390 protein-coding genes, 1 tRNA gene and 1 pseudogene (2 of these 392 running past the window's edge) are annotated in these 461373 nt (G+C 72.4%); 199 read left to right on the top strand and 193 right to left on the bottom strand.

Annotation, left to right across the window (positions count from 1 at the left end):
* Together NAEX_RS05630 and NAEX_RS05625 are read left to right on the top strand one after the other, a co-directional pair.
* A protein-coding gene (locus tag NAEX_RS05630; protein ID WP_170135491.1) for a PAS domain S-box protein crosses the window boundary here: on the top strand, positions 1-444 show its end. Its footprint begins 2181 nt before the window's first position; 444 of the gene's 2625 nt are visible here — the last part of the coding sequence; its start codon lies off the left edge, out of view; its stop codon occupies positions 442-444.
* 407 nt (positions 445-851) lie between these two features.
* On the top strand, positions 852-1145 hold the full coding sequence (locus NAEX_RS05625; RefSeq protein WP_096326493.1) for a hypothetical protein: 294 nt from the start codon (positions 852-854) through the stop codon (positions 1143-1145).
* Positions 1146-1191: 46 nt separating this feature from the next.
* Here NAEX_RS05625 and NAEX_RS05620 read toward each other — a convergent pair whose 3' ends face one another.
* A complete protein-coding gene (locus NAEX_RS05620; protein WP_100793119.1) occupies positions 1192-1689 on the bottom strand; it encodes a hemerythrin domain-containing protein in 498 nt (165 codons plus the stop codon).
* 643 nt (positions 1690-2332) lie between these two features.
* On the opposite strand from NAEX_RS05620, the gene NAEX_RS49715 reads away from it, so the two are divergent.
* From NAEX_RS49715 to NAEX_RS05600, 5 genes are all read left to right on the top strand, one after another.
* Complete coding sequence (locus NAEX_RS49715; protein WP_170135490.1) at positions 2333-2506, top strand: hypothetical protein; 174 nt, start codon at positions 2333-2335, stop codon at positions 2504-2506.
* A gap of 129 nt (positions 2507-2635) precedes the next feature.
* A complete protein-coding gene (locus tag NAEX_RS05615; protein ID WP_096326491.1) occupies positions 2636-2923 on the top strand; it encodes an alpha/beta hydrolase family protein in 288 nt (95 codons plus the stop codon).
* A gap of 271 nt (positions 2924-3194) precedes the next feature.
* Positions 3195-4424, top strand: coding sequence for an MFS transporter (locus tag NAEX_RS05610; protein ID WP_096326490.1), 1230 nt, complete (start codon positions 3195-3197; stop codon positions 4422-4424).
* Positions 4425-4652: 228 nt separating this feature from the next.
* Positions 4653-5078, top strand: coding sequence for a hypothetical protein (locus NAEX_RS49710; protein ID WP_170135489.1), 426 nt, complete (start codon positions 4653-4655; stop codon positions 5076-5078).
* A 343-nt stretch (positions 5079-5421) separates the two neighbouring features.
* Positions 5422-6048 (top strand): hypothetical protein, encoded by a 627-nt coding sequence (locus NAEX_RS05600; protein ID WP_096326488.1) that lies wholly within the window; start codon positions 5422-5424, stop codon positions 6046-6048.
* A 166-nt stretch (positions 6049-6214) separates the two neighbouring features.
* Here the strand turns inward: NAEX_RS05600 and NAEX_RS05595 are convergent, their stop codons facing one another.
* From NAEX_RS05595 to NAEX_RS05585, 3 genes are all read right to left on the bottom strand, one after another.
* Positions 6215-7081: a hypothetical protein gene (locus tag NAEX_RS05595; protein ID WP_096326487.1), complete on the bottom strand. Its 867-nt coding sequence runs from the start codon at positions 7079-7081 to the stop codon at positions 6215-6217.
* Between the two features lie 285 nt (positions 7082-7366).
* Positions 7367-7885, bottom strand: coding sequence for a GNAT family N-acetyltransferase (locus tag NAEX_RS49705; protein WP_170135488.1), 519 nt, complete (start codon positions 7883-7885; stop codon positions 7367-7369).
* Positions 7886-8004: 119 nt separating this feature from the next.
* Positions 8005-10212 carry a serine/threonine-protein kinase gene (locus NAEX_RS05585; RefSeq protein WP_096326485.1) on the bottom strand — a complete coding sequence of 736 codons (2208 nt, stop codon included), beginning with the start codon at positions 10210-10212 and terminating at the stop codon, positions 8005-8007.
* Between the two features lie 830 nt (positions 10213-11042).
* Between NAEX_RS05585 and NAEX_RS05580 the strand changes: the two genes are divergently transcribed.
* Positions 11043-12575, top strand: a complete 1533-nt coding sequence (locus tag NAEX_RS05580) for a serine/threonine protein kinase (RefSeq protein ID WP_096326484.1) — start codon at positions 11043-11045, stop codon at positions 12573-12575.
* A gap of 135 nt (positions 12576-12710) precedes the next feature.
* On the opposite strand, the gene NAEX_RS05575 is transcribed toward NAEX_RS05580, so the two are convergent.
* The 6 genes from NAEX_RS05575 to NAEX_RS05550 form a co-directional block, all read right to left on the bottom strand.
* Complete coding sequence (locus NAEX_RS05575; RefSeq protein ID WP_096326483.1) at positions 12711-13004, bottom strand: hypothetical protein; 294 nt, start codon at positions 13002-13004, stop codon at positions 12711-12713.
* Positions 13005-13386: 382 nt separating this feature from the next.
* A complete protein-coding gene (locus NAEX_RS05570; RefSeq protein WP_096326482.1) occupies positions 13387-13929 on the bottom strand; it encodes a hypothetical protein in 543 nt (180 codons plus the stop codon).
* Between the two features lie 200 nt (positions 13930-14129).
* Positions 14130-15023, bottom strand: a complete 894-nt coding sequence (locus NAEX_RS51970; protein WP_177325953.1) for a hypothetical protein — start codon at positions 15021-15023, stop codon at positions 14130-14132.
* 79 nt (positions 15024-15102) lie between these two features.
* Entirely contained in the window at positions 15103-15522 is a 420-nt protein-coding gene (locus NAEX_RS05560) for a hypothetical protein (RefSeq protein ID WP_096326480.1), read from the bottom strand.
* A complete protein-coding gene (locus NAEX_RS05555) occupies positions 15522-16313 on the bottom strand; it encodes a hypothetical protein (RefSeq protein WP_096326479.1) in 792 nt (263 codons plus the stop codon). Before NAEX_RS05555 ends, NAEX_RS05560 begins: the two co-directional genes overlap by 1 nt.
* 33 nt (positions 16314-16346) lie before the next feature.
* Entirely contained in the window at positions 16347-17534 is a 1188-nt protein-coding gene (locus NAEX_RS05550; RefSeq protein WP_096326478.1) for an AsmA family protein, read from the bottom strand.
* 651 nt (positions 17535-18185) lie between these two features.
* Here NAEX_RS05550 and NAEX_RS05545 point away from each other — a divergent pair.
* Complete coding sequence (locus NAEX_RS05545) at positions 18186-18686, top strand: hypothetical protein (RefSeq protein WP_096326477.1); 501 nt, start codon at positions 18186-18188, stop codon at positions 18684-18686.
* A gap of 37 nt (positions 18687-18723) precedes the next feature.
* Here NAEX_RS05545 and NAEX_RS05540 read toward each other — a convergent pair whose 3' ends face one another.
* From NAEX_RS05540 to NAEX_RS05530, 3 genes are read right to left on the bottom strand one after another with little or no spacing between them, the layout of a single operon-like run.
* Positions 18724-18966, bottom strand: coding sequence for a hypothetical protein (locus NAEX_RS05540; protein ID WP_096326476.1), 243 nt, complete (start codon positions 18964-18966; stop codon positions 18724-18726).
* A gap of 52 nt (positions 18967-19018) precedes the next feature.
* Positions 19019-19774, bottom strand: coding sequence for a hypothetical protein (locus NAEX_RS05535; protein WP_143140761.1), 756 nt, complete (start codon positions 19772-19774; stop codon positions 19019-19021).
* Positions 19764-21581, bottom strand: a complete 1818-nt coding sequence (locus NAEX_RS05530) for a CFI-box-CTERM domain-containing protein (RefSeq protein ID WP_143140762.1) — start codon at positions 21579-21581, stop codon at positions 19764-19766. Before NAEX_RS05530 ends, NAEX_RS05535 begins: the two co-directional genes overlap by 11 nt.
* Positions 21582-21784: 203 nt before the next feature.
* On the opposite strand from NAEX_RS05530, the gene NAEX_RS05525 reads away from it, so the two are divergent.
* The 6 genes from NAEX_RS05525 to NAEX_RS51960 all read left to right on the top strand — a co-directional run bounded on the left by NAEX_RS05525 (position 21785) and on the right by NAEX_RS51960 (position 31459).
* Positions 21785-23302, top strand: coding sequence for a hypothetical protein (locus NAEX_RS05525; RefSeq protein ID WP_143140763.1), 1518 nt, complete (start codon positions 21785-21787; stop codon positions 23300-23302).
* A gap of 74 nt (positions 23303-23376) precedes the next feature.
* Positions 23377-24339 carry an expansin EXLX1 family cellulose-binding protein gene (locus NAEX_RS51965; protein ID WP_096326472.1) on the top strand — a complete coding sequence of 321 codons (963 nt, stop codon included), beginning with the start codon at positions 23377-23379 and terminating at the stop codon, positions 24337-24339.
* 164 nt (positions 24340-24503) lie between these two features.
* Complete coding sequence (locus NAEX_RS05515; protein ID WP_096326471.1) at positions 24504-25139, top strand: RNA polymerase sigma factor; 636 nt, start codon at positions 24504-24506, stop codon at positions 25137-25139.
* Between the two features lie 44 nt (positions 25140-25183).
* Positions 25184-28561 (top strand): WD40 repeat domain-containing serine/threonine protein kinase, encoded by a 3378-nt coding sequence (locus tag NAEX_RS05510; RefSeq protein WP_096326470.1) that lies wholly within the window; start codon positions 25184-25186, stop codon positions 28559-28561.
* A gap of 191 nt (positions 28562-28752) precedes the next feature.
* Entirely contained in the window at positions 28753-30063 is a 1311-nt protein-coding gene (locus NAEX_RS05505) for an outer membrane protein assembly factor BamB family protein (RefSeq protein ID WP_245913617.1), read from the top strand.
* 202 nt (positions 30064-30265) lie between these two features.
* Complete coding sequence (locus tag NAEX_RS51960) at positions 30266-31459, top strand: hypothetical protein (RefSeq protein ID WP_177325955.1); 1194 nt, start codon at positions 30266-30268, stop codon at positions 31457-31459.
* Positions 31460-31462: 3 nt separating this feature from the next.
* On the opposite strand, the gene NAEX_RS05495 is transcribed toward NAEX_RS51960, so the two are convergent.
* Positions 31463-33202, bottom strand: a complete 1740-nt coding sequence (locus tag NAEX_RS05495) for a sensor histidine kinase (protein WP_170135487.1) — start codon at positions 33200-33202, stop codon at positions 31463-31465.
* A gap of 184 nt (positions 33203-33386) precedes the next feature.
* Entirely contained in the window at positions 33387-34010 is a 624-nt protein-coding gene (locus NAEX_RS05490; protein WP_096326467.1) for a hypothetical protein, read from the bottom strand.
* Between the two features lie 142 nt (positions 34011-34152).
* Here NAEX_RS05490 and NAEX_RS05485 point away from each other — a divergent pair, with 142 nt between their 5' ends.
* A complete protein-coding gene (locus NAEX_RS05485) occupies positions 34153-35112 on the top strand; it encodes a diacylglycerol kinase family protein (protein WP_096326466.1) in 960 nt (319 codons plus the stop codon).
* Positions 35113-35275: 163 nt separating this feature from the next.
* The gene (locus NAEX_RS05480) at positions 35276-36556 is read left to right on the top strand and encodes a DNA polymerase IV (RefSeq protein WP_096326465.1); all 1281 of its coding nucleotides are present in this window, start codon (positions 35276-35278) and stop codon (positions 36554-36556) included.
* Positions 36557-36728: 172 nt separating this feature from the next.
* Here the strand turns inward: NAEX_RS05480 and eutB are convergent, their stop codons facing one another.
* Together eutB and NAEX_RS05470 are read right to left on the bottom strand one after the other, a co-directional pair.
* On the bottom strand, positions 36729-38969 hold the full coding sequence (eutB, locus tag NAEX_RS05475) for an ethanolamine ammonia-lyase subunit EutB (RefSeq protein ID WP_096326464.1): 2241 nt from the start codon (positions 38967-38969) through the stop codon (positions 36729-36731).
* 362 nt (positions 38970-39331) lie between these two features.
* Entirely contained in the window at positions 39332-39976 is a 645-nt protein-coding gene (locus NAEX_RS05470) for a winged helix-turn-helix transcriptional regulator (RefSeq protein WP_211302353.1), read from the bottom strand.
* A 74-nt stretch (positions 39977-40050) separates the two neighbouring features.
* Here NAEX_RS05470 and NAEX_RS05465 point away from each other — a divergent pair, with 74 nt between their 5' ends.
* Positions 40051-40782 carry a hypothetical protein gene (locus NAEX_RS05465; RefSeq protein WP_096326462.1) on the top strand — a complete coding sequence of 244 codons (732 nt, stop codon included), beginning with the start codon at positions 40051-40053 and terminating at the stop codon, positions 40780-40782.
* A 28-nt stretch (positions 40783-40810) separates the two neighbouring features.
* Complete coding sequence (locus NAEX_RS05460; RefSeq protein ID WP_096326461.1) at positions 40811-41614, top strand: crotonase/enoyl-CoA hydratase family protein; 804 nt, start codon at positions 40811-40813, stop codon at positions 41612-41614.
* Positions 41615-41851: 237 nt separating this feature from the next.
* Here the strand turns inward: NAEX_RS05460 and NAEX_RS05455 are convergent, their stop codons facing one another.
* Positions 41852-42520, bottom strand: coding sequence for a TRM11 family methyltransferase (locus tag NAEX_RS05455; RefSeq protein WP_143140764.1), 669 nt, complete (start codon positions 42518-42520; stop codon positions 41852-41854).
* 165 nt (positions 42521-42685) lie between these two features.
* On the opposite strand from NAEX_RS05455, the gene NAEX_RS05450 reads away from it, so the two are divergent.
* Both NAEX_RS05450 and NAEX_RS05445 read left to right on the top strand, forming a co-directional pair.
* On the top strand, positions 42686-44131 hold the full coding sequence (locus NAEX_RS05450) for a pyridoxal phosphate-dependent decarboxylase family protein (RefSeq protein ID WP_245913616.1): 1446 nt from the start codon (positions 42686-42688) through the stop codon (positions 44129-44131).
* Positions 44132-44433: 302 nt separating this feature from the next.
* On the top strand, positions 44434-45459 hold the full coding sequence (locus tag NAEX_RS05445) for an adenosine deaminase (RefSeq protein ID WP_096326458.1): 1026 nt from the start codon (positions 44434-44436) through the stop codon (positions 45457-45459).
* 63 nt (positions 45460-45522) lie between these two features.
* Here the strand turns inward: NAEX_RS05445 and NAEX_RS05440 are convergent, their stop codons facing one another.
* The 4 genes from NAEX_RS05440 to NAEX_RS05425 all read right to left on the bottom strand — a co-directional run bounded on the left by NAEX_RS05440 (position 45523) and on the right by NAEX_RS05425 (position 50994).
* Positions 45523-47538, bottom strand: coding sequence for a vWA domain-containing protein (locus NAEX_RS05440; RefSeq protein WP_211302352.1), 2016 nt, complete (start codon positions 47536-47538; stop codon positions 45523-45525).
* Positions 47539-47702: 164 nt separating this feature from the next.
* Positions 47703-48986 (bottom strand): FG-GAP repeat domain-containing protein, encoded by a 1284-nt coding sequence (locus tag NAEX_RS05435; RefSeq protein WP_096326457.1) that lies wholly within the window; start codon positions 48984-48986, stop codon positions 47703-47705.
* Positions 48987-49176: 190 nt separating this feature from the next.
* Positions 49177-50640 carry a sodium:solute symporter family protein gene (locus NAEX_RS05430; RefSeq protein WP_096326456.1) on the bottom strand — a complete coding sequence of 488 codons (1464 nt, stop codon included), beginning with the start codon at positions 50638-50640 and terminating at the stop codon, positions 49177-49179.
* Between the two features lie 138 nt (positions 50641-50778).
* Positions 50779-50994 carry a hypothetical protein gene (locus tag NAEX_RS05425; protein WP_096326455.1) on the bottom strand — a complete coding sequence of 72 codons (216 nt, stop codon included), beginning with the start codon at positions 50992-50994 and terminating at the stop codon, positions 50779-50781.
* A 988-nt stretch (positions 50995-51982) separates the two neighbouring features.
* On the opposite strand from NAEX_RS05425, the gene NAEX_RS05420 reads away from it, so the two are divergent.
* Together NAEX_RS05420 and NAEX_RS05415 are read left to right on the top strand one after the other, a co-directional pair.
* A tRNA-Lys gene (locus NAEX_RS05420) sits at positions 51983-52055 on the top strand.
* Positions 52056-52178: 123 nt separating this feature from the next.
* The gene (locus tag NAEX_RS05415; protein WP_100793124.1) at positions 52179-52787 is read left to right on the top strand and encodes a hypothetical protein; all 609 of its coding nucleotides are present in this window, start codon (positions 52179-52181) and stop codon (positions 52785-52787) included.
* Positions 52788-52800: 13 nt separating this feature from the next.
* Here the strand turns inward: NAEX_RS05415 and NAEX_RS05410 are convergent, their stop codons facing one another.
* The 7 genes from NAEX_RS05410 to NAEX_RS47335 form a co-directional block, all read right to left on the bottom strand.
* Positions 52801-54669 (bottom strand): hypothetical protein, encoded by a 1869-nt coding sequence (locus NAEX_RS05410; protein ID WP_096326453.1) that lies wholly within the window; start codon positions 54667-54669, stop codon positions 52801-52803.
* A gap of 138 nt (positions 54670-54807) precedes the next feature.
* A complete protein-coding gene (locus NAEX_RS05405) occupies positions 54808-56127 on the bottom strand; it encodes a DUF1501 domain-containing protein (RefSeq protein WP_096326452.1) in 1320 nt (439 codons plus the stop codon).
* Between the two features lie 18 nt (positions 56128-56145).
* Complete coding sequence (locus NAEX_RS05400; RefSeq protein ID WP_170135486.1) at positions 56146-58440, bottom strand: DUF1588 domain-containing protein; 2295 nt, start codon at positions 58438-58440, stop codon at positions 56146-56148.
* A 321-nt stretch (positions 58441-58761) separates the two neighbouring features.
* Positions 58762-60012: a hypothetical protein gene (locus tag NAEX_RS05395; protein WP_143140765.1), complete on the bottom strand. Its 1251-nt coding sequence runs from the start codon at positions 60010-60012 to the stop codon at positions 58762-58764.
* 39 nt (positions 60013-60051) lie between these two features.
* On the bottom strand, positions 60052-60855 hold the full coding sequence (locus tag NAEX_RS49695; protein ID WP_170135485.1) for a DUF434 domain-containing protein: 804 nt from the start codon (positions 60853-60855) through the stop codon (positions 60052-60054).
* Positions 60852-61892 carry an aromatic ring-hydroxylating dioxygenase subunit alpha gene (locus NAEX_RS05385; protein WP_170135484.1) on the bottom strand — a complete coding sequence of 347 codons (1041 nt, stop codon included), beginning with the start codon at positions 61890-61892 and terminating at the stop codon, positions 60852-60854. Before NAEX_RS05385 ends, NAEX_RS49695 begins: the two co-directional genes overlap by 4 nt.
* Positions 61893-61992: 100 nt before the next feature.
* The gene (locus NAEX_RS47335) at positions 61993-63213 is read right to left on the bottom strand and encodes a hypothetical protein (protein ID WP_143140766.1); all 1221 of its coding nucleotides are present in this window, start codon (positions 63211-63213) and stop codon (positions 61993-61995) included.
* 213 nt (positions 63214-63426) lie between these two features.
* Between NAEX_RS47335 and NAEX_RS05375 the strand changes: the two genes are divergently transcribed.
* The 5 genes from NAEX_RS05375 to NAEX_RS05360 all read left to right on the top strand — a co-directional run bounded on the left by NAEX_RS05375 (position 63427) and on the right by NAEX_RS05360 (position 67800).
* Positions 63427-64134: a matrixin family metalloprotease gene (locus NAEX_RS05375; RefSeq protein WP_096326447.1), complete on the top strand. Its 708-nt coding sequence runs from the start codon at positions 63427-63429 to the stop codon at positions 64132-64134.
* Positions 64135-64486: 352 nt separating this feature from the next.
* Positions 64487-65929 (top strand): nicotinate phosphoribosyltransferase, encoded by a 1443-nt coding sequence (locus NAEX_RS05370; protein ID WP_245913615.1) that lies wholly within the window; start codon positions 64487-64489, stop codon positions 65927-65929.
* On the top strand, positions 65926-66093 hold the full coding sequence (locus NAEX_RS49690; RefSeq protein WP_170135483.1) for a hypothetical protein: 168 nt from the start codon (positions 65926-65928) through the stop codon (positions 66091-66093). The genes NAEX_RS05370 and NAEX_RS49690 overlap by 4 nt, the downstream gene beginning before the upstream one ends.
* A 2-nt stretch (positions 66094-66095) precedes the next feature.
* Entirely contained in the window at positions 66096-66713 is a 618-nt protein-coding gene (pncA, locus tag NAEX_RS05365) for a bifunctional nicotinamidase/pyrazinamidase (protein WP_096326446.1), read from the top strand.
* Positions 66714-66720: 7 nt separating this feature from the next.
* Complete coding sequence (locus NAEX_RS05360) at positions 66721-67800, top strand: hypothetical protein (protein WP_096326445.1); 1080 nt, start codon at positions 66721-66723, stop codon at positions 67798-67800.
* 207 nt (positions 67801-68007) lie between these two features.
* On the opposite strand, the gene NAEX_RS05355 is transcribed toward NAEX_RS05360, so the two are convergent.
* Complete coding sequence (locus NAEX_RS05355) at positions 68008-69468, bottom strand: hypothetical protein (RefSeq protein ID WP_096326444.1); 1461 nt, start codon at positions 69466-69468, stop codon at positions 68008-68010.
* Positions 69469-69570: 102 nt separating this feature from the next.
* Here NAEX_RS05355 and NAEX_RS05350 point away from each other — a divergent pair, with 102 nt between their 5' ends.
* From NAEX_RS05350 to NAEX_RS05335, 4 genes are all read left to right on the top strand, one after another.
* Entirely contained in the window at positions 69571-70116 is a 546-nt protein-coding gene (locus NAEX_RS05350; protein WP_170135482.1) for an RNA polymerase sigma factor, read from the top strand.
* Positions 70113-70979, top strand: a complete 867-nt coding sequence (locus tag NAEX_RS05345) for a hypothetical protein (protein WP_096326442.1) — start codon at positions 70113-70115, stop codon at positions 70977-70979. The genes NAEX_RS05350 and NAEX_RS05345 overlap by 4 nt, the downstream gene beginning before the upstream one ends.
* Positions 70980-71285: 306 nt before the next feature.
* Complete coding sequence (locus tag NAEX_RS05340) at positions 71286-72275, top strand: DUF4215 domain-containing protein (RefSeq protein ID WP_096326441.1); 990 nt, start codon at positions 71286-71288, stop codon at positions 72273-72275.
* Between the two features lie 59 nt (positions 72276-72334).
* Positions 72335-73144: an SDR family NAD(P)-dependent oxidoreductase gene (locus NAEX_RS05335; protein WP_096333527.1), complete on the top strand. Its 810-nt coding sequence runs from the start codon at positions 72335-72337 to the stop codon at positions 73142-73144.
* Between the two features lie 46 nt (positions 73145-73190).
* Here NAEX_RS05335 and NAEX_RS05330 read toward each other — a convergent pair whose 3' ends face one another.
* Positions 73191-74366: an alpha/beta hydrolase family protein gene (locus tag NAEX_RS05330; protein WP_096326440.1), complete on the bottom strand. Its 1176-nt coding sequence runs from the start codon at positions 74364-74366 to the stop codon at positions 73191-73193.
* A 121-nt stretch (positions 74367-74487) separates the two neighbouring features.
* Positions 74488-75408, bottom strand: coding sequence for a hypothetical protein (locus NAEX_RS05325; protein WP_170135481.1), 921 nt, complete (start codon positions 75406-75408; stop codon positions 74488-74490).
* A 190-nt stretch (positions 75409-75598) separates the two neighbouring features.
* Here NAEX_RS05325 and NAEX_RS49685 point away from each other — a divergent pair, with 190 nt between their 5' ends.
* Complete coding sequence (locus tag NAEX_RS49685; RefSeq protein ID WP_170135480.1) at positions 75599-75766, top strand: hypothetical protein; 168 nt, start codon at positions 75599-75601, stop codon at positions 75764-75766.
* A gap of 116 nt (positions 75767-75882) precedes the next feature.
* On the opposite strand, the gene NAEX_RS05320 is transcribed toward NAEX_RS49685, so the two are convergent.
* Positions 75883-76059 (bottom strand): DUF1328 domain-containing protein, encoded by a 177-nt coding sequence (locus NAEX_RS05320; RefSeq protein WP_096326438.1) that lies wholly within the window; start codon positions 76057-76059, stop codon positions 75883-75885.
* A gap of 257 nt (positions 76060-76316) precedes the next feature.
* Here NAEX_RS05320 and NAEX_RS05315 point away from each other — a divergent pair, with 257 nt between their 5' ends.
* On the top strand, positions 76317-77681 hold the full coding sequence (locus NAEX_RS05315) for a cytochrome P450 (protein WP_096326437.1): 1365 nt from the start codon (positions 76317-76319) through the stop codon (positions 77679-77681).
* Positions 77682-77810: 129 nt separating this feature from the next.
* Here NAEX_RS05315 and NAEX_RS05310 read toward each other — a convergent pair whose 3' ends face one another.
* Both NAEX_RS05310 and NAEX_RS05305 read right to left on the bottom strand, forming a co-directional pair.
* Complete coding sequence (locus NAEX_RS05310; protein ID WP_096326436.1) at positions 77811-81395, bottom strand: ABC transporter permease/M1 family aminopeptidase; 3585 nt, start codon at positions 81393-81395, stop codon at positions 77811-77813.
* On the bottom strand, positions 81392-82291 hold the full coding sequence (locus NAEX_RS05305) for an ABC transporter ATP-binding protein (RefSeq protein WP_096326435.1): 900 nt from the start codon (positions 82289-82291) through the stop codon (positions 81392-81394). Before NAEX_RS05305 ends, NAEX_RS05310 begins: the two co-directional genes overlap by 4 nt.
* Positions 82292-82436: 145 nt before the next feature.
* On the opposite strand from NAEX_RS05305, the gene NAEX_RS05300 reads away from it, so the two are divergent.
* The gene (locus NAEX_RS05300; protein WP_096326434.1) at positions 82437-82748 is read left to right on the top strand and encodes a hypothetical protein; all 312 of its coding nucleotides are present in this window, start codon (positions 82437-82439) and stop codon (positions 82746-82748) included.
* Between the two features lie 54 nt (positions 82749-82802).
* A complete protein-coding gene (locus tag NAEX_RS05295; RefSeq protein ID WP_096326433.1) occupies positions 82803-83813 on the top strand; it encodes a hypothetical protein in 1011 nt (336 codons plus the stop codon).
* Positions 83814-83895: 82 nt separating this feature from the next.
* On the opposite strand, the gene NAEX_RS05290 is transcribed toward NAEX_RS05295, so the two are convergent.
* Entirely contained in the window at positions 83896-85551 is a 1656-nt protein-coding gene (locus NAEX_RS05290) for a formate--tetrahydrofolate ligase (protein WP_096326432.1), read from the bottom strand.
* A gap of 171 nt (positions 85552-85722) precedes the next feature.
* Positions 85723-86364 carry a YiiX/YebB-like N1pC/P60 family cysteine hydrolase gene (locus NAEX_RS05285; protein ID WP_170135479.1) on the bottom strand — a complete coding sequence of 214 codons (642 nt, stop codon included), beginning with the start codon at positions 86362-86364 and terminating at the stop codon, positions 85723-85725.
* A 258-nt stretch (positions 86365-86622) separates the two neighbouring features.
* On the opposite strand from NAEX_RS05285, the gene NAEX_RS05280 reads away from it, so the two are divergent.
* From NAEX_RS05280 to NAEX_RS49670, 6 genes are read left to right on the top strand one after another with little or no spacing between them, the layout of a single operon-like run.
* Positions 86623-88590: an ATP-binding protein gene (locus tag NAEX_RS05280; protein WP_170135478.1), complete on the top strand. Its 1968-nt coding sequence runs from the start codon at positions 86623-86625 to the stop codon at positions 88588-88590.
* Positions 88587-89234 carry an ATP-binding protein gene (locus tag NAEX_RS49680; protein ID WP_170135477.1) on the top strand — a complete coding sequence of 216 codons (648 nt, stop codon included), beginning with the start codon at positions 88587-88589 and terminating at the stop codon, positions 89232-89234. The genes NAEX_RS05280 and NAEX_RS49680 overlap by 4 nt, the downstream gene beginning before the upstream one ends.
* Positions 89234-89821, top strand: coding sequence for a SpoIIE family protein phosphatase (locus NAEX_RS49675; protein WP_170135476.1), 588 nt, complete (start codon positions 89234-89236; stop codon positions 89819-89821). Before NAEX_RS49680 ends, NAEX_RS49675 begins: the two co-directional genes overlap by 1 nt.
* A 4-nt stretch (positions 89822-89825) precedes the next feature.
* The gene (locus NAEX_RS05270) at positions 89826-90281 is read left to right on the top strand and encodes an STAS domain-containing protein (RefSeq protein ID WP_096326429.1); all 456 of its coding nucleotides are present in this window, start codon (positions 89826-89828) and stop codon (positions 90279-90281) included.
* 21 nt (positions 90282-90302) lie between these two features.
* Positions 90303-91433: an STAS domain-containing protein gene (locus NAEX_RS05265; protein WP_096326428.1), complete on the top strand. Its 1131-nt coding sequence runs from the start codon at positions 90303-90305 to the stop codon at positions 91431-91433.
* Positions 91430-92263, top strand: a complete 834-nt coding sequence (locus tag NAEX_RS49670; protein ID WP_096326427.1) for an STAS domain-containing protein — start codon at positions 91430-91432, stop codon at positions 92261-92263. Before NAEX_RS05265 ends, NAEX_RS49670 begins: the two co-directional genes overlap by 4 nt.
* Positions 92264-92520: 257 nt before the next feature.
* On the opposite strand, the gene NAEX_RS05255 is transcribed toward NAEX_RS49670, so the two are convergent.
* Positions 92521-92958 carry an ATP-binding protein gene (locus tag NAEX_RS05255; RefSeq protein ID WP_143140767.1) on the bottom strand — a complete coding sequence of 146 codons (438 nt, stop codon included), beginning with the start codon at positions 92956-92958 and terminating at the stop codon, positions 92521-92523.
* Between the two features lie 64 nt (positions 92959-93022).
* Between NAEX_RS05255 and NAEX_RS05250 the strand changes: the two genes are divergently transcribed.
* The gene (locus NAEX_RS05250; RefSeq protein ID WP_096326425.1) at positions 93023-93754 is read left to right on the top strand and encodes an expansin EXLX1 family cellulose-binding protein; all 732 of its coding nucleotides are present in this window, start codon (positions 93023-93025) and stop codon (positions 93752-93754) included.
* A 51-nt stretch (positions 93755-93805) separates the two neighbouring features.
* On the opposite strand, the gene NAEX_RS05245 is transcribed toward NAEX_RS05250, so the two are convergent.
* Both NAEX_RS05245 and NAEX_RS05240 read right to left on the bottom strand, forming a co-directional pair.
* Entirely contained in the window at positions 93806-94939 is a 1134-nt protein-coding gene (locus tag NAEX_RS05245) for a PAS domain-containing protein (RefSeq protein ID WP_096326424.1), read from the bottom strand.
* A 143-nt stretch (positions 94940-95082) separates the two neighbouring features.
* Positions 95083-95643 carry a helix-turn-helix domain-containing protein gene (locus NAEX_RS05240; RefSeq protein ID WP_096326423.1) on the bottom strand — a complete coding sequence of 187 codons (561 nt, stop codon included), beginning with the start codon at positions 95641-95643 and terminating at the stop codon, positions 95083-95085.
* A gap of 124 nt (positions 95644-95767) precedes the next feature.
* Between NAEX_RS05240 and NAEX_RS05235 the strand changes: the two genes are divergently transcribed.
* The 3 genes from NAEX_RS05235 (at position 95768) to NAEX_RS05225 (ending at position 98700) form a co-directional block, all read left to right on the top strand.
* Positions 95768-96508 (top strand): SDR family NAD(P)-dependent oxidoreductase, encoded by a 741-nt coding sequence (locus NAEX_RS05235; protein ID WP_096326422.1) that lies wholly within the window; start codon positions 95768-95770, stop codon positions 96506-96508.
* Positions 96505-97581, top strand: coding sequence for an S-adenosylmethionine:tRNA ribosyltransferase-isomerase (locus NAEX_RS05230; protein WP_096326421.1), 1077 nt, complete (start codon positions 96505-96507; stop codon positions 97579-97581). The genes NAEX_RS05235 and NAEX_RS05230 overlap by 4 nt, the downstream gene beginning before the upstream one ends.
* 333 nt (positions 97582-97914) lie before the next feature.
* Entirely contained in the window at positions 97915-98700 is a 786-nt protein-coding gene (locus NAEX_RS05225) for a VOC family protein (RefSeq protein ID WP_170135475.1), read from the top strand.
* A 160-nt stretch (positions 98701-98860) separates the two neighbouring features.
* Here NAEX_RS05225 and NAEX_RS05220 read toward each other — a convergent pair whose 3' ends face one another.
* The 4 genes from NAEX_RS05220 to NAEX_RS05205 form a co-directional block, all read right to left on the bottom strand.
* Entirely contained in the window at positions 98861-99685 is an 825-nt protein-coding gene (locus NAEX_RS05220; protein WP_143825519.1) for a hypothetical protein, read from the bottom strand.
* A gap of 503 nt (positions 99686-100188) precedes the next feature.
* Complete coding sequence (locus tag NAEX_RS05215; protein WP_096326418.1) at positions 100189-100530, bottom strand: (2Fe-2S) ferredoxin domain-containing protein; 342 nt, start codon at positions 100528-100530, stop codon at positions 100189-100191.
* Positions 100531-100672: 142 nt separating this feature from the next.
* Positions 100673-101542 carry an RNA polymerase sigma factor SigJ gene (gene sigJ / locus NAEX_RS05210; protein ID WP_096326417.1) on the bottom strand — a complete coding sequence of 290 codons (870 nt, stop codon included), beginning with the start codon at positions 101540-101542 and terminating at the stop codon, positions 100673-100675.
* A gap of 1 nt (position 101543) precedes the next feature.
* Positions 101544-101975, bottom strand: coding sequence for a carboxymuconolactone decarboxylase family protein (locus NAEX_RS05205; RefSeq protein WP_096326416.1), 432 nt, complete (start codon positions 101973-101975; stop codon positions 101544-101546).
* 284 nt (positions 101976-102259) lie between these two features.
* On the opposite strand from NAEX_RS05205, the gene NAEX_RS05200 reads away from it, so the two are divergent.
* Together NAEX_RS05200 and NAEX_RS05195 are read left to right on the top strand one after the other, a co-directional pair.
* Positions 102260-102928, top strand: a complete 669-nt coding sequence (locus NAEX_RS05200) for a DUF899 family protein (RefSeq protein WP_096326415.1) — start codon at positions 102260-102262, stop codon at positions 102926-102928.
* A gap of 80 nt (positions 102929-103008) precedes the next feature.
* Positions 103009-104139 carry a hypothetical protein gene (locus NAEX_RS05195; protein ID WP_143140768.1) on the top strand — a complete coding sequence of 377 codons (1131 nt, stop codon included), beginning with the start codon at positions 103009-103011 and terminating at the stop codon, positions 104137-104139.
* An 81-nt stretch (positions 104140-104220) separates the two neighbouring features.
* On the opposite strand, the gene NAEX_RS05190 is transcribed toward NAEX_RS05195, so the two are convergent.
* From NAEX_RS05190 to NAEX_RS05180, 4 genes are all read right to left on the bottom strand, one after another.
* Positions 104221-105036 carry a mechanosensitive ion channel family protein gene (locus tag NAEX_RS05190; protein ID WP_245913614.1) on the bottom strand — a complete coding sequence of 272 codons (816 nt, stop codon included), beginning with the start codon at positions 105034-105036 and terminating at the stop codon, positions 104221-104223.
* Between the two features lie 279 nt (positions 105037-105315).
* Positions 105316-106548 (bottom strand): SLC13 family permease, encoded by a 1233-nt coding sequence (locus tag NAEX_RS49665; RefSeq protein WP_170135474.1) that lies wholly within the window; start codon positions 106546-106548, stop codon positions 105316-105318.
* Positions 106549-106994: 446 nt separating this feature from the next.
* Positions 106995-107831: a hypothetical protein gene (locus tag NAEX_RS49660; RefSeq protein WP_170135473.1), complete on the bottom strand. Its 837-nt coding sequence runs from the start codon at positions 107829-107831 to the stop codon at positions 106995-106997.
* Between the two features lie 40 nt (positions 107832-107871).
* A complete protein-coding gene (locus NAEX_RS05180) occupies positions 107872-108360 on the bottom strand; it encodes a GAF domain-containing protein (protein WP_096326413.1) in 489 nt (162 codons plus the stop codon).
* A gap of 195 nt (positions 108361-108555) precedes the next feature.
* On the opposite strand from NAEX_RS05180, the gene acnA reads away from it, so the two are divergent.
* Together acnA and NAEX_RS05170 are read left to right on the top strand one after the other, a co-directional pair.
* Complete coding sequence (acnA, locus tag NAEX_RS05175) at positions 108556-111273, top strand: aconitate hydratase AcnA (protein ID WP_096326412.1); 2718 nt, start codon at positions 108556-108558, stop codon at positions 111271-111273.
* A gap of 34 nt (positions 111274-111307) precedes the next feature.
* Positions 111308-112039 carry a class I SAM-dependent DNA methyltransferase gene (locus tag NAEX_RS05170; protein WP_096326411.1) on the top strand — a complete coding sequence of 244 codons (732 nt, stop codon included), beginning with the start codon at positions 111308-111310 and terminating at the stop codon, positions 112037-112039.
* A gap of 43 nt (positions 112040-112082) precedes the next feature.
* On the opposite strand, the gene NAEX_RS05165 is transcribed toward NAEX_RS05170, so the two are convergent.
* The 8 genes from NAEX_RS05165 to NAEX_RS05130 form a co-directional block, all read right to left on the bottom strand.
* Positions 112083-113066 (bottom strand): hypothetical protein, encoded by a 984-nt coding sequence (locus NAEX_RS05165; RefSeq protein ID WP_096326410.1) that lies wholly within the window; start codon positions 113064-113066, stop codon positions 112083-112085.
* A gap of 165 nt (positions 113067-113231) precedes the next feature.
* Positions 113232-113432, bottom strand: coding sequence for a DUF4169 family protein (locus tag NAEX_RS05160; protein ID WP_096326409.1), 201 nt, complete (start codon positions 113430-113432; stop codon positions 113232-113234).
* Positions 113433-113744: 312 nt separating this feature from the next.
* Positions 113745-114266 (bottom strand): hypothetical protein, encoded by a 522-nt coding sequence (locus NAEX_RS05155; protein ID WP_096326408.1) that lies wholly within the window; start codon positions 114264-114266, stop codon positions 113745-113747.
* Positions 114267-114377: 111 nt separating this feature from the next.
* On the bottom strand, positions 114378-114845 hold the full coding sequence (locus tag NAEX_RS05150; RefSeq protein WP_096326407.1) for a VOC family protein: 468 nt from the start codon (positions 114843-114845) through the stop codon (positions 114378-114380).
* A gap of 77 nt (positions 114846-114922) precedes the next feature.
* On the bottom strand, positions 114923-115774 hold the full coding sequence (locus NAEX_RS05145; protein WP_096326406.1) for an AraC family transcriptional regulator: 852 nt from the start codon (positions 115772-115774) through the stop codon (positions 114923-114925).
* Positions 115775-115787: 13 nt separating this feature from the next.
* Positions 115788-117206, bottom strand: a complete 1419-nt coding sequence (locus tag NAEX_RS05140; protein ID WP_096326405.1) for a dihydrolipoamide acetyltransferase family protein — start codon at positions 117204-117206, stop codon at positions 115788-115790.
* A gap of 25 nt (positions 117207-117231) precedes the next feature.
* A complete protein-coding gene (locus NAEX_RS05135; RefSeq protein ID WP_096326404.1) occupies positions 117232-118212 on the bottom strand; it encodes a pyruvate dehydrogenase complex E1 component subunit beta in 981 nt (326 codons plus the stop codon).
* Positions 118213-118216: 4 nt separating this feature from the next.
* Positions 118217-119185, bottom strand: coding sequence for a thiamine pyrophosphate-dependent dehydrogenase E1 component subunit alpha (locus NAEX_RS05130; RefSeq protein ID WP_420814158.1), 969 nt, complete (start codon positions 119183-119185; stop codon positions 118217-118219).
* 340 nt (positions 119186-119525) lie between these two features.
* On the opposite strand from NAEX_RS05130, the gene bioB reads away from it, so the two are divergent.
* The 4 genes from bioB (at position 119526) to NAEX_RS05110 (ending at position 125096) form a co-directional block, all read left to right on the top strand.
* On the top strand, positions 119526-120623 hold the full coding sequence (gene bioB, locus NAEX_RS05125; protein WP_096326402.1) for a biotin synthase BioB: 1098 nt from the start codon (positions 119526-119528) through the stop codon (positions 120621-120623).
* 204 nt (positions 120624-120827) lie between these two features.
* Complete coding sequence (locus NAEX_RS05120; protein ID WP_170135472.1) at positions 120828-122333, top strand: outer membrane beta-barrel protein; 1506 nt, start codon at positions 120828-120830, stop codon at positions 122331-122333.
* Positions 122334-122429: 96 nt separating this feature from the next.
* Entirely contained in the window at positions 122430-123587 is a 1158-nt protein-coding gene (locus NAEX_RS05115; RefSeq protein ID WP_096326400.1) for an aromatic ring-hydroxylating oxygenase subunit alpha, read from the top strand.
* Positions 123588-123662: 75 nt separating this feature from the next.
* Complete coding sequence (locus NAEX_RS05110) at positions 123663-125096, top strand: ferritin-like domain-containing protein (protein ID WP_096326399.1); 1434 nt, start codon at positions 123663-123665, stop codon at positions 125094-125096.
* A 93-nt stretch (positions 125097-125189) separates the two neighbouring features.
* Here NAEX_RS05110 and NAEX_RS05105 read toward each other — a convergent pair whose 3' ends face one another.
* Positions 125190-126632, bottom strand: a complete 1443-nt coding sequence (locus NAEX_RS05105) for a pectin acetylesterase-family hydrolase (RefSeq protein ID WP_096326398.1) — start codon at positions 126630-126632, stop codon at positions 125190-125192.
* Between the two features lie 371 nt (positions 126633-127003).
* Between NAEX_RS05105 and NAEX_RS05100 the strand changes: the two genes are divergently transcribed.
* A complete protein-coding gene (locus tag NAEX_RS05100; protein WP_096326397.1) occupies positions 127004-127453 on the top strand; it encodes a hypothetical protein in 450 nt (149 codons plus the stop codon).
* A 174-nt stretch (positions 127454-127627) separates the two neighbouring features.
* On the opposite strand, the gene NAEX_RS05095 is transcribed toward NAEX_RS05100, so the two are convergent.
* Positions 127628-128218, bottom strand: a complete 591-nt coding sequence (locus tag NAEX_RS05095) for a helix-turn-helix domain-containing protein (protein ID WP_096326396.1) — start codon at positions 128216-128218, stop codon at positions 127628-127630.
* A 20-nt stretch (positions 128219-128238) separates the two neighbouring features.
* Between NAEX_RS05095 and NAEX_RS05090 the strand changes: the two genes are divergently transcribed.
* Positions 128239-128994 (top strand): CPBP family intramembrane glutamic endopeptidase, encoded by a 756-nt coding sequence (locus NAEX_RS05090; protein WP_170135471.1) that lies wholly within the window; start codon positions 128239-128241, stop codon positions 128992-128994.
* A 122-nt stretch (positions 128995-129116) separates the two neighbouring features.
* On the opposite strand, the gene NAEX_RS05085 is transcribed toward NAEX_RS05090, so the two are convergent.
* The gene (locus tag NAEX_RS05085; RefSeq protein ID WP_096326394.1) at positions 129117-129794 is read right to left on the bottom strand and encodes a glutathione S-transferase N-terminal domain-containing protein; all 678 of its coding nucleotides are present in this window, start codon (positions 129792-129794) and stop codon (positions 129117-129119) included.
* A 62-nt stretch (positions 129795-129856) separates the two neighbouring features.
* Between NAEX_RS05085 and NAEX_RS05080 the strand changes: the two genes are divergently transcribed.
* Positions 129857-130783: a LysR family transcriptional regulator gene (locus NAEX_RS05080; protein ID WP_096326393.1), complete on the top strand. Its 927-nt coding sequence runs from the start codon at positions 129857-129859 to the stop codon at positions 130781-130783.
* 190 nt (positions 130784-130973) lie between these two features.
* Here NAEX_RS05080 and NAEX_RS05075 read toward each other — a convergent pair whose 3' ends face one another.
* From NAEX_RS05075 to NAEX_RS47325, 5 genes are all read right to left on the bottom strand, one after another.
* Complete coding sequence (locus NAEX_RS05075; RefSeq protein ID WP_096326392.1) at positions 130974-132455, bottom strand: hypothetical protein; 1482 nt, start codon at positions 132453-132455, stop codon at positions 130974-130976.
* 290 nt (positions 132456-132745) lie between these two features.
* Complete coding sequence (locus tag NAEX_RS05070; RefSeq protein WP_096326391.1) at positions 132746-133933, bottom strand: pyridoxal phosphate-dependent aminotransferase; 1188 nt, start codon at positions 133931-133933, stop codon at positions 132746-132748.
* A 32-nt stretch (positions 133934-133965) separates the two neighbouring features.
* The gene (rsmD, locus tag NAEX_RS05065) at positions 133966-134577 is read right to left on the bottom strand and encodes a 16S rRNA (guanine(966)-N(2))-methyltransferase RsmD (protein ID WP_170135470.1); all 612 of its coding nucleotides are present in this window, start codon (positions 134575-134577) and stop codon (positions 133966-133968) included.
* Positions 134578-134651: 74 nt separating this feature from the next.
* Positions 134652-135620 (bottom strand): peptidase MA family metallohydrolase, encoded by a 969-nt coding sequence (locus NAEX_RS05060; protein WP_096326389.1) that lies wholly within the window; start codon positions 135618-135620, stop codon positions 134652-134654.
* Positions 135617-136375 carry a hypothetical protein gene (locus tag NAEX_RS47325; RefSeq protein WP_143140772.1) on the bottom strand — a complete coding sequence of 253 codons (759 nt, stop codon included), beginning with the start codon at positions 136373-136375 and terminating at the stop codon, positions 135617-135619. The genes NAEX_RS05060 and NAEX_RS47325 overlap by 4 nt, the downstream gene beginning before the upstream one ends.
* Positions 136376-137041: 666 nt before the next feature.
* Between NAEX_RS47325 and NAEX_RS05050 the strand changes: the two genes are divergently transcribed.
* A complete protein-coding gene (locus NAEX_RS05050; protein WP_096326387.1) occupies positions 137042-137410 on the top strand; it encodes a hypothetical protein in 369 nt (122 codons plus the stop codon).
* Positions 137411-137735: 325 nt separating this feature from the next.
* Positions 137736-138659 (top strand): ribulose phosphate epimerase, encoded by a 924-nt coding sequence (locus tag NAEX_RS05045; protein WP_096326386.1) that lies wholly within the window; start codon positions 137736-137738, stop codon positions 138657-138659.
* Between the two features lie 162 nt (positions 138660-138821).
* Here the strand turns inward: NAEX_RS05045 and NAEX_RS05040 are convergent, their stop codons facing one another.
* A complete protein-coding gene (locus tag NAEX_RS05040) occupies positions 138822-139856 on the bottom strand; it encodes a WD40/YVTN/BNR-like repeat-containing protein (protein ID WP_096326385.1) in 1035 nt (344 codons plus the stop codon).
* Between the two features lie 303 nt (positions 139857-140159).
* A complete protein-coding gene (locus NAEX_RS05035) occupies positions 140160-140450 on the bottom strand; it encodes a biotin/lipoyl-containing protein (RefSeq protein WP_245913613.1) in 291 nt (96 codons plus the stop codon).
* 23 nt (positions 140451-140473) lie between these two features.
* Here NAEX_RS05035 and NAEX_RS05030 point away from each other — a divergent pair, with 23 nt between their 5' ends.
* Positions 140474-140812, top strand: a complete 339-nt coding sequence (locus NAEX_RS05030) for an OmpA family protein (protein ID WP_170135469.1) — start codon at positions 140474-140476, stop codon at positions 140810-140812.
* 211 nt (positions 140813-141023) lie between these two features.
* Positions 141024-141986 carry a hypothetical protein gene (locus NAEX_RS05025; RefSeq protein ID WP_143140773.1) on the top strand — a complete coding sequence of 321 codons (963 nt, stop codon included), beginning with the start codon at positions 141024-141026 and terminating at the stop codon, positions 141984-141986.
* Between the two features lie 9 nt (positions 141987-141995).
* On the opposite strand, the gene NAEX_RS49655 is transcribed toward NAEX_RS05025, so the two are convergent.
* Positions 141996-142148, bottom strand: coding sequence for a hypothetical protein (locus NAEX_RS49655; RefSeq protein ID WP_170135468.1), 153 nt, complete (start codon positions 142146-142148; stop codon positions 141996-141998).
* Between the two features lie 145 nt (positions 142149-142293).
* Here NAEX_RS49655 and NAEX_RS47320 point away from each other — a divergent pair, with 145 nt between their 5' ends.
* Both NAEX_RS47320 and NAEX_RS05010 read left to right on the top strand, forming a co-directional pair.
* Entirely contained in the window at positions 142294-142824 is a 531-nt protein-coding gene (locus NAEX_RS47320) for a hypothetical protein (protein WP_100793128.1), read from the top strand.
* Positions 142825-143663: 839 nt separating this feature from the next.
* Positions 143664-144797 (top strand): 3-deoxy-D-arabino-heptulosonate 7-phosphate synthase, encoded by a 1134-nt coding sequence (locus tag NAEX_RS05010; RefSeq protein WP_096326381.1) that lies wholly within the window; start codon positions 143664-143666, stop codon positions 144795-144797.
* Between the two features lie 90 nt (positions 144798-144887).
* Here NAEX_RS05010 and NAEX_RS05005 read toward each other — a convergent pair whose 3' ends face one another.
* Positions 144888-146486, bottom strand: a complete 1599-nt coding sequence (locus NAEX_RS05005) for a hypothetical protein (protein ID WP_096326380.1) — start codon at positions 146484-146486, stop codon at positions 144888-144890.
* A 387-nt stretch (positions 146487-146873) separates the two neighbouring features.
* Complete coding sequence (locus NAEX_RS05000) at positions 146874-147164, bottom strand: tetratricopeptide repeat protein (RefSeq protein ID WP_143140774.1); 291 nt, start codon at positions 147162-147164, stop codon at positions 146874-146876.
* A gap of 162 nt (positions 147165-147326) precedes the next feature.
* Here NAEX_RS05000 and NAEX_RS04995 point away from each other — a divergent pair, with 162 nt between their 5' ends.
* The 3 genes from NAEX_RS04995 to NAEX_RS04985 all read left to right on the top strand — a co-directional run bounded on the left by NAEX_RS04995 (position 147327) and on the right by NAEX_RS04985 (position 149795).
* Entirely contained in the window at positions 147327-147899 is a 573-nt protein-coding gene (locus NAEX_RS04995) for a hypothetical protein (protein WP_096326378.1), read from the top strand.
* Between the two features lie 301 nt (positions 147900-148200).
* Positions 148201-148479, top strand: a complete 279-nt coding sequence (locus tag NAEX_RS04990; protein ID WP_096326377.1) for a hypothetical protein — start codon at positions 148201-148203, stop codon at positions 148477-148479.
* Complete coding sequence (locus NAEX_RS04985) at positions 148476-149795, top strand: radical SAM/SPASM domain-containing protein (protein WP_096326376.1); 1320 nt, start codon at positions 148476-148478, stop codon at positions 149793-149795. Before NAEX_RS04990 ends, NAEX_RS04985 begins: the two co-directional genes overlap by 4 nt.
* A gap of 537 nt (positions 149796-150332) precedes the next feature.
* Here the strand turns inward: NAEX_RS04985 and NAEX_RS49650 are convergent.
* The gene (locus NAEX_RS49650) at positions 150333-151397 is read right to left on the bottom strand and encodes a hypothetical protein (protein ID WP_170135467.1); all 1065 of its coding nucleotides are present in this window, start codon (positions 151395-151397) and stop codon (positions 150333-150335) included.
* Positions 151398-151730: 333 nt separating this feature from the next.
* On the opposite strand from NAEX_RS49650, the gene NAEX_RS04970 reads away from it, so the two are divergent.
* Both NAEX_RS04970 and NAEX_RS04965 read left to right on the top strand, forming a co-directional pair.
* Positions 151731-152288 carry a hypothetical protein gene (locus NAEX_RS04970; protein WP_143140775.1) on the top strand — a complete coding sequence of 186 codons (558 nt, stop codon included), beginning with the start codon at positions 151731-151733 and terminating at the stop codon, positions 152286-152288.
* A gap of 370 nt (positions 152289-152658) precedes the next feature.
* Positions 152659-153702 carry a hypothetical protein gene (locus NAEX_RS04965; RefSeq protein ID WP_096326373.1) on the top strand — a complete coding sequence of 348 codons (1044 nt, stop codon included), beginning with the start codon at positions 152659-152661 and terminating at the stop codon, positions 153700-153702.
* Between the two features lie 10 nt (positions 153703-153712).
* Here NAEX_RS04965 and NAEX_RS04960 read toward each other — a convergent pair whose 3' ends face one another.
* Both NAEX_RS04960 and NAEX_RS04955 read right to left on the bottom strand, forming a co-directional pair.
* Complete coding sequence (locus NAEX_RS04960) at positions 153713-155359, bottom strand: hypothetical protein (protein WP_096326372.1); 1647 nt, start codon at positions 155357-155359, stop codon at positions 153713-153715.
* Between the two features lie 533 nt (positions 155360-155892).
* A complete protein-coding gene (locus tag NAEX_RS04955) occupies positions 155893-156183 on the bottom strand; it encodes a hypothetical protein (protein ID WP_096326371.1) in 291 nt (96 codons plus the stop codon).
* Between the two features lie 455 nt (positions 156184-156638).
* Here NAEX_RS04955 and NAEX_RS47315 point away from each other — a divergent pair, with 455 nt between their 5' ends.
* From NAEX_RS47315 to NAEX_RS04945, 3 genes are all read left to right on the top strand, one after another.
* Positions 156639-156917 (top strand): hypothetical protein, encoded by a 279-nt coding sequence (locus tag NAEX_RS47315; protein ID WP_143825518.1) that lies wholly within the window; start codon positions 156639-156641, stop codon positions 156915-156917.
* 48 nt (positions 156918-156965) lie between these two features.
* Positions 156966-159197: a protein kinase domain-containing protein gene (locus tag NAEX_RS04950; protein ID WP_096326370.1), complete on the top strand. Its 2232-nt coding sequence runs from the start codon at positions 156966-156968 to the stop codon at positions 159195-159197.
* 137 nt (positions 159198-159334) lie between these two features.
* Positions 159335-159895 carry a hypothetical protein gene (locus tag NAEX_RS04945; RefSeq protein WP_143140776.1) on the top strand — a complete coding sequence of 187 codons (561 nt, stop codon included), beginning with the start codon at positions 159335-159337 and terminating at the stop codon, positions 159893-159895.
* 142 nt (positions 159896-160037) lie between these two features.
* Here the strand turns inward: NAEX_RS04945 and NAEX_RS04940 are convergent, their stop codons facing one another.
* The 4 genes from NAEX_RS04940 to NAEX_RS49645 form a co-directional block, all read right to left on the bottom strand.
* Entirely contained in the window at positions 160038-160814 is a 777-nt protein-coding gene (locus tag NAEX_RS04940) for a ketopantoate reductase family protein (protein ID WP_096326368.1), read from the bottom strand.
* A 51-nt stretch (positions 160815-160865) separates the two neighbouring features.
* Positions 160866-162986: a choice-of-anchor L domain-containing protein gene (locus NAEX_RS04935; RefSeq protein ID WP_177325956.1), complete on the bottom strand. Its 2121-nt coding sequence runs from the start codon at positions 162984-162986 to the stop codon at positions 160866-160868.
* A 195-nt stretch (positions 162987-163181) separates the two neighbouring features.
* Entirely contained in the window at positions 163182-164585 is a 1404-nt protein-coding gene (locus NAEX_RS04930; protein ID WP_143140777.1) for a vWA domain-containing protein, read from the bottom strand.
* A gap of 143 nt (positions 164586-164728) precedes the next feature.
* The gene (locus NAEX_RS49645; protein WP_096326366.1) at positions 164729-165055 is read right to left on the bottom strand and encodes a hypothetical protein; all 327 of its coding nucleotides are present in this window, start codon (positions 165053-165055) and stop codon (positions 164729-164731) included.
* 924 nt (positions 165056-165979) lie between these two features.
* Between NAEX_RS49645 and NAEX_RS53685 the strand changes: the two genes are divergently transcribed.
* On the top strand, positions 165980-166789 hold the full coding sequence (locus NAEX_RS53685; RefSeq protein ID WP_275937630.1) for a hypothetical protein: 810 nt from the start codon (positions 165980-165982) through the stop codon (positions 166787-166789).
* Between the two features lie 72 nt (positions 166790-166861).
* On the opposite strand, the gene NAEX_RS51955 is transcribed toward NAEX_RS53685, so the two are convergent.
* On the bottom strand, positions 166862-169309 hold the full coding sequence (locus NAEX_RS51955; RefSeq protein WP_096326364.1) for an aminotransferase class V-fold PLP-dependent enzyme: 2448 nt from the start codon (positions 169307-169309) through the stop codon (positions 166862-166864).
* Between the two features lie 566 nt (positions 169310-169875).
* Between NAEX_RS51955 and NAEX_RS04910 the strand changes: the two genes are divergently transcribed.
* A complete protein-coding gene (locus NAEX_RS04910; protein ID WP_100793131.1) occupies positions 169876-171270 on the top strand; it encodes a monooxygenase in 1395 nt (464 codons plus the stop codon).
* A gap of 79 nt (positions 171271-171349) precedes the next feature.
* On the opposite strand, the gene NAEX_RS52760 is transcribed toward NAEX_RS04910, so the two are convergent.
* From NAEX_RS52760 to NAEX_RS52750, 3 genes are read right to left on the bottom strand one after another with little or no spacing between them, the layout of a single operon-like run.
* Positions 171350-172636 (bottom strand): c-type cytochrome, encoded by a 1287-nt coding sequence (locus NAEX_RS52760; protein WP_245913612.1) that lies wholly within the window; start codon positions 172634-172636, stop codon positions 171350-171352.
* A 2-nt stretch (positions 172637-172638) separates the two neighbouring features.
* Positions 172639-173277: a hypothetical protein gene (locus tag NAEX_RS52755; protein WP_143140778.1), complete on the bottom strand. Its 639-nt coding sequence runs from the start codon at positions 173275-173277 to the stop codon at positions 172639-172641.
* 48 nt (positions 173278-173325) lie between these two features.
* Positions 173326-173502, bottom strand: a complete 177-nt coding sequence (locus NAEX_RS52750) for a hypothetical protein (protein ID WP_170135466.1) — start codon at positions 173500-173502, stop codon at positions 173326-173328.
* 152 nt (positions 173503-173654) lie between these two features.
* Here NAEX_RS52750 and NAEX_RS04900 point away from each other — a divergent pair, with 152 nt between their 5' ends.
* Entirely contained in the window at positions 173655-174197 is a 543-nt protein-coding gene (locus tag NAEX_RS04900; protein WP_096326362.1) for a hypothetical protein, read from the top strand.
* 94 nt (positions 174198-174291) lie between these two features.
* Here the strand turns inward: NAEX_RS04900 and NAEX_RS04895 are convergent, their stop codons facing one another.
* Positions 174292-175758, bottom strand: a complete 1467-nt coding sequence (locus NAEX_RS04895) for a hypothetical protein (RefSeq protein WP_096326361.1) — start codon at positions 175756-175758, stop codon at positions 174292-174294.
* A 142-nt stretch (positions 175759-175900) separates the two neighbouring features.
* Entirely contained in the window at positions 175901-176473 is a 573-nt protein-coding gene (locus tag NAEX_RS04890) for a hypothetical protein (RefSeq protein WP_100793132.1), read from the bottom strand.
* A gap of 62 nt (positions 176474-176535) precedes the next feature.
* Here NAEX_RS04890 and NAEX_RS04885 point away from each other — a divergent pair, with 62 nt between their 5' ends.
* The 6 genes from NAEX_RS04885 (at position 176536) to NAEX_RS04855 (ending at position 184287) form a co-directional block, all read left to right on the top strand.
* Positions 176536-177708, top strand: coding sequence for a PQQ-binding-like beta-propeller repeat protein (locus NAEX_RS04885; protein WP_143140779.1), 1173 nt, complete (start codon positions 176536-176538; stop codon positions 177706-177708).
* A 2-nt stretch (positions 177709-177710) separates the two neighbouring features.
* Positions 177711-178331 (top strand): hypothetical protein, encoded by a 621-nt coding sequence (locus NAEX_RS04880; RefSeq protein WP_096326358.1) that lies wholly within the window; start codon positions 177711-177713, stop codon positions 178329-178331.
* A 47-nt stretch (positions 178332-178378) separates the two neighbouring features.
* Positions 178379-179881 (top strand): TIM44-like domain-containing protein, encoded by a 1503-nt coding sequence (locus NAEX_RS53680; protein ID WP_096326357.1) that lies wholly within the window; start codon positions 178379-178381, stop codon positions 179879-179881.
* Between the two features lie 6 nt (positions 179882-179887).
* Entirely contained in the window at positions 179888-180514 is a 627-nt protein-coding gene (locus NAEX_RS04870) for a DUF502 domain-containing protein (RefSeq protein ID WP_096326356.1), read from the top strand.
* A 321-nt stretch (positions 180515-180835) separates the two neighbouring features.
* Entirely contained in the window at positions 180836-183412 is a 2577-nt protein-coding gene (locus NAEX_RS49620) for an FG-GAP repeat domain-containing protein (protein WP_170135465.1), read from the top strand.
* Between the two features lie 143 nt (positions 183413-183555).
* Entirely contained in the window at positions 183556-184287 is a 732-nt protein-coding gene (locus tag NAEX_RS04855) for a class I SAM-dependent methyltransferase (RefSeq protein WP_170135464.1), read from the top strand.
* Between the two features lie 177 nt (positions 184288-184464).
* On the opposite strand, the gene NAEX_RS04850 is transcribed toward NAEX_RS04855, so the two are convergent.
* Both NAEX_RS04850 and NAEX_RS49615 read right to left on the bottom strand, forming a co-directional pair.
* Positions 184465-185490, bottom strand: coding sequence for a hypothetical protein (locus tag NAEX_RS04850; RefSeq protein ID WP_143140780.1), 1026 nt, complete (start codon positions 185488-185490; stop codon positions 184465-184467).
* A 398-nt stretch (positions 185491-185888) separates the two neighbouring features.
* Positions 185889-186527, bottom strand: a complete 639-nt coding sequence (locus NAEX_RS49615) for a TetR/AcrR family transcriptional regulator (RefSeq protein WP_170135463.1) — start codon at positions 186525-186527, stop codon at positions 185889-185891.
* Positions 186528-186732: 205 nt separating this feature from the next.
* Here NAEX_RS49615 and NAEX_RS49610 point away from each other — a divergent pair, with 205 nt between their 5' ends.
* From NAEX_RS49610 to NAEX_RS04800, 10 genes are all read left to right on the top strand, one after another.
* Complete coding sequence (locus tag NAEX_RS49610; protein ID WP_170135462.1) at positions 186733-187050, top strand: hypothetical protein; 318 nt, start codon at positions 186733-186735, stop codon at positions 187048-187050.
* Positions 187051-187371: 321 nt separating this feature from the next.
* Positions 187372-188298, top strand: coding sequence for a pyridoxal-phosphate dependent enzyme (locus tag NAEX_RS04840; RefSeq protein WP_096326350.1), 927 nt, complete (start codon positions 187372-187374; stop codon positions 188296-188298).
* Between the two features lie 63 nt (positions 188299-188361).
* A complete protein-coding gene (locus tag NAEX_RS04835; protein ID WP_096326349.1) occupies positions 188362-188805 on the top strand; it encodes a hypothetical protein in 444 nt (147 codons plus the stop codon).
* A gap of 55 nt (positions 188806-188860) precedes the next feature.
* The gene (locus tag NAEX_RS04830; protein ID WP_143140781.1) at positions 188861-190102 is read left to right on the top strand and encodes a Mur ligase family protein; all 1242 of its coding nucleotides are present in this window, start codon (positions 188861-188863) and stop codon (positions 190100-190102) included.
* Complete coding sequence (locus tag NAEX_RS04825) at positions 190089-191381, top strand: NlpC/P60 family protein (protein ID WP_096326347.1); 1293 nt, start codon at positions 190089-190091, stop codon at positions 191379-191381. Before NAEX_RS04830 ends, NAEX_RS04825 begins: the two co-directional genes overlap by 14 nt.
* Positions 191382-191774: 393 nt before the next feature.
* On the top strand, positions 191775-194357 hold the full coding sequence (locus NAEX_RS04820) for a serine/threonine protein kinase (RefSeq protein ID WP_170135461.1): 2583 nt from the start codon (positions 191775-191777) through the stop codon (positions 194355-194357).
* A gap of 67 nt (positions 194358-194424) precedes the next feature.
* Complete coding sequence (locus NAEX_RS04815) at positions 194425-195921, top strand: M20/M25/M40 family metallo-hydrolase (RefSeq protein ID WP_211302350.1); 1497 nt, start codon at positions 194425-194427, stop codon at positions 195919-195921.
* A 157-nt stretch (positions 195922-196078) separates the two neighbouring features.
* On the top strand, positions 196079-197206 hold the full coding sequence (locus NAEX_RS04810) for a sensor histidine kinase (protein ID WP_096326345.1): 1128 nt from the start codon (positions 196079-196081) through the stop codon (positions 197204-197206).
* Positions 197193-197987, top strand: coding sequence for a LytR/AlgR family response regulator transcription factor (locus tag NAEX_RS04805; protein WP_096326344.1), 795 nt, complete (start codon positions 197193-197195; stop codon positions 197985-197987). Before NAEX_RS04810 ends, NAEX_RS04805 begins: the two co-directional genes overlap by 14 nt.
* Positions 197988-198204: 217 nt before the next feature.
* Positions 198205-198981, top strand: coding sequence for a LolA-like protein (locus NAEX_RS04800; protein ID WP_143140782.1), 777 nt, complete (start codon positions 198205-198207; stop codon positions 198979-198981).
* A gap of 122 nt (positions 198982-199103) precedes the next feature.
* Here the strand turns inward: NAEX_RS04800 and NAEX_RS04795 are convergent, their stop codons facing one another.
* Positions 199104-199445, bottom strand: coding sequence for a hypothetical protein (locus NAEX_RS04795; RefSeq protein WP_143140783.1), 342 nt, complete (start codon positions 199443-199445; stop codon positions 199104-199106).
* A 566-nt stretch (positions 199446-200011) separates the two neighbouring features.
* Here NAEX_RS04795 and NAEX_RS04790 point away from each other — a divergent pair.
* Positions 200012-201040: a hypothetical protein gene (locus tag NAEX_RS04790; RefSeq protein WP_100793135.1), complete on the top strand. Its 1029-nt coding sequence runs from the start codon at positions 200012-200014 to the stop codon at positions 201038-201040.
* 502 nt (positions 201041-201542) lie between these two features.
* Here NAEX_RS04790 and NAEX_RS04785 read toward each other — a convergent pair.
* Positions 201543-205358, bottom strand: coding sequence for a serine/threonine-protein kinase (locus NAEX_RS04785; protein ID WP_096326340.1), 3816 nt, complete (start codon positions 205356-205358; stop codon positions 201543-201545).
* A 228-nt stretch (positions 205359-205586) separates the two neighbouring features.
* Here NAEX_RS04785 and NAEX_RS04780 point away from each other — a divergent pair, with 228 nt between their 5' ends.
* The 4 genes from NAEX_RS04780 (at position 205587) to NAEX_RS04765 (ending at position 210351) form a co-directional block, all read left to right on the top strand.
* Positions 205587-206798: a thiolase family protein gene (locus NAEX_RS04780; protein ID WP_096326339.1), complete on the top strand. Its 1212-nt coding sequence runs from the start codon at positions 205587-205589 to the stop codon at positions 206796-206798.
* Positions 206799-206861: 63 nt separating this feature from the next.
* Entirely contained in the window at positions 206862-207407 is a 546-nt protein-coding gene (locus NAEX_RS04775) for a hypothetical protein (RefSeq protein ID WP_143140784.1), read from the top strand.
* A gap of 220 nt (positions 207408-207627) precedes the next feature.
* A complete protein-coding gene (locus tag NAEX_RS04770) occupies positions 207628-208581 on the top strand; it encodes a homocysteine S-methyltransferase family protein (protein ID WP_170135460.1) in 954 nt (317 codons plus the stop codon).
* A 231-nt stretch (positions 208582-208812) separates the two neighbouring features.
* Positions 208813-210351, top strand: a complete 1539-nt coding sequence (locus NAEX_RS04765; RefSeq protein WP_211302349.1) for a hypothetical protein — start codon at positions 208813-208815, stop codon at positions 210349-210351.
* A 269-nt stretch (positions 210352-210620) separates the two neighbouring features.
* On the opposite strand, the gene NAEX_RS04760 is transcribed toward NAEX_RS04765, so the two are convergent.
* The gene (locus NAEX_RS04760) at positions 210621-211382 is read right to left on the bottom strand and encodes an STAS domain-containing protein (RefSeq protein ID WP_096326335.1); all 762 of its coding nucleotides are present in this window, start codon (positions 211380-211382) and stop codon (positions 210621-210623) included.
* Between the two features lie 375 nt (positions 211383-211757).
* Between NAEX_RS04760 and NAEX_RS04755 the strand changes: the two genes are divergently transcribed.
* Positions 211758-211940, top strand: coding sequence for a hypothetical protein (locus tag NAEX_RS04755; protein ID WP_096326334.1), 183 nt, complete (start codon positions 211758-211760; stop codon positions 211938-211940).
* Positions 211941-211959: 19 nt separating this feature from the next.
* Here the strand turns inward: NAEX_RS04755 and NAEX_RS04750 are convergent, their stop codons facing one another.
* Positions 211960-212919: a hypothetical protein gene (locus NAEX_RS04750; RefSeq protein ID WP_096326333.1), complete on the bottom strand. Its 960-nt coding sequence runs from the start codon at positions 212917-212919 to the stop codon at positions 211960-211962.
* A 256-nt stretch (positions 212920-213175) separates the two neighbouring features.
* A complete protein-coding gene (locus NAEX_RS04745) occupies positions 213176-213949 on the bottom strand; it encodes a sulfite exporter TauE/SafE family protein (RefSeq protein WP_170135459.1) in 774 nt (257 codons plus the stop codon).
* Between the two features lie 72 nt (positions 213950-214021).
* Between NAEX_RS04745 and NAEX_RS49605 the strand changes: the two genes are divergently transcribed.
* Together NAEX_RS49605 and NAEX_RS04740 are read left to right on the top strand one after the other, a co-directional pair.
* On the top strand, positions 214022-214165 hold the full coding sequence (locus NAEX_RS49605) for an MYXO-CTERM sorting domain-containing protein (protein ID WP_170135458.1): 144 nt from the start codon (positions 214022-214024) through the stop codon (positions 214163-214165).
* The gene (locus tag NAEX_RS04740; protein WP_096326331.1) at positions 214135-215205 is read left to right on the top strand and encodes a hypothetical protein; all 1071 of its coding nucleotides are present in this window, start codon (positions 214135-214137) and stop codon (positions 215203-215205) included. Before NAEX_RS49605 ends, NAEX_RS04740 begins: the two co-directional genes overlap by 31 nt.
* A gap of 44 nt (positions 215206-215249) precedes the next feature.
* On the opposite strand, the gene NAEX_RS04735 is transcribed toward NAEX_RS04740, so the two are convergent.
* Entirely contained in the window at positions 215250-216563 is a 1314-nt protein-coding gene (locus NAEX_RS04735; RefSeq protein WP_143140786.1) for a hypothetical protein, read from the bottom strand.
* A 339-nt stretch (positions 216564-216902) separates the two neighbouring features.
* Between NAEX_RS04735 and NAEX_RS04730 the strand changes: the two genes are divergently transcribed.
* A complete protein-coding gene (locus NAEX_RS04730; protein ID WP_143825517.1) occupies positions 216903-220556 on the top strand; it encodes a M36 family metallopeptidase in 3654 nt (1217 codons plus the stop codon).
* Between the two features lie 115 nt (positions 220557-220671).
* On the opposite strand, the gene NAEX_RS04725 is transcribed toward NAEX_RS04730, so the two are convergent.
* A complete protein-coding gene (locus NAEX_RS04725; protein WP_096326328.1) occupies positions 220672-221877 on the bottom strand; it encodes an NAD-dependent epimerase/dehydratase family protein in 1206 nt (401 codons plus the stop codon).
* 130 nt (positions 221878-222007) lie between these two features.
* Here NAEX_RS04725 and NAEX_RS04720 point away from each other — a divergent pair, with 130 nt between their 5' ends.
* Positions 222008-223348, top strand: coding sequence for an NTP/NDP exchange transporter (locus NAEX_RS04720; RefSeq protein ID WP_096326327.1), 1341 nt, complete (start codon positions 222008-222010; stop codon positions 223346-223348).
* Here NAEX_RS04720 and NAEX_RS04715 read toward each other — a convergent pair.
* The 3 genes from NAEX_RS04715 to rd all read right to left on the bottom strand — a co-directional run bounded on the left by NAEX_RS04715 (position 223327) and on the right by rd (position 225542).
* A complete protein-coding gene (locus NAEX_RS04715) occupies positions 223327-224400 on the bottom strand; it encodes a hypothetical protein (protein ID WP_096326326.1) in 1074 nt (357 codons plus the stop codon). The genes NAEX_RS04720 and NAEX_RS04715 overlap by 22 nt on opposite strands.
* 234 nt (positions 224401-224634) lie before the next feature.
* Positions 224635-225051, bottom strand: coding sequence for a response regulator (locus NAEX_RS49600; RefSeq protein ID WP_170135457.1), 417 nt, complete (start codon positions 225049-225051; stop codon positions 224635-224637).
* Positions 225052-225368: 317 nt separating this feature from the next.
* Positions 225369-225542 carry a rubredoxin gene (gene rd, locus NAEX_RS04705; protein ID WP_096333519.1) on the bottom strand — a complete coding sequence of 58 codons (174 nt, stop codon included), beginning with the start codon at positions 225540-225542 and terminating at the stop codon, positions 225369-225371.
* A gap of 112 nt (positions 225543-225654) precedes the next feature.
* Between rd and fdhF the strand changes: the two genes are divergently transcribed.
* Positions 225655-228555, top strand: a complete 2901-nt coding sequence (gene fdhF / locus NAEX_RS04700) for a formate dehydrogenase subunit alpha (RefSeq protein ID WP_096326324.1) — start codon at positions 225655-225657, stop codon at positions 228553-228555.
* A 1-nt stretch (position 228556) separates the two neighbouring features.
* Positions 228557-229090 (top strand): hypothetical protein, encoded by a 534-nt coding sequence (locus NAEX_RS04695; protein ID WP_096326323.1) that lies wholly within the window; start codon positions 228557-228559, stop codon positions 229088-229090.
* A 271-nt stretch (positions 229091-229361) separates the two neighbouring features.
* Here the strand turns inward: NAEX_RS04695 and NAEX_RS04690 are convergent, their stop codons facing one another.
* Both NAEX_RS04690 and NAEX_RS04685 read right to left on the bottom strand, forming a co-directional pair.
* Positions 229362-230435 (bottom strand): MXAN_2562 family outer membrane beta-barrel protein, encoded by a 1074-nt coding sequence (locus NAEX_RS04690; protein ID WP_096326322.1) that lies wholly within the window; start codon positions 230433-230435, stop codon positions 229362-229364.
* Positions 230432-232573 (bottom strand): DUF4215 domain-containing protein, encoded by a 2142-nt coding sequence (locus NAEX_RS04685; RefSeq protein ID WP_096326321.1) that lies wholly within the window; start codon positions 232571-232573, stop codon positions 230432-230434. The genes NAEX_RS04690 and NAEX_RS04685 overlap by 4 nt, the downstream gene beginning before the upstream one ends.
* Positions 232574-232764: 191 nt before the next feature.
* Between NAEX_RS04685 and NAEX_RS04680 the strand changes: the two genes are divergently transcribed.
* On the top strand, positions 232765-233235 hold the full coding sequence (locus NAEX_RS04680) for a MarR family winged helix-turn-helix transcriptional regulator (protein WP_096326320.1): 471 nt from the start codon (positions 232765-232767) through the stop codon (positions 233233-233235).
* Between the two features lie 513 nt (positions 233236-233748).
* Here NAEX_RS04680 and NAEX_RS04675 read toward each other — a convergent pair.
* Positions 233749-234954, bottom strand: coding sequence for a DUF790 family protein (locus NAEX_RS04675; protein ID WP_096326319.1), 1206 nt, complete (start codon positions 234952-234954; stop codon positions 233749-233751).
* Entirely contained in the window at positions 234948-236504 is a 1557-nt protein-coding gene (locus NAEX_RS04670; protein WP_096333518.1) for a DEAD/DEAH box helicase family protein, read from the bottom strand. Before NAEX_RS04670 ends, NAEX_RS04675 begins: the two co-directional genes overlap by 7 nt.
* A gap of 787 nt (positions 236505-237291) precedes the next feature.
* Between NAEX_RS04670 and NAEX_RS04665 the strand changes: the two genes are divergently transcribed.
* Positions 237292-237828, top strand: a complete 537-nt coding sequence (locus NAEX_RS04665; protein ID WP_096326318.1) for a hypothetical protein — start codon at positions 237292-237294, stop codon at positions 237826-237828.
* Entirely contained in the window at positions 237825-238976 is a 1152-nt protein-coding gene (locus NAEX_RS04660) for a hypothetical protein (protein WP_096326317.1), read from the top strand. The genes NAEX_RS04665 and NAEX_RS04660 overlap by 4 nt, the downstream gene beginning before the upstream one ends.
* Positions 238977-239006: 30 nt before the next feature.
* On the opposite strand, the gene NAEX_RS04655 is transcribed toward NAEX_RS04660, so the two are convergent.
* From NAEX_RS04655 to NAEX_RS04625, 7 genes are all read right to left on the bottom strand, one after another.
* A complete protein-coding gene (locus NAEX_RS04655; RefSeq protein ID WP_170135456.1) occupies positions 239007-239555 on the bottom strand; it encodes a GNAT family N-acetyltransferase in 549 nt (182 codons plus the stop codon).
* 87 nt (positions 239556-239642) lie between these two features.
* On the bottom strand, positions 239643-240041 hold the full coding sequence (locus NAEX_RS49595) for a hypothetical protein (RefSeq protein WP_096326315.1): 399 nt from the start codon (positions 240039-240041) through the stop codon (positions 239643-239645).
* Positions 240042-240045: 4 nt separating this feature from the next.
* Positions 240046-240900 (bottom strand): hypothetical protein, encoded by an 855-nt coding sequence (locus tag NAEX_RS04645; protein WP_096326314.1) that lies wholly within the window; start codon positions 240898-240900, stop codon positions 240046-240048.
* A gap of 66 nt (positions 240901-240966) precedes the next feature.
* Positions 240967-241617 (bottom strand): O-methyltransferase, encoded by a 651-nt coding sequence (locus tag NAEX_RS04640; protein WP_096326313.1) that lies wholly within the window; start codon positions 241615-241617, stop codon positions 240967-240969.
* Positions 241614-242777 carry a pyridoxal phosphate-dependent aminotransferase gene (locus NAEX_RS04635; RefSeq protein WP_170135455.1) on the bottom strand — a complete coding sequence of 388 codons (1164 nt, stop codon included), beginning with the start codon at positions 242775-242777 and terminating at the stop codon, positions 241614-241616. The genes NAEX_RS04640 and NAEX_RS04635 overlap by 4 nt, the downstream gene beginning before the upstream one ends.
* Positions 242778-243087: 310 nt before the next feature.
* A complete protein-coding gene (locus tag NAEX_RS04630) occupies positions 243088-244146 on the bottom strand; it encodes a calcium-binding protein (RefSeq protein WP_096326311.1) in 1059 nt (352 codons plus the stop codon).
* Positions 244147-244682: 536 nt separating this feature from the next.
* Complete coding sequence (locus NAEX_RS04625) at positions 244683-245744, bottom strand: SprT-like domain-containing protein (RefSeq protein ID WP_096326310.1); 1062 nt, start codon at positions 245742-245744, stop codon at positions 244683-244685.
* 65 nt (positions 245745-245809) lie between these two features.
* Here NAEX_RS04625 and NAEX_RS49590 point away from each other — a divergent pair, with 65 nt between their 5' ends.
* Entirely contained in the window at positions 245810-246934 is a 1125-nt protein-coding gene (locus NAEX_RS49590; RefSeq protein ID WP_170135454.1) for a hypothetical protein, read from the top strand.
* Entirely contained in the window at positions 246931-249297 is a 2367-nt protein-coding gene (locus NAEX_RS04620; protein ID WP_170135453.1) for a TonB-dependent receptor, read from the top strand. Before NAEX_RS49590 ends, NAEX_RS04620 begins: the two co-directional genes overlap by 4 nt.
* A gap of 6 nt (positions 249298-249303) precedes the next feature.
* Here NAEX_RS04620 and NAEX_RS04615 read toward each other — a convergent pair whose 3' ends face one another.
* From NAEX_RS04615 to NAEX_RS04585, 7 genes are all read right to left on the bottom strand, one after another.
* Positions 249304-249954 (bottom strand): HEAT repeat domain-containing protein, encoded by a 651-nt coding sequence (locus tag NAEX_RS04615; protein ID WP_096326308.1) that lies wholly within the window; start codon positions 249952-249954, stop codon positions 249304-249306.
* Between the two features lie 37 nt (positions 249955-249991).
* The gene (locus NAEX_RS04610) at positions 249992-251635 is read right to left on the bottom strand and encodes a hypothetical protein (RefSeq protein ID WP_096326307.1); all 1644 of its coding nucleotides are present in this window, start codon (positions 251633-251635) and stop codon (positions 249992-249994) included.
* 454 nt (positions 251636-252089) lie between these two features.
* Positions 252090-252668 carry a hypothetical protein gene (locus NAEX_RS49585; RefSeq protein ID WP_096326306.1) on the bottom strand — a complete coding sequence of 193 codons (579 nt, stop codon included), beginning with the start codon at positions 252666-252668 and terminating at the stop codon, positions 252090-252092.
* A 77-nt stretch (positions 252669-252745) separates the two neighbouring features.
* A complete protein-coding gene (gene cysN / locus NAEX_RS04600; RefSeq protein WP_096326305.1) occupies positions 252746-254659 on the bottom strand; it encodes a sulfate adenylyltransferase subunit CysN in 1914 nt (637 codons plus the stop codon).
* 374 nt (positions 254660-255033) lie between these two features.
* On the bottom strand, positions 255034-255762 hold the full coding sequence (locus NAEX_RS04595) for a hypothetical protein (RefSeq protein WP_096326304.1): 729 nt from the start codon (positions 255760-255762) through the stop codon (positions 255034-255036).
* Complete coding sequence (locus NAEX_RS04590; protein WP_096326303.1) at positions 255759-256325, bottom strand: MotA/TolQ/ExbB proton channel family protein; 567 nt, start codon at positions 256323-256325, stop codon at positions 255759-255761. The genes NAEX_RS04595 and NAEX_RS04590 overlap by 4 nt, the downstream gene beginning before the upstream one ends.
* Before the next feature lie 3 nt (positions 256326-256328).
* Positions 256329-256703, bottom strand: coding sequence for a hypothetical protein (locus tag NAEX_RS04585; RefSeq protein ID WP_096326302.1), 375 nt, complete (start codon positions 256701-256703; stop codon positions 256329-256331).
* Positions 256704-257132: 429 nt separating this feature from the next.
* Here NAEX_RS04585 and NAEX_RS04580 point away from each other — a divergent pair, with 429 nt between their 5' ends.
* On the top strand, positions 257133-258878 hold the full coding sequence (locus NAEX_RS04580; RefSeq protein WP_143140787.1) for an IgGFc-binding protein: 1746 nt from the start codon (positions 257133-257135) through the stop codon (positions 258876-258878).
* 33 nt (positions 258879-258911) lie between these two features.
* Here NAEX_RS04580 and cysD read toward each other — a convergent pair whose 3' ends face one another.
* Positions 258912-259817 (bottom strand): sulfate adenylyltransferase subunit CysD, encoded by a 906-nt coding sequence (cysD, locus tag NAEX_RS04575; protein ID WP_096326300.1) that lies wholly within the window; start codon positions 259815-259817, stop codon positions 258912-258914.
* A 10-nt stretch (positions 259818-259827) separates the two neighbouring features.
* Positions 259828-260805 (bottom strand): FAD-dependent oxidoreductase, encoded by a 978-nt coding sequence (locus NAEX_RS04570; RefSeq protein WP_096326299.1) that lies wholly within the window; start codon positions 260803-260805, stop codon positions 259828-259830.
* 262 nt (positions 260806-261067) lie between these two features.
* Between NAEX_RS04570 and NAEX_RS04565 the strand changes: the two genes are divergently transcribed.
* Together NAEX_RS04565 and NAEX_RS04560 are read left to right on the top strand one after the other, a co-directional pair.
* Positions 261068-262459 carry an Ig-like domain-containing protein gene (locus tag NAEX_RS04565; protein WP_096326298.1) on the top strand — a complete coding sequence of 464 codons (1392 nt, stop codon included), beginning with the start codon at positions 261068-261070 and terminating at the stop codon, positions 262457-262459.
* 335 nt (positions 262460-262794) lie between these two features.
* On the top strand, positions 262795-264288 hold the full coding sequence (locus NAEX_RS04560) for an Ig-like domain-containing protein (RefSeq protein WP_143140788.1): 1494 nt from the start codon (positions 262795-262797) through the stop codon (positions 264286-264288).
* 302 nt (positions 264289-264590) lie between these two features.
* Here the strand turns inward: NAEX_RS04560 and NAEX_RS04555 are convergent, their stop codons facing one another.
* The 4 genes from NAEX_RS04555 to NAEX_RS04540 all read right to left on the bottom strand — a co-directional run bounded on the left by NAEX_RS04555 (position 264591) and on the right by NAEX_RS04540 (position 272250).
* Positions 264591-264887, bottom strand: coding sequence for a hypothetical protein (locus NAEX_RS04555; RefSeq protein WP_143140789.1), 297 nt, complete (start codon positions 264885-264887; stop codon positions 264591-264593).
* 165 nt (positions 264888-265052) lie between these two features.
* Positions 265053-266837: a signal peptide peptidase SppA gene (gene sppA / locus NAEX_RS04550; RefSeq protein ID WP_096326295.1), complete on the bottom strand. Its 1785-nt coding sequence runs from the start codon at positions 266835-266837 to the stop codon at positions 265053-265055.
* A 67-nt stretch (positions 266838-266904) separates the two neighbouring features.
* Positions 266905-267591, bottom strand: coding sequence for an RNA polymerase sigma factor (locus NAEX_RS04545; protein ID WP_096326294.1), 687 nt, complete (start codon positions 267589-267591; stop codon positions 266905-266907).
* Positions 267592-268026: 435 nt separating this feature from the next.
* Positions 268027-272250 carry a serine/threonine-protein kinase gene (locus NAEX_RS04540; protein ID WP_096326293.1) on the bottom strand — a complete coding sequence of 1408 codons (4224 nt, stop codon included), beginning with the start codon at positions 272248-272250 and terminating at the stop codon, positions 268027-268029.
* Between the two features lie 156 nt (positions 272251-272406).
* Between NAEX_RS04540 and NAEX_RS04535 the strand changes: the two genes are divergently transcribed.
* A complete protein-coding gene (locus NAEX_RS04535; RefSeq protein WP_143140790.1) occupies positions 272407-274302 on the top strand; it encodes a WD40 repeat domain-containing protein in 1896 nt (631 codons plus the stop codon).
* A 52-nt stretch (positions 274303-274354) separates the two neighbouring features.
* Entirely contained in the window at positions 274355-274699 is a 345-nt protein-coding gene (locus NAEX_RS04530) for a hypothetical protein (protein WP_143140791.1), read from the top strand.
* A gap of 120 nt (positions 274700-274819) precedes the next feature.
* On the opposite strand, the gene nth is transcribed toward NAEX_RS04530, so the two are convergent.
* Positions 274820-275500: an endonuclease III gene (gene nth / locus NAEX_RS04525; RefSeq protein WP_096326290.1), complete on the bottom strand. Its 681-nt coding sequence runs from the start codon at positions 275498-275500 to the stop codon at positions 274820-274822.
* Positions 275501-275651: 151 nt separating this feature from the next.
* Between nth and NAEX_RS04520 the strand changes: the two genes are divergently transcribed.
* From NAEX_RS04520 to NAEX_RS04510, 3 genes are all read left to right on the top strand, one after another.
* Positions 275652-276497: a hypothetical protein gene (locus tag NAEX_RS04520; protein WP_096326289.1), complete on the top strand. Its 846-nt coding sequence runs from the start codon at positions 275652-275654 to the stop codon at positions 276495-276497.
* A 3-nt stretch (positions 276498-276500) separates the two neighbouring features.
* Complete coding sequence (gloA, locus tag NAEX_RS04515; protein WP_096326288.1) at positions 276501-276896, top strand: lactoylglutathione lyase; 396 nt, start codon at positions 276501-276503, stop codon at positions 276894-276896.
* 185 nt (positions 276897-277081) lie between these two features.
* Positions 277082-278842 (top strand): CFI-box-CTERM domain-containing protein, encoded by a 1761-nt coding sequence (locus tag NAEX_RS04510; protein ID WP_143140792.1) that lies wholly within the window; start codon positions 277082-277084, stop codon positions 278840-278842.
* Between the two features lie 93 nt (positions 278843-278935).
* Here NAEX_RS04510 and NAEX_RS04505 read toward each other — a convergent pair whose 3' ends face one another.
* The 3 genes from NAEX_RS04505 to NAEX_RS04495 form a co-directional block, all read right to left on the bottom strand.
* Positions 278936-280819 (bottom strand): serine/threonine-protein kinase, encoded by a 1884-nt coding sequence (locus NAEX_RS04505; RefSeq protein ID WP_096326286.1) that lies wholly within the window; start codon positions 280817-280819, stop codon positions 278936-278938.
* Between the two features lie 224 nt (positions 280820-281043).
* Positions 281044-281907 (bottom strand): hypothetical protein, encoded by an 864-nt coding sequence (locus tag NAEX_RS49580; protein ID WP_096326285.1) that lies wholly within the window; start codon positions 281905-281907, stop codon positions 281044-281046.
* Positions 281908-282014: 107 nt separating this feature from the next.
* Positions 282015-282422: a tyrosine-type recombinase/integrase gene (locus NAEX_RS04495; RefSeq protein ID WP_170135452.1), complete on the bottom strand. Its 408-nt coding sequence runs from the start codon at positions 282420-282422 to the stop codon at positions 282015-282017.
* Positions 282423-282447: 25 nt separating this feature from the next.
* On the opposite strand from NAEX_RS04495, the gene NAEX_RS49575 reads away from it, so the two are divergent.
* Together NAEX_RS49575 and NAEX_RS04490 are read left to right on the top strand one after the other, a co-directional pair.
* Complete coding sequence (locus tag NAEX_RS49575) at positions 282448-282888, top strand: hypothetical protein (RefSeq protein WP_170135451.1); 441 nt, start codon at positions 282448-282450, stop codon at positions 282886-282888.
* Positions 282833-283213 (top strand): hypothetical protein, encoded by a 381-nt coding sequence (locus tag NAEX_RS04490; protein WP_143825514.1) that lies wholly within the window; start codon positions 282833-282835, stop codon positions 283211-283213. Before NAEX_RS49575 ends, NAEX_RS04490 begins: the two co-directional genes overlap by 56 nt.
* Before the next feature lie 327 nt (positions 283214-283540).
* Here NAEX_RS04490 and NAEX_RS04485 read toward each other — a convergent pair whose 3' ends face one another.
* A complete protein-coding gene (locus NAEX_RS04485) occupies positions 283541-283771 on the bottom strand; it encodes a helix-turn-helix transcriptional regulator (protein ID WP_096326282.1) in 231 nt (76 codons plus the stop codon).
* Here NAEX_RS04485 and NAEX_RS53675 point away from each other — a divergent pair.
* The gene (locus tag NAEX_RS53675; RefSeq protein WP_256254069.1) at positions 283770-283892 is read left to right on the top strand and encodes a hypothetical protein; all 123 of its coding nucleotides are present in this window, start codon (positions 283770-283772) and stop codon (positions 283890-283892) included. The genes NAEX_RS04485 and NAEX_RS53675 overlap by 2 nt on opposite strands.
* Positions 283893-283927: 35 nt before the next feature.
* Here NAEX_RS53675 and NAEX_RS04480 read toward each other — a convergent pair whose 3' ends face one another.
* The 8 genes from NAEX_RS04480 to NAEX_RS04445 form a co-directional block, all read right to left on the bottom strand.
* Positions 283928-284131: a hypothetical protein gene (locus NAEX_RS04480; protein WP_096326281.1), complete on the bottom strand. Its 204-nt coding sequence runs from the start codon at positions 284129-284131 to the stop codon at positions 283928-283930.
* 5 nt (positions 284132-284136) lie between these two features.
* Entirely contained in the window at positions 284137-284730 is a 594-nt protein-coding gene (locus tag NAEX_RS04475) for a class I SAM-dependent methyltransferase (protein ID WP_143140794.1), read from the bottom strand.
* Positions 284731-284890: 160 nt separating this feature from the next.
* Positions 284891-285742 carry a hypothetical protein gene (locus NAEX_RS04470; RefSeq protein WP_096326279.1) on the bottom strand — a complete coding sequence of 284 codons (852 nt, stop codon included), beginning with the start codon at positions 285740-285742 and terminating at the stop codon, positions 284891-284893.
* Positions 285735-286535 (bottom strand): hypothetical protein, encoded by an 801-nt coding sequence (locus tag NAEX_RS04465; protein ID WP_170135450.1) that lies wholly within the window; start codon positions 286533-286535, stop codon positions 285735-285737. The genes NAEX_RS04470 and NAEX_RS04465 overlap by 8 nt, the downstream gene beginning before the upstream one ends.
* Before the next feature lie 506 nt (positions 286536-287041).
* Positions 287042-287626: a hypothetical protein gene (locus tag NAEX_RS04460; RefSeq protein WP_143825510.1), complete on the bottom strand. Its 585-nt coding sequence runs from the start codon at positions 287624-287626 to the stop codon at positions 287042-287044.
* A 14-nt stretch (positions 287627-287640) separates the two neighbouring features.
* Positions 287641-288276, bottom strand: a complete 636-nt coding sequence (locus NAEX_RS04455; RefSeq protein WP_170135336.1) for an IS630 family transposase — start codon at positions 288274-288276, stop codon at positions 287641-287643.
* Positions 288209-288781, bottom strand: a complete 573-nt coding sequence (locus tag NAEX_RS04450) for a helix-turn-helix domain-containing protein (protein WP_096325583.1) — start codon at positions 288779-288781, stop codon at positions 288209-288211. The genes NAEX_RS04455 and NAEX_RS04450 overlap by 68 nt, the downstream gene beginning before the upstream one ends.
* Before the next feature lie 77 nt (positions 288782-288858).
* Entirely contained in the window at positions 288859-289362 is a 504-nt protein-coding gene (locus tag NAEX_RS04445) for a hypothetical protein (RefSeq protein ID WP_143825509.1), read from the bottom strand.
* Positions 289363-289487: 125 nt separating this feature from the next.
* On the opposite strand from NAEX_RS04445, the gene NAEX_RS04440 reads away from it, so the two are divergent.
* Genes NAEX_RS04440 through NAEX_RS04425 form a run of 4 tightly spaced genes read left to right on the top strand, consistent with a single transcriptional unit; the run spans position 289488 to position 292258 of the window.
* Positions 289488-290321 (top strand): IS630 family transposase, encoded by an 834-nt coding sequence (locus NAEX_RS04440; RefSeq protein WP_096326275.1) that lies wholly within the window; start codon positions 289488-289490, stop codon positions 290319-290321.
* A gap of 13 nt (positions 290322-290334) precedes the next feature.
* Complete coding sequence (locus NAEX_RS04435; RefSeq protein WP_096326274.1) at positions 290335-291576, top strand: ISL3 family transposase; 1242 nt, start codon at positions 290335-290337, stop codon at positions 291574-291576.
* Positions 291573-291941 (top strand): transposase, encoded by a 369-nt coding sequence (locus tag NAEX_RS04430; protein WP_096326273.1) that lies wholly within the window; start codon positions 291573-291575, stop codon positions 291939-291941. The genes NAEX_RS04435 and NAEX_RS04430 overlap by 4 nt, the downstream gene beginning before the upstream one ends.
* The gene (locus NAEX_RS04425) at positions 291938-292258 is read left to right on the top strand and encodes a hypothetical protein (protein ID WP_096326272.1); all 321 of its coding nucleotides are present in this window, start codon (positions 291938-291940) and stop codon (positions 292256-292258) included. The genes NAEX_RS04430 and NAEX_RS04425 overlap by 4 nt, the downstream gene beginning before the upstream one ends.
* Positions 292259-292794: 536 nt before the next feature.
* Here the strand turns inward: NAEX_RS04425 and NAEX_RS04415 are convergent.
* From NAEX_RS04415 to NAEX_RS04370, 9 genes are all read right to left on the bottom strand, one after another.
* Positions 292795-294177: a transposase gene (locus NAEX_RS04415; RefSeq protein ID WP_096325674.1), complete on the bottom strand. Its 1383-nt coding sequence runs from the start codon at positions 294175-294177 to the stop codon at positions 292795-292797.
* 15 nt (positions 294178-294192) lie between these two features.
* Positions 294193-294411 carry a hypothetical protein gene (locus NAEX_RS47275; RefSeq protein ID WP_143825507.1) on the bottom strand — a complete coding sequence of 73 codons (219 nt, stop codon included), beginning with the start codon at positions 294409-294411 and terminating at the stop codon, positions 294193-294195.
* A 289-nt stretch (positions 294412-294700) separates the two neighbouring features.
* Positions 294701-294958, bottom strand: a complete 258-nt coding sequence (locus NAEX_RS04410; RefSeq protein ID WP_096326270.1) for a hypothetical protein — start codon at positions 294956-294958, stop codon at positions 294701-294703.
* Positions 294959-295702: 744 nt separating this feature from the next.
* Entirely contained in the window at positions 295703-296824 is a 1122-nt protein-coding gene (locus tag NAEX_RS04400; protein WP_096326268.1) for an ISL3 family transposase, read from the bottom strand.
* Between the two features lie 139 nt (positions 296825-296963).
* Positions 296964-297677 (bottom strand): hypothetical protein, encoded by a 714-nt coding sequence (locus NAEX_RS04395; RefSeq protein WP_143141616.1) that lies wholly within the window; start codon positions 297675-297677, stop codon positions 296964-296966.
* 11 nt (positions 297678-297688) lie between these two features.
* Entirely contained in the window at positions 297689-298651 is a 963-nt protein-coding gene (locus tag NAEX_RS47270) for a hypothetical protein (RefSeq protein WP_143825506.1), read from the bottom strand.
* A gap of 66 nt (positions 298652-298717) precedes the next feature.
* Positions 298718-298927 (bottom strand): hypothetical protein, encoded by a 210-nt coding sequence (locus NAEX_RS04380; RefSeq protein WP_143141318.1) that lies wholly within the window; start codon positions 298925-298927, stop codon positions 298718-298720.
* A gap of 124 nt (positions 298928-299051) precedes the next feature.
* Positions 299052-299531: a hypothetical protein gene (locus NAEX_RS04375; RefSeq protein ID WP_096326263.1), complete on the bottom strand. Its 480-nt coding sequence runs from the start codon at positions 299529-299531 to the stop codon at positions 299052-299054.
* Positions 299528-302422: a serine/threonine-protein kinase gene (locus NAEX_RS04370; protein ID WP_096326262.1), complete on the bottom strand. Its 2895-nt coding sequence runs from the start codon at positions 302420-302422 to the stop codon at positions 299528-299530. Before NAEX_RS04370 ends, NAEX_RS04375 begins: the two co-directional genes overlap by 4 nt.
* Positions 302423-302748: 326 nt before the next feature.
* Here NAEX_RS04370 and NAEX_RS04365 point away from each other — a divergent pair, with 326 nt between their 5' ends.
* From NAEX_RS04365 to NAEX_RS04350, 4 genes and pseudogenes are all read left to right on the top strand, one after another.
* The gene (locus NAEX_RS04365) at positions 302749-303378 is read left to right on the top strand and encodes an RNA polymerase sigma factor (RefSeq protein ID WP_096333517.1); all 630 of its coding nucleotides are present in this window, start codon (positions 302749-302751) and stop codon (positions 303376-303378) included.
* A 264-nt stretch (positions 303379-303642) separates the two neighbouring features.
* On the top strand, positions 303643-304692 hold the full coding sequence (locus NAEX_RS04360) for a hypothetical protein (protein WP_096326261.1): 1050 nt from the start codon (positions 303643-303645) through the stop codon (positions 304690-304692).
* Positions 304693-304704: 12 nt separating this feature from the next.
* A pseudogene (tnpB, locus tag NAEX_RS54355) lies at positions 304705-305030 on the top strand (IS66 family insertion sequence element accessory protein TnpB).
* 33 nt (positions 305031-305063) lie between these two features.
* Positions 305064-305342, top strand: a complete 279-nt coding sequence (locus NAEX_RS04350; RefSeq protein WP_096326259.1) for an RCC1 domain-containing protein — start codon at positions 305064-305066, stop codon at positions 305340-305342.
* Between the two features lie 5 nt (positions 305343-305347).
* Here the strand turns inward: NAEX_RS04350 and NAEX_RS04345 are convergent, their stop codons facing one another.
* Entirely contained in the window at positions 305348-306001 is a 654-nt protein-coding gene (locus NAEX_RS04345) for an RNA polymerase sigma factor (RefSeq protein ID WP_170135448.1), read from the bottom strand.
* 267 nt (positions 306002-306268) lie between these two features.
* Here NAEX_RS04345 and NAEX_RS04340 point away from each other — a divergent pair, with 267 nt between their 5' ends.
* From NAEX_RS04340 to NAEX_RS04330, 3 genes are all read left to right on the top strand, one after another.
* On the top strand, positions 306269-308383 hold the full coding sequence (locus NAEX_RS04340; protein ID WP_143141317.1) for a M23 family metallopeptidase: 2115 nt from the start codon (positions 306269-306271) through the stop codon (positions 308381-308383).
* A 110-nt stretch (positions 308384-308493) separates the two neighbouring features.
* Complete coding sequence (locus NAEX_RS47265; protein WP_143141316.1) at positions 308494-309072, top strand: hypothetical protein; 579 nt, start codon at positions 308494-308496, stop codon at positions 309070-309072.
* Between the two features lie 66 nt (positions 309073-309138).
* Positions 309139-310752, top strand: coding sequence for a leucine-rich repeat domain-containing protein (locus NAEX_RS04330; protein ID WP_143141315.1), 1614 nt, complete (start codon positions 309139-309141; stop codon positions 310750-310752).
* 430 nt (positions 310753-311182) lie between these two features.
* On the opposite strand, the gene NAEX_RS04325 is transcribed toward NAEX_RS04330, so the two are convergent.
* Positions 311183-311623: a hypothetical protein gene (locus NAEX_RS04325; RefSeq protein WP_096326254.1), complete on the bottom strand. Its 441-nt coding sequence runs from the start codon at positions 311621-311623 to the stop codon at positions 311183-311185.
* 410 nt (positions 311624-312033) lie between these two features.
* On the opposite strand from NAEX_RS04325, the gene NAEX_RS04320 reads away from it, so the two are divergent.
* The 4 genes from NAEX_RS04320 (at position 312034) to NAEX_RS04305 (ending at position 315699) form a co-directional block, all read left to right on the top strand.
* On the top strand, positions 312034-313701 hold the full coding sequence (locus tag NAEX_RS04320; RefSeq protein WP_096326253.1) for an NHL repeat-containing protein: 1668 nt from the start codon (positions 312034-312036) through the stop codon (positions 313699-313701).
* The gene (locus tag NAEX_RS04315; RefSeq protein ID WP_096326252.1) at positions 313698-314120 is read left to right on the top strand and encodes a hypothetical protein; all 423 of its coding nucleotides are present in this window, start codon (positions 313698-313700) and stop codon (positions 314118-314120) included. The genes NAEX_RS04320 and NAEX_RS04315 overlap by 4 nt, the downstream gene beginning before the upstream one ends.
* Before the next feature lie 201 nt (positions 314121-314321).
* Positions 314322-315341, top strand: coding sequence for a hypothetical protein (locus NAEX_RS04310; protein WP_143141314.1), 1020 nt, complete (start codon positions 314322-314324; stop codon positions 315339-315341).
* Between the two features lie 10 nt (positions 315342-315351).
* The gene (locus tag NAEX_RS04305) at positions 315352-315699 is read left to right on the top strand and encodes a hypothetical protein (protein WP_143141313.1); all 348 of its coding nucleotides are present in this window, start codon (positions 315352-315354) and stop codon (positions 315697-315699) included.
* A gap of 336 nt (positions 315700-316035) precedes the next feature.
* Here NAEX_RS04305 and NAEX_RS04300 read toward each other — a convergent pair whose 3' ends face one another.
* Both NAEX_RS04300 and NAEX_RS04295 read right to left on the bottom strand, forming a co-directional pair.
* On the bottom strand, positions 316036-317061 hold the full coding sequence (locus tag NAEX_RS04300) for a DUF4846 domain-containing protein (protein ID WP_096326249.1): 1026 nt from the start codon (positions 317059-317061) through the stop codon (positions 316036-316038).
* Positions 317062-317670: 609 nt separating this feature from the next.
* Positions 317671-318717 carry a potassium channel family protein gene (locus tag NAEX_RS04295; RefSeq protein ID WP_170135447.1) on the bottom strand — a complete coding sequence of 349 codons (1047 nt, stop codon included), beginning with the start codon at positions 318715-318717 and terminating at the stop codon, positions 317671-317673.
* 968 nt (positions 318718-319685) lie between these two features.
* Between NAEX_RS04295 and NAEX_RS04290 the strand changes: the two genes are divergently transcribed.
* Complete coding sequence (locus NAEX_RS04290) at positions 319686-320477, top strand: hypothetical protein (RefSeq protein ID WP_100793457.1); 792 nt, start codon at positions 319686-319688, stop codon at positions 320475-320477.
* A 345-nt stretch (positions 320478-320822) separates the two neighbouring features.
* Here the strand turns inward: NAEX_RS04290 and NAEX_RS04280 are convergent, their stop codons facing one another.
* Entirely contained in the window at positions 320823-322328 is a 1506-nt protein-coding gene (locus NAEX_RS04280) for an HTTM domain-containing protein (protein WP_096326245.1), read from the bottom strand.
* A gap of 449 nt (positions 322329-322777) precedes the next feature.
* Here NAEX_RS04280 and NAEX_RS04275 point away from each other — a divergent pair, with 449 nt between their 5' ends.
* The 3 genes from NAEX_RS04275 to NAEX_RS04265 all read left to right on the top strand — a co-directional run bounded on the left by NAEX_RS04275 (position 322778) and on the right by NAEX_RS04265 (position 326042).
* Complete coding sequence (locus NAEX_RS04275; protein WP_170135446.1) at positions 322778-324142, top strand: TolC family protein; 1365 nt, start codon at positions 322778-322780, stop codon at positions 324140-324142.
* Between the two features lie 128 nt (positions 324143-324270).
* Positions 324271-325074 carry an SDR family NAD(P)-dependent oxidoreductase gene (locus NAEX_RS04270; protein ID WP_096333516.1) on the top strand — a complete coding sequence of 268 codons (804 nt, stop codon included), beginning with the start codon at positions 324271-324273 and terminating at the stop codon, positions 325072-325074.
* 32 nt (positions 325075-325106) lie between these two features.
* Entirely contained in the window at positions 325107-326042 is a 936-nt protein-coding gene (locus NAEX_RS04265) for a LysR family transcriptional regulator (RefSeq protein WP_096326243.1), read from the top strand.
* An 84-nt stretch (positions 326043-326126) separates the two neighbouring features.
* Here the strand turns inward: NAEX_RS04265 and NAEX_RS04260 are convergent, their stop codons facing one another.
* Positions 326127-327644, bottom strand: a complete 1518-nt coding sequence (locus NAEX_RS04260; RefSeq protein ID WP_096326242.1) for a protein kinase domain-containing protein — start codon at positions 327642-327644, stop codon at positions 326127-326129.
* Between the two features lies 1 nt (position 327645).
* Complete coding sequence (locus NAEX_RS04255) at positions 327646-329175, bottom strand: sigma 54-interacting transcriptional regulator (RefSeq protein ID WP_170135445.1); 1530 nt, start codon at positions 329173-329175, stop codon at positions 327646-327648.
* 103 nt (positions 329176-329278) lie between these two features.
* Here NAEX_RS04255 and NAEX_RS04250 point away from each other — a divergent pair, with 103 nt between their 5' ends.
* The 5 genes from NAEX_RS04250 (at position 329279) to NAEX_RS04230 (ending at position 337830) form a co-directional block, all read left to right on the top strand.
* Entirely contained in the window at positions 329279-330919 is a 1641-nt protein-coding gene (locus NAEX_RS04250) for a hypothetical protein (RefSeq protein WP_096326240.1), read from the top strand.
* Positions 330920-331212: 293 nt separating this feature from the next.
* The gene (locus NAEX_RS04245) at positions 331213-332121 is read left to right on the top strand and encodes a branched-chain amino acid transaminase (protein WP_096326239.1); all 909 of its coding nucleotides are present in this window, start codon (positions 331213-331215) and stop codon (positions 332119-332121) included.
* Positions 332122-332128: 7 nt separating this feature from the next.
* Positions 332129-334843 carry an MMPL family transporter gene (locus NAEX_RS04240; protein WP_096326238.1) on the top strand — a complete coding sequence of 905 codons (2715 nt, stop codon included), beginning with the start codon at positions 332129-332131 and terminating at the stop codon, positions 334841-334843.
* A 238-nt stretch (positions 334844-335081) separates the two neighbouring features.
* Entirely contained in the window at positions 335082-335852 is a 771-nt protein-coding gene (locus tag NAEX_RS04235) for an outer membrane lipoprotein-sorting protein (RefSeq protein ID WP_096326237.1), read from the top strand.
* 10 nt (positions 335853-335862) lie between these two features.
* A complete protein-coding gene (locus tag NAEX_RS04230; RefSeq protein ID WP_143141311.1) occupies positions 335863-337830 on the top strand; it encodes a ribosomal eL19 family protein in 1968 nt (655 codons plus the stop codon).
* 62 nt (positions 337831-337892) lie between these two features.
* On the opposite strand, the gene NAEX_RS04225 is transcribed toward NAEX_RS04230, so the two are convergent.
* The 4 genes from NAEX_RS04225 to NAEX_RS04210 form a co-directional block, all read right to left on the bottom strand.
* The gene (locus NAEX_RS04225; protein ID WP_096326235.1) at positions 337893-338999 is read right to left on the bottom strand and encodes a sensor histidine kinase; all 1107 of its coding nucleotides are present in this window, start codon (positions 338997-338999) and stop codon (positions 337893-337895) included.
* Complete coding sequence (locus tag NAEX_RS04220; RefSeq protein ID WP_096326234.1) at positions 338996-339379, bottom strand: DUF7793 family protein; 384 nt, start codon at positions 339377-339379, stop codon at positions 338996-338998. The genes NAEX_RS04225 and NAEX_RS04220 overlap by 4 nt, the downstream gene beginning before the upstream one ends.
* 10 nt (positions 339380-339389) lie before the next feature.
* Positions 339390-339824, bottom strand: a complete 435-nt coding sequence (locus tag NAEX_RS04215) for a DUF7793 family protein (RefSeq protein WP_096326233.1) — start codon at positions 339822-339824, stop codon at positions 339390-339392.
* A gap of 89 nt (positions 339825-339913) precedes the next feature.
* A complete protein-coding gene (locus tag NAEX_RS04210; RefSeq protein ID WP_096326232.1) occupies positions 339914-341383 on the bottom strand; it encodes an FAD-binding protein in 1470 nt (489 codons plus the stop codon).
* Positions 341384-341700: 317 nt separating this feature from the next.
* On the opposite strand from NAEX_RS04210, the gene NAEX_RS04205 reads away from it, so the two are divergent.
* The 5 genes from NAEX_RS04205 to NAEX_RS04185 all read left to right on the top strand — a co-directional run bounded on the left by NAEX_RS04205 (position 341701) and on the right by NAEX_RS04185 (position 349182).
* Positions 341701-342978 carry a cytochrome P450 gene (locus NAEX_RS04205; RefSeq protein ID WP_100793455.1) on the top strand — a complete coding sequence of 426 codons (1278 nt, stop codon included), beginning with the start codon at positions 341701-341703 and terminating at the stop codon, positions 342976-342978.
* 303 nt (positions 342979-343281) lie between these two features.
* On the top strand, positions 343282-344511 hold the full coding sequence (locus NAEX_RS04200) for a cytochrome P450 (RefSeq protein WP_096326230.1): 1230 nt from the start codon (positions 343282-343284) through the stop codon (positions 344509-344511).
* 277 nt (positions 344512-344788) lie between these two features.
* Complete coding sequence (locus NAEX_RS04195; protein ID WP_096326229.1) at positions 344789-346012, top strand: efflux RND transporter periplasmic adaptor subunit; 1224 nt, start codon at positions 344789-344791, stop codon at positions 346010-346012.
* A gap of 19 nt (positions 346013-346031) precedes the next feature.
* Positions 346032-346730, top strand: coding sequence for an ABC transporter ATP-binding protein (locus NAEX_RS04190; protein ID WP_096326228.1), 699 nt, complete (start codon positions 346032-346034; stop codon positions 346728-346730).
* Entirely contained in the window at positions 346723-349182 is a 2460-nt protein-coding gene (locus NAEX_RS04185) for an ABC transporter permease (protein WP_096326227.1), read from the top strand. Before NAEX_RS04190 ends, NAEX_RS04185 begins: the two co-directional genes overlap by 8 nt.
* 130 nt (positions 349183-349312) lie before the next feature.
* Here NAEX_RS04185 and NAEX_RS04180 read toward each other — a convergent pair whose 3' ends face one another.
* From NAEX_RS04180 to NAEX_RS04150, 6 genes are all read right to left on the bottom strand, one after another.
* Complete coding sequence (locus tag NAEX_RS04180; protein WP_096326226.1) at positions 349313-350053, bottom strand: hypothetical protein; 741 nt, start codon at positions 350051-350053, stop codon at positions 349313-349315.
* Complete coding sequence (locus NAEX_RS04175) at positions 350041-351216, bottom strand: DUF4150 domain-containing protein (RefSeq protein WP_096326225.1); 1176 nt, start codon at positions 351214-351216, stop codon at positions 350041-350043. The genes NAEX_RS04180 and NAEX_RS04175 overlap by 13 nt, the downstream gene beginning before the upstream one ends.
* Positions 351217-351223: 7 nt before the next feature.
* On the bottom strand, positions 351224-352273 hold the full coding sequence (locus NAEX_RS04170; RefSeq protein WP_096326224.1) for a hypothetical protein: 1050 nt from the start codon (positions 352271-352273) through the stop codon (positions 351224-351226).
* A 190-nt stretch (positions 352274-352463) separates the two neighbouring features.
* Entirely contained in the window at positions 352464-353465 is a 1002-nt protein-coding gene (locus NAEX_RS04160; RefSeq protein WP_096326222.1) for a DUF2169 family type VI secretion system accessory protein, read from the bottom strand.
* Between the two features lie 603 nt (positions 353466-354068).
* The gene (locus NAEX_RS04155; protein ID WP_170135444.1) at positions 354069-356462 is read right to left on the bottom strand and encodes an AAA family ATPase; all 2394 of its coding nucleotides are present in this window, start codon (positions 356460-356462) and stop codon (positions 354069-354071) included.
* Between the two features lie 139 nt (positions 356463-356601).
* Complete coding sequence (locus NAEX_RS04150) at positions 356602-357807, bottom strand: hypothetical protein (protein ID WP_096326220.1); 1206 nt, start codon at positions 357805-357807, stop codon at positions 356602-356604.
* Between the two features lie 68 nt (positions 357808-357875).
* On the opposite strand from NAEX_RS04150, the gene NAEX_RS04145 reads away from it, so the two are divergent.
* Complete coding sequence (locus NAEX_RS04145; protein ID WP_096326219.1) at positions 357876-358493, top strand: gamma carbonic anhydrase family protein; 618 nt, start codon at positions 357876-357878, stop codon at positions 358491-358493.
* An 85-nt stretch (positions 358494-358578) separates the two neighbouring features.
* Here NAEX_RS04145 and NAEX_RS04140 read toward each other — a convergent pair whose 3' ends face one another.
* Both NAEX_RS04140 and NAEX_RS04135 read right to left on the bottom strand, forming a co-directional pair.
* Positions 358579-359073 (bottom strand): hypothetical protein, encoded by a 495-nt coding sequence (locus NAEX_RS04140; RefSeq protein ID WP_143141310.1) that lies wholly within the window; start codon positions 359071-359073, stop codon positions 358579-358581.
* A gap of 86 nt (positions 359074-359159) precedes the next feature.
* Positions 359160-359663 (bottom strand): Lcl C-terminal domain-containing protein, encoded by a 504-nt coding sequence (locus NAEX_RS04135; protein WP_096326217.1) that lies wholly within the window; start codon positions 359661-359663, stop codon positions 359160-359162.
* A gap of 104 nt (positions 359664-359767) precedes the next feature.
* Here NAEX_RS04135 and NAEX_RS04130 point away from each other — a divergent pair, with 104 nt between their 5' ends.
* Positions 359768-360367 (top strand): hypothetical protein, encoded by a 600-nt coding sequence (locus tag NAEX_RS04130; RefSeq protein WP_143141309.1) that lies wholly within the window; start codon positions 359768-359770, stop codon positions 360365-360367.
* 2 nt (positions 360368-360369) lie between these two features.
* On the opposite strand, the gene NAEX_RS04125 is transcribed toward NAEX_RS04130, so the two are convergent.
* On the bottom strand, positions 360370-360792 hold the full coding sequence (locus NAEX_RS04125) for a tyrosine-type recombinase/integrase (RefSeq protein ID WP_096326215.1): 423 nt from the start codon (positions 360790-360792) through the stop codon (positions 360370-360372).
* Positions 360793-360800: 8 nt separating this feature from the next.
* Here NAEX_RS04125 and NAEX_RS47255 point away from each other — a divergent pair, with 8 nt between their 5' ends.
* Positions 360801-361223: a hypothetical protein gene (locus NAEX_RS47255; protein ID WP_143141308.1), complete on the top strand. Its 423-nt coding sequence runs from the start codon at positions 360801-360803 to the stop codon at positions 361221-361223.
* 44 nt (positions 361224-361267) lie between these two features.
* Here NAEX_RS47255 and NAEX_RS04120 read toward each other — a convergent pair whose 3' ends face one another.
* The 4 genes from NAEX_RS04120 to NAEX_RS04105 form a co-directional block, all read right to left on the bottom strand.
* Entirely contained in the window at positions 361268-361657 is a 390-nt protein-coding gene (locus tag NAEX_RS04120; protein WP_096326214.1) for a hypothetical protein, read from the bottom strand.
* Positions 361658-361757: 100 nt separating this feature from the next.
* A complete protein-coding gene (locus tag NAEX_RS04115; protein ID WP_096326213.1) occupies positions 361758-362999 on the bottom strand; it encodes an ISL3 family transposase in 1242 nt (413 codons plus the stop codon).
* A 178-nt stretch (positions 363000-363177) separates the two neighbouring features.
* Positions 363178-364215, bottom strand: a complete 1038-nt coding sequence (locus tag NAEX_RS04110) for a M23 family metallopeptidase (RefSeq protein WP_096326212.1) — start codon at positions 364213-364215, stop codon at positions 363178-363180.
* Positions 364100-366352 carry an NAD(P)/FAD-dependent oxidoreductase gene (locus NAEX_RS04105; protein ID WP_096326211.1) on the bottom strand — a complete coding sequence of 751 codons (2253 nt, stop codon included), beginning with the start codon at positions 366350-366352 and terminating at the stop codon, positions 364100-364102. The genes NAEX_RS04110 and NAEX_RS04105 overlap by 116 nt, the downstream gene beginning before the upstream one ends.
* Positions 366353-366504: 152 nt before the next feature.
* On the opposite strand from NAEX_RS04105, the gene NAEX_RS49570 reads away from it, so the two are divergent.
* The 3 genes from NAEX_RS49570 to NAEX_RS04085 all read left to right on the top strand — a co-directional run bounded on the left by NAEX_RS49570 (position 366505) and on the right by NAEX_RS04085 (position 370092).
* Positions 366505-367236, top strand: coding sequence for a hypothetical protein (locus tag NAEX_RS49570; RefSeq protein ID WP_170135443.1), 732 nt, complete (start codon positions 366505-366507; stop codon positions 367234-367236).
* A 112-nt stretch (positions 367237-367348) separates the two neighbouring features.
* Entirely contained in the window at positions 367349-368191 is an 843-nt protein-coding gene (locus NAEX_RS04090; protein ID WP_170135442.1) for a leucine-rich repeat domain-containing protein, read from the top strand.
* A complete protein-coding gene (locus tag NAEX_RS04085; protein WP_096326207.1) occupies positions 368188-370092 on the top strand; it encodes a hypothetical protein in 1905 nt (634 codons plus the stop codon). Before NAEX_RS04090 ends, NAEX_RS04085 begins: the two co-directional genes overlap by 4 nt.
* A 193-nt stretch (positions 370093-370285) precedes the next feature.
* Here NAEX_RS04085 and NAEX_RS04080 read toward each other — a convergent pair whose 3' ends face one another.
* A complete protein-coding gene (locus NAEX_RS04080) occupies positions 370286-370633 on the bottom strand; it encodes a hypothetical protein (RefSeq protein WP_143140442.1) in 348 nt (115 codons plus the stop codon).
* A gap of 218 nt (positions 370634-370851) precedes the next feature.
* Here NAEX_RS04080 and NAEX_RS04075 point away from each other — a divergent pair, with 218 nt between their 5' ends.
* On the top strand, positions 370852-371355 hold the full coding sequence (locus NAEX_RS04075; RefSeq protein WP_096326205.1) for a hypothetical protein: 504 nt from the start codon (positions 370852-370854) through the stop codon (positions 371353-371355).
* A 229-nt stretch (positions 371356-371584) separates the two neighbouring features.
* On the opposite strand, the gene NAEX_RS04070 is transcribed toward NAEX_RS04075, so the two are convergent.
* Positions 371585-372610, bottom strand: coding sequence for a GAF domain-containing protein (locus NAEX_RS04070; RefSeq protein ID WP_211302347.1), 1026 nt, complete (start codon positions 372608-372610; stop codon positions 371585-371587).
* Positions 372611-372686: 76 nt separating this feature from the next.
* Positions 372687-374798 carry an SUMF1/EgtB/PvdO family nonheme iron enzyme gene (locus NAEX_RS04065; RefSeq protein ID WP_096326203.1) on the bottom strand — a complete coding sequence of 704 codons (2112 nt, stop codon included), beginning with the start codon at positions 374796-374798 and terminating at the stop codon, positions 372687-372689.
* A 134-nt stretch (positions 374799-374932) separates the two neighbouring features.
* Here NAEX_RS04065 and NAEX_RS04060 point away from each other — a divergent pair, with 134 nt between their 5' ends.
* The gene (locus NAEX_RS04060) at positions 374933-375433 is read left to right on the top strand and encodes an HIT family protein (RefSeq protein WP_096326202.1); all 501 of its coding nucleotides are present in this window, start codon (positions 374933-374935) and stop codon (positions 375431-375433) included.
* 51 nt (positions 375434-375484) lie between these two features.
* On the opposite strand, the gene NAEX_RS04055 is transcribed toward NAEX_RS04060, so the two are convergent.
* Complete coding sequence (locus tag NAEX_RS04055) at positions 375485-376498, bottom strand: hypothetical protein (RefSeq protein WP_143140441.1); 1014 nt, start codon at positions 376496-376498, stop codon at positions 375485-375487.
* A gap of 354 nt (positions 376499-376852) precedes the next feature.
* Here NAEX_RS04055 and NAEX_RS04050 point away from each other — a divergent pair, with 354 nt between their 5' ends.
* Positions 376853-377905 carry an STAS domain-containing protein gene (locus tag NAEX_RS04050; protein WP_245913611.1) on the top strand — a complete coding sequence of 351 codons (1053 nt, stop codon included), beginning with the start codon at positions 376853-376855 and terminating at the stop codon, positions 377903-377905.
* 119 nt (positions 377906-378024) lie between these two features.
* Here NAEX_RS04050 and NAEX_RS04045 read toward each other — a convergent pair whose 3' ends face one another.
* Both NAEX_RS04045 and NAEX_RS04040 read right to left on the bottom strand, forming a co-directional pair.
* Positions 378025-379125 (bottom strand): STAS domain-containing protein, encoded by a 1101-nt coding sequence (locus NAEX_RS04045; protein ID WP_096326200.1) that lies wholly within the window; start codon positions 379123-379125, stop codon positions 378025-378027.
* A gap of 540 nt (positions 379126-379665) precedes the next feature.
* Positions 379666-380883 (bottom strand): MFS transporter, encoded by a 1218-nt coding sequence (locus NAEX_RS04040; RefSeq protein ID WP_170135441.1) that lies wholly within the window; start codon positions 380881-380883, stop codon positions 379666-379668.
* A gap of 442 nt (positions 380884-381325) precedes the next feature.
* On the opposite strand from NAEX_RS04040, the gene NAEX_RS49565 reads away from it, so the two are divergent.
* Both NAEX_RS49565 and NAEX_RS04030 read left to right on the top strand, forming a co-directional pair.
* Positions 381326-382546, top strand: a complete 1221-nt coding sequence (locus NAEX_RS49565) for a hypothetical protein (protein WP_170135440.1) — start codon at positions 381326-381328, stop codon at positions 382544-382546.
* 540 nt (positions 382547-383086) lie between these two features.
* Entirely contained in the window at positions 383087-383521 is a 435-nt protein-coding gene (locus NAEX_RS04030; RefSeq protein WP_096326197.1) for an OsmC family peroxiredoxin, read from the top strand.
* Positions 383522-383722: 201 nt separating this feature from the next.
* Here the strand turns inward: NAEX_RS04030 and NAEX_RS04025 are convergent, their stop codons facing one another.
* From NAEX_RS04025 to NAEX_RS04015, 3 genes are all read right to left on the bottom strand, one after another.
* The gene (locus NAEX_RS04025; protein WP_096326196.1) at positions 383723-384988 is read right to left on the bottom strand and encodes a hypothetical protein; all 1266 of its coding nucleotides are present in this window, start codon (positions 384986-384988) and stop codon (positions 383723-383725) included.
* Positions 384989-385087: 99 nt separating this feature from the next.
* Positions 385088-387262 (bottom strand): amylo-alpha-1,6-glucosidase, encoded by a 2175-nt coding sequence (locus NAEX_RS04020; protein ID WP_096326195.1) that lies wholly within the window; start codon positions 387260-387262, stop codon positions 385088-385090.
* A 3-nt stretch (positions 387263-387265) separates the two neighbouring features.
* Positions 387266-388309 carry a glycosyltransferase family 4 protein gene (locus NAEX_RS04015; RefSeq protein WP_096326194.1) on the bottom strand — a complete coding sequence of 348 codons (1044 nt, stop codon included), beginning with the start codon at positions 388307-388309 and terminating at the stop codon, positions 387266-387268.
* 180 nt (positions 388310-388489) lie between these two features.
* On the opposite strand from NAEX_RS04015, the gene NAEX_RS04010 reads away from it, so the two are divergent.
* Positions 388490-389704, top strand: coding sequence for a zinc-dependent alcohol dehydrogenase (locus NAEX_RS04010; RefSeq protein WP_096326193.1), 1215 nt, complete (start codon positions 388490-388492; stop codon positions 389702-389704).
* Positions 389704-390213 (top strand): hypothetical protein, encoded by a 510-nt coding sequence (locus NAEX_RS04005; protein WP_096326192.1) that lies wholly within the window; start codon positions 389704-389706, stop codon positions 390211-390213. Before NAEX_RS04010 ends, NAEX_RS04005 begins: the two co-directional genes overlap by 1 nt.
* 37 nt (positions 390214-390250) lie before the next feature.
* Here NAEX_RS04005 and NAEX_RS04000 read toward each other — a convergent pair whose 3' ends face one another.
* Complete coding sequence (locus tag NAEX_RS04000) at positions 390251-391057, bottom strand: hypothetical protein (protein WP_096326191.1); 807 nt, start codon at positions 391055-391057, stop codon at positions 390251-390253.
* A 175-nt stretch (positions 391058-391232) separates the two neighbouring features.
* Complete coding sequence (locus NAEX_RS03995; protein WP_096326190.1) at positions 391233-392057, bottom strand: hypothetical protein; 825 nt, start codon at positions 392055-392057, stop codon at positions 391233-391235.
* 94 nt (positions 392058-392151) lie between these two features.
* On the opposite strand from NAEX_RS03995, the gene NAEX_RS03990 reads away from it, so the two are divergent.
* The 8 genes from NAEX_RS03990 (at position 392152) to NAEX_RS03955 (ending at position 400185) form a co-directional block, all read left to right on the top strand.
* A complete protein-coding gene (locus tag NAEX_RS03990; protein WP_096326189.1) occupies positions 392152-392613 on the top strand; it encodes a hypothetical protein in 462 nt (153 codons plus the stop codon).
* On the top strand, positions 392600-393448 hold the full coding sequence (locus NAEX_RS03985; RefSeq protein WP_143140440.1) for an HTTM domain-containing protein: 849 nt from the start codon (positions 392600-392602) through the stop codon (positions 393446-393448). The genes NAEX_RS03990 and NAEX_RS03985 overlap by 14 nt, the downstream gene beginning before the upstream one ends.
* Before the next feature lie 156 nt (positions 393449-393604).
* Positions 393605-394396: a fatty acid desaturase gene (locus NAEX_RS03980; RefSeq protein ID WP_170135439.1), complete on the top strand. Its 792-nt coding sequence runs from the start codon at positions 393605-393607 to the stop codon at positions 394394-394396.
* Between the two features lie 4 nt (positions 394397-394400).
* On the top strand, positions 394401-395267 hold the full coding sequence (locus NAEX_RS03975) for an acyl-CoA desaturase (protein ID WP_096326186.1): 867 nt from the start codon (positions 394401-394403) through the stop codon (positions 395265-395267).
* 8 nt (positions 395268-395275) lie between these two features.
* Positions 395276-396034 carry an enoyl-CoA hydratase/isomerase family protein gene (locus NAEX_RS03970; protein ID WP_170135438.1) on the top strand — a complete coding sequence of 253 codons (759 nt, stop codon included), beginning with the start codon at positions 395276-395278 and terminating at the stop codon, positions 396032-396034.
* A gap of 4 nt (positions 396035-396038) precedes the next feature.
* A complete protein-coding gene (gene cfa / locus NAEX_RS03965) occupies positions 396039-397172 on the top strand; it encodes a cyclopropane fatty acyl phospholipid synthase (RefSeq protein WP_096326184.1) in 1134 nt (377 codons plus the stop codon).
* A gap of 57 nt (positions 397173-397229) precedes the next feature.
* The gene (locus tag NAEX_RS03960) at positions 397230-397709 is read left to right on the top strand and encodes a hypothetical protein (protein ID WP_096326183.1); all 480 of its coding nucleotides are present in this window, start codon (positions 397230-397232) and stop codon (positions 397707-397709) included.
* A 385-nt stretch (positions 397710-398094) separates the two neighbouring features.
* Entirely contained in the window at positions 398095-400185 is a 2091-nt protein-coding gene (locus NAEX_RS03955) for a DUF4215 domain-containing protein (protein WP_170135437.1), read from the top strand.
* A gap of 181 nt (positions 400186-400366) precedes the next feature.
* Here NAEX_RS03955 and NAEX_RS03950 read toward each other — a convergent pair whose 3' ends face one another.
* The gene (locus tag NAEX_RS03950) at positions 400367-401182 is read right to left on the bottom strand and encodes an SDR family NAD(P)-dependent oxidoreductase (RefSeq protein ID WP_096326181.1); all 816 of its coding nucleotides are present in this window, start codon (positions 401180-401182) and stop codon (positions 400367-400369) included.
* A 100-nt stretch (positions 401183-401282) separates the two neighbouring features.
* Positions 401283-402230, bottom strand: coding sequence for a Na/Pi cotransporter family protein (locus tag NAEX_RS03945; RefSeq protein ID WP_170135436.1), 948 nt, complete (start codon positions 402228-402230; stop codon positions 401283-401285).
* A gap of 219 nt (positions 402231-402449) precedes the next feature.
* On the opposite strand from NAEX_RS03945, the gene NAEX_RS49560 reads away from it, so the two are divergent.
* From NAEX_RS49560 to NAEX_RS03925, 5 genes are all read left to right on the top strand, one after another.
* Complete coding sequence (locus NAEX_RS49560; protein WP_170135435.1) at positions 402450-402929, top strand: hypothetical protein; 480 nt, start codon at positions 402450-402452, stop codon at positions 402927-402929.
* Positions 402930-403075: 146 nt separating this feature from the next.
* Positions 403076-404206 carry a metallophosphoesterase gene (locus NAEX_RS03940; protein WP_170135434.1) on the top strand — a complete coding sequence of 377 codons (1131 nt, stop codon included), beginning with the start codon at positions 403076-403078 and terminating at the stop codon, positions 404204-404206.
* Positions 404207-404401: 195 nt separating this feature from the next.
* Positions 404402-406672 carry a 5'-nucleotidase C-terminal domain-containing protein gene (locus tag NAEX_RS03935; RefSeq protein WP_096326178.1) on the top strand — a complete coding sequence of 757 codons (2271 nt, stop codon included), beginning with the start codon at positions 404402-404404 and terminating at the stop codon, positions 406670-406672.
* Positions 406672-407274, top strand: a complete 603-nt coding sequence (locus tag NAEX_RS03930) for a tetratricopeptide repeat protein (RefSeq protein ID WP_096326177.1) — start codon at positions 406672-406674, stop codon at positions 407272-407274. The genes NAEX_RS03935 and NAEX_RS03930 overlap by 1 nt, the downstream gene beginning before the upstream one ends.
* Before the next feature lie 97 nt (positions 407275-407371).
* The gene (locus NAEX_RS03925) at positions 407372-408127 is read left to right on the top strand and encodes a hypothetical protein (protein ID WP_096326176.1); all 756 of its coding nucleotides are present in this window, start codon (positions 407372-407374) and stop codon (positions 408125-408127) included.
* Positions 408128-408164: 37 nt separating this feature from the next.
* Here the strand turns inward: NAEX_RS03925 and NAEX_RS49555 are convergent, their stop codons facing one another.
* Positions 408165-408839 (bottom strand): carbonic anhydrase family protein, encoded by a 675-nt coding sequence (locus tag NAEX_RS49555; RefSeq protein ID WP_170135433.1) that lies wholly within the window; start codon positions 408837-408839, stop codon positions 408165-408167.
* 343 nt (positions 408840-409182) lie between these two features.
* Here NAEX_RS49555 and NAEX_RS03915 point away from each other — a divergent pair, with 343 nt between their 5' ends.
* On the top strand, positions 409183-413343 hold the full coding sequence (locus NAEX_RS03915) for a TOMM system kinase/cyclase fusion protein (RefSeq protein ID WP_170135432.1): 4161 nt from the start codon (positions 409183-409185) through the stop codon (positions 413341-413343).
* A gap of 214 nt (positions 413344-413557) precedes the next feature.
* Here the strand turns inward: NAEX_RS03915 and NAEX_RS03910 are convergent, their stop codons facing one another.
* Positions 413558-414808 carry a DUF2330 domain-containing protein gene (locus tag NAEX_RS03910; RefSeq protein WP_096326173.1) on the bottom strand — a complete coding sequence of 417 codons (1251 nt, stop codon included), beginning with the start codon at positions 414806-414808 and terminating at the stop codon, positions 413558-413560.
* Positions 414809-414891: 83 nt separating this feature from the next.
* Here NAEX_RS03910 and NAEX_RS03905 point away from each other — a divergent pair, with 83 nt between their 5' ends.
* Positions 414892-415785, top strand: coding sequence for a carbon-nitrogen hydrolase (locus NAEX_RS03905; protein WP_096326172.1), 894 nt, complete (start codon positions 414892-414894; stop codon positions 415783-415785).
* A gap of 217 nt (positions 415786-416002) precedes the next feature.
* Positions 416003-417769 (top strand): TolB-like translocation protein, encoded by a 1767-nt coding sequence (locus NAEX_RS03900; RefSeq protein ID WP_096326171.1) that lies wholly within the window; start codon positions 416003-416005, stop codon positions 417767-417769.
* 57 nt (positions 417770-417826) lie between these two features.
* On the opposite strand, the gene NAEX_RS03895 is transcribed toward NAEX_RS03900, so the two are convergent.
* Positions 417827-419710: a hypothetical protein gene (locus NAEX_RS03895; RefSeq protein ID WP_096326170.1), complete on the bottom strand. Its 1884-nt coding sequence runs from the start codon at positions 419708-419710 to the stop codon at positions 417827-417829.
* 190 nt (positions 419711-419900) lie between these two features.
* Here NAEX_RS03895 and NAEX_RS03890 point away from each other — a divergent pair, with 190 nt between their 5' ends.
* Entirely contained in the window at positions 419901-420206 is a 306-nt protein-coding gene (locus NAEX_RS03890; protein ID WP_096326169.1) for a S24/S26 family peptidase, read from the top strand.
* A 195-nt stretch (positions 420207-420401) separates the two neighbouring features.
* Here the strand turns inward: NAEX_RS03890 and NAEX_RS03885 are convergent, their stop codons facing one another.
* Positions 420402-421256, bottom strand: coding sequence for an enoyl-CoA hydratase-related protein (locus NAEX_RS03885; RefSeq protein WP_245913610.1), 855 nt, complete (start codon positions 421254-421256; stop codon positions 420402-420404).
* The gene (locus tag NAEX_RS03880) at positions 421253-421588 is read right to left on the bottom strand and encodes a hypothetical protein (protein WP_096326167.1); all 336 of its coding nucleotides are present in this window, start codon (positions 421586-421588) and stop codon (positions 421253-421255) included. The genes NAEX_RS03885 and NAEX_RS03880 overlap by 4 nt, the downstream gene beginning before the upstream one ends.
* Before the next feature lie 148 nt (positions 421589-421736).
* Here NAEX_RS03880 and NAEX_RS03875 point away from each other — a divergent pair, with 148 nt between their 5' ends.
* The 3 genes from NAEX_RS03875 to NAEX_RS03865 are packed head-to-tail and all read left to right on the top strand — an operon-like array spanning position 421737 to position 424817.
* Positions 421737-423164: a cytochrome P450 gene (locus NAEX_RS03875; protein WP_096326166.1), complete on the top strand. Its 1428-nt coding sequence runs from the start codon at positions 421737-421739 to the stop codon at positions 423162-423164.
* 10 nt (positions 423165-423174) lie between these two features.
* A complete protein-coding gene (locus NAEX_RS03870; protein WP_096326165.1) occupies positions 423175-423702 on the top strand; it encodes an EXPERA domain-containing protein in 528 nt (175 codons plus the stop codon).
* A 2-nt stretch (positions 423703-423704) separates the two neighbouring features.
* Positions 423705-424817 (top strand): aromatic ring-hydroxylating oxygenase subunit alpha, encoded by a 1113-nt coding sequence (locus tag NAEX_RS03865; protein ID WP_096326164.1) that lies wholly within the window; start codon positions 423705-423707, stop codon positions 424815-424817.
* 286 nt (positions 424818-425103) lie between these two features.
* Here NAEX_RS03865 and NAEX_RS03860 read toward each other — a convergent pair whose 3' ends face one another.
* Positions 425104-426276, bottom strand: coding sequence for an ADYC domain-containing protein (locus NAEX_RS03860; protein WP_096326163.1), 1173 nt, complete (start codon positions 426274-426276; stop codon positions 425104-425106).
* A 236-nt stretch (positions 426277-426512) separates the two neighbouring features.
* Positions 426513-427175 carry a hypothetical protein gene (locus NAEX_RS03855; RefSeq protein ID WP_096326162.1) on the bottom strand — a complete coding sequence of 221 codons (663 nt, stop codon included), beginning with the start codon at positions 427173-427175 and terminating at the stop codon, positions 426513-426515.
* Between the two features lie 427 nt (positions 427176-427602).
* Between NAEX_RS03855 and NAEX_RS03850 the strand changes: the two genes are divergently transcribed.
* The 4 genes from NAEX_RS03850 (at position 427603) to NAEX_RS03840 (ending at position 430317) form a co-directional block, all read left to right on the top strand.
* On the top strand, positions 427603-428205 hold the full coding sequence (locus NAEX_RS03850; RefSeq protein ID WP_096333514.1) for a hypothetical protein: 603 nt from the start codon (positions 427603-427605) through the stop codon (positions 428203-428205).
* 24 nt (positions 428206-428229) lie between these two features.
* A complete protein-coding gene (locus NAEX_RS03845; RefSeq protein ID WP_096326161.1) occupies positions 428230-428436 on the top strand; it encodes a hypothetical protein in 207 nt (68 codons plus the stop codon).
* Positions 428437-428445: 9 nt separating this feature from the next.
* Complete coding sequence (locus NAEX_RS49550; RefSeq protein ID WP_170135431.1) at positions 428446-428610, top strand: hypothetical protein; 165 nt, start codon at positions 428446-428448, stop codon at positions 428608-428610.
* Between the two features lie 156 nt (positions 428611-428766).
* Positions 428767-430317 (top strand): HEAT repeat domain-containing protein, encoded by a 1551-nt coding sequence (locus NAEX_RS03840; protein ID WP_096326160.1) that lies wholly within the window; start codon positions 428767-428769, stop codon positions 430315-430317.
* A gap of 87 nt (positions 430318-430404) precedes the next feature.
* Here NAEX_RS03840 and NAEX_RS03835 read toward each other — a convergent pair whose 3' ends face one another.
* From NAEX_RS03835 to NAEX_RS03825, 3 genes are all read right to left on the bottom strand, one after another.
* The gene (locus NAEX_RS03835; RefSeq protein ID WP_096326159.1) at positions 430405-431268 is read right to left on the bottom strand and encodes a hypothetical protein; all 864 of its coding nucleotides are present in this window, start codon (positions 431266-431268) and stop codon (positions 430405-430407) included.
* Between the two features lie 321 nt (positions 431269-431589).
* Positions 431590-433290: a proprotein convertase P-domain-containing protein gene (locus NAEX_RS47245; RefSeq protein ID WP_143140436.1), complete on the bottom strand. Its 1701-nt coding sequence runs from the start codon at positions 433288-433290 to the stop codon at positions 431590-431592.
* A gap of 235 nt (positions 433291-433525) precedes the next feature.
* Entirely contained in the window at positions 433526-436489 is a 2964-nt protein-coding gene (locus NAEX_RS03825; RefSeq protein ID WP_096326158.1) for a serine/threonine-protein kinase, read from the bottom strand.
* Positions 436490-436615: 126 nt separating this feature from the next.
* On the opposite strand from NAEX_RS03825, the gene NAEX_RS03820 reads away from it, so the two are divergent.
* The 4 genes from NAEX_RS03820 to NAEX_RS03805 all read left to right on the top strand — a co-directional run bounded on the left by NAEX_RS03820 (position 436616) and on the right by NAEX_RS03805 (position 442017).
* Complete coding sequence (locus NAEX_RS03820; protein ID WP_096326157.1) at positions 436616-437368, top strand: hypothetical protein; 753 nt, start codon at positions 436616-436618, stop codon at positions 437366-437368.
* Between the two features lie 86 nt (positions 437369-437454).
* The gene (locus tag NAEX_RS03815; protein WP_096326156.1) at positions 437455-438741 is read left to right on the top strand and encodes a sigma-70 family RNA polymerase sigma factor; all 1287 of its coding nucleotides are present in this window, start codon (positions 437455-437457) and stop codon (positions 438739-438741) included.
* Positions 438742-438906: 165 nt separating this feature from the next.
* Positions 438907-441006 (top strand): protein kinase domain-containing protein, encoded by a 2100-nt coding sequence (locus tag NAEX_RS03810; protein ID WP_170135430.1) that lies wholly within the window; start codon positions 438907-438909, stop codon positions 441004-441006.
* Positions 441007-441522: 516 nt separating this feature from the next.
* On the top strand, positions 441523-442017 hold the full coding sequence (locus NAEX_RS03805; protein WP_096326154.1) for a Spy/CpxP family protein refolding chaperone: 495 nt from the start codon (positions 441523-441525) through the stop codon (positions 442015-442017).
* Between the two features lie 154 nt (positions 442018-442171).
* On the opposite strand, the gene NAEX_RS03800 is transcribed toward NAEX_RS03805, so the two are convergent.
* Genes NAEX_RS03800 through NAEX_RS03785 form a run of 4 tightly spaced genes read right to left on the bottom strand, consistent with a single transcriptional unit; the run spans position 442172 to position 445549 of the window.
* Positions 442172-442720, bottom strand: coding sequence for a hypothetical protein (locus NAEX_RS03800; protein ID WP_096326153.1), 549 nt, complete (start codon positions 442718-442720; stop codon positions 442172-442174).
* Positions 442721-442735: 15 nt separating this feature from the next.
* Positions 442736-443383, bottom strand: a complete 648-nt coding sequence (gene pyrE, locus NAEX_RS03795; RefSeq protein ID WP_096326152.1) for an orotate phosphoribosyltransferase — start codon at positions 443381-443383, stop codon at positions 442736-442738.
* Positions 443384-443390: 7 nt separating this feature from the next.
* Complete coding sequence (locus NAEX_RS03790) at positions 443391-444821, bottom strand: sensor histidine kinase (protein ID WP_096326151.1); 1431 nt, start codon at positions 444819-444821, stop codon at positions 443391-443393.
* Positions 444818-445549 carry a response regulator transcription factor gene (locus NAEX_RS03785; RefSeq protein ID WP_096326150.1) on the bottom strand — a complete coding sequence of 244 codons (732 nt, stop codon included), beginning with the start codon at positions 445547-445549 and terminating at the stop codon, positions 444818-444820. The genes NAEX_RS03790 and NAEX_RS03785 overlap by 4 nt, the downstream gene beginning before the upstream one ends.
* 152 nt (positions 445550-445701) lie before the next feature.
* Between NAEX_RS03785 and NAEX_RS03780 the strand changes: the two genes are divergently transcribed.
* Genes NAEX_RS03780 through NAEX_RS03765 form a run of 4 tightly spaced genes read left to right on the top strand, consistent with a single transcriptional unit; the run spans position 445702 to position 449611 of the window.
* Positions 445702-445929, top strand: coding sequence for a hypothetical protein (locus NAEX_RS03780; RefSeq protein WP_096326149.1), 228 nt, complete (start codon positions 445702-445704; stop codon positions 445927-445929).
* Positions 445930-445982: 53 nt separating this feature from the next.
* A complete protein-coding gene (locus NAEX_RS03775) occupies positions 445983-448409 on the top strand; it encodes a zinc-ribbon domain-containing protein (RefSeq protein ID WP_096326148.1) in 2427 nt (808 codons plus the stop codon).
* Between the two features lie 37 nt (positions 448410-448446).
* On the top strand, positions 448447-448746 hold the full coding sequence (locus NAEX_RS03770; protein WP_096326147.1) for a TFIIB-type zinc ribbon-containing protein: 300 nt from the start codon (positions 448447-448449) through the stop codon (positions 448744-448746).
* A 13-nt stretch (positions 448747-448759) separates the two neighbouring features.
* A complete protein-coding gene (locus NAEX_RS03765; RefSeq protein WP_096326146.1) occupies positions 448760-449611 on the top strand; it encodes a LysR family transcriptional regulator in 852 nt (283 codons plus the stop codon).
* Between the two features lie 129 nt (positions 449612-449740).
* On the opposite strand, the gene NAEX_RS03760 is transcribed toward NAEX_RS03765, so the two are convergent.
* Positions 449741-450712 carry an isopenicillin N synthase family dioxygenase gene (locus tag NAEX_RS03760; protein WP_096326145.1) on the bottom strand — a complete coding sequence of 324 codons (972 nt, stop codon included), beginning with the start codon at positions 450710-450712 and terminating at the stop codon, positions 449741-449743.
* Between the two features lie 40 nt (positions 450713-450752).
* Positions 450753-451979, bottom strand: coding sequence for a NupC/NupG family nucleoside CNT transporter (locus NAEX_RS03755; RefSeq protein ID WP_245913608.1), 1227 nt, complete (start codon positions 451977-451979; stop codon positions 450753-450755).
* A 129-nt stretch (positions 451980-452108) separates the two neighbouring features.
* Here NAEX_RS03755 and NAEX_RS03750 point away from each other — a divergent pair, with 129 nt between their 5' ends.
* The 7 genes from NAEX_RS03750 to NAEX_RS03720 all read left to right on the top strand — a co-directional run.
* Positions 452109-452696: a thymidine kinase gene (locus NAEX_RS03750; RefSeq protein WP_096326144.1), complete on the top strand. Its 588-nt coding sequence runs from the start codon at positions 452109-452111 to the stop codon at positions 452694-452696.
* 577 nt (positions 452697-453273) lie between these two features.
* Positions 453274-453918, top strand: coding sequence for a lamin tail domain-containing protein (locus NAEX_RS03745; protein ID WP_170135429.1), 645 nt, complete (start codon positions 453274-453276; stop codon positions 453916-453918).
* Positions 453909-455180, top strand: a complete 1272-nt coding sequence (locus tag NAEX_RS03740; RefSeq protein ID WP_096326142.1) for a thermonuclease family protein — start codon at positions 453909-453911, stop codon at positions 455178-455180. The genes NAEX_RS03745 and NAEX_RS03740 overlap by 10 nt, the downstream gene beginning before the upstream one ends.
* Positions 455181-455212: 32 nt before the next feature.
* A complete protein-coding gene (locus NAEX_RS03735) occupies positions 455213-456688 on the top strand; it encodes a lamin tail domain-containing protein (RefSeq protein ID WP_170135428.1) in 1476 nt (491 codons plus the stop codon).
* A 1390-nt stretch (positions 456689-458078) separates the two neighbouring features.
* Positions 458079-458612: a thermonuclease family protein gene (locus NAEX_RS03730; RefSeq protein WP_096326140.1), complete on the top strand. Its 534-nt coding sequence runs from the start codon at positions 458079-458081 to the stop codon at positions 458610-458612.
* Positions 458613-458649: 37 nt separating this feature from the next.
* The gene (locus NAEX_RS03725; protein WP_096326139.1) at positions 458650-461016 is read left to right on the top strand and encodes a helix-hairpin-helix domain-containing protein; all 2367 of its coding nucleotides are present in this window, start codon (positions 458650-458652) and stop codon (positions 461014-461016) included.
* Positions 461017-461075: 59 nt separating this feature from the next.
* Positions 461076-461373, top strand: partial view of a hypothetical protein gene (locus tag NAEX_RS03720; RefSeq protein WP_096326138.1) — the start only. 614 nt of this gene lie beyond the right edge of the window; 298 of the gene's 912 nt are visible here — the first part of the coding sequence; the start codon lies at positions 461076-461078; its stop codon lies beyond the right edge, outside the window.

Genomic DNA, 461373 nt, shown 5'->3' with positions numbered 1-461373 from the left:
GAATTCGTCGTGCGCCTGCCGACCGTCGAGCCTCCACCCGACTCGCCCGCCGAGCCGCTCGAGCGCCTGGACCGCGCCCACGCGCGACGTCGGGTCCTCGTCGTCGACGACAACCAGGACGCGGCGGTCAGCCTGGCGGACATCCTCGAGCTCATGGGCTGCGACACGCGCGTGGTGCATGACGGCCTCGCCGCTCTCCGCGCCGCCCCCGAGTTTCGCCCCGACCTGGTCTTCCTCGACATCGGCATGCCGGACATGAATGGGTACGAGACGGCTCGCCGGATCCGCCAGGAGCCATGGGGAAAGGCCCTGACCCTCGTGGCGCTCACCGGCTGGGGGCAGGAGGGCGACAAGGCCCGCGCCCGCGACGCGGGGTTCGACCACCACCTCGTCAAGCCGGCCGCGCCGCAGGACCTCGAGGATTTGCTGGCGGGGCGCACGTGAGGCCGCTGCAATGGCGATGGATCGAGCGCCCGTCACACACGTCGCATTCGGGTGATTCGCGGCCGCGACGGCGAGGGCCCGATGACCGCCCCCTGCGAGTGCGATCGGGTGATTCGCGGCGATCCAAATGGCTGCCCCGCGGCGGATCGGCGCCTTCTTGTACACCCGGGTGAGGCAGCGCCTTCGGCTCGCCGCGCGGAAGGTCGGCGACCCGCTCGCGTGAGAGAGCCACGAGACGCGTCCTTCAGCCAGCAGATTAGGAAAAACACTGGATCAGGTTTCCCATCATGACGCGCTCGGCAGGCGACGAAGCCGCCGTTTCGCGGTCGACTCCGGCAAGAGGCCGCTCCGGCGCTCGAGGCGGGAGGTTCCTGGCACGATCGAAGGACCCATGATCTCATGAGAGCATGGCGTCCTTTCACACCACCCAGGGGATCGCTGTCGACCTCGACAGCTTCTCGTCCGCCGAAGTCGCTGAGATGATGGAGGCCGCGGTGGCCAACGTCGTCGGCGCTGCGCTCGAGTTCGCTCCGACGAGCGATGCCGCAGAGCTCGCCGAGATGGCACGAGGCTGGATCGAGGCGCTCGACCGACCATCGCTCGCAAGGGTCTGTGGTTCGGTCTCGGCGAGGGGGCCGCGCGACACCAGTCGCCTCATCGCCGGCGTCCTGCTGACGACGTATCAGCGCGGCGCTCGGTGAGCGCGGCGATGCGTGCCGCGGACCGTCGGCGGTGCCGTCCTCCAAGTCAGCCCGGGCGGACGGGCCTCCGCGGGCCGAGCTTCGCGTCCTCGTCCAGCCGGCTCAGATCGCGGTAGACGCGGGTGCGCTCGGCGACGAAGCAGGCGCCGAGGCCTGCAGCCTCGCGGTCGCTCAGCATCCGTCGCGCCGGCGCGAGGAGATCCCTCTCCTCCTCGCGCAGATGCCGGGACATCGCCTCGCAGAGCAGATTGATCGTGGAGTCCCGGCGGGCGTCCCCCCACGGCACGCGCTCTGCCTCACGCAGGAGTTCGTCGAGCCGCTCGTGCTCCTGCAGCCCCTCGATGGCTCGCTGCTGCACGCTCTGGATATGAATCAGGTAGCTGTAGAGCACGTGCTCCTCGGCCCTCGCGTAGGCGGTGTACTCGCAAAGCAGCCGGTAGAAGCACTGCTGCGGGTCGCCGCCCGGCTCGGCGACGCGGAGGCGAACGAGCGATTGTCGGAGCCGCTGGTGCTCCGCCTGGAGGTGATCGAAGATCGACGGCATGGTGGTAAACCTCCCAGCAGCTTCAAAAGTCGCGCGTCGTCGCGTGCCGTCGCGGAGGCGCCGCCTTTCGAGCCGACCGGTGCTCGTGTCCGTGGCGGGCATCGGAGCGAGCGGCGCTCGGCGCGAAGGCCTCCACGGTCGGCGCGGGTAAAAGGCTCGCCTCGCCCTCCTGACGAGGCGTGATGGATCGAGGGGGTGTCATGGCGATCGTCCTGAAGCCGAGGTTGGTACTTGCTCGGGCGCGCGGCCTTCGATGAGGGTGCGCGGAACGGCGGCATCGGCAAGGAGGTCAGCAGCCGCGACGCTGCTCTTGCCGGTCCTGCGAGCGCTCGATCCGGGCGCCTCGGAGCACCACGGCGACGACCGGGGTTAGGGTCTGCCAGTACGGCAGCGAGCGGGCGAGCCCGGCGCCTCGCCGCGACGCCGGCCGCGAGGGAGCTGGGAAACTCCTTGGACGAGAGGCCGCGCACTCCGGCTCCCCTCGCGTGAGAACGAGTGCGGGGAGCCTTCTGCGCCTGCTCGGCGGTGCAAGTCGGGCCCGGCTGTACGGGTTGCTGACGATCGCCTTCGCGCTCAAGCTCGCACGGAGAGGCGACGTGCTGCACCGAGTCGGTGCTGGGCGCGTGCGTGCGAGGAAAGGGTCATGCAAAACAAGGAGCAGGACCGTCGACAGGACGAGAAACAGATTCGGCGCCAGGAACGGCGGGAGGAGCGGCAGGACGAGCGCCGCGACGAGCAGCGCGCCCAGCGGGAGGACGACCGGCGTGAACAAGAGAACCGCGAGCAGGACCGTGACGAACGGCGCGCGCGGGACTGATTCGGAGCCGCGGAGCCGCGGCCGGCGTCGCGGCTCCGCCGTCGTGTCGGCTCCCGTCGTCAACCTCGTGTCCCACTTCGGCACGTCGGACAGCGGCTATTTACGTGACCCCCTTCACGAGGGTGAGAGATCTGGGATGCGCGCGACCGCTACGATTCGCTGTCGCCGATCGAGTCCCTCGAGTACGCCGTCACTCCGACGCTCAGCTTGCAAGGCGAAGACGACCAGCGCTGTCCAATCGGGCGAGCCGAGGAGCTGTTCGCCACCCTGGTCAGGGCCGGCGAGGCTCCGGTCGAGCAGGTCCGCTACCCCGGCGGTGATCACCACCTCGCCGAGCAGGGCGCTCCGTCCCACCGCGTCGACTTTACCCGGCGGATCGTCGAGTGGGCCGAACGGTGGGCGGGGCGCCATTTTTGAGCGGCGGCCGCGGGCGGTGGCCACGAATCACGGCACGGTCCTGGACGCACGAGCGCGACCGCCATCGACGCGGGCGTCCGGTCGCTTCGAGCTCCGACCGCCCGCGCGCGAGCGCGGCGTCGAGTGACGGCATGACCCGACCGCGCCGTTCGCAGCGCGGAATACGCTCGCCGGCCGAGGGCGGCGTGGCCGTCGCGCCGGGGCTCACGGCGCCGCAGCCCGCTGGTCGCCGCCGGCCGACGGCGCATCCTTGAAGGGTCGCGGAGGAACCGTGAGTGCGTCGACCCGCAGCCTGCGCGGCCTCGATCTCGTCAATGTCTTCATGGCCGACGTGAAGGACGGGGTCGGCGTCTATTTGTCGGTTTACCTGCTCGCCGAGCACGCGTGGGACCCGTCCCACATCGGCCTGGTGGTCGCGATCCCGGCGCTGGTCTCGATCCTCGCGCAAGCGCCGGTCGGCGGCTTCATCGATCGCACCCCGTGGAAGCGGCTGCTGCTGGTGGCGGCCTCGGCGATCGTCGCGCTGTCGTGCATCACGGTGGTCGTGTTTCCCCGCTTCGCGCCGATCGTCGCGGCGCAGGTGGCGCTCGGCCTGGCGCAGACGATCTTCCCGCCGTGCGTCGGCGCCATCACGCTCGGGATGGTGGGGCACGAGCGGCTGCCCGTCCGGATCGGTCGCAACGAGAGCTTCAACCATGCGGGCAACCTGCTGGCGGCGGTGATCGCCAGCGTCATCGGCTGGTTCATCTCCTACCGCGGCATCTTCTACTTCTCGATCGTCCAATGCGTGGTCCTCGTCGGCGCGACCTTGCTGATCCGCGAACGAGACATCGACCACGAGCTCGCGCGCGCGGCCGCGGAGGACAGCGCCCCGTGCGGCTCGACGCGAGCCGCCCTCGGGGCCCTGCTCGCCGACCGGGACATCGCCGCCTTCATCACCGCGATGTGCCTGTGGAACGTCGCCAACGGGGCGATGCTCCCGCTGCTCGGGCAGAAGCTCGGCCTCGACGACATCGAACACTCCGCGCTCGCGCTGTCGATCTGCATCATCATCGCCCAGGCCGTCATGATCGCCGTGGCGCCGGTGGCCGCCAGGCTGGCCGATCGCGGGCGCAAGGGTTTGTTCCTGATCGCCTTCTTGCTGGTACCCGTCCGGGCGCTGCTGTTCGCGTCGCTGTCGAACAGGTATGCGCTCATCGGCCTGCAGGTCGTGGATGGTCTCGGCGCCGGGATCTACGGGGTGCTGCTCGTCGTCACCATGGCGGACCTCGGCAAGGGCACGGGTCACTTCAACCTGTTGCAGGGGACGACGTACGCGGCGATCAGCTTCGGGGTGGCGCTGAGCAGCATCCTCAGCGGCTACGTCGTCCGCCACGCCGGGTACTCGGCCGGGTTCGGCACGCTCGCGGGGATCGGGCTGCTCGCGACGCTCTTCTTCGCCCGCCGCGTCCGGCCGGGTCGACCCGACTCCGCCGCCGCGCGAGCGAGCTCCGCGGGGTAGGGCGCGGGGGGCCTGAAAGACGCAGGCGTAGCTCGCTATCCATTCCCTCATTGCCGTGCTCGCACCAGCACCGCGAACTCGAAAATACCCCTGGTCGTCATGGTGAGCCCACCGCAGGTGGCCGCCGCCTGCGCGACGGATCGGGCTGAGCAGGCCCCCGCGCCGGCCTTCGAGACCTCGTCCTGGACCGCCTTGCGCGACCTCGCACATCTCTCATGAATGATGGCCATGCACAATCGCTGGACCATCTCTTTCACGCTCGTGCTCGGCTCTTCGGTGGTCGTGCTGGGTTGCCCCGAGGAGGACGACGAGTCGACCACGACGACCACGACCACCACGGACGGGACCGGCACGACCGGTACCACCGCGACGACGGACACGCCGGCCACGACAGTCAACACCAGCACGACCACCGGCACGGGCAACACCGATGGCATGAATACGACCGCAGGAACGGACACCGGCGGCACCACGGGGGGCACCGCCACCGGAGGAACGGAGACCGGCGGAACGACGGGGGGCACCGCCACCGGAGGAACGGAGACCGGCGGAACGACGGGAGGCACCGCCACCGGAGGAACGGCGACCGGCGGCACCACCGGGGGAACGACTGCCGGCACCGGGGGCCTTCGGCCGGATCCGTCGAACGGGTGAGGGCGGTCCGGTCTCGGCCGCCGATCGCCCCGCGGGCCGGTCGACTCCGCGTCGAAACCATCCGCCGCGACGGTCCGTCCGCGAGAGCTGGCCCCGGTGAGACCGGCGATCGACACGACGCTGAGGCGTGGCGCCTCCTGGCGAGGCATCGGCTGGCACGCATGGCGGTGGCCGTGCCGGTCCGCGGCAGCCTCGTTCACGCGCTCGCCCGCAGCGACGCCGAGGACGGCCGCTCGCTCCAATTCGGTGCTTTCGGCGCGACGAGCCAGCTCGATCCAGCACGATGGATAGAGGCCTTGGAAGTTGGAAAATCCCTGGAACATGGACGAAAGGGCATGCCCACATGCTCAGGTCACGCATTGTCGCCGTCGCCGCCGCCGTCAGCCTCGGCGGCCTGGCGCTGGTCCCCGGTTACGCCGCCGCCAGCCCCTACCTCGTCGATTTCGCTGCCCGTGGCGACAACCCCGCCGACGATGTGTCCACGGATGTGCGCGAGGCGATCGTCGAGCAGGTGCCCATGGGCGAAGCCCTGCCGGCTCCGCGGGCGCCGCCGGCCCTGGCGGCCCCACCCGAAGACGGTCTCGGTCTCCTGATCACCGGCTTCTCGATGTTCACCGCGAGCTATCTCCTCGCCGCCTGGACCGGCGCGCTCGTCCACGACGGCCTGACCGGCTGCAACGGCACGCGCGAGCAGTGCCGCGAGATCGGCAAGGCGCTGATGATCCCCTTCGCCGGCCCGATCATGGCCGCGCAGGAGATCGATGGCGTCAGCGAGACCGCGAGCCTCTTCCTCGTCTCCAGCATCCAGATCGCCACGTTCACCGTGGGCCTCGTCGGGGCCGTCCGCCAGTGGCGTTACAAGCGGTGGGAGCGCAGAGCCGGCGGGCTCCCGCTCGGCGAGTCCGGCCTCGCGGTCCAGCCCATGCCTCGCCTCGACGGCGGCGGCCTCGGCCTCCACTACCGCTTCTGATCCGCGCGCTCCCGCTTCCTCGCGTGCGGTCCGCACACAGGCCGCTCGTGGGGGCGAGCCGTGCGCGGGACCGGGCCAGCGAGCCGTCGACGCAGATTGATGTATGACCGCAAAGACATGTCGCTGGAGCCATGTCTGACAGAACATGCGCCGATGGCCCGCGGAATCACCACGGCAGGGCGCAGATGCCGACGTGCTCGAGCCCGGGCGGGGGGTCGATCGGCTCGAAGATCGAGCGGCACTCCTGGCCGACCCCCGGGCAGACGTCGGGTCCGCCGAGGTCGCAATAGGAGGTGCAGCAGCCGAGCGAGTCGGGGGGGCACTCGGCGGCGAGGTCGGGGTCGACGCAGGTCAGGCCCGGCTCGCAGGAATTGCTGTACTCGCAGCTCTCGAACAGCTCCGAGGGTTGCTCGGGGTGCGGCCAGCACACGAAGTCCATGCCCGAGAACATGCAGGTCTGCCCGGCCGGGCAATCCTGCAGCAGCGGGTCGCACTCGGGGAGGCACAGCGGCATGTCCGAGACGAGGCAGGCGAACCCGGGGTCGCACGCGGGGGCGAGGGGGCTGCCGGTGCACAGCGGGATGCAGGTGCCCAGACCGGTGTCCTCGTCGACGTGGTGGCAGGTGAGGCCGAGGTCGCAGGTGTCGGGGCCGAAGGGGCCCTCGACGAGGATCTGGCACGGCTCGCCGAGCTGGGCCGGGTCGGGCACGATCGTGGCGCAGGTGAAGCTCTCGTACACGTACGGCGGCGGCCCCTCGACCGTGCATTTCTGACCGCTGGGGCAGTCCTGCTCCCACGCGTCGCATCCAGAGGGCGGCGGGTCGACGAAGTTCGCGCCCGAATCGCTGGTGCTGGGGCTGTCGCTGGTGCTGGGGCTGTCGGTGTCGCCCGAGGTCGAGGTCACCACCCCCGTTTCGGAGGAGTCGCTGGTGTGGCCGCCGGTGAGGATCGGGTCGAAAATGCCCAGGTCGCAGCCGGCGAGGGCGATGGAGGCGAAGGCGAAGGAAAGGGGTGAGCGAAAGCTAATCGGCATGCGAGATACGCTAGCAACCGATGTGCCTCGAATTTGTCGTGGAGTTCCACGCGCCGGCGACGATGTGCCCGACGCGTGGCCGCAGGCCTGCCCCGGGGCTCCCCATGGGGCCGCGGAGGCCGCGCCGAGTCGCCGAGCAGGGGGTCCGCGCTGTCACAATGCACTCGGGCGAGGGCTCGCAGTCGCCTCCGTTGCGAGCCGCGCGGAGGCGACTGCCGCGGCGCTGCGTCGCCGGTCGCCGCGACGCGGCCCGCCACGCGGTCGACCGCGACGTCACGGCCGGCCCTACGGACCGACCCACAGCGCCATGTAGATGTCGTCGAGGTACGCGTCCGGGCCGATCTTTAACCGCCGGGTCTTGCGCCCCTCCTCGACGAACCCGAGCGATCGATACAGGGCGATCGCGCGATCGTTCGACGAGCGCACCTGAAGCTCGACCTTTTCGACGCGGGGGTTCGACCGCGCCCAGCGCAGGAGCTCGTGCATGAGGGCCCTCCCGACGCCCTGGCCCTGATGTCCTTCATGCACGGCGATCGTCAGGCGGACGACGTGCGACGTCACCGCGAGCGAGAGCGCCTCCAGGAACGCGTGCCCGGCGATCGTGCCCTCGCGCTCGGCGACGAGGTAGATGCCGCGGCCGCGCGCTTCGAGGTCGACGATCGTCCTGCGCACGGCGTCGTCGTCGATCTCGTCGGGCCTCGACGCGAGCCTCCCCGGCACCCGCGCGATCGCGCGTTCGGCCGCCGCGAGCAGCGGCGCGTCCTCTGGTCGTGCGTTTCGAATCGAAGCTGCGTCCGAGCTCATGACGAGCTCATACCACGCAGTGCTCGATTCGCAACCATCCGGCCGGCACCTCGGACGCGCCGAATCCGAGGTGGAGTCGGTGACGGTCAGGCCGCGAAGCAGTTGAGGCCGAGGGCGTGCTACTCCGCGAGGGGGAGTCTTTTCTCGGTCATATACTTCTCTCCGGAGAAGCTCTTGCCCGGGATTTTGGCGATCGCCTGTTCGGCGCACCTCGCCACCGGGCCGTACTTCAGCTGGGGTGGGCCTACCACGATGGCGTTGAGCGTCGCTTGTCCGCCATCCAGGGTGATGTGGATGTCGAGAGAATCGCCGCGAGACGCGTCGTGTTGCGCGCCGCATTGAATCACTGCCCCCTGGATGGCCGCGCTCAGACTTCTGTAGGCTTTCCAGCCTGGGGGCGCCTTCGGCGGCTTCTTGGGTGTCTCGGGAGGCTCGGCGGGGGGGGCGGTCGTGCCGCCGCCGGAGGTCGGGGGGACGAGCGGACCGCTCGCGCTGCCGGAGTCGACCGGTTCGCCGGGCTCGTCGAACTCGGTGGAACTGGGCGTGGGTCCTGGATCATCGCCGGTCGTGGAAGTGCCCCCAGGATGCGCGTCGGACGCGTGCTCGGGGGGGACCGGGGGAATCTCCGGAGAAGAGGGCGGCGGGTCGGATTCCGGCGCGGATACGGGGGGAGAAGCGAGTTCTTCCGAGGAGCGCGTCCCGAGGCCGTAGACGAGAGTGCCGGCCGCCACGGCGAGCGTCGCGTACACGGTCCCCCGCATGAGAGACCGCGAAAAGGGCGCAGGAGCCCGCTCGGCTGCCGTTTGGGCCGGGTCGATCGCCGCGTCGCGTCCGGAGGACTCCGCAGATTGTGAGACCACCGACGGGATCTCGGGCGCCTGGGGTTCCGCCTCGGGGGACCATGAGACGGTCGCTGGCGTTGCGGCCGGCTCGGGCGGTTCGAGGCGCGGAGATGGTGTGATGGGCTCGACGGAGGGAGCCGAAGGCGCCGTGCGATGCGACGAACGCGGTGGCGCGAAGCGGTGCGTCGAGTGCGGCGAGCTTTCCGGCGGGATTGCGACTGCGGGGCTCGTCGCAGCACGCTTCGCGGATGCGGTCGCGGCAGTGGTCGAGGACGCCTCGGTGGGTGCGGACGCCGTTGAAGGCCCGCGCGTCCCGGGCTCGCCCGAGACGGACGTCAGGCCGGGCTTGAGACGCGCCTGTGCGGGCCGGATGGCCAGGGTGGTGGGTGGCAGGTCGTCCGCGGGCGCGGGCGCCGATATCACTTCGGGCGTCGTTGTACGGTCCGGGCTCGACGGGTCGGGTGGGGGGGAGAGCTTGTCGGCCAGGCTCAGAGACGGTTGACGACGGACGGTCGGGGTAAGGGGCGGCGGCCCTGGCTCCGTGCTGGCGTACGCCTGGGAGCTGCCGAGGGGGGTCGATCCGGCGAAGCGAGCGGCCGCGGAGCGCTCATTGCCGGGGCTGACGGTGAATCGGGTGGTGGTGGTCTCCTCGGGATCGCCGCCAGCCTCGGTCGGTGTCGCGGCCAGCGCGGCGGCCAGTGTCTCCGCGTCTTCGTAGCGCTGATCGAGGTCGCGGGCCATGGCGCGACCGATCACCGCTTGGGCCGCGGCGGGGACCCCGTGCGATTGGAGCACCGCCTGATTGGCCGCCGGGTTGGTCGAGGGCAGGCGCCCGGTGACGAGCTCGAAGGCGATGGTGCCGAGGGCGTAGATGTCGATCCGGAAGTCCGCGGGGTGGCCCAGCAGGTATTCGGGGGACATGTACTGGAGGGTCCCGACGATGAAGCCCGTTTGCGTGAGGTGCTGGCGGTCCTCGCCCAGGGGCTTGGCGACGCCGAAGTCGAGCAATTTGACGAAGTCGGGCTGGTTCCGCCGCGGGTCGAGGACGATGTTGTGCGGCTTGAGATCGCGGTGGATCATGCCGCTCCCGTGAATCGCGCTCAGGGCGTCGCAAACTTGCAGCAGGATCGTCCGGGTGCGAGCCCAGGGCAGGGGACCCTCGCGCTGCAGCAGCGTGCGCAAGTTCGGTCCCCGAAGGTACTCCATCACGAAAAAGAGATCGTCGTTCGCGGTCTTTCCGGTGTCCTGGACGCGGACGATGTGGTCGTGGTTGAGCGAGGCGATGAGCTGCGACTCGCGATAAAATCGGGCGATATCGGAGGCTGTCAGGCCGGCCGCCCTCTTCAGGACTTTGATCGCCACGTCAATTCTGAGCTGGACGTGGCGGGCGCGATACACCGTTCCCATGGCGCCTGCGCCGAGGTGTTCGACGATTTCCCAGCGCTCCGCGAGCACGGTGCCGATCAGATCCCCATTGAGGGTCATACGGGGAGAGTAACTGAACGGCCGTTCGCACACCAATTTCGGCCCGGGCCAAGCTGCCGGGGGATGGGCTCGGGGCGTAGAACAGCTGGCGTCGGCGCCGTCGTTGATCACCAGGTCCTCCGGCAGGTCCTGGTCGTTGGGGTCCGCCTCGCACGCGCCGAAGCCGAGGTCGAAGTCGGTGACGGCGAGGCCGCCGGGGCAGTTGAGGCCGCAGTCGTCGATGCAGATCCGCCCCCCTCGTACTTGTTGGCGCCCGTGGCTGTCGCAGGCGTTCGCGCCGGTGCAGCCATAGGAGAGCGTGCCCCTCGCCGGTCGCGCTGTTGTTCTCGAAGCCCGAGGACTCGATGTCAGCGTCCGGGTTCTTGCCGCCGACGGGAGCTCGAGGCGCACCGCGTCGTGAGCGAGCTCGGCGACGGCGCGGGCCGCCGCGCCGTCGAGCTGGGCATACGCGGGAGGGTCCGGCCGGAGCGTCTGCGGACACGGTCCCCGCGGACCTCCAGGGCGCCGGCGCTTGGACCGCCGTGAAAATTGGGCTCGGCGGGTCGGGCAGGCCAGCGCGTGCGGCGCGACGGAAGACGCGCCGCGGCCGGGCACCTCATGCTATCATTATAGGAGAAACGTCAAGGGAGTGATGGCGTGCCGCAGTCGCCGGAGACAATGGGGTCGAGCGCTCCCTCCCTGGCGGGAGCCATGCGTCCGCGCGGTCGCGTGACCACGTCACCCCGGCGCGGCGCCGACTCGAGCGGCAGCGCCACGATCGCCGGGCATGACCTCCAACATTCGGCGAAGCTGCCGGGTGCCCGCCGTTCACGGGGTTCTTCTCCTTGGCAATGAACGTCACATCCCCCTACGCAATCACGGAGACCCTCCACGAAGGCCAGAACACTACCCTCTTTCGTGCAGTCCGGACCGTCGATGGCCGTCCGGTGCTTTTGAAGGCGCTCGACCCGAGGCGCAGTCGTCCGCGGGATTTCGAGCGTCTCAAGCACGAGTACCTGCTCTGCAAGGATCTGGAGCTGCCGAGCGTCGTCAAGCCGCTGGCCCTGGAGACGTATGAGGGGATGCCGGCGCTCGTGATGGAGGACTTCGGCGCGCGGTCGCTCGATCAATTCCTCGGCGCGCCCATGGCCTTGGAGAAATTCCTCGATCTCGCGGCCCGCATCGCCGCGGCCGTCGCAGCGATCCACGAGCGGGAGATCGTCCATCGAGACGTGAAGCCGCAGAACATCCTCGTCAACGCGGAGACCGGCCAGGTCAAGCTCACGGATCTCGGGCTCGCTTCCCGTCTCCCTCGCGAGTGCAAGGCCGGCGAGAGCCCGAGGCTCATCGAGGGCTCGCTGGCGTACCTGTCACCGGAGCAGACGGGGCGGATGAACCGGGCGATCGACAGCCGCGCCGATCTCTATGCCCTCGGCGTCGCCTTCTACGAGATGCTCACCGGGCGCCTGCCGTTCGAGGCGCGGGATCCGCTCGAGTGGGTGCATTACCACGTCGCCCGCGCCCCGCAGCCGCCCTCCTCGATCGTGCCGGGATTGCCGGAGGTCCTCTCCGCGCTGGTCCCCAGGCTCCTGGCCAAGATGCCGGAGGATCGCTATCAGATTGCCCGCGGCCTCCAGCTCGACCTCGAGCGGTGCCTCGCCGAGCTGCGGAGCAACGGGAAGATCGATCGGTTCCCCCTCGGCGAGCGCGATGTCTCGGACCGGTTTCAAATCCCCGAGAAGCTCTACGGGCGCGAGGACGAGGTCGCCGCGCTGCTCTCGGCGTTCGACCGGGCGGCCGACGCAGGGGTGCCCGAGCTCGTGCTGGTCTCCGGCTATCCCGGCATCGGCAAGTCGGCGCTCGTCCACGAGCTGCACAAGCCCGTCGTCCGCCGGCGAGGCTTCTTCATCTCGGGTAAGTTCGATCAATACAAGCGCGACATCCCGTACTCCACCCTCGTCCAGGCCTTCGGGGAGCTCGTGCTCGAGATCCTCGCCGAGAGCGAGGAGCGGATCGCCGCCTGGCGGCAGCGGCTGCGCGACGCCCTCGGAAAGAGCGGACAGCTGATCGTCGACGTGATTCCCCAGATCGAGCTCGTCATCGGCGCGCAACCACCGGTCCCGGAGCTGCCGCCGAGGGAGGCGCAGAACCGGTTCCGCATCGTGTTCCGCAAATTCATCGGGGTGTTCGCGAGGAAGGAGCACCCGCTCGCGCTGTTCCTCGACGACCTCCAGTGGGCCGACTCGGCGAGCCTCGGCCTGCTCGAGGAGCTGATCACCTACCCCGAGACGCGTGTCCTCCTCGTCGTCGGCGCGTACCGGGACAACGAGACCTTCGCTGTTGCACCGACGTCATCGCCCCCGGGCGACGCGCCCAGGATCTGATGCTCCGCCCACGGGCCGCGCGGCCGTGCTCGTCGAGCACGCGGGCGACTCGGCGGCCGATCGGTGGGCCAGGCCGGCGGTTCGCCGAACAGCCTCGGGGCCCGAGGCTGTTCAGCGAACAGCCGCGGCTCGGGCCTACGCCTCGGGCTCGCTCTCCTCGGGCTCGCTACCCGGCTCCTTCACGCGTCCGATCGCAATGTAGACGACCGTGTAATCTTCCTTGTTGGTGACGCGGAAGCTCTTCCGGCGGACGTCGTGGGCTACTTCCACGGTCTCGACCGCCCGAGCGTCGTTCGTCTCGACGCTCACCATGACGACGGGCGTCTGCGCGAATTCCCGGCGAAATGTGATCTTCTGGCGGCGGTCCTGCCGCTCGAGGCGTCCCCATTCCAGGCGAACGTTACCGATGGTCGTGCTGTGCTGCTCCATTGTACACCTCCGATTCCAGCAACCGATGTTGCCGACCCAACGATGTCGGATGTCGTGCGGCGAGGTGTCCGCCGCAGCCAATGGCTTGTTCCGTCGATGAATGGCCCCGCTCCAAATAGCGCGCACGAGGTGCGGGCCTTCCGCTCGGTGGAATGTGCAATGGCGGCCAATTTCGAGCCGGGTTCGAGCCAGGCGGCGCGCGCCGGACCGGATCGTCGACGGCGCACGCCGCCCCGTCGCGAGCGAGGCGCGAGGCGGGCGCGGGTCGGATCCGACGGCAGCACGCTCTTCGCGCGCTACCGAAGTCGACCCGCGGGTACGGTGGCCGAGGGCGCCGAGGCGTGGGGCCGGGCGATCGAGGGGGACGCGTGAACGGGGGCGATCAGGCAGGGACGCAGGCGCCGCTGCGTGCGTCGCAGGTTTCACCCGTCGCGCACGCGTTCGGATCGCTGGGGTCGCAGTTCGCCACGCAGAAGGTGAGGGCGCAGCCGCAGTCCGATTGGTCGTCGCAGTGGAAGCCCTCTTCGCACGGCGGGGCGCCCAGCGACTCCAACACGTCGGGGTGCTCGCACTCGATCACCGTGCCGCAGGTCGAGGCGCAGTCAGAGTCGGAGTCGGACTCCGACTCGCCGTCGGACTCGGAGTCCGAGTCGGTGGCGCTCACGGGGCCGGGGCCGGTCGTGGTGTCGACGGTCGTGGTCCCGAGAGTCGTGGTCGTCGTGGGACCGGTGGCGTCGGTCGTGGCGGTGCTCGTGCCAGTGGTTTCGCCGGTGCTCGTGTCGTTGCCGGTGGTCGAGGCGGTGCTCCCGGACCCGGTCGTGTTGCCGTCGGTGCCGTCGGTGCCCGTGTCGGCGCCCTTCGGGCTGCAGGCGGCGAGGACAGTGAATGCGAAGGTGCGCAGCGCGCGATTGCTGAAGTTAGTCATGGCCGGCATGGTACTCCGTTCGGAGCGCTCGGCCGCGCCGAGCGCGCCTTGAAGGCCGTCGGGCGAGGCGCTGCGCCGGTGCGCTGCCGCGGGGCTCTACGGCGACGCATCCGCCACGTCCCGAGACGTACGGTTGGGCGCGCGGGCGCCCCGCTCGATGTGCCGGGCGCCCGGCCTCGCCGCATTCGCTCGCGGGCCGGTTACAGGTCGGAATCCGGGATGTCGGGGCTGTCGTCGGGGATGGGCGCGGGGACGTCGAACAGCGCGCAGGGGATCGGGAGGAACGGGTCGAGGTTCGAGAAGGCGGGGCCCTCGTAGCCGTAGAAGTTGCCGTCGTACTTCACCCAGGCGTCGCCGAGGGACGGCAGGGCCAGGCCGGTGAGGTCCTGGAGCTCCGCCAGCCCGCCGGCGGCGTAGTGGAGGTGCAGCACCATCTGGATGTTGGGGTTGTCCTCGAACGCCTGCAGCGTGTTGCACAGGAACGGCTGGATCGGGACGCTGAGGGTGATGACGATCGAGGTCGGGTCGCCGTCGAGCGGGGCGACGCTGGTGGGCACGAGCGGGCCGGTGCTCTGGTAATAGCAGGAGGGGCCGTAGTAGCAATAGTAGTAGTACGGCGGCTCGTAGTAGCAGGGCGGCGGCGGGTTCGGCGGGCAGTACTCCTCGAGGTTGTAGTAGCGCGGGTCGATGAGGGTGGTGCTCGGCTGACCGCCGTAGTTGCCGAGGTAGGCCTGGGCGACGCTGAGGCGGAAGCGCTTGGGGTTGACGGTGTCGACCGGGGCGAGCGGCTCGGTGAAGCTGAGCTGGAGGGTCGACGGGTCGAGCAGCTTGACGCCGAGCAGCGCCGGCGGCACGTCGGCGGGCGGCGGATCGGGCGGGTCGGGCGGCAGCGGATTCGTCGGATCGGGCGGCAACGGAAGGGTCGGATCGATCGGGGGCCCGGTCGGATCGTCGGTGGTCGGCGCCTCGGTCGCGGTGCCGGTGTCGGTGTCGGTGTCCGTGTCGCCCTTGCCGCCGCCCTGACAGGCGGCGAGGGCGAGCGCGCCGCTGGCGATGGCGGCGTGCACGAGCCGGCTGAAGCGTAGTCCAAGCATGCGCCGAGGGTACGCGCGGCGTCTCAACGCGCCGAGGTCGGCGCCTGCGGACGCCGGCGGGATCGACCTGTCCTTCGGGTCATCCCCACCGATCCATGGCGCGGGCGATCTCAAGCGCCGTGTCGGCGCCCTCGTGGCCTCGAGCGGCGCCGCGCAACAATAGCGCGACGAGCAGGGGGTGCTCGACCGCAGGCAGGGCGGCCGGGCCGACGAGGAAATAGGTGAGGGTGCGGACCAGGAACGCGAGCCCGCCGCTGCGCTCGCGCTCGGCCCGGTCGGCCAGCGCCTCGAGGCCGCGCAGCGCCTGGGTCCGCAGGTCCTCGAAGTCGCGGCCCGCGAAGGCCTCGCGCCCCGGCGGCCAGGGGCCGGTCACCTCGCCGGCGCGGATGCAGGGCTCGAGCTCGGGGAAGAAGGCGAGCTCGGGCACGGCGCGCAGCACGACCTCCACGTCCTCATCGTCGGCCGGCGGGGGCGAGCCGGGGTGCAGCGCGGGGTGCATCAGAACAGGGTGCAGGGGATGGGCAGGAACGGGTTGAAATTGCTGAACGGGGCCGAGTTCACATAGTTGTAGTATTTGCTCTGGCTCTTGACCCACGCGTCGGCGAGCGGCGGCAGCGGCAGGCCGGCCAGATCGGTGACCTGCGCCTGACCGCCGCTGGCGTAGTGCAGGTGCAGCACGAAGTCGAACACCGGGTCCTCGGGCCCCTTGAGGAGGTTGCACAGCGACGGCTGGATCGGGGTGGTCAGCGTCACGATCACCTGCGTCGGGTCGGCGTAGTGATTGAACAGATCGGCGACCTCGATCGGAGCGGGCTGATAATAACAGCCGCCGTAATAGCAGTAGTACGGCGGCGGATCGTAATAGCAGCCGGGCGGGGGCGGCGGGCAGTACTCGATCAAATTGTAGTACTGCAGATCGCGCAGGTAGGTGGCGGGCTGGCCGCCGTAATTGCCGAAGTAGCCGCGCGCGAGGCTGAGGCGGAAGCGCTTGGGGTTGACGGTGTCGACCGGCGCGATCGCCTCGGTGAAGCTCAGCTGCAGCGTGAACGAGTCGATCATCGTCACGCCGGCGAGGGCCGGCGGGGTGATGTCGCCGGGCGGGGGCGGAGGCGGCGGGGGGAAGCCCGTGGTCGGGTCGGGCGGATCGCTGGTCGTGTCGGTGTCTCCCGAGTCGGTCTCGGACTCGGTCCCTGTCTCGGTGTCACCGGGCGCGTCGGGGCAGGCGCCGAGGATCAGCGCGCCGCTGGCGATGGCGGCGTGGACCAGTCGGCTGAAGCGTAGGCCAAGCATGGCGCTCAGCGTACGCCCGACCTTTCGGACAGGTCAACGTTGCCGCGCGTGCAGCCGCTGGTGGGCGGCGTCGAGGGCTCTGGAGCCGAGGCCGAGCAGGTTCATGTCGTCGGCGTCGAGGCCGAGCTTGCGGCCGAGCTGGATGTTGTACTGGTGGACGCCGAGGTCCCACAGGCCGACCTGCGCCGCCGAGGCGACGCCGCGCAGGCGACTTCGCTCGAGCTCGAGCTCGAACTGGAGCTGCAGCCGGGCGCCCAGGTGCGAAAACGCGGCGGCGATCCGCTGGATCGCGGTGCGCCGGTCGCCGGCCGGCGGCGAGACGCGGAAGCCGGCGAGGTCGAGGTCGACGCGCAGCCGCAGCGGGTCGCCGTCGGGTTCGACGCAGGTGACGCCGACGTCGACGCTGCCGTCGCGCAGCCACCGACCGACCGCGCCGAGGCCGACCGCGCCCTGCGGCGCGAGCGGGACGTCGCGGACGGTCCAGCTGCCCGGCTCGGCGAGGAAGGTGTTGCCGCGGGCGCGGCCGCGGGCGCGCGTGTGACACAGGACATCGATGAGCGCGTACTCGCTGCGCAGCGGCGCGATCTCGAGGTGCTCGAGCGCCAGCGGCAGCACCCGCGTGGTCGGTGCCGCCGCCAGATCTTCGAAGTCGATGGCGAGGTCGTCGACGACCAGCCGCTCGATCACGAAGCCGCGACCGCCCGGCTGACCGACGCCGAGCGCCCGGTTGCGGACGATGCCGCCGCGCACGCCGTGCAATTGCAGCTCCGTGATCGGGACCTCGCGCTCGAGCAATCGCAGCATCGCGATGTCGATGTCGAGGCGGCCGATCGAGAGGGCGAGGTCGGCGCCGTTGCGGTGGCGGATCGTCACGCCCTCGAGGTGGACGTGGCCGGTGAAGATGTTGCCGCGCGCGCGCTCGAAGCACACGTCGACGCCGCTGGTCCGCTCGACCTGGTCGAGCAGCAGCCGCAGGCCGGGCTCGTAGAGGACGAGGTCGACGAACACGAGGGTCGTCAGCACGAGGCCGAGGACGCCGGTCAGCGTCCACACGACGCGTCGCCACCAGCGCAGCAGGCGGGTCGGCCGCTGGCGGCTGCGCCACAAGACGAGGTAGCCCGCGCCCAGCAGGGCCGCGCCGACCAGCTCGAACAGCAGGGCCGCCGCCACCAGCAGCGGCACCGCCATGAGCTCGGCGACGACGATGAGCAGGGCCTCCACGCCCGTGGGATTCTCGCACCGGTCGCTGCCGCTGCAAACGCGGCCGGGCGGCCCCACGCGCGCGAAATGTGGGGGTCTGTGAACGTTGATCCGCGGACGACCCCCGGGGGCCACCACCGACCACGTGCTCGGGCCTTCAGGTGCGGGCACCGGCGCAGGTCCCAAAGGACAGGTGACGCGGGGCGGGCGCCGTGTGGCCCCCAGCACGCGGAGACCGGAGTTTCGCGCCGCTTCGGGCCGCTGCCCCGGGCGGCCCGCGTGGCGCGGGCAGGGGCCGGCGCGCCCGCTGCCGGCGCGCGGGCGAGCCCTGCCGGGGCGCCCGCGCGAGGTCCGTGTGAGGACGAGCGCGAGCTCGGGGCGCCGGATCGATCTCGTGCCGGGGCGAGTTCGAGGTCGCTCGCGGCCGGCTCGCGGGAGCCGGCGCGTGCCTGTCCTCGCGGACAGGTGCGCGCGCCGGTCGGGCCGGCTGCGGCGCGCGCGGCGGTCCCAGGCCGGATGTCCTCCAGGACATGTCCGGGGGGACGGCTGCGGCCCCGACCCGCGGCCGCGCTGGCGAGCGCCGGCGCGGCCGCGTATCGTGCCGGGTATGACGCTTGACTTCAAGATTCACGGCAAGGCCCTCGTCCTCGTCCTCGTCGCAGCGCTGGCGGCGTGCGGGCCCGGCAAGTCGGGGACGACCGAAACCACCGACACGAGCACGACCTCGGAGCCGCCCCCGGCACCGGCACCGGCACCGACACCGACACGCCCGCGACGACGACCGACCCGACCACGACCGACACGCCGACGACCACCAGCGACGCCCCGACGCTGTGCGCCGACGCGAAGACGGAGGCCGAGTGCATGGCCGCGACCGAGGTGGACGAGGACCTCGGCCTCGGCTGCCGCTGGGCCGAGGTCCTCCGCTTCGCGCCGACCGACGGCGCTGACGGCTGCGGCTTCGAACCGGCAGGCGGACTGTGCGTGCTGGCCAGCTTCGAGGAGGGCGGGCCCGGTTGCGCCGGCTTCTGGCGCGAGGTCGGGCCGGGCCAGATCGACTTCGCCACGTGGGGGTGCGGGACGCCCGAGCCCGACGAATGGCAGCGGTGCTTCGACGTCGAGATGGACAGCCCGGGCTTCCCGGCGTGCCTCTGCATGAACGGGGGCGGCTAGCGTCTTCCCGCTCGACGCGCACGGCGAGGTCGCCCCGTCAGCCGGTGCTGCTGTCCGTCGTGCCGGTGCCGTCGGGCTCGTAGGCGGGGCAGGCCTCGGGGTCGGGCGCGGCGGCGACGCAGCCGTGGCCCTCGGCCTCGCAGGGCGAGCAGAAGGGCCGCGCGGGGCTGTTCTCGGCGCACCAGGCGTCGCTGTCGACGTCCTTGTGGACGCAGTGGTCGGGGTTGGGGATCCGGCACGCGCCGACGGCGAAGGCCAGGAAGAAGAGGACAGGTCTCATGGGACAGGTTCGGCGGCGCGCCGGCGCTGGACCGGTGATGAGAGGACAGGTCTCACGGGACAGGTGCCGCGGCGCGCAGCCGCTGGGCCAGGCGGCCGGCCTTGCGCGCGGCGAGCAAGGTGAGGAGCCAGGTGGCGGCCAGGCCGGCGCCGACAGCCAGGAAGGCCGCGCCGGCCGGGCGGTAGGTGACGAGCGAGGTCGGGTCCTCGGGGTCGGCGACGAGCGGGCGGGCGAGGAGGGCGACGCCGGTGACGAGCGAGCCGAGGCCGAGGCCGCCGGCCACGCCGCCGAGGATCAGCAGTCGACGACAGGCGCCCGAGCCGTGACACAGGCGGCCGCCCGGGGCCGGGGCCGGCCCCTCGACGCCGGCCGCGACCGCGACGGGCGGGCTGGCCGGAGGGACGACCTCGGAGGGCCTGTCCGATGGGACAGGCGCCGAGGCAGGCCCCGGCATGCCCGGCGTGGCGAGGCCGGGCGCGGCCGCCGTCGGGGTGCGGGTGTTGGGTCCGACCGGGGCGCCAGGGCCGGCGGCTCCGTGGGTCGGTGACGGCGCGCCGCCGGTCGGCGGAGGCGCGCCGCCCGGCTGCACCGCGGGGCCGCCGGCCGGGCCCGGGGCGGCGCCGCCCGCCGGGGCGGCACTTCGGGTGGTGCCGGCGGTGGCGGGGAGCGGGCCGGTGGCTGTCTCCGGGGATATGTCGATAGCGACAGGTTCCCAAGGACCTGGCGCAGGGGACATGTTCTCGGGGGCAGCCGGCGCGGCGGCCAGGGCGAGCGCGGCGAGGGCCGCGGCGAGGGGGCTAGCCGCCATGACCGGGCTGCGCGGAGGCGCGGGTGGCCAGGCTCGCGGCGTCGGCGACCGGCTGGAGGACGACGCGGGCGAGGCCGCGGAGCAGCGGCTCGTGCTGGATGACGCGGGCCAGCGGCGGGCTGTAGGCGTAGTAGAAGCGGACCAGGTCGACGCCGGTGGCGGAGGTCTTGAGGTAGACGTCGCGGAACGTCCGCAGGGCGGCGACCTGGGCGGCCCACGGGGCGCCCCAGGCGGCGGTGGCGACGAAGCAGAAGCTGTCGACCGTCTGGAACTTCTGCGCCTCGGTGGTGATCTCGGCGCCGACGAGCGGGCTGCGGTTGGTGCACTTGTCCTCGTACACGACCGCGAACTGGTAGGTGTAGTCGCCCCACAGCTCGCCGATCTCGAGGGTCACGAGGCCGGTGGTGGCCGCGAGCTCGGCGGCGCTGAAGGTCTTGAGGAAGGCGGCGCCGAGCAGGTCGTCGGTGAGCGGCTTGTCGCCGGTGATGTGATAGACGTGGATCTTGGTCAGCTCGAAGTCGGGATCGGTCTGCTCCGGCATGCGGAAGCTGAGCTGGACGCGGTCGAACGACATGCCGGCGAGCGCGAGGTCGTCGATCGGGGCCAGCGGCCGCAGCTGGCTGCACTGGCCCCACCCGCCGGTGCCGTTCCCGCCGCTGTCGTCGCCGCCGGTGCCGGGCTCGCCGGTCGCGCCGCCGCTGTCGGAGTCGCTGCCCTGGCCGGTGTCGTCGCCGGTGTCCTCGCCCTCGCTGGTGGTCCCGCCGCCCTCCTTGCCGTACGAGAACACGCCCCAGCGGAACGTGTCGCCGTTCTTGGTCATGATCCGCAGGCGGTCGGCGCCGCTGCCGTTCGTCTCGCTCAGCTTGCCGTCGCGCGGGTGCAGCGAGCCGGTGGCGCCGTTCCAGTCGCCGTAGCCGAGGTACTCGGTGGTGCCGACGAAGGCCCGCTCCTTGGGGTCGAAGTCGACCTTGTAGACGACCGAGGGCTGGCCGAGGAACTCGATGCCGTAGTTCTCGAGGCGCGTGTCGACGAAGTGGTCGTTCTCGCGGTCGTAGTCGAAGTTGGCGTTCTCGTCGCGCTCGAGGTTGACCTCGATGTAGGCGCTCAGCGGGCCCTTGGCCAGCACCTCGGGCGACAGCAGCAAGGTGGTGAACTCGGGCATGTCGCCGACCGGGGTCGCGGCGGTGACGGCGTCGAGGTCGTTGATCTCGGCGTACTGCTTGGCGTCCTCGTGGTCGGCGAGGGGCTCGAAGTCGACGAGGTCGTTGCGCGGCGGGTAGAACACCTGGTTGCCCTTGGGGTCGAAGCGACCCTTGTCGGACTGGAACACCTTCGGCGACGGGCAGGTCTTGGTGTCGACCGAGATGGTCTCGTGCTCCGAGGCGGTCAGCGGCCGGCAGTAGTAATTCTCGGCGGAGCTGCTGTTCTCGTGCCACCCGAGCGACTCGAGGTCGGCCGGGTTGTCGTCGTGGAAGATGATCCGCGGGTACTTCTTGCCGCGCCGGTGCGCCCACACCGGCAGCACGTTCTGCCGCGGCCCGTACGGCGCGCGCCAGCTCGACACGAAGTTCCACACGCCGGGCCGGTTGCCGATGCCGTACTTGCCCGTCGCCTGTGTGACGAGGACGTCTTGCACAAAGTTGCCGTCCTGGTCCTCGAGCCAGATCGCCATCTGCACGTCCGGCACCGGGGTGTAGTGGAACTCGACGAGGATCGGCTCCTCGGCGGCCGCCTCGCGCGCCGGCCCCACGATCCCGGCCAACAAGGCGATGCCGCTCAGAACAGTCCAGTGACGCAAGCCAGGCACGGCGGCAGCATATCACGGCGACTCGCCGGCCCCGCCGCCGGCGGCCTGGAGCCGCGAGCGGGCCGGCGAGAGTGCCGCAGCGGCATTTGCGCATTTCGCGCAGGTCGCCGGCTGCGCCTCGTTTCGGCCGATAACTGGCGGTCCGGGCGCGAGTGCGCCAGATCACCGCTGCATGCGCGGACGGACCGTAGAGTAAGATCGTCGTGGATCGCAGCTCCTCTCTTCGCCCGGGTCGCACGGTCGCGCGCCGCCGCGTGTCGCCCCGCAGATCGTGCCAGCGGGTGGCGGGGGCGATCCTGGCAGGGGTGGCGACGCTGACCTGCGGGCCGCGGCCGGGCACCGAGGCCGCCGTGCCGGCGCTCGGGAGCCAGAGCCAGCTGCCCGGCGGACCGCCGCCGCCGCGCGGCGGGCTGAACTTGCCGAGCCTGGCGGTGGCCTGGTCGCCGCCGACGCTGACGGCCGGCGACGTCGAGGCGCTGGCAGAGGCGCTGAAGGCCTCGCCCGCGGTCGAGGTGCTGCTCGGCCCCGGTCTGGCCGGCTGGGACGCGCGCGTCGGCCCGGCGCTGCAGGCCCTGAGCCCCACGCTGCGGGTCACCAGCGTGCGCCAGGCCGAGCAAGCGGCGATCGTCGCCCGGCCCGAGGCGCTGGTGGCCGCGCGCGAGCCCGGCTCCGGCCGCCCGCGCTACCGCGCCGATGGGCTCCAGCTCCAAGAGACATGGCTGCAAAGACATGACCCAAGCGCCAGGTCGATCGTCAGCGTCGACGCGGCGACGATCGATTTGTCGGCCTGGAAGGCGCTGCCGGCGGCGCGCGTCGGCGGCTGCGAGCCGGCGATCCGGGCGCTGGCCGAGGGCCAGGAGCAAGGCCTGGCCCAGCTCGAGGGCTTCCTCAACCACGCCGACGCGCTGCTGTGGCGGTTCTACAGCGCCGAGCTGGCGGCGTTCGTGCCGGAGATCTACGCCGAGCTGCGCGCCTTCGCCGGCGAGGAGGTGCCGACCGAACCTGACGCGAAGGCCAGGTTCGAGTGCGGCCGCGCCTACTGGGAGCACGTGCAGCCGTACGCGGCCTGCAGCTCGGCCGACCAGTGCGCGGTGGCCCCGCGGGTGGTGCTGTCGGCCGGCGGGGCCCGGGTGGCGGCGCCGGAGCCGGCGCTGGCGCTGTCCGACCGCTGCCCGATGCTGGTCGGCCGCGACTACCCCGGCGAGCTGCGCCAGCTCGGCCTCGACGCCGCCGAGGCCGCGACCGCGGCGCTCGACCGCGACTGGTCGGCCCTGGCCGACCGCCTCGGCGCGGTGGCCGAGGTCCATGCTGTCCTCGAGGACATCTGCACGCCCCGCCGCTGGCGCTTCGCCGCCGCCGACCTGACCGAGGCCCGCGGCCGCCTGGCCCGCGTCGGCGACCTGCTCGCCAGCCCCGAGCTGGCCCAGCCGCAGGCGGGCTGGCGCGTCGAGGCGTCCGACCTGTTCGTGCCCGGCGCCGGGCCGATGCGCCAGCTGGCCCGCTTCGACCCGGGCCCGGCCGCGGTCAACCACTCGATCGGCGCCGAGGCCAGGGCGCTGCGCGAGTTCGTGCTGTCCCGCGCGCAATGTCGTGCAGGACATGACCCAAGGCCCATGTCGGTGCTGGTCGCCGACGCCGAGTCCGGCCGCGCGCGCTTCTTCGGCTACCTCTACGCGGAAGAGCTGGTGTGCGCCGACCTGCCGCCGCTCGGGCGCGAGTGAGGCTGTCGCCTGCAGGCCGCGGGCGAGCCCGCCCGCCATTGACACGTCGCGCGCGCTGAGGGCATGTCGAGCGCATGCGCGGGCGACGGTTCGAGTGGGCGGCGATCTTCTTGTGCACGGCGTGTCCCGGCGACAGCGGCGACACCGAGGCGTCGACCGGAGCGGCTTCGACGGCGTCGACCGACGAGGCGACGGCGGCCGGACCGACCGGCAGCCCGGGGAGCGAGGGCACGGCGGGCCCGAGCACCGGCGAGGACGCGAGCGGTGAGGCGCCGACCAGCGCCGGGCCGACGAGCGCGGACCCGACGAGCAGCGAGACGAGCGACGCGACGAGCGGCGCGACGAGCGGCGAGACGACGGTCGGCGAGACGTCGGGCGAGACGAGCAGCGGGCCGGGCACGAGCGAGACGACCGGCGGCGGGCAGGTCTGCGAGGGCGAGGACCACGCGGGCAAGGCGACGTATTACGCCGCCGACGGCAGCGGCAACTGCAGCTTCGACGCGAACCCCGGCGACGACATGGTCGCGGCGATGAACACGCCCGATTACATGGCCTCGGCGGCGTGCGGGGCGTGCGTGCAGATCGACGGGCCCGACGGCCAGATCGTCGTGCGCATCGTCGACCGCTGCCCGGAGTGCGAGTCGGGCCACATCGACCTCGACGAGGACGCCTTCCCGATGATCGCGGACAAGAACCTCGGCGTCGTGCCGATCACCTGGCGCTACGTGTCCTGCACGCTCGACGGGCCGATCGTCTACCACTTCAAGGAAGGCAGCAACCAGTGGTGGACGGCGGTGCAGATCCGCAACCACCGCAACGCGATCGCCAAGCTCGAGTTCAAAAACGGGGACGACGCGTGGCAGGAGGTGCCGCGCCTCGACTACAACTACTTCGTCGCGGAGCAGGGCATGGGCCCCGGGCCGTACGCGTTCCGCGTGACCGATGTGCACGGCCACGCGCTCGAAGACGCGCGGATCCCGTTCGTCGAGGCCGGCGACTCGCCCGGCGCGGGGCAGTTCCCGGCCTGCTCGCCGTAGGCGGTGCGACGGGACAGGTCGCAAAGGGCATGTTTTATCGGACATGTTTTAAGGAACATGATCTTGGGTCATGCAACGGACGCGCCTCGGACCCGGTGGTTGCGCCCCGCGCGTGAGCGAGGCGCGCGCTTGACCGGTTCGGGGGCCCCTGCGATTGTGCGGCGGTGGACGACGACGCGCTCTTGACCGCGTGGCGGGCCGGACGACGCGAGGCCGGGCACGCGCTGATCGAGCGCCACTACGCGGCGGTGTTCCGCTTCTTCTACGGCAAGGCGCCGCCGAGCGTGTGCGAGGACCTGGCGCAGAAGACCTTCGAGGCGCTGTGCCGGCGGCGCGAGGCGTTCCGCGGCGAGGGCTCGTTCCGCGCCTACCTGCTCGGGGTGGCCCGCTTCGTGCTGATCGGCTGGAACCGCCGCGAGCGCCGCTTCGAGGACGTCGACGACAGCGCATTGCCGGCGGACGAGCCGACGCCGAGCGGGACGCTGGCCGAGCAGGAGACGCTGCGCCTGGTCGCGACGGCCCTGCGCGGGCTCGACCTCGACGACCAGATCCTCATCGAGCTCAAGGACTGGGAGGGGCTGTCGCAGGCCGAGCTGGCGGCGCTGTTCGAGCTGCCGCAGCCGACGGTGGCGCGCCGCCTGCAACGCGCCCGCGCCCGCCTGCGCGCGGCCGTCGACGCGCTGGCGTCCGGGACGACGCACGCGCCAGCGCTGCGCGACCTCGACAGCTGCCTCGCGAGCATCCGCGCCGACATCGAGGCCCGCTTCGGCCGCGTCCGCGGCGCGGTCGCGGGGGTTTGAAAAAAGAATTTGGAGGCGGGGATCACGCGCCCTCGTCGCGGCACATGGAGAGCGAGGCCCCCTCCGACGTGCCCGCGCTCGCCCGCCACCCCGACCCCGCGCCGTCCGCCGCCATCCGCGGCGCACGGGCACGACTGCTCGCGCGGCTCGATCAGCTGTCGCAGGCAGGCGACGACAAAGAGGATGACGAGGCGCGGGACGACGAGCGCTACGCGATCGGCGAGGTGTTCGCGGTCGGCGGGCTGGGGGTCGTCCGCCGCGCTCACGATCGCCGGCTGGAGCGGGTGGTCGCGGTCAAGACGTTGCGCCGCCGCGATCCCGAGGCGGCCCGGCGGTTCGCGGCCGAGGCCCGGATCACGGCACGGCTGCAGCACCCGGGGATCGTGCCGCTGTACGACATCGGCCGCTTCGCCGACGGCGAGCCCTATTACTGCATGAAGCTGGTCGACGGCGAGTCGCTCGAGCGGGTGATCGCCGACGAGCCGACGCTGCGCGGACGCGTCGCCCTGGTCCCGCACGTGCTCGCGGCAGCCGACGCGATCGCGTACGCGCACCAGCACGGGGTGCTCCACCGCGACATCAAACCGAGCAACATCCTGGTCGGTCCCCACGGCGAGACGGTGGTGATCGATTGGGGCCTGGCGAAGGACACGAGCGCGACGCGGACCGGAGAGCTCGCGGGCGAGGGGCCGGACACGACGAGCGACATGACGGGCGAGGGCGCGATCGTCGGCACGCTGCGCTACATGCCGCCGGAGCAGGCCCGCGGCGCGGCGGTCGACGCTCGCAGCGACGTCTACGCGCTCGGGGCGGTGCTGTTCCACGTGCTCGCCGGCCGCCCGCCGCACGCGCAGCTCGAGCGGGGGCAGCTCCTGTCGCGCCTGATCGCCGGCGAGGTCGAGGACCTGCGCCCGCTGGTCCCCGAGGCGCCGCGCGAGCTGGTGGCGATCGTACGCAAGGCCATGTCCCCGGAGCCAGGCGATCGCTACGCCGGCGCGGCGGCGCTGGCCGAGGATCTGCGGCGCTTCGCGGCCGGGCGGTTGGTCGACGCGCATCGCTATCAACCCGGCGAGCTGCTGCGGTTGTGGCTGCGACGCCATCGGGTCGCCGTGGCGGCGATCGGCGCGGCCACGGTGGCCGCGGCGGCGGCGTCGTTGGTGTACCTGCGACGCGTCGAGGCGGCGCGAGCCCGCGCCGAGGCGGCCGAGGCCGAGGCGCTGCGGCGGGCCAACGACGCGGTGCTGGCGCAGGCCCGCGGCGTGCTCGACGAAGACCCGGTCGAGGCGCTGCGACTGCTGCGGCGGGTGGAGCTGAGCGACCCGCTGGACCTCCGGCGTGCGCGTCTCGTCGCGGTCGCTGCCGTCGCTCGCGGCGCGCCGGAGCGGGTGCTCCGCGGACACACGCGGCCGATCGAGCAGGTGGCGCCGCTGGCCGACGGCGGCCTGGTGAGCATCGACGGCGGCGGGGCGGTCTGGCGGTGGAACTTGGGGACAGGTCGTGGAGAACAGGTGATCGATCTGCGAGCCCCGTTCGGCACGGTCGTCGCGGCGGCCGAGGCGCCCGTATGGGCCGCGCTCGCGGGGTCGCACGGCGTGATCTTCCGCGGCGACGAGGCGCCCGAGTCGATCGATCTGTCGGACCTGCCGATCGGCGTCGGCCTCACGTCGCACCGCTGGGAGCTGTCGCGCGGCGGCGAGACCCTCGCGGCCCTCGCCGGCATGATGCGCTTGCAGTGGCTCGATCCGGCGGCGGCCTACGCCTGGGACCTGACGACGCGCCCCGCGAGAGCGTTCGCGCTGCCGTTTCGCCAGTTCTCGCGCGCGGTCATGAGCCCCGACGGGTCCGCGATCGCCCTCACCGGGGCGCAGCGGCAGGCGTTGCTGGTGAAGGGCGCGGAAGCGACGCCGTTGCCTGCGCTCACCTCGCCGACGACGTTCTCACCGAGCGGCCTGTATCTCGTCGAGGCCGGGACGGCGCTGTCGCTGCACAACGGGACGACTCGGCCGCTCGCCGGCGGGACCCTGACGATCACGCACGACGACCAGGCGCTCGTGCGCCGCCGCAACCCGAATCACGGGCCCGGGACCGACGATCCGCAGCTGGCCCTGGTCGACCTGGCGACGGGGCAGCAGCGGTGGGAGCGGGACCTGTATCGCTCGTCGGAGGAGATGCGCGCGTTCGCCAACAACGACGGCGGATTCGTGGCCGCCGACACAGGTGATCGCTTCGCGGTTCGCCACGGGCGACGCTGGACGCTGTGGTCGACCGCGTTCGGGCGGATCGTGCGGGTGCTCGAGGTCGGCAGGAACGAGCGCGCAGCGTTCGCTGTCGACGGCCGGTTCGTCAGCACGCACGACCGCGATCTATGGCTGTGGTCGGCGGAGACGGGGTCGGATGTCCCGAACGACAGGTGGTTGACCGCCACCACCGACAGCAGCCATGCGCTGGTGCTCGGCCGCGATGGGCGCGGCGCGCCGGAGATCCTGCGCACCCGCGACGGCCGCCGGAGCCGGGTGATGTGCCCGTTGAGGCTCGATCTGACGCCCACCTTCGGCCGATCCATGCGACAGGCGATCGACAGGCACGGCCGGGCGCTGATCGCCGGCGTCCGTCACGGGGCCTGCTTGATCGACGACGACGGCCGGACCCGGATCCTCGCCGTGGACGAACCGGTCGGCGCGGTCGCGCTGGCCGAGTCCGGTGAGCTGTACGCGGTCGGCCTGGCCGACGGGACCGTGCTCGCGTCCTTCGGCGCCGGCTCGCCGCTGCGCTGGCGGCTCGACGCCGGGATCCTGGGGCTGTGGGCCACGCCCTCGGGCTCCGACCTGATCGCGCACACGAGCTCGGACGCGGTGTTCGGCCTGCACGTCGGCGACGGCGAGCCGGTCCTGATCGGCAGCGTGCGCGCGGCGTGGGACGGGACGCCGCCGGTCGTCGCGGTCGAACCGCAGGGGTCGAGAGTCGCGCTCGTGCTGCCCGGCACCGACACGCTGGTGACCTACGACGAGGGGGCGGTGACGCGGCGGTCGTTGTTGCTGGAATCCGCGCCGCAGCTGGCGTTCAGCTCGAGCGGCGAGCTCCTGGCGGTCTCGCTCGCGGGCCGCGCGGTGCTCGTGCTCGCGGGTCCGGACGATCCGGGGCGCGAGTTCCCGCTGCCGGAGGCGATCCATCGCCTCGAGTTCGTCACCGAGGACGAACTGACGATCGTGGGCCGCGACGACTCGCTGATCCGGCTCGACCTGGGTCTCGGCGAGATGATCGTGCTGCAGCACGAGCACACCGTGAAGTCGCTCGGGAACGGCGTGATGGCGCGGATCCACGGCGACGGGCCGCCGCCGCTCCGCGCGCCGGCGGACGGCGGAGTGTCTGTTCCAAGGGACAGATCGGGTCTGACCCGCTGGCTGGCCGCGCGCACCGAGTGATCGGGCGTCGGCGGTGAGGCGCTCCGGGCGTCGCCGGTCGGCGCGCGGGACAGGGGCCAGGCATCGGAGGTGGATGAGTCATGCGATGGATTCACGGGCGCGTCGTTCGGTCGTTCGCGGATGTTCGCGCCGCGAGACTTGCTGGGTATGAAAGGACATGCTGTATGAGACATGACACGAAATACATGTTCATGTGGACACTCTTGGTCGCGGCGTGCACGATCCGTTTCCCCGAGGGCGACACCGACTCGTCGCCGGACGAGACCGGCAGGCCGGCCACGACCGGGGAGACGACGACCACGACGTCGGGCGTGCCGACGACCGGGGCGCCGACGACCGGGGTGCCGACGACGGACGCGGGCGCGAGCGACTCCGACGGGACGACGGCAGGGGTCTCGTGCGGCGACGGGGCGGTCGACGTCGACGAGCTCTGCGACGACGGCAACACGGTCGAGGGCGACGGCTGCAACGCCGACTGCCGCCCGTCGGCGGCGCTGTTGTGGGAGTTCCGCTCGGAGATCTTCATCTCCGACTACTTCCGCGACGTCGCGGTGGCGCCGGACGGGACGATCGTCGCCGGCGGCCGCTGGCTCGGCGAAGGCGCGTGGCTGACGCGGTTCACGGCCGAGGGCGAGGGCATGTGGTCGAAGACGTTTTTGAAGAGCCCGTTCGACTCGATCCACGGCGTGGCGGTCGGCGAGGCGACGATCGACGTGGTCGGCATGACGCTCGGCGAGGACCAGCGGGACGCCTGGATCGCCCAGCTCGACGGCGACGGCGCGATCGTGTGGGAGGAGATCGTCGGCTCGGGCCTCGGCGACGACTTCGCGCTCGAGGTCGCGCGCACGCCCGAGGGTGATCTGGTGCTCGCCGGGGTGCGCAGCGTCGAGGGCGGCCTGGCGGAGCTGTGGGTGCAGCGGTACGCGCCGGACGGGGCGGTGCAGTGGACCCACGCGCGGCCGATGCAGAGCGAGCCGCTGTACGAGCTCGGGCCTGCGCTGCACGTCGCGGCCGATCAGATCGTGGTCGGCTTCCACACGCCGCCGCCGCCGCCGTCGGGCGAGCTGCTGTTCGCGCTGCAGCCGGACAGCGGGGCCGAGCTGTGGTCGCAGGCGGTGCCGATGAGCGAGAACATGGTCCGCGGGCTGGCGCGAGCGGGCGACGGCGACATCCTGGCGGCCTCGTTCGGGACCGTGGTGCGCCGGCTGTCGAGCACGGGCGAGAGCGAGTGGTCGCACACGCAGTGCATGACCGACGGTCGCGGCAACGACGTCGCGGTCGACTCCCAGGGCGACGTGATCGTGGTCGGCTCGAGCTTCAGCGACGCGCTGCTGTGCAAGTTCACCGCGGCGGGCGAGCTGCGGTGGGAGCGGATCATCGCCGGCGGCAGCGGCGGCTTCGGCATGGCCGTGGCGCTGACGGCCGAGGATCGCATCGTCGTCGCCGGCGAGATGGGGAACGGCGACACGTCGGACGCGTGGCTGGCGATGTTCAGTCCGTAGCGTGAGCGTCCGCAGGCGGCGAGGACGAGCCAGGCGAGGCGTTCGCGGAGCGCCGCCTCTCCGGGCGGTCGCGTGCCCGAGGCGCGGCCCGGGGGAAATTCTCACCGGCTCGCCGACGGCGAGGCGTCGTCGTGGCCACCGACGACCGAGCTCGGCGGCGGGCGCTCGCGTGCGCGGGCCGGGCGGCGTATCCTCGGCCGCGATGATGCGTCCTACCTTGCTGGCCTCTCTGGTGCTCGTCGCTGCGTGCGGCGACAGCGTGCAATCGTCCGCCACCGCCGTGAGCGCGTCGTCGACCGGGACGGACACGAGCGACGACCCCACCGCCACCTCGACGCCGACGACGACGACGACGCCGACGACGACGACGACCGTGACCGAGGGCGGGCAGACCGACAGCGACACCGGGACGACGAGCACGACGTCGACGTCGACGTCGACCGATTCGACGACGACCACCACGACCGACTCGACGACGACCACCACCACGACCTCGACGACCGACCCGGTCGACACGACGACGACGACGACCACGACGTCGACCACCGAGGCCGAGACGACGACGACGACGACCGACGGCGAGACCACCGACGAGCCGCCGGCGCCGTGCGCGTGCCCGGACATCGAGGTGCCGCTCGACGACGGGATCTTCGTGCTCTCCGGCGACGCCGAGCTGTGGAAGTACTTCCCCGAGACCAACTCGTTCACGATGCTGGGCGAGCTCGACTGCGGCGGGCTCTCGAGCACGTTCTCGATGGCGGTCGACCGCCAGGGCTTCGCGTGGGTCCAGTTCGTCGGCGGCGAGCTGCGCAAGGTCGACGTGACCGACGTGTCGAACTGCGAGGACCCCGGTTACGTGGCGGGCCAGCTCGGGGTCGACAACTTCGGCATGGCGTTCGTGTCGAACAGCCAGTTCGACCAGTGCGACCGGATCTACGGCAACACGTACAGCGGGATCGGGCCGTTCAGCGAGGGGCCGAACATCGGCGACTTCATCAGCATCGACCCGGTCTCGTTGCAGCTGGCCAAGCTCGGCAAGACCAACTTCGACGGCGCGGAGCTGACCGGCACCGGCGACGGGCGCGCGTTCGAGTTCGGCGGGACCGGGCCGGCCAAGCTGGTCGAGGTCGACAAGGCGACCGGGGCGGCGCTCGACGTGCTGCCGCTCGGCGGGCTCGAGATCAACAACGGGGCGTTCGCGTTCGCCTTCTTCGCCGGTGACTTCTACTTCTTCACCGACAGCGACAACGACTTCGTCGCCAGCGAGGTGACGCGCCTCGACTACGACGACAGCGACAACAACGGGATCCAGGACCTCGAGCTGCTGACGAGCGACGCGCCGCTCTTGATCGTCGGGGCCGGGGTGTCGACGTGCGCGCCGGTGGTGCCGATGTGACGCTCACGCGGGCGCGGCGACCGGCAGCTCGACGGTGAAGGTGGCCCCTTCGCCGGGGCGGCTGTCGGCCCGGATCGTGCCGCGGTGGGCGTCGACGATCTTGGCGGTGATGTGCAGGCCGAGGCCGAGGCCGCCGAAGTGGGTCAGCGAGACGGCGCGCTGGTAGCGGTCGAACACGCTCTCGAGCCGCTCCAGCGGGATGCCGATGCCGTGGTCGCGGACGACGAGCCGGACGGCGCCGCCGTGCCGCCGGACGCTGACCTCGACCGGCTCGCCCTTGCCGAACTTGATCGCGTTGGCCAGAAGGTTGGAGACGACGACCTCGAGGCCGGTCTCGTCGCCGTCGATGACGACGCCGTCGTCGGCGTGCAGCCGCAGGTCGCAGCCGGCGCGCGCGAACAGGTCGGCGAAGTCGCGGGTGACGGCGCGGACCAACTCCGCGAGGTCGAGCCGCGTGAACCGCAGCGGCAGCTCGCCGTCGCACTGCCGGGCCGTGAGGACGATGAGCTCGGTGAGCCGCGACAGCCGGGTGGTCTGACGCGCGATGGTGTCGACCGCCCGCTGCGCCGTCGGCGTGGTCGGCGGCAGGGCCTTGCGCAGCAGCTCGACCGCGAGCTGCAGCGCGGTCAACGGGGTCCGCAGCTCGTGGCCGGCGAGGCTGAGGAATTCGTCGCGCGCGCCGATGGCCGCCTGCGCCTGCGCGTAGAGCTTGGCGTTCTCGAGCAGGGTGCCGACCTGCTGGGCGTAGGCCTCGGCGAACCGCATGTCCTCGCGGTCGTAGTGGCGGCTGCGGACGGCGAAGGTGAGCACGCCGGTGATCTCGTCGCGGACCCGCAGGAGCACGGACAGCACGCTGCGCACGCGCAGGGCGGTCAGCAGCTCGATGTGGCCGTCGACCAGGCCGGCCTCGCGCAGGGTCGCCTCGTCGGCCACCGGCAGCAGCAAGGACTGGCGCTCGCGCAGCGCCTGCATGCCGAGCCCGGGGCCGTCGATGTCGGCGCCGTAGCGGGCGCACAGCTCGTCGAGGATCCGCTGGCCGGCGGGCTCGACGTGGGCGGCGGCGATCCGCCAGGCCCGGCGGCCGTCGTAGCCGATCAATGAGCAGATGTCCCCGAGGACAGGTATGCCGCGGCGCACCACGATCTCGCCGGCGCGCGCGGGGTCGAGGGTGTCGGCCAGCGCGCTCGCGACCTGGGCGAGGAAGGCGGCCCGCCGCTCCGACTGCTCGGCGTGGTCGCGCGCGCGCGCCTCGAGCAGGCGCGCGAGGGTCTGGCTCAGCGTCAGCGCGAGCTCGGTGTCGTGCGATGTCCAGTCGCGCGGCTCGCCGACGGCCTCGTGGCAGAGGATCCCGGCCAGACGGCCCTGGGCGAACACCGGCACGTCGAGCAGCCCGCGGATCGCGTGGGTGTGGAAATAGCCGCTCAGCGCGCTCATCCGCGCGTCCTCGCGGACGTCGCGGATCGCCAGCACGTTGACGCTGCGGACCAGCTCGAAGTAGTCGGGGGCGCTGCCCTCGGTGACGACCATGCCGCGCTCGAGGAGCCGCTTGCTGTGGACATAGCCGAGCTCGCAGGCGATCGCGGCGGGGTCGTCGCGAAAGCTCCAGTAGCTCGCGCGCTCGACGGTGAGGAGGTCGCAGCAGATCTCCAGCACCTGCTGCAGCGCGCCGTCCCAGTCGGACTTGCCCATGACGCCGAGTCGCAGCAAGGTGGCGACCACCGAGTCGGTGGGGGTGGACGACATCGCTGGGAGGATGCCGTCCATCGCGCATGCAACAAGTCGGCGGCGGCCGTGCGGCTGACGCACCGGTTGGCGCGCGTCGATCCGGCCCCTCGCGCGGCAGCCGCCTCGGCGATTCACGCAGTCCGTCGACCTGACGGGTTTCTTGGTGCGCAACGAGCGCGATCGCGCGCTGCGGCCGGCGCGCTCACTCGGCGGTCTTGATGATCGTCTCGGCCAGCGCCGTGAGCCCGCGCCGCGCGACGGTGACGACCTTCGGCGAGCGGCGATCGGTGTAGAGCTGCGAGACCTTGTGGTCGAGCAAGGTGGCGCCCCAGACGACGATCCGGTCGGCCCACGCGAGGTCGTGCGCGGCGTCGTGCGCGGTGCGGCGGGCGGTGCCGTCGACGAGCCGGAGATCGATGCGCCCGCCGACGAGGGCCCGCAGCTCGTGGTGCAGCGGCGGGGAGCCGCCGACGACGACGAGGCGATGCCAGTCGCGCCGGGCCATGGCGGCGAGCGCCCGCTCCCACGCGCTGCGGTTGGTCGAGCCGCCGCAGAACTCGCACAGTCGGGCCGCGGGCGCGTCGAGGTCGACGACGATCCGCCCGTCGGCCGCCGCGGCGGCGCGGCAGTGGGGGCGCGAGCAGGTGCGCACGAACTGCTCGGCGATGACCTCCTCGACGCGCGGCCGCTTGCCGGCCGCGAGGTTGCGCTTGCCCGGACGCGTGAGCCCGGCGGCCTCGAGCGCGGCCCGGCCCAGATCGCGCGCCTCACCGCCGCGGAGCCCGTACTCGGCCAGGAGCGCGTCGATGTCGAGGTCGCCGCTCACGTCGTGAAGCGTGGCACACTCCGGAGATGAACACCGCAACGCGGCAGACGACGCCGCCTGGGCTCGACCGCCCGGGCCCCCATGATTCGCCCGCCGAGCGGCGTGCGCGGGTCGCTCGCCTCGCCGCGCGCCGGAGGCCGTCGTGAAGCCGCGCGCCGCGCTGGTGTGGAACCCGGTCGCCGGCGCAGCCCGCGACGAGCTGTCCCAGGTCGTCGCCGCGCTCGAACAGACGTACGCGCTGTCGGTGTTCGAGACCAGCCCCGAGCGTGACGCGGACGCGTGCGCCGCGGCGGCGCTGGCGAGCGAGCCGGCGGTCGTGATCGCGGCCGGCGGCGACGGCACGGTGTCGCTGGTGGCCTCGCGCCTGATCGGCGGCGAGGTGCCGCTGGCCGTGCTCCCGCGCGGCACGGCCAACAGCTTCGCGCGCGCCCTCTCGATCCCGCTCGACCTCGCGGGCGCGCTCGAGAACGCCTGCACCGGCCAGCCGCACGCGATCGACACCGCCCGCGCGGCCGGGCGCACGGCGCTGCTGTTCGCGTCGGTCGGCTTCCACGCGGCCGCGATCGGCGAGACGTCGCGCGAGGCGAAGAACCGCTGGGGCCTGCTCGCGTACATCGCCACCGGCCTGCAGCGGCTGTCCGAGCTCGAGCCGTTCTCGCTCGAGCTCGAGACCGAGAGCGAGATCATCCGCTGCAAGGTCACCAACGTCGCCGTGGCCAACCTCGCGCCGCTGCACACGCTGTTCGCCCAGGGGCCGACGACGGTGTGCGGCGACGACGGGAAGCTCGACGTCACCCTGATCGCCTTCGACGACCTCGGCTCCGGCATCGGCACGGCGCTGCACCTGTACCGCTCCGGGCTCAGCCAGAACCCCGCGACCCGCGACGACATCGGCTTCTTGCCGGTGACGCGCGCGACGATCCGCGCCGACCCGCCGCAGCCGGTGCTCATCGACGGCGAAGACGTCGGCGAGACGCCCGTGACCGTCGAGTGCGTGCCCCGCAGCCTGAAGGTGCTGGTGCCGGCGCCGCCGCCGTCGCAGAGCTGCGACGAGCGCAAGCTGGAGGGGCTGCCCGAGCTCGAGGTCGAGCCGAAGAGCTGATCAAAAGGACATGCCCGAGAGAGCATGCGCTTCGGGGCATGCCCGGAAGGGCATGTCGCTCGAGACATGGCGACGGAGTCAGCTTCGCCGACCGGCGGCGGAGGCGCGGGCGCGCGTTCGCGCGCGTGACGGGCGGGCGCGGGCGCGCTAGGCTTCGCTCGGCGTGAGCGGCGCGACGGACATGGTCGGCGGGGCCGGGCCGGCGGGGGGCGCGAGGGCCATCCTGCACGTCGACATGGACGCGTTCTTCGCCTCGGTCGAGGTGCGCGAGCAGCCGCAGCTGCGCGGGCTGCCGGTGCTGGTCGGCGGGGCCGGGCGGCGCGGGGTGGTGGCGGCGGCCAGCTACGAGGCGCGCAAGTTCGGCTGCCGCTCGGCCCAGCCGATGGCGGTGGCGCTGCGGCTGTGCCCGCAGGCGGTGGTGGTGCCGCCGCGGCACGCGCTGTACGCCGAGGTGTCGCGCTCGGTGTTCGCGGTGTTCGAGCGCTTCTCGCCGCTGGTCGAGGGGCTGTCGATCGACGAGGCGTTCATCGACCTCGCCGGCACCGAGCGGCTGTGGGGGCCGCCGCGCGGGGTGGCCGAGGCGCTGCGGGTGGCGGTGCATCAGGAGGTCGGGCTGACGTGCTCGGTCGGGCTGGCGAGCGTGAAGTTCCTGGCGAAGATCGCCAGCGGCATGCACAAGCCCGACGGGCTGACGGAGATCCCGGCGGGCACCGAGCTCGAGTTCCTGACGCCGCTGCCGATCGGCGAGCTGTGGGGCGTCGGGCCGCGCACGCAGGAGAAGCTGCAGCGCCGCGGGGTCCACACGGTCGGCGACCTGCGGCGGCTCGGCGAGGCGGCGCTGGTCGAGATGTTCGGGGCGCACGGGCAGCACATGTACCGCCTCAGCCTCGGGCTCGACGAGCGCGCGGTGGTGCCCGACCGCGCCGCCAAGTCGCTCGGGCACGAGGACACCTACGCGGTCGACGTCGTCGGCGTGCCCGCCCTGCGCCGCTGCCTGCTGTCGCAGGCGACGCGGGTCGCCGACCGCCTGGTCGCCCAGGGCCTGCGCGCCCGCTGCGTGAGCCTCAAGATCCGCGACGGCGACTTCGTCACCGAGACGCGCCAGATCACCCTGCCGCGCGCGACCGACGACTACCGCGAGATCCACGGCGCCGCCTGCCGCCTGCTCGAGGCGGTCGACACCGACGGCCGCGGCTTCCGCCTGACCGGCGTCAGCGTCAGCCAGTTCGAGGCGCCCGAGCGCGAGGTCCAGCTCGACCTGCTCGGGCCCGCGAGCGAGCCCCCGCCGCGCAGCGCGGCGCTGCAGGCGGTCCTGTCGGCCGTGCGCGAGCGCCACGGGCACCAGGCGCTGTTCCCCGCCGAGGCCGGCAGCGAGCGCCGGCCGGGCACCACCGGGGCGATCACCCACTCGCGCCCGAACGAGCCGGCCAAGCGGCGGCGGTAGGGCTTCGGAGAACGTGACCGAGTAGACATGTCGTGAAGAGCATGCCGTGAAGAGCATCTGATGACGCCGGGGGCTGCGGCGCGGCGCGCGACGCCTCGACCGGCGCCTTGGGGATGCGCCGGGCACGGGGGCGCGCGAGAGGGTCGGCGGCCCGGGGCCGGGGGCGAGTCGCTCAGGACATGCCCCGAGAGGCATGTTCGAACGGGCATGCCTTTGAAAACATGTCCTGAAGCATGGCGACGGCGTCGCGCGCGGCTCGCTCGGGCGGGTAGGCGGTGTCGGCGACGCCGGAGATCACGCGGGTGATGTGGTGATCGATCGCCCGCGGGTCGGCCCAGGCCGCGCCGTCGGCCGCGGTGAGGTAGATTGAGAAGGCGTGGTGCATGGTGCCGGGGCGCTCGCCGATGACGTGGATCAGGCGGCGCGGGCCGGGCAGGTCGGCGAACAGGGCCGCGCCGACGGCGTAGCCGGCGCGGACGCGGCCGCCGTGGAGCACGAACACGTCGGGCGCGAGCGCGAGGCCGGCGGCGCGCAGCTCGGGGGCGAGGACGTCGAGGAAGGGGAACAGGTGGTGGTCGTCCATCAGCGCGCGGGCGTTGAGGCCGTCGGACACGACCAGGACGGCGTCGAAGCGGCCGGCGTAGCTGTCCTTCAGGCCATGGAGCTCGGCGAGCGCGGCGGGGCTCAGCGCCTCGCCGGTGGGCGGGCGCAGGATGTACTCGTCGCGGTCGCCGGCGCGGGTGCGGAGGCGGCGGGCGCCGGGGATCTTGGCCACGAACTCGGGCCTCCATTCGGCGCGCAGGCTGGCCTTGGCGTCGGCGCACAGCGAGCGGACCTCGGCGTCGAGGGCGGGCGGGAGGTCCCACGGGCGGTCGCCGTGGCCCTCGCCGATCGCCACGCCGCGGGCCCGCACGGCGGCCAGGGCGGCCTGGCCCTCGCCGGCGACGACGTCGGCCGGGCGCGCGTCGCCGCGGGCGCGGCACCACTGCAAGTAGACCCACACCGGATCGCCGAAGCGCGCCGTCGGCCGCCCGCGCTCGTCGACCACGCCGAGGCGGTCGCGGAAGAACGCCCACATGCGATCGTCGACGCGGGTGGCGAACCGCTCGCGCAGGCGCACGTGGTCCTGAAAGGCGGTGGTGAGGTAGCCGAGCATCGGGTCGTTCTTGGTCGGCAGGGCCATGAGGTAGCCCGGGCAGGCCGGGGCGATCCGCTCGAGGCACCAGTCGAGGTCGTCGAGGCCGATGTCCATGTGCAGGGTGGCGCACACGTCGAGGCCGATCATCAGGCCGTGCAGCTTGGCCATGGCGATGTCCTCGAGGCAGCACCGCACCAGCTGCTCGCGGGTGCGGAACACCTCGGGGCCGATGAAGCCGGCGACGTCGTTGACGTGGACCCACGGGGCCGGGTCGAGGCCGAGGCGGCGGCGAGCGTCGGCGATGTCGGCCTTCAGGAGGCGCGCGAGGCCGTACTTGCGCGCCTCGTGGACGACCATGTCGACGCCGCGGCCGTGGCCGTTGGTGAAGTCGGCGCCCTGACCTGTCTCGAAGTACAGGCCCCAGCGGCCCGTGCGGCCGCGGGCGTGGCGGCGCAGGCGGTCGAGGTCGAGGCCGAAGGTGGCGTTGGCGGCGTCGGAGCCGGCGATGCTCTGGAACCAGATCCCGGTGGTGCCGGGGGCGAGGCGCTCGACCTCGGCCTGGACGTCGATGTGGGCGAGGACGCAGTGGGGCAGGGTGTCCTGCAGGCCGAAGCCGACCAGGATGTCCCAAAGAGCAGCCTCGACCGCGGCCACCGAGCGCGGCTCGGACGACACCGGGTTGGTGCCGAGGACGACGTCGCCGACGGCGTACGACCAGCCGGCCAGCACCTGCCAGCGGATGTCGTCGGGGTGGTCGGTCGGGCTGTTCGGCTGGATCCGCGCGCCCAGGTAGCCGCGGGCGCCGAGCCGGCTGCCGGGCAGCGGGTGGAACAGCCGCGCGCCGAGGGCCACGAGCTCGGCGTCGCTCATGATCTTGACCAGACAGGCGACGACGTCGCTGGCGAGGCCCGGCAGGAGCTGGGTCACCTCGGCCTCGCCCGCGGTCAGGACGAAGGTCTTGAGCTGGCCCAAAGACCATCCGGCGACGTGGGCCGCGGCGCACGGGTCGAGGGCGGCCTGGAGGGCGTCGTACAGCTCGTCGCGGAACAGCGGGGCGGCCGCGAGCCGGCCGACCGGGGTGTTGGCGAGGAGCCGGCGCGCGGCTGTCCGCGAGGACAGGTCGGCGGCGTCGAGGCCGAGGGCGGCGTCGCCCTCCTTAAACTCGTTGGCGGCCCCGACCAGCGCCGCCCGCCGCGCCTCGTCGCCGCCGGTGCGCGCGAGGTAGGCGAACAGGTCGTCGTCGGGCTGGGCGTCGTGGACTCGGACGACCGGCATGATCGCAAGAGACGATACCCCGCCGGGCCGCAGGCGCGAGCGCGACGAGGTCCGCGGGGCAGGAGGGTCGCGCGCGCGAGGGAGGGGCGGTTTTGCGCGGGAGGCGCGGGACGCTCGCCGGCGCGCCGGCGGGCCCGGCGGGCGGGGTCAGCGGTAGTTCACGCGCCCGGCCTGCGCCGCGGGAGGATGTCCGAAGAGACTGGTATGGCGAGGCCGCGACGCGCGGGCCGGTCCGGAGAGACAGGCACGCGGAGGTCGCGAGGCGAGGCGACAGTGCGGTGAGGTTGCGACGCGAGGCGAATGTTCGAAGCGACAGGCGCGAGGAAGTTGCGACGCGAGGTGTCCGAAGAGACAGATTCGCTCTACGGTCGCAGGCCGAACGCGCGGGCCAGGTCGGTCAGCGCCTGCGCCGGGCCCTCGCGGACCAGCGCTCCCTCGCTCACCAGCGCGCGCGCCGAGGCGCCCTGCACGATCCACGCGGCGAAGCTGCGCAGCGGACCGGCGAGCACCAGCTCCGCGGCCGTCGGGGCCCCGTCGACCAGTTCGGCCGCGGGCCCGCCGGTGCGGACGGTGAAGGAGAGGCCGTCGACGCGGAGCTCGGCGCACCGCGGGCGATCGCTGCCGACGTAGCGGCGCTTGAGCGAGACCATGGCCCAGCGCGGGTCGGTGCGGTCGTCGGCCGTGGGGGCGCCGAGCCAGCGGGCGCCGAAGCGGCCGAGGGCGAACACCACGGGTTCGAGCTCGCGCCCGAGCGGGGTCAGCTCGTACAGCGTGGCTGCGTGCGGGGGCGGCAGGCGGCGCTGGGCGACGAGGCCGTGCGCCTGCATCTCCTTCAGGCGGCGCGACAGCAAATTCGGCGTCAGCCCGGGCAGGGCGGCGAGCAGGTCGCTGAAGCGGCGGCCGCCGAGCAGCAGATCGCGCACCAGCAGCAGCGTCCAGCGCTCGCCGACGATGTCGAGCGCGCGCGAGACCCCGCAGAACTGGTGGTAGCCGCGACGCTCGGTCACGGGTCTCATTCTGCATACTACATTTTTTGATAGCAAGCGCTTTACTCGTTGATACGCTCAGCAGAGGAGTCGCCGTGACCGTCCCGCCGATGATCATCCCCTCCGCGGCCAGCACCGCCGCCTTCGTCGTCATCGTCGCCGCGGTCGTCGGCATGCTCGTCCTCGCCACCGCGCGGGCGGGACGAGCGCTCGGCGAGCCGCCGGCGCAGGTGCGGCGGTGGACGATCGGGACGGCCGCGGGCGCGCTCGCCTGGCTGGCGACCACCGGGCTCGTGTCGTGGTCGGGGGTGCTGGAGGCCGACACGTTGCCGCCGCGGGCGCTGTTCTTCTTCGCCGGCTCGCTGGCGGTCGCCCTGGCGTTCGCGCTGACGCGGCCCGGGGCGCGCCTGGCGGCCGGCGTGCCGATCGCCGCGCTGGTCGGCTTCCAGGCGTTTCGCCTCCCGCTCGAGCTGGTGCTGCACAGCTGGTACCGCCAGGGCACCTTGCCGATCCAGATGACCTACGAGGCCTGCAACCTCGACATCGTCACCGGCATCGCCGCGGCGCTCGCCGGGCTGTGGCTGTGGCGGCGCGGGCCCTCGCGGCCGCTCGTGTGGGCGTTCAACCTGCTCGGCACCGCGTTGCTGGTCAACGTCGCCACGATCGCGGTGCTGTCGTCGCCGGTGCCGTTCCGCCACTTCACCAGGGATCCGGCGGTGCTGCTGGCGTTCCACTTCCCCTACGGCTGGATCGTGCCGTTCTGCGTCGGGGCCGCGCTCGCGGGCCACGTGATCGTGTTCCGCTGGCTCGCGCGCCGGTCCGCCTGAGCCCGCGCGATCGGTTATCATGGCGCGTATGAGCGAGAGCCCGCCGCGCGTGATCGTCTCCGTCGACGCCGGAGTCGCCGACGTCCGCCTCAACCGCCCCGACAAGCGCAACGGCCTCGACCTGCCGATGTTCGAGGCGCTGGTCGCCGCCGGTCGCCAGGTCGCGGCCGACCCCAAGGTGCGCGTGGTCGTGCTGCACGGCGAGGGCAAGGCGTTCTGCGCCGGCCTCGACTGGGGGGCCTTTTTGGCGGCGCCGGAGATCGGGCAGAAGCTGCTCGCGCGCGAGGCCGGCGCGGCCGCCAACCTGGCCCAGCTCGCGTGCTGGATCTGGGCCGAGGTGCCCGTGCCGGTGATCGCCGCGATCCACGGCGCCGCGATCGGCGGCGGCCTCCAGCTCGCGCTCGCCTGCGACGTCCGGCTCGCCGCGCCCGACGCCCAGCTCGCGGTGATGGAGCTGCGCTACGGCCTCATCCCCGACATGAGCGCGTCGAAGACGCTGCTGCGGCTGGTCCGCGCCGACATCGCCCGCGAGCTGATGTACACCGCCCGCAGCGTGACCGGCGAGGAGGCGGCTCGCCTCGGGCTCGTGACGCGCGTCGAGGCCGACCCGCTGGCCGCCGCCCGCGAGCTGGCACGCACGATCGCCGGGCAGTCGCCGCAGGCGATCCGCGCGGCCAAGGCGCTGTGCAACGAGGCCCCCGAGCTCGACACGGCCGCCGCGTTCCGCCGCGAGACCGAGCTCCAGCTGCCCCTGCTCGGCGGCGAGAACCAGATGGAGGCGGTCCGCGCGGTGCTCGAGCGCCGGGCCCCGGTGTTCCGCGATCCGGAGTGAGGTGTCCTTGCGGACAGGTAGCACGGCGAATGCGGCGGGGGCGGGCTGCGGGGCTGCCCTCGGGGACATGTGACGCCGCGTCAGCCGTCGAAGTCCTACGCGGTTCGGGCCGCCAGTCTGTCCTTTGAGACGAGGCGCCGGTGCCAGCCGGCTTCGGAGCGGTGAGCCGTCAGGATTGATATGGCGAAACAGACATGTCGTTTCGAGCATGTCGCATGAGGCATGTCGCCCGCGGGATCACTTGACGGCCGGCGCGGGGTCGAGCTCGAAGGTGCGGGCCGCCTCGGCCCGCTTGCGGTTGCGCTCGATGCCGACGGCGTCGAAGCCCCGGGCGTTGGCGACCGCGAGGATCGTGCCGAGGCCGCAGAACGGGACGACGATCCGGGTGGTGCGGGGCGACAGGCGGCGCACGGCGGCGACGGCCGCCTCGGCGGCGCGCGTGCCGATGCTGTGGCTCCACGGCATGGCCCCGAGGTCGGGCAGGACGTCCGGGGTCGGATGATCGGCGTCGTCGCGCGCGCGGCGAGAGAACGCGAGGATGTGCGAGTAGCCGGGGCGGCCGTGGATGAGGCTGCCGGGCGGGCGCCGGCACACGATCTTGTGGAAGAGGAGCGGGACGTCGAGCTCGTCGGCGACGCGCAGCACGAGGCCGGCCTTCGACACCCAGCGGCCCTCGTGCTTGTTGTCGGTCTGGATGAAGACGGCGAGGCCGTCGGCGGGCGCGGCGAGCAGGACCGCCCGCGCGGCGCTCAGGAAGAACTCGCGCCAGCGCTCGAGGCTGACCCCGAGCTCGCTGACGTCCGGCATGGTGGCGATCACGGAGCTGTCTTCGAGGCCAGGTCGCTCGGCGAGCCAGGCGACGGCGTCGCCGTGCACCACTTCGCGCCGCGGAGGATGGTCGGACACCGGCGAAGGATAGAGGAAGATGGCGCGGGCGCCGGGAGGTCGTGGTACGCGATCTCACAAGACCATGACGAGCGCGGCGCGCCTCGCTCCTCGTGGCTGGGGAGCTCGGGCGATTCGTGCGCCGCGCGGCTGGTGTTTTCGCGGGGCTTGGCGTACGCCCGGTGCGTGTCTGCGACGCCTCCGCCCGACTCTCCCACGCCCGAACTCGAACCCGACGCGGCGGCGATGCGGGCGCTGGTGGCCGCGGCGATGGAGCGGATCGGCGCGCACATCGAGGCGCTGCCGGCGATGCCGGTCTGCGACGTCGCGGGCGGGGCGGCGCTGGCCCGGACGCTGCGCGAGGGGCTGCCGGCGGAAGGGTGTCCTTTCGAGCATGTCCTCGGGGTCCTGTTCGATCGCGCGGTCCCTTGCACCTTCAACACCGCGAGCCCGGGCTACCTGGCGTACGTGCCCGGCGGCGGGTTGTTCCTGGCCGCGGTGGCCGACCTGATCGCGGACGCAACCAATCGCTACGTCGGGGTGTGGCAGGCGGCGCCCGGGCTGGTGCAGCTCGAGACGAACGCGGTCCGCTGGCTGGCGGAGATCGTCGGGCTGCCGGCCGGGAGCGGCGGTTTTTTGACCACGGGCGGGTCGCTGGCGACGTTCTCGGCGGTGGTGACGGCGCGCAGCGAGAAGCTCGGCGAGCGCTTCGACGACGGCGTGATCTACACGTCGGACCAGGCGCACCACTCGGTCCAGCGGGCGGCGCGGCTGGCCGGGTTCCGCCGCGATCAGGTGCGCGAGATCGGCGTCGACGAGCGCTTCCGCGTCGACGTGGCGGCCATGGCCGCGGCGATCGCCGCCGATCGGGCGCGCGGGCGGAGGCCGTGCCTCGTCGTCGGGCACGCCGGCACCACCAACACCGGGGCGGTCGACGACCTCGCGGCGCTGGCCGATCTGGCGGCGCGCGAGGGGCTGTGGCTGCACGTCGACGCGGCCTACGGCGGGTTCTTCTGCCTCACGGCGCGCGGGCGGGCGGCGCTGGCGGGGATCGAGTGCGCCGACTCGGTCACGCTCGATCCCCACAAGGGCATGTTCCTGCCCTATGGGACAGGTTGCCTCCTGGCCCGCGACCCTGCGGCGCTGCGGCGGGCCCACGGGTCGCCGGCCGATTACTTGCCGCCGATGCAGGACGACCCCGACTTCGTCGACTATTGCGAGCTGTCGCCGGAGCTGTCGCGGGACTTTCGCGGGCTGCGGGTGTGGTTGCCGCTGAAGCTGCTCGGGGCGCGGGTGTTCGCGCGGGCGCTGGACGAGAAGCTCGACCTGGCGGAGGTGTGCGCGGCGGCGCTGCGCGAGCTGCCGGGGGTCGAGCTGGTGGCGCCGCCGCAGCTGTCGCTGCTGGCGTTCCGCCACGTGCCCGCCGGCGCGACCGAGGGGCCGGAGCTCGACGCGCACAACCGGCGGTGGTTGGCGGCGATCAACCGGCGAGGCCGGGTGTTCTTGACGGGCACGATGGTGCGCGGCGGCTTCGTGCTGCGCATCTGCGTGGTGTCGTTCCGCACCCACCGCAGCCGCATCGACGCCGCGCTCGCGGACATCCGGGCGGGACTTGCGGAGGTCGGAGGATGAAAGCGGGCAGGCCGGGTTCGCGCAGACACCGCGGGTTGCGCGATCCCTCGGCGAGCGAACCACGACGCCTCCCGGGGTATCGCCGGGCAAACCATGGAACGGGGTTCGACGGGGCGGCCCGGGCTCCGCGCGAGGCGCCCCGGAAGGCTCGAATTCAACCTGCGGGGCGGGCTTGCGCGCGAGGACTTGCGCCGCCACCGGCACCTGCGCTGACATCCAAGTACAGAGTTTGACTGCACGCGCCCTGCGGGGCACCTAACTCCAACAGCGCCCCGCAGGGGCTGAAAAGGTCCGAGCACCCGATGACCCAGGCCGATCGTCTCGAGACATTCATCCGCGGCATCCCCAAGGCCGAGCTTCACGTCCACATCGAGGGCACCCTGGAGCCGGAATTGATGTTCTCGCTGGCCCGCCGGAACGGCATCGCCTTGCCATGGATGGGGGTCGAGGAGCTACGCAAGGCGTACGACTTCCACAACCTCCAGAGCTTCCTCGACATCTATTACAAGGGCGCCGACGTGCTGCAGCACGTGCAGGACTTCTACGACCTGACCTGGGCGTACTTCGAGCGGGCGGCGCGCGACAACGTGCGCCACGTCGAGCTGTTCTTCGATCCGCAGACGCACACCCGCCGCGACGTGCCGTTCGAGACGGTGATGACGGGGATCCACGGGGCCCAGGTCGACGCCGAGAAGCGGCTCGGGATCACGTCGAAGCTGATCCTCTGCTTCTTGAGGCACCTGTCCGAAGAGTCAGCCATCGAGACGCTCCACCTGGCGGTGCCGTTCCGCCCGTGGATCGGCGGCGTCGGGCTCGACTCGTCGGAGTCGGGCAACCCGCCCGGCAAGTTCCGCGAGGTGTTCGCCGAGGCCCGCGAGGCGCTGTTCCCGGTGGTCGCCCACGCCGGCGAGGAGGGCCCGCCGGACTACATCCGCGAGGCGCTCGACGTGCTCGGGGCGCAGCGCATCGACCACGGCGTGCGCTGCCTCGAGGACGACGCGCTGGTCGAGCGGCTCGCGCGCGAGCAGGTGCCGCTGACCGTGTGCCCGCTGTCGAACATCAAGCTGCGGGTGTTCCCGCACCTGGCCCAGCACAACCTCAAGCAGCTGATGGGCAGGGGCCTGCGGGTGACGATCAACTCCGACGACCCGGCCTACTTCGGCGGCTACATCGGCGACAACTACACCGCCTGCGTGCGCGAGCTCGGGCTGACGCGCGACGACGTGATCGCGCTGGCCAAGAACAGCTTCGCCGCCAGCTTCCTCGGCGAGGAGGACAAGCAGCGGCACATCGCGGCGATCGACGCCTACGCGGCGGCCAACCCGTGAGCAAGATTTCGGGACATGCCCCGAAGGGCCTGTCCCGAGGTCCATGTCCTGAGGGGCCTGTCCTCAGGGCAGGGCGCTGCGGCTGTGGACGGCCTCGCGGCTCAGCAGCTGGCGGGCCTTGTCGACCAGCGCGACGAACTCGCGGCGGTGCCCCTCGGGGTCGGGCAGCTCGGCCGACTGGGCCCACCAGCGGGCGGCGGCGAGGTCGAACTTCTCCAGGCTCGGCGAGCCGCGCAGCTTGAGGCCGAAGGCGGCGACGGCGGCGGCGAGGCGCAGCTGCGGCGAGGCCTCGTCCCAGTCGGCGTGGGCCTCGGTCACGGGCGCCTCGAACTTGGTGCTCCTGTCGCCCTCGGGCTGCTTGTAGCGGACCTTGATCGTCAGCAGCTCGGCGTCGGCGGGGCCGGCGGGGCGCTGGTACTTGAGGCTGTCGACCGCGGCCCCGGGCACGGGGCGTCCGGCGGGCACGACCTCGTAGAGCGCGGTGACGCTGTCGCCCGCGCCGAGCTCGCCGGCGTCCTTCTTGTCGTCGTTGAACTGCTCGGCGGTCAGGGTGCGGTTCTCGTAGCCGAGCAGGCGGTAGCCGGCGACGCGATTGGGGTTCCACTCGACCTGCAGCTTGACGTCCTTGGCGACGGTGACGAGCGTGCCGCTGGCCTCGGCCACCAGGACCTTGCGCGCCTCCTTCTCCGAGTCGAGGTAGGCGTAGTTGCCGTTGCCGTGGTCGGCGATCTGCTCCATCGTCTGGTCGTTGTAGTTGCCGCGGCCGACGCCCAGCACGGTCAGGAACACGCCCGTCTGCCGCTCCTTCTCGATCAGCTTGATCAGGTCGTCGTGGTCGGTGAGGCCGACGTTGAAGTCGCCGTCGGTGGCCAGGAGGATGCGGTTGATGCCGCCCTTGACGAAGTGCTTGTGGGCCTCGGCGTAGGCGAGGACGATGCCGGCGCCGCCGTTCGTCCCGCCGCCGGCGCCGAGGCGATCGATGGCGCGCAGGATCGTCTGCTTCTCGCTGCCGGGCGTGGTCGGCAGGGCGACGCGGGTGTCGCCGGCGTAGGTGACGAGGGAGATCCGGTCCTCGGGGCGCAGCTGCTCGGCGAGCAGCGACAAGCCCTTCTTGACCAGCCCGAGCTTGTCGTCGTCGCTCATCGAGCCCGAGGTGTCGACCAGGAACACGAGGTTGCGCGCCGGCACGTGGTCGGTCTCGATCCGCTTGGCCTGCAGGTGGACGCGCACCAGCTGGTGGCCCTTCTTCCACGGACACGGGGCGACCTCGGCGCCGACGCCCAGCGGGTGCTCGCCCGCGGGCGACGGGTAGGCGTAGTCGAAGTAGTTGATCATCTCCTCGACGCGCACCGCGTCCGCCGGCGGCAGCCAGTTGTCGCCGAGGAACCGGCGGACGTTGCTGTAGCTGGCGGTGTCGACGTCGATCGAGAAGGTCGACAGCGGCGCGGCGTGGGTCAGCGACCACGCGGCCTCCTGCACCTCGGCGTAGCGATCGCCGCCCGGACCGCCGGCGGAGTGGTGGCCGACGAGGCCGCCCCACACGTCGGCGTCGTCGTTGCCGACCGCATAGGCGGCGCCGTAGGGGCTGCCGATCGTGCCCGCGCCGGTGCCGCCGCCGCCGCGGCCGGTGCCGACGAGGCCGAGGCCGCCGACGCCGTAGGCCTCGCCGATCTCGGTGCCGGCGAGCCCGCTGAAGCCGGTGGCCATCTGCGGGATGGCGTCTTTCGGGCCCTTCATCGCGTAGAGGCCCGACTTGTGCTTCGAGGTGGGCCTGCCCATCTTGCCCTCCTCGCCCTTGTGACGCTGGCCGGTGCCCGCGGCCTCGTCGTCGCTGTTGGCGAGATCCTCGGGCGGGGGCTCCTCGTCGATCACGTCCGGCCGGGCGATCGCGCGGAGGAAGCGGTTGGTCTCGTAGCCGTCCTCGCTGACGATCTCCTCGAGGGTCGGGTCGGGGGTGCAGGCGGGGAGCAGCGCGCCGAGGAGGGCCACCGCGGCGGGGAGCAGGCGCACGAGGCGGGTGCGCTGCGGGGAGACGAAGTAGTGCGGGACGACGGGACGAACGGGCGAGGTGCGATGCATGACGGCTCTCCGAAATCGACGGGGGCCGAGACACGGGTGATGGACGGCGGTTCCTCGCGGCAAAAAAACTTCGCGTGGACGTGCGCCGAGACGGGTCCCGGCGACGACTAGCGAAGACGCCGGGAACCTGCCCGAGAGGCGGTTGTCGGCCCGCGGACGACCGATCAGGGGTCGGCGAGGAGCACGGTCGCGCCGGCGCCGAAGGCGTCCGCGGTGACGATGTCGAGCGCGCCGTCGCCGTCGAGGTCGGCGGCGGCGAGGTCCATCGGTCCGGCGCCGATCTCGAAGCGCGCGATCGAGACGATGTCCTGGACGCCGAGGCCGGCGATGACGACGAGCTCGCCCCGCGTATGGTCGACGGCGACGAGCTCGGGCGGGCCGTCGCCGTCGAGGTCGGCGCCGATCACCGCGTAGAGGCCCTCGCCGAGGACGATCGGGATGTACTCGCCGAACTCGCCGCCGCCCAGGCCGGGCAAGATCGACAGGTGGTCGGCGGTGAAGCTGGCGGTGGCGAGGTCGAGCAGGCCGTCGAGGTTGAGGTCGGCGGCGACGAGCCGGCGCGGCTCGGGGTTGACGAACCGCTGGCCGGCGTCGACGAAGCTGCCTGGCCCATCGGACAGGAGGATGGTGACGCGGGCCTGGTTCTGGTCGGCGCTGACGAGGTCGAGGCGGCCGTCGGCGTCGACGTCGGCGATGATGACGTCGTAGGGCTCGTCGCCGACCGGATGGACGACCGCGTCGGCGAACTCGCCGCCGCCGGCATTGAGGAGGACGAGCACGGCGTCGCCGGCCTCGTCGGCGACGGCGAGGTCGGCAAGGCCGTCGTCGTCGAGGTCGGCGGCCGCGAGGGCCCGCGGCTCGCTGCCGGCCTTGACCGGCTGCGGCGGGTCGTAGACGAGGCCGGGGCCGACGTGGCGGTAGACGCCGACGAGGCCGACGCCGGGATCGGCGAACACGAGGTCGAGGCGGCCGTCGCCGTCGACGTCGACGGCGATCGCGTCGCGGGGGCGCAGGAAGGTGGGGAGGTCCGGGCCGGCGACGAACTGGCCGCCGCCGTCACCTGTCTGAATGGTCAGGTCGCCGGCGTCGAAGTCGGCGAGCAGGAGATCGTCGTGGCCGTCGAGGTCGAGGTCGGCGATGGCGACGGCCACCGGACGCGGACCGGTCGGCAGGTGGCGGCCGGGCGCGAAGCAGAACTCGCCGGGCCGGCGCACGCCGTCGCCGCAGGCCGCGACGGGGCCGGTGGTGCTGTCGTCGGTGGTCGCGGTGGTAGAGGTGGTCGTGCTCGCGGTGGAAGAAGTGGTGGGCTCGGAGCTGGTCTGGGGGACATGTCCCGAGGTGCTGCCGCTGGCGGTGCTGGTGGTCTCGCCGTCCGAGTCGCCGTCGCTGCTGCCGGGATCGGTCGGCGTGCAGCTGACGAGGAGGGCGAGGAGGACGCGCGGCTTCACCGCAGGAGCATACGCCGGACGAGGTCGGGCCAGCGGGGTGGTCCGATGCCGGCCCGATCGGGCGATGATCGAAGTAGGAGAGGTGCGTGCGCGGCTCGTCGGTCGCGGCGGCGTCGGCCGGGGCGCGGTCGGGCTCGCGGGCGCCTTCCGGCCGGTGTTTCGGCCGCGGCTCGGGACGCGACGCGTCGCCTCAGGCGGGGCCGAGGGCCCGGGTGATTACGGGCTCGGGCGGGGGGCGGGACAGGGCGGTGCCGACGAGGGCGCCGGCGATGGCCGCGACCAAACCCCAGGCGACCGGGAGGACGCCGAAGGGGGCGGGCAGGACTCCGGCGAAGGCGAGGCCGAGGGCGAGGTTGCCGGCGGCGATCGAGGCGATGGCGCCGGCGGCGGTGAAGCGACGCCAGCGGACGCCGAGCAGCAAGGTGGGGGTGAGGGTGACGTAGCCCGAGAAGCTGAAGGCGGCGATGTCGAACAGCGAGGCCAGGCGCGCGAGCACGAGGACGAACACGGCGGCCGACAGCGCGAGCGTGAACAGGCGCGCGGCCACGACCTCGCGCGCGGGGGCGAGGCCGGGCAAGAGCCGGCGCAGGACGTCGCGGGTGAGCATCGACGAGAGGGTGAGCAGCTGGGCGTCCAGGGTGGACATCACGGCGGCGAGGACGCCGGCGAGCGCCATGCCCTGAAGGACAGGTCCCAGGTGACGCGCGACCAGCAGCGGGAAGACGGCGTCGCTGGCCTTGCCCTGGAGGCCGGGGATCTCGGCGGCGCCCCACACCCCGAACAGCACCGCCGGCAGCCACAAGAGCACGAGCACGAAGGGGTAGAGGCGGCAGACGTTCTTGAGCGCGGCGGCGTCGCGGGCGGCGAACACCCGCACGAGCATGTGCGGGAAGGCGATCACGGTCAGCGAGATCGCCAGCGCCCACGAGGCCCACGGACCCGGGGCGAAGGCGCCGGCGGTGGTCTTCTCGAGCAGGTGAGGGGCGCGCGCCTGGACGGCCGTGGCGGCCGCGCCGAGGCCCCCGAGGCGGTCGGCGATCAGGAAGAAGGCGGCGACGATGAAGCCGAGGAAGGTCGCGCCTTGAAACACGTTCGTCCACATGGTCGCGCGCATGCCCCCGAGGGTGGTGTAGGCGATCGTGATGCCGAGGATCAGGGCCGAGGCTGCCCCGAAGGACAGGTGGCCCTCGGTCAGCACCTCGGCGGTGAGGCCGGCGCCGATCACCGCGGTGACCATGTACGGGAGGGTGTAGAGGAAGAAGGCGGCGAACAGGGCCAGGCCGACCGCGGGCGAGCCGAAGCGCTCGGCGTAGAGCTCGGCCGGGGTGATCGCGCCGAGGCGCCGGGCGGCGCGGCGGGCCGGCTCGCCGATCAGGAAGAAGGTCAGCGGGATGCCGAAGCCGACGATCGCGGCGTTGAGGCCGAACACGGCGACGCCCTGGTGATAGGCGAGGCCGGGGATCCCGAGCAGCACGAACGGGGTGGTGTTGGTGCCGAACAGGGCCATGAAGAGGATGAAGGTGCGCGCGGCCCGACCGCCGAGGAAGTAGTCCTCCGGGGTGCCGGAGGTCCGGCGATAGGCGACGGCGCCGATCACGAGGGTGACGGCGAGGTAGGCGGCGACGACCAGGCCGATCGCGGCGAGCGAGCTCATGCGAGAGCCTGGTCTTCCGGCCAGGTGATGGCGAGGGCGGTCATGCCTGACCTCGGCGATGGACGTGTGATGGCCTGGTCTTTGGGCCAGGTCGATGGGGTACGCCGCCTGGTCTTTGGAACATGTCGTAAGGGGCCCTCATGGGTCGTCCGGGTCCTCCGGCCAGAGCGCGCTCGAGGTCATGTAGAACACCAGGACGGCGGCGGCGGCCATCCACGCCAGGTGGTAGGCGAGGTCCCACGGCAGCCAGCCGAACACGAGCGGGCCGGGGCCGGCGTTCCAGGTGTCGACGTGGAGGACGATCAGCGCGACCGCGAGGACGGCGAACAGCCGCTGATGCGCCGCGGGAGACATGCAGGGGGATGGTACGCGATGCGCGGCTTGCCAGGGTCCGTGGCGCCCGGCGCGTCAGCGGTCGAGCACGCAGTACCCGGGGGCGTCGCTGCACACGCTCTCGTCGCAGAAGCTCTCGCACTGCTATACGGCGCGTCGCCGGGGAGGTTGGCCCGACCGACGCCGGTGGGGCGGTCGCTCGCGTCGCACCAGAGGTCGATGCCGCAGCAGCCGTCGCGGCAGGGTTCGCCGGCGGCCGGCATGGGTCGCAGAGGTCCGGGTCGAAGTCGCCGAGCCGGCCCCTCGCGGCAGAAAGCCGACGAGGGTGCCGTTCTCCCCGCACGTGGCGCCCTCGTCGACCCTCGGTAGCCCGGCGGTGCAGCGACCGCCGTTGCAGAACAGTTCGGGGCCGCAGGGTCGACGGTGCCGGCGATGAGCTCGCAGGCCTCGCCCTCAGCGCGCGTGCCCTCCAAGACGTCGCAGCTGCCGCAGGGCGAGGCGGCGTCGAGGTCGCAGGACACGGCTCCTGCCGCAGCGCCGCCTTGCGCGCACCGGGTCGAACACGGCTGCCCGCGGCGAGGAAGACCCTGTTGCGGCCGATGTCGGCGGCGGTGGGGTCGGCGACGCAGGTTTCCGGGACGCCGGAGCAGTCGCAGGCCGCGAGCTTGGCGCAGGTCGCCTCCGCCAGCGCCGCGGCGTACGCCTCGTGGTCGGCAAAAGGCTCGAGCTCGGCCGGACATTCGGCAGGAGCCGGTGGCGTCGCCCGGGCCGCCGTCGTCGTCGGGTCCGACAGGGTCGGTGTCGGCGCATGGCGGGGCAGGCGGGGCGGAACCGATTCTCCATGCGCAAGCGCACAGGTTTACCGCCAGGTCGCGCGTTCGTGGCGCGAAAGACACGAACAGAGGCGGTTCCGCCGGGATTCCGGGCGCCGGCGGGGGGACCTGACCTCGCTCGCGGCGAAAATACCTGTTGCGTCCCCATGGGGATCGTGTAGAAGGGGGGCCCCTTCGGGCTCGTAGCTCAATTGGCAGAGCAAGGGACTCTTAATCCCTGGGTTGTAGGTTCGATTCCTACCGGGCTCACCGAAGAAAGAAGGCCAGCGGTCCACAAGACCCTGGCCTTCTCGCTTTTGGTCGCGCCCCGGCTTCACGGCTGACGGCGGCGAATGCGACCGCCACGGGGAGATCTGTTAACCTCGGTCGGTCATGCGTCCGCTCCGAACCACCTTGTTGGCCCTGGCCCTGGCCGTGGCCGGCTGTTCGATGCATCCGGTCTACGTCGCCGAGATGGAGACGAAGATCCCCCAGCCCGGCGAGCTGCGGCGGATCGAGCACCCGCTGTTCATCATCCTCGACCCGACCAAGCTGCCCGACACGATGACGGCGCTCGGCCAGGGGGTGAAGCCGATCGAGGTGTACGGGCTGCACACGTTCGTCGAGCGCGACCTGCAGCGGACGATGTCGCAGCTGTTCACGACGGTGACGGTGGGCCCGCCGTCTCTGCCGGCGCCGAGCGGGATCTTCCTCACCGGCGAGGTGCTGGTGAATTCGCTGTCGAGCTTCGTGGGCACGCGCGGGCCGGGGACGCCCTCGGGGGTCTACGTGCGCATGCAATGGAGCTTCCGGATCCGCGCCTACGGGGCCCCGGCCGACGCCTTCATCTACCAGGGCACGGCCGAGAGCACGGTGCCGATCACGGCGACCAACACGACCCAGCCGGCGCTGCAGACGCTGTTCGAGGACGCGTTGCGCCGGCTCGTGTCGCACTACGACGGGCAGAAGGCGTACGAGCGGATGGCGCGGATCGGCGCGTGAGGCCGCGGCCGCGTCACTCGAAGGCGGCGACGCGGACGGTGATCTCCTTGGCGTCGCCCTCGGGGACGATGAAGCGAGTCCGGTACAGCGCGCCGGCGTCGTCCTGCACGTAGAGGACGGTCTCGCCCGGGTCGAGCCGCAGCTTCTCGCGGATCTCGTCGCCCGCGCCGGGGAGGCTGGTCGAGGAGGCCTTGCAGCTCGGCTGTACTTCGGGACAGGTGAAGAAGCCGGGGTTGGGGTGCTTGTACTCGGCGTTCGGCGGCAGGTCCTCGGGCGCGACGTAGAACAGGTAGGGCAGGCCGTCGCCGCCGCGGCGGTAGTAGAAGTCGACGGGCCCGTTGTTCTTCCAGTAGTCGCCGAGCAGGAGGTCGGCGATCTTGGGCCCCTGCTCCTGCAAGTAGGGCCGCACCGACTCGGCGATCTGCGGGCCGGTGACGCCGATGTCGATGTCGCGCAGGGTGAAGGCGACGTCGGCCGAGCCCTCGGGGATGTCGATGTTCGGCGGGGTGTGCAGGGCGACCTGGGCGACCTCGTTGATCAGCTCCCAGACGTACTGGTCCTTCGGCGGGTTGCCGAGGTTGAGGAACACGTCGAACAGCGCCCAGCCCGGCGGGTCGGGGCCGACGTAGACGTGGGCGCCGAGGTTGCACGAGAACAGCACCTCGTAGCACTTGTCGAACACGCGGTTCTTGTACTTCTCGCGGCCGCCGGCGACGATCACGCTCTCGAGCAGCCACGGGTCGATCGCCCACGCGGAGCCGGGCCAGGTCGCCTGCACGAGGTCGAGGTTCTCGGGCAGGTTCTGCTTGCAGGCGTCGTCGCCGGCGCACGAGTTGATGAAGTCGTCGTGCTCGGAGATGGCGAAGCGGAGGTCGACGCGCGGCTGCTCGGCGACGCCGACGATCGAGAACTTGGCCGGGTCGTTGAAGTCGAACTCGAGCGGGTCGCCGAAGGTCGGGCCGGTCACGTCGACGACGGTCGACATGTAATCTTTCCCCTTGGACAGGTCGATGCCGTCGAGCAGGCGGAGGTTGCTCTCGGCCTCGATGTTCATGGCGAACTCGGGGGTGAGGCACTCGCTGCTGATCGGGAAGCTCGGGTCGACGATGCCCGGGTGCGAGCCCATCGGCCCGAGCTTGGTGGCGAGGGTGGTGAGGTCCTGCAGGGCGTCGTCGAGGTAGAGCGGCAGCGACTTGCCGTCGCCGCCGATGTGCGGGTGGGTGGCGAGGAGGTTGCGCTGCAGCGCGACGACCAGCTCCGGCGTGGTGATGAACTCCTCGGTGCGCTGGATCCCGAGCGTCTCCGAGAGGATCTGGCTGAAGCCGCCGCCGATCCCGAGGCCGTCGGCCAGGCCCTGCATGCCCTCGATCGAGGTGCCCTCGACCTTGGCGTTGGCCGGGGTCATCGTGAGGATCCGGATCAGCGAGTACTCGGCGCTGGTCTTCCAGGTGTTGTCGGGGCCCTTGAAGTCGGTGCCCGAGCAGTCGTGCTGCGGGTCGGGGCTGTCGGCCTGCCAGCCGGTGCCGCAGGCGCTCTTGATCGTGTCGAGGGTGTTCTTCAGCAGGGTCCCCGACTCGATGTCGAGCAGCTTGATCTCCTTGGCGGTGTCGCCGAACAGCTCGGCCGCCTCGGCCTTGTCGAGGCTCAGCTTGAGCGGCGGGACGGGGTCGTCGTTGAGGCGCAGCACGAACTCCTGCTCGGGGCCGAAGCCGTCGACGCCGCCGGTGGTCGGCTGCTCGGTGTCCGTGCCGTCGGTGGTCGAGGTCGGGCTCTCGCCGCCCGTGGTGCCGGGCTCGGTGGCAGAGTCGGCGGGGGCGTCGCCGCCGTTGCACGCGGCGAGGGCGAGGACGAGGAGGCGAGCGGTCGGCTGCGTGGTGGCCATTGGGGCTTCCCGTAAGACTCCAACTTATCACAGGGCGCCGCATCGGCGCGACGCCCCGCAAAAGCGCCGCGAGCGGCTCCAGGAGCCCGAAGGCTGCCTGGACGCCGCTCGCGCTGGGAGGGCCGCTCGCCCGCAGGATCAGGCGAGGAGGTCCATCTCGTCGCCCTTCTCGATGGCGATCGGGAACTGCTTCATGAGGTCGTGGCCGTCGATGCGGGCCAGGCGCCGCAGGTTGGCGTGGACGTGGCGCGGCTCGATGTGGATGCCCGACTCGCTCTGCTGGAGCGTCTTGGGGTCCCAGCTGTAGGCCCCGTGGCGCTCGTCGGAGCCGCCGATGACCTTGTTCCCGCCGATGCCCTTGCCCATCATCATGAGGCTGGTGATGGAGTGGTGGTCCTTGCCGTTGGTGTCGTTGTAGCCGGGGGTGCGGCCGAAGTCGGAGCCGCACAGGACGACGAAGTTGTCGCCGATGCCCTGCATCTCGGCCTCGGTCCACAGGAAGTCGAGGCCGTCGAGGATCTGGACCAGCCGCGGGATGTGGCTCTCGTCGTGGTTGCCGTGGGTGTCGAAGCCGCCGATGTCGAGGTTGATCGAGATCGTGATGCCGGCGCGGAAGGCGGCCAGCGCGACCTGGATCTGGCGACGCAGCGGGTTCGGGCCGTTGTCGAGCTCGTCCGGCAGGTACTGCTGCAGCTTCTTCAGCTCGTTGCTGCCGGTGCGCGAGGCGTACAGGTTGCTGATCGCGTTCTGTACGCGCGGCAGCTGCTCGGTGGCGAGGAGCCGCTCCTTGCGCGCCTCCTGGGCCTTGCGGATCAGGTCGTTGGCGACCGGGGAGTGGAACAGGCTGTTCTCGTCCTCCGGGTTGGCGCGGTCGGGGTAGGCGATGCGAGCGAGGGCGGCGGTGTTGCCCGAGCGCGTGCGTGCGACCTGGCCCTGCGTGTCGTCGAAGCCGCCGAAGCTGAGGTAGCTCATCGGCAGCGCGTGGCCGTGCACGGCGGCGATCAGGGCGGCGAGGCTGGGGTAGCCCTCGGCGAGGCGGCCCGACCAGCAGTGGCGCGAGCCGCTGTCGTGGCCGTTCGTCTGCATGTCGAGGCCGTTGATCACGCGCAGCCGCTTGTAGTGCTTCTGGAAGAAGTCCTGGTAGGCGGTCGGGCTCTCCATCGTGCCGATGTTCGGGTACTTGATGTTGCCCGCGGCCTCGATCTGGTCGAACGTGAAGGCCCGGTTCATCGCCTCCGGATCGTCGGGGCCCTTGCCGCCCTTCGGATCGCACAGCGAGGTCGGGTCCCACCCGCCGCCGGCGTTGAGGAACACCCACAGCGGGCCGCTGTAGGTCTCCGCCAGCGGCGGCAGGTTCGGGTTCTTGATGGCGCCCGGGCGCCGGCCTGCGAACACGGTCGGGGACACGGCCGCGAGGCCCGCGAGGGACATGAGCTTGAAGAAATTACGACGGTCCATGATGTCCTCCTTCGGGGCCTATTCGTGCAGGAAGCGGTAATCCGACAGCATGTAGGCGAGGACGCCCATCCACGCGCGGATGGTGTAGTCGTTGTCCTGGGTGATCCGGTTCTCCTCGGGCAGCGGGTTGCCGGTCCACCAGTCGTTCTCGGCCCGGCACGGCGGGTCGGCCGTGTACGTGCCGGCGGCCAGGCCCGCCTTGCCGTCCTGCCAGATCTCGAAGAACAGGTTGTAGGCGGCGTCGATCTCGGGGTCGCCGATGTCGTAGTGCTCGCCCAGCACGTGGTCGTACAGGTGCTGGATGTTGGCCCGGATGGCGTCGTTGACGGCCGGGACGGCGAAGCCGTTGTCGTCCTGCGGGACGAAGCTGGTCTCGACGTACGGGAACAGCAGGCGGTCCGACGGGTCCTTGGCGAAGTCACGCGAGGTGGCGCGGCAGGCCATCTCGTTCGACATGCGCAGGGCGATGTTCGCCATGATGCCGTTCGGCTCGGTGATCCGGTTGACGATCGAGTCGGAGTCGATGCCGCCGTAGAAGATCTTGTACTCGTTCTCGTTGAGCAGCAGGTCGGCGTCGTTGACGCCGTAGCGCCACGGGTAGCCGGTGACGGCCTCGATCTTGCGCGCGAGCTGCTCGGGCGACAGGTGCTGCGCCGTGCCGAGCTGCGCCAGCTCGCGGGCGCGGACCTCGTCGACCTCGCCGCGGACGTTCTTCGCGCGGAAGTAGTCCGTCTTGATGATCTCGCGGAACACGATCTTGAGGTTGTAGTTGTTCTCCTTGAACTTCTTGGCGATGCCCTTGATGACGCGGTCCTGGACCTCGAAGGCCTTGAGCGCCTCCTCGAAGCCGGGCATGGCGGCGTCGAACGGCTCGTTGAGCGGCTCCACCCCGGTGAGGCCGCGCCACACGATGTTGACGGCGGACTGGGCGAAGCGGTCGTCGGCGGTCAGCTGCTTGGCGAGCCACTGCTCCGACTTGGCGGTCTCGCTCTCGGGCATCTGCTTCTCGCCGAAGCCGGGCAGCAGCATCTCCGGGTACCAGACCCCCGCCTCGGTCTCGGCCTGCGGCTGGTAGTCGCCCCTGTCGTTGAAGTTCTGGAACGAGCCGGCGACCGGGTCGATGACGTTGTGGCAGACGTTGCAGTTCGGGTTCTCGCGCGTGGCGTTCGGCGTCTTGATCGCGGTCGGGTCGATCGGCCGCTCGCCGAGTCGCAGCACGTCGGTGGCGAGGAAGAACTTGTAGGTCATCCGCGCGCGGTGGCGGTTGCGGTTGGTCGGCGTGGTCGGGAAGCGGTTCAGCCACATCGCCGAGGTCAGCACGCCGGCGTGCGGGATGCCGGGCAGCTTGCCGGGCGCGAGCTCCTTCCAGTCGTTCGGGTCGTTGAACTTGACGTCGACGCCGTAGGCCTTGGCCGAGAACGGCGTGAAGACCATGTAGTCGGCCTCGACGATCTCCTTGTAGGAGAGGTCGTTCTTGACGATCCACGCGACCAGGTTGAGCGCCTCGCGGGCGACGCCGGTGTTGGTGTACCAGCGGTACTGCTCGCGCACGTCGTCCGGCTGGCCCTCGAACCAGTAGGCGTCGGGGTACTTCTCGGCGTTGAGCAGCTCGACGGCCCCGTTGCCGCCGAGGTAGCGGTCGGTCAAAAACACGTCGTTGTAGATCTCGACGACGCGGTCGATGAACGCGTCCTCCTTCATCACCGCGTCGAGCACCGGGTCGAGCTGGTCGATGCCGAAGCCGCGGACGGCCTCGTACTCCTCTGGCGTCGGCAGGCGCCCGGCCAGCGCGAGGGTGGCCTTGCGCAGGGTGTCGACCTCGTCGAGCAGCTCGACGTCGTCGAAGTAGTTGCCGAGGTTGACCGCGCCCTCGCACTCGACCGGGTTGTCGAAGCGCTTCAGCAGCGCCTGCAGGTCGTTGTACTCCTGGCTGTCGGGCTTGAGCTGGAGGCCGCCCTCGTGCTCGACGCGCATCGAGGGCTTGGCCAGGATCAGCGGCAGGCCGTCGACCTCGTAGCGCGCCAGGTCCTGGACCAACTTCATGTTGGCCTCGAGGTAGCCGGGCACTTCCTTGGGAGTCAGCACGAACTTGGTGTGCTTGGCGGCGCCGGTCGAGCTGTGACACGAGCTGCAGGTCGCAGCGAGCGTCGGCGCCCAGACCTTCTCGCGGAAGAACACGTCGGTGGGGACACACTCGCCGTCAGTGACGTCGGAGCAGGCGGACAGTCCGAGGCCGAAGCCGGCGCCGGTCACGGCGACCAGCGCCGCGCGGGTGACCAGCTCGCTGGTTCGTTTCGGGTGGGAACGGGTCATCGTGCGACTCCTCGTGCGAAGGGGCGAGACGCATGCTCGCCACCGGGGCATCGTAAAGGCGTATGCGCAGCCCCTGCAAGCGCCGCAGGCGGGGCGAAACCGATCGCGGCGCGCCGGCTCATGGGCCGGCGGGAAAACCCGAGGGCGACGATGGCGAGATGTCCGAAGGGACAGCTTGTGCGAAAGCCCGAATTGCCGGCGCGACGCGGCCGTCATGCGCGTCTGGGGGGACGCGACCATGACGGCCGAATGCTCGCATCGGTGCGCTGCGGGCTGGCGACGACGGCGGAGCTCACCGCGACGGAGATCCGCCGCGCGGCGCTAAGTGGTGGAGGTGGTGGTCGTCGACGAAGACGTGTCGTCGGTGGTCGACATGTCGCCGGTCGTCGTGGACGTCGTCGTCGTGGTCGTGTCGTCGGTGGTGGTGTCCGGACCCGTGCTCGTGGTGGTGTCCGGACCCGTCGTCGTGGTCGTGTCGGGGCCCGTCGTCTCCGGCGGCGGCTCGCCCTCGCACTGGCCCTCGTTGCAGTTCTGGCCCTCGCCGCAGCCGCCACACGAGCCGCCGCAGCCGTCGTCGCCGCACATCCGGCCGTCGCAGTTCGGCACGCAATTGCAGGCCAGGGGATCTTCCATCGGCGAGGCGTAGCCCTCGTCGCACATGCACACGGGCGCGCCGCTCGAGCTGTCGCACGCGCCGTGGCCCGAGCAGCTCTCGAGGTAACAGGCGCCGGTGATGAACGGCAGGTAGCCGACGCTGTGCGCGAGATCTCCGCTGCCGACCTGGACCTCGACCAGCGTCGCGCCCTCGACCTTGCCGAGCAAGAACGGCACCGCGTCGACGGTGACCTGGGCGCTGCTGACGATCACCGAGCCGGTGGCCAGGCCGCCCGAACAGCCGGCGCTGATGCTGCCGCCCTGCACGCTGGCGAACTTGAGGCCGCAGTAGCGGCTGCCGTCGCCGTTGAGCGGCCGATTGGACATGCCCATCGGGTCATACACGGTGAAGCCGATGTCGAGCATCGAGGTGCCCTTCGGCGAGACCTTGACGGTGGCGATGTCGACGAGCGGCTTGCCGTAGTCGACGTCGGCCGGCACGCGCGCGAGCATCGGCTCGTCGACGGTGGCCGCGACCTCGCCGCCGGCCGCGAGGGCGATGACGCCGAGCGCGCCGATGTACGCGACGGCGCGGTCGTCGGCGGCGGCGTGCGAGACGACGCGGCCCTCGCCGCGCTGCCACAAGATCGAGGGCTGCTTCGGCACGTCGCCGCCGAAGGTGACCTCGGCGGGGATCCGCAGGTCGAGGTCGGTCGGCTCGATGCGATAGGCGCCGCCGGACTGCTTGAAGTCGCCGCGCGAGAGGTCGTCGTCGACGGGACGGATGACGATCTGGCGCGTCGTGACCAGCGCGCCGGCGGGAAATTTGATCGTCGGGCCCTCCTCGAGCGCCAGCTCGCCGCCCTCGGGCCCGATCAGGGCGTAGACGGCGGAGGTGTCCTGACAGCCAGGTACGAGCACGGCCGCGGCGAGGAAGAACGAGCGGACGAGGGGGAGCCGAAGAGAAGCGATCGTCACGAACAACCCGTATACCCGAAGTGAAGTCGCTTCAGAAGGTCACCCGAGGTCTGCTCGCGGCGGCGCTGCTTCGTCGGAGAGGTCGAGCAGCCACAGGTCAGGCCTCGCGGCGAGCACCGGACCCTCTTGCGGGAGCGCGTGCGAGGATTCGGTGGGACCCCGAAGGAGCGCACCGAGGAGGTCGATCCAGCGCGCGCAGCGGTCGAGGATCCACGCGTCGCTGGTGGCGACCACGCCGGGGTGCTGCGCCAATATAGGATCGGGGTGATGCACGAGCTGGACGGTCCACGGCAGGCCGCGCTGCTCGGCGCGAGCCTCGAGCAGCGCGCGGAGACGACCGCTGCCGGCGACAGGTCGGTCCAGGTACCACACGACCTGTGCGGGCGCGGGCGCGCCGTCGCCGTGCAGGAGGCGCGCGATCGCGTCGACGGCGAAGCTGGTCTCGAGCACCTGCTCGTAGGCGCCGTGGACGGCCGCGAGGTCGCGCAGCGCTCCGTCACGGCCGCGTAACACGACGCCGTGCGACAGCGCCGACTCGACGAGGATGAGCGCGTTGAGGCCGTCGATCGCGAGGTCGGCGCCGGCGAGATCGGGCAGCTCGACGCGGGTGGCGCGGCGCCGCGCGAGCGCCTCGTCGCTGCAGGCCGAGCGCAGCACGGCCATCCGCTGCCTGGCTGAAAGGACATGTTTGTCGCCGACCAGCTTGAGCGCCGCGTCGCCGCTGTAGCCGCGGCCGAGCAGCCACGAGAGGTCGGCGACGGCGCTGCGCAGGGCCGGGCGGGCGGCCTCGCCGAACAGGCGGTCGTCGCCGGTGGAGCGGGCGCGGCGGCACAGCTCGGTCATGCGCGGATGGCGACCAGTTGCGCGGGCGCGGCGGCTTCGGGTTCGTCCCAGCGCAGGCCCCAGCCGCGCTCGACCAGGCACTCGCGCCGCAGCTTGCGGAACACCAGGGGGATGGCGTCGCTCTTGGCGTGGACCTCCCGGCTCATGTCCAAAGGGACAGCTCGGGGCCGCTGCGCCTCGACGATCGGCTGGTCCTCGAGGAAGATCCGGTGGGTGCGCTTCCTGGCGTTGCCGTCGGCCCAGGCGCCGGTGAAGAAGTCGCGCAGCATGATCCAGCGGGTCAGCGTGTGCTCCTCGTCGATCGGGATGTTGCTGCTGAAGACGATCATCTTCATGCCGCCGAGGTCGAGGTCGAGGCGGGTGCAGCACGGCATGTAGAAGGCGACGCGGGTCTTGACCGGCGGACGCTCCTTCGGCAGCACGAGCGACCACAGGCCGCCGGGCGGCGGGGCGACGAGCTCGACCGAGGCGCTGGCGCCCCACGGGTGCGGCTCGACGACGTAGTCGGCGACCTCGGGCCGCGCGGGGTTGCCGAACGAGCGCGAGTGGACGAACGGGGCGTGGGCGATGTCCATGCCGTTCTCGACCACGCGGGTGTAGTGCGCGTGCCAGAGGAAGTCGCCGTGGATGGCCTTCCACCCGGGCCGGCCGTACTCCGGCAGCGGCGGGATCGGCGGGCGCTCGGCCTCGGGCAAGTCGCCGACGAACAGCCACACCCAGCCGTGGCGCTCCTCCGTCGGGTAGCTGCGCACCAGGGCCTTGCGCGGGATGCGAGCGTCGCCGGTGTTGGCCGGGATCCGCACGCAGGCGCCGCCGGCGTCGAAGGCCCAGCCGTGGTAGGGACACACGATGTGGCCGCCGGAACATGTCCCCTGAGACAGGGAAGCACCGCGGTGCGGGCAGCGGTCGTCGAGGGCGACGACGCGGCCGCCGCCGTCCCGCCACAGCACGAAGTCGTGGCCGAGCATGCGCAGCCGGGTCGGCTGGTTGCCGATCTCGGCCGAGCGGTGACAGGCGTACCAGAAGTTCCGCAGCACGCCCGCGGTGTAGCACGCGACCGCGGGCGGGCGCCAACGCCGGCCCGCGCGGCGGACCAGCCGCCGCGCGGACGAGCGGCGCGGGCCTGGGGCGCGCGGACTACATCGGCGCGAACGGGGCGCAGGTCGAGACGCCGGCGCCGACGATGCGGATCGGGGCGTTGTTGTTGATGGTGGTCAGCTGCTGCTGGCCGTCCATGTCGCTGTCGTCGTAGTCGAGGTGGGTGACCTTGCTGACCAGCGGGTTGGCGCTCTCGGTGAAGAAGTAGAAGTCGCCGCCGAAGAAGGCGAAGGCGAAGGCGTTGGTCAGCGGCAGGTTCTGCAGCGGGAAGGTGTCGACCACCGCGCCGGTGAGCTTGTCGCGCTCGACGAGCTTCGAGGGGACGCCGCCGAACGAGAACACGCGGCCGTCGCCGGTGCCGGTCATCTCGGCGCCGTTGAAGTCGGTCGGCGAGATGATGTCGATGAGCAGGCTGTCGGGGTCGACGCTGAGGAAGTCGCCGATGCCCGGGCCCTCGCTGAAGCCGCCGAAGCCGTCGAACGAGTTGCCGTACATGCGGTCACACTGGTCGAACTGGCTGTTCGACACGAACGCCATGCCGAAGTATCCGATGCCCTGCTGGTTCGGGTTGTAGCCGGGGTCGATGCAGTTGTTCGGGTCGGTGACGTCGATCTTCCAGATCTCGCCGGCGGGGGTGTTGAACATGACCCACGCGAAGCCGAGGCGGTCGACGGCCATCGAGAAGGTGCTGGTCATGCCGCCGCAGTTGAAGCTGCCCAGCATCGTGAAGCTGTTGGTCTCCGGGTAGTACTTCCACAGCTCGGAGTCGTCCGAGAGGACGAAGATGCCGTCGTCGAGCGGGACCTCGATGTCCGGACACGCGCACGGGCCCGGATCTTCGCCGGTGGTCGAGTCGGTGGTGGTCGAGGTGTCGTCGGTGGTCGACGTGCTGGTGGTGGTGGTGTCGGTGGTGGTAGTGGTGTCGGTGGTGGTGGTGTCGGTGGTGGTGGTCGTGTCGGGCCCGGTGGTCGTGTCGACGCCCATCGTCGTGGTCCCGGTCATCGACTCGGTCGTGGTCGAGGTGGGCGGCGTGGTCGTCGTGTCCTCGCTCGTGCCCTGCGACTCGGTCTGACCCATGGTGCCGCCCACCGTCGGCTCCTCGGTGGCGCTCATGCTGGCGCCGTGGGTGGTGGTGGTGGTGTCGGTGGTCGTGACGTCGGTGTTGCTGCCGGTGCCGTTGTCGGTGATGGCGCCGGTGACGCCGCCGTCGTCGCCGCAGCCGACGAGCACCACGGCGAGCGCCCATGCGGTGCGGTTCATGGATAGTTCTTTCATGCGCGCAGCGTAACAATTTCGGTACAAACGTGGGCGCAGGCCGGCGCGCTGGCGCGCGCGGGCGACAAGACCGGCCGCGTGACCGGGTTCACGGCCAGGTGTGCAGGTGGCGATGACGGTTGCAGGCCCGGGTGGCGGCAGGTCGTCGGACCGCCGCCCACGCCTGAATAGGATCGGGCCGCCCTGCGTTGCCTCCACATGCCCTCCTTGCTCGCGACCTTGTGCGCGGCGGCGCTGGCGGCCCGGGCCACGGGGCCCACGCCCGAGTCCGCTGCGGAGATCCCCGGAGACGTCGCTGCGAGCGTGCAAGCGCCGCAGATCCGGGCGGTGGTGGTGCTGGTGGTTTTGGGTGAATTCCCGGAGGCGTTGGTCGACGGCGTCGAGGCGGCGCTGCGCTCGACGTATCAAGTGGAGGTGCGGCGGCGGTCGCCGATCGCGTTGCCGAGGTCGGCCTGGTACGCGCCGCGCAAGCGCTACCGAGCCGACGCGCTGCTGGAGCACCTCGGCGAACAGGTGGCGTCGGCGCCGCGAGGGACGCGGATCCTCGGGCTCACGTCGGTCGACATCTCGACGAGCAAGGGCAAGTTCGCCGACTGGGGCGTGTTCGGGCTCGGCGAGCTCGGCGGGACGGCGGCGGTGGTGTCGGGGCACCGATTGTGGCGCAAGACGAAGGACGAGCGGCTCATCGCGTGGCGGGTGATCAACACGGCGGTCCACGAGGTGGGCCACGTGCTGGGGCTCGACCACTGCGAGGAGCCGCGCTGCGTGATGCTCGACGCCGAGGGCAAGATCGACAACACCGACGCGTCGACCGGCGGGCCGGGGCCCGGGTGTACGGCGCTGCTCGACGAGCGCGCGCCCCTGCGTCCGCGCGCGGCGGTGCTCGGAGACGCGAAGGCGCGGTGAGAGACGTCGGCGTCGACGATGCGGCGAGGGATGTGGGCGCGGCATACCGCGCTGCTCGACGCGCCCCTGCGTCCGCGGGCGGTGGTGTTCGAGAGAGGCGCAGGGATGGTCTTGGTCGTCGTCGCAGGCGGCGTACCTTCGGGCGCGAGGAGCCGAGGGTGTACGTGCAAGCTGGGCGTGAACGTGAGGGCCTCGATGGGGTCGCGGGGCCGAGCGCGTGCGCGGTTTGACGCGGGACGTGCAGGACACAGGGACGGTGCGTGCGCGGTTTGACGCGCGGCGATCGATCGCGCGGCGTCGGCGAGCGTTCGCGCCTTGACGCGGGCAGGGCCGCCGCGCTACCCCGAAACCCGTGTCGCCCGGCTCGCTGGCGCTGTTGACGGACCTCTATCAAGTCACGATGGCCTGCGGCTACTGGAAGCTGGGGCGCGCGGACGAAGAGGCGGTGTTCAACCTGTTCTTCCGCCGGGCGCCGTTCCGCGGGGCGCATGCGATCGCGGCCGGGTTGCAGGAGGCGCTGCAGTACATGGCCGAGTTCCGGTTCACGCCGGAGGACGTGGCCTACCTCGGCACGCTGCGCGGCAACGACGGCGCGCGCCTGCTCGAGCCGGGGTTTTTGGACTACCTGGCGTCGCTGCGGCTGTCGCTCGACGTCGAGGCGGTGCCGGAGGGGACGCCGGTGTTCCCCCACGAGCCGCTGCTGCGGGTGCGCGGGCCGCTGGCGCAGTGCCAGCTGCTCGAGACGCCGCTGCTCAACTTCATCAACTTCTCGACGCTGATCGCGACCAAGGCGGCGCGGATCTGCGAGGCCGCCGGCGGCCAGCCGGTGGTCGAGTTCGGGCTGCGGCGGGCGCAGGGCTGCGACGGGGCGCTGACGGCCTCGCGCGCGGCGTACATCGGCGGGTGCGCGGCGACCTCGAACGTGCTCGCGGGGATGCGCTACGGGATCCCGGTCCGGGGGACGCACGCGCACAGCTGGGTGATGTCGTTCGCTGGCGAGCGCGAGGCGTTCGCGGCCTACGCCGAGTCGCTGCCGAACAACTGCACGTTCCTGGTCGACACCTACGACACGCTCGAAGGGGTGCGGCGCGCGGCCGAGGTCGGCAAGCTGCTGGCGGCGCGTGGGCACGCGATGGCGGGGGTCCGCCTCGACTCTGGCGACCTCGCGGCGCTCAGCGTCGCGGCGCGCGAGATCCTCGACGCGGCCGGGCTCGAGCAGGCGGCGATCGTCGCCAGCAACGACCTCGACGAGCGCGAGATCGCGGCGCTCAAGGCCAAGGGCGCGGCGATCGGGGTGTGGGGCGTGGGCACGCGGCTGGTGACGGCGTACGACCAGCCGGCGCTCGGCGGGGTGTACAAGCTGGCGGCGCTGCGCGGGCGCGCGGGCTGGGAGTACCGCATCAAGCTGTCCGAAGAGCCAGTCAAGGTGTCGAACCCGGGGGTGCAGCAGGTGCGGCGCTACGCCGACCCGGCGGGGCGGCTGCTCGGCGACGTGATCTACGAGGAGGGGCTCGGGCTGCACGGCGCGGGCGCCCGCGTCGACGCGGCGGGGGAGTTCGCGCCGCCGGCCGGGGCGAGCGTGGAGGACCTGCTGGTGCCGGTGCTGCGCGCGGGCCGGCCGGTGTACGAGCCGCCGCCGCTGGTCGAGGTGCGGGCGCGGGCGCAGGCGCAGCTGCAGCGGCTCGACCCGGCGGTGCGCCGGCTCGACGCGCCGACGTCCTACCCGGTGGCGCTCGACCGACCGCTGGCTGACCTGAAGGCCAGGTTGATGGCCGAGGCGCGGAGGGAGCGGTGAGCGTGCCGGCGGCGGGCGTGGTCGACGTACGGAGCGCCTTTTCGCCGCAAACGGACCTGAAGGCCGGGTCGGTGGCCGATGCGCGGCTCGGCATCCAGAACGACATCCAGGGGCCGGCTGACCTGAAGGCCAGATCGAAGGCCGGGGCGTGGAGGGGGCGGTGAGCATGCGGGCGCTGATCCTGGTCGACATCCAGAACGACTTCTTGCCCGGCGGGGCGCTGGCGGTGCCGGAGGGCGATCGCGTGATCGCGGTGGCCAACGCGCTGATGCCCCTGTTCCCGCTCGTGGTGGCGACGCAGGACTGGCACCCGCCCGATCACGGGAGCTTCGCCGCCAATCACGCGGGGCGGGCGCCGGGCGAGGTGGTGACGCTGGCGGGGCTGCAGCAGGTGTTGTGGCCGACGCACTGCGTGCAGGGCACGCGCGGGGCCGAGTTCGCGGGGACGCTGCAGCAGGGGCCGGTGGCGCAGATCTTCGTCAAGGGGGTCGACGCGGAGGTCGACTCGTACAGCGGGTTCTTCGACAACGGCCGCCGGCGCTCGACCGGGCTCGGCGAGTACCTGCGGGCCCACGAGGTCCGCGAGGCGGTGGTGCTCGGGCTGGCCACGGACTATTGCGTGAAGTTCACGGCGCTCGACGCCCTGTCGCTGGGGATGGCGACGACGCTGGTCGAGGACGGCTGCCGCGGGGTCGAGCTGCGACCCGGCGACGTGGCGGCCGCGCTGGACGAGGTGCGTGCAGCCGGCGGCGCGGTGCGCCGCAGCGCAGATCTGCTAGGCTGACGCGACGATGCTCGCCGTGCTGATGGCGGCGACGATCGTCGCTGCGGCCGAGCCGCCCCCGGGCCTGGCGCTCGACTGGACGGCCCCGCCGGGCTGCCCGGACGAGGCCGAGGTGTACGCGCGCGTGATCCGGCGGACCGGGCAGGAGGCGGCCGACCGCGCCAGCCTGACGGCCCGCGCGACCGTCCGCGAGGCGGCGCCGGGGCGCTGGGCGCTGACACTCGAGCTGACCGGTGCGACCGGCGGCGGGCGGCGCGAGCTGTCCGCCCCGCGCTGCGACGAGTTGGTCGAGGCCGCCGCGCTGGTGGTGGCGATCGCGGTCGACCCACGCGCGGCGCTGGCGGGCGGCGCGGGGGTGGTGCCGGCGCCGCCGCCCGACGTGGCGCCGGGGGCAGGTGCGGGAGAGCAGGGCGCGAACGACATGTCGCAAGGGGCAGGTCCGAGCGAGCAGATGGTCAAGGACATGTCCGAAGGGCCAAGGGCCGGGCCGGACGCGCCCGACGAGATGGAGGCGCCGGTGGCCGATCCGCCGCCGCCGCCCGCGGCGCGGCCGGCCCCCGCGGAGAAGCCCCGGCGCGTGCAGTTGGGCCTGCGCGCGGCGGCCGGGGTGAGCTTCGCCCGGCTGCTGCCGCGGCCGAGCGCGGCGGTAAGCCTGGCGCTGAGCCTGAGCGGCAAGCGCTGGCGGGCGGAGCTGGGAGGGCTGTACGCGCCGCCGGTGACGGGCGGGACGGCTGCGATCGGCGGGCTGTTCCAGGCGGGGGCGGTCGAGCTGCGCGGGTGCCCGGTGCTGCGCCGCGGCGCGGTCGAGGTGCCGCTGTGCGTGGGCCTGCAGTTCGGGGCGATGGAGGGCCGCGGCCGCGGCACCGACCTGGTGACGACGACGACGGCGCGCTCGCCCTGGCTGGCGGCGACGGTCGGGGCGGCGGTGGCGTGGCGGCCGCGCGGGCGCGTCGGGCTGTGGCTGGGGGCGGACGCGATCGCGGCGCTGCTGCGGCCGAGCTTCGTGACGGCCGGCGGCGTGAAGGTCCACGAGGCGGCGCGGTTCGGCGGACAAGTGCTGGTGGGCGTCGAGGTGCAGCTGCGCTGAGACGGCGACGTCGCAGGTCGCCGACGCATCCCGTCGGCCGACCTCGGCATGTCCCCGGGACAGGACCTGCCAGGCGCCGGAGCCCGGCTGGACGAGCCGGTCGGTCCGCGAGCATGATGTTCGAAAGGGCATGTCCGTTGGACCATGATCCCATGGACATGTCTTTTAAAAAATGTCCTGAGAGACAGATGCACGGACGGTCGCGGCTCAGCCGCCGAGCTGGACGCGGGCGGCGGCGGGGCGCGCCTTCAGGCCGGTGGCGCCGGGGACGGCGGCCGGCGGGCTCGGGTCCTCGTCGACGAGCCGGACGTGCTGGAGGGCGCCGCCGGTGACGTAGACCAGCTCGGCGTCGGCGCCGACGGTCCCGCGCGCGAGGGCCGGGGGGAGGGTGGCAGTGGCGGGCTCGGCGACGGTGAAGGGGGCGCCCCAGTCGTCGTGGTCGAGGCCGCGCACGGCGTAGACGCCCTCGTCGTCGTAGCCCCTCCAGGCGAGGTAGTAGGCGCCGTCGTCGGCGGCGACGAAGGCGAGCTCGCTGGCGGTGATGGCGAGGTCGTCGACGACGGTCTCGACGGTCCAGGCGTTCTGCGGGGTGAGCAGCTTGACGACGGCGATCTTGCCGTCGGCCGCGCGCACGTAGGCGAGCAGCAGGTCGCCCTCGGCGTCGACCAGCGCGGCGGGGGTGAGGCCCGAGACGACCAGCGGCGGCGGGGCCTGCATCGACGGCTGCCAGGCGCCGCCGGGCGAGGACTTGAGGCTGTAAAAGATCTTGCCGTTGTCGCCGGCGTAGGCGGCGTAGGTCTCGACCGTGCCGGGCGCGAGCACGGCGGCGCTGGGGCCGAACGCCTGGACCTGCGGCATCCCGGCGGGCAGCGGGGCGAACGGGGCCCAGGCGCCGTCGGTCCACAGGGCGGTGTAGTGCTTGAAGTCGGTGCCGAGGAACGCGAGCGTGACGGTCTCGGCGACGGCGGCCAGGGCGGGGCCGTCGATGCCGAAGCCGAACGCGCCGATCGCCTGGGCCGGGGCCCAGTCGTCCGGCTGTCCTTTGGACCATGTCGTGTAGAACAGCTCGTTCTCGGCGTCGACGTCGGCGGTGGCGCGCCGGCCGGCGCCGAGCGCCCCGAGGTGGGTGGCGACGAGGGCGGTCTCGCCGAGATCGACGTCGAGCTCGCCGACGCTCCAGCCGGGGCCGGGGACGAAGCGGGCGGCCAGGGCGGGGCCGGTGCCGGCGCCGGCGAGGACGAGCAGCGCCTGTCCCGAAGTACAGTCGCCGAGGCAGGCGTCGGCGTCGTCGGCGTCGCCGTCGTCGCACACCTCGCCGCGGGCGACGACGCCGTCGCCGCACACGCCCGCGGTGGTGTCGGGGCCGGTCGTCGCGGTCTCGACGGTCGTCGAGGTCGTGGTGGTCGAGGTCGAGGTCGTGCTCGTGGAGGCGGCGTCGGTGGTGGTGCCGGTGAGCGCGTCGGTGGTGCCGGTGGTCGTGGTGGTCGGCTCGCCGGTGGTGGTGGTCGGCGGATCGACGGTGTCGGTGGCGTCGGGGAAGCTGCTCTGCGGGTTGGTGATCGGGGCGGTGGTGTCCGCGGGGGTGGTGGCGGAGAAGCCGCTGGGCTGCTCGTCGGTGCAGCGGACCGAGAGGAGGACGACCACGGGGAGGACGCGCGCAGGGTGCATCGGCCACGAGGATGCCCCGGAGCCCGGCGGGTGCGCCAGCGCGCACGCGCGGCCGCGCGGATGGGGTCGACAGAAACCCGCGGGACTGGACAATCACGCGAGATGCCCGGCCTCCGCCCCGCCGACGCCCCGCCGCTGACGCTGGCGGAGGTCTATCGCGCGCACGCGGGGTTCGTCTGGCGGGTGGTCCGGCGCCTCGGGGTGGCCGAGTCGGCGCTGGAGGACGTGGTCCACGACGTGTTCCTGGTGGTGCACCGCCGCCTGGGCGAATACGACGGGCGGGCGGCGCTGACGAGCTGGCTGTACGGGATCGCGCGCGGCGTGGCGGCGAACCATCGCCGCAGCCACGTGCGGGCCGAGCGGCGGCTGAGCGTGGCGCCTCCGCCGGGGTCGGGACCCGATCCGGAGACGGGCGCGGCGCAGGAGCAGGCGGCCGCGTTCGTGCGCGCCTTCCTCGACGGGCTCGACGAGGAGCGGCGGATGCTGTTCGCGCTGGCCGACATCGAGGGCATGAAGGTGCCGGAGATCGCGGAGGCGCTGGGGCTGAACCTCAATACGGCGTACTCGCGGCTGCGGGCGACGCGAGAGCTGTTTCAACGCGCGCTGGCCGAACGAGACGGGCGGCGCGGAAGGGCTGCGGCAGGATGACGACGGGACCACGGGGAGGCGAGGGCGAGCTCGATCCGCAGGCGGCGGCGGCGCTGCGGGCGTTCCGCGCCGAGGAGGACATGCCCGCCGCGGCCCAGGCCCGCGTGTGGGCCCGGCTGGCGGCGAGCGCCCGGGCCGAAGAGACATGGTCGAAGCGCCATGTCCGTCGGGGCATGTCCGAATGGACCTGGGCGGCCGTGGTGGTGGCGGCCGCGGCTGCGGTGCTGCTGGCCTCGCGCGCGGGCGTGCTCGGGCCGCTGGTCGGGTCCCGCGACAGCGGGGAGGCGGCCGCCTACGTCGAGCGGCAGACGGCGGCGACCGAGCCGGTGCGCGCGGGCGAGGGGCCGGGCGAGCGTGTCGGTGAGGACGTGGTCCGAGAGACAGATGCCGCGCCGGCGGCGACACCGCTGGTGGAGGATGGGGGTCCGAAGGAACATGTCGAGAAAGACATGGCCCAGGGGACCGGTGAGAGCGCGGGGCCGCCGCGAGGGCGCGAGCCGGCGCGGGGGCCGGAGCGGCGAGGCGAGCGGCCGGGGGCGCGCGAGGCGGGCTCGACCGCGAAGGGCGGGGCGAGCGCGGCGGGCGCGGAGGGGAGCTCGCTGGCGAAGGAGGCCGAGCTGCTGGGCCGGGCGCAGGCCGCGATCCAGCTCGGGGAGGCGGACGAGGCGCTGGCGCTGCTGGCCGCGTACGCGCAGCAGTTCCCGCGCGGGGCGCTGCGCGAGGAGCACGACGCCCTGCGCGCGCTGGCGCTGTGCGCGAGCGATCGCGCGGGCGAGGGCAGGGCGGCGGCGCAGGTGTTCCTGCGGGCGCACGGCGGGTCGGCGCTGGCCGAGCGGGTGCGCCAGGGCTGCGCCGAGGAGTGAGGCGCTCGTCGGGCCTCGACGGCGCTGCGCGCTGCGCCGACGCGGAATGAGTCGGCTGTGCCTGCTCGCGTCGGCGATGCGGGCGACGTGGCCGTGGTTTCTGCGAGCGGTCGGCGCCGGCCTCGGAGGTGGAGTGCGTCTGCTCGCATCGAAGGATGCGGCGGGGCCGGCGCGCCTTCCTGCGCGAGCGTCTCGTGCGAGTGCGTCGGGCTGCGCGACGAGCGATCGAAAAAAATCGCGAGGTCGGACACAGACGAGCCGCGGGCCGGACAACTACCGGGCGACCCATCTCAGGAACGACCCACCATGCAACTCACTTTCCTTAGTGCCCTGAAGACCCATCGCCAACTCCTGCTCGCCGGCGCGCTGCTGGGCGCCACGGCGGCGGCCTGCGACCCGAAGATGATCGGCGACGAGACGTCCGGGAACGTGGCCTGCCAGGAGGGCGAGACGAAGCCGGCCGAGGACGGCTGCAACACCTGCACCTGCCACGACGGCGGCTGGGCCTGCACGGAGATCGCGTGCGACGGCCTGTGCGAGGAGGGCGCGACGAAGCCGGCCGAGGACGGCTGCAACACTTGTACGTGCCACGACAACTCGTGGGCCTGCACCGAGATCGCTTGCCCGGCGACCGAGGGCCCGACCGCGGAGTGCGGCGACGGGGCGCTGCAGGCGCCGGAGGAGTGCGACGACGGCAACACGAAGGACGGCGACGGCTGCTCGGCGATGTGCGCGATCGAGGGCGGCGAGACCGAGGGCACGAGCGGCGAGCCGAACGAGACCGAGGGCACCGACGGCACGAGCGGCGAGCCGAACGAGACCGAGGGCTCGTCGACCACGAGCGCCAGCGCCTGCGGCGACGGCGTGGTCGAGGGCTCCGAGTCGTGCGACGACGGCAACACCGCGAGCGGCGACGGCTGCAGCAGTGAGTGCACGATCGAGGGCGGCGGCGCGCTGTCGTGCCCCGACCCGGCGCCGGCGGATCCCTACACGATCGCCGACGCGAAGATCGTCGGCGACACGCTGGTGGCCGAGATCCAGTACAGCGGCGGCTGCATCGACCACGACTTCGCGCTGTGCTGGGACGGGGCGTTCGCCGAGTCGGACCCGGTCCAGATCTGGACCCAGATCTCGCACGAGAGCCACGACGACAACTGCGACGCGTGGCTCACGGTGGAGCGCGAGTTCAGCCTCGCCGACCTCAAGGCGACCTGGCAGGCGGCTTACCAGCAGCAGAGCGGCGAGATCACGATCCACCTCGACGGCTGGGCAACCTCGCTCGACTACGTGTTCTGAGCGGCGTTCTGCCGGGCGGCGTGGCGCGCACCGGCCGCGGTTGCGGTAAGGTGCGCGCCATGACGCAGTTTCACGGACAGGTCGCGTGGATCGCCGGCGCGACGGCGGGGATCGGGCGGGCCATGGCCCGCGAGTTCGCCCGCCGCGGGGCCGATGTCGCGGTGTCGGGGCGCCGCCAGGAGCGCCTCGCGGAGGTGGTCGCGGAGGTCGAGGGCCTCGGTCGCCGCGCCCTCGCGGTCCCCTGCGACGTGCGCCGCGACGACGAGGTCGCGGCGGCGGTGCAGACGGTCGTCGCCCACTTCGGCCGCCTCGACGTCGCGGTCGCCAACGCCGGCTTCGGGGTGATCGGCCGGGTCGAAGACCTGACGGCCGACGACTGGCACCGCCAGTTCGAGACCAACTTCTTCGGCGCGATGTCGGTGGTGCGCCACAGCCTGCCGGCGCTGCGGCGCACCGGCGGCCGCCTGGCCCTGGTCAGCAGCGTGTCGGGCATCCTCGCCAGCCCGCGTGTCGGCGCCTATTCGGCCTCGAAGTTCGCGCTGCGGGCGGTGGGGCTGACGCTGGCGATGGAGCTGCGCGGTTCGGGGGTGAGCTGCACGCTGCTCAACCCCGGCTTCGTCAGCACGGAGATCGGGCAGGTCGACAACCAGGGCCAGTTCGAGGCCAGCCGCAAGGACAAGCGCCCCGCGGCGCTGATGTGGACGGCCGACGACGCGGCCCGGGTGATGGTCAAGGCGATCGCGGCGCGCAAGCGCGAGTACACGTTCACGGCCCACGGGAAGCTCGGGGCGTTCCTCGGCATGCACTTCCCCGGGCTGATGTGCTGGCTGCAGCGCGACGCCCGCTCGACGACGGCCAAGCTGGACTGAAAGACCATGTCCCCGGGGCCATGGCCGTCAGGACATGGTTTGAAGGTCAGAGGTCGCAGTAGCCGGGGAAGTCGCCCGGCAGGCCCTGGGCGTACGGCGAGGCGCCGACGCCGTAGGGGTGGTCGAAGAAGAACTGCATGACGCTGTCCTGGGCGTCGGGGATGGTGTGGCCGCCGCCGTGGTCGCACAGGAAATTGAAGTCGTCGTTGAGGTCGAGGTAGGCCGCGTAGTCCTTGCTGGCCTGATCGAAGCCGACGACGACGAAGTCGCCGGGGCCGCCGTGGAAGATCATGGCGGCGAACTTGTTGTCGGGGTCCTGGAACGGCGGCGTCGCGCCGAAGATGAGGCCGCCGGAGTAAGGCGCGGCGGCAGCGATGTAGTTCGAGCGACGGATGCTCATCTGCGAGGTGTGCAGGCCGCCGGCGCTGAAGCCGAGGGTGTAGATCCGGCTGGGGTCGACGCCGATCTGCTCCTTGGCGCAGGCGAGCACTTCGTCGGCGAGCAGGAGGTCGTCGTCGGTCTCGCTGAGCACGAGCCACCACGGGAAGATGCCGGCCATCGGGTCGTGCGTCGGCGCGATGACGAGCCCGCCGAGGTCGAGGATCTCCTGGATCCCGAGGTCGCCGATGCCGGTGAGCGCCTCCTGGGGCGAACCGCCGGTGCCGTGCCAGTAGAACACGACCGGTCCGTCGGCCTGCTCGGCGGCGTCGAGGTCGACCCAGATCCGGACGTCGCGCGGGCCGTCGAGCCCGGCGGGGTGGATGCTGACGTCGCCGTCGACGATGTCGGGGCAGGCGGCGGTGGGCACGGGCAGCTCGGGTCCCACGGGGTCGACGCCGGTGGTCGAGGTGGTCGAAGCGTCGGTGGTCGAGGGGTCGGTGGTCGATGTGGTGTCGCCGGAAGTGGTGGTCGTCGTGACCGCGCCGTCGGTCGGGTCGGGCTCGCCGGTAACGGACGTGCCGGTGGTGACCGGATCGGGCGAGCTGGTCGGAGGGTCAGGTGACTCGCCGGTCGACCCGGCGCCGCTCGACCCGGTCGTGCTGCCGCTGTCGGTGCCGCTGCTGGTGTCGTCGCCGCTCTCGGTCAGGATCGGCTCCTCGAGCTCGCCGCAGGCGACGGTGAGGAGGAGGAGGAGAGGACTACGGGCGAGGACACGAGATACGCGCGAACCTCCGGACAGGCGAAGGCCGTCATGACAGCGCGAACGAGGGTCGGCCGTCAAGCGCGAGGGCGGCGAGGAAGGCCGCGCGCCGGCGTTCGACGGCTCGACAGCCCCGCGGGTCCGCTCGAGGGCGGACTTTCGCGTAGCCGTCCGTGGCCCTTCGGGCCGAAGCCGCGCGCGCTCAGCCGGGCTGGATCGGGAAGCAGCAGCCCGTCGAGCAGTAGTAGCCCTCGGCGCAGTTGCTGTTGCCCATCATGTCGACGGTGCAGGAGTCGTAGCCCTCGCAGGTCGGATCTTCGCAGCCGGGCGGCGGCTCGGTCTCGCCGAAGCAGATCTCGCACTCCTCGGGGTGGCACTCCTGGTCGCAGTCGTCGTTCTTGGTGCACAACTGGCAGCTGGCGATGTCGCCGAGCGAGCAGTCGGGGTCGCCGAGGAAGATGTCGTAGGTCATGCCGTCGACCTCGACGGTGCAGCAGCCGAAGCAATCGCAGCCGTTCGGGACCTGGCAACTGTCGACGCACTCCTGCGACTGCATCTCGGGGCAATTCTTGAAGTCGGGGTCGTACGGGCAGATGTCGCCGCCGGGGCTGGCCGGGTCGCACTTGAGGCTCCAGTCGCACTTGTCGTCGCCGGCGCCGGAGTTGCCGTCGAAGAAGCAGTCCTGGTTGCACGGGTCCATGTTGTCGCCGGGCAGACCGGTGGCGAAGGTGTCCTCGCGGTCGTCGCACGGCGAGACACACTCGGGGTCGGCGAGGTCGACCTTGCCGTCGCCGTCGTTGTCCATACAGTCGCCGCAGGCGAGCACGGCGCCCTCGCACTGGATCGGGATGCACGTCAGACCCTCGGTGGTGGAGGTGCCCTCGGTGCCGGTGCCCGTCGCGGTGCCCGCCTCCTCGGTGGTGGTCGGCCCGGTCGTGCCGGTCACGGTCGTGGTCGAGGTCGTGAGGTCGGTGGTCGCGTCGGTGAGGTTGAGGGTGGTGGTCGCGGTCGACGTGCTCGCTTCGGTGGTCGCGGCGGTCATCGTCTCGCCGGACTCGGGGGACTTGCAGGCGAGGGTGAGGGTCACTGCAATGAGGGAGAGGCGCGGCGCGATCGATCGCATGGTCCGCTTCAGACCAGCTCGAAGGCGATGATTCCAAGTCGGCGCGAGCATCACGACGGTCGAGGTCGCTCGCGCGCAGCGGCACGCGAACGCGCGGGTCAGTTGGAGCCGGGCGGCAGTCGGCCGCGACCGACGCGTGCGGCGACTATGCGTCGGCGTCGCCGCACGCCGGGCCGGCGCCCAGGTGCGGATGTCGTCGTGGCGCGTGGTCCAGGACGAGCGCCGCGACATCTCGCGCACCGAGGACCTGCACGGGGTGTTCGTCCACGGAGAGGGCCAGCCGGTCGAGGCTTGCGAGCCGCCGGCGGGGGAAGAGAGCGGGGGCTCGGAGAGCACCAGCTCGAGCGACACCGAGTGAGTGCGGTCGGGGTTGCGGCGCTCGACAGCAGATGTACGTTCAGACATGTTCTTGAGAATATGTCCGAACGAGCATCGGCTCGCTGCCGCGGCTGGGCCCGGCGCAGCGGAGCCGGCTCAGCGCGGCAGCTGGTCGCCGGCGATGAGGCCGGCCAGGAGCGTCAGCGCGAACACGCCGAGGAAGATGTAGAAGAGCACCTGCGCGACGTCGGAGGCGGCGTTGGAGAGGCCGCTGAAGCCGAACACGGCGGCGATGACGGAGATGATGAGGAACACGAGAGCCCAGCGCAGCATGCGACGGTCCTCCTTCCCGGCTCGATACCCGAAGACCGGGGCCAGGCCAGGCGCCGCGGCGCGGGCGAGGACGCAGCGGGCAGGAGCCTGCGGGGACGGGCGCCGGCGGCGGGGCGAACGGCGGCCGTCCGCGGCCGGCGCCGGATCGCCCGCAGACGGCCGAATTCGGCCGAGTCCGCCGGTACGGCGCTCGCGCCCGCGGCGCTGACGGTGCGGTCGCGGTTGCCGTCGGTCGGTCCGCCGGGCAGCATGCGTGAGTGACGAGTCCGACCGTTTCCGCGCCGCCTCGCCTGCCTCCGGGTCGCTCCGGCCTGCCGTTCGTGGGCGAGTGGTTCCAGATCCTGTTCAACCCGCGCTTCGGGGCCGAGCGAAAGGCGGAGTTCGGGCCGGTGTCGCGCACGCGGCTGTTCAACCGCGACATGGCGCTGCTGTCAGGGCCGGAGAACAACCTGCTGCTGTTCCGCGGCGAGCACAAATTCGTCGAGGCGACCTGGCCGGCGAGCACGCTCAAGCTGCTCGGGCCCAACACGCTGTCGACGCAGGAGGGCGAGCTGCACCTGCGGCGGCGCCGCCTGCTGGCGCAGGCGTTCCGGCCGAAGGCGCTGGTCGGCTACCTGCCGCTGATGGAGGCGCGGATCTCGGCGGCGATCGAGCGCTGGCTGCAGCGCGGCGAGCTGGCGCTGTACCCGGAGATCCGCGCGCTCACGTTCGACATCGCGGCGGCGCTGATGATGGGCGCGCACGAGCGCACCGACGCGGCGCTGGTCCGCGACTTCGAGACGTTCGCGGCCGGGCTGTTCACGATCCCTGCCGACCTGCCGGTCACCGCGTTCGGCCGGGCCAAGCGGGCCCGGCGGCGCCTGATCGCGCACCTGCACGCGGCGATCGACGCCCGCCTGGGCAGCGGCGAGACCGGGCAGGACGTGCTCGGGCTGCTGCTCGCCGCCCGCGACGACGACGGCTCGGCGCTCGGCCGCGAGGAGCTGGCCGAGCAGATGCTGGTGCTGCTGTTCGCCGGCCACGAGACGCTGACCTCGGGGCTGACCAACTTCTGCATGCTCATGGCGCAGCACCCCGAGGTCTACGCGCGCGTGTGCGCCGAGGTCGATCGGGTCGCGCCGCGCGGGCCGCTGACGGTCGAGGCGCTGGGCCGCCTGGCCGACACCGAGCGCGCGCTGGCCGAGACGCTGCGGCTGCAGCCGCCGGTGGCGGCGGCGTTCCGCAAGTGTACGCGCACGTTCGAGGTCGCCGGCTTCACCGTGCCGGCGGGCTGGCTCACGGGCTACCGGATCCGCGACACCCACCGCGACGGGGCCCTGTTCGCAGAGCCAGGTCGCTTCGACCCTGACCGTTTCGCCGTGTTCGAAGAGACATGTCCTCACGGAAGGGTCCACGCGCACGCCCACGAGGGCCGCTACCTGCCGTTCGGCGGGGGCGCGCGGATCTGCCTCGGCATGGAGTTCGCGCGCCTGGAGATGCGGGCGTTCGCGGCCCTGCTGGCCCGCCGCTGCGCGCTGACGCTGGCGCCCGGGCAGGACTTGACGATGAAGCAGGTGCCGGTGCCGCGCCCGCGCTCGGGGCTGGTGACGCGGCTGTCGCCGCGGGCGACGACGACGCACTGAAGCGCCGGCGGCGACGAGGCCGTCGCCCGCCGCCCGAAAGCGCCCGAGGCGCGCCGCTGATGCCAGCGACGCGCCTCGGTCATGGCCTCGATGGACCTGGTCGGAAGGACAGGTAGGGGCCGCCCGCCGTCACACGCCCATCCGGTTGTCCCGGGGCGCGCGGTCGATCAGCTTGTTGTAGGGGTCGATGCCGACGCGGGCGGGCGGCTCGTCGACGACGACCTCGATCACGTTCTCGCCGCCGATCAGCTTGCGCCGCTCGAAGAACAGCGGCTTGCCGAGGTCGAGGTCCTGCGGGCCGGGGGCGGCGAACACGGCGACGTCGATGTAGTCGGCCACCGGCACCTCGGTCTCCTCGCCGATCTCCGAGGCGCGCAGCTTGCGGGCGGAGACGGTGAAGCGGACCTTGTACTTGCTGCCCTCGGGGGTGACCTCGGCGGAGACGACCTTGTTGTCGTAGAGGGTGATCGTCTCGAACATGTCCTCGATGACGTATTGATACTCGGCCGGGGTGACCTCCTTGAGGATGGCGACGAGCTCCTTGGTGGTGGTGAACGGGGCGCTCTGGAACGCGACCTGCTTGACGTAGCGGGCCAGGGCGGCGTTCAGGACGTCCTCGCCGATGTAGTCGGCCAGCGCGTACCAGACCAGCGAGCCCTTCTGGTAGTGGATGTACTGCTGGTTCTCGTTGCGCATCAGCGGCAGCTCCTTCTTCTTCTCGTTGCTGCGGCCGCCGAGGTAGCCCTTGAGCTCGTAGGCGAGGAACTTGTGCATCTTGTCCTTGCCGTACTCCTTCTCCAGGACCTTCAGCGCCGAGTACTGCGACAGCGACTCGGACAGCATGGTCGCGCCCTGGACGTTGGCGCCGATGACCTGGTGGGCCCACCACTGGTGGGCGACCTCGTGGGCGGTGACGTAGAACGGGTAGTCGATGTCCTCGGGGTCGCCGGGGCGGACGCGGGCGATGAAGCCGATCGACTCGGAGTAGGGGATCGTGTTGGGGAACGACTGGGCGAAGCTGGCGTAGCGCGGGAACTCGAGGATCCGGACCTGGCGGTGCTGGTACGGGCTGAAGTTCGCGGTGAAGTAGTCGAGCGACTTCTTGACCGCGTCGATCATCCGGTCGAGGTTGTACTCGTGGCCGGGGTGGTAGTAGACCTCGATGTCGACGTCGTTCCACTTGTCGCGGCGGACCTGGTAGCGCGCCGACAGGAACGAGTAGAAGTTGAGGATCTTGCTGTCCATCGCGTAGGCGAAGCAGCGCCGGCCGTCCTCGGTCCACTCCTTCTGCAGGTAGCCGGGGGCGATGGCGATCTGGTCGGGGTCGGTGCAGACGGTGCCGCGGAAGTCGATCCAGTCGGAGTCGGTGGCGATGTACGTGTTGGCGCGGGCGGCCTCGTCGTCGAGCGAGGGCATGCGCTCGCGCTCCGGCAGGCCGTGCTGCTTGCGATCGTCGTCGTTGTCGAGCTCGAAGCCCCGGTTATAGCCGATGCTCGGCGCGATGCCGTCGCTCGACACGAAGCTGCCGTTCTCGACGATGGCGGTGTCCCGGCCGGTGTTGCCGAAGCCCTCCCGCTGGTCGGCGAGGTCGAAGTGCAGCACCAGCTCCGCCCCGGGCGCGAGCGGCTCGGCCAGGCGGTGGATCATGTAGCGCATCCGCTCGTCGTCGTGCTCGACCTCGGAGGGGCGGTCGAAGCGGAGCTCGCGGATCGTCAGCTCGTCGCGCAGGTAGAGGTGGACGGCCGGAATGGCCGCACCTGACTTGTTGACCAGGCGCAGGGTGCCCTTGAAGGTGCCCTGGCCGCGCGCCGGGTCGAGGTCGACGCGCACGTCGGCGGCGACGATCCGCGGCTGCGGCAGGTGCTCGTACTGCTTGTACTCGCGCTCGTAGACGGCCCGCAGCTCCTCCTCGTCGTCCCGGTCGCGGAAGCGGTTGAGCTCGTGGGTGTTGTGGCGGATGAACGCGAACAGGCCGAGGCACACCGCCAGGAGGCCGCCGGAGACCGCGAGCCAGCGCGGGGTGACGCGCGCGCGAGCCAGGCGCAGGCGGGCCTGCAGGCCGTGGACCTGGCCGCGGACCAGGAACAGGCGGGCGATCGCCAGCAAGAGGCCGGCGAAGGCGAAGTAGTAGGCCATGAACCACGCCCAGGCGCCGAGGCTCGGGCCGTAGCGGTTCATGTCGGAGTAGACCGGGTCGGGGAACTGGCTGTAGCGGAACAGGTTGTCATGCACGCCCCAAAAGCTGAGGACGAGCATCACCATGTAGTAGGCGATGATGAGGCCGTTGGCGACGAGCTTCTGGTTGGTGACGACGTGGATGAAGAAGGCGAGCAGGGTGAGGAGGGTGATGCCGGGGAAGGCGACGCCGTAGACGTAGCCGAGGTAGACGTCGAGCTCGAAGTTGCCGTAGCCCTTGAACGCCTGCACGGCGATGCCGGCGAGGATCAGCGCGCCGCACAGGGTCGCCTCGACCGCGAGGAGCGCGACCACCTTGCTGGCGAACACCAGGGGGCTGCGCGTCGGGGTGGCGTCGACCAACTGATCGCACTTGAACCCGCGCTCGCGCCACACCAGCTCGCCGGCGTACAGCGCCGAGATGATGACGAAGAACAGCCCCGAGCCGGTGATGACCTCGACCATCGCGTAGGTCACCGGGTAGACGGTGGTGCCGTACAGGAGGTCGGCGTAGAAGGCGTTGACGACCGTCATCAGCACGGCGATGGCGCCGAGCGCCAGGAAGGCGCGCTCGCGGACGATGCTGCGGTAGTGCAGCCGCACCAGCGCGACCACCCGCGCGAGGTCGGCGCGCGGGCCGGCGCTCGGGGTGACCCGCGGCAGCACGGCCGCAGCCCGCACCGCCGGCAGCTCGGGCTCGACCCCGGCGGCCCTGGCGGCCTTGCGCCCGCGCGGGGCCGCCTCCATGCGGAACATGCGGTAGGCGGCGAGCAGGATGAGGGCGCCGACGCCGATCCACAGCAGGCGGTTCAAGAGCAGCACGCCGTCCATCGGCAGCAGCAGGCTGTTCTTCTCGGCGACGGTCCAGTAGCGGTTGATCAGGTTGGTGGCGTTGAAGCCGAACGGGTCGAGCAGCGCGGCCAGCCGCTCCTGCTCGATGTCGCTGACGAGGCTGTTGGCGATCTCGTAGCCGATGAAGAGGACGACGCCCTGGATGTAGACGGCGACGAAGCTGCGGGTGAGCACGCCGACGGCGAAGAACAGGGCGCTGACGAACAGGCCGGTCGGGACGACGTAGACGAGGAGCGGCCAGAGGTAGGTGCCGGCCGGGACGACGCCGATCTTGTCGGCGTCGATCCACGGCATGAACGAGCCGACCCACAGGCCGAGCGCGCTGCAGGCGAGCACCAGCACGGTGACGAGGTAGGCGCCGAGGAACCGGCCGAGCACGAACGCGGCCTTGCTCAGCCGGGTGGTGAACAGCAGCTCGTGGGTCTTGAACTCGAAGTCGCGCAGCACCGCGGTGCCGGCGATCGCCGAGGTGAAGATCGTGCCCATCAAGGTGAACACCATGACGGCGGTGCTCACCAGCCACGGCGCGTTGTTCAACACCTTGCCGCCGGCGCCGCCGAAGCGGACGACCTCGGTCGACATGGCGAGGAAGCCGAACAGCGCCAACGCGAACGCGAACACGTAGGTGACCGGCCGCCGCAGGTGGTAGCGCACCTCGAAGCCGGCGAAGGAGAGGAGCTGGTTCATGCCGCCTCCGAGGCCGCGCCCTGGGCCGCGCCGGTGATGTGATAGAAGTAAACGTCCTCGAGGTCGGGCTCGACGGCCTCGAACTCGGGCCCCGGCGAGCCCTCGTGGAACACGTGGATGACCGGCCGCCCGGTGACGAGCCGGGTCGAGATGACGCGGAGCTTCCGCTGCATGTCCTCGAGCTCGCTCCGGGCGACGACGCGGCGCCAGATCTTGCCGCGCAGGCCGTCGATCACGGCCGCCGGCGCGCCGCTGAACTTGACCTCGCCGGCGGCGATGATGGCGAACTGGCTGCACAGCTCGCGCACGTCCTCGACGATGTGCGTGCTCAGGATGACGACCACGTCCTCGCCGATGTCGGCCAGCAGGTTGAGGAAGCGGTGGCGCTCGGTCGGGTCGAGGCCCGCGGTCGGCTCGTCGACGATGACGAGCTGCGGCCGCCCGAGCAGGGCGATGGCGATCCCCAGCCGCTGCTTCATGCCGCCCGAGTAGCCGCCGACGGCGTTCTTGCGCGCGGCGGTGAGGTTGGTCTGCTCGAGCAGCGCGGCGACCTGGGCCTTGCGCTGCTTGGCGTCGACGAGCCCCTTGAGCACCGCGAAGTGGTCGAGGATCGCCTCGGCGCTGAGGTTGGGGTAGAGCCCGAACTCCTGCGGGAGGTAGCCGAGGACGCCGCGCAGACGATCTTTCTGGGTCAGGACGTCGATGTCGCCGAAGCGCACGCTGCCCCCGTCGGGATCTTGCAGCGTGGCGATCGTGCGCATCAGGGTCGACTTGCCGGCGCCGTTCGGCCCGAGCAGCCCGAACATGCCGGCGCCGATCGTGAGGTCGACACCGCGCAGGGCACGGACGCCGTTGGGATAGGTCTTCGAGAGGTTGCGGATCTGGAGCTGCTGCATGCGCGGTCCTGTCGCCGAGGGTAACCCCGATGGCGGTTGGAGCGGCCGCCGAACCCGGCGGTTTCGCGCGCGCGCGTGCGTTCTCGACCGGCGACAACCCGGCGGCTATCGGCTACGGTGCCGGCGAATCAACGGAGGGTGGTGGATGCCAAAGGTCAATAAGCGCGATCTGGAGGAGCTGGGCTTCGTCAAGTCGACCGACGGGTACCTGTATCATTACGGCGATCCGAGCTACAACACGCACCTGCACCTCGGGGCGTACGGCTCGGGCTACAAGCCGCTCGACATCCAGTACCTGTCGGCCAAGTTCGACGACCAGGGCATCGGCAACTTCGGCTACTCGGCGGTCACCAAGCAGTTCAAGACCTACAAGCTCGACGAGGTCCAGGGCCACGCCGAGGCGGTCGACGAGTTCCGCCGGGTCATCGACAAGCTGAACAAGATCGTGACGAACTAGCCGGTCGCTTGGGGGGCGCCGGCGGCTGTGCTATCGTCGGCGCATCCCTGGCTTATGCGACGCGGCCTCCGTTCCGTCCTGGCCTCCGGGCTCGCGCTCGCAGGCTGCAACGACCACCGGTTCGGCTTTTTCCCCGGGACCGAGAGCGACGGCGGTACCTTCGACCCGTCGACGGCCTCGACCGACTCGCCGACGCTGAGCCCGACGACGCTGGTGCCGACGACGGTCAGCCCGACGACGGTGCAGCCGACGACGATCACGACGGCGACCGACACCGAGACGACGATCACGACCGAGCCGACGACGCTCACGGTGACCACGGAGCCGCCGACCGAGTGCGGCGAGCTCGTCCTGCCGCCGGTGGTGCCGATCCACGAGATCGACTCGCTGCAGGCCCAGGGCGACGACTTCTCCCTCACCTGCGGCGGGATCGGCGGCACCGACCTCGAGGTGGTGTGGACGGCGCCGGTCACCGGCCGGTTCCAGTTCGACACCATCGGCTCGAGCTTCGACTCGCTGCTGGCGGTGATCGACGGGGTCTGCTTCGGCCAGGAGCTGGCCTGCGACGACGACGGCGGCGGCAACCTGACGTCGCGGGTCGAGGTCGACCTGGTGGTCGGCCAGACGGTGACGCTGGTGATCGACAGCTTCGGCCAGAGCAGCGCCGAGGTGGTCTACAACATCACGCAGGTGCAGGTCCCCGACGAGTGCCCCGACGGGGTGTTCGAGCCGTTCGTGCCGCTGACGATCGACGGCCAGACGGCCGGCGCGGCCAACTTCCGCGCCGGCAGCTGCAACGGCTTCGAGTCGCCCGAGATCGAGGCGCTGTGGACGGCCCCGTTCGACGGGGCGTTCGTGTTCGAGGTGATCGAGGCCGACTTCGATCCGGTGCTGTACCTGCTCGACGGCTCGTGCCAGGGCGGCGAGCTGGCCTGCAACGACGACTCGAACGGGCTGTTCCCGCAGCTCGTGATCCCCATGTTCGCCGGCCAGTCGGTGGTCGTGGTGGTCGACGGGGTCGGCGGGCAGGCCGGCAAGTTTTTGCTGTCGATCCACGAGGCCTGACGGCCGGCTGTCCGTCTAAACATGTCCTCCGGGGCATGTGCGAGCGGACATGCCCCAGAGAGCATGTCCGCTCGCGCGGCCGTCACAGGCCGAGCGCGGCGCCGGTGACCGGGTCGAGGTCCATGTCGACGGCGTTCGGGCGGGCGCCGAGCGCCGGCAAGGTGGTCAGCTCGCCGGTCAGCACGGTGGCGAAGCCGGCGCCGGCGCGGACCAGGACGTCGCGCACCGGCAGGGTGAACGGCTTCGGCAGGCCGCCGTCGGCGGGGTCGTGGGTGGTGGCGAGGTGGGTCTTGGCGACGCACAGCTGCAGCTCGCCGAGGCCCCACTTCTCGAGCTGGTTCAGGCGCGTGCGCGCCGACGGGGCCAGCTCGATGCCGGTCGCGCCGTAGACGTTCTTGGCCAGGCTCTCGAGCCGCGGCAGGAGCGGACCTGTCCCTTCGTACTGGTAGCGGAGGTCGGTCGGCCGGGCCGCCTTGACGACCGCGCGCGCCAGCTCCTCGGCCCCGGCGCCGCCGTCGGCGAAGCCGGAGTGGACGGCGAAGCCGGCCCCGAACTCGCGGGCGATGCCCTCGACGACCGCGATCTCGGCCTCGGTGTCGCTGGGGAAGCGGTTGAGCGCGACGACCACCGGCGGGCCGAAGTCGGTGGCGATCCGCAGGTGGTGCCGCAGGTTGGCGGCGCCCTTCTCGACGGCGCTCACGTCCTCGGTGAGCACGGCCTGATCGAGCGGCTTGCCGAGCACGGCCTTGGCCAGGCCGGCGTGGACCTTGAGCGCGCGCACGGTGCAGACGACGACGACGCAGGCGGGCCGCAGGTTGCCGAGGCGGGCCTTGATGTGGACGAACTTCTCGAGCCCGAGGTCGGTGCCGAAGCCGCACTCGGTGACGACCCACGGCGCGCGCGTGAGGGCCCAGCGGGTGGCGATCAGGCTGCTGTTGCCGTGGGCGATGTTGGCGAACGGACCGGCGTGGAGGAGCACGGGCGTGCCCTCGCTGGTGCGCGCGAGGGTCGGGTAGAGGGCGTCGCGCAGCAGCACGCTCATGGCCCCGGCCGCGCCGAGCTGCTCGGCCCGCACCGGCGCGCCGCCCTGGTCGGGCCCGAGGACGATGTTGCCGAGGCGCCGCCGCAGGTCGCCGCGGTCGTGGGCGAGCGCGAGGATCGCCATGACCTCGCTGGCCTCGTTGATCTCGAAGAAGGACTCGCGCGGGACGCCGTTGAGCGGGCCGCCGAGGCCGGTGATGACCTTGCGCAGGCTGCCGTCGTTGACCGGGGTGACCCGCGAGAAGGCGATCCGCGCCGGGTCGATCTTCAGCGCGTTGCCGTGGCGCAGGTGCGCGTCCAGCATGGCGGCGAGCAGGTTGTGCGCGGCGCCGACGGCTTGACCGTCGCCGGTGCCGCCGAGGTTGACGCGATCGGCGGGCACGACCTGCGCCTTGCCCCCGCCGGCGCCGCCGCCCTTGGCCCCGAACACCGGGCCGAGCGAGGGCTGGCGCAGGCAGGTGAGCGCCGATTCGCCGATCCGCGCCAGACCCATGCCGAGCGAGATCGAGGTGACCGTCTTGCCCTCGCCGAGCGGCGTCGGCGTGACGGCGGAGACGACGACGAGGTTGCCGTGCGCCGCGCCCTCGCCGGCGGCGACAGTGTCGATCTTGGCGAAGTCGTGGCCGTAGGGGACATAGGCGCGGCTCTCGGGGTCGAGGCCGAGTTCGCGGGCGAGGTCGACGAGGCGGCGAAGCATCGCCGGATGGTGCCACACGGGCTCTGGCGCGGCGGGGCGACGGCCGCGGGCGTGTGGGCTGCGTCGCGCCGGTCGTCCGCGGAGGAACGAGGATCTTCGGCGGCGCCGCGACGAGGCCCCCGGCGCGGCGCGCGGCCGCACGCCGGCGGTGATGAGATCTCTCGTGATGCTTCAGCGAGGTCGGGGGAGATAGCTGGTGCCGACGATCCGCAAGCGAGGATCGGCCGCGAGGCTCGCGGGTGTGAGGACGGGGATCGCTGCGAGCGCCGGTCGGCACGCGGCGAGCGAGGGCGCGCCGCGGCAGGCCGGGTGCGCTCGCCAGCGGCGCCTCAGCAACCGTTGCGCGGCCGCGTCGGCGAGCGCGAGCTCCCCCAAGGGCCGCCACGTACCCACCGCGACGTCGACGGCCGCGTAGGCGAGGGCCACCAGCTCACTACAGTAGAGGGCGTCGTCACCTGGCGTAAAGGACAGATCGTAGGGGCGCCCGAGGTAGCCGGCGGCGGCCGCGACCACGGCGGCGCGCGCGGCGGCGTCGAGCCCGGGGTGGCGCAGGGCCGTGGCCTTGCCGCCGACGCCGCGGGCCAGCCACCGGGGCAGCGGCGTGCGGCGGGTCCGGGCGACGGCCTCGATCACGAAGGCCTCGTCGCCGGTGCGCTCGACGATGCCGACGTGGGTGTAGGGGCTGGCGGTCGCGCCGGCGACGGCGACGGCCTGCGCGCTGCGCGAGGTGTGGAGCAGGATGTCGCCGTCTCGCAGCGCGGCGGTGTCGAGCTCCGGGACCGTCAGCAGGCCGGTGAGCAGGGCGAGCCACACACACATGACGGTAGCAGGGCGGGGAATTGCGTGGCCGCGTTCCGACCGCGAACGGCCTGCATGCGGACCGAGTCGCGGCGAGTGCCGGGGAGGTCCCGAAGCCGCGGTGCAGGAAGGACGATGTGCGCTGCGGTCGCCGGGGGGGTCGGTGCGCGTGCGCGAAAAAGGATCGCACACTGGGGAGGCGTTCCCCCATACAATCCAAGCCTCGTGTCTGACGGCGATACTCAGCGCGCGACGCGTGGCGAGGAGACGGCGATGTTCGGGGAGCCAGAGCGGGCCTTCGCCAGTTCGAGCTACGCGCGGCTGTTCGCCGCCAGCGACGCGCTGATCTTCGAGCTCGACCGCGAGGGTCGGTTCGCCGCGGCCAACCCCGCGACCGCGATGGCGCTGGGCCACGCGCCCGAGCAGCTGCTCGGCGCCCGCCTGATCGACCACGTCCACGCCGACGATCGCGGCGCGGTCGAGGTTGGTCTTTCGAACATGTTCGAGAAGCCAGGCGAAGTGCAGGCCCTGCGGACCCGCTTCGTCCACCGCGAGGGGCGGACGGTGACGCTGGCGTGGCAGGCGGTGGTCGACGCCGCGGCCGGGCGGGCCTGCGCGATGGCCTCGGACGCCGGCGGGCGCGAGCTGGCGGAGCGGGCCTTCGAGCGCGAGCACGCGGCCGCGGCCAGGGCGATCGCCGAGAGCGAGGCGCGGCTCGGGGCGCTCTGCGATCACATCCCGGCGATCGTCTACCTCAAGGACGAGGCCGGGGCGTACCTGTTCATCAACCGCTTCTTCGAGACGCTGCTCGGGCGCCGCCGCGAGGAGGTGCTCGGCCGCACCGACCGCGACGTGCTGCCGGCGGCGGCGATCGAGGCGTTCGCCCGCGGCGAGGCGCAGGTGCGCCAGCGCGGGGCGACGGTCGAGGTCGAGGAGGTGCTGCACGGCCTCGGCGACGGCGCGCGCACGTTCTACTCGGTGCGGTTCCCGCTGCGCGCGAGCGACGGAAAGATCGCGGCGATCTGCGGGGTGTCGACCGACATCACCGGGCGCAAGTCGGCCGAGGCGCAGCTGGTCGAGCTCAACGAGTCGCTCGAGCGCCGCGTCGCCGAGCGCACCGCGGCCGCGGAGGACGCGTCGCGGGCCAAGAGCGAGTTCCTGGCGCGCATGAGCCACGAGCTGCGCACGCCGCTCAACGCGATCCTCGGCTACAGCGAATTGCTCGAGGACGAGATGCGCGAGCGCGGCACCCAGACGTGGCTCGCCGACCTGCTGCGCATCCGCGCCGCCGGCAAGCACCTGCTCAGCCTGATCAACGACATCCTCGACATCTCGAAGATCGAGGCCGGCAAGATGCTGGTCCACATCGAGGAGTTCACGGTCGCGGGGATGATCGACGAGGTGGTGGCGACCAGCCGCCCGCTGATCGAGAAGAACCGCAACACGTTCCGCCTCGAGATCAGCCCCAGCGTCGGGTCGATGCGCTCCGACCCGCTGAAGATCCGGCAGTGCCTGTTGAACCTGCTGAGCAACGCCGGCAAGTTCACCACCGCCGGTCAGGTCGAGTTCAGCGTGGCGCGCCAGATCGTCAACGGCCGCGCGTGGATCCTGTTCCGCGTGTCCGACACCGGCATCGGCATCGCCCAGGAGAACATCGGCCAGCTGTTCCGCGAGTTCTACCAGGTCGACACGTCGTCGACGCGCCGCTACGGCGGCACCGGCCTCGGCCTGGTGATCACGCAGCGGCTGTGCCACATGCTCGGCGGCGACATCCGGGTCAGCAGCCGACCGGGGCAGGGCTCGACCTTCACGCTCGAGCTGCCGGCGGTCCACATCGAGGCCGGCGGCTCCGAGGTGGCGCTCGAGCTCGACGTGCTGAGCGAGAAGGACGTCGCCCGCGCCCGCGTGGCCGCGCGCGAGCTGTGCCAGAAGCTCGGCGCGCGCCCGCTGTCGCTGCAGAAGATCGCCACCATCATCAGCGAGCTCGCGCGCAACATGGTGCTCTACGCGGGCGGAGGAAAGGTCGTGGTCGGATCCGTGGGCGCCGAGCGCAAGTGCGTGTTCATCCGCGCCGTCGACGAGGGCTCCGGCATCGCCGATGTCGATGCGATCCTCGCCGGGCGCAAGGTCAGCCGCAACGGCCGCGGTCTCGGCCTCATCGGCACCAAACGTCTGGCCGACGGGTTCCGGCTCCACACCGGCCCCACTGGCACTTGGATCGAGGCGGAGGTCAACCTGTGACCGATCTGCGAGGCAAACCACCGGGCGCACCAGGAGGCCTGGACGACGCCGCGCTGCTGTCGGTGCTCGCGCGCTACGTCGGCACGGCGCGGGCACAGGGCATCCTGCTGCGCGCGCGCACCGAGCTGCGCGGGCGTCCGGCCAGCGACAGCCAGCTCATCACCCGCCTGGTCGAGGGCGTGCGCGGCTTCATCGGCGAGACCGAGTCGCGCAAGGTGTTCGCCGACCTGACGCGGGCCGCGTCGCCCAAGACCATCGAGGCGATCGAGATCGACGTGAAGATCGAGGCGGACATCGCCCGCGCCCGCCTGGCCGCGCGCGACATCTGCATGGCCCTCGGGACATCCGCGCTGATCCTGCAGAAGCTGGCGACGGTGGTCAGCGAGCTGGCGCGCAACCAGGTGCTCTACGCGGGCGGCGGCAAGCTGGTCATTCGGCCATGTCCCAACGGTCGCCGCTGCATGCACGTGGTCGGCAGCGACAAGGGCGGCGGCATCAAGAACCTGCCGGAGATCATGTCCGGCAAGTACAAGAGCCGCAGCGGGCTCGGGCTCGGGATCCTCGGGACCAAGCGGCTGTCGGACAAGTTCGAGATCGAGACCGGGCCCACGGGCACCCGGATCGAGGTCGAGGTGAACTACTGATGTGGCGGACCGCCTACCGGACGAGCCCGAAGACGGGCGAGCGCGAGAACGGCGACGCCGTGCTCGTCCGTCGCGGCCCCGAGGCGATCACGCTGGCCGTGATCGACGGCCTCGGCCACGGGCGCATGGCGGCGCAGGCCGCCCACGCGGCCGTCGAGTGCCTCAACCGCTTGCCGCTCACCGTCGACCTCGAGGAGGCGATGCGAGCGGTCCACGAGGCGCTCCGCGGCACCCGCGGCGCGGCGGCGGCGGTGTGCCAGCTCGGCGCGACGCCGACGACCTCGCCGGGCGCGGTGTCGTTCGTCTGCTGCGGGGTCGGCAACGTCGAGATCCGCTGCTTCGGGGCCAAGCTGCCCATCTTGCTCAGTCCCGGGGTGCTCGGCGCGCGCGTGCAGAGCTTCCGGATCTGCCGCGGCGAGCTGCCGTCGGGCGCGCGGCTGGTCATGTTCTCCGACGGCATCTCGCAGCGGGCTCCGCTCGACTCGCTGCGCCAACAAGACCCCGAATCCTTGTGCGACACCCTGATGCGCGAGCACCGCAAGCCGGACGACGACGCCAGTGTGCTCGTCTGCGACACCGAGGCATGAGGCCATGAAGACCTTCGAGAACCGCATCCCCGTCATTCAGCTCTGGCAGCGCATCGTCGTCCCCTTGCAGGGCGATGTGACCGACGAGACAGCCGCGTTCCTGGTCGACGACGTGCTGCGGACGATCCGCGACACCTCGGCGGCCGGGCTCGTCATCGACGTCACGGGCATGTGGACGATGGACAGCCACCTCTGCCACGTGATCGCCAACCTCGCCGCCGCGGCCCGGCTGATGGGCACGCCGACGGTCATCTGCGGCATGAGTGCGCCGATCGCCATGACGCTGCAGACGATGGGCGCCGACTTCCGCCTGGCCCAGACGGCGCTGACCCTCGAGGACGCGCTCGAGCGCCTCGGCGTCAGCGCGGTGGTCAGCGAGCTCGAGCCCGACGACGCGTTCGACGACGTGACGCCGGAGACGATCACCAGCACGGCGTCGTTCGCCAAGTCCGCCGAGTAAACCTCCCCACGCCTCCACCCCATGACCGCCCTCGACCCAGGCAAGCTCGTCATCGCCGGCGTCAGCCACGAGTGGGACCTCGTGCGCGGCGAGCTGCGGATCGGCGGCATACCGAGCGTGACGATGTTCCGCGACTCGTCGCTCGCGCGGCTGATGTCGGGGTTCTTGGCGATGGTCGGGCCGCGGCGGTTCGCGCTGGCGCTGCAGGCCGAGGGCGTGCGCAGCACCGACGGCGACTGGAAGGTCATCTCGGCCTTCCCGACCTTCGAGGAGGGCTTCGTCGAGCTGGCCAGGTACGCGGCGGTGTCGGGCTGGGGCGGCTGGGAGCTGGTCGACATCGACCGCGCGGCCAAGGTCGCGGTGTTCCGGGTGACGAACGGGTGGGAGAGCGTCCTGCTGCGCGACGGCAGCGCGTTCAACGGGGGTCTGGTCGCCGGCAAGCTGACGGGGCTGTGCCAGCGGCTGTTCGAGACGACCTGCTGGCCGCGGCAGACCGCCTTCGCCGCCGACGGCGACGCCTTCGACGAGTTCGTGATCGAGGCCTCGGACCGCTCGCTGGACGACGAGCTGCGCGAGCTGGCGGCGCTCGATCAGGCGACCGCGTCCGACCTGCAGCAGATGCTGGCGACGGTCCACGCCAGCGCGGCCGCCCGCGAGGCGGCGCTGGCCGAGCGCGACCGGATGGTCGCGGAGCTGCAGGAGAAGATCGACGTGATCGCCGAGCAGCGGCAGGCGATCCTCACCCTGTCGACGCCGATCATCGAGCTGTGGGACGAGGTCGTCGCCGTCCCGATCGTCGGCTCGATCGACGCCTCGCGCACGGCGCAGATGATGGAGCGGCTGCTCGAGGCGATCCTGCAGCGCCGGGCCCGCTGCGCCATCCTCGACCTCACCGGCGTCGAGACGATCGACACCGCCACCGCCGACAACTTCCTCCGCATCGTCCGCGCGGTGAAGCTGCTCGGCGCCCAGGGGATGATCGCCGGGATCGGCCCCAGCGTCGCCCAGACCCTGGTCGGTCTGGGCGTCGACTTGACGGCGATCCCCACTTTCTCCAACCTCCGCGAGGCCCTCAAGGCCCATATCGCCGCGCCGCGCCGCGCCGCGCCGCCGTCCGCGACTATGTCGAATGTTAAGGAGCTGAGCCGATGAGCGCAGAGCCACAGTCCAACGTTACGTCCTTCAAGGCGATGTTCGCCGGCCTCGCGGATTTCGCGGCGCTGGTCGAGCCGAGCGGGGCGGTGCTGCACGTCAATGCGTCGGGCCTGCGCCTGGTCGATCGGGCCACCGACGAGCTCCCGGGCCTCTCGGTCGACCAGCTGAGCCCGCACGCGGCCCAGCTGATCGGCGAGTGGATCCCGGCCGCCATCGCCGCGGGCCAGTGGGAGGGCGAGGCCGAGCTGCGACGCGCCGACGGCTCGCCGGTGCCGGTGCAGCTGACGATCGCCCCGATCCGCGACGGCGGCCGCGTCAGCGCGGCCGCCATCGTCGCCCGCGACCTCAGCGAGGGGATGCGCCTCGAGGAGGAGCTGCAGCGGCGGTTCTTGCAGCAAGAGGCGATCACGGCCGCGACCTCGACCCCGATCATTCAGGTGTGGGACGACATCGTCACCATGCCGGTGGTCGGCCTGGTCGACAGCGTCCGCGCGGCCGACATGAAGAACACGCTGCTCGAGGCGGTGTCCCGCACCGGGGCCCGCTTCGCCATCGTCGACCTCACCGGCGTCGACACCGTCGACACCGCGACCGCCGACCACCTGCTCCGCGTGATGCGGGCGGTCCGCCTGCTCGGGGCCCGCTGCGTCATCACCGGCATCCAGCCCGCGGTCGCCCAGATCATCGTCGGCCTCGGGCTCGAGCTGCAGGGCGTGGTCACCCTCCGCAGCCTCCGCGAGGGCCTGCGCTTCTGCCTGCGCCGCCTCGGCTTCCGCGTCACCCGCGAGGAGCAGGTCCTCGACCTCGCCGCCATCGCGGCGTCCTGAGCCCCCGCCCGGGGCCCCCTGACGAGCGCGCGGCGGTCTCCCGTCGCGCGCTCGGTCGTTCTTCAGCCGGGCGTGGGGCGGGCGGACGGCGGCGTGATGGCCCTCCGGACATGCCCTTCAAGGCATGGCTGGAAGGACAGGTGGAGCGGCCCGTGCCGGGTCGGGCGTCCGGGTCGCGAGTCGCCGCGACGGCTGATCGCTGGCTCTCGGGACATGCTCGAGAAGGCATGTCCCGGAGGACAGGACGCGAGCGCGGCTCACGGCCGGCTCGGGCGCACGAGGTAGCGGGTGGCGACGATGCGCTTGCCCTTCGGCAGGACCTCCTGGACCAGGCGGTCGCTGAGCCGCAGCGCCGCGCCGAGGCCGCTGCCAAGGCCGCGCCGGCGCATCCGCTCCTCCGGCGGGATCGGTCCGTTCGCGGTGTGACCGTCGAGGAGCGCCGTCTCGAGGTCGGCGATCGGCGGGCTGCCGTCGATCGCGGCGACCACCAGCGCGGGGCCGTGCGGACCGTTCGTCATCGCCAGCTCGATCTCTCCGCCGCCCGCGTGGCGCACCAGGTTCCACGCCAGCTCCGAGGTGACGAGCGCGACCTCCTGAGCCGCCAGCCGCAGAAACCCCTCCTGCAGCGCGAGGCGTTCGGCAGCCACGCGGGCGCCGATCACATCGGCCTCGGTAGTCACGCGGTAACGACCCACGACTGCGATGGTATCACCGTTCCCCTGCGTTGACAGGATCGTTCGCGCGTGGCCTGCTGGTGTCATGAGCGGAGCTCGCGGCATATGGGTGGCGGTGTCGGTGTGCCTGGCGTGCGGCGGCGCTGGCGGCGGCACTGCGGGCCCGGACGCGGACAGCGATACAGGTGTCCCGAGCGGGGGCGGCGAGGTTTGCGAGGGCGAGGTCCACACCGGCGAGGCGACCTATTACGCGGCCGATGGCAGCGGCAATTGCAGCTTCGACGCGGACCCCGGCGACGCGATGGTGGCGGCGATGAACATCGTCGATTACGCGGGCTCGGCGGTGTGCGGCGCGTGTGTCGCGATCGACGGACCGGACGGATCGATCATTGTCCGCATTGTGGACAGTTGTCCGGGATGTCCGCAGGGCGACATCGATCTGAGCGAAGGTGCATTCCCGATGATCGCGGCCAAGGAGCTCGGCCGCGTGCCGATCTCCTGGCGCTACGTGTCGTGCGCGACCAGCGGCCCCATCGTCTACCACTTCAAGGATGGCAGCAGCGAGTGGTGGACGGCGGTGCAGATCCGCGGGCACAAAAACCCGATCGCGTCGCTCGAGTACAGGGACGACGGCGGCCAGTGGCAGGCGGTGCCGCGCGTCGACTACAACTATTTCGTCGCCGAGCAGGGCATGGGCCCCGGGCCGTACGCGTTCCGCGTCATCGACACTGCCGGCAATGTCCTCGAGGACAGGGACGTCCCGCTCGTCGAGGCGGGCGACGCGCCGGGCGCCGGCCAGTTCCCGGCCTGCGAGTGAGCGGGTCATGGCTGTCCGGAGAGACAGGTGATTGTCGCCGGCGGCGAGCGCTCAGGGGGTCGCGGCGGGGGCGGCGGGGCGCTTGCGGCCGAGCCGGGCGATGCAGTACTGCAGCGCGTCGCGCAGCTTGGCGTGGACGCCGACGCGGGTGAGGTCGACGCCGAGCGAGACGATCGTCTGCGCGATCATCGGGTGGATGCCGGTCAGGATGCCCTCGGCGCCGAGCAGGCGGATCGCCTGGATCATGCCGATCAGGTGGCTGGCGGTGCCGGTGTCGACGACCTCGACGCCGGTGAGGTCGAGGATGGCGAAGCGGGCCCGCGTGCGCGCGACCGTCTGCAGCAGGTTGTCCATGATCTCGGCGGTGCGCACGCTGTCGATCAGGCCGACGATCGGCAGGGTGATCACGCCGTCCCAGACCTCGATGATCGGGGTCGAGAGCTCGCGGATGACCTCCTGCTGCTTCTCGATCAGGTCGAGCTTGGCCCGCAGCTCGACCTCGTTGCGCTTGGTGTCGCTGACGTCGAGGGAGATGCCGACCAGGGCGACGGCGGGCGAGTTCTTGACCGGGATGTACCAGTGCATCCAGTGGACGCCGTAGGTCTCGGACTGGACGCCGAGCACCGGCTCGCCGGCCAGCGCGGTCCGCACCTCGGCGTGGCCGGTCTCGTTGGCGTAGACCTCGAACATGTTGGCGCCGACGAACTGGTGCGCCTGGAGGCCCGCGTCCCGCATCGCCTTGCCGTCCTGGAACAGGAACACCCCGTCGCGGTCGAGCGCCCACGCGCTGATGTCGAGGGTGTCGAGCAGCGTGGTGAGGATGGTGTGGCCGAGCTCGCCGCGGCGAGCCGCGGCCACCCGGGCGGTGACGTCGTGCCCGTAGATCGCGGCGCCGGTGACCCGCCCGTCGCCGTCGCGGAACACCTGCGCCCACGCCTCGAACATCAGCTCGCGCCCGGGCAGGACGACCGCGCGGACCTGCGGCGTCTCGCCCTCGGGCGTCAGCGCGGCGCTCCACGCTGAGGGATCGCCGGAGATCGGCGCGACCTCGGCGAGCGGCTTGCCCTGGGCCTCCGCCGCGCCGACGCCGAACACCTGCTCGGCCCGGCGGTTCCAGCCGGTGACGCGGAGCTCCGCGTCCAACTCGATGACGACGTGGGGGGCCGTGCTGCTGCGTTCGTCCATGCGTCCGCGAGGGTACCCAGTTCGTGGGGGGGAAAGCACGCATCCGCGAAGGCGGGCAGCTCGAAGCCGCACATGTCGGTATGGCACCTGGCGATCGGGACATGCCCGCAAAGACAGTCGGCGAGGCGCGCGCCGCGTCGGCGTCAGCCGGCCGGCGGCGCGAGGGTGATGACGCTGTAGGCGATCGCGGCGGCGCCGCCGGAGTTGCGGTAGCCGTGGGGCTGATCGCCGCGGAACACCACGACGTCGCCGGGTCCCAGCTTCCACACCCGGCCCGACTCGCTGAGCTCGATCTCGCCGCGCTCGCAGGTGAGGTACTCGCGTGTGCCCGGAGTGTGCGGGATGCCCGACATGCTGGCGCCCGCGGGCAATTCCATGCGCTCGATCTCGAGGCCGACGATCGGCTCCGGGAGCAGACGGCGCACGCGGACCTTCCCGCGCTGGCGGGTCGGCAAGCTCGCGGCGGCGTAGAACTTCGAGGTCGTGCGCGGGGGGCTGATCAGCTCCTCGAGCGAGACCTGCAGCGCGGCGGCGACCTTGATCAGGACCGACAGCGTCGGGTTGGCGGCGCCGCTCTCGAGGTTGGCCCAGGTCGGTCGCGGCACGCCGGCGACCTTGGCGATCTGCTGCTGCGTCAGGCCGCGGGCCTCGCGGAGCTGACGGACGTTGTTGCCGAGGTAGACGGGGACGGTCTCGTCGTCCATGCCGGCGATGGTGACCGGGGCCGGCCGGTCGGCGCAATAACCCCGTGACAACGAAATAGCAGCGCGGTTGGTAAACGGGCGGGGCGGCTCCAGCCTGAGGACAGACCCAAAAGGAGCTGCTCACATGACCACGAAGCAAGATTTTGCCGGCACTGTCGCGCTCGTCACCGGGGCGAGCCGCGGCCTCGGTCTCGCGCTCGCGCGCGAGCTCGGGCGGCGAGGGGCCCGGGTGGGGCTGGTCGCCCGCGAGGCGGCGGCGCTGACGGCCGCGGTGGCCCGCCTGCGCGAGGAGGACGTCGTCGCCGAGGCGATCGTCGGCGACGTCGGCGACAAGCGGGCGGTCCACCCGATCGCCCACCAGGCGGCGGCGCTGCTCGGGCCGGTCGACCTGCTGATCCACAACGCCAGCACGCTCGGGCCGACCCCGCTGCGTCTGCTGCTCGACACCGAGTGCGAGGACTTCGAGCGCGCGCTGCAGGTCAACCTGCTCGGGCCGTTCCGCCTCAGCAAGGTGATCGCCGGGGCCATGGCGCTGCGCGGGCGCGGCACGATCGTCCACGTCTCGTCCGACGCCGCCGTCGAGGCCTACCCGCGCTGGGGCGCCTACGGGGCGTCCAAGGCGGCGCTCGACCACCTCAGCCGGACCTGGGCGGCCGAGCTCGAGGGCACCGGGGTGCGCGTGCTGGCCGTCGACCCGGGGGAGATGGACACGCAGATGCACGCCGACGCGATCCCCGAGGCCGACCGCGCCAGCCTGGCCGACCCGGCCGACGTCGCGCGGGCGATCGCGGCGATCGTGCAGGACCCGGCGGCGCGCTCGGGCGACCGCGTGCGCGCCGAGGCGTGGCAGGAGGGCCGGCGATGAGACCCGCGACCGCACCCCGCGACGACCGGGCCGGGGCCCGGCTGCTCCTCCTCGACCCGCGCACCGGCGCCCGCGCCGACGCGCGCGTGCGCGACCTGCCGCGCTGGCTCGCCCCCGGCGACCTGCTGATCGTCAACGACGCCGCGACCCTGCCGGCGTCGCTGCCGGCCCGAGTATGGCGGAAAAACCATGTCTCTCAGGACATGTCATCCGAAGATGTCGAGGTCCGGCTGACCGGCGCCGGCGAGGCGACCTGGCGGGTCGCGCTGCTCGGCGCCGGCGACTGGCGCACCCCGACCGAGCGGCGGGCCCCGCCGCCGGCGCTGCAGGTCGGCGACCGGCTGGTGTTCGGCGCGGCGCTCGCGGCCGAGGTGGTGCACGTGTCGCCGATCTCGCCGCGGCTGTGCGAGCTCCGCTTCGACCGCGAGGGCGCGGCGCTGTGGGGCGCGCTGTACCGCCTGGGCCGGCCGGTCCAGTACGCCTACGTATCCGAGCCGCTGGCGCTGTGGTCGGTGCAGACCGTGTTCGCGGCGCGGCCGTGGGCGGCGGAGATGCCGTCGGCGGGCCGGCCGTTCGACTGGGAGACGCTGCTGGCGCTGCGCCGCGCGGGCGTCGAGATCGCGGCGGTGACCCACGCGGCCGGCCTGTCGTCGGTCGGCGACCCCGACCTCGACGCGGCGCTGCCCCTGCCCGAGCGCTTCGACGTCCCGGCGGCCACGGTCGCCGCGATCGCCCGCGCCCGCGCCCGCGGCGGGCGGGTGATCGCGGTCGGCACCACGGTGGTGCGCGCGCTCGAGGGCAACGCCCGCCGCTTCGGCGAGCTGCGGGCCGGCAGCGGCGAGACCGACCTGGTCCTCGGGCCAGGTTTCGTCCCGCGCGTGGTCGACGGCGTCGTCACCGGGATGCACGGCCCGGGCGAGAGCCACTTCGAGCTGCTGCGGGCGTTCGCCGGCGAGGCCGCGCTGCGGGCCGCGTTCGAGCACGCGACCGCGGCCGGCTACCTGGCCCACGAGTTCGGCGACGCGGCGCTGATCGTGCCCGGGCTGGCGCCGGCGAGCGCGCGGGCGGCGTGACGATCGTATCTGTCCGTGAGGACAGCTCGCCCCCGCGGCCGGCGGCGAGCCGAGCGACGCGGGGAGACCTGTCCGCGAGGACAGCTCGCCTCCGGGGCGACCGGCGCGGCCCACGGGTCCGAGAGGACAGGTCGATCGCGGCGCGTGCCTAGGCGCGGAGGTTTGACGACCCCAGGCGTCGTCCTCGCGAGGGTCCGCTAGAACATGTTCTTGAGGACAGCCCGTCACGTCCGCGTCGCACGCCCGTGGCTGCAGCGGGCGGGATGGGGCAGGGGGTTGACGGGCTGGCGTCGAGGCGGTAGGCAGGAGCGAACTCGCGCACGGAGCACGAAGATGACACTGCGAACCGGATACCCCGACGGGGCCCCCTGCTGGGCCGATCTCAACACCCCCGACCTCGACGGCGCCAGGCGCTTCTACAGCGGCGTGTTCGGCTGGACCTTCGACGAGCCGGTGGCCGAGTTCGGCCACTACACGACCGCCCGGCTCGGCGGCCGCAGCGTGGTCGGCATGGCGCCGAAGATGCCCGACCAGCAGGACCTGCCGTCGGCGTGGAGCGTGTACCTGAAGACGTCCGACGTCGACGCGACGGTGCGCCGGCTCGAAGACGCGGGCGGCAAGGTGATGGTGCCGCCGATGGAGATCCCCGGCCAGGGCCGCATGGCGTTCGGGTTCGACGCGAGCGGCGCGGCGTTCGGGCTGTGGGAGCCGGCCGCGCACACCGGCGCGCAGGCGTTCGACGAGCCCGGGGCGATGTGCTGGCACGAGGTCAACACGCGCGGCAGCGGCAAGACCGACGCGTTCTACCGCAGCCTGTTCCCCTACGAGCAGCAGCAGATCGGCGACGGCGAGAAGTTCGACTACGTCGTCTACCACCTCGGCGGCGCGGCCGTCGGCGGCCGCATGCAGATGACCGCCGAGTGGGGCGACATCCCGGCCCACTGGATGACCTACTTCCGCGTCGAGGACGCCGAGGCCGGCGCCGCTCGCGTGCGCGAGCACGGCGGCAAGGTCATGCACGGCCCGTTCGACTCGCCGCATGGCCGCATCGCCGTGGTCTCCGACCCCTACGGCGCGATCTTCTCGATCATCGGCCCGGCCCCGGCCGCCGCGTCCTGAGGCCCTACGGCCGCACGTTCGCCTCTGCGGGCGCGCGGCCCGGCGTGAAGCTGGCGCTTCGGACATGCCTTTACAGGCATGTCCTTGAAGACATATCTTCATCCTCCGGCGGCCGCTCGCCGCCGGGCGGGACTTGCCGGCGTACGAGCGAGCGGCGCGCTCACTCGTAGTCGTAGATCGTCGGCATCGACTCGGGGAACGCGGCCGGCTCGACCGGGCCGTGGCCGAACAGCGCCGTGAGCCGGGCGCAGCGCGCGGGCTGGACGGCGGGGTCGCAGCGCTCGTACTCGCGTCGCACGTCGGCGAACGCGACCGCCTCGAAGTCGGGGAACCGCAGGGCGTCGGAGACGAAGGCCTGCGGGTACTCCGGCGCGGGCGCCTCGCTGCCGTGGCAGATGCCGCAGCCGGTGCCGTCCTCGCCGTCGAACACGCGGGTGAACGGCGCGTCGTCGGGGATCGCGTCGGCGAGGGGGAACGCGATCTCGCCCTTGATCGATCGCGTGGGCGCGACGAGCTCGCCGAACTCGAGCAGGTCGAAGCCGTGACCGTCGACCGCGACCGACATGACGAGCTCGCCCGCGAACAGGAACAGCCGCGGGCTGCTCTCGCCGACCGCCGGCTGGAGGCTGATCACGCTTTTGGTGGCCGCGAGCGCCAGCGGCCGCTCGAGCCGCTCGAGGAAGCAGTCGAGGGTGAGCGGCTGCGGCAGCGCGTTGATGAAGGCGACCGCCTCGCCGATCGTGCGCGGGGACGCGGTGAGGCTCGTCGGCTCCGCGCACGCGGTCGCCGGCGGCAGCGGCTCGCCGGTGGTGGGCCCGGTCGCGCCGGTCGTGTCGCTCGTCGACGGCTCGCCGCTCGAGCTGCCCGGCTGGGTGGCCCCCGGTTCCGGCGCGCCCCCGGGGCACCCTGCTGCCAGCGCGAGCAGACCGCCCCCGATCGCGCGCGACCACGCCCAGCTCCCTCGCGTCCCGTTCTGCCCCGCCACGTCGGCGGTCACCTTACCGCGCGAGCGCCACCGGCTCAATCCGCCGCGACCGGACGCCGCGCCGGCCCGTGTCCCCATCGCGGCTCGCTCCGTGCGCAGGGACCACCGCCGCCCTCGCGCCCGCGCGCTCCGCGGAGTACGCGAAGTCGCTGTCCTGCATCTTCGAGCGCGCCTCGAGGTCGCGGTCCGAGAGCTCACCTCACGTCACCCGGCGGAAAGGCCCGCGGTCCGCTCGGCTGTCTGAAAGGACAGCTCACCGGAGCGCCGGCCGCGGGGCGGTCGCCCGCGATCCTCGCGGCCTGCGCGGTTCGCTCGGATGTCTGAAAGGACAGCTCACCGGAGCGCCGACCCCGGAGCGGCCGGGTTCGCGCGCTGCCGGCAGCACGCGCCGTGCGGTCCGCCCGGATGTCTGAAAGGACAGCTCACCGGGGCGCCGGTCTTCGGGGCGGCTGCGCGCCCGTGGACGGCCGCGCCGGGTCTGCACCGCGCGCTCGGGTCATGCTTCAAGGAGCATGCTCGATCGGGCATGTCTTCTCGGGCACGTCAGGATTCTCGGCGGCGAGCTCGTCGACCAGGCGGCAGGCGCGGACGAAGTCGACGCGCTTGTGGAACTCGATGTCGGGCCAGGTCGCGGCGACCGGGCCTTTTTTGCACACGTGCAGGCAGCCGAGCACCGCCACGCGCACGCGGGCGCCGCTCGCGGTCGCGTAGGCGCGGGTCTGCTCGGCGAGCTGGCGCGAGACCTCGCGCCGGGCGCACGACTTGCCGACGCAGATCACCAGCGCGGGGGCGTCGTCGATCTCGCGCTTGTGCAGGCTCTTGCGGAGCTTTCGCTTCTTGCCCATAGGTCCGTCCACGCCGCGAGGCGCGAAGGGAGTCTAGCGCGGCCGGGGCGAGCGGCGTCGCGGACGGCCCCGGCGCACGAACTCGGCCGCCCGCGCGCGGTCGGGCTCGCCGGGGGCGAGGCGGCGCAAGCCACGACGGCGCCTAGGCGAGCCCGGCCAGCTTGTCGGGGTTGCGCATGACGTAGATGCCGGTCACGGCGCCGTGCTCGTCGTAGGCGAACGAGACCGCCGCGATGGTCGTGCCGTCCTGGGCCCGCAGGACCACCGCCCGCGCGCCGTTGAGATCGGAGGCCTCCCACACGAGGGGGCCCCAGAAGCGGCGCAGGATGTCCTGCACGAACGCGAGCACGACCTCCTTGCCGCGCAGGGTCTCGCGCAGGGCCGGGACCTTGCCGCCGCTGTCGGCCCGCAGCTCGACGTCGCTGGCGAGCAGCGCGGCGAGCCGGCCGGTGTGGCCGCCGACGATCGCCGCCTCGAAGGCGGCGAGCAGCTCCTCCTGCCGGTCGCGCGGGGTGACGTGGCGGACCCGGGCCTGCTCGACGTGACCGCGGGCCCGCGAGACCAGCTTGCGGCAGTTGACCTCGTCCATCTGCAGGGTGCGCGCGGTCTCGGCGTACGAGACGTCGAACACCTCGTGCAGCAGATAGGCGGCGCGCTCCTTCGGCGTCAGCCGCTCGAGCACCAGCAAGAAGGCGGTGGTCAGCGACGACGCCAGGGAGACGCCGTCCTCGTTCCCCGTCGTCGGCAGCGGCTCGGGCAGCCAGTCGCCGACGTACTCGACGCGCGACTTGTGGGCCGCGCGCATCATGTCGATGCAGCGCCGCGTGCACACGGTGGTCAGCCAGCCGCCCGGGTTCTCGACGGCGTCCGGGGCCGAGGCGCGCCACTTGAGCCAGGTGTCCTGGACGGCGTCTTCGGCGTCGGCGCGCGAGCCGAGCAGCCGGTAGGCGAGGCCCAGCAGCATCGGCCGGGCCGCGGCGAACACGTGGTCGTCGTCGTCGAGGCGCGTCATGTCAGTGGGTCGAGACCTGCAGGCGGTTGAAGAAATTGATGATGCCGACCGTGGCCGTCAGCGCGGCGATGTGCTCGTCGCTGAAGTGCCGGCGCAGGCGGGCCCGCAGCGGGCCGTAGTCGGCCTTGCGGTCGAGCACGGTGAGCGCCTCGGTCCACGCCAGGGCGGCCTTCTCGCGCTCGCTGAAGACGCCGACGTGCTCCCAGACGACGAGGCGGTCGAGCCGGTCCTGGGTCTCGCCGTGCGCCCGCGCCTCGCGGAGGTGCATCTCGAGGCACTTGACGCAGCCGTTGATCTGCGAGGCCCGGGTGAGCACGAGGTGGTAGATCGTACGATCGAGGCCGAGGGTGTCGACCGCGCGGGCCAGGTCGACCGCGAATTTGATGACGCCGGAGAGGTGCTGCTCGAGTTGGATGGGCTGGGTGTCGCTCATGGTGTTTCGCTTCCTTCGCAGGGATGTCGAGCGAGCCGCCCGGGTTGTGACACGCGCCGAAATAATTTTAAAAGCGCGCGAGCGCGCACTGCGGAGTGTGCGCGCGCGGCGCCGGCTCGTCTGTCTTGAGCGACATGTCTCGAAAGACAGCCGAGTCATCTGTCTCTCAAGACATGTCCTTCGAGTCACGAGGACATGTCGTGCAAGACTTGTAAGCGGGCTTACGCGCCGATCTGCAGCGAGCGGGCGTTTGCGAGCGCGGCGCCGCGTGCTAGGTTTTCGCCATGGGTCTGACCTTCCCCAACGAATCGGCGGAGTACCGGGCGGCGCGCGAGCGCCTGCTGGCGCGGGAGATCGAGCTGCGGCGGCTCACCGAGGCGGTGGCGCGCGAGCGGCGGGCGCTGCCGCCGGGCGGCGCGGTGCCGGAGGACTACGTGTTCGAGGTCGCGGTCGACGGGGCGACGAAGCAAGTGCGGCTGTCGCAGCTGTTCGCGCCCGGCAAGGACACGCTGGCGATCTACAGCTACATGTTCGGGCCGGAGCGCGAGCGGCCGTGCAACATGTGCACGCCGCTGCTCGACGGGCTGAACGCGGCCGAGCCGAACATCCGCCAGCGCCTCTCGCTGGTGGTGGTGGCCGAGTCGCCGGCGACGCGGCTGGCGGCGTTCGCCGCCGAGCGCGGGTGGCGGAACCTGCGGCTGGTGTCGGCCGCCGGCAATCACTACAACCGCGACTACCACGGCAAGGACGCCCACGGCGACACGACGATGCTCAACGTGTTCCGCCGCGAGGGCGCGACGCTCCGCCACTTCTGGGGCACCGAGATGGCGCACACCGAGGGCGACCCCGGGCAGGACCACCGCGGGCTCGACCCGCTCAGCCCGATCTTCGCGATGTTCGACCTCACGCCCGAAGGTCGCGGCGACTTCTATACGAAGCTGTCGTATCCGTGACCGCGTGGTGGCGAGCGCGCGCCTCGTGGCCCCCTGGGCGCCGCTTGCCGCGCCCGCGCGCGCGCTGCTATCGTCGCCGCGTGCCGCCAGCCCGCGCGACGTGGATGATCGGGCCCGTGTGGGACGTCGCCGCGCTGGCGTTCGGCTGGCTGCCGTTCTACCTGTGGCTGGTCGTCGGCCTCGGCCTCGGCGCGCAGGCGTTCGGCGCCGCGCCGCTGACGAAGGGCGAGCTCGAGGCGGCGACGGCGGCCGCGGTGCTGGCGGCGCTGGCGATCAGCTACGTGCATCGCCACTACACCTTCGTGGTCGTGTACGGCGACCGCGAGGTGTTCTCGCAGCGGGCCCGCGCGTACTGGCTGGCGCCGGCGCTGATCGTCGCGATCCTGGCGCTCGCCAAGGCGACCGCGAGCCTGTCGCCGGCGACGGTGGCGGGCATCAAGCTGTCTCCGTGGCAGATCGCGCTGTTCGTGACCGGGGCGTGGAACATCTGGCACACGCTGCAGCAGCGCTACGGGCTCCTGCGGATCTACGCCGGCAAGCTCGGCGGCGGCACCGAGCGGCCCGAGCAGGCGCGGCGCGACCGGGCGCTGATCTGGCTGGCGACGGCGAGCGTGGCGGTGGCCCTGCCGCTGCTGCGGCCGCAATTGCTCGCGGGTCACGTCAACGCGCGCAAGGCCGCTCGCGTGCTGGCGCCGCTGGCCGAGGCGTGGTGGGCGTGGGCGCTGCTGGCCGCGGTGATCGGCGCGTTCGCGTGGGTGCTGCTGAGCTGGCTGCGGCACGAGCTGCGGGCCCCGGCGACCCCCGGCCAGCGGGCGCCGCGGCTGGCGATGATGGGCTCGACGCTGCTGCTGTTCGCGGTGTTCCTGGTCCACGGGCCGGTGGTCGGCTACCTGTGCTTCGGGACAGCTCACGCGGTCGAGTACATGGCGTTCGTCCACCACTACGGGACGAAGAAGTACGGCCGCGGCGATCGCCGCGGCGCGGCGGCGGCGGTGCTCGCGGACGCCCGCCTGGCGGTGCCGGCGCTGGCCGGCGGGCTCCTGCTGGTGTTCTGGCTGATCCACGAGCAGCGCCGCACCGACCTCTACCTGATCTACTACACCGCGACGTCGTGGCTGCACTTCCTGTACGACGGGTGGATCTGGAAGGTGCGCCGGCCCGAGCTGGCCCGCACGCTCGAGCTCGGGGCCCGGACTCAAGCTGGCGCTTGAGACATGTCCTGATGGACATGAACAAAAGCGCCGGCGGGCCAGGCCCGTCGGCGCGGTCGTGCGGGCGCGCAGGCGCGGGGCTCAGGCGCGGTGCTCGACGTGGTGCGGGGCCGGGATCGGCAGGCCGCCGGTGACCTCGCCGATGGCCCGCTGGGTGTCGTCGATGACCTGGCCGAAGTGGAGGTTGTTGCAGAACGGCCGGACGTAGAGGAGGGTGCCGGCGGCGTTGAACTCGAGGATGCCGATCTGCGGGGCCGGCGCCTGGGCGACGTTGGGGATCTTCTGGATCCGCGCGGCCAGGGCGGCGACGATCTGGTGGGGGTCGACGCCGTGGGCGAGTTGCGCCCGCAGGTCGAGGCGGCGCGCCGGGTTGGCCGAGTAATTGACGATGTTGTCGGAGAACAGCTTGTTGTTGCCGATGAACACCCGCACGTTGTCGCCGGTGTCGATGGTGGTGGCGAACAGGCCGATCTCGCGGACGTCGCCGGTCACGCCGGCGCCGCTGATGGCGTCGCCGACCTTGAACGGGCGCAGGACGACGAGGAAGATGCCGGCGGCGAAGTTGGCCAAGAGGCCCGACCAGGCCATACCGATGGCGACGCCGGCGGCGGCGAGGATGGCGGCGAACGACGTCGACTCGACGCCGAACAGGCCGAGGATGGCGACCAGCAGGACGATCTTCAGCAGGACGCTGAGGGCCGAGTTGACGTAGTTGCTGAACGTCGGGTCGATGCCGCGGGCCGTCATGGCGCTGCGCACGATCCGGCCGGCGCCCGAGATCACGATCCCGCCGACGATCCAGAGGACGATCGCGCCGGCCGCCTTCCACAGGAACGGGAGCACGTACTGCTGCATGACGGCCGAGACGTCGGGGAGGTATTCTGCTGCGACGAGCATGGGTCTCCTGAGTGCGAGGGGGTACAGTCCGTGCCAAGGTTCGTCGGTTCGCCGCCCCGGCGCAATCACGGCCGAATGCCCGCTGCAAAGGCGGAAAAATGCGTGTGGGCGCCCGGGCGGGCGCCCACACCGGCCTGAATTTCCCGCGCGTGCCGGCGGCGCGAGGGGGTGCCCTTCGGCCGGCGGCGCGAGCCTGCGCGACGGCTCCCCCTTCACTGCGTTCCGCCGCGAGATCGCCGGGCCCGCGGGGCGGGGGAATGCTTCGAGCTGACCCGAAGTTCAGGTGCCGATCGCGCGCGCCAGCACGACCAGCGCCGGCACGCACACCAGCAGGACGACGACGGTCGAGACCAGGCCGAAGCGCAGGTACTCGAAGAAGCCGAGCTCGTGGGCGCCGGCGGCCTTCTCGGCGACGATGATGTTGGCGACCGAGCCGATGAGGGTGAGGTTGCCGGCGACGGTGGTGACGAAGCCGAGCAGCACCCAGGCGAAGGTCGAGCCGTCGGCGGCCACGTGCGGCGCGGCCAGCAGCACCATCGGCACGTTGGAGACGAGGTTCGAGCCGAGCAGGTAGAGCAGCGACAGCGCCGACACGCCGGCGACGCCGTCGTGGCCGAGCCGGGGCCCGAGCGCGGCCCAGGCGGCGTCGACGAGGCCGGTGGTCTCGAGGCCGGCGACGACCACGAACAGCGCGGCGAAGAACACCAGCAAGGTCCAGTCGACGCGGGCGAAGATCGCCTGCGGGTCCTCGCGCTCGATCAGCACCAGCGCGACCACCCCGCCGAGCGCGGCGTAGCCGAGGTGGGCGCCGGCGAAGAAGGCGACGACGACCCCGACGACGACGACGACCACGCGCGCGAGGCGGGCGCGATCGAAGCTGGTCGAAGGGACAGGCGCGAGCGGGCCGCCGCCGAGGTCGCGGCGGTAGTAGAGCAGGAGCAGGCCGATGTTGATGGCGAGCGCGAGCGCGGCCGCGGGGGCGGCCAGGGCCGAGAAGCCGGCGAACGACAGGCCGCTGAGCCCGCCGACGATCATGTTCTGCGGGTTGCCGACGAGGGTGGCGGCGCTGCCGAGGTTGGCGCTGGTGGCGGTGGCGATGAGATAGGGGCCGAGCGGCAACCTGGCCTTTTGGCAAGCCACGACCACGAGCGGGGTCAAGAACACGCACACCGCGTCGTTGACGAACAGGGCGCTCATGGCCCCGGCCAGCGCGGCGACGGCGACGAGCAGGCCGACGGGGGTGCGCGCGCGGGCGATCGCGCGGGCGGCCGCCCACTCGAAGAAGCCGGCCCGCTCGACGTAGGCGACCAGCGCCATCATCGCGAACAGCAGCAGGATGGTGTCGCCGTCGATCGCGGCGTAGCTGTCGGCCGGCCGCAACGCGCCGACCGCCACCATGAGGAAGGCGCCGAGCAGCGCGCCCGCGGGCCGACCGATCGGGAGCACGCGCAGGCGCCGGGCCGCGATCAGGACGTAGGTGAAGGCGAAGACGGCGACGACGACCGCGGTCACGCGCGGCGAGGGTCGCACGGGCAGGCGCGCTCGTCGAGCGACCGCGGGGTCGGCGAGGGCGCCGGCGACGTGACTGTCAGGAGAAGGCGAGGCACGAGCGCTCGCGCGACCGCGAGCCCGGCATGGACGGGCGCGATGCGGGCGCGTCCACGTGGCGTGCGGTGTGTGTGGGGTCGTAGGCGGAGGCGTTCCTCGCGGTCGCGAGTGCGGTCGGGGCGATGCGGGCGTGCAGGCGAGGCGGGGCGACGCGTGCGGGGTCGCAGGTGGAGGCGTTCGTCGCGGTCGCGAGAGCGGCGCGGGGCGATGCGGGCGCGCGCAGGCGAGGCGGGGCGACGCGTGCCGGGTCGCAGGTGGAGGCGTTCGTGGCGGTCGCGAGAGCGGCGCGGGGCGATGCACGCGCACGCGGACGAGTCCGCCGCTCTCACCCGCGGCGCCCCGAGCCGGCGTCAGTCCGGCGGCGGCTGGCCCTTGAGCTCGGCCTTGATCGCGCGGCGGCGGCGGGCGTCGTCGGCGAGCTTGCGCTGCCACTGGGCGATCCGCGGCGCCACCAGCTCGTTGGTCTTGTTCAGCTTCTCGAGCATCGGCGCGGTCAGGCCCTTGCCGGCGTGCAGGGCGGCGTAGAACTCGTCGAACACCGCGGCGATCTCGGGCTCGACGCTGTCGGACGGCGGGCGGTGCTGCGTGCGGTGCTCGGGCTTGACGGCGGCCAGCGCGGCCTCGGGGTCGCCCTTGCCGATCCACTTGAGGACGTCGCGCACGACCCGCTGCGGCTCGGCGAGCAGGCCCTCGTAGGACTGCACGTGGACCGGGTAGCGGCGGATGGCGATGTCGCGGACCAGGGCGAAATTCTCGGCCCACCACTCGAGCGCGCCGGGCATGCGCAGCGGCACGAGGTCGTCCTTGCCCTCCTTGCGGCGGGCGTCGTCCTCCATCGCGTAGAGCCGGCGGATCGACGACTCGTACTCGCGCCACTCGCGGACGGTGGCGATGACCTTGGTGACGAAGGCGCGGTCGCTGCGGACCAGGCCGGGGATGAACACCTTGACCGCGTGGTGCTGGACCTGCTCGGGGAACAGGTAGGCGCCGGTCTTCGGGTGCGGGTTGGTCTTGTAGTAGATGCCGCGGCGCAGGTGCGACTCGTAGAAGCCGTCGGGGTTGGCGGCCTTGATGGTCTGCTCCCAGCGGCCGCTGAACTGCTCGCCGATGTACGAGAAGCCGGCGCCGATCAGGATCTGCATCCACATCGAGGTGCCGGAGCGCTTGGTGCCCGTGACGATGATCATGCGAACAGGACCTCCAGGGTCGCGTGCAGGGGGGCGGCGGTCAAGCCGGCCAGGCCAGCCCGGCGACCAGCGCGGCCAGGCGCGTGAGGTGCTCGGCGTCGCGGTCGTCGAAGTTGGCGGGGCGATCGCTGTCGAGGTCGATGACGCCGAGCAACCGCTCGCCGCGGACGATCGGCACCACGACCTCGCTGCGCGAGTCGGCGTCGCAGGCGATGTGGCCGGGGAAGGCGTCGACGGCGGGGACCACCAGCGCCTCGCGCCGGGCCGCCGCGGCGCCGCACACGCCCTTGCCGGGGCCGATCCGGGTGCACGCGAGCTTGCCCTGAAATGGCCCGAGGACCAGGTCGTCGCCGACCTGCCGGTAAAACCCCGCCCACGACACGCCCGGCAGCTGCTTCAGGCAGGCGGCGAGGTTGGCGAGGTTGGCCACCAGGTCCGGCTCGCCCTCGACGAGCGCCTGCGCGGTCGCCAGCAGCTCGGTGTAGATCTCGGCCCTGTCCGCGCCCGCAGGGAGGTGGAATGTGTGCATCGCGGCGACGCTATCACGCCCGCGAGCAGCCAGCCGGCGGCTCGCGGCGACGCGAGGGTCACGGCGCGGGCCGCGAAGGCCGTGCATGGGCTCGGCGGGCGAGCGGCGTTCGTGGGGGGAAGGGAGGACAAGTGAGCCAGCGCGCGCCTTCGCGCGGCAGATGCCACGCGACGATTTGATATCTTCCGCCCGCTCATGACTGCCTCGACCCGCAAGCGCGACCCCTTCCACGCCAAGGACACGATGACCACGCCGATGGGCCCGCGCGCCGTCTACCGGCTCGACCGGCTGCGCGAGCTCGGCCCGGTCGACACGCTGCCCTACTGCATCAAGGTCCTGCTCGAGGCGTGCCTGCGCAACGTCGACGACTTCATCGTCACCCAGGATCACGTCAAGGCGCTGGCGGCGTACGACCCGAAGAACGTCGGCGAGGTCGAGATCCCGTTCATGCCGGGCCGCGTGGTCCTGCAGGACTTCACGGGCGTGCCGGCGGTGGTCGACCTGGCGGCGATGCGCGAGGCGATCGTCAAGCTGACCGGCGACGTGAGCAGCGCCGAGAAAGTCAACCCGCTGGTGCCGTGCGACCTGGTGATCGACCACTCGGTGCAGGTCGACGCGTTCGGCACGCCGCAGGCGCTGCGGATCAACTCCAAGCTGGAGTTCGAGCGCAACCTCGAGCGCTACCAGTTCCTCAAGTGGGGCCAGCGCGCGTTCAACAACTTCCGCGTGGTCCCGCCGGCGACCGGCATCGTCCACCAGGTCAACCTCGAGTACCTGGCGACGGTGGTGTGGGACGGCGCGGGCGAGCAGGCCGGCGCGATCTACCCCGACTCGCTGGTCGGCACCGACAGCCACACGACGATGATCAACGGGCTCGGGATCGTCGGCTGGGGCGTCGGCGGCATCGAGGCCGAGGCCGTCATGCTCGGCCAGCCGATCTACATGCTCATCCCCGAGGTCGTCGGCGTGCGCCTGTCGGGCAAGCTGGCCGAGGGCTGCACCGCGACCGACCTGGTGCTGCGCGTGACCGAGCTCTTGCGCAAGCGCGGCGTGGTCGGCAAGTTCGTCGAGTTCTTCGGGCCGGGCCTGTCGCACATGCCGGTGTCGACGCGGGCGACGATCGCCAACATGGCGCCCGAGTACGGCGCGACGATCGGCTTCTTCCCGGTCGACGAGCACACGATCCAGTACCTGCGCCTGTCGGGCCGCGACGCCGGGCTTTTGCAGCTCGTCGAGGAGTACTCGAAGCTGCAGGGCCTGTGGCGCGACGACGACCGCGAGGTCCGCTACACCGAGGTGCTCGAGCTCGACCTCGGCACCGTCGAGCCGTCGCTGGCCGGGCCCAAGCGCCCGCAGGACCGCATCGCACTCGGGTCGATGCAGAAGCAGTGGCGCTCCGACCTGCACGGCAAGACGTTCGCCCGGCCGGAGGACGCGCCCACCCAGGCGGTCGAGCTCGACGGGCAGAAGTTCGAGCTCAAGGACGGCGCGGTGGTGGTCGCGGCGATCACGAGCTGCACCAACACCTCGAACCCCGAGGTGATGATCGCGGCCGGCCTGGTCGCGCGCAAGGCGGCCGCCCGCGGGCTCACGCGCAAGCCGTGGGTCAAGACGTCGATGGCGCCGGGCTCGAAGGTGGTGACCGAGTACTTCCGCGCCGCCGACCTGTGGAAGGACCTCGACGCGCTCGGCTTCAACCTGGTCGGCTACGGCTGCACGACCTGCATCGGCAACTCGGGCCCGCTGCCCGAGCCGATCTCGCAGGCGATCCAGCAGGGCGACCTGGTGGCGACCTCGGTGCTGTCGGGCAACCGCAACTTCGAGGGCCGCATCAACCCCGACGTCAAGGCCAACTACCTCGCCTCGCCGCCGCTGGTGGTCGCCTACGCGATCGCCGGCACCGTCGACATCGACCTGCAGAACGACCCGATCGCGACCGACGACGAGGGCAAGCCGGTCTACCTGCGCGACCTCTGGCCGAGCCAGGCCGAGGTGCAGGAGCTCATCGACAGGTGCGTCACCCGCGAGCAGTACATCGTGCAGTACGCCGACGTGTTCAAGGGCTCGGAGGAGTGGCAGGCGATCGCCGACGTGCAGAGCCAGCTCTACGCGTGGGACGAGAGCAGCACGTACATCCAGAACCCGCCGTTCTTCGCCGAGCTCACCCCCGAGGTGCGGCCGATCCGCGCGATCCAGGGCGCCCGCGTCCTCGCGGCCATGGGCGACTCGGTGACCACCGACCACATCTCGCCCGCGGGCTCGATCAAGCGCGACTCGCCGGCCGGCAAGTTCCTGATCTCGCGCGGCGTGACGCCGGAGATGTTCAACCAGTACGGGGCGCGCCGCGGCAACGACCGGGTGATGACCCGCGGCACGTTCGCCAACACGCGGATCCGCAACGCCCTGGTCGAGCTGCAGGTGCCGGGCGGCAAGGAGGGCGGCTACACCGTCGACTTCCTCGACAATCAGGTCAAGTTCATCTACGACGCGGCGGTCCACTACCAGCAGGCCGGCGTGCCGCTGGTGGTGCTCGCGGGCAAGGACTACGGCATGGGCAGCTCGCGCGACTGGGCGGCCAAGGGCACGTTCCTGCTCGGGGTGAAGGCGGTGATCGCCGAGAGCTTCGAGCGCATCCACCGCTCGAACCTGGTCGGGATGGGGGTGCTGCCGCTGCAGTTCAAGGCCGGCGAGTCGCGGACGGGGCTCGGCCTGCGCGGCGACGAGGTGTTCGACATCGCCGTCGACGACGACGTGCGGCCGCTGCAGGAAGTGCGGGTCACCGCCCGGAACGCCGCTTCGGGGGCCGTGGTGCGCGAATTCACCGCGGTCGCCCGGCTCGATACCCCGGTCGAGGTCGAGTACTACCGCAACGGCGGGATCCTCCACACCGTGCTGCGCAAGATGGCGGGCTGAGGCGCGGGGGCCTAAGCTCGGGATCGCGGTGCCGATGGACGACGACGACGAGCTGCCCCCGCTCTACACGCGGCGCGCCGCGTGGTTCCACCTGCTGACCGCCCCCGCCGACTACGCCAGTGAGGCCGCCGAGCTGGTCCGCATCATCCGCGAGGCCGGCTCGGGGCCGCTGGCGACGCTGCTCGAGCTCGGCGCCGGCGGCGGCAACATGGCCTCGCACTACAAGCGCGACGTCGCGGCCACGCTGGTCGACCTGTCGCCGTCGATGCTGGCGCTGTCGCGCACGATCAACCCCGAGTGCGAGCACCTGGTCGGCGACATGCGCACGCTCCGGCTCGGCCGCAGCTTCGACGCCGTGCTGGTCCACGACGCGGTGATGTACATGACCAGCGCCGAGGCCCTGCGCGCGGTCATGCAGACGGCGCTGGCCCACCTGCGCCCCGGCGGCGTGGCCGTGTTCGCGCCCGACTGCACCCGCGAGACCTTCGTCCCGGGCACCGCCCACGGCGGCGACGACGACGGCGAGCGCGGCCTCCGCTACCTCGAGTGGACCTTCGACCCGGACCCCGACGACTCGACCTACACCGTCGACTTCGCGCTGCTGCTCCGCGACGGCGACGAGGTGGTGTGCGAGCACGAGCGCCACACCTACGGGCTGTTCACCTGCGGCGAGTGGCAGGGCATGCTCGAAGAGACAGGTTTCAAGGCGCAGGCGCGGGAGACCGAGCTCGGGCCGCTGTTCGTCGCGGTCCGGCCGCGCGGGTGAGCGCGGGCGGGGCTGCCCGATGGGACATGCCCCCCAGGACAGTTCAGGGCGGGGCGCCGAGGCGCGCGGCGTAAGCGGCGAGGGTGGCCTGCATGTCGGCGACCGCCGAGGCGCCGTCGACCGCCAGCGAGCGCACCAGCAGGCTGGCCGGCAGCGCGTCGGTCTCGGCGGGCAGCGCCTGCGTCGCGGCCACGGCGGTGAGGTCGTCGCCGGCGGCCGCGGCCGCGGCGACGCGCTCGCCGAGGTACCAGCGGGCCATCGCCAGCTCGCGCTCGGGGCCGACCCACGCGCTCGACCAGCGGGCGACCACGCCGGGCTCGGCGATGTCGCTCGCCTGGCCGGCGCCGCTGCGCAGGGCGGCCTCGGCGAGCCGCAGCGAGCACACGGCCTCGCGCGCGAGGATCGGCAGGACCTCCTCGCGGCGCGGGGCGAAGGCCATGAAGGCCGGGCCGGCGGGCAGGTTGCGGGCCTCGGCGACCTGCAGCGCGTCGTGGGCGATGGCGAAGCCGACGGCGCCGGCGAGCAGCGGGCCGCGGCTGCGCAGGTAGGCGCCGAGGCGCAGCGCCGCCGCGAACGCGGGGTCGGCGTCGTCGCGGCCGTGGCGGAAGGCGAGGCGGGCCAGGCGGAACATCTCGACCGTGCGCGGCGCCCCGGCCGAGAGGTCGGCCGGGTCGACGATGCAGAGCTCGTCGCCGAGCCCGCCGGCCTGGCCCCACGCGGCCAGCGCGGCGAGGGCCTGCTGCGTCGCCGGGTCGGCGGCGGGCTCGGGCGGCCGCGTCGGGTCCCACGCCTCGTCGCCCGCCCCGGCCCGCCGCAGCGGCTCCAGGGCGGCGTAAAGCCCGTCGATCGGCGCGTTCGCCTGGCGCGTCTCGGCGGCCCACGCCTCGACGCGGCTCCACGTGCCGGCGATCTGCTCGGGCGCGGCCGACGGCGGGGCCAGCCACGGCCGCGCGTAGAACCACCCGGCCGCGGCCAGCGCGAGCAGCACGAGCAGCAGCGCGGCGAGGCCCCGGAGCAGCGCGGACACGGCCGGACGATCCCACGCGCGTCGCCGGGGGTCAACGGGCGCGGACGCCCCGTGGGGGAGCCGGGACGGGGGGCTGCGGGGGGATGTCCTTCAGGACATGTCTCTGATGTCAGTCGAGCCGGAGCGCGGACCGTCGGCGCTGGCCTTCAGGACATGTCCGAACAATCATGGGCCTTGCGGCCCCTCGTCGGCGCTGTCGAGCCGCTTGCCGTCGAGCTCGGTGGCCTGGCGATCGAGCTCGCGCTGCACCGCCTGCTTCTCGGTCCGGGTGCGGCCGTGGCGGACGCGGTTGGCCTCGGCCTTCTGCTCCTTCTCGGCGCGGGCCTTGGCCTTGCGATAACGATTCAGATTGATCACATCACCCATGGGTAGGCCACCACAGTAGCGAGGCCGCGATCGAGACGCCAGCAGGGGCTCTCTCAGCGCCTCGGGCGCCGCGTTCGACCTTGCGGACTGGCGGCGACGACGAACGTGCGGCGTCCTAAGGGGGCGCCGGCGGCGACGGGGCGACGCCGGACGCGAACGTCGATTCGCCAGTGGCACATTCGCCGGCCGCGGTCGCGCGGCCGCGGGCGGCGGCGTCGCTGTGATCGCCCGATCGCAGCGAAGCCCCCTCGCGGGCGCGCGAGGAGGCCGGTATGCGCTCGCGGCTCGCGAGCCGAACGAGATTTTCGCCGGTCAGCGGCGGAACTGCCAGGTCCGCACGCCGCCGGCGGTGTCGCCGTCCCAGTGGTCGGGGTGCGGGATGAGGCCCAGGAACACCCGGCCGGTGCAGCGGGCGGCCGCAGGCTCGAGCGTGCGCAGCAGGGTGTCGGGCTCGGGGACCATCGAGGCGATGAACAACTTGTGGTGCGCAGACCCGAGGACCAACTTGTTGAAGTCGTGGACCGGGTCGGGCCGGTCGAGGGCGAGCTCGGACTCGACTTGCCACAGCACCTCGGTGATGTACCAGTGCTCGCCGATCTGCACGCTGCGGCTGATGGTGATGTCGTGCAGCAAATCGCTGGTGCCGAGGCGCGGACGGACCCCGTCGTGGTAGCGGCTCAGGGCGTCGACGTCGTTGCCCTCGTGCTCGCGCAACGCGTCGGCGAGCGCGAGCACGAAGTGGCGCGAGCGAGCCTTGTGACGCTCCTTGCGGGTCGTCTCGGCGGTGGGTCGAGCCTGCGCGGCGCGCAGCGCCCGTTCCACCAGGTCGTGCAATTCACTGAGTTCGTGAGACGGCGCGTCGGACAGTGCCAAGGTCGTCTGAGGATGCCGGAGCCGACGGGCGGCGACAATCACCCGCGTGCGCGCGCGTCGGCGCGCCGGCGCTCAGGAGGATGAGGCGCACATGGCGTCCAGCCGTCGCTGCATCTCCGCCGCCGAGACGTCCTCGACGCGGCTCTGGACGTTCCAGCGGTGGCCGAACGGGTCGGTGAGGCGGGCCGAGCGGTCGCCGTAGAACTCGACCTCGATCGGCCGTTCGAGCTTGGCCCCGGCCGCGACGGCGCGGGCGGCGACGGCGTCCACGTCCTCGACGTACACGGTCAAGGTGTGGGAGATGCGGTCCGAGGTGGGCGCGAGGAAGCCGAGCGAGGGGTACTCGCTGGCCACGGAGATGCTGCCCCCGAACAGCGACAGCTCGGCGTGGGCGACCCGGCCGTCGGGTTCGTGCAGGCGCAAGATCTCCTCGGCGCCGAAGGCCTTCGCGTAGAATTCGAGCGCGGCGGCCCCGTCGCGCACGACGAGGTGGGGGATCACGCGCGGGCCGGGGGGAATCGGGCTGGGCTTGGTGGTCATCGCTGCTCCTTGCTCGCCCAGGCTAACGGCCCGCTCCGGGGCGGTCTTGAACAAATTTTACCTGCCGGGAGGCGGGCTCAGGCGAACGTGGGATCGCTGAGGCGCGCCCGGGCGCCGGTCGGGGTGATGCCGGTGAAGCTGCGGATCTCCCGGGTCAGGTGGGCCTGATCGGCGAACCCCAATTCGGCCGCGAGCTCGGCCCAGGTGGCGGGGGGGCCCGACTTCAGGCGGCGCACCAGGTGGTCGAAGCGGACCAGCCGCGCCAGCAGCTTCGGCGGCACGCCGACGCGGTCGCGGAACAGGGCGATCAGGTGCTTGCCGCTGTAGCCGAGCTCGTCGGCCAGGCCGCCGATGTCGACCGCGCCGGCGCTGGCCTCGATCCGCCGGCAGGCCCACGCGACGGTGTCGACCTCGACGCGGGCCTCGGCGAGGCGCGACGCGATGAAACTTTCGACCATGTCGAAACGGCCATCCCAGTCGGGCAGCGCGGCGAGCCGCTCGGCCAGGTTCCGGTGCGCGCGCGGCAGCAGGTCGTCGAGGTGGACGACGCGGCCGGCGAGCTCGGACAGGGCGACGCCGAACAGCAGGCGCGCGCCGATCGGGGTCAGGTTGAGCTGGATCCCGCGCTGCGAGCCGTCGTGGCCGGTGTCGGTCCAGCAGTCGTGCAGGCCGGCCACGAACCCGCCGGCGTAGCGGGACGGCGCGCCGTCGGGGTCGTGGACGCGGATCGGCGGGCCCAGCTCGATGATGACGACGACCTGCGGCAGCGGGAACTGGCGCCGCAGGTTCGGCAGCGGCGTGGCCTCGCTGTAGCCGAGGAGGCCGCGCACGTGGGCCCGCAGGCCCGCGGGGAGCTCGCGGGTGGCGACCTCCCAGCGGGAGCCGCCGGCCTCGCTGCGGGTCACGCGGGCGCGGCGGCGCGGGTCCACGGCGACCTGTCCTTCAGGTCAGCAGCGCCAGCGGGCTCTCGAGCAGCTTGCGCAGGGTCTGCAGGTACTTCGCCGACTCGGCCCCGTCGAACACGCGGTGGTCGCTGCACAGGGTGACGCGCATGCGCTTGCGGGCGACGATCTGGCCGTCCTCGACCACGGCCTCGTCCTGGACCGCGCCGACGGCCAGGATCGCGGCCTCGCCGGGGTTGACGATCGCGCAGAACTCCTCGATGCCGAACATGCCGAGGTTCGAGACCGTGAAGGTGCTGCCGGTCATCTCCTCCGGCTTCAGCGTCTTCTCCTTGGCGCGCGTGCCGAGGTCGCGGACGTCGATCGAGATCTGCTTGAGCGTCTTCTGGTCGGCGAAGCGGACCGGCGGGACGATGAGGCCCTCGTCGAGCGCGACCGCCACGCCGACGTGGATGTCGCCGCGCTCGACGATGCCGTTGTCGGTGTAGTAGGCGTTGACCCGCGGGTGCTTGCGCAGCGCGCGGGCGGCGGCGAGGATCACGAGGTCGTTGAGGCTCGCCTTGGTGCCGTCGACCGAGAGGTTGAACTCGGCCCGCAGCGCGACCGCCCTGTCCATGACGATCGGCATGGTCAGGTAGATGTGCGGGATCTCCCGCTTCGCCTGGCCCATGCGCTTGGCGATCGTCTTGCGCATCTGCGACAGCTTGACCGTGCGGTCGGGCCGGCTGATGTACGGCCGCCCGTGCTCGTCGACCTCGCCGGCGGGGGTGCCCGCGGGCGGGCTGGTCGCCGGGACATGCTCCGCAGGACCGGTCGCCGCGGCGGCGGCCGGGCGGGCGGTCGGGCCCTTGGCGATCGCCTGCTCGACGTCGGCCTTGACGATCCGGCCGCGCGGGCCGGAGCCCTGGATCTGGCCGAGCTCGAGGTCGTGCTCGCGGGCCAGCCGGCGGGCGACCGGCGAGGCGGGGATCCGCCCGCGATCGGCCTGTCCTTCGGGACCTGTCCCCTGGGACGTGGCCTTCGGGGCAGGTGCCTGATCGGGCACGGCCGACTCGGCGGCGGCGGTCTGCGCGACCTCGATTTCGGCGAGCGCCTCGGGCTGGGCGGGCTTGCTCTCGGCCTCGGGCGCCGGCTTGGCCTCGGCCTTCGGCTTGTCCTCGGCCTTGGCCGGCTCGGCCTCGGCCTTCGGCGCGGGCGCGCCGGCGGCGTCGGGGTTCTCGCCGGGCTGGCCGAACACGGCGATCGGGGCGCCGACGGGCAGCGCCTCGCCCTCGGGGGCGACCAGCTTGAGGACGGTGCCGGCGTCGAAGGACTCGAACTCCATCGTCGCCTTGTCGGTCTCGATGTCGGCGATGACCTGGCCGCGCTTGACCTTGTCGCCGACCTTGATCCGCCACTTGGCGATCACGCCCTCTTCCATCGTGTCGCTGAGGCGGGGAAGTGTGACCACGGTTGCCATGGGGTCTGTCTCCTTGACCAGGTGCTCAGCGCTTGTAGGCGACGCGCCGGATGGCCGCGAGGGCGCGCTCGGGCGACGGGAGGATGAGGTTCTCGAGGTTCTCGGCGTACGGCATCGGCAGGTCCTCGTAGCAGACGCGGAGGACCGGGGCGTCGAGGTCGTCGAACGCGAGCTCCTGGATGCGGGCGACGACGTCGCAGCCGACGCCGCCGTTGGGCCAGCCGTGGTAGACGACGACCGCGCGGTTGGTCTTCTTGACGGAGGCGATGATCGCGGCCTCGTCCATCGGCCGGAGCGAGCGCAGGTCGATGACCTCGCACGAGAGGTCCTCGGCGGCCGCCAGCTCGGCGGCCTTGAGCGCGACCGGCACGCCCTGGCCCCACGTGATCACGGTGACCTGCTCGCCCGGGCGCTTGATGTCGGCCTGGCCGAACGGGATGAGGTACTCCTCCTCGGGCACCTCGCCCTTGACCGAGTACATCAGCTCGCTCTCGAGGAACAGCACCGGGTTCTCGTCGCGGATCGCCGTCTTGAGCAGGCCCTTGGCGTCGTAGGGCGTGGCGACGGCGATCACCTTGAGCCCGGGGATGTGGGCGTAGAAGTGCTCGAAGGCCTGGCTGTGCGTCGAGCCGAGCATGTGCGCGGCCGCGTTGGGCCCGCGGAACACCATCGGCACGGCGAACTGGCCGTGCGTCATGTGGCGCAGCTTGGCCGCGTTGTTCAAGATCTGGTCGAACGCGACGGCCGAGAAGTTGAAGGTCATGAACTCGATGATCGGTCGGAGCCCGCACATCGCGGCGCCGATGCCGATGCCGGCGAAGCCGGTCTCGGTGATCGGGGTGTCGATCACTCGCTTCGGCCCGAAGTGGTCGAGGAGGCCCTCGCTGCACTTGTAGGCGCCGTTGTAGTAGCCGACCTCTTCGCCCATGAGGAAGACGCGCTCGTCGCGCTCCATCTCCTCCTTCATCGCGTCGCGGATCGCCTGGCGGATCTGCAGAATCGGCATCGTCTTACTCCACTCCCGCCGGCCGCGTGGTCGCGCTGTCGCCGTAGTAAGGGCCCTCGGCCATCACGTTGTCGAACCGGGCCTCCGGCGCGGGGGCCGGGGCCTTGTCGGCGAACTCGTAGGCGGCGTCCATCTCGGCGACGATCGCCTCGTCGATCGCGTCGAGCTCCTGCTCGGGGACCTGGTAGATCGTCTTCAGCGCCATGAGCGCGCGCTCGAGCGGGTCGTTGAGCCGCCAGCGATCGACCTCCTCCTTCTGCCGGTACTTGGCCGGGTCGCTCATGCTGTGGCCGCGGAACCGGTAGGTGATGAGCTCGATCAGGGTCGGCTTGCCGTCTTTGCGCGCGCGCTCGATCGCCTCGCCGAGGCGGCGCCGGGTCTCCTGCACGCTGGTGACGTGGAAGCGGTCGCTGGCGAAGCCGTAGCCGGCCGCGCGCGAGGTGATGTCCTCGACCGGCAGGGTGCGCTTGAGCGGCGTGCCCATGGAGTACTGGTTGTTCTCGACCACGAAGACGATCGGCAGCTTCATGATGCCGGCCATCGTCATGCCCTCGTGGACGGGGCCGATGCCGACGGCGCCGTCGCCCATGAAGCAGAGGGTGACGCGGCCGTCGCCGGTGTACTGCGAGGCGAACGCGTGGCCGGCGGCGACCGGGATGTGGTTGCCGACGATCGCGTAGCCGCCCCACAGCCCGCGCTCCTTGTCGAAGAAGTGCATCGACCCGCCGACGCCGCCGACCAGGCCCGCGGCCTTGCCGAACAGCTCGGCCGCGCAGGCCTTGGTGTCGGAGCCGAGGGCGACGGCGAAGCCGTGGGTGCGGTAGGTGGAGACGACGCGATCGCCGGGCTCCATCGCCTGCTTGGTGGCGACTGCGATCGCTTCCTGGCCGATGTAGAGGTGGAGAAATCCGCTGATCTTGCCGCGCGTGTAGGCGCGGGCGGCCGCCTCCTCGAAGCGGCGGATCCGCAGCATCTCGCGGTAGTCTCGCAGGACATCTTCGCGGCTCTGGCCGTCGTAGTCGGCGCGGAGCTTGGCCTCGTACGCGGCGTCCACCGTGCTCTCCGTGGCGGCGTCTGGTGCGGCTTCTGATTGCGTCATTGGGGACCCTTCTCGCGGGCGCGGGGAGGGTACCACCGGGGACCGAGCCGTGAAAGCGCGAGATCCGTCGAGCTCGCCGCGCGGGGACGCGAAGGCCGGTGCACGGCAAACCTCACTCGCGGACCGCGGCGGATGCGGCGGACGGGCGAGCGCGCACGACGAGCGCGCGAGGCACCCGGTCCGCCGCGCGCGTGCTTGCGGTATACCTCGCGCCATGACGAGCCCCGACGCGCGCCCCGAACTCCCCGCTCCGCACGCCATCGCCGATCGGATCCTCGGCGGCGAGTGGGACGCGCTCGACGCCGCGACCCTGGTCCGTTACCTGAGCGGCGAGGGCGAGCTCGGCGACCTGATGGCGGCGGCCGACCGGCTGCGGCGCGCTCGCTTCGGCGACGAGGTCCACCTGTGCTCGATCGTCAACGCCAAGATGGGCGGGTGCCCCGAGGACTGCGGCTTCTGTGCGCAGTCGAAGCACTTCACCACCCACATCAAGGCCGACAAGTTCCTCGGCCACGCCGACATGGTCGCCGCCAGCCGCAAGGCGCAGACGCAGGGCGCGACGGCGCTCGGGCTGGTGACCGCCACGCGCGGCTACGAGGACGGCTCGAAGGGCCTGAAGCACATGATCGAGGGCATCCGCCAGGTCCGCGCCGCCGGCCACACCGAGGCCCACGCGTCGCTCGGGATCGTCAGCAAGGAGGCGCTCCGCGAGCTGCGCGACGCCGGCATGACCGAGTTCAACCACAACCTCGAGTCCGGCCGCAGCTACTATGAGAAGATCGTCACCACCCACTCCTACGACGATCGCCTCGATACGATCCGCGCGGCCAAGGAGCTCGGCCTCCGCACCTGCGTCGGCGGGATCTTCGGCATGGGCGAGAAGCCCGAGCACCGCGCCGAGCTGGCGATGGAGCTGCGCGGCCTCGACGTCGACGAGGTGCCGATCAACTTCCTCGTCAGCATCGAGGGCACCAACCTGCAGCACGTCGACCCGCTGCCGCCGCGCGAGATGCTGCGCATCATCGCCTGCTTCCGCCTGGCCCTGCCGCGCCAGAACATCTTCATCGCCGCCGGCCGCCAGCACCTCGGCCAGCTGCAGCCGATGATCTTCGCCGCCGGCGCGTCCGGGATGATGATCGGCGACTTCCTGACCACGCCCAACCGCTCGACCCAGGACGACCTCGAGATGCTCGAGCAGCTCGGCCTGCGCGGCCGCGTGTGCGCGACCGGCGAGGCCCCGCCGCCCCGCCCGGAGATGGCCCCTCGCGTCGAGCGGCGCGCCGGCGCGACCCACCTGCCGGTGCTCGCCTAGCGCCTGTCCGGAGAGACAGGTGAGGGCCGAGCCCGCGCACCTGTCTCTGGAGACAGGTGAGCGATGCGCGCGGCGGGCGATCTCGCCTGCGGCGCGCGCAGTCGGGCGACGCCGGGCGCGGCCGGCGGGCGACAGCCGGCCGGGGGGTCGGCGACGAATTGGCGTCGCGGCGAGATCTGGCCGCAGAATGGGGCGGCGACCGCCATGAGCCCGACGATCTTCAGCCTCGCATCGCTCGCCCCGCTCATGCTCGCCGCGCCGGGCGAGTCGGCGAGCGACGCGGGCGCCCAGGCGTTGCCGCCGTGGACGCCGACGCCGGCGATCGAGGTCCGCGAGCCGGCGCCCGAGGCGACGTCCGCGTCCTTGGCGCGGCCGGCGAGCGCGGCGACGTCGGCACCTGCGGCGCGGCCGGCGAGCGAGACGCCGTCGGCCGCGCCCGTGGGGCCGCCGCCGCGGAATGCGGCGCCGGTGGTGCGATCGCAGAGCGCCGCGACGTCGCCCGCGACTGCCCCGGCCGAAGAGGATCGCGTCGAGGAGGCGCTGCCGGGCACCGACGCGGCGTCCGTCAACAACCCGGCGCTGGCGGCCGGCGAGCACATGGACCCGCACCTGCCCGGCTTCAAGCCGTGGGAGGTCGGCGGGTTCATCGACGTCAACTACGGCTACAACAGCAACAACCCCGACAACCACGTGTACCGCGGCACCAGCGTGCAGCCGCGCACCGGCGAGTTCTCGCTCAACCACGCGGTCGCGTACGTGCGCCGCGACGCGATCCCCGGCAAGTTCTCGCCGCTGTTCGAGTTCGCGGCCCAGGGCGGTCCGGCCGCCGACGCGTTGGTCGCCTACGAGCCGAACCCGGGCGGGGCCAACGGCAAGTTCGCCGGGCCGGAGGTGTGGAAGCACCTCTCGCGCGCCAACATCGGCTTCCGCACCCGCCACGGCACCGAGCTGGTGGTCGGCCTGCAGCTGAGCCCGGTCGGCATCGGCGTCCACTGGAGCCCGTACAACTGGAACTACACGGTCACGTGGCAGCTCAACAGCGTGCCGTACTACCTGTCGGGCGTGAAGCTGGCGCAGACGATCCGCGACAAGCACCAGGTGCAGCTGTGGGTGGTCAACGGCTGGCAGCTCTTGGCCGACAACAACAAGGCGCCGAGCGTGATGCTCGGCTACACGTTCACGCCGAGCGACAAGTTCAACCTCGGCGAGTACGTGTGGATCGGGCCCGAGCAGGCCGACATGCGCCCGCGGGCGTGGCGGCTGTTCTCGGACACGCAGGCGACCTACAACACCGAGCGCTTCGGCGTCGGCGCGCTGTTCGACGTCGGCGCCGATCCGCGCACCGACCTGCCGCTGACGCCGTGGCAGATGTGGATGAACGGGGCGGTGTTCACTCGCTGGCGCGTGCTCGGCAAGCTGCGCACGTGGGACATGGCGCTGCGGCCGGAGTTCTTCTGGGACCGCGACGGGCGGATGTTCGGCGTGCCGCAGACGCTGGTCTCGGCGGCGTTCACCAACAACGTCCGCGTGTTCAACAACCTGCTGGTGCGCCTCGAGTACCGCTACGACCACTCGACCAGCCCGACCGGGTTCTTCTACCGCGGGCCGGCGATCGTGGACGGCGGGCCCGGCCTCGCCCGTGATCAACACACCGTGTTCTTCTCGGTCGCCGGTGTGTTCGCGCACCGCTTCGGCGGCAAGCGAGGTTGACGCCGGCGCGGGACCGATCGCCCGCTGTGACCCTCGCGCCCGCGGTCCGCAAGGTCGGTTCGACCGCGCGGGGGAGGTCGACTAAGCTCTGCGCCGATGGACGCCTCCACGCTCGTCGCCCCGGTCGATCCGTCCGCGCTGGCCCAGGTGCTGCGGCCGTTCGGCGAGGGCGAGGGCCTGCCGCGCGAGGCGTACGTGTCGCCGGCCGTGCATCAGTGGGAGCTGGGCGCGTTCCTCGACGACGCGTGGGTGTGCGTCGGCCGGGCCCAGTCGCTCGATCAGGTCGGGGCGCAGCGGGCGATCCGCGCCGGGCGCGAGGGCGTGCTGCTGGTGCGCGACAGGTCCGGCGAGATCCGCGGCTTCTTCAACGTGTGCCGCCACCGCGCCCACGAGCTGGTCCAGGTCGGCGAGTGCGTGCGCGGCGGCCAGATCCGCTGCCCCTATCACGGCTGGGTCTACGAGCTCGACGGGGCGCTGCGCGGCCAGCGGCGCGCGTCGGAGCCGCGCGGGCTGGTGCCGGTGCGCGTCGAGATCTGGCGCGGCTTCGTGTTCGTCAACCTCTCGGGCTCGGCGATCCCGCTGAAGCAATGGCTCGGCGACCTCGACGCGCTGACGGCCGCGCACGACCTCGAGTCGCTGCAGATCGCGGCGACCCACAGCTACGAGCTGGTGGCCAACTGGAAGCTCGTGGTCGAGAACTACCACGAGTGCTACCACTGCCCGCTGATCCACCCGCAGCTGTGCCGCGTCAGTCCGCCCAACAGCGGCCAGAACTACGCCGGCGCGGGTGCGTGGATCGGCGGGCCGATGCAGCTCATGGCCGACGTCGAGACGATGTCGTTCGACGGCAAGAGCGGCGGGCAGCCGCTGCCCCGGCTGTCGCCCGAGCAGCGACGCAGCGTGTTCTATTACGGGGTCGGCGCCAACCTGCTGCTCAGCCTCCACCCCGATTACGTGCTGACGCACCGGCTCGAGCCGCTCGCGCCCGACCGCACGCGCGTGGAGTGCCAGTGGCTGTTCCACCCCGACGCGATCGCGGCGCCCGGGTTCTCGCCGGCGTACGCGGTAGACTTTTGGGACATGACCAATCGGCAAGATTGGCGCGCGGTCGAGAGCGTGCAGCGCGGGGTGTCCTCCCGCGGCTTCCGCCCCGGCGTGTTCGCCCCGCGCGAGCAGGCGGTCTACGAGTTCGTGACCCGCGTGGCCCGTGGCTACCGCGACGGCGGCTGGGCCCGCTCGCCCGGGACGGCGTAGTCGAGGCCGGTCGCGCGCCGTCGGTCGCGCAGATCGCCCCCACGCGGCCGGCCTGGCCGGCTATCCTGACGCCGCATGCGAGACCGCCTCCACACCGTGTTCACCGCGTCGATCGCCGCCGCTCTGGCCTCGACCGTCTCCGCCACCGGCTGCGAGAAGACTTCGACCGCCACGCCCGAGCCGGCGCCGACCGACAGCAGCACGCCCGCCGAGCCGCCCGCCGAGCCCGCGGAGCCGCCCGCGCCGGAGACCCCGCCCGGGCCGACGGCGGCCGACTTCGCCGGCGACACCTGCGATCCGGCCGCGCTGGTCGCCCGCTTCGGCGAGGCGAAGCTGGCCAAGCCCTATGATTACGTCGAGCTGCGGATGTCGACGCTGCGACCGGACAAGGGCGAGCAATGGAAGGTGCAAGACTCGCAGCCGGTCGCCAGCTCCGGCGAGCGCTGCAAGGACCCGAAGACCGCCAAGGCGTGCACCAAGGCGCTGGCCAAGGCGACCTCGCCCAATTCGCTGTTCCCCCCGGGGGCCGGGCGCATGCCGACGGCGACGTACCTGGTGGTCCAGTCCGGCGCCGAGGTGGCGACGATCACCACCCGCGCCGAGGTCATGGCGTTGTTCGGCACCGTCGACGCGCCCGTCGAGGCGATGTTCCTCACCACGCTCGACGGCTACGCGCCGCTGTGCGACGCGAGCAAGGTGCGCGAGGTCGAGGGCGGCCACGAGCTGCTGGCGAAGAAGAACTTCAACGAGTGCCTCAACCAATTCCACGGCCATGTGGTGACGGTGAAGGGCGAGACGGTGTCGTCGCAGGCCGAGGTCGACCTCACCAAGCCCGACGAGGGCTGCGCGGTCGCGGGGCGCCGCCCCGAGGGCTTCCGCCCGGCGCCCCGCACCGCCGACAGCGCGCTCGTGGCCTACCTCGACGAGATGCACCACCTCGAGGCGGCCAGCGTGCCGGCGTTCGAGCGCCTGGCCCGCGAGCTCGCGCACCACGGGGCCCCGGCGGCGCTGATCGAGCGCGCCGAGGCAGCGGCGCGCGACGAGGTCCGCCACGCGGCAGGCTTCGCCGGCCTGCGCGCGGGCCTGGCCGCGACCGACGGCGCGTCGCCGGCGATCGAGGTGCCCGCGGAGGTGCGCTCGCTCGAAGCGCTGGCGCTCGAGAACGCGGTCGAGGGCTGCGTGCGCGAGACCTTCGGCGCGCTGGTCGCCCGCTACCAGGCGTCGATGGCCGCGGACGAGCCGCTGCGCCGGCTGTTCGCCGCGATCGCCGAGGACGAGCTGAACCACGCGGCGCTGGCGTGGGACGTCGCGGCCTGGCTCGACGGTCAGCTCGACGAGGCCGCGCGCGCGCGCGTGCACGCGGCCGAGGCCGCCGAGCTGGCGCGCCTGACGGTCGCCCTGGCGACCACCGAGCCCGACCCCGAGGTGTCGCGCCGGTGCGGGGTGCCGAGCTCCGCGATCGCAACCGCGATGTTCGAGCGCTGCAAGGCGTCGCTCTGGGCGGCCTGATTCGGGTCGCGCTCGCGTGATGCGCCTGGCCCGAGCGCTCGGGCCGGCACCCGGGCGGGACGAACCCCGCCCGCAGCTCGCGGGCAGTGAACGTCAGGGCGCGACGTTGGTCGCCGTGCCGGCGAGGAGGTCGGCGACCCAGTCGCGCATCAGGGTGCCGTTGATCTCGGCGGTGTAGAAGTTCTGGGTCAGCCAGGTGTGCTGCATGCCGGACGGGTAGAAGGCGCCCCAGGTGCCGGCGGGCTCGCTCATCACGTTGTCGCGCAGATCGACGAGGCCGTCGGTGAACATGGCGCCGCTCATCTGGCCGCCGGCGCAGTCGTTGAGGCCGAAGCCGAAGAAGTAGCGGATCGTCTGATCCTGCAGCGCGGAGATCAGGCCGAGGCGCTGGTCCTTGTGCTTGTCGCCGAGATATTTGAGGACGTTGGAGATGCCGCCGCCGTCGGGGTTGAAGCAGTCGGCGCAATCGGCCGGCAGCGTCTCCGCGAAGTTCCACAGGTCGCGCCACTGCTGCTGCAGGCAGGGGGCCATGAACTCGTCGGACATGACGGGGCCGGAGTCGTCGAGGAGGGTGACGGGGCGATCGGGGAAGGCCTCGGCGATCCGGTCGTAGTTGAAGGCGGAGCCGAAGCCGCCGGCGCTCTCGCCGGTGACGAGGACGTGATCGACGCTGTCGACGAAGGTCGGGACGATGCGCTCGAGGTAGTGGGTGACGTTGTTGAAGCCGACGAATTGCTGCGGGTCGGCGAGGCCCGGGATCGGCACGTCGTTGCGGGCGCCGGCGTGGACGTCGCCGGTGCAGTAGGGGACGAACACGACGCTCCAGTCGAGGACGGGGTTGGCGGGCTCGTCGGGGTCGAAGATGCCCTTGCTGCCGACGTTCTGGACGAAGTTGTTGTAGCTCGCCAGGCCGAAGCTCTTGATGTTCTGGTTGCAGGTGGCGGCGTTGAAGCAGGCGCCGCCGCTCTGGAAGTAGATCATCAGGCCGGCGCCGGTGCCGTAGCGCACGGCGATGCCGGTGCTGCTGCCGTCTCGGCACAGCGACTCGGGGAACGGCACCCACTGCCACTCGCCCGGCGGGGCGTCCGGCAGCGGCTCGCCGTCCCACGGCGAGGGCTCACCGGTGGTCTCGGTGTCGGTGTCGCCGGTGGTGGCGTCCGTCGTCGAGGTCGAGGTCGTCGTCGTCGTCGTCGTCGTATCGACGCCCTCGGTGGTGGTGGTGTCGGTGGTGGTGGTGGTGGTGTCGACGCCCTCGGTGGTGGTCGCGTCGGTGGTGGTCGCGTCGGTGGTGGTCGCGTCGGTGGTGGTCGCGTCGGTGGTGGTGTCGACGCTGGTCGTCGAGGTCGTGGTCGTGGTGGCGTCGCTGGTCCCGGTCGTCGAAGTCTCGGTGGTGGGCGCGTCGGTGGTGGGGCCGCCGGTGCTCGTGGTGGTCGAGGGGTCGCTCGTCGTCTCGGTGTCGGTGCCGCCGCCGGCGGGATCCTGGCAGGCGAACAGCGCGAAACAGGCGGTCGAGAGAAGGGAAGCGCGGCAAATCATCGCGCCAATCTAGGCGAACCCTCGCGGCCGTCGCATGCGGGATCGCCGGGGGTCTGCCGTCGCGAAGCTGTCGCCCCGGCGATCTCGAACCGCGGTCCGCGATGGACAGCGGAGGCCGGGCCCGCTCGCGCGCGGGCGCGATCGATCGTGGGGGGGGTCGTGAGATGTCCCCGGGGACATGTGCGCGTGCGGCCGCGCGCGGCGGCGTGGCGGTGCGGTCGGGCCTCCGCCGGGCTGCCGCCGGTGCACGGGCCTGACTCGCTCGCCGGGCGGCGGCGCGAGCCGGGGTTCCTGGCTCGTGGGACAGGTCATTTCCGGCGCGGAGGCAGTCGCGGGGCGTAACTTCGACCGGGCTGCGGCGTAGCCCTGCCATGCCCGTCCGTCGCGCCGCCCTCGCGGGGTCCGTCGCCGTCCTCCTCGCCGCCTGCAGCAACCAGCACCCCGAGAGCGCCGAGGCGCTGTGGGACGAGCTGCAGGCCGCCGACTACCAGGCGTGGGCGCGCGCGCCCGGCTACGAGGCGCGCAGGCCGAGCGCGACGGTCCACGGCGACGAGGTGGAGATCTTCATCAACGACGTGGTGGTGGAGGCGCTCGCCGGCGGCCCGCTCGGCGCCTGGCCGGACGGCTCGGTCGTGGTCAAGGACGGCTTCGAGGCCGGCGAACCGCACATCGTCGTCGCCATGCAGAAGCGCGGCGACGCGTGGTTCTTCGCCGAGTACGAGACCAGCGGCGAGGTGGTCTACTCCGGCGACCCGCACGCCTGCACCCGCTGCCACGACGACGGGGACGACGGGATCCTCGCGTTCGCGCTGCCGCAGTGAGCTGTCCCCGAGGACATCTTCGCTCGGGCGCCCGCGACATGTGCGTGGAACAGGCGGTGGCCGCCCGGGGAGCACGAGTCGCAGCGCGGCTGTCGGGCGGCGGCTCGTGCCCCGCGAGTACCAGCGGCGTGCGTTCGGGCGGGCCTGACCGGGGCGCCGGGGCGGGCGGTCCGTTCAGGGGTCGAACGGGAAGACGATCGTCGACAGCAGGCGAGGGCGCGTGCCGGGGGCGGGGCCCCGCTCGACGAACGGTCGCAGGGCCGCCTGCAGCGCCGTGACGAGCTCGCGGAACTCGGCGTCGTCGAGGTGCAGCAAGGTGCTGCGGTAGCCGGCGCCGTCGGCCGCGAGGTCGACCGCTCCGCGCGCCGCGGCGCGCTTGATGTATCGGCCCCAGGCGTCGAGCAGGTGGGCGGTGAACGCGGCGAAGCCGCGGGTGTGATCGCCGGGCGAGAGCCGGCGGGCCGCGGCGTCGTCGAGGTGGGCGGCGGGCTCGTGCAGCGTGAAGCTCCGCTCGAGCCCGCCGCGCTTGGGCTGCTCGCCGACGACCCGCAGCACGCCCGCGCTCACGAGCACGTTGAGGTGGCGGTAGAGGGTCGCCGGGGCGACGTCGGGCAGCGCCGCGAGCAGCCCGGCGGCGGTCATCGGCCGGGCCGCGGCGGCGACGGCCTCGACGATCCGCAGCCGCAACGGGTGGAGCAGCGCGTCGGCCCGCTCCCGCGCGCCGATCGGGCGCGGCCGGGGTTTTTTGGTTGCGCGTCGCGTCATGCCGGGTAATGTTATCAAAAATGAGAACGGTAGCCAACTCGGTTTGTCCGGCCGCCTGGCGAGTGGCGCTGGTGTGGGGCCTGCTCTCGTCGCTCGCGGCCGTCGCGGTCGTGCCGTACGTCTTGACGATGCTGCCGAAGCCGCTGCCGCTGCCGGTGGCTGCCCTCGCGGCCGTGTTCGTGGTTCAGGTCGGGTTGCAGGCGTTCCTGCTCGCCTGGGCCGGGACGGCGGCCGGGCGTCGGCTCGGCGTCGGCAGCCCGTGGCTCGAGGCGCGGTTGCGCGGCGAACACCCGCCTCTGCCTCGCTCGCTCGGGCGCATGGCGCTGTACGGCCTGGGGGCAGGGGTGCTGGCCGCCGGGATCGACCTGGCGTTCGTGTCGTCGATGCCGCCGCCGCTCGGCGGGGAGCTGCCGCGGCCGTCGCCGTGGCATGGCTTTTTGGCCAGCTTCTACGGCGGCATCGCGGAGGAGGTGCTGACGCGCCTCGGGCTGGCGACGGTGCTGGCGTGGGCGACGGCGCGGCTGTTCGGACGGCGGGCGGCGCTCGCGGTGGGGATCGTCGGTTCGGCGCTGCTGTTCGGCGCGCTGCACCTCCCCGCGGCGGCGCAGGTCTGGCCGCTGACCGCCCTCGTGGTGGCGCGCACGCTGCTGTTGAACGCGATCCTGGGCGTGCTGTTCGGCGCGGTGTATGTGCGCCGCGGCCTCGAGCACGCGATCGTGATGCATTTCGCGGCCGACATCGCGCTGCACGTGGTCTTGCCGCTGCTGCTGACGTGACCCGCCGCCGCTCCGCTCGCCCGTCCCCGGCGAGGAGCGGCGTGGTGTCCCGCGCGATCGATGACCGTGCTCCGCCCGGGACGCAGCGGCGGGGACGACGGGAGCGCCGTTCGATCGCGGCGTCAGGACGCCGTCGCCTCGCGCGGGCGCAGGAACGCGGGCACCGGCCGGCCGTGGCGCGCGAGCTCCTCGCCGTAGAGCTTGCGCTCGGCGTGCAGCGCGGCGGCGACGCTCGGGCGCGCCTGCAGCCGCTGCAGGTAGGCGACGAGGGACGGCCACTTCTTGAGGTCGATCGGCGTGGCGACCGACCACGTCAGCACGACGACGAGGTAGGCGTCGGCGACGCTGAAGCGATCGAGCAAGAACTCGCGCCCGTCGAGGTGACGCGCGAGGTAGTCGAAGCGCGACAGGCCCTTCTCGAGCGCCCAGCTGCGGACGGCCTCGGGCACCTCGCTGCCGAGCAGGGGCGCGTAGACGCCCTTGTGCAGCTCGGTGCCGATGAAGCACAGCCACTGCTGCAGGCGGACGCGCTCGAGGCCGCCCGGAGGCGGGGCCAGGGCGGCGGCCGGGTGCGCGTCGGCGACGTACTGCAACACGGCGGCGTTCTCGGTGATGAGCTGGCCGTCGTCGGTGCGCAGCGCGGGGACGAGCCCGAGCGGGTGGATCTCGCGGTAGTCGGCGCCGTCGCGGGTGCGCTTGGTCGGCGCGTCGACCTCGACGTACTCGAACGGGGCGCCGGCCTCGAGGAGCGCGATGCGGGTGGCCGCGGAGCAGGAGAGGGGTGAACCGTAGAGCTGCATGGCGGGGAGGATGGCGCACGGGACAGGATGCGTCCAACGCATCGTTGGTATAGAATCGATGCGTGACACGCATCTCCGCGATCCCCCGCCCCCGGCTCGAGCTCCGCGACCTCCAGGTCGTCCTCGCCGTGGCGACCGCGGGCACGACGGCGGCGGCCGCCTCGGCGCTGCACCTGTCGCAGCCGGCGGTCAGTCGGGCGCTGCTGGCCGCGGAGGACCGACTGGGCGCGCGCCTGTTCGAGCGCTCGCCGCGGGGGCTGCAGGCGACGCCCGCGGGCGAGCGAGTGGTGGCCGGGGCGACGCGGTTGCTCGCCGAGCTGGTCGAGCTCGAGCGCAGCGTGCGGGCGCCGGCCGTCCGGCCCACGCGCGTGCGCCTGGTGTGCGAGTGCTACACGGCCTATCACTGGCTGCCGACGGCGATCGCCGAGCTGGCCGCGCGCTCGCCGAACCTCGAGTTCGCGCTGGCGATCGAGCACACGCGCTCGCCGGTCGAGGCGCTGGTGGCGGGGGCGATCGACGTCGCGCTGCTGACCACGGGCGAGGTGCCGCGCGGGGAGATCGCCACGCAGCCGCTGTTCGCCGACGAGATCGTGTTCGTGGTCGCGCCGACGCACCCGCTGGCGCGCAAGCCGACGCTGTCGCGCGACGATCTCCGCGCGGCCCGGCTGATCACCGGCGAGACGCCGGAGGCGGAGACGCGGTGGTTCTTGCGGCGGGTGTTCGGCCGCGGTCGCCTGCCGGGGCGAGCGCAGCGGCTGCCGCTGACCGAGGCGATCCTCGACGTCGCCCGCGCCGGGATGGGCGTCGCGGTGCTGTCGGAGTGGATGGCAGGGCCGCACCTCGGGCGCGGCGACCTGGTGGTCAAGCGGCTCTCGTCGGGCCCGCTGCGCCGGCCGTGGCGGATGGCGTGGCGGCGCGAGGCCGAGGAGGCCGCCCGCTGCCTGCTCGCGGCGCTCAAGGCCTCGGCGCCGTCGCTGCGTCGGGCGTGAGCGGACGTGAGGGGGACGAGGCGCCGTCGCTGCTCACGACGGGGGCGTGCCGGTGCGAATCGCAGCGTGGTCGCGACGGGCGCGGCCGAGATCGGGCGGGGCAAACCGAGAGCATCGCCCGAACCGACCCGTTCGCCGTCTCGCGCGCGCCGGTGCTCGCCGTCGTGCGACTCGGGCGTCGCGCCCGGGGTCACGGGCAGGCGGTGACGGTGGGCGCGGCGTCGCGGTAGGTCGACCACATGGTCGCGACGAATTCGTTGCTGGCTCCGCCGCCGCCCTCGACGTCGCCGGCGACCCACCGATCGACGTAGTCGAAGAAGGCGTCGTGGGCCCAGGCCGTCTTGGCGTTCAGGGCGTGGATCGCCAGCGCCTCGCCGACCCAGGTGTGCGACGTACAACAATTGCGGTAATCGCTGCAGCCGTCGACGAGGCCGGCGGGGTCGCGGCAATCCTTGGCGCCGGCCTGGCAGTCGCCGCCGTACTGGCAGCCGTTGGGCAAGTAACAGTCGTCGTCGCACGCGCGACCCCACAGCGCCTTGTCGTCCGCGCCGTAGTAGGTCATCTCGTCCTCGTTGCCGATGTCGGTGCCGGGGCTGGCCATGGCGGCGTCGCCGAGCAGGGTGCCGGCGAACACGATCGGGAACTTGCGGCCGTTGCTGTGGCCGCCGTTGGCGTCCCAGTTGCCGCCGGCCTGCAATACGCCGTAGTTGTCGATCCCGAGCTGCACCAGCCGGCGCGCCAGCTCCTGCTGGTCGGGCGTGTCGAGCAGCACGTAGGCGGCGAGCGTGGCGACGATGTCGCCGACCTCGCGGCCGTAGCAGTACATGTTGAGCGTCGCGCAGCCGTGCTGGATCTCCCACGTGCGCAGGTGATCGATCCACGGCCGCTCGACGTGGCGCAGCAGCGCCGCCGGAGCGGGCGTGTCGCCGGGCGCGGCCAGCTTCGGCAGCGCGCTCCAGCACACGTCGCCGGCGCGGTGAAACGGCTTGTCGGCGCCGGCGTAGGGCGGTCGGAAGGCGTCGGCCGGCGGGGCCTCGGCGACGACGGTGAGGATCGCCTGGGTGGCGATCGGTCCGCGCTGGCAGTCGCCGTCGTAGGTCATCCAGCCGTCGCTGTTGCCCTGCAGGCACTCGGGCTCCTCGGGGTGGCTGATCGCCGAGACCAGCGAGCGCGTGCCCTCGACGGCGAGCGGGAAGCTGACGCGCAGGCCGTCGGCGTGGTTGCCGGCGCGGCTGTCGTAGTCCTGCGAGCCGACGGGGTCGAGCATCGAGCCGTTGCGCCCCGGCGTCGGCGCGGGGTCGACGGAGACGATGGTGACGGGGCCGACGACCCACCAGTCGCCGGTGACGAACTGGCCGACCGGACGCGGGGCGTCGAAGGTCCAGGTGATGCCGTACTGGGTGACGGACATCTGCAGGTTGTCCGGCGCGCCGGTGGTGGTGTCGGGCTCGGTGGTGGGGCCGGTGGTCGGCGCGGGCTCGGTGGTGCCCGGCGTACTGGTCGTGGTCGTGAGGTCGCCGGTCGTGGTGGTCGTGGTCGTCGTGGTGGTGCCCGGATCGGCGGTCGACGACGTGGACGAGGTGGTCGCGGCGTCGGTGCCTCCGGAGCCGCCGCCGCAGGCGAGGGCGAACGAGCCAGCGAGCGCGCATGTCACGACGTTTCGGCGGGTCATCGCGGCATCTTATAAAATGCCGCGCCGACGATCAGGCGTCGCGCGCGGGCCCCTGGATCGTCGGCAGCGCGGGGTCTCGTCGCCCCAGCTTGCGGCGGGGGCTCCAGCGCTGCGCGCGGGCCTGCGCCTGTCTCTCGGGGCAGGTGAAGGCGTCCGCAGGTCGCGTGGGGCGACGAGGATGCCCGGAGGGACATGGCGCGCCGGGCGACGAGGATGTCCGGCGGGGCAGGTCGCGCGGGGGACGACGAGGATGTCCGGAGGGACAGGTCGTGGCGCGCGGGGACGGCCGGTCACCCCGCGCGGGGTGGCGGCAGGCCGGCGAGGGCCTCGCCGAGGCGCTCGACGCCGCCGCGCAGGGTCTCGTCGGCGGCGGCGTAGGACAGGCGCAGGTGGCCGGGGGCGCCGAAGGCGGTGCCGGGCACGGTGCCGACCAGCTTCTGCTCCAACAGCCATGTCGCAAAGGCAATGTCGTCGGCGAACTGGGTGCCGGGGCCGATGTGGCGCGAGATGTCGCAGAACAGGTAGAAGGCGCCGTCGGGGGCGACGATGTCGAGGCCGGGCAGGGCCCCCAGGCCGGCGAGCATGAACTCGCGGCGGCGGGTGAAGGCGGCGTGCATGTCCTGCACGGCGGCCTCGCAGCTCGGGTCGGTGAGGGCGGCGAGGGCGGCGATCTGCGACACCGTGGCCGCGCCGGAGGTCGTGTGGCCCTGCAGGCGCGAGGCGGCGGACACGACCTTGGCCGGGGCCAGCAGGAAGCCGATCCGGTAGCCCGTCATCGAGTAGCTCTTCGACACGCCGTCGACGACGACGATCTGCTCGGTGACGTCGGCGAGGGTGGTGATCGCGCTGACGTGCTCGAAGCCGCCGTAGACCAGGCGGCGGTAGATGTCGTCGACGAGCAGCCAGCAGTTCGGCGCGACGCGGGCCATGACCTCGCCGAGGGCGCGCAGCAGCGGGGCGGGGTAGCCGGCGCCGGTCGGGTTGGTCGGGTTGCCGAGCACGATGAAGCGCGTCTTCGGGGTGAGCGCCGCCGCCAGCGCCTCGGGCTGCAGGCGCCAGCCGTCTTCGCGGCGGGTGGGCACGATCACCGGCACGCCGTCGCCGAGGCGGACCATGTCGGCGTACGAGACCCAGTACGGGGCGGGGATCACGACCTCGTCGCCGGGCGACAGCGTGACCATGAACAGAGTGGCGAGGCTGTGCTTGGCGCCGCACGACACCAGGACCTCGCCGCGGGTGACCGGGCGGCCGTGGTAGCGCGCGAACTCGGCGGCGGCGGCGTCGCGCAGGGCGGGCAGGCCGGGCACCGGCGCGTAGTGCACCGGACGCGTGCGCACGTAGTCGATGACGGCCGCGGTGACGGCGGCGGGCGGGTGGAAGTCGGGCTCGCCGGCGCTGAAGTCGAGGACCTCTTCGCCCTGGGCCTTGAGCTCCTTGGCGCGCGCCGACATCGCCAGCGTCGGCGACTCGCTCAGCACCTGGGCTCGTGCATTGGTCTCAAGTTCGCGCCTTAGCACTGCTGTGGGCCCCCGTGGTCGTAGTCTTGAGTATGGCGGAGGAACTCGACGGCCGTCTGGCCGTAGTGCCGGGTCGTCTCGACGACCAGGCCCTGCGGCCACGCGGGCGGCCCGTGCCCTCCAGCGCGGTCATATTCGCATACAAGCGCGGCGCTTTCAGCCAGCCAGCCGCCGGCGATCAGCGCAGGCAGCACCGCGGCGAGGACGGCCTCGGTGTCGTCGTAGGGCGGATCGACGAACACGAGGTCGTAAGGACCCGCGAGCTCCGACGCGCCCGAATGTCGGCGCAAGAACGTCGCCGCGTCGCCGTGCCAAAGGCGCGCGCGATCGCCGAGCGCAAGCTCACGGATCTGGGCCTGGAGGTGGCGTGCGACCGCCGAATTGCGCTCGACCAGCGTGGCCCGCGAGGCGCCGCGGCTCAGCGCCTCGAACGCGAGCGCGCCCGAGCCGGCGAACAGGTCGAGCACCACCGCGTCGCGCAATTCGTGCTGCAGGCGGTCGAAGATCGCCTCACGCACGCGCGCGCCGGTCGGCCGCAAGCCGGGCACAGTCGGCAGCGACTTCAACACCCGCCCGCGCAGGCTCCCTCCGCTGATCCGCTGCACGCCCGGGCGTATACCTCATGTCGCGGCGCGCGCCCACTGCTCCCCGTCGACCTGTCCCGAGCGACAGGTGAAGATCACGCCGCGAACGGCGCACGCAGCGCGGCGTCCTCGGCCTCGAGCCGGGCCCAGCCCTCGCGCAGGTGGCGGCGTCGGCGGACGGCGGCGAGGAACACCAGCGGGAACGCGAGCGCCATCGGCAGGCCGTCGCCGCTGACGATCGGGAACCACATGAAGCGACCGGTGAGGCCGCCGCGCCACTCGGTGTCGAGCTCGGCGAGCGTGCGACCGAAGCCGTTGACGAACGCGGCCTCGAAGTTCTTGCCCTGCTTGACCTGCGCCAGCGCCTGCCGCAGGTCGGAGCCGTCCTCGTCGCGCCAGCGGAGGAAGTTGACGAAGTCACGCGCGGCGGCGTAGCTGACCGTGGCCGTGATCGCGTCGGTGGCGCGGAAGTTCTGCTCGAGCTGCTCGAGGTGCGGCACGCCGGCCCCGAAGATCGCGCCCGCCAGCGTCTGGCTGCGCATCAGATCGATCTCCTCGCCGAAGCTCTCGGCCACGCCCTCGTGGAACCACCGCGGCAGCGGCTGGCCGCCGGTGGCCCGGTACAGCGCGACGTGGGCCATCTCGTGGCGCAGCAGGCCGTCGAGGTCGGTCAGCGAGCCGTCGGGCGCGTGGGCGGCGATCGCGATCTCGCCGGTCGGCGGGTGAGCGACGCCTGCGGCCCACTGCGGCATGCCGGTGCCCTCGGCGATCCGCCCCGAGTGAGACACGAAGTGGATCGTCAGCGTGTCCTCGAGGTCGCCGGCCAGCTCGTGCTCGATCTCCGACCAGGCTCGCGGGATCTCGCGGGCCACCGCCAGCGCCTCGTCCTCGAGGCGCGGGTCGTAGCGGAGTGTGACGCGGCCGACGTGCACCTGCGACGTCGCGCTCGCCAGGGACCAGCCGACGGGGCGGCTCACGTCGGCCCGGGCGGCCTGCGGCGCCACGAACAGGAACAACAACGCCGCGAGGAAGAGGCCGAGCGCCGCGCGCCAGGGACGGGTCATGGACTGACTGTGAGCACGACGATCTCGCGGCGCAAGCTGGCCGCGACGACGACGCCGATGGCCAGGCCGACGGCCAGGATCGCCCCGCCGGCGATGAGACCCGTCCGCACCTTCGGACCCAACCGGGTCCGCCGCCGCTCCTTCGCGCCGTCGCGGACCAGCGACTCGTGCTCACTCCACAGCGCTGCGATCAATTCGGGGTGGCTCGCGGCGTCGGAGCCGCGGACGCCGAGCGCCCGGTCGAGCCGGCAGTCGTGCGGGAGGAGCACCGGGTCGGGGCGGTCGGCGAGGTATTCGACCAGGATCACCAGGTCGTCGCGGCGCTCGCGGCACACCTGCTTACCCTCGCCGACGCCGGCGCGGAGCCGGCGGACCGTCGCCCTGGGGGCCGCCGAGGCCCGCGCCGCGCGCTCCAGCGCGTCGACCAGCGCGACCTCGGGCTTCGTCCCCGGCGCGCTCGGGCCGAGCCCGACGGCCACGGTGATCGCCCCCTCGGGCCTGCTTAGCCCGGCCCCGGGGGCCAGCGACGGCGGCGGCGGCGGAGCTGGCCCTTCGGCCCTGGTCTCGGGGACATGTGCTTCAGGACCTGTGCCCCGGGACATGTCCGATGGAACAGGTGATTCGGCGGGCGGCTCGCCGGCCGGGGCGACCGGCCGCTCGGGCGCCGGGGGCACGGGCACCTCGAGCGGCGCGTCGACGGGCCGCAGGTCGGCCGCGCGCGCGGGCCCCGGCAGGGCGACGAGGCCTGCCAGCACGAGCGCGCCGCATCGCCGGGCCGTCCGCATGCGCGCCGGTTCTTGCGCGTCCGCGGGCGCGTGTCAACGGCGGCGAAGTCATGCGGGCGGCGGGAATGACCGGGCCGCGGCGACGGTAGTCGGACCTCGCCGCCGCGGAGGCAGGCGAGCCGCCGGCGTGCGCCGCAGGGCGCGTCGCGGTCCCACGCTCGATCTGCGAGTCGCCTGGACCACGCGGGACGACGCACGACAGGGGATGATGCGACGGCCTCGGCACCGTCGCGGCGCAGGCGTCGAGCGGTCGCCGGAGCGGCCGAGCCCTCGCTCGCACGCGGCTGCGGGCGCGGGCGTGACCGACGCGAGGCGCGAGGACCCGTCCCGGAGCGGCGCGAGCCCTCGCTCGCACGCGGCTGCGGGCGCGGGCATCACCGGTGCGAGGCGCGAGGACCGGTGAAGCGCCTGCGGTGAGCGACGGGCCGGACGGGCGTGCGACGGCCGCCCGGCGATCTGCCGCTCGTCCCGCGGCCGCGACGGGCGCCACGCGAGCGATCCAGGGGCGATGCGCCTGTCTTATGGGACACGTCACGCCGGCTCGGCGGCCACCGCTCGCCGAGCAACACGCCGATCACGGCGGCGAGCCGCCGGGGCGAAGCTGGCGACGCGACGGGTCCGGCCCATCGTTTCGCCATGAATGCATGGCTGCTCGGCGCGGCGCTCGCCACCCTCGGGTGCGCGGCGATCCACGCCTTCGTCGGTGGTCCCGAAGTGGCGCGGCCGATCGCCGCCTCCGGCCTCGCCCGCGTGCCGCGGTTCACCGCGTTGTACGCGTGGCACATGGTGACGGTCGTGCTCGTCGCGATGGCCGTTGCATTCGGCGCGGCCGCGCGATCGGAGGCCCATCGGTCCGCGGCGACCCTCGCCGCGGCGCTGGCCGTCGCCTTCGCGCTGCTCAACCTGACGCTGGCGATCCACCTGCGAGCCCGGGTGCGCGAGTTGCCGCAATGGATCCTCTTTTCGCTGATCGCGGGTCTCGCCGTTCGCGGACTGTCGCGGTGATGGCCGCGCCCACAGGCCACGCGCTGATGCAATCCGCGCTCGCAGCCGCGGTGCGACGGGGGCCATGGCCCGGGCGCTCTCAGCCTCGTTCCTCCGCGCACTCGACCGCGCTTCGGCCTTCTGACGGTCCGGGACGCTGTTCGGCGCGAGGGGGCAGAGGTTTCACGAGCGAGGCGCGCGAAGAAGAGAGAAAGACCACTCGACTGTTGCAGCGGCTTTGGCGGTTATGGCATCCTCGGCGGATGGACGGGGCATGCTCGATGGCGCCCCTCCCGGAGGGGAAGAGATGCGTGTACTACCCAATAGATTGATCTCGTGTGCGCTCGTGAGCGTGTTCCTGTCGGCGTGCGGCGACGACGGCGGCAAGGCGACCGGTGCCACGAATCCGAATCCCACGAACACCACCGGAGACGAGACCACCACCAGCGGGACGCAGGGCGATACGTCGACGGGTGGGCCCGACCAGACGACCTCGACCTCGTCGACGACGACGCCGGCCGAGCCGACCACCGGCGTCACCGACGGCGAGAGCACCACCACCGCGGGGTCGTTCATCACGCCGCCCGACGGCGGCGGCGGCACCAAGGAGTGCGACCAGTGGACGCAGGACTGTCCCGAAGGACAGAAATGCATGCCGTACTCGGGCGACGGCGACAACGCGTGGGAGTCGCTGAAGTGCACGCCGGTGATGGAGAACGCCGGCCAGGTCGGTGACCCGTGCACGGTCGAGGGCAGCGGCGTCAGCGGCATCGACAACTGCGACAAGGGCAACATGTGCTGGGACGTCGTCGACGGCGTCGGCGTGTGCGTGGCCCTGTGCATCGGCTCGCCCGACGCGCCCGACTGCGCCGCGCCGATGACGTCGTGCCTGATCTCCAACGACGGGGTGCTGACGCTGTGCCTGCCGTTCTGCGACCCGCTGCTGCAGGACTGCCCGGGCGACGACCTGTGCATCCCGAACCCGCAGAACCCGGACGCGTTCCTGTGCGTCCTCGACGCCTCGGGCGAGGAGGGCCAGGAATTCGACGCGTGCGAGTACATCAACGCGTGCGACAAGGGCTTCACCTGCGCCAACCCGGAGATCTCGCTCGAGTGCGACCCGATGGCGATCGGCTGCTGCGTCGCGTTCTGCGACACGACCGAGGCCGGCGTCTGCACCGGGCAGAACGCGGAATGCCTCGCCTGGTACGAAGAGGGCCAGGCGCCGCCCGGATTCGAGAACGTCGGCGTCTGCGGCGTGCCGCAGTAGAAGCCGGCGGTTGCGCGCGAAGTTCCTCCCGGGAACTCCCTGGATCCCGGGGCTTCGTACGGCTCCCGACCACGGCACAGCGGGCGAGCGCCCGTCACTCGCCGGCCGGACGGTCGGCCCCGGTGGTCGGCGCGAGATGGCCGCCGGGACATGTCCTCGCGGTCAGTAGGGCTGGGCCTCGCAGGCGAACTTCCTGTCCTCGGTCCATACCGCCGCGAGCGAGCCGCCGGCGCCGGCGACGGTCAAGAGGCTGTTGGCGGGGGACAGGACCCGCGGGAGGGCGGGCAGCTCGATGGCCTCGGCGACTCCCGAGGACTCGGGCCACGGGCCCAGCCGGCCATCGGCGTAAGCGGCGAGCAGACCCTCGTCGAGGATCGGCACGACGTCGACGAGCGGGGTCTGCGGTTCGTGACGGACCAGCGCGCCCGCGTCGTCCTTGAGCAGCACGGCGCCGTCGGCGGTGACGATGGCCAGGGCCTCGTGATGGTCGGTGTGCACGCGCCGCAGGTCGTCGGTGAAGGGGTGCGCGAGGCGGGTCCAGGTGACGCCGTAGTCGTGGCTCTCGAGCACGAGGCCGGCGTCGCCGACGGCGTACGCCCAATCGTCGATCCCCTCGACGGCGTGCAAGGAGCCGGCGTCGGCGGCGGCCAGCGCGACGGGTTGCCAGCTCGCGCCCTCGTCCGTCGAACGCAGCAGGACGCCGTCGCCGACGATGAAGCCGATGCCGACCTGCGGCTCCGGGCTGACGAGGGGGAGGACGAACTCGACGTGGCGCAGGTCGGCGGTGATGCCGAGGTCGAGGGCGGCGTAGGTGCGGCCGCCGTCGACGGAGCGCCAGGCGGCGCCGCCGTCGCCCACGGCGAGGAGCGCCGCGGTCTCGCACACGTGCGCGGGTTTGCAGGGCGCGGGGGCGATGGCGAGGTGGCGCAGGCGCGCCGCGGGCTGGGCGTCGATGTAGCGGAGCACGCCGTCGGCGTCGGCGACGGCGAGGCGGCCGTCGACGGTCAGGGCGGCGGTGGTGCGCCCGGAGCGAGCGACCGCGTCCAGATCGGCGTCGACCTCGGAGTCCTGGACCTCGAAGAGGATCCGGAAGACGACGTCGGAGGCGCAGAACTCCTCGTGTTCATTCGGAGGATCGTGACACGCGAATCCCACAGTACCGGCGAAGAGCAGCAGGGTCAGTCTCGTGGGCGACATAAGCGAATGCGCCGAGCGTACCTCGAGCGTCCGGGCTGCGCCACGACGTGCTTCGGACCTGCGTTCGACTTCGGCCGCCCGGACGCGCACGCGCTGGAGCACGGGGTCGTGTCGGTGGGACGCGTGGCCATCATCAGGTCCGACACGCGGGCCACGACACCAGCCGGCGCGGCGCCGTGGGGCATGAGGAGGATCGGCGCGCCTGCTGTCGCTCGCACCTTCACGCGCGCGTGGCCGGGGCAGGAGACGCAAGAAGGCCCGGGTTCTGCTGGCGAGCCTCCGTGCCGGGGGAGGAAGGCGGCCTCAGCCCGTGCGGGTCTCGTCGATCCGGCAGAGCAAGTCCCCCTTGGCGACTGTCGCCCCGACCGCTGCGACGATGGCTTCGACGACGCCATTCGTCGGTGAGGGGATCTCGACGTCGGCCTTCGACGTCTCGACCTCCAAGAGCGGCTGGTCCTTGACCACGGCGTCCCCTACACGCACAAGCCACTGCGAGACTGTTGCCTCGGCAATATCTTCGCCCAGTTGGGGCATGACTACATCGATCATCGCGTCGCGCTCCTGATGTCGGACGTATACGCCGGTGGCGACCATCCGTCTGTCGCATCTCGCAGGTCGTGCAATGGGCGCTCGTGGGCGCCCCTGGGCGCCCGCGGGTGCTGTTCAGGGAGAACGCCGGTCAATTCGGCTCGACGATCGGTGCAGGATGGAACAATGAACACGACCTCTCCTCCGAGCATCGACTTCGACTTCGACAGCGACGCGGTGACCGACGAATCCGGGATCAGCTGCAGCGATTCTCCGATCAGCTGCAGAATCAGCCGCACTTCCAGCTCCAGATCGAGGGAAATACCGATCCGCGCGGGTCGGCCGAATACAACCTCGCGCTCGGCCTGAGGCGCGCGCGGGCGGTGCAAGAGTGCTTCAATCGTCTGGATTGCCTGTCTCGCAGATGAAAGCGTCGAGCTTCGGCAAGTCCCACGCGACCGGCTTCGACGAATCCTCGGGGGCGCTGGACAGGCGGGTGGACCTGCATTCTTGGCCGTCGCCCGAGAGGCGGCGCGGATGGGCTGGGACGGAGGTTCTCGCGGACCGGCTGTCGCGCGACGGCTCGACCGTCTTGCGTTCGAGTCGCAGAGGCGGGGGGTGGGATGCTCGCGCGCCATCGTGCTCGCGCTTGTCAGGGCCGGCGCGGTCGTGGCACCGTCGTGCATGGGCATCGGCCACGAGCGCTTTTATTTCTATCCCGCCGCCGCCCCGACGCGCACGGCGTTGCTCGTCCGCGTCGTCCGGCCGACCGCGCCGAACTTCGCCGAGCCGGCGGTCGAGTTCGCGGAGGCGCTCGCGGACGCGAAGGCCGGGGCGCTCGCGTGGGCATGGTCGGGCGCGGGCGAGGCCGGGCCGCCGGCGCCGCTCGGCGACTTCTGCCTGCACCTGGACGAGGCGACCCCGGAAGACGCGGAGCTGCTGGCGTTTCACGGCCGGGCGCTCGAGCTGTGGTGGACGGCGGAGGAGGAGCAGCCCGCCGCGTTCGCGGTCGGCCCGGGCGCCGACGAGGAGGCGTTCTGGGAGTGGCTCGCGGCGTCGCTCGACGACGACGCGTTCGTCGGTCGCCTGCGCCGCCCGGCCACGCCGATCCCGGTCCGGCTCGTCACCGAGGCCGACGCTCGCCTGGTCGACACGCCGCTGCTGCTCGTCGACGACGTCGACTGGTTGACGGCCGAGGAGTTCGATCGCCTGTACCACGGCGGGCTCGCGGCCCTGACCGCGAGACCGCCGGCGACGAGCCCGGCGGTGACGGAGGCGGAGTTTCGCGCGGTGAAGCTCGGCCTGGTCGAGCGCGCCCTCGCGGACGACCTGGCGCGGGGCGATCGCCGGGCCGCCGCGTTCCGGGCCAGCGAGCTCGCGCGCTTCGATCCGCCGGCCGCGCTCGCGCTGATCGAGCGCCTCGCGGGTTCGCTGAGGTGCTTCGACGATCGCAAGGGCATCACGTGGGCGCTCGCGTATGCGCTGCACCGCCTCCGCCGCGAGCCGGGCCGCGCCGGGCTGCTCGAGCGCTGGCGGGCCGCGTCCGATCGCTTGCGGAGGGACGTGCTCGCGGAGCTCGAGCAGCTCGATCGGTACCCGTAGTCGGACCGTTCAAGGGACAGCCTGGTCGCAGAGCCGGGTGCTCCGCGGATCGCCGGCGGACGGACGGCACCCGCGATGCGAGGCCATCTTGCCGGAACACGGGCAGGTGTACTCGAGCTTGAAGCGCTCGAGCTGGACCGAGGCGATCCGGAGGTCGCTCATGGATCTTCGCGCGGCTGCACCAGCGATTCACCGAGGTGCTGCTCGGCGTCCTGACGACCTCGGTCGGCCCGCGCAGCACGGACATGATCGACGGCGTCGGTGTCGCTCCTGTAAGTTCGGCCGCGTCGCTGGCGTACGGTCGGCGATGCGCTTGCTCGCCCTTTGCCTGTCCCTCCTCGTTCCCGCCCTCTCGCTCGCCTGCTCCTCGGCTGCCCACGACACCGGCTCGCACCCGGCCGCGAAGCCCGCCGCACCCGCACCCGCGCCCGCCGCGCCCGCCGCGCCCGCGCCCGCGCCCGAGCCCGCCGCGCAACCTCCCGCTTCGGCCGGATCGATCCCCGTCCTGCCGGAGCTGCGCGAGACCAGCGATGTGTTCATGGAAGCCCTGCTCTCGGGCACCCTGATCGAGCAGTCCGGCTGCCTGCGCGTCAGCCCCGACGGCAAGCAGCCCGGTCACCTGCTGATCTGGCAGCCGGGTTACACCGCGCGCCGTGCGGGCGACCGCGTGGAGGTCGTCGACGGCACCGGCAAGGTGGTCGCCCGCGTCGGGGAGCCGCTGCGCACCGGCGGCGGCCACGTCTCGCTGAACGAGGCGCTGCGCAAGCAGCTGAAGACGCCGCTCGACGCCGCGTGCGTCGGCCCTTACTGGCTCATGGGCCAGCTTCAGGCTCCCTGAGCGCGCACGGCGACCCGCGGGAGCGGGCGCCAGGTGGGTACGAGTTTCCCGCCGCACGAGCCTCGCCGCTTGGCATTCATGCGGGTCGCGCGCGGACAAATCATCACACCACCCGCGCTCATCGGGTGGGCGCGGCTCGACCGCTGGGGAGTGGTATTCAGGCCCTCGCGGAGCTTCGCGGGTCCGTGTACACGCGCACCGTGAAAGGGGCTGCAGAGGGCGTCCGGAGCTCACGAGGTTCATCGCCGGCCGCGCGCCCCGGGCGATGCGATCGAGCCCGTCGTGTCGTCGCCTCGCTCTGCTCCCTCACCCTTGGGGCGTGCGATCGGCGAGGTGCCGATCGGCCTCGCTACCGCGCCGGCTCCTTGTCGGCGCCGCCGCATTGCTGGGCAGTCCTCGGCAGTTGCTCGACGGATCATCGAGCTCGACGGCGGTGTGCCGACGGACTCGGGAGTGGTCACTGACGCTGCGCGGCGGTGGAGATGCCCGATCGGGCATGACCGAAGAGACATGGACGGGGCGACACGTCCCGCGCCGCGCGGGACGTGGTCGGCCGGATCGATCTCCGGCCCACGCCGCGGGAGGACGACCCCGGCAGGATTCGCGGCGCGGAGCGTCGTCTGCGCTGGAGGCCCAAGAGTGATAAGAGATGGGTACGGCAGCGCCGGGGTACGAGAACGTCGGCATGTGCGGTATTCCGCCGCGCGCGCCGCCGGCCGCAGCGCCCTCGGAGCTGCCGCGCCGGGCAACTGCGGGTGGCGGGGTCGCGCGCGGACGCATGCCCGGCGCGACCGGCGAGCTTGCGCCGCGACGGCGATGGAGCGAGGCTTGTCGGGCCCATGATCATCGAGCTCGAACGCGGCAGACAGGCAACCCTCGACCAGATCCGCGACCTCGCGGTGCGCTTCGGCAATCGTGTCGAACTGAGCGAGGGCACCGGGGTCTACGACACCGTCCACATCATCGGCGACAGCCGCGAGTTCGCCAGCCGCGAGAGCTACATCCTCGGCCTGCCCGGGGTGCGCGCGGCGTGGCAGCCGACCGGCGGCTACAAGAACATCGCCCGGGTCGTCCGCGGCAACGAGGGCAAGGCGCTGCACCGCGAGCGGCGCGTCGTCGAGGTCAAGGGCCTCGACGGCAAGGTGCGCCGGTTCGGCGGCGGCAACGGCAAGCACATCTTCGTGTGCGGCCCCGACTCGCCGCAGACGCTCGAGCAGACGCTGACGACCGCGCGGATGGCCCGCGAGGTCGGCGAGAAGTTCGGCATCCTCGACCGGGTGATGCTGCGCGGCGGCGCGTTCAAGCCGCGCACGCGGCCGACCGACTGGCGCGGCCTCGGCATGAAGGGCATCGCCATCATGGACGCGGCGCGCGAGGAGACCGGCCTGCCGTACGTCACCGAGGTGATGGACCACAACCTGGTCGAGCAGATCGGCGCCCACGCCGACATGCTGCAGATCGGCACCCGCAACGCGCAGAACTTCGACCTGCTCGAGGCCGTCGGCCGCTTCGGCAAGCCGGTCATCCTCAAGCGCGGGTTCGGCAACGAGGCCGAGGAGTGGTTCTATTCGGCCGAGTACATCGCCAACCAGGGCAACCTCGACATCGTCCTGTGCGAGCGCGGGATGAAGACGCTGTACACGAAGGGCGGCTACTGCCGCAACCAGCCCGACCTCAACGCCTGCACGCACGCGCGCAAGCAGACGATCCTGCCCATCATCTTCGACCCGAGCCACGTCGCCGGCGACCACCGGATCGTCGCCGAGAACCTGATGGCCGCCTGCGGCCACCTCGTCGACGGTTCGATCACCGAGACCGTCCACACCGAGGCCTGGCGCCGCGAACAGCTGTGCGACGCCGGCCAGGCGCTGGTGATGGACCAGTACGCGATCCTGGTCGAGGCCGTGCTCGAGTACGAGGCCCACGTGGCGCCGAAGATGAAGACGATCCTCCGCATGCTCGGCACCGACTGAGGCCGGCGATCCTTCGCGTAAGCGAAGGGGCATGTGCGAAGGGGCATGTCTGCGAGGACATGCCCTTTCGAGCATGTCCCGGCCGCCTTGTTACGACAGCGGCAGCGCGAACGACAGCGTGACCGGGGCGCCGGTGAGGGCGGCGGGGTACGAGGCGCCGATCTTGAGCTCCGGGCCCGACTCGCCCTGGGTGAGGGCGGCGCCGAAGCGGGGGCGGATGGGCGTGCCGGGCAGGAGCATCAGCGCCGCGGCGCGGGTGACGGCGTCGGCGGCCTGCTCGGCGCTGGCGCCGGCCGGCACGCGCTCGCGCACCCACAGCGCGAAGCGGACGGTGCGGCCGACGAGCAGCTGACCGGCGAGGGTCGACGCCTCCTCGCTGCGGTGGAGGGTCGGGCTGGCCGCGAGGGTCAGGAGGTCGCTCTGCTGCGGGCCGCCGACGGCGACGAGGCCCCGGCGCGCCAGGGCGAGCTGGGTCTCGGCGGAGCAGGGCGCGGCGGTGCCGATCGGGATGTCCTCCTGGCCATGTCGGAAAGAGAGGGTCGCCGGCGCCCGCAGCTCGGCGTCGCGGCCGAGCCGGGCGAAGGTGCCGCCGAGCCGCAGGCTGGTGGCCAGCAGGGCGGCGACGGCCAGGGCGGCCCCGCCGGCGACCACGCGCTCGCCGGCCGGCGTGGTCTCGGCGGCCAGCACCGGGCCGTTCAGGACGAGCGCGAGCCAGCGGCTGGCCGGGTTGTCGCGCAGGGCCGCGAACTCCTCGCCGAGGTCCTCCCCCTTTTCGACGCTGGCCGCGATCGCGGCCGTGTCGGCGCGCCCGAGGGCCGCGGGGGCCAGCTCGGCGCACACGGGCGCGTGCAGGTCGGCGGCGACCTCGGCCAGCGCGGCGGCCTCGGCCAGGCTGCCGACCGGGTCGAGCAGGAACACGGCGTCGGGGCGGGCGAGCGGGTCGAGCTCGCCGAGCTCGGCCAGGGCCGCGGGAAGGCCGGCGGCGTCGACGTCGAGCAGCTCCACGTCGAGATCCTGGTCGCGGGGACATTGCCCCAAGAACAGCCGCAGGCCCCGCCAGCGCAGCTCCGCCGCCCGCAGGGTCGGGTCGGCGAGCACGGCGGCGGCCGCTCGCGCGAGCGCGGCCGACAGGGCGGCGTGGGCGGCCCGCGACGGCTCGGCGGCGGCGCCGGCCGGGGTGCTCTGGACGGAGCCGCGGACGACGGCGTCGATCGCCGAGCTGGCGGCGCTCTTCGGCGCGGCCGAGCCCCGGGCCAGGAGCTCCTCGACGAGGTCGCCGCCGCCCGGCTCGGCGGGCTTCGGGGGCGGCGGGGCGAAGCAGGCGGCGATCTCGGCGTGCAGCGGGCCGCGGCCGGCGAGCCGGGCGATCGTCGCCAGCAGCTCGTCGCTGCGCGGGCGGCCGCTGGGGGCGATCAGCCGCTCGCGCAGGCGGTGCAGCTCGCCGAGGCTCTGCTGCACGACCTCGGCGACCGAGAAGTCGCGGAAGCGGGAGAATTTGGCCTTGATCTTGAGCTCGCCGGCGGCGCCCAGGGCCGGGCCGACGTCGACGTCGAGGGTGAGCGGCGACTGCGTCAGGCGCTCGGCCAGCTCGGCCAGCAAGATCCGCCCGCGCCGCCCGCTCGGCCGCGGCGACAGGGGTCCGGCGACGAGGAAGCGGAGGCGCGGCGAATTGAAGGTCGAGGGCTGCATCGCACGCACGCTACCCAAGCCGCAGGGCCCGCGACAATGCATGTCTCCGCGCGGCGCGATCGCGGCGGTTGCGAGTCGAGGCGCGCGAACGCGATCGCTGCGGGGTGGCGATCGCGGCGGTGCGAGTCGAGGCGCGCGAACGCGATCGCTGCGGTGCGGGTCGAGGCGCGCGAACGCGATCGACAACCACGCCGCCGCGACCCCCCGCGAGCGTCACGGCGGAGGGCGACGCGAGGCGCCGACATGGCGGACCCGAGGGTCCTTCGGGCTCGGGCGCGGGCGCGGCTTCGTCAGTGCGGCGGGTCCACGCGTCCGCGGTGACGCGGTGGCAAATCCCCGCGCGGTCGTGGTGCGCTCATCGGCGATCACGCGGCCGCGACGACGGGGTCAGGGAAAAACGCGGGCGCGGGCGCGCGCCAGCACGCGCTGGGCCTCGTCGAAGATCTCGTCGTAGTTGCCGGCGAGGTTCGACAGGGCGATGGCCTGCTCGGCGCGGGTGATCGCCGCGGCGTAGCGACCGAGCTGGCACAGCTCTCCGGCGGCGCTGCTGTGGAGCCCCGCCAGCGACGGATGCGAGGCGCCGAAGCGGGCCTCGATCCGCGCGATCGACTGCTCGTAATGCGCGAGGGCCGCTCCGTGATCGAAGGTGTGGAGCATCTGGAGGGAAGGCGCGGTCACGTTGAAGTGCTAGCGCGATCGGGGCTCTTGTCCGGTCACTGTCCGGGAGCGTCGTCGCGACATGGTTTGTCGTCAGCGCGCACGGGAGGCGCGGGCGTGTGCGTAAGGCGCGCGGTGGTCGAGGGCGCCGCTGCCGCCGCGGGCGAGATATCCTCCGCGTCCATGACCCAATTCCGCCAGTTCCGCCGTCTCGCCCTCGTGTGGGCCCTCGCCGCTGCTCCGCTCGCTGTCACCGCCTGCAAGCCGTACACGGTCGTCCAGCAGTCGGGGCCGCCGTCGGCCCTGAAGGGCGTGACGAACATGACGATCGGCTTCGACTGGTCGAAGGTCACCGTGCTCGACAAGGCCAGCGAAGCCGAGTACCTGGCCGAAAAGACAGACGAGGAGAAGGCGGACTTCGCCAAGATCAAGCAGGAGACCGACGCCGCGATCATCGAGGGTCTGCGCGATCGCGGGATCAACGCCACGCCCGCGGCCGCCGACGCCGCGCCCGACCTCGTGGTCTCCTACATCCACGTGACGACCGGCATCTTCACGCCGGTGTACAGCGTGCCGTCGAAGCTCGAGGCCCGCTTCTCGTGGCAGAAGGACGGCAAGGTCACCGACGTGATCGACACCAAGGCGATGGTCGGCGCCAGCCTCACCACCCCCTCCGATCATCAGCGCATGGAGATGGCCGGCCGCAACGTCGGCAAGGCGGCGGCCAAGTTCGTCTCGGACGTGCAGGGCAAGTGACGCGACGGCCCTCCGCCGGGCCCGGGCAGACGAGCCCCGGAGGCGGGCAGCGGTCGCCGGGGCCGGGCAGACGCGCGACCTTGCGGCGACTCGGGCGAGGTCGCCCGGCAGACGAGCCCCGGCGACTCGGGCAGCGGTCGCCGAGGCCCGGGCAGACGCGCGAGCCCTGGCGACTCGGGCAGCGGCCGCGCAGGTCCGAGGGGTGCGAGCCCCGGTGCGCGGGCAGAGGTCGGCGCAGTCCCTGCGCCGGGCGGCTCTCGGCCAGCGTCAGGTGACCGGCGCGCGCGCGTAGTCTTTCGTCGTGCCGTGGCCGCTCGCTCTGCTCGCCGTGATCGTCGGCCTGTTCGTGCTCGACCGGCTGCTGCTGGCCGCCGAGCGCGGCGGGTACATCTATTATCGGGTCCGCAAGCCCTCGGGCTCGGGGGCGGGCAACGCCCTGGCGGAACTGCAGCAGATGCTGTCGCCGTCGACGCAGCACGTGATCGTCGCCAAGCGGGAGCAGCGGCCCGAGCACAACGACGACGGCGGTCCGCCCGACCCGGATGACAGGCCGCCCGGGCGTGATACCCTGCGACGGTGAGCCTGCGTGACAATCGCCGCCGCTTGCCGGTGGTGGCCTCGCTGCCGCGGCCCGACGATCGCCGCGCGCTCACGCGGGTGGCCGGCGAGGCGCCCCGGCCGCGCTACGCGGTGTGGGAGCTGACGCTGAAGTGCGATCAGAAGTGCATCCATTGCGGCTCGCGGGCGGGCGTGGCGCGGCACGGCGAGCTGACGACCGCCGAGGCGCTGGCCCTCGTCACCGACCTGCGCGCGCTCGGGATCGGCGAGATCACGCTGATCGGCGGCGAGGCGTATCTGCGCGACGACTTCATCCTGATCGCCCGGGCGATCCGAAACGCCGGCATGGACTGCACCATGACCACCGGCGGGCTCAACCTCGGCGAGGCGCGGGTGGCCGCGCTGGCGGAGGCGGGGATCCGCAGCGTCAGCGTGTCGATCGACGGGACGCAGGCGGCGCACGACGCCCTCCGCGGGGTGCCGGGCAGCTTCGACAGGGCGTTCGCGGCGCTCGCCCGCCTGCGCGCCGCGGGGGTCGGCAGGGCCGTCAACACCCAGATCAACCGCCTCACGCTGCCGACGCTCGAGGCGCTGCAGGAGCGGCTCATCGCCGAGAAGATCGGCGGCTGGCAGCTGCAGATCACGGCGCCGTTCGGCAACGCCGCCGACCACCCGGAGATCCTGCTGCAGCCGTTCATGATGCTCGAGGTGTTCGCGGTGATCGAGCGGCTGATCGCCCGCGGCGCGCCGCACGGGCTGCGGCTGTTCCCGGCCAACAACCTCGGCTACTTCGGCCCGCTCGAGGCCGAACTGCGCGGGCGGCAGAAAGCCGGCGGGCACTACAAGGGCTGCATCGCCGGACGCCACGCGCTGGGGATCGAGGCCGACGGCACGATCAAGGGCTGCCCCAGCCTCGGCGGCCCGGCCAACGTGGCCGGCAACGTGCGCGAGCGGCCGCTGCGGGAGATCTGGGAGCACGCGCCCGAGCTGCAGTTCACCCGCGTCCGCACGGTCGACGACCTGTGGGGCTACTGCCGCGATTGCTATTACAACGACGTGTGCATGGCCGGCTGCTCGGCCACCAGCGAGCCGCTGCTGGGTCGCCCGGGCAACAACCCCTACTGCCACCACCGCGCGCTCGAGCTGGGGCGCGCCGGGCTGCGCGAGCGCATCGAGGCGGTCGCGCCGGCCCCGGGGGTGCCGTTCGATCACGGCCTGTATCGCGTGGTCCGCGAGGCCCTCGACCCCGAGCTCGCCGCGCGCGGGCCGGTGGCGGTCGACGACCCGCGCGTCGGTCGCGACGTGCAGCCGTTCGGGCCGGGCGCGCCGGTCGGGTGAACGGCGGGCTGTCCTTCGGGACATGGAGGGCCGGGGACCGGTGTGCGGGGGCGCGAGCTGTCCTTCGGGACAGGAGCGCCGGCCGGGCGAGCGGAGGCTGCCCCTCGGCGGGGGAGGCGTACGAGCTGTCCTTCAGGTCAGGCGCTCCGCGCGAGGGAACGGCGAGCTGTACTCCGGGACAGGATGGCCGGCGCCGGGTGGGCCGAGCACGAGCTGTCCTTCGGGTCAGGGCCCTAGTCGAGGTGCACGGCGCGAGCTGCCCTTCGGGGACATGGAGGGCGCCGGGGGGTCGAAGCGCGAGCTGTCCTTCGGGGCGTGCGCACTGGAGGTGACCGGCGGGCTGTCCTTCGGGACTTGCTGTTAGAGGGTCGGCGCCGGGTCTGCCGGGGCACGGGCTGTCCTCGGGGGCAGTCGCTCCGATCGAGCGAACAGAGCGCTGTCCTTCTGGACAGAGGCCGACCAGGCCGAAGCGAGCTGTCTTTCGGGCCAGGCGCGGGCCCGCCGAAGCGAACCTGGCCTTCGGGACACATCGCCGGTTCACAGCGGCAGTACGCAGACGCCGAGGTCTTCGAGGCCGGTGGGGGCCTGGCCCTGCTCGAACCACGACACGCACTCGGCCCCGGCGCCGCTGCACATCGGCGCGGTCAGGTCGCAGTAGGTCAAGCAGCAGCCGACGGCCTCGGGGTCGCACTCGGTGGCGGAGTCGGGGGGGAGGCAGGCGAGCCCGAGGTCGCAGCCGTTGAGGAACTCGCACGGCTCGAACTCGCCGCCGCCGTCCCCGGAGGCGTCGTGGACGCAGACGAACGGGCCGCCGGCGTCGCCGGGGTTGGAGACGCACACGTCCCCGGCCGCGCAGGCGGGCGCGAGCGGGTCGCAGGTCGGCAGGCACAGGTGGAGGGCGTCGCCGAACGGGACGCAGGCGGTGCTCGCCGCGCACTCGGGGGCGTCCAACGTGCCGCCGCACATAGGCACGCAGGTGCCCGCGAGCGTCTGCTCGTCGACGTGCCAGCACTTGCTGCCGACGTCGCACGAGTCGATGCCGCTGCCCACCCCGCCCTCGACGGTGCACGGCTCGCCGGGCTGGTCCGGGTCGCGCGCGACCGGGACGCACTCGGTCACGTCGAACCCGAACCCGCCGCTGTCCTTCGCGCTGCACTTCTCGCCGGCGGGACAGTCCTGGTCGAAGGTGCTGCACTCGAACGGGTTGGCGAAGTCGGCCGGACAACCGCCGTAGAAGCTGCAGCCGGTGTCGCTGGTGTCGATGTCGCCGGTGCTCGACAGCTCGCCGGTGCTGCTCGCCTCGGTGGTCACCACGCCGCTCGTCGAAGTGGTCGAGGTCGAGGTGGTCGAGGTCGTGCTGGTCGAGGTCGTGCTGGTCAGCGCGCCGCTCGTGCCGTCGCCGCTCGTGCTGGTGCCCGGCGTCGCGGTGTCGCTGTCGGTCAACTCCCCGACCGGCCGGCTGCTGCACGCAGTCTCGAGTGCGCCGAGCAAGACGACCGCGCCCAGGCGAGCGGCGGCGGTCGTGCGCAGCGAACGTCCACAGAACGGGCACGCCCCCTCGGTCGGGCGCACGTGACGGTGACAGGCGTCGCAAAGCTTCATATCCCTACGAAGCTATCATATCACCTGGTGCTGTCTAGGGTTCCGCCAGCCGCGCATGGCGAAGCGCGCCGGCGCGCGACAGGACGATTGGGGTGTCTCCGAGCGACACCCCACAATGCAGATGCTCACCGTCACGATCGAGGCCAGGGCCGAGGTGAGTCACCACGAAGCAAGGGCATTGCCCAGGGACGGCTCCCCCCCGGTCCATGCGCGGACTCGAAAAAGTGCGCAAGGGACGCGAAGCGCCGTTCCCTGGATCCGTCAGCCCCGCAGAGCGCGGATTCGCCCCTGCGAGGACGAGGACAGCCGGCGATTGTGCCGTACCCTGCGATCGTGACCCACGATTCCTCCGGCGCGCGAGCGGCCCTCGTGGCGCTCACGGAGGCCGAGCAGCTGGCGCGGCAGATCCAGCGCGACCTGCGTCGGCGGGCGCTGGTCGACCAATTGGCGCTCGGCGCCCGGCCGGAGCTGGAACACGCCCGACCGGGCAGCCTGGCGGCGTCGCTCGGGCTGCCGGCGTGGGCGTGGATGGTGTGGGCAGGGCTGGCAGCGGTGGTGTTCACGGCCCCGGCCCCCGGCTTCCTGTGGATGGCCGCGATCGCGGCGGTCGCCGCTCTGGTCATTCGCACCTGGCTCACGGTACAGGCGGCGCCGCAGCTGTTCAGCCCCGACGCGGCGGCGCTGTCCCGCCTCAAGGCCGCCCTCGAGGCCGGCGCCCGCGAGATGCGAGCCCTGCCGACAGACCCGTACCGCGATCAACCGTGCGAATGGATCGGAGGCGATCCGACCGCCGCCGAGCGGCCGTGGACCGAATTGACGACCATCGCCCGCACGGCCGCGGCGCTGCGCCGGCGCGCCCTGCCGCCGGGACGGCCGTCGCCGAACGGCTGAGCGGCGAGAACGTCGTCATCGATCGCCCTTGAGGACATGGCGAAAAGGCCATGTCAGGCGCGAACCTGCGCCGATGTGCAGCCTCGAACCTCACGTTTCCGCGCGGCGCGGTTGCGCCCGGTCGGGGTAAGCTGGGGACGTGCGGGGAATGAGTGCAGTCCTGGCCCCATCGCCGGCCTGCGAGGGCCCACACCCTGCCGCGTCCTCGCGCGCCGGCCAGTCCGGCGCGAGCTCCGCGGCCGAATCGAGGGAGGAGGGTCCGGGGCCAATCGCCGCGCCTGTCCCCGCGGACATGTCAATGCATTCGCGCGCGGCGCCACCCCGCCGCCGTCCTCGTCGCCATGGCGCCTGGCCGAGCCTCGCCGCGGCCGTGCTCGCCGGCGGGTGCGAGGGTCCGGACCCGACCGCCTCGTCGTTCGCCATCCCGCCCGCGATCACCGCGCCGGCCTCGACGGGCGAGGCGCCCGATCCGTCGACCGGCACCACGTCGACGACGGTACCTGTCCCGGAGGACAGCTCGACGAGCAGCACCGGCGGCGAGGCGAGCACGAGCACGAGCACGACCGCGGCCGCGCCGCTGCAGGACCTCGGGGTGCCCGACCTCGGCGATCCGCACCCGGTCGGGTGCAAGGGGAAGATCGACTTCCTGTTCGTCATCTCGCGCTATGCCTTCATGGACGTCATGCAGGCGCGGCTCATCGAGGCGTTCCCGTACTTCATGGAGACGATCGAGAGCAAGTTCGCCGATTTCGACTATCACATCATGGTGATCGACCCCGACGAGACGTGGGGCCATCCTCTGTGCAACGAGGATTGCAGCCCCGAGGGGTGCTCCGTCCCGGATTACCCGTGCGAGGCGGTGGCCGAGCTCACCGCCTGCGACACGACGCTGGGCGCCGGGACGGTCTTCCCGGCCGGCAAGGGCGCGTCGAACCACGACTGCGGGCTCCTCGGCGGCCGCCGCTACTTCACCCGCGAGCAGCCGGATCCGGTCGGGACCTTCGCCTGTATGGCCCAGGTCGGCCTCAACGGCGACGCCGAGCTCGGCGAGGCGGTGACCGCGGCGGTGTCCCCGGCGCTGAACGGCCCCGGCGGCTGCAACGAGGGCTTCATCCGCGACGACGCGCTGCTGATGATCACGTTCATCTCCAACACGCTCGACACGGACTCGGAGGGCAAGCCGAAGCTGTGGGCGGAGGCGATCACGAACGCCAAGCACGGCGACCCCAGCTCCGTGGTGATGTTCAGCATCCAGGAGCCGGAGTGCGACCCGTGGGACACCGTGTGCGACCTGGTCAAGTATTACTTCCCGTACTGGTACATCGCCGACAACGACGACGAGGACTACCGGCCCGGGTTCGACGTGGCGACCGATCGCATCAGCGAGGCCTGCTCGGCCTTCATCCCCCAGTGAGCGCCGCGAACTACGGGGCGATGAAGGCGACGGCGGGGTAGCCGCCGGCCGTCATGCCGCCGGCGTAGATCTGGCCGTACGGCCCGATCGCCAGGGCCGTGGGGGTGTGGACCGCGAGCGCGTCCTGGTGGTCGTAGGACCAGAGCGGCTTGGCCTCCAGCGGGAACCACGCCTCGGCGAAGAACGAGGTCGAGCCCTGCGGGCCGTCGCGGGCGGCGACGAACACGACGTAGCCGGCAGGGTGCCAGGCGAGCGCCCGCGGGTCGGCGAGCAGCGGATCGAGCGAGCGCTGCCAGACCTGGCTGCCGCTGTCGCTGAACATCCGCAGCTCGGAGGTGTGCTCACATGGATCGCCGCAGAAGTAGCCGCCGGTCATCGCCCGCCCGCCGGCGTCGACGGCCAGGACACGGCCGCCGCTCTGGCTGCCGCTGTCCGGCGGGGCGACGCGCCACACGGGGCTCTCGTCGGAGGCGTGGATGTCGAGCAGGAACTGCCGCACCCGAATTGTGTCCTTGTCGTGCCAGCCCCTGAGCTCGCCGGTCACGAGCAGGTGCTCGTTGACGAAGCCGCAGTCGTTGGGCGCTTCGTTGAAGCCGATGAGCACGGGCGGGTCGGTGTCCGGCACATAATCGTAGGTCAGGTTCTTGCCGGGTTCGCCCGCGATGAACAGCCACACCGCCGCGGTGGCGAGCTTGCCATCGGGCTTGGTGCCGCACACGGCGAGGCGGTCGTCGGCGAGGGCGAGGGCGCGGGCGACGTCGCCGACGACGCCGCTGCCGACATTGGTCGGGTCGCCGGCCCAGGCGTCGAACTTGCCGAGCCACCAGCGCAGCTCGCCGTCCTCGAGCTTGTCGACGAGGACGTGCAGCGCCCCCTGGTCGTCGACCGCGAGGTCGATGGCGCTGCACGGCAGGCCCGGCTTGACCTCGAACAGGTCGCCCGCACCCCAGGTGCCGTCGAGGTCGCGCCGGCGCAGGTAGCAGCGCGCCTGTCCCTGAGGATAGTAGGTGCCGAGCTCGATGAGCTCGGGCTTCGGCGTGACCGCGAGGGCGACCACGGTGCCCTTGCCGATCGCGTTGTCGCCCTCCCAGAACAGCTCGCTGCCGGGCGGCGGCAGGGCGACGGTGAACGGGATCTCGAGCGGCTCGCTCTCGAGTTCGTCGCGCCAGGCGACGAAGGTGGCGAGGTGCGGGCCGTTGTCCAGCGCGGTGTGGACGGCGATCTCGCCCTGGAATTGGTCATCGCCGGCGGGGCCGAGCTCGATCGCCGGACCGCCGTCGATCTGCATGCGCACGCCTTCGGCGTAGGCAGTGCCGATCTGGGCGACGACCGGCCCGGGCTGCTCCAGCGGGTCCGGGCCGAGGATGTTCTCGACGATCGCGGGCGGCGCGAGCGGGGCGTCGGCGGTGGTGCTGCCGGTCTCGCCGGTGGAGCCGCTGCCGGCGGTGCTCGGGTCCGAGGGCTCGCCGGTGGTCCCGGTGGTCGGCACCGGCTCGTCGGTGGTCGGGGGAGCGCCGTCGCTGGCGCCGCTGGCGGCGGATGTCGACGTCTCCCCCGGCGGCTGGTCGTAGGTGAGGGGGCCGAGACCGGGCGCCGTACAGGCCGCGAGCCCGAGCACGACGATGCCCGGGAGGCTGGGGGAGGCTCGCCGCTTCATCTCCGGGTCCGCGCACAAGAGGGTAGCCGAGCCCGGCGAGTTCGCGGGTCGACATGGGCGTGACTTCGAGGGCGCAGGCGAGTTCGCCGACCGTCGATTGTCGAGTAGACCCGTGTTTGCTGCCATTCTGCTCGGTCTGCCGATTGGCCGCGGGTTGTCAATGTCGACCCCGTGCGGGCGGCCCGGCCGGCGAATTCGTGGCAGGCCGCGGTCTCGACATCACGCGCGCGCGCGCGCCGGCGCTCACGTCATGATTTCGCGCGGCGCGGAAGTGCACGGACGGGGGATCTTGGGGACACGCGGGGGTCCCGAGCGCGCGCGATCGAGCGGCCGCGCGAGGGTTGGGCGCGGACGGCGCACTGGATGTCCGAAGAGACATGTCCTTCGCGCCTGTGACGTGGTGCTGCGAATGTCACAACGGCGAGGTGGGCCGACTCATGCCATTGGCCCACGTCCGCCATCGCGATCGCGGAGGTCGTCGACTGCACGCAGGGCGCGTCACGGGGTGCGCGTCGAGTCGCGGCGGAGGGCGCTCAGAAGCGGCCCGAGAGCGTCAACATCGCCGACCACGGGGTGGCCGACACGCGGGCGGTGGTGCGTCCGCGCTGCGGCGTCGCCAGCAAGACGATGCCGGTGACGGCGGCGATGCCGGCGGCCGCCCCGGTGACGCCGGCCACCGGGGTGAGCGTGCGGTAGACGTCGGCGAGGTGGGTCACCCGGTCGAACTCCATCGGCGTGATCCGTCGCAGCTCGGCGTCGACGCGCTCGCCGATCTCGACGATCTCGCCGTTGGCCTCGCTGCGGTACCACAGCGCCGCGCCCATGCCGGCGCCGAGGCCGAGACCGAGGACGAGGAGCAGGCTGCCGGCGAGGACGCGGTTGCGCGAGCGGACGTCGGGCTCGGGGTCGGTCGTCGGCGCGGCCGCGGGGCCGGCTCGCGCGCAGGTGCCGGGGGCGTGGCGGCCGGCGGGCGCGAGAGCTGCCGGCGCGGGATGTCGATCAGGACAGGTTGCGAATCGTCGGTCGGCGGCGGCAGGGCGGGCTTCGTGCGCAGCACCGGCAACAGCTCGCCCGGGCTCGATGGAGGTGCGCCGGCGGCCGCTCGCGCTTTGCCGCAGGGGTCCTTCGGCCCCTGCTTCGCCAGCCCCGACTCGGTGACGTCGCGCAGGCGCGAGGCGACGGCAGCGGCGTCGCCGAGGCCGACCTCTCGCTCGACGCGACGCAACAAAGTACGAGCCCGGCACAGCCCCGCGGGTCGGCCGGTGGCGTCGTACATCCGGTGGTAGCCGCGCAGCGCGTAGAAGGCGAGCTCGCGGCGCTGCCACGGCTCCAGGTCGACGCGCGCGAACGCCGTCTCGCCGTCGCGCGCGAGCTCGTCGAACCGCTCCTGTTCGACGAGCTCCTGCATGTGCCGCTCGAGCTGCGCGAACGTCGACGGCGGCGCCTTGGGGACCGGACCTGCCGCGATGCTGACGGCGAGGACGATGCACAGGCAAGGATTCATCGCCCCGCATGCATACCACAATCCGGCCAGCGCGAGGCGCCGCGCAGCGGGTGACGCGCGCCGCAATTGCGTTCGCGGGGCCGACGAGGCACGCTCCCGGAGATGCCCGCCGCGCCCGAGTCGCCCCGGTTCCGCCTGGTCGAGCGGATCGACGAGGAGCCGGGGCACAGCGTGTACGTGGCGCACGACGAGCGCGCGCGGACGCGGGTGCAGGTGGTGTCGCTGCAGCACGCGCTGCCGGCGGCGGCGGCGGAGCGGTTCGGTCGCGAGGCCAAGCTGCTGGCGGCGCTGCGCCACGCGTACATCGCCGCGGTCGTCGATCACGGGGTCGGCGGCGACGGCCACCCGTACTTCGTCCGCGAGGACGAGGGCGGGGTGTCGCTGGCGCAGCGGTGGACGCAGGCGCCGCTGGCCCTCGACACGGCGTGGCAGGTCGGGCTGCAGATCGCCGAGGCGCTGATGTGCCTGCACGAGCACGGCCTGTCTCATGGGGCGGTCAACGCCCGCAACATCCGCTGGAGCGACGCGGGGGTGGCCCGCCTGCTGACGGCGCCGCGCAGCGACGACGCGGCCGGCGATCGCTCGCCGCGCGCCGACCTGGCCCAGCTCGGGCGCACCTTGAAGGCGCTGATGGACCGCGACGACCCGGCCGAGCCGGTGCCCGAGCCGCTGCGACGCGTGCTCGAGCTGGCGAGCGACGTCGCCGGCCACCCGCAGCTCCGCGCCGACGAGCTGCGCGCGGCGTGGCTGGCCGCGGGCATGGAGGTGTGGCCGCACAAGCTGGCGGCGACGCAGCCGGTGCTGCGGCCCGAGCCGCAGGTGTGGCCGCCGGCGCCCGACCTCGTGCCGGCGCCGCCGGAGCAGCCGGGCTGCAGCGACGCCGGCGACGCGAGCTGCAGCGCCTCGGCCCCGCCGCGGCTGTACGCGCGCCGGCTCGAGCTGCGCACGCTGCTCGGGCAGGGCAAGTGCGGGCAGACGTGGCGCGCCCATCACCACGTGCTCGGGCGCGACGTCGCGGTCAAGATCTTGCCGCGCACGCTGGCCCGCACGCCGGTGCTGGCCGACCTGTGCCGCGAGGCGATGGCGCTCGACAAGCTGACCCACCGCGCGTTCCCGCGGATCTACGAGTGCGACTACAACGACGACGGCTCGTGGTACCTGGTCGAGGAGCTGATCGACGGCGAGCCGCTGGCGCGCACGATCCAGCGCGGGCCGATGGAGCCGCTGGCGGCGGTCGAGCTGGTGATCGAGCTGGCCGAGGCGCTGCAGGACGCGCACGCCCGCGGGATCCTCCACGGCGACCTCAGCTTCACCAACCTGATGCTCGAGCGCAGCCTGCCGCCGCGGCCGCGCATCATCGACCTCAGCGAGTGCCGCTTCCTCGACGCGTTCTACGCCCGCACCGACCAGCGCTACGCGCCGGCCCCCCGCCACCGCGGCGACGACGGCCGCGCGTTCGGCCACCCCGGCTTCGCCGCGCCCGAGCTGTTCCGCGGCGGCGCCAAGTCGGAGCGCAGCGACGTCTACTCGCTCGGCGCGGTGCTGTTCATGCTGATCACCGGGGCGCAGATGCCCAACGCGGTGATCCGCGAGCTGCTGGCCGCCGAGCCCGCCGAGGGCGCGGCGCGCCTGCGCGAGCACGTGGTCCGCGCGGCGCCGCAGCTCGAGGACACTTTTCTCGCGGCTGACTTTCAGGACATCCTCGCCCAGGACCCCGAGCTGCGCGTCAAGTCGATGGCCGACCTGCTCGAGCTGCTCCGCGCCGAGCGCGACGCGCTGCGCAGCCTCCACAGCGACCGCGGCGAGCGGACGGCCCCGCCGGCGGCCTCGACCGGCTCGCGCCCGCGCGCGGCGGCGCCGGTGAGCGCGCCGGCGGCTGCCTGGACGGACATGTCCTCTCAGACAGCTGCGCGGCCGCGCGCGCGGCGGCTGGGCTGGGCGCTGGCGGCCGCGGCGTTCGGCGTGGCTGGCTTTTTCGTCATGTCCTCCGAGACAGGTTCGGACGCGCCGGCGGCCCGCGACGCGCCGGCGCCGGCGAAGGCCGCCCCGCGGGCCGATCCGCCGCCCACCGCCGCGCCCAGGCCGGGGCCGACCCGCGCCGAGGTGGTCGCCGCGGTCGAGGCCCTGGCGCCGCGCCTGCGCGCGTGCCCGGGGGCGCCGAGGCGGCTGGCGCTGGCGCTCGAGGCCGGCGGGCCGACGCGGCTGCTCGAGATCCAGCACCTCTCGGTCGACGAGCGTCATCCGCTCGACCGCTGCATCCGCGAGGCGATCGCGTCGCTGCAGTTCGAGGGCGCGCCGGTGCGCCACGCGCTGACGATCGACCTCGGAGGTTGATCCGCGCCGACGGGGCGAGCGGTGGCACCGCAGCGGCCGCCCGGGTGCGCCGCGGGCCGATGTCGCGGGCGCCGGCGAGCGCCGCCGCCGGGGCCGGCAGCAGAACGGCGGCCGCCGGCCCGCGTTTCAGCGGGAGCATGGAGGACGACGGACGCGAGCCGCTGCGCACGTTCGCGGTCGCCTCGTTGTGGTCGATCGTCAGCGCGTTGCCGTCGCTGGTGCTGCACGCGCTGGAGATCCCCCGGATCGAGGGCGACACGGCCGACGCGGGTCCGCTGATCCTCTCGGGCCTGTGGTTTCTCTGCGGCGGGCTCACCTCGCCGGCGCTGGGGCGGATCCTCGGGGCCGTGCCGGTCGTGAAGGCGCTGCCTCCGGCCGAGCCCCGCCTCGACCACCTCCCGCCTGCCGGCGCGCTGCTGGTGCGCGAGGCGGCGACGCTCCGCGGCCAGCTCGACGCGCTGCGCTTCGACGAGGCGCTGCAGCGGGCCTGGGAGCTCGCCGGCGAGGTCGACCGCGCCGGCCCCGAGGTCCGGGCGGTGCTCGACTCGTGCGGCGCCTCGCTGCAGGCGGTGCGCGAGATCGCGGCCGCGCGCGCGGGCTCGGCGATCCCCGATCCGCTGCTGCAGGCCCGCCTCGACGCCGCGCTGGCGGAGTTCGAGCGAGCGCTGAGCTCGCCGCGCTCGGGGCTGTTCCGCTGAGCGGGCGGCGTCGACGCGAAGTCGAATGTCTCTCGGGACATGTCCGATCGGGCGGTCGAAGCGTGACCGAAAGGACAGGTATGCGAACGCGGACCGCGAGCGCTGAACCGGGCGGCCGCGCGGCGCTCGCCTGCCTCTCGGGTCAGGTCGAGGTCGGGAGCACGCCGGCCTCGCGCAGCAGCTCGATGTGGGTCGGCGTGGCGATCCGGCGCTCGGCGGCGGCGGCGACGAACCAGCCGTTGCGCCACGGCCAGTCCTTGACGGCGCCGCGGTACGAGGCGATCGCGCGCGAGTAGGCGCGCAGGCGCTGCAGCAGCGGGGCGGCCGCGACGTCGACGCCGAGGGCGGCGCGGCCGACGGCGAGGAGCTCGTGGACGAGGGCGCCCAGGAGCTCGTCGTGGCGCTCGAGCACCTCGCCGACGGTGCAGCCGAACCGCTGGCACAGGAGGCCGAACGCGCAGTTCCAGATCAGCTTCTCGAGCATGGCGGCGGCGAAGGCCTCGCGGGCGACGACCTCGACCGGCAGGTCCATCGCCCGCAGCCAGGTCGCCAGCGCCTCGGCGTGCGGGCCCGTCAGCACGCTGGTGCCGCCGGGCTCGATCGGCGCGCCGCGGCGCGGCACGGCGAAGTACAGCAGGGCGCGCGTGCTGTCCTGAAGGCCATGTTCGAACAGCCAGGGCTCCAGCACCCCGTTCTGCACGAACACCAGGTCGGGCCGGCGCGCGGCCGGGACGCGGGCGAGGGCGGCGTCGAGGCCCGCGTTGTCGACGGCGACGACGACGGGCTCGCCCGGGGGCCCGTCGAGGGCCTCCCAGCCGGCCTCACGGGTGACGAGGGCGACGGGGATCGGGCTGCGAGCGGCGAGGGCGCCGCCGACGCGGCCGGCGCCCAGGATCGTGACACGCGACAGGACAGGCACGGCGAGCGGAACGTACGCCCGATCGCCGGACCTGTCGAGCCGCGGCCGGCGTCAGTTGGGCTGCACGCCCGGCTGCGAGGCCTGGACCGACCAGACCCAGTCGTCGAGGAGGACCAGCGAGTCCCACTGACCGTCGGCCGTGTCCCAGATGGCGAAGCGGATCTCCATGATCTCGCCGCCGGTGACGTTGCCCGACATCTTGAGCCAGCCGGTCGCGCCGCCGGTGTGGTAGTTGCCCTCCTGGCAGTAGTCGAAGCCGGCGTCGGCCTGGAACCCGGTGCCGGCGATGCCCTGCGTGCCGGTGCAGTTGTTGTAGTTGAACTGGTTGCCGTAGCAGCCGACCACGCCGTTCTGACACTGCGTGAACAGGCCGGGCGCGGCCTTGGCGATGTTGACGCCGACCGGGTACTTCTGGTTGTTCGGCGCGTTGTAGATGGCGATGTTGCGGTCGTTCGGGTTGCCGGCGGCGGTCGAGTTGACGAGGGTGACGAACAGGTCGTTGAACGCCGTGCACACGTACTCGGGCCACTCGGCCGAGTAGAAGTACATCTGCACGTTAAACGACTTGGCGTTGGTCGGCACGCGGATCCGCAGCTTCAGCATCGCGCTGTCGTTGGCGCCGTTGCTCTGGGCGCCGGGGCAGCCGGGCGCGTTGGGGAACTGACCGCCGTTGGCCGCCAGCCAGTCGGCCGGGGCGGCGCTGTTGGCCCCGTTGATCTTGCCGGGCTGGAAGTCGGCGTAGGGCGGCATGGCGTCGTTCTGGTCGGCGGCGTTGCCGGTCGACAGGATCGCCAGGCGGGCGTTCTGCTGCGGCAGCACGTTGGTGCCGAAGCCGGGGCGGATCGACTTGGCCTGGGAGTCGATCGCGCCGACGCCGTCGGCGCGGGTGAGGGTGCCGGAGATCACGCCCCACTTCTTCTGGTTCTGCGGCGGGTTCTCGGTCGTGGTCTGGCACAGGTCGATCGCCTTGGCGTAGTCGAGGGCGTTCGACGAGTTGCTGGCGAGGTTGGCGTCGCACGAGGCGACCGGGTTGTCCTTGGTGCCGTCGCAGTCGTCGTCGACCATGTTGCCGCCGACCTCGAACGCGCCGGGGTTGACGAGCGCCGGGTTGAGGCAGCTGGGGCCGACCTCGTCGCAGCAGTCGCCGCCGCACACGGTGTAGCCGTCGCCGTCGGCGTCGGCGTCCTCGTCGACCTGGCCGTCGCAGTCGTCGTCGAGGTTGTTGCTGCAGATCTCGGTCGGGTTGGGCGTGACCTCGCCGGTGCACGGGCCGTAGCCGGTGCCCTGCGGGTTGCAGGTCTGCAGGCCCTCCTTGCAGATGCCGACGCCCTGGGTCCCGCCCTGGCCGGTGTAGCAGGCGGTCTGCGTGCCCGGGTCGCACTGGCACGGGCCCTGGTTCTCACAGCCGTTGGCCGGGTCCTTGTCGCAGTCGTTCCACGGCGCCTTGCACGACGCGAGGCCGCACTGGGCCATGACGCACGCGGCGTTGCCGTTGGGCGGCACCGGGCAGGCGTTGCCGCAGGCCTGACAGTTGGCGACGTCGACCAGCAGGTCGACGCAGCTGTTGCTGCAGCAGGCCAGGCCGTCCTGGCACGGCTGCATGTCGTTGCAGCCGGGCACGCACTCGCCGCCGTCGCACACGGTGCCGAGCGGGCAGTCGCCGTCGCCGAGGCAGCCCTTGCAGGTGTTGCTGCCGACGTCGCACTTGGTCGGGGCGTTGCAGTCGGTGTCGTCGTTGCAGCCGGGGATGCACTGGTTGCCGTTGGGGTCGCAGAACTGTCCCATGGGACAGTTCGCCTCCTCGCACGGCATCGCCATCGTCGTCGAGGTGCCCGGGTCGGTGGTCGAGGTGGTGCCCGGGTCGGGGCCGGTCGTGTCCACGGTGGTGGTGGTGCCCGGGTCGGTGGTGGTCTCGGGGGTGCCCGTCGTGTCGGTGGTCCCCGTCTCGGTGCCGACCGAGCTGGTGCCCGGCTCGGTCGGCGTGACGGTGGTGGTCGTCGGCTCGGTGTCCTGCGGTCCGCTGGTCGACGAAACTTGGTTGGTGGTCGGATTGTTCGCCGTAGTGACTTGCGAGGTCGGATCGAAGGAGGAAGCCGGCTGATCGTCGCCGCAAGCCGCGAGCAACACGGCACACGACGCCAGGGCCACGATGTCGGGGCAAAGCTTGTGCATTCCAGCCACCCTACCAGGGTCGCTGCTATGCATCAATCGAGTTTGCGCGCGGCCAGCCGCGAAGCGCCGCGCACAGCGGCGATACGCCGCGGCCTTCCGGCCCGAGGGCTGGTGCTCGCGGCAATCCGCAATCGACGATCGGCCGCGCGAATGACCGCACCGACCCCGGCCGGCCGGCCACACGCGCGCGCAGCCTCAGCCCGGCTTGCAGTAGTACTCGACACCGGCCTCGCCGGTCTGCTTGAGCGAGTTGCAGGCGGTGCCGCACAGCTCGATGGCGACGTAGGGCGGGGCGGGGTCGACGTACTTCCAGCCGTTCTCGTTCGCGCAGTCGTTGATCTTCGGCACCTCGACGCCGCCGATCTTGACCTTGGTGAACTGCGGGAAGCCGGGCTGGTCCTGGAGCGCGATCACGCAGCTCTGGGCGTCGGTGACGATCGCGTTGAGCGCGGCCTGCAGCTCGACCTGGTTGTCGGCGCTGTAGAACTTCTCCGGGCCGGGCTTGGCGGTGCCGCCCTGGGTCGCCAGCTCGTTGAGCTTCTCGTACGGGTTGATGTTGTCGGGGCTGCCGTCCATCTGCACCGGCGAGACGGCGTTGGCGATGGCGATGCCGATGACGTAGGTCGGGATGCCGTCCTGCGTGAAGGCGTTGCCGACCAGGGTGTGCAGCGACTGGTCGTAGTCTTCGAACAGCGGCGGCGGCTGCTTGCCGGTGGTGCAGTTGGCCGCGCCGTCGGTGATGAGCATGATCGCCCGCGGGATCATCGGGTCGAGGGTCTTGAGGTGGTTCAGCGCCGCCAGGACGCCGGCCTGAGCCGGGGTGCCGCCCTTGATGGTGTTGTTGTTCTGCGCCGGCAGGGCGTTGAGGATCGGGTTCTTGTTGAAGGGGGCGACCGGGACCTCGACGTTGGCGTTCACGGGACAGGCGCCGGGGACGTAGGTGTCGACCGCCTGCTTGTTCGGGAACAGGTTCATGCCGAAGTTGAAGTTGGCGTTGAAGGCGGTGAGCACCTGGTCGACGACGGCGTAGAGGCTGTACCAGCGGCTCACCTGCGCCGTGTTCGGGTTGGCGTCGTGGTCCCACAGCGACAGCATCGAGCCCGACTTGTCGAGGACGAGCATGACGTTCGGCACGACCGGGGTGAGGACGACCTGCATCTCGTTGCAGGGGATGTCCTCGGTGGTGGTGCCCGGGTCGGTCGTGGTGGTCGTCGTCGTGTCGGTGGTCGAGGTGCTCGAGGTCGTCGTGTCGGTGGTGCTCGAGGTGGTCTCGCTGGTGCTGGTCGAGGTCGTCGTCTCGGGCGGCTCGGTGGTCAGCGTGTCGGTCGACGGCTCGGTGGTGCTCATCGTCGCCGTGACCATGCCGGTCGAGGTGCTCTCGCTGGTGGAGGTCGGCACGCCGGAGCTGTCGCTCGTCATGCCCATGGTGCCCTCGCTGGTGGTCGGCGGCGTCCCGGTGGCAGACTCGCTGCCTTCGGAGGTGCCGAGCGTGTCGAGCGTCGTCGGCTGGGTCGCCGTCGTGGTCTGCGATGCGACGCCGGTCTGCGACGTTTGCATGCCGTCGTCGCCGCAGCCCACGACGAGGCCGATCGAAGTCATCCATACGAGAGAGGTTGTGCGTGCCATAATTTTCACCGCGCGAAGAAGTCGAGCCGATCACGACTATCGCCCGGCGAGGATGCGGCTTTCAAGCGCGCGAGCTCCGGTGATTTCGCCGCGTCAGGGCCGCAGTGAACGCGAGTTCATGGCTGCGGAATCGCGCGCGCCGTGGTGACGACGTCCCACGCGTGCGGCCCGTGGTGACAAGCCGACGGCGCGACACGAGACGCGCTCGCCTCCGCCGCGCACGCGCTCGGCGCTCCGACGGCGAGGAGGCTCGACGTCCCGGCGGCGACGATTTCGGGGTGAGACGGCCGCACACGGCGTCGCCGTCGGATCGGCAGGGAATGCTTCGCCTGTCCGATCGCGCAGGTCGTGTCCACGCGCGCAGCGATCGCGCGCGCGGCCGAGGCCGGCGTGCGGGTCGATGCCGCGCGGTCGGCCCGCGTGCCGTCGCCGAGCCGGCCCATCCGTCCGTCGTCCCGGGACGAAAGGCCGCTGCTGCGCCGCAACGTGGAGGTGTGGAGTCGACGGCCGCGAGCGCGACGGCGTCGCCGGGGCCCGCGGACGGCGACGTCGGCGTCGCGGGACTCGTGGCGCCGTCGCCGGGGCGGCCGCACGGATGGACGCCGAGCGGCGGACTCGACCGCTCGCGTCGCGCGTGCAGGCGTGCGCGGCGCCGGGGATGAGCTCGACAGCGTCGGCGATCCGGCGCCAGCGGTTCGGCGGCGGCGGTGAGCCCACGATCGCGCCGCGCCGGCGCAGATCGCGAGGTCGACCGCGTTGCCCGGCCAGGGGGCCCGCGCGCGATCGATGGGGGCGTGGCGATGGCGCCGGCGGCACCGCGGTGCTCGTCGACTGGTTCGCACCCCGGCGACGCCGCGACCGGCCGGCCGGCCGAGCCGGTCGCCGGGCGAGCACATGGCTGTTCGGACATGTTTGAAGGTGCATGTGTGACGCGGGCCACCACCCGGCCCCGCCGGCCTGGGGCCGACGGCGATGGCGACGACGGCGGCGAGGCAAGGGCGGTGCGGGGGCTCGCCGCGATCGCGGCGGTGGACGAGGCCGCTGGCCGTGGCGCCGTCGCCCAGCAGTGCACCTCGCCGCGCTGCAGGACGCGCGTAGGGCCGACGGCGAGCGCGAGCGCGGTGGCGGCGGGGAGCTCGTCACCGCCATCGCGGGCAACGAACCGACGGGCTCGCGGTCGGCGCGACCTCCCCGCGAGCGCGAGGATCCAGCAGCGCTCGACGCGAACGTCCGCACGCCGCCGACGCCAGCGTACGACGTGCGGGCGAATGCGAGCCCGGGACGGCGGCGTCGCGCCTATGGCATGAACTTTGGGACATGTATGCGGGGATCAGCCGGCGCGCCCGGAACGTGGTACATTGGGGTCGATGAGGCTTCGGTGCGGACGCGCGCGGCTGGCAGGGTGCCTGGTGGCCCTGAGCGGGTGCCTGACGCAAAACCCGGCCTACGACGGAGCGACCGGCTCGACGACCGATCCGCTGGCGCCGACGTCGACCGACGGGCCGACGAGCACGAGCACGAGCACGACGACGGGTACGAGCACGAGCACGAGCACCGGCCTGGCGACCGTCGGCGAGCTCGACAGCGAGGGCACGAGCACGAGCACGACGCTCGCGCTGACCACCGACGAACCGAGCACGACCACCGAGGCGCCGTCGACCGCCGAGCTGCACCACTACGATCCCGCCAACTGCGTCGAGCCGCTGTGGTGCTACGGCGCGGGCAACGTCTCGAACGGGCTCGACGGCGAGGTCCGCGGGGCGGAGTGCTTCGACGCCCCGGTCGCCCCGCCCTACCGGGTGCGCCGGATCGACTACACCCTGGTGGCGCTGACCCATCAGGCGCGGGTGCGCTTCCAGGTGCGATCGGCCGATCTGCAGCAGGTGCTGTACATGTCCGAGTCGCTCGGCCTGCCCGTGAGCTCCGGGTCGCTGCAGATCCCGGAGCAGCAGCAGCCGGTGATCGAGACCAGCCGCTTCTGCGTCGGCTTCGTCGGCGGCGACCCCAAGTCGACGATCGGCTTCGGCGCCGACCCGTCGACGCTGCCGGCGCCGCAGCAGACCTACTTCGGCTCCGACGCCTGCAACGAGCCCGGCCTGCGCGACGTCAACCTGTTCATGCCGGAGATCGACCCCCACGGCCCGTGGTGCCTGGGGGCCGAGATCGCCGCGCTGTGAGCGGGTGGCTCCCAGGGCATGCTCTTGAGGCCATGTCCGAAAGGGCATGGCCGGACGGGCATGTCCTTCCGGTCATGTCTGACAGGAGGCGTTGGCCCGGCTGACGGCCGAGGCCTCGCCGCGGTTCGGCGCCAGGCGGGCGCGGAGCTGGCCGAGGTCGCCCTGGAAGAACGGGTTCTGGCCGGCCTCCTCGCCGATCGTGCTGCGCCCGCGGCCGTCGAAGTCGTGCAGCGGCCACACCTCGGTGTGGGCCGGCAGCCCGCGCAGGCGCAGCAGGCTGGCGGCGAGGGCGGCCGGATCGCCGCCGAGGTCGCAGCCGCCGGTGCCGCCGAGCCACAGCGTGTCGCCGGTGAGCACGCGGTCGGGCAGGAGCAGGCACAGCGAGTCGGGGGTGTGGCCGGGCGTGTGCCACACCTCGAGCGCGAGGCCGCCGAGCGTGATGGTGTCGCCGTCCTCGAGCGGGCGGTCGACGCACGGGGCGGCGGCGGCCCGGTGCATGGCGATCGCGCAGCCGAGCAGGTCCTTGAGCCGCTTGGCGCCGGAGAGGTGATCGCCGTGGGTGTGGGTGTCGAGGACGAGCTCGAGGCGCAGGCCGTGGCGCTGCAGCTCGGCGAGGTAGCGGTCGACCTGGTCGCGCCGCGGGTCGACCAGCATGGCGGCGCCGCTGCGGCGCTCGGCGACCAGGTACGAGCGCGTCGGGCCGCTCGGGTTGAGCTGGGCGAACAGCAGGGCTTCGCCCGGCTCGGCGTCGACGTGGGCCGGCGGGCTCGGGGCGTCGGCCTCCATCCAGCGGTCGTTGCAGCGACCGGCGAATTCGGCGGTGACGCCGGCGGCGCGGACGCGGTAGCGGCCGACCCATCGCCTGTCCCGAAGGACAGCCACGGCCTCGAGCAAGCGATCGACGTCGGCCTCGTCGTTGTAGAGGCCGAAGGAGGCGCGCACGGCCCCGGGGGCGCTGCCGGGCTCGGGGGTGGCGCCGCCCTGGCTGGCGAGCAGGCGGTCGACGTGGACGTGCGCGCAGAAGCGGCCGTTGCGGACGGCGATCCCGCGCTCCTCGCTGAGCACGGCGGCGGCCAGCGGATCGGAGACGCCGGCGACGTTGAAGCTGAGGACGCCGAGGCGCGCGTCGGGGTCGTCGGGGCCGTAGAGGGTGACGCCGAGCGCCTTCATGCCGGCCATGGCCCGCCGCGTCAGCGCGAGCTCGTGCTGGCGGACGTGGGCCATGCCGATGCCGTCGAGGAAGCGCAGCGCCTCGGCCAGCGCGAGCACGCCGCCGATGTTGGGCGTGCCGCCCTGGTGGCGGTCGGGCGCGCTGACGTACTCGACGCTGTGCGGGCCGACGCGCGAGGCCGTGCCGCCGCCGGGCAGGTAGGGCGGGGCGGCGTCCATGATGCCGCGCGGTCCATAAAGGAAGGCGGCGCCGAACGGGGCGTAGGCCTTGTGCCCGGCGGCGGCGACGAAGTCGAGGTGCGCGGGGTCGCCGGGCGGCTTCACGTCGATGCGCTGGTGCGCGAGCAGCTGAGCGGCGTCGACGAGGATCAGCGCGCCGTGCTCGTGGGCGAGGCGGGCGATCGCGTGGATGTCGGGCATCCAGCCGGTGACGTTGCTGGCGCCGGTGACGGCGACCAGCTTGACCTGGTTCTGCCGCAACAGGTGGCCGAGGTGGTCCATGTCGAGGCGACCGTCGGCGGTGATCCGGGCGCGCAGCACCGGGCCGCGGTTGCGGTGCGGGAGGTCGTTCGAGTGGTGCTCGAGCTCGGTGACGACGACCTTGCCGGGCAGCGCGGCCATCACGTGCGCGGCGAGGTCGACGGCCTGGGTGGTGTTGCCGAGGAAGACCACGCAGTCGCGCTCGAGGTCGCCGCCGATGAAGTCGGAGACGACGTAGTAACACTCGTCGAAGTGCTCGGTGGCCTTGCGCGAGAGGAGGTGGGTGCCGCGGTGGATGTTGGCGTACTCGCCGGCCATGAAGCGGGCGTAGCGATCGAGCACCGGCTCGGGGGCGTGGGTGGAGGCGGCGTGATCGAGGTAGAGGAGGGCCCGCTCGCCCTCGCCCATGACGGGGACCTGACGGCCGACGATCGGGAAGGTGGCGCGGATGTCGGCCCACGTCGGGGTGCGGGCGCAGGTGGTTGCGACGGCGCGCGCACACGCGGGCGCGAGCGGGAGGCCGGCGGCCTGCCAGGCCAGAAGGCCGCCCTCGAGGTACTGCACGCGGCCGTAGCCGAGCAGCTGCAAGACGTCGGCGACGAGCACGGCGCGGTGCCCGGAGGCGCAGACGACGACGATCGCGGCGTCGAGGTCGGGCAAGATGTCGGCCGCGAGCTTCTCGACGAGGCCGCGCGGGACGTGCACGGCGCCGGCGAGCGTGCCGGTGCCGGCGAACTCGTCCGGCTCGCGCACGTCGAGCACGACGCTGCGATCGCCGGGCTGGCCGCGCCGCGCCGCGAGCTCCGCAGCGGTGACCCCCGAGACGCGGGCGCGGACGCGATCGACGAGCTGGTGGTAGCTGAGGCGCATGGCGGCACGCTACATGACGCCCGCCGCCCGTGAAAGCGCGAGCCCAGGGCCGCGCCGACGCAGCAGGCCGTGGAGCGGAGTTCTGCGGCCGATGTGAGCGCGCTCCCTCCGGCGGCGTGGTCGCCGTGCGCGGCGAGCGACGGCGTGCAAACCCGGTCGCGCCGCCGACGGCATGGGCGCGGCGACGGGCGCCGCGAGCGCGGCGCGGGCGTCGGCGGTGAGCAAATGTTTTAGAAACAACCTGCCCGAACGGGCATGTCTTTAAGGGCTGGCGGCGAGGGAGAGCGCTGCTCTGGCGACATGTCCTCGAGGACAGGGTCGTCCGGGTCCTGCGACGGGCGCTCGTGCGGGAGGCGCCGGAACGGACGCTCGCTGCTTCCGGGAGTTCCTCGAGTCGTCGCGGCGGAAGAGGAAAATTGGAGATGGCTTTCGAGACAGCGTCGGGCCGGGGCCCGGCGGCCCCGGAACACGGAGGCGTGCGCGCGGACTCACGAGGGGGGCCGTGTCCGCGCGGCCCGGCGGACCCGCGCGCGGTGATACGGTGGGCGACGATAGGAGTCCGCTCGATGAACCGCCGCCTCGCCCTCGCTGTCCTCGGTGTCTTCGCTCTCGGCTGTCAGAATGCGGCTCCGGCCGGCGACGAGGAGGGGAGCGCCGCCGCGGGCACGACCGACGGCAGCTCCGGCGGCGAGCCTGCGACCGGGACCACCGGGGACGCGAGCGACTGGCGCTACACCTACTGGCGCGACACCAAGGCGATCCTCGACAAGCACTGCGCGACCTGTCATCGGCCGGGCGACGTCGCGCCGTTCTCGCTGGCGACCGCCGAGGAGGCGCAGATGTTCGCCGGCGTGCTCGCGCCGGCGATCCTCGACGGGACGATGCCGCCGTGGCCGCCGGCGGCGGAGTGCAACCGCTACGATCACGACCGTTCGCTGCCGGCGGCCGACCGCGAGGTGTTGCTGACGTGGATCGACGACGGCGCGCCGCTCGGCGACCCCGCCGACGCGCCGCCGAGCGGTCCGGAGGCGCCGTCCATCGCGTGGGACCTCGACCTGCCGCTGCCCGAGCCGTACCTGGCGACCCAGTCGCCCGACGACTACCGCTGCTTCGTGCTCGACTGGCCCGAAGACCAGCTGAAGTACGTGGTCGGCTTCGACGTGGTGCCCGACGTGCGGCCGATCGTGCATCACGCGATCGCGTTCCTGATCCCGCCGGGCAGCGTCACCACGTATAAAAACCTCGACGCGGCCGACGAGGGGCCCGGCTACACCTGCTTCGGCAGCCCGGGCGGCGGCGGCTTCTCGCAGCAGTGGCTCGGCGCGTGGGCGCCCGGGACCCAGCCCTCGCTCGACGAGAGGCGCGGGATCCCCGTCCAGCCCGGCAGCGCGATCGTGCTGCAGATGCACTACCACCCGATGGACACGGGCGGCCCGGCCGACCGGACCCGCCTGCGGCTCAAGCTGGCCGACAGCGTCGAGGTGCCGCTGCACGTGATCCCGTTCACCAACCCCGAGTGGCTCGGTGGGAGCATGCAGATCCCCGCCGGCGAGCCGCGCGTCGTCCACGACTTCGAGGTCGACCTCACCAGCTTCATCGGCGACTTCTTCCCCCAGGCCGGGGTCCAGAACGGCGAGCCGTTCGTGATGCACGAGGTCAGCCTGCACATGCACACGCGCGGCCGCCGGGCCAGCCTCGAGCTCGACCGCCAGGGCGCCGAGGACGAGTGCGCGCTCTACATCCCGAACTGGGACTTCAGCTGGCAGGGCGGCTACCGGCTGAAGGCGCCGATGACGGTCAAGCCCGGCGACCGCCTGCGGCTGACCTGCGAGTGGGACAACAGCGCCGCCAACCAGCCGATCGTGGACGGGGTCCAGCTCGACCCGGTCGACATCTTCTGGGGCGAGGGCACCGGCGACGAGATGTGCCTGGCGGTCCTGACGGTCAGCCCGGTCCAGTGAGACCGGGCACGAGGGGCATGTTCCGGGGGGCATGTGCTGGAGGACAGGCTCGTGGGGACATGTCCTCCAGGACGCGTCGCTACTGCGGGCGGCCCTGGGCGATCCAGGTGTCGACGAGCTGGATGTCGGCCAGCGGCACCGGGGTGAGGCCGAGCGGCATGCCGCGCAGCTCGGGCGCGGCGCCCTCGACCTCGGCGTGGCGCGCCAGCATGTGGGCGACGATCCGCGGGGTGCCGTCGGCCAGCGGGGCGAACACGCTGCGCCGCTTGCCGTCGTCGCCGACGCTGCCGGAGGCGATCCCGGTGTAGGAGGCGAGGTCGAGCCGCCGCGGGGTGAAGCCGTAGCCGCCGCTGTTGCCCGGACCGCCGTCGCCGCGCGCGTAGTCCGGATCGGAGTGGCAGTGCCAGCACGTCCTTTTAAAAACTTTGGCCTCGACCTCGGCCCAGGTGACGCGGCGCTCGAGCAGCGGCAGGCGCTGCACGTGCTTCGGCGCGGGCGGGGGTTCGAGCGGGACCTCGGTGACGTAAGCGGCGAGCGCCCGCGCGTCGGCCTCGTCGAGCGGGATCTTCGGCATCGGCGTGCCGGGCTTGTGCCGCGGCGGGTCGAGCAGCCACGCGACCAGCGCGGCCGGGCGCATGCGCTCGCGCGTGAACCGGAGGTCGGGGGCCTGCGCCAGGCCGCGCTGGAGCTGGGCCTCGTCGAGCGGGACCGGCAGTCTGGCTGCCGGGGCGATGTTCGGCGCGCCGGTGAAGCGGTGGCAGAGGGCGCACGACTTGTCGCCGAACAGCTCGCGGCCGCGGGCGAGGTCGCCGGCCGCGGGCGCGGCGGCCTCGGCGGCGGGGATCAGCGCGGCGGCCAGGTCGGCGGCCTCGGCTGTCCCGAGAGCCAGGCGCGGCATGGTCGAATCGAGGCCCGGTCGCAGGTCGTGCGGGGTGTGCAGCCACCCGGCCAGCCAGGCCCGGCGAAAGCGATCGAGGCCGTGCAGCGCCGGGACGTCGGTGAGGTGAGTGATGTGGCCCTGCCACTCGCGCAAGGTCCCGGGCGGGGCCGGGAACCGGCCGGCGAGGATGTCCTGGTGGCAGCGGACGCAGTGCTTCTCGAGCGGCGCCGGCTCACGCCCGGGGAGGTCGTGGCAGCGCACGCACTCGAAGCGGTCGATCAGCGCCTGGCCGCGCGCGACCGCGGCCGGATCGGCGGGCGGCTCGAGGGCGATCTGCGGGGCGGCTGGCGGCGGGGCGGGTGGTATGTCCGCCCGGACAGGGTCCTGGGGACCTGTCCCGCACGACAGGAGCGAAAAGACAGCGAGCAGCGGGGCGCAGCTGCGGCGACGCGTCCGCGGCCGGACGAGCTCGGGCTGGCGTCGCACCGCTACGCCTGTTCCGTGAGCTCGCACTTCACGCCGCGGGCGCGCATCTTCACGCAGCGCTCGACGGCCGTCTTGCTGCCCTCGACGTCGCCGCGCTCCTTGCTGAGCTCGGCGAGCAGGGCCCAGCCCTGCGCGGTCGGCATGAGGTCGCCGTCGCCGAGGCCCTTGAGCAGGTCGTAGGCCTCGGCGCGGCCGCTGGTCTGGCGGGCGAGGGCCTCGGCCAGCTCGGCGGTCTGCGCGGGCGTGGGCTGGTCTCCGGCCTGCAGCCGCAGCGCGAGCACGGCCCAGGCGATCGCGGCGTCCTTGCGGCTCTGCGCCGCGCCGCCGAGGTCCATGCCGATCGCCACCGCGCCGCCGCTGCGCGCGACCGCGAGGGCGACGATCCGCTGGGCCCGGCCGTGGAGGTGCGCGCCGGGCCCCTTCATGTGGGCGGCGATCGCCTTGTCGCCGAAGGCCTCGCGGATCGTGCTCACCGCCTTGCGGTACTGGGCCTTGGCGAGCAGCAGCTCGGCCCGCTGGACGTACTCCTGCCCGCTGTCGACGAGCCGGCGCACGGTGTTGCCGCAGGCGTCGGCGACGTTCGGGAGGCTGACGACGGCGCCGGTGACGGCGAGGGACAGGGCGAGGGCGAGTCGGGACATGGCTGACCTCATGGACATGGTGGAAGGGACAGAAACCATGGGGAAGCTTCACAGGGCGCCGCAGCGAGCGGCGCGGGCGACCTCGCGGCCGGCGTCGAGGGCCGCCTCGGCCGTTTGCACCCGGCGGTCGAGGCTCACCAGCGCGCTGTTGCCACGGGCGTGCGCGCCGGCGGGGGCGGTCAAGGTCGAACACGCGGGGGCGAAGGCGAGGACGGGGCGGGGCATCGCGAGGCCGGGGTGCGCGTGGCCACGCGCGGTGATGGGGGTCGATCTGGCGAACGCGCGAGCAAGCGGCGATCTTCCGTCTCATCTTCCTGCGATCGGCGTGAAACTCAAGGCCGTTTCCCGGGCGTTGCTCGGCTCGAACTGGAGGATCGATGTCGCTCTCGCGCCCCTGCACCTTGCTCTGCGGACTGTGGCTCGTCGCCTGCGCCGCGCCGGAGTCCGCCCCCACGCCCGAAACGAAGGCCGCGCCGCCGGCCGCACCCGCGCCCGAAGTGGTGCCGCCGACGATCGCCGCCGTGCCCGAGACGCGGCCCGAGCCGCCGCCCGCTGCCGCGCCGCCGGTCGCCGTCGCCGACGGCAAGACAGGCGTCGCGGCCTGCGACGCCTACGCCGAGCGCTACCGGGCCTGCATCGCCGACAAGGTGCCGAGCCGCGACCGCGACGCGCACACGCGGGCGCTCGAGGCCCAGCTGGCGACCTGGCTGGCGGCCAAGGCCGACCCCAGGCGGGAGCCCGCGCTCGACGGCGAGTGCGCGGCCGCGACCGAGGCCGCGCGGGCGACCACCCGGGTGTTCGGCTGCGTGTGGCGCGACGGCGACGCGCCCGAGCCCGAGGCGCCCAGGCCCGGCAAGGTCCAGCCCGGCGCGGTCGAGACGTCGCGCGCGCGCGGCATCGACATGCTCGGCGACATGTAATCGACGGGTCCGAAGGACAGGCTCGATCGCGCAGGTACCATCGGCTATGTCCATGAGGACAGGCCCTCAAGGACCTGTCCTCGGAGACTGCCGTTCAGATCGCGTCTTTGAGGGCGATGGCGACGCCGACCACGGCGAGGCACATCTCGTCGAGGGTCTCCTCGCCGAGGTGGACGTCCTTCGGCGCGTCGAGGCCCTGCTCGGCCAGCGCCTGGACGACGAACGGGTTCGACATGCTGTTGTTGTAGGTGCAGCGCAGGTACAGCTCGTCGCCGCTGTCGACCCGCGGGACGGCGTCGAGCGGGGCGTCGTAGCTGTAGGCGCGCTGCCAGTTGAAGTCCCAGCCGGGGGTCTGCAGCAGGCACTCGCTGGCCGGCTCGCCGTCGGTGGGGCTGGAGCGCTGGAGGCCGATCAGCATGTCGGTGCCGACGTAGTGCATGTGCGTGCCGACGGCGAACACGCGCAGCGGCGGGACGTCGTTGAGCTTGAACAGCATCTGCTCGACGTGGTGCTCCACGCCGGCGGGGATCCGGAACTCGGGGTAGCCGTTGTCGTCGTGCTCGCTCGGCAAGAGCTGCGGGCCCTCGCTGTTGCCGATCAGCGCCAGCATGCCGACGTACTCGGGGATGGTGTCGCGGATCCGCAGGTCCAGCGAGGTCGCGCTGTCGAGCTCGGGCTTGCCCGTCGGGTGGTAATGGACCTGCATGACGATCCGCGAGCCGGCGACGACCCGCGAGGCGACGTTCGGCGGCATCTCGAACGGGGTCATGCCCGGCGCCCAGGCGGCGATCAGGTTGGCGCTGTTGATGCCGGGGCCGCCGAAGCAGGGGTAGTAGCCGTCCTCGTTGACCTTGTCGGCCGAGGCGCCGCTCTCGTCGACGTAGGCGAGCACGTGGTGCACGACCTGCGGGTTGCCGGCGCTGATCTGGACGGCGTCGATCCAGGTGTCGTCCTCGAAGCCGGGGTCGACGCTGAAGCAGAGGAACAGGTCCTTGTCGCCGTCGATCGAGACGGGGGTGGGGATCTGGACGCGCACGTCGGCGTCGGTCAGCTCGACCTCGGGCGGCTCGGGCAGCGGCGCGGCGGTGGCGGGGTCGCCTGCGGGCGCGCCCTGGTCGACCCACGCGCGCAGCAGCTCGAGCTCGTCGTCGCCGAGCCGCGGGTCGTCCTGCCAGCCGTGCCGCGGCTGACAGTCGTCGGTCTCGTCGGCCAAAAACGGGGGCATCGTGCCGCGCAGGACGGCGTCGAGGGCCGCGACCGCGAACGGCTCGGCGGCCTCGTAGCTGGCCAGCGAGAAGGGAGCGATGCCGCCGTCGATGTGGCAGCCGCTGCACTTCTGCACGAAGAGCGGGGCGATGTGCTGATGCCAGGTGACGGGCTCGGCCTCGGGCGCGCCGGTGGTGGTCGGCGCGTCGGTGCCGGCGGTGCCTGCGGTGGTGTCGGTGCTCGCCGTGGTGGTGTCGGTGGCGCTGTCGAGCCCCGGGCCGGGGTCGCTGCAGCCGAAAGTCGTCACGCACGCCAGCACGACCGCCGCAGGTCCGTACATCTTCTGATGAAGCATCGCTCGTCGACCTCTCACGGGCCTGGGCCCGCGAGATCGAGGGGTACTTCAGCGGCGACGAATTGTCACGGCACGAAAGGTCACGGGACGGTCGCGGCGGGTCCGTTCGCTGCGCCGGCTCCCTGGGCCACGAGAGGCCGTCTCAGGGGTCCTCGACCTCGACCTGGATGCTGGCGAGGGTCCACGTGTTCTGCCCGTGGTTGTGCAGGTGGAACACCACCGGCTCTCCGGCCGCGAGCGCGAAGTCGGCGACCAACTCGACCTCGTAGACCATGGCCTTGCCGGGGATGTCGACCTCGCGCTCGAGCAGCACGTGGTCGCCCGCCATGATCACCGCGTGCGCGGTCGCGGGCTCGGCGGCGACGAGGTCGAAGTGGTAGAGGTTGAGCGAGATCTGCGCCCCCGGCACGATCTCGCGGAGGGTCGGCTGCGTGAACGCGCCGTAGTTGCAGCCGCCCGTGTTGACCTCGAAGCCGGTGACCTCGACCAGCCAGCCGACGCCGAGCGGGCAATTGACGCTGGCCGGTCGGTGGTCGCGCAGCGGGTCGGCGTCCTCCCCGAGCTGCACCCACAGCTGAGGTTTGACGAGGTCGACCATCGTGCCGTCGATTTCGACGACCGAACCGGTGCTGTCGGTGCCGCCACTGCTGGGGCTGCCGGCGTCGCCGCACCCGGACGCCAGCGCGCACGCGAAAAAGAGCCGACGAGAGGTCACGCGGGGACGATAGGTGGTCATGGCGGGACTGTCACGCGGGAGGTTGCGCTACAGTGCGGCCGGTGCGACGCCCGGCTCGCCTCTGGAGCGCCTCCGCGCTCGTGATCGTCCTCGCGGCCTGTCGCCGCGGCGATTCGTCGCAGTCGCCGGCCGGACCCTCGACCGCCGCCCCTCCGGCAAGCCCCGGCGGGTCCGAGGCCGGCGCCGGGACCGGTCCTTCGGGACAGGTGGTGACGACCGGCGGCGAGGCCCTGTCGCCGGCGCTGGCGCTGCGTCGCGCGCAGGGGGTGGCGGCGATGGACGGCGGCCGCCACGACCTGGCCCGCCAGGCCTTCGCCGAGGTGCTCGACGAGGCGCCCGGCAACCTGGCGACGCAGGCGCTGTACGACGCGGCGACCGGGGCGATGCTGGCCGCGCAGTCGCAGGCCGGCGAGCGGTTCGCCGGGCGCAAGGCGACCGTGCTGCCGGCGCCGCCGTGGACGTACACGCTGAAGCAGCCGGCGCCGATTGAGCCGGGGCCGCCGCCGACGCTGTCGCTGGTGTCGGAGACCGCGAACGGGGTCGGCGACGACGGCGAGTGGCTGGCGCGCAACGGGCTGGCGCTGCCGGAGTACGAGGTGCCGAACCCGATGCGCGGCGAGCCGGGGACGCTGCCGCCGACGATCCCGCCGACCTTCGGCAAGTACCTGCTGGTCCAGGCGATCCGCCAGGACGGCTTCACCATCCTGTTCTATGGGTCAGATTACTCGGGCGGCCGGTTCGTCGCGGTCCAGCGCGAGGACAGCGCGGAGATCGTGGCGCTGCTGGACTTCGAGGCCTACGCCCACCCGCCCGGGACGGCCGCGGGCGAGCGGGCGTTCGCGGCCCAGCGCGCGACCTGGGCCGCGCTCGCCGGCACGGTGCTGCTGGTCGGTCACGCCCACCACGCCGACGCCAAGGGCGGCAACGCGTTCATCACCGCGCTCGACCTCGGCAGCGGCGCGCTGCTGTGGCGCAGCGCGCCGCTGGTGGCCAACGCGGCCGACTTCGTGGTCCACCGCGGCCACGTCATCACCGGCTACGGCGCCGGCGCCGAGCCGGGGTATCTGTACGTGCTCGACGCGGTGACCGGCAAGACCGTGAGCAAGACGCGCGTGAAGAGCGGGCCCGACTACCTGTTCCTGCAGACAGGTCGACTGCTGGTCCGCTGCTACGACACCGACTACGTGTTCGAGCTGCGCCACGGAGGAGCCTGACGATGGCCGGGTTCTTCGCCGACGACGGGAAGGGCGCGCTGCGCCGGGCGATCGAGGCGTTCGAGGCGGGCACCGCCGCCGAGCTGGTGATCGCGGTGCGGCCGGCGTCCGACCGCTACGCCCACGTGCCGGCGCTGGTCGGCGGGCTGGCGGCGGCGCTGACGCTGGCGTTCCTGCTGTACGGCGAGCCGGAGTTCGGGCTGCACTGGTTCCTCGTCGACCCGCTGCTGGTCGGGCTGATGGCGGCGTGGCTGGTCCGCCACAGCCACGCGCTGGCGCGCCTGCTGACGCCGCGGGCCTGGCGCGACGAGGCGGTGCTGCGCGCGGCCAAGGCCGGCTTCCTCGACCACGGGGTGATGGAGACCCGCGCCCGCACCGGCGTGTTCGTGTACGTGTCGCTGACCGAGCGCGCGGCGGTGGTCCTGGCCGACGTCGGGGTCCGCCGCGAGGTCCCGCGCGCGCCGTGGGACCAGGCGGTCGCCGGGCTGCAGGCCGCCGTCGCCGCGGGCGCCCGCGCGACCGAGCTGGCGCCGCACCTGCAGGCCCTCGGGGCGCTGTGCGCCGACGCGCTGCCGCGCGGCGAGGACGACGTCAACGAGCTGCCCGACGAGGTGCGGGCATGAAGGACATGTCGAAACGGGCATGTTCCCGAGGGCATGGCGTAAAGGGCATGTCCGGCAAGACATGGCCGAAGGCGCTGGCGCTCGTCGCGGCGGCGGTGCTGCTGGCCCTGGCGGCCGAGGCGGCGGCGCGCCCGGGCGGCGGCCACAGCTACTCGGGCGGCGGCGGCGGCGGCAGCAGCTTCGGCGGCGGAGGCGGCGGGGGCGGCGACGGCGGGGCGATCCTCTACCTGCTGGTGCGCCTGCTGTTCGAGGTGCCGCAGCTCGGGGTGCCGCTGCTGATCGTCGTCGGCGTGGTCGTCTACTACCACTACCGCAACGACCAGCAGCGCCAGGCCGACGAGACGTGGGACAGCGCGCCGACGACGGCGGCCCACGCGGTCCGCCGCGGCGACCTCGGATCGATCCGCCGGCTCGACCCCGACTTCTCGGCGGTGCTGTTCACCGACTTCGTCTACGCGCTGTACGCCCGCGTGCAGGGGGCCCGCGGCGACGCCAAAGCGATGGAGGCGCTGGCGCCGTACGTCGCGCCCGACACCCGCGAGGCGCTGATGAAGCGCGAGCCGGCGGGGGTGCCGATCCGCGGGGTCGTGATCGGGTCGATGCAGGTCGAACGGGTCCAGCTTCCCGCCGGGCCCGACGGGATGATCGAGATCGAGGTCGCGTTCGAGGCCAACTACAGCGCGGCGCTGCCGGAGGGCGAGCGCGGGTTCTACGTGCGCGAGGCGTGGCGGCTGCAGCGGCGCGCCGACGCCAGGAGCCGCACCCCCGAGACGGTGACGGCGCTCGGCTGCCCGAGCTGCGGGGCCCCGTTCGAGCGCAGCGACACCGGCGCGTGCCGCTTCTGCGGCCAGCAGGTCGAGGGCGGGCGGTTCGACTGGACGGTCCACCACGTGCGCGTGCGCAGCCTCGAGTCGCGCCCGCCGCCGCTGACGCACCACGCCGAGGAGGTCGGCACCGACGACCGCACCCTGTTCATGCCGGGCATCCAGCAGGCCCACGCGGCGCTGATCGCCGAGGACCCGACGACCTCGCCCGAGCGCATCGACCAGCGCGTGCGCACGATCCACGCCGAGCTGAACGCCGCCTGGACCGCGCTCGACCTCCGCCGCGTGCGCCCGTACGTGTCCGACTCGCTGTTCAACTACCTGCAGTACTGGATCGACGCCTACCGCGCCCAGGGGCTGCGCAACGTGCTGGCGAACCCGGAGGTGCTGCGCCTGGTGATCGTCAAGCTCGAGCGCGACCGCTGGTACGACGCGCTGACCGTGCGCGTGTGGGCCCGCAGCATCGATTACACCGCGCGCATGAACGGCGACCACGTGTCGGGCAGCACCCGGTACCCGCGCACGTACAGCGAGTACTGGACGCTGATCCGCGGGTCCAAGGTCCGCGGCGCGCCGGCCAGCAACGTCAACTGCCCGAACTGCGGCGGGCCGCTCGATCGCGTCAACATGGCCGGCGCGTGCGAGTACTGCGGCGCTCACCTGACGCGCGGCGAGTTCGACTGGGTGCTCAGCAAGATCGAGCAGGACGAGGCCTACGCCGGATAAGACGAGATGCTCGCGCACGCCAAGAACTTCGCCCGCAACACCTTCCTCGCCGGGGTCTTCGCCGCGATCCCGCTGGTCGTCACGGTGTTCGTGCTGTGGTACGTCGACCACCTCACGCGCGAACCTTTGAAGGAGTTCGCCGGCATCGACGTGCCGTTCGCGGGGGTGGGGCTGGCCCTGGTCGGGATCTTCGCGCTGGGCCTGGTCGTGCGCAGCCTGGTCGGCCGCTACGTGCTGGCGGCGATCGACCGGCTGCTGCTCAAGGTGCCGGTGCTGGCCGAGCTGTACAAGGCGTGGAAGCAGATCTCGCTGACGCCCGGCGGCAGCAGCGGCATCTACTCCAAGGTCGTGCTGGTGCGGCTCGACGGCGACGCGTGGCACCTCGCGTTCACCAGCGGCGAGCCGATCGGCGCCGGCACCGACGCCGTCTGCGTGTTCGTGCCGACGACGCCGAACCCGATGGTCGGCCGATTGCTGTTCGTCCCGCTGTCGCGCTGCCGGTCGACCTCGCTGGCGGTCGAAGAGGTGTTCAAGTTCTTGCTGTCGGGCGGCAACTACGTGCCGGAAGAGGTCGCCGCCGCCGCCCGCGACGGCGCGCCGGCGAGGCCTCCGCCGTCCGTCCCCGACGCATAGTGGGGCTGGATCCACCTTTCGCCCGGGGTCATCGACGCATCTGCAGATCTGCGTCTGGAGGCCTTTATCGGGCAGATCTCGGGTGAATGCGACGTCTGCACGATCGTCGTCGCGGCTGCGCGCCGCGTCACGAACGTGCGACGGAGGTGAATAAAAGTCACGCTGCGGCGAAACCCGCGCGTGGGCTCGAACACGCGGAGGGCATGATCCAAATGTCGTGATCGGCCAACCGTCCGGGGAGCCCGCGGCGGGCGAGCGGCCGCGAAAAAATGCGGATTTGTTGCGTGGTCCGAGGCCGCTCAGTATGGCTAAACTGTCGATATGAACACGAACTTAGCGCGTTATTGGGCACTCTCCGGACTTGCGCTGCTCAGCCCCGCGCTGGCCGGATGCGGTGACGCCACCAACGTGGCGACGGGCACGGACACGGACACGACGACCGGCGACACGACCACCGGACCGACCACGTCGACCACCGCGCCGACGACGGACACGCCGCCGACGAGCACCTCCGAAGTCACCGACTCGGGGATGACCGAGACCGGCACGACGACCACGTCGACCACGGACGTGACGACGTCGACGACGAGCACGACGAGCGACACGACCACGACCGAGGGGACGGCGTCGTCGACGACGGAGATGGTGGGGGAGACCACCAACGACATGTGCATGACGATCCTCTGCGGCGAGCCGGCCCAGTGCTGCGCCGCCGGCGAGGAGTGCGTCGACGGGGCCTGCCTCCCCGAGTGCCCGAGCGGCATCCGCTGCGGCGAGGACAAGTCGGTCTGCTGCGACGCCGGCGCGGTGTGCCTCGGCGACGTGTGCGAGCAGCCGGCGGGCGACTGCCAGGACTCGTACGACTGCGACCCGGGCTTCTACTGCGAGCCGATCTTCAACCAGTGCCTGCCGCAGCCCGACCCGCTCGACTGCGAGGTCGTGCCGACGTTCGACGACATCGACGTGCAGCTCGAGTGGGCGTGGACGACCAACGAGGTCATCACGCTGCCCGTGATCGCCGACGTCGACGGCGACGGCGTGCCGGACGTGGTGGTCAACACGACCCGCATCGACAACATGGCGGGCAGCTACCCCCTCGGCGAGATCGTGCTGATCGACGGCGCGACCGGGCAGGAGAAGTGGCGCATCAACCACAACCCGGCGATGATGAAGTTCGGCTCGCACGGCCGCGCCTCGATCGCGGTCGCCGACGTGAGCGGCGACGGCCTGCCCGACATCATCTACGCCGGCCGCGAGGAGGGCGCCAGCCACATCTCGCCGATCCACGCGGTGGACGGCATGGGCGCGCTGCTGTGGACGGCCCGCACGTCGAACAACCAGGTCGCCAAGGTCCGCATCGAGAACGGCGCGGCCACGGTCGTCAACCTCGACTCCGACCCCGAGGCCGAGATCGCGTTCGGCGGCACCATCATCGACGACGACGGTCTGATGGTGTGGAACCAGCCGTGGGGCCCCAACAACCAGCCGTGGGGCGCGATGTACGGCACGCCGATGAACGGCAACACGCCGATCTACCCCGGCGGCGTGGCGACCTTCGCCGACCTCGACGGCGACAACAAGCCCGAGCTGGTGACCGGCCGCGAGGCGTGGAAGATCGAGTGGGTCCCCGGCAACCCGCCGTCGGTGACGATGACCCAGTTCTGGTCGAACAAGAACAACCCGGTGGCGAGCCACAACAACGACGGCTGGCCGTCGGTCGCCGACCTCGACGGCGACGGCAAGCCCGAGGTGGTGCTGGTCGCGTGGCCGGCGATCCGCGTGATCAACGGCCAGACCGGCCAGCTGTGGTGCGGCGTCGACCCGACCGACGCGATGTGCCAGCAGAACCCGGCCCTGCGCACGCAGCCGATCCCGATCAAGGGCACCAACCTCGGCGGCCCGGCCACCATCGCCGACTTCGACGGCGACGGCCGGCCCGAGGCGGGCATCGCCGGCGGCGTGGCCTACGCGGTCTACGACTTCAACCGCTCGGGTGAGACGGTGGTCAAGCTGCCCAACGACCCGATGCCGGCGGCCGGGGCGATGTACGCCCGCTGGACCGCGACCATCCAGGACAACTCGTCGGCCGCCACCGGGTCGTCGGTGTTCGACTTCCAGGGCGACGGCAAGGCCGAGGTCGCGTACCAGGACGAGTGCTTCGCCCGCGTCTACGACGGCGCGACCGGTGCGGTGCAACTGCAGATCATGAACTCGAGCGCGACGATCCACGAGTACCCGCTCGTGGCCGACGTCGACGGCGACGGCAACTCCGAATTCGTCGTGGTCGCCAACTTCGCCGAGGCGAAGAACGTCACCGACTGCCAGGCCAAGACGCCCGGCTTCACCGCGCGCAAGGGCGTGTTCGTCTACGGCGCCGGCGGCGACAACTGGGTCCCGACCCGCAAGGTCTGGACCCAGCACACCTACCACGTGACCGACGCCGACTCGGCCGGCAACCCGCCGATGTCCGAGGAGGCCAACTGGACGGTCGGGGGCCTCAACAACTTCCGCCAGAACGTGCAGGGCGAGGGCGTGTTCAACGCCGCCGACCTGACGATCTCGGTGGCGGCCGACCTCAACCAGTGCTCCGAGGAGCTCGTGCTGGTGGCGACCATCTACAACGAGGGCACGCTCGGCATCTCCGCCGGCGTCGATGTCTCGTTCTACGAGGGCGTCGACAACACGGGCGTGAAGCTCGGCACCAAGCCGACCGCGGCGTCGCTGCTCCCCGGCGCGTCGACGCAGGTGACCTGGACCGTGCCCGGCCCGACGAAGGACAACAAGAAGAACTTCTTCGTCGAGATCGATCCGGGCATCAACAACGGCCTGGTCCAGGAGTGCAAGGAAGACAACAACGGCGCGCTCGTGACCGAGGCGTTCTGCCCCGAGGCAGGCTAGTCGTCACGGCATCGTGACCCGCGGGGCCGGTCGGCGCAGCGCCGATCGGCCCTTCGTCGTTTCGGTCACGTTTCGGTGGCAGAATCGCCGAGCGCGCGCTGCGCGCTTTACAAGCCCGGGGTCGGTTGCTACGTAGGTTCGCCTTGGATCGCAGCGCCTACGACAAGCTGTTCGAGCTCGAGAAGCGCCACTTCTGGCGGATCGGCCGTCGCCGCGTGATCCTCGATCAACTGCAGCGCTGGGCGCCCGAGGGGCCGCTGCGGATCCTCGACGTCGGCGGCGCGTGCTCGCTGATCTCGCAGGAGATGACGCGCTTCGGCGAGGTGACGGTGGTCGAGCCCGACCTGCCGACGGCCGAGTTCGCGGCGCGCGAGCTCGGCCTCGACGTGCGCCCGGGCAGCCTGCCGGACGACCTGCCGGTCGAGGGCCTGTTCGACGTGGTGACGCTGTTCGACGTGCTCGAGCACATCGACGACGAGGACCCGGCGATGGCCGCCGTGGCCCGACTGGTGCGCCCCGGCGGGCTGCTGCTCGTCACGGTGCCGGCCCTGCCGATCCTGTGGAGCGACCACGACGTGTCGGTTCACCACCGCCGCCGCTACACCAAGGCGACGCTGCGACCGGTGCTCGAGCGCGCCGGCTTCCGCCTGGAGCGGTTGTCGTACCACACCTGCCTGCTGTTCCCGCTCGTGTTCGCCCAGCGCGTGGCGAGCCGCCTGCGCGGCCTCAAGGCCAAGCCCGAGTACGACGTCCGCGTCCCGGCCGCGCCGCTCAACCAGGCGCTGCTCGCGGTGATGGAGGCCGAGCGGAGGCTGCTCCGCCGCGTCGACCTGCCGATCGGCTCGTCGCTGGTCGCGGTCGCGTTCCGCGAGTGAGGCGCGGCGAGTTGAGATGTCCGCGAGGACATGCCGCAGGAGGCATGTCCTTCAGAATATGTTCCCAAGGACAGGCGCACGAGGACATGTCTTGAAGAAGGCGCGGGCCGTCGCGCGGCTTAAACGCGACGAGCGCGACGATGGCTCGTCGCGCTCGCGCTGGGCCGGGCCGGCCCCTCAGAAGCGGGCGGTGAGGGTCAGCTGACCGCCGCCGAGGCGGCCGCCGGCGTTGAGGTTGGTGTTCTTGGCCACGCGGACGCCGTACTCGTTGAGGACGCGGTTGCGGTACTTGTCGCGGTGGTACTGCACGGTGCCGACGATGCCCATGATGAGGCCGAGGCCCTGCAGCGAGCCGGACACGGCCAGCGAGAAGTCGTCGGTGGCGTACTTGGCCTGCTCCATCGCCAGGAACGGGCCGACGACCGGGATGAACATGTTCTCGGCCAGGTCACGACAGCGGCCGGGCTTGTTCATGCCGGGGCAGCGGTCGTACAGGTCGGCCGCGTTGCTCGCCGTGATCAGGTAGCTGACGCCGAACAGCACCCAGCCGGTGACCATCAGCCCCTTGCGCGGCGGGGGCGGGCGCTTGATCGCCGGCGGCGGAGCGGCGTGCGACGGCCGCGAGACGACGCGGGTGACGATCCGCGGCGGGGGCGGGGGCGGGGCGTAGCGGCTCTGCGGGTAGCGCTGCTGCGGCGGCGCGACGTAGACGGGCGCCTGCGGCGGCGTCGTGCGGGTGTTGGTGGTGACCGTCGGCGTCGCGTTCGAGTTGCTGTTCGAGTGGGTGTTGGTCGCGATGTCGGCGCTGCTGGTCGGCGAGGCGTTGCCCTGCGGCTGGGCCTGGACCTGGATCTGCGGCTGCACGAGCACCTGGATCTGCGGCTGCATCACCGTGCTGCCGGGCGGCACGTTGAGCGGAGCGGCACCCGGCGCGGCCAAGGTCTGGCTCTGGCTCTGCGGCCCGGCGACGCTGCCCGGCGGGGTGGCCTGGGTCTGCGCGCCCGGGGCCTGGACTTGCGTGTTCACCGGGGCGACCGGCGTCTGCCCGGGGATGGGCTGGGCGAGGGACTCGCCGCCGGGGTCTTGCATGCCGAGGAGCGGGACGCTGCGCGCGTAGGGCGACGCGATGGCGGCCGACGGCAACAACAACGACGCGGCGAAAATGGGAGTGGCGACGGAGACGAGCAGACGAGACCGCAACATGACGTGGCTACCTCGAACGGGATGGCTTCAAGATTGGCAGATGCTCCACGTGCCGACCAGTCGGAAAAGTCAAATATTCCGACCCGCGTCGGTCGCCCGGCGCAGAATTCCCCGACGCCGATCGGACGCGCTCCGGCGCGCCGTGGAATGCGCGACGAGCGGCCTACCGGCCCGCTGTGGGGCGGAAAACGTCGTTCGAACTCGAGCCTGGGGTCGGGTGTCGACAGCGCGAGTTCGGCGCCATGTGGGGGGACGGCCATTGGCTGCCCATCACCTGCACGCGCCGGTCCGGTCGCAAACGATTGGAATGACAAGAGCCGGTCCGACGACGGGCGCTGCGCCCGGGGCCGCAGCGATGCGAATTGCGACGCTCGCCTGTCACGGTCGCGGGCCGCCGGTCAGGCCGCTCCGGCCGGGATCCCCTTCCGCCGCTTCAGCTCGCGGATCCACTGCTCGCAGGCGTCGGCGCAGAAGTCGAGGTAACGGTCGACGTCCGGACCGAGCGGCCGCTCGTCGAAGAGGACCTTCTCCTCCATCAGGCGGAAGCCCGTAGCGAATGTCATCAGTCGGGTGAGGTCGAGCGCCTCCGTCTCGGTCAGCTCGCCCCGGTCGATGAACCGCCGCAGCCCGAGCGAGGCCTGGACCGCGAGGTCGTCGACGAAGATCGCGCGGTTGAGCCGGCCGAAGCGCGGGTTCAGGCGGGCGATCGAGAACATGCAGCGGACGAAGAGCGGGTGCGTGCGGCTCTCGTACAGCCGCTTGACGTAGCGCGCGACCACCCGCGGGATCTGCTCGAGCTCGGCGACCGCCACGATCTCCGCCCCGCCCGCCGCCATGTCGCCGTAGAAGGTGACGATGATCTGCTCCACCATCTCTTCCTTGGTCCGGAAGTAGTGGTAAAGGCTGGGCTGCTGCATCCCGACTCGCCGCGCCAGCTCCCGCAGCGAGGCGCCGTGGTAGCCGCGCTCGGCGATGAGCTCCATCGCCGCCTCGAGGATCTCGCGGTGCCGCCCGGTCGCCGGCGGAAGCTGCGGCATCGGCTCCGGCTCGCTGGCAGTCGACGACCTCCGGCCGGCCCGCGGACGGGCGGCGGACGTGGGTGCAGAGACGGGGCGCCGGGCCACCGCGGGAGTATGCCCCAGACCGCGCAAACGTGCGGCAGGACGTCGCAGGACCGAGGTCCGGGCTTGCTCGCCTATCGATCGATAGGTAGCTTGTCTATCAACTGATAGGGAGGTCGAGATGTCGAGCAACCAGATGTGTCCCCGCTGCCACCACACGTCGCTGCGCCGCCCGCCGGCGTGGGGGGCCGCGGTCGTCGCGCTGGCGTGGGCGTTCGTGGCGGCGATGCTGTTCGTGTCGGCCCTGATCGGGCCGTTCATCATGTTCGCGGTCCCGCTGATCTTCGCGTTCGGCGCGGGCGCAGTCCGCAGCGCCCACGACTTCGCCTTCGCCCCGCCCCACTGCGGCGGCTGCGGCAAGGTGGCGCTGGCAGATTCGCCGACCCCGGCGAGCGCGCCGGAGCGCGAGCTCGCCCCGGCGCTGGTCCGCGCGGCCTGAGCGGCGAGCGCTGCGGGGCGGCCGCGAGGCGAGCGGCGGATACTGGGGCGTCTGGCGACGAGGATGGCCGCGAGGCGAGCGGCTGAAGATGCAGTGCCAGCGACCGGCGAGGGGTCGCCGACGACACGGGTCCGCGAGGGCGAGCGGCCGGAGACGCGGTGGTGGTGCACGTCGGGTGCGTCCGCGGTGACGGGCGCTCGCGAGGGCGGGCGGCCCCGATCTCGGGGCGGTGATTCGCGCCTCGCGTCGGCGCTCGCTCGGCGCTGCGGCTGAGGCTGCCGTCGCTTGCCGGGCGAGGGCGCGGGGGTGTATGGCGGTCGCATGTCGCTCGCGCAAGCCACTCCTCTTCTGCGCTCCGTGCCGCTGGGTGCGGCGCTCGGCGGGCCGGTGCTGTTGAAGATGGAGGCGCTGCAGCCGTGCGGGTCGTTCAAGCTGCGCGGGCTCGGGCGGCTGTGCGCGAGCCGGGTGGCAGGCGGGGCGCGGCGGCTGGTGTGCGCGTCCGGCGGGAACGCGGGCCTGGCGGTGGCGTACGCCGGGCGGCGGCTCGGCGCGGCGGTGTGGGTGGTGGTGCCGTCGACGACGAGCGCGCGCTCGCACGAGCTGCTGACGGCAGAGGGCGCCGAAGTGGTGGTGCGCGGCGACGACTGGCTCGCGGCCCACCGGGCGGCGCTGGCCGAGCTGCCGGAGGACGCGACCTACATCCATCCGTTCGACGATCCGGAGATCTGGACCGGCCACGCCGACATCGTGGTCGAGGCCGCTGCGCAGGCCGAGCGCCCGGGCGCGGTGGTGGTCGCGGTGGGCGGCGCGGGCCTCCTGTGCGGCGTGCTGCAGGGGATGCACGCGGTCGGCTGGACCGACGTGCCGGTGCTGGCGGTCGAGACCGAGGGCGCGGCGTCGTACGCGGCCGCGCTGGCCGCGGGCGCGCCAGTGACGATCCCGGCGATCACCTCCCTGGCGACGACGCTCGGCGCTCGCGCGGTCGCGGCCGAGGCGGTGGCGTGGTCGCGCCGGCACGAGATCATCCCGTGGACGGTCAGCGATCGCGCGGCGGTGCAGGCGTGCCTGCGCTTCGCCGACGATCACCGCGTGCTGGTCGAGCCGGCGTGCGGAGCTGGCCTTTCGGTCATCTACGATCGCGCGCCGCCGATCGTCGGCCGCGGGCCGGTGCTGGTGATCGTGTGCGGCGGCGCGGGGGTCAGCCTCGCGCTCCTGCGCGCGTGGGCCGAACGCACCGGCGCGGGCTGAGGCCGGCGTGGCTTGACCGCGAAGCAGGGCTCGGCGACCGTGCCCGGGGGAAGGGCGGGCGGCATGCAGATCCAGCGGGAGAAGTTCTTCGCCCTGACGGCCACGCTGGCGGGCTTTTGGCCGAACGCGGGCTGCGTGATCAACCTCGGCGGCGGGACGGCGACCGACGGCTCGACGACGGCGACGACGACCGGCACGACGACGACGACGACGACGACGACGACCGCGAGCACCACCGACGACGCGACCACCGGCACGACCTCGACGGGCGCGCCGACGACGGGCGCGCCGACGACCGGTGGCACCACCGCCGGCGCCGACGAGGACTGCTGCCTCGTCCACGCGGCGCCCGGTTGCGCCGACGACGCCGTCGAGATGTGCGTGTGCGACGAGGATCCGTTCTGCTGCGGGCTCGAGGGCGGCAACTGGGACGAGACCTGCGTCAACAACGTGAACACGTTCGGCTGCGGCCGCTGCGAGGCGCCCGACACCGGGAGCACGACCTGAGCGGGTCGTTCGCGGGCGCGCCCGACCGGCGCCGACCTGTGCGAAGCTTCGGCCCGTGAGCGACCCGAGGCCCGTGCCCGCCGCCGCCCCCTGGGCCGAGGACATGCGCACGTTCGGCGTGACCGGCACGAACGGCAAGACGTCGACGACGACGATGCTGGCGGCGATCGTCCGCGCGGCCGGGCAGCACGTGTTCGCGGCGACGACCCTCGACTACTCGCTCGACGGCCGGCCGCTGCCGGTCGAGCGCAGCTGGCAGGGCTTCCTCGCGGCGGCCGAACAGTCGCGCGCCGCCGGGGCCCGCCACGCGGCGGTCGAGATCACCAGCCAGTCGCTGGCCCGCGGCTACGCCAAGCGCTGGCGGTTCGACTGGTCGGTGTTCACCAACCTGTCGCCCGACCACTTCCAGAGCCACGGCTCGTGGGAGCACTACCTGGCCAGCAAGGCCCAGCTGTTCGTCCACACCTCGCCGGGCGGGGCGGCGATCCTCAACGCCCGCGACCCGGCGGCGCTGCTGCTCGACCAGGTGACGCCGGTCGACGTCCGCCGGGTGTGGTACGGGGTCATGTCCCGCGGGCCATGTCTCAAGGAACATGACCTCGAGGCCGTGTCCGTACGGACATCCGTCGACGGGACCGCGTTGACGCTGGCGCCGTCGCCGCTGGCGGAGGCGCTCGGCGGGGCGCTGCAGGTGGCGTACGTCGGCGATGTGTTCGCCGAGAACGCGCTGGCGGCCGCGGCCGCGGCGCTGTCGGCCGGGCTGCCGGCGGCGGCCGTGCGCGCGGGGCTGGCGAGCTGCCCGGTGGTGCCCGGCCGCTTCGAGGTGCTGGGCCGCGCGCCGGTGGCGGTCGTCGACTACGCGCACACGCCCGACGCGCTCGAGCGGACGTGCGCGACGGCGCGGGCGCTGGCGGGCGAGGGGCGGGTGATCGTGGTGTTCGGCGCCGGCGGCGACACCGACGCGGGCAAGCGCGAGCCGATGGGCGAGGCGGTCGGGCGCGCGGCCGACATCGCGGTGCTGACCACCGACAACCCGCGCCGCGAAGATCCGCGGCAGATCGCCGCCCACCTGCGCGCGGGGCTGGTGCGCGGCGGGCGGGCGCGGATCGTCGAGGAGGCCGATCGCCTGCGGGCGATCGGTCTGGCGCTCGAGCTGGCGCAGCCCGGCGACGTGGTGGTGGTCGCGGGCAAGGGCCACGAGGTGGGCCAGACGATCGGCGACGAGACGCTGCCGTTCTCCGACCGCGCGGTCGTCAAGCAGCTGCTCGGGCTGGAGGCCGACGATGGCGAGGCTTGAGGGCGGCGTCGGTGGTGCGGGCGCGGAGAGCCGGGCGCCGCTCGCGGGCGGCCGGCTCGCGCGACGGGCGGGCGAGGGGCTCGACGAAGGTTCGGCGGCGCAGCTCGAGGCGCGGCTCTTGCGGGTGCTGGCCGAACGGCGGCAGACGCTGCTGCGCCGGTTCGGGTGGGCCGGGCCCCCGCTGCGCTGCGCGGTCGAGCCGCGGCGGCGGGCGCTCGTGCTGGCCGGCGAGGCGCTGAGCCGCAAGGCGCTGGCGGCCGCGCTGGCCGAGTTCGCCGCGGTGCTCCCGTTCGGCTGGATGATCGACGCCTCGGCGACGGAGATCGCGGCGCCGCGCGCGTGGCTGGGGCTGCCGGCCGGGGTGACGCGGCTGTGGCGGGCGCCGCCGGCGGGGGCGGTCGCGGAGGCGTACTTCAGGACATGTGGTCACGAGCATGCCCTGGAGGACATGTGGATGGCCGGGCAGGGGCGCGGCGGCGCTTCCGGTCCTGTCCTCGCGGGCATGCGTGCTGCGGCCGCAGGTGCGGGGCGCGGCGGCTCGGGGCTCCGTCTGCAGCGGTCCTCGGGGGAGCGGGGCTCGCGGTCCGAGGAGCCGGGGCTGCTGGCCCGCGAAGCGGCATGGGCCGAGGGACATGTCCGCGAGGACAGAGAGCTGTGCACGGAGCTGTTGACCCGAGTTGGCGCATGTCCCGAGGGACATGTCCTTGAAAGCAGAGAGCTGTGCACCGAGCTGCTGGCCGGCGACGGACCGGTGGGGGTGCTGGCCGCGGCGGGCGAGTGGACGCTGGTGCGCGCGGGCGACGGGACGATCGGGTGGACGCGCGCGCGGCTCGGGGCGCCTGCGGCCTCGCCGGCGGCGGCGAGGTCTCGCGGCGGCGCGGCTGCGTTGGCCCGGGCGCTGCGGCGCTTCCGCGGGGCGCCGTATCGGCTCGGCGGGACGACGCCGCCCGGGATCGACTGCTCGGGGCTGGTGCAGCGGGCGGTGCGCTCGGCGCTGGGGTTGGTGCTGCCGCGTCACTCGAGCGATCAGCTCGCGCTGGCGGCGGCGCCGGTGCGGGCGCTCGGCGAGCCCGGCGATCTGCTGTTCATGTGGGGGGCGGGCGAGTCGCCGTGCCACGTCGGCGTGGTGCTGCGCGGGCCGCGGGCGGGGGCCCGCACGCTGCTGCACGCGTCGTCGCGCCGCGGCCGGGTGATCGAGGAGCCGCTCGAGCAAGTGTTGCTGCGGGCGGCGCGATGGCGGCACATGGAGCTCGAGCAGGTGCTGGCGCTGCGGCGATGAGCGAGACGGTCCCGAGCGGTGCTCGGGTCGGCGTCGCGCCGGCTGGCCTGGCCGGGTGCTCGATGGGGCATGTCCGGTGGAACATGCGCAAAAGGACACTCGAGTTCGACGGGCGAGCCCGACCGCCGGCGAGCGGTCAGGCGGCCGCGGCGGATCGTCGCAGGCCTGTGCCGCGTGACGCGCCGCGGGGCCTCGTGGACCACGGGGTGCGGCCGCTTCGCTCCAGCAGACTCTGCTGCGCTCGCGGGTTCGACGTCGGGTTGCTCGCGCGACGTCGGAGCGGACGTGACAAATGCGGCGGCTACATGTCGCAGTCTGTCACGCCGCAGCGCCGGCGTGGCTGGCAGAGATGTCACTTGCTGCGCCGGGAGCGTCGGCATAGCGTCCGCGCCGATGACGAGCGACGAGCGCAGCCGGGGCTCGCACGCGCCGAAGTTCCGTCGGCTCGCGGCCGTCGGCCACGGCGGGATGGCCGACATCTACCTCGCGGCGGCGCGCGGGGTCGGCGGGGCGCTCAAGCTGCTGGTGCTCAAGGACCTGCGCCCGGCGCTGGCGCGCGACCCGGAGTACCGGGCGATGTTCCAGCGCGAGGCGAAGATCGCCACGCTGCTGTCGCACCCGAACGTGGTGCAGACCTACGAGGTGGGCAGCGAGGACGGGCGGCCGTTCATCGCCATGGAGTACCTCGAGGGCCAGCCGCTGCACCGGATCCTCCGCCGCGTGTATCAACCGCCGCCGCTGCCGCCCGGGCTGCCGCTGGCGATGCACCTGCGGATCCTCGCCGAGCTGCTGGCCGGCCTCCACTACGTCCACGAGCTGCGCGACTACGACGGCCGCCCGCTCGGGCTCGTGCACCGCGACGTGTCGCCGCACAACGTGCTCGTCACCTACGACGGGCAGATCAAGCTGGTCGACTTCGGCATCGCCCGCCTCGAAGGCGACGGCGACACCGAGGTCGGGACGTTCAAGGGCAAGGCCGCCTACTCGTCGCCGGAGCAGGTGTGCGGCGAGCACGTCGACCGCCGCAGCGATCTGTTCTCGGTCGGCGTGATGCTGTGGGAGGCGCTGGCGCGGCAGCGCATGTGGGGCGGGCTCGACGAGCTGACGATCGCGCGCCGGCTCGAGGAGGGCGACATCCCGCCGCTGCCCGCCGAGGCCGCGGCGTCGCCGGCCCTGCGCGCGCTGGTGGCGTCGGCGCTGGCGGTCGACCCCGCGGCGCGCCCGGCCTCGGCCGAGGTGTTCCGCGAGGCGCTCGAGCTGCACCTCGGCAAGAGCGCCCCGTCGCCGCGCGCGATCGGCATCACCCTCGCCGACATCTTCGCCGCCGACCGGGCCAGCCTGCGCGGGCTGGTGGAGGCGCAGATCCGCCGCGCGCGCCAGGTCCAGGACGACCTGCCCGTGCTCGACCTGTCCGGTCCGTCAGGTCTCGCCGACCCCGGCCCCGGCGACCTCGCGCACCCCGACGAGCCGACCCGCCGCGACGCCCCGCGGGCCGCCGAGGCCCCGGCCGAGCCGAGCCCGCCGCGCGACAGCGGGCCGCACGACGCGACCTGGTCGGCCGTGCATCCGCCGTTGCGCCGGACGCCGGCGGTGCCGCGCTGGCTGCCGTGGGCGCTGGGGGCCGCGGCGGCGGCTGTCTCGGCGAGCATGGTCTTCACGACAGGTCCAGAAGAGCATGGTGATGTGGACATGTCCGCGGAGCCAGCCGCGGTCGAGCCGTGCGCGCGGGCCGACAAGCCGGTGGTCGAGCTGTCGGGGGAGATCGAGCACTCGGCGCGCCTGACCTGCGACAAGGTCTACCGCCTGCGCTTCTCGACGTTCGTGCGGCCGGGGGCGACGCTGACGATCGACCCGGGGACGACGATCGTCGGCGACCGCGACACCCGCGGGACGCTGGTGGTCCAGCCGGGGGCGAAGCTGGTGGCCGAGGGCACGCGCGAGCGGCCGATCGTGTTCACCAGCGAGGCCCGCCCGGGGTCCCGGCGCGCCGGCGACTGGGGCGGGCTTATCATCCTCGGCAAGGCGCCGACCAACCTGCGCGACGCCGAGGGGCGGCCGACGACCGGGCGGGTCGAGGGCATCGCCGACGGCGGCGAGTACGGCGGGGATGACCCGGAGGACAGCTCGGGGTCGCTGCGGTTCGTGCGGGTCGAGTACAGCGGGACCGAGCTCGGGCCGAACAACGAGATCAACGGCGTCACCTTCGCCGGGGTCGGCCGCGGCACGCAGGTCGACCACGTGCAGGTGCGCCACACCGCCGACGACTGCTTCGAGTTCTTCGGCGGCACGGTCGACGCCAAGCACCTGATCTGCCAGGACCCCGGCGACGACGGGTTCGACTGGGACCTCGGCTACACCGGCCGCCTGCAGTTCCTGCTGCTGCGCGACGGCGCCGAGGCGCTCGACACCACCGCCGGGCTCGAAGGCGACAACGACCCCGGCGGGTCGCGCAACACGCCGCGCTCGGCGCCGACGATCTTCAACGCCACGCTGTGCGGCCGCGGCCACGGCGCCGAGCACGAGCACTACGGGGTGCTGCTCCGCCGCGGCACGGCGGCGACGATCGGCAACGCGGTGGTGGTCGGCTTCGAGGCGCCGCTCGATGTCCGCGACCGCGACACCGCCGCCGACCTGCGCGGCGGGCTATGGCTGGCCCGCAACTTCGCCGCGCCGCTGGCCCACGCCGAGGCGCCGGGCGGCGCGCTGGCGCTGGCCGACGACGACTTCGGCGTCGACGAGGCGGCGCTGCTCACCGCCGCGGGCGCGCGCGTGGAAGATCCGGATCTCCCTGGCTGCGCCGACCCGGGCGGCCTGAATCGCTACAAGCCGCGCGCCCCGCTGGCCGCCGGCGCGGCCGCACCGCCGGCCGACGGGTTCTTCGCCGCCGAGGCCCGCTACGCCGGGGCCTTCCGTGACGAAGCCGACGACTGGGACGCCGGCTGGGCCGTGTGGGCCGATGCGCCGGAAGAAGTCTGAAGAGACATGGCTTTGGGGCCAGGTTCGGGTCTTGCGGGTCCGCGCCGGGGTAAAGTAGAGGATGCGGGTGCGCCTCGCGTCCTGCCTGCTCCTCGCCGCCGCCGTGTCCGCCTGTCCGGCCCCGAAGTCGGGCGAGTCGGCGCCGCCGGTGATCCACGCCGCGTCGATGCCGGTCGGCTCGCCCCCGGGCTCCGCGGGCGCGGGGCCGGTGGTCGGCGGCGACAAGCCGTCGCTGCCCTCGGCGAAGGCGGTCAGCGCGACGACGCCGCGCATCGACGAGCTGCCGCCGGTGTTCGTCGACGCGGCCGAGCGGATCACCGCGGCGGCGCAGGGCCGCACGCGCGCGTGGGAGCTGCTGGCTGTCCTTTCGGACACGTTCGGCCACCGCCTCAGCGGGTCGCGCGCGCTCGAGCGGGCGATCGACTGGTCGATCGAGCAGATGAAGCGCGACGGGCTCGACAACCCGCGGCGCGAGAAGGTGATGGTGCCGCACTGGGTCCGCGGGGCCGAGCGCGCGCGGGTGGTGGCGCCGATCGAGCGCGACCTGGTGATCCTCGGGCTCGGCGGGACCGTCGGCGGCAAGGTCCGCGGCGAGATCGCGGTGGTCGACTCGCTGGCCGAGATCGCGACCCGCGGGGCCGAGCTGCGCGGCAAGATCGTCGTGATCAACCAACCGATGCCGCGCTTCGACCACGAGCGGCACGAGACGCACTACGGCGAGACGGTGCGGATCCGCGGCAGCGGGGCCTCGGAGGCGGCCAAGGTCGGGGCGATCGCGGTGCTGATCCGCTCGGTCACCGCCAACAGCCTGCGGAGCCCGCACACCGGCGCGCTGCGCTACGAGGACGGGGTCAAGAAGATCCCGGCGGCCGCGGTCACGCTCGAGGACGCGGAGCTGTTGGCCCGCCTGGCCCGCCGCGGCAAGACCACGGTCGAGCTGTCGCTCGGGGCCAAGACGCTGCCCGACAGCCCGAGCGCCAACGCGATCGCCGAGCTGCGCGGGCGCGAGCTGCCCGACGAGATCGTGCTGATCGGCGGGCACCTCGACTCGTGGGACGTCGGCGACGGCAGCACCGACGACGGCGGCGGCTGCATGATGGCGATCGAGGCGGCGGCGCTGCTCAAGGAGCTCGGGCTGGTGCCGCGGCGGACGATCCGCGTGGTGCTGTTCACCAACGAGGAGAACGGCCTGCGCGGGGCCAAGGCGTACCACGCGGCGCACGGCAAGGAGAAGCACGTGGCGGCGATCGAGGCCGACACCGGCTCGGGGGCGCCGCGCGGGTTCGGCATCAGCGGCACCCCGGAAGAGGTGGCGGCGGTGCAGCGGTTCGCGCCGCTGTTCGAGGGGCTGGGCGCGAGCGTGCTCGAGGCCGGCGGGGGCGGGGCCGACATCTCGCCGCTGACGAAGGACGGGGTGCTGAGCCTCGGGCTCCACCCCGACGCCAGCGCGTACTTCGACCTGCACCACAGCCCGGCCGACACGTTCGACAAGATCGACCCCGACCACCTCGAGCGCAACGCGGCCGCGATGGCGCTGATGGCCTTCGTGCTGGCGGAGCGTTGAGAGGACGCGCCGGACGTGAGACGTCCGGCCAACGCATTGGGACCCGCGCCGGCGCGCGGCGGTTTCACGAAAAATTTCGCGCCGCCGGCTGCGCCTTCACGTCGCTTCGCTGCAACCACTCGGGCACCGGTCAGGTCGTAATGGCAAGGTCCCGAGGATGGAACATCGCCCCGAGCCGGCCGCGACGTCGCACGGCCCCCCCGCGTGGGTGATGGCCGCGCCATGGCTGCTCTGCGGCCTGATCTCGACCTCGCAGGTGTACTTCCTGTGGCCCGTGCGGGTGCCCGAGCCCTCGTTTCTGCGCGACCTGGCCTGGCAGTACCCTCCCTGGCTCTATCTCGCCGCGGCGGCCCCTCTGGTGGCGCGAATGGCCCGACGCTTCCCGCTCGGACGTGACAACTGGACGCGTCACCTCGGACCGCACCTGCTCGCCAACGCGGTGCTCGCCTCGGGATACGCGCTGGTGGTGTGTGTCGCCGGGATCCTGTTCGGCGACGCCTACTACCAGGAGACGCCGTTCCTGTTCGCGTACGGCAAGCTGCTGGCCAAGGGCGTGCAGCTGCAGCTGTTCGTCTACTGGCTGGTGGTCGGGTTCGTGCACGCGTACGACTACCACCGCAAGGCGCGCGACGCCGAGCTCGCGTTCTGTCGCCTCGAGACCCAGCTGGCGCACGCGCAGCTCGAGGCGCTCAAGATGCAGCTGCACCCGCACTTCCTGTTCAACACGTTGCACGCGATCGGCGTGCTGGTGCGCAAGCAGGACACCCAGGGCTCGCTGCAGATGCTGTCCGGCCTGGCCGACCTGCTGCGGCTCGCGCTCGACAACACCGGGCGGCAGCTGGTGCCGCTCAAGCAGGAGCTCGACTTCCTCGGCCGCTACCTCGCGATCGAGAAGGTGCGCTTCTCCGACCGCCTCGACGTCCGCATCGACGTCGCGCCCGAGGTGCTGGACGCGCTGGTGCCGAACCTGATCCTGCAGCCGCTGGTCGAGAACGCGATCCGCCACGGGATCGCGCCGCGGGCCGCGTCGGGCCGCATCGAGGTGACGGCGAGCCGCGAGCGCGGGGCGCTGGCGCTGTCGGTCCGCGACGACGGGGTCGGCCTGCCCGACGCGTTCTGCGTCGAGCGCTGCGGCGGCGTCGGCCTGCGCAACGTGCGGGCCCGCCTCGGACAACTCTTCCCTGCCGATCATCGATTCGAGGTCGCGGCAGCGCACGGCGGCGGGGCCGCGGTGTCGCTGCAGATCCCCCTAGCCTTCGAGGAGCCGATGTATGTTGGAGCGTAGTACTACAATTAGGACCCTGATCGTCGACGATGAACCTCTGGCCCGCGAGGGCATCCGCTTGCTGCTCAAGCAGGACGCGGACATCGAGGTCATCGGCGAGGTCGGGTCCGGACGCGAGGCGGCCAGCCGGATCGAGGAGCTGCGCCCCGACCTGGTGTTCCTCGACGTGCAGATGCCGGAGTGTACCGGCTTCCAGGTGCTGGCCTCGCTGCCCCCGGCGAGCGTGCCCGGGGTCGTGTTCGTGACCGCGTACGACCGCTACGCCCTGCAGGCGTTCGAGGTCCACGCGCTCGACTACCTGCTCAAGCCGTTCGACGACGAGCGGTTCTTCGAGGCGCTGCGGCGGGCCAAGGCGCACCTGCAGGTGGCCCAGGTCGAGGACCTGCGGCGCCAGCTCGCGGCGCTGCTGGCCGACGTCGGCGAGCCGCGGGTACCGGCGCCGGCGGCGGTGCAGCCGGCCGAGCGGCTGGCGATCAAGGACGGCAGCCGGGTCGTGTTCCTGCGCGCCGACGAGATCGACTGGATCGAGGCGGCCGACTACTACGTGCAGATCCACGCCGGGCCCAAGAGCTACCTGCACCGCGAGACGATGCAGAGCCTCGAGCGCCGGCTCGACCCGTCGCAGTTCGTGCGGATCCACCGCTCCGCGATCGTCAACCGCCGGCGGATCCGCGAGCTCCGCAGCGGCGGCCGGCGCGAGGCGGTGGTGGTGCTCGAGGGCGGCGCGACGCTCAAGGTCGCCCGCAGCCAGCGCGACAAGATCGCGTCGCTGCGCGTGTGAGCGGCTGCGCGGACGGGCATGCCCGCGAGGGCATGCGCGAAGGGGCATGTTCTTCGGAGCATGCCCCTTTGCACATGCTCGTGCGGACATACGCCGTGCCCGCCGGCTGCGCGGCGAACGGGCGGCGCCGGCCGCTGCGTCGTATCGGCGTTCGCCTGCAGCGCGCTGGGGCGCCGGCCCGACCTCGCATAGCTTGTCCTGGCAACGGAGGATGACGATGCAGCGATGGATCCTGGCGATGGCGCTCGCGCTCGGCGGCGCGGCGGCTTGTGACGACAACGGCGGCGAGGGCGGCAAGTCGGGGGCGGCCCCGCAGGCGGAGCTGACGGCGGAGCAGGTGGTGGCGAAGCACCTGGCGGCGCTCGGCGGGCTCGACAAGCTCAAGGCGACCAAGACCCTGGTGATCCGCGGCGAGTACCAGGAGGGCAGCTCGGTCGACGCGTTCGTGGCCTACCGCGCGCGGCCGAACAAGTTCCGCAAGGAGGGCACGCACGAGGGCAAGGCCTTCGTCAAGGTGTTCGACGGCGACAAGGGCTGGCTGGCCGAGGGCGACGCGCCGATGGGGCCGGTGCCGGCCGAGCACGCGGTCAAGATGAAGCAGTACGCCGAGTTCGACGACGCGCTGGTCGACGCCGCGGCGCGCGGCCACAAGGTCGAGCTGGTCGGCGCCGAGGACGTGAAGGGCGGCAAGGCCTACCACCTGCAGCTGACGCTGGCGAACGGCGACGTCGAGCAGCGCTGGCTCGACGCGACCACGTTCCTCGACGTGAAGCGCACGGTGGCGTTCAAGGACAAGAGCGGGGCGCAGAAGACCAAGCACGTGACCTTCAGCGACTGGCGCGAGGTCGGCGGGCTCAAGTTCAACTTCGCCAGCGAGGGCGAGGTCGACGGCAAGATCAGCAAGGTGAAGGTCCAGTCGATCGAGGTCGACGGGGCGATCGATCCGGCGAAGTTCACGGCCCAGCTCGCCAACACCGTGGCGATGGCGCGCTGAGGCGGGCGCCTCGGTCGTCGGCGCCGTCCGGCTCGCCGGTCATCACGAACGGCGGGGCAGGGCGGCGCCGTCGTCGACGTCGGGCGAGCCGAGCGCACCTCGGCGGTCGGCGGCGCCGCCCGTCAGGCCCGCTCGGGGCGGTCGTCCTTCACCGCGAGCGGGCAATCCTCGGTGGCAGGGTCGTAGCATCGATCGCCGCACGGCTCCTCCGACCCGGCGCATTCGACCCGGCCGGTGCTGCAGCGCTGATAGAACGGGTCGTAGCAGCGATCGCCGCAGGCCCGCTGGGCGCCGCGGCAGACGAGAGCGCCGGGCTGACAGCTCTCGGTGAAGGGGTCGTAGCACTCGTCGCCGCACGGCTTTTCGCGGCCGTCGCCGGCCTTGCGAGGGCTCGCGCCGGCGGTCCCGCCGAGAGCGAGACCGGCGCCGAGCCCCACAGCGAGCGCGAGGGTGAATCGTCGCATGCGCATCAGGTGTGACCGGCGCGGGGTGCTGCCAATCAAATCGCGATCAATTGCGGGCAGGGCGAGGCCGCGGGGACAGGTCGCGCGGTGTCGGGCGGCCTCGCGGTCGGGCTCCCACGGACCCGCCCGGGCGGTGCAGGGGCGTCGACGGCCGCCCGGCCGGAGCGATCGGCCGGGCGACGTCGGGCGTCGAATGGGAGGAGGCGCCCAGGGTCCTCGACGCGCCCGGCTCGGTCGCGGTCGGGCCCCGCGGGACGCGCGGCGAGCTCGGCGCTGGGCACGCGGGCGCGCGGCTCGGGCAACATGTCTCGAGAGACAGCATCGCCATTGCCGGCGAAGGCGAACGCTCGGGTGCGCGTATTCGCGGCTTCACAATCGCGCTCGGGTAGGTGGATTGGATCGGGCCCGGTGCGGCCCGGATTTGCGAACGCAGAGCGGCGCCGGAACATTGTTGCCGGGGCGAAAAACGCCCCAGGGGGCGCACAGAGGAGGCTCACGCGGCGAGTCGGCTCCAGGACGCCCGCGCTCGCCGGGAATGTGACAGGGATCGTCGCAGGATGTGGGGCATGGCGGGCGGAAAGGCGGCGGTGGTGGCGGGGTGCGGGCTGATGCTCGTGGGCTGCTGGAAGGACAACCCTGCCTTCATGGTCACCGAGGGGCCGGGCGAAGGGAGCGGCGACGTCGAGACGACGGCCGGGCCGCCGATCGACGAGCCGGAGTCGACGGGCGAGGCGACGAGCGAGGCGACGACCACGGCGGGGTTGCAGCCGATCCCGTCGACGTCGACGACGGGCACGACCTCCGGCGCCGGCACGAGCGGGCCCGACACGACGACGACGACCTCGGACGGGTCGACGAGCTCGACCGGCGACGACCCGAGCACCGGCCCGAGCACGAGCACGACGGGCGAGGACCTCGCCCCCGCGTGCGGGACGACCGGCTTCGGCCCGGCCGAGCTGCGGGCGCGGCAGTGGAACGGCCTGATCGCCCAGGCTTGCAACGACATCCCGGGGCGCAACTACCGGGTGCTCGAGGTCGCGGGCGTCTTCGTCACGGCGGTCCCGTGCTCGAGCAACCCGGCCGCCGGGTGTACCGGCTGCGACTACGGGAAGACGCTGCTGTTCGGGTTCACCACCCCGGCGCCCAATGGCGTGCTCGCGCTGTCGAAGTGCGTATACCTGTCGGCCCACGGGGCGATCGAGACCCCGGCGCCCGAGCCGTGCCGTTATCGGCAGATGGCGCTGTGGTGGGACGGCAGCAACACCCCGGCGAAGCAGGCACCGCTGGCGATCTTCGGGCACGACACGCTGTCGGTCGATCCGTCGGTGGCCGACGTCAGCGGCGACGACCTCGGGGTCGGGCTGGTGCCCGCGGACGCCGCGTGCGGGTGCGTCGACGCCGACGACTGCTGCCCCGACAAGGCCGTCGAGTACGACCTGCGGTTCGAGGGCGAGGAGCCGGTCGAGGTGCCGCAGGGAATGTCCGGCGTGGTGAAGCTGGCCGGCGCGACGTACGAGGCCTATAACGGCCAGTCGTTCGAGACCGGCGCGTGCGGGCAGGAGCAGCGGTTCGACTGGTGGCTCCTGCGGGAGTGAGACGGGCGGGCGCGAGCGGCGGGCAGGCGGGGCCGGCGCGAGGTGAAGCGCGGCCGGGGGTGGATGGCGGGCCGGCGCGAGCGGGCGCGAGCGGCGAGCAGGCGGGGCCGGCGCGAGGTGGAGCGCGGCCGGGGTGGATGGCGGGCCGGCGCGAGTGGGCGCGAGCGGCGGGCAGGCGGGGCCGGCGCGAGGTGAAGCGCTCCGGTGGGAGGCACGGCGGGCCCGCGCGAGCGCCCGTGCGACGTGTCGCGAGGGCGGCACGAGCCGGCTCGGGCCGCGAGGCATCGGCGCGTCGGCGGACCTCGGCGTGTCCTCCGTGACATGCTCGATCGGGGACGTCTCATGGAACAGGTCCGATGAGACATGTCCGCATGCGCATGCTCGGAAAGCCAGCCGCTCAGCGGCCGGGGAAGCCGGGCAGGAGGGCGGGGCCGGCGGCGAGGCGGTGGGCGGCCTGCTTGCCGAGACATGCCCCTGTGGACATGCCCGGAAAGACAGCGGCTCAGCGCCCCGGGAAGCCGGGCAGGAGGGCGCGGGTCATGCGGTCGGGGCGGCGGACGCCCTGCTCGCCGAGGGCGATGTCGGCGGCGGCGACCAGCTCCGCGCCCTTGTCGCCGCCGGTGAGCTCGCCGAGGCGGCGGCGGGCGGCGGCGGCGTACATCGCCATGTCGGCGGCGCGCAAGCCCGGCTCGGCGGCGCGCAGGCCGGCCAGGGCTCGCTCGCGCTGGCCCTGGATGGCGGCCAGGCCGGCGCCGACCAGCTCGCCGAGCGGGCGGGCCCACGGGGCAGTCTCCAGGGCCAGGCGGCTGGCCTCGTGCTCGACCAGGCGGACCAGGCCGGCCCGCTCGCTGTCGCCGTGGTCGGAGACGAGGCGCAGCAGCGCCGCCTGGGCGCGCAGGAAGCCGAGCACGACGTGGGCCCACTGGCTGTGGAACAGGAACGAGGTCTCGAGGTCGGCGAACTCGCGCTCGACGCGGCCCCACGGGGCGGCCGGATCGTCGCCGTAGAAGTCGACCAGCAGGCTGCCGACGAAGGTCCACAGCCGCGGCGGGCCGAGCGACTCCTCGGGCAGGCGCTGCTGGACGTAGCCGATCTCGGCGCGGGCCCGCGGCAGGTCGTCCTCGGCCAGCCAGTAGGCGACCTGCGGACCGCCGCGCAGCAGCGCGTCGGACCAGCTGTCGTCGCGGTCGCGGGCCTCGGCGATGAAGGTCGCCAGCCGCTGGCCGACCACCCGCAGGTCGCCGAGCAGGAAGTGGGCGATCAGGCGGTGCGACTGGCCGGACACGATCTCGTAGTTGGTGCCGGTGCACTCGCCGCGGAGGATCTGCTCCGACTGCTCGAGCAGGACGATGCTCTCGCGCCAGCGGCCGAAGTGGAACGCCGCGATCCCGCGCGACAGCGCCAGGAGGCCGCGCGGCAGCGCCTCGGGGGTGCGCTGCAGCAGGGCCTGGGCCGCGCTGGCGAGCTTCTCGGTGCGGGCGCGGTCGGCCTCGCCGCCGGAGGAGACGGCCGCGACCTCGGCCGCGAGCGCGCAGGCGGCGTGGAAGATGTTGCCTGTCTTATAGGACAGGTTGAGATAACGGGCTTGAAACAGCGCGCTCAGCGGGAGGTCGTGCGCCGACAGGCTCGACGACAGGGTGCGGCACACGGCGAGGCGCACGAGGTCGTCGGGGTCGACGGTCTTCGGGTCGCGCTCGCGCAGGCCGAGGCCGCGCAGGCGCCAGCGGGCCCGCTCCCACGCGAGGCTGGTGTGGAGGGCGCGGCTGGTGGCGGGCAGGCTCATGCCGGCGGCGGCGAGGACCTGGCGGATCGTCGTCATGCCCTCGGGGAGCTGGCCGGCGCGCAGGAACTGCTCGCCGGCGCGGCGGCGCAGCTCGAGCGCCCGCGCGGGCGGCTCGGAGGCGGCGGCCTCGAGGTAGAGGCGGGCCGCCTTGACGCCGCGGCCGGCGTTGGCGAGCGCGTCGGCGAGGCGGACGCTGAGCTCGGCCCGGCCCTTGTCGCTGTGCGGCTTGAACTCGAGGGCGAGGCGGTAGAGGCGGGCGGCGCGGTCGAAGGCGAGGGCGGCGGCGGCCTGGTCGGCGGCCATCTGCGCGTAGTCGCCGGCGCGCTCCCACTCGCCGGCCTCGCGGTAGTGCAGCGCGAGGGTGTCGCTGTCGCGCTCGCCGTGGTTCTCCATGGCGAAGGCGAGGTCGCGGTGGCGGGCCTTGAGGTCGTCGGGCGGGAGGGCGGCGAGCACCAGCTCGCGCACGCGGTCGTGGTAGGTCTCGATGACCTCGCTGTCGCCGCTGCGGGTGAGCACGAGGTGCTCGCTGCGCAGGGTGGCGAGGGCGGAGTGGGTCTCGGGCAGGCCGGCGGCCGCGCCGGCGAGGCGCAGATCGACGGGGCCGCCGGCGACCGCGGCGATCTCGAGCAGGCGCCGGGCCGGCGGCGGCAGACCGTCGATGCGGGCCAGCAGGACGCGGTCGAGGGTGACCTCGCCGCGCTCGCCGGGGCGCTCGCCGGTGGCCAGCAGGTGGCGCACGAGCTCGCTGACGAACAGCGGGTTGCCCTGGGCCTCGCGCGCGACCTGGCGGGCCCGCGCGCGTAGGCCCGCGGGCAGCAGCGACTGCGCGAGGTCCTCGGCGTCGGCCTCGGACAGCGGGCCGATGTGCAGCTCGCGGAGGTCGAGCTCGCCGCGGGCCGCCTCGCGCAGGGTCTTGAGCACCGCGCCGTTGTGGGCCTCGGTGCGGTAGCTGGCGATCAGCAGCAGCGCGGGCGCGTCGGGCGGGCGCAGCAGGTCGGCGAGCAGGGCGGCGCTGTCGCGATCGCCCCACTGCAGGTCGTCGATGTGCAGCACCAGCGGGGCGCGGTCGGCCAGGCGCGCCAGCAATTCCTTGAGCGCCGCGAAGGCGCGCCGCCGCAGCTCACGCGGGTCGGGGATGTCGACCGAGCGCCGCGGCGCCTGGGTGACGGCCTTGACCCGCTGCAGCACCGGGAACACGCGGGCGAGCGCGTGGACGTCGCGCGGCATCAGCTCGGCGACCTTGGCCTCGGGCAGGCGCAGGAGGTGCTTGGCGAGCGCGTCGATCAGCGAGTCGAGCGCCTTGAACGACACCGACTCGCGCTCGTAGCAGCGACCGGCGAGCACCACCGCGGGGCCGCGCTGCAGGCGGGCCAGGAACTCGCGCACGAGCGCGCTCTTGCCCATGCCGCTGCGGCCGTAGACCTGGACGAGCGCGGCGCGGCCCTTCTGCGTGGCGGCGGCGGCGTCCTGCAGGGCGCGCAGCTGGGCCTCGCGGCCGACGAACAGGTCGCGCTCCTGGCCGACCGAGGCGCGCGGGCGGATGCCGGTCGGGCCGCTGCCGACGCGCTGCAGCACCTCGGCGCTGCCGGGCCGGGCCTTGGGGTCGCGGCTCAGGAGCGCGAGGCACAGCTCCTCGAGATCTTTCGGCAGGCCCGAGACGATGCTCGAAGGGACAGGTGCGTCCCGCTCCTGCTTGGCGATCATGATCTTCAGGCCCTTGCCCTTGAACGGCAGCTCGCCGGTCAGCGCCTGGAAGACCATCACGCCGACGGCGTACCAGTCGGAGGCGGTCGAGGCAGGTTGGCCGCCGGCCTGCTCGGGCGAGATGTACGCCGGCGTGCCGACCACCCCGCCGGCCTCGGTGCTGCGCACGGTCTCGGTGATCGAGTCGCTGACGAGGCCGAAGTCGAGGATGACGAGCCGACCCTCGCGGGTGATGAGGACGTTCGACGGCTTGATGTCGCGGTGCAGCTTGCCGGCGGCATGCAGCGCGCCGAGGCCGGCGGCGAGCTGGCGCAGCGCGGCCCGCAGGCGCTCCCAGCCCTGCTCGCGCTCGGCGGCGAGGGCGGCCGGATCGGCGTCGCCGCCGTCGTCGGCCTCGCCGCGCACGTACTCGACGAACTCGAGGCCGTCGATGTACTCCATCGTGAAGAAGATCTGCTCGCCCTCGAAGAACAGCTCGTGCAGCTGGATGACGTTCGGGTGGGCGACGTCGGCGAGGGCCCGGAACTCGCGCTTGAACCGGTAGAGCGCGCCGGGGCTGACGTTGAGCAGGGTCTTCAGCGCGACCGGGTGCGCCCGCTCGCGGTCGATGGCCTCGTACACCACGCCCATGCCGCCGGCGCCGACGCGGCGGACGATGTTGAAGCGCTTGTCGGCGGCGAAGCTGACGAACTGGGCGCTCTCGCCCGGATCCGGCTCGCGCGGCTGCGACGGCGCGCTCTTGCCGTCGCCCCCGTCGCCCGTGAGGTCGTCGCCGGAGCGGAACGACATCGCCTCTTCGAGCGACAGCTGCGTGTTGTCGTCGCGACTCACGACCCCGGCAGGTTAGCTCCGCCGCCGCCCGCGCGGAACCCAATCCGGCGTGTTTGCGGCGCCTGACCCCTCGCGCGAGGGTGCGTCGGCGGCCGCGCAGCAAGCGGAGCGGGCCGCCCGATCGCGGCGTGTGACCGTCCTCCGCACGATTCGCGCGCGGTTCGCGTGAGCGAGCGCAACTGAAACGTGTCCTGAGCCCGCGGGCGGTCGTGATAACCCCCAAGGGACATGACCTCCGATGCTCGTACGCCTGTCATCGTCGCCGCCGTCCGCACGCCGATCGGCCGGCTCCGCGGCGCGCTCGCGCCGGTACGGCCCGACGACCTCGCGTCCCACGTGGTCCGCCACATCGCCGAGCACTACAGCGCGGCGATGGAGCAGCTCGAGGACGTGTACTTCGGCGCCGCCAACCAGGCCGGCGAGGACAACCGCAACGTCGCGCGCATGGCCTCGCTCCTGGCCGGCCTGCCGGTCGAGATCCCCGGCGTCACCGTCAATCGCCTGTGCGGCTCCGGCATGGAGGCCATCATCCAGGCGGCCAAGAGCATCATGGTCGGCGAGGGCTCGGTCTACATCGCCGGCGGCGTCGAGAGCATGACCCGCGCGCCGTTCGTGATGCCGAAAGCGGGCGAGGCGTTCGCCCGCGACGCGCAGCTGTTCGACACGGCGCTCGGCTGGCGCATGACCAACCCGGCGATGGAGCGGCTGTACGGCGCGGAGCCGCTCGGCATCACCGCCGAGAACGTGGCCGAGCGCTACCACGTCAGCCGCGCCGACCAGGACGCGTGGGCCCTCGGCAGCCACACCAAGGCCGCGACGGCGCAGGACGAGGGCTGGTTCGACAACGAGATCGTGCCGGTCGAGATCCCCGGGGCCAAGGGCGCCGATCCGGCGCGGGTCAGCGCCGACGAGAGCGTCCGTCGCGACACCACCCTGGCCGCGCTGGCCAGGCTCAAGCCGGTGTTCAAGGCCGGCGGCAGCGTGACCGCCGGCAACAGCTCGCCGCTCAACGACGGCGCGGCGGCGCTGCTCATCACCAGCGCCGAGCAGGCGCACAACCTCGGGCTGCGGCCGATGGCCCGCATCGCCGCGTGGGGCCACGCCGGCGTGGCGCCGGGGGTCATGGGGATCGGCCCGGTGCCGGCCAGCCGCCGCGCGCTCAAGCGGGCCGGCCTGCAGGTCTCCGACCTCGGGCAGGTCGAGCTCAACGAGGCGTTCGCGTCGCAGACGGTGGCCTCGATCCGCAGCCTCGACCTCGACCCGGCCAAGGTGAACCCGGGCGGCGGCGCCATCGCCCTCGGCCACCCGCTCGGCTGCTCCGGCGCCCGCATCACGACCACGCTGGCCCACGGGATGGCCCGCGCCCGCGTGCGCTGGGGGCTGGCGTCCATGTGCATCGGCGTGGGCCAGGGGATCGCGCTTGTGCTCGAGCGCACTTGAGCGAGCGGCGCTGCGCGCATGTTTGTTGGCGGCCTGGCCGCCGCGGCCTATCGTCCGGCTCCAATGCGAAAGAACATCGTAGCTGGCCTCGCCTGCATGCTCCTCGCCCTGCCCGCCTGCAACGGCGGCAGCGGCGACACCGACAACGCGCCGAGCACCTCGGACAACACGACCACCGAAGCGGCCACCGGCGACACGCCGACGACCACGGAGACCGGCGGCATCGTCTGCGAGCCCGCCCCGGTCGGCGGCGTCGGCGGCGTAATGAGCGAGTTCGGCGCCCCCTGCACCACCGACGACGAGTGCGTGACGATCCTCGGCGAGGGCGGCGTGTGCCTCACCAACATCCTCGAGATCTACGACCTGCCCTGCGGCTACTGCAGCAAGCTGTGCGAGCTGCCGCCGCAGACCGCCTACGTGCCCGACGACGCGATCTGCGGCGAGGGCGTGACCTGCATCGGCGCCGACATGTACTTCGAGGGCTGCGTCGTCGAGTGCCAGGACAACTCCGACTGTCCGCGCGAGGGCTACGAGTGCCGCATCATGCCGACCATCGGCCAGCCGATGGACCCGAAATTCTGCCTGATGAAGGACGAGTTCATGCGCTGAGCCCCGGCCCAGCGGGGGCCGGGGGCGGCGCAGGTCGGGTCATGCGCCGGGGGACATGTCCCTTGGGGCATGTGCGGAGGGACGTGCGGGCGCCCGCGGCACGGCCTCCGGCGCGAGGGGGCCGCCTGCCGGCGTCGCGGGCCCGCGCGCCGGCGTGCGGCGCCAGCGCTCTCGGGACATGTTCTCGTGGGCATGCGCGAGCGAGCATGTCCGGGGGGGCATGTCCATGAAGCCATGGTCCGCGCCGGCCCTGCTCGACGGGGCGATGGGCACCGAGCTCGAGCGCCGCGGCGCGCGCATGGACGCGCCGCTGTGGTCGGCGCACGCGCTGATCGAGGCGCCCGAAATGGTGCGGCAGATCCACCTCGACTACCTCCGCGCCGGCGCGCAGGTGATCACGACGAACACGTTCCGCACGCACGCGCGCAACCTGGCCGCGGGCGGGCGGGCGCACGAGGCGGCGGCGCTGACCCGGCTGGCGGTGACGCTGGCCCGCGAGGCGCGCGAGCTCTTTAAAGGGGAAGATCCGGCGAGCGCGGCGACGGCCCGGATCGCCGGGTCGATGAGTCCGCTCGAGGACTGCTTCCGCCCGGCCGACTCCCCGGGCAGCCGCGCCGGGCCGGAGCACCGGGCGATGGCCGAGACGCTCGCGGCGGCCGGCTGCGACCTGCTGCTGGTCGAGACGATGGGCCGCGTCGACGAGGCGGTGGCGGCGGTGACGGCCGGGCAGGGGCTCGGGCTGCCGGTGTGGCTGGCGGTGGTGTGCCGCGCCGACGGACGGATGCTGGCCGGCGAGCCGCTGGATGAATTGGTGGCCGGGCTGGGCGGGCTCGAGCTGCAGGCGCTGCTGGTCAACTGCACGGAGCTGAATTTTTTGCCGGCGGCGGTTTCAGCGCTGGTGGCCGCGGCTGGCTCGACGGACATGCTCCTCGGGACATATCCGCACACCGGGCACGCCGCGCCGGGACAGTTCGTGACGCACGCAGCGACGGCCCTCGCGTTCGCCGGCGAGGTGGCCGCGCTGGCCAGGGCGGCGGGGCTGCACCTGGTCGGGTCGTGCTGCGGGTCGACGCCGGAGTGGACCGAGGCGCTGGGGCGCGAGCTGTACCCGGGGACAGGTGCGCGCGAGACGGCGCGAGGGCTGCTGGCCGCCGCGGTGCCGCGGCGGGGGTGAAGCCGCGCTTCGGGTCGGCCTGATGTTCCCGACAGGCTGGAATCGACGGCTCGGTCCCGGGGCCGTGCCGCGACTCGGCCGCTCGGCGCTCCACGACGAGGGTCGCGGGCTCGCTCGGCGCGGCGTTCTGGTGCACGCCCGCCGCCGCCAACGAAGCGGATTTTCGTCGCGCTCGGCGCGCGGAACAAGCACGACTGTTGACATCCGCGGCCCCGCGCGCTCCATAGAGGCATGGCTTGGTTATCGTCGAGGTCGCACGGCCGCGTGCGGGATGGATTGATCTCGAGCTTGCTGGCAGGCTGCCCGACGCCGTCGCCCGGCGAGGAGACGGCCACGGCCCCGACGACGGGCACGAGCGAGGAGGCTGGCGAATCGCCCACTGCGACGGGCGCCGAGCCGCCGACGAGCACGACGGACGCGGACGCGACGACGACGGGGACGACGGACGCGCCATCGACGGCGACGGGGACGACGGACGAGCAATCGACGGCCGGCACGGCGGGCACGAGCGAGGCGACCGGGGCGATGACGACGACGACCGACGCCGAGACGACCTCGGAGGACGCGTCGAGCACGGGGGCGGGCCGCGACACGTGCGGCGACGGCGTGCTCGACCCCGGCGAAGCGTGCGACGACGGCAACGTGCTCGCGGGCGATGGTTGTTTGCCGAACTGCACGCCGGGCGACGGTGCGGCGCTGCCTCCGATCGGTCTGCCGCCGGAGAGCGCGTGGACCTGTCTGACGACGATCGATGCCGCGGTGCTCGGCGAATCGTCGCACGTGCTGGTGCTCGGCGGCTGGACGGGGAGCCCGCCGGTATCGGCGATCGTCCAGGGGTTCGCGCTGCCGAACGGGCAGGCCTCGCCGGGGTCGTTCGTCCACCCCGGTCCCTTCGATCGCTTCGTCGATCAGGTCGTCACCGCCGCGGACGGCGACATCGTCGTCGCGGGACATATTTACGAAGACAACCAACAAGCGGCGGGCCACCTGTGGCTGGCGCGCGTGTCCGCAGCCGGCGAGGTCGTGTGGCTGCGCGAGCACGTGGCGATTCCGATGGATCCCGAAGACCTGGCCTTGACGCCGGCAGGAGACATCGTGCTGGCGAGCCGGGTCGCAGGCTGGGGCGGAGGCATCAAACCTTCGCTGGTGCAGGGGTTCGATCAGGACGGCGAGCTCCAGTGGGAGCACGCCGCGCCCGCCGGTCCCGAGTGGCACGTCGGCTACAGGGCGGTGGCGATCGACCCGAGTGGAACGATCTACGTCGCCGGGATCAGCCAGCACATGGGCGACGCGAAGCGGCGGCTGCTCCTCGCGGCGCTCGCGGGCGACGGGACGCCTCAGTGGCAGACCGAGACGCCGGCGCCGCTGCATCTGCGCGTCGCGCCGTCGGGGATCGTCGTGACCGAGGACGGGACGTTGCTGGTCGCCGAGACCGAGAGTGACACGGACGTGGAGTTCGCCGGCGAGCCCGGCCTGGTCGCCTTCGACGCCGCCGGCGGCCTGTTGTGGTGGAAGACGCTGTCGTCGCCGCAATTCTGGAACACGTGGGCCGGCCGGATCGCGGCGGCGCCGGGCGGCGGAGCGCTGGTCGCCTGGGGGATGAGCCAGGAGGACATCAGCCGCACGTTGGTCGCGCGGTACGACGAGGACGGCGAGGCGCTGTGGGAGATCGTGTCCGACAGCCAAACGGGGCCGCGGGACGCGGGCCTCGGCGCCGACGGGCGGTTCTATGTGCTCGAGGGCGGGTCGGTGCGGCCGTACTTGCCGTGAGCGCGGCAGGACTTGACGAGCCACGTCGCATGGCCCGAGAGGCAGGTCGTGGTGCGCCGGCGATCGTGCGGTCTGTCCCGGCGGACAGGCGAGGTCGTCCACGACATGGCACGGGACGCACGGGCACGCGCGGGAGTCGCGAGTCGCTCTCCCGGCTCATGTCCCGAGAGACATGAGCGACGTGCCGCGGCCTCGACGGGGTGTGCCGCGAGGGCCTGCGCCGGCCGTGCGAGCAGGATGGCCCGAGAGACAGGTCGTGCCGCGGCCGCTCAGCCGGGCCGTCGCACCCGCGCGAGCGCGTCCTCGAGGGTCGCGGCGGTCGCCAGCTGGGCGAGCGCCGCGGAGCTCGTGACGAGCAGCTGCGCGAGCGCCGGGGAGATGCCGGCGAGCAGGCACTGGGCGCCGAGCAAGCGGGCGGCGGCCGCGGTGCGGCCGAGGTAGTCGGCCACGCGCTCGTCGGCGTCGACGAGGCCGGTGACGTCGAGGATCAGCGCGTGCGCCCGCTGCTCCGCGATCGCGGCCAGCACGCTCTGTTTGAGGCTCTGGACGCGGGCGGCGTGGTAGTGACCGACCAGCGGCACGACCAGCACGCCGGGGGCCACGCGCAGGACCGGGGTGGGGTTGCTGCGCTCGACCGTGCCGGCGGCGGCGAGCGCGGCCGCGACGCTGGCCTGCACGGTGAGGTCGACGACGACGCCGATGCTGTAGCGGACGCCGGCGATCTGCGTGACGTGGACGGACATGTGGATCGGCGTGCGCTTGCCGGTCTGCAGGCCCATCGCCGAGAACTCGTAGTGCTCGGGGACGGCCTCGCCGGCGACCCGCCGGCGGTAGCGATCGACGACGAACTCGCGGTCCTCGGGGGCGATGAAGCGGACGAAGTTCTGGCCCAGCGCCTGCTCGAGGGGACACTCGCACAGGCGCAGGAACTTGTCGTTGCACCACTGCAAAAGGCCGTCCTGCATGACGTACAGCGCGATGGGGAGGTGCTCCAACAGCGCGAGGACCTGGGTCGCGTCCAGCGAAACCATGCCGGACGATATAGCCGAGCCGTTCGGCGGGGGCACGGCGTGGAAGCGCGCAACACCGGGTCGCCTGCTGCATTTCGTCGCGGATCGGACCGCCCCCGAGGGCCCCGCCCCACGACGCCCCGCGAAGCGCGGCACGACGTCCGGTGCGATCGAGACGCGCACCTCGCGGACCTTCACGCGCCGGGCCGACGCCCGTGCGGTCCGGACGAGCGAGCGCAGGGCTTTACCGACATGGCGGAAAGGACATGTGATGAAGCCCCGGCGCTGGTCGCCGACGGCGTGCGGAAGAGGGGTACGCACCCCCGAGCTCGACAGCGACGCGACTCGGCGAACCCCAGCAACCTCGGCCACGAAGAGGTTGAAGATCGATCCCCAGTGACCCGATGGGCCGTCGAGCGCGGGCCAGGGAAGCGCGAACGCGGGGAGCGGGCGGGCCTCCTCGTCGCCGGGCTGGTGTGGATCGATGTGTCGCGGGCGGGTCCCAGCGCGAGCGAGTCGGCGGTCGCGCGACCCGACGACGTCGAGCGCGACGCCGTCGAGGTCGATCGACGAGGTTGAGCTTCACCTGGCTCGCGCGTCACTTCTCGAGCACGAGGCGGAACGGGGTCGCGCCGCGGGCTCCGGCGACGCGGGCGAGGTCGGCGGCGGTGGCGTTCGCGGGCAGGCGCTCCTGCTCGGCCTTGGCGTCGCGGGACAGCGCGAGCGGGAGCTGGCGCTTGCTCGGCGACGTCTTGCCGGCCATCTGCCACACGCCGGCGACGAGCACGTCGAGGTCGATCCCCTCGCACTTGCACGCCTCGACCGCGCCCGGCAGCTCGTCGAGGAGCATCTTCCCGCGGGCCGCGACGTCCGTGACCGCGACCCCCTGGAACAGCTCGGTGACCGGCTTGCAGCCGCCGATCGCCTTCTCGAGCGCCTTGGCGAGCTGCTCCGCGCGCTGGGGGGCCCGGGGCTCGTCGAAGATCTTCTTCACCGCCGGGGGCATCGGCGGGACCGGCGGGGCGGTGTCGCCGGCGAGCTGGACGATCTGAGACAGCGTCACCTCGGGCGGCAGGCCGTTGGCGAGCTCGAGGACCGTCGACGCCGGCACGCGCGCGTCGACCACCAGCGACAGCGAGGCCCGGAACGGCGCCTCGGTGTTGACGTTCAACTGCTTGATCTTTTCGAACTCCGCGTCGAGCGCCTTTCGCAGCTCGACGATCGTCGGATGCACCTGTCCGTCGAGCCTGAACCCGCCGTCCGCGAGCACGAACACCGGGATTCCGTTGCCGACCGGCTCGCCGCCGGACGTCGTCGGCAGCTCCATGCCCGGCGGCAGGTCGAGGGGGTTCGCGTCGCCCGGGCCGTGGGCGAAGAGCGTGCGCATCGCCGTGACCCGCTCGGTGCAGGCGGCCGCCGCGGGCGAGGCCTTGGCGTCGGGCGCCGGCGCGGCGCTCGTCGGGGCGGGACCGGTCGCGGTCCTGGCGGCCGGGGCGGACGCACCCGAATTGCAGGCGAGGAGACTGGCGAAGAAGAGCGCGGAGAGAGGACGCGACATCGGCGACAGTGTACCGCCACCCATCGGCCATGCGTCCGTGCGCATGACCGTCGTCCGCGAGCGACATCGGCGAACCCCTCGCGAACCCGGACTCGGCCGGCGCACGCCGAGACCCGTCGCCCCGGCGATGTCGCTGCGAGCCGGTCTCGACGCGCCGCCGTGCCCGCGATCCGACCTGACCTTCAGACCAGCAGCGACGCGTCGCCGGGGAGGCGGGGAACTGGACGGAGCGTGCCCGCGCGGCACGACCTGTCCTTCAGACCAGCAGCGACGCCCCGCTGACCGCGACCATGACGACGATCGTCCAGCGGACCAGCGGCGCGCCGGCGCGGATCTGCAGGCGCGCGCCGAGCCAGCCGCCGAACATCATCCCGATCGCCAGCACCCCGGCGCGCGGCCAGTCGATCTGGCCGGCGGCGGCGAACACCGCGACCACCAGCAGCGTGTAGACGAACACCAGCGCGACCTTGGCGGCGTTGGCCCGCAGGAGGTCGTGGCCGAGGTGCGAGACGAACAGGGCGATCAGCGGGAAGCCGACGCCGGCCTGGAGGAAGCCGCCGTAGACGCCGATCAGCAGCGCGAGCGCGTGGGCGGCGGCGCCGGGCGGGCGCGGCTCGGGCGGCGGGGTCGACATGCGACCTGGCCGAACGACCAGGAACAGCGCCCACGCGATCAGCACCGCGCCGATGATCGGGCGCAGCAGCGCGTCGCTCGTCTGCGTCGCCAGCCAGGCGCCGAGCAGCGCGCCGAGGCACATCGGCGGGGCCATGCGCGCGACCAGGCCGGTGTGCAGGGCGCGGTCGCGCGCGAACGTGAGCGCGGCGGCCGAGCCGTGCGCGAGCACCCCGATCCGGCTGGTGGCGTTGGCGACCCCTGGCGGCAGGCCGAGGCCGATCAGCAGCGGCAGGATGACGAAGGAGCCGCCGCCGGCGAGGGTGTTGAGCACGCCGGCGACCACGCCGGCGAGCACGAGCAAGGTCGGCCCGACCAGCGGGTCGGCCAAAAGATCGCCGGTCGGCGAGGCGAGCACGGGCCGACGGTACGCGATCGCCCGCGCCGGCGCACCTTCCCAGGCCGCCGCCGCGTGTGCGATCGTGCGGCCATGACGCCAGGAGCGCGCGTGGATGTCCCCCCAAGGCCGCCGCCGAAGAAGAGCGGCTGCCAGGTCGACGCGCAGGCCGACGCGGGCGCGGGCTGGCTGCTGCTGCTGGCGCTGTGGACCGCGCGCCGGCGACGACGAGCATGACCGCGACGACGCTCCTCCGCGGCCCGATCGACGCGGCCGACCTGATCCGGCGCTGGTGGCTCCGCCGGCTCGGGCGCGTGGTCCGGCCGCTGATCCGCCGCCGCGAGCTGCGGATCGCCGTGCTCGGCTCGACCATGGTGTTCACCGCGCTGGCGGCCACGCTGATCGCGCCGCTGTGGCTGCTGATCCTCGGGCCGCTGGTGTGGGGCGTGCCGCACCTGGTGGCTGACCTTCGGTACATGCTCGTTCGGCCAGGTTATCACCGGCGCGCCGCTCTGGCGCTGCTGGCCGGGCCGCCGCTGCTCCACGTCGCGCTCGGCGGGCACCTGCTGTGGGGCTTCCTGGCGGCCGGGCTGGCGGCCGCGGCCGCGCGCGCGAGCCTCGGCCGGCGCGCGCTCGGGGTGGTGATGGTGGCGGCGCTGGCCGGCAGCTTCGCCGCGCTCGGGCGCACCGGCGACGTCGTGTTCGCCCACCTGCACAACGCGATCGCGGTGCTGCTGTGGTGGGCCTGGCGGCCGCGGACGTCGCGGTTGCACTGGTTGCCGCTGGCGCTGATGGTCGCGGCCAGCGTGTTCCTCGTCAGCGACGCCGCGCTGTGGGCGGTGCGCGCCAGCGGCGGGCTGCAGTGGTTCGGCGGCGGGATGGGCCCCGAGTACCAGGTGTGGCGGCTGTCGCCGGGCGTCGGCCCTGAGTGGGCGCTGCGGCTGGTCCTCCTGTTCTGCTTCGCCCAGACGATCCACTACGGCGTGTGGCTGGGCCTCTTGCCCGACGAGGACCGCGCGCGCGCGACCCCGCCGACCTACCGCGCCCGCTGGGCCGGGCTGGAGGCCGACATGGGCCGGCCGCTGCTGTGGGCGGCGATCGCCGTGGCCGCCCTGCTGGCGGTGTGGGCCGCGCGCGACCTGATGGCCGCCTGCCACGGCTACTTCCGCATGGCCCGCTTCCACGGCCACCTCGAGCTGTGCGCCGCGGCCCTGCTGCTGATCGAGGGCGGCTCAAAAGACATGCGCGATCGGTCAGGTCCGAACGAGCATGTTTGAGCGGGCATGCCCATTCGGGCATGTCTTTTCTGAAGAGGTGCCGATCAGCCCGGGTTGATCGGGAAGCACTCGCAGCGGCCCCAGTCGCCGACGCAGCCCCAGGGCATGGCCTCCAGCTGGGTGAAGAAGGCGTCGTAGTCGCTCGGGCCGAGGGCCGGGTTGCCGACCGAGGAGAAGCCGTCGATCTGGGTCAGCTCCGGCGCGCCCGTCAGCGCGGCGAGCTTGTCGTTGCCGGCCAGCGCGAAGTGGCCGACCGCGGCCAGGCTGTCGAGGCCGACCAGGCTGGTGAGGCCGTCCATGCCGCCGCCCTCGCCGTGCGAGCAGTCGCCGATCGTGAACGTGCCGACCGAGACGAGCGCGCCCAGGCCTTCGAGGTCGGTGACCGCGGGCAGGGCGTTGAAGGTGAGCTGGCCGCCGCTGACGAGGTTCGCCAGCGGGGCGAGGTGGGGGACCTTCGGCAGCCGCTCGAAGTGGAGGTCGGCCTGGACCACCGGCTCGAGGCCGGTGAGCGAGGTCAGCTTGGGCAGGTCGAGCAGGGTGATGTGGACCGGGTTGGCGCCGTTGTCGGCCAGGAGCCCGCCGAGCCCGGCGAGGCTCGGGAGCGCCGCGTTGCCCTCGATGCGCAGCTCGAGCCCGGCGGCGGCGACCCCCCAGGTCGCGGCCGCGTGCAGGTCGACGAGCGCGTCGTTGTCGCGCAGCACCAAAGACGAGACGCCGGCGAACCCGGGCGCGAAGCTCGGCAGGCCGCCGATCCCGAGCCGCTCGAACTCGAGGTGCGGGGCGACGCGCAGGCCCGCCAGCGCGTCGAGGTCGCCGAGCTGCGGCATGCCGGTCAGCTCGAGCGACTCGACCTCGCGCAGGCAGGCGAGGCTCGACAGATCGGTGAGCGCGAGGTTGCCGGCGATCGTGACCGCCCCGTCGACGCGCTCGAGGTTGCCGAGGCTGGCGATCTCCTGCAGGTCGGCGTTGGCGCCGATGTACAGGTCGCCGACGATGTGGTTGACGCAGGCGAAGTTGGCCCCGGCGCCGGTGAGCATCACCATGCCCTCGTGCGACGAGAAGCTGTCGCACGGCGGGCCGCAGGCCGGGGGCGGATCGAAGGTGCTCGAGACGTCGCCGCCGCCCGAACCGGCGGTCGCCACGTCCTCGGTGACGCTGGTGGTCGGCGACGTGTCGGGGTCGGTCGGCCCCATCGTCGTCCCGGAGGAAGCGTCGCTCGGCTCGGCGGTGGCCCCCACGGTCTCGCCGCCGTCGCTCGCGGCGTCGGTGTCGAGCGGTCCCGGAACCGTGCCCTCGTCCGGACATGCGCATATGACCAAAAGGACAGGTAGGGGACGATAACGGTGAAAGCCAAGCATGACAGCCATGATGCCGGAGATCGACCGCAAGCGCGACGGTGCCGCCGGACCGAACGTGCGAGCCCTGGCGAGGCGCTGGCGAGCGCGTTCTCCGCGTGGGGGGCATGGCCGCGCGGCGTGACGAACTGTTCGTCGTGACTCTCGGGCCGTGCGGGTGATTCCCTCGCGGCGCGCGTACGTGAGGGTCGGCGCATGTAGCCGCGGCGGCATGGGGCCCGGCAGCATCTGTACGAACGGACAGGTCGGTGCGCGTCGCAGGCCCCACGCGCGGCCACGCGCCGCGCCGCGGGCTCGCGGCGCGGCTCGACATGCGAGGTCGATTGGCTAAGCTCGGCGCCGATGCACCATCGATCGAGGATAGGCTTCGTCCCCTGCGGATATCTTCTGACACTGACGACCGCGCTCGTGCCCGCCTATGCGTCCGGGGCGACGGCGCCGGTCGTCGCCGGCGAGGCCGCGAGCGACGTGGTGATCGCCTCGCGCCACGACGGCGCGCCGTCGTTCGTGTGGGCCTCGGGCCCGTCCCCGCGCGGGGCCTCGCCCGAGCAGGCCGCGCGCTACCACCTCGAGCGCCTGCGTCACGTCTATGCGGTGCCGCGCTCGGCCCTCGCCGACGCGCGCCTGGTCCACGTCCACGACACCGGCCGCGGCGGGATCGTGGTCATCCTGCGGCCCACGGTCGCCGGCGTCGACGTCATCCACAGCGACGTCAAGGTGCTGCTCGACCGCGACCTCCGTCTGCGGGCGATCGCCGGCAGCCCCCACCCGGCGGCGCTGGCCGGCAGCGCCCGGCCGGCGGCCGTGAGCGCGCCGGCGAGCGTTTCGGCGGCGCTGCGCGACCTGTTCGGCGTGGATGTCCCCGAGGACAGGTGGGTCGCGACCCGGGCGGCGGACGCCGCGGGGCGGGTGCCGTACACGCTGCCCAAGGCGCCCGCCGGGCTGCGCCTCGACCGGCCGGCGCGCGTGCGGCCGGTGTACTTCCCGGTCGGGCGCTCGCTGGTGCCGGCCCACCGCGTCGAGGTCGAGGCCACGCCCGCGGGCGGCGAGCTCACGGCCTTCATGTACGTGATCGCGGCCGACGACGGGCGGGTGCTGGCCCGCCGCGACGCCAAGCAGCGCGACGCGTTCTCGTACCGTGTGTGGGCCGACGAGGGCGGCGATCATCGCCCGTTCGACGGGCCGCTGCAGGACTACACGCCGCACCCGCTGGGCGAGCCGTCGGGCGGGCCGCCCGGCGGCGTGGCGCCGGTGCTCGTGGCGATGGAGGGCTTCAACACCAACCCCGACGGCGTCGCCGACCCGTGGCTGCCGCCGGGGGCGACCGAGACGAAGGGCAACAACGTCGACGCGTACTGCAACCACGGGGGCGACGAGTTCCTCGGGGCCAAGGACTTCCGCGCCACGGTCACCGCGCCCGGCGTCTTCGACCGCGCCTACGACCTGACGAAGGAGCCGATCGGCGACCAGGAGCAGGGCATGGCCGCGGTGACGCAGCTGTTCTACGTCAACAACTACATGCACGACTGGTGGTACGACTCGGGCTTCAACGAGGGCGCCGGCAACGCGCAGGTCGACAACTTCGGGCGCGGCGGGATGGGCGGCGATCCGATGCTGGCGCTGGCCCAGGACGACGCGTTCGGCGGCTCGCGCGACAACGCGTTCATGGTGACGTTCGAGGACGGCCAATCGCCGCACATGCACATGTTCCTCTACAGCGCGCTGGGGGGCGAGCTGTCGCTGACGGTCGACGGCCAGCCGTTCGCCGTCGGCCAGGCCGGCTTCGGGCCGAAGATCTACGACGTCACCGCCGAGCTGGTGGTGGTCGACGACGGCATGGGCAAGAGCCCGACCGACGGCTGCGAGCCGCCGCTCAACGACCTCGCCGGCAAGATCGTGCTGATCGATCGCGGCACCTGCGAGTTCGAGCTCAAGGCCAACCTCGCCGAGGCGGCGGGGGCGGTCGGCGTGATCTACCCCGACATCCTGCCCGACAAGCCGGCCTACCCGCCGGGCCCCGACTACACGATCGAGGACCCGACGATCCCGGGCCAGGGGCTGTCGAAGGCCGACGGCGACGCGCTCAAGGCCCTGCTGATGAACGGCCCGCTGACCGCCCACATGGTCGGCGACAGCCCGCCCGAGCGCGACGGCACGATCGACAACATGGTGGTCGCGCACGAGTGGGGCCACTTCATCCACAACCGCCTGGTCGAGTGCGTGAGCTGGCAGTGCCGGGCCCAGGGCGAGGGCTGGGGCGACTTCCTCGCGCTGCACATGTCCCTTCGCGCAGGTGAGGACCTCGACGGCACCTACGCCGACCACGTCTACGCCAGCTTCGATCCGACCGGCTACTTCGGCGTCCGCCGGGTGCCGTACTCGGTCGACATCACCAAGAACGCGCTGACCTTCCGCCACATCGGCGCCGGCGAGCCGCTGCCCGACGACCACCCGCTCAACGATTTGTTCGGCGCGCCCAACTACGAGGTCCACAACGCCGGCGAGGTGTGGGCGACGATGATGTGGGAGGTCTACGTCGCGCTGCACAAGGTGAACTCGGGCCGCAAGAGCTTCGACGAGGTGCGGCGGGCGATGAGCGACTACATCGTCACCGGCATGATGATGGCGCCGGTCGGGCCGACGTACACCGAGCAGCGCGACGCGCTGCTGGCGGCGATCGCCGCCGCCGACCCGACCGACTTCGCGGCCGCGGCGACGGCGTTCGCCCGCCGCGGGGCGGGCACCTGCGCGGTCTCGCCGACGCGCGACTCGGTGACCTTCGAGGGCGTGATGGAGGACTTCGAGGTCCGCCCGCTCGGGGTGATCGCGGCGGCGGCGGTCGACGACCTGACGATGTCGTGCGACCAGGACGGCGTGGTCGACGTCGGCGAGCCGGGGGTCCTGAACGTCAACGTCGACAACCTCGGCGGCGGCGACCTGGCGGGGGCGCAGCTCGAGGTGAAGGCGTCGAGCCCGAGCGTGACGTTCGCCGGCGAGACGAAGGTGGCGCTCGACACGGTGGCGCCGCGCGACTCGCTGTCGCTGCAGTTCCCGTTCGAGCTGCCCGAGGCGCTGCCCGGCGTCGAGGACGTGACCTTCACGATCACGATGACCACGCCCGGCGGCTGCACCGAGGAGACGGTGCGCGAGCTGGCGGTGGTCCTCAACGGCGACCCGATGGCGGCCGCGTCGTCGGTCGACGACGTCGAGGCCGCCGACACGCTGTGGACCGCGGGCGGCAGCGGCGGCCAGGCCCTGTGGTCGCGCGCGGCCAACGCGTCGAGCGGCAAGGGCTGGCACGCCGACGACGCCGACGTCACCTCGAACACCTGGCTGACCTCGCCGCCGATGCAGGTCGCCGCCGACCAGCCGCTGAAGATCTCCTTCGACCACGCCTACTACTTCGACTCGTCGGCCGACCAGGACGCGAACATCCTCGCGTGGGACGGCGGGATCGTCGAGATCTCCGCCGACCAGGGCAAGACCTGGGACGACCTGTCCGAGTTCGGCGACCCCGGCTACACCGGCATGATCGCCAGCAGCGACAACCCGCTGTCGAACCGGCCGGCGTACGTCCGCGTCAGCCCGTCGTACCCGCTGCTCGACCACGTCGAGGTCGACCTCGGGACGGCGTTCGCGGGCCAGGAGATCCAGCTCCGCTTCCGCCTGGGCACCGACTTCGCCACCGGCGCGCCCGGCTGGGACATCGACAACATCGGCTTCTCCGGCGTGACGAACACCCCGTTCCCCGGGTGGGTCGCCGATCCCGGCGACTGCGTCGGCGCGGTGCCGACCACCAGCGAGGGCTCGGACACGTCGAGCAGCTCGACCGACGCGCCCGACAGCTCGAGCGGCGAGCCCGACTCGGGCACGACGTCGCCGCAGACCGGCCAGGACGACGGCTGCGCCTGCCGCTCCGACGCGGGCAGCGGCTGGCAGGCGGCGGGGCTCTTGGCCCTGGCGGGCCTGCTGCGGCGCCGGCGGCGGACCGGCTGAGGCTGGCCCTCGGGCCATGGCGAAAGGGGCATGTTCGGGAGAGCATGCTCCGTCAAACATGCCGCGAAACACATGCCCGGAGGGACATGCGCCTCGCGCCGCGGCGGCCGGCGCCTCAGGCCGCCTTCTTCTTCTTGGCCTTGGGCTGCTTGCCGGGCGCCGGGTGGGCGGCGTGCCAGGCGGCCAGCAGCTCGGCCTCGCGCTCGCGGGTGATGCCGGCGCGCATCTTGGCCCGGCGCGGCTCGGGCAGGGTGTTCCACCAGGCGACGGTCGAGGTCACGGTCTCGGCCAGCGGGCGGAACTTGAGGCCGATCGCCGTGGCACGGTCGACGCGGACCGCGTGAGCGCCCTCGAAGCCGGGGTCGGGCGGGATCCACACCGGCAGGTCGCTCCACGGCTCGACCTTGTTGTCGGCCAGGAACTGGCGGTCGACCCACGTGAACTCGGCGTTGCTGGCGAGCGCGGCCTTGGTGCCGTTCAGCAGGTCGCCCATCGGCATCGGCGTGCCGTTGGCGTTGTAGATGCCGACGTGGCCGCCCTCGATCGTGGTGATGATGAAGTCGGCGAGGTCGCGGACGTCGATGAACTGCACCGGGTTCGACGGGTCGCCTGGCGCGAGCACCTCGCCGCCGGCGGCCACGCGCACGGGCCAGTAGGTGAAGCGGTCGCTGCCGTCGCCCGGGCCGACGATGAGGCCGGGGCGGACGACGGTGGTCCGCCCGGGCAGGGCCGCCTCGGCGGCCTGCTCACACAGGGCCTTGAGCGCGCCGTAGTGGGCCGGGACGTCCTCGGTCTTCGGATCGGGGGCGACGGCGACCGGCGAGGTCTCGTCGATGCCGACCTGGCTGGTGTCGGCGTAGACCGAGATCGTCGACACGAACACGTACTGGCGGACGTTCGGCGCCAGCAGCTCGGCCGAGGCCTTGACGATCCGCGGGACGTAGCCGGAGGTGTCGATCACGGTGTCCCACGTGCGGCCCTCGAGCGCCTTGAGGTCGCCGTCGCGGTCGCCGCGGAGCTTCTCGACGTTGGGGAACATCTCGGGGCGCGTCTTGCCGCGGTTGAACAGGGTGACGGAGTGACCGCGGCGCTGCGCCGCCTCGACCAGCTCGGGGCCGAGGAAGGCGGTGCCGCCGAGGATCAGGATCTTCTGCCCCTGTCCGCCGAGCAGCACCGGCTCGGGGCGCAGCGGCGGATCGGCGGGCGGCGGGGTCCCGTTCGAGGCGGTGGGCGCGGCGGTCTGTTCGCCCGACCGGCGACATGCGGCGAGGGCGAGGGCGGCGCTGGCGAGGCGGAGGAAGCGGCGGCGTGCGAGGCTCATGCAGGGCTCGGTGGGTGGTACGACCCGCGGGCCCGCGGCGGGGTTTCGCCGCGTCGATGTGAGGCGGTGTTCGGGCGCGCGGCTGCAGGCGCGGCCCCGCGGCGCGGGTGTCCTTCTACAATCGCGGCGAATGGCAGAAGACGAGGGTCGGGTGTGGCGAGCGGCGCGGGCGATCGCGCCGCTGCGGCGCGAGGAGTTGCCGGGGGCGCTGTGGTCGGCGGGGCTTTTGTTCTGCGCGCTGTGCTCCTTCTACATCCTGAGGCCGCTGCGCGACGAGATGGGGGCGGCCGGCGGGGTCGACGGGCTGCCGTGGCTGTTCTCCGCGACCTTCGTGGTGATGCTGGCGGCGGTGCCGGTCTACTCGTGGGTGGTCGCGCGGTTCGGCCGGCGCACGATCGTGCCGCTGGTGTACCGCTTCTGCGCGCTGGTGCTGCTCGGCTTCGTCGCCCTGTTCGCGCTCGCCGACGGGGCGGTGCTGGTGTGGACGGGCCGCAGCTTCTTCGTGTGGGCGGCCGTCTACAACCTGCTGGTCGTGTCGGTGTTCTGGGAGCTGATGGCCGATCTGTGGCGCCGCGAGCAGGGCGAGCGCCTGTTCGGCCTGGTCGCGGCCGGCGGCAGCGCCGGCGCGCTGCTGGGCCCGCTGCTGACGGCCGCGCTGGTGCCCCACCTCGGCGCGCCGGCGCTGGTGCTGCTGGCGGCGCTGTTCCTCGAGGGCGCCATCGCGTGCGCGCGCGGGCTGATGCGGTCGTTTCGTACAGGTTCCGAAGAACATGTGCAAAAGGCCATGTCGATGGACGCCCGGCCGATCGGCGGCGGGGCGCTGGCGGCGTTCGGGCTGATCGCCCGCTCGCCGCGGCTGCGCGGGATCTCGCTGTGGATCGTGCTGCTCACGACCACGGCGACGTTTGCCTACTTCGAGCAGGCGCGGATCGTCAAGGCGGCGATCGCCGACCCGGGCGAGCGCACGGCGCTGTTCGCCAAGGCCGACTTCGTCGTCAACGCGATCAGCGTGGCCCTGCAGGGGCTGGCGGTCGGGCGCATCATCCCCAGGCTCGGGGTCGGCTGGACGCTGGCGCTCTTGCCCCTGATCTCGCTGGTCGGCTTCGCGGTGCTGGCGGCCTCGCCGGTGCTGGCGGTGCTGATCGGGTTCCAGGTGCTGCGCCGCGCGGCCGACTTCTCGCTGGCCAAGCCGGCCCGCGAGGTGCTGTTCACCCAGGCCGGGCGCGAGGCCAAGTACAAGGCCAAGCACCTGATCGACACCGCGCTGTACCGCGGCGGCGACGTCGCGGCGGGCTGGCTGTACAGCGGGCTCGGGGCGCTCGGGCTGGCGACGTCCGGGCTGTGCGCGGTGGCGGCGGCGCTGTGCCTGCCGTGGACTGTCCTTTCGCGCAGGCTCGAACGCACAGGTACGAACGAACAGGGCGAAGAGGGCAGGTCCGAAGGGGCAGGTCAGTCGCCGGCGAACACGTAGAGGCGCTCGCCGAGCATCGCGGCGCCGCCGAGCCGCTCGCCCGGCGGGGCCCCGGGGGCGGCGAACGGGGCGAACGCGGCGAGCGAGCTCTGCGCGACCATCTGGAAGCACAGGGCGACGTCCTGCACGTAGACGTCGGTCGGCGTCAGCCAGGCGGCGTAGCTGCCGAGCAGGGCGAACTCCTCGATGCAGGTGGCGTAGAACTCGCCGCTGACGTACGGGAACGGGGCGTCGAGGTCGACGTAGAGGTCGCGCACGGCCGCGGGCGAGCCGGGGCTGACGAGCGGGGTGAACGAGCTGCAGCACGGACCCTCGAGCGCGTACTGGCTCGTGAAGCCGTCTGGCTGGATCGCCAGGGTGTAGATCCACGCCAGCGGGTCGCCGACGGCGTAGACGTCGTAGGTGTCGAACTCGGCGTTGTGGACGGCGTACGACTGCAGCAGCGAGAACGGCAGGTCGGGGAACACGTCGCTCCGGGGGCCCGAGGCGAGCCAGGTCTGATCGCTGCCCTGCAGCACGTGGTAGGTGGTCTCCGTCAGGACGACGATCCGGTCGTGGGCGCGGAGGTCGAAGGCCGCGATCGCCGGGGCCGCGGGCGCGTGGCGGGGCGGCGGCTGGGGCAGGGCGACGCGCTGCCAGCCGAGCCGGGGGTCGTCGAGGTACCAGTAGGCGCACGAGCTCGCGTCCTCGACGCACTCGTCGGGGCCCCAGGTGCAGTCGGCCTGGCAGGTGCGACGCAGGCGGCCGCACGGGTCGCACAGCGCCCCGGTGTCCATGACCTCGTCCGGCGTGCACTGCATCTCGCCCGGGCACAGCGGGGCGGCGGTGGTGCCGGTCGTGACGGGCTCGCCGGTGGCGGCGGCGGACTCGCTGCCGCCGCTCGTGGTGGTCGAGTCGAGCGCCCCGGTGGTGGTCGTGCTCGGGTCGGCGCCGGTCGAGGTGCTCGGTTCGAGCGAGCCCGCGGTCTGGGTCAGCGCGGCGCCGTCGTCCTTGAAGCAGCCGGGGAGCAGCGGCAAGACGGCGAACGCGAGGGCGCAGCGGCGGACCGACATCGCCGCCGATGCTAGCGCAGCCGCCCGGCGCGAGGCGCCGCGTCGACGTGCGCCCGCGCGGTCAGGGGCGCGGCCGAGATGGCCTTGCGGACAGGTCGACCGCGGCCTCGACGCGCCGGACGCGGACGGTCCGTCCCAGGGGGCGCGTGCGGCCGTCATCGCGCCGCATCGGGTAGATCTTCGAGACATGTCGGAACGGACATGTCCCGGCGGTCCTGTCAGCCGGCCGGCCGGTCAGGAGGCGGCCTCGGGCTTGCGATCCTTGCGCGGCCACGAGAGGAGCTGGCACAGGCGGTCGACGATGGTGTCGAGCGAGGCCGGCTTCTGGATGCAGCCCACGGCGCCCAGGTGGCCCTGGATCTCCATCAGCTGCTCGATCGGCATGCCGCTGAGGATGACGACCGGGAGGGTCTTGCCGCCGACGTTGGTGGCGCGCCGGACCATCTTCATGGCCGTGTCGCCCCGCATGTCCGGGAGGTTGAGGTCGAGCACCACCATGTCGGGCTGGAACCGCATGACGACGGCGACCAGCAGGAAGCCCTTGTCCAGGGTCTCGACGACGAACCCGGCCTCGGTCAGCGCGCCCTTGACCACCCTGGCCGTCGCCGCGTCGTCCTCAACAACCAAGACCCGTGGAGCACGTGTCGTCACGCCCTCCAGGGTGCAGGGTTTACGGTTCCCCGTCCAGAGCAAACTCGGAGCGCAGTGCGCCACGTTGGGGTCTCGGAGCCCGCCGCGAAACGGCTGCAGACGGGCGAACTGCGGCCGTCTGCGACGGCTGGGGCTGTGTGGACCCATGCCGCCGCGCGCGGCCGCGCAGGCGGCGCTCGGCTCGCCGCGCGCGGCGATCGAGAGGCGCCCCCGGACCGGCCCGAACGGCGTGACGACGGCCGCGCCCGCGACCACCGGCGAGCTCATCCGGACAGGTCCCAAGGGCCAGGTGGCGGGGCGTCGGCTTGGCCTGGGCTTCAGTCCTCGATGGGCTCGAAGTCGGCCTTGGTGGCGCCGCAGTCGGGGCAGTACCAGTCGTCGGGGATGTCCTCGAACGCCGTCCCGGGGGCGATGCCGGTGCCGGGATCGCCCTCGCGGGGGTCGTAGATGTGCTCGCAGACGAGGCAGCGGTATCTCTTGGCGTTGGCCACGGTGACCCGAGCGTACACCGGTCGCGATGTGGCCGAAAGCACGGCGCGGCCCGCGTGATGACGGGCGGGGGCGGTCACGGCCGCCGATCTTCGGCGCTATGATGCAGAGACGATGTCCGCGGCTCCGCCCGAGGTCGAACTCACCATCGACGGCGTCGTCGTGCGCGCGCCCGCCGGATCGACGATCTGGGAGGCCGCGCGCGCCGCCGGGATCGAGATCCCCGTGCTGTGCCACGACCCGCGCTACCGCCCGGTCGGCGTGTGCCGCATGTGCGTGGTCGACGTCGGCGGCCGCGTGCTCGCGGCCAGCTGCGTGCGCCCGTGCGAGCCGGGCATGAAGGTCACCGCCAGCGGGCCGGCGATCGACGCCCACCGCAAGATGCTCACGGCGCTGCTGCTGGCCGACCAGCCGCAGGCGCCGTCGCAGCAGCGCCCCGAGGGCAGCGACCTGGTCGCGCTCGGAGAGCGCTACGGGCTCGTGGGCGCGGGCGCGGCCGGCGATCTGCTCGGCCTGCCCCGAGGGACAGGTCGGCCGCAGGACCCGTCGTCGCCGGTGATCGGGGTCGACCACCAGGCCTGCATCCTGTGCGACCGCTGCGTGCGCGCGTGCGACGAGCTGCAGAGCAACGAGGTGATCACGCGCTCGGGCAAGGGCTACCGGGCCAAGATCGCGTTCGACCTCGACCTGCCGATGGGCAGCTCGTCGTGCGTGTCGTGCGGCGAGTGCATGGACGCGTGCCCGACCGACGCGCTGGTCAACAAGCCGCTGGCGCCGAAGCGCCGCCGGCCGCTGCCGCTGGCGCCCGCGCCGGAGCCGGCGCCCGTGGTCCCGCCGCCGCCGGCCGCGCTGACGCAGGTGCCGACGCTGTGCCCGTACTGCGGGGTCGGCTGCAGCGTGACCGCCCACGTCGACGAGGCGAACAACAAGGTGGTGTGGATCGACGGCCGGGACAGCCGCGTGTCCGACCGCCGCCTGTGCGTCAAGGGCCGCTACGGCTTCGACTACGCGACGCACTCGCAGCGGCTGACGCAGCCGCTGATCCGGCGCGAGGGCAGCTACCCGAAGGGGCCGCTGTCGAGCGCGCTGCGGGTCAAGGAGGGGAGGCGCCCGGGCGGGCTGGTCGACTACGCGGAGGTGATGCCGCACTTCCGCGAGGCGAGCTGGGACGAGGCGCTCGACCTGGTGGCGCGGCGGCTGCTCGAGATCCGCGAGCGCCACGGCTCGTCGGCGCTGGCCGGCTTCGGCTCGGCCAAGGGCAGCAACGAGGAGGCGTACCTGTTCCAGAAGCTGGTCCGCGTCGGCTTCGGCACCAACAACGTCGACCACTGCACGCGCCTGTGCCACGCGTCGTCGGTGGCGGCGCTGATGGAGACGATCGGCTCGGGCGCGGTGTCGACGACCTTCCGCGACATCGAGAACAGCGACGTCGCGATGCTGGTCGGCACCAACGCGACCAGCAACCACCCGGTGGCGGCGACGTTCTTCAAGCAGGCGGCCAAGCGCGGCTGCAAGCTGCTGGTGATCGACCCGCACCGGCCGCAGCTCGCCGACTTCGCCCACCGCTACGTGCGGATCCGTCCCGGCACCGACGTCGCGTTCTTCAACGGGGTGCTGCACGAGATCATCCGCCGCGGGCTCTACGATCGGCAGTTCGTCGCCGAGCGCACCGAGGGCTTCGAGCGGCTGAAGGCGACGGTCGAGCACTACCCGCCGAAGGTGGCGGCGCAGCTGTGCGGGCTCGCGGAGCAGGAGATCGTCGACGTCGCGGTGACGTGGGGCTCGGCGCGCGCGGCGATCTGCTTCTGGGGCATGGGCGTCAGCCAGCACGTCCACGGCACCGACAACGCGCGCTGCCTGATCTCGCTGGTCTTGCTGACGGGCCAGGTCGGCCGCCCGGGCACCGGCCTGCACCCGCTGCGCGGGCAGAACAACGTGCAAGGAGCGAGCGACGCGGGGCTCATCCCGATGGTGTTCCCCGACTATCAGTCGGTGAAGGACCCGGCGATCCGCGAGCGCTTCGAGGCGGCGTGGGGCACGAAGCTCGACCCGAAGCCGGGGCTGACGGTAGTCGAGATCATGCACGCGGCGCTGCAGAAGGACGTCCGCGGGATGTACGTGCAGGGCGAGAACCCGTTCGTCAGCGACCCCAACACCGAGAAGGTGCGCAAGGCGTTGGCGGCGCTCGACTTCCTGGTGGTGCAGGACATCTTCCTGACCGAGACGGCGGAGTTCGCCGACGTGGTCCTGCCGGCGTCGAGCTTCTTCGAGAAGACGGGCACGTACACCAACACCGACCGGCGGGTGCAGATCGGCCGGCCCGTGCTGAAGCTGCCCGGCGCGGCGCGGCTCGACTGGGACATCATGTGCGAGATCGCCAGGCGCATGGGCGTGCCCGGCTTCGAGTTCACCCGCATCGAGGACGTGTTCGCCGAGTTCGCCGCGCTGACCGAGAGCTACCGCGGCCTGTCCTACGAGACCCTCGGGCTCGAAGGCAAGCTGTGGCCGTGCAAGGACCCGGTCCACGAGGACGGGCAGGTGGTGCTGTTCGAGCAGGACTTCCCGAGCGGCCGCGGCAAGTTCGTGCCGGCCGAGTTCGCGCCGCCGAACGAGCTGCCGAGCCCGGAGTTCCCGTTCGTGCTGACGACCGGGCGCCTGCTCGAGCACTGGCACACCGGGACGATGACGCGGCGGGCCTCGGCGCTCGAGGCGATCGAGAGCGAGCCGTACGCCGACATGCGACCGGGCGACATGGCGGCGCTCGGCCTGCTCGAGGGCGACGAGATCGCGGTGACGAGCCGGCGCGGCAGCATCACGCTCAAGGTCCGCGCCAGCGAGGCGCCGGGGGCCGGCTCGATCTTCATCCCGTTCTGCTGGCGCGAGGCGGCGGCCAACGTCCTCACCTCCGACGCCCTCGATCCGTTCGGCAAGATCCCCGAGTTCAAGTTCAGCGCCGTGCGCGTCGAGAAGCTGCGCGCCTCCAACCTCGCCGACACGGGCGGCGCCGCCGAGTGAGATGGAGACGCTGTTCATCGCCGCCGTGACGGTGCTGGTGGTCGGCTACGGGTTCGTCCGTCTGCGCCGCGCCGACGAGGCGGCCCGCCGCTACCTCGAGTCGGGCCAGGAGAAGCCGCTGCAGCTGGCCCACCTCAGCGAGACGCTGGCCCGCGTGGCCCGCGAGACGCGGACGCTGCGGATCTGGCTCGAGTCGCCGCTGCAGGCGGTGCGCGACCACCTGGCCACCGACCTGACCCGCACCGACGAAGACATCGAGGCGTTCGACGCGGTCCTGCTCGACGCGAGCCGCGAGGTCGGGCTGTACCTGGCGATGATCGACGGGCTGCAGCCGCACGAGCGCCAGGAGCTCGAGGCGCTCGGCGCCGGGGTGGGGGCGATCCGCGGGGCGATGGAGGCGGAGAACGGGGCGTTCGAGCGGGCCCACGTGAAGGCGCCGGGGCGCCCGCCGATGGACCAGCGCATCGAGGCGATCCTGCGCGAGCTGACGCGCATCGAGAACGCGCTGCAGGGGCAGGGGCACGTGTATCGGTGAGCGCGGCGCGGTGCCGACAGTGTCCCTCGGGGCAGGTCGGTGGGCAGCGGGGCGGTCGCACATGTCCTGAGGAGCATGTGTGGATTGCGGCGATGAGCCGTCGACGCGGTCGCTTCGATGACACCGGTCCGCGATTCGCTGTGATGACCGCTCGACCGAGCGGCCCGGGAGAGTCGGTCGGCGCGCGGCGTCGACAGTCTTTGAAGGCATGTCCGTCGGGACATGCTCCAGGCGCCATGTCCCATCGAGCATGCCCTGAGGCGCAGGTGCCTCAGAACTCCGCGGCCAGGCCGACCATCCAGGTGCTGTCGCCGAGGTTCATGCTGTCCTTGCGGCCGAAGTTGGACAGGCGGGTCAGCTGCCACTCGCCGAACAGGTAGGTGTGGTTGATGCCGGAGATCCGGTCGAAGGTGCGGGCGGTGCCGGGGTCGAGGAAGTCGAGCCGCAGCATCATGCCGAGGTTGATCTGGTAGCCCCACACGCCGCCGCGGCCGCGGTCGACGACCTTGTTGTCGCCGTCCTTGAGCACGGCGATGTTGCCGTTGCCGTTCTTGGTCCACCAGAAGGCGTAGGCGAGGCCGGCCTTGGCGTAGGGGACGAACGGGGCCCAGCGGACCTTGTCGGCCAGCAGCTCGAAGCGGTAGACCGCCTGCAGGGCGATCGGCATGACGGTGAAGCGGACCGTGTCGGCGCGGCTGCGGGTGTAGCCCTCGTCCGGCGGCTCGGCCAGCGGGGCCTGGGCCTTGTCGCGGGCCATGGTCCACTGCACGCCGATGCCGATCGGGCCGGCCAGCTTCTTGGTGATCTGCCACTCGAAGGCGAGGCCGCCGTAGATGCTCTTCTTCGGCTGGCCGATGGTGACGCCGTCGTTGTCGGTCTCGCCGAAGATCTTGGCGTAGGGGCCGAAGCCCTCGCCGCTCCAGTTGCGGTCGACGTCGGGCAAGTAGGTGCCCATCTTGACCTCGAGCGCGAACCGCTGCTTGCTCTCGCCGGTCGGGGGAGCCTGCTTCTTCTTCAGGCTGTCGGTGAGGTCGGGGTTGCTCTGGCCGGTGACCGCCGATTCGCTCGGGACCGGCTGCTTCTCGTAGGTCGGGCCCTCGATCGGCCGCCACACCTCGCCCTCGCGCTTCTCTCCGACGCGCGAGCCGTAGGGCGGGCCGAACAGATCGCCCTGGCGGGTCTGGGTGGTGGTCGTGGCGCCGGCGGGCGGGCTGGCCTCCGGGCCAGGTGACGCAGGCGGGACGGTGGCGGGGTCGGTCGGCGGCGGGGCCTGGCCGGCGTCACCCGTGATCGTCATGTCGGCCGGCGCGGGCGCGGCCAGGAGGGTCAAGGCGAGGGCGATCACGCGCGGTTCCTTCTCCGGTTGGCGACGCCGAGGCCGCCGATGCCGAACGCTGCGAGGGCGGTGAACAGGGCCAGGCCGCCGCTCGAGTCGTCGCTGACGTTGCAATAGCCGGAGGCGCCGCAGATGCCGCCGTCGGCCTCGCACTGCTCCCACAGGTCGTAGGTCTCGACCGGGATGCCCCGCGCGATCGTGGCGACCGGCGCGGGGTTCCCGATCAAGTCGTACGGGACGAGCATGAAGTTGTACTCCTTGCCGTTCTCGAGGCCCCGAATCCGGTAGCTCTTGGTGCTGAATGGGATGTGGTCGCTGCACACGTACCGCCAGTCGAGGCTCAACATGCCGGCGCTGGCGGTGAACTTGCAGTCGGGGCTGCAGCTCGATGTGTCGCTGTTGTTGATGCCGAGGTCGCAGTCTTCGCCGGCCTGGACGATGCTGTCGCCGCAGGCAGGCAGGCGGCAGGTGTTCGTGCATTCGTCGGTGTCGACGTCGTTGCCGTCGTCGCACTGCTCGACTCCGTCCCACACGAAGCCGTCGCCGCAGTAGGCGCGCAGGCAACCCTCGGTGCAGGCGTCGGTGTTGTCGCCGTTCTCGCCGTCGTCGCACTCCTCCGGGAGGACGCCGTCCGGCGGGTCGCTGAGCACGAACCCGTCGCCGCATTCATTCCTGCTGCAGTCGCTCTTGCAGAAGGCGTGATTCGAGTTCAGCGCGCCCTGATCGCACCGATCCTCCTCGGGAACCCCGAGATCGTCCGTCTCGTTCCCGTTGCCGCACTGCGGGCAGGTGCCCAGAAGCCCGCAGTCGACGGTCTGGCAGACCGCGTTGCAGGGCGACTCGCCGTCGGAGACGTTGAGGTCGCCCATGTCGCAGAGCTCCATGCCGACCCACAGGCTGCCGTCGCCGCACGTCGCCATCTTGCACGCGTTTGTGCAAGCGTCGCCGTCCTCGTCGTTGCCGTCGTCGCACTCCTCGACGCCTGCCTCGACCCGGCCGTCGCCGCAGCTGCTTCGCTTGCAGTCGGTGCTGCAGGCGCCATCGTCGGCGTTGGCCTCGCCGTCGTCGCACTCCTCGCCGGCTTCGATGATCTCGTTGCCGCACTCGGTGTTCTCGACGGTGCCGCCGGTGTCACCGCCAGTGTCGCCGAGCGTATCGGTGCCACCGGTGTCGGTGTCGGTTCCTGTGTCGTCACCGTCGCTGGTGGTGCCGAGCGGGTTGTCCTCGCCGGAGTTGAACGTGCTGAAGGGGCCGTCCGGGCAGAGGTTGTCCTTGGTGTAGAAGAACTGACCGTTCGGGATGGCGTACGGGTCGGGCGCGGTCTTCGAAAGACCGGGGACCGGTTGGCCGGTCGCCGCTTCCTCGCACAACACACGAAAGCCGTTGACGTCGCCCGAGCCGGCCTGCCAGCTGAGGACGACGGCGCCGTCGCCGGGCTCGGCCTTGAAGTTGTCGATCTTCAGCAGCGGCGGCTGAAAGTCGTACTTGAGGCCGCCCGTCTTGCTCGGGAGGTTGATGTTCTGCGAGCCCTGAATGAAGAACTCGTCGGCCTGGCAGTTCTGCGTGTTGTTCATGTTGGGCGCGCACATCCACACGCCGGCCTCGCCGGTGACGTTGGACTCGCACTTGCCCGCGGTGGTCGCCTCGCTGGGAAGGCGCGACGGAGTGTCGGGATTGACGCCGAAGCCCAGCCAGATCGGGTGGAACGTGGTGGTGATGCCCATCTGATAGGTGGGCACCAGCTCGGCGCTGAACTGGGCGCAGCGGCGGAACTGGCCGGCGAGCGACGTCTCGGCCATTGAGCACTGCGAGCCGACGAAGCTCTGGAGCTGCTGGCCAGTGTCGTAGGCCGCCATCGTCTTCTTGAGACGGATGATGACGCCGACCTGCTGCCCGCACTGGCAGCGGGCCCGGTTGAGGAACTGATTGAAGTACTTCTCCGTCAGCGGTCGGAGAAAGTCGCCCTTCTCGTTGAGGAGCCAGTACTGGATCGTGAACGCGTCGGCCGGGGGGAACTTGGCCCCCGAGCCGCCCATGCCGCCGGTGCCGCCGGAGGGCGGGGTCTGGGCGGAGGCGGTGAGCGGCCCGAGGGCGCACAGGCCGGCGAGGAAGAGGGCGGCAGGACGCGAGAGGTCGTGCGTACGCATGGGCGGTGGCAGCGCTCGACGGCTGTGCAACCAGGATGCCACAGGCGAAGACCTCGCGGGAGTTTGGCGCGGCGCGGCTTGCCACACGCGGACAGCAGCGCGCGCGTGACATTTTGTCAGCTGGCGCGCGCCGGCGATGACGATCGGACGCGCAGCCTGCGGCGCCGCGGCTCTGGTAGAAAGCGCGGGCGATGGCGACGACCGGGTCCGAGCTGCGCCTGCGGCGGCTGCAGAGCGAGGCGTACCTCAACCTCTCGCGGATCCACCGCGAGCTCGAGCGCAAGGTCGCCGACCTGCTGGTCGAGTCGGGGCTCCAGGACGTGACGCCGGCGCAGCTCGGCGTGCTCATCCACCTGTTTCAAGAGCGCGCGCCGCTGACCGCCCGCCAGCTGGCGAGCCTGATGGGCCTGTCGGAGGTGACGGTCGGCCGCTTCGTCCGCGCGCTCGAAGGCGTGGGCTGGGTCGAGCGCACGTCCGACCCCGCCGACAGCCGCGCCATCCTGGTACGGCCGACCCGCCGCGCCTACGCGGCCCTGCCGAAGCTGCTCGAGGTGTCGAACGCGCTGCTCGACCGCGCGTTCGCCGGGTTCTCGCCCCAGGAGATCGAGGCGATCGCCCGCACGACCGAGATGGTGCGCGACAACCTCGACTCGCAAGAGTGAGCGCGACTGCGCGAGCCGCGAAGCCCGGAGCGAGCCACGGGCTCGGGCGGTCCGAGCTGGCCGATCGGGCAGGTGAGGGCAGGGCGTCGCGGACGCCGAGCCAGGAACGAGCCGCGGGCTCGGGGCGGTCCGAGCTGGCCGATCGGGCAGGTGAGCGCGGGACGCCGCGGATGCGGAGCCAGGAGCGAGCCGTGGGCTCGGGGGCGTTCTAGCTGGCCGATCGGGCAGGCGAGGAGGCGTCGCGAATGCGGAGCCAGGAGCGAGCCGCGGGCTCGGGGCGGTCCGGGATGACCGATCGGGCAAGTGAGAGCGGAGCGCGGCGGATGCGGAGCCAGGAGCGAGCGTGGGCTGGGGCGGCCCGCGTGGGCTCGTCCGTGCGGACCAGAAGTGACATGTCCGATCGGACATGTCGAGCGGGATGCGTCGGCGACAGGCCGCGGGCGGGTGCTTGCGGGCCGGCGCGGGCTGGTCCAGGGGACATGTCCCTGGGGGCACCTCATTCCGACCTGGCCTTCAGAGCAGGCTGCCGATCGGCTCGAGCAGCGGCTGCAGGCGCTTCCAGGTCGGGAACTTATTGAACGTGAAGACCTGCGGGGCGGCGGCGAGGCGGGCGGCGAGGGCCTCGTCCTTGGCGAGGCTGAGGTCGACGCCGACCAGGAAGTGCGGGTCGGGGCGGGCGGCGAGCTCGTCGAGGCGGCGCAGGAGGGCGTGGCGGTGCCAGCGGTGGAACAGCTCGACGGCGACGCTCTTGCCGGTGGCGGCGTCGCGGAGGGCGAAGTCGGGCACGCACATGCCGGCGGCGCCGACGTGGCGCAGCTCGGGCATCGGGTCGAGGGTCCAGCGGGCGTCGCCGAGGCTCGCCATGCCGAGCTCGATCTCCGGCGGGATGTGGCCGAGCGGGCCGTCGTCGAGCGCCTTGAGCGGATCTTTGTGGTCGAGGTAGAGCCGGGCGCGAGGCTGGCGCGGGAGGTCGATGTCGGCCTCGACGGTGAACTTGCCGAGCACGGGGACGGCGCCGAGGAAGGTGGCGAGCTGCAGGCCGTACTTCTTCTGCATGTCGAGCTGCGCGGCCGGGCCCTCGATCCGCAGGTGCCAGCCGTCGCCGTCGCGGCGCACGTCGGCGACCAGGCGGGAGAAGCGGAGCCAGCGCAGCAGCTTGCGCAGCTCGAGCGGACCGGGGCTCGGCGCCCGGAGGTCGAGGCTGCCGGCGTAGAGCACGAGGCCCTGCGCCAGCGCGAGGTTGTAGCGGGCCAGCAGGGCGGCCGGGGTCGGCAGCTTGGCCGACAAGAGGCGCCGGTGCTCGGCGAGGTCGTCGTAGAGGTGGGCCCGCACGTCGGCGAGCGGCCGCGGCAGGCCGGCGGCGACGGCGGCGAGGTAGTCGGACAGGGATGACTCTTCGGACAGGTCGCGCAGGACCGCCGCGCTGCGGGCGAAGGCGGCCGCGCGCAGCGCCATGGCGGTGTCGCCGGGGTCGTCCCACTCGCAGCGGTCGGTGAGCAGCTTGTAGAGGCCGCGGGCGACCTTGACCTTGCGCGCCTCGCCGCAGATGGCGTCGGCGGCCTCGTCGATCGCCCCGCGCGGCTCGCCGGCGCCGTGGGTGAGGAGCTCGATCAGCGCGCCCGCCGTGGCGATGTGGTCGTCGTCGTCGGGGTCGATGAAGGTCGGGCGCAGGCGCACGCCCTTGACCCGGCGGTAGACGAGGAGGTCGCGGGTCAGCATTCGCCCTCGGCGGGGGTCGGGAGGTCGGCGCGGTCCTGCGGGTGTCGCTGGCGCGAGGCGGGCGCTTCGGACATGTCGCTCGGGACATGGCTTGAGGAGCCTGCCCGATCGGGCATGTCGCCCGGGACCTGGTCGATCGGACCTGGACGGAGCGCGGCGGGGCCGCGGCGGGGCTGCGGCTCCTTCTGGTAGGCGCGGTGCTGGCGGCGGCGCTCGCTGACGCCGTGCTCGGCGGCGACGGCCGTGCACAGCTCGTAGAGGATCGCCCGCTTGCCCTCCTTTTTGCGCAAGATGCGCCCGAGGCGCTGGACGTGCTCGCGGACCGAGCCGCTGCCGGACAGGATCACGCCGACGTTGGCGTCGGGCACGTCGACGCCCTCGTTGAGGACCTTGGAGGTGAGCAGCACCGGCAGCGCGCCGGAGGCGAACTGCGCCAGCAGCGAGACGCGCTCCTTGGGCGGGGTCTGGTGGGTGATGACCGGCAGGAGGAACAGCCGCGACAGGCGGTGGACGGTGTCGTTGTCCTCGGTGAACACGAGGATCCGGTCGCGGCGGTGACGCAGGAGCAGGCGCCACAGGGCCTCGATCTTGGCCTGGGCGGTGAAGGCGATCCGCTTCTGCTCGCGGTAGGCGGCGAACGCCTGCCGGCCCTCCTCGCTGCGGTGACAGACGGCGATGAACTGGGCCCACCCGCCCGGGCGGTCGAGGCTGACGCCGCTGCCGCGCAGGAAGTCGATGTAGAGCGCGCGCGCCTCGTCGTAGCGGCCCTGCTCCTCCTCGGTCAGGGCGACCGCCAGCGACTTGACCTCGTACGGCGCGAGGTAGTCGCCCTCGAGCTCGTCGATGTTGGCCCGGTAACACACGGGCCCGAGCAGCTCGGCGGCGACGTTGTGGAGGCCGTCGGGGCGCTCGAAGGTGGCGGTGAGGCCGAGCCGGAACGGGGCGAGGCAGCCCTGGGCGATGAAGCGGTAGGCCGGCGCGGGCAGGTGATGGCACTCGTCGCACACGAGGAGGCCGTGGCGGTTGCCGTGGAACTCGGTCTGGGCGGCGGCCGAGTCGTAGGTGGTGACGGTGATCTCGCGGGCCTCGCTGTTGCCGCCGCCGAGCAGGCCGATCGGTCGCTGCAGCCAGTGTCCCAGCACCTGCTGCCACTGCAGCATGAGGTCGATGGTGGGCACGACGATCAGCGCGGGTCGCCCGGTGTGGACGATGGCGAGGACGGCGAGGATCGTCTTGCCCGCGCCCGTGGGCAGCTCGACCACCCCGACGCCGCCGGCCGCCCGCCACGCGGCCAGGGCGTCGCGCTGGTGCGGGAACGGCTCGAGCGGGCCCGACAGCGCGAGATCGAGACGATCGTAGGTGCGAGCTTTGTCGACGTAAGGAATGTGGGCGTTGTGAAGATGCGAGACGATCGCGCGGTAACGGTGCGCCGGTGCGCGGTGCGTGCCGGTCCGCCGGTCGAAGCTCACGAGCGCAGCCAGCCGCGCGTCGCCCTCGGGGACGCCGAGGACGACGAGCGTGCCGTGATCGAAGTGGAGCTCGACGGGCATCGTCGCGGCGCGCAGGGTAGCAGCAAATGCCGCGATGCGCGCCTGCGCGCGCCCCGCTTGCCAGGCGTGTATCATCGGCGCGATGCCCGAGCGGCGAGACAGCACGGCCGGCACGACCGGCGAGTGGACGCGCCGAGGCGACGAGACGCGGCGAGCGGAGCGCCGGGCCCACGGCGGCGACGCGGGCCGCGGCGCGGACGCAGGAGCGACGCGGGGGCCCGGGGCGGGGCGCGTCGAGGCGGCGCACGACGAGCCCCGGCGCAAAGAGATGGACGCGCAGGCGCCGGCGATCGCGGCCGGCGACAGCGACGCGGGGCTGTCGACGATCCGCGAGGCGCCGCGCGCGGCCGGGTCGACGACCCAGGGCCGCGCGCCCGGGTTCTCGGCCGCGATGGCGCGGGCCGGCTCGCGGGCGAGCGGGACGCCGGCCCGGCGCGCGCTGGCGCTGGTCCTCGGGGCCATGTTCGTCGGGACATGTGCGATGGTTTATGTTGTTTCGCGCATGTCGAAAGAGACAGATGGGTCGAAGCGCGACGGCGAAGGGGCGAGCGCCGAGGTCGCGGGTCCGCGAGCCGGGGGGGCTGCGGGGGCGAGCGGCGGGGCGAATGCCGCGGACGCCGGAGATGAAGCGGGTGTACATGCCGGGGACGCTGCAGCCGGCGCGGGCGCCAGGGGTCCGGGCGCAGGAGGCGGCGAGTGGGGCGCGACTGCTGGCGGCGTCGCGCCGGGTGGAGCCGCGCGCGCGGGGTCCGGCGAAGTCGAATGGCGCGGGGCGGCGAGCGCTGGCGTGAACCCCGGCGAGGGCGCGGGTGCGAGCGTGGGCGGGGTCGAGTGGCGCGGGGCGGCGAGCGCTGGCGTGAACCCCGGCGGGGTCGAGCGGCGCGCGGCTGCGGGTGCGAGCGCGGGCGGGGTCGAGTGGCGCGGCGCGGCCGAGGTGGATGGGTCGGGCTCGCCCGTCGTCGGCGAGCCGGCGCAGGCTGCGAGCGGCGGCGAGTCGCTGTGGGTGCCGGTGGCCCAGGCCGACGGCGAGGCGGCGGAGCGACGGCGCAAGATCGCCGCGCAGGCGCGGGCGCTGATGGGCGAGCCGCGGCTCTTGGCCTGTCTTTTGGGGCATGTCACGATCGGGGTCGGCCGGCGCACGGCGCTGACCGGCAGCGTGGTGGTGGCGAGCGACGGCGAGGTCGTGCGCGCGAGCGTGCGCGGCGGCGACGGGGCGGTGCCGGCGAGCGCGAGGGCCTGCGTGGCGGCGGAGCTCGAGAAGTCGCGGTTTTTGCCGGGGCCGCAGGCGCAGCTGACCGTGCCGCTGCGGCTGGAGATCCAGTGAGCATCGTCGGCGCGGCGTTGTGGATGGCCCTGGTGCCCGCCCCCGACTGCGTGCGCGCGGCCGGGGAGGCGCTGGCGCACGGGCAGGTCGAGGGCGCGGCGCGGCGCGGCGAGGCCTGCTTCCGCGCGGGCGGGCACCCGCAGGGGCTGCTCCTGGCCAGCCAGGCGTGGCTGCAGGCCGGGCGGATGGCGCACGCGCGGCTGGCGGCGCGGCGGTACCTGGCCTTGCGGACAGCGCAGGATCGGACCGCGCGCAACGTGGCCGAGCTGGTGGTGGCGTCGGCGGCCCGCGAGTCGGGGACGGTGCACCTGGCGGTCGACCCGACGGTGGCGCCCGACGAGCCGCTGACGGTGACGGCGACGCGCGACGGCGACGGCGAGGCGCTGACCTTGCGGGCGCGCTGGGACGAGCTGCTCGAGGGCGGCGCGGCGACGCTGGTGCTGGACCCGGGGCGCTGGGTGGTGAGCATCACGCGGCCGGGCTTCGCCGAGGCCCGGCTCGAGGTGACCAGCGCGAAGGGACAGGTGACGACGCTGGCCGCCGACATGACGCGGACGCCGCGCGCGGTCGCGGTGGCTCCGGACGAGCGGCGGCGGCGGCGGTCGTGGGCGATCGCGGCGCCGCTGGTCGGCGGGGCGGGGATCGTCGGCGGGGCGGTGGTCACGGCGATCAGCCTGCGGGGCAGCGAGAGTGTTTTAAAAGACATGTCCTGCGGGACAGGCGCGAGCGTGGCCGGCTGTCGGCGGCCGATGGCGATCTGGACCGAGCGGGGCGGCGGCGGGGCGGCGGCGCTCGGGCTCGGCGCGGGCGTGCTGGTCGCGGGGCTGACGGGGCTGGCGCGGGACGAGGCGCTGCGCCGGCGGATCTGGACGGCCGAGGCGATCGCCGGCGGCGCGGTGGCCGGGGCGGGCGTGGCGACGCTGGCTTACGGCACGACCTACTTCGTCACCGTCAACGCGGCGGAGGCGTGGGTCGGCGAGGCGGTCGAGCGCGGCGAGGTGCTGTACACGACCGGCTTCGGGCTGATCGGCGCGGGCCTGGGGCTGGCCGCCACGGCCGCGGGCGGGCTGGTGGCCGACGCGCTGCAGCACCGCCGGGGACGGCGGTCGGCGGCGTGGGAGTTCGTCGGCGGGGCGCTGCGGTTCTGAGGCGAGCGTCGCGTGGGCGACGGCCTCGCGTCATTCGCAGGGCGGAGCGTCGAGGGGGTAGGTGAAGAACACTGCGATCTCTTCCGGCGCGACCGTGGCGGGGTCGTACAGCGCGGTGTGGGCGCCGCAGAAGCGGAAGCCGGCGCGCCGGTAGAAGCGGATCGCGGGGGCGTTGGTGTTTTGCGTCTCCAGCCCCAGGCAGCGCACGCGGGCGCCGCGGGCGAACTCGAGGGCGGCGGCGAGCAGAGCCCGGCCGAGACCGCGGCCGCGGCTGGCCGGCGCGACGAACAGCGCGCTCAGCTCGGCGCTGCGGTTCCACTCTCGCAGGTGTACGGCGGTGAAGCCCTCGAGCGTGCCGCTCGCCGATTCGGCGACGACGGCGAACGGCGCGGTCGCGGCGGCTTCCACGAGGGTCTCGGCGGGATAGGTCTTGGTGAAGGGGACGCTCCGGTGGGTCTCGCGCAGGCTCACGCTCAGGCCGACGAGCTCGGGGACGAAGATCGTCGAGGCGCGGTAGGACGCGTCGAACGCCTGGAGCGGCGCGGCGTCGGCGGGCCACCGGAGGGGACGTAACGTCACGGGGGGAGCATTACTTGGGGACATGTTCTGAAATGCATGTCCCCTCGAAGCTGGCTCGAGAGACATGCCCGATCGAGCAGGTCGCGGTCAGGTCCCGGCCTGGAGGCGCAGGCGGAGGGCGAGCTCGCCGTCGACGGTGAGGAGGTCGACGGCCTCGCCGGGGGCGAGGGCCGGCGGCGGGTGGACGGTGTTGTTGAGGATCCGGCCGCCGAGGCGGAAGTGGCCGATGTGGCCGGTGTGCTGGACCTCGACGCGGTCGTCGTCGCGGCGGACCAGGACGTAGGCGGTCTGGCCGCCGAGCAGGGCGTCGCGAGGGCGCGGGAGCTGGATGTGGTCGACGGCGCGCACGCCGACCGTGAGCCGGCTGCCGGGCGGGATGGGCCAGCGCGAGCCGGGGCCGAGGCCGCGCTGGCCCAGGGACGGGTGGACGTCGTCGAGGACGAGCCACAGGTCCGGGGCCTGGAGGTCGGGGGTCGGCTCGTCCATGGCGCTACACGATCGGGCCGATGACCCAGGTCAGCAGGTCGAGGATGAAGAACACCAGCATGCCGGCGGCGAGGCTCGAGAGGACGGCCTGGCCGAGCGGGGTGCGCTCTCCGGCGGGGTCGAGGCGCTCGAGCAGCGGCAGGCTGACGAGGAAGTAGCAGGCGTAGAACAGCGAGCCGTACTTGAGCATCCGCGCCTTGTCGACGTAGCGGAAGTAGTCGCTGATCGCGTCGCTGGCCATGAACCAGGTCTCGGCGAACGAGACGGCGTAGGCCAGGCCGAACACGACGCAGGCGAGCGCGAGCCGGCGGACGAACCGGGTCGCCCGCGGGGACCTGTCCTCGGCGCCAGGTTCGGCGAGGCCGAGCAGGCCGCGGACGCGGCGGATGCAGACCAGCATGACGACGTGGTAGGTCACGAAGTAGGCCTGCGTCAGCGGGTACATGAACAGCGGGATCTCGCCGCGCGAGCGGCCGACCAGCGCGGCGCCGCCGTTCCACTCGGTCGGGAAGGCGTAGCGCATGCCCAGCACGTCGAAGAAGTAGTGGGTCAGGAAGTACGTGCCGACGAAGACGAACAGGAAGATCCAGGCGTTGAACTTGAACCAGTAGCTGTCGTACCACGGCGTGCCGCGCAGGTCCGGGTGCCGGGCGTGCAGCAGCGCCGGGACCAGCACCGGCGGCAGGCCGACGAGCAGGCCGAAGCCGATGAAGGTCGGGTCGTCCCAGGCGAGCACGGCCCGGCTGAGCAGGGCCCAGGCGACCAGGGCGATCCAGATCGGGCTGTAGAGCAGGATGAACCGCTCGGTCCAGGCCTTGCCCGGATCGGCGGCGAACCATGTGGATGGCGCTTGGGACATGGCGTTCAAGTCAGGTCGAAAGAGAGGGGCGGGCGGCGGCGGGGAGAGATGTCCCGGAGGACATGGCTAATCGCGCAGCTTGCGGGCGAGCATGATGCCGTCGCGGACCGAGAGGAGGACGTGCTCGACGCGCGGGTCGGCGGCGACGTGGCTGTTGAAGGCGACGATGGCGCGGTCCTTGTCGTCCTTGGGGGCGACGACCTTGCCGCTCCACAGGGTGTTGTCGGCGACGACGAGGCCGCCGACGGGGACCAGCGGGAGCGCGGCGTTCCAGTAGTTGACGTAGTTGTGCTTGTCGGCGTCGATGAAGACGAGGTCGAAGCGGCGGCCCTCGGCGGCCAGCTCGGCGATGGTGTCGAGCGCGGGCGCGAGGCGGAGGTCGATCTTGTGGCCGTGGCCCGACTCGGCGAAGTAGCGGCGGGCGACGGCGGTGGCGACGGGGTCGATGTCGCAGGTGACGAGCTTGCCGTCGTCCGGCAGGGCGCTGGCCATGGCGAGGCCGGAGTAGCCGCTGTAGGTGCCGATCTCGAGCACGTCGCGGGCCCGGCTGATGGCGACGAGGATCCGCAGGAGCGCGCCCTCGACGTGGCCGACCTGCATCTGCGGCGCGGCGAGGCTCGCCTGGGTCTCGGCGCGCAGGCGGGCCAACAGCGGCGACTCGGCGGTGGTGTGGGCGTCGACGTAGGCGGCGAGGTCGGGGCCGATCAGCGGGATCATGGGCCGGAGGCTAGCACGTGCGCGACGCGCTCCGTGACGCGTTCGAGGCCGTCCGCGAACTCGGGCTCGGGGGTGATGAGGGACAGCGCGAGGTGGGCCGGGGGCAGCTCGTAGAGCTCGCCGGGCTGGGTCAGGACGCCGGCGTGCAGCAGTTCGCGCGCCCACCCGCGGCCGCCGTCGTCGAACAGGTGCGGCAGCCGGACGAGCGCGGTCCAGCCGGCCTCGACGTCGAGGAGGCTCAGCGAGGTGCCGACGCAGGCGCGGCGCAGCCGGTCGAGGTTGGCGCGGACGCGGGCGCGGATCGCCGCCTGCAGGGCCGGCGCGGCGGCGAGGAGGTCGGCGGCGGCCCGCTGCACGGGGGTGGCGGCGCTGAGGTAGGTGTCGGCGACGAGCTCGAGCCGGCGCATGGCCTCGCGCACGAGCGGCCCCGGGCCGCGCGCGACGGCCCAGGCGAGCTTGAGCTGCGGCAGGGCGGCGACCTTCGACAGGCCGGACAGGACGAAGGTGAGGGCCTGCCGCGGGCCCGCGATCGGGCTGTCCTGGGGGACATGGCCGATGGGATAGTCGAAGAAGACCTCGTCGACGAGCACGGCGAGGCCGCGCGCGGCGGCGAGGCCGTCGACGGCGGCGAGCTCGTCGGGGGCGAGGTAGTTGCCGGTCGGGTTGTTGGGGGCGACGAGGACGATCGCGCGGGTCCGCGGGCCGACGGCGGCGGCGAGGGCCGCCTGGTCGATCGACCAGGTCCCGTCGTACAGGAGCGGATAGGGCCGCAGCTCGACGTGGGCGAGGTCGGCGATCATCGGCAGCAGCGGGTAGCCGGGCTGGGGGACGAGGACGACGTCGCCGGGGTCGCAGAGGATCGCCAGGAGGTGGGCGTAAGCCTCGCTGGTGCCGGCCAGCAGGCAGATGTCGCCGAGGTCGAGGTCGAGGCCGGGGACGCGGGCGCGGTAGTAGTCGGCGACGGCGGCGCGCGCCTGCGGGAGGCCGAGCGGGTCGGGGTCGTAGGCGGCGCTGCTTGGATCTCCGAGGCTGGCCCAAAGGTCAGGTGGGTGGCGGAGGCCGACGACGGTCGGGTTGGAGACCGTGAGGTCGAGGACGCCGGGGCCCGCGACGAGCGGCGGCTCGTCGGCGGGCGGCCAGGCGGTGCGGCGCGAGAACACGGGCGAAACATGCCGCGGGCGCGACCACGAGGGCAAGACCCGGGGCGACGAAGGGCGAGCGTCGTCGCGGCCGCGGGTGGAAGCGATCGCGGTCGGCGAAGTCGCGCGGCCCGCCGGGTGCAGGTCGACGCGATTCACGGCGTCGCCGCGGCGGGACTCGTGGTCGTCGGCGCCGTGACGACGAGGTCGGCGCACGGGAGCGAAGAGGGGAGCGACCGCGTGGCGGAGAAAAAGGAGCCGCGCACGACCGCCTGATCAGGCGACCGCGCGCGGTGAGGAGGAAAGGGATGCGAGGCGGCCGGGCCGCGGGTCACTGGCAGGCGAGGTAGACGTCGACGACCTCGCCGCTGCGGAGCTCGCCGGCCGCATTTTTGAACTCGAAGCGGGCGCGCTCGCGGCCGCAGTTGCCGCGGTCGTCGCACTCGGCGCGGACGGCGACGTCGAGGTGGATGGCGACGAGGTCGACGTGGCCGACGGGCACGAGCTCGGACAGCTCGCCGCGGCGATCGCCGTCGCCGTCGGACCAGAGCACGAGCTCGGCGAAGACGGGGTCGGCGGCGTCGATCTTGCCGTCGCGGTTGAGGTCGTGCTCGGCCAGGGCCTCGAAGCCGTGGCTGGCCCGCCGGCCGCTGCGCAGCACGGTGCCGCTGCCGAACAGCTCGCGGCCGCTGTCGATCGCGCCGTCGCGGTCGCGGTCGAGGGCGAGCCAGGGGAGGGTCGGCCAGTCGGTGCTCAGGCACTGGCCGGCGCCGGAGATGTCGAACGAGGCGGCCGCGGCGGCCTCGAAGCGCAGCGGGGCGCCGTCGAAGTTGAGGACGAGCGGAGTGTCGCACTCGTCCTCGGCCCAGGAGTACAGGTAGAGATCGGTGCCGTCGAAGGCGCAGATCTCACCGATGCAGCCCATGTCCCAGTTGTAGTTCGGGTCGCACGCGGGCGGCTCGACGCTGCACTCGGTCCAGCGCTCCTCGCCCTCGTACACGAAGCACATGCTGGTGCCGGGCTCGCCGCCCTCGGTCGTACACTCCTTGGTGCCCGGCCACTCGAGGTCGGGGCAGGACTGGACGGCCTCGGGGCGGGGCTCCGGCGGCGGCGGCTCGGGCTCGTCGTCGGGCTCGGGCTCGGGCTCGGGGATGTCGCAGGTGGTCCCGCCGTCGGGCTCGGGGACGGGGTCGTCGCAGGGGGGCTCGCCGTCGGTGGTGTCGGGCTCGGGCGGACCGTCGGGGACGTCGGTGGTGGTGTCGGGGCCGTCCGTGGTGTCGTCGACGACGGCGCCGGTGTCCGGTCCGGGGCCCTGCTTCTCGTCACAGGCGGGCGCGAGGACGAGGGCGGGGAGGAGGGCGAGGCTGAGGGCGATCCGCGGGCTGGGCATGATGCGAAGCCGCAAAGCAGGAGGCGTGCCAAGCGGGTCCTGGAGGCTCCGGCGGGGTCTCGGAGGGCGACGGGCAAAAATGGGCGGGGAGGGCCGCGACATCGGCGTCAGTGACGCGGCATCGCTGTCCGGGCGCGCGGGACGAGGCGCCAGGTCGGCGAGGCGGCGGCGGGCATTTGATGATTTGAAAGACATGACCGATCGGGCATGTTGATTCGGACATGTTGGGAAGCGCCGGTGATACCGGTGCGACGAGGGCGCTGGATCGCCCGTCCTCGCGGACAGGGTCGGTCGTCGCGGCCGCGGCGGAGCGGCCGAGGCTTGGCGACTGTCCTTTCGGACATGTCCGTCACGACCGCGGGGAGCGAGAGGCCGCGGCCGCGGCGAGGTGTCTGTCTCAAGGACACGCGGGCGCCGTCGTCGCGGCCGCGGGGGCGCGAGAGGCGGCGCGCCTGTCCTCGAGGGCAGGGGAGGCTCCGTCGTCGCGGCCGCGGGGGCGCGAGAGGCGGTGCGCCTGTCCTCGAGGACAGGGGGACTCAGTCGTCGCGGCCGCGGGGGAGCGAGAGGCCGCGGCTTTGGTGCTCGCGGACGGGCTTGTGCAGGGTGAGGCCCTCGCCGGCGGCGCGGCCGGCCGCGTGGGCGCGGCCGCGGTGGACGGCGGCGGAGCCCATGCTGCGGATGTAGGGGTGGCGGCTGCGGAGGTAGCGGTCGAGGTCGGCGTCGCCGAGCCACACGAGGCCCTGCTCCTCGTTGCGCTGGCGCTCGCCGCGGAGCTTGTCACGGAAGCCGGTGAGGAGGCCGGCGCTGAACTCGCGGCGGCGGTTGGCGGGCAGGTCCATGTCTTTTTTGGCCTGCTCCCACAAGCGCTTGGTGGAGGCGTGCAGGAAGTCGTGGACGTAGGCGGCCATCTCGAGGTTCTCGGCGGTGCCGAGGACCTCGAGCACGCGCTCGTGGCGGAGCCGGCGGGCGTTGTAGGTGGTGACCCAGATGCACTCGACGAAGAAGAACTCGCTGAGGATCGAGCTTATCAGCTTGGCCTCGAGGGCGATCGCGGCGGCGCTGTCGCCGAGGCGGCGGGCCTCGTAGTCGCGCGGCGGGCCGTCCTGCGGCAGGTCGAGGTTGTAGCGCAGCAGCAGGGTGTTGGCGGCGGCCATGGCCGCCTCGGCCTCGTGGCGGTTGGCGCTGGTGGCGAGGGCGAGCAGCTTCTGCACGCGCTTCAGCACGCGCGCGGCCGGGTCGTCGCTGGCCCGCGGGCTGCCGGTGGCGTCGGGGCGGATCTCGAGCAGGGCGCAGGCGCGGGCGAACTGCGGGCCGTGCGGGCGCACGTCGCCGCCGAGGACCTCGTCGACGTACTGGTGCGCCATCTCGTGCTTGAGGGTGTCGAGGACGTCGTCCCAGCGGTGCGACAGCAGGTGGTCGTGGGCCAGGCTGAGCGTCCGCGTGTCGCGCTGCCAGTGACCGAGGCGCGCGGTCGACAGATCGATCTGCAGCACCGGCGGGCGCAGGGCGCCGCCGAGGTGGCGCTTGTTGAACTCGTGCCAGCTGCGCAAGAGCTCGGTCAGCCAGGGCCGGTGGAGTGTCTCGTGCAAGGAGACCATGCGGCCGGAGGATCGCGGAGGCGGACGCGGTCGACAACGAGAATCTGAGCGGTTAGGCTCGTCCGGTGCCGCTCCGCGCACCGCTGCGCTCTCGGGCCCGTGCGGGCGCGGCGGCGCCGATCCGCGGGGCTGCGGCGAGCCGGGCCCTCGCCGGCGCGGCGGCGCTGGCCGGCGCGAGCTGCTTGCCCGACGAGCGCCCCTACTGGGTGATCGATCACACCGACGCGCTGGCGATGCGCTTCGAGGTGATCGAGCGCGGCCCGTGGGGCGCGGACCCGCCGCCCGGCGGCGGCCCCGTGGTCGAGGCGATGCCCGGCGACCGCGTGCGCGCGACGCCGTTCGTGGCCGGGCCCGAGGGGCCGGTCGACGTCGCGGCGCTGCAGCCGCGATGGTTCGCGTGCGGCGTCCCCGGCTGCACCGGCAACCAACTGGTCGACCTCGCCGAGGCGCCGCCGTGCGGGCCGATCGCGCTGCCCCTGGCGGAGACGTGCGCGCTCGGGCCCGGCCCGGCGGCGACGTTCGAGCTCGGGCCGCTGCTCGACGTCGTCGGCGCGGCGAGCAACGGGGTGATCGTGATGATGGTGGCCGGCACGCCCGAGGGGCCGAGCACGCGCGAGTGCCTGCGCCGCGCCGACGCGCTCGAGACGGTGTCGTCGTCGCTGCGCGACTGCCTGCTGTTCGTCCGCACGCTGCGGGTCGGGCCGACGTGGCGCACGGTGGTGGCCGGGGCGGCGATGGGGGCGACGTCGCCGGTGGCCCCCGACGACCTGCCGTGGCAGATCAGCCAGATCGAGCCCGACGTGGCGCCGAAGATCGCCCACTTCGCCGCGTGGGTGCCGGCGCCCGGCGGCGGCGAGTACTTCCTCGAGGCCCAGTCCGGGGCGACCCTGTCCGTTCGGACAGGCGACCAGATCGCGCTGTCGCTGATCGAGGCGGCGCCGCCGCAGGACTACTACTCGGTGTCGATCGACGAGGCCACGCTGGCGGTCTCGGTGTCGCAGATCGTCGAGGTCCGCGGGGCGGCGTGGTTCTCGACCACGCCGGCGCCGTTCGAGCTGACCGCCGGGCCCGGCTACGAGGTCGACTGGCGCGCGCCCGAGGAGCCGGGCACGCACCACATCTACGTGGTCCTCGCCGACAACCGCAGCGCCGCGACGGCCTGGCTGCGCGTCGAGGTCGCGGCGCGATGAGGAGGTGGTTCCAAGGACATGTCGCCCTGGCCATGTACTTGGGAGCATGTCTCGAGGCGCAGGCGGCTCCGTCGCCGCGGCCGCCGCGGCCGCCGCCGCAGGTCAGCGAGCCGTGCGCCGGGCGCGACGACTGCGGGACGCTGCGCGCGCGGGTGCGGGCGGCCGGGCTGCGCACGGCGCTGGCCGAGGTGCGGGTGGTGATCGTCGGCGCCGGCGGCTTCACGACGGCGATCGAGACCGACGCGGCCGGGCGACTCGCGGTCGACCTGCCGCCGGGGAAGGTGCAGGTGGTGATCGCGGCGCCGGGCTTCGAGCGGCTCGCGGAGACGATCGAGATCCGCAGGCGGGCGACGACGGAGCGGCAGCTGTTCCCGCGGCCGACCGAGTGGAACCCGTACCGCACGGTGGTCCGCAACACCACGGAGAAGCGGCCCGAGGCGGGGGCGCGGTCGCTGTCGCGGGAGGAGATCGCGACGATGCCCGGCAGCCAGGGCGACCCGCTGCGGGCGCTGCAGAACCTGCCGGGGGTGGCGCGCACGCCGGGCGGGCTGGGGCTCCTGGTGCTGCGCGGGGCGAGCCCGCTGCAGTCGGGGGTGTTCATCGGCGAGCACCCGGTGCCGCGGGCCTTCCACGCGCTGGCGCTGGCGAGCGTCGTGCCGGCCGACGTCATCGAGCGCCTCGACTTCGTGCCGGGCAACTTCGACAGCCGCTACGGCAACGCGTCGGGCGGGATGGTGGTGATCGAGCCGCGCCGCGGGCGACGCGACGGGGTCCACGGGCACATCGGGGTCGACCTGCGGGCCGCGAGCGCGCTGGTCGAGGGGCCGCTCGGCAAGCGCGGGTCGTTCATCGTCGGGGCCCAGCGCGGCTACGTGGACGCGGGCCTGCGGGCGTTCATGTCGATCACCGACTCGAACGGGACGGTGCTGCCGACGTACTACGACTATCAGGCGATGGTCGACTTCCCGCTGAAGCGCGGGGCGTCGATCTCGGCCCGCGTGATCGGGGCGGGCGACCGGATCCGCTTCCGCTTCCGCGACTACGAGAAGGAGGGCGGGTTCACCGACGCGATCGACTACCGCTCGAGCTTCCACCGCGTCGACTTCACGTACCGGCAGAAGCTCGGGGCGTGGTCGGCGATGGTGTCGCCGGCGCTGCGCTTCGACGTCGGCCGTCAGCTGATCGAGGTGGAGGAGCGCGAGCAGTTCCGCCGCGACTACGTCGGCTCGCTGCGGGCGGAGCTGCAGCGGTCGATGTCGAAGCGGTTCGACCTGATCGTCGGCGCGGACCTGATCGTCGACCACTACCGCGCCCGCGGGCAGGTGCCCGACGGAGTCAGCTGGCCGCCGCCGGAGCAGTCGGCCCGCGGGGAGCAGACGTGGCTGGGGCTCTACTCGTCGGGGCGGCTGCGCCTGGGGTCGCTGCTGCTGGTGCCGGGGTTCCGCGCGTCGGCGTTCGCGGTCGGGTCGGAGCGGGCGTTCGCGCTCGACCCGCGGCTCAACGGTCTGTGGGAGGTGAGCGACCGCTGGCGCGTGCGCTTCGGCGCGGGCCTGTACTCGCAATCACGCCTGTCGGAGTTCGGGGTCGACGCGCGCATCGTGCCGAGCTCGGGCCAGATCGGGACCAATCAGGTGGTGCTGCCGGCGTACTTCGCCAACTTCGAGCCGGCGTTCGCGGTGATCCCCGGGCAGAACTCGCTGCGGGTGATCCGGGCGCTGCAGCTGTCGGCCGGGGCGTCGCACGACCTGCCGGCCGACATGACGATCGACGCGACGGCGTTCTACCGCGACCAGGACAACGCGAACCCGCCGCTCAGCCTCGGCGGGTTCCCGACGCGGCTGACGTACGGGCGCACGTACGGGCTCGAGCTGCTGCTGCGCAAGCCGCTGACGCGGCGGCTGTACGGCTGGCTGGCGTACACGCTGATGCACAGCCAATTGCGGTTCGACCCGCAATACGGCGACCCCGGCGGGCGCCGCCCGGGGGACTTCGATCAGCGGCACAACCTGACGATCGTGGCGTCGATCAAGCTCGGCCGCGGCTGGCAGATCGGCGGCCGCTTCCGCCTGGTGTCGGGGCAGCCGTACACGCCGGTGATCGGGTCGATCGAGTACGAGGGCGGGTACCTGCCGATCCGCGGGCTGCAGAACTCGGCCCGCTTCCCGCCCTTCCACCAGCTCGACCTCCGCGTCGACCGGCGGTGGATCTACAAGCGCGTCAGCTTCCTCGCGTATCTCGACGTGCTCAACGTGTACAACCACCAGAACATCGAGATGTACGTGTACAGCTATGACTTCCGCGACACGGTCGGCGGCTTCGGGCTGCCGATCTTCCCGTCGCTGGGGCTGCGGCTCGATTATTGACGCCCGTCAATGGCGGGCGGCCAGGGCTCGCAGGCGCCGCTGGGCCTCGGCGTAGCGGGCGAGGTCGCCGGGGGTCGACGCTTCGTCGTCGGGGCCGCGGATCAGCTCGAACAGGGCCGGGTGGTCGGTGAGCCGGCGCCGGCCGGCGCGCCAGCGGTGCAGCAGCGACTCGCAGGCGTGGTAGCGGACGAGATAGTGGGGATCGGCGACGGCGGCGAGCAGCGCGTCCTCGTCGGCCGGGCCGGCGAACTCGCGCAGGCCGAAGGCGGCGTCGATGCGCGGGGACCACGGCTGTCCTTTGGAGCAGGTGGTGCGGAGCACGGCCAGGAGGTGCTCGGCGAGCCGCGGGTCGGGGCTGATGCGGTGGAGGATCCGGGCGAACCGCACGCGCGTGGCCGGCGGGAAAAAGGGGTCGCCGGCGTCGAGCCGGGCCCGCATGGCGGCGATCGTCGCCGCGTCGCCCATGGCCGCGAGGGCCTCGAAGGCGTGGTCGTCGCCGAGGGAGCGGCCGAGCCGCAGCATGGCGAGGGCCCGGGCGCGCGTCTGTCCTTTGAGCCCGGTGACGGCGGCGACGTCGAGGCCCTCGTGCCAGATGTGATAGCCGGAGCCGAAGGTCTCCTCTTTCCAGCGGCTCCAGGTCGCGGCGAGGTCGTTCATGAGGGGGCTTATCAGGGGCAGCATAGTGCGTCCGTGCTCAGGGGAGGAAGCGGCCGGCGTAGACGTCGAGCAGGCCGGCGGAGACGACCTGCAGCGGGTCGTGCGCGAGCTCGGGGTCGAAGCCGCCGGCGATCGCGATCTCGCCCGCAGGCCCGACGCCGAGGCCGGGGCCCGCGGTCGCGACCTGACCGACGAGCGGACGGCCCCACACGAAGTTGCCGGCGCTGGTGAGCTTGACGAGCAGCGCGCCGGGGGCGTCGCCGAGCGGGCCGCCGCCGAGGTCGATCGGCTGGTCGCCGAGCGGCAAGTAGGCGACGACGCGGCCGGTGCCGTCGACGGCGATGCCCGGCGGCTCGGCGCCGAGGACGAAGCCGCTGCGGGCCCAGCGGAGGCCGCCCTCGGCGTCGAAGGCGGCGATGTAGCCGCCGAGCTTGCCGGCGCCCGGATCGGGCAGCGAGCCCTCGCCGAAGTCGAGGCCGCCGCTATGGACGCCGGCGACGACGAAGCTGCCGTCGGGCGCGGCCGCGAGGGCGCGCGCGCGGTCGTCCCCCGGTCCGCCGATCTGCGCGCCCCACTGCGGGACGCCCTCGACGTCGAGGCCGGCGATGAAGCCGTCGAGGCCCTGGCCCAACAGGTTGATGTCTGCGATCTCCAGGCCGCTCTCGAGCTCGCCGCCGATGAACACGTCGCCGGTGGGCGCGACGGCGACGGCGTGCGCGGTCTGATCGGCGGTCGAGTGCGGCAGCCAGCTCCACGTCGGTCCGGCGACGGGGTCGAGGCCGACGGCGAACAGGTCGCGCGCGTTGCTGGTCGACTTGTCGGCGCCGATCAGGATGTCGCCGTCGTAGCGACCGACGACCACGAGGTCGTCGCCCGGGGCGACGGCGAGGTCGAGGGCGGCGACGTCGTCGCCGCCGAACACGTGGAGGACCGACGAGGCGCCGTCGGGGTCGACGACGGCGACGAAGGCGGGGTTCGGGCCGACGCCGTCGACCTGGTGCGGGTCGAGCATCAGCTGCCCGGCGAAGCGACCGGCGACGGCGATCCGATCGTCGGACAGGGCGACGACGGCGCTGGCCGATTGCAGGCCGGCGCCGGCGAGCGAACGGATCCACACCTGCTCGCCGCCCGGGTCGAGGCGCAGGATGAAGGCGTCGCCTTCGAGCGGATCGGTGGTGGCCGTGATCACGTCGGGCGCGGTGCCGAGCTCGCCGGTGAAATTGCCGACGACGACGACGCTGCCGTCGGAGAGCACGGCGACGTCGGTGGCCTGCTGGACCGCGGCGTCGCCGCTGCGGCGCAGCCACTCGAGCTTGCCGGAGCACTCGACGTCGTCGAGGCAATCGTCGCCGGAGTCGCCGCAATCGCTGGTGCAGGTGTCATTGCCGTCGGTGACCGCCGAGGTGGTCGAGCTCGTGCTGCCGGGGTCGGGCGGCCCCTCGGTCGGGTCGACGGGGGCGTCGGTCGGATCGCCGTCGGTCGTGCCGGCGGGCCCGTCGGTGGTGACGAGGCCGCCGGTCGGGGGCGCGCCGGTGCCGGCCGTGTCGCCGCCGGAACCGCTCGCCGGTTCGTCGTCGTCGTCGGCCTCCGACGACGGATCGCCCTCCGAGAGGGCAAACAGCGGGTTGGGCCTGGTGCACGAGAAGGAGGCGGCCACCAGCAAGACGACGCGACGCGACATGCAACCGAAGATACGAACGAACCACCGGGCGGCGAATGGCGGTAGGCGGCGGTGAGGCAACGGACCGGCGGACGGACGGCCCTGCGCCCGGCTCGCGGCGATCTCGGAGGCGTCCTCGGGGACATGCGACGACGGCGGGGCGTCCGCGCCGCGGGGGAAGCGCCTGCGACAGGCCGCAATTCAGGGCGCTGATTCTGCGATCCGGATCACAGCATTGACGAATGTGACGACCGTCGCCCGGCGCGAGGCCACGACGGCAATGCGAGGACTCGCCGGGTCGTCGCGCCGGCTCGCGTCGCTCGTCGGCCCCACGCGCCGGGGCTCGCGGGTCGCGGGGCCGGGTTGGGACCGTCGTGATTCGAGCCGTCCTCGCGCGCGAGGACGGAGGGCGTCGGGCCGGTGGCCGATGCGCAACGCGGTTATGAACCCGACCGGCGAGGGCTGCTCGCGGCGGCTAGTGCGTCGGCGACTCGCGCGGGGTGGTGGCGGCGAGCAGGAACGCGGCCGCGAGGGCGACGTGGAGGGCGAGGCCGAACGGGCGCTGGCCGAAGGTCTGGAAGTGCAGCCAGAGGGTGACGCCGGTCAAGACGACGCCGCCCCAGCGGGTCAGCCAGCGCGGGCCGAGCGGGCGGTCGGAGGCGTCGGCCTCGGCCTTGGCGTAGAGGTAATAGACGCAGGCGACCGCGGTGAAGCCGATGAACGACAGCCGCAGCGGGACGCGCGGGGCCTGGACGAGCGCGGCGGCGTGGAGCACGAGGACGGCGTGGAGGAACGAGAGCGGGACCGCGATCACCTGCGCGGCTCGCTCGCGATCGCGCAGGAGGCCGGCGACGGCGACGGCGAGGCCGAACAGGAACGGCGACCCGAAGGTGAGCAGGCCGAACACGGCGGCGATCGGGTCGCGCGCGCCGATCGCCAGCAGCCAGTCGAGCACGCTGGCGTCGCCGACGATCGGCAGGGCGATGGCGGCGAACAGGGTGAGGCCGAGGGCGGCGCTGTGACTCGGGAGGACGGGCGAGCCGGGATCGACCATGCTCTCAGGATAGCAGGATCGCCGGCAGGCGGCGAGCCTGTCCGTTGGGGCAGGTCACAAGGGACAGGTCGGCGCCGTCAGCCGATCGCGCCGCGGGAGCGCAGCAGCTCGACCAGCGCGTCGACGCAGGCGCCCTCGCCGAGCTCGTGGGTCGGCAGGACCAGGTCGGGGGCGACCGGGGCCTCGTAAGCGGCGCTGATCCCGGGGAAGGCCTTGATCTCGCCGGCCTCGGCGCGGGCGTACATGCCGGTGCGGTCGCGGCCGCGGCAGACGTCGAGCGGGGCGGAGAGGTGGACCTCGAGCACGCGGCCCTCGCCGATGACCTGTTTGGCCCGGGCGCGCACGGCCTCGTGTGGGGCGACGAAGGCGCAGATGCAGATCAAGCCCGCCTCGTTGAACAGGCGCGCGACCTCGGCGGAGCGGCGCAGGTTCTCGCTGCGGTCGTCGGCGCCGTAGCCGAGGTCGCGGGCGAGGCCGCGGCGCATGGCCGGGCCGTAGAGGACGGTGACGGCCCGACCGGCGGCGAACAGCCGCTGCTCGAGGGCGTAGGCGAGGGTGGCCTTGCCGGAGCCGGGCAGGCCGGTCAGCAGGAGGGTGACGGCGCGCTGGCCGAACCGCTCCTCGCGGGCCTCGCGGGTGATCGCGCTGCCATGGTCGCGGCCGCCCTCGTCGACGCCGGGCGCGGCCCACGGGTCGGCGGCGCCGCTGCGGTCGCCGCGATCGCACAACATGCCGGCGCCGACGGTGCCGTTGGTGGTGCGGTCGATGATGATGAAGCCGCCGGTGGCCTGATTGAGGGTGTAGGGGTCGAAGTTGAGCGGGCGGTGCAGGGTCAGGGCGCAGCGGCCGATCTCGTTCATCGCCAGGCTGTCGGCCGGCCGCCGCTCGAGGGTGGCGACGTCGACGCGGTGCAGCACGGCCTCGAGCTCGCCGGGGACGGTGCGCGTGTTGTGCTTGATCAGGTAGCTGCGCCCGCGCACCAGCGGCCGCTCGTCCATCCACACGACCATCGCCTCGACCTCGCTGGCCTGCTGCGGCTCGCCGCCGGGGCGGACGATGACGTCGCCGCGGCTGACGTCGACCTCGTCGGCGAGGACGACGGTGACGGCCATCGGCGCGTGGGCCTCCTCGAGGTCGCCGTCGAAGGTGACGAGCCGCTTGACGGTGGAGCGCGCGCGCGACGGCAGGACGACGACCTCGTCGCCGACGCGCAGGACGCCGGAGGCGATCGAGCCGGCGAAGCCGCGGAAGTCGTGGCTGGGCCGCAGGACCAGCTGGACGGGCAGGCGCAGGTCGCGGAGGTTGCGGTCGCTGGCGATGTGGACGGTCTCGAGGTGGGCCAGCAGCGGCGGGCCCTGGTACCACGGCATGCGCGTGCTGGCCTCGACGACGTTGTCGCCGTCGCGGGCGGAGATCGGGGTGAAGGTGATGTCGTGGATCTGCAGGCCGGCGGCGAAGTTGGTGTAGGCGCGCCGGATGTCCTCGAAGACAGCCTCGTCGAAGCCGACGAGGTCCATCTTGTTGACCGCGACCACGAGGTGCTTGATGCCGAGGAGGCTGCAGATGTAGCTGTGCCGCCGCGTCTGCGGCATGACGCCGTGGCGGGCGTCGATCAGGATGATGGCGAGCTGGCAGGTGCTGGCCCCGGTCGCCATGTTGCGGGTGTACTGCTCGTGCCCGGGACAGTCGGCGATGATGAACTTGCGCTTGTCGGTGCTGAAGTAGCGGTAGGCGACGTCGATCGTGATGCCCTGCTCGCGCTCGGCCCGCAGGCCGTCGGTGAGGAGCGCCAGGTCGAGCTCGCCGCCGGTGGTCCCCTGGCGCACGCTGTCGCGCCGGATCGCCGCCAGCTGGTCCTCGTAGATCGCCCGCGTGTCGTGCATGAGCCGGCCGATCAGGGTCGACTTGCCGTCGTCGACGCTGCCGCAGGTCAAAAGACGCAGGAGCTCCTTCTGCTGGTGGCGCTCGAGATAGGCCAGGATGTCGGTCATGGTTCCTCGCGGAGGCGGGCGGCCGGGCGAGCTTGCGCGGCCAGAGGGCCGCTGGCAACGGTCGGCCGCCTGTCGCGCCGGCGGCGCTCCCGGGCCGCGAGAGCGCTCGCGTCGCTGCTGCTGCGCCCGCCGGGCGGTTGAGTTGGCGCACGCGGCTGCGACGGCGCGCTCCACGTCCGATCGCGCGCGCCCCGGCCTGCCGGGACACGGTCGCGGGGCCGCGGGGAGCGGCAGGCGCGGCCGGGCGACCGGGGGCGGGCGGGGGGCGCTCGAATGACCTTTGCGGCATGTCGAAGCGGGCATGTCGAAAAGAGCATGCCCTGAGGGGCATGTCCTGGACGACATGGGACGACGAGCCGCTCGGGCGCGCCGCGTCAGCGCGGGCAGGCCAGCGAGTGGGTGGCCACGCCGTCGCCGTAGATCTTGTGCTCGGGGAAGCGCTCGCGGAGCTGCTCCTCGAGCTTGCGGGCGACTCGCCAGGTGGCGCGCTCGTTCTGCCGCACGATCGTCATGGCGTTGCCGCCGCGGGTGCGGCGCAGGGCGTCGGCCAGGCCGGCGCCGCCGTCGGCGAGCCAGTCCTGCAGCTCGGCCGTGGCCGCGGGCATGACCCCGCACGTCTTCCACGCCCCGGCGAGCGGCTCGGTGCGGTAGCAGCAATGGTTGACGACGGCGTCGCCGGCGAGCTCGCCGTCGATCTCGATCTCGAACACCGAGAAGTGATCGAGCAGGCGGGCCAGGACCTCCTGGCGGCGCAGGGCTTCGGCGCCGGAGGTCGTGGCGGTCGCGGCGGCCTGCTCGGCGGCGGTGCGCAGCTGCTCGAGAGCGGCGCGCAGCTCGGTCTGCGTTTCGGAGGCGCGCGCCAGCTCGGCGCGGGCGGCCGCGACGTCGGCGGTCGCGGTCGCCTCGGCTCGCCGCAAGCGGGCGAGCTCGTCGGGATCGATCTGCCGCGCGCGCAGCTGCTGCAGCTCGGCCTCCAGGGCCGCGGCGGCGGTGGCCGAGGCGTCGAGCTGGCCCTCCTGGATGGTGGCGAACACGAACAGCACGACCATGAACACGTCGAGCAGCGGCAGCAGATCGAGGGCGTGGCGGCGGCGACGCTTCACGGGCCGGCTTCCTCGGGCCGCTGCTCGAGGCCCTCGAGCAGGGCCTCGCGGACGTGCTGCGAGGCGCGCTCGAGCAGGCTCTCGCACGCGCCGGCGACCAGCGACAGGGCGATCGCGCCGATCAGGCCCCAAAAGGTGGTGCCGAGGGCCATCGGCAGGCGGGCGCGGAAGCCCTCGAGGTCGGTCGGGTCGGCGCTGACGAGGGCGAACACGGTGCCGAGGATCCCGAGGTGGACCGAGAGCTGGGCGAACCGCTCGACCCAGCCGATCCGCTCGCCGAGGCGGATCAGGGTGCGCGCGGCCGGCTCGACCTGCTGGCCGCTGAGGAGGCGGGCGAGCTCCTCGAACGACAGGTCGACGACCGGCGCCGACTCGAGGCGGCGGCGGATCGGGTGGTCTTCGGCCAGCTGGGCGCCGATCTTGCGCAGGACGATGAGGCCGCCGGCGAGCACGTCGCGCTGGCGGGCCGCGCCGCGCAGCCAGCCGAGCGAGAGGGCGGTCATCGCCAGCGCCGCGGCGAGGACGAGGATGCTGAAGGGGTCGAACAGCGCCTGCCAGAACACGCGCTACTCCGATACCACCTGGGCCTTGGCGCCGCGGGCCTGCACGCAGGTGCGGAGGGCGTCGACGGCCCGCTGGGCCCCGGCGGTGGCGTCGATCTCGACGGTGGCGCCGGCGGCCTGCTCGGCGCACACGGCGTCGCAGGGCCGCAACGGGCCGTCGCCGCCGACGCGGCACTGCTCGCCCTGGACGACGACGCGGACCCGGTCGCCCGGCTTCGCCGACGGCTTCGCGGGCTCGCCGGCGGGCACGGCCTGGCCCGCGTCGGGGGACAACCCGAGGCCGGCGAAGCAGTCGTTGAGGTAGCCGGCGACGAGGGCGACGAGCAGCCCGAGAAAGGCGACGAAACCGGCGCGGGAGGGACGGGAACGGTCGCTCACACCGCGACGATGACCCACCGGGCCGCGCCGCGCAACCGCTGTCGCCGGGCCATGGACAGGGCCGCCGAGGCCGCAGGAGCGGCGCCAGCGGGCCGAGCGGGGGGTGATGGAGGGCCGCGGCCCGCAGGCGGCTTTCAGCCGCTCGCGAGAGCGGTGGCTGTGCTCGCAGGTGGCCCGCGGGTCGGAAGTCCTGGGAGCCCTCGACCTCGCTCGCGGCGGAGCGCGCGGACAGCAGGCGCGGAGGACGGGGCGGAGCGCGTCGGCACGGGGGCGCTTTCGGTGGGTCGCGAGCCGACGCGCGTGCGGGTTCCGGAGGGACTTGCGCCGGAGGATCCCCCGTGCGAGCGCATGCGCAGGCCGACAAGTTCGACCTGCGCTTGCGATCGCGGCCGCGATCTCCGCTAGAGTGCGGCTGTCCGGAGTGATTGCATGGTACGGGACTGCATTCGTGTTTCTTGCGGCTTGCTCGCGCTGGCGGCCTGCGGCGACAGCGGGGGCCGCGGCGCCAGCGGGTCGGCGTCGGCGACGGTGACGATCACGGGGATCACGGGCCTGCCGCCGGTCGGGACGTCGACCTCGAGCGGCGAGACGGGGACCAGCAGCGACGCGCCGACGACCAGCGGCCCGGCCACCGCGACGACCACGACCGGCGACACCGGCTCGGCCGACTCGGTCACCTCGATCGGGCTGTGTACGCCGGGCGAGCTGCAGTGCGACGGGCCGAGCGCGGTGCAGGTGTGCGCCGACGACGGGCAATCGTGGCTGCCGCCGACGCCGTGCGCGGCCGACCAGGTGTGCGACTTCGGGGTGTGCAAGTCGCTGTGCGCCAAGGCGCAAACCGACTCGTCGTCGGTCGGCTGCGAGTACTTCGCGATCGACAACAACAACGACCCGGTCGAGGCCTACGATTCGCAGCCGTACGCGGTGGTGGTGTCGAACGTCGACCCGGCCAAGACCGCCAACGTGCAGGTGCAGACCCACGACGGGGCGGCGTGGACGACGATCCAGCAGGCCCCGGTCGGCCCGAACACGCTGTTTCAATTCGACCTGCCGGACCGGCACATCGACTACACCGGGGTCAACCCGCGCGGCGCCTACAAGGTCGTCAGCGACGTGCCGATCATCGCCTATCAATTCCAGCCGATCAACGGCGAGACGTCGTACACGAGCGACGCCTCGCTGCTGCTGCCAGTCAACGTCTACGACCGATATTATTACGTGGTCGGCTGGGGCGAGACCAGCTACGGCAACGCCCAGCTCAACATCGTCGCGGCGGAGGACGCGACCACGGTGACGATCACCCCGGCGGCGCCGACCGACGCCGGCGGGCCGCTGCCGGCGTTGCCGCCGGGTCAGCCGTACACGCTGCCGCTGATGAACGAGGCCGACGTGATCCAGATCGAGTCGTCGGTCAACATGCTGTCGGGCACGTACATCACCTCGGACAAGCCGATCGGGGTGTTCTCCAACCACTGGTGCGCCAACGTCCCCAGCGCCGACACCTGCTGCTGCGATCACCTCGAGGAGCAGGTCTACGGGCTGCAGACGTGGGGCAACACCTACGTGGCGAGCCGCTTCCCGGTCCGCAACACCGGCACGCCCGAGCCGTCGTACTGGCACCTGTTCGCGGCCGAGGACGGCACGCAGGTCCACGTCGACCGCCACCCCGAGGTCACGGGGATCCCCGCCGACGACTTCAACATGACGAAGGGCCAGCTCGTCACGATGACCGTCGGCGGCACCGAGGCCAACCCCGGCGACTTCGTGGTCACCGCGAACAAGCCGATCTACTTGATGCAGTACATGTCGTCGTCGTTCAACACCAACGTCCCGGCGCTGCAGGCCGGCGACCCGGCGATGGCGCAGGCGGTGCCGCTGGCGCAGTACCGCTCGAGCTACGTGATCCTGATCCCGAGCAACTGGCTGTTCGACCGCATCGTCCTGACCAAAAAGACAGGTGCGAACATCACCCTCGACGGCGCGCCGGTGGCCCAGAACACGTTTACCACGGTCGGCGCGAGCGAGTGGGAGGTCGCGCGGGTGCCGGCCGACGACGGCGTCCACGTGCTGACCGGCGACCAGCCGTTCGGGGTGATCGTGATCGGCTACGACGAATTCGACTCGTACGCGTACCCCGGGGGGCTCGATCAGAAGCAGATCAACCCGCAGGGGTAGGCTCCGGGGACATGTCCGCGAGGACAGCTACTTTTAAAAGTAGCCCTCTTTCTTCTTCTGCTCCATGCTGCCGGCCTCGTCGTAGTCGATGAGGCGACCCTGGCGCTCGGAGTGGGTGGCGACCAGCATCTCCTCGATGATCTCGGGGACGGTGGCGGCCGGGCTCTCGATCGCGCCGGTCAGGGGGTAGCAGCCGAGGGTGCGGAAGCGGACCTTGCGGAGCGTCGGCACCTCGCCGGGCAGCAGGCGCATGCGGTCGTCGTCGACGGCGATGATCGCCCCGTTGCGCTCGATGCAGCGGCGCTCGGCGGCGAAGTAGAGCGGGGTCAGCGGGATCTGCTCGAGGTGGATGTACAGCCACACGTCGAGCTCGGTCCAGTTCGACAGCGGGAACACGCGGATGCTCTCGCCCGGGTTGACCTTGCCGTTGTAGGTGTTCCACAGCTCGGGCCGCTGGTTCTTCGGGTCCCACTGCATCTGCTTGTTGCGGAACGAGTAGACCCGCTCCTTCGCGCGGGCCTTCTCCTCGTCGCGCCGGGCCCCGCCGAAGGCCGCGTCGTAGCCGCCCTGGCGCAGCGCCTTGACCAGCGCCTGCGTCTGCATGGCGGCGCTGTACTTCGGCGTCGGCGTGTCGAACGGGTTGATGCCCTCGGCCAGCGCCTCCTCGTTGGTGTAGACGATGAGGTTCATGCCGTGGGTGGCGGCGAACCAATCGCGGTACTCGAGCAGCTCGCGGAAGTCCCAGGTGGTATTGATGTGCAGCAGCGGGAACGGCAGCGGCGCCGGATGGAACGCCTTGCGCGCGACGTGCAGCATGCAGGCCGAGTCCTTCCCGCCGCTGAACAGGAGGACCGGCCGCTCGAATTCGGCGGCGACCTCGCGGATGATGTGGATGCTCTCGGCCTCGAGCTGGCGCAGGTGGGTCAGCGTTTGCGACATGGCTTGAAGGTCAGGTTTGAAGGAGCAGGTGCGCGGCCGCCTCGGCGCAGCCCCACGAGAGGGTGACGCCGGCGCCGCCGTGGCCGTAGTTGTGGACGACGCGGCCGCCCGGGCGAGTCTCGGCCTCGAGGCGGACGGAGGGGCGCGCGGGGCGGAGGCCGACGGCGACCGAGACAATCTCGGCGCCGGCCAGCGCGGGCTCGAGGCGGGCGCAGCGGGCGATGATGCCGGGCGTGCGGGCGGGGTCGGGCGCGGTGTCCTCCTCGCGCTCGTCGGCGGTCCCGCCGAGGACGACGTCGTGGCTGCGCGGGACGATGTAGGTGATCCCGCCGCCGCTGTGCTCGTCGATCCACACGCGAGAAATGCCGGGGTTACGCACCCTCACGACCTGGCCTCGCACGGCGTAGAGCGAGGGATCGGGGGCGAGCTCGCGGGCGCCGAGGCCGGTGCAGTCGACCACGCGCGAACAGTCGCGCACGGCCTCGTCGAGGCTCGCGTAGGCGTGGACCGTCAATTCGCCGCCGGCCGCCTCGACCTGGCGCATGAGCCAGGGCAGGTAGATGCCGGTCTCGATCACGAACGAGGTGAATCGATGGCCCGCGCCGTAGCCGGGCGGGAGGTCGGCCGCGGCCACGAATTCGAAGTCGGGCAGGTCGCTGGCCCAGGCCGGCGGCGGGGCGGGCTGCGGGAACACCTCGACGGTCTCGCGGCGCAGCACGCCCGCCTCGGGGGCGCTGCGCGTCAGCTCGGCGAAGCGCGCGTAGCTGACGCGGGCCCACGGTGCCACCATCGCCTCGGGGTAGGCGCGATACGGGTACCAGAAGGCCGCGGCGACCGCCGAGGTGGTGCCGGCGACGTAGGCCTTGGCGGCCACGCGGACGCGCTGTCCGGCCCGCAGCAGGCAGAGGGCCGTCGTCAGGCCCGCGACGCCGCCGCCGAGCACGAGGACCTCGGCGGGGGTGGATTGCGCGCTCGGGCGGGCAGCCATGCGGGCGGTGAATGTAGCCGACGGGCGCGACTGCGGGCAGTGGCGGGCGGGGTGCGTCAGGCCGCAGCGCGCAGCCGCATGCGCAGCGTCACGAATCGCCAGGCTCGTGGGGGCTCGCGCCCGCTGGCCGGACGTCCGCGGGCGCAGATTCTCTGCAGCCGCCCGCCGAAATTAGCGCTTGAAGCTCGGGGGACGGTTTGCCTAGGGTGGAACTTGGACAAACCCCATGATCCTGCCGTTCGCCCTCCCTCGATCACAGTCCGTGGCGCTCGCCATCGGGGTGTGCCTGTTGAGTTCGAGCGCGGTCGCCGCGCCGATCGAGCAGCCATCGGCTGCGCCCGAAGCGCCGGAGCCGCAGGCGTGGCGGGCGACGCCGATGATTCCGCCGGCGCAAAAAGACCTCGACCTGACCGCCTGGGTGCGCGCGAGCGAGGCCGGGCACGCGCAGGCCAACGTGTTCTTCCTGAACTACGACGGCGTGACGCTGAAGCAGGGCGGGCAGGACAATTCGGCGACCAATACGACGGTGTTCGCCGAATTCGCCACCACGTATCAGCCGTACGGCGCCGGCAACAAGCGGGCCGCGTCGCTGCAGGCGGTCAAGTCCGACTGGGCCAAGTACGACGTGACGATCACCGACGTGCGGCCGAACGGCGGGCTCTACACGATGTGCGTCAATTCGCCGACGAATGTGTTCGGCGGCGGGGTGCTCGGGGTGGCGCCGCTCGATTGCAACGACAACATGGCGGCCAACATCGTGCTCGCGTTCCACAGCGCGAACGATCAGTTCTCGGCGGCGACCCAGGCGACGACGATGAGCCAGGAGATCGCCCACGCGTACGGGCTCGAGCACGTCAACGAGCCGAACGACATCATGAACCCGTACAACGCGGGCGGCGACCCGAGCTTCCTCGACAACTGCCTGAACCTCGACGGCGGCGGCAACCCGATCCAGTGCGGGGCGCAGCACAGCCAGTTCTGCGGCAACAACCAGCAGAACTCGCACCAGGAGCTGCTGTGGCTGTTCGGCAGCGCGACGCCCGATCCGACGCCGCCGACGGTGGTGATCACGAGCCCGAAGAACGGCGATCAATTCCCGGCGCCGGCGACGATCACGATCACCGCCGAGGCCACCGACAACGTCGGGGTCGCCGAGGTCAATCTCTACATCGACGGCATGAATCAAGGCGCGCCCGATTCGACGCCGCCCTATCAATGGGCCGACGCGACCTTCCCCGAGGGCACCTATTGCGTGGCGGCCGAGGCGAAGGACGACGAGCCCAATTCGGCGATGTCGCCCGAGGTCTGCTTCACCGTGGTGAAGCAGAACGAGGGCACCACGACCGGGCCGTCGACCACCAGCACCAGCGGCGAGCCCGATCCGACCACCGGGGAGCTGCCGACCACCAGCGGCGGCGAGACCGGCAACCTCGAGACCGGTGAGCCCGAGCCCGAGCCCGAGCCCGAGGACAGCGACAGCGGCAACGGCGACGAGGGCGGGCTGCCGTCGCCCGACACCTCGGCGCTGCCGCCCGGGTTCGGCCAGGACGGCGGCGACGAGGGCTGCGGCTGCGCCCAGCCGGCGCGGCCGGGGACCGCGGGGCTGGCCCTGCTGGTGATGCTCGGGCTGGTCCGGCGGCGCCGGCGCGGCTGAGTCGGCCGGGGGCGCGGAGGGAGGGCCTGCTGCGCGCGGCGCGGCGGGCCCTTTCTCGTGGCGGTGAGGCGCGAATTCGCGCAGAGCTCGCACGGAACGTTGTCAACGCGCGCGGAGCGCGTAGACTGTGCGAGAAATGCGGTGCGCGGCGGGCGGTGCGCAAGAATTTGCGCAGGCTCACGCCGAGAGCCCAATTCCCTCCAACATGGGTCGGGGGCCCGCGGAGGGCCGGCGGAATGTCCGCACTGCGCGAATCGTCGCTGGGCCGGTGAAAATAAGGCTTGAAGGCGGTGGCATGGATTGCCTATTGGGAATGTCGTACCGGAGTGAGGCACATGACATTCACCACCGACCGCCGTGCGCGCATTGTCGTCCTGTCGCTCGCGACCTGTCTCTTGAGCAATGCTGCGGGTGCGGCGCCGTATGTGCAATCCCCCGCGGCGGAGGCGACGCCCGAGCCGGAGCCGGCGGGCGTCCGGGCCGCGCCGCTGTCGCCGCCGGCGACGCAGGGGACCACGCGGATCAAGGCGAACGTGCCGCCGAGCGCCGCGGGGCAGGCGCAGACGAACGTGTTCTTCCTGAACTACGACGGCGTGACGCTGAAGCACACCGGCAAGGACGACGCCAAGGACGACGAGACGGCGTTCGCGGAGTTCGAGGGGGACTACCAGCCGTACGGCGAGGGCAGCAAGCGCGCGGCCTCGCTGCAGGCGGTCAAGGCCGACTGGGCCAAGTACAAGGTGGTGATCACCGACGAGCGGCCGCAGGAGGGCGAATACACGATGTGCGTCAATTCGCCGACCAACGTGATCGGCCCCGGCGTGCTCGGGGTGGCGATGCTCGACTGCGAGGACGCGAAGGTCGCGTCGAACGTCGTCCTCGCGTTCCACAGCGCCAAGGACAAGTACTCGGCGTCGACCCAGGCGACGACGATGAGCCAGGAGATCGCCCACGCGTACGGGCTCGAGCACGTCAACGAGCCCGACGACATCATGAACCCCTACAACGCCGGCGGCGACCCGAGCTTCCGCGACGAGTGCCTCAAGCTCGACACCAACGTGCCGGTCCGCTGCGGCGACCAGCACAAGCAGTTCTGCGCCAAGGGCCAGAACTCGCACGCCGAGCTGATGTGGCTGTTCGGCGCCAACGAGCCCGACCCGACCCCGCCGACGGTGGCGATCACGAGCCCGCAGGACGGCCAGGAGTTCACCGCGCCGGCGCAGGTGACGATCACGGTCGAGGCCAGCGACAACGTCGGCGTGGCCCAGGTCGACCTCTACGTCGACGGCGTCAACCAGGACGCGCCGCTGACGACGCCGCCGTACGAGTGGAAGGACGCGACGTTCCCCGAGGGCACGTACTGCCTGACCGCGGAGGCGCGCGACGACGAGCCCAACCTGGTGATGTCCGACCCGGTGTGCTTCACCGTGGTCGCGCAGAGCGAGCCGGGCGAGGGCGAGACCGGCGAGGGCGAGACCGGCGAGGCGCCGAACGACAGCACCGGCGGGCCGATGCCCGGCGGCGAGCCCGGGGCAGAGACCGGCGAGAGCGAGCCGCAGGGCGGCGAGACCACCGGCGCGCCGGCGACCTCCGGCGATTCGCAGGGCGAGGGCGACAGCGACTCGGGTGATTCGCCCGGGGACGATTCGACAGGGGCAGATCCGACCGCCGGCGGACCTGTCATCCCGCCGGGCCCGCTGCTCCCGCCGGGGTGGGGCCAGCAGGACAGCGACGACGGCTGCGGCTGCTCCCAGCAAACGGGCTCCGGCGCGGCCGGGCTGGTGGCGCTGCTCGGGATGTTCGCGATCGGGCGCCGGCGCCGGCGCTGAGCTGTCCGGAGGGACAGGCGCGAGTTTCCGCCGTCCTGAAGGGTAGGCCCGGCGAGCGGGCTGCATCGACGGACCTACCCTTCAGGCCGGTCATTCTTCGGCCATGGATTGCTGTCCTGAGGGACAGGCGAAAATTCTAGCCGTCCTGAAGGGTATGCCCGGCGAGCGGGCTGCATCGACGACATACCCTTCAGGACGGTCCTTTCTATAACATATACGAATGGAGGCTTGCTGCCCCGAAGGACAGGTCCGCCGCGCGCACGGCGATCCCGGGCTTCGGGGCGGCTCTTTGCCGCTCGAGGTCAGCCCGCGTCGGCGAAGTCGGCGGCGCAGGCCTCCTGCTTGGCGGCCAGGCAAGCGACGTGGCAAGCCTCGTCGAGCGCGGCGTAGCAGCCGAGCGGGTGCGGGCAGACGTCCCAGGTGCAGCGGTCCCCACAGTCGGTGGCGCAGTCCGTCACCACGGGCGGTCCGTCCTTCGGCAGGTCGCGGCCCGGCTCCGCCGCGGGCGCGTCGTCAGGTGGAGCGAGGGGCAGGTCGGGCGCGAGCGCGGCGAACAGTCCGAGCAGCGCGGACCCGGTGAAGGCGATGAAGGCCGACATGTACATCCACTCCTGTTCGGTTCGCCCCGGCCCATCGCCGGGGACGATCGAACCCTACGCGCCGCGGTGGTCGGCGCAAGCAGGCGGCCCGACGAAACCGAGCTGTCCCGCGGGACAGCTCGGTTCGCGTTCGGGATGTTCTGGGGAACTGTCCCGAAGGACAGCTCACTCGCCGACGGCGACGGGCAGGGTGCTGATCACGCCGTGGGCGCCGGGGCCGAGGCCGAGGGCGCGCAGCTCGGCGGCCACCGGGCGCAGCTCGTCGACCAGGCCGATGGCGAGCTGGACCCGGGCCGCGACCGACTCGCTGTTGTCGCCGTCGCCGCCGAAGAGCGAGCCGAGCAGGCCCTTGTCCTCGGGGTAGACCTTGAGCTCGATGTCGGCGTCGGCGGCGAGGCCGACCGACTCGCGGGCCAGGCGGAGGGCGACCGGCCAGCCGCCGAGCTCGTCGACGAGGCCGAGCTGCTTGGCGTCGGCGCCGGTCCAGATCCGGCCCTTGGCGACCTCGCGGACCTTCTCGATCGGCAGGCCGCGGCCCTCGGCGACCTTGGTGGTGAAGTCGACGTAGACGCGGTCGAGCCAGGCCTGGAAGCGCTGCCAGCCGTGGGCGCTGTAGTCGTGGGTGTCGCTGAAATAGTCGCTGTTGGCCGAGCTGCCGATCGCGTCGTAGGTGACGCCGAGGCGCTCGAACAGCTGGCGGGTGATCATCTTGCCGCCGAGCACGCCGATCGAGCCGGTGATCGTGCCGGGCTGGGCGACGATCTTGGTCGCGTGCATGGCGACGAAGTAGCCGCCGGAGCCGGCGACGTTGCCCATGCTGACGATCAGCGGCTTGCCAGCTTGCTTGGCCCGCACGGTCTCGCGCCAGATCGCGTCGGAGGCGACGTACGAGCCGCCGGGGCTGTCGACGCGGAACACGATCGCCTTGACCTCGGGGTCGTCGACGGCGGCGCGCAAGGCCGCGGCCACGGTGTCGGAGCCCATGGTGCCCTCGCGGAACAGCGGGTCGAAGCTGCTCTCGCCGCGGGCGACCGGGCCGATGCCGTAGACGACGGCGATCCGGGCGCCGCGGGCCCACGGGCTGCCGGCGCGCTCGAGGTAGCGGTCGTGCCACAGCAGCTCGGCGCCGTCGCCGGCGCGGGCCTTGACGGCGGCCATGACCTCGTCGCGGTAGCCGAGCTTGTCGACCAGGCCCTCCGCGAGCGCCTCGGGGCCGAGGAACGGCCCGCGGTCGACCAGCGCGCGCACGGTCTCGGGCGCGAGCTTGCGGCCGTCGGCGATGCCGGCGACGAGCTGCTCGAACATGCTCTTGAGGACAGCCTGGCTGGCCTCCTTGTGCGCCGGGGTGTAGGCCCGCTCGGTGTACTGATTGAGCGCGTTCTTGTACTCGTGGCGGTGGTCCATGCGGACCGCGATGTCGAGCTTGTCGAGCGCGCCGCGGAAGAACATGCCCTGCATCATCAGGCCGTTGAGGCCGACGTCGCCGGAGGGCTGCAGCCAGATCTCGTCGAACGCGGTCGCGAGGTAGTAGCCCTGGTTGCCCGGCCCGAACTCGCCGAAGGTCTCGGAGAAGGCGACCGCGAACTTGCCGCTGGCGCGGAAGCCGGCGATCGCGTCGCGCAGCTCCTGGGTGCGGGCGAAGCCGGAGCCGGCGCCGCCGACGTGGGCGACCAGGCCGGCCACGCGGTCGTCGGTCTTCGCCCTCTCGAGCGCGGCCACGAGGTCGTCGACCGTCGGGCCGCCGCCGCCGAGCGCGCGCGCGACCGGGTCGCCCGCCTCGTGCTCGACGAAGGGCCGCTCGAAGTCGATCTCGAGCACGGTCTTCGCCGGCACGCCGGGCCCGCCGCAGGCGCAGCGCATCGACACGGTGAAGAGCGCCAGCAGGGCGACAGCGGTGGACAGGACGCCGATGACGGCGAAGAACCGGAGGGTGCGGGACGGTCGAGTCATGCCGATGTCGCTACGAGTGCCGGACCGCGGCGGACCGCGCGGTCGAAGAGCGCCGGGGGCGCCGAACTCAGGTGGCCGCGGCGGCCCCCGACGGCGGTTCGTCGTCGTTGTCGTCCTTGGCCGTCATGCGTGAGACCGCCGCGCCCTCGCGCAGAGTTTCACCGAGCTGCTTGGCCCAGCCGTCGAGGTCGCCCATGGTGCTCTCGAGCTGGGTCTTGCTGAGCGTGATCGACTCCATGATCTCGCGCAGCATCTCCTTGGCCCGCCGCAGCCGGCTCTTGACGGTGCCGGACGGGATCTCGAGCACGGTCGCGACCTCGGTGGCGGACATGTTCTCCCAGTAGTGCAGCTCGAGCGCGATCTGCAGGTCGATCGGCAGCCGACGCAGCGCCTCGTGCAGCAGCTTCTGCTCGTTGTGCTTGGCGACGACGGTGCTCGGCGAGGGGTCGAGGTCGAAGAACGACTTCGACTCGATGTCCAGCTCGTTGTTGAGCTTGCGCCGGCGCCGGTAATGGGCCAGCAGCTCGAGCCGGGCGACGCCGAACAGGTACGTGCGGAAGGTGGAGGCGCCGCGGAAGCGGTCGCGGGTCTCGACGCACGCGAGCAGGGTCCGCTGCATGACCTCGTCGGTGTCGTCGCCGACCTTGTTGCGCAAGAACCGGTGGATGCTCTCGAAGTGGCGGTCGAACAGCTTGCTGCCGGCCTGCAGGTCGCCGCCCCGCCAGGCGTCGAGGAGCTCGAAGTCGTCGGACATCCCTGCGACGGTAGCACGGCGAGGCGGCGGCTTCGGCGGAGCGGGCGCGTAGAGCCGGATCACGCGCGCCCACGGGGGAGAAGCCGGCGCAGGCGCACGCGTCCGCAGGACCGCCGGGGCGCGTCGCCGCGGGCTGGCCGCAAAACGAGCGGAGACGTGAGGTCTGCGGCATCGGCAAGTCCGCGGTCTGCAGCGTCGGAGGGCCAGGACCAGGCGGCGCTCGGGCGGCCTTCGGGGGACTGCGCGAGGGCTTCGGTGCGCATGCAAGCTCGGGCGGGCCATGACGGACGCGCTGGGCAGCACGGGCTCGCGGCCGAGCGCGGGGTGAAGACGAAAGAGGTGCGGGCGGCCGCGGTGGCTCGGGCAAGGGCGAAGCGGGGCTCGACGCCGAGCGGGTGCGAGGACGAAAGAGGTGCGGGGGGCCGCGGTGGTGGTTCACCCGGGCAGCGCCGGCGCGACGAGGGCGGCGAAGCCGTCGGGGTGCTCGACGCCGAGCGGGTGCGGGGCGCGGCAGCCACCGCGGTGGTTCACGCGGGCAGCGCCGGCGCGACGAGGGCGGCGAAGCAGTCGGGGTGCTCGACGCCGAGCGGGTGCGGGGCGCGGCAGCCACCGCGGTGGTTCACGCGGGCAGCGCCGGCGCGACCAGGGCGGCGAAGCAGTCGGGGTGCTCGACGCCGAGCGCTCGGAGGGCGCCGCGCGGGACCTCGCCGCTGCGACCGGCCAGCCGGGCCAGGCGCAGCTCGGCGGCGGCCTGGTGCGCGGCCATGCCGGCGGCCGCGAACGCGTCGGCGGCGGTTTGCAGCGAGGTGTGCGCGGCGCCGAGATCGCCGGCGAGGTGGCGCAGGCCGGCGCGGAGGAGGGCGGCGTGGCCGAGGGCGCCGTCGCGCTGGAGGCTGTCGGCGGCGCGCTCGACCGCCCGGCGCATGGCCTCGCGGGCCGCGACGGGGGGCCGGCGGCGAGGGCGGCGAGGGCGGCGAGGGCGGCGCGGCCGGTCAGCTCGGTGGCCTGGATCCGCAGCGGCAGCAGGTTCGCCAGGCCGCTGCGCGCCAGCGCCGGCCCCGCCGCCTCGACCCTGGCCCAGGCGGCGCCCGGGTCGCCGGCAGCGAGCAGCGCGTGGACCTCGGCGCCGAGGATCTGGAGGTGCTGCATGTGGAAGGCGCGCGGGTCGGCGGCCGGCCAGGCGGCCGCGCTCTCGGCCGCCAGCGCCTGCGCGCCGACCGGGTCGCCGTCGACCGCGGCCAGCCAGGCGGCCAACGAGGCGCAGGCGACGTGCGCGGTTCGGTCGTCGGCGAAGCGGGCCGACGTCAGCAGGGCCGGGACCTCCTCGAGCAGCACGTCGTAGCGGCCGAGGTGCGTCAGCGCGCGGAACTGACACAGCCGCGCCAGGGTCGACAGGCCGGGCAGCTCGGGCGCGTGCAGGGTGCCGGCGCGCAGCAGCGGTCCGGCGAGCGCCAGCGCGCGCGTCGGCGAGCCGCCGGCGGTCTCGGCCAGCAGGTCGACCAGGTCGCACAGGTCGGCGATGCCGGCGGCCCCGGTGGAGCGGGCGAGGGCGCGCGCGGAGGCGAGGAGCGGGTCGATCTGGGCGCGCGCTCTCGCCCCGCCGGGCGCCAGCAGGCAGGCCTCGAGCGCGAACGCGCGCGCGACCCGGCGCTTCTCGCCGGTCCGCAGGGCCAGCAGGAGGTGGCGCGCCTGGGCGTCGGCGGCGGCGCCGGGGTCGACGACCAGGGTCGAGAGCGCGGCGGCGAAGCAGAGGTCGACCCGCGCGAGCTCCATGCGGTCGATGTCGGCCTCGGCGCGGGCGGTGAAGTCGAGGCCGCGGACCATCTTCTGGCCGCGCCGCCACAGCGCGCCGAGCCTGTCGCGCATCGAGGTGTCGCCGGAGGACAGGCCGGCCGACACGAGGGCGGCGGTCAGGATCTCCTGGCCGCGGGCGAGGTGGCCGGCGGTGATGAACTGGGCCGCGGCGGCGCCGACGAGCGCGAGGTCGCCGGCCGGGTCGCCGCCGCTGCGGGCCGAGAGGTAGGCCTCGGCGGCCTCGCGGCTGTGACCGGCGCGCGCGAGCGTGTCACCGAGCTCGCGCGCGAGCGCCGGGGCGGCGCCGGGCGGGGCGAGGTCGCGGGCGACGCGGAGGAAGGCGGCGGCGCGCAGGAAGTCGTCCGCCTCGCGGAAGAAGCCGGCCGCGCGGCGGGCCAGGGCCAGCGCGCGGGCGGTATCGCCGGCGGCGCGCAGGTGCTCGATGAGCGCGAACGGATCGGTCTGCGGGTCGCGCTCGAGCGCGGCGGCGAGGCGGCCGTGGAGCTCGCGCAGCGCCGGGCCGTCGAGGCGGATCAGCACCGCGTCGCGGGTGCGCTCGTGCTGCACGTCGAGCACGAGCTCGCCCTGTTCGCCGAGCAGGTCGGAGCCGGCGGCGGTGAAGCTGCGGACCAGGCCGGCGGCCTGGAGCTGGTGGAGGTCGGCGAGCCCGGTGTTGCCGGCGCCCGCGGTGGTGCCCGCGACCGCGAACGCGACCGCCTGGGCCAGCGGGCGCCCGGCGACCGCGAGCACCTCGAGCAGGCGCCGCTGGGTCGAGGTGAGGCGGGAGATCCGGATCTCGATCAGCTCGTCGAGCGTCACCTCGGGCGCGCTGCCGGCCCCGTGGGCGACGAAGCGCGCCAGCTCGTGCAAGAGCTGCGGGCTGCCCCCGGCCTCGGCCGCGACCCGGCGCAGCCGCTGCGGCGGGGTGTCGGGCCCGAGCAGGATCTCGGCCAGCGCGTCGGTCTCGTCGGGCGAGAGCGGCGGCAGCTCGAGCACCTGAACCGAAGACCCTGCCTGTTCGACCATGTCCTTCAGGACATCCAGGGCGCGCAGCGCCGGGCTGTCGCTGTCCTCGCTGCGGTAGCTGGCGATCAGCAGGGCGCGCGGCGCCTGCGGCGGGCGCAGCAGCTCGGCCAGCACGCGCACGCTGTCGGCGTCGCCCCACTGCAGGTCGTCGATCCACAGCACCAGCGGGCGGCGGGCGCCGAGGCCGACCAGCAGCCGCCGCAGGGCGCGGAAGGCCGGGGCGTCGGGGCGCAGCGCGGCCCGCAGATCGCGCCGGGTGGGGATGGCGGAAGGGACAGGTGTGACGGCGGCCACGGCCGGGGCCTGGTGGAGCACCGGGAACAGCGCGACCAGCGAATCGATCTCGGGCGGGAGGACGGCCGCGACCTCGGCCTCGTCGCGCTGGCGCAGCTGGCGGGCCAGCGCGTCGACCAGGCTGTCGAGCGCCTTGTACGGGACGGTGTCGCGCTCGTAACAGCGCGCGCGCAGCAGCGCGGCGCGGTGGCGCAGGCCGTCGGTGACGTGGCGGATCAGCGCGCTCTTGCCGAGGCCCGCGCGGCCGTGCACGAGCACCACCGCCGGGCCCGACTCGGCCGGCTGGGCGATCGCGGGGGCGGCGGGCGGCTCGGCGCTCGCGGGGGCGGCGTCGGACGGGCGGGCGACCGCGGGCGCGGCGGGCGGCTCGGCGCTCGCGGGGGCGGCGTCGGCCGGACGGGCGACCGCGGGCGCGACGTCTGCCGGCCCACGGTCCGCCAGGGCGAGATTCGTCGGCCAGGCGACGGGCGCGGCGTCGGGCGGCTCGGCGGTCGCGACGTCGGGCGGCGCCGCGGTCGCGGGGTGTTCGATGGCGTCGAAGGCGAGCCGGAGCGCGCGCACGTGGGCGGCGCGGCCGACGAAGCTGCGCGCGCCGACGTGGGTGGCCGCGGGCGACAAGTAGGCGGCGGCCTGGACGCGCTGCAGGTGGCTGCGGTCGCTGTGGAACAGCGACATCAGCTCGGAGGCGCCGGGCCTGACCTTGGGGTCAGGTTGGAGCAGGCGCACGCAGACGACGTCGAGTTCGTCGGGGATGCCGGCGACCAGGGTGCGCGGGGGCGGGGGCGGGCCCTGCTGCTTGCGCTCCATCATGCGCGCCAGGTTCTCGCCGGAGTAGGGCACGCGGCCGGTGAGGGCCATGTAGAGGGTGGCGCCGACGCTGTACCAGTCGCTCGCGGGCGTGCGCGCGCCGCCGACCGCCTGCTCCGGGGCCATGTACGCCGGCGTGCCGACCACGAGGCTGCCGGCCGTCGACTCGAGCGTGCCCACGGTCTCCTCGCCGACGAAGCCGAAGTCCATGAGGACGACGCGCCCCTCGGGGGTGACCATGACGTTGGTCGGCTTGATGTCGCGGTGCAGCTTGTGGCTCTGGTGGAGCGCGAATACGCCGTCGACGAGCTGGGCGAACACGGCCCGCAGGCGGGCGAAGTCGGTGACGGGAGTCGCGGTCGGCGCCTCGGGGGCGGCCTCCACGCCCCACAGATACGTGAGCAGCGGCGAGCCCCGGATGAGCTCCATCGTGAAGAAGTACTGCTCGTGGTCGCGATACATCTTGTGCAGCTCGACCAGGTTCGGGTGCGACAGCCGCGACAGGGCCCGGAATTCGCGCTTGAAGAGCGCCAGTGCGCGCGCGCTCGGGGCCCGCAGCGTCTTGAGCGCCACGTTCTCGCCGCGACGGGGGTCGAAGGCCTCATACACGATGCCCATCGCCCCGGAGCCGAGCACTTTGATGATCTCGAAGTTGCCGAGGAGCACCGGCTGGTGCGGCTGCTTGAACACCGCGGCGCGCATCAAGGCGCGCAGTCTGTCCGCCTCGAGGTCGGCCACGCCTGCGCAAGCACCTTAGCACGGGACCGCAAACGCCGGGGGCGGGGAGTTGCCGAGGTCCCCAGCGAGGCCGCGCCGAGGGGTTTCCCCGCCTGTGCGCGCGAGGGGTCTGTGATACGGCTGGCCCAAAGAGATTCCTTGGAAAGGCAGGTGACGATGAAAAGCCGCGACAAGGCGACGAAGCCGTGGCGGAAATTACTTCTGGTGAGTGCGTGCGCGGCGATTCCCGCCGCGTGCGGCGACGACGGCGGCCGCGGCACGGCGAGCGCGGGCCCCACCTCGGCGCCGACCGGGATCGCGTCGACGACCGCGTCGGAGTCGGAGTCGGACGGTACCGCGACCGACGCGCCCACCGGCACCGACGGCACCGACGGCGCGACCTCGACCACCGAAGCGCCGACCACCACCGGCGCGCCCGCAGGGTGCAACACCCTGACCGTCGACCCGCCCGAGGCGACGATCATCATCGACAACGGCACGCACGCGCCCGTCCAGCTCAACGCGCTGTGTGACGGCCAGCCGGTGACCGCGACCTGGTCGGCCGACGCCAGCTACATCGCGTCGGTCGACGAGAAAGGCCTCGTCGAGGCCGGCGGCCAGTACGGCGGCCAGCTCGTGGTCGAGGCGCTGCACGGCAACAAGACCGCCGAGGCGACCGTCAGCGTGTTCCTCAAGGTCGACCTCATCCCGCCCGAGATCACCGAGGCCGACAAGCAGATCCTCGACGGCGCGACGCAGCCCGACACCGCGGTGCTGTCGTACCCGTACGACGGCACCGTGTTCCCCAAGGGCCTGCAGCCGGCCGAGCTGATGTGGCACGGCTCGACCCCGGGTGACAAGTACCTGGTCCGCTACAGCGGTCAGTTCGTCGACGTCAAGATCTACACGCTGGCCGAGCCGCCGTCGCGGCACACGATCACCAAGCCGCTGTGGGTCCAGATCTCCGAGTCGAGCTCGGGCCTGCCGCTCTACCTCGACGTGCATCGCATGCCGGCCGGGCAGCAGGCCGCCTACGTGCTCGCCGACGACACGTGGACGATCGCGTCCGAGCCGCTGATCGGCTCGGTGTACTACTGGGCCAACAGCCTCGGCCGCGTGCTCCGCATCAACCCCGGCGCCGACGCGCCCGAGGACTTCCTGCTCGCCGGCGGTCAGGACGGCTGCAGCACCTGCCACTCGGCCTCGGCCGACGGCACGCGGCTCATCATCGGCGGCGACATCAACGTGTCGACGTGGGACCTCGTCAACAACACGCCGGTGTTCTCGACCGCCAACATCGGCGTCCCGGTGCGCAGCTGGGCGATGTCGGCGATCTCGCCCGACGGCACGGTGGTGATCGAAAACGGCGAGACCAACCTCCCGGGCCCGCCGGGCGGCCAGCCCGGCATGTGGGACGCGACCACCGGCGCCAAGCTGATGGGCACCGGCATCGACGACCTCGTCCTCAACATGCCGGCGTTCTCGTCCGACGGGCGCAAGATCGCCTACGTCGACCACACGACGCTGTCGCTGATGGCGCTCGACTACGACGCCGTCAACCGCACCGCCGGCAACCCGGTCAAGCTGGTCGACCCCGGCGCCGACCCGGCGCTCAACGGCATCATCTTCCCGAGCGTGACGCCCGACGGGCGCTACGTCATCTACCACCGCGGCGCCTACCCGGCGATGCTCGACACCCGCAACGGCACGTCGGACATGTTCCTCGCCAGCATCGACGAGCCGGGCGTGGAGATCCGGCTGCGCGCCGGCAACGGCGACGACTACCCGTTCTACGCCGGCGACCGCGACCGCCACTGGAACTACGAGCCGACCTTCGCGCCGCGCAGCTCCGGCGGCTATCACTGGGCCGTGTTCACCTCGCGCCGCACCTTCGGCAACAAGCTCGAGGGCAACAAGGACCAGGTCAAGCAGCTGTGGGTGGTCGCCATCGACGAGAACCCGCAGCCGGGCGTCGACCCGAGCCACCCGGCGTTCTGGCTGCACGGCCAGGACGTGAACACGCTCAACATGCGCGGCTTCTGGGTCCACAAGAACGACGACCCGGGCGGCTGAGTTCGCAGCGCCGGGCTCGTGTCCGCTCGGCCGGCGGCGTATGCTGCCGGCCATGGACGAGCGGGCGCTGTCCGACCTGTGCGACGGCCTCGAGGCGCTGATCCGGCGCCTCCACCCCGACGGCCCGCGCCTCGACCTCGCGCCTTCGCGGGCCGAGTTCGTGGCGGCGCTGGCGGCCATCGACGACGAGCGCAGCCACGACCTCGGACCCTCGCAGGGCAGCCTGACGCGGGAGGACGCGCTGCGGATCCGCAGCAGCAAGTTCGTCGCCTCGCTGCTGCCGCCCGGCATGTTCGCCGACCCCGGCGTGCGCCGCGAGATCGCCCGCACCGTCCGCGCCCTCGCCGAGGCCGCGCTCGGGCCGCTGGCCGCGAGCCGCTACCTCGATCGCGCTTGAGGACATGTCATGATGAGCATGTCTTGAAGACAATGGCGAAATGGACATGTTCGAAAGGGCATGCCCGATCGACCTTGTCGCGGGTCGACCGCTCCGAGCTCGCCCGGCGGGCCCGCGCCGTCACTCCGACGCGGCGACGCGGGCGGCCGCGCGGGCGCGGGCCTCGGCGGCCAGGCGGGTCTTGACGCCCGCCCACGAGCAGATCGGGCACACCTTGGGGTCGTGGCCGCGGGCCGGGCAGTGCTCGCGGCCGAAATAGATGATTTGCAGGTGGAGCCTGGACCACGCCTCGGGCGGCCACAGGGCCTTGAGGTCGGCCTCGGTCTTCTCGACGCTGGTGCCGTCGGACAGGCCCCAGCGGGCGGCCAGGCGGTGGATGTGGGTGTCGACCGGGAAGGCCGGCACGCCGAACGCCTGGACCATGACGACGCTGGCGGTCTTGTGGCCGACGCCCGGCAGGGCCTCGAGCGCGGCCATGTCGTTCGGGACCTGTCCGCCGTGGCGCTCGAGCAGCAGCTCCGACAGCCGGCGGATGTTCTTGGCCTTGGCCGGGGCGAGGCCGCAGGTGCGGATGAAGCCGAGGATCTCGGCCTCGGTCAGGCGCGCCATCGCCTCGGGCGTCGGCGCGCGGCGGAACAGCTCCGGCGTGACCAGGTTGACCCGCGCGTCGGTGGTCTGGGCCGACAGCACCACCGCGACCAGCAAGGTGAACGGATCGCCGTGGAGCAGCGGCATCGGCGGCTGCGGGTAGAGGCGGTCGAGGATGGCCTGGATCTTGCGGGCCTTTTCGCTGCGCTTCATGGGGACGCTGTCCGACCAGCGTACTCGAAACAGGGGCGAAATCGAACATCGCCGCTCCGGGCGCGGCAGACGGCCCCCACCCGGGCCGCGAGCCCCGGGCCGGTCCGGCGAATTCTCGCCGGGGACGGGCCGTTTTCGTACAATCGAGGCCATGCGCTCGACCCCCCGCCTCGCCCTCGTCCTCGCCGCCGTGAGCCTGGGTTGCAGCCCGACCACGTCGGGCAGCACGACCCCGCCCCCCGACAACACCGCCGGCGGCACCGGACCGACGATCGGCGGCCCACCCCCCGCGGACGGCGGAGCGACGCCGGGCGGCGCGCAGAACCCCGGCGACGCCGCCGGCGGCGCCACCGACCCGGCGAGCGGCCAGAACGGCGCGGCCCCCGGCGTGGTGGCAGGTTCGCCGAACGACAACCGCTTCCTGGCCCCCGAGATCTCGCACTCGAAGGGGGTGCCCGGCGGGGTGGTGGTGCTGTTCCCCCGCATCATCCCCAGCGCGATCGCGGCCGAGAACCAGGCCTACGGCCAGCAGGTCCAGCAGAAGATGAAGCAGCTGGTCGAGAAGGCGCTGCCCGGGCGGCCGATCGACGTGCGCCCGTCGCCCGAGCGCGTGTGCCCCAAGGCCGGCTGCGACGCGATGTCGATCGGCGTGCTGTTCACGCGGCAGAACAACTCGTGCGTGGCGGTCGCGCTGGTCAACGCGCCCGGCGTGTCGACCACCAAGCTGGTGCCGTGGGGCGGCGAGGTCACGCTCAAGGCCGACCCGATCCAGTTCCGCGACCCGCCCGAGAACTTCGTGACGATCAAGGACTACGCCAACTGCGACCAGCTCGTGGCCGAGATGGGCAAGGCGGACAGCTTCGTCGAGGCGGCCCTGCGCGCGGCCGCCGGCCCGGCCGCCACCGGCACCACGCCGGCCAATCCGACGTCGCCCGGCATCGCCGCCCCGGCCTCGCCGGCCTCCGGCACGGTGACCGCCAAGCCCAACGGGAAGTGAGCCGTGCGGATCCTTCACACCATGCTCCGCGTCGGCGACCTCGAGAAGTCGCTGGCGTTCTATACCGAGGTCCTCGGCATGCGCCTGCTGCGGCGCCGCGACTACCCCGACGGCCGCTTCACCCTGGCGTTCGTCGGCTTCGGCGAGGAGTCCGAGACCGCCGTGCTCGAGCTGACCCACAACTGGGACACGCCGAAGTACGAGCTCGGCACCGGCTACGGCCACGTCGCGCTCGAGGTCGAGGACGCGGCCGCCGCCTGTGACGCCATCCGCGCCCGCGGCGGCAAGGTCGTCCGCGAGGCCGGGCCGATGAAGCACGGCACCACCGTGATCGCCTTCGTCGAGGACCCCGACGGCTACAAGATCGAGCTGATCGAGCGCAAGAACCGGGTCGACTGACACGGCATGCCCCTCCGGGCATGTCCCTCCGGGCATGCTCCTCCGGGCATGCTCCTGGGGTCCTGGCTCTTGCAACCTGTCCCCGGGGTCATGTCGCCGGGCCGGCCCCGCGCGTTGGCGCCAGGTCGGCGCGCGGTCGGAGGGTCGGCGAGCGCGGGCCGGGGTCGCGTGGTATGGTGCCGGCGATGGTCGCCCGCGCGAGGAGGGACCCCGGAGCCTTCGCGGCGCAGGCCGTGACGACGGCCGCGCGTCCCGGCCGGGGCGGGCGGGCGCTCGGGTCGCTCGCGGCCGCGCTCGCGCTCGCGCCGGCGCGGGCCGGCGCGGCCGAGCCGGTGCTGGTCGAGTTCCACTACACGCCGGTGCCGAACGTGCAGATGGCGATCTGGCTCGAGGACCGGGACGGAAAGCACGCGCTCGACGTCCTCGTCACCCAGGCGACCGGCAAGTACGGGATCGGCAACCGGCCGGGGCGCTGGGACTTCTTGTCGAGCTGGCGCGCGCCCTACGGCCCGCGCCCGTCGGTGCTGCCGATCTGGGCCCACCGCAGCGGCCGGACCTACCCGCGCGTCATCTTCTTCGACAGCGAGCCGCTCGACCTCGAGTCGCTCGGCTGGCACGAGAACAGCAGCACCGCCGAGAACTACTTCTGCATCCCGCTGACGCCGGCGGACCACGAGACGGTGGTCGTCGACACGATGACCTGCCCGTCGCCGAAGAACTTCAGCACCGACAAGGGCCGCTTCGACCCCGAGGGCGGGCGGAGCGTCTACCCGCCGCGCAACGATCTGATGGTGTTCGACCCGCAGCTCGACTCGCCGGACGCGAAGGAGTACGCGGGGCTCAACCAGCTCGACGGGGTCACCGCGGCCACCCCGGCCGGCGACCGCGAGGACTTCACGGCGTTCCTCATCCCCGCCGAGGTGGTCGCCCGCGGCCCGCTGACCGCCCGCGTCGAGGTCAGCCTCGAGGGCGACGAGAACGAGACCTACGCGTTCGACCGCGAGACCGACCACTACGTCGACCCGCGGCTCAGCAACTACGGGGTCGAGTACCTCGGCCAGCCGTCGGTGCTGTACGAGGTGACCTTCGACCCGAACGAGCGCGGCTTCACCGGCACCGACCGGTACAGCGGCTACGGCGACTGGGACGGGGCCACCGGCGCGATCCACCCGCGCGACGCGACGATCTCCGAGGACGGCGGCAGCGGCGGCGACCGCCTGAAGTCGATGACGAAGAACGGCGACACGTTCCGCTGGGGCGTGTTCTCGTACGGCGAGGACGGGCAGGGCGGCGACACCGACGGCGACGGCTGGCAGGGCAGCTGCGAGTTCCGCGAACTGGCGCCGATCGAGGACCTGCAGGCCGAGGTGCTCGACTTCGACCGGGTGCGCCTCACCTTCGTGGTGCCGCCGCAGACCGACCCAAAGTTCAAGCTGTCGCGGATGAAGATCCGCCACGTCACCGGCGAGGACGTCGCATGGACCCCCGAGGTGTTCGACGCCGCCTACGAGGTGCCGCCGATCGACCCGCTGACGCTCGCGCCGCTCGGCCAGCCGAGCACCGTCGAGGTCGCCCAGCTGTGGGGCGACTACACCTACCAGTTCGCGGTGCTCTACGAGGACAGCTGCGCCAACCGCAGCCCGATCGCCACGGTCAGCGCGACGACCACGGCGCAGAAGTTCCAGACCGTCGACTCGTTCTGCTTCGTCGCCACCGCGGCGTTCGGCGCCCCGTGGGCCGCCCAGGTCGCGGCGCTGCGGGCCTTCCGCGACGCCTGGCTCAAGCCCTCGGCCACCGGGGTCGATCTGGTCCGGTTCTACTACGCCTACAGCCCGCCGCTGGCGCGCGTGATCGCGGGCGAGCCGCTGCTCCGCGGGCTGGCGCGCGTGGTGCTGGCGCCGGTCGCCGACGCGGCCCGCCTGGCGACCGCGGCCGGCGGGTCCTGAGGCCGCGGCGGTTGGCCGAAGAGACATGCGCCGAGGAGCATGTCCTGGGCCGCCTGTCCCGGAGGCAATGTCCCCGAGAGCATGTCCCGGGAGCTAGATCTGGTAGTCGCTGTTGTAGACGAACGCCTGCTTGCCCTTCTTGAAGCGGCGCTTCTCGAAGGCCTTGACGACGCAGTCGCCGAACGCGGCGTTGTCCTTGTGCGAGCGCAGCTGGGCGTCGAGCTTGCCGCTGCCGGCCTCGACGTTGACGGCGACGCGCACGAGCTCCTTGGCGGCCTCGTGCTGGCTGGCGCAGCGGCGGACGTCGCTGGCGAGCGCGCCGAAGAACTCCTTGCGCTCCTCGTCGGTCGACTGGACCAGATTCTGGGGCGGGCTCTTCTTGTGCGGCTTCTCGTCGTCGTCGGGCTTGTGCGGCTTCTTCTTCGGCTCGTCGTCCTTCTTCTCGTCGTCCTTCTTCTCGTCGTCCTTCTTCTCGTCGTCGGGGGCGCGAGGGACGTCGCCGGTGCCGCTGGCGTCGGGCGTGGCGCCGGGGATGACGATGGTGGCGATCGGGTCGGGCGGCTCGGTCGCCTCGGGCTCGCGGTTCAGGAGGTAGTAGACGAGGCCGCCGAGGCCGACGACCACGAGGAGGAGCAGCCCGGCCAGGGCGCGGTACGGGTTGGGGCGGGCGGAGAAGTTGCTCGGCTCGTCGTCGACCTCGGTCGGGATCACCGGCAGGGGCGGCGGCGCGGGCTCGGGGGGCATGCGCGCGGCGACCGAGCCGGTCGGGCTCTTGCGCGGCGGCGGCGTGGCGTGGCCGGGCGTCGGATGAGCGTGGCGCGGGGTCGGGTGGCGAGGGCCGTCGGGCAGCGGGCGCGCGGTCGACTCGGTGGTCAGCACGTCGTCGCTGCTGCCCTGGACGCCGAACTCGTCGGGCTCCCAGCTCAGCGGCCCGACGTTCTGCGTGTAGCGCAGGGCCCGATCGGCCTCGATGATCGCGTCGGCGAACTCGCGGATGGTCTGGAAGCGCTCGGCGGGGTCCTTGCGCAGCGCGTGCAGGACGATCTTCTCGATCGACTCGGGGATCCCGGCATCGGGCGCGCGCTTGCGCGGCGGCTCGGGCTCGTCGACCATCTGCATGGCCACGGTGGCCATGAAGGTCTGGCCCTTGAACGGCACGCTGCCGGTCAGCAGCTCGTACATCACGACGCCGACCGAGTACACGTCGACCCGCGCGTCGGGCTTCTGATCGCGGGCGATCTCGGGGGCCATGTACTCGGGCGTGCCGAGCAGCGTCCCGGCCTCGGTCGCCATCTTCTGGCGCTCGGCGCGGCCGCTGGCGGTGCCGTCGACGATGACCTTGGCGATCCCGAAGTCGAGGATCTTGATGAAGTCCGGGTTGCCGCCGCGCTTGATGCGAAAGCAGTTGTCCGGCTTCATGTCGCGGTGGACGATGCCGGCCTCGTGGGCGGCGTCGAGGGCCCGGCAGATCTGGAGCAGGATCCGCCGCACCCGCGTCCACGGCTGCCGGCCCTCGCGCGCGAGCATCGTCGCCAGGTCCTCGCCCTCGAGGTACTCCATCGTCAGGAACGCGAGGCCCTGCTTCGTGTAGCCGAAGTCGGTGATGTCGACGATGTGCTCGTGGTGCAGCATCGAGGCCGTGCGGGCCTCTTGCAGGAAGCGGGCGATGATCTCGGGGCTGTCGCCGTACTCGGGCGAGAGCACCTTGATCGCGAGCTTGCGGCCGATCGTGATGTGCTCGGCCTGGTACACCGAGCCCATGCCGCCTTCGCCGATGCGCTTGATCAGGCGGTAGCGGTCGGCGAGCACGGTCCCGACCAGGTTGCTGTAGTCAGGCGGCGGAGCGGCCACCGACGTCTCGGTCGTCGTCGGGGCTACGGTGTTCACGACGGGGCTCGGCTCGATCGGCGCGGCCTCCCCGGCCTCGGCGGGAGCCTCCTCGCCGGTCGCAGTCGAGTTGGGTGGCACGATCCGCATGAATGACGGGTTGTGTCAGCATACCCCAGGCGCGTGGAAGCGGGGCGATGCTGGCCCCCATTCCGCGATCGTCGTCTCGCTGTGCGCGCGCGTTCGCGCCGCGGAGCACACCGGGTGCGGCACTCGATTTCGTGAGACGAGCCGGCCCGGCGCGCCGTGAAGCGGGCCGGGCCAGGAGCTGCGGCGGTCGCCGACGGACGGCGACGAGGTGTGCAAATGAATGCTCAGCCCGGCAGTCCGCGGACGGCGGCCACGAGGTCGCCGACGGTGAGCGCCTCGGGCAGGCCCTTCTCGCCGAGCAGGTTCCACAGCGGCAGCAGCGAGGCGTCGGCCGGCTGGTCGCGCAGGGCCTCGCCGAGAGCGCGGGTCGCCGCGCGGCGCTTGCCGAGCGCGAGGCCGCGGGCGAGGGCCTCGGCGATCGGGTTGCTCGGACGCTTGCGCTCGGGCGGCTGGGCGGCGGCGCCGGCGATGATCCGTTGACCGCCGACCACGCGCCGGGCGCCCGCGTCGGGCGCGCGCGAGGGCCGGGTGATGATCTCGGGCTCGCCGGGAGCGGCGGGCTCGGCGACCTCGGGCGCGGCGCTCCCGGCCGGGGCCTCGTCGCTCGCCGCGGCGGGCGCCGCGGCGGCCTCGTCGGCGCGCTCCCCGGGACCCCCCGCCCGTACGCGCTCGATGACCGGCGCGGGGGCGTCGCGGCGCCAACGCCGGCGCTCCCACGCGTCGTCGCGCTCGCCGGGCCGCGGGGCAGGCTCGCCGGCGGCGACCCGCTGCTCGAGCGCCTGGCCGCGCTGGAGGATCTCCTCGCCGTGGCCGCGTGGCAGCACGGTGACGACCGTGTCCTCCTTGATGATCGCGTAGAGCACGTCGCCGAAGCTCTCGAGCGGGATCAAGATCTGCGGCTCGGCGAGCATGACGTCGAGCGTGCGCACGGCCTTGCCCGAGTCCTCGGCGTTGGTGATCGCGTGGTCGAGGCGGTCGCGCAGCGCCTCGTCGTCGTCCTCGCCGAGCGTGGGGACGAGCTCGCGCAGGCGCTGCACGGCGCGGTGGGTGATGCTGTAGCGACGATGACCGGGAAACGGGTTCCGCATGGTGCTCTGCCGCGCGGGTGTATCGCGGCGGCGACGAGTTTGCCACCGCGCATCCGCGGGCGCGGGTGAAATTTTGCGACATAACCATCACCTGGTGGCCAAGTCCGCTAAACTACTGACAGTTTACGCGCCCGCCGCCGGGTGGCGGGCGCCCGTGTCAGATCCGTGCCACCCGCAGAGACCTCCTCGGCCTCAGCCTCGGCCCGCAGGGTGGCCAGGCGATCCACCGCCGCCCGCGCCATCCCCGCCACGGCGTGGAGGTAGCGCATGGTCGAGGTGATGCTCTTGTGGCCGGCGATCGCCTGCGCCGTCCGCAGGTCGGCACCGCCGGCGAGCAAGTGCGACAGGCATGTGTGCCGCAGCTTGTGCAGGCTCGCCAACGGCAGCCCGGCCCGCTCGAGCGCGTGGTGCAGGGCGCCCGAGAGCGTGTGGGTGGTCGCCGGCTCGCCTGTGGGCTTGACCAGCACGAGCTGCTCGACCCGACCGCCGGCACCCTCGACGATCGGCCGCAACACGTCGGCGAGGCGTCGGCTGATCGGGATGACGCGCCTTGCCGTTCTCTGGCGGGCCGACGATGCGGTCGCCGCCCGGCACGATGGTGACCGACCGGGCGACACGGATCTCCCGGCGGCGCAGCGCCAGGTCGCCCGCCTGAAGCCCAAGCATCTCGCCGTGGCGAAGGCCAGCCTCGCCGCCGAGCAGCACGACCAGCAGCTGGAGGTGCCCGAGCTCCCCCGCGGCGTTGACGATCCGCTCGAAGTCCGCCGGCTGCCAACACGCCGGGGCGTCGTCGTCGGGGACCTTGATCAGCTTGATCCGCGGCGCCGCGTCGCGGGCCCCGATGCCGGCGGCGTAGCGGAGCACACCGCCGCGCGCGACGAGCGTGACGTTCAGGGTGGCCGGGGCGTACCAGGCGAGCTCCCGCTTGACCCTGGCGATGTCGAGCTCCGCCGATGCTGCGCACGGGCCGGTCGCCGATGAACGGCAGAACCGCGGCGATGCGCTCGCGGAGGCTCTTGAGCGTGGTGGGCCGCAGGCGCTCGGCGACGCCGGCCTCAAGCCACATGGCCGCCGCCTCGGCGAAGGTGAGCCGGTCGAGGCGCTCGCGCTCCTCGGCCTCCTGCTGCTCCTGCTGCTTCGCCCGCGCGAGTTGCCGAGCTTCGCGCGTTTGCGGCGGGGGCTGGCCCGCCTCGATGTCTCGCCTCACCTGCTCGGCCCAGCGCTGGGCGCCCGACTTGCTGGTGATCGAGCGCAGCACCGTGATGCGGACGCGCTCGGCTTGAGCTGGCCGGGGCGGAGCGCGTAGATGACGGCTTGCATGCGCTCGCGCTTGCCGTCGCGGCGCGTGGTGATCTTGATGCTCAAGTCCGCTCACGTTTCTGCCAGGACCTCCGCGCTCGATCCTGCCGCGCGCGCGGAACCTGGCACAATTGGACGTCGGTCAAGGGGCTCCGGGACAAACGAGCGGACGACCAGGCGTCGCCGCCGTGGAAGTAGGCCCGGCTGGCGACGCTGACGCGCTCGACGGGCGCGCCGCAGGCCGGGTAGGGGATCACGGCGCCCTCGGCGTAGCCGCGTTCGGGCGTGCCGGGTCATGGCCGGCGAGGCTGGCGATCTCGGACCGGAGGGGGGGTCAAACCTCCTTCGCCGCCAGTCGGGTCCCTCCTTCGAGCTGAGCCTTGAGCCAGCGTTCGATCTCGTCGCGGCGCCATCGGACACCGATGCCGGCAATCCGCGTGCCGCGCGGCACAAAGCCGCGGGAAACCGCGTTGCGGACTGCGCCGACTGACTTCCCGAGGATGTCGGCGAGCTGCCGATACGTGAGCAGTTCGATCTGATTGTGGTCGCGTGTCTTGTTGGACATGTCTCTCCATTCCGGCGACGGCGCGTGGCTCGACGACGAGCCATCCGTCGCGGGTGCGAGTGATTCGTGCGCCGGCGGCGACGCGACGACGGGGGCGGCTCGCCGGTGGAGCACCCGCTGAGGAACTCTTCACCATATCCCACCTCCTGTGTCCCATCATCTCTTTCGCATGCTCAACCCAATGCCGATGCCGCACAGCACGCCGAGCGCGCTCGAGACAGCGGCGCAGACCAGAGCCCGGTTTTGGTCGGCGATGCCGAGGCGATGCAGGTCTGCGCGGGCCTGGCGGAGCTGATCGGTGAGCGCGCGCGCCTCGGCTCGCGCGAGCTCGAGGGCCTGCTCGACGTTCGAGGTCGCCATGGCCCTCATTTCCGTCCCTTCGGCCAGAACGCCGCCGCGAGGGCGACGCCCAGCGCGCCGGTGATGACGAGCTTCTCCTCGAGGCCGACGGCCCTCATGGCGACGGCCTGGCCGCTGCCGTCGGCGTTCACGGTGCCTCGCCAGCGTGCGCCCGGGTAGAGCCGCGCGGTCAATGTCCACGGCTGAACGGTGACGACGAACACGTTGTCGGCGCTGCCGGCCATCCGCGAGATTTCAGCGAGCGCTGCGTTGAGGTCCGGGACGTACTCGAGGACGCAGGACACGAACACGACGGCGGAGTCGTCGGCGATGTCGGCGATCGGGCCCTTGGTGATGTCGGCGACGACCGTGACCGGGCACCCGCGGCAGCCGTTCAAGTCGACGCACACGTCGCCGCAACCGTAGGCGCGCATCAGGCGGGTGTGCATGCCGGCGTCGGGGTCGCCGATGACGACGAGCCGGCGCCCGAGGGCCTCGGCCCGTTCGGTCGCAGTCTGAAAGGCGGCGGTGCGCTCGCGGAAGCGAATGAGGGCCGCGGCACCTTCGACCAGGCCTACGTAGCCCAGGATCATGCGGGCCGCGAGTTTGGGCGAAGACACGTCAACGCCTCCTTCCGAGCGACGGACCGGCGATGGGCACCGCGAGCGCACCTGGGCCCGCGCCATCGGCGTCGCGGATGCGATTGTAGGACTCGATATTCACCCACTCCTCCCCTCTCGCGCCGGGCGGCGCGTCGTCACATGTGTAGTTTTCGAGGGCTCACTGCCGCGCAGCGGCCAGGGCGGCCGTCGTCAAGCCGAGGACGGGGATTCCCGCGGCGACATACGGGGCCCACTTCACGATTGTGGCGACCCCCTTCGCCGCCTCGTTGGCGCTCGATGCGACTTCGCTGGCGGTCTCGGCCGCGGTCATAGCGGCTGTCTCGACGGACAGGTAGAGCTGGCTCAGGGGGTTGTCGCGCAGGAAGTCGACGTCCCAGGTGCGGATCGCATCTGCCCAGAGAAATTGGGCCTTCTCCAGCTCCGTGTCGTCGGTCGGATCATCGTGCCATCCGCCGTCGTGTGTCGATCCCTGGTTCTCGATCAGGATCGAGACTGGTGGCGGGTTACCGTCGTGAGGCAAGAGCGTCAGCCACGGGTCTTTGAACCACTCCTTCGACAGGCCGCGCATCCTCGTGATGAAAAGGTCGCGGGCGTCGCCTCGGGCGCCCGCATAGGCGTCCGTGGCGAGGGCCCGGGCGAGTTCGGTCAACGGCTCACGGTCGGCGGGCGCGATGAACTGGAGCGCCTGGAGGCGTGTGCGAAGGTCGCGGTGCGGGTTGTCCCTCGCGCTCGCGAGGGCGTGCTGGATAGCAGGGGGCTTGCCGTCGTCGGTGCGCAGCAGCCACTTCGGGTGCAGGCGCGACAGGATCCCCTCCTCCTGGATCTGGGCGCCCCAGCGGGCCTCCTTGTCGGCGTGCATCCGTGCCACGCCGTCAGCGATGGCAGAGCTGATCGCCGCGTTGACGATCAGGAGCGCCTCCCACTTGCGGTCCTCGAGCTCCTCGAGTGTGAGGGCCGACAGCTCGTAGACCTTCTTCGCCAAGACGGCGATGTCCTTGTTGTCAGCCATCGGCCGAGGCTCCGGCGGCCTGGCGCTCGCGTTCGACGAGCGCCCGCATCGCGCTGACCTCCTGCTCGAGGGCGACGACGCGGACGAGGCTCTGCATGTGGTGCTGGTCGACCACCTCGGTGAACTCGCCGATCAGCTCAATGGCGCGCGCCACCTCTTGCTCCGTCGCCGCGAGGGGCAGCGGTGAGGCGACATCCGGCTCGGCGACAGCCTCGAGCGTGCTCTCGGGTGCCGCCTCGGTGCCGGCAGAGGGCGCCTCGGCGGCGACCTCGCCCGTCTGCTCCTCGGGGGCGGACCTCTGCCCTTGCGACGGCGCCGCGACTGGGACGGGCGCGCTCTTGCCGGCGCGAAGTTCGTGGAGCTCCTGGCGCAGCTTGGCCAGCTCGGCCTCGGCATGCTTCAGACGGAGGTCGAGGTCGGCATCGTGGGCCGCCACGCGACGCTGGAGCGCGCCGAGCCGTTGCTCGACCAAGGCGACCAGCGAGGGCCGCGGCTCCGCCACGTTTGCCGTGGGCGGCGTGGCCGGAGCGGCAGCAGCGGCGTTGGACCAGGGCGTCGGCGGCTTGCCAGCAGCTCGCGCCGCGTCGAGGGCCTCGCGGGTGAACTCAGGCCGGACCTTCAGCAACCCGGGCGCGGTCATCGACGCCGGCGGGGTTGGCCATGTAGGCGTTGCTCCCGGCGGTGACGGCGGCTCCATCGTCGGCGAAGGCGGGATCGGCCACGTGTTGATCGGTCCCGATTGCTGCGACGGCGGGGGCACCGCTGCGTGCGGATTCGGGGGCGGCGTGACCACCGGCCCCGCGCTCGTCGGCATCCCGCAGCCGAACTGCTGCGCGAACTTTGCAGCAAGATCATCGGATCGGGGTTCTCGGCGATCATCGAGGCGACCTTCTTGGCCTCCGCGGTGCTGCCCATGAGCTGTTCGAGCACCTCCTGAAGCCCCGGGATCTTGAGCCCCGACTTCTCCATCACGTCGTCGAGCGGTGTCGGGTGCTTGCCCGAGTTCGCCAGCCTCGCCTGTCGGCCTCGACGAAGCTCTTGCCGAGTAGCATCGCTGTGCGAGTCCGGGCCGCTCTCCGGGGGCATCCCCGAACTGCCGCCTTCGGATTGACCCTCGGGACGTTCAATGAGAACGGTGAAGTGGAACCGTATTGAGGCGCTCGCCTTCGCCGCAGCGTCGCCCTCACTGCAGGGTGACGTGCTCTCGCAGTCGCTTGAGCGGCCCGACGAACCGAGCGGCCTCGCCGTAATTCTTTGCCGTCGACCGGGAGCGCCGTTGCCGGCGCCCCCGCCCTCCCGTCACTCATGGTCAGCAGGATTGAGAGCGCCCGTAGGCGCCGCAGGAAGGACCGGGTCAACAAACGAATTCAGTCGCTGGCGCCGAGCGGATGCGCGAACGCGCTTGGTAAGGCCGATGATCCACAGAACGCCCAGGGCCTTCGTCCACCAGCTTGGGTAGAAGATGAAGACGAGGAACGCGAGGTTGACGACGTGATGAACCAGGCGGTTGTATCTTCCGAGCAACCGGGTCATGAAGTCCTCATAGTCATCGAGACCGCTCAAACGAGAAGCGGGCGCAGGTACTTTTTCCGTCGATGAGGACTCGGCATCAGCAACCAGCATGCGCCGATGTCGCTGGACGAGCCGCTTGCGGGCAAGCCGCTCCACAAGGCCCCCCCAAAGTTGATGGTACAGGTAGAAGCCCAGCGCGGGCTGCCACCAGGCCACGTTAAAATGCAGCGTGAGCGGAAAGATGAAGGCGAAGAAGGGCAGCCAGAAGATGAGTGCGATGGGTGTCAGCAATGCCCGCGCCCAGAATTGATCAGTCGGCAACCAGCCCCAAGGCTGGGGGGGGAGCGGCGTATGAACTTTGAGCGCAGACATGGGCACCGTCTCGGCTAGTGCTCCGACCGCGACGTAGTGATCTGGCTGATTCTGAACACCGCTCGGGCTTGCTCCTTGGTGAACCGCCAAGTGATCTTCCGCCGCCGGCGGTGGGCGTCCTTGTTCCACAGAGACGTTCGACGGCGCAGTTCGGAGAGAGAGCCGATCCGAAGCCGTCCAAGGCATTCACGTGACCATAAGCTCGCCTCGTTCTCGGCAGGGTTGAGCCAACTCCCGTGCTTGGGAGTATAGTGCACGGTAAACCGGCTCCAAAGCTCGCGCCCCGCGTCATCGCCGAAAGCGGTGCATAACGAGTTCTGGCGGTGGGTGTTAAGATTGTCCATGACGAGGTGAATTGTCCGCGCCGAACGATATCGTTGAGCTATCTTGCGGAGAGCCCGAGCGAACTGCTTCGCCGTGCGGTTCGGCGTCGCATAGGTCAGGTGGCGCCCTGCCTTGGGTTCGACGATGCAGAAGACATTTGCGGTTCCGCGCCGCACGTATTCATAGTCTTGACGGGCCATGCGGCCAGGTGAGGCTGGCCGGCCAGGTCGAGCGGGGTCTCGAAGCACGACCGGTCGTTCATCCAGAGCGACGACCGGCTCCGACGCGTCGGCTGGTCGCGCCAGGGTGTCGAGGACGTCGTCCATCCGCGCGACGTACTCCTCGTCGATCTGAGGAACGCACCACATTTTTTTCCCGCCACGGTTTGAGCGCGTGGTTTTTCAGCAACACCCGGATCGTCTCCCGGCCGACTTGGTCGACGAGCTTGCGTTTCATGCACTCCTCGACGATGAGCATGATTGTCCACCGAGCGCGTCCTTCAGGAGGTGGCCCGCAGACCATGGCGACGATCGCGGCTTCTTGCCGAGCATCGAGCTTCCGCGGTGGGACCGGTCGCTTCGCGTCCTTGAGCGCGACCTCGACGCCCGCAGCGAGATACCGCTCTCCAACCCGCCGAACCGAGGGGACCGCCGATCCAACCGCTGCCGCCGTCGCCGCCAGCGTCTTCCCCTCGTCCAGCAACTGCAGCATGCGAATTCGCTTCCAGGTCCGCACCGTGAGCCGCTCCCGGGCTTTTCGGCGCAGGAGCTCTCGATCCTCGTCCTTGAGCTTGAGTCCGGGGAACCGGGGCCGCGGCTTCTTCTGCCTCATGGCACCCGTAGATCACGTTCCAGGTCAGAGCGCAAATTCGCGCATCGTTTTCGGATCGCTACCTTACGGTCGCAGCACTAGTTCTGCGCGTTCTGGCATTTGTCATGCACGATGGCCCCGGTCTGCTTCCCCAGCCCGGTGCCCAGACTGACACAGGCGGCGGTGCCGAGACCTGTCGTCGCCAATTCACAGCCAGCGAACGCGCCGGCGGCGATTCCCAGGCCGCTGATTCCGGCCGCGAGACTGCAAAGGAGTCCTCGCGTCTCCGCCAGCACCTTGATGACCGCGTCATGGTCCCAGACTTGATAGACGCTTGCGACCAGGAGATGCGCTTCCTCATCGGTGAGAGCACCGACCGCGGTGCTCTCCGTGGTGACTTTGCCGTTTACAAATTCCTGCTCGGCGAGCACGCGCTGGTTGAGGATCAATCGCGCCACGCCGGTACCATCCTCGTCCATGCTTGTGGCAATGGTCACGTGACCGAGCGCGATGTGATAGTCGACCTGCATGTGGAGTCCGTCCGCCGTCTCCACGAAGGCGTCGACATGATGAAGGTCGATCGGCAATTCGAGGTTATTCAATGCTGTCTCTAGTACAGCCTGCCCAAAGTTCTCCAGGGGTTCATGCGAGCTGCTCCCGTCCTGGATCCACCGCCAGCACGGTCTGGGCGTCGGAATAAGCGAGGCGCGAAAACGATCTCGTCGGTGTGCCAGCCCCGCGAGCGCAACGGCTTCGGGTGGCGCCTTCGGTCCGGGAGGAGCTGAAGGCGCTGGCTCGGAGTGGGCGCAGCGAGGCGCGCCTCGTGCTTCGGGCGAGGCTCGTGCTCCTCGCCGCCGAGGGTCACTCGAACCAGGAAATTGCGCGGAGATTGGGCTGCCACGTGGATACGGTGAGGGTGTGGCGTGGGCGCTTCGCGCGTGATGGGCGGCTCGTGACGCTCGAGGATCGCCCCCGAAGTGGGCGACCTCCTCGGGTATCGCCGGCGACGCGCTGCAAGCTCATCAAGCTCGCCTGTGACAAGCCTGCCAGGCATGGTCAACAGACTCGTTCGACATGGACATACGCGACGTTGGCGAGGCGCCTGCTTCAGGAGACAGGTATCGGGCTCAGCGTGTCCGAGGTAGGGCGAATCCTGCGCAACGAGGACTTTCGGCCGCACAAGATGAGGCTCTGGCTGCACAGCCCCGATCCCGATTTCTGCCGCAAAGTTCAGCGCATCTGCGACCTCTACCATCATCCCCCAGACGGAGCTCACGTGCTCTGCGTCGACGAGAAGACCGGCATGCAGGCGCTCGGACGGAGATTTCCCAGCAAGCTCCCCGCGCCCGGTCGCGCGGGCCGTTTCGAGTTCGAGTACGTCCGCCGCGGTACCTGGTCGCTGTTCGCGGCCTTCGACATCCGCACCGGCGAGGTCCTCGGCGAGTGCAAGCCGCAACGACGAGCCGAGGACCTCATGGACTTCATGGAGGGCCTTGCCCGCAAGTATCCTGGCTCTTCAGGGTTGAGGGTGGCGCAGGTTGCGCGCGAAATCGCGCCGTGATATCGTGCGCGAAATGGCAGAGACCGAACTCTACGCCCGAATTCTCGGTATCGAGGCTCCCTGGAGAGTTGCTGCGGTGAAGCTGCAGCTCGGGCAGGGGCAGATCGTCATCGAGGTCGAGCACGACCCCGATGTGCCGACGACGTGCCCGGAGTGTGGCCAGGCTGTTCCCCGTCACGATACGCGGACTCGCCGATGGCGGCACCTCGATACGTGTCAGTATCGGACGATCATCGAAGCCGGCGTACCGCGGACGTCGTGCCCGAAGCACGGTACGCTCACGATGCGCGTCTCATGGGCGGACGGTAGCGCTCGGCTCACCGCGCTGTTCGAGGCGCTCGTGATCGACTGGCTCCGCGATGCGCCGATTGCAGTGGTCGCGGAGCGCCTCGGGCTCTCGTGGGATCAGGTCGCCGGCGTCCAGGAGCGTGCAGTACAACGCGGACTCGAGCGCCGCGAGGTCGCGCTGCCGGAGATGCTCGCCGTCGACGAGACCTCCTTCCAGCGGCGCCACGAGTACGTCACGATCGTGCATGACCCGAAGTCCGCCAGCAAGCGGGTCATCCACGTCGCCGACGGACGCGGCAAGGGGGCCCTCAAGGGCTTCCTGAGCGGCTTTTCGCGCCCAGAGAGGGCTGCGGTCTCCGTGGTCGTCATGGACATGCACGAGCCCTACATTCAAGCTGTCCGCGAGGCCATCCCCGATGGCGACGCGAAGATCGCCTTCGACAAGTACCACGTCGCCGCGCGCCTCGGTCAAGCCGTCGACCACGTGCGACGCGAGGAACACCGCGCTCTCCACGGCCTCGGCGACAACCGGCTCAAGGGCACCAAGTACCTCTGGCTGCGCAACCCCGAACGGATGAGCAAGGAGGTCTGGGACGACTTCGAGGCGCTGCGGACGAGCTCGCTGCGGACGGCCCGCGCGTGGGCGCTCAAGGAGGCGGCGATGGAGGTCTGGGAGCACACCTCGCCGAGCAACATGCGGGACCAATGGGGCATGTGGTACGATTGGGCTATCCGCTCTCGCCTGGAGCCGATGAAGGCCGCCGCGCGCATGGTCAAAAATCACCTCGGCGGCATCATCCATGCAGCCACCGAACGGATCACCAACGCCTCTGCCGAGGGCCTTAACTCGGTCATCCAGAAGCTCAAGTACGTCGCCCGCGGCTTCCGTAACCGCGACCGCTTCCGAGCTGCGATCTACTTCCACCTCGGCGGCCTCGACCTCTATCCTGCCGGGATCACGCGCTGAGTCAGCGGTATCCACCACAAACCCTGAAGAGCCAGTATCCTACCGGCCAGATCTACGTCGTCTGGGACAACCTCAACATCCACTACGACGGTGCGGACTACCGTTGGACCCGCTTCAACCGGCGCCACGGCGACCGCTTTCACTTCGTGTACACGCCCATCCATGCCTCGTGGGTCAACCAGATCGAGATCTGGTTCTCGCTACTGCAGCGCCGCGTCCTCCGCTACGCCGACTTTCCCTGCGCCGGAGCCATGCCCCGCGCCGTGATGAACTTCATCCGGCGCTGGAACCGCGACGAAGCGCACCCGTTCAACTGGACCTTCCGCGGCCACTTCGTCCACACTCAGCGGCGGCACGCCGCATGAGCCGTCCACGCACCACCCGCAACGCCGCTGCGAAGTCGGACGACGACGCTCGCGCTGTCGAGCAGTTCCTGCGCCAACACCAGGATCTCGCACACCTCCGCGTCCGCCATCGCGCCCCGCTCATCACCCTCGAGTCCGGCCCCGCTGACGATCCGGTCCTCCACGCGCGCCTGCGCCGCCTCGCCGCCAACTTGTGGCAGCTGGAGATGGCCACCCACACCGGGCGCTGGGAACCAACCCCCTTCCGCGCCTCCCGCGAGGAGCTCCTCGAACTGCTCCTCGGAAACTTCGGCTGGACCCTCGCCGAGAGGGCCTAGCAACTCCAGGAGAACTTTGGGCCGGCTGTACGCCCGTCATGACGGCTGCCGGGGTCCCAGCTTCGCCGCGCACTCAGGCTCCCTGACGTCACAACAGGTACACGTAGCCTCCCCGTTCCACTCGCCGCACGTCCCCTCCCACAGCGGCGTCTCGTCGATCGACGTCCTGTCGCGGTTCCAGGACCGACAGTGCTCCTGGCAGTCGATCGTCGTATACTTGCCGCTCCGGCACGTGATCAACGTGTGGCCCTTGCAAAGGCTCAGCCAGCACGACGACTCGACAGTCGTGCGCGACTCGGGCGTCGAAGCGACGGGAGCCGCGGGCTTCGGCGCCTCCACGGCGGCCTGGCGCGTACAACCGACCGCGAGCGCCATCACCTGTGCGATTTTCCCGATTCGCATCGTCGAGCACTACCACGCCCGACCCCTCGGTATTCCGGACCGCGAGCGTTCACAAGCCGTAGCGCGGGACCCCGGGAGGACTTCGGAGCGGCAGTACTAGCAGCCCGAGGTAGAAGTCGGTGAGACGAAATCGCTCATGCGTATCTCGAGTGAGCGACGTGCTCTGGAAGTCGAGCTCCCGGTAGGGAGTGCCGCGAATGGCGGTCAAGAAGCGCTCCGAGCCACCGCAGAAGCGTGAGGACAGCCACGAGCACGGCAGAAAGCGCGGCCCGAAGGCCCTGGAGGGCCCTCGGTTTCCCGATTCCGTGGACCTTTCGCATGATCAAGCTCAGGTTGAATCCGGCGGCGTGGATGACCAGCCGCTTGAGGATATTGTCGTGACCGCGGACGTGGACCCTGCGCATTCCGCCGGAGTCGAGCATGTGCGCGAAGGGCCGTTCGACCAGCTCGCTGCGCTTCTTCTGCAGTTCCTTGCTCTTGCCTCGCTTCACGCGGCGGCGGTTCCGGTGCACCGCCTCACGCTCGGCCTGCTTGTCCTTCCACCGCCGGCGACCACGCGCGGGCTCCGGGATGTAGCTGCGTACGTCGACCTCCTCGAGGCTCGTGAGCACGTCGTTGCTGTGGTAGCCCTTGTCGGCGACGACCTCCTCGACGCGCTCGGCGATCTGCTCCCTGGCCTTCTCCGAGCCCTCTTGGCGCACCTCCGCGAGATTGGCGTCGGCGACCTCCAGCGTCTTCTCGATGGTCTTCGTGTCGCCCGCAGCGCCGCCGTGCACCGTCACGCCGACGATGGCGCCGGTCTCGAGGTCGACCGCCTGCTCGTGCTTGTGCGCGAGGTGGGTGCTGCCGTCCTTCATCTTCATGATCTGCGCCTCGGGATCGTGCGGGTGTACCCACTCGTCGTTCGAGCCCTTCTTCGGCCGCTTGCGGTCCAGCCGCGCCAGGTCCTCGCGCGTCGGTTCCTCGATCCCCTCGGCCTTCGCCAGGTCGGTCAAGTACTCCTTGTACGCGCGTCCGTCGTCGCGGCGCACGATCGATCGCAGCGCCGCGTTCGCCTCAAGTGTCGTTGCGTCGATCCCGAGCGTCTTGCCGCGCAACAGGCCATGCTCGGCGACCAGCTCCAGCACCCGCGTGAACACCCGCTCGTGCACGTCGGTGCTCAGCCGACGCCGCGTCCGCGAGATCGTCGAGTGATCCGGCGGCTGCTTCTCCAGGCCGAGCCCCAAAAACCGCCGCAGACTCAGCGAGTCGGCGACCCGCCAGGCGATGCCCCGCTCGCTGCCGATCCCCTCGAAGTAGCCGATCAGCAAGCAGCGGAAGTACACCCCCGGCGCGAGGCCCGGTCGTCCCATCACCTCGGCGTAGAACGGCTCGCACTGCTTCTCCGCGAAACGGTCGAAGCCGTGCTTCCGGAGCAGCTTGTCGAGCGCCTCGTAGAACGGGTGCCCGAGCCCCTGCAACTTGTCATACGTGATGAACAGCGTCGGCTGCTCCCCGTTGTCGTGCCCCATGGCCATGGCAAAGCCACTTTATCAGCTTTCATCGCAGAGCGCGATACCGCGCGCCGCTCCGCTGCTCGCGAGGTTCCTCGCGGCGTGGTTGCCGCGACTTTCACCACGGGCTGCTAGGTCAGCCTCGGCGGCATCGTTCGCCGTGGGCGCCCTGTCCGAAAACTCGTCCGGCGTGGCGGGCGCGGGACCGGCAGCGGGCGCTGCGAAGAGCGAGACGGCGATGAAGAGTTCGGTGAGCATATCCCGCCATGGCAAATGCTGGGCCGCTAACAAGCGGACAGCAAGATTCCCGGCCGCCGCTTCGGCGGCCCGGCCGTCCCGCCTGTGACCGAACAGGCCCCACACAAACAGGCGGAGGCTGCGACTCTCGCCCGCCCGGCGGGCGGAACTGTTCCGCGCCGGCGTGTGCGAGCTGGCCGCCCTGGGTTGAGACGCACTGCTGTGCCGGTCCGTGACTTCGCGGGTTCTCGAGGCGCGTCGAACTGTAATCGTTCGACAAAGCGCGTCGTGACGCCCGAGCGGGGCTGGGCTACACCCCTTGGGTATGCGTGGCGATGCGGAAGACGTTGGCGGCCAGGCGCTTCTGAGTGTCCTGCTGCTCGGCGGTCTGCTTCCAGAATGCCGGGGCGAGCTCGAGGACGCGGCTCTTGGGCCATGCGGGCAGCAGGCAGAGGAGGTCGCGGAGGTCGGCCCAGGGCTCGATGCCGTGGAGCTGGCAGCCGAGCGGCCGGAGGTGCTCCCGGCCAGTCAGCGACGCGCGGGTCTTGAGCGTCGCCGGAGGGCTCACCTCTCGCAGAACCACCAGTCAGGCCGCATGACGAGCCGGCGCCGCCTCTTGACCCGCCCCGACGGCGTCGGTATCACCGTGCGGTATGCACATCGCTTCTACAGCGCTGTCGGTCGCATGGATCGCTGCCCTCGCCTGCAGCCCCGTGGCCCCGCCCGCGGTCGACACCGCGCCGTCCGTCGTGAAACCCGCCGAACCGGCGCCGATCGTGAAACCCGCCGAACCGACGCCGATCGCCGAGGCCGCCGAGGCCGCCGAGCCCACGCCGATCGGCAAACCTGCTGAGCCCACCACGCGGCCGCTCCAAGGCTGGCCCCTCGACCTCGCCGGCGATCTGCCGCTGGGTTGCCACGGCTGGTCCCCGACCGACGCCACCGTCGTCTGCGTCACCGCCAGTGGATCGATGCAGAGTGGCAACAAGTACCTCCTCGAGTTCATCGGCAGCAAGCCCGCGACGTACACGCTCGCCGAGCAGCCCCCGCTCAACTTCGACGACATCCCTCTGATCCTCGGCGAGGCCGCCCGCGCCGAGGTCGCTGCCCGTCTGGCGGCCGGCGCCTATGTCGCCCTCCCCGACGAGCGCTTCGGCGAGATCACGCCCGAGGCCCCGTACACCGGCGACGGCTTTACGTTGCGCTGGATCCGCAAGACGATCCGCCACGTCGCCACCAGCGTCGGCTCGTGGGACGTCATCCGCGACACCGTGCAGATCGAGTGCACCGGGAAGAAGGCGAAGAAGACGATCTATACCAGCACACTCGACAACCCTGACCATGGCAGCGCCTTTGTTCGCATCCTCTCGCCGAACCTCGTGCTGATCGAGCGCGACGAGCAGTGGGGTATCGAGGGCGACATCGGCGGCGGCCATGTGGCGAATCTCATCGCCCTCGACGCGGCCGGCTGTTGAACCGCCAGGTAGCGGCGGCCTTCATCGGCTCCAGGCGAGAGCGGATAGCCCAATCGTACCACATGCCCCATTGGTCCCGCATGTTGCTCGGCGAGGTGTGCTCCCAGACCTCCATCGCCGCCTCCTTGCCAGAGGTACTTGGTGCCCTTGAGCCGGTTGTCGCCGAGGCCGTGGAGAGCGCGGTGTTCCTCGCGTCGCACGTGGTCGACGGCTTGACCGAGGCGCGCGGCGACGTGGTACTTGTCGAAGGCAATCTTCGCGTCGCCATCGGGGATGGCCTCGCGGACAGCTTGAATGTAGGGCTCGTGCATGTCCATGACGACCACGGAGACCGCAGCCCTCTCTGGGCGCGAAAAGCCGCTCAGGAAGCCCTTGAGGGCCCCCTTGCCGCGTCCGTCGGCGACGTGGATGACCCGCTTGCTGGCGGACTTCGGGTCATGCACGATCGTGACGTACTCGTGGCGCCGCTGGAAGGAGGTCTCGTCGACGGCGAGCATCTCCGGCAGCGCGACCTCGCGGCGCTCGAGTCCGCGTTGTACTGCACGCTCCTGGACGCCGGCGACCTGATCCCACGAGAGCCCGAGGCGCTCCGCGACCACTGCAATCGGCGCATCGCGGAGCCAGTCGATCACCAGCGCCTCGAACAGCGCGGTGAGCCGAGCGCTACCGTCCGCCCACGAGACGCGCATCGTGAGCGTACCGTGCTTCGGGCACGACGTCCGCGGTACGCCGGCTTCGATGATCGTCCGATACTGACACGTATCGAGGTGCCGCCATCGGCGAGTCCGCGTATCGTGACGGGGAACAGCCTGGCCACACTCCGGGCACGTCGTCGGCACATCGGGGTCGTGCTCGACCTCGATGACGATCTGCCCCTGCCCGAGCTGCAGCTTCACCGCAGCAACTCTCCAGGGAGCCTCGATACCGAGAATTCGGGCGTAGAGTTCGGTCTCTGCCATTTCGCGCACGATATCACGGCGCGATTTCGCGCGCAACCTGCGCCACCCTCAACCCTGAAGAGCCATTGTCAGGTAGGGGGGCTATGGCCGCAGCCCGCGGCGGCCGAGCGTGATCCGCCAAAGCGACCGGCGAGCGCTGTCACGTTCGCCTCGTCGACGACCCGGCGCCACCTGTGCCCGCTGGCGACAGACTCCTCGACTGCCCGGACCGCGAGCTCGCCGGGAGCGGTTCGAGCCCGCGTCCGAGTGAGCGGCGTTCCCACGACCCGACCCCACGCGCAGCGCCGAGCAGCGCCAGAATTCCCAGCAGCTTGACGAACCAGCTCGGGTGGAAGATCGCCAGCCCGAACACGAGGTTGAACACGAACTGGGCGACCTCTGCGCCGCGCCCGAACAGCCTCTGATACGCGAGATCCCAGGATTCGACGCGCTGCACCAACGCCAGCCTCGTCCCCGGCTTCCGGGACGGCACCGGAGCGCGCGAGGACGGACCGGGCGGCTCCGGGAGGGGCGTCAGCTCGCTCCCTGGAGCCTCGACGGCCGCATCCACGAGGCCCCCCGGCGAATCCGTTCGTGGACTTGCGAGCGCTCGCATCTGCCGGCGGGCGAGGTACCTCCTGGTATATCGCTCGACCAGCCCGGCCCAGACCCACCAGAAGACCATCCACACGAGCGCCTGTTGCCACCATACGAGCGCGAAGAGGTCGAAGAAGCCGAAGAAAACGGCCCAGCCGGCCCAGAAGATGATGGAGATGGGCGTCAACGCCGCGTGATGCCAGAATTGGTTTGTCGGCAGGAATCCCCACCGCTGCGGCGGCAGGGGTCTGTACGGCGTGATGTCTTGCGGATCCAAGGTTCTCTCGCTCAGTGGTTCTGTGCGCCGTTGCACTTGTTCGTGATGTGAACTGCGACCCACCCGCCGACGGTCCCGCCGGCCTTGCCACAGGTCACCGGATTCGGGACGAAAATCTCGCAGGCGGCGAAGGCTCCGACGCCCGAAACGGCGCCCGCGAGCTGGCCGGCGATCGTGCACTTGAGGTCCCGGTCGTCAGCCGTAGCGAGCGAGAGCGCCTCGATGACCGCATCATCGTGCCAGACCTGCACGATGCTGGCGGCGAGCACATGCGCCTGCGCAGGACCGAGGCCCGAGAAGTCCGCTTGTTGTCGCCGGTCAGGATCCGCGTGAATCCGCCGGCGAGATGCGCGTTCTCGGGACGAAATGGCCGTCAATGCCTGAATTCGGCCTGGATAACCCCGACCGTTGCCCATGAGTGACGCATCAGGGTTACAGGTGTTCAGCAGACGGAACACCTGATTTCGGGGAGAGGCCATTGGTGCCACTGGCCGGAGCGCGCAGGAGGGGTCAAGGGCGGCCGTAGGCCGGCGACCGAAGGGAGCGCACCCTTGACCCCTCCGAGCACTCCGGCACGCTGGCGGGCCGCCTACGCGTTCGCGCATCTCACCGGCGAATTCCGTCGGCGGATTCACGCGGATCCTGACCGGCGACAACACCGCTGTCTCCCAGGCCGCCGACCCCTCGGCGAACCTCAACTCGGCGACGATAGCCTCGTCGACGGCGACGAAACCAACCCCCGAACCGTCGTCGTCGGTATGCACGGCGATGGACACTCGGCCGACCTCCTGAAGATCGTAGCCGACCTCGAGGCGGATGCTGTCGCTCAACTCCACCACGGGCCGGACGTTCTCCAACGCGACCGGCGCCTGGAGGCTGTCCGAGAACTCGCTCGGCGTCGTTGGCGCGGCGCCGGAAGCGGGCGCAGCAAGGAGTGAGGAGGCGATGAGCACGGAGAGGGACGGGAGGGACATGCCGGGCAGCGTGGAGGAGGGCGCCGACGCGGCAACGGCAGGAATACGGCGGCGGCCCCCCCCAGCTCACTTGGCGTGACGAGCAGCGGGCTCAGCGCGGCCGAGCGGGCAGTCAGCCGCGTCGCTTTTCGAGGCGGGGTCACCGCTTGCCGCCCAGGTGCTGATACCACTTCGCGCTCGCTGCTCCTTCTTGAGCGTCTCGCCCTCGAAGATCGCCCGCAGAGCGGCCTGCAACTCGAGCGTCTCGTGGATCGCCCGCGGGAGCTGCGTCTTCATCCCCTGTCCGGGCGCGGGAGCTCTGCACGCCCAGCTGCGTCGCCTCGCCGACACGCCGGAGCTGCTCGAGAGCACGCTCGACGGGCTGGAGAAGTGGGCCAAGGGCATCCGGGAGGTCAAGGCCTCAGGGCCTCGATCGGGCGGTCGGGATGGGAGGGCTTCGCGCCCTTCGGCGACCGGGCGGCAACGGCTTCGGCAACAGGATGACCTTCATCCGCGTCGTCGAGAGACTACCGCCGGAGGGGAGCGCGTAGATTTCGAAGTCGCACTGAGGGGAGCCCTTCCTGGATATTTCGAATTCGATGGTGAACGCATTGCTGCCCTCCGACACGACGCGGAGCCCCGTGCCCGTGATGTAAGGGACGACGATATGCGGCCAAAGTGTCACGAATTGCAGCCTCATGTGGCCTCCGTACGTGCTCCAACGGATCGCCGGGTGACCCTCGAGCGCGGGGACGGGCTCCGTCGAGATCGCCGCTCCCAGCTGCAAATTGGTCCAGAAGTCCGAATCCTCGATCTCGAGGTCCGTCAAGAAGGCGGTCTTCTCGACGCTGTTGCACAGGATCTTTAGGAGGGGGATGTTGTCCGCATCGATGATGCTCATGGCTGGCCTCGTTGTTCTGTCAGTGGTTCGGGTGCATTCGTCCAGCCGAGGCAGCGTCGCTCGTCCTCGTTGGCTCCCACGTCGATCAGGAGTCGGTTGATTTCGTAGGCGTCGCTCGAAGCGAGCGCGGCGATGTCGCCTGCTGCGATCGCTCCGCAGTCGGCTTCGCGCCTGGCGCGCAGGTCGACGAGCGCGCCGAGCATGCCGCGCTCGACCCGGGACGTGGCCAGGTCGGGCGCGGCGAGCCCATCGAGCAGGGTACGCGCACGAGCGAGCTCTCCGCGACGAAGCGCGACGGCGGCCAGCATCACCTCGATCTCCGCGCGGCTCTCCTCGGGCCCGCGCAGCGCTTCGAACGACGCGGAGGCGTCGTCGAGGCGGCCGAGGGCGAAGAGGCACCTGGCGCGGTTGAAATCGATCTCGGCGCGCGTGGAACGAAACATCGGCTCGTCGGGCAGGAGGGCGCGAGCGCGATCGTAGTGAGCGAGCGCCGCGCCGAAGTTGCCGACGTGGGACTCGATCAATCCTGCGGCGAGCAAGGGCCCTGCGTGCTGGTAGGCGCCGGGCGCGAGCGCCCTGGCGTAGAGCCCTCGCGCCGCTTCGACATTGCGCCGCGCCTCGACGACATCCCCGGACTCGATCGCCACCGTGGCCAACGAGACGTAGGCGTCGCCGACCGCCAGCGCGGACTCGTCGTGCGCGGCCAGCCAGACGGCGGCCACGTGCTCGAGCAGAGCGACGCCCCTTCGCCGCTCCGCGGCGGCGTCGGAGTCGAGCAGCAGTCGCGCGAGCGCGAATTCGTAGTGGCCGACCTTCGGGTGGTCCTCGCCGTAGAGCGCCCCGGCCTCGGCGAGCGCCCGCTCGGCGAGGTCGATGGCTTCGCGGCCGGTGTGGAGCTCGGCGAGGCCGGCGACGCACACCGGCCGCCACTGATTCGCGACCGCGCCGATGCTCCGCCACTCCTGCTCATCCACGGCGAGATCGCCGAGTAGCTCGAGCCCTCGCTCGAAGGCCGCGCGAGCGTCCGCCTGGCGAGAGGCCCGGCCGAGCAGGACCCCGCGAATGCAGTGCAGCCGCGCCTCGAGCTCGGGTGGCGAGTCGAGGCGCGCGGCCGCGATCTCTGCTCGCTCGAGCCGTTGCACGGCGTCTTCGCGCGGACTGTTCGGGAGACCTGCGCTCCAGTGGGCGAGCAAGGTCCAGGCGTGCGCCGCGAGGCGATCGTGCCGGGCCCGCTCGGCCTGCTTGGCCGCGCTCTCGAGCAGCGGGAGGCTGGCGCTCGGCTCGCCGACCTCGAGCCGAAGGCTGACGCGAGCGACCTCCAGCTCGGCCGCGAAGGGCTTGTAGTCGAACTCGGCCGTGTCGCGCTCGAGCGCGGCGTAGGCCTCGCCGGCTTCACGCAGGTGACCGGTGAGCGCCAGTGTCCGGGCCTCGGCCAGCGCCTTGCGGCGGCGCGCGAGCTCGTCCTCGAGCGCCTCGGGGACCGGCGCGAGCCCGAGCCGGATCGCCTCGTCGTCGTCGTAGGCGCGCAGCGAAGGCAGCGCCGCCAGGCTCTCGACCGCGTGCGTGATGGTCCGCTCGTCGGCGGCGATCATCGCGTCGACCAGCGACGCGACCTCGGCGTGAACGCCATCGAGGCAGCTCGCCCGGCGGCCCGGCTCTTCACCGTTGCGACACACGCCCATGCGCTGCTCGGACCACGCCGCGGTCCAGCGCCCTAGCGCGGCATGGACGCGCGTGAAGCTGCTGCCCGCGAAGGTGAGGCCGCTGGCCTCGAAGCGCGCCCGAGCTCGCTCCGCGTGCGCGTCGGTCCACAGCTCGGCGCTGCGTAGCTCGACGTGTCGGCAAGGATCCTCCGGCGTAACCCGCTCGTAAGCAATGCCCACGCCCACGCCCATCACGAGGCCCGCAGCCGTCAACGCCGGCCATGCTCGTTTGCGAGGGATCACCCGCTCGAGCGCAATGAGCAGCTCGTCCATGCTCGGCCAGCGTTCGCCGGGCTCGCAGGCCAGGCCGCGCTCGACGATCTTCCGGAGACGCCGCGGCATACCCCGGCGGACCGGCGGCGACGCAGGTCCGAGCGTCATGGCCGCGACTCGCAGCTCGACGCTCCGTCCGGCAAAAGGTTCCTCGCCCCACGGCGCACGATAGAGCGCGACACAGAACGAGAACTGATCGCTCGCCGCGTCGACGACCTCGCCCCGCAGCTGCTCCGGCGACATATACGCCAGGGTCCCGAGCACGGTCCCGGGGCGAGTGAGCGCCTGGTCGCGCGTCTCGTCGAGGGTACTCTGGATCTGCAGATCTTCGAGCCCGGCGAGCCGAGCGAGGCCGAAGTCGAGCACCCGAACCCGTCGCCCGTCGCTCTGCTCGGAGACCAACACATTGTCGGGCTTGAAGTTACGATGCACGAGCCCGGCGCGGTGGGCTGCGAGCAGCCCGCGGCCAGTTTCGACATGGACCTCGACGACCTCGCGCCAGCTCGGCTGGACCTCGTCGCGCCAGGCTTGCAGCGTGCGGCCCTCGACGTACTCCATCGCGACGAAGGGCCGGCCCTCGTGCTCCCCGACCTCGTAGACCTCGACCACGTTGGGGTGGCTGATCTGCGCGAGCGCCTGGGCCTCGCGCCGCATCCGCTCGTCGGCGGAGCTCGGGCCCCAGCCCGGCCGGAGCAGCTTGACGGCGACGCGACGACGCAGCTGGGGATCGCGGGCGAGGAACAGCTCGCCCATGCCGCCGCGACCGAGCCTGCGCTCGATCTCGAAGCGACCGATCTTGACCGCCGCCGCTCCGCCGAAGAGTGCGACGCGGACCTGATCGCGGATCAATGCGTGGCCGATGTCCTTATCGGCCGTCGGGATGTACACGAACCGATCGGCGTCGGTGTATCCCATCTCGCGCGCTATCTCACCACGTTCGTGGTACCCCTGGCGAGCACGAAGCTTGGTGGTAACGCAGCGCGGCGTGTGCGTGGCTCGGTTCACGGGACCCTGGCTCTCGGTTCATCGTGGAAGACGACGGTGGGGCCGGGGTGTCCACGACGCGGCAGAAAAATCCGAGAAGTCCGTTCCGGATGACCCGTGAGCCTGGATCGGGGGCAATGAGCCCAGGTGCGAGGCTCTCCCACACTGCGGACGCCGGGATCCGGGCGAGAAGAGGCCTCGCGTCGCGTCCTCGACCTGGCGCACGTCTGCGTTCACGCGCGGTGTATCATGCCACGATGGCCACCGAGCGAGACGAAGAGGACGCGGCGTGCCTCGCAGCCTGGCGGGCGGGCGACCAGGCGGCCGGACAGCGGCTCTTCGCCCGCTACTACGAGCCTGTCGCGCGTTTCTTCCTCAACAAGGTCGGCGACGCGAGCGCGGATCTCATTCAGCGGACGTTCCTCGCCTGCCTCGAGAGTTTGCCGCGATTCCGGGGCGACGGCACCTTCCGCAGCTACCTCTTCGCCATCGCGTATCGCCAGCTCTGCCAGAGCTATCGCGCCCGCAAGGGGGACAGGATCGATCTCACCAGCGTGTCGGCGTTCGCGCTCGATCCCTCGATCTCCGGGCTCATCGTCGAGCGCGAGGAAACGCAGCTCTTCCTCGCCGGCCTGCGCGAGATCCCGCTCGAGCTGCAGGTCGCGCTCGAACTGTACTACTGGGAGCAGTGCTCGGTCGCCGAGATAGCCACCGCGCTGGACGTACCCGCGGGGACCGTCAAGTCGCGGCTCCACCGCGCGCGCGAGCTGCTGCGGGCGGCGATCGAGCGCCTCGCCGCCCGCGGAGACCTGGCGGAGCGGACGATCGACGGTATGGAGACGTGGGCGAGGGCGGTGCGCGAGCGCTGCTTGCGAGAGCAGGCCTGACGCCGCCTCCGATCCGCGGCGGATTCACGTCGGGTGCTCCCAGGTTCCATCGGTCCCCCGGCGAATGCTCGGTGAGGGCGTGGTCACGACGCTCCGAACGACGCGTGCCATATCGCTCGTCGTGATCGCCGAGAATTTCTCGTGAACCGGCGAGGCTCTCCCGCAACCACCGGACCGAGCGCCGTCGATGGCGGGTCCGGGTCCTCTTCCCGGGGCCGGGGCGCTCTCACCTGGGGTCCACGCCCCCGAGGAAGGCAGATCAACATGTACACCTTTCAAATCTATATCCAGGATGTCGAGCCTTACAAAGGGGGGACGATCCGGTGCGACGACGGGCTGTTCCCGAGCGAGACGGAAGATGGGCCCAGCTGGGTCCCCGCGAACACTCATGCGATCCGCTTTCTTGAAGTGGCCGACTGGCTTTGGAGTAAGAATGGTATCGCCGTCGATCCGCCGACGCTGCCGAACAAGCAGTCCGTGGCAGGGTACTGGGAGGAGAACCCGCCGGAGGAGTACCCCGATCCCTATTACACGGTCGGCGGCGGCCCGCTGGGGCAGGGCAACAAGCCGTTTATCTTCGATCCGCCGCTGCTCCACAATACGCAATGGGTCAACGTGCTGGAGAAGGCGGACACGCTGGTGATCCAAATATACGAGGACATGAGGAACGTGAGGTTTCTGGGAGCGGGCGAAGAGCCGGTCCCGCCGCCCCGACCCGTGGACCCTTCCGACCTCTTCACCGACAAGCTGGGGTGGGATCCATGCGCGGCGGTACCCGAGTTCTGCGAGCCCGAGCCGGTCCCCTGGGACGATGCCATTTGTATCCGACTCGGGTTCTATGAGCTCTGCCCGAAGAAGGACGAGACGAGCAGGCGCCTCGTCCAGGTGCGAGACATCTCGGCGGCCGTGGTTCGGCACCTCGAGACGCTCCGCGCGCTCGCCCGAGCAGACGTTTCCGATCCGCGCCGGGACGCGGAGGCGGCGTTCTTCAGAGCGAGAGAGCGTATCTGTCGGGCTCAGCAGTATGGTCGCCTGCTCGCCGAGGCTCGCGCGGGTCTGCTCGAGATCATCCGCAGAGATGCGAGGACCCTGCAGAGCCTTCAGTTCGCCACCGACATGTCGATCCGGGTCGACCTCGGCCTGCACGCCCTGGCTCGATGCGCTCGGGAATTCGATGGTTCCGAGAGCGACCTCCGCGCTCCGCTTCGGGCCGCCCGCGCGGCGCTCGACAACTTCAGCACCGCCTTGCTCTGCTTCCAGCGCCTCCACGCGTGGGCGCTCCCGAATGAGCTGCGCGCGGGCCGGCGGACGTAGCCAGCGCCGTCGGTGCGGATCTTCGTCTGCACGCAGCCGCTCGGCATGCGGCGCAGCTTCGATGGCCTCGCCGCGTCGGCGAGACAGGTGATCGGCGAGGATCCGCGGAGCGACGCGCTGTTCGTGTTCACGAACCGCGCTCGAACCGCCTCAAGGTGCTGTGGGACAAAAACGGCTACTGCCTGCTGTGCAAGCGGCTGCACCGGGCGCTGTTCCGGCTGCCGCCCGCGAATGACCCTACGGACAGGTCGGTGATCGTCGACGGGCGCGGCCTCCACGAACTGCTGTGTGGCGTAGCCTCGGCACCACGATCGCGGCAGACGCGAGATCGCTCTTGACTCCTGCGTTGCGGGGAATATCAGGGAAAGGCCATGAACGAGGCCGCCTACCGCCAGTTCGAAGCGCGAGCGAGCAAGCTCGAGGCGGTGATCGACACCCTCAGCGCCGACCGCGTCGTCAAGGTCGTGCCCGGCAACTCCCACACCTGCGTGGTCGCGGTCGACGGCACGCTGCGCTGCTGGGGCACCAACTCCGAGGGCCAGCTCGGCTACGGCACGACCGAGGACATCGGCGACGACGCGACCCCCGGAGAATACTTCGCCGCCCACGGCTGCGGCGCGGTGCCAGTGTTCGGCGGGCGCGGCTGCTGAGCGGTTCAGCCGCCGCGGCCGCGCCGTCGATGCGCTCGCGGATCTCTCGCATGCACTCGTCGAGCCCGGTCAGCGTCGAGTCGATCAGCTGCGCCGATTCGGCCGCCCGCTGCACCCGCCGCCGTCAGCCGCTGGCGCGCGTAGTTGATTCGGCTCGACATCGTGTCGCGCCCCACCTCGAACACCTCGGCGAGCTGACGCGAGGTCATGCCCTCGTACTCCTTGAGCTCGAGGACGAGCTGGTCGTCGAGGGGCAGCGAGCGCAGGGCCCGGACCAGCAGCGTCTCGCGCTGCCGGCCCATGAACAGCGAGGTGATCGAGCGATCGACGTCCGGCAGCTCGGCCGAGTGCTCGAGCGGCTCGAAGCGCTCGCCGTGCAGCCGCTGTTTCCGCACGTGGTGGACGAGCTTCCACCGCGCGATGCCGAACAGGTAGGTCAGCACGCTCGCCTCCCCGCGAAAATTCACCTTGTTGGCGCACAAGGTCTCGAACGTGGCCTGCGTCAGATCGCGGCCGAGCTCGGGGCCAACCTTGGAGTGGAAGAACAGCAGGATCCGCCGGTAATGCCGCTTGACGAGCTGATTGCCCGCCGCCGCGTCGCCGTCGATCCACGCGTGGAGTCGCGCCTCGTCGCTCGCTCCGTCATCCCTGCCTACCAAAAATCCGTCTGCTCGTGTCGACTTCTGCGAAGATCCGTCCATGAATGCAGGGGCCGCTCCCGCGCTTGGCTGAAGGGATGATTCCGTGACGCCGGGCGGGTCGGGGCACGGACGTTATCGCTCAGGTCGGGGTCCGTAGAAAAAACTGACGGTCGTCCGAACCAAGTCTCCGGTTCGTCCACTACACATGCGACGCAGCAGGACGGCTACGCGCGTAGCGACGAAGTCGGATGGTCCGACTCCGTGCATAGCTGCGATGGGAGAAGTATGGCAATCACATTTACTGTCGAGCCTTGTGAGGGCAACAAGGTCATTTATCAGCGGGTGGCGCCGACCACCAAGGGCGGCCCGTCCGTGGGCACCCTGTACTTTTACCTGCGGATCAAAAACACCGGCGCGCCGGCGACGTTGACGATGATCACCGTCACGTTCCCCGACAGTCCCGAGCTGCCGCGGCTGTACCCCCGCAACCGCGTGATCGAGACGACTGCGGACGCCGGGGCGACCGAGGACGTGTGGCTGGTCGATAACGAGGTGATCAAGCTGACCAAGTCGCCGAAGCGGATCAAGATCAGCCTGGTGTTCGCGGGATCCTCCGAGGTGGTGACGCGCGAGCTGGACCTCGGCCCGCACACCGTCTCGTACCGGTTCTTCGCCCGACCGGAAGACATCGAGACGTACGGCGAGTACATCGAGCTCGACAGCGGCCACGCCGGCGATGGCGGGGGGCAGTTCTACGCGCAGGACGCGAGCGCCCTCGGCTGGACCGACGGCAAGCTCAAGGCGACGAAGCAGGGCCAGGCCGACTCCGACAACTACTACGGGTTCGGGCGGCCGATCTACGCGATGGGCGACGGCCTCGTGCTGCTCGCCGACGACTCCCACGAGGACAACCCGGCCGCGGGCCGGCGGGTGGTCAACCGCATGCCCGGCACGTGGCAGAGCAAGGAGAAGGTCCGCGACATCGCGGTGGCCTGCTTGCGGCGGCGGCTCTCCGACACGGTCGTGTCCAACCGCATCGTGGTAGCGACGCTGAACACGCAGAACTCGCTCCGGCTGACCGCCCTCGAGCAGGACGACCGGGCCACCACCGTCAAGTTCCTGAGCGAGGTCGTCGGCGACCCGGCCGACGCAATCGAGATCGTCGCCCTGGGCGGGGCGTTCGTCGTCACCGCCTCTCGCAGCGGCCAGACCACTCGATTCGTCCTTTGGGAGTTGACGCTCGCCGGAACCCTCGCGGAGCGCCACGCCTTCGAGATCACCGGCACCACCCTCGAGGTGCGGATGGTCGCGCTGTCCAGCTCGCTGCTGCTCCTGGCCGTGCGCACGACCGCTGGTACGCTCACGCTGAGCCTGCGGGAGCTCGTGGGCAAGCAGCTCCAGCCGGCGATCGGCGAGCACAAGCTCGGTTACGTCGGCGCGTTCTCCCTCGTCAGGTTCGACTCGATGCGGGTTGCGGCTGCCGTCTATTCGACGGGCGGGCCGCTCAAGGTCATCGCGTTCCAGATCGCCGGAAAGGCCGGCAATTACACGATCGAGCGCACCGGCGAGGCTTACGACGACACTGCCAACGAAATCTCGGCGGTCGACCTCTCCGGCCCCGACCGATTCGGCACCGCGGTGCGTCAGGTCGACGGGAAGCTGGTGTTCATCGTGTGGGAGGCGAAGGACGGCAAGGTCACCAAGGTGTGCGAGTACGCGAACAACGAGAACGCCCAGCAGATCCGGTCGGTGCCGTTCAAGAAGAAGGCGCTCGCGGTGTTCCACCGGACCATACCGGGCAAGCTCCGTCTGACGACTCTCGAGGTCGACGAGACGCACGCCTACCAGCTCGCCGACGACAACGAGACCTACGGCTCGATGGACCTGTACGCGGTGGACCGCCTGGACACCGCGCAGCCGACCCTCGTGACGGTGGTCCGCACGAACGAGGAGACCGCCAAGCTGATCCTCTGGCAGTTCAGCTACAACAACTTCATCAAGATCCTCTACGGCAACGAGATCGTCAGCTGCGTGCATCTCAAGCAGGGTTCGATTCCCGGGTGGATCAAGGACCAGCTCAAGACCGGCAAGCCTGTCCCCGTCAAGGCGTCGCACATGATCGGTCGGCTCGGCCACTCCGGCTCGTCGGGTGGGCCACACCTGCACATCCAGGCAAGCCGCGTGAAGCAGGCACTGCTCGCCGACCTCCCGGACCTCATGCGGCGCATGAAGGCCGACGAGGATGTCAGCGTGATCCGCCCCATCCAATTCCACGGCGCCCTGGCGATGGCCAACAGCGGCGTCAAGCCGGGCGGCGCTGGTGCCAACCCGGGCCTCGGCGAGCTCGAAGGCATGGGCGCTTACTTCTCGGAGTACGTCGTGCTGCCGCTGAAGGAATGAAACGTCGCCGGTGAGCGACGTGCTCACGTCGTCCAGCCGGCGCGGCCGCGCGGCGACAGCCCCGAAGGCGAGCCGGAGAGCCCGGCTTCTCCCGGTGATTTCCTGCCGCCATGGTGCGTCCTGACGACGCGGACGAGCGCGACCCCGAAGGGGGCCGCTCGGCCACGTCATGCTGCACCGTTCCAGCGGGTGAGAGTCCCGTCCGGATCGGCCAGACGCCGAACATTCCGGAGCTCGACGTCGAGGGCCTCGCGGCACGCGACGCACGTGCTCGCTGTCGCGCAGACCTGGAGCGTCTCCAGTATCTCTCCACGAGACAGGTCGAAGCCCGTGAGTCTTGGGGACTCACGGGCTCTCAAGCACTCGCAAAATTCCTGTGCCAGGACGCGGACTTGGAGCGAAAGGCGAGCGCGATCGAGTGGTTGTCGAAGTCCGGGTTCTACTGCATGAAACAGCAGGATGTCCTCGGCCGCCTGCCGCCGACCGGCCGCGGCGGCACCCGCGCGGGAACGCCGAGCCTCACGCCCTGGAGGATAGCGGCGCCGCCCGTTGCCCGGCACACCGCCGAAGTTACCTTTCGGACATGTCCTCTTAAACAGCTCACGAGCGCCCCCGCGGGCTGGCGCCCCCGCGCCGCCTCGGCGATCCTCGACGAGCTGTGCGCCGGGGGCACCGTCCCGGCCGACTAAGGTCGACGATCGCTCGTACGCCCCCGTATCGCCGAGCACCGTGCCCCCCTGTGCTACCGTATGCGGATGCGCCTTATCCATGGATTGATCGGATCCCTGTTGCTGGGCGGTTGTGTTCCAGCGACGGCAGACGACAACGACACGACCGACACGACGGTTGACATCAGCGGATCCGCCTCGACGAGCGACCCGAGCACCCCGGCGACCACCGCAGGCGAACCCACCACCGGGGACTCGACCACCGCTGACTCGACCACCGGCGCCGCCGGCTCCTGTCCCGATGGCGACGTCGTGGTGCATGACCAGGCCGCCCTCGAGGCCCTCGCCGGTTGCACGCACATCACCGGCACGCTCGCGATCTACGACGACGTGACGTCTCTGGTCCCGCTCGCCGCGCTCACGCGCATCGACCACGACCTGGCCATCACGACGGAGGACGGCGGCAAGGCGCCGCCGCTGACGACGCTCACCGGCCTCGAGGGCCTCACGTCGATCGGTGGCTCCGTGCGCCTCGGGCACATGCCGGGACTCACCTCCCTGTTGCCGCTGTCTGGCCTGCAAGAGCTGCCCGGCGGGTTCTACTTCAACTTTATGCCGAACCTGAGCTCGCTCGAGGGCCTGCACAATCTTACCGCCGTCGGGAGCATCGGCCTGGTCAGCCTGCCCGCGCTCACCGACCTCGCGGGCCTGCGCAGCGTCGAGGCCACCTTCAGCATCCACCTCCAGCAGGTCGGCATCACCGACCTAAAGGGCCTCGAGGCGCTCACCGAGCTCACTGTCGAGCTCAGCGCCAACGACAACCCGAACCTGCAGAGCCTCGCCGGCCTCGAGGCAGTCGACTGGAACGGCCTCTCGCTGAGCCTGACCGGCAACCCGGTGCTCACCGACCTCGGGGCGCTCACGGGCGTCGAGCATATGCTCTCGATCAATCTCACCGAAAACGGTTTCACCGACCTCGTCGGCCTCGAGTCCTTGACGACCGTCGAGATCGACCTCGTCCTCTCGGAGAACCTCGCGCTCGCCGACCTCGGCGCGCTCGCCGAGCTCGAGTCGGTCGACCGGCTGCTGCTGAACTCGCTGCCGATCTCCGACCTCGCGGGTTTCGCCTCGCTGGTCGAGGTCCGCGAACTCTTCGTGTGGTCGACCGAGATTGCGACCCTCGGGCCACTGCCGGCGCTGCAGCAAGTCCGCGACATCGAGCTCCGCTCCAATCCTGCCCTCGTCTCGCTCGCCGGCCTGAGCGGCATCAGCTCGCTAGGCCGGGTCGAGATCTCCGACAACGAAGCACTGCCGACGCTCGGCGAGCTCACCGAGGTGGTCACGGCCGAGTCGCTGGTGCTCCTGAACAACGCCGCCCTCGTCGACCTCGTCGGCCTCGGTGCGCTCGCCGAGGTCGACGGCCAGCTCTACATCCGCGACAACCCGGCCCTCACGTCGGTTGACGGACTCACCGCGCTGACGAAGGTCGGCGAGCGCCTGAGCATTCTCTTCAACTCGTCCCTGCCGCAGGCCGACGCCGCCGCCTGGGGCGCGGGAGTCGACGTCTCCGGCATCGTCAAGATCGCCGGCAACAAGGACGCGCCAGGCCCCGCCGACCCATGCCCGTGGCCGAACGACGGGGAGTGCGACGAGAAGAGCGGCCTCTGCGTCGCCGGCAGCGACATGGAAGACTGCGTGTGATCGATGTCGACGATGGCCTGCGAGCCCGACGAGGCCGGTAACGCCGAGCCCCACGCCGTGCAGGATAACCGCCGCCCGTCGCCCGGCACGCCGCCGAAGTTACCTTTCGAGCATGTCCTCATGAACAGCTCACGACCGCCCCCGCGGGCTGGCGCCCTCACGCCGCCTCGGCGATCCTCCCGGGCGCAGCCATGCCCGAGGTGATCGAGTTCTCCCTGCCCGCCGACGCGTACGGCGAGCTGTCCAACTTCGCCCCGTTCCCGATCCAGCTCGGCAGCAAACGCTGACGACGGTCGCTTGCTCGTCAACCTGCCCCGTCGCCCGCGTCGAGGCGGCCGAGGGGGCGAACGCGACATCAATCCACGCCTCGTGCCGCGGATGCGCTCGGCCGGCATGTGGGTGGAACGAGCGAGTTCGCCTCGACCGCACGTTACGGCGCGGACAGCGTGAGCGCGATGGAGGCCTCGTGGCCGCCGCAGCCCGCCTCGGCCTCGGCCGTCGCGCTCGCCTGCGGCTCGTCGTCGTCGTTCTGGAAGTCGCTGTCCTCGAGCACGTTGGGGCCGATCGGGCCGCAGGTGCGGCCGGTGACCGGCTCGATCCACGCGGTGACCTGCGTCTCCATGACGGTGCCGTCGCCGACGTCGCGGGTGGTGAAGTCGCCGGCCTCGCCACACAGCACGGCGACTTCGCGGAGCGTCGGCGGGGCGACGGTATCCACGGTATAACGCACCAGCAGCAGGCCCTGGTTCGCGACGCTGTAGTTCGCCGCGATGTCCGCGGGGACGGTGATCGTGGTGTCGAGGTCGTAGCCGGAGTCGCACGCGAAGGCGAGCGCGAACACGGTGATGAGGTGGCGGAGCGAGGGCGCCATGGCCGGAGTGTCGCACACGCCTCTCCCGGCGCCAAACCCACGAGCGGTAACACGAACCTCCTGTCGCACTGACGGTGACGCTGCCCAGGCCCGCGCATCATCACGACGGCGGTGATTTCGAGGGAGACCAGGGCGAGCCCGCCGGAACCGCCGAGCACGGCGTTCCGGGGCCGCCGTCCGCGAGATACGTGGTGGACCCGAAGGCGCAGTCGCCCCGGGTTGAGGAGCACCGTCACGGCGTCGCCACCCCACCCGCCTGATGGTCCGCGGGCCCGCACGGATCTCGGTCGCGGGGCGCGTCGTCCGCTTCGTCGATCATGGCCCGTCCCAGGCGCGCGGCGATGGGTTATCCTGGCCACGCTCGCTCGAAGGACCGGATCATGAATCGTCGGAGCCGCTGGCTTTATCTCATGAGTGCGTGGACATTCTCGGCCGGTTGCGGCGACGACGCGGATCCGCTGCTGCCCACCAGCGCGACCGGCTCGCCCGACACGGGCGGGGGGCCGACGACCGGGACGGCCGCGAGTTCGACCGAGCCGACGACCGAGACGACCGGCGAATCGACCGCGACGGGCCCGACGACGACCGGCCCGACGACGACCGGCGAGACGACCAGTTTCACGACCACCGAGGCGCTGACGTCGGAGACGACCGCGACGAGCATGACCTCGCCGCCGCCGACCTGCGGTGACGGCGAGCTCGACGACGGCGAGGCATGCGACGACGGCAACGACGACGACACCGACGCCTGCACGGCGCAATGCAAGGCGCCCGCGTGCGACGACGGGCTGCAGAACGGGGGCGAGAGCGCGGTCGACTGCGGCGGCGATTGTGCGCCGTGCGGCCTCGGGCGCGGATGCGTCGATGACGTCGACTGCGAGAGCGGAGAGTGCCAGGCGAATCAATGCACCGCGCCGTGTCCGTCGTGGGCGCGGCAATGGGGCAGCGCGAACACCGACCAGGGCCGCGGGGTGGCCGTCGACGGCGACGACGACGTGATCGTCGTCGGCAGCCTGGGGTCCGACCTGAGCGTCAAGAAGATCGACGTCGCCGGCACGGAGCTGTGGGCCGACGTGCTCGACAGCGGCGAGATCGACCACGGCCTGGCGGTCGCCGTCGACGCGGCCGGGAACGCGTTCGTCGCCGGCACCACCCACGGCGGCCTCGCGGGCAACGTCCACATCGGCAAGGCCGACGCGTTCATCATCAAGTACGCACCCGACGGTGCCAAGCTGTGGAGCCGCCAGTTCGGCACGAACCCCGACGACCGGGCGCTGGGTGTCGCCGTCGACGACGCGGGCAACGCGGTGGTGGTGGGCCTCACCCTCGGCAGCCTCGACGGCAACGCCGCGGCCGGCATCGAGGACATCTTCGTCGCCAAGTTCGATCCGCAGGGCGTCAAGCTGTGGACGAAGCAGTTCGGCACCTCCAACTACGACTCCGCCTGGGGCGTGGCGACCGGGCCGAACGGGGTCATCGTGGTCGCGGGTACCACGGCGGGCAGCTTCGACGGCAACCCCTCGGCCGGCCAGGGGGACGCCCTCGTACTCAAGCTCGACGCAGCCGGCAACAAGCAGTGGAGCCGCCAGTTCGGCGCGCAGTGGTCGGACTCCGCCAATGCCGCGGCGATCGATGATCAGGGCAGCATCGTCGTCGTCGGTTCGAGCAGCGGGAGCCTGGACGGCAACGTCTTCGGCGGCCAGCTCGACGGCTTCGTCGTGAAGTACGACGCCAGCGGCGCCAAGCAGTGGATCCGCCAGATCGGGGGGACGCACCTCGACTGGGCGAGCAGCGTGGTGCTCGTCGGTGCCGACGACATCTACGTGGCCGGCCGCGCCGAGACGGGCCTCGACGGCAACATGGCTGTGGGGGACGCCGACTTCTTCTTCGTCAAGTACACCGGCGCCGGCGCGAAACAGTGGACCCAGCAATTCGGGACCGAACAGTCCGAAGAGAACGCCTCGCTCGCGCGGACGAGCAGTGGGAGGTTCGTGATCGCCGGCGACACTCTGGGAGAGATCGCCGGACCGCAGCAGGGCGGCGGCGACATCGTGGCGATGCTCCGCTGCGCGCCATGAAGCAGGCCGCGCTGGAGGCCGCCCGGCCGTCGAGACAAAGCCGCTGGCCTTGCCAGGCCATCGGCCAGGCTATCGCGCGCGAGGGCGCGCTCAGCGCCACCACCGGCGAGCGCATCGTCGTCTCCACAGCCTCCTGTCCTCCGAGACAGGCGGACTCGGCGACGATTGCTAGCGGCCGACTGAGTGGTGGCGAGGCCTCGCCGCTCGAGCCTGTCGAGGTCGAGATCGACTCGTCGCCGGTGGTCGTGCTGGCCAAGTCGTCGCCGGTCGAGGTCGAGGTCGACTCGTTGGCACCACCGGAGCCTCAGCTTTGCGATCTTCGGGACAGGTCGGCGGCGACGGCGTCGCCATGGGTTGGAGATCGCTGGGGGATCCGTGCGAGCGCCTTCGACCATGTCCGGAAGGACAGGCGGTGCTGACACGAACGGGCTCGTGTCAAACTCTCGGTGACTCGGAGCGACGTGGAGTGACGCGCGGTGATGTGCGCGCCGCCCGCAAGGTCGCGGCAACACCCGGGATTTGGAGGTCCTGGCGGGTTTGGACCGGGTTTTGCCGCGGGTCCCTGCGGTTTTGCGACATACTTGCGCCGCGGCGCGGGCCTCTGTCAGGCTCTGGGGGTCATGCCGGGACATCCGCGAGGCGAGACCTTCGGTCGCGGCCGTGCCGGTCGGGGACTCGCCGCGGCGGCGTCGCTGCTGGCGGCGTTTCTGGCCGGTTTGCCGGCCTGGGCCGCGCCGTTCGCGGGCACCGGGCACGCGCCGATCAGCGAGAAGGTCGACAGCCTCAAGGCCCGCGGCCAGGCGCTCGAGCGGGCGCGGCGGGCGGCGCTCGAGGCGGCGCTCGAGCAAGTCGGGCCCGCGGACGCCGTCCAGCGCAAGAAGATCCTCGACGACGCCGCGGTGTGGACGCGAGCCTACCGCGTGCTGCAGCAGGGCGACGACGGGGCGACGGCGACGGCGGTGGTGTCGGTGGAGATCGACACCGGACGGCTGTCCAAGGCGCTGGCCCTGCCGGCCGCGCCGGTGGCGAAGGAGGGCCCGGCGCTGGTGGCCGTGCGCGGCGAGGGTTGTGCCGAGGGGGCCGCCGAGGCGCTGGCGCAGCGGTGGATCAAGGCAGGCCTCCTCCGCGACGGCCGCGGCGGGACGATCTCCGCCGCCTCGGCCCGCACCCTCGAGCTCCGCTGCCGCGAGCTCGGCACCGTCGCGTATCCCCGCGGGATCGTCGTCGAGGCGGCCGTGGTCCTGCGCGGCGAGGGTCGCGACGGCGCGGCCTCGGCGACCGCCACCGGCTTCGCGGCCGACGCGGCGGCGGCGGCGGCCTCGGCCCTCGAGAGCGCCTCGAACCAGGTCTCGGGGGCCATGTCCGTTCAGACAGCCGGCGGCCTGCGCCTGCGCCTCACCACGCCGTGGCCGGCCGCGCGCGTGCGGCGGCTCGAGCGCGCGATCGCCGAGTCGGTGATCGGCGCCCAGGCGGTCAAGGTGGCCGCGGTCGGCGGCGACGGCTCGGTGACCTTGAAGATCGACGGCCCGCTCAGCGCGGCCGAGCTCCAGGAGCGACTCGCCGCGGTGCAGGTGCCCGGGGCGACGCTCGTGGCATTGGAGGTGGAGGCGCCCGATGTCGTACACGCGCGGCTGCAATAGGTTGAGCAAATTGGGCAATGGGGGGTGGACGGGGCGGATCGGCGCGCTGGCGCTGGCGCTGGCGCTCGCCGGCGGCTGCAAGCGCAGCGAGCTCAGCGGGGCCGAGCAGTCGGCGCCGCTGGTGCTCGAGGTGGCCCCCGGCGACCTCGACGCCGAAGTGTTCGTCGACGGCAACTACGTCGGCCAGGTCAAGGTGCTGCAGGAGCCCGAGACCGGCCCGCTGCTGCTGGCGCCGGGGATCCACCGCATCGAGGTCCGCAAGCCCGGCCGCTTCCCGGTCCAGGTCACGGCGACGGTCAAGAAGGATCGCAACGGGCCGGTGGTGATCCGCGCCGAGCTGCTCGAAGACCCGAGCTGAGGCCCGGGCCGGCCAAGAGAACGAGAGGGCATGTCGCGAGCGACATGTCTTCTCAGGCATGCGCGAAAGAGCATGTCCTTCGGGGCGTGTTCGAGCGGGCATGTGCGAAGGGGCCGCGGCCGCTGGCCCGCGGGTGAGGCGCGGCGGGCGTCAGCGCCGCGGAGGGCGCAGGCGGGCCGGACCGGTGGTCCTCGACGCGGACACGGGGCCGAGCTCGGGGAGGAGGCGCAGCCGGGCGGGTGCAGTCGGGCTTGCGGCCGCGGACCGATCCCGCGGTGCAGGACGCGCAGCCGGGCTGCGAGGGCGCGGCAGGATGTCCCGCGGGACAGGTCGGACTCAGCCGTCGCGGAAGCGGCGGAGGTCGCGGTCGGTGAAGGGGCCCCACTCGGGGGTCATGGCGCCGGTCTTGAGCGCGTCGGCGCGGTACCACGGCGACAGCGCGGCGTCGCCCGGGTTCTTGAGCACGTGGAACTGCTGGGCCGGCATGTAGCTCTGGCCGAGCAGGAAGTAGCGGGCGCCGCGGTCGTCCTCGGCGACGTCGAGGACGAGCACGGCGTGGCCGGGGAAGCCGCCCTGGACCAGCACGTCGCCGGCGGTCAGCGCGGCGAGCTCGCGGCGCGGCAGCTCGGCGGCGATCGAGGCGGTGCCGGCGTAGGTGAAGAGGGTGCGCATGTAGCCCCGCAGGGTCTCGCGAGTGGCGGGGCGCGGGCTGCCGGGCACCCGCTCGGCCTTCTTGCCGACCAGCTTGAGGCGGGTGCCGCCGAGGTAAGAGGCGAAGTCCCACGGGGTGCCGTCGGTCAGCTTGAAGGCGATCGCGCGCCGCTGGTCGGCCGCCCACTGGTACTCGACGCGCAGGCGCATGACGGCGTCGGCGCACTGCTGGAGGTCGCGGTCGCCGACGTCGAGGTCGACGACGCGGACATGAGCCGCCTGGTTGGGCTTGGTCCCGCCGCTGTAGAGCAGCACCGGGGCGCCGTCGGGCAACAGCGGCAGGCCGCGCAGCCAGGCGCCGAAGCTGCCCTCCGGCAGCGGGACCCGCCGCGCGCCGGGGGGCGGGGCGATCGCGGCGGCCAGCCGCTCGCGCGCCGGTGGCTCGCCGCCCGCCTCGGTCAGCCAGGCGTACTGCGTCAGCGGCGGGAGGGACGGCTTCGACGAGGCGTCCGCGGGGACAGGCGAGGCGGGCCCGGCGGGAGGTGACTCCGAGGGCATGTCCTTGTCGACATGTTCATCTGACCCTGTCTTCAAGGACATTTCTGAAGGGACATGTCCGCTGCCGGCCGGCGGGGGCGCGGCCGGCGGGGCGACGCCGGCGGAGTCGCAAGCGAGCAGCGAGACGAGGCCGAGGAGGGCGCGGCGGAGCATCGCCGTCAGTATGCGACGACATGCGGGCCAGAGGCCTGGCGCGACCCCGAGCCTGCGGCGGCTGGCCCCGGCGCAGACGGCGGAGAGGCGGCGCGCCGCGGACGGGCGCGGGAGCTCGTGAGCGACGCGGCACGGGAGCAAGGCCTGCTCCGGGCGTCGCGGGCGCGGTGAGAGCAGTCGTCGGGACGAGGCGGGCCTGCGATTCGGCGGGAGCCGGATGCCCGTTTGCGCGGAGTGGCTCGCGGTGGGTCGCTGGTGAGGCGGGGACTGGGATTCGGCGGGGAGCCGGATGCCCGTTGCGCGGAGTGGCTCGCGGTGGGTCGTTGGGGCGCGGGCCTGGGATTCGGCGGGAGTCGGATGCGCGTTGCGCGGAGTGGCTCGCGGTGGGTCGCTGGTGAGGCGGGGACTGGGATTCGGCGGGGAGTCGGATGCCCGTTGCGCGGAGTGGTTCGCGTGAGCGGAATGTAGCGAGGAGACTCATGGGTGCGAGCCAGCCGACATTTTTGCAATGTCGATACCACGCCGGGGATGATGGACCCGCCCGGTGCTTGGCCAGGCGCGACCATGCATCGAGGGACGAGAAAAGGATGAGCTCGGGCCGGCCTCGCGTCAGCCGCGGGCGCGGGCTTTGACGGCGGCGATCTCGTCGACGGCGACGTGGACGATCACGCTCTCCCCGGGGCGGCGGGGCTCGTCGCGGTTGAAGCGGTGGGTGGGGGGCTGCTTGTCGCGGCGCAGGCCGACCACGGGGGCGTCGAGGAGGGCGCGGATCTCGGTCGCGTTCTTGCCGGCGAGCGGGCTCTGGGCCGTGATCTCGAGCTCGAGCGTGGCCATGAGCGTGTCGCCGAGGCGGTAGGCGCCGTGGATCCGCTCGTCGAGGGCGGCGGCGGCGAACAGCGGGGCGGAGAGCGCCGAGGTGGAGAAGATCGAGTCGACCGAGAACGCCTTGCCGAGCTTGCGCGCCATGTTCTGGTCGAAGAAGCGCATGACGAGGCGGATGTTCGGGTTGATCTGGCGGGCGTCGAGGCCGACCTCGAGGTTGACGAGGTCGTCGTCGGTGCAGGCGATCAGGCAGGCGGCGCGGTCGAGGCCGAGCTCGCGCAGCAGGCTCTCGCGGCGGGCGTCGCCGATCACCAGCGGGACGTTGCGAGCCCGCGCCTCCTCGACGAACGGGCCCTCGCCGCGGGCCTCGACGACGATGACCGGCCGTTCGCGGGCCAGCAGCTCCTCGAGCACGCGGAAGCCGACGTGGCCGAGGCCGATCAGGATGATGTGATCGCGGTAGGTCTGGGCCATGATGCGGATCCACGCGGTCTGGTGGGTGTTGAAGTCGAACAGCGACAGGCCCACCTTCAGCAGGCCCTCGGCGACCACGAAGGCCCCGGCGACCGGGACCGTGAAGTACATCAGGCGCAGGAGCCAGTCCTCGGGCAGGGCGCTGACGTGCTCGAAGAACAGCTGGGTGTAGACCTGATAGCAGGCGCCGACGAAGTCGAGGCCGGCGACCTCTTGCGCGCTCCCGCGCGCCTGCAGCGTGAGCCCGCCGGCGATCGTCAGCGCGGCCAGGATCGTCAGCCGCGGCGCCAGCAGGCGCAGGGCGTACGCCAGAAAGCGCAGGCGGGCGAGCAGCGGCGTGCGGACGCGGCGGACGGGCATGCGGGCCGGGTACGGTAACGCGGGGCCGGCCGGGTCGGGAAGGGCCCCGCGCCGGGCGGCGACTCCCCGGCGGCGAGCGCGAGATCGCCCCGCTGGCGTGGAGGACATGTCCTTTCGGTCAGAGAGCGGATCGCCGCCGCGACTGTGCGGTCGATCAATTCCAATCGGGCGGCGGCTGAACCCGGATGCAGGCCGTCGGCGAGGGGGCGGTCGACACGTCATTCATCCGACCGCCCCGCTGGTGATGTCGCGCACGATTTCGGCGCTGTTACATCGCAACCGTTCGCTGCGTTCAATGGCCGCGGAAGCTGGCCTCAGGGGATGCAGGATGCGCGTGCCGCGGGCTGTCCGTCGTGCCAGGTGATACCCGCGATCGCCGGTCGAGGGCAGGACCGTGACAGCGGTCATTCGCGCTGGCAGACGGTGCTCACATTCCGTCCGATCCGCCGCGAGCGCTCGGTCGTAGCGGCTGGATGTGCACAGGCGATCGCAGGCGGTCGATCGCTGTTTATTCGCTGCGCGTCTGCGGACCGCCGCGGGGCCGCGGACGGAACGCTGTTCTCTCGCCGCGTGAGGGCGTCCACGCTCGTCCGCGGGACCGGTCGACGAGGCCGGGGTGGGCCGCTGCCTATGGCCGTTCGCGGTCCGAACTGCTCGTCGCAATCTCCCGCGGCGGTCTGCCCGGCGATCGAAGAGGAGCCGCAAGTGGCCGTAATTGTACCAATATTGAACAGGGTTCAGTGCAGGAGGCAACGCGCCCTGAATCGTCACGGCGGCGTGTCCTGTGCTTCCGCGTGTGCGGACGCCAATGCGCTCCGGCTCCATAAATGCGGCGTAAAGACGGTGCAGAGGGCTGTACACGCAGATGGTGGAGAAGGCGAAAGCGGCGCGGAGACGCGAATGGGTGCGGATGCGCCGTCGACGAATTATGTCGTGACTCAGCCAGCGGTTTGCGGCATATCTGGCGCATGAGCATCCTTCACCGTCTCCGGTCCGATCTGCAGCGCAGCGTCGCGGAGCACCAGGCCATGCTTTTGGCGCAAGTGCTGCGGCAGCGCTTCAGCGAGCTCACGCTCGGTGATCTGCGCGAGATCCTGACGAGCCCTCTCGGACGCGGCCTCGACAACCTCAAGCTCGCCGAGCTCAGCCAGAACGCCGGCCCGAGCGATGCAGGCAAGCCGGGCGGCAAGGCGGGGAAGCGTGGCGGCGGACGGGCGTCCAGGGCGGACGCGTCCGTGCCGGCGCGGTCCGGGCGGTCGCCGAGCGCCACCAGCAGCGACTACGTGTCTTCGATCGTCGAGATGCTCCAGGCCGCAGGGACCGGGCTGACATCCGGTGAACTGCGAGCGAAGCTCGGCGGCAGCCCGAGCACGATGTACCGCGCGGTCACCGAGCTGATCAAGGCCGGCAAGGTCCGCAGCGAGGGCAAGCCTGCGCGCTACTCGTGGATCCCGGGGGCGCAATACGAGGTCGCCGACGACGACGACGACGACGCTGCCAGCTTGCCGCCGCCGAGCAAGCGCGGTCGTCCGCCGGTGGTCTCGGCGCGCACGCTCGAGGGCCGCGCCAACTATGACGCCGCGGTCATGAACCTGCTGCAGCAGACGAACGGCTGGATCGGCGCGTCGCAGCTGCGCGCCCACGTCGGCGGCTCCGACAATCAGGTCCGCATCGCCCTCCATCGCCTGGTCGCCTCCGGGCAGGTCACGCGCCGCGGCGAGCGTAACTCCACCGAATACCGGGTCACCTCGCGCACCTGAGTGTTTAGGCGCCGCCGATCCGTCGCCCCGACCGCGGCGGGCGGCTCGACGACGACGGCGGTCACGACCAGACCGGCTCCACCACCGAGCCGGCCCCCTCCTGCGAGACGCCCGCGGTGGAATGCGGGGTCGACGGCCATGGCAGATGTCGTACGGACCCGCTCCTCGGCATCGACGAGATCGCGGCGACCGATGATCCTCGCCGGTGCAAATACGCGATCTCCGCCGCGCCGTCGAACCTGTCGAGCGGCACCTGGACGATCCAGGTCGCCCCGTTCACGCAGCAATTCGCCGGGCCCTGAACTCGCGCCGGGCCCAGGGCGCCCGGCGCGTGGTCGCGTGCGGTCAGAGGTGCCGCTCGAGGGCGAGCTCGGGCTCGGCCATCGGCAAGATCCACCGGGCCGGCCAGATCGATCGCGGCTCCCTGGCGAGGTCGACCTCCGGGTCGATCATCAATTGCGGCGCGCGACCGTTCAGCGACACGTTGGCGACCGCGCGGATCTGGATGTCCTCGTAGCCCTGCGCGCGCAAGTCGGCCGCGAGGTGATGCGCGAACTGCAGGATCATCTCCGGCCGCACGGACATCTCGCTGCGCTGCCAGCTCGTGAGGTACTGGCGCGCGTCGACCTCCCAGGTCCGCTCCTCGTGCGGGTCGGTGGCGAGGAAGCGGACCCGCGCCGCCTTGTCGCGCAGCTTCATCCGCCACGAGAACTTGTGACCCTCCTCGGTCCACGCGACGTCGCCCGGATACAGCCAGTGGCGCAGCGGGAACAGCACCTGGAAGCCGCAGTACGCGGCCAGCAGGGCGAGGGTCACCCGCTGCCCGGGGCGCAGGCCGGTGCGCAGCGAGAGGGTGATGGGCTCGCGCGGCCGCACGGCGCGCCACGGCTCGAAGCGGGCGGCGGTCTTGAGGCCGAACACGCGGGCGAGGAAGCGCTCGAACCGCCGCGGCCAGTCGGGCTCGAAGAACATCAGCGTGGCGGCGGCCATCACCCACGGGAAGATGCCGATCGTGAACACGTAGCCGTTGATCAGGTTGAACACCAGGGCGGCGACGAACGCGAACGGTCGCGACTTGCGCCAGAGGAGGAACGGGACGATGAGCAGGTCGAACAAGAGGCCGCCCCAGCTGAAGAAATAGACGACCCACTCCTGCGTGAACAGCGGGCCGAAGATCGGCCGATTGGCGCGCGCGGCCAGCCACATGCGCATCGGCTCGCCCTGCAGCCAATCGCCGTTGAGCTTGGCGATCCCGCCGAACACGTACGGGACGGCGATCTGGAAGCGGACGAACCACAGGGCCCAGGTCGGTGCCGTCGTGGCGCGCAGCCGCGGCCGCAGCCGGGCGTCGACCGAGAAGGCGCGGCCCGCCGGGACGAAGATCATGACGAATGCGATCAGCGCGATCAAATAGAAGTGGTTGAGGTAGCGCGCCTGCTCGAGCAAAAACCAGTAGCTGAAGCCGAGGAAGAACACGGTGGCGGCCACGCGATAGCAGAAGCCGATCATCACGCAGGCGGCGGCGAGGGCGAGCACGAGGAAATGCACGTACATGCCGTCGCCCGGCCACGGCCGGACCCAGTCGAATGCGTAATAGGTGAAGTGAAAGCCCGGCTGAATGTACGTCGCGCCGATCTTGCCCCAATAGCGCCATACGTCGACGAGCATCAGCAGGCCGAACGCGACCCGGAACCACACCAGGGAGGCGATGTCGACCGGGGCGAACAGGCGCGCGGGCAGCGGCAGCCGGGCTCGCAGGCCCAAACCGGAGGCTGCGGCCCCGATGCCGCTGGTCGCGGCCAGGACCTCTTCGCGGCGAGTGATGGATTGGGACGAGGAGTTGACGTCCATGACTTCATCGATAGCGCCGCGTGCGGCGCCCACGGCCGGCGCGCGGCCGTCGGCGCCCGTGGAACCATGCGCCGCGCGAGGACCACGCCGGGCGGCGCGGGGTCCAGCGCGCCGCGCGACGCGACCGCGATCCAGCGCACAGGCCGGCGCGCCTCGCCGGGGCCGCTCGCCCGGCCCGCCGCGCGCTGCCGCCGCCCACGGTCGCGGCCGCGCGACCGCGTGGATTCGCGGCGGGCTCGCGCCGACGTCGCTGCAATGGCGCGGCGGCGCGGTGCCGACATTGGCGGTGGCACGAGTCGGAGCGTCCGCGACGCGGCGGTGATTCGTCGCGTCGATCGCGAATCGCGGCACCACGGCCGCGCTTGCGCGACGAGCGCGCGAACTCGCCCATGAAGAACGCCGCACGTGCGGGCTCCTGGGGGAGATCCCGGTGTACAAGAGGGACGCCGATGTCGTTCTTCGCCTCGCTCCGGACCACGGCGTGCGCCGCCATGCTGTACTTTGGGACAGGTACGGGCCAGGTCGCGGCCGGGCCGCCGGTGTCCACGGGGGCCCCGCCGGCCGCCACGCCGGGGCTGAGCAAGCCGGAGCCGCGCGAGCTGGCCCCGGCGCCGCTGCGCCCCGGGCCGGTGCAGCGGTGGACGGTCGATCGGGTGGTCCGCACGGTCGAGGTGAACCACCCGCGGATGGCGGCGCTCAAGGCCCAGCGCGGGGTGCTCGACGCCCGCGTGCTGACGGCGCGCACGTCGATACCGAACCCGTACATCCTCTCGGACAACGGCACCGCCGAGTACACCTACCGCCTCGGGATCACGCAGACGTTCGAGCTCGGCAAGCGCCGCCGACGGGTCGAGGTCGCCGGGGCGCAGGTCGGGGTCCACGAGGCGGACCTGCGGATCCTGGCGGCGGAGCTGCGGGCCGAGGCCCGGCGCACGTACATGGAGGCGTTCTTCGCCCAGGAGCGCGAGGCCCAGTTCATCGCCCTGATCCGCAGCGTCGACGAGCTGCTCGGCCAGGCCGAGGCGCTGCCGGGCGACATCCCCCGCGCCGACGTGCTCGAGGCCAAGACGACCCGCCTGCACGCCCGCCAGGCGCTCGAGCAGGCCAAGTTCGAGCACCTCCAGGCCGACATCCGCCTCAACAGCCTGCTGGGCAACCCGCCGAGCGTCGAGCTCGAGCTGGTGTCGCCGGCGCGCGACCGGCCGCCGAGCTGGCTCGACCTCCACAACGACGACTGGCGCAACGAGTTCCTGGCCGCCTACGATCACCTGATCGTCGAGGCGCTGCGCCAGCGGCCCGAGCTGGCCCGGCTGAAGAGCACGCGCGAGGTAGTGAACAAGGAGGAGCGGCTGGCCCGCGCCAACCGGGCCCCGGACATGATCGTGTCGGCCGGCCCCGACATGGTCCCGGGCGGCAAGCCGATGTGGGGCGCGTTCTTCATGCTGTCGCTCGAGGTGCCGATCTTCAACCGCCAGCAGGGCCCGCTCGCCGAGGTCCGCGCGAGCCGCGAGCAGATCGATCAGGAAGGCGCGGCGCTGGCCCACGAGATCGCCCGCCAGCTCGCCGACGCGGTCGCGCTGGCGTCGTTCCAGCAGTCGCAGCTGCGGCTCTACGAGGGCGAGCTGCTGCCCACCGCCGACGCCGTCTACGAGGACGCGCGCCAGGCCTTCCTCGCCAACCAGTCGCCGTTCCTGGTCGCCGTGCGCGCCCAGGAGGCCCGCGTGCTGGTCTATCTGGCCTACTACCGGGCGCTCGCGGCCTACCACGTGGCCCTCGCCGGGGTCGAGCAGGCGCTCGGCTTCCCGGCGATCTGAGCGGGTTTCGGCGGGGATCTCGGGACGTGTCCCTCGGGACATGTTCGAGCGCCGTTTACCGCCCACGAAAAACGGATGGACGGCGTTGGCGATTGTCGGGCCCGAAGGCCGTCGCCATCCTCGAGGCCATGCATCACACGAGCTTCGCGGGCAAGAACGTCCTCGTCACCGGCGCGTCGATGGGCCTGGGCAAGGCCTTCGCGGAGGCCCTCGCCCGCCGCGGCGCCACCGTCATCCTCGTCGCGCGCAGCCGCGAGCGGCTGGAGGCGCTGGCGCGCGCCCTGCCGCCGGGCCAGGCCCACGTGGTCGTCGCCGACCTCGCCGCGCCCGGCGCGGCCGGGCGGGTGAAGGAGGCGGTGGCGGCCCTCGGCCTCGGCGTCGACATCCTCGTCAACAACGCGGGCTTCGGCCTCCACGGCCCGTTCACCGGGCGGCCGCCGGCGGAGCAGCGCGAGCAGATCGACCTCAACGTCGTCGCCCTGGTCGAGCTCACCGGCGTGTTCCTCCCCGAGATCGAGCGCCGTCGCGGCGGGATCATCCACGTCGCCTCGGTCGCCGGCTTCCAGCCGACGCCCTACATGGCGGTGTACGGCGCCACCAAGGCGTTCGTGCTGTCGTTCAGCGACGCGCTGTGGGCCGAGCTGCAGCCCCGCGGGGTGCGCGTGCTGTGCGTGTCGCCCGGCCTGACCGCCACCGCCTTCTTCGAGCGCGCCGGCGAGGGCGCCGCGGGCCGGCTGGCCGGCAAGAAGGCCGACCCGGCCGCGGTCGTCGCGACGGCGCTGGCGGCCTACGCGGGCGACCGCTCGTCGGTCGTGCACGGCCGGCGCAACGCGGCGATGACGTTCGCCGCGCGCTTCCTCAGCCGCCAGCGCGCCGCGCAGATCATCGCCAGGATGACCGCGCCGAAGCAGGCGATCGCGCCGTCGGGTTGAGCGCGGGCCGCCGGCGTGCGAGTTTTGCGTCCGTGCAAAACAAGCTCCCCGCCTGGGACGACCTGCGCGTCCTGCTCGCCGTCCACCGCCACGGCACCCTCCTCGCGGCCGGCCAGGCGCTCGGGCTCTCGACGTCGACGGTGGCCCGGCGGATCGGCGCGCTCGAGCGCGACATGGGCGTCGCGCTGGTCCACCGCACCACGCAGGGCTCGCGGCTCGAGACCGAGGCGCTGGCGCTGGTCGCCCTGGCCCACGGCTTCGAGCAGTCGCTGGCGGCGCACCGCCGCGGCGGCAGCCAGCGCACGTTCTCGGGGGTGGTCCGGATCTCGCTGCCCGACGGCATGATGGCCGGAGCCGCCGAGGCCGCCAACCGCTTCTGTCGCCAGCACCCCGAGACCTTCATCGAGGCGGTCTCCGAGCTGCGCTTCGTCGACCTCGTGGCCCGCGAGGCCGACATCGGCGTCCGCAACCGGCGCTCGTCGTCGCCGGTGCTGATCGACCGGCCGCTCGGCGTGCTCGAGAGCGGCCTGTACGCCAGCGAGGAGTACGTCGCCCGCCGCCTGCCGGCGCGCTTCCTCGGCCCCGGCGACTACGCGGCCCAGGACTTCGTCGTCGACGACGCCGCCGACCGCGTGCCGACGCGGTGGCTGGTCGACCGCGGCGCCCGTCGCTTCCCGTTCCGCTCCAACGCGATGGAGGCCCGGCTGCTGGCGGCCAAGGGCGGGCGAGGGCTGGTGCTGTGCGCCGTCGGCGAGGCGACCCGCCACCCCGAGCTGGTGCCGATCGACCTCGAGGCGCCGCTGCCCTCGATCCCGTTCTTCCTCACCATGCACAAGGACGTGCGCAAGGTGCCGCGGGTCAAGGGCTTCGCCGCGGCGTTCGAGGCGGTGTTCGCCGAGCACATGCTGCTGCAAGCCGCGGCGCTGGCCGCCCGCGCGGCGCGGCGCCCGAGCGGGCAGGGCCGATGACGGCGCGAGGCCGAGCATGGCGGAAGGAGCATGCCTTCCGAAACATGCTCGATCGTACATGCGCTGAAGAGCATGCCCGATCGGTCAGCCGGACTCGGTGCGCTCGTCGTCGAGGGTCTCGGCGACGCCGAGGGCGGCGGCGCGGGTGAGCCGGGCGGCCAGAGCGGGATCGGCCTCGACCTCGGCCAAGAGCTCGCGCAGGGCGACCACCAGCGCCTCGGCGTCCGGCCGCGCGGCGGGGTCCTTGGCGAGGGTGGCGTCGACGAGCTGCGACAGCGAGGCGGGCAGGCCGGGGTCGACGTCGCGGAGCGAGCGCGGCTGGTAGGTCATGTGCTGGGTGACCGCCTCCCACGGGGTGCGCCCGCGCAGGCCGAGCGGGGAGACGCCGACGACGAGCTCGTAGAGGAGGACGCCGAGGCTGTAGACGTCGGAGCGACCGTCGTACTCGGCGCCGGTCAGCCGCTCGGGGGCGATGTAGCGCGGGGTGCCGAGGACGTGACCGGCGCCGGTGAGGTCGACCGAGGCGCCCTCGGCGACCCCGCGGACGAACTTGGCGATCCCGAAGTCGAGGACCTTGACGACCTCCTGGCCGCGCTCGTCGCGGTGGAGGAACAGGTTCTCCGGCTTGATGTCGCGGTGCAGGATGCCGTCGGCGTGGGCCGCGGCGAGCACCTCGGCGACGACGAGGGCGATCGCGAGGACCCGCCCGAGCCGCGGCGGCGGGCCGCGGCGACGGGCGTCGGCGAGGGTCTCGCCGCGGAGCAGCTCCATCACGAGGTAGGGGATCCCGCTGCGCGCGACGCCGAAGTCGAGGACGACGGCGGCGTTGGGGTGGCGGATCCGCCACTCGCCCTCGCGCCCGAAGCGGGCCAGCTGGGCGCTGGTGATGACGCCGCCCGAGGGCCGGAACACCTTGATGGCGACCGGCCGCCCGGTCGCCAGCTCGGTGCCGCGGTAGACGACGCTGAAGCCGCCCGTGCCGAGCCGCTCGTGGAGGGCGTAGCGGCCGTCGATCTCGTTGCCCGGGAGGGCCTCGACCACGGCCGAGAACAGCTGGGCGATCTGCCGGTTGGAGCGCAAGAGCTCGTCGTGCGAGCGCTCGAGCTCGGCGTTCTTGCGCGCGAGCTCCTCGACGTAGAGGCGGAGCTGCTGCTCGGCCTGCTTGCGCTCGGAGATGTCGCGCACGATCGCGGTGAAGTGGCGGGCGTCGCCGTGGGCCCAGGTCGACAGCGACAGCTCGAGCGGGAAGCGGGCGCCGCCGCGGCGCAGACCCTCGAGCTCGACGGTGCGGCCGACGACGCGGTAGTCGCCGGTGTCGCGGGCGCGCACGAGGCCGGCGCGGTGGGCCTCGCGGAGGTCGGCGGGGATGATCTCGGTGATGTTGGCGCCGAGCATCTCCGCCGCGGTGCGGCCGAAGATCCGCTCGGCGCTGCGGTTCCACTGGGTGATCACGCCGGCGCTGTCGACGGTGACGATGGCGTCGATCGCGGTGGCGGCGACGGCCTCGAACCGCGCGGCCGGGCCGGCGTCGCGCTCGGCCCGCAAGGCCGCGAGCTCGCGGCGGAGAGCGGCGAGCTCGTCGAGGTCGTCGCGCGCGTCCACGTCAGGCGCCCCCCCGGCCGCGGACCTGGAGGTTGTAGCGCCGCACCAGGCGGGTGAGCACGTGCCGGGAGGACAGCCCGAGCTCGCGCCAGACCGGCTCCTGGCGGCCCTCGTGGCGGTCGAGGCAGCGCTGGATGACGTCGGGCGGGATCGTCAGCGGGTCGAGGCCGGGCGGGGCGGGGGCCGGCGGGGCGGTGTCGGCGAGGCTGTCCGAACGGTCAGGTGATCGGCCGCCGGCGGGACGTGGTTCATGGGACATGTCCGCAAAGACATGGGGTTCGTCGGCGGGGTCGGCGACGTCGACGGTGTCGCCGGTCGAGGCGGTCATGGCCCGCCACAGCAGCGACTCGAGCTCGCGCACGTGGGTGGTGAAGCGGTGCGAGGCGAGCTGCTCGATCAGCCGCCACGACACGCGGGGCGGCCGCGCGGGGTCGCCGTCGGGGAAGAACCGGCGCGCCAGCAGCGGGTCGGCGCGGGCCAGCCGGCGCAGGATGTGGCGGGCGATCAGCGGGATGTCGGCGCGCCGCTCCCCGAGGCCGGCGAGCTCGAGCCGCAGAGGAAGGCGGGCCAGGACGTCGTCCTTGAGGGCCTGCTCGGACCTGTTGGTGGCGGCGATCAGGCGGAAGTCGGCGCGGCGAGCCGCGGCCTCGCCGAGGCGCGAGTACTCGCCGCCGTCGAGGACGCGCAGCAGGTGGGCCTGCAGCGGCTGCGGCAGCTCGGCGAACTCGTCGAGGAAGAGGGTGCCGCCGTCGGCCTCGCCGACCAGGCCGGGGCGCTCGGGGGTGCCGGTGTTGGGGAAGTTCCTGGCGTTGCCGAACAGCTCGGCGTCGATGAGGGTCTCGGGGAAGGTGGCGGCGTTGCGGGCGACCAGGGCCCGCCGGCCGCGCGCGGAGTGGCGGTGGACGGCCTGCGCGACCAACTCCTTGCCGGTGCCGCTGGGGCCGCGCACGAGCACGTGGGCGTTGCGGCCGGCGACGAAGGCGACGCGGGCGCGCAGGGCCCAGGTCAGCGGATCTTCGCCGACGATGCCGTCGGCGTCGGCGTCGCCGAACGGGTGCAGGGGCAGCGGCGGATCGGCCGGGGCGATCGCGGCCGGACGGCGCACGCACATGAACACGGCCACGCGCGCGAGCACGACGACGTCGTCGGGGGCGAGGGTGGCGCGCTGGACCTCGCGCCCGCCGAGCAACAGCGGCGAGCGGCCGCGGTTGTCGAGGTGCAGCACGCCTTGCCCGAGCTCGACCGCGAGCTGGGTGCGGGACAGCCGCGGCGACCGCAACGGGCCGGTCAGCGTGACCAGGCCGGGCCGCTGTCGCGCCCACTCGAGCCGCGGCGCCGGGTCGTCGCCGCTGGCCTCGGCGCGGCCGAGCAAGTAGGTGGCGCCGGGGCGATCGTCGGGCGCGAGCGCGACCTCGCCGACCCGCTCGGGCTCGTCGGCCGACCAGAGGATGACGAGCCCCAGGCGAGTCCCGAGCGCGTCCCCGCTGCGCCGCAGCTGGACGCTCGCCTCGAACGTCTCCGTGATCTCCACGGCGCGGGATGGTACACGCCCGGCCCAGGCCCGATAAGCCGTCCTCCGCGGTTCCGAGGCGCGCCCGGTCCCAGCGGACCCGAAACCTGGCACCATCGCGGCGATGAGATCGATCCGCCCGGCCGTGACGATCGCTGCGGACAGTTGGACGGTCGGCGTCGTGCTGGCGCTGGTGGTCGCCGGGCTGCCGCCGCCGGTCCGCGCGGCCCAGCCCGTGTCCGATGCCGGCCCGGTGGAGGTGGTCGCGGCCGCGCAGGTCGAGGTCGCCGTCTCAGGCCCGCCGCCGGAGCTCGCGGCCCCGCCGGGGGCGGCGTTGGGTCAGGCGCAGCAGCTGGAGGCGAGCGGGCGCTTCGCCGAGGCGGCGCAGATCTACGAGGCGCAGTGGCAGACGACCGCGGACGCGCGGTTCCTTTATCACGCGGCGGTCGCCCGCTCGCGGGCCGAGCACCACGCGATCGCGCTGCGCCTGCTCCACGAGTGTCTGCGAGTGATGAGCGCCGCCGGCCCGCTGCCCGAGGCGGTCCGGCGCCACCTCGAGGTCGCCCGCGAGCGCGAGCTGCAGGCGACGGTCCGTGTGCAGCTGCAGGTGATCGAGGGGACGCAGCCGGTCCCGGCGTCGACGCTCGCGGCGGCGCGGATCTCCCTGCGTCGGCTCGGGCTGGCCGGCGAACCTGTCCCCGGGAACAGCTTCGAGTGGGTCGGTCGACCGGCGGACGGCCTCCACCTCGACCGGGGGCGGTGGCAGATCGACGTCGAGGTGCCCGGCTACGCGCCGGCGCGGCTGGTCGCCGAGGCGGCGCCGTCGTGGTCGTTGCAGGTGCAGAGACGCAAGGTCGTCGTCGACCTGCGGTTTTCGCCGGAGCGGGCGCTCCGGGGCGCGCAGCTCAAGCTGCGGGCGCTCGACCACGTCTCGCCCTTCGCCGTCGAGCGGCCGCTCGCGGGCCCGACGGCGACGGTCACGTTGACGCCGGGGCTGTGGCAGCTCCACGTCCGCGCGCGCCGGCACAAGGCCGACGCCCAGCTGTCCATTCGGCCAGGTCAGCCGCCGATCGACGTCGCGCTGGCCCGACTCAGGCCGGTCGACGACCAGCAGCTGCAGCGCGCACCCAAGCTGTTGCTCGGCATCTTCGGCGGGTTCGCGGCGACCTACGTGACCGGCATCGGCCTCCTGGTCGCCTCGGCCAACCGCGAGAAGCGGGCGGAGCGGCGCGACGCGGCGGCGTACGAAGAGGCGGGCGTCGAGCCGGGCGCGACCGGCGAGATCGATCCGGCCGCGGCGGCGGCGATCGAGGCGACCTACCCGGCGGCGCAGCTGCACCGCGACCTCGAGCGGGCCGGTCGGCTGCACACGGCCGGCGGCGTCGTCGCGGGCGCGAGCATCGGTGCGATCTTGACGATGCTGCCGCCGGCGCTGCGAGGCAAGCGGCGCGCCCTGGTGCTGGAGCTCGGGCTCGGCGGGATGCTGCTGGCCGGCGGCGGGGGCTGGCTGGCCTTCGCGCTGAGCCAGCAGGAGCGGCTGCTCGCCGATCCGGACCTGCGCGTGAGCCCGGCCGGCCTCGAGCGCCGTGAGGGCCAGCGGGTCGCGGCGTCGCTGTTCACCGGCGTGGGCGCGGGCCTGGTGCTGTTCTCCGGGATCGCGCTCGCCCACGACGCGGCCGACCGCCGCAAGCGCGCGCGCGCGTTCGCGGCCGCGCCGTGGGCCGCCCCCGGCCTGGCCGGCTGGTCGATCGCGGGCCGGTTCTGAGGCGGCCGAAAGCCTCGCGTGGGGCGAGCACCGCGTGGGACCTCGCCGCGTCGAAGTCGACGCCGGACTGCTGTCCGCGGCAGGCCGGCACGCAATCACTCGCGAGTCCCGTGCGCCCACGGCTTGCATGTGCAGCGAGCGCCGGTTCGCGGATGTCCCAAGAGACATGTCGGTGCGCTGCGGGCGTCGCGGCTCCGTGAGCTGGCTCGCGCCTGCACCCGTGGAGCGCGGCGAGCGAGCAGGCGGCTGCGCAGTGGCGAGCCGCCAGTTTCCTCTGGCATCCTCCGCGCCGCATGATCACCTACTTCGATGGCAAGTTCGTCGACGACGCCGAGGCGGTCATCAGCGTGCGCTCGCGCGCGCTGAATTACGGTCTCGGCTGTTTCGGGGGGATCCGCGGCTACCTCGCCGCCGACGGGCGGCAGATCAACCTGTTCCGCGTCGGCGACCACATCACCCGGCTGATGCACTCGGCGCGGGTGCTGCACATGCGACTGCCGGGTGCTCACGCGGAGATCTGCGGCCTCGTGGGCGAGCTGCTGCGCCGCAACGAGGTGCATCACGACGTCTACGTCCGCCCGCTGGTGCTCAACGGCTCGACCAAGCTGGCGCCGGTGATGCGCGAGGAGGACAGCGTGCTGGCGATCTACTGCCTGCCGCTGCAGCGCTACATGGAGAAGGACGCGATCGACGTGTGCGTGTCGTCGTGGCGGCGCGCGACCGACAACGCGATCCCGGCGCGGACCAAGGCGACGGGCCTGTACCTCAACAGCGCGCTGGCCCGGCGCGAGGCCCACGACAACGGCTACGACGAGGCGATCTTCCTGACCGAGTACGGCAAGGTCTCGGAGGGCAGCGCCGAGCACGTGTTCATCGTCCGCGACGGCGTGCTGTACACCCCGCCGAGCACCGAGGACAACCTCGACGGCATCACCCGCCGCTCGCTGATCGCCCTGGCGACCGAGGACCTCGGCCTCAAGGTCGTCGAGCGGGTGATCGGCCGCACCGAGCTGTACGTCGCCGACGAGCTGTTCTTGTGCGGCACGGGGGCGCAGATCCAGCCGGTCCGCTCGGTCGACCGGCGCACGATCGGCGACGGCGGGATCGGCACCGTCACCGCCCGCCTCACCGAGCACTTCAACAACGTGGTCCGCGGCCGCGTCGAGGCGCGCCGCGGCTGGCTGACCCCCGTCTGGGAGTGAGCCGGCGATGCGCGACCACCCGTTCGTCCGCGCCCGCTGGATCATCCTCGCGCTCGCCGTCGGCCTGGCGGCGCTGATCCTGCCTGGCCTTCGGGACATCCGCGAGGACAACGACGTGCTCGCGTTCCTGCCGCCCGACCACCCCGACGTGGTCGCGTTCCGCGAGGTCGCCAGGCGCTTCGGCGTGCTCGAGGTCGGCCTCGTCGGCCTGACCAAGCCCGACGGCGACCTGCTGTCGGTCGAGCGGGTCGACGAGGTCCGCGAGCTGGGCCGCGAGATCGCGCGCAAGGACGGCGTGCGCATGGTGCTGTCGTTCGCCGACCTGCCCGACCCGCGCGTCACCGACGACGGGCTCGAGATCGCCGAGCTGGTGCCCGAGGCGCTGCGCGACGAGGCGAAGATCCGCGAGAAGGTGCTCGGCTCGACCGACGCCGTCGGCACCATGATCTCGCGCGACGGCCGGGCCGCGGCGCTGATGGTGTTCCTGATGCACCACGAGGACCGGGCCGCGGCGGCCGACGCGAGGACGGCGACGATCCGGGAGATCCGCGCCGCGCTGGGCCACGGCTGGCAGGGCGAGAGCCACCTCGGCGGCGCGCCCTTCATCGAGGACGTGGCGGCCACCGCCAGCCGCGCCGACCTCGACAAGCTGTCGCCGATCGTCATCGGCGTGCTCGTGCTGGTCTCGGCGGTGCTGCTCGGCAGCGTCGTCGCGGCGGCGATCAACCTCGTGCTGACCGGCCTGGGCGTCGGCCTGGTGCTCGGCGCCCACGGGGTGTTCGGCGAGGCGCTGACGATCGTCAGCAGCTCGATGCCGGTGCTGATGGTCGCGCTCGGCGGCGCCTTCGGCGTCCACATGCTGGCCGGCTACCAGCGCCAGAGCGGCACCAGCCGCGAGCGCGCCAGCGCCACGCTGCGCGAGCTGTGGCTGCCGGTCCTGCTCAGCGGCCTGACCACCGCGGTGTCGTTCTTCGCCCTGACGATGATGCCGCAGGTGCCGATGCAGCGGTTCGGCGTGACCGCCGGCGTCGGCGTGCTGGTGCTGCTGGCGCTGGCGCTGGTGGTGCTGCCGGCGATCTTGTCTGTCCTTCCGGACAGGTTGATGCCGCCGCGGACCGAGCGCTCGATGCCGCTGCGGATACGCCCGAAGCTGTGGCTCCTGCTGCTGCTGGCGGTGGCCGGCGCGGGGGTGGCGTCGACCCTGCGGGCCGACGCCGACCCGACCGAGGTGTTCTCGGAGGACAGCGAGCCAATGCGCTCGAACCGGTTCTTCAACGAGCACTTCGGCGGCTCGACCTTCCTGCAGATCGCGGTCGAGGCCGAGCAGCGCGGCGACACCGACCGCAAGGCGCTGGCCGAGCCGACGGCGCTGCGGGAGATCCGCGACCTCGCCGAGCAGGTGCGGGCGATCGAGGGCGTGGTCGACGTGCGCTCGATCGTCGAGCCGCACGCGCTGCTCAACGAGGCGCTCGGCGGCCGCCGCGGCGTGCCCGAGACCCCGGGCCGCGCGTCGCGGGTGTTCGCGCTGCTGCAGGGCCACCCCGCGGTCGCGCAGCTCGTCACCGACGACACCGCCGGGGCGCTCATCCACATCAAGCTGGCGCCGATGTCGGGCGACCAGCAGGTCGTCGTCGCCGACGCGGTGCGGGCGCTGCTCGACCGCCATTCGGCCGGCGGCTTCGTCATCGCGCCGACCACCGATCCGAAGGTGCGCGCGGTCCAGGTGCAGGAGGTCGGGCAGCGGCTGTCGCGGCTGCTCGGCCGCCCCGTCGACGCCGACAAGCTGCTGCAGGCGTCGCCCGCCAGCGCGCCGTCGCCGGCGCTGCTGGCCGCGCTCAAGGAGGTCCGCGACCGCGCGCTCGACTCCGAGGACAGCCCGGTCGAGGGCGTGCCGCGCGAGGAGATCGACGCGATCGATCCGGCCAGCCTCGTGACGCCGCGCGGCGCCGAGCTCGAGGCGCTGCTGCGCGCCAAGCTGCCGACGCTGGCCGCCAAGGACCCCGAGGGCATCGGCTTCGTCGCCAAGCACCTCGGGCCGTGGGCGGACGACGCGCTGGTGCGCTTCCAGGTCGAGGCCCGCTGCGCCGCGCTCGACCTGCCGCTGCAGGCGCCGGCCGACGCGGTCGGCCCGACCTGCACGTCGGTCAAGGGCGCGCTGTCGGAGCTCGACGACGACGAGTGGCGGGTGGCCGCGGGCGAGGGTCGCGGCCTGTCCTTCAAGACACGTCTCACGGGACAGCCCGTGATCGGCGCCGCGTTCGCGGAGAGCGTCACGCGCAGCCTGTTCACCTCGACCGGCGTGTCGCTGGTGGGTCTGGCGCTGACGCTGCTGCTGGCGCGGCAGATGCTCGCGCTGGTGCCGGCGGTGTGGTGCCTGTGCGTGACGATGGGGATCTTCGGCCTGCTCGGGATGCCGATCAGCGTCGGCACCAGCATGATCTCCTGCATCGCCGTCGGCGCCGGCGTCGACTTTGCGATCCACCTCAACTTCCGCGCGCGCAACTACACGGGCGCCGACGCCGGCGCGCGAGCCGTCGACGACATCGGCGTGGTCACGCTGATCTCGGCCTTGCAGCTCGCGGCGGCGTTCCTCGTGCTGCTCGCGTCCGAGATGGCGCCGTTGCGGGACCTCGGGCTCGGCCTGGCCATCGCGCTGGTCGGCGCGGCCCTCGGCGCCTGCTGGTTCGCGCCCTGGCTGGCGCGTCCCGGGGTGCGCAAGTAGGTGCGCAGGACGGTCGCGGCGGCCGCGGAGTGACTTCTGTGATCCGGATCACCGGACCGACGCGGAGGGCCGTGCTCGCAGGCGGCGCCCTCCGTCCTTATCGCCCACAACTGGGTGTCATGGCGCGGCCCCGGACAGAATAGTCGCCGTGACCGGTCGTCCAACGCGCCGCGTGCGGCCGCCCAGCGTGGCGGCGCGCGTCACCTGTCCCCCTGATACACTCCGGAGCCTCGAAGCCATGAAGCCTGTCACCTTCCTCCTCGCCTCGGCCCTCGTGTTGCCCGCGACCATCACGGTCGCCCCGCAGGCAGTGAGCGCCGCCGAAGACGCGTTCAGCAAGGGTGCTGCGATTCTGAAGGTCGCCGACGAGCGCGCCGCGAGGTTCCCCGATCAGACCTATACGGCGTCGATGGAGATCTTCAAGGGCGGGAACCTCCGCCAGACCATGATCTTCAAGATGTCGATGAAGGGGCTGGAGAAGCAGTTCATCAACTTCACCGCCCCTGGTGACGTCGCGGGCATGAAGATCCTCATGGAGGACCGCGACACGATTTACATGTACAGCCCCGAGTTCCAGAAGGTGCGCCGCGTCGCGGCGCATATGCAGAACCAGGGCTTCCTCGGCAGCGAGTTCACGCCCGAGGACATGGTGCTCGCCAAGCTCTCGCCGTCGTTCGACGCCGAGCTGATCGGCAAGACCGGCGACGAGACCAAGCTGGTCCTCAAGCCGAAGGCCGGCCAGAGCACGTCCTTCAGCAAGCTCGAGATCTTCATCGACTCGAAGGTCGGCGGCATCACGCGCATCCACTACTTCGACCCCTCCGGCAAGCACATCCGCACCCAGTCGCGCGAGGCCTGGCAGCCGTTCGAGGGCACCCAGATCCCGACCAAGATCCGCATGAAGAACCTCAAGACGGGCGACGAGACCGTCATCAACCTGTCCGAGATCGACGTGAAGACCCCCGTCTCCGACGATCTGTTCTCCCGCCGCACGCTGATGCGCGGGTGAGCTTCGCGTGGTGTCTACCGCTGGCGTAACCGTCCTCAGTCTGCAGTGGGCGCTCTGGGCCTTGGCCCAGGCGCCTGCTGATCGCGAATACCAGGGCCCCGAGGGGGTCCCGAACAAGTCGAGCCCGGCCAAGCCGGGCAAGCCGAACACCGACGTGTCGGTCGACGACGTGTTCGGCACCGGCCCGGCCAAGCCTGCTTCTCCGCCGGCCGAGAAGCCGGCCGAGCCCGCCAAGCCCGCCGCCAAGCCGAGCGCGGGCGGGGCCGACCTGTCGATGGACGACGTGTTCGGCGCGGGCGCCGACACCGGCTCGTCCGAGGCGCCGGCGAAGGGCAGCGAGCCGGCGGGCACGACCACGGCGCGTGACCTCGAGATCGACGACGTGTTCGGCGGCGGCAGCGCTCAGCCCGCCGGGGCGTCGACCGGGCCGACGACGACGGTCACGACCCCCACGCCGGCGCCGGCGGGCAAGCAGGCCGACGCGCCCGCGGGCAAGCAGCGGCTGCAGAGCCCGAGCGAGCAGATCCTGAACAAGACCGGCGGCAAGCTGCACACGCGCTTCCGCATCATCAGCAGCCTCCACTACGACGTCGACCGGGCCGAGCCGCGCAAGATCAGCCGCAACGAGAACCGCGTCGAGTTCTACTTCGCGTACACGCCCAACAAGCACGTCCAGGTGGTCGGCGAGATCGACCCGGTGCTGATGGGCACGAACCAGTCGCGCGAGCTCGACGACCTGGCCTCGCAGGTGTACATCCAGCGGTTCCACCTCGAGAGCCGCGCGGCCTACGTCGCGCTCACCGACATCGCCCCGGGCCTCGACATCAAGGTCGGGCGCCAGATCGTCGTGTGGGGCACCGCCGACAAGTTCAACCCGACCAACAACATCAACGCCGACGACCTCGAGGACCGGCCGCTGTTCACCGAGCCGATCGCCAACCAGATGGCGGTCATCGACTACTCGCCGCTGCGCGACCGCGACAAGCTGTACTTCCAGGGCGTCTACATCCCGCTGTTCTTCCCGGCGCTGCTGCCCCCGTCGGCGGCCGCCGGCCTGAAGGACCCGTACGCCGAGACGCCGTTCGCCAACGACCGCGAGCTGGCGAAGATCACGTACCTGCAGGAAGACTACCTGCCGAAGAACCCCAAGCTGGTCCCGCGGGTGTTCGGGCACGTCGAGATGCCCGAGAACAAGTTCTCGAACGGCCAGTTCGCGTTCAAGATGGGCTCGCGCCTGGGCGAGGTCGACATCAGCGCGTCGTACTACTACGGCCGCCACGACATCCCGCTGCCGGTCGAGGCCAAGACGACGCAGGTCCACGCGCTCAACGACCCGACCGATCCGCCCGACGGCTACTACTTCCGCTCGGACGTGCGCCTCATCTACCCGAAGATGCAGGTCATCGGCCTCGACTTCGCCACCCAGGTGCCGTTCCTCGGCAACATGGGCCTGTGGGGCGAGGCGGCCCTCATCATCCCCGAGGCCAAGCAGTTCCACATCGACCTGCCGCCGCTGCCCGGCGGCGGCGTCGACGTCACGCCGAACGACGACATGGCCAACCCGGAGGCCTTCATCGCCGGCCCGGCGATCAAGAAGCAGCCGTTCATCAAGGCCACCGCCGGGTTCGACTACACCTTCGGCAAGCACGTGTACGTGCAGGCGCAGTACCTGCGCGGCATGATCAACGAGTTCGGCGCCGGCCACATCGGCAACTACATCCTCGGCGGCACCGACCTGATCTTCTTCGGCCGCAAGCTGGTGTTCCGCGCGTTCGGCATGGTCGACCTGCCGAACAACAACCCCAAGGGCAAGGGCCCCTCGGGGGTGATCGCGCCGGCGCTGCTGTTCGCGCCGCCGTGGGGCTACGTCAACTTCGAGCTCGGCAGCTTCGCCCTGCTCGGCGGCGACAAGACCTACTTCGGCCAGCGAGCGACCGGCTCGTCGATCGTCTACTTCAAGGTGATCGGCTCATTCTAGCCTCGTTCTGGGCCTGCGTGGAAGGGCATGTCTGCCGGGACATGTCCGGACGAGCAGGCCGGTCAGCGCGGCTGCGGGCCGTCGACCGGCAGGCGCACGCGGAAGGTCGAGCCGCGGCGCAGCTCGCTGGTGACGACGATCGTGCCGCCGAGCAGGTCGCACAGCCGGCGGCTGATCGCCAGGCCGAGGCCGGTGCCGCCGAACCGGCGGGTGGAGGTGTCGTCGACCTGGGTGAAGGCGTCGAAGATCGACTCGAGCTTGTCGGCCGGGATGCCGATGCCGGTGTCGGTGACGGTGATGTCGACGAACGCGCGGCCGTGCTCGTCGTGGTCGCGGGCCGACAGGGTGATGTCGCCGCCGACGGTGAACTTGTTGGCGTTGCCGAGGATGTTGAGCAGGATCTGCTGCAGCCGCAGCGGGTCGGTGTGGATCAGCGGCCGCTCGAGCTCGACGCGCGTGTGCAGCACGTTGCCCGCGTCCTTGACCGAGGGCGCCAGGGTGGTCTGCAGCTCGTGCAGCAGGGTGCGCAGGTCGACCAGCTCGAGCCGCACGTCGACGCGGCCGGCCTCGATGCGCGCGAGGTCGAGGACGTCCTGGATGAGGTTGAGCAGGTGGCGCGAGGCGATCTGCAGGCGGTCGACGTCGATGGTCAGCGCCTCCTGACCGGCATCGACCAGGTCCTCGCGGATAATCTCGGCGTAGCCGATGATCGCGTTCAGCGGGGTGCGCAGCTCGTGGCTGATGTTGGCCAGGAAGGCGCTCTTGGCCCGGCTGGCCGCCAGCGCCTCGTCGCGCGCGCGCACCAGCGCCTTCATCGTGTGCGACAGCTCCTCGCCCATCATGTTGAGGCCGATCGCCATCGCGTTGATGAGCTCGTCGTTGTCGTCGTGGACCAGCGCGCGGCGGTCGTAGTCGAGGGCCGCGAACGCGGTGATGGTGTTGAACAGCTCCTCCATCTGCCGCTCGGTCCGCTCGCGATAGGCGCGCAGGGCCGCGAGCTCGGCGGCCACCACCGCCAGCGCCGTCTCGGCGGCCGCCCGCGGGTCGCTGGCGTACGCGGCGGCGTCCGGCGCCAGCGCGACCGCGGCGCGCAGCAGCGCGGCGATGCGCGGGTCCAGAGGGTCCGCCGCCGGGTCGGGCCCGGGCCGATGGCCTGACGAGTCGGTCACACCACCTGCTCTTTGAGCCAGACGAGCGCGTCGCCCTCGGAGTTGAACAGGCGCAGCGGGAAGGGCGGCCTGTGGACGTTGGTGTAGAAGCTGCCGAACATCCGCCCGACCTGCGAGTCGATCAGCATCGCCAGCGCGGACACCCGGTCGGCGGCCTCGGGTCGGACGTAGTAGAGCCGGGCGTCGCGGTCGAGGCCGCGCGAGGCCCGGGTGTCGAGCAGCATCGGCAGCTTGCGGCCTTCGGCCAGCTCGTCGACGGCGCGCGAGTTCTCGTGGGCGTCGTCGAGCGTGTGCGTCGCCGTCGGCAGCACCACGCAATGGACGATCCCGTCGGCGATCCAGATCCGTTCGGTGCGGGTGACGATCTCTCGCAGCTCCATGGGCTCGCCTCTACGGCCGGTCGGCGGGATCCTCGGTGATGAACGTGCGCAGCCAGGCGATCGCCTCGTCGACGTCGGCGAACATGCGGAACGGGAAGCGGGTCTTGTTGAGGCCGAGAAAGAAGTTGCCGATCACGCGGCTGACGTTCGAGCGGACCAGCATCGCCGCCGCGAGGTTGACGCGCTGGGCCTCGGAGCCGGCGTAGTAGTCGCGGCACTCGCGGGTGGCCGAGCTCGCGTGGGCCCGCATGTCGAGCAGCAGCGGCCGCGGCTTGCCCGCGGCGAGGGTGGCGACGGCCTCGACATTGACGATCGCGTCATCGAGGTCGGCGACCAGGCCCGGCTTCACCTCGGCGATCACGTAGCCGTCGGGGTGGAGCCACAGCCGCTCGGTCCGGGTGTCGATCACGCCGCGGGCATCTCGGGGGATGAACGACTCGCTCATGCGCGCGGCCAGGATAGCGGACCGGCCGCGCGTTGGGTGCACGGAGAAGCGCGCCACGGGCGGCGCCGCGCGCGGCGCCGAGTTCGCGCTCACCAAGGGAAGATGCCCTGGCCGGGAGTCAGGGTGTTCTTGGGATCGAAGATCAACTTGCGGGCCAGGAACTGCGGCCAGCGGGCGCCGTAGTGGAGGATCCAGTCGCCGAAGTCGAGCTCGACGCTTCCGATCGAGTAGCGCTTGCCGCCGACCTCTCGCACGCCCTCGTACACCTCGCGGTTCTTGGCCACCAGGTCCGCCGCCACCGCCGGATCGGCCGAGGGCGCCCAGCGCAGCAGCGAGAACAGCACGCTCACCGGCTCGTTCGGCAGCGGGATGAACGGCGCGGTCACCTTGCTGCGCGGGAACGGGTAGATGAGCACCGGGCCGTAGCCGATGTCGATCGCGGGCGTCACCGCCAGGGTCGACTCGATGAAGTCGGCGGCCTCGGAGAGGGGCAGGAAGAAGTCGGTCAGCGGGTGAGGCAGGTACCACTCGCCGGTGATCTTGGTGAAGGCGACGATCGGCGCCAGGCGGTCGAAGAAGTCGTAGAGCGGCTGGGTGTCGGCCGCTTCGGTGCCGGGGATGAAGTTGAGCCCGGCCAGCATCGCCGCGTCGTCGGGCGGCGCGCCCTCGTCGAAGTACTTGACGCACTCGATCGTGAGCACGTAGCTGTCGTCGGGCTGGGGGAAGCCGAGGCCCTCCACGTAGTCGAACCGACCCTCGTTCATCAGCGCGACCTGGTCGGCGAGCAGGGTGGCGACGTCGGCGTAGACGGCCGTGTAGTGGCGCGCGAGCGGCTTGACGGCGATCAGCTTGACGCGCGCCTTGACGATGATGCCGAACTGGCCGAGGCCGCCGCGCACGCTGTTGAACAGGGTCGCCTTGGAGGTCGGCGAGCACACCTCGAGGTCGCCGTCGGCGGTGACGACCCACAGCTCGAGCACGTTGTCGGCCTGCAGGCCGTGCTGCGGGGTCTGGCCGCCGATGCCACCGACCGACAGGGTGCCGCCGATGCTGAGGTCGATGTGGTCGGTCAGCACCGGCGGGCTCTTGCCGAGCGGCAAGGTCTGCTGCAGCAGCTCGAACCACCGCACGCCGGCGTCGACCACCGCGTCGCCGGGGTTGATCGCGTGGATCTCCGACAGCCCCGACATGTCGATCACGAGCCCGCAGCGGGCCTGCGACTGACCCTGGGTGCTGTGGCTGTTGCCGACCATGCTCATCGGGCCGACCTTGATGCAGTGCTGCCTGCAAAATTTGACGGCCTTGCGGATGTCGTCGATCGAGGCCGGCACCAGCACCGCGAGCGGGGTCTCGCTGACGATGTGCCCCCAGTCGTCGGCCGCGGCGGCGCGGTCGGCCGGGTCGGTCAAGAGCTCGCCGTCGAGGTCGGGGATCGCGATGGCATCGGCGGCCGCGTCGGAGCACGACAGCCAGGCGTTCGCCGACGGGCTGAAGGCGAGGACGGGAACGGCGGCCGCGCCGCTGCGCAAGAAGGCTCGTCGGGTGCTACGGATCGTCATCTCGAAAATCTCCTCGAAGCTGCTGTCACGCGCGGCGCATACGACGCTGCGTCGGAACGACGGTAACAGAGCCCCGAGCGCGCTGTCCGCGAGGTTTTCGTGTGCGCCACTGTCTCATTCGGCCCGCCACGGTGAGCACACCACTGACCGCGTGATTCACGGGACATGGCACAAAGGACATGTCCAAAAAAATTCACGGTCAACTGTCCGCCCGGGGAGCGCCCGGTCTCCCGTCCGACTCGGCGGTCGGGGACGCGCTTGCACATGCTGGGGGGGCGATTGCTCGCAAGTGCAAGAGTCTGGTACCGCTGGAGGGGATGACCGACGACGCCCGCGTGCCCCCGTCGCCCGCTCCCGAGGCCGAGCGCCTCGCGGTCGGCGACTTGTTCCAGCCGTTCTCGCCCGCGTACCAGGAAAACCCGGCCCGCAACTTCTACGCCGAGGCCCACGCGCGCGCGCCGGTGGCGTACAGCCGGGCGTTCTTCGCTTATCTGGTGACGAGCCACGCCGAGGTGATGCAGGTGCTGCGCGACCCGGGGCTGTTCTCGTCGGCGCGCCTGCTCGAGCCGGTGGTGCCGTTCACGCCGGAGCTGCTGGGGCGGCTGCAGAAGGGCACGTTCCCGCTGCCGCCGGGGCTGTTCAACAACGACCCGCCGTCGCACACGCGGGCCCGGCTGTTGTTCTCCAAGGCCTTCACGCCGGCGAGCGTGGCGGCGATGGAGCCGCAGATCCGCGGGTTCGCCACGGAGCTCGCGGCTGAGCTCGCCAGCGGCCCGGACGAGCTCGAGCTGATGCGAGACTTCACGTTCAAGCTGCCGATGCGGGTCATCGCGGCGCTGGTCGGCGTGCCCTACGAGGACATGCCGCAGCTCAAGGCGTGGCAGGACGACTGGTTCAAGTTGTACGACCCTGCGCTCGACATGGAGGCGAAGCTGGTCGCGGCCGACGGCTTCGTCGCCTACACGCGCTACTACGCCGAGCTGATCGCGCAGCGCCGCGCCAAGCCGGCCGACGACCTGATCTCGGCGCTGCTGCGCGCGCGCGAGGGCGAGGACGCGTTCACCACCGAGGAGATGATCTCGCACCTGGTGGTGCTGCTGTTCGCCGGCTACGAGACGTCGGCCAGCCTGATGGGCTCGCTGCTGTTCGCGCTGCTGGAGCAGCCGGAGCTGTGGCGGCGCGTCGGCGAGGACGCGGCGCTGCTGCAGACGGCCACCGAGGAGACGCTGCGCATGCACTGCTCGGTGCAGATGGAGCCGCGTCACGCGACCCGCGCGACCGCCGTGGGCGGGGTGGAGATCCCCGCCGGCGCGACCGTGATGACGTTCTTCGGCGCCGCCAACTACGACCCCCGCGTGTTCCCGGACCCGCTGCGCTTCGACCTCACCCGCCCGAACCCCGCCCGCCACCTCGGGTTCGGCTGGGGGATCCACAGCTGCCTCGGCGCCAGCCTGGCCCGCCTCGAGGTCCGCGTCGGCATGCAGGCCCTGCGCGCGGCGCTGCCCGACCTCCGCCTCGCCGAGGGCGCCCGCCGCAGCTACCTGCCGAGCATGTTCTTCCGCACCCCGGCGGCGGTGCCGGCGGTCCGCGGGTGAGCGAAAGGACATGTTCGTAGGAGCATGTCTTTCCGTGCATGGTCGATGAGACATGCCGCTGCGGGCATGTCCTGAAGTTTATGGGCGGCGAGCGGGCGCGGCGGCGGCCGTCGGCCGCGCGGCGCAGGTGCAGGCGGGGGCGGCGCTCGCGGGCGTCGCTGGGCGGCCGGCGCGGCGACGCTGCGCCCGCCGGAGCCGGGCTGCGAGCCCCGGAGCCGGCGACGGGAGAGGGAGGGGCGCTCGCAGGCGTCGCCGCGTTGCCGCGGGGATCGCCGCTCGTACCCTCGGCGCACGGAGCTCCCGATGGACATCTCGACGGCCCTGTTCGCGCCGGAGACGGCGATCGATCCGCACCCGCTGTTCGCTCGCCTGCGCGAGGCGGCGCCGGTCCACCGGCTCGAACGCTACCAGTGGTGGGCCGTGACGCGTCACGCCGAGGTGGCGCGGATCCTCAAGCGGCCCGACCTGTTCTCGTCGGACACCGGGCTCGACCGGCTGCGCCCGCCCCACATCGACGAGCGCGCGTGGCAGGAGCTCGATCGCATGCGCGGGCCGAGCATGTTCAACTCCGACCCGCCCGAGCACACGCGGCTGCGCAAGCTCGTGAGCGCCGCGTTCACGCCGCGAGCGATGACGCAGCTCGAGGCGCGGGTGCAGCAGATCACCGGCCGGCTGATCGACGCGATCGTGCAGCGCGAGTCGTTCGACGTGGTCGAGGACCTGGCGATCCCGCTGCCGGTGACGGTGATCGCGGAGATGCTCGGGGTCGACCCGGCGCGCGGGGCCGACTTCAAGCGCTGGAGCGACGACCTGATCGCGCTGGGCCGCCTGACGCGCGAGCGACGAGGGTCGGCCGGCGAGTCGTTGCGGCTGGTCGCGAGCCGGCGCGAGCTGTTCGCGCACATGCAGGCGATGATCGCGGCGCGCCGCGAGGCGCCGCGCGACGACCTCATCAGCCAGCTGGTCCGCGCCGAGAGCGAGGAGGGGGCGCTGACCGCCGAGGAGGTGCTCGGGATGGTGCTGCTGCTGCTGGTCGCCGGCAACGAGACGACGACCAACCTGATCGCCACGGGGACGCACCTGCTGCTCGAGCACCCTGCCGTGCTGGCGGAGCTGCGCGCCGACCCGGGGCTGGTGTCCAGCTTCATCGAGGAGGTGCTGCGCTACGACGGGCCGGCGACGATGCTGTTCCGCCGCACGACGGCCGAGGTCGAGGTGGCCGGGACGCGGATCGCGGCGGGAGAGGTGGTGGTGCTGCTGCTCAGCGCGGCCAACCGCGATCCGGCGCAGTTCCCCGAGCCGGACAAATTCGACATCCATCGCGACACCCGCGGCCACCTCGGCTTCGGCCAGGGGATCCACTTCTGCGTCGGCGCGCCGCTGTCGCGCCTCGAGGGTCGGGTCGCGTTCACCGCGATGATGCGGCGCCTGCCCGCGTTCACGCGGGTGGACGCCCGGCCGGCGTGGAACGACAATTCGAGCCTTCGCGGGCTGCGGTCGCTGCCGCTCCGCTTCGCGCGGCGGGCGGCTTGATGCGCCGGGATGCCTCGTGATGCGCCGGGTTCGTGCGCGCGGTAGGGCCCGCAGACGGCGCCGGCGCGCGGCTGCGACCTCCGGTCCGGGGCGGCCGTGAAAATTGCATGGGCCTGTAGGGTCCGGCGCCGCCGCGACACTGCAGCAGAGGCGCGAGTCCCGGAGCTCTCCGGACGCGGCACCGCCGCGCGCGTCGCCCGTGGTGCGCTGATTTCATCGCGGGCCGCACCTCTTTCGAGCCGATTCCTCTGTGGACATTCCACGCACGCGTCGCAGGTTGCTCGGTCGCCACGGGGGCGTGGTCCTCGCGGTGGTCGCGGTGGTCGCAGTGCTGGCGGGGGCCACGGTGGCGATCGGTCGGCTCGAGGTGCAGCCGCCGACGGTGGTGCGGGCGAGCCTGTGGCTCGGCACCGTGGAGCGGGGCGAGATGCTGCGAGAGGTGCAGGGCAACGGGAAGCTGGTGCCCGAGCACATCCAGTGGTTTACGACGCTGACGGCGGCGCGGGTCGAGCAGATCCACGTGCGACCGGGGACGCCGGTCGAGCCGGACACGCTGCTCGTGGAGCTGCGAAACCCGGAGCTGGAGCTGAAGGCGCTCGAGGCGGAGCGGGCGGTGGCGGCGGCGAAGGTCGAGCTGGCGAACATGCGGGCGTCGCTGCGCAGCGAGAAGCTGGCGCAGGAGACGACGGTGGCGACGCTGCGGATCGACAACTCGACGGCGCGCCGCAAGGCCGACGCGAGCGCGGAGCTCGGGGGGCGCGGGATCGTGTCGCAGGACGACGCGTACTCGGCCCGGGCCCAGCTCGAGGCGAGCGACCGGCGGATCGACCTCGAGCAGCAGCGCCTGTCGGTGCTCGGCGACGGCCTGGCTCGCCGGCTGGCGGCGCAGACGGCTTTGATCGACCGGCTGGTCACGATCGCGGCGTTTCACCGCAATCAACTGGCGACGCTGCAGGTGCGCGCGGGCGTGGCGGGCGTGCTGCAGGAGCTGCCGCTCGAGGCCGGGCAGTGGGTCGACCCCGGCGGGCTGCTGGCGAAGGTGGCGCAGCCCGATCGGCTGAAGGCCCGGCTGGCGATCCCGGAGACGCTGGCGAAGGACGTCGGGCTCGGTCAGCCGGCGCACATCGACACGCGCAACGGGCTCGTCGACGGGACGGTGGTCCGCGTCGACCCGGCAGCGTCGGGCGGGACGGTCACGGTCGACGTCGCGCTCACGGGGGCGCTGCCGAAGGGCGCGCGCCCGGACCTCAACATCGTCGGGACGGTCGAGCTCGAGCGGCTGCCGGACGTGCTGTTCGTGCGCCGGCCGGCGTTCGTGCAGCCCGACGCGGCGGTCGGGCTGTTCCGCGTCGAGGGCGACCACGCGACGCGCGTCCAGGTGCAGATCGGCCGCGCCTCGGCGACGACCGTCGAGGTGCTGGCGGGCCTGGAAGCGGGCGACCGGATCGTCCTGTCGGACATGTCGAAGTGGGACGAGAGCGACCGGCTACGGCTCGAATGACGACGGGAGCAGTGGTGACATGCAAGCATCCGATACGCCGATCATCCGCCTCGAGGGCGTCAAGAAGGTGTTCCACACCGACGAGGTCGAGACGCACGCCGTGGCCGACGTCCGCTGCGAGATCCCGCGCGGGCAGTACGTGTGCATCGCGGGACCGTCGGGCTCGGGCAAGACGACGCTGCTGTCGCTGATCGGGCTGCTCGACACGCCGACAGCGGGCACGTACCTGCTCGACGGACGCGAGGTGTCGCGCCTGTCGGCGACGCAGCGCGCCCGCGTGCGCAACGAGCGGATCGGCTTCGTGTTCCAGAGCTTCAACCTGATCGGCGACCTGACCGTGGCCGAGAACATCGAGCTGCCGCTGACCTACCGCGCGATGCCGGCGGCCGAGCGCCGCCGGCGGGTCGAGTCGGCGCTCGAGCGGGTCGGCATGTCCCACCGCGCGCGCCACCTGCCGGCCCAGCTGTCGGGCGGCCAGCAGCAGCGCGTCGCCGTGGCCCGCGCGGTCGCCGGGGAGCCGCTGCTGCTGCTCGCCGACGAGCCGACCGGCAACCTCGACTCGCGCAACGGCGACGCGGTGATGGGCCTGCTGCGCGAGCTCCACAGGTCCGGTACGACCATCGTGATGGTCACCCACAACCCCGAGTACGCCCGCCAGGCCGAGCGGACGATCCACCTGTTCGACGGCCGCGTGGTCGAGGAGGGCGGCCATGCGTAATTTGTTCCGAGACGTCCGGCTCGCGCTGCGGATGCTGATCAAGACCCCGGGTTACTCGCTCGTGTCGATCGTGATGCTGGCGTTCGCGATCGGCGCGTGCACGGCGATCTTCAGCGCGATCAACCTGGTGCTGCTGCGGCCGCTGCCGTACGAGGAGCCCGACGAGCTGGTGGTCGTGCTCGAGGACCGGCCGGGGTTCGAGCGGATGGCGGTGTCGTACCAGAACTTCCTCGACTACCGCGCGCGCAACACGACGCTCGCGGCGCTGGCGACGACCGGCTTCCACCTGATGACGATGACCGGCGCCGGCGGCGAGGAGGCGGCGGAGAAGCTGCTGATCGAGATGGAGTCGCACGACTACCTGGCCATGCTGGGGGTCGAGCCGGTGCTCGGGCGCCTGTTCCTGCCGGAGGAGGACCTGCCGCACGGGCCGCGGTCGCTGCTGCTGAGCCACGCGTTCTGGACCCGGCGCTTCGCCGCCGACCCGGCGATCGTCGGCCGCGAGCTCACCCTCGACGGCCGCCCGTGGACCGTGGTCGGCGTGCTGCCGCCCGAACACCGGGCGTTCTTCCCGTTCCACGCGGCCATCCCGATCGGCACGCGCGCCGACGAGTCCCTGTTCACCGACCGCGAGGTCCGCACCCAGAGCTTCACGGTCGGCCGCATGAAGCCGGACACCACGCTGGCGCAGGTCCAGGCCGACTTCGACGCGATCGGCGAGGGCCTGCGGCGCGACTACCCGGAGCAGGTCGGCGCGAGCCGGCCGCAGGTGGTGCCGTTCCAGCAAGAGCTGGCCCGCGACTACCGCACGACGCTGCTGCTGCTGGTCGGCGCGGTCGGCTGCGTGCTGCTGATCGCGGCCGCCAACGTCGCCAACCTGACGCTCGAGCGGGCGATGGCGCGTCGGCGCGAGCTGAGCATCCGCGCGGCGCTGGGGGCCGACCGCTCGCGGCTGGTCGGCCAGCTGCTGGTCGAGAGCGTCCTGCTCGCGCTGGTGGCGGGCGGGCTCGGGATGCTGGTGGCCGTGTGGGGCGTCGGGCTGATCCGCGCGTCGATGCCCTTCGACTTCATCTTCGCGCTGAACGGGACAGTCGAGATCGATCGCCAGGTGCTGGCCTTCACGCTGGCGGTCGCGCTCGGCACGGGGATCCTGTTCGGCGTGGCGCCGGCGCTGTTCGCGTCGCGCGAGCCGCTGGCGCAGGTGCTCAAGGACGCCGACCACCACGCGTCGGCCGGGAGCCAGCACCTGCGCGCGCGCGACCTGCTGGTGGTCGTCGAGGTCGCGCTGGCGCTGGTGCTGACGATCGGCGCGGTGCTGGCGACGCGCAGCCTGAGCGCGGTCCAGCAGAGCGACCCGGGGTTCGATCCCGACGACGTGGTGGCCGCGATGGTCTCGCTGCCGGCGGACCGCTACGAGACGGCCGCGGACATCCAGCAGTTCTGGACCGAGCTCCAGCGGCGCGTGGCGGCGATCCCCGGGATCGTCGGCGTGTCGCTGTCCTCGGGGCTGCCGGGCTATATCGGCAGCGCGTACGAACCGTTCTACCCGCTCGGGGCCAGCCGCACGCCGGACCAGGCGTTGATGGCGACGATCCAGCACGTCGACGTCGGGTTCCTCGAGCTGGTCAAGATCCCGCTGCTGGCCGGGCGCACGTTCGGGCCGCAGGACACGATCGGCCCGGCGGTGGTGGTGATCGACGAGCAGCTCGCCGACAAGCTCTTCCCCGGGCAGAACCCGGTCGGCAAGCACCTGCAGGACCGCCTGAGCAAGCAGCCGAGCGTCGAAATCGTCGGGGTGGTCGGGCACATCAAGCAAGAAGGGCTCGACACGCCCGAGCGCACGCCGTACCAGGTGTATTATTCGTACCAGCAGCTGTCGCTCGAGGCGTACCAGGCCCAGGGCTTCGGGATCACGATGTACCTGCTCGCCCGCGGGGCCAGCGACCCGCAGCCGCTGGCCCCGCAGATCCGCGAGGCCGCCGCCGCGATCGATGCGCACGATCCGACGCTGGGCATCGAGCGACTCGCGGCCGGGCTGGAACGATCGCTGAAGCCGCGCCAGCTCGCGGTGAAGATGCTGACGATGTTCGCCGGGGCCGCGCTGCTGCTCGCGGCGATCGGGCTGTACGCGGTGATGGCCAACGCGGTCGCCCAGCGCACCCGCGAGCTCGGGGTGCGCATGGCGCTGGGCGCCCAGCCGGGCGCAGTGGTGGCGCTGGTGGTCCGCCAGGGGATGACGCTGGTCGTCGTCGGGCTGCTGGTCGGCGCAGTCGCAGCGCTGGCGTCGACCCGCCTGATGACGCGGCTGCTGACCGAGGAGGTGGCCGCCGCCGACCCGCGGACGTACTCGGCGGTGGCGCTCGTCCTGGCGATCGTGGGCCTGCTGGCGACGTTCATCCCGGCCCGCCGCGCCGCCCGCATCGACCCGATGGTGGCGCTGCGGCACGAATGAGGGGGCTGCTCCGCGACGCGCGGTCGACTCCTTCGTCGAATCGCAGCGGGCCGGGCGGTCGGCGCCGAGCGTGAAGAACAGGACGTCGTCCTCGCCGCCGTCCGGGCTCGAGCGACAGACCAGGGCCGCGTCAACGCTTCGAGGTGCCGAGCTCCACCTCGAGTCCTGTTTCCTTGGTGATCACTCCGAGGATTCGTCGGGCAATGCCCTCACTGTCGGCCGCAAGGCGGAAGATGAGTCGATTCTTGACAGTGCTGTCGGGCCCGATGCTGCAGATCATGGCGGCGTCGGATCGATTGAAGATCCCGCAGAATGGACCGGTCGGGACAGGTTGTTCGAAATTCAAGGTCTCGACGGCCCGCTCGAGCCGGGCGCGCACGTCGGCGCCATCGGACTTGAACTTTCCCTTGCACCCGTGCGGGAGGGCTTCGATCCTGAAATTCAGCATCGCCTTCCAGGCGAGCATCTCGCGGAAGGTCTCAAAATTGACCTGGGTGAGACCGCCTGCAATCTCTCGATCCAGTACCAGCGCGTCTTCTCGGTTCGGACGGTCCAGGTCGTACCAGGTGTGCATGGGGACCATGGGATCGTTCTGATAACCGATGAGCAGGTATCGGAGATCGGGCTCGTCGATCTCTTCACGGTAACACTCGATCACCCGTGCCGCTGTGAAGTCCATGCTGGCAAAGGTCAGGTCGCCCATGTCGCGGCCCATCCGCGTCAAAAACCACCAGTAGAAGCCGGGCAGGGCCCGTCCGGCGATGGACTCGATCTCGGCGATCTCCTCGGGCGTAGCGCCTTGCCAGGAGTGCTCGATGCCCGGCACGAGTCGAGTGATGAAGCGTTCAAAGTGGCTCTCTAGGGCGTGCATTTACACACCTGGGATCCGGGAGACTTGTGATCGCATTGGGATGGCTTTTCGTCTGGACAAAGTAACATGGTCAGAATGACCTGGCAGGTACCGCACGGCGGGACAGCCTCGTTGCCGCCGAAATAGCCGCCTTTCGTGCGCCCGTCGAGCCGGTGCCGGAAGTGGACGAACACTCGCGCATTGGGTCCCGCCGGGCTGGACCAGCGTTCTGTGAGGCCGACGGGACGAGCGCCGTGGAGGAGAGCGAGCGCGACCGCTTGTTGGGCTGCACACGAGCCCGGAGGGTAAAACGGTTCACCTGCCTCCTGGTCGGTTCGTGCATCGCGCTGACGTGCATTCCAGGCAGTGTTCTCCTCTCGCATCTCCTCCCATAATACAGCGAATGTCTCGCGGTGATCTTCGGGGATGAGCGACTGGAAGGCTTGCTGTTGGAGGCCCACCGGCGCATGCCAGGCGCCAGGCAATTCCGCTTGTAGTTCAGGAATTGGGAAGCCCGAGTTGGCGGCGTAGACCACGGCATCCCGGCAGCGAACGACGCCCAGCATGGCGGGGCGGTTCTTGTGGCGGTTCTTCTTGTCCGGCGGGATCTTCGCCCGCCAGCGGGTGGCCGCGGCCTGGAAGGTGCTCGCGTCGGCCTTGGTGTCGGCGGTCTCCTCGAGCCGCGCCTTGTCGCCGTGGGATTTGTGGCACAGGGCGCACACTTCGTCGCCGACGAGGGCGACGAGGCCGGGGGGTTGGACGAGGCCGAGGAGGGTGGCGGCGTTCGGGGGGCTGCCGCTCGGGCCACAGTTGTTGAGCATCGGGTCGCTGAGCAGGTGGACGTTCTTGCCCTCGACCTTGACGTCCATGGACCCGGGGCCGACGAAGCGCGCCGGGCCTTCGACGTTGGCGGAGACGATGCCGCCGCCGGTGGCCTTGCTGGCGATGTCGCCGATCGAGGTGAAGGTGGCGCCCTTGATGGCGACCTTGCAGCCGTCGAACTTGACGTTCTTCGAGAAATCCTTGGGCGAGTTGCCGGACTTGGCGATGTTGGGCAGCGGGGTCGGGACGAACGGGGCCGGCGGGCCGGGCATCTTGCAGACGTTGGGCACGGTGGCGGCCGCGATGCCGTTGCTGCCGGTGGTGACGGGCGTCTTCGGCGGGTTGACGGAGATGCTGGACATCGGGACCTCAGGAGGACGCCGGTCGCTGGAGGAGCAATGCGCCGCGGAGGCCGCCGTCGGAGCCGGCGGTGATCATGGCGCGCGGGCCGGGGGCGTAGGCGCGGCGGAACGATTGCACGCCGAGGATGGCGCCGAGCGGGACGGAGGCGGCGCCGACGTCGCCCCAGCGATCGGCGGGGGCCTCGTATTGCAGCGACTTCCACACGGCGGCGGTGCGCATGGCGACGAAGCCCCACTCCTCGCTGCGGTAGCGCTCGCCGTTGATGTCGCTGTAGAGCGCGTCGACCTGCTCGTCGGGCAGCCGCAGCCCGCTCGCGGCGCCGGCGACGGCGTCGCTCATGCCCTCGCCGAAGGTGCCGGCCTCGCTGGTGCGGAGGTGGGTCTCCTGGGCGGTCTGGACGCCGCGCACGACGGCGAGGCCGGGCAGGCGCAGGCGCCGGCGCAGGTCGGGGCGCGCCAGGACGATGCAGCCGGCCGCCTCGCCGGGGATGAAGCCGCTGCGCACGCCCGGCTGGGCGCAGCGACGCTGGTCCTCCAGCCACAGCAGGGTGTCGGCGTGCAGCCAGCTGTCGACCCCGGCGATCCAGCAGAGTGCGTCCGCGTCGTCGGCGACGAGGCGGGCCGCCTGCTCGACGGCCTCGATCGCGCCGGCGTGGCCGTGCCCGGCGACCCGGACGTCGGCGGGGATGCCGAGGCGCCGCAAACAGGCATGGGCGAAACCGACGAGCTCGCCGGCGTCGCGCCTGCCGAAGCCAGGGCGAGGCTCGGGGAGGGCGAGCAAAAGGTGCTGGGGGCCCTGGTGCGGGGCGCCGCGGGTGAGCGAGCGGGCGACCTCGCCGAGCGCGCTGGCGAGGAGCGGTTCGAGCCGGGCGTTGCCCTCGAGCAAGGGGTCGATGCGCGCGTCGGCGGCGGCGATCAGCGGGGCGCCGTCGGGGGTGGCGAACGGGTACTCGCTGCAGCGCGCGATGCCGGCTCGCACGGCGGCGGCGCTGCTGGCGGCGTCGTGCCCGACGGGGGTGCGGGCGCCGATGGCGACGACGTCGAGGCGAGGGTTCACGCGGCACCTCGAACGCACGGGCGCGTCGCGCAGGCGGGCCGGGGGTCAGCCGCGGTGTTCGCCGTGACGACGGGGACGAAGTCGGGGCGGAGGGCGGACCGCGGCGTCGAGGGAGGCGCCGGAGCGCGACGGCGCCGATGATTCGACTCGAGGTTCAAGCCGGCGATGGCGGCGAGCTCGCGGACGGGGTTCATGCGGCGCCTCGTTGCTCGCGGATCTCCGTGACGTCGAGGTAGTCGGCGTCGAGGGCCGTCACGCGCAGGCAGCTCTGCCACACGAGCGACAGGCGGCGCTCCTCCGGCTCGAGGATCAGCGCGGTCAACTGCGAGGGCTGCTCCTGGCGGCGCGCGCCGAAGCGGGTGGTGAAGGCGAGGGCGATCCGCGGGACCTCGACGCGGAGGACGCCCTCGGGGGTCATGTTGAGCAGCTCGACGCGCTCGCCGAGGACGGGGCCGTGGGCGCGCTGGTCGGCGGGGGCGCTCATGGCGAATTCAGGGTCGTAGTCGGCGGGCAAGAGCGGGCGCCGGGTCTGCTCCCAGCGGGCGTCGTAGGTGCCGGCGAGCTCGCGCCGGGGCGACCACGACGGGTCGATGGGACCGAAGCCGGCCGGGCCGCGGGTCTCGGGGTCGCCGTCGGGGTACTCGACGAGGTGCGCGGGCTGGCCGGCGCGGGTCAGCGAGCGGCGCACGAAGCCGCGGCCGATCGGGTTGCGGTCGTCCATCCGCTGGCGGGCGGGCTCGGGATCGGCGGTGTCGAAGCCGCCGAACGCGTATTCGTAGCGAATGGGGTGGGTGGTGAATCGCCGCGGGGCGGACAGGCCGACGCCGAGCGAATCGTAGGTGCGCTCGCCGTGGACCCTCAATTGCTTGACCAGCGCGCCGACGCGCAGGGTCACCGGGACGGTGGCCGCCGGCCGACCGCCGGGGGCGTGGGCGTGGGCGAGCGCCAGCACGTCGACGCCGGGCTTGGGCGCCAGCAGGTCGGAGTCGTGGCGCAGGCTCGAGGCGCCCGGGTCGCCGAAATACTCGGGGGCGAGCACGGGCGGGGGCTGCAGGTCGGACAGGACGGCGCGGCCCTGCGGGTGTACGTCGAAGCTGGCCTTGACGGCGACGATCCACCAATGCACGCCGTCCTTGTCGCGCGCCCAGTTGCGGGCCGCGGCGTAGCGGGTGCGATTGTCCAGAGCCCACATGCTCGCGCAGGGTAGCACGGCCTGGTCGCCACGCGCGGGCGAGTTCGCCCGGCGCCGGCTAACGCCGCTCAGGCCGGCGATTTCAGCGCGTCGGCGAGGTTGGGGGATCGGGCGCGAAGGTCGGGGGCGCGGGGAGGCTGTCGATATGTAAGGTGCGCGTGATGGTCGTGGGCGCGCGGCCCCGGTACCGGAGCTCGATGCTGCCATCATTGCGGCGAGACTCGGGGCAATGGCGGCGGGTGATTCGTCGCAGTCGCTGCTGCGTCGGCTCGCCGGCGAGCGGCGCGGGACTCGGGCCGGCGAAAGCGTGCCGACGCGGGGACGCGCCGACGTGGATGTCCCGAGAGACATCTCGAGTGTCTTTGAGGACATGTTTCGGCGCTCGCTGCGTTCGCGGCGGCCGAAGCGTCGGCGCACCGCGGCGCCTCCGGGGGGCGGTGGGTCGTCCATGCCGATGGGAGGAGCGGACGTCCCGGCGCTCGACAGCGCCTCACGGTCGCGGGCAGACGCCGTCCATGCGTGCCGGGAGACCTCGGCGCTCGGCAGCGCCTCGAGGGCGCTGCCCGGTCGTCGAGGCGTGCGAGGCCGGAGCTGCCCCGGCGGTCAGGTGCGTGAGGGCGTGGCGAGCCGGCGCAGGCGGGCGATCCGGCGCTCGACGCGGCCGTAGACGGTGCGCTCGGGGTAGCGGAAGGCGGCGGCGTCGTCGTCGGGCTCGGTCGGGGTGCCGGCGGGCTCGCCGAGGATGAGCTCGACGCCCTCCTCGACGGTGCTGATCGGCCAGATGAAGAAGCGCCCCTGGGCGATCGCCTCGAGCACGTCCTCGCCGAGCACGAGGTTGCGGACGTTGCTCTCGGGGATGATGACGCCCTGGGTGCCGGTCAGCGCGTGGGCGCGGCAGACCTCGAAGAAGCCCTCGATCTTCTCGTTGACGCCGCCGACCGGGAGGACCCGGCCGCGCTGGTCGACGCTGCCGGTGACGCCGATGTCCTGGCGCGCGGGCAGGCCCGACAGGCTCGAGAGGATCGCGAACAGCTCGGCCGTCGAGGCCGAGTCGCCCTCGATCGGCGTGTAGGTCTGCTCGAACACCACCGAGGCGCCGAAGCTGAGCGGGAAGTCGCGGGCGAACCGGTCGTGCAGGTAGCCGCTGAGGATCAGCACGCCCTTGCTGTGGATCGGGCCCGACATCTCGACCTCGCGCTCGATGTTGAGCGGGCCGTGGCTGCCGGCGTAGGTGACGGCGGTGACGCGGCTGGGGCGGCCGACCGACTGGAAGCCGTCGCTGACGACGGCGAGGCCGTTGATCTGGCCGACGCTCTGGCCCGAGACCTCGACCCGGATCAGGCCGTAGCGGTGGAGGTCGAGCAGGCGGTCGCGCATCTGCCCCTGGCGGTCCTGCATCAGCCGGAACGCGGCCCGCAGGTGCTCCTCGGTCAGCTCGTCGGCGCCCTTGGCGAGCGAGGTCGCCTCGGTGATGAGGTCGCTGAGCAGGCCGAGGTTGGTGGTGAGGCGGTGCTGGTCCTCGGCCAGGCGGGCGCCGTACTGCATCAGGAAGGCGACGGCGCTGCGCGAGCAGCGGGACAGGCCGCGGTTCGAGGCCAGCCAGGCGGCCACGCCGGGGTACACGCGCAGACCTTCCTCGAAGGACATGTCGTCCTCGAAGTCGGCCCTGATCTTGAACAGCCGGCTGAACTCGGGGTCGAGCTCCTGCAACTGGTGGATCAGGTCGGGGTCGGCGACGAGCACGACCTTGACGTCGAGCTCGACCGGCTGGATCCGCAGGCTCGGGCCCTCGTCCTCCTCGTGCGGCTGGATCGCGCGGGCGAGCAGGCAGGCCTTGAGGTGCTCGTAGACGGCCTCGCGCTTGACCAGCGCCTCGGCGTCGATGATGAGGAAGCCGCCGTTGGCGCGGTGCAGGTCGCCCGCGAGGATCGTGCCGGGCTCGGGGTAGCGGCTGTCGTTCGAGCCGGCGACGACGCGGCCGAACAGGCCCGAGAGGGTGACGTTCTGCGCGTGGATGATCGGCGCGACGTCGTCCGGGCGGCTGGTGACGAGCAGGGTCGGCACGACCAGGCCGGCCGGCAGCGGCACGCTCGTCAGCGGCAGGTGGTGGCCCTCCTCGAGGTGGTAGACCTGCTGCAGGTGCTCGTGCAGCCGCTGGCTGTACTTGCGCACCTGCTCGGTCGGCAAGGCGCGCTCGGGCACGGCGGCGAAGCTGGCGGCGATGTTGTTGCGCAGCGCGGCGCGCTGACGCTGCAGCAGGGTCTGCTGGATCTCCGCCTCGAGCAGCGCGAGCTGGCGCTGGGTCTCCTCGACGTGCGGGCGCACGGCCTCGATCGCGTCGAGGACCTGGCGGTTGAGCCGGGCCTCGGCCTCGGTCGTCTCGGCCTCGCTCGCGGCGTCGGCGGTCGGGCCGTCGCCGCCGGGGGTCTCGTCGTCGTCGTCGTCCTCGAGCGGGACGAAGTCGAAGCCGTCGTCGCCCGCGACCAGGCCGAGGCCGTGCTCGGCGGCGATCTTGCTCAGCTGGTCGTGGATCTTGCGCTCGGCGGCGCTCTGCTCGCGGTGGATCTCGACCTGCAGCCGGTGGCGGACGCGGCCCTCGAACACCTCGTGGACGGCGGCCTCGAGGCGGGCGTGCAGCTCCTCCATCGCGCGGACGAAGGCCGGACCTGCTCCTGCGGGCAGGAATGCAGGGACAGGTTCCAAAGGCCAGCGAGGATTGACGAGCAGGACGAGGTCGCGCGGGGCGGGGCGGCGGCGGGCCTCCTCGCGGGCGAGGGCGACCGCGGTGAAGGTGCGGCCGGTGCCGCGGCGGCCGACGACGGCGACGTTGAAGCCGGGGGCCCGCTCGGCGAGGCCGCGGCGGAGGGCCATGGCGGCGCGGTTCTGCGGGGCGATCCGCAGGTCGAGCACGAGCTCGGCGGGGCCCTCGGGCAGGGCGTCCTCGCGGACGGTGACGGTGCACTGCTCGGGGCCGAGCGGGGAGACCTGGCGGGTCACACCCGCGTCGGCCGCGGCGGCCGGCGGGCTCAGCTGCGCGATGACGGACGTCGACGCGCCCGCGGCCGGGGCGCCGCGAGGGGCGCGACCGGAGCGGGGGCGGGTCGACTTGGGGCTCGGACGGGAGCGCGAGGGCATCTCAGCTCGCCGGCGCCGGCTCGGGTGCCTTGTCGGCGACGGGGGCGTCGCCGCCGATCGCGGTGATCGTGCGGGCGATGTTCTGCCGCTGGTCGGCGTCGGTCTCGGGGTGCTCGCTGAGCTCGCGGAGGATCTGCTGCATCAGCGTGCGGGTGTCGGCCGGCCCGGCGTTGATGAGCTGCTCGAACTGGGCGGTGCAATCGTCCTCGTCGCCGCGGGTGCGGAGGATCCGGATCACGCAGGTGTAGGCCCACTCCGGCGCGCGGTGGTAGAGCGAGGGCAGGCCGGCCAGCAGCACGCCGAGGTAGGCGTCGAACTTCTCGAGGACGTAGAGGATGTTCCAGTAGACCCCGTGCGGGTCGTTGTCCTCGAGCAGGTCGAGCAGGCGCGGCAGCACGGCCGGGTCCTCGATCTGCTCGAGCAGCTCGACCAGCGGCGGCAGCTCCTCGCGGATCTCGGTCTCGGTGCCGAACTGCGCGAGGTGGTGGATCCGCTGCAGCAGGCCGCTCAGGTTCTCCAGGCTGGGGGGCGGCGGCTCGTCGTCGAACTCGTCGTCCTCCTCGGCGATCTCCAGGACGCTCTTCTTGCGCTCGGCCGGCGGCGCAGCGGGCTGAAGCGTGAGCGGGGACTGCGGCGCAGCCGGCGCGGCCGGGGGGACGCGCGTCAGCGCGGCCTCGTCGAGCTCGCTGCCGTCGTCGGCCTCGGCCCCGTCGTCCTCGATGTCGGCGCCTTCATCTTCGTCGCCGTCGCCTTCGGCCTCGACCTCGACCTCGTCGAGATCGTCCTCGACCTCGACCTCCTCGGCCGGGGCCTGGGCCTCGTCCTCGTCCTCGTAGTCGGGCTCGCGGGCCTTGGCCGGCTTGCGCGCGGGCTTGGCGACCTCGGCCGGCTTGGCCTTGGTCGCCTTGGCCGGCGCCTTGGCCTTGGCCTCGGTCTTGGCGGGCTTGGCCTTGGCGGCCTTCTTCGGCTCCTCGGCCGCCTTGGCCTTGGCGGGCTTGGCCGGGGTCGCCTTGGCGGCGGCCTTGGCGGGCTTGGCCGCCTTGGTCGGCTTCTCGGCGGGCTTCGCGGCGGCGACCTTCTTGGCCGCGGCGGGAGCCTTCTTGGTCGCTGCCTTGGCGCCGGCCTTGGCCTTGGCGCTGGTGCTCTTGGCGGCCGTGGCCTTGCTGGTGGCCTTTTTGGCGGGTTTGGATCGCGTCGACGCTGCCACGGGGCTTTTCTACGCGATCGTACGCGGGGATGGCAAGCCCTCGAGCGAGAGGGGTAGACTCCGGGGCCATGGCGTCGCGAACAGTGGTGGATTCGGTCGTGCGCGTGGAGGCTCCGCCGGCGGGTGCCGCGGCGGCCGAGGCCCGCGCCAGCGCCCTGCGTGCCCGCTTTCCCGGGGCCATCGTCGAGCGCTATCTCGACCGCGCGCCCGAAGTGGGTCAGCGCGTCCGCATCGCCGCAGGCGCGGCCGTGATCGGCGACGTGCTGCTCGCCGACGACGTGAGCGTGTGGTACGGCTGCGTCCTGCGCGGCGACGTCAACCGCGTCGAGATCCGCGAGCGCAGCAATGTGCAGGACGGCACGGTGATCCACCTCGGCGATCGCGATCCGACCTTCGTCGCCGAGGAGGTCGTGATCGGCCACCGAGCGGTCGTCCACGGCTGCCGGATCGGCGGCGGCACGCTGGTCGGGATCCAGGCGACCATCCTCGACGGCGCGGTGATCGGCGAGGGCTCGATCGTCGGCGCCGGCGCGCTGGTCACCGCCGGCACCGTGGTGCCGCCGCACTCGCTCGTGCTCGGCGCCCCCGGCAAGGTGATCCGCACGCTGACGGCCGCCGACGAGGCGATGCACCGTGGCCTGGCGCACAAGTACGTGCGCCTGGCCCACAACTACCGCGTCGGCTGAGGCGAGCGCCGGGCGCGCGGCAGCGAGCGGACCCGAGGTCGACGGCGAACCGGCGTGCGCCGCCGGCGAGGCGCGAGGTCGATCGTCAACCGGCCGAAGTGCTCGAGGTCGAGCCGGCGGTGCCGGTCGTGGTGGTGGTGTCGCCGGTCGTGGTCGAAGTCGTGGTGTCGCCGGTCGAGGTCGAGGTCGTGGTGGTGGTGTCGCCGTCGGTCGTGGTCTCGCCGGTGCTGACCCCGAGGTCAGGTGGCTCGCAGATGCCGTCGGCGATCCGGCAGCGCAGGTCGCCGCAGCAGGACTGGTGATCGATGCACCAGCGGGTGAGGTCGAGCGCGCCGATGCAGGCGCTCTCGTCGGCGCACTGGGCCGGGCCTCGCTCACCGCCGAGCTCGCCGGTCGTCGGGCCGTACTCGGCGACGCAGATCGCGTCGGTCTCGCAGTCGCCGCTCTGCATGCAGCCGGTGGTGCTCGAGCTGCCGGTGCCGGCCGTGGCGGTCGCGCCCGCCGTGTCGCCCTCCGTCACCGCCGGCAACGACGGCGGACGACAGGCGGCGAGGACGAGGACGACGGCGAGGCGACGCACGCCGAGGACGATAGCAAACCCGCGCGCGCGGCTCGAACTCCGCCCGGGCCGCCGCGCGAGGAGCACCGAGAGCGCCGGCGTCGCGGTCACGGCTCGAACACGCAGCGGACGCGGAACGGCTTGCGGTCGCGCGGGATGGTGGTCTCCTGGCCCGACTTCGGGTCGACGATCCAGGCCTGCGCGGCGTCCTCGGCGAAGGCGGTGCGGGTCCAGTGGAAGCCCTCCGCCTGCTCGAGGCCGGCGATCTCGCCGAAGCGCTTGACCTCGTCGCGGTCGGGCAGGCGCCAGTGCTTGAAGCCGCCGAGGTCGAGGTCGCGGCAGTGCGTCTCGCCGGCGGGCTGCAGCAGATCGGGGCAAGGATGGCCGGCGTCGCAGCGCTGGACGTAGCGCGGCTGCTTGCGGTCGGCCAGCAGGGCAGCCCCCTCGGGCGGGGCGGGCGGGTTCATTTTGGGCTCGGCGAACGGCTGGGCCTTGGCCGGCGGCTCGGCTGCCTTGGCCGGGGGGGCGTCGGCCGGCGCAGGGGCGGTCTTGGCCGCTTCGCTGCCGCAGGCGACCAGGAGGACGAGGACGGGGAGCGATCGCGCGATCACGGGGGCAGGGTAAACAAGGTCGGGGCCGATTGGGCAGGCCGACGAGGGCGCGAAAGCGCGCGAGGAGCGGGGCGGCGGGGACGAGTTGAGGTATGGTCGCGGGGATGACCGGCACATCGATCGCGCTGCTGTGGGCGCTGGCGGGCGAGCCTGCGAGCGCCGAGGCGGCCGCCGGCAAGCGCGAGGCGGGGTCCGGCGAGGTCGTTCGCGCGGGCGAGGCGGCGAGCGAGGATTATTCGCGCGCGCCGGGGGTCGAGGTGCCGCCGGCGATCGAGGCGCGGCTGGCCGAACTGGCGGCGGCGTTCCGGCGGGCGACCGGGAAGCCGCTGGTGATCACCGACGGCACGCGGCGGCCCGAGGTGCAGGCAGAGCTGATGCTCCGCAACCTCGAGCGCGGCGACGACGTGGTCCGCAACTACGCCAACAAGTCGGCGGCGAAGGCGGTCGCGGAGGCCTACGCGAAGGCGCGCGCGGGCGGACGCGCGGCGGTGCTGGCGGCCTTGACGGAAGTGATCCGCACGCAGGTGGCGGCCGGGGACTACGTGTCGAAGCACCTGCGCGAGGGCGCGGTCGACGTCCGCTGCCTCGACCTCGACAAGCGCGAGCGGGCGATCCTGAAGAAGCTGGCGAAGGCCCGCGGGATCGCGGTGGTCGACGAGAGCCGCACGAGCACGCCGCATTATCACCTGAACTTCGTGCGGTGAGTCTAAGTCCTCGGACTTCTCCTCGGATTCGAGATGTTCGGCTCCGAACCGTGCTGTGGTGCCCGTGTGGTGCCAGTTGCAGGTTCGAGCGCGTCCATCGCACGGCGTTCCGCGCCGCGGATCAGGTGTAGGTAGGTCAGCGTCGTCTTGATGTCGCGGTGTCCCATGAGCTGCTGGACCGTGCGCACGTCGACCCCGCGGCTGAGGAGCCGCGTGGCGAAGGTGTGGCGCAGCACGTGGGCGTGGACGTGACCGAGGCCCGCGGCTCGGGCCGCGCGCTCGATCAGGTTGGCGATCGCGTCCGGCGTGCATTGGCCCTGGCCGTGGACGCTGTCGCGGGTGATCACGTCGGACCGCGTCAGGTCCAGACTCTCCAGAGCTGCCAGGCTCCTCGTGCAAGGGATGCGCCGGGTGCGCGTGCCCATGCTCGGACATGAATATCGCCGTTCGTGACGGCATTCCGAGAATCAAACGCCGCAAGGATTTGGAGGCCGAGTCGGCGGGGTACAGCCTGTTGGGGTCGCTCTTGCGACAGGAGGCCAAAGTGGTTGGAGTATACGAATTCACGCCGGTGATTTTCAGTGGAACCGCGGGCGGGGCCGGTGAGTACCATGCTTCGAACGACCCTGATCGTCCGGAAGAACACATCATTGATGCAGGCATCCCGGCTGGCGCCCGGATTGTCGAAGCTTGGTACACGGCATTCCACAACATCGGCGCGCTGGTCACTTTCGCGCTGATTGACGTCAACAGACACAACGACCGACAAGTGCGCCTCAGCGCTGCGAGTTATGTAAATCAGAATCAGCGCATCCGCCTGAAAATCCATGTTCTGTACGAAATGGCCGGGCCTTAACCCCGTGCGGCGGCAATGTTGCGCTGAAGCGGGCAAGGCGGGCCTCACTTCCACGTGGGCGTCAGGCCCTTCGGGGGGAGGTCGGTGTTCTTGAGGCCCAGCTGCTTGAGGTCCTCGTCCATGCGGCCCTTGATTGCCTGGAAGAGACTGCCGGCCGGGTCCTCCTGCAGCTCCTTGGGGCTCGCCCAGCCGAGGCGCACGCGGTAGTTGTCCTCGGGCGCCGGGGTGCCGCTGGCGAACACGGTCGGGTAGAAGGTCACGATCCGCTGGTAGTACTTGGCGGCGAAGATCGCCGCGACGATCGGGTCCTCGACGATCGTGTCGTCGTCGTTCAGGTAGGGCGTGAAGTCCTCGTCGAGCCCCGCGCCGCCCACCGCGAGACCGGCCTTCACCACGAAGCGCTGGCGCGTCAGGTAGGCCGCACTCTTCGTCACGGCGGTCCTTGTCGTTGGAAGGCCCCGAGAATCCTCTCGGGGTGGTGAGACCACCTCCTAAAATTTTGGCTCTTCAGGGTTTGTGGTGGATACCGCTGACTCAGCGCGTGATCCCGGCAGGATAGAGGTCGAGGCCGCCGAGGTGGAAGTAGATCGCAGCTCGGAAGCGGTCGCGGTTACGGAAGCCGCGGGCGACGTACTTGAGCTTCTGGATGACCGAGTTAAGGCCCTCGGCAGAGGCGTTGGTGATCCGTTCGGTGGCTGCATGGATGATGCCGCCGAGGTGATTTTTGACCATGCGCGCGGCGGCCTTCATCGGCTCCAGGCGAGAGCGGATAGCCCAATCGTACCACATGCCCCATTGGTCCCGCATGTTGCTCGGCGAGGTGTGCTCCCAGACCTCCATCGCCGCCTCCTTGAGCGCCCACGCGCGGGCCGTCCGCAGCGAGCTCGTCCGCAGCGCCTCGAAGTCGTCCCAGACCTCCTTGCTCATCCGTTCGGGGTTGCGCAGCCAGAGGTACTTGGTGCCCTTGAGCCGGTTGTCGCCGAGGCCGTGGAGAGCGCGGTGTTCCTCGCGTCGCACGTGGTCGACGGCTTGACCGAGGCGCGCGGCGACGTGGTACTTGTCGAAGGCGATCTTCGCGTCGCCATCGGGGATGGCCTCGCGGACAGCTTGAATGTAGGGCTCGTGCATGTCCATGACGACCACGGAGACCGCAGCCCTCTCTGGGCGCGAAAAGCCGCTCAGGAAGCTCTTGAGGGCCCCCTTGCCGCGTCCGTCGGCGACGTGGATGACCCGCTTGCTGGCGGACTTCGGGTCATGCACGATCGTGACGTACTCGTGGCGCCGCTGGAAGGAGGTCTCGTCGACGGCGAGCATCTCCGGCAGCGCGACCTCGCGGCGCTCGAGTCCGCGTTGTACTGCACGCTCCTGGACGCCGGCGACCTGATCCCACGAGAGCCCGAGGCGCTCCGCGACCACTGCAATCGGCGCATCGCGGAGCCAGTCGATCACCAGCGCCTCGAACAGCGCGGTGAGCCGAGCGCTACCGTCCGCCCACGAGACGCGCATCGTGAGCGTACCGTGCTTCGGGCACGACGTCCGCGGTACGCCGGCTTCGATGATCGTCCGATACTGACACGTATCGAGGTGCCGCCATCGGCGAGTCCGCGTATCGTGACGGGGAACAGCCTGGCCACACTCCGGGCACGTCGTCGGCACATCGGGGTCGTGCTCGACCTCGATGACGATCTGCCCCTGCCCGAGCTGCAGCTTCACCGCAGCAACTCTCCAGGGAGCCTCGATACCGAGAATTCGGGCGTAGAGTTCGGTCTCTGCCATTTCGCGCACGATATCACGGCGCGATTTCGCGCGCAACCTACGCCACCCTCAACCCTGAAGAGCCAAAATTTTAGCAGCGCTCGGGACATCGCCCTGCCGAGGACCTCGCGGCGGAGGTTCCGCTCACGTTGGTGTCGAGCGGCAGGCGGCCGTCGTCGCTGATCGTGGCCCGATTTTGTCAGGGACAGTTCTGCGAGGTGACGACTTCTCCGCCCTCGGGGACGCCGTCGGGGGCGACGTCGACGAACTGGACGGCGATCGACTGGCAGAACGCCTGACCGCAGCCCTCCTGGCGGGCGACGTGCGCGTGGGGGCCGGTCGACCAGCCGGTCGAGCCGGTGAGCCCGACGACGGCGCCGCGTGGGACGTATTGACCGACCGCCACCGAGACCTGGCTCAGGTGAGCATAGTTCGAGGTGGTGCCGTCAGGGTGCTGCAAGGTGACGTAATTGGCCGAGTTGATGCACTCCATGCCGCCGCCGTCGTAGCAGGGGTCGCCCGGCATCGTCCCGCCGTAGGCGTGAGACACCGTGCCCTCCTCGATCGCCATCAGCGGCGTGCCCAGCGCGAGACCGAAGTCGAAGGCGTAGGCGGCCGCGCCCTGATGGCTGAAGGGGCCGAAGTTGCCCTGCGTGACCGTGGCTGTGGTGCCGCACTCGAGCGGCAAGAAGTAGCCGGCCGCCGAGGGCTCGTCGAGCGTGCACTCGACCCATGCGCCGAATACATAGCCCTCGGGCCAATTGCCGGCGACCTGATACCAGGTGTCGACGGCGTCGATCGCCTCACCCTGCACGATTGCCAACACGTCGACGATGGCCCCGCTGGCCAGCGACCCCACCGGCGCCATCGCGGTCGACGGCTGCGGCCGCACATTCAAGACTTCGCCCGGCGGCACGAGCACGCGCACGCGCGGACACGAGGGGTCCGGGATCACGCCGGAGGTGGTGCCGGGGCCGGTGGTGGTCGTCAGGTCGGTCGGATCGGGACCGGTCGAGTCAAGACCGCTCGTGCTGCTCGCGTCGGTCGTCCAGCCGGAGGTCGACGCGGTCGTCGGCTCGTGCGCGTCGGTGGTGCTGCCCGGCGCGGTGGTGCCCGAACTGCTATCGCCCGTCGGACCCGCGCTGAGGGTGGACCACGCCCCGGTGTCGCCCCCGTGGTCCGGCGAATAACAGGCGGGAGCGAGGAGGACGAGCAGCAAGGGAGGACGGAGGCGCATGAAGCCGGGACCTACCGGAACTTGCGCGCGCGTTCAACCCCTGCAGGTGCCGGCTCACCGGAGATGGCCTTTGAGACATGTCTGTCGCGGCGAAGCTGGGACACGGCGGCGGGTGGGCCGCGGCGGCTGGAAGTGCAACCTCCCCAAACTCGACATCGTCGACGTGGACTGCACGCCAGCCGTTGGGGCAGGACCAGCCGACCTGAGCGGCCCGCGGGCGCCCGGCCGGCGCGAGCGCCTCGTCGATGATGGACTTCAGGACATGTCGATTTGGGCACGCGAGGCGGGAGGTGCTCCGGGGCGCCGGATATGTCTCTGAGGACAGGTCAGCCGGCGGCTCGCTCGGGGCGGGCGAAGGCGCGGGCGACCAGGGCCTCGAGGGCGGCGGCGTCGTGGTCGCCGGGGACGCGGCCGAGGGTGCGCTCCATGTCGCGGACGATCGGCGGGAGGGCGCGGCGGCGCTTGCCGCCGACCTCGGCCTCGGAGGCGATCCGGTCGGCGGGGGGCGCCGCGGCCAGCTCGGCAGGTCGACGGCGCGGGCGAGCTCGTCGCGCTGCTCGGGGGCGAGCTCGGCGAGGGCGCGCAGGGCCAGCTCGCCGAGGATCTCGCCGGCCAGCGCCAGCTTGTCGCGCATGTAGGCGTGGGCCTCGTCGGGGCTCATGTCGCGCACGAGGTCGAGGTAGAGGCTGGCGAGCATCGACGGGATCACCGGCAGGACGACGTGGACCGGGCGCGGGGTGTTGTCGGCGCGGCGGGCCCACTCGCTCAGCAGCTTCTGGGCGCGGAACTGCAGCGCGGCGAACTCGCGGCCGAGCAGCTCGAAGCGCTCGTGCTGGTCGGCGGGCAGCTTGAAGAGGCCGCGGAAGAAGTACTGGCAGACGAACGACCAGTAGACGAAGTCGTCCCAGTAGACCTTGGCCGGCAGCACGCGCGGGCTGCCGTAGACCGGGGCGGCCTTGCGGTAGGTCTCGCAGGTGGTGTCGAAGAACTGCAGGTAGACGCGATCGAAGCGCTCGGCCGCCTCGGCGACGTCGCCGCCGCGGTGGCGGACCTTGAGGATCTCGACGGTGAAGGAGGCGGCGAGGGCGATGAAGTCGGAGCCCGGCGAGTAGAAGGGGTCGGAGAAGGCGCCGGCGTCGCCGATCAGCGACCAGCGCTGCGGCGAGAACATGCGCGCGGTCGCGTGGCTGTAGTGCTTGAGGGTCAGGAAGTCGACCATCGGCAGGTCCTTGATCTGGGCGAAGCAGCGCGGCTCGTGCTTCTCGACCCAGGCGAGCGCGCGCTCGCGGGTGCGGACGGTGTCGAACGGGTGCAGCTCGTCGTGGACGACGATGCCGATCGAGGTGTGGTCCTGACCGTCGTCGCCGGCGGCCAGCGGGATGTACCAGAGCCAGTAGCCGGGGCCCATGAAGTGGACGGTCGAGTACCAGCGGATGTGCTCCGGGTCGCGCTGGTGCCACGCGGTGGCGCTCTGGGGCACGAGGTCGGCGACGTCGACGCGGCCGGGCACGCGCCACCAGGCGGCGTTGGCGAGGTGGCCGCTCGGACGGGTGAGGCCGAGCTTGGCGCGGAGCAGGCCGCGGCGGCCGGTGGCGTCGACGAACCACCCGGCCCGCACGGTCCGCGGGTCGCCGCCGCCGTGGGTCTCGAAGTGGACGAGGTGGTCGCCGTCGCCGTCGGCGAGCTCGACGTCCTTGACGACGCAGCCCTCGATCAGGGTGACGCCTGCCTCTTCGTTCATGTCCCGAAGGTCCTGTTCGAGGCGGCCGCGGTCGAGCTGGAACGACGGCACCTTGGCCCGCTCGGGCGGGCCGATCTCGGTGCGGTCCTCGAGCGCGTGGGTGTGGCCGCCGCCGGGGTAGAAGCGCAGGCCGTTCTTGAGGTAGTGCCTGGCCCGCAGGTACTCGTCGAGGCCGAGGACGACGCTGAAGAACTGCGAGGCCAGCTCGACCGAGGACTCGCCGACCTTGTGCGCGGCCACGGGCAGCGGCCGCCGCTGCCGCTCGATGACGCAGACGGTGGCCTCGGGGAGCTCGCGGCGGAGCAGGCGCGCGAGGGCTTGGCCGGCGAGCCCGCCTCCGCCGATCACGACGTCGAAGCGCGAGGGGAGCGACGAATCAGGGCGTTCTTGGGACATGTGCGCGAGAGCGGGGGGGAGGATAGCGGAGGGCGTCGCCGGTGGTGCGTGCGTTCTCGCGCCGGCAGGCGCGGCGGACCGGTCGGCGATCGCCGGGGCGAGGCTCGACGATGGCCGTTCGCCGGGCTCGCCGCTCGGGATATCCTCGATCCGTGGTGGCTCGTCGCGTCGTGTGGGTGTCGGTCCTGCTCCTCTCTTCGGCGTGCGGCGAGGCGGGCACCGGCTCCGGCGGCGACACCGCGACCGCGGGGACGACGACCGGCGCGACGACGACCGCCACCACGAGCACGAACCCGACCACCTCGACGTCGGCGACGCCGACGAGCGGCGGCTCGGCGACCGAGACCGGGACGTCGGCGCCGACGTCGACGAGCGAGGCGACGACGGCGGTGACGGGGACGGGCGATCCGCCGACCAGCACCGGGGTGACGACGACGAGCGAGCCGGGGACGACGACGAGCGGGAGCTCGACGACGTCGACGAGCGAACCCGGGACGACCGGCGAGCCGTCGACGACGCGCTCGGGGTCGACGACGACCACCACCGGGGCGGTGGACGAGCCGCCGCCGCCGCCCGAGATGCTCGCGGGCTGCCAGAGCTGCGCGTGCTGCGATCCGTGGTGGATCTCGTGGGACGAGGTGCCCGGGGCGACGCACTACGTGGTGCGCTGGAAGTGCTCGGTCAACCCCGAGCAGGTCCACGACGTCGGCGCGGTGACGATGATCGCCGACGTGTGCAACGACCTCGACATGTGCAACGGGATGTGCGCGTTCACGGTCGGCTACATCCGCGTCGAGGCCTGCGACGAGGACGGCTGCTCGCCGCCGGTCGACATCCCGGCGCCGGGCGTGCCGATCACCTGCGGCGGCGGGTGCTGCTGCTGAGTCGCTCGCGAGAGGACCGCATGGGCATGTTGCGAAGGACATGTTGGCGCGGACATAGTCCTTCGGGCATGTCTCCCCGGCCATGCAGGACGGAGCCGCGAGGAGGCCGCGCGTGACGGCGGAGCTCGAGGAGCGGCTGCTCGACGACCCGGACGACGCGGGGGCGTGGGCGGCCTACGGGGCGTGGTTGCGCGCGCAGGGCGATCCGCGCGGCGACTGGTTCGGGTTCGAGGCGCTGGCGGCGACGCCGGAGGAGCGGGCGCTGGTGTCGGGCTGGCTGGCCCGCGAGCGGGTCCACCGGGCGCCGGTGGGCGCGGCGACGGGCGACTGCGAGTGGCGCCACGGCTTCGCGGTCGCGGTGAAGTTTCATGTCCGCGGTCGCCGCGACGCCCGCGAGCTGCGCGAGCTGATGGCCGATCCGCGGTCGCAGCTGGTGAGCCGGCTCGAGCTCGGGTTCGCCGACGAGGCGCCGGCGCGCGGGCTGTCGGCGCTGGCGCAGGTCGAGCTCGGCCGGCTGCGGACGCTCCTGGCTCGCTACCACGGGCGCGGCAACCAGGTCGCGCGGGCGCTGAGGGGGCAGTCGGCGCTGAACCTGCGGGTCCTCGACCTGCGTCACTCCGGGCTCACGGACGAGGGGCTCGTCGCGCTGGCCGGGTGCGCGGCGCTGGGCGGGCTGCGGGCGCTGTACCTGCAGCGCAATCGCTTCACGGGCCGGGGCCTGGCGGCGCTGGCGGGGGCGCCCGCGCTGTCGCGGCTGGAGGTGCTCGATCTGCGGTACAACCCGATCGGGCCGGCAGGGGCGGCGGCGCTGGCCGAGTCGTCGCAGCTCGGCGGGCTCACGGCCCTGCACGTGCATGCGGCGGAGATCGAGGCGGAGGGCGTGCGGGCGCTGGCGTCGTCGACCCGGTTGCCGCGCGATCTGGTCCGCTTCTGGCGGGCCCAGGAGGCGCGTTGACGGGCGATCGCGGCGACGATCTGCGGGATCGGTTCTTCGCGCTGCACGGGCTCGCGGCGGCGGCGCGCGAGGAGGCCGAGCGACGATTGCTGGCCGACGTCGAGGGGCTCGAGGCGGAGCCGACGACGCGGCTGATGGGGCTGCCCTTGTCGCCGTTCCCGACGGCCCGGTTCAAGCGGCTGCGCTTCGTCGCGGCGGACGCCCTCGACGAAGCGGTGCGGGGGCGGTTCGCCCGGCCGTGCCCGGCGCTGCCGGAGCTGGCGGCGGCGTTCGTCGACCCGGAGGAGTTCGGGTACCACTGCTGCGAGAACGTCGTCGGCCTCGATCGCCTGTTCGCGGGGCTGGAGCAGGGCGCGGTCCGCTTCACCGGGGTCACCTGGCCGGGGTCCGGCGTGACGAGCCTGCGGGCGCAGGTCTCGTCGGCGCTCGGCGCTCGCCTGGCCGAGCTCGACGCGCTCGGGCTGTACGTGAAGCCGGCCGACCGCTCGCGCGGCGGGCTGCGCTTCATCTTCCACGCCGCCGAGCTGGCGGCGGCGCTGACCGTCGCGCTGCGCGACGCGCTGCCGCCCGAGCTCCTGCGCGGGTTCGTCCACGTCAACCCGGTGTTCCGCTGCAACCGCTTCGAGCCGGGCGACGCGCCGTTCGCCGCGCACGTGGATTCGCCGTACTTCGACCGCGCGCGCCACCACGTGTCGAAGTACACGCTGCTGCTGTACCTGACGCCGGGCCGCGGGGACGCGCCGCTGCGCTTCGTCGACGGGCCGGCGATCGCGGAGATCGAGGCGATGACGGCCTTCGTGTTCGCGCAGGGGCTGGCGCACGAGGGTCGGCCGTACGTCGACGGGCGCAAGGTGTTCCTGCGCACCGAGCTGGTGTTCGAGGAGCACGAGGTCGAGCACGCGGCGGCGATCGGCGAGGTGTTCGCCAAGGCGTGCTACCTCGACGGCGAGAGCGTGTTCGCGGCGGAGCTGGCCGCGTCGGCGCGGGCGGCGTACGAGCGGGCTGCGGCGGCCCACTGGCGCGGCCCGCCGGAGCCGGTCGCCGACGAGCCGTACCTGCACAAGCAATTCCGCGGGGCGCACTTCGTCACCAACGGGTTCGACTACTGGTTCTCGCGCGCCGCGTTCGCGCCGGTCGAGGCCGCCGCGCTGGCGCTGCTCGACCTGCTGAACGCGTGGATCGACGGGTCACCGTTCCGCCGGCTGTGTCAGTCGCAGGTGGTGGTGCGCGGCGCGAGCGAGCGCGGGTGGATCGCGGAGCTGCTGCGCGCGCAGGCGCCGGCGCCCGAGCCGGTGTTCGCGCGGCTGAACAAGCCGGCGCTGTGCCCCGAGCCCGAGGCGCCGCTGCGCCACATGAACTTTCCGTCCTCGCCCGACTTTCACGACCCGTTCCCCGAGGACTGGGACGCGACGCGGCACGAGGAGGTGATCGCGGTGTATGCCCGCGCCCGCCGCTGGGCGCTGCGGCGGATCGCGGCGGCGCCGATCACGATGCTGGGCAAGGAGCTGTTCCTCGACCCGGCGCGGTTCGTGGTCGAAGGCGACCGGATCCACGTCCTGTCGCGCGAGCGGCTGGGGCCGGTCCACTTCGCCGGCGCGGTGTTCTTTCAGCCCGAGGACTTCGTCGGGGTCGACGTCACGCTCGCCGCGCTGCACCCACTGGTGCCGCCGATCGCGTTCCACGAGGAGGGCGAGACGCTGCACCTGCGCTGCGATCTGTTCCGCAACTCGTGGATGGTCAGCCATCGCCACGAGGCGGTGCCGGTGCCGCGGGTGCGGACCGACGAGGACGTGGCGCCCGAGTCGGCGGCGTGGCTCCGCGCCGCCGAGCTCGACCTCGACCGGCTGCGCGCCGAGACGGACGACCCACCGCCGCCGGCCGAGACTTCGCGGCGACGGTGAGGCGGGCGTCGCTGCCGGTCCGACCTCGGCGCGGAGGGTGACCCGGGCGGCGAACATGGCAGCGACGCCGGGGCGCGGGGTGGGCGAGGCTCGCACGGCGTGGGCCGACGAATGATTGCATGCTTTCAAAGACATGTCCTAGGAGACATATCAAAGGAAGGCGTACGGACCGGCCACGAGCGGGGAGCGGCGCTCAGGTGCGCCAGCACTCGACGCGGTCGATGGTCTTGTGGCTCCGGTTGTCGACGGCGCTCCAGTAGACGATGCAGCGCTTGCCGGTGGTGAAGGCGCTCTGGAGGAGCTCGCGGAGCTCGGTGTAGAGCGGGTTGTTGCGCCACAGGCAGGCCCAGGCCGACTTGCCGGGGATCGACGGCTTCATCTGCACGCACGGGCCGCGGCCCTGGACGACGCTGTCGAGGTGGATCAGGTCGATGCGCCCGTGGTTGTTGCCGGTCTGGTGCTCGTCGTCCTCGTCGGCGCGCGCGCGGTCCGGCGCGCCGAGGACGACGAGGAGGAGGGCGGTGCGGGCGAAGGGACGCATGGGGGCGTTTCTGGGCGAGGGGCGGCGCGGCTCCACCGGCGATCGGGCCGGCGGCTGCGGGCGATCGCGCGCGACGCGGGCGGTGGTGCGGGCGAGCATCCCCATTCGCGGGGCCTGTGATCGCGGCGACAGGGACCCGGCGCGGGGCGGGCGGGGCAGGTTCGCGGTCCGTGGCGGGTCGCGCGTCGCCGGCGACGACTCCAGGTAGGATCGCGGCGATGCTCGTCTCGCGTCGCGCCGCCTCGCTCCTGCTGTCGCTGTCGTTCGCCTGCCAGGGCCAGGTCGGGGAGCCGACCGACACCGCGATGGCGACGACGACGACCTCGTCGACCGCGAGCGGGACGGGCTCGACGTCGTCGACGACGACCACCACCACCGCGGGCGAGAGTTCGACGATCGACGACGGCTGTGCCGCCCACGCGATCGGCGAGTGGGGCGAGTGCCAGCCCGGCGACCTGTCCGGCTGCGAGTGGCAGGAGAGCGGCACGAACGGCGAGCTGCTGTGCCTGGCGCCCACCAGCGGAGGCTTGAGCGTGTGCGGGATCCGCAACTGCGTCGACGTGTGCGACTGCTTCGCTCCGCCGGCCACCGGCACGGCCGTGCCGGTGTGCGCGGCGATCCTCGGCAGCGGCGCCAACGGCTGCGCGCTCTACTGCGCCGGCGGGCAGATCTGCCCCGACGGGATGAAGTGCCAGTCCGGCTATTGTTACTGGGAGGATTGAGGTCGCGGTCGCCGAACGGGCGGGCGAGGTCGTTCGGACATGTTCATAAGGACATGTCCGATGCGCCGCCATGCGAGGAGGTCGAGGTCGCCGAACGGGCGGACGAGGGCGTTCGGACATGTTCATGAGGACATGTCCGAGGGGGCAGCGTGCAGGGCAGGCCCGGGCGGCGGTCGAGGGGGGCGGGCCTCGGACATGTCCCGGCGGAGATGTCCGGGGAGCAGCCGCGCTAGCGGGCCTGGGCGGCGGCGCGGCGGGTGACGACGTCCTGCAGGGCGTGGCGCATGTCGCGGAGGATCCGCATGCCGCGGAGGTCGAGGTCGAGGTCGACGAAGGCGCGGGCGAGGTCGGGGCGCACGCCGCTGAGGACACACTCGGCGCCGAGCAGGCGGACCGCGCGGGCCATGATGCCGATGGCGGCGGCGGTCTGCTCGTCGCAGTCGTCGAGGCCGGTGAGGTCGAGGATGACGTGGCGGGCCCGCGTGCGCGCGAGCTCGCCGAGCAGGCGCTCGGTCATCTGGGCGCTGCGCTCCTCGCCGAGGATGCCGATGATCGGCAGGGCGAGGACGTCGCTCCAGACCTCGAGGACAGGTGTGGACAATCGCTCGACGCTGCGGCGCAGGCGGGTGATGAGGGCCCGGTTCTCGCGGTCGAGCTGCTCGAGCGCGGCCTTGGCGTGGGCCAGGCCGTCCTCGACGCGGCGGCGGTCGGCGGCGTCGAGGGCGCGGGCGACGGTGTCGGCCAGGGAGGCGGCGAAGAGCTGCTCGTCGCGGGTGAACTGCCGCGCGGGGCCGACGTGCTCGTTGCAGAGGACGCCGACGAGGCGGCCGCGGCGGCGGATCGGGGCCGCGAGCAGGGCGCCGACGCCGAGCGGGGCGAGGTGGTCGTCCGCGAGCTCGCGGGTGGCAGGATGGGTGAGGGCGTCGGCGACGGCGAGGGTGCGGGTGTCGGCGAGGGCGCGGAAGTAGGCCGGAACCCGGCCGGCCTCGAGCTGCACGGGATCGCTGCGGTGCTCGTGCGGCCCGCGGACGTAGAGGTCGAGGCATTCGATGACGGTCTGGTCGGGGGTGTAGACCCACACCGACGAGCGCTCGAGCTGCAGGCCCTCGGCGGCCGCCTCCGTCAGCACCGGCAGCGAACGATCGAGGTTGCCGGCGTCGATCGCGTCGCTCTGCGCCACCCGCAGGAGCACCTGCTCGTGCCGCTCCAGCATGGCCTCCCGCTCGGGCGCGAGGTCCTGTCGTTGCTCGTCCACCATCGCCTCTCCCCTGTAGCACACCGGCGCTTTTCGGCGTATTCGCCGGCGGATCCGCCGACATGAGCGAACGCGCTCATTCGGTGTACCAGGGATACAGGGGGACGTCGCCGAGGTCGTAGGTGCCGCTGCCGTCGAGTACGACGGTGACCGCGTCGAAGCGGACAGTCGACCCTCCCGGCGTGCCCGGGCCCCTGTCTTCGTCGACGCCGACGGCGATCGCGCCGGAGGCCACCCCTCTGGCGCTGAAGCGCCCGGCGGCGTCGCTGCGCACCAGCCTCTCGCCGACCCGCACCGGCACGCCCCGGACTTGCCTTCGGGACAGGCCGTCGGGGACGAGCCGGCCGCGGACGGTGTACGCCTCGGGGGCGGACGGCTGTTCGCCGCGGCCGAGCAGCCAGGCGGTCCCGGTGTGACCGTTGGCGAGCAGCAGCGGCCCGCGCGGACCGCCGCCGGAGAGCAGGCTGAGATCGAACTCGCCGGCCAGCGAGATCTCGACCTGCGGCGCGCCGGTGGCCGCGTCCAGCGCGACCAGGATGTCATCCGCGCGCCTGACGTAGACAGCGTCGTGGTCGGCCAGCAAAACGTGCGGGTCGAGGCCGCCGCGCCGCCACAGCTCGCGACCGCTGGCCACGTCGCGGGCCCGCAGCTCGGCCTTGCCGCGCCGGTCCGGGACCTCGAAGGCGAACAGCCGGCTGTCCTCGAGGACAGCCGGCGCGGCGCCGCCGTCGATCGGGTCGACGGCCCACACGCAGCGCGCGCCGCCGCCGCCGAACCGCCCGAGCTCGGCGCCGGTGGCGGGATCGAGCCGCCGGGGACCGTCGCGCCCGGGCTCCTCGACGAGCAGGACGCCGTCCTCGGCGAGGACGCCGCAGCCGTCGCCGACCCGGACGCCGGACCAGAGGATCGCGCCGGTGTTCGGGTCGAAGGCGAGGAGGCCGCGGTCGCCTCGCACGTAGCCGCGGTCGTCGTCGGTCCACAGGCGACCGGCGCGGGTGAACTCGGCCTGCTCGCCGCCGGCGATCCGCCACAGCTCGCGGCCGTCGGCCAGGCCGAAGCCGATGATCGTGTCGGCATGCTGGCCGTAGTTTTCGGCGACGAAGGTGCGCGGGGTGACGAACTGCTCGTAGGTCGCGCCGTAGTTGGCGAACGGGATCTGCCAGCGGACCCGGGACGTGCCGCGCTCGACGGCGACGAACCGCAGGCTGCTGGCCCAGCCGGCCCGCATGAGCAAGACGTCGGGGCCGAGGCTGCGGACCGGGGAGAAGTCGCGCAGACCCTCGGGCAGGGCGGTGACCTCGAGGACGCCGGGCAAGCCCAGGACGTCGGGCTGGCCGTCGTCGAAGCCGGCGAGCCAGTCGTCGCCGACCGGCCACCAGCGGGCGACGGCGCGGTGGCCCTCGGTGCGGCGCAAGATCTGGAGGTTGGCCAGCGGTCGCTCGGGGGCGAGCCGCGGCGACGGAGCGGCCAGCACCGGCAGCTCGGCCTTGCCCGGCACGTACGGGGTCCAGACGGCGAGGTCGACGGCGTCGACGGCGGTGAACGGGGCGACGACGCAGCGCACGCCGGTGGTCGCGGTGGGGACGTGGGGCGGATCGCGGACGAAGCCCGGGGCCGGATCTTCGCGCCAGCTGCCGCCGCGCAGGTGCGGCAGCTCGGCGTGGACGGTCCACTCGGCGACGTTGCCGGCGAGGTCCTGGACGCCCTCGGGGCTGGCGCCGGTCGGATGCTGTCCCACGGGACAGGTGCTGCCGCGCTGGACGCAGGCGCGCGACGGCTCGAGCGGGGCGGCGCCCCACGGCCAGGTGCCGCCGGCGACCCGCGAGCGGGCGGCGTGCATCCACTCCTCGTCGACGGGCAGGCGCTTGCCGAGCCAGCTGCAATAGGCGCGGGCCTGCTCGAAGTCGACGCAATTGACGGGGTGGTCGCCGCGGTCGGCCCGGGTCAGGTTGCACCCGGCGACGTCGCCGACGACGGCGGGGGTGCAGGCGCCCGCGTGGACGCAGGCGCCGTAGGCCGCGGTGGTGACCTCGGTGACGTCGAGGCAGAACCGCTCGACCTTGGCGGAACCGAGGCCGCCGCCCTCGACGAGGACCATGCCCTCGGCGCACGGGCTCTGCGGCTCGCGCGCGTGCTCGTGCGGGGTGCAGGCGAGGAGCGCGACCAGGCCGAGCCAGCGACGGGTCATGCGAGGACGCTAACACGGGGCCCGCGCGGGCGGGCGGGGCGGCGCGGCCCGGAGGTCACGCGAAGGCCGGGAATGCGCGGGGTCGGTGATGCGTTGCCGGCCGGCGCCGTGAGATACTCGCGGCGCATCCGGTCATGCCGACGCTGATCTCCCGCGACGAGGCGCTGCGCCGCATCGAGGCCGAGGGCGGGGCGCCCGAGTGCCTGATGTGCGCGATCGTCCGTCGCGAGGTGGGGGCGGTCCACGCGATCGCCGAGGACGCGACGATGCTGGTGATGCTGCCCCGCTACGTGCGTCGCTGGGGCCACGTGATGGTGGTCCCGAAGCCGCACGTGACGTCGTTCGCGGAGGTCGACCCGACCCTGTGGGCCCGCGCCAACGCGCTGGCCCACCAGGCGGCGCGGATGGTCGAGCGGGTGATGCGGCCGCGTCGCTGCTACGTGGCGTCGACGGGCAGCAGCGCGGGCGAGATGACGCAGACGTCGCGTCACTTGCACGTGCACGTGATCCCGCTGTACGAGGCCGACGACCGCCCGAGCGACGTGTTCTCGTGGAGCGAGGGCATCTACGTCGGCGCGCCCGAGGAGTGGGCGGAGCTGCAGGCCCGCTACCGCGCGGTCTGGGACGCGAGCTGAGCCGGGGAGCGGGCTGTCCTTCGGGCCAGGGGACGTCGGGCGGTTGGCCCGTCACGGCGAGTTCTGGGGCGCGGGGAAGGTGACGTCCGGTCGATGCACCAGCGGTTCGCCGGCGGGATCGTAGCCGCGGAGGGCGGCGGCGACGGCGGCGAGGTTGACCGGCGTGGGTCGGTAGCGCTCGTTGTCGAAGGCGAGCCGGGCGTGCCAGCGGTCGAGCGGGGTCGGCTCGCGGGGGGCGGTGGCCCACACGCCGACCGCAGGGCTGCGCACGGCGGCGGGCGGCAGGTGGGCGAGGTCGCCGCGGCGGAGCGACTCGAGCAGGGCGAGCTCGGCGTCGAGGTGGGCGCGGATCTCCGGGGTCGCGACTGACCAGGCGGCGACCTGCGATTCGTTGCAGACGACGTACTCGCGGAAGGCGATCGGGTCGTCGGGGCCGTCGCGGACGTGATAGACGGCGCCGATCCGCCCGGGGTCGGCGAGGGCGACGGCGAGGTCGACTGTCCTCCCGGACATGTCCTGGGCGACGAACGGCTCGGCGGCGTGCGGGCGGAAGCCGATCACGAGGGCGTCCCCGGCGAGGTCGATGCGGACGAGGGCGTCGCCGTAGCGGCGCTCGCCGAGGCCGAGGGTGGTGGCCAGCGGGCTGGTCCAGGCGTAGCGGCGGCGGCGATGGCCGGGGTGATCGCGGAGGATCGCGGCCAGCGGGTGGGCCTCGACGAGGCGGTCGAGCGCGCGCAGGTAGGGCGAGCGCTCGCCGACGCCGCCGTCGGCGACGAGCAGGCGCCGCGAGCGGCGGAGGGCGTCGATCTGCGCCGGGGTGGTCCAGGTGTAGAGGACGCGGCGCGCGAAGTCGTCGTGGTGGACGGCCGCGTCGTCGCGCGGCGCGGGCGACGAGCCGAGGTCGTGAACGGGGCCGGCGAGCGGCTCGGGACGCTGGGCTGCGGGCACCGGCGACGGCGGGGCGTCGCCAAGCCCTCCCGCGGCGTCAGGCGCCGGGCGGCACGCGAGGACCGCGAGGCTCAGCGCGGCGGCGCGGGTCGGCGAGCGGCGAGGAGGTCGGCACACGCGGGGAGCATAGCCGGGTCCGACGGCCGGCGAATACGGGCGCCGCGGCGGTGCGGCCGGGCCGGGCGAGCGGGGTGACGCGAGGGCAGACCGGCGAATGAATGGACATTCGCGATCGCAATTGAATCGCAATTTCATCGCCGCGCCGGGGTGCGACGATTGAGCAGTGACGGAGCGTCGGCGTTTCCGGAGCGCCCCTGCGCCCGATTCGGCGCACCGCGGGCCGCGGTGCAACGTGTTTCAGCGGCGCGATCGCGGACGCCCGAGAGTGCCGACAGTCGCCGCGGCGGGTGCGGCGCCGGTGCGAATGTCCGCCCGGGCGCCGGGCGGCGGCGGTATAAATATACCTGTTCCATGGCCAATCCGAAGATCAACATCGGCTTCGACATCGAATGGGACCTCGACCGCGGGTTGAATCTGTGGGCCGGGGTGCCGACGCTGAGCATGTGGGTGCCGTCGTCGGTGGCCGGGCTGATGTCGGGGCTGTGCGCCATGGTCGGGGTCGAGCGCTTCAACCTGTGCCTGCAGCTCGGCGGGCAGCAGAGCGTGGACGGCGACTGGGCGGTGATCAGCAGCGCGCCTTCGTTCGAGGAGGGGCTGGTGCGGATGCAGGACATCGCCTGGCCGGCCGGATGGGGCCGCTGGGTGCTGGTCGCGCTCGACCGCGAGAAGCAGGAGGCCCGCTACCGGGTGATCAACGGCTGGGAGGCGCTGTACCAGCGGGCCCTGAACGTGAAGTGGGGCAGCTCGATGGTCGCGGGCAAGCTGGCCGGCATCACGGCGAGGCTGTTCGGGAGGCCGTGCTGGGCCGAACAGACCTGCTTCGCCGCCGACGGCGCGGAGTACGACGAATTCGTGGTGGCGCCGACGACGGTGACGCTCGAGGACCGGATGCAGCAATTGCTGGAGGCCGGGCAGGCGACCAACGCCGATCTGGCGGTGGCGCTGCAGCAGCTGAAGACGGAGATCGAGGAGCGCGCGCGCTCGGAGCAGCAACTGCGCGAGAAGCTGCTGCTGATCCAGCAACAGGAGCGAGCGCTGCGCACGCTGTCGGCGCCGATCCTGCAGGTCTGGAGCGGCGTCCTGGCGGTGCCGGTGATGGGCGGGCTCGACGAGGCGTCGGCGGCGCTGCTGATGGAGCGGCTGCTGCACGCGATCGAGGGCGCGGGCACGCAGCACGTGATCCTCGACCTCACGGCGGTCGAGCTGGTCGACACCAACACGGCCGACCACCTGCTCCGCATCGTCCGCGCGGTCGGCCTGCTCGGGGCGCGGGTGATCGTGACGGGGATCCGTCCGGCGGTGTCGCAGACGCTGGTGTCGCTCGGGGTCGACCTGGGGAAGATCGTGACGCAGCGGAACATGGAAGAAGGGCTGCGCGTGTGCCTCGAGGGGCGCCGGAATTGACGCGACCGGGGGCCGCGTGCAGGGCGGCCGGGACGTCCCGCCGTCCCCGTGAATCATCGCTCCTGGGATGATTCGCGGTCGGGCGACGGGCCGAATCGCCCATCGCCGGCGGCCCGCGCTCAGCGCCGCTCGAGCTCGGCGAGGACGAACTTGAGCGCGTCACGCAAGGTCGCCCGGACGTGCAGGGCGGTCAGGTCGACGCCGAGGGTGACGATGGTCTGGGCAATGTTCGGATGGACGCCGGTCAACACGCCATCGGCGCCGAGGAGGCGCACCGCGCGGATCAGCGAGAGGAGGTGGCTGGCGGTGCTGGTGTCGACGACGTCGACGCCGGTGAGGTCGAGGATCGCGTAGCGGGCGCGCGCACGGGCGACCGCCTGGAGGAGGTTGTCCATGATGTCGGCGGCGCGGGCGGTGTCGACGAGGCCGACGATCGGCAGGCAGATCACCCGGTCCCAGACCTCGATGATCGGCGTCGACATCTCGCGCAGCGCCTGCTGCTGGCGCTCGATGACATCGAGCTTGGCCCGCAGCTCCTCCTCGCGGCGCGTGGACTCGGTGACGTCGAGGGCGATGCCGGCGACGGCGATCTGCCGGCCCTGCCCGTCGCGGACGGGGATCGCCCAGTTGTCGTAGCAGCCCTCGCCCTCCCGCGTGACGTAGCGGACCGCCTTGCCCCCGAACGCCTCGGGGACCTCGGGGTACTTCTCGCCGAACCCGGCGAGGAGGTTCTGTCCGACCAGCATGTCGGGGGTGAGGCCGGACCGCGCCAGCCCGATGCCGTCCATCAGCAGCGCCGTGCCGGACATGTCGGCCACCCAGGCGATGAGCTCGACGTTGTCGAGCAGCGCCCGCAGCAGGACGTCGCGGACCTGCGGCTGGGCGTCGACCGTCAGCGCGGCGGGCTGGCCGTAGAACACGGCGCCGCCGCCGCTCAGCGGGCGCTGCGTCCACTCGCAGGTGACGACCGGCCGGCCCTCGCGCCGCGTGGCCCACACGCGCCGGGCCGCGCCGTCCTCGGCGAGCAGCGTCCGCCAGGCATCGTCACCGCCCGGCACGGGGACGACGGCGCCGATCGGGCGGCCGACGGCGTCGTCGCTCGCCACCCCGAACGTCGCCTCGGCGACCGCGTTCCAGGCGAGGATCGTCCCCTCGGCGTCGACTTGAAGTGCGACGAATGGGGCGTCCTGCAACAATTCGAAGCCCGAGATCCTCTCCATCACCGATCCTTCGTTCCTGGTCGTCGCGGGCGCTGCCGCCTGCTGTCTGCGGTGATTGTAGATGCGACGACGATCCGCCGGACAGGGTCCATCTTTGTGAGTGATTCGTCAAAGCCGAGGGTCGGCAACCGACGATGCTCGGTCGCCACGTTCCGGCGCGTGTCTCGCAATTCATCGTGGTCGCGCCATATCGCCGTATAACGATGTTCGCATTGCTTGCGAGAACGTGTTCCATGTCCGAGAAGAGCGGCGGTGCGCTCGTCGTGAAGGAAGCGAAAGGACCGCGCGCTCGGCGGGGCGCGCGCTGGGAGTGGTCGTCACGCTGCGCGCTCGGCGACCCCGAAGGCGGATTCGTGGGATGAGGTCGGGGACGACGACGCGGTCGAGCACCGGCCTGCTCGCGCTCGACGGCATCGGCCGAACACGGCCGAGGAGCACGGCGTCGAGCGACGATTCGAGATTCCTCGTCCGCGGGGACGACGAAGCCATCGGTGGACGCGGCCGGAGCGAATGTCACGAGTCCGAGCGCGAGGCCGGGCCTCACTGCCGGGTGCGGACGAGCAGGACGATCAGGCCCCAGGCGAGCAAACCGGCGGCGGCGCCGAGCCAGCCGGCGCCGGCGGGGAACAGCAGGGCGTCGGCGAGGACGGCCCCGAGCAGGCCGCCGACGCACTGGGCGCAGGTGTGGGCCATCAGGTCGATCGCGGCGAGGCGGCCGAGCAAGGTGTTGGGCGTGAGGAGCTGCAGCCGGGTGGTGGAGGTGACCCACGTGGCGCCCATGCCGAGGCCCCACAGCACGGAGGCGACGACGAGGACGGCGGGCGCGTCGAGGGCGGCGAACAGGGCGACGCCGGCGAGGGTGACGGCGGTGCCGAGGTGGATGCCGGCGACGGTGCCGCGCAGCCGCGCGACGCGGGCCCACAGCAGCGGGCCGAGGCCGGTGCCGACGCCGCGCACGCCGTGCATGACGCCGAGGGTGACGGCGACGGCCCCGGCCTGCTCGCGCCCGGCGACGGCGTGCAGCAGGACCCACCCGCCGCCGTTGGCGAGGGCGACGGGGATCTTGGCGAGCGCGGCGTTCAGCAGGGCGGGGTCGCGCCAGGTGCGGCGCCAGGCGGCGAAAAAGCCGGGCGCGACGACCATCGAGGCGGAGGCGTCGGCGGCGGTCCGCTCGCCCGGCCGCAGGCGCGGGAGGGTGGCGAACAGCAGGGCCGCGAGCACGAAGGTGGCGGCGTCGATCGCCAGGGCGCCGCGCGGGCCGACGAAGGCGGTGACGAACCCGCCGGCCGCGACCCCGAGGGCGAAGATGGTGCTCCAGGTGGCGCCGAGGAGGGCGTTGGCCGCTCCGAGCTGGTGCGTCGGGACGAGCTGCGGCAGCGCGGCGCTGGCCGCCGGATCGGTGAAGGCCGACAGCGCCATGCGCACGAACACGAGGCCGGCGAGGACGGCGGTGCCGGCGTCGCCGCTGCCGACGACGGCGAGCATGACGAGGACGACGAGGGCCCGCAGCAGGCTGCCGACGACCAGGATGCCGCCGCGATCGCGGCGATCGGCGAGCCGCCCGGCGAACGGCGCCAGCACGGCCCGCGGCAAGGTGTGGGCGACGAGCACGGCGGCGACGCCGTAGAGACCTGTATTTTCGGACAGGGCGAGGGTGCCGACGGCGACGTAGGTGAACCAGTCGCCGAACAAGGAGATCGCCTGGGCGATCCACAAGCGCCGGAAGTCCCGGTTGGCGAGCAGGCCCGGCGTGGACACGCGGCGATGATAGGCGAGCGGGCCGCCGCGCGGGGCGGGACGGGGCGCGGGCCGGCGTGCGCTGGGCCGCGTGGGCGCGTGAAACCCGGCGAGGGCGGAGCGCGGTGCGGGAGCGGCGGCGCGACGATGGGGTCGCAAAAGGCGGCCGGCGAGGACGAAGCGCCTGCGTGCCGAGGCGCGGCTCGGCGCGCGCCGGCTCGCGTGCGCGTGAAACCCGGCGGAGGGCGAGGCGCGGGGCGGGAGGGGGCAGCGCAGCGACGCGCTCACGAGCGCGGCCGGCGAGCCGTGGTGACGGGCCGACGGCGGCGCGAGGCTTGGGGTCGCGTGGACGTCCGGGCGGCCGCGCGGGGCGTGGCGATGGCCGGGCCCGGCGAGGCGCGGTCGCACGAGGGGGCGCGGCGGCGATGGACAGGGGGCGCGGGCGCTCGCTACATTGGTCGGCGTGTCCGAGTTCGACGCCCTGCCCGCGGAGGAGCGCCGGGCGTGGCTGCTCGAACGGCTGGGCGCGCTGCTGCGCGCGGCGGACTGGCAGCACTTCGTGTGCACGCCGATCGTGCTGCCGCGGCCGGAGTTCTTCCCCGACCGCTTCACGCGCAGCGCGGCGGGCGTGCTGCGGCTGGTGCGGCGGCTGTTCCGCTACGCCGATCTCGAGCTCGGCGCGGAGGTCGAGCTGTACGAGGGGCGACCGCCGGCGCCCGAGGGGCCGACCGCGCTCGGGGCGACGCATCACCACGAGGGCGCGGCCGGGCTGTTCCTCGGCATCGACGGCGGGGTCGCCCGCTTCGGCGCCGACCTGGCGCTGCTCGACGACCCGGACGGGATCACGGCGACGCTGGCCCACGAGGTGGCGCACGCGTATCGCTCGCACCACGCGCTTTGCGTGGCCGACCACGAGCTCGAGGAGGAGCTGACCGACCTGACGGCGGTGTTCCTCGGCTTCGGCGTGCTGAGCGCCAACGCGGCGCTGCGCCACCGCTCGGAGCAGCTCCACGACGGCACGTTCCGCTCGCGCTGGTCGGTGCAGCGGCTCGGGTACCTGTCGCCGCAGGAGCTGTGCTTCGTGCTGGCGGCGCAGATCCACGTGCGCGGGGCCGGGCGCGAGGCGGCGCTGGCCTGCCTCGGGACCAATCAGGCGAGCTACTTGCGGGCGGCGCTGCGGTGGCTCGAGCGCGAGCGACCGGCGCTGGCGAGCGAGCTGGGGCTGCCGCCGCGCGCGAGCTGGCCGCCGCCCGACAGCGTGGCGACGCTGACGCGCGCGCTGGACGACACGCACGACGAGCTCGAGCGCGACGAGCCGCTCGCGCCGACGTCGCCCGAGAAGGTGTCGAACGCCGGCCGGGCGGTGTTCCGCGTGTGGCGGCGCAGCCGGGCCGACCAGGCCGTGCTGGCGCTGCCGGTGGCGGTCGCCGGGCTGCTGGCGTGCGTGGGGGCGGCGATGATCCACGACGCGTGGATCGCCGTGGTGGCGGTGGCGACGGGCCTGGCGATCCACCTGCTCGGACGCCGCCGACGGCCGCGCTGCTCGGAGCCGGAGTGCCAGGCGCTGCTGACCCGCGCGGCGGCGACGTGCCCGGGCTGCGGCGGGACGATCGCGGGGGACATCGAGCGCGCGGAGCAGCGGCTGGCGGCCGCAGAGGGGCTGCGGCTGCGGTCGGGGGAGTGACATCATTGAAACATGCCTGGAGCGGGGGGGAGGGCCTCGGCTGGCCGGTCGGAGCAATGGTCGGACGTGCTCGATCGGGCATGTTATGGAGAGCATGTTACGAAGAGCATGATCGACAGGACATGTCGAATCGCGCATGTCCAGCGCAGCATGTTCCGAAGACGCGCGGGCGAGAGGGGCCGAGTCGCGAGCGAGGCGCGGCGAGCGGCGGGCGGGCCGGCCGCTGCGAGCTCGCCGCGCTCGCACAGGCGGCCGAGATCCTGGGCGAGTTCACGACCGCGATCGAGGGCCCCACGCGCGTCGTCGCGGTGAGAGTTCGCCGGAGGCGCGCTTGGTGGGCGCCGGGAGGGCTCTCATGGCCGTCGCCTCGGTCGCGGGTCGCGGCGACCTCGACAGCGCTCGGCCGCGGCGAACGTCGGTCTGCGGCGAGCTCGCGCCGGGGTCCTTCGCCGAGTCGCGGCCGAGCCCGGTCGGGGGTCGAGGCCCGGCGGGCGGCGCCGCCACCTGGGCTCGTGCTATTTTCCGCGGCCGGAGACACCGATGGGAATCAGCAAAGCCAGCGCACAGTGGGAAGGTACGATCAAGACCGGCAAGGGCGCGATGAAGCCCGAGCACGCGCCCGAGATCCCGTTCTCGTTCGCCTCGCGGTTCGAGGGCCAGCCGGCCAGCAACCCCGAAGAGGTGATCGGCGCGGCGCTGGCGGGCTGCTTCTCGATGGCCCTGTCGCTCGGCCTCGAGAAGGCCGGGGCGCCGCCGCGGTCGATCCACACGTCGGCGGCCGTGAAGCTCGAGAAGGACGGCGAGGGTTTTTCGATCACGACGATCGAGCTGACCACCGAGGCCGACGTGCCGGGCCTCGACGCCGACAAGTTCGCGGAGATCGCCGAGGCGACCAAGAAGGCGTGCCCGGTGTCGAAGGCGCTGGCGGGGGTCCGCACGATCTCGCTCAAGGCGTCGCTGCGCCCGCAGCAGTGAAGGTGCCTGGCCTTTCGGCCAGGGCTGCGCAAGCGGTCGTGACGGTCAGCGCCGGGCCCTGGGCCAGGCTGCGCCCCGGCATGATGCGATGGCGCCTGGCCTTCCGGCCAGGGCTGCGCCCGCGGCAGTGAGGCGGCCGCGCCTGGCTCTCAGGTCAGGGCAGCGCCCGCGGCAGTGACGCGAGGGTGCTTGGCTTTTTGGTTAGAGCTGCGCTCGCAGCAGCGACCGGAGTTCAGCCAGGGCCGCGACCTTAGCCAGGTGCGAGGGCGCCTGGTCTTTCGGCCAGGGACGCGCCCGCGGCTGGCTTTGGGGCCAGATCTGCCCCCGGGGCAGTGACGCGACGGTGCTGGCTTCTCGGCCCGGGCTGCGCTCGCGGCAGCGACGCGACCGCGGCTGGCTTCTCGGCCAGGGCTGCCCTCGCAGCCATGAGGCGACGCGACGCGGCCTTTCGGCCAGGCCCGGCTTCCACGGCTGGCGGTGGAGCGGCTTGCCGGTGGCGCACGCGCGCAACACCAGGCGTTCGGCGTGCTCGTGCGGCCGCGGGTGCTCGAGCACCGCGACGATCTCGCCGTCGACGGACAGGTCCATCGCCTCGGCGTTCTTCTGCTTCCACAGCCGCTCGCGTCGGCCCACGTCGTACACGAAGAGGTCGTAGTTCCCGTCCCCCACGACGAGGCGCTGACCGTCGGCGCTGAACGCCGCGCGGCGCGGGCGGCCCTCGTCGAGGATCAGGGGCGGCTGGTTCAGCGGCGGGAGGGGCGATGCCGGCGCGACCGGCCGGTCACTCGCCGGGGCGAGCACCTGGGCGCGCGCGGGGCCGGGCGGCTTCTTCTTCGGCAGGCGCGCGAGGAGCGGGGCCCCTTCCTCCGCGGGGAAATCCGCGAGGGAGCGCTCGAGCTCCTGGCGGAGATCGATGTTGAGGCTGGCCTCGGCCTTCTTGTCGAGGAAGGCGTGGTACCAGCGCGACGTGCCGAACTTCGAGAACCACGCGACGAATTCGTCGAACCCGAGGCCCTTCAGCGGGTAAACCGCGTCGGCGCGGTCGACGAGGTAGATCGTGGGCTCGTCGGCGAAGTAGTCGATGGCGAGCTCGGTCGACTCGCCGGCGACGCTGACGAGCAGCTTGAGCCGCATGCGGAGGTTGAGCCGGTCGAGCGATTTCTTGTCGGTGACGTCGCCGTGCTCGTTGAAGAAGCGCTCGTAGAACGGGAGGTCCGTCCACTCGAGCTCGTCCAGGTCGGCCTTCTTGACGACGCGGTGCGGACGAAACGCGCCCTTCTTGAGCCCGCCGAACATCTCGGCGAGGCCGACGAGGACGGCCTCCTCGCCCGCCAAGGACAGCTTCAGGCCGTCGCTCTTGGCGTAAAAGCGGGCGACGGCGCGGGGCAGACCGCCCGGCAGGACGGCGGCGATCGCCGGCTTCAACTTCGCGAGCTTGCTCGGGGGGGACTTGAGACGACGCCCCATGCCGGGCGACGACAGCACGAACCGGGCCCGGAGGAGAAGCGGAGAGCGCCGGAGGACGAACCGACGAGACGCAGCCGCGGCGCTCGGCTCGGGCGTCGCTCACTTGACGGCGACGATCTCGACCGGGCCGCGGCGGCCGGTGATGTGGATGCCGACGTCCTCGGGGTGGCGGTGGAGGGCGATGTCGATGCTGCCGGCGCCGACGCGGAGGTTGCGGATCGAGATCCGCTCGAGCGCGGGGGGCAGGGCGGAGCGGAGGAAGCGGACGCGGCCCTCGGTGCCGTCGACGCTCATGCCGAGGGCGGCTTGCAGCAGCAACAGGGGGGTGGTGGCGGCCCAGGCCTGCGGCGAGCAGGCGACGGGGTACATCGTCGGGCCGGCGCCGTGGCGGCGAGGGAAGCCGCAGAACAGCTCGGGCAGGCGGCGGAGCTCGGCGAACTGGGTCGCCTCGAACATGGCCTGCATGACGCGGAGGACGTGGTCCTTGAGGTTGTAGCGCGACAGGCCGAGGGCGATAAGCGCGTTGTCGTGGGGCCAGATCGAGCCGTTGTGATACGACATCGGGTTGTACCGCCGCTCGCGCGTGCTGACGGTGCGGATGCCCCAGCCGGAGAACATGTCGTCGGCGAGCAGGCGGTCGGCGAGGAGGCGCGCGCGCTCGGGCAGGACGATGCCGCTGAACAGACACTGGCCGGCGTTCGAGGTGCGCACGCGACACGGCCGCTTGCCGCCGTCGAGCGCGAGCGCGTAGCCCTCGAGCTCCTCGCACCAGAACGCCTCGTCGAAGCGGGCGCGCAGGCGTTCGGCGTGGGCCCGCAAGATCCGGGCGCGGCCCTCGTCGCCGAGCAGCTCGGCCAGGCGCGCCCCGCCCTGGCAGGCGGCGTAGACGTAACCCTGGACCTCGCACAGCGCGATCGGGCCCTCGGCCGGGCTGCCGTCGGCGTGGAACACGGCGTCGTGCGAGTCCTTCCAGCCCTGATGGACGAGGCCGTGCTCGGAGCGCCGGCCGTACTCGACGAAGCCGTCGCCGTCGAGGTCGCCGTAGCGCTCGATCCACATCAGGGCGCGCTCGATCTGCGGCCACAGCTCCGCGATCGTGGCGCCGTCGCCGGTGTGCTCGTGGTAGGCGGCGGCGAGGACGACGAACAGCGGGGTGGCGTCGACGCTGCCGTAGTACTTGCGGAACGGGATCTCGCCGAGCGCGGCCATCTCGCCGCCCCGGATCTCGTGGACGATCTTGCCGGGCTCCGCGTCGGCGGCCGGATCCATGCGGTCGGCCTGGCTGGCGGCGAGGAAGCGCAGGACGCCGCGCGCGAGGTCGGGGCTGACCCACATGGCGGCGAGGGCGGTGACGATCGCGTCGCGCCCGAACGGGGCCGAGAACCACGGCACGCCGGCGTACGGGTACAGGCCCGCGGGGGTGCGGGTGATCATCATCCGCAGGTCGGCGAGCGAGCGGCAGATCCAGTCGTCGAACTGCTCGCTCGAGCTGTGGATGGTGCAGTCGTGGGCCGCGAACTCGCGCAAGACGTCGGCCGCCTGCGCGAGGGCGCCGGTGAAGGTCGTGCCCGCCGCCGGAGCCCCGTCGCCGAGCTCGCAGGCGACGGTGACGTGGATCTCGCGGGTCCCCTTGGCGGCGAGGTGGAGGCGGTAGAGCACGCGGTCGGGGGCGCGGACCTCGGGCGGCGGGTCGAAGCTCAGCCGGGTGCGCCGCACGACCTCGTCGAGGCCGGTGTAGGCGAGCACGACGGAGCTGTTTGTGAGTTCAGGCGAGTGCATCGCCCCGCGGCGGTCGCGGCGGGTGCCGCGGACCTCGAACACGTCGGCGAAGTCGGCGGCGAAGGCGATCTCGAGGTCGATGTCGACCGGGTCCGGGCCGTAGTTGGTGATCTGGATCCGCTCGTGGCAGGCGGCCTGCCACAGGAACTTCTCGCGCGACACGTGCAGGGTGCCGTGGTGAACGACGAGCTCGCCGCCCGGCGGGAGGTCGGGGTTCATCATGTCGACGACGAACACCACGTTGTCGTCGCCGACGGTCGAGCTCAGCAGCGGCAGCAGCTGGCCGTCGAGGCGCAGGCGCAGGGCCGAGAGGAAGCGGGCGCCGTCGTGGTAGAGGCCCTGAGCGCCCAGCACGCCCCACGGGCGGATGTCGCCGAAGCGGTCGAACACGGCGAAGGTGTCCCCCTGCTTGAGCACGCGGGCCCCGCTCAGGGTGAGCGAGGCGGTGGCGAGGATCTGAAACCGGTCCTCTTCGTCTTCCGCGTGCCTGGTCATCGCTCACGCGGCCACCCCGCCGCGATCCTCCACGAGCGCACCATAAAGGCGCATGTAATCGCGGGCCATGCGCTCGGCGCTGAAGCGCCGTTCGAAGCGCTCGCGGCAGCGTCGACGGTCGAGCGCCATCGCCCGCGCCGTCGCCGCCACGGCGGCGTCGAGCGAGTCGACGCAATAGCCGGTGACGCCGTCGTCGAGGACCTCGGGGACCGAGCCGCAGCGAAACGCGACGACCGGCGTGCCGCACGCCATCGCCTCGATCATCGCCAGGCCGAACGGCTCGGGCCAGTCGCCGGGGAACAGCAGGCAGCGGGCCTTGCCGAGGAAGGCGCCCTTGTCGGCCTCGCCGATCTCGCCGACGTACTCGACCCGCGGATCGGCGAACAGCCCGGCGATCTCGCGCTCGTAGTAATCCCGCTCGACGCGGTCGAGCTTGGCGGCGATCCGCAGGCGCATGCCGAGCCGGCGAGCGATCGCCACCGCCCGGTCGACCCGCTTCTCCGGCGAGATCCGGCCGATGAACGCCAGGTAGTCGTCGGGCTCGGGGTCGAAGCGGTAGAGGTCGAGCGGGAGGCCGTGGTAGACGTTGCCGATGAACTGCGCCTGGGCGAGCGGGCGGCGCTGGGCCAGCGAGATCGAGACGACCGGCATGTCGCGGAACTCGTCGTAGAGGTCCTGCAATTCGCGGAGGTCGAGGCGGCCGTGCAGCGTGGTCAGCTGTTTCAGGCCGAGCCGGCGGCTGAGCGGGAAATGCAGGTAGTCGATGTGAAAGTGGACGACGTCGAACTCGCGGGCGCGCCGCGCGACGCGCTCGAGCTGGCAAATGGTCGGCGCCAGCAGGTCGCGGACTTCGGGGTCGAGGCGCAGCGAGCGGGCGCAGATCGGGTCGAGCTCGGCGCGCGTGACCGAGTCGCCGGAGGCGAACAGCGTGACGTCGGCGCCGGCGCGCACGAGCTCCTCGGTCAAATACGAGACGACCCGCTCGGTGCCGCCGTACTTGTGCGGGGGGACGCTCTCGAAGAGCGGTGCCACTTGCGCGATGCGCATGCGCGACCTCCAGTCCCCGGCGGGGTGGGCCGAAGCTAGCGCGGTTCCCAGGGGTCGCAAGCGGGCTGCGATCGGCGCCTCGAGGCGGTCGCAGCAGGCTCAACGGACCCGGACGCGGGGCGGCTGCAGGCCGGCCGGAGGCGGGTTGCCGCCGGCGCGAAACGTCGCATAAGCGCCGCCATGCGAGCCGTCGTCTTTCGTGATGTGGGGGACATCCGCCTCGAGGATGTCGCCGAACCGAAGCTGCGCGAGCCCTCCGACGCGATCGTCCGGCTGACCGCCAGCGCGATCTGCGGCACCGACCTGCACATGATCCGCGGCAGCATGCCGGGCATGCAGGCGGGCACGATCCTCGGCCACGAGGGCGTCGGGGTGATCGAGGCGCTCGGCAAGGAGGTCCGCAACTTCCGCGTCGGCGACCGGGTGGTGATCCCGTCGACGATCGCCTGCGGCTATTGCTCGTACTGCCGCGCCGGCTACTTCGCCCAGTGCGATCGCGTCAATCCGAAGGGGCCGCAGGCGGGCACCGCGTTCTACGGCGGGCCGGCCGAGTCGGGGCCGTTCCACGGGCTGCAGGCCGAGAAGGCCCGCATCCCGTACGCCGCGGTCAACCTGGTCAAGCTGCCCGACGAGGTCAGCGACGACCAGGCGCTGCTGCTGTCGGACATCTTCCCGACCGGCTACATGGGGGCCGAATACGCCGAGATCAAGGACGGCGACACGGTGGTGGTGTTCGGCTGCGGGCCGGTCGGTCAGTTCTCGATCCTCAGCGCCCGGCTGATGGGCGCGGTGCGGATCTTCGCGGTCGACAACGAGCCGTCGCGCCTGGCCATCGCCCAGGCGCAGGGCGCCGAGATCATCAACTTCGACGTCGACCACCCGGTCCAGACGCTGCGCGCGCTGACCGGCGGGATCGGGCCCGACCGCGCGATCGATGCCGTCGGGGTCGACGCCTGCCACGCCCACCGCGGGGCCGCCCGCGCCGAGGCCGAGCGCAAGTACGACCAACACGCGCGCGAGCTCGAGGAGGTCGCCCCGCGCCCGAACCCCGACGGCGAGCACTGGCACCCCGGCGACGCGCCGTCGCAGGCGCTCGAGTGGGCGGTCGAGGCGCTGGCGAAGGCGGGCACGCTGTCGATCGTCGGCGTGTACCCGCAGACGGCCCGGTTCTTCCCGATCGGCCAGGCGATGAACAAGAACCTGACGGTGAAGATGGGCAATTGCCACCACCGCAAGTACATCCCCAAGCTGCTCGACCTGGTGAAGAGCGGCACCGTCGACCCGCTGCAATTCATCACCCGCGTCGAGCCGCTGACCGACGTCATCGCCGCGTACAAGGCGTTCGACCTGCGCCGGCCGGGCTGGCTCAAGGTCGAATTGCGGCCGGAGTCGTGATGCGGGCGAGCCTCGCCCTGGCGGCCGGCGTGGCCTTTTCGCTGGCGCCGGCCGGCGCGGCGGCCCGCACCGCGCCGCCGGAGGAGCGCGAGATGGTGCGGCCCGACCACGAGGGCGAGCCGTCGCCCCCGATGGTGCCGCCGCCGCTGGTGGCGATCACACCGCCCGACCTGGTGCCGCCGGTGATCCCCGAGAAACAGTGGCAGGCGCAGCGGCGCAAGCTGAAGATCCAGGCCGCGGTGTCGTGGACCGTGGCGATCGTCGGGCTGGTCGGCACGGCGGTGCCGCTCGTGATGCTCGGCACCTGCGGCGATGCACACCAGGGCAGCTATGTCCGCGACTGCCCCAATCGCCGCGGGGCCTTGATCGCGGCGCCGATCTTCACCGCGGTGGCGGTCGCGGGCTTGGTGCCCGCGGCGATCTTCACCGACCGGCTGCTCCATCAGCGGCTCCCGGAGCGCGCGCCGCAGGTCGGCGTCGGCCCGGGCGGGCTGCTGCTGCGATTCTGAGGCGTTCGCCCCCTGTGAGGATCGGCGCCGCCTCGATTCATTCGGGGATGATGAATACGTTCAGCTTGTCGCAGAACACCGCGTCGAACGGGCCGGCGATGCCGCCCTGCAGGCTGCCGACGAGCCGCGGCGGGTCCGCGGGGTCGAAGGACGACCAGTTGCCGGCGAGGTCGTCGATGACGACGGCGTCGGGGCGCGCGAGCTCGCCGAGCATGCCCTGGGCGAAGACGTTGGCCGACATCGGCCACGTGCCGACCCAGCTGCCCTCGAGGAAGGGATCGGTGGACACGTCGGCGAAGAGGATCGGGCCGCTGCTGCCGTTCTTGTCCTGCAGCTCGGTGGCCGGGTCGGCGGCCGGCGAGACGAACATCAGCACCGGCGTGAACGGCTCCTCGTCGAAGCCGACGTAGCCGAACCAGGCGCGCTGGGCCGCGAACGGGCCGAGCGAGGAGCTGCCGCTGACCATCGTGCCGGCCGGCGCCTCGAGGGTGCAACCGGACAGGCCGTGGTTCGGTCCGGGGAGGAAGAAGTCGAGCTTCGGCTGGGGGTCGAAGGTGGTGGTTCCGCCCGGATCGAGGGTCGTATCGCTCGGATCGATCGCGGTGGTGGCGCTCGGATCGATCGCGGTGGTGGCGCTCGGATCGACGGTGGTCGCGGTGGTGGGCTGCGGCGTGCCGGTGGTGGGGACCGTCGCGGTGCCCGGCGCGTCCGTGTTGGTGCCGGTGGCCGGGGGAGAATCACTGGTGCTCGGGCCGGCAGTGCTGCCGTCGGTGTCGCCGAGCGGACGATCGGTGCAGGCGAACAGGACGAGCGGGAGGATGAACGGCGAGCGACGTGTCGGCATGGGCTCTCGACCGGGCGGCGGTGGCAGCCGGTCCCTTCTCGCTCGAGATGGCCGGCAGCCGCGGAAGCCGTCAAGGCGAGGGCGGGGGAGCGAGTGGGAGCGCGGAGCGGCGTGCCGATGGGATCGCAGCGGCGAATCATGATTCGCCGCGGACAGCGCGCCCGCGCGCGTGCCGTCATTCGGGGAAGATGTTCTCGACCAGCTTGTCGCAGAAGACGGCGTCGAACGGGCCCGAGATCGTGCCCTTCACCGTGCCGACGAGCCGCGGCGGATCGGCGGGATCGGCGGCGTCCCAGTTGCCGGCGAGCTCGAGGATGTCCATCCCGCCTTGCGGCTGGGGGAAGGTGACCATGCCGTCGGCGCGGACGCTGAGGTTCACGTCCCAGCTCCCGACCCATCCGCCCATCAGCAACGGCTCGGCGACGACGTCGCCGTAGTAGACCGGGCCGGTGCTGCCGTCCCGCTCCACGAGCTCGTGGGCCGCGTCGGCCCCGGGCGAGAGGAACAGGAGCGTCGGCAGCTCCATGTCTTCGAAGCCCCACCAGCCGAAGTAGGCGCGGTCGGCGGTGAACGGGCCGAGGTCGCTTCCGCCGGTGAGCAGGGTGCCGGCCGGCGCGTCGAGGGTGCAGCCGACGAGGCCGGCGGGCCACTGCGCGGCGGGCAGGTCGAGCTTGATGCCCGTGGTGCTGGTGGTGGTGCCGCTCGGGTCGACGACGGTGGTGGCAGTGTCGTCGGTGGTGGCGGCGTCGGTGGTGGTGGACGGCGCGACGGTGGTGGCGGTGTCGTCGGTGGTGACGCCGGTGGTGGGCGGGACGGCGGTGGTGCCGGTGGGACCGGTGCCCGGGGTCGTCGAGCCGACGGTGGTGCCCGAGCTCTCGCCGTCGGTGCCCGGGGCCTGCCCCGTGCTCGGGCCGGTGCCGGTCTCGGTGTCCCCGGACGGGCGCTCGGGACAGGCGGGGACGACGAGGAGGAGGGGCAGCAGCGCGCGCGATGCAGGCATAGTTGGAAGGTCCGAACCGACAGGTGGCCGGGCTTGGGACGATCCGTCACGGCCCGAGCGCGCTGCGAGGAGCGGAATTTGTTAGGGTCGGGCCGTGACGACGACGACGGCGACGCGGACCCGGGCGCTCGTGTTCGTCGCGGTCGCGGCGGGGCTCCTGCTGATGCCGGCGTACCGCCAGGTGTTCGGCGGGCGCAGCCGGTTCGTGCGCGACTGGGAGCTGTTCAACGAGGTCGGCGTCGGGCTGGTGGTCGCGGAGTTCAGCGTCCGCGACGGAGACGGGCGCGAGACGCCGATCGATCGCTACGCCGCGCTGGGCCGCGAACGGCGGACCGCCCCGCGCTGGCTGCGGTCGATGAACGGCGAGGCGGGGCTGCTGCGGGTGGCCGGCGAGCTGTGCGGGAAGCTCGGGGCGGTCGACCTGCGCGCGCGCGCCAGCATCGCGACGATGCGCGGCTGGGTGCCGCTGCACGCCGGTGAACACGACCTGTGCCGGCCGCTGCCGCCGCGGCCGCAGATCCCGGGGACGCGGCCGCGTGGGCATGAAGACCCGTGAATCCGCGTGGGCGCGCCTCGTGGCGTGGGCCGGGGCCGAGGGCTCGACGGTGCCGATGGCGCTGATCCGGATCGGGCTCGCGCTGCTGCTGTGGGCCCGCTGGGGCGAGGACATGGTGCTCGTGCAGGCCGAGGGGCCGGCGATGCTGGCGCTGTCGGTCGGCTTCTTCGCGGCGACGGCGGCGATGCTCGTCGGCCTGTGGACGCGCGCGGCGACGGCGACGGCGGCGGCGGTGGTGGCGACGATGTACTTCGCGGTCGGGGCCGCGGGCGGGCGCACGGCGTGGATCCACCACCACCACTTCCTGCTGATGTCGGCGACGGTGCTGTGCGCGCTGACGCCGTGCGGGCGCTCGCTGTCCGTCGATCGCTGGCGGGCGCTGGCGCGGGCGCGGGACCGCGGGCTGCCGGCGCCGGCCGAGCGCGGGCCGCTGCTCGGGCTGCGGCTCATGACGGCGCAATTGTCGGCGGTGTACCTGTGGAGCGCGATCGACAAGTGCGAGGCCGGCTTTCTGTCGGGGGCGCGGCTCGAGCAGATCGCGGGGTTCTACTACGTCGGCTCGGACCTGCCTCTCGGGACAGGTCTGACGATCGTGTCGGCGACGGCGGCGTGGACGGTGGTCGCCCTGGAGTTCGCGCTGGCGATCGGGGTGTGGCGACCCCGGTGGCACCGGTGGCTGCTGCCGCTGGGCGCGGCGTTCCACGCCGGGCTGTACGTGCTGCTGCCGGTCCACACGTTCTCGGCGACGATGGTGCTGCTGTACCTGGCGGTGATCGATCCGCCGGCGGTCCACCGGGCGGTCGCCGCGGTCGCGCCGCGGGCGGACGAGGCGTGAGGTTAACTTTAAAACATGCTCGATCGGGCATGGCAGAAGGGCCATGTCATGGGGTGTCGAGGGGTGAAGCAGCCGCCCGGCGCCGGGAGGACTCGGGGCGCGTCCCCGTGCGCCGGCGTTGACGCGCCCGGGCTGCGCCTGATAAGGATCTGCGCGGTGCTCTCGGTCCTCCTCCTCTGCGTCGGGTTCGGCTGGCTGGCCAACATCAGCATCAGCGTCTACGCCCACCGCGCGCTGGCGCACAAGGCGGTGGCGCTGCACCCGGCGCCGGCGCACGTGTTCCGCTTCCTCATCTTCTTGACCACGGGCACGCGGGTGCGGGCGTGGGTGGCGGTCCACCGCAAGCACCACGCGTACGTCGACCGCGAGGGCGACCCGCACTCGCCGGTGGTCCACGGGATCGCGCCGATCTTCTTCGCCGGGTACCGCTATTACTTCCGCGAGAGCACGAACGAGGCGACGCTGCGGCGGTTCGGGCACGACTGCCCCGATGATTGGCTCGAGCGCAACCTCTACGAGGGGCGCAGCAACCTCGGGCTGGCGCTGCTGGCCGCGATGTATCTCGGGCTGCTGGGGCCGTGGCTGGGGCTCTTGGGCTTCGCGCTGCAGCTGATGTGGATGCCGCTGTGCGCGGGGGTAATCAACGGGCTCGGGCACCACGCGGGGTACCGCAATCACGAGACCCGCGACGGCAGCCGCAACGTGGTCCCGCTGGCGCTGGTGATCGCCGGCGAGGAGCTTCACAACAATCACCACCGGTTCCCGCGCTCGGCCAAGTTCTCGACCCGCTGGTGGGAGTTCGACGTCGGCTGGGCGATCGTCCGCGCGCTGGCGGCGTGCGGGCTGGCGCGCGAGCTTTACGTGTACGACCGCAAGTGGCGGCCGGGGGCGCCGCTGCCGGCGGTGCGGCCGGCCGAGGCGGCGCCGTTCGAGGCGGCCGGGAGCTGAGACGATGCAGGAGGGCCGCCGCAAGGGTTCGCTGCCGCTGTCGCAGCTGTCGTGGTCGGCGGCGGGGTTTTACCTGCTGGTCCACGCGCTGTGCCTCGGGGTGGTGTACACGGGGCTGTCGTGGCACGCGCTGGCGATCTTCGCCGGCTGCTTCGCGGTGCGGATGTTCGCGCTGACGGTCGGGTTCCACCGCTACTTCGCCCACCGCGCGTTCAAGACGTCGCGGTGGTTCCAGCTCCTGCTGGCGCTGCTCGGCAGCACGACGCTGCAGGGCGGGGTGATCTGGTGGGCCGAGACGCACCGCCGCCACCACCGCCACGCCGACACCGGCCGCGACCTGCACTCGCCGCAGTTCCAGGGCTTCTTCTATTCGCATTACCTGTGGTTCCTCGACCGCCGCAACCGGGTGACGGAGCACGCGGCGATCCCCGACCTGGCGCGTTACCCCGAATTGCGCTGGCTCGACACCTGGCACTTCGTGCCGTTCGCGGCGATGTGCGTCGGGCTGTATCATTATTGGGGTGTCGAGGGCGTGCTGTGGGGCGGGCTGCTGCCGACGGTGCTGATCTGGGAGATCACGCACTGGGTGCAGTCGTTCAGCCACGCGTGGGGCGGCTACCGCCGCTACGCCTGCGAGGACCTCAGCCGCAACCACTGGCCGCTCGGAGTGCTGGCGCTCGGCGAGTTCCACAACAACCACCACCGGTTCTCGTCGTCGGCCCGCCAGGGCCACGTGTGGTGGGAGTTCGACGTCGGCTGGTACGTGCTGCGGTTGTGGGCGGCGCTCGGCCTGGTGTGGGACCTGAAGACGCCGACGAGCCTGTCGCAAGGGACAGCCGGCGCGAGCGAGCGCGGGGAGCCATTCGTATGAGGTGGAGCGTGGAACGCAGCGAGGGCGCCGTGATCGTCACGATGCGCTCGAACCCGGTCAACCGCATGAACCCGGAGTTCTTCGGCGACCTGCACGCGGCGTTCGACGAGGTCGAGCAGGAACACCCGGCGCTGCCGGTGGTGCTGACGGCGGAGGGCAAGACGTTCTCGGCCGGGCTCGACTTCGAGGACGTGTTCCCGCGGTTCGCTCGCAACGACATGGACGAGCTGCAGGCGTGGTTCGACCGCTTCCGCGGCAGCCTGCTGCGGGTGTTCACCCTGCCGCGGCGCACGGTGGCGGCGATCAACGGCAACACGTTCGCCGGCGGGCTGATCCTGGCGGTCGCGTGCGACGTGCGGGTCGGCGCCGAGGGCCGCGCGCGCTTCGCCATCAACGAGGTGCCGGTCGGGATCCCGATGCCGTGGACGTACATCGAGATGGTCCGCTACGCGCTCGGGACGCCGGCGACCGCCGAGATGACGCTGTCGGGCCAGCTCTACGACGTCGCCGGGGCGCAGCGCCTGGGCGTGCTCCACCGCGTGGTCGCGCCCGAGCAGCTGCTGGCGGCGGCGCTCGAGGAGGCGCGGCGGATTGGGGTCGACAGCGCGTCGGCCTACGCGGCCAGCAAGCAGGCGCTGCAGCAGCCGACGCTGGCGGCGATCGCCGCCCACCCCGAGCTCGACCGGATGGCGATGCAGGTCGTCATGGCCCCCGACAGCGTGCGCGCCCAGGCCAGCGCGCTGGCGGCGCTGAAGAAGCGGGGCTGACGGCGTGGGCGGCGAGGGCAGCGCGGCGCGACGGGCGATCGAGCGGGCCCTGGAGCGCGCCGGGGCGCGCGTGGGCGGACCTGACCCCTGGGATATCCACGTCCACGACCCGCGGTTCTGGCGGCGGGTCGCGCTCGGCGGGTCGCTGGCGCTCGGCGACAGCTACATGGACGGCTGGTGGGACTGCGCGGCGATCGACGAGCTGACGGCGCGGGTGCTGGCGACCAGCGGCGACGAGGCGCTGTTCGACTGGCGCACGGCGGTGCTGGCGACGGCGTCGCGGCTGGTCAACCTGCAGTCGAGCCGGCGCGCGATCCAGGTGGCGGAGGTCCACTACGACCTCGACACCGCGCTGTTCGCGGCGATGCTCGGGCCGACGATGGCCTACTCGTGCGCCTACTGGCGCGCGGCCGACGACCTCGACGCGGCCCAGCGGGCCAAGTTCGAGCTGGTCTGCGCCAAGCTGTACCTCGGGACAGGCGAGTCGCTGCTCGACATCGGCTGCGGCTGGGGCGGGCTGGTCCGCCACGCGGCCCGGACCCGCGGGGCGCGAGCGGTCGGCGTCACGGTGTCGGCGCCGCAGCGCGACTGGGCCGCCGCCCACGACGACGGGCGCGGGGCCGAGTACCACGCGCTCGACTGGCGCGACCCGGCGCTCACGCGCATGGGCCCGTTCGACAAGATCTGCAGCGTGGGGATGTTCGAGCACGTCGGCCACCGCAACTACCGCGAGTTCTTCGCCACGGCCCACCGGCTGCTGCGCGACGACGGGCTGGTCCTGCTGCACACGATCGGCAACGAGCACGGACGCACCGACGCCTGGCTCAACCGCCACATCTTCCCCAACGGGGCGCTGCCGGCCACCGCCGACATCAGCCGCGCGGTCCAGGGCCTGTTCGTGATCGAGGACTGGCACAACTTCCGCGCCGACTACGACCGCACGGTCATGGCCTGGCACGCGAACTTCGTCCGCTACGCGGAGGCGCGCGGGGCGGCGATGCCGGCGCGGTTTTACCGGATGTGGAGCTATTACCTGCAGACGATGGCCGGGTCGTTCCGCGCCGGCTGCCGCAATCAACTGTGGCAGATCGTGCTGTCGAAGCGCGGGGTGCGGGGTGGGTACCGATCGATCCGCTGAGCGGGCGCGGCGGGCAGGCCTTCGGCGGCCGGAGGGTGTGTTAACCTCTCCGCCAGGATGAGCGACCGCGCGAACGATTCACGCCCCGGTGCGGCTCCGTCGACCCTGGCGCTGCTGGTGCTCGCGCTCGCCGTCGGTGGCGGGTGCGAGCGCGAGGACGGCGAGGAGGCGGCGGTGGCGGCCTGCGGGGCGGCGGAGTCGGCGGCGGCGTGCGAGGGGATCGTGAAGTCCTCGTATCGCTGCGCCTGGGTGCGGACCGTGGTCGTCACCGGCGACTGCGAGACGGTGGACGAGCAGCGCTGCGTGCCCTTCGCCGAGCAGGCGGTCCCGCCGGCCTGCCTGCCGATCCGGGGGTGCCACGGGTCGCAGCCGGGGCAGCCGGGGATGTTGATCGCGCCCGCGTTCCGCGAAGAGGCGCAGGGCGCCACGCGGCTGGTGGACAGGTGCTATGCGGAGGCGCTCGGCTACGACGCGTGCGAATCGGGCGCCGCGGCCGACGCCGCCCATCCGGCGTGCGCGTGCGTGTGCGAGCCGTGACGGGCGGCGCGAGCCGGCGAGCCGTGCGTCGGGCGGGCGCGCTGATTCGGCATCGCCGGGCCCCTCGCGCCGCGGGCAAGCGCTGATTCACGCGCGCGCGGCGACGGCCGCGGGCTCGGCCAGGCGACGCCTGCGATCGCCGCGGAGTAATTGTCTGCAGGGCGAAATCATGCGAGTGTCCGCGTTCGCCCGTGGAGGCCCGACGTTGCGCGTCGCCGGTCGCGCCGCGGGGCGAAATCATAGGACTGTCCGCGTTCGCCCGCGGCACGACATTGCGCCTGGTCCGCCGGGGTCGCGGGGCGAGATCATGCGAATGCACGCGTTCGCCCGCGCAGGCACGACATTGCGCGTTGCCGGCATTCGTGCCGGGCTCTACTGTCGGCCGATGCGATTTGAGCGTTGGGTAGGGAAGGGCGATCTGTGCGCTCTGGTGATGACGGCGGCGCTGGCCGCGGGCTGCGGCGGGCGGAGCGGGACCACGGGGGTCGACGAGACGAGCACGGGCACGGAGACCGGCACCGGAACCGACACGACGGCGGTCGACGAGACGAGCTCGGGCGAGCCGGAGACCTCGACCACGGAGACGGCGTCGGCGAGCGAGACGGGGACCGGCGAGTCGACGACGACCGGCGAGCCGGGTGAGACGGACACGGACTCGACGACCGGGATGCCGCCGGTGGAGTGCGGCAACGGGGTGGTGGAGGCCGGCGAGGGCTGCGACAACGGGGCGGACAACGGCGACGGCAAGGCGTGCAAGGCCGACTGCACGCCGAACGTGTGCGGCGACGGGGCCGTGGGGCCGGGGGAGGGCTGCGACGACGGCAACGGCCGCGACGGCGACGCGTGCACCAACGCGTGCGCGGTGCCGGAGTGCGGCGACGGGGTGGCCGGGTTGATGGAGGAGTGCGACGACGGCAACGGCGTCGACACCGACGCCTGCACCAACGCCTGCACGAGCGCGACCTGCGGCGACGGGCTGGTCCAGGACGTCGTCGGCGAGGAGTGCGACGACGAGGCGAACAACGGCCCGACGGCGGCCTGCACGGCGGCATGCAAGCAGGCGGTGTGCGGCGACGGCTTCGTCCAGGACGGCGTCGAGGCCTGCGACCTCGGCAAGGACAACGGCCCCGGGCAGGAGTGTCTGGCGGGCTGCGTGCTCAACGTCTGCGGCGACGGCGATCGGAGCCCGAGCGAGGCCTGCGACGACGGCGGCACCGAGCCCGGCGACGGCTGCAACGCGGCGTGCGAGCTCGAGGCGTGCGGCAACGGGGTGCTCGACGCCGGCGAGGCGTGCGACGACGGCGACGCCGACAACGACGACGCGTGTACGACGCTGTGCAAGCCGGCGACCTGCGGCGACGGGTTCACGCAGGGCAGCGCGGGCGAGGCCTGCGACCTCGGCCCCGACAACAAGGACACCGGCGACTGCACCCTCGGCTGCCAGCTCCCGACCTGCGGCGACGGCCTGGTGTGGGACAACCACGAGCAGTGCGACGACGGGCCCAAGAACGGCGACGAGGCGTGGTGCAAGTCGGACTGCACCGACAACGTCTGCGGCGACGGCTTCAAGGCCCCCGACGAGGAGTGCGACGACGCCAACCAGAGCAACGACGACGCCTGCACGACGGTGTGCAAGAACGCGGCGTGCGGCGACGGCTTCGTCCAGGCGGGCGAGGAGTGCGACGAGGGCGACGCCAACGCCGAGGACGCCGCGTGCACGAACATCTGCCAGCAGGCGGAGTGCGGCGACGGCCTGGTGCTCGCGGGCGTCGAGGAGTGCGACGACGGCAACCCGATCGACACCGACGCGTGCGTGCAGTGCCAGACGGCGACCTGCGGCGACGGCTTTTTGCGCATGGACACCGAGCAGTGCGACGACGGCAACGCGGTCGCGGGCGACGGCTGCGACGCGACGTGCAAGCTCGAGCTCGGGGCGCAGGTCAAGCTGACCGGGCTGGGCGTCGCGGTGCCCGACGGGACGTACAAGGGCCAGCTGGCGCAGATGGCCTGCGTCAACCTGAACGTCAACAACGCCAACAAGGTCGCCGACGTCACGCTGCAGGTCGGCATCACCCACACGTGGGTCGGCGACCTGGTGTTCAAGCTGGTCAGCCCCGACAACAAGGTGCTGACGGTGATGAGCCGCCCCGGCAACACCGAGCCGCTCGACGACGGCGTGTCCGGCTCGGGCGGCGACTCGTCCAACATCTCGAAGGACTTCCCGGTGCTGTTCCGCGACGGCGGGCTGAAGAACGCCGAGCTGATGGGCAACACCCTCGCCGACGGGGCGACCGTGTGCCAGGCCGACGGGGCCTGCGACTACTTCCCCAACCACGGCGCCGGCCCCGGCCTGAGCTTCGCCGACTTCGACGGCATCGCCGCCAAGGGCACGTGGAAGTTCTGCGCGGGCGACCGCGCCGGCTCGGACGCCGGCACGATCGACAGCGTGACGCTGACGCTGACGCTGATGCCGTGAACACGACGCCGGTCGCTCCCGCAAAAACGGGGCGACCGGCGGCGAGCCGCGCGTGACGCTGCTCGTGCCGCTCGCCGCGATGCTGGCGGCCGAGTGCGTCGATCCCAGGACCGCGACCGAGCGCCGGCGCGCCAGGGAGCGGACGGGGTCCGGGTCGGGCCGGCAGCCGGCCGCGCGCCGATCAGGGCTGCGTCGCGCCCGTGGCGTGCAGCTCCCTGGCCGGCTTCGGCCGCATGAGTCGGCCGGACAGCCTGGCGACGAACTCGCGGGTGAACCACCGGCTCGACAGGGCGGTGACGTAGTTGCTCAGGCCGTGGACGACGTGCGAGCGGTCGGCCGCGAAGGCCTTGAGGCCGAGGCGGACCACGTCCTCGGCGGCGGCCTTCTTGCCGAAGGCGGCCGCTTCGCCGGCGCGCGCGAAGAACGGGGTGTCGGTGGCGCCGGGGCACAGCGCCAGGACCCGCACGCCGCGGCCGCGGTACTCGGCCCACAGGGCCTCGCTGAACGACAGCACGAACGCCTTGCTGGCGGCGTACACCGCCATGTACGGCACGGCCTGGAACGCGGCCGTCGAGGCGACCTGGATGACGCCGCCGCGGCGGCGCTCGATGTCCGGGAGGAACAGGTAGGTCAGCTCGACCAGGGCGCCGACGTTGAGATCGATCTCCTCGCGCTGGGTCGCCAGGTCGACGGTCGTGAACGCGCCGTAGGTGGCGAAGCCGGCGTTGTTGATCAGCACGTCGACCTCCAGGCCGAGGGCCTGCACCGCCGCGTGGACGCGCGCCGCGGCGCCGGGGCGCGCGAGGTCCTCGGCGATCACGTCGACGCGGACGCCGTGTCCGGCCGCGAGCTCGGCCGCGAGCGCGCGCAGTTTCTCCTCGCTGCGCGCGACCAACACCAACCGCGCGCCGAGCCGCGCGAGCTCGCGGGCGAAGGCCGCCCCGATGCCCATCGAACCGCCGGTCACCACCACCGTCTTGCCCGTAAAGTCGTACATGGGCGCGAAGGATGCAGGGCGGACGGGTGCCCAGCAACGTGCATCCATGGCAACCCGTTTTCCATTCCTGCAAACCACCCGCGAGGCCATGGGTCGGTTGTCACGCGGGGCGGCGGTCGGGGAGCCATCGCCGCAGCCCGCGGGCGGCCCACGGCACGAGCGGCAGCGCGAGCAGGGCCGCGATCGTATTGAACAGCACGTGCGCGTTCGCCAGCTGCCGCCCTGCAGACGCGCCGGGGCTGAGCGCAGCGGCGCCTGCGGTCAGGACTCCGATGCACACCGCGCCGAGCGCGACCGAGACGATGTTGAAGAGCAGGTGAAACAGGCCGGTGCGCACGGCCGCCCGGCTGCGTCCGGAGCAGGCCACGAGCGTGTCGGCGCACGTGCCGATCTCCGCGCCGAGCATCACCGAGACCCCGGCCGTCAACGGCATCATCCCGCCGTTGCACACCTGGATCGCCAGCCCGAGCGTCGCCGACGAGCTCTGGATCACGAGCGTGACCAGGCCGCCGGCGACGAGCCCCCGCATCGGCTCCGTCAGCGACTGCAGCCAGGCGAGGACGTCGGGAGCGGCGCGCAACGGCTCCACGGCGGCCTCGACCGCCTCGAGGCCATAAAAGACGAGGCCGACGCCGGTGAGGACGCGCAGCCGCAGCTCGGTCCGCTGCGAGCGCGCGAACAGCCGGCCGAGCACCCCGACGAACAGCAACACCGGCGCGGCCTGGCCGATGTTCAGCGCGATGATCTGGCTCGAGACGGTGGTCCCGATGTTGGCGCCGAGCACGATCCCGAGCGCGTTCTCGAAGTCGAGCGCATCCGCGTCGACCAGCGCGATCAGCAGCACGATCACCGCCGACGACGAGTCGAGCAAGGCGGTCGTCCAAACGCCGGTGAGCAGCGCGAGCCACGGCCGCCGCGACATTCGCAGCAGCCATGCGCGGATCCGCTCCGAGCCGAGCGACTGCAGCGCGCTCGACAACTCCTCGAGCCCGAGCAAGAACAGCGCCAGCGCCCCGAGCACCGACAGGACGATCGCGTGGGTCGCCACGCCGGCACCATGACACGGGAGCGCGGCGCCGCCGGCACCGGCCGCCTGATTTGACGCGACGGTGACCCTCCGGGGCCGCCAACGCCACGGCCGCCGGCTTCGACTCGCGGCCTCGCGCGGCTCGTCGCGCCGGCCGCTACGACGCGGAGCACGCGGCGCTGCGCCGCGAGTCGCACGGACCCTGCCGAGAGGCGGTCGATCGGCGGCGAGGAGCCTTCGATGCCGTGGGCGCAGGCGACGACGTCGCTCCGACCCGCGCAACGGTGCGAGCGCGGCGACGACGCGTCGAACAACACGAGCACGACCGGCGCGAGCACCGGCGCGAGCGCGGCGAGCAGCAGCGGCGAGCCGACGAGCGTGGGCACCATCACCGGCGCGAGCGCGACGGGCAGGACAAAACCCGCCGCGTGCATCGTCGAGCCGGCGCAGACCGGGCCCCCGACGGCTCGTCCACGGCACATTCGGGCCGCCACGGTCCAGGTTCACTGCGACGATTCGGACGGCGGCGAATTAACGTGTCCGGGCGGTGGGGCCAGCGGAAACATCAACCAGGGAGCAGCGGAGGTCGGCACGTCGACGCGGCGCTCGGCGGGTCGATTCGACGCGGAGCCGCGCCGCGAAATCCTCCTCGGGTCGTCGGTCGCGCCGGCCGGCCCGCGAGCGGCAATCCTGCTACCCGGCGCCTGCGCCGCCGGGTAGTCACTTCGTACATGTCTGCAAAGACAGGCGAGCCCTCTCGTCGCGTCCCGGCGGCGCGCCCGCTCGCCACGGGCTCGTGACAATCGGCGGAGAGAAGTTTCCGGCGCTCCGCCAGGATGACGCCGGCGACTGCCAGCATTCGCGGCATGAGGATCTCCGGGGACGCGTGGTTTTTCGGCATCGGCCTGCTCGCAACGGCCTGCCATGATTCGGGCTGGGAGACCGACGAGGAGTCGGCGCAGATCGAGACTATCGACGATGTCATGACTTCCGAGCGCCACGAGGAACGGGCGGCGCTCGCCGCCGACGAGCCGCCCGCGAGCGCCCCGCGGTCGCTGCAGTCGTCGCCGTTCACCCCCGGCTCGACGGTGTTCGCCGTGCTGCCCGACACCCAGTACTACGCGCTCGGATACCCGGGCCTGCTCGAGATGCAGGCCTGGTGGATCGCCCAGAAGGCCGAGGAGCTGGGCATCGCCCACGTCTTTCACCTCGGCGACATCGTCCACAACAACACGGACCTCGAGTGGGAGCGGGCCAGCGCGGCGATGAGCCTCCTCGACGGCGTGGTCCCGTACGCCCTCGTGCCCGGGAACCACGACTACGGCCCCTCGGGCACGGCCACCAGCCGCGACTCCGGCCTCAACGAGTGGTTCTCGTTCGCCGACGCCGCGGCGTCGCCGAGCTTCGGCGGGGCCTTCGAGGCGGGCAAGCTCGACAACACGTATCGCGTGTTCGAGGCCGGCGGCCACGCCTGGATCGCGCTGATGCTCGAGTGGGGTCCGCGCGACGAGGTCGTCGCCTGGGCCGACGCGGTGATGACCGCGCACCCCGATCACCTGGGGATCCTCGTGACCCACGCGTACCTCGACAACAACGACCTGCGTCAGGACCACACCGACGCGCTGCACCCGCAGAAGCACAACCCCCACGACTACGCGACCCCCGGGTCGGTCAACGACGGCGAGGAGCTGTGGCAGAAGCTGGTCCGCCGCCACCGCTTCGTCATGACCCTGAGCGGGCACATCCTCGGCGACGGCACCGGTTACCTCGCCAGCGTCGACGACCACGGCCGCGTCGTCCACCAGATGCTCGCCAACTATCAGATGCGCGCGGTCGGCGGCGAGGGCTACCTGCGCCTGCTCGAGCTCATGCCCGACGGCCGCACCGTGCATGTCCGCACCTACTCGCCGCTGCTCGACCGCTACCTCGTCGACGCCGACCAGCAGTTCACGATCGAGCTCGACGTCGATGGACGGGCAGCGCCCCCGTCGCCATGACGCGGCCATGGGGGATGCCCCGGGGAAGTGCGGCGGGGCGCGTCGGATTCATGGGTGTGACGCGCCTGTGAGGGCATTGTCGATATCGACGTGCGCACGACGCCGTCCGGAGCTTGACACGGCGAAATCGCCCTGGGCACTATCCGCCCGCCGCCGCGACGACATCGCTGGCGCTCGCTCGAAGGGGTCATGACAATGCGCGTCTCGTCCCGCATCCTCGCGCTCACCGCCCTCGCGGCGGCCGCTCCCATCGCCTGTGGCGATTCGTCGGCGTCCTCGGCCACCGAATCGAGCGGTACGCTCGACTCGAGCGGCACCACCGGTTCGACCTCGACGACCCCGACGACCTCGACCTCGGACGCGACGCAGTCGTCGGACACGAGCGCGAGCAGCACCGGCGAGCCGGCGACGCCGGAGGGCGCGCGGGCCGTGGTCGCGCTGCTCGAGACGACCGACCTGCACACGACGATCCTCGGCTACGACTACTTCAAGCTGACCGAGGACCCGTCGTTCGGGCTCGAGCGCACGGCGACGCTGATCCAGCAGGCCCGCCAGGAGTTCGCCAACACCTTCCTCGTCGACAACGGCGACACGATCCAGGGGACGGTGCTGGCCGACTTCCAGGCGCTGGTCGAGCCGATCGACTGCGCGGACACGCTGGCGATCTACAAGGTGATGAACCACCTCGAGTTCGACGTCGGCGGGATCGGCAACCACGAGTTCAATTACGGGCTGCCGTTCCTGTCGCAGGTGACGCACACGCCGTTCGAGGTCGCCGGGCTCGACTTGGCCGGCATGGACGCGTGCGCCGGCCCGGCGTTCCCGCAGCTGTCGAGCAACGTGTTCAGCGTCTCCAGCGAGGCGACGCTGTTCCCGGCGACGGCGCTGCTGTCGCGCACGATCACGGCGGTGGGCCCCGACGAGGCCCCGATCGAGTCGACGCTGACGATCGGGTTCGTCGACATCACGCCGCCGCAGATCCTCAACTGGGACAAGAAGTGGCTCGACGGCAAGGTCTACACCGCCGGGGTCCAGGAGGTCGTGCCGCCGCTGGTCGAGGCGCTGCGCGGGCAGGGGGCCGACCTGGTGGTGGCGATCATCCACGGCGGGCTCGACGACGCCGAGTACACGCCGGCGCTCGAGAATCAGGGCTGGTACCTCGCGCAGGTGCCGGGGATCGACGCGATGCTGATGGGCCACTCGCACCAGGTGTTCCCCAACGCGGCCAGCACGCTGCCGCAATTCGACCTGCCGATGGTCGACAAGACGGCCGGCTCGGTCGCCGGCGTGCCGGCGGTGATGGCCAACTTCTGGGGACAGCACCTCGGCGTGATGAAGCTCGGGCTGGTACACAGCGGCGACCGCTGGACGATCGACGCCGGCGAGACGATCGTCGAGACGCGGCCGATCTCCACCACGTGCATGGGCGGGCTGCCCGTGGCCTGCGACGCCGAGCAGAAGTGGCGCACCGGGCAGCCGTGCGCATTCGCGGGGATGTGCGAGGGGCAGGCCGACAAGGCCAAGATCTACGTCGACGCCGAGCCGTCGATCGCACCGCTGGTGGCGGCCGAGCACGAGGCCACGATCGCCTACGTCAAGACGCCGATCGGTACGACCGACTTCGAGATGACGACGGTGTTCGCCGACGTCGGCGACGTCGGCGCGATCCAGATCGTCAATCAGGCCCAGGCGGACTATGTCGTGGCCTACATCGAGGCCAACCTGCCGGAGTACGCCGACCTGCCGGTGCTGTCGATGAGCGCGCCGTTCAAGTCGGGCTTCCAGGGCGGCAATGACTACACCGACGTGCCCGCCGGCAGCATCGCCATCAACAACGCGGCCGACCTCTACCTCTACGCCAATACGGCGCAGGCGGTGAAGGTGACCGGGGCGGAGCTGCAGGACTGGCTCGAGACGGCGGCGCTCCGCTTCAACCAGATCGACCCCGCCGTGGCGACGCCGCAGCCGCTCATCAATCCCGCGATGCCCGGCTACAACTTCGACATGATCACCGACCCCCGGGTCTCGTACGAGATCGACGTGACCCAGCCGCTGCCGCCGATGGGCGAGAAGGCGAGCGGCCGGATCAAGAACCTCACCTTCGAGGGCGCGCCGATCGAGCCCGACGCCGAGTTCATCGTCGCCACCAACAACTATCGCGCGAGCGGCGGCGGCCAGTTCCCCGGCCTCGACGGCACGAAGACGATCTACGCGGCGCCCGACACCAACCGCGAGGTCCTCATCGCCTACATCAAGAAGATCTCCGAGCTCACCCGTGCCGCCAACGGCTCGGCCCGGAGCTGGCGCTTCAAGCAGGTGGTGACGATGGGGCCGGTGACGTTCTCGTCGGCGCAGAACGCCCTGCCGAAGGCGCAGGAGGCCGGGATCGCCGGGATCTCGCTGGTCCAGCAGGACGACGGCAGCGGCAAGTCGCTGTCGCTCTACGCGATCGACCTGAGCAAGTGATGCGACGCGCCATCTTCATCCTCGCGCTGTGCCGATGCGCGCCGGCGGGCGACCGTGACGCTCACGAGCGGGCCAGGCACATCGAACCCGTCGAGGACGCGGAGCACGTGGAGCACGCGGCGAGGGCGGGGGAGGCAGGTGATGTCGGGGCCCAGGTCGCGCTCGGGCGCCTCTTGCTGCGCGGCTCGGCGGAGGTGGCGCGTGACGTCGGACGCGCGCGGGCGCTGTTCCTCTCCGCGGAGGCGGCGCGGCCCGGGTCGGCTGCGTACGAGCTCGGGCTCATGAGTCAGAGCGGGCAGGGGGCGCCGGCCGATCCGTCGGCGGCGGTGCGGTGGTTCGAGCAGGGGGTCCGCGCCGGTTCGGCCGACGCGATGTTCATGCTGGCGAATGCGGCGCGCGCGGGGATCGGCATGCCGGCCGATCCGGCCCGCGCGGTCTCCCTCTACGAACAGGCGGCGGCGCTCGAGCACCCCGAGGCGATGCAGGCGCTCGCGCTGGCGCACCTGCACGGCGAGCTGGGGCTCGCGGTCGACGAGGTCGAGTCGCGCCGCTACATGGCGGCGGCCGGGCACGCGCTTCAGCATCGTCATCGCCACCCGTGAACGCCGGGTCCGCTGGCAGCCCCGCGCGGCGCCGGGGGCCCCGGTGGGAGTCGGAGCCGGATCGATCGCGCCGAGGTTCGCGGTAGCATCGGGCGCCGTGACCCGCACCGAAGGCCCGATCGCCGCGCCCGAAGCGTTGCTCACCACCCTCGCCGAATACCGCCAGCTCCACGTGCTGTTCGCCGGCGTCGATCCGCGCCACGAGTGGGCGCGGCGGGTCGCAGGGTCGCCCGAGCTCGACCTCGACGCGGTCGCCGCGCTCGAGCGCGACCTCGAGGCCGAGCTGTCCGACGCCCTGCTCGCGGTGCTCGCGTGCCGGGTGCCGCACCTCGAGGACCACTACGACATGACGCTGCGCCAGATCGGCGCGCACGCCGAGGCGGCCTGGTCGCGCGGCTGTCCCCGCGACCAGGTGGCCGTGGCGCGCGCGCGGGACGTGTTCTACTGCGTCCCGCGGCGGATGCGGCCGTGGGCGACGACGGCGATCGCCGCGTGGTCGGGCCGCGAGCTCGAGCTGCCGCGCGGGCTCGACAAGTGGATCGCCGACGAGCCGATGGATGGCCTTTGGGACATGTTGTGCGAGCTCGACCTGATCGACCCGGGCGCCCGCGAGCCCGTGCCGGCGCACGCGCGGCCCGACGCCGCGCCGGCGCTGGTGCCCCGGCTCGTGCGGCAGGTCGTCGCGGCGTCCGCGGCGGCGCGGCGGGTCCAGCACCCGAAGTTCGGCGCCGGGCGGGTGATGCAGGAGATCGGCGACGGCGACGCGCGCAAGCTCGTGGTCGACTTCGGCGCGCCGCACGGGGTGCGCACGCTCCTCGCCCGCTTCGTCAGCGAGCTCCCGCCGGCTCCGTGAGCGGCGACGACCGCTCGGCCGACGGCGCCGAGCGAGCTCAGGCGATCAGGGCGAAGTTGCGGAGGACGTAGCGGCGCATCAGCGGCTGGACGAGGCGGCTGGTCTTGGGGTCGAGCTGCAGCGGCCCGGGCCCCTCGACGGCCTTCGGGTCGCGCAGCACCGTCCACGTCACGATCTCCTCGGTGTCGCCGGTCGTCATCGAGCCCTCGTAGCGGAAGTAGGCGCGGTCTTCGGGCAGGTAGATCGAGGGATCGATCTCGTAGTCCTGCCGGGCGTCGCGCGCGGCCCGGGTGACGGCGCGGCCGTCGAAGTGGCCGCGCAGCCAGGGCGCGAGCGCGTGCACGGGGGCGGTCTTGTCGGTGGTGGGCGCGAGCATGACGCCGACGAACAGGTAGGCCGAGGGGTAGGCGTCGGGGTATTCGAGGATCTCGTGGACGAGGTGCAGCTCGAGCTCGGCGATCATGCCGTCGATGCGGTGCTCGCCCGGCGCGTGGAAGTGGAGCTTGCGCAGCGGACACTTCATGCCGTCGAACACGACCTGGGAGACGGGACCCGCCCGGTCGAGCACGAGCTCCTCGCCCACGAGCGTGCCGGCGACCTTGGTGTATTGAAACTCGAGCGGCCTCAGCTCGGGCGCGTAATAGCTCTTGAGGGTGTTGAGCTTGATCGGCGACTGCTGGGTGCGCTGCGGGGTGACGAGGGGTGCTGGCATGACCGGACCTGATAGCGCGGCTCGCCGGGGCGGCAAGCCGGGTCGCCCGCGGCCGTCGCAGCGCCGCAGAGGCCGCTCGCGGGCGGTGAGCGGGAATGGGCCGGGGCGAACTCGAGCCGGCGATCCTCGGCGCGAGGAACGATGATTCGTCGGGGGTCCGGAGATTCGTCGATCCGCGATCCAATGATAGGACAGCCCTCGCGCGAATCGTCGGTCTCGACCGCGGCGCTCGCATTGCCCGAGCGGTTCCGCCCGCTTGCGAATGCGGTCCTGTACCCCCATGTGGACCGCGCGGGCCGTGGCGCGCGATCGAGGGCGTCGCCCTCGTGATAGAAGCGGGGATGTGAAGGACACCATCGCGCCGTCGGGTCTGGAAGGGACGCTCCTCGGGCAGACGGTGACGCGCTGGAGCGGCGGGGCGGCGGAGCTGCTGTCGGACGCGGAGGAGACGACGATCCTCCACGGCGCCGGCGAGAAGCCGGGGTTCATGCCGCTGGCGAAGAAGGGCGACCGGATCGGCGGCGAGGACGGGCAGCGCTTCGAGCTGCTCGAGCGGCTCGGGGCCGGCGGCATGGGCGTGGTCTATCTGGCCCGCGACAGGCTGCTCGACCGACCGGTGGCGATCAAGTTCATCCTGCAGGCGCCGACCGACGACAGCGGGCGCGAGCTGGTCGAACGCTTCCGCGCCGAGGCGCGGGCCAGCGCGCGCCTCAGCCACGAGAACATCGTGCGGGTGTTCGACCTCGGCAGCGCCGCGGGCGTGCCGTTCCTGGTGATGGAGTACCTCGAGGGCCGGCCGCTCGACGCGGTGCTGGCCGAGGGCCCGCTCGAGGCCCGCCGCGTGGTCGAGGTGATCATCGACATCGTCCGCGGGCTGTCGCACGCGCACCGGGCCAGCATCGTCCACCGCGACCTCAAGCCGGCCAACGTGTTCGTGACCCGCGACGGGCGGGCGAAGATCGTCGACTTCGGGCTGGCGTCGGTGGTGGCCGGGCGCGCCGACCACCCGACGTCGCCGCTCTCGGGCACGCCGCGCTACATGTCGCCCGAGCAGTGGCGCGGCGAGGACCAGGACGGCCGCACGGACCTGTGGTCGGTCGGGGTGATGCTGTTCGAGATGCTCAGCGGGCACTCGCCGTTCTGGCGCGACCACCTGTCGGAGGTGCGCGCCAACGTGCTGTCGGAGGCCCCGGCGCCGCTGCTCCGCGCGTACCGGCCCGAGCTGCCGGAGCTGGCCGAGACGGTGGCCGCGCGCGCGCTGGCCAAGGACGTGGCCCGCCGGTTCGGCACCGCGGAGGAGCTGCTCGACGCGCTGGTCGGGCTCGAGCTGGCGCTGGCGCGGCCAGTCCGCGCGGGCGAGGAGCCGAGCGAGCGCCCGCGGGCCCGCCGCGGCAGCGAGCGGCGGCAGGTGACGCTGCTGTCGTGCTCGCTGGTCGAGGCGCTGGCGCTCGCCGAGGTGATGGACGCCGACGCCTACGCCGACCTGCTGGATGGCTTTCTGGACATCTGCGCCACGGTGGCGCGCCAGCTCGACGGGACGGTGGTGGCGGCCCACGGCGGGCACGCGCTGGTGTGCTTCGGCTGGCCCGCGGCCCACGAGGACGACGCCGAGCGGGCGCTGCGGGCCGGGTTTCTGATCGTCGACTCGGTGCGCGGGCTGGCCGGCTCGGGCGGGGCGGCCCTGGCGGCGCGGATCGGCATCTGCAGCGGCTCGGTGGTCGCCGACAAGCGCGAACACGAGGCGGCGCCGCGGCTGCTCGGCGAGCTGCCGCACGTCGCGACCTGGCTCGAAGGACAGGCGGCGCCGCACGAGATCCTGCTCAGCGGCCGCGCCCGCGCGCTGGTCCGCGGGACGATCGAGGTCGAGGCCCGCGGCGAGCGGCGGCCGACCGGCGGCGGGCGCACGATCGAGGTGCTGCGGGCGCTGCGGCCGAGCCGCACGGTCAGCCGGTTCGACCGCACGGCGCACGAGCTGACGCCGCTGGTCGGGCGCGAGGCGGAGATCGACGCGCTGCGCAGGCTGTGGGCCCATGTCCGCGAGGGCCGCGGGCAATTCGTGCTGCTGTCGGGCGAGGCGGGGCTCGGCAAGTCGCGGCTGGTGCAGACGCTGCGCGCGTACACGGTCGGGGAGGCCCACCAGCGGCTGGTGTGCCAGTGCTGGCCGCACTTCCGCAACAGCGCCCTGCACCCGCTGCTCGAGGCGACGATGCGGGCGATGGACATCGACCCCGAGGCGTCGGCCGGCGAGCGGCTGGCGCGGGTCGAGGCGGCGCTGGCGGGCCTGCGCGTGCCGCTGCAGGAGACCGTGCCGCTGTTCGCGGCGGTGCTGTCGATCCCGCTGGACGAGCGCTACACCGCGCCGCAGCTGTCGCCCGACCTGCTGAAGAACCGCGTGCAGGAGGCGCTGATCCGCACGGTCCTGGCCCTGGCCGCGCAGCGGCCGACGCTGCTGGTGGTCGAGGACCTGCACTGGAGCGACCAGAGCACGCTCGAGCTGCTCGAGCTGCTGGTGACCCGCATGGAGGAGGCGCCGTTGATGGTGGTGGCGACGTCGCGGCCGGATCTCCTGCCCAACTGGCCGGCGCGGCCGCACCTGCACCGGCTGGCGCTGCGCCGGCTGTCGCCGAATCAGACGGCGGCGATGGTGGCGCTGGCGGCCCGCGGGCAGGCCCTGCCGGAAGAATTGGTGGAGCAGCTGGTGGCCCGCGCCGACGGCATCCCGCTGTTCGTCGAGGAGATCACGCAGACGGCGGCGGAGGTGTGGCAGCGCGAGGGCCGGGAGTCGGATGTCCGCAAGGCCAGCTCGGCGCTGGCGGCCATCCCGGCCACGCTGCAGGAGCTGCTGCTGGCCCGCCTCGACCGCCTGCAGGAGGCCGGGCGCGAGGCGGCCCAGCTCGGCGCGGTGCTCGGGCGCGACTTCACCTACGCGCTGCTGCGCCGCGCGTCCGACCGCGACGAGGAGACGCTGCGCACCGGCCTCATGCAACTGGTGGAGGCCGGCATCGTCCGCGTCGAGGGCAGCGAGCAGGCGGCCCGCTACGTGTTTCGCCACGCGCTGATCCAGGAGGCGGCGCTCGGCTCGCTGCTGCGGCCGCGCCGGCAGTACCTGCACCAGCAGGCGACGCGGGCGATCCTCGGCCACTTCCCCGAGCTCGCCGAGCTGCAGCCCGAGCTGTTGGCGCACCACTTCGTCGAGGCCGGCGACTGCGAGCGCGCGATCGAGTGGCTCGAGAAGGCCGGACAGAAGGCGGTGCAGCGCTCGGCCAACACCGACGCGGTGTCGCACTATTCGCGGGCGATCGCGCTGCTGCGCGACCGGCCCGAGGGCGACGCGCGCGACCGCAAGGAGCTGGCGCTGCAGCTGGCCCTCGGCGCGCCGCTGATGTCGATCCGCGGCTACGCGGCGCCCGAGGTCCACGACACCTACGCCCGCGCCCGCGAGCTGTGCCGCCGCGCCGGCGACGACGCCCAGCTGTTCCCGTCGGTGCTCGAGCTGTGGCAGTTCTACATGGTCGGCGGCGCGGCCGAGATCTCGGCCAACCTCGGGCGCCAGCTGGTCGCCCAGGCCGAGACCACCGACAACCGCACGATGCTCATGCTGGCCTACCGCGCGCTCGGGACCAGCCAGATGCTGCTCGGCGAGATCGCCGGCTGCCGCGAGCTGACCGAGAAGGGCCTGGCGCTGTACGACCGCCGCGAGCACGGCAAGCTGGCGCTGCGCTACGGCCAGGACCCGGGGGTGACGAACGGGCTGTACCTCGGCTGGGTGCTGTGGTTCCTCGGCTACCCCGACCAGGCGGTGACGCGCGCCCGCGAGGCGCTGGCGCTGGCCCACGAGATCGAGCATCCGCTGAGCATCGCGTTCGCGATGAACTACCTGGCGACGATCCACAACTACCGCGGCGAGTTCGACGCGGCCCGCGACCTGGCCGACCGGGCCGAGCGGGTGGCGACGGAGCACAAGCTGCAGCTGTGGCTGGCGATGTGCCAGATCCAGCGCGGCTGGGCCCAGCTCGGGGTCGGCGAGCGCGAGGCCGGGGCGACCGAGCTGGCCGAGGGCGTGGCCAGGTGGACGAAGACGGGCGCCAAGGCGGGGATCTCGTTCTTCCAGGCGGCCGCGATCTGGGGGCTGTGGCGGGCCGGCCGCCACGACGAGGCGATGCGCAAGGTCGACGAGGTCGAGGAGTTCATGCGCCGCTCCGGCGAGCGCTTCTTCGAGGCCGAGGTGCTGCGCCTGCGCGGCGAGCTGCTGCTGTCGACCGGGATGACGTCGGGCACGCGCACCGCCGAGGACTGCTTCCGCCGCGGGCTCGAGGTCGCCCGCCGCCAGCAGGCCCGCGCGTGGGAGCTGCGCCTGGCGCTCAGCCAGGCCCGCCTGCTGGTCCTGCGCGGCAGCCCCGGCGAGGCCCGCGAGCTGGTGTCGGGCGTCTACGGGTGGTTCACCGAGGGGCTCGAGACGGCCGACCTGCGCGAGGCCCGGGCGCTGCTCGAGCGGCTCGGGTAGACGAGCGACGGCTGGCGGATGAAGCGGCTGCCGAGCGACAAGCGACCTGCGCGAGGCCGGGGCGCGCCCGCGCGCGTGCGGGTCCAGGGCGTCGTCGCCCGCGCCAGGGGCGGCGTCAGGGCGGCACGTCGGTGTGTCCTTCAGGACATGTTACCCGTGCCATGCCCGGAAGGACATGACCTTCAGAGCATGGCCGTGCGGACATGCCCTTCGGTCAGCGGCGCCGCGGCTTGCGGCGGATCCACGCCAGCACCGGCACGAGCAGCAGGAGCTGGGGGAGGCGGCCGGTGCGGTCGATCCGGCAGGCGTCGGTGTAGTCGGTGTCGACGGTGACGCTGTGGAGGTTGTCGACCGGCGGGCCCGAGGCGGCGCGCAGGGTGAGGTCGCGGACCTGCTCGGGCTTCAGGGCGGTGCGGAGGCGGGTGAGGTGGAGGCCGTCGAGGCCGGCGCGGGCGGTGAAGTCCTCGAGCCAGGCGCGGCTGTTGGTCATCGGATCGATGCGGCCGGCCCAGGTGCCCTCGTCGTAGGCCTCGGCCAGGCCGCCGGCGTAGAGCGGGTTGGAGAAGTCGATCACCCACGCGCCCTCGGGGTCGCTGGCGAGCACCGCGGCCTCGAGCTCGGCGTAGTTGGTCTCGGTGTCCGAGATCGCGACGAGCTCGTCGTCGTCGACGGCCTGCGCCGCGTAGTTCTGGGGCAGCACCGGGCCGCCGCCGATGAAGTACGTGGTGAGCCGCAGCTCGGCGCCCGGCTTCATCGAGTGGGTGGCGATGGCCAGCGGGATCTCGAAGGTCGCCGGCTGGGCCGGCGGCAGGTGCAGCTCGATCGGCGCCAGCGCCCCGCTGTCGGCCGCGGGCTTGACCTTGGCGGCGAAGAAGAACCACTCGTTCTCGACGTAGGGCGCGAGCGCGGCGGCGTAGTCGGCGGGCAGCGGGTAGCCGGCGTCGGTCAGCCAGTCGGCGATCGCGGTGCCGGTGTCGCCGCCGATCACGACGTACTCGTAGGTGGCAGTCTCGCCGCGGTCGACGACCATGACGTCGCCGCGGTCGCCCATCGGGTCGCCGAGGCCGTCGCCGCCGCCGGCCTTGTCGCTGCTGCCGCACAGGCCCATCGGCTCGTCCTCGTCCTCGAACACGGCGACGCGCGGGGCGCTGTACTCGTCGAGCGCGAGGAACAGCGTCGAATCGCCGTCGCGGACCTCGGCGGGGGCGCTGGCGAGCGGGAGGAGGAAGGCGAACTCGGCCGCGGAGACGGCGTCGTAGCCGGCCGAGGCGACCAGCACGGTCTCCTCGGCGCCGAACACGACGGCGAGCTCCTGGTCGCTCATGCCGCCGACGCGCTCCTCGTGCGCGGGGAAGACCATGCCGCCGCAGGCGGAGGCGGGGGCGGGACGGGCGAGGGTGGCGACCAGCGCGGTGAGGATGACCACGGAGGTGCGGGCGGCGGGGCGTAAGGGAAGCGAGGCCATGCCCCGAGCATGCCACAAGCCGGTGCGCGCTCGCGCACGAAGTGCTGGCGCCAGGCAGCCGGCTGCCGTATAGAGGCGCCGAGATGACCACGCGCAAGGCGACCTGGACGATCGGGCTGGTGCAGCAGCAGAACACGGGTGACCGCGACCACAACCTCCGCACGACCGTGGCCGGCATCCGCGAGGCCGCCCGCCGCGGGGCCGAGCTGGTGCTGCTGCAGGAGCTGCACGCGGGGCTGTACTTCTGCCAGACCGAGGACACCGCGGTGTTCGACCAGGCCGAGTCGATCCCGGGCCCGACCTCGAACGAGCTGGCGGCGCTGGCCAAGGAGCTCGGGGTCGTGATCGTCGCCTCGCTGTTCGAGCGCCGGGCCGTCGGCCTCTATCACAACACCGCGGTCGTGCTCGAGAAGGACGGCAGCATCGCCGGCAAGTACCGGAAGATGCACATCCCCGACGACCCGGCCTACTACGAGAAGTTCTACTTCACGCCCGGCGACCTCGGCTTCAACCCGATCGAGACGTCGGTCGGCAAGCTCGGGGTGCTGGTCTGCTGGGACCAGTGGTACCCCGAAGGCGCGCGCATGATGGCGCTCGCCGGCGCCGACCTGCTGCTGTACCCGACGGCGATCGGCTGGGACATGCGCGACGCCGAGGACGAGCGGATGCGCCAGCGCGAGGCGTGGATCACCGTGCAGCGCGGCCACGCGGTCGCCAACGGCCTGCCGGTGGTGGTGTGCAACCGCGTCGGCCACGAGCCCGACCCGAGCGGGGTCAACCCGGGCCTGCAGTTCTGGGGGCACAGCTTCGTCGCCGGCCCGCAGGGCGAGTTCCTGGCCAAGGGCGGCGAGTCGCCCGAGGTCCTCGTGGTCGAGGTCGACCGCGGCCGCAGCGAGCAGGTCCGCCGGATCTGGCCGTTCCTCCGCGACCGCCGGATCGACGCCTACGCCGACCTCACCAAGCGCTTCCGCGACTGAGGCCGGCGCGCTTCGAGGGCGCGCCTCTGGACATGTCCAGAGGCGCATGTCCTTTCGGCCAGCACGCCGGGGGCGTCACGCGCGCGCGGCCTGTGCCGGCGCGGACGGCGGCGCGCGCTGCGGGTGCGCGCCCCCGACCCGGCGCACGACCGACGTTCGTGATCCCGCAATTCGCCGCGCCGGCGCGGGTACTCCGGGTGCGGACGGAGAGGACACGATGACACGCACCCTGACGATGCTGGGCATCCTGGCCGCTGCGGCGGGCTGTCCGGGCGATACGGCGAATACCAGCGAGGGCCCCGCGACGGACGCGAGCACGGAGCCGACGGCGAGCACCACGGAGGAGCCGGGCACGAACCCGACCACGGGGACGGAGTCGAGCACGACGGGCGAGACGCCGACCACGGGCGAGGCGCCGACCACGACGACCGACACGACCGGGGAGGCGCCGGGCGACGGGGCCGGGGCGGCGCGGGTGGTCTACGCCGACGACGACGAGGTCGGCGTCGACATGTACTTCGTCGATTGCACGGGGCCGGAGCCGGGGCCGGCGGTGCTGATCAATCACAACCTGCCGGCCGGCTGGCACCTGCCGTACCCCGGCCGGCTGTCGCCGTCGCAGCGGTGGATGCTGCTCGTCGCGGGGCACCCGCGGCTCGGCGAGGAGGTCTGGCTGGTCGACATGTCCGGGCCCATGCCCGGCGATCCGGTGCGGGTCGAGCTGGCGGGCGAGCCGGGCTTCGAGGTCCTGGGGACGTGGTGGAGCAGGGACGAGAGCCGGCTGGCGCTGCGCCGCACCTCGTATGACGGGGTCGGCGCGCAGATCTACCTGTGCGACGTCGGGGCCGACGGGACCTGCGTGCCCGAGGTGTGGAACCCGCCGCTGGCGCCGGGCGGCGGCATCGGCGGCTGGGGCTTCGCGTGGTCACCGGACGATTCGCGGATCGCCTACTCCGGCGATCCGGACGGCGACGAGGTCGTGCAGCTGTTCCTGGCCGGGACGGGGCCCGGCGACGCCGGCGAGGCGATCGCGCTGACCAGCGAGGTGCCGGCGGACGAGGCGTTCGTGCACGAGGCGTGGTTCTCGCCGGACGGCGCCACGCTCTACTATGAATACGGCGCGGACCTCACTTCGTCCGCGGGGACGCGCGCGATCGACATGACGACCGATCCGCCGGGGTCGCCGGTGGAGCTGCCGCACGGCGATTACCGCGAGGACATGACCGCGGGCCTGGAGTGGACGGGCGCCGACGGGCTGGGCGACCTGTCGTTCTTCGCCATCGACGGCACGAGCGCGGGCCCGCTGGTGCCGCTGCACGACGTGCCGGGCCGGGTGAGCTCGAAGGACGACAAGTTCTCACCCGACGGCCGCTTCGCCGTGTACTACGCCGAGACGGACCCCGACGTGCGCGAGCTGTTCGCGGTCGACCTGAGCGGGCCGACGCCGTCGGCGCCGGTGAAGCTGGCCTCGCCGACGCCCGGGGGCCAGCTCCACGGGACCATCTTCGGGCCCGATCCGGCCCTGTTGTTCTACCTGTCGCAGGCGGCGGCCGACAGCGGCGACGACCTGTGGATGGTGCGCCTCGACCAGCCGCCGGCGCCGGTGCGGGTCAACCCGCCGCTGCCCCAGGACGGCACGATCCCCGGCTTCCTCGGCTTCGACGGCGACGGCTCGCGGCTCCTCTACGTCGGCCCGGGCGAGGCGACGCCGTCCTGGCAGCTGTGGCTCGTCGACCTGGCGGCTCCCGGCGCGCCCATCGAGGTGAACGCGCCGCTGCAGGACGGGCAGCAGCTCGGGACGGGCGCGCGAGCCTTCAGCGCCGACGGGCAGCGGGTGTTCTACAGCGTGCAGGAGCCGTTCGAGCAGGAGCTCGTCCACCCGGGGTTCCAGGTCGACCTGGCCGCGCCCGGGGTCGCGCTGCGGGTGACGGACCCGGCGCATCAGCCGTGGGACCTGCGGGTGCTGCCGCCGAGCGACGGGTGATTGCCGCGGCTGTCGGATCGGACATGCCCATCGAGACATGGGCATAGGGTCATGCCCCTACGAGCATGTCCGAAGAAGCGCCGGGACGGGCGGCGCCGGCTCGGCGCGGAGGTCGGCGAGCTGCGCGTCGTCGAGCCCGACGCGCTCCTGCAGGAGCGCGTCGGGCTCGGCGAGGGCGGCGGCGAGGGTGCCGTGGTGGGCCAGCACGAGGTCGGCGAGCTCGCGCGGGAGCGACGCCGGCAGCGCCAGCGCGGGCGCCAGGGGGCGCAGGTCGAGCCGGACGAGCGGCAGGCCGCGCGCGACGTCGACGACGTGGAGGGCGTCGCGGTTGACGAGGAGCAGGCGATCGCCGGTCGCGTCGAAGGCGGCGCACTCGATCGCGCCGCCGGTGAACACGAGCGCGACCCGACCGTCGCGCCGCAGGCGGCCGTCGGGCAGGAGCGTGCGCCACTCGCCGCGCGAGCGGGCGATGGCGACGCCGGCGCCGCGCTGGTCGTCGAGCTCGCCGTCCTCGTCGCGCTCGGGGCCGGTCAGCGCCACGGTCGGGACGTCCGCGCCGGCCGGCTCGCGCATGTGGCTGAGCATCAGCACGGCGAGGCCGCGCTCGGTGTCGACGATCGCGCCGTCGTCGGGGCTGGACGACATCCAGAGGTAGCGGTGGTCCGGGCTGCGCGCCCACTCGTCGGGGCGGTCGCCCGAGCAGTCCGCGTCGCCCGGCGCCGCTCGCTGGCCGCGCCAGTCGGTCAGCCAGGCGTCCTCGGGCTCGCTCTTCTCGACGAAGATCGCCGGCAGGTCGTCCGGGTACGGTCCTTCGAGCCATGTCCCCGAGGTCAGGTCGAGGGCGTACAGGCCGCGCAGCAGCTCCGGGTCGTCGTCGTCGAGCTGACGCCCGTACTCGTCGCCGAACAGGGCCCAGTCCCCGCGGGCGCCGAGCAGCCGGGCCTCGGTCGCCGGCATGGTCCAGAGGACATGTCCCGTGGGCCAGTGGACGAGCAGCATGAGGTAGGCGAGCTGGACCAGGGCGCGGTCGCCGTCGGCCAGGACGCAGGCGCGCGGGACCTCGGGGCGGTGGGGGGCGCGGTGGTGGACGTCGCGGTCGTGGGCGTCGCTGACCGCGGGCGCGCCGGCGAGGTGGAAGCGGTAGAGGGCGCCGGGGACGTGGTCTTCGTCGTCGTCCTCCTGCAGCGGGGCGGGACGCCAGCCCCACAGCGGCCCGGGGGCGCGGGCGGGGTCGCCGGGCGGGCGCGCGAGCAGGTCGAGCGCGGCCTCGAAGGCCCGCTGGGCGGCGACGCATTCGCGGTCGAGGACGATCGTGGGGGCGTCGAGCTCGACCAGGCGGGCGCCGCGGATGGCGCGAACGGTGAGCGCCGCGATCGCCTCGTTGTCGCGGCCGACCCGCTCCGACCACAGCGCGCGGAACCACCGATCCTCGTGCGGATGGGACTCGTGGTGAAGCGGCCGCTCGCCGGGCGGCGGCACGGGCACGCTGGTGAGCACGAGGTCCGCCGGCGAAAGGCCGGCGGCCGCGAGCTCGCGGTCGACGACGGCGGCGAGGCGCCGGCGCACGGCCCTCACACCTGTCTCGTAGGGCATGTCGTCGTTCCAGTCGACGTCGGGGTCGTCCTGCGCGACGAGCCGGCCGTCGGCGAGGAAGACGGCCTCGCCGAGGAGGACGGCGCGGAGTTGGTCGCGCTCAAGGCCGAGCAGGGCGGCGATCCGGGGCGCCAGCGCGGGGTGGACCAGGCCGAACGGGACGTCGAGGTGCGCGACTCGCCGGTCGCGCAGCGGCTCGTCGGTGCACAGGACGTGGCAGCGGTCGCAGGTCTCGCCGCGGTGCTCGCGACCGACGAGCCGGCCGCAGCCGCAGCGCAGCGGCTGCAGGGGGCCGAACAGCCGCGGGCACCAGGCGCCGCCCTCGACCGGCCGCCGGTGGTCGAGCATCGCCGCGGTCGTGAGCGCGCCGCTCGAGCGCGCGCGCAGCTCGGCCGCGACGCGCAGGAGCTCGGCGGGGCGGAGCCCGGGGGCGGCGCGAAGAAGGCGTCGAGCAGGGCGCGTAGATCGGGCGGGGCCGGCATGCCGTGGAGCATACGCAGGTGCGCGCGGCGGCGAAAGCGGGCATCCTCGGCGCGTCATGGGCTGGGCCCGTCATCACATCGAGAAGCTGCGCGCAGGCGCGACGGTCAAGTTCCGACCCCACGGGAACTCGATGACGCCGCGGATCAAGTCGGGTCAGCTCTGCACGGTCGAACCGGTCGAGCTGGACCAGCTCGAGGTCGGCGACGTGGTGCTCTGCACGATCCGCGGGGCCGACTATCTGCACATCGTCAAGGCGATCGCCGACGACGGGCGCTGCCAGATCGGCAACAACCACGGGAAGATCAACGGGTGGCTCGGCGGGCACGCGATCTTCGGCCGATTGGTCCGCGTCGAGCCGTGAGCGGGCCATGCTGACGCCATGCCCGGCTCGCCTTCGATGCTCCGCCTCGCGCTCCTCACGGTCACGCCGGGTGGCAAGACGGGGGGCGGCGTCCTCGGCCTGGCTCTCTCGGCAGTGCGCCGATGAGCTTCAAGGACATGTTTCTGCGAACATGCCCTCGACGCCATGTGCTCGGGGACATGCCCCGAAGTTTCGTCACTCCCCGGTGAAGCGGGGCGGGCGGCGCTCGAGCATGGCGGCGACGGCCTCACGGTGGTCGGCGGTGGTCTGGGCCACGCCCTGGTAGGTGGCGGCGAGCTCGAGGGCGGCGTCGAGGCCGACGTCGTGGCTGCGGTAGGCGGCGCGCTTGGTCAGGCGGAGGGCGACGGGGGGCAGGGCGGCGAGCTCGGAGGCGAGGGCGCGGGCGGCGGGGAGCAGCTCTTCCGGCTCGACGACGCGGTGGACGAGGCCGATCCGCAGGGCCTCGTCGCAGTCGATGACGCGGGCGGTGAGCATGAGCTCGAGCGCGCGCGAGAAGCCGATCGCGCGGGCCAGGAAGTAGGCGCCGCCGTCGCCCGGGACGAGGCCGACCTTGACGAAGGTCGAGCCGAACTGGGCCCCGCGGGCGGCCAGCCGCAGGTCGCACATGCACGCGAGGTCGAGGCCGGCGCCGATCGCCGGGCCGTTGAGGGCGGCCACGATCGGCTTGTCGGCCAGCGCCAGGCGCCGCGAGATCCGCTGGATCCCGTCGATGTAGCGGCGGCGCAGCTCGGCCGCCCCGCCGGCGAACATGCCCTCCTTGTGGAGCATGCGCTTGAGGTCGCCGCCGGCGGAGAAGGCCGGGCCGGCGCCGGTGAGGATCACGCAGCGCACGGCGTCGTCGCGCTCGGCGAGGTCGATCGCGTGGACGAGGCTCTCGACCATCGCCTCGCTGTAGGCGTTGCGCGCGGCGGGGCGATCGAGGGTGACGAGGGCGGTCGCACCCTCGAGGTCGTAGCGGACGTCGGTGAGCTCCATGCGCGCGAGGGTAGCCCGGGTCGTGGTCGGGCTGGTGTGCGCGTGGTGGTTCACGCGCGATGGATCGTCGCGGATCGGTGAGTCGCCGGCGTGGAGGACGAGAGGGTCGACGCCCCGGCGAGCACGAATTGGCGCCGACGCGCGGCGGCGAGGACGGGCACGAGCGGCGCGATCGAGACGTCGCGCAGCAGTGTGGCCCCGATCACGGTCGAGGGGGTGAGGATGAACAGACCCGGGTCGTCGCGGGCGTGGTGTTGGCGGCGGCCGTCGGGCTGGGGAAAGCCCTGAACGAGCGCGCCCGGGAGCACGCGCGCGGTCGTCGGCAGGCCGAGGAGAACGCGGCGCAGGCGGGCGTGGCCCGGCGAGGCGCGCGGACGTGACGTCACCGAGCCCCGCGACGGCGGCCTGCGTCGCGGCGAAGACGTGGGCGACCTGGACCTGCGGACCGCCTGCGTCCGCGGCGAAGACGCGTGAAGTTCCCTCACAGGCGGCGCGCGGGCGCGGGCGCGGGGGCTTGCGGTAGGTTGCCCCTCGATGTTCACGGTCCCCGAACACGTGCGTCAGACGGCGACGACGTTGCTGTCGACGCTGCGCCCCCTCCCGCTCGACACCCCCAACCTGCCGCCGATGTTGCCGGGCGGGCTGCCGTTCGTCGGCCACGCGTCCGAGCTGCGCTCGAACCCGGTGGCGATGGTCCAGCGCGGGCGCGACATGTTCGGCGACATCTTCTGCGTGCGCCTGCCGGGCACCCTCGGCGTGGTGATGACCGGGCACGCGGCGCAGGAGAAGTACTTCCGCTTCCGCGACGACGAGGTCAGCCAGCGCGAGGCGTACCAGCTGATGACGCCGGTGTTCGGCAAGGGCATCGCCTACGACGCCGAGCCGCAGATCATGAAGGAGCAGCTCGGCTTCTTCCACGGGGCGCTGCGCGAGTCCCGGCTGCGCACCTACACCGACGGCTTCATCGCCGAGTCGGAGCACTTCTTCGGCCAGTGGGGCGAGACCGGCGAGGTCAACATGCTCGAGGTCGGCAACGAGGTGACGCTCTACACCTCGACCCGCTGCCTGCTGGGCGACAAGATGCGGTTCAAGCTCAGCAAGGAGTTCTCCGAGCTGTACGCCGACCTCGAGGGCGGGATCAACGTCATCTCGTTCTTCGCGCCGTACCTGCCGCTGCCGGCGATGCGCCGGCGCGACAAGGCCCGCGTCAAGATGGTCGAGCTGATCGAGAAGATCGTCGCCGAGCGGCGCGCCGACCCCGAGGGCCACGAGGACATCCTGCAGACGCTGGTCGAGTCGAGCTACGCCGACGGGCGCAAGCTGACGGTCGACGAGATCACGGGGCTCATCCTGACGATCATGTTCGCCGGCCACCACACCAGCGGCGTGACGTTCTCGTGGATCGCGGTGCTGCTGGCCCAGCACCCGCACATCTTCCGCCGCCTGGTCGCCGAGCAGCGCGAGATCCTCGGCGACCGCGAGCGCATCACCTACGACGACCTGCAGAAGATGAAGCTGCTCGAGGGCACCATCAAGGAGGCGCTGCGGCTGTACCCGCCGATCATCCTGGTGATGCGCCGCGTGCTCAAGGCGTTCGAGTTCCAGGGCAAGCACGTGCCCGAGGGCAGCATGATCATCGCCTCGCCGGCGGTCGGCCACCGCGTGCCGGAGGTGTTCCCGGAGCCGCACCGCTTCGACCCCGACCGCTTCCTGCCGGGCCGCGAGGAGGACAAGCGCTGGCCCTACGGCCACATCGCGTTCGGGGCCGGGCGCCACCGCTGCATGGGCATCGTGTTCGCCCAGCTGCAGCTGCGCGCGCTGTGGAGCCACCTGCTGCGCAACTTCGAGTTCGACATGCTCGACCCGAGCTACCCGGTCGACTACACCAACCTGATCGCCGGCCCGCGCCCGCCGTGCCGGATCCGCTACCGCCGGGTCGGCAAGCGGTCCGCAGGGGCATGAACCGAAGGACATGGCGACCGTGACAGGTCACGAGGGACATGTCCCGATGCGCTGGATCGACCGCGTCCTGCTGGTGTTCGCGCTGAGCTTCTGCAGCACGTCGCTGCTGTTCGACCGCATGGCCGCGCTCGAGCCGGGGCCGATGGCGCCGGCGACGAGCGGGCTCAAGGGCTTCTTCTACTGGTGGGGCAGCACCTACGACCCGCTGATCGTGCTGAACCCGCTGTGGCTGCAGATCGCGTCGGGGGTGTCGGCCTTCGTGTTCGGGCCGTTCTACGCGGTGCTGGCGGTCGCGCTGGTGCGCCGGCGCGAGTGGATCCGGTGGCCGGCGATCATCTACGCGTCGGTGATGCTGTACTCGATGGTGATCTTCCTCGGTGTGCACACCTTCGGCGAGCCGCGGCCCACGGTGCCGTGGCTGGTGGCGCTGCTCTACGCGCCGTATGTGCTCTTCCCGCTCGCGCTGCTGTGGCGCATGCTGCCGCGGCGCGGGCCCGCGGGCGAGGTCCGCCCGCTGTTCGAGACAGGACGAGGATGACGATGACGGAGACCCTGCACACGATCGGCCGCGCGCCGCCGCCGAGCTTCGAAGAGGCGCGCAACAAGCGGCAGAAGGTCCGCGCCGCCGGGCTCGACCCCAACCACTGGTACGCGGTGGAGTACGCGCGCGCGGTGCCGCCGGGCAAGGTGGTCGAGGTGACGTTCTGGCGCCGCTCGGTCGCGGTGTTCCGCGGCGAGGACGGGGCCCTGCGCGCGATCGACAACCGCTGCGCCCACCGCCAGCTCAAGCTGTCGGGCGGGCGCGTGGAGGGCTGCAACGTGGTGTGCCCGTACCACGGCTGGGCGTACGGCGGCGACGGCAAGCTGTGCAAGGTGCCGCACGAGCTGTTCGGCAAGCCGCTGCCGAAGATCGAGCTGCGCCACTACCCGGTGCGCGAGCGCTACGGGCTGGTGTGGGTGTTCTTCGGCGACCCGGCCCGCGCCGACGCGACGCCGATGCCGGAGATCCCCGAGCTCGACGGGCCGAAGCCGTGGGCCAAGCTGCTGGTGGACTTCACGTGGAAGGCCCACCACTCGATGATCATCGACAACGTCAGCGACTTCACCCACGCGTACCTGCACCGTCGGTTCCGCCCGTTCACCGACTCGACGCTGACCGACCTGCGCGTCGAGGGCGACCGCGTCTATGTGTCGTACGACACGAAGGTGGCCGACGGGCCGCTGATGAAGCACTTCGTCGATCGCAAGCGCACCAACGTCAATGCGATGACGCTCTGCTATCAATACCCGTACCAGTGGTCGGACACCGACGGGAAGATCAAGGACTGGTGCTTCTGCCTGCCGATCGACGAGCAGACCACCCGCGCGTTCTTCCTGTTCTACTTCGACGGCTTCAAGATTCCCGGCTTGCCGCTGCAGATGCCGCGGCAGGTGATGGAGCCGGTGCTCGAGATCGCCAAGCACGTGGTGTTCAAGCCGCTGCTCGAGGAGGACGGGGTCGCCGTCGAGGCCGAGCAGGACGGCTACAACCGCCACTGGCAGGCGCCGATCGCCGAGCTGAACCCGGCCGTCCACGCGTTCCAGGCGCTGACGATCCGGAAGTGGGAGGAGTACCTGGCGTCGTCCTCGGGCCGGCTGGCCGAGGCGCGCTGAGGGCCGCGGGGCGGCGCCGGCGGCGGCCACGAGCCGCGCCCGGCGTCGAATCGCGCGTCGCGGACGGTCGGGGCCGGATCACATCGCCGACGCCCGCGCGCTCGCCGACGACGAGGACCGGCGCCGGCGCGGCTGGCTCCGGTGGGCGCGGTCGCGTGATTCACCCGCGGTAGGCGGAGACCTCACCGCGGGCGTCGGCGTCGAGGTGCCGGCGATCGTGCGATGTGTCTCGGAGGACATGTCGGTGCAATGCGCCGCGGAGCGGCGCGCCCTGCGGCAGAGCGGTTCAATCGTCGCTGTCGTCCTCGTCGTCGTCGCCGTCGATGTCCTTGCTGGCGCACTGCTGCGGCTGGTCGCCCCACTTGTCGCAGAAGCGGTTGGCGACGAGGGCCCCACGGCTCACGGGCAGGCTGCCGCACGAGCTGAAGTCGTCGATCGCGTCGAGGCAGGCCGGATAGTCGTAGGGGACGCCGGCGTCGTCGAACAGCTTGAGGCGCATCTGGTCGCCGACGCAGACGGCGCCGTTCGGGCCCCACTCGGCCTCGGCGCCCCAGCTGGAGCGGCTCAGCGTGGCCGGCGCCTGGATCCGCGGGGCCAGGCGGTCGAAGATGTCGATCGGGGTGCCGGCGAAGGTGTGCGAGGTGCCGTCGCCGCAGTAATCGGCGCGCGCCATGCGGGTACAGGCCTGGTGGTGGTCCGCCAGCGAGGTCGAGCCCACCGAGGCCCACGGCCGGTAACCCCATTCCACACACTTGGCGAGCACCGCGTCGCGACAGGCGAAGGTCACGACGGTGGGGTCGATGATCTTCGCGCCGGTGCTGGCGTCCCAGTAATTGGCGAGCGGGATGGCCTGAATCGGCTGACCGAGCTGGTCGAAGCAGAGGCTGTCCCAGACGGTCTCGCCCGGGGCCAGGACCGAGATGTCGTAGAACCATACGTCGCCGGTCGGAGCGGCCGGGTTCTTGTAGATGTCGTCGAAGCGGAGCTGCCAGGCCGCGCCGCCGATGTCGAGGTCGATGATGGCGCCGATCAGCTGCGCGCCGGTGAACAGCTGCGGCGCGCCGTCCACCACGCCGGTGGCCGACAGGACGCTGCCGTCGAGGTTGAGCCCGTTGAGGTTGATGCCGTTCATGCGCATGCCGTTCATGCGCATCCCGTTGAACGTGGCGCCGTTCATGCGCATTCCGTTCATGCGCATGCCGTTGAGCACCGCCGTGTTGAGGGCCACGCCGTTGTCGACCTGCTCGCGGAGCGCGACGGCCGGGTCCGCCTCCTGCGCCACGCCGTCGCACGCGCCCAGAGCACACGCGCACACCACCACCGAGATCCCGCGGGTCAACGTCATCTTCGACTCCTGTCCCCGCTGCATGATCGTGGTCGTCCGCTCGCGCAACGTCGCGAGGATCCGCGGCAAAGCGGCCAGCAGCGCCGCCGCCGAGGCCGCCGCGCGGGCAGGCACGCACGAATCCGCGGGGGATCGGGGCTCGGGGAGCGGAGGAGGCGGGCGGCCTCGTCGGCGTCGCGCTCGCAATTCGGGGTCGCGTGCATTCGCCGGCGCGCCCGGGCGGTTCGCGTCATTGCGGAGCTGGCGAGCGCGGGCGTCGGCGAGCGAGTCCATGGCAGATTGCATGATGCCGCGATTCGAATCGCGGCGCTCGTGAGGATCGAGGCGGCCGCAAACGCGAGGGTGCGTCCTCAGTCGACGACGAACGGGATCTCGACGGCGCCGAAGTCCTCGCCGGTGCCGGCGTCGACGAGGCGAGTGACGAAGTCGACGCGGCGCGTGTCCTCGACGTGCTCGAAGTAGAGGTAGCCGGTGATCCTGCCGCCAGGGCTGAGGACGCCCTCGGGGAGGGCTTTCTGGACCATGTCGCCGGACGGCAGGGCGACCCGCTGGAAGGCGGTCTGGTAATTGTCGTAGTAGGCGCCGCGGTACGGGAAGGGGCCGCTCCACACCGACCATCCCGGGTACCAGGGCGAGAGGTAGGGGGCGACGCCGAATCCCAGGGGCGGGTACATCGTGTCGACGGGGGCGTAGACGATGTCGTCGATCTGGAACGGCGGGACGGCGGCGTAGTGGACCCCGCCGGGGGAGACGAGCCTGAAGTACTCGTAGCGCAGCTCGAGGGCGCGCTCGCTGCGATTGGTGAGGGTGACGAGCAGCGGGGTGACGGCGCCCTCGAGGTCGGGCGGGAAGCCGCGCCAGGCGTCGGCGCGGGCGATGATTTCGACGCCGCCGTCCGCCGCGACCGCGGCCTCGCCGTGGCCCGGGACGCGGCGGGCTTCGGGCGCAGGCGCGAGGGAGTGGGCGCAGCCGATGAGCACGGCGAACGGCAACAGACGGAGGCAGGACGACATGGCGGGCAGAACGTGGGCGGCCCGCCTCCGACGAGCACCCAGCGGGCGGAGCGGCGAGCGGGCGCAGGCGTGGGCCGAACCCGTGCAGCGCGGCGCGGCGAGGTCGTGGCTGGCCGGTGCGGCGGTCGGTGCCCGCGCGGAGGCGATGCGCGAGGCCCGTGCGGGGCGGGCGCGAGCCGCCTCGCAGCGGCGAACGAGCCGCGCGGGGCGACCCTCGGTCCACCAGGACGAGATACCGGCGCGGCGGGGGAGCGGCTGCACGGGCCTGCGGGGCCGCGCGGAACGAGCGTGACGTCATCGCCCGTCAGGGGATCGTCGACCGATTCGCTCGCGGCGGATCGTGAACGAGGACGATCGCCAGCGCGGGGCGAGGCGAGGGGCGAAATCATCGGTCCGCGCCGGCGCGCCGGCGGCCTACAATGACGCGATGAGCGGATCGGCGGCGGCGAGTGACTGGCGACGGCGACACGCGCTCGGCCTGCCGGCGGGCAGCGTCCGCGCGTTGCTGGCGCTGGGCGTGGTCGGGACGGTGTGCGGGCTGCTGGTGCGCGCGCCCGACGAGCCGCCGCCGGAGGCGCTGGAGAGCCTGCTGTTCGTGGTGCTCGGGCACTACTTCGCGGCCCGGGCCCAGGCGCCCGAAGACCCGGCCGACGGTCCGCCGCCGCTGTGGCTGCCGCGCGGATCGATCCGGCTGCTGCTGATCGCAGGGCTGGTCGGCGTCGGGGTGGTGGTGCTGCGGCAGGAGGGCGCGGCGTCGCAGCGCGGGGTGGTGACGCTGGCGCTGGCGGCCGCGTTCGTGCTGGGGCTGCTGCTCACGCGGGTGACGCGGTGGCTGCAGCGGCGCGTCGGCGGATCGTCGCGTGTCCTCGAGGACATGCGGGCGGTCGTCGGGCTGGTGGCCGTCGGCGCGCTGGCGCTCCACGCGTTCTTCCACGTGCTGCCCGACGCGGCCACGGTCGGGATCGGTCGGCTCGGGCTCGAGCAAGGGCTGGCGGCGCTGGTCGGGTTCTACTTCGGCTCGCGGTCGTGACGGCCGCTGCTACGCTGGTCCGGGATGCTCACCGATCGCGTCGGCCTCGACCCCGCGCGGCTCGCCGCGCTCGCGGCGATCGTCGAGTCCCAGCGCACGCTGGCGGCGGTCGCTCGCTGGTGCGGGGCCGGCGGGGCCCGCCTGGTCGAGGTGATCACGCAGGACGAGTACACCCACGACGTCGTGGTCCACGTCGCGGGCGCGCTGCACCTGGTGTACGACACGACGTGACTCGGCGGCGTGACGGCGGTCGCCGTCTGGGACCACGCGCCGACGGCCGATGAATTGCTGGCGGCCCGCGTCGCCGCCGGCTGGCGACCGACGCCGACGGCGACCCGCGAGGGCGACGTGATCCTCGGCCACGCGGCGTGCCTGCTCCCGGGGGCCGATCTGCCGGGGAAGTGACGCGGGCGGGGGTCGGGCGGGCTCCGTTCGCGCGACGAACAGCGTCTCACTGGCAGATTCGTGGGACGGCGGGGAGGACGAGACCCGTTGACGCGGGGCATGGGCCCGGGGTCGGCCCGAGCGGCCCGGTTCGCGGTGATACCATCCCGGCCACGCATGGGACTGCTCAACAAACTCTTCGGTGGTGGAACACAGCTCGAGCTCAAGCTCGACCTCGACAAGGTACCGCCCGGCGGCACCGTGGCCGGCTCGCTGACGCTGACCGGCGGCAAGAAGCCGCTCAAGCTGACGGCGCTCAAGGTCGACATCGTGTCGGTGCTGGTGCAGTCGAAGGAGGGCAGCTCGCTGCCGTCGATCGACATCAAGGTGCTGTCGAGCAACCTGGTCGCGCAGGACCGCGACCTCGCGCCGGGCAGCCTCAACAAGTTCGAGTTCCGCTACAAGATCCCCGAGGACGCCAAGCCGGACGCGACCTACAAGGTCGTGGCGTCGGCCGACATCCCGGGGGTCAAGGACCCGTCGGCCGAGGCGCCGCTGACGGTGCTCGGCGGCGGCCGCGGGCTCTTCGGCGCCGTCAAGTCGATGCTCGGCGGCGGTGACAGCGAGAACGTGGTGCTCGAGCGGTTCCCCGGGCTCACGTCGCGCGACACCGACGAGCTGGAGAACGCGCTGCACGAGCTGCAGTGCGAGGCGTACGACCGCGACAACAACTTCACCGGGATCCACGCCTTCCTGCTCAAGCTGGTCGAGAACCACCGCGAGGACTCGGTGCGGCGGGCGGCGCTGGCGGCCTGGGGCACGGTGCTCGACGACCGCGCCAAGCCGGAGCACATCCGGGCGCTCGAGGCGCTGGCCGGGCGCGACCTGCCGTCGTACCTGATGGAGGAGGTCGTGTCGGTGGCGGCCAAGTTCGCCGAGGAGGGGGCGCTGCCGCTGGTGCAGCAGCTCGCGCGCCACCCGGCGCCCGAGGTGCGGGCGCGGCTGGCGACGGCGCTCTACCTCGACGCCGACCACGACCTGCCCGGGCGGCGCGAGCTGATCCTGCAGCTGTGCCAGGACGGCGACGTGTCGGTGCGGGCGAACGCGTTCGGGGCCACCGCGAGCCTGGTCGAGCAGCTCGACGTGATGCAGTGGGTGGCGAGCTGGGCCGCGCAAGACCCGTCGCCCGAGGTCCAGGCGCAGTGCCTGTCGGCGATCGCCCTGGCGCACAACTACGGCGGCGCCGACCTGGTGTTCGACACGTACCTGCAGCACGCGCAGGGCAACCCGAGCGCCGACGTGCGCAAGGAGATCACCGAGCGCCTGCACTGGCTGCCGGCGGACCCGCGCCTGACGCAGCTGGTGACGACGCTGCTGTCCGACCGCTCGTCCGAGGTCCGGCGCTCGATGGCCTGGCAGGGCTGCAACATGGAGGAGCACCCGGAGCTCGGCCAGCTGTTCGTCCACACGGCCGTGAACGACCCCGACGACGCCGTCCGCGCCGACGCGCTGCGCGGGATCGACAAGTTCATGCCGCTGCCCGAGGCGGTGCAGTTCCTGCGCCAGCGGCTGGCCGCCGACCGCAACGAGAAGGCGTTCTGGGCCGCGCTCAACGCCGTCGAGGGCCACATGCCGGCCCGCGAGGCCCAGGCGCTGCTGCAGGAGATCGCCCGCGGGCCGTTCTCGTCGGCCGCCGAGCGCGCGCGCGAGGTGCTCGCGGGCGAGTGAGCAGCGACCAGGCCGCAAGAACATGTCCATGAGGGCCGGTCTAAAAGGACAGGTCCTCAGGGACATGTTCGGAAAGATTTGAGTCGCTCACGCCCCGGGCTTGCGCGCGCTGACGTAGACCTCCGAGAACTCCGTGCCGATGTCGACGTCGGCGCCCGTCACGACGAGCCTGCGCGTGGTCACGCAGACCAGCACCTCGGACGCGTCCGGGGGGATGGGGTCGGTGTCGAGCACGCGCAGGGTGCCCCGCCGCTCCGGCTCGCGCAGCCACTCGGCGTAGTATTCGCCGGGGTCGCCGGAGAGCGCGGCCAGCCACGCGTGCAGCCGCCCGAGCCGGTCCTCCTGGACGATCCAGAGCGGTCCGCCGGACGCGAGCTGGAGGAGGGCGTATCCGGACGCGGCGGCGGGCCTGGCGATCACGGCCGCGAGCGGGGCCTCGACCTCGCGCACGCGCAGGTCGAGGGCCGCTGCGGCGCGCAGCATCGCATCGGCCCCGCACAGCCGCGGGGCCGCCCACACTTCGGCGTCATTGGCCGCGAGGAACACCACCTCCTCCGGCCGCAGCCCCGCCCGCGCGAGCAGGGCGCGGACCTGCGGGAGCTCGCCGGCGAAGCGGCGCGGGAACGCGAGCGCCGCGTCGCCGAAGGCGTTCGTGGCCCGCGCGTCGAGTGCCCGCAGCGAGGTCGCCAGAGCGGGGTCGTCGGGGCGCACGGTGACGAGTGTGAAGACCTCGTTGGGGAGCCAGCGGTAGCTGGCGAACGCGGCTCCCGGATCGGCGCACAGGTCGATCGACGTGCGGGGGCGCGGCGGGACGCGCGGGACCGAGCGCTCCGTTGCCGCTGCGGCGCCCGGGGGGGCCGCGACGGCCGCGGGCGCGGGGCGACAGCCGGTGACCAGCACGAGGGCGCCGAGGGCGGAGTTCGCCAGCGAGTTTCGGCGAGGCCGCGACATCGCGTCCAGACAGGCTAGGGAGGTCGGGTGGTCCGTGCAAGCGCGGGATGATCGCGGTTCGGGGGCGCGGAGCTCGACGAATGCTCCAAGGACCGGTCCGCTCCACCGGCCCCTTCACCGAAGCCCCGCTGGAACGGCCACGGCGGCCGACGGGCCGGCAGGCTCGTGGCCGGCATCGCGGTGACGTGCGGCGTAGCGCGGCGCGTCGCGGCTGCGCGGCGAGATGTGCTTCAGGACAGCCGGCGAGCGGCCACGGAGCGTGCCGCAGGCCCGGGCGCGCGGGGCGGCCGGGCCTGCGTGGCGGGTGGCCTGGCCGAAGGGTCAGGGCATCGGGTCGTACTTGACGCGGTCGATCACGAGCTTGATCGCGTCGATGACGCCGGCGTCGTTGATGTTGGAGTCGGCGACGCACAGGCGCCAGCTGCCGGCGGCGGTGTCGCCGAAGAAGTCGCCGAAGTTCATGCCGGGGCCGGAGCCCGGGTTCGGCGCCCACTCGCACGGGTCGATCATGTCGTCCTTGCAGATGACCTGGTTGGTGTTGGCGAGCGACTTGCCGAGGTCCTCGGCGGTGTTGGCGGCGCCGTCCTTGAAGGTGATCGGGAAGTCCTTCGACAGGTTGGCGCTGTCGCCGCAGCACCCGCCGCCGTCGTCGTTCATGTCGACGAGGCCGGGGCGGCTGACGAGGGTGAGGATCTTGTCCTCGGGGCTGATGAGCTTGACGGTGACGTCGCCGACCCAGTTGTGGGTGATGCCGAGGGTGAGCTGGATGTCGCGGACGAAGTTGACCGGGTCGTCGGGGACCACGAGCTCGACGCAGGTCATGGTGTCGAGGGCGCCGTTGTAGATCTCGTCGACGACCATGCCGCCGATCGCGGTCAGCTCGACGACCTCGAGCTTCTGCGCGGTCGGGCAATCGTTCTTCGCCTCGAGCACGACGATGTCCTCGCACATGGCCCCGAGCGCGGCCAGGATCGCGTCCTGGTCGGGCTGGGCGATCATGGCGGTGTTCATGGCGGTGACGAGGTCGCCGACCAGCGCGCCGAAGTCGGTGATGTCGATGCCCATGTCGTCCTTGCTGTCGGTCAGGCCCTCGTGCGACTCGGCCATCGACTTGCACGGGTCGGCGGCGCTGACGCCCGGGTCGGCGGGCGCGGGGGCGTCGACCTCGGCGCCGTACTTGCTCGGGCCGTCGATGCCGCCGACCTGGCGCGTGAGGCAGGTGTTGAGGCGGGCGTAGTCGGCGGCGCCGAAGAAGCCGTTGATCGCGGGGTTGAGGGCGACGTTGTCGAGGAACGAGCCCATCTCGCCCGAGGCGCCGATGAGGGCGCGGATCGCCGGCTTGCGGCCGACCCGCTGGTAGACGGTCTGGTTGTTCTCGGGGTCCTCGACGATGTCGACCTCCATCGCCGCCAGCGCGGACAGGATGGCGTCCTTGTCGGCGTCGGTGAGGTCGGGGTGGCTGGCCTGGTGGGCGTCGAGGGCGGTCGAGAAGTCGGCGGCGAAGTCGGCGAAGTCGAGGGCCGAGATGCCGAGGCCGGCGTGGGCGGCCTTCATGTCGAGGCAGTCGTATTCGACGCCGCCGCAGCCGGCCAGGGCGCCGAGCTGCTTGTTGAGACAGGCGCCGAGGTTGCCGCCGTCGACGTCGCTGTTGAGGAAATAGGCGTTGATCTTGTCGTCGAGGAGGACCCCGTTCACCGCGGCGCCGACCAGCTCGGCGACGCCGTCCTTGCCGCCGAGGGCGACGCACAGGGCCGCGTCCATGTCGCCGGTGGTGGTCGTGGTGGTGGTCGTGGTGGTGGTCGTCGGGCCCTCGGTGGTGGTCGGCCCGGTGGTCGTGGTCGTGGTCGGCGGATCGGTCGTCGGCGGCTGTGTGGTCGCGGTCGTCTCCTCGGTCGTGCTCGTCCCCGGGCCGGTGGTGTCGGTGTCCGTCTCGGTGGTGGTGCCGCTGTTGGGAGGACAGGCGGCGAGGAGGCCGAAGCCGCCGACGAGGGCGAGGGTGGGGCGAAGGTAGTGCGTGTGCATGGCGTGCCGATCAGGCCGACATACGGCCGGGAGTCAGTAAGGAGGCCGGGCGACCAGGTCGGTCAAACTTACCCCCGCGCGTGACGGGTGAGAAGACGACGGCCCGATCCGGCATCGCCTCTGCGTGCAATTTTTTGGGGGTATCCGGCCGCGGGCCGCACTCGCCGACGTCGTCGACTGGCCGATCCGACCTGTCCTTTCAGTGTGGTCATTCGGGACAGGTCGGGCGGCGCGATCACGGCCGCGCAGGCGGACCGGTCCGCGAGGACAGGTCGTCGACGGCGGCCAGCGCTCGCACGGCGGCGGTCTTCTTGGCCTCGGCGGCGCGGCGCAGCTCGGGCCCGGCGAGCAGCAAGAGCGCGAGGCGACGCTTGCCGTCGACGCCGCTGCTCGGCAAGAGCCGCGCCAGGGTGGCGCGGATGATCGCCGACTCCTCGGCGTCCGGGGCGCCGCCGACGTGGGCGTCGAGGTCGGCGACGGCGCGCTCGGCGGCCGCGCGCGCGTCGGCGTGGCGACCCAGCGCGAGCAGGGCCTGGGCCCGCAGCGCGTGCAGGTACGGCACCGGCGGCTGGATCGGCGGCTCGCGCGGGGCGCTGTCGATCAGGCGCTCGGCCAGCGCCAGCGCGGCCGCCGGATCGCCGAGCCACAGCGCGACCTCGACGAGGTTGCGCTCGACGATCCGCGCGTACACGTGCTCGGCTCCGAAGCGCTGGCGGTACAGCGCGAGCGCTTCGCGGTAGTGCTGCTGCGCGCCGGTCAGGTCGCCGCGCATGTCGGCGAGCATGGCGAGGTCGTTGTGCAGGGTGGCCCGGTGCATGGCGTCGACGTCGGGCTGGTCGCGATAAATCGCCAGCGCCTCGTCGTAGCGGGCCTGGGCGCCGTCGAGGTCGCCGCGCAGGGCGGCGAGCTCGCCGAGGATCTTGGCCGACTCCGACAGCGCGACGTTGCCTCTGGGCAAGGTCCGCTGGCGCACGGCGTGGGCCTCGCGGGCCAGCGCCTCGGCGCGGTCGAGGTCGTCGCGCTCGAGCGCGAGGACGGCGGCGTGGCACAGCACGCCGGCGGTGACCGGGTGGGCGCGGCCGTAGGCCCGCTCGTGGGCCGCGACGGCGCGGTCGAAGGCCCGCTGGGCCTCGTCGAAGGCGCCCTGGCGGTGGTGGATCAGCGCGAGGCTGTGCAGCGCGTCGGCGAGGTTGTGGGCGTTGCCGGGGTCGTCGCGCTCGTAGCGGGCCAGCGCGCGCTGGGCCGGGGCGAGGGCCTCGTCGTAGCGGCCGAGCAGGCGCAGGCCGTTGGCGACGCCGAGGTCGAGGCGGGCGCGCAGCGAGGGGTCGTCGCCGGCGCGGACGATCGCGGCCTCGGCGGCGAGGCGGTAGTCGTCGAGGCGGACGGCGTCGGGCTTGTGGGTGCCGACGTGGTAGACGAGGTCGGTCCAGGCGTCCGCGGCGGTGTGGTCGTCGCGGCCGCGGGCGGCGGCGGCGATCGCGGCGGCGAGCGACTCGGCGCTCATGTCGTGGCGGGCCAGGCGACGCTGGATCCGCGCGCGCACCCGCAGCGCCTCGGCCTCGAGCGGGGCGTAGGCGAGGGCGGTGGCCTCGTTGACGGCCAGCAGCGCGAGCTCGAAGGCGCGGGTGTAGTCGCCGGCGAGCTCCTGCGCGCCGGCGTCGGCCAGGCGGGCCTCGACGGCGGCGACCTTGGCCGAGTCGTCGGGCGGGGGGACGACGCTGTCGAGGGCGTCGGTGGCGGCGCAGGTCGACAGGTCGCCGAGCAGCGAGATGGCCTCGGGGGCATGTTCGATCGTACCGGCGCCGGCGTGCGCGAGGCCGTCGCTGAGGGCCTTGAAGCGGCCCAGGTGGCGGTTGAGGCAGGCGGCGCGGAGGTCGAGGAGGCGCTCCGACTGGTCGCCGTAGATGTGGGTGGCGGCGCAGGCGTCGTGGTGGGCCTGCAGCCAGCCGGCGGCGTAGGCCGACAGGGCCTTGTGGACGCTCTGCCAGGCGTCGGGGGCATAGGGCGCGCCCGAGGCGAGGAAGGCCTGCTCGATCTCGGCGACGCGGGCGGCGTCCCAGATCCCCGCGAGCCGCTGCTCGGCGCCCTGGCACGGGCTGACGGCCGGGCCGGCGGCGAGCCACAGGCCGAGGCCGAGGCCGAGGCCGCCGAGGCCGACGAGGCCGCCGACGAGCCAGGCGCCGCGGCGGCCGAGGCCGCGCTCGCGGGCGAGGGCGGTCAGCATGGCGCGCATCGACGGCCACCGGCTCTCGGGGTCGAGCGCGAGGCCGCGGCAGACGACCTTGCGCAGCCAGTTCGGCACCTGCGAGCCGGGCGGCGGCGGCTCGACCTTGCCCTTGACGATCTGGTAGGCGAGGGCCGACAGGCGCGCGGCGGGGAACGGGCGCACGCCGTAGAGCGCCTGGTAGAGCGCGACGGAGAACGAGAACTGATCGCTGAGGGCGTCGGCGGGCTGGCCGAGGTGCTGCTCCGGGGACATGTAGGCGGGCGTGCCGATCAGCGCGCCGGTGCGGGTGACGAGCACGAGCTCGGCCTCGTGCTCGGGCGAGCGCGTGGAGGCGGAGGTCGAGGCCGAGGCGATGGCGGCGAGGGCGTCGCTGTCGCCGGACAAGCTCTCGGGGGCGTCGCCGAAGGCGCGCGCGAGGCCGAAGTCGAGGACGCGGGCGCGGCCGTCGTCGCCGATGATGACGTTGTCGGGCTTGAAGTCGCGGTGGACGAGGCCGGCGGCGTGGGCGGCGGCCAGGCCCTCGCCGGCGCTGCACATGACCTCGAGCACCTCGGGCCAGCGGCGGGGCTGTTCTTTGAGCCAGGCGGTGAGGGTGCGCCCGGCGACGAACTCCATGGCGAGGAAGATGTGATCGCCGTAGGTGCCGACGTCGTGGACGCCGACGACGCTCGGGTGCGACAGGCGGGCCAACGACTTGGCCTCGCGCAGCAGGCGGGCGCGGGCGTCGAGGCTGGCGTTGCCGCGCGAGTGCAGCAGCTTGAGGGCGATCTTGCGGTCGAGCTCGGGGTCGAAGGCGCTGTAGACGACGCCCATGGCGCCGGCGCCGAGGCGGCCGAGGATGATGTAGCGGCCGACACATGTCCCGGTGGACAGGTCGTCGACGGCCGCGCCGGGGGCCCGCGGGAGCTCGCCCTCGCGGGTGATCTCGCCGGACACCGAGGTCTCCTGCGAGGGCGTCCGATCGACCTCCACCGCGCCGGATCTTGCCCGACCGGCCCGGCCGCCTCAATGGCTCCGGGCGCGGCCACGCGCGGCCGGCGGCCCGCGGCTCGCAGGCGATGGTCGCCGGGCCCCGCCAGGAGTACCCTGCAGGCGACCATGGTCGACGAACACCTGACGCCCGTGCTCATGGCCTGCAGCGAAGCGGAGCTGGCCGTGCTGATCGAGTTCCTCGGCCGGCCGCCGTCCGGCCTGTTGTGGTTCGACCGCCGCCTCCGCGACCCCCGCTCCACCCGCGCCGACCGGGTCGCGGCGGTGGTCGAGCGGATCCTGCGGCTCGGCTCGCACAGCGTCCTCGGGCGCACCGGGCCGGGCAAGCAGGCGTACCTGCAGGTCGTGTGCGACGCGCTGGCCGAGCTCCACCTGTCCGAAGAGCCAGCCGAAGACGGCCTGCCCGGGCTCGAACGGCGTATCGTCCGCTACGCGCTCGACGCCAACTTCGACGCGCTGCCGCCGGAGACCCAGCAGGCGCTGCTCGACCGGTTCTGGGCCGGAGACACCTACGCCGAGGGGATCCGCGACCTCGGGGTGCTGCACGACTTCCAGACGCACACGCAGCCGGAGCGGAAGGCGCTGCTGGCGGGGCACGTGGCGCACGTGGCGACCGACAAGCTGCGCGAGCAGGCGGTGGTGCAGGCGCGCCACCGCCTGCTGCGCGCGGGCCTCAAGCTGGTGCTGCGGCGCGCGGCCTGGCCGGTGTATCAGGCGATTCGCCTGTGGGAGTGGGCGGGACCGGCGTTCCGGTACACGGTGCCGGTCATCGTCTACGTCGCGTACCTGCGCCGACGCGTCGACGGCGACGCGGCGGCGGCGGCGCCCGGGCCCGCGTCACACGAGCAGGCCCGACCTTGATCGGATGTTGATCGCAGCCCGTGCACTCCTGACGCCCGATTGATCGCGCGCCTGCGATCGTGAGCGGCGAACGAAAGGACTGCACCATGCTGCGTCAATCGCCGAATGCCGTCGTCACCCCCGCGCCCGCCCGCGAGCCCGTCGACGGCGACGCCTCCGTCTCCGCGGTCAGCGTCGCCGCGGAGGCGGGCAACCTGCTCGCGCCCTACTTCCGCGACCTCGCCGGGGTCGAAGTGATGACCAAGGAAGAGGAGCTCGCCGCCGCGATCCAGATCGCCGAGCTGCGCAAGGGGTTCTGGCGCTCGATCCTGAATTACCCGCCCTTCATCGACGGGATCTGCGGCCTCGCCTCCGAGGTGCTGCCGCCCGAGACCTGCCCCGTGGCGGCGCTGGCGGCGATGCGCCAGACGTCGCGGGCGCTGCGGGACCGCGACCTCCTCACCCACCAGAAGGCGTTCGAGGCCGCGCGCGAGGCGCTGGCGGAGCAGATGGGCCTCGCGGACGTCGACAGCGTGGTGTCCGACCAGATCCTCGCCGACCTCGCCAGCATCGAGCTCGGGGTGGCGTCGGGCCTCAGCATGAAGGTCAAGCTGCCGCGCCGCGGCAGCGCGCCGTTCTTCCAGTACGCGACGGCCGTCCGCCGCGACCACCACGCGCTGGTGCTGGCCAAGAACGCGTTCGTGCGCGCCAACCTGCGCCTCGTGGTGACGATCGCGCGCCGCTACAACCACGGCAAGATGCCGCTGCAGGACCTCATCCAGGAGGGCAACATCGGCCTGATGAAGGCGGTCGACCGCTTCGACCACCGCAAGGGCTTCCGCTTCTCGACCTACGGGTCGTGGTGGATCCGCCACGCCATCAGCCGCTCGATCGCCGACAAGGCGCGCAGCGTGCGGCTGCCGGTCCACATGATCGACGCCTACAACAAGGTCAGCCGCGCGCGGCGCGAGTTCGAGGCCCTGCACGCCCGCCGGCCGACCGACAGCGAGCTGGCCGCGCTCACCGGGGTCAGCACCGAGCGGATCGCGCGCATGCGCTGGTCGCTGGTCGAGGCGCCGATCAGCCTCGATCAGCCGCTGTCGGACGACTCCGGGCTGTCGCTGCTCGACGCCGTCGAGGACACCAGCCACGTCGCCCCGGCCGAGCAGATCGACGCCGCCCTGCTGCTGTCGCAGCTGCAGGAGGTGTTCGGCCAGCTCAGCCCGATCGAGGCCGATATCCTGCGCAAGCGGATGGGCATCGGCGAGGAGCCGGAGCTGACGCTGAAGGAGATCGGCGAGCGCTACTCGCTCTCGCGTGAACGGATCCGTCAGCTCCAAGAGCAGGCGCTCACCAAGCTGCGCGGGGAGTTCCGCCGCCGGAACCTGCTGTAGGCGGGGCGACGGGCGGTCCTGCGGGGCCCGAGCGGCGCCCGGCCCGCGGGCAGGCCGTTGACCGCGGGCGCCAACCGTTGCACGCTTTCGCCACCCCCGCTCATGGTTGTACCGGCAAGTCCCTCCGACACCAGGCCCAAGCCGCGTCGGCCACGCAGCTGGACAATGCACTCGATCCCGATCGACGAGGATCCGCTGCCGGAGATCCTCGGCGGGCCGATCGGCCCCGGCGGCAAGCCGTCCGAGGTCGAGGTGCTGGGCGACCTGCGGGGCCACGTGCTGGCCGGGCGCTACGTGCTGACCGAGCTGCTCGGCTCCGGCGACCTCGGCTGCGTCTACTCGGGCCGCGACCAGGCCAGCAACCAGCAGGTCGTGGTCAAGGTGCTGGCGGCGCCCGAGCAGCGCGAGGTCGTGGCGCGCATCGCCGAGCGGGCCCGGCGTCGCCTCGGGGTGCGTCACCCGTGCGTCGCCGCGGTGCTCGCCGAGGGCACGATGGGCGGCCTCTGGTACGCCGTGATGGAGCACGCGGAGGGCAAGAACCTCTACCACGCCGAGGGCGACCCGCGCTTCGAGGGCGCCGGCCTGCTCAAGCTGGCGGCCGAGCTGGCGGAGGGTCTGGCCACGCTGCACGCGCTCGGGGCCCCGCACGGGGCGATTTCGCCGGGCAACCTGGTGTGGTCGAGCGCCGGGGTCAAGCTGGTCGACCTCGACGTGCAGGCGCCGAGCCACCTGTCCGAAGGGGCAGAGCCGGCGGCGTCGACCGACGTGTCGATGCTGGCGGCGGTGCTGCTCGAGGTCGCGGGCGTGCGCGAGGACGAGGCGCCGTGGATCGCCCCGATCGCGCGGGTGGTCCGCAGCGAGGCGCGGCCGAGCGCGGCCGAGTGGGCGCAGCAGCTGCGCAACGCCGAGATCGACGCCCTGAAGCCGGGGATCGCCGACGCCGCCCGGCACGCCGAGGGGGCCATCGACTCGGCGTGGGACCAGGTGTTCGAGAGCGCCGACCTGCCGTACCGGCCGTCGAAGGGCAAGGTCACCATCGACACCGGCCTGCACCGCATCGAGCCGCCGCCGCAGCTCGCGGTGCTGTCGTATGAAGTCGAGGTCGAGCCCGAGCTGCCCGACGTCAAGGACGACGAGCCGGAGTCGGAGGGGCTGTCGGCCACGTCGCTGACCTCGCTGACCGCGCTGGTCGAGGAGCTCGAGCCCGAGGTCGCCGCGACGCCGCTGAAGCCGAGCAAGCCGGCCGAGAGCAAGCAGGAGAGCAAGCCGGAGGCCAGGGCCGCGAGCAAGCCGGACAGCAGGCCGGCCAAGGCCGCGAGCCGGCCCGCCACGCGGCCGCCCACGCGACCGCCGACGGCGCCGCCGATGGCCGCGTCGCCGCTGACGGCGGCCGCGAGCCAGCCGCCGGCCGCGTCCCCGCTCGCGAGCCCGTCGGCCGCGTCGCCGCTCGCGAGCCCGTCGACCGCGTCGCCGCGGTCGGCCGCGAGCCAGCCCGACGCCGCGCCGCCGCGCGATCCGATCCCGGTGGCCGCGTCGCCGCTGCTGACGAGCGGGCCGTCGTCGCTGTCGCTCAGCGCCTCGGCCACCGCGCCGACGGGGCCGGTCACCGCGTCGATGACGACGCCGGCGACGCGGGTCGAGCCCGCGTGGGCCCGCCCGGCGGCGCCCGCCCGCAACAACACCCAGCTGGCGGTGGGGCTGCTGGTGATCGCGGGCCTGTGCGCGCTGATCGCCTGGCGCCTGCAGGCCTGGGCCACCGCCGAGGCGCCGCCGCCGCCGCCGGTGGTCAACCAGCCGGCGGCGCCCGAGCCGTCGCCGCCGGCGCCCACGGCTGGCCGTTCGGACCTGTCCCCCGAGACATCCACGCTCGCGCGCGTGGCCCAGCCGGAGACGCCGCCGGCCACGCCCGAGGCCGCGCCGACCCCCGACGACGAGCTGGTGGCGGTCGAGTCGGCCGGCGAGGCGCCCGACGACGTCGCGCCCGGCAACGGCGGCGCCGACCAGCTCAGCGCCGGCGACTTCCGCAAGATCTTGCTGCGCACCAACCGCTCGCAGCGGGTCCGCCAGTGCTACGAGGAGCACGGCCCCGGCGACGTCGAGATGGTCGCGCTGGTCGGCCGCGGCGGCAAGGTGCTCAAGCTGCGCATGGACCCGGGCCCGCTGTCCGACTGCCTGCGCAAGGTCGTGCTCCGGCTCGAGTTCCCCCGCGCGGACCGCCAGGCCCAGCACAACTACGTGTTCCACCCGCCGAACGACGCGGAGTGAGCGCCTGCCCGATCGGACAGGGGAGCGACCTGTCCGGACGGACAGGCGACCCGCGCGAGCGACCGGGGCGGCGAGCCGGCTGGAGGGTGCGGCTGCCCGGTAGACGCGCGACCTGTCCGGAAGGACAGGTCGCCAGCGCGAGCGGGGCGGCGAGCGGGCTGCCTGGCCGGAGCGAGCGGCCGCCCCAACGGACAGGCGTGAGACCCTGCCCGGAAGGACAGGTCACCAGCGCGCGCGCGGGCTCCTGTCTGAAAGGTCCTATCACCCGGCGCGCCTCCGCTGCAGCGGGTGAGCGATCGGGGCGGCGCGTCCGACTGCCTGTCCGAAGGGGCAGGTGGGCGGCGCGCGAGGACGGCGCCGGGGACCGCTCGCCGGCAGCGAGCCCATCGGTAGCGAGAGGAGCGCGGCTGCGCGCGGGTTACGGACGCTTTACGTCTCCTTGCCCCTCGCTTTGCGCGGCGGAGCGCATAGCGAAGCCCGGGGGGCGTCGAAAGGGCCGTGACGAAAGGAACCACGATGCTGACCACGATTTCGAAGCTGGTGATGACGACTGTGTTCGGGCTGACCATGTTCGCGGCGGGCGACGCCGAGGCGGGCAAGCACCACGGCGACCGCGGCGCGAAGATGTGCGAGAAGCTCGAATGCAGCGTCGCGCAGAAGACTCAGCTGGCGCAGATCCGCGCCAGCCACAAGCCGACGATCAAGGCCGAGCGCGCCGCCATCCACGACCTCGAGCGGCAGATCGCCGCCGAGTACGCCAAGCCCTCGTTCGACGCGGCCAAGGTCAAGGCGCTGCGCGAGCAGCTGGCGGCCCACGAGACCGTCGCCAAGAACGAGCGCGAGGCGATGAAGGCCAAGATCGACGCGGTCCTGACCCCGGCGCAGCGCACCAAGCTGGCCGAGTTCAAGGCCAAGCACAAGGACGGCAAGGGCAAGGGCCACCACCGCGGCGGCCCGCGTGACGGCCGCGACGGCCGCGGCGACCGCAAGGGCCGCCCGCTCGGAGTGTGACCCGCAGCCGGGGGGCCGCGCGAGGTCGGGCGACCTGCCGAGGTCCCATCGCCGCGACGGCCGCGGTGGCGCCCGACGACGCGCGCGCGACTGCGGCGCGTCGCGTCGCGATCGGCCCGCGCCTCCCGGCACGGCGCCGGCGCGGGTCAACGCGTCAGGCGTCGGGCGCCGGCTCGCCGCGGACGGCGTAGGTGGTGCGGCAGTCGATGCGGCCGTCGGGGAGCTCGCCGAGGAGGCGATGGGCGAGCTCCCCGCGCAGGCCGCCGGCGTCGGTGAACTCGCCGTCGAAGCGGGCGTACATGCCGACGGTGAACAGGCCGATCGCCAGCCCCGAGATGCCGCCGAGGACGAAGCTGCGGTCGCGGTCCACCGCGCCGGACAGGGCCCACGGCAGCGACGTGACCTCGGGCTCGAAGGTCAGCCAGCCGTCGACGTGCTCGATCCGCGTCGGGCCGTCGATGCCGATCAGCTGGGCCGAGCCGGCAGGGCCGCACAGGTCGACGCCCATGCGCGGCGGGCAGTCGCACTCGAGCACCTCCGAGACGGTGATGTAGCGGCCGGTCAGCGCCTCGCCGCGGCCGTCGCCGCCGGCCTCGGACAGCGCGATCAGCAGGTCGGGGTCGAGCGGGTCCTGCGCCTGGTCTTCAGGACATGCGCCGACGGACAGGGCGCAAAGGACAGCCAAGAGCCCGCGGCGGCGCACGTGGTCACCGTAGCACTACGCGCCGTGCTCGGCGAGGTAGCCCTCGATCGCGCGCAGGCGCGCGTCGTCGATCACGCGCGGGTGGAGGTAGGCGGCGATCTCGCGGATGGTGACGATCGCCCGCACGGGCGCGCCGAGCTCGGTCTGCAGCTCCTGCAGGGTGCTGACGGTCCCGCGGCCGCGCTCCATGCGGTCGACGGCGACCACGACCCCGGCGACGGTCACGGCGGCGGCCTTGCGCAGCAGCTCGGCGGCCTCGTGGATCGACTTGCCGGAGGTGATCACGTCGTCGACGATGACCACGCGGGCGCCGTCCCACGGGGCGGTGCCGACGAACACGCCGCCCTCGCCGTGGTCCTTGGCCTCCTTGCGGTCGAAGCAGAACGCCACGTCGGCGCCCGCGCGCGACCGGGCGATCGCGGTCGCCACCGCCAGCGGCACGCCCTTGTACGACGGCCCGAACAGCAGGTCGCAGGCGAGGCCCTCGCGCTGCAGGCACTCGGCGTAGGCCTCGCCGAGGCCGGCGATCGCGGCCCCGGTGCGCAGCTGGCCGGCGTTGATGAAGTAGGGCGAGCGGCGCCCCGACTTCAGCGTGAAGTCGCCGAAGCGGAGCACCTCGTGGCGCACGAGGAGGTCGATGAAGCGCTGCTTGTAGCTGTCCACGCGGCGCCTATAGCACGGGCGCGGGCGGGCCAGCGAGCGGCAAGCGGACGACCAGCCGCGCGCCGGGGCGGGCCTCGCCGGCCTGCTGCCGGCCCTCGGCCGCGATCGTGCCGCCGTGGGCGCGTGCGATCTGCGCGCACAAGTAGAGCCCGAGGCCGGCGCCGCCGTGGTCGCGGGCGCGGGCGTCGTCGAGGCGGTAGAACGCCTCGAACACGCGGGCCCGCTCGGCCGGCGGGATCCCCGGGCCCTCGTCCTCGACCGCCAGCGTGACGTCTTCCGCCGCGCCGACGGCGGTGGCCCACACATGTCCTTGAGGACAGGCGCGGCGGGCGTTGCTCAGCAGGTTGGTGATCAGGCGGTCGAGCAGCAGCGGGTCGCCGACCAGCGACAGCCCGGGCGGCGTGACCGCGACCTCGGCGGCGAACGGCGCGCCGAGGCGGGCGAGGAACGGCGCGAGGTCGATCGGCGTGCGCTGGACCGGCGAGGCGTGCGGGCCCGACAGCTCGAGCCGGCCGGAGGTCAGCAGGTCTTGCACGAGCGTGGCCAGCTCGCCGAGGTCCTGCTCGAGCTCGACCGCGCCCTGGCGGATCCGCGCGCTCGCCGGGTGCTCGGGCAGCGACTCGGCGCGCTCGGCCAGCAGCTCGGCGAGCACCCGCAGGCGGGCGATCGGGGTCTTGAGCTCGTGCGAGACGTTGGCGAGCAGCGAGCGCTGGCCGCGGATCAGCTCCCCGAGCTGATAGGCCATGTCGTTCATGGCCCGGCCGAGGCGATCGATCTCGTCGCCGAGCGGGTCGACCTGCACGCGGTGACCGAGCTCGCCGCGGGCCATCCGGGCCGCGCCGTCTTCGAGCAGCGCCAGCCGCCGCGTCAGCGAGCGCGCCAGCAGCCACGCCGAGGCGCCGAGCAGGCCGACCAGGCCGATCACGCCGAGCGCCAGGTTGCGCGCGCGACGGGCGGCCTGGTCGCCGGTGTCGGCGATCAGCACCGCCCGGTCGCCGATCGGGAACGCGAGCTGCGGCTCGCCGGACTTCTCGCGCAGCATCACCGGCGCGCCGCGCTCGAGCCGGCTGCGCTGGCGCGGCCGCAGCGGCCGCAGCGGGGGCGTGGCGGGGTCGCCTGCCAGGTGCGCGCCGTCCAGGCTGCGCACGGCCACGCGCAGCTCGAGCGCGCCGGCCAGCGCCCGGGTCGCGGCCTCGAGGTCGCCGTCGCCGGCCAGCGCCGCCAGCAGCGCCGGCTTGTGGGCCTCGACCACGGCGTCGGCGGCCTCGACCCACCCGGCGTCGTGGCGCTCGCGGGTGGCGAACTGGACGATCGAGGCCAGCGTCACGAACGCCAGCACGGCGGCGAAAAAGGTCAGGAACACGCGGCCGAACAGGCCGCGGCGCCAGCGGGACAGCGCCGTCGGACCGGGGCGCGGGTCCGGGGCCGGTTCGCTCACGCGGCGCCCTCGGGCGCGTCGTCGAGGACGTAGCCGACGCCGCGGACGGTGCGGATGAGGCCTGCGGCGCGGGGGTCGGCGGCGGCGAGGGTGCCGCGGATCTTGCTGAGCTGGACGTCGATGCTGCGGTCGACCGAGGGGTCGTAGGTGCCGGGCGGCTGGCCCCTCAGCGCGCGCAGACGTTGGTACAGCTGCTCGCGCGAGAGCACCTGCCCGCGGGCCTCGAGCAGCAGCCAGAGGAGGTCGAACTGGTGGGCGGTCAGGTCGCAGGCGGCGCCGGCGACCTCGATCCGGCGGCGCACGCGGTCGACGACCAGCGGCCCGCAGCGCAGCGCGCTCGTGGGGCCCTCCGGCGACGGCACCGCGCGCCGCAGGACCGCCCGGATCCGGGCCACCAGCTCGCGCGGGCTGTACGGCTTGGGCAAGTAGTCGTCGGCGCCGAGCTCGAGCCCGAGGATGCGGTCGATCTCCTCGCTGCGGGCCGACAGCATGATGACCGGCAGCGCCGAGCGCTGACGCAGTCGCCGGCAGACCTCGAGGCCGTCGAGGCGCGGGAGCATGAGATCGAGCAGGATCACGTCGAATTCGCCGCTGAGGGCGCGAGCGAGCCCTGCTTCGCCGTCGCCGGCGACCTCGACCGCGAGCTCGTGGCCCTGGAGGTACTCCGCGGTGCGCTCGGCCAGGCGGACATCGTCTTCGATCAGGAGCACCTTCGCCGGGGTTTGCATGGTTCCCCTTCGTGGGGTGGGAGCGGGTGGTGGGGAGCGGCGGAGCGCGAGCCGGCGGCGAGCCGCGTGGCGCCGCCGGCTCGGGGGTGAACGCGGTGCCGGGGCGCGTGCCGTGGTTGACACGACAGCGGGCCCAGAGTACCCCATGAGCCATGCAGTACCACTGCTCCCGCTGCCACTACGTGCTCACGGCGCCCGCCGGGACTGACGGCGACGGCGGCGAGCTCCAGTGTCCGCGTTGCAAGGCCGAGGCCGGGCTCGAGCCGCAGCACGCCACGCCGCTGCCGATGAAGCTGTTCGCGGCGTTCCTGGGGTTGTCCCTCGTGGCGGTCGTCGCCTCGCTGGTGATGTCGGTGGCGCCGGGTTCGGGCGCCGGCTGACAGGTGTCCGCCCCCTTCTGCTTTGTGCTATGGTGCCGCCAGCGAGCTAGCCCTTGATTATCCGTTGCACGAAATGCAGCACCGAGTTCGACCTGGACCCGAGCCAGGTCGGTCCCGAGGGCGTGACGCTGCGTTGTTCGGTCTGCAGTCACATGTTCCACGCCGAGCCGGAGCCGGAGCCCGACATCGGCGGCGGCCCGTGGCGCATGGCGACGGTCGAGAAGCACCTGTTCGAGCTGCCCACGCTGCGCGAGATCGTCGAGCAGGTCGAAGACGGCCGCCTGCGGCCCGACGACCAGATCTCCCACACCGGTCAGCACTGGATCAAGCTCGGCGAGATCCCGGAGTTCTCGCCGCTGTTCATCGGCAAAGAGGGCCTGTCGCGGATGTTCCGCGCGATCGAGGCGCCCTCGGCGATGGAGCTCGGCCCGCCGCCGACGTTCGGCACCGGCGTCGACGAGCCGGCGCCGATCCGCCGCGAAGAGACGCACCGCTTCGATCTGGGCGAGCTGCCCGAGCCGTCGCTGCCGCTGCTCGACGACGACGGCCCGCTGCCCGCGCCGCCGCAGTTCGACACGCCGTCGCCGCCGCCGCGCACGACCCGCTCGCAGCGGCGCACCGGCAACGTGTCGTCGATGCTCGACGCGGTCACCAAGGCGGTCAGCAGCGACAGCCTGCCGCGCGTCGAGGACGAGGACGACAGCCCGCGCGCCGTCGATCCGCGCGAGCGCAGCCAGCCGATCCTCGTGTCCGACCTGGCCCGCCGCGCGGCCCAGAGCGTGGCCGCGGCGGTGCAGCGCGTCGAGGGTCAGCGGGCCACCGAACGGGCCGCGCGCGAGAAGTCGCGCTCGAGCTCCGAGTCGTCGCGGCCCGGACCTGAACTTTCAGCCAGGTTGGGCGAGCGCTCGGCCGAGTTCGACGCCTCGGAGCGCCGGCCGGTGCGCGAGAGCGACGAGCGCTCGGCCACCTCGGCGGCCGTCAGCGCCGCGGTCGCGGGCGCGGCCATCTCGGTCCCGCCGGCGTCGTCGCTGACCTCGAACCCCGGGCTCGATCCGTCGAGCCCGGCGACGGCCTCGCTCACCGCGCCCGAGGGCCCGCGCGCGCCCGACGTCGTCATCGTCAAGGTCGAGGGCCCGCAGAACAAGGGCGCGGCCGGGGTCTACGCGCTCGCCGGCGTGCTGGTGGCGCTCGGCATCGTGTTCGGCATCCCCGGCATCCGCGAGCGCCTGCTCAACCTCGGCGGCGACCCGCCGGTGGCCGTCAAGAGCGAGGTCAAGCCGCCGGCGCAGGAGCCGAGCGAGTTCGCGGCGGCCCGCAACGCCATGCGCACGCTCGGCCTGGCCAAGACGAAGCAGGCGATCACCGACCTCGAGCGCGTGGTCGACGACCCCGAGCGCGACCCCGCGGTGGTCGCCGCCGCCAAGCTGACCCAGGCCGAGGTCATGCTGCTGCGCGTGTTGTCGGCCCAGATCGCGATCATGCTCGAGCCGAGCAACCGCGACCTGCCGCAGGCCGTCGACGCCGACCTGGCCGACGCGAGCGCGCTGGTCGAGGCCGCGAGCGGCAGCGCCGACGCGACCCAGGCGGCGCGCGTGCAGGCGCTGCTGGCCCTCGCGCAGGGCAAGCTCGACGCCCCGCCCGAGGGCGCCCCGCCCGAGCTGCGCGTGCTGGTCCTCGGCGCCCCGCTCTGGCGCGACCCCACGACGCCGATCCCCAGCGGCCTCATCACCTCGCTGCAGGGCGTGCCCAACCCGACCGCGCTCCACCAGTCGCTGCTGGCGCTGGCGCTGTGGCGCGGCGGCGACGACGAGGGCGCGCGCAAGGTGCTCGACGGCGTGCTCGGCCGCGTCGGCGACATGCAGGCCGCGGTCGCCCTGCGGGCCGCGCTCGACCGCAGCGCCGCCGAGAAGGGCGAGACCCTGCCGCCGCCGCCGGAGCCGCCGCCGGAGCCCACGCCGGCCGACCCGACCGGCTCGCAGACCCCGCCCGAGGACCCGATCCAGCCGCCGGGCGACACCGGCTCGCGGCCGCCCCCGGTGCGCGCCACGCCGTCGCCGGAGAACGAGGCCACCGGCACGCTCATCTCGACCGGCTGCGAGAAGGTCCGCGGCGGCGACCCCGACGGCGGCATCAAGCTCCTGCTGCAGGCCCACGACAAGCTCGGCGGCTCGCGCAACCTCGACCTGTGCCTGTGCCTCGGGACCGGTTTCCTGGCCAAGAACACCCACGACTCCGCGCTCTCGTGGTTCAAGCGCGCCGTCAGCCAGGCGCCCGCCAACCGCGAGGCGATCGCCGGGGCGGCCCGCGCCGCCGAGCTGGCCGGCAAGCACGGCGTCGCCGTCGAGTACTACCGCAAGCTCGTCGAGGTCGAGCCGGGCAATCAGACCGCCCGCAACTACCTCGCCAAGCACGACAACGCCGGCAAGCCGCCGCCCGAGGACCCGGGCGACCTCTTGCCGGTCGGGAAGAAGTCGCCCTGAGCGGTCGCCGCCGCTTCGGGGCCCGGGGGAGGGCGTGATGAGCAGCGGAACTCTGAGCGAACAGGAACAGAAGTTGCGCGAGGATCTCGCGCGCAGGCGCGAGGCCGTCCAGATCCGTCAGTCCCAGATCTCGTCCGACGAGCGCGAGGAGCAGCGCCGGCTGCACTGGATGCGCTGCCCCAAGTGCGGCAGCGAGCTCGCCGAGGTCCAGTTCCGGGCCGTCAAGGTCGACAAGTGCTTCTCGTGCAACGGCGTGTTCCTCGACGACGGCGAGCTCGAGCAGCTGACCGGAAAGCCAGGTTGGTTCGACAGCATGCTGCGGTTCTTCAAGGGCTGAGCCGCCGCGCTCGATGCTGGCCTCGCTCGACGACCTGCGCTACCTCGAGGCCTTCGAGCGCCTCGGCTCGGCCACGGCCGCCGGCCGCGACCTCGGCGTCGCCGCCTCGACCGTGTACCGCCGGATCGCCGCGCTCGAGCAGGCCGTCGGGTTCGTCTGCCTCGAGCGCACCCGCGGGATCACGGCCGCCGGCCGCGAGCTGGCCGCGCTCGCGCGCAGCACCGGCGCCACCCTGGCCGGCATCGCCCGCCGCGCCCGCGAGCGCCGCGAGGAGGTGCGGGGCACGATCACCGTCACCACCATCGACGGCTTCGGCCCGCTGCTGGTCGCGCCGATCGCCGCGCTCGCGGCCGCCTTCCCGCTGCTCCGGGTCGACGTCCACATCTCCGACGCCGGCCTCAGCGTGCGCAAGGGCCAGGCCGAGATCGGCCTCGGCCTGCTGGCGAACCCGCCGCACACGCTGGTCGGGCGCAAGCTGTTCCCGGTCCAATTCGGCGTGTACGGCACGCGGGCCCTCGCGGCCGAGCCGGAGCAGGCGCGCTGGCTGGTGCTCGGCGCCCCGCTGCACACCACCTGGCTCGGGCAGTGGGAGCGCGAGCACGTGCCGCAGGACCGGGTCGCCTTCGCCACCCCGTCGCGGCGCCTGCTCGTCGACCTGACCGCCGCCGGCGTCGGCCTCAACCTCATGCCCGCGCGCCTGGCCGTCGAGCACCCCGAGCTGGTCGAGCTCAAGCAGTTCCGCGCCACCACGGCCGCGTTGACGCGCCCGGCGTGGATCTTGACCCACCCCGACCTGCGCAAGGACGCCCGCGTCGTCGCGGTCATGAAGGTGCTGGCGAAGCACCTCGCGCAGCCCGAGGGCTGAGCGCGCAGGGCCGCGCTGCGACGCCCGGAACTCGCCCCTTCGGACATGTCCCGGGCGCCATGCTCGTCGGCGCCTGACGCGATCCCCGGATCTGCCCCTTCGGGCATGTCCCGAGCGCCAGGCCGCTGTTCACTTCTGCGGCCCCAGCAGCCCGATCTCGACCAGCCGCTGCGTCAGGTACTGATCGGCCGTGATCGGCTCGGGATAACGATTGGGGTTGTCGGGCGTGACGCACGACGACAGCGACTCGATCAAGAACTCCGAGTTCGGGTGGAGGAAGAACGGGATCGAGTAGCGGGGCACCTCGGCGTAGGGCGAGGGCGGGTTGACCACGCGGTGGGTGGTCGAGCGCAGCACGTCGTTGGTGAGGCGCTGCAGCATGTCGCCGACGTTGACCACGATCGCCTCGGGGATCGTCGTCACCGGGACCCACTGGCCGGCGCGGCTCAGCACCTCGAGGCCGGGCTCGCCGGAGCCGATGAGCAGGGTGATGAGGTTGATGTCCTCGTGCTGGCCGGAGCGGACGCTGCCGGGGTCGCCGCGGTTGGGCGCGAGCGGCGGGTAGTGGATCGGGCGCAGGATCGAGTTGCCGTGGTCGGTCTTGTCGGCGAAGTAGTGCTCGTCGAGGTCGAGGCCGAGGGCGACGGCGCGGAGGACCCGGTCGCCGAGCGCCTCGAGCTGCTGGTAGAGCGCCCAGGTCGCCTCGCGGAAGCCGGGGATCTCGGTCGGCCAGACGTTGGGCGGGTAGTGGGCCGTCCACGCCGCGCCGGGCACGTGCTCGCGGCCGACGTGCCAGAACTCCTTGAGGTCGACGGCCGGGCTGTCCTTGGCGTGCTCGACGCCGAACGGCGTGTAGCCGCGGGCGCCGCCCTTGCCGACCCGGTAGGCCAGCTTCTTCTCGAGCGGCAGGTCGAAGAACGCCTTGATCACGCGGTACGCGTCGGCGATGAGCGCGTCGGGGATGCCGTGGTGGGACACCGCGACGAACCCGATCTCGCGGTAGGCGTGGTTGAGCTCGCGGACGAACCCGGCCCGCTCGCGCGGGTCGTCCGAGCGGTCGAAGCGGCGGATGTCGAGGATCGGTACCAGTTCGGTGGACATGTCTTTTGGTTCCTGACCTGAAGACCAGAGCGGCGCGGGCTCACAGGAGCGCGCCGGCGACGCAGGCGGTGGAGAAGTTGGCGAGCGTGGCGGTGACCAGCGCCAGCGCCCCGAGGCGGGCGATGTCGGGCTTGCGCTCGGGCACCAGCGCCCCGAGCCCGCCGATCTGGATGCCGATGCTCGACAGGTTGGCGAACCCGCACACGGCGAAGGTCGCGATCGCCACGGTGCGCGGGTCGAGCCCGCCGGCGGCCGCGTGGAGCTGCTGGAACGCGACGATCTCGTTGACCGCCACGCGCGTGCCGAGCACCCCGCCGACGGCGGTCGCCTCGGCCCACGGGATGCCCATCAGCGCGGCGATCGGCGCGAACGCCCAGCCGAGGACGCGCTCGATCGACAGCGGCGCGCCGAACAGCGGGACGAGGCCGACGATCGCGTTGAGCAGCGACACCAGGGCGACGAACGAGATCAGCATCGCGCCGACGTTGGCGGCCAGGCGCAGGCCGTCGCTGGTGCCGCTGGCGGCGGCCTCGAGGATGTTGCCGTTGTTCTCGACCGGCGCGTCGCGGACCACCCCGGCGGTCTCGGGGGTGCCGGTCTCGGGCACCACCAGCTTGGCGAACACCAGCGAGATCGGCGCCGTCATCGCCATCGCCGTGAGCAGGTGCTCGATCTTCACCCCGCCGAACAGCACGTAGGCGCCGAGGATCGCCCCCGACACCGACGCCATGCCGGCGACGATCACCGTGAACAGCTCCGACTCGGTCAGCTTGGACAGGAACGGCCGGATCGTCAGCGGCGCCTCGGTCTGGCCCATGAAGATGCTGGCGGCGATGCACAGCGACTCGGCCCCGCTGGCCCCGAACACGTGGACCATCGCCCGCGCCAGCACGCGGACGATCAATTGCATCACCCCGAGGTAGTAGAGCACCGCGAACAGCGCCGCCACGAACACGATCGTCGGCAGCACCTGGAACGCGAAGATCATGCCGATGCCGGTGGCGCCGCTCTGGGGCAGCCCGAGCTCGCCGAACAGGAAGCGCGAGCCGACGAACGCGTGGTCGAGCACCGCCTGCACCGCCTTGGCCGCGTAGGCCAGGCCGTCGCCCCCCTGCGGCAGCTTGAGCAGCAACAGGCCGATGATCCACTGCAGCGCCACGCCCCACAGCACCACCCGCAGCGACACCGCCTTGCGGTCGCGGCTGAGGGCGTAGCCGACGCCGAGCAGGACGACGAACCCGACGACGCTCATGAGCTGGAGGGGCATCCGCCGCGGACTTTAGCAGCCCGCCCGAGGCGCGTGGAGGGTGGTATCGACATTTCGCGGGGCGCCGCGATCGCCGGCCGGGGCGGCTTTACAGCCCGGCGCTCGGCGAGGCACCATCCCGGCGCCCGCATGGCCAAGCTCTACTTCCGTCACGGCACCATGGACAGCGCCAAGACCCTGAACTTGCTGGCGGTGGCCCACAACTACCGCAGCCAGGGCAAGCGGGTGCTCCTCTTGAAGCCGCGGATCGACGACCGCTTCGGGGCCGGCGCGATCGCCTCCCGCGCCGGCCTGCACGCCGAGGCCGACCTCCTGCTCGACCGGGACAGCGTCCTCGACCCCGCGCAGTTCGTCGGCGTCGACTGCGTCCTCGTCGACGAGGCCCAATTCCTGTCCGCGCGGGTCATCGAGCAGCTGCGCGTGCTGACCCAGGGCGGCCCGCCGGTCATCTGCTACGGCCTGCGCACCGACTTCCGCACCGAGCTGTTCGAGGGCTCGCGGCGGCTGCTCGAGCTGGCCGACAGCATCGAGGAAGTGAAGGTCACCTGCCAGTTCTGCAACCGCAAGGCGATCTTCAACCTCCGCCACGGCGGCGGCGAGGCGGTCACCGAGGGCGAGCAGATCCAGCTCGGCGGGGCCGAGAGCTACGCGCCGGCCTGCTTCGCCTGCTATCAGGCCCGCACCTCGCTGTTCCCGCCGCTGCCGCCGCGGACCTGAGGCCACCGCCTCCGGCGTGAGGCGCCACGCGGCCGTCGCTCCGCCGTCGCGGCGCGGCCGGGATGCGGCCTCCTCACGCCGCTCCCTCACGCCATCGGACCGCGGCCGAAATGCCTGGTGGCAGCGCTTGCGCCAGCGGGTCTCGCCGGCCGCGGGCCTCTGCATGGAGACGATGTCCGCCCGGCGCGGCAGGCGGGCCCGCGAGGCCCCGCGTAGCCGCGATCACACGGCGATTCGATCGACTGGGGTCTTCGGGGAGCACCTGGTCCTCGGGACAGCCCCCAACAATCGCAGCACATCGCCGCGGATCGCGGAAGTCGGCTCCCAGGGCCGATCTCCGCCCCCCCGCGGCCTTCGTGGTCGCACTGAACGAACGTTCAAATCGCATCCGGCGCAGGCCCGGCACTCACAAGTTTGTATGTGAAATTTCAACGCGCTCCCCGGTTGGTGACGGCGGCGACATCGAGGCCCGCGTCACCCGCGTGGCGAGAGAATGTCGCCCCATCGTCTCCGAATTTCTCCTGGAGCCTCGGCCCCGGCGCGGGGGGGCCCCGTGTACCATGACTTCCCGGGAGCCGTGTTCTCGGGCCGTACGGACAGCTTGTTGCGCCTGGCGGCGCCGCCGGTGCTGGCGGCGTCCCTCGCGTGCGTCCGTCCGCCGCTGGAGACCGAGTGTCCCAGGGTTCAGCCCGGGGACCTGGTCCTCACCGAGTTCCGCGAGGACCAGCCGGGCTCGTACCGGCAGTGGATCGAGCTCTACAACGCCTCGGACGAGCCGATCGCGTTGACCGGGCTGCGGCTCGCCTTCACCCGCAACGACGGCAAGGAGGACGGCAGCTTCATCGTCCGCGACGACGACCTCGTGGTCGAGCCGGGGGACTACGTGGTGCTCGGCAGCGACGACCCGGAGCGCGCGCCCTACCTCGACTACAGCTACCTGGTCGACTGGTACAGCCCGTCGAACCCCGACAACCCGCGCGACCTGCCGAAGGGCGGTCTGGTCGAGGTGCTGGCCTGCGGCGAGCTGATCGACCGGGTCGTCCTGCGCAACTTGACGCAGCAGGACCCGAGCCAGCCGCCGCTCGGCACCACCTTCTGGCCGGGCGAGCCGAGCGCCGCCGACAACGACGAGGGCGCGAACTGGTGCGTCGACGACTTCACCACCTCGACCGGCATCGGCGTGTTCGGCACCCCGGGGGAGGCCAATCCGCCATGTCCCTGAAGACATGGTCTTTCGTACAGGCCCGCCGGGTCGCGCTCGCGGCCCTGGCGCTGCTCGCCTGCAACCCGGTGGTCCACCGGTTCGATCGCACCAGCGTCGCCGCCAGCCTGGCCAAGGGCAACGACGCCGCGCTGATCATCGGCGAGTTCCCGCTGATGAAGGTCACCGACGGCGACACGATCCGCGTCGCCGGCCTCGACGCCAGCATGCGCCTGCTCGGCCTCGACACCGAGGAGACCTTCAAGCGCAAGTCCGAGTACATGGAGTTCGACAAGGGCTGGGAGCGCTACCTCGCCGAGGCCCAGGCCAAGACGAAGAGCCCGGTCAAGATCCCGACGCCGATGGGCGAGGAGGCCAAGAAGTTCGCCGAGGCCTTCTTCAAGGGCGTCCGCACCGTCCGGCTCGAGCGCGATCACCCCAAGGAGATCCGCGACTTCTACAACCGCTACCTCGCGTACGTGTTCGTCGAGAAGGACGGCAAGACCTACAACTACAACGTCGAGTGCGTGCGCGCCGGCATGAGCCCGTACTTCAGCAAGTACGGCTACTCGCGCCGCTTCCACAAGGAGTTCGTGGCCGCCCAGGAGGAGGCCCGGGCGGCCAAGCGCGGGATCTGGGACCCGACCAAGCAGCACTACACCGACTACGACCGCCGCCTCGAGTGGTGGAACCGCCGCGGCGACTTCATCCAGGCGTTCGAGCTGCAGGCCGCCGACCACCCCAACTGGATCGTCCTCACGCATTGGGACGCGCTCGACCGCCTGCAGAGCAGGGTCGGCCGCGAGGTCGTGGTCCTCGGCGCCATCGGCGACATCCGCGAGACCGCCGGCCCGACCAAGGTCCTGCTCAGCCGCCGCCGCACCGGCAGCCTGCCGCTGATCTTCTTCGACAAGGACGTCCTGGCCCGCTCGGGCGCGCTCGAGGCCCGCGGCGAGTTCGTGGTCGCCCGCGGCGTCATCACCAAGTACTTCAACAAGTACAAGAAGCAGGACGAGCTGCAGATCGTGGTGACGATGCCGGGGCAGATCCAGCGCGAGGTGCTGGCCCCGTCCGCCGAGCCCGAGGCCAAGGCCGAGCCCGCGCCCGCGCCCGAGGCCGCGCCGCAAGAGACGCCGGCCCCCGAAGGCGTGCCCGACGCGGCGGAGCCGGACGAGCAGACCCCCCAGGACGACCTGAACACCGCCAAGCAGGACGCGGCCGACGCCCGGGCGGACGCCATCCTCGAGCGAGCCGCCGACCGCGAGGGCACGACCCCCCGATGAACCGCCCGCCCGGGCGAGACCGAGATCCGACCATGAACCGCCGCACGCTCGCCCGCCTCGCCCTCGTCGTCGCCGTCGCCCCGTCCGCGGGCTGCGGCGACAGCAACGCCACCAGCGACACCGACGGCGGCAGCTGCGTGGCGGCCCTGCGCGGCGGCGAGCTGGTGATCACCGAGTACATGCCCGACCCCAAGGGCAGCGACGCCGACGGCATCGAGTGGATCGAGGTCCACAACCCCGGCACCGCGCCCGTCAGCCTGACAGGCGTCGGCCTCGTCAGCAGCAAGGCCGACGGCACCGACGCCAAGGGCCACCTGATCCAGGACTCCGTCGAGATCGCCCCGGGCGGCTACATGACCTTCGGCGCCGTCACCGACGAGACCCGCCCGGAGTACATCGACTACGGCTACGGCACCGACCTCGGCTCGATGTCCAACACCTCGGGCCTCCTGACCGTGCGCTGCGGCGACGTCGTCGTCGACGAGGTCCTGTACGACGCGACCCGGATCAAGGACGGCGTCAGCACCACCCTCGACGGCCAGGTCGCCCCCGACGCGACCGCCAACGACGACCTGACGAAGTGGTGCACCGCCCCGACCGACGGCGAGCCCTACTTCACCACCGAGTTCGGCTCGCCGCGCCAGCCCAACGCCGCCTGCCCGCTGGCGGCCCCCGAGTCGTGCGGCCAGTGCTACGACGGCGGGGTCCTGCGCGACGCCGTCGGCCCGCAGGCGGGCCAGCTCGTGATCAGCGAGGTCATGGCCAACGCCGGCCTCACCAGCGAAACCGTCGGCGAGTGGTTCGAGCTGCAGGTCACCGGCGGCGCGTTCGACCTCAACTGCCTGCAGTACGGCAGCAACACCACCAAGTTCGCCTCCGACCCCGAGAGCGCGCAGGTGCTGCAGCAGCCCGAGTGCTTCGAGGTCGGCGCCGGCGACACCGTGCTGTTCTCGCAGAAGCAGTGGGAGGAGACCGACGTCGTCATCAAGCTGACGCTGAGCGACAGCCCCAGCGACTCGAACCCCAGCCCCGGCGTGTTCATCGCCTACGGCGGCGAGATCCTCGACGAGCTGCACTACCCGAAGCCCAAGGACGGCGTCGCCTGGAGCCTCGACCCCGGCGCGACCACCGTCGCCGGCAACGACGACCCGGCCAACCTCTGCCTGGCCTACAACGCCTTCGCCGAGGGCGACTTCGGCACTCCGGGCGCGCCCAACCCGGTCTGCCTCAAGAGCCCGTGCGACGACGGCGGCACCGTCCGCGAGGCGGTCGCACCTGTCCCCGGGGCATCCTCATCACCGAGGTCCACGCCAACGTGTCGACCGGCATCGGCGAGCCGGGCGGCGAGTGGGTCGAGTTCTTCACCCCCGTCACGTTCGACCTCAACGGCCTGCAGCTCGGCAAGTCGGCCGCCGACGTCGACTTCACCTTCCCGGGCGAGCAGTGCCTGCCGGTCGGCCCCGGCTTCGTCCTGCTGGCCCGCAGCGGCGCCGCCGGCGACATGCTGACGCCCGCCGCGACCTACACCGGCCTGCAGCTCGCCAACACCGACGGCACCCTGTGGATCGGCGTCGGCGACGTCGAGCTCGACCAGATGCCGTACGACACCCCGAAAGACGGCGTCGCGCGCCAGGTCGACCCCGCGGTGATCGACGCGTTCACGATGTCGCTCGACCCGACGCTCAACGACCCGGCCGAGGCCCGCTGCGACGCGACCGTCCCGTACGCCCCGTTCGACACCGACCTCGGCTCGCCCGGGGCCGAGAACCCGGTGTGCGGCGGCCCGCCGCCGACCGGCCAGTGCACCGACCCCGACACCCAGACCCCGCGCGACATCGACCCGCCGCAGGCCGGCGAGCTCCTGATCACCGAGTGGATGGCCAACCCCTCGCTGGTCGGCGACACCGAGGGCGAGTGGTTCGAGCTGTTCGCCGACGCCGACTTCGACCTCAACGGCCTCGAGCTCGGCAAGGTGTGGGACCCGTACACCGTCGGCGACGTGGTCCCCAGCGCCGGCGACTGCCTCGAGGTCAAGGCCGGCGACTCGGTGCTGATCGCCCGCTCGGCCGACCCGGCGGTCAACGGCGGCCTGCCGGCGCCGCGCTTCGTCACCAAGCTGAGCCTCGGCAACTCGAACGGCGGCCTGTTCGTCGGCCACGGCGGCGCCGAGCTCGATCACGTCGCCTACGCCTCGACCAGCGACGGCGACTCGACCCAGCTCTCGCTCGAACTCATCACCCCCGGCGCGCTCGACGTCGCCGTCAACGACGACCCCGCCAACCTCTGCTTCGCCGACGCGCTCTACAACGCGGCCGACAAGGGCAGCCCGGGGGCCCAGAACGTCTCGTGCGGCGGCGGCTTCGTCGACCCGTGCTTCGACCCCGAGCTCGGCGCCATGCGCGAGAAGCAGTCGCCGGGCGTCGGCGACCTCGTGATCACCGAGTTCCTCGCCAACCCGTCGGGCACCGAGACCGACCGCGAGTGGTTCGAGGTGCTGGCCAACGCCGACGTCGACCTCAACAACGTCAAGGCGCTGTCGAAGTTCGCGCCGACGCCGGCCGAGCTCGCGGCCGCCAAGACGTTCGGCGGCACCGACTGCATCGCCGTGACCGCCGGCACGCGCGCGCTCGTGGCCCGCAAGGCCGACCCCGCGGTCAACGGCGGCCTCCCGGGGGTCGACGCCGTGTTCGGCTTCTCGCTCGCCAACTCGGCCGGCGCCGTCTCGCTCGCGGTCGGCGACCTCGTGCTCGACGCCGTGCAGTGGGCCACCAGCCAGGGCGAGGACATCGCCACCCAGCTCGACCCCGGCGTCTCGAACCCCGCCCTCAACGACGACACCGACGCCGCGCCCTGGTGCGACGCCGTCGGCCCCGGCACCCCGAAGCAGGAGAACCCGGCATGCCCCTGACCCGGCTCGCGCTCATTCTCGCGTCCCTTCCCCTTCTGGCCTTCGGGACAGGCGCTTGCGAGGCCTCCGAGGCGTCCGACGCGGACGGCGACGACGCCCCCCTGCAGTCGAAGTGCGGCCCGACGGCGGGGCGGGTCGCCAGCGTCATCGACGGCGACACGATCGTGCTCGAGAGCGGCGAGAAGGTCCGCTACCTGCTGGTCGACACGCCGGAGATCACGAACGGCAAGCGCGAGTGCTTCGGCCTCGAGGCGCGCGACTTCAACGCCGAGTACGTGCTGGGCCAGGAGATCGAGCTGACCTACGACGTCGAGTGCGCCGACACCTACGGCCGCCTGCTGGCCTACGTCGACGTCCCCGACGGCGAGATCAACTCGCTGCTGATCGCCCGCGGCTACGCCTGCGTGCTCGACATCCCGCCCAACGGCGAGGACCGGGCCGGCGAGTTCATGGCCATGCAGCGCGCCGCCCAGGACCAGAAGGCCGGGCTGTGGGGCATGTGCGGCGACGTCTGCGGCCCCTGACCCGGCCCTCGAGCTCGAGCCTTCGAACCTCCGGTAGATGACCCGTCACATGTCCTTGCGGCCAGCTTCATGCGCACCCCGCCGCGCGCGCGGGCGCGGCGCGATCGCCCCCGCGCTCGCGCTCGGCCTGTACGCCGCGCTCGCGCCCGCCGGCGCGGCCGCGGCCCCGTACGAGACCTTCGTCGACGTCGACGACGAGGACGACCTGCTCGAGCTCAACACCGCCGGCGACATCTCCGGCGAGACCTTCGACACCCTGGTCGAGCTGCTGCGCCGCGGCGTCAACCTCAACACCGCCTCGCGCGAGGAGCTGTTCACGCTGCCGAACCTGACCTACAAGCAGGTCGACGGCATCATCCGCTACCGCCAGGAGGCCGGCTTCATCTACGACCCGGCCGCGCTGGTGCTGGCCGGCGTGCTCGACCGCGACCAGCTCGAGGCGATCGCCGCGTTCATCTACATCGTCGAGCCCAACCGCCGCTACGCCGCCACCTCCGGCAAGGTCCGCCTGCGCACCGCCTGGTCGCCGCCCGACCGCCGCCTGCCGGCGATGGTCCTCGACGGCCAGGTCCAGACCCTGCGCCACCTCCGGCTCGGCGTCGCCGGCGTGCTCACCCGCAGCCGCGTCGACGACGTCCGCTACGACCCCAACCGCGACGCGCTGTCGGCCGAGCCGCCGCGCCCGCGCGGCTACCTGCCGAAGGTCTACATCCAGTGGGAGGACGACAATTACAACGTCCTCCTCGGCACCTACCGCATCGGCTTCGGCCAGCGCCTCACCTTCGACAACACCCGCAATTACACGCCGAACGGCATCTACCGCGACAACACGATCTACCCGCGTCCCGTCCGCCTGACCCGGCTTTGCAAGGAGTCGGCCGGCGAGCTGCCCGACTCGCCCTGCGACGGCGACCTCGGCAGCACCTACGTCACCCCCGACTTCCGCTGGCAGGAGACGCTGCAGGGCATCGCCGCCGGCATCAAGAAGCTCAAGCTCGGGCACGGCTGGATGCAGGCCTACGCGTGGACCTCGGTGCAGGCGCGCAGCATCTATCAGTACAAGCTGTACGACCCGGACAAGTGCGACGACCCGCGCAGCGACGACCCCCGCTGCGACGCCCCGCCGATCTACAAGCGCCAGCCCGACCCGTTCGCGCCGACGTCCGAGTTCGGCTATCAGACGCTGCCGCGGATGTTCCGCGAGGTCACGAGCGGCGGCAACGTCAGCTACTTCTTCAACCGCCGCTCGTGGATCGGCGCCACCGGCTACGGCACCGCGATCAAGTGGCTGACCGGCGGCAAGGACTACGACTTCCAGGAGTGGGCCCGCACCCCGTTCGGCGGCCCGTTCGGGGCCGTCGGCCTCAACGGCGCGTGGGGCTATCGCTGGAGCGACCTCGGCATCGAGGTCACGCGCAGCTTCGACTCGATGGCGAAGGCGACCGGCGTCAACCCCGGCGACAGCAAGGGCGGGGGCGGCTTCGCGGCGATCCTCCGCCACACCGCGACGTTCGGCAAGCACGAGATCGAGACGATCGTCCGCTACTACGACACCGAGTTCGCCAACCCGTACGCGCGCCCGCTGGCGTCGCCCGACGTGTACGAGGGCCAGCGCGCGCGCGACGAGGCCGGCGCCCGGATCCGCTACACCGGCAAGCCCAACAAGGCCTCGAACATCCGCACCTACGTCAACGCCTGGGTGTCGCCCTCGACCAAGGCGCCCGGCATGCACGCGTACCTGCGCGGCGATTACCTGGTGACCCGCTGGTTCCTGCCGGCCCTGTGGGTCGAATACCGCGACAAGGACATGCGCAAGACCGGCCATCAGTACTGCTACGGCGGCGACGTCGGCGTGTCCGACCTGGTCGCCGGCGACGACCTCGACGGCGAGGTCTACAGCGACGAGGCCCTGGTCTACACCAACCTCAACGGCGAGCCGGTCCGCTGCGCCGGCGAGCAGCTCAAGTTCAACGTGCAGATGGCCTTCATGCCGCACAAGCGGGTCAAGATCGTGCCCCGCTACCAGCAGCGCTTCGTCGGCGACCCGCTCAAGGTCGACCCCGACGTCCCCGGCTTCATCCCCGACGTCTACGAGAACGTCGAGCAGGACCAGCGCACCAAGTACCGCCGCGACTCGCAGGCCTGGCTGACGATCAGCACCCGGCCGATCGATCCGCTGCGGATCCGCGCCCGCGTCCGCTGGCTGTCGATGGACACCTCGAGCAACACCCTGCTCGAGCAGTCGCTGTGGAACTACCTCGACGTCGCCTACCTGATCAAGAAGACCTTCATGATCCAGGTCCGCTACGATCTGTACTTCTGGCTCGACAAGCGCCCGAGCACGCTCGAGCGCATCCCGTCGCCCGAGAACCGCTTCCTCGTCTCGCTCGAGGGCCGCTTTTAGGGCGTCGCGCGGGGGCGCGCGGCTTGCCGGCGATCGGGCGCCGCGATATCCTCCGCGCAATGTACACAGCTCGTCGACAGCTCGCCGCGACGGCGGCGATATTTGTCCTTGGTATCTCCGGCTGCAGCGACAGCGATCCGCTCGATTCGGTCTCGGGCGCGACCCATGTCAGCGCCACCAATGTCTCGAGCGCCGGCTCGAACGGCAGCGCGACCGATGGTGGCAACACCGAGGGCGACAGCGAGGGCGGCACCGACACGGCGGGCACCGCCGGCGAGCCGACCACCGGCGAGTCGTCGATGCACGAGGTTTGCGAGCACTATCTCGACTGCCTCGCCGTCGTCAGCCCGGCCGAGC

Source organism: Nannocystis exedens (assembly GCF_002343915.1).
GTDB classification, from domain to species: domain Bacteria; phylum Myxococcota_A; class Polyangia; order Nannocystales; family Nannocystaceae; genus Nannocystis; species Nannocystis exedens.
This window is presented reverse-complemented; position numbering and strand designations above follow the sequence as displayed.

Excerpts from the sequence above, each read along its gene's own strand:
- NAEX_RS47265 (WP_143141316.1), top strand. The coding sequence starts at position 308,494 with ATGGTGCGTCCTGACGACGCGGACGAGCGCGACCCCGAAGGGGGCCGC.
- NAEX_RS05120 (WP_170135472.1), top strand. The coding sequence starts at position 120,828 with ATGAGCCCGACGATCTTCAGCCTCGCATCGCTCGCCCCGCTCATGCTC.
- NAEX_RS51970 (WP_177325953.1), bottom strand. The coding sequence starts at position 15,023 with ATGCTTGGACTACGCTTCAGCCGGCTCGTGCACGCCGCCATCGCCAGC.
- NAEX_RS03725 (WP_096326139.1), top strand. The coding sequence starts at position 458,650 with ATGACCCGTCACATGTCCTTGCGGCCAGCTTCATGCGCACCCCGCCGC.
- NAEX_RS04625 (WP_096326310.1), bottom strand. The coding sequence starts at position 245,744 with ATGGTCTCCTTGCACGAGACACTCCACCGGCCCTGGCTGACCGAGCTC.
- NAEX_RS04210 (WP_096326232.1), bottom strand. The coding sequence starts at position 341,383 with ATGACGATCCGTAGCACCCGACGAGCCTTCTTGCGCAGCGGCGCGGCC.
- NAEX_RS04080 (WP_143140442.1), bottom strand. The coding sequence starts at position 370,633 with ATGCGTCCCTTCGCCCGCACCGCCCTCCTCCTCGTCGTCCTCGGCGCG.
- NAEX_RS05130 (WP_420814158.1), bottom strand. The coding sequence starts at position 119,185 with ATGCTGCGGATCCGCCGCTTCGAGGAGGCGGCCGCCCGCGCCTACACG.
- NAEX_RS05505 (WP_245913617.1), top strand. The coding sequence starts at position 28,753 with ATGTGGACACTCTTGGTCGCGGCGTGCACGATCCGTTTCCCCGAGGGC.
- NAEX_RS04435 (WP_096326274.1), top strand. The coding sequence starts at position 290,335 with ATGGCAGAGACCGAACTCTACGCCCGAATTCTCGGTATCGAGGCTCCC.
- NAEX_RS05560 (WP_096326480.1), bottom strand. The coding sequence starts at position 15,522 with ATGCACCCCGCGCTGCACCCCGGCTCGCCCCCGCCGGCCGACGATGAG.
- NAEX_RS04005 (WP_096326192.1), top strand. The coding sequence starts at position 389,704 with ATGCGGGCGAGCCTCGCCCTGGCGGCCGGCGTGGCCTTTTCGCTGGCG.
- NAEX_RS03815 (WP_096326156.1), top strand. The coding sequence starts at position 437,455 with ATGCTGCGTCAATCGCCGAATGCCGTCGTCACCCCCGCGCCCGCCCGC.
- NAEX_RS05085 (WP_096326394.1), bottom strand. The coding sequence starts at position 129,794 with ATGCAGCTCTACGGTTCACCCCTCTCCTGCTCCGCGGCCACCCGCATC.
- NAEX_RS04615 (WP_096326308.1), bottom strand. The coding sequence starts at position 249,954 with ATGAACGACCTCGCCGCGACCTGGAGCCGCTGGAAAGAGGAGACCTTC.
- NAEX_RS04950 (WP_096326370.1), top strand. The coding sequence starts at position 156,966 with ATGCCCGCCGCGCCCGAGTCGCCCCGGTTCCGCCTGGTCGAGCGGATC.
- NAEX_RS04530 (WP_143140791.1), top strand. The coding sequence starts at position 274,355 with ATGGACGAGCGGGCGCTGTCCGACCTGTGCGACGGCCTCGAGGCGCTG.
- NAEX_RS04780 (WP_096326339.1), top strand. The coding sequence starts at position 205,587 with ATGACCTCCGATGCTCGTACGCCTGTCATCGTCGCCGCCGTCCGCACG.
- NAEX_RS04235 (WP_096326237.1), top strand. The coding sequence starts at position 335,082 with ATGAAGCCTGTCACCTTCCTCCTCGCCTCGGCCCTCGTGTTGCCCGCG.
- NAEX_RS05620 (WP_100793119.1), bottom strand. The coding sequence starts at position 1,689 with ATGCCGTCGATCTTCGATCACCTCCAGGCGGAGCACCAGCGGCTCCGA.
- NAEX_RS04130 (WP_143141309.1), top strand. The coding sequence starts at position 359,768 with ATGACCGGCACATCGATCGCGCTGCTGTGGGCGCTGGCGGGCGAGCCT.
- NAEX_RS05400 (WP_170135486.1), bottom strand. The coding sequence starts at position 58,440 with ATGACCCGTTCCCACCCGAAACGAACCAGCGAGCTGGTCACCCGCGCG.
- NAEX_RS49695 (WP_170135485.1), bottom strand. The coding sequence starts at position 60,855 with ATGACCGAGCTGTGCCGCCGCGCCCGCTCCACCGGCGACGACCGCCTG.
- NAEX_RS49620 (WP_170135465.1), top strand. The coding sequence starts at position 180,836 with ATGAACACGAACTTAGCGCGTTATTGGGCACTCTCCGGACTTGCGCTG.
- bioB (WP_096326402.1), top strand. The coding sequence starts at position 119,526 with ATGACGAGCCCCGACGCGCGCCCCGAACTCCCCGCTCCGCACGCCATC.
- NAEX_RS04145 (WP_096326219.1), top strand. The coding sequence starts at position 357,876 with ATGGCGTCGCGAACAGTGGTGGATTCGGTCGTGCGCGTGGAGGCTCCG.
- NAEX_RS05050 (WP_096326387.1), top strand. The coding sequence starts at position 137,042 with ATGAATGCATGGCTGCTCGGCGCGGCGCTCGCCACCCTCGGGTGCGCG.
- NAEX_RS04105 (WP_096326211.1), bottom strand. The coding sequence starts at position 366,352 with ATGTCCCAAGAACGCCCTGATTCGTCGCTCCCCTCGCGCTTCGACGTC.
- NAEX_RS05190 (WP_245913614.1), bottom strand. The coding sequence starts at position 105,036 with ATGCTCGTCGCAGCAGAATACCTCCCCGACGTCTCGGCCGTCATGCAG.
- NAEX_RS49705 (WP_170135488.1), bottom strand. The coding sequence starts at position 7,885 with ATGAGCTCGGACGCAGCTTCGATTCGAAACGCACGACCAGAGGACGCG.
- NAEX_RS04735 (WP_143140786.1), bottom strand. The coding sequence starts at position 216,563 with ATGCTTGGCTTTCACCGTTATCGTCCCCTACCTGTCCTTTTGGTCATA.
- NAEX_RS04505 (WP_096326286.1), bottom strand. The coding sequence starts at position 280,819 with ATGCGGATCGTGCCACCCAACTCGACTGCGACCGGCGAGGAGGCTCCC.
- NAEX_RS05140 (WP_096326405.1), bottom strand. The coding sequence starts at position 117,206 with ATGGCAACCGTGGTCACACTTCCCCGCCTCAGCGACACGATGGAAGAG.
- NAEX_RS04840 (WP_096326350.1), top strand. The coding sequence starts at position 187,372 with ATGTCGCTCGCGCAAGCCACTCCTCTTCTGCGCTCCGTGCCGCTGGGT.
- NAEX_RS05270 (WP_096326429.1), top strand. The coding sequence starts at position 89,826 with ATGAAGACCTTCGAGAACCGCATCCCCGTCATTCAGCTCTGGCAGCGC.
- fdhF (WP_096326324.1), top strand. The coding sequence starts at position 225,655 with ATGTCCGCGGCTCCGCCCGAGGTCGAACTCACCATCGACGGCGTCGTC.
- NAEX_RS04730 (WP_143825517.1), top strand. The coding sequence starts at position 216,903 with ATGCACCATCGATCGAGGATAGGCTTCGTCCCCTGCGGATATCTTCTG.
- NAEX_RS04880 (WP_096326358.1), top strand. The coding sequence starts at position 177,711 with ATGGCCGGGTTCTTCGCCGACGACGGGAAGGGCGCGCTGCGCCGGGCG.
- NAEX_RS05355 (WP_096326444.1), bottom strand. The coding sequence starts at position 69,468 with ATGCACCCTGCGCGCGTCCTCCCCGTGGTCGTCCTCCTCTCGGTCCGC.
- NAEX_RS04765 (WP_211302349.1), top strand. The coding sequence starts at position 208,813 with ATGGCTTGGTTATCGTCGAGGTCGCACGGCCGCGTGCGGGATGGATTG.
- NAEX_RS05600 (WP_096326488.1), top strand. The coding sequence starts at position 5,422 with ATGCTCAGGTCACGCATTGTCGCCGTCGCCGCCGCCGTCAGCCTCGGC.
- NAEX_RS04620 (WP_170135453.1), top strand. The coding sequence starts at position 246,931 with ATGAGGAGGTGGTTCCAAGGACATGTCGCCCTGGCCATGTACTTGGGA.
- NAEX_RS04330 (WP_143141315.1), top strand. The coding sequence starts at position 309,139 with ATGCGCCTTATCCATGGATTGATCGGATCCCTGTTGCTGGGCGGTTGT.
- NAEX_RS51965 (WP_096326472.1), top strand. The coding sequence starts at position 23,377 with ATGCGCGGGCGACGGTTCGAGTGGGCGGCGATCTTCTTGTGCACGGCG.
- NAEX_RS04770 (WP_170135460.1), top strand. The coding sequence starts at position 207,628 with ATGTCCATGAAGCCATGGTCCGCGCCGGCCCTGCTCGACGGGGCGATG.
- NAEX_RS05180 (WP_096326413.1), bottom strand. The coding sequence starts at position 108,360 with ATGCACACATTCCACCTCCCTGCGGGCGCGGACAGGGCCGAGATCTAC.
- NAEX_RS05060 (WP_096326389.1), bottom strand. The coding sequence starts at position 135,620 with ATGACCCGTCCCTGGCGCGCGGCGCTCGGCCTCTTCCTCGCGGCGTTG.
- NAEX_RS05540 (WP_096326476.1), bottom strand. The coding sequence starts at position 18,966 with ATGAGACCTGTCCTCTTCTTCCTGGCCTTCGCCGTCGGCGCGTGCCGG.
- NAEX_RS04015 (WP_096326194.1), bottom strand. The coding sequence starts at position 388,309 with ATGCGCATCGCGCAAGTGGCACCGCTCTTCGAGAGCGTCCCCCCGCAC.
- NAEX_RS47245 (WP_143140436.1), bottom strand. The coding sequence starts at position 433,290 with ATGCACACGCACTACCTTCGCCCCACCCTCGCCCTCGTCGGCGGCTTC.
- NAEX_RS05300 (WP_096326434.1), top strand. The coding sequence starts at position 82,437 with ATGCCAAAGGTCAATAAGCGCGATCTGGAGGAGCTGGGCTTCGTCAAG.
- NAEX_RS04610 (WP_096326307.1), bottom strand. The coding sequence starts at position 251,635 with ATGTCGCGTCGCGTCGTCTTGCTGGTGGCCGCCTCCTTCTCGTGCACC.
- NAEX_RS03835 (WP_096326159.1), bottom strand. The coding sequence starts at position 431,268 with ATGTCGCGGCCTCGCCGAAACTCGCTGGCGAACTCCGCCCTCGGCGCC.
- NAEX_RS04570 (WP_096326299.1), bottom strand. The coding sequence starts at position 260,805 with ATGGCTGCCCGCCCGAGCGCGCAATCCACCCCCGCCGAGGTCCTCGTG.
- NAEX_RS53685 (WP_275937630.1), top strand. The coding sequence starts at position 165,980 with ATGAGGCTTCGGTGCGGACGCGCGCGGCTGGCAGGGTGCCTGGTGGCC.
- NAEX_RS04455 (WP_170135336.1), bottom strand. The coding sequence starts at position 288,276 with ATGGACGACGTCCTCGACACCCTGGCGCGACCAGCCGACGCGTCGGAG.
- NAEX_RS05290 (WP_096326432.1), bottom strand. The coding sequence starts at position 85,551 with ATGCTTCGCCGCCTCGTCGACCTCGCCCGCGAACTCGGCCTCGACCCC.
- NAEX_RS04670 (WP_096333518.1), bottom strand. The coding sequence starts at position 236,504 with ATGCCCGTCGAGCTCCACTTCGATCACGGCACGCTCGTCGTCCTCGGC.
- NAEX_RS49585 (WP_096326306.1), bottom strand. The coding sequence starts at position 252,668 with ATGGTCGATCCCGGCTCGCCCGTCCTCCCGAGTCACAGCGCCGCCCTC.
- NAEX_RS03820 (WP_096326157.1), top strand. The coding sequence starts at position 436,616 with ATGGTCGACGAACACCTGACGCCCGTGCTCATGGCCTGCAGCGAAGCG.
- NAEX_RS03895 (WP_096326170.1), bottom strand. The coding sequence starts at position 419,710 with ATGCTCGACCACCGGCGGCCGGTCGAGGGCGGCGCCTGGTGCCCGCGG.
- NAEX_RS05240 (WP_096326423.1), bottom strand. The coding sequence starts at position 95,643 with ATGGACGACGAGACCGTCCCCGTCTACCTCGGCAACAACGTCCGTCAG.
- NAEX_RS04695 (WP_096326323.1), top strand. The coding sequence starts at position 228,557 with ATGGAGACGCTGTTCATCGCCGCCGTGACGGTGCTGGTGGTCGGCTAC.
- NAEX_RS04280 (WP_096326245.1), bottom strand. The coding sequence starts at position 322,328 with ATGGACGTCAACTCCTCGTCCCAATCCATCACTCGCCGCGAAGAGGTC.
- NAEX_RS49575 (WP_170135451.1), top strand. The coding sequence starts at position 282,448 with ATGACGCGCCTTGCCGTTCTCTGGCGGGCCGACGATGCGGTCGCCGCC.
- NAEX_RS04365 (WP_096333517.1), top strand. The coding sequence starts at position 302,749 with ATGGCCACCGAGCGAGACGAAGAGGACGCGGCGTGCCTCGCAGCCTGG.
- NAEX_RS04930 (WP_143140777.1), bottom strand. The coding sequence starts at position 164,585 with ATGACTTCGATCGGCCTCGTCGTGGGCTGCGGCGACGACGGCATGCAA.
- NAEX_RS04360 (WP_096326261.1), top strand. The coding sequence starts at position 303,643 with ATGTACACCTTTCAAATCTATATCCAGGATGTCGAGCCTTACAAAGGG.
- NAEX_RS04025 (WP_096326196.1), bottom strand. The coding sequence starts at position 384,988 with ATGGGGCGTCGTCTCAAGTCCCCCCCGAGCAAGCTCGCGAAGTTGAAG.
- NAEX_RS03985 (WP_143140440.1), top strand. The coding sequence starts at position 392,600 with ATGAAGACCCGTGAATCCGCGTGGGCGCGCCTCGTGGCGTGGGCCGGG.
- NAEX_RS04675 (WP_096326319.1), bottom strand. The coding sequence starts at position 234,954 with ATGCTGACCCGCGACCTCCTCGTCTACCGCCGGGTCAAGGGCGTGCGC.
- NAEX_RS05460 (WP_096326461.1), top strand. The coding sequence starts at position 40,811 with ATGAGCGAGAGCCCGCCGCGCGTGATCGTCTCCGTCGACGCCGGAGTC.
- NAEX_RS05340 (WP_096326441.1), top strand. The coding sequence starts at position 71,286 with ATGCAACTCACTTTCCTTAGTGCCCTGAAGACCCATCGCCAACTCCTG.
- NAEX_RS03740 (WP_096326142.1), top strand. The coding sequence starts at position 453,909 with ATGTCCCTGAAGACATGGTCTTTCGTACAGGCCCGCCGGGTCGCGCTC.
- NAEX_RS03855 (WP_096326162.1), bottom strand. The coding sequence starts at position 427,175 with ATGTCGTCCTGCCTCCGTCTGTTGCCGTTCGCCGTGCTCATCGGCTGC.
- NAEX_RS49615 (WP_170135463.1), bottom strand. The coding sequence starts at position 186,527 with ATGCCGCAGCTTCCGCCGGCGACCGGGCGGCACCGCGAGATCCTCGAG.
- NAEX_RS04240 (WP_096326238.1), top strand. The coding sequence starts at position 332,129 with ATGCGCGACCACCCGTTCGTCCGCGCCCGCTGGATCATCCTCGCGCTC.
- NAEX_RS03865 (WP_096326164.1), top strand. The coding sequence starts at position 423,705 with ATGACGGAGACCCTGCACACGATCGGCCGCGCGCCGCCGCCGAGCTTC.
- NAEX_RS03730 (WP_096326140.1), top strand. The coding sequence starts at position 458,079 with ATGCCCCTGACCCGGCTCGCGCTCATTCTCGCGTCCCTTCCCCTTCTG.
- NAEX_RS49555 (WP_170135433.1), bottom strand. The coding sequence starts at position 408,839 with ATGCCAGCACCCCTCGTCACCCCGCAGCGCACCCAGCAGTCGCCGATC.
- NAEX_RS05445 (WP_096326458.1), top strand. The coding sequence starts at position 44,434 with ATGACCCAGGCCGATCGTCTCGAGACATTCATCCGCGGCATCCCCAAG.
- NAEX_RS03765 (WP_096326146.1), top strand. The coding sequence starts at position 448,760 with ATGCTGGCCTCGCTCGACGACCTGCGCTACCTCGAGGCCTTCGAGCGC.
- NAEX_RS05595 (WP_096326487.1), bottom strand. The coding sequence starts at position 7,081 with ATGCCGATTAGCTTTCGCTCACCCCTTTCCTTCGCCTTCGCCTCCATC.
- NAEX_RS04050 (WP_245913611.1), top strand. The coding sequence starts at position 376,853 with ATGGCCAATCCGAAGATCAACATCGGCTTCGACATCGAATGGGACCTC.
- NAEX_RS04000 (WP_096326191.1), bottom strand. The coding sequence starts at position 391,057 with ATGCCGACACGTCGCTCGCCGTTCATCCTCCCGCTCGTCCTGTTCGCC.
- NAEX_RS04775 (WP_143140784.1), top strand. The coding sequence starts at position 206,862 with ATGCGAAAGAACATCGTAGCTGGCCTCGCCTGCATGCTCCTCGCCCTG.
- NAEX_RS04245 (WP_096326239.1), top strand. The coding sequence starts at position 331,213 with ATGATCACCTACTTCGATGGCAAGTTCGTCGACGACGCCGAGGCGGTC.
- NAEX_RS03735 (WP_170135428.1), top strand. The coding sequence starts at position 455,213 with ATGAACCGCCGCACGCTCGCCCGCCTCGCCCTCGTCGTCGCCGTCGCC.
- NAEX_RS53675 (WP_256254069.1), top strand. The coding sequence starts at position 283,770 with ATGTCTCTCCATTCCGGCGACGGCGCGTGGCTCGACGACGAGCCATCC.
- NAEX_RS49685 (WP_170135480.1), top strand. The coding sequence starts at position 75,599 with ATGTCGTCGTGGCGCGTGGTCCAGGACGAGCGCCGCGACATCTCGCGC.
- NAEX_RS04910 (WP_100793131.1), top strand. The coding sequence starts at position 169,876 with ATGAACCGCCGCCTCGCCCTCGCTGTCCTCGGTGTCTTCGCTCTCGGC.
- NAEX_RS03940 (WP_170135434.1), top strand. The coding sequence starts at position 403,076 with ATGAGGATCTCCGGGGACGCGTGGTTTTTCGGCATCGGCCTGCTCGCA.
- NAEX_RS04485 (WP_096326282.1), bottom strand. The coding sequence starts at position 283,771 with ATGTCCAACAAGACACGCGACCACAATCAGATCGAACTGCTCACGTAT.
- NAEX_RS04680 (WP_096326320.1), top strand. The coding sequence starts at position 232,765 with ATGGCGACGACCGGGTCCGAGCTGCGCCTGCGGCGGCTGCAGAGCGAG.
- pncA (WP_096326446.1), top strand. The coding sequence starts at position 66,096 with ATGCGGGCGCTGATCCTGGTCGACATCCAGAACGACTTCTTGCCCGGC.
- NAEX_RS05375 (WP_096326447.1), top strand. The coding sequence starts at position 63,427 with ATGCCCTCCTTGCTCGCGACCTTGTGCGCGGCGGCGCTGGCGGCCCGG.
- NAEX_RS04560 (WP_143140788.1), top strand. The coding sequence starts at position 262,795 with ATGACATTCACCACCGACCGCCGTGCGCGCATTGTCGTCCTGTCGCTC.
- NAEX_RS05405 (WP_096326452.1), bottom strand. The coding sequence starts at position 56,127 with ATGGACCGTCGTAATTTCTTCAAGCTCATGTCCCTCGCGGGCCTCGCG.
- NAEX_RS05295 (WP_096326433.1), top strand. The coding sequence starts at position 82,803 with ATGCGACGCGGCCTCCGTTCCGTCCTGGCCTCCGGGCTCGCGCTCGCA.
- NAEX_RS05580 (WP_096326484.1), top strand. The coding sequence starts at position 11,043 with ATGAACGTCACATCCCCCTACGCAATCACGGAGACCCTCCACGAAGGC.
- NAEX_RS03960 (WP_096326183.1), top strand. The coding sequence starts at position 397,230 with ATGAGCGACCGCGCGAACGATTCACGCCCCGGTGCGGCTCCGTCGACC.
- NAEX_RS04995 (WP_096326378.1), top strand. The coding sequence starts at position 147,327 with ATGACCCAATTCCGCCAGTTCCGCCGTCTCGCCCTCGTGTGGGCCCTC.
- NAEX_RS03840 (WP_096326160.1), top strand. The coding sequence starts at position 428,767 with ATGGGACTGCTCAACAAACTCTTCGGTGGTGGAACACAGCTCGAGCTC.
- NAEX_RS05205 (WP_096326416.1), bottom strand. The coding sequence starts at position 101,975 with ATGAGCGACACCCAGCCCATCCAACTCGAGCAGCACCTCTCCGGCGTC.
- NAEX_RS52750 (WP_170135466.1), bottom strand. The coding sequence starts at position 173,502 with ATGCCCCGCCCCGTCCTCGCCTTCGCCCCCGCGTGTTCGACCTTGACC.
- NAEX_RS04510 (WP_143140792.1), top strand. The coding sequence starts at position 277,082 with ATGGTCGCCCGCGCGAGGAGGGACCCCGGAGCCTTCGCGGCGCAGGCC.
- NAEX_RS05305 (WP_096326435.1), bottom strand. The coding sequence starts at position 82,291 with ATGCAGCAGCTCCAGATCCGCAACCTCTCGAAGACCTATCCCAACGGC.
- NAEX_RS04200 (WP_096326230.1), top strand. The coding sequence starts at position 343,282 with ATGGACATCTCGACGGCCCTGTTCGCGCCGGAGACGGCGATCGATCCG.
- cysN (WP_096326305.1), bottom strand. The coding sequence starts at position 254,659 with ATGACCGACATCCTGGCCTATCTCGAGCGCCACCAGCAGAAGGAGCTC.
- NAEX_RS05115 (WP_096326400.1), top strand. The coding sequence starts at position 122,430 with ATGGACGCCTCCACGCTCGTCGCCCCGGTCGATCCGTCCGCGCTGGCC.
- NAEX_RS04180 (WP_096326226.1), bottom strand. The coding sequence starts at position 350,053 with ATGCACGCCCTAGAGAGCCACTTTGAACGCTTCATCACTCGACTCGTG.
- NAEX_RS04215 (WP_096326233.1), bottom strand. The coding sequence starts at position 339,824 with ATGAGCGAGTCGTTCATCCCCCGAGATGCCCGCGGCGTGATCGACACC.
- NAEX_RS05310 (WP_096326436.1), bottom strand. The coding sequence starts at position 81,395 with ATGAACCAGCTCCTCTCCTTCGCCGGCTTCGAGGTGCGCTACCACCTG.
- NAEX_RS04545 (WP_096326294.1), bottom strand. The coding sequence starts at position 267,591 with ATGTCCGACGACTTCGAGCTCCTCGACGCCTGGCGGGGCGGCGACCTG.
- NAEX_RS03930 (WP_096326177.1), top strand. The coding sequence starts at position 406,672 with ATGCGACGCGCCATCTTCATCCTCGCGCTGTGCCGATGCGCGCCGGCG.
- NAEX_RS05215 (WP_096326418.1), bottom strand. The coding sequence starts at position 100,530 with ATGGGCAAGAAGCGAAAGCTCCGCAAGAGCCTGCACAAGCGCGAGATC.
- NAEX_RS03900 (WP_096326171.1), top strand. The coding sequence starts at position 416,003 with ATGACACGCACCCTGACGATGCTGGGCATCCTGGCCGCTGCGGCGGGC.
- NAEX_RS03995 (WP_096326190.1), bottom strand. The coding sequence starts at position 392,057 with ATGCCTGCATCGCGCGCGCTGCTGCCCCTCCTCCTCGTCGTCCCCGCC.
- NAEX_RS05585 (WP_096326485.1), bottom strand. The coding sequence starts at position 10,212 with ATGACCCTCAATGGGGATCTGATCGGCACCGTGCTCGCGGAGCGCTGG.
- NAEX_RS04630 (WP_096326311.1), bottom strand. The coding sequence starts at position 244,146 with ATGCCCAGCCCGCGGATCGCCCTCAGCCTCGCCCTCCTCCCCGCCCTC.
- NAEX_RS04185 (WP_096326227.1), top strand. The coding sequence starts at position 346,723 with ATGCGTAATTTGTTCCGAGACGTCCGGCTCGCGCTGCGGATGCTGATC.
- NAEX_RS04295 (WP_170135447.1), bottom strand. The coding sequence starts at position 318,717 with ATGCCCGTCCGCCGCGTCCGCACGCCGCTGCTCGCCCGCCTGCGCTTT.
- NAEX_RS05245 (WP_096326424.1), bottom strand. The coding sequence starts at position 94,939 with ATGGACGAACGCAGCAGCACGGCCCCCCACGTCGTCATCGAGTTGGAC.
- NAEX_RS49660 (WP_170135473.1), bottom strand. The coding sequence starts at position 107,831 with ATGATCATCGTCACGGGCACCAAGCGCTCCGGCACCTCGATGTGGATG.
- NAEX_RS05495 (WP_170135487.1), bottom strand. The coding sequence starts at position 33,202 with ATGTCGTCCACCCCCACCGACTCGGTGGTCGCCACCTTGCTGCGACTC.
- NAEX_RS49715 (WP_170135490.1), top strand. The coding sequence starts at position 2,333 with ATGCAAAACAAGGAGCAGGACCGTCGACAGGACGAGAAACAGATTCGG.
- NAEX_RS04470 (WP_096326279.1), bottom strand. The coding sequence starts at position 285,742 with ATGGCTGACAACAAGGACATCGCCGTCTTGGCGAAGAAGGTCTACGAG.
- NAEX_RS51955 (WP_096326364.1), bottom strand. The coding sequence starts at position 169,309 with ATGCGCCTCAGCTACCACCAGCTCGTCGATCGCGTCCGCGCCCGCGTC.
- NAEX_RS05625 (WP_096326493.1), top strand. The coding sequence starts at position 852 with ATGGCGTCCTTTCACACCACCCAGGGGATCGCTGTCGACCTCGACAGC.
- NAEX_RS04020 (WP_096326195.1), bottom strand. The coding sequence starts at position 387,262 with ATGACCAGGCACGCGGAAGACGAAGAGGACCGGTTTCAGATCCTCGCC.
- NAEX_RS47320 (WP_100793128.1), top strand. The coding sequence starts at position 142,294 with ATGCGCTTGCTCGCCCTTTGCCTGTCCCTCCTCGTTCCCGCCCTCTCG.
- NAEX_RS05535 (WP_143140761.1), bottom strand. The coding sequence starts at position 19,774 with ATGGCGGCTAGCCCCCTCGCCGCGGCCCTCGCCGCGCTCGCCCTGGCC.
- NAEX_RS04870 (WP_096326356.1), top strand. The coding sequence starts at position 179,888 with ATGCTCGCGCACGCCAAGAACTTCGCCCGCAACACCTTCCTCGCCGGG.
- NAEX_RS05235 (WP_096326422.1), top strand. The coding sequence starts at position 95,768 with ATGACCACGAAGCAAGATTTTGCCGGCACTGTCGCGCTCGTCACCGGG.
- NAEX_RS05200 (WP_096326415.1), top strand. The coding sequence starts at position 102,260 with ATGGGTCTGACCTTCCCCAACGAATCGGCGGAGTACCGGGCGGCGCGC.
- NAEX_RS04640 (WP_096326313.1), bottom strand. The coding sequence starts at position 241,617 with ATGATCCCGCTGATCGGCCCCGACCTCGCCGCCTACGTCGACGCCCAC.
- NAEX_RS49710 (WP_170135489.1), top strand. The coding sequence starts at position 4,653 with ATGCACAATCGCTGGACCATCTCTTTCACGCTCGTGCTCGGCTCTTCG.
- NAEX_RS05005 (WP_096326380.1), bottom strand. The coding sequence starts at position 146,486 with ATGCAGCCCTCGACCTTCAATTCGCCGCGCCTCCGCTTCCTCGTCGCC.
- NAEX_RS04805 (WP_096326344.1), top strand. The coding sequence starts at position 197,193 with ATGTTGGAGCGTAGTACTACAATTAGGACCCTGATCGTCGACGATGAA.
- NAEX_RS05010 (WP_096326381.1), top strand. The coding sequence starts at position 143,664 with ATGATCATCGAGCTCGAACGCGGCAGACAGGCAACCCTCGACCAGATC.
- NAEX_RS05250 (WP_096326425.1), top strand. The coding sequence starts at position 93,023 with ATGAGCGGAGCTCGCGGCATATGGGTGGCGGTGTCGGTGTGCCTGGCG.
- NAEX_RS04010 (WP_096326193.1), top strand. The coding sequence starts at position 388,490 with ATGCGAGCCGTCGTCTTTCGTGATGTGGGGGACATCCGCCTCGAGGAT.
- NAEX_RS51960 (WP_177325955.1), top strand. The coding sequence starts at position 30,266 with ATGATGCGTCCTACCTTGCTGGCCTCTCTGGTGCTCGTCGCTGCGTGC.
- NAEX_RS03760 (WP_096326145.1), bottom strand. The coding sequence starts at position 450,712 with ATGTCCACCGAACTGGTACCGATCCTCGACATCCGCCGCTTCGACCGC.
- NAEX_RS04720 (WP_096326327.1), top strand. The coding sequence starts at position 222,008 with ATGGCAGAAGACGAGGGTCGGGTGTGGCGAGCGGCGCGGGCGATCGCG.
- NAEX_RS03935 (WP_096326178.1), top strand. The coding sequence starts at position 404,402 with ATGCGCGTCTCGTCCCGCATCCTCGCGCTCACCGCCCTCGCGGCGGCC.
- cysD (WP_096326300.1), bottom strand. The coding sequence starts at position 259,817 with ATGTCGCAAACGCTGACCCACCTGCGCCAGCTCGAGGCCGAGAGCATC.
- NAEX_RS05105 (WP_096326398.1), bottom strand. The coding sequence starts at position 126,632 with ATGATTTGCCGCGCTTCCCTTCTCTCGACCGCCTGTTTCGCGCTGTTC.
- NAEX_RS05425 (WP_096326455.1), bottom strand. The coding sequence starts at position 50,994 with ATGTCTCCCGCGGCGCATCAGCGGCTGTTCGCCGTCCTCGCGGTCGCG.
- NAEX_RS05150 (WP_096326407.1), bottom strand. The coding sequence starts at position 114,845 with ATGACCACCAAGCCCAGCCCGATTCCCCCCGGCCCGCGCGTGATCCCC.
- NAEX_RS04835 (WP_096326349.1), top strand. The coding sequence starts at position 188,362 with ATGCAGATCCAGCGGGAGAAGTTCTTCGCCCTGACGGCCACGCTGGCG.
- NAEX_RS04190 (WP_096326228.1), top strand. The coding sequence starts at position 346,032 with ATGCAAGCATCCGATACGCCGATCATCCGCCTCGAGGGCGTCAAGAAG.
- NAEX_RS04480 (WP_096326281.1), bottom strand. The coding sequence starts at position 284,131 with ATGGCGACCTCGAACGTCGAGCAGGCCCTCGAGCTCGCGCGAGCCGAG.
- NAEX_RS04450 (WP_096325583.1), bottom strand. The coding sequence starts at position 288,781 with ATGAGGCAGAAGAAGCCGCGGCCCCGGTTCCCCGGACTCAAGCTCAAG.
- NAEX_RS03950 (WP_096326181.1), bottom strand. The coding sequence starts at position 401,182 with ATGTACGACTTTACGGGCAAGACGGTGGTGGTGACCGGCGGTTCGATG.
- NAEX_RS04685 (WP_096326321.1), bottom strand. The coding sequence starts at position 232,573 with ATGCGTACGCACGACCTCTCGCGTCCTGCCGCCCTCTTCCTCGCCGGC.
- acnA (WP_096326412.1), top strand. The coding sequence starts at position 108,556 with ATGACTGCCTCGACCCGCAAGCGCGACCCCTTCCACGCCAAGGACACG.
- NAEX_RS04580 (WP_143140787.1), top strand. The coding sequence starts at position 257,133 with ATGGTACGGGACTGCATTCGTGTTTCTTGCGGCTTGCTCGCGCTGGCG.
- NAEX_RS03975 (WP_096326186.1), top strand. The coding sequence starts at position 394,401 with ATGCAGGAGGGCCGCCGCAAGGGTTCGCTGCCGCTGTCGCAGCTGTCG.
- NAEX_RS53680 (WP_096326357.1), top strand. The coding sequence starts at position 178,379 with ATGTCCGGCAAGACATGGCCGAAGGCGCTGGCGCTCGTCGCGGCGGCG.
- NAEX_RS04220 (WP_096326234.1), bottom strand. The coding sequence starts at position 339,379 with ATGGAGCTGCGAGAGATCGTCACCCGCACCGAACGGATCTGGATCGCC.
- NAEX_RS04340 (WP_143141317.1), top strand. The coding sequence starts at position 306,269 with ATGGCAATCACATTTACTGTCGAGCCTTGTGAGGGCAACAAGGTCATT.
- NAEX_RS03845 (WP_096326161.1), top strand. The coding sequence starts at position 428,230 with ATGCTCACCGATCGCGTCGGCCTCGACCCCGCGCGGCTCGCCGCGCTC.
- NAEX_RS05170 (WP_096326411.1), top strand. The coding sequence starts at position 111,308 with ATGGACGACGACGACGAGCTGCCCCCGCTCTACACGCGGCGCGCCGCG.
- NAEX_RS03750 (WP_096326144.1), top strand. The coding sequence starts at position 452,109 with ATGGCCAAGCTCTACTTCCGTCACGGCACCATGGACAGCGCCAAGACC.
- NAEX_RS03850 (WP_096333514.1), top strand. The coding sequence starts at position 427,603 with ATGAGCGGATCGGCGGCGGCGAGTGACTGGCGACGGCGACACGCGCTC.
- NAEX_RS05360 (WP_096326445.1), top strand. The coding sequence starts at position 66,721 with ATGCTCGCCGTGCTGATGGCGGCGACGATCGTCGCTGCGGCCGAGCCG.
- nth (WP_096326290.1), bottom strand. The coding sequence starts at position 275,500 with ATGAAGCGCAGCGAAAAGGCCCGCAAGATCCAGGCCATCCTCGACCGC.
- eutB (WP_096326464.1), bottom strand. The coding sequence starts at position 38,969 with ATGCCGGTCGTCCGAGTCCACGACGCCCAGCCCGACGACGACCTGTTC.
- NAEX_RS03780 (WP_096326149.1), top strand. The coding sequence starts at position 445,702 with ATGCAGTACCACTGCTCCCGCTGCCACTACGTGCTCACGGCGCCCGCC.
- NAEX_RS04370 (WP_096326262.1), bottom strand. The coding sequence starts at position 302,422 with ATGGGATACACCGACGCCGATCGGTTCGTGTACATCCCGACGGCCGAT.
- NAEX_RS05415 (WP_100793124.1), top strand. The coding sequence starts at position 52,179 with ATGCGTCCGCTCCGAACCACCTTGTTGGCCCTGGCCCTGGCCGTGGCC.
- NAEX_RS04825 (WP_096326347.1), top strand. The coding sequence starts at position 190,089 with ATGGCGAGGCTTGAGGGCGGCGTCGGTGGTGCGGGCGCGGAGAGCCGG.
- NAEX_RS04160 (WP_096326222.1), bottom strand. The coding sequence starts at position 353,465 with ATGTGGGCTCTGGACAATCGCACCCGCTACGCCGCGGCCCGCAACTGG.
- NAEX_RS05230 (WP_096326421.1), top strand. The coding sequence starts at position 96,505 with ATGAGACCCGCGACCGCACCCCGCGACGACCGGGCCGGGGCCCGGCTG.
- NAEX_RS03910 (WP_096326173.1), bottom strand. The coding sequence starts at position 414,808 with ATGGCCTCGCTTCCCTTACGCCCCGCCGCCCGCACCTCCGTGGTCATC.
- NAEX_RS47270 (WP_143825506.1), bottom strand. The coding sequence starts at position 298,651 with ATGTCCCTCCCGTCCCTCTCCGTGCTCATCGCCTCCTCACTCCTTGCT.
- NAEX_RS47255 (WP_143141308.1), top strand. The coding sequence starts at position 360,801 with ATGAATATCGCCGTTCGTGACGGCATTCCGAGAATCAAACGCCGCAAG.
- NAEX_RS49610 (WP_170135462.1), top strand. The coding sequence starts at position 186,733 with ATGTCGAGCAACCAGATGTGTCCCCGCTGCCACCACACGTCGCTGCGC.
- NAEX_RS03870 (WP_096326165.1), top strand. The coding sequence starts at position 423,175 with ATGGCGACCGTGACAGGTCACGAGGGACATGTCCCGATGCGCTGGATC.
- sigJ (WP_096326417.1), bottom strand. The coding sequence starts at position 101,542 with ATGACGCGCCTCGACGACGACGACCACGTGTTCGCCGCGGCCCGGCCG.
- NAEX_RS04425 (WP_096326272.1), top strand. The coding sequence starts at position 291,938 with ATGAGCCGTCCACGCACCACCCGCAACGCCGCTGCGAAGTCGGACGAC.
- NAEX_RS05430 (WP_096326456.1), bottom strand. The coding sequence starts at position 50,640 with ATGAGCTCGCTCGCCGCGATCGGCCTGGTCGTCGCCGCCTACCTCGCC.
- NAEX_RS04935 (WP_177325956.1), bottom strand. The coding sequence starts at position 162,986 with ATGCACAAGCTTTGCCCCGACATCGTGGCCCTGGCGTCGTGTGCCGTG.
- NAEX_RS04310 (WP_143141314.1), top strand. The coding sequence starts at position 314,322 with ATGCCGGGACATCCGCGAGGCGAGACCTTCGGTCGCGGCCGTGCCGGT.
- NAEX_RS04290 (WP_100793457.1), top strand. The coding sequence starts at position 319,686 with ATGAGCATCCTTCACCGTCTCCGGTCCGATCTGCAGCGCAGCGTCGCG.
- NAEX_RS05320 (WP_096326438.1), bottom strand. The coding sequence starts at position 76,059 with ATGCTGCGCTGGGCTCTCGTGTTCCTCATCATCTCCGTCATCGCCGCC.
- NAEX_RS47335 (WP_143140766.1), bottom strand. The coding sequence starts at position 63,213 with ATGAACCGCACCGCATGGGCGCTCGCCGTGGTGCTCGTCGGCTGCGGC.
- NAEX_RS04460 (WP_143825510.1), bottom strand. The coding sequence starts at position 287,626 with ATGTCTGCGCTCAAAGTTCATACGCCGCTCCCCCCCCAGCCTTGGGGC.
- NAEX_RS05035 (WP_245913613.1), bottom strand. The coding sequence starts at position 140,450 with ATGGTCGCCACCGGCGTATACGTCCGACATCAGGAGCGCGACGCGATG.
- NAEX_RS04115 (WP_096326213.1), bottom strand. The coding sequence starts at position 362,999 with ATGGCAGAGACCGAACTCTACGCCCGAATTCTCGGTATCGAGGCTCCC.
- NAEX_RS03955 (WP_170135437.1), top strand. The coding sequence starts at position 398,095 with ATGCGATTTGAGCGTTGGGTAGGGAAGGGCGATCTGTGCGCTCTGGTG.
- NAEX_RS03890 (WP_096326169.1), top strand. The coding sequence starts at position 419,901 with ATGGGCTGGGCCCGTCATCACATCGAGAAGCTGCGCGCAGGCGCGACG.
- NAEX_RS04415 (WP_096325674.1), bottom strand. The coding sequence starts at position 294,177 with ATGGCCATGGGGCACGACAACGGGGAGCAGCCGACGCTGTTCATCACG.
- NAEX_RS04250 (WP_096326240.1), top strand. The coding sequence starts at position 329,279 with ATGAGATCGATCCGCCCGGCCGTGACGATCGCTGCGGACAGTTGGACG.
- NAEX_RS04820 (WP_170135461.1), top strand. The coding sequence starts at position 191,775 with ATGACGAGCGACGAGCGCAGCCGGGGCTCGCACGCGCCGAAGTTCCGT.
- NAEX_RS49675 (WP_170135476.1), top strand. The coding sequence starts at position 89,234 with ATGTGGCGGACCGCCTACCGGACGAGCCCGAAGACGGGCGAGCGCGAG.
- NAEX_RS03875 (WP_096326166.1), top strand. The coding sequence starts at position 421,737 with ATGTTCACGGTCCCCGAACACGTGCGTCAGACGGCGACGACGTTGCTG.
- NAEX_RS04175 (WP_096326225.1), bottom strand. The coding sequence starts at position 351,216 with ATGTCCAGCATCTCCGTCAACCCGCCGAAGACGCCCGTCACCACCGGC.
- NAEX_RS04955 (WP_096326371.1), bottom strand. The coding sequence starts at position 156,183 with ATGGGCGCGGCGCTGTGGTACCGCAGCGAGGCCAACGGCGAGATCGTC.
- NAEX_RS04060 (WP_096326202.1), top strand. The coding sequence starts at position 374,933 with ATGCCGACGCTGATCTCCCGCGACGAGGCGCTGCGCCGCATCGAGGCC.
- NAEX_RS03755 (WP_245913608.1), bottom strand. The coding sequence starts at position 451,979 with ATGCCCCTCCAGCTCATGAGCGTCGTCGGGTTCGTCGTCCTGCTCGGC.
- NAEX_RS03785 (WP_096326150.1), bottom strand. The coding sequence starts at position 445,549 with ATGCAAACCCCGGCGAAGGTGCTCCTGATCGAAGACGATGTCCGCCTG.
- NAEX_RS04725 (WP_096326328.1), bottom strand. The coding sequence starts at position 221,877 with ATGAGCCTCGCACGCCGCCGCTTCCTCCGCCTCGCCAGCGCCGCCCTC.
- NAEX_RS05225 (WP_170135475.1), top strand. The coding sequence starts at position 97,915 with ATGACACTGCGAACCGGATACCCCGACGGGGCCCCCTGCTGGGCCGAT.
- NAEX_RS05135 (WP_096326404.1), bottom strand. The coding sequence starts at position 118,212 with ATGCCGATTCTGCAGATCCGCCAGGCGATCCGCGACGCGATGAAGGAG.
- NAEX_RS47275 (WP_143825507.1), bottom strand. The coding sequence starts at position 294,411 with ATGCTCACCGAACTCTTCATCGCCGTCTCGCTCTTCGCAGCGCCCGCT.
- NAEX_RS05110 (WP_096326399.1), top strand. The coding sequence starts at position 123,663 with ATGCGAGACCGCCTCCACACCGTGTTCACCGCGTCGATCGCCGCCGCT.
- NAEX_RS05090 (WP_170135471.1), top strand. The coding sequence starts at position 128,239 with ATGAGAACGGTAGCCAACTCGGTTTGTCCGGCCGCCTGGCGAGTGGCG.
- NAEX_RS05160 (WP_096326409.1), bottom strand. The coding sequence starts at position 113,432 with ATGGGTGATGTGATCAATCTGAATCGTTATCGCAAGGCCAAGGCCCGC.
- NAEX_RS05440 (WP_211302352.1), bottom strand. The coding sequence starts at position 47,538 with ATGCATCGCACCTCGCCCGTTCGTCCCGTCGTCCCGCACTACTTCGTC.
- NAEX_RS05325 (WP_170135481.1), bottom strand. The coding sequence starts at position 75,408 with ATGCGATCGATCGCGCCGCGCCTCTCCCTCATTGCAGTGACCCTCACC.
- NAEX_RS05095 (WP_096326396.1), bottom strand. The coding sequence starts at position 128,218 with ATGACGCGACGCGCAACCAAAAAACCCCGGCCGCGCCCGATCGGCGCG.
- NAEX_RS04555 (WP_143140789.1), bottom strand. The coding sequence starts at position 264,887 with ATGTCGGCCTTCATCGCCTTCACCGGGTCCGCGCTGCTCGGACTGTTC.
- NAEX_RS04030 (WP_096326197.1), top strand. The coding sequence starts at position 383,087 with ATGGGAATCAGCAAAGCCAGCGCACAGTGGGAAGGTACGATCAAGACC.
- NAEX_RS04380 (WP_143141318.1), bottom strand. The coding sequence starts at position 298,927 with ATGAAGACGCAGCTCCCGCGGGCGATCCACGAGACGCTCGAGTTGCAG.
- NAEX_RS04205 (WP_100793455.1), top strand. The coding sequence starts at position 341,701 with ATGACCGACGACGCCCGCGTGCCCCCGTCGCCCGCTCCCGAGGCCGAG.
- NAEX_RS05350 (WP_170135482.1), top strand. The coding sequence starts at position 69,571 with ATGCCCGGCCTCCGCCCCGCCGACGCCCCGCCGCTGACGCTGGCGGAG.
- NAEX_RS05075 (WP_096326392.1), bottom strand. The coding sequence starts at position 132,455 with ATGACCCGCCGAAACGTCGTGACATGCGCGCTCGCTGGCTCGTTCGCC.
- NAEX_RS04275 (WP_170135446.1), top strand. The coding sequence starts at position 322,778 with ATGTCGTTCTTCGCCTCGCTCCGGACCACGGCGTGCGCCGCCATGCTG.
- NAEX_RS03805 (WP_096326154.1), top strand. The coding sequence starts at position 441,523 with ATGCTGACCACGATTTCGAAGCTGGTGATGACGACTGTGTTCGGGCTG.
- NAEX_RS49650 (WP_170135467.1), bottom strand. The coding sequence starts at position 151,397 with ATGAAGCTTTGCGACGCCTGTCACCGTCACGTGCGCCCGACCGAGGGG.
- NAEX_RS04320 (WP_096326253.1), top strand. The coding sequence starts at position 312,034 with ATGAGTGCGTGGACATTCTCGGCCGGTTGCGGCGACGACGCGGATCCG.
- NAEX_RS05575 (WP_096326483.1), bottom strand. The coding sequence starts at position 13,004 with ATGGAGCAGCACAGCACGACCATCGGTAACGTTCGCCTGGAATGGGGA.
- NAEX_RS05570 (WP_096326482.1), bottom strand. The coding sequence starts at position 13,929 with ATGACTAACTTCAGCAATCGCGCGCTGCGCACCTTCGCATTCACTGTC.
- NAEX_RS04110 (WP_096326212.1), bottom strand. The coding sequence starts at position 364,215 with ATGCGCCTCCGTCCTCCCTTGCTGCTCGTCCTCCTCGCTCCCGCCTGT.
- NAEX_RS49580 (WP_096326285.1), bottom strand. The coding sequence starts at position 281,907 with ATGCGGAACCCGTTTCCCGGTCATCGTCGCTACAGCATCACCCACCGC.
- NAEX_RS03770 (WP_096326147.1), top strand. The coding sequence starts at position 448,447 with ATGAGCAGCGGAACTCTGAGCGAACAGGAACAGAAGTTGCGCGAGGAT.
- NAEX_RS05335 (WP_096333527.1), top strand. The coding sequence starts at position 72,335 with ATGACGCAGTTTCACGGACAGGTCGCGTGGATCGCCGGCGCGACGGCG.
- NAEX_RS04645 (WP_096326314.1), bottom strand. The coding sequence starts at position 240,900 with ATGTCCCAAGCGCCATCCACATGGTTCGCCGCCGATCCGGGCAAGGCC.
- NAEX_RS49560 (WP_170135435.1), top strand. The coding sequence starts at position 402,450 with ATGCCGTGGGCGCAGGCGACGACGTCGCTCCGACCCGCGCAACGGTGC.
- NAEX_RS05410 (WP_096326453.1), bottom strand. The coding sequence starts at position 54,669 with ATGGCCACCACGCAGCCGACCGCTCGCCTCCTCGTCCTCGCCCTCGCC.
- NAEX_RS04270 (WP_096333516.1), top strand. The coding sequence starts at position 324,271 with ATGCATCACACGAGCTTCGCGGGCAAGAACGTCCTCGTCACCGGCGCG.
- NAEX_RS04800 (WP_143140782.1), top strand. The coding sequence starts at position 198,205 with ATGCAGCGATGGATCCTGGCGATGGCGCTCGCGCTCGGCGGCGCGGCG.
- NAEX_RS04760 (WP_096326335.1), bottom strand. The coding sequence starts at position 211,382 with ATGGTTTCGCTGGACGCGACCCAGGTCCTCGCGCTGTTGGAGCACCTC.
- NAEX_RS03810 (WP_170135430.1), top strand. The coding sequence starts at position 438,907 with ATGCACTCGATCCCGATCGACGAGGATCCGCTGCCGGAGATCCTCGGC.
- NAEX_RS04535 (WP_143140790.1), top strand. The coding sequence starts at position 272,407 with ATGAAAAGCCGCGACAAGGCGACGAAGCCGTGGCGGAAATTACTTCTG.
- NAEX_RS04900 (WP_096326362.1), top strand. The coding sequence starts at position 173,655 with ATGTCGCTCTCGCGCCCCTGCACCTTGCTCTGCGGACTGTGGCTCGTC.
- NAEX_RS04125 (WP_096326215.1), bottom strand. The coding sequence starts at position 360,792 with ATGGGCACGCGCACCCGGCGCATCCCTTGCACGAGGAGCCTGGCAGCT.
- NAEX_RS49670 (WP_096326427.1), top strand. The coding sequence starts at position 91,430 with ATGAGCGCAGAGCCACAGTCCAACGTTACGTCCTTCAAGGCGATGTTC.
- NAEX_RS04300 (WP_096326249.1), bottom strand. The coding sequence starts at position 317,061 with ATGCTCCGCCGCGCCCTCCTCGGCCTCGTCTCGCTGCTCGCTTGCGAC.
- NAEX_RS04350 (WP_096326259.1), top strand. The coding sequence starts at position 305,064 with ATGAACGAGGCCGCCTACCGCCAGTTCGAAGCGCGAGCGAGCAAGCTC.
- NAEX_RS04790 (WP_100793135.1), top strand. The coding sequence starts at position 200,012 with ATGGCGGGCGGAAAGGCGGCGGTGGTGGCGGGGTGCGGGCTGATGCTC.
- sppA (WP_096326295.1), bottom strand. The coding sequence starts at position 266,837 with ATGACTCGACCGTCCCGCACCCTCCGGTTCTTCGCCGTCATCGGCGTC.
- NAEX_RS52755 (WP_143140778.1), bottom strand. The coding sequence starts at position 173,277 with ATGTCCCGACTCGCCCTCGCCCTGTCCCTCGCCGTCACCGGCGCCGTC.
- NAEX_RS04520 (WP_096326289.1), top strand. The coding sequence starts at position 275,652 with ATGCGCTCGACCCCCCGCCTCGCCCTCGTCCTCGCCGCCGTGAGCCTG.
- NAEX_RS05345 (WP_096326442.1), top strand. The coding sequence starts at position 70,113 with ATGACGACGGGACCACGGGGAGGCGAGGGCGAGCTCGATCCGCAGGCG.
- NAEX_RS49655 (WP_170135468.1), bottom strand. The coding sequence starts at position 142,148 with ATGAGCGACCTCCGGATCGCCTCGGTCCAGCTCGAGCGCTTCAAGCTC.
- NAEX_RS04315 (WP_096326252.1), top strand. The coding sequence starts at position 313,698 with ATGAAGCAGGCCGCGCTGGAGGCCGCCCGGCCGTCGAGACAAAGCCGC.
- NAEX_RS04810 (WP_096326345.1), top strand. The coding sequence starts at position 196,079 with ATGGAACATCGCCCCGAGCCGGCCGCGACGTCGCACGGCCCCCCCGCG.
- NAEX_RS49605 (WP_170135458.1), top strand. The coding sequence starts at position 214,022 with ATGACGCCAGGAGCGCGCGTGGATGTCCCCCCAAGGCCGCCGCCGAAG.
- NAEX_RS04715 (WP_096326326.1), bottom strand. The coding sequence starts at position 224,400 with ATGTCGGTCCGCCGCTGCGCCCTCGCGTTCGCCGTCTTGCCGCTGCTC.
- NAEX_RS05040 (WP_096326385.1), bottom strand. The coding sequence starts at position 139,856 with ATGTCGCCCACGAGACTGACCCTGCTGCTCTTCGCCGGTACTGTGGGA.
- NAEX_RS05280 (WP_170135478.1), top strand. The coding sequence starts at position 86,623 with ATGTTCGGGGAGCCAGAGCGGGCCTTCGCCAGTTCGAGCTACGCGCGG.
- NAEX_RS04795 (WP_143140783.1), bottom strand. The coding sequence starts at position 199,445 with ATGCGACGATTCACCCTCGCGCTCGCTGTGGGGCTCGGCGCCGGTCTC.
- NAEX_RS04850 (WP_143140780.1), bottom strand. The coding sequence starts at position 185,490 with ATGTTGCGGTCTCGTCTGCTCGTCTCCGTCGCCACTCCCATTTTCGCC.
- NAEX_RS04895 (WP_096326361.1), bottom strand. The coding sequence starts at position 175,758 with ATGCTTCATCAGAAGATGTACGGACCTGCGGCGGTCGTGCTGGCGTGC.
- NAEX_RS04075 (WP_096326205.1), top strand. The coding sequence starts at position 370,852 with ATGCTCGTCTCGCGTCGCGCCGCCTCGCTCCTGCTGTCGCTGTCGTTC.
- NAEX_RS04045 (WP_096326200.1), bottom strand. The coding sequence starts at position 379,125 with ATGGAGAGGATCTCGGGCTTCGAATTGTTGCAGGACGCCCCATTCGTC.
- NAEX_RS49595 (WP_096326315.1), bottom strand. The coding sequence starts at position 240,041 with ATGGACGAGCCGACCCCCGACCTCCAGGCCCCGGACCTGTGGCTCGTC.
- NAEX_RS03905 (WP_096326172.1), top strand. The coding sequence starts at position 414,892 with ATGACCACGCGCAAGGCGACCTGGACGATCGGGCTGGTGCAGCAGCAG.
- NAEX_RS04375 (WP_096326263.1), bottom strand. The coding sequence starts at position 299,531 with ATGAGCATCATCGATGCGGACAACATCCCCCTCCTAAAGATCCTGTGC.
- NAEX_RS04750 (WP_096326333.1), bottom strand. The coding sequence starts at position 212,919 with ATGTCGCGTCCTCTCTCCGCGCTCTTCTTCGCCAGTCTCCTCGCCTGC.
- NAEX_RS04325 (WP_096326254.1), bottom strand. The coding sequence starts at position 311,623 with ATGGCGCCCTCGCTCCGCCACCTCATCACCGTGTTCGCGCTCGCCTTC.
- NAEX_RS04400 (WP_096326268.1), bottom strand. The coding sequence starts at position 296,824 with ATGGCAGAGACCGAACTCTACGCCCGAATTCTCGGTATCGAGGCTCCC.
- NAEX_RS05555 (WP_096326479.1), bottom strand. The coding sequence starts at position 16,313 with ATGCTTGGCCTACGCTTCAGCCGACTGGTCCACGCCGCCATCGCCAGC.
- NAEX_RS04960 (WP_096326372.1), bottom strand. The coding sequence starts at position 155,359 with ATGAAGCGGCGAGCCTCCCCCAGCCTCCCGGGCATCGTCGTGCTCGGG.
- NAEX_RS49645 (WP_096326366.1), bottom strand. The coding sequence starts at position 165,055 with ATGGGCCGGCTCGGCGACGGCACGCGGGCCGACCGCGCGGCATCGACC.
- NAEX_RS05265 (WP_096326428.1), top strand. The coding sequence starts at position 90,303 with ATGACCGCCCTCGACCCAGGCAAGCTCGTCATCGCCGGCGTCAGCCAC.
- NAEX_RS05100 (WP_096326397.1), top strand. The coding sequence starts at position 127,004 with ATGCCCGTCCGTCGCGCCGCCCTCGCGGGGTCCGTCGCCGTCCTCCTC.
- NAEX_RS05510 (WP_096326470.1), top strand. The coding sequence starts at position 25,184 with ATGGAGAGCGAGGCCCCCTCCGACGTGCCCGCGCTCGCCCGCCACCCC.
- NAEX_RS04945 (WP_143140776.1), top strand. The coding sequence starts at position 159,335 with ATGGAGGACGACGGACGCGAGCCGCTGCGCACGTTCGCGGTCGCCTCG.
- NAEX_RS04065 (WP_096326203.1), bottom strand. The coding sequence starts at position 374,798 with ATGACCCGTCGCTGGCTCGGCCTGGTCGCGCTCCTCGCCTGCACCCCG.